The organism is Pseudomonas syringae pv. tomato str. DC3000, assembly GCF_000007805.1.
In the GTDB taxonomy this organism is placed as follows: Bacteria; Pseudomonadota; Gammaproteobacteria; order Pseudomonadales; family Pseudomonadaceae; genus Aquipseudomonas; species Aquipseudomonas avellanae.
This window is the reverse complement of sequence record NC_004578.1, coordinates 4,558,769-5,020,141: the sequence shown is the minus strand read 5'-3', so window position 1 is coordinate 5,020,141 and position 461,373 is coordinate 4,558,769. Positions and strand designations below refer to the sequence as shown.

The following is a 461,373-nucleotide window of genomic DNA, read 5'->3' as shown; positions in this document are numbered from 1 at the left end:
AAATACCAGGTCTGCATCGACAGGCATGCCACGCTTGAAGCCGAACGACTCGATCAGGAAAGCCGTACCCGGCTCGGGCTTGTTCAGCAGGCGCAGTTTCAGAGCGTCACGCAGCTGGTACAGGTTCAGGTGAGTGGTGTTGATTTTCAGATCGGCCAGGTCGATGATCGGGCCGAGCAGGGTGGTCTCGTCCCGTATCGCCTCAGCCAGCGAGCGGTCCGCTGTGCTCAGCGGGTGGCGACGTCGGGTTTCCGAGAAACGCTTGAGCAGGGTGGCTTCGTCGGCGTCCAGGTAAAGCACGTCGCATTGGATATTGCGTGAGCGCACTTCATCCAGCATCTGCGGGAAGCGTGTGAGGTGGCTGGGCAGATTGCGTGCATCGATGGAAACTGCCAGCAGCGGTTCAGCCAGTTCGGTGTTGATCAGCGCGCGCTCGGCCAGTTCCGGCAGCAGGCCGGCTGGCAGGTTGTCGACGCAATAGAAACCGTTGTCTTCCAGCACATCGAGCGCCGTACTCTTGCCTGAGCCGGAGCGGCCGCTGACGATGATCATGCGCATGGTCAGTGGCCGTTCTGCACGTCCAGCACCACTTGATAAAGCGCTTCACCGCTTTTGGCACTGCGTAGGCGTTCACGCACATCGGCGCGGTCAAGCATGCTGGCGATCTGGCGCAGCAGCTCCAGGTGTGCATCGGTGGCGGCTTGCGGGACCAGCAACACGAAAAGCAGGTCCACTGGTGCGCCATCGATAGCATCGAAGTCGATAGGGTTGGCGAGGTGAATGACCGCACTGACGGGTTCGTCACAGCCGGGGAGGCGGCAATGAGGGATGGCAATACCGTTGCCGAAACCGGTCGATCCCAGCTTTTCGCGGGCAACGAGGCTTGTAAACACCGTGTCCGAATCCATGCCCTGTACTTCACGACCGATCAGGTTGGCGATTTCTTCGAGTACACGCTTTTTGCTGCCTCCCGGCACGTTCACGAGCGAACGGCCGGGGGTCAGGATATTTTCAATTAGGATCATTTAAATGGGCGTTAGCGAGCGGCCGCACCTTTGAGGATGCTTTGCTGCTTTTCCTTATGCTTGAGCAATTGTCTGTCGAGCTTGTCAGTGAGCAGGTCGATGGCAGCATACATGTCGTCATGTTCAGCATTGGCAACTACCTCCCCACCGTGGATATGCAGCGTGGCTTCGATCTTCTGCTTGAGCTTTTCGACCGCCATCGTGACCTGCACGTTTGTAATCTTGTCAAAGTGCCCCTCGAGCTTCTTGAGCTTGAGCTCAACGTATTCGCGAAGGGGTTTGGTCACTTCCAGTTGGTGTCCACTGATGTTGACTTGCATACAGTTTTCTCCTTTGCCAGTGCATAAGAGGCAGGCGTGGTGCCTGCCGCTGGGACGCTTTGGCTCGGCCTGCATCACATCAATCGCTTACGCTCACTGGAAGGCGCTATCCCGAGTGACTCGCGGTACTTGGCGACTGTGCGACGGGCTACTTGAATGCCTTGTGCCTCCAGTAAACCAGCGATCTTGCTATCACTCAACGGCTTTTTCTGATTTTCCGCAGCCACCAGTTTTTTGATGATTGCGCGAATTGCCGTGGACGAGCATTCGCCGCCCTCGGAGGTGCTCACGTGGCTCGAGAAGAAGTATTTCAGCTCGTAAATACCGCGTGGGGTGTGCATGAATTTCTGCGTGGTCACCCGCGAGATCGTCGACTCGTGCATGCCTACCGCTTCGGCGATATCGTGCAGGACGAGCGGCTTCATGGCCTCGTCGCCGTACTCGAGGAAACCGCGCTGATGCTCTACGATCTGCGTGGCGACCTTCATCAGCGTTTCGTTGCGGCTCTGCAGGCTCTTGATGAACCAGCGGGCTTCCTGCAACTGGTTGCGCATGAAGGTGTTGTCGGCGCTGGTATCGGCGCGACGCACGAAGCCTGCGTATTGCGGGTTGACGCGCAGACGCGGTACCGACTCCTGATTGAGCTCGACCAGCCAGCGCTCGTTGTCCTTGCGCACGATCACATCAGGGATGACATATTCGGCTTCTGTGGATTCGATTTGCGAACCCGGGCGCGGGTTGAGGCTCTGGACCAGCTCGATGACCTGACGCAGCTCGTCTTCCTTGAGCTTCATGCGGCGCATCAACTGGCCATAGTCACGGCTGCCCAGCAGGTCGATATAGTCGGTGACCAGTCGCTGCGCTTCTGTCAGCCAAGGCGTCTTCGCCGGCAACTGGCGCAATTGCAGCAGCAGGCATTCACTGAGATTGCGCGCGCCGATGCCCGCAGGTTCAAACTGCTGGATGCGGTGCAGTACGGCTTCGATTTCGTCGAGTTCTATGTCCAGTTCCGGGTCGAAAGACTCGAGAATCTCTTCAAGCGTCTCGTCCAGATAGCCCTGATTGTTGATGCAGTCGATCAGCGTGACGGCGACCAGGCGATCCTTGTCGGACATCGGTGCGACGTTCAGTTGCCACAGCAGGTGGCTTTGCAGGCTTTCGCCGGCCGAAGTACGGGTGGTGAAGTCCCACTCGTCATCATCGTTGCTGGGCAGGCTGCTGGCGCTGGTCTGGTAGACATCTTCCCAGGCAGTATCGACCGGCAGTTCATTGGGAATGCGCTCGCTCCATTCGCCGTCCTCGAGGTTGTCCACGGTAGGCGCGGATTCCTGGTAGGTCGGTTCCTGAACGTCGGGGTTGGGCTTTTGTTCGATGTTGTCGGCAAGCGGGTCGGAGTTGTCGAAGTCGTCGCCTTCTTCCTGCCGTTCCAGCATAGGGTTTGACTCCAGCGCCTCCTGAATCTCCTGCTGGAGGTCCAGAGTGGAAAGCTGAAGTAAGCGGATTGCCTGTTGCAGCTGCGGTGTCATCGTCAGCTGCTGGCCCATTCTCAAGACTAGCGATGGTTTCATGGCAGGGGCTAAACACCTTATTCGCCGGCGCGCACGCGCCATCTACTACAGGCGCCGGGGCGCCAACTTAAGCAAATTATATGCCTGAAACCTGTGCCTTTGCCTAGAGTGGTATGACAAATAAAATATTGTCAACACACTGCATGGGCATCAATCGGCCGCGAAGCGCAAAGGGCAGCCGATTAAAGGCGGAATTCGTGACCGAGGTAGACCTCTTTCACCAGTTGATTCGCCAGAATGGTCTCGGAGTCGCCTTCTGCGATCAGTTGCCCATCGTTGACGATGTAGGCGGTTTCGCAGATGTCCAGCGTTTCACGGACGTTGTGGTCTGTGATCAGTACGCCGATACCCTTGGCCTTGAGATGGTGAATGATCTGCTTGATATCACCCACCGAAATCGGGTCGACGCCTGCGAACGGTTCGTCCAGCAGGATGAACTTGGGCGACGTGGCCAGCGCACGGGCAATCTCCACACGGCGACGCTCACCACCCGACAGGCTCATGCCCAGGTTGTCGCGAATGTGGGTGATGTGAAACTCCTGCAGGAGACTTTCCAGCTCCTTGCGGCGAGCCCCGGCGTCGAGTTCCTTGCGGGTTTCGAGAATCGCCATGATGTTGTCGGACACCGACAGCTTGCGGAAGATCGAGGCTTCCTGCGGCAGATAGCCAATACCGGCGCGTGCGCGGCCGTGCATGGGCTGGTGGCTGATGTCCAGATCGTCAATCAGCACGCGACCCTGATCAGCCTGGACCAGACCCACGATCATGTAGAAGCACGTGGTCTTGCCGGCGCCGTTGGGGCCCAGCAAGCCGACGATCTGGCCGCTGTCGATGGAGATACTCACATCGCGTACGACCTGTCGGCTCTTGTAGCTTTTAGCCAGATGCTGGGCTTTGAGCGTTGCCATTTACGGGGCCTTCTGCGGTTGATCGGTTTTCTTTTTCGGCTGGATGACCATGTCGATACGCGGACGTGGTGTGGTCACCTTGGCGCCGCCATTGGCCCGGCCGGCGCTGACGACCTGCCTGACGGTGTCATAGACGATTTTCTCGCCTTCTGACGTGTTGCCGTCATTGACGACCTTGGCCTTGTCGATCAGGACAATACGGTCCTGCCCGGCGTAATACTGAATGGTGATGGCGTATGCCTGCACGATCGGTTTGTCCACGGCAGGCTTCTGCTCGTAGTAGGCCAGGTTGCCGACCGAGGTAAACACATCGACTTCGCCCTGGGCATTACGAGTGATCGTCACGGTGTTGCCGGTGATTTTCATCGAGCCCTGGGTGATGATGACGTTACCTTTGTAGGTCGCCACGCCTTTCTTGTCATCGAGCTGAGCATCGTCAGACTGGATGTGGATCGGCTGATCACGGTCATTTGGCAGGGACCAGGCGCTCGCGCTTCCCAGTGCCGCGCTCAGGCCGAGCAATAAAGGAAGAGTTTTAACGAGCCTCATACTGTCCTCTTACGTTGGACAGCAGGTCCATCCTGCTGTCTTTCAAATACGCTTTCATTCCCTTGGCCGTAGTGACACCGCCCGCGCCGTCGATTCTAACGTCTTGGTCGGTCTGCGCATATTCCTTCTGCGGGAATACAGTCATGCGGCTGCTGGTAATGATAGTTGTGCGTTGTTTCTCATCGGTGCGTTCGACGCGAACATCGTCGATCAGCTCAACCTGGTCACCCGCAGACGAAACTTCGCCTCTTTTGCTTGTCACGTGCCAGGGGAACTCGCCGCCACGGTACATGTGCAGGTTGGGGGTGGTCAGCAGGCTCACGTCTGTGGCCATCACATGCTCTACCTTATCGGCAGTCATGTCGTACTGAAGTGTGCCGTCCGGCAGATACTGCACGCTGCGCGTGTTGATCGCATAGTAGTCGATGACCGTGTCGTCAACGGATGAAATGGGTCTATCCATAAAACTTTCCGGGCTGATGTTCCAATAGCCGACGGCCGCCAGCAGCACCGCCAGTACCCCGAAAAGCAGGAACTTCCGAATTTTTTTAGTGAACATAATGGCTTCTATAAATAGGCGGAGTGAGCCGCTTCAAGGTTGCCTTGCGCACTCAGAATCAGTTCGCAGAACTCGCGTGCAGCGCCTTCGCCGCCTCGCGCTCTGGTTATTCCGTGTGCATGCTCGCGTACAAAGCTTGCTGCATTGGCAACCGCCATGCCCAGGCCGACACGCCGAATGACGGGCAAGTCTGGCAGATCGTCGCCCAGATAGGCGACTTGTTCGTAATCGAGTTTCAACTCTGCCAGCAATTGATCCAGTACGACCAGTTTATCTTCGCGACCCTGAAACAGGTGCGCGATGCCCAGGCTCTTTGCCCGGCGCTCGACGATTGACGTCTTGCGGCCACTGATAATGGCAGTAGTCACGCCCGAGGCTATCAGCATTTTTATGCCTTGGCCGTCGAGCGTATTGAATGTCTTGATCTCGCTGCCATCTTCCATGAAATAAAGACGGCCGTCAGTCAGTACGCCGTCGACGTCGAAAACGGCCAGCTTGATAGCTTTGCCGCGCTGCATGAGGTCCTGAGTCATTGTTTCGGTTTCCATCACATGACACCTGCGCGCAAAAGGTCTTGCAGGTTGAATGCGCCCACCGGCTTGTCGTTCTGGTCCACGACGACCAGAGCGCTGATCTTGTTGTCCTCCATGATTTTCAGCGCCTGGGCGGCAAGCATGTCTGCGTGCGCCGTCTTGCCGTGGAGGGTCATGACTTCATCAATGGTGGTCTGGCGGATATCGACCGGGCGATCCAGTGTTCTGCGCAAGTCGCCGTCGGTGAATATGCCGGCGAGCGTGCCGTCGGCTTCAAGAATTGCAGTCATGCCCAGGCCCTTACGGGTCATTTCCAGCAGCGCGTCCCGTAGCAGGGTGCCGCGCTGAACGCTGGGCAGGGCGTCACCGGAGTGCATGACGTTCTCGACCTTGAGCAGCAGGCGCCGGCCTAGCGCACCGCCCGGATGGGAAAATGCAAAATCTTCGGCAGTGAAGCCCCGTGCATCGAGCAGCGCCACGGCCAGGGCATCGCCCATGACCAATGCAGCGGTGGTTGACGACGTCGGTGCCAGATTGAGCGGGCAGGCTTCGTGCACGACATGGGCATTGAGGTTGATGTCCGCGGCCCTGGCCAAAATTGACTCGGGGTCGCCGGTCAGGCTGATCATCTTGATGCCCAGACGCTTGATCAGCGGCAGCAGCGTGACAATTTCGTGGGTGCTGCCGGAGTTGGACAGGGCCAGGATGATGTCGTCACGGGTAATCATGCCCATGTCACCGTGGCTGGCTTCGGCCGGGTGGACAAAAAAAGACGTGGTGCCGGTGCTCGCCAGTGTTGCGGCGATTTTTTTGCCCACGTGCCCGGACTTGCCCATGCCGACCACCACAACCCGACCTTTGCTGGCGAGGATCATTTCGCACGCGCGCACGAAATCCCCGTCAAGACGTTCGAGCAAGCCTTGTATGGCTTCGATCTCGAGACGAATGGTGCGTTGCGCCGATTGGATCAGGTCACTGGATTGGTTCATGTCTGGAAAGGGTCAGCCTGCTGAAAGGCGGCGATTATAGCGGTAATGAACGATTCCCTCACGTCTGATCGTCATTGTGTGGTTTTTAAACGAATTTCCTACGTTCTTGCGAGTCTGTATCGAAGCCTGTGGCCATAACATTGTGGTACAGAATAATTCAGCGAATACCTGAACCGCTCGGTTCTCTTCTTGGGGACGGGGGGTTGCGGTGATATAGTTCGCGGCCTGTTCGGTCCGCCTGGACAGCCAGTCTGCCGCCACCAACCGGCGGCCAAGGGCGGAGGCTGTATCGCAAGGAGTTTAGATGAGTCCTGATGACGCCTATGCGGTCGAGTTGAAAGGTGTGTCTTTCAAACGCGGTACGCGCAGCATTTTTAATAACGTCGATATTCGTATTCCGCGGGGCAAGGTCACCGGGATCATGGGGCCGTCGGGCTGTGGCAAGACTACCTTGCTGCGCCTGATGGGCGCTCAGTTGCGCCCGAGCGAAGGGCAGGTGCTGGTCAACGGCCAGAATCTGCCGGAGCTGTCGCGCAGTGATCTGTTCGACGCGCGCAAGCAGATGGGCGTGTTGTTCCAGAGCGGGGCGCTGTTCACCGATCTGGACGTTTTCGAAAACGTCGCCTTTCCGTTGCGCGTGCACACCGAGCTGCCGGAAGAAATGATCCGTGACATCGTGCTGCTCAAGCTTCAGGCGGTAGGCCTGCGCGGTGCGGTCGAGCTGATGCCGGACGAACTGTCGGGTGGCATGAAGCGCCGCGTCGCACTAGCCCGTGCAATTGCTCTCGACCCACAGATCCTCATGTATGACGAGCCCTTTGTGGGGCAGGACCCGATCGCCATGGGCGTGCTGGTACGCCTGATCCGCCTGCTCAACGATGCGCTGGGTATCACCAGTATCGTCGTGTCCCATGATCTCAGCGAGACAGCGAGCATTGCCGACTATCTCTATGTCGTGGGCGACGGGCAGGTGCTGGGGCAGGGCACGCCTGAGGAACTGATGTCCTCGGACAACCCACGTATTCGTCAATTCATGACCGGCGAACCTGATGGCCCTGTGCCGTTCCATTATCCGGCGCCGGATTTTCGCGAAGATCTTTTGGGGAAGCGCTGATGCGCAACAAGTCACTGATGGACCGGGTTCGCCTGCTGGGGCGTTCGGCCATTGATATCGTCGCTGTACTGGGCCGCTCCGGTCTGTTTCTGGTGCACGCCCTGCTGGGGCGCGGCGGTGCGGGCAGCAGCTTTCAGTTGCTGGTCAAGCAGCTTTATTCAGTCGGTGTGATGTCGCTGGTCATCATTGTGGTGTCCGGCATGTTCATCGGCATGGTGCTGGCGCTGCAAGGCTTCAGCATTCTGGCCAAATACGGCTCCGAGCAGGCGGTCGGCCAGATGGTCGCCCTGACCCTGCTGCGTGAACTGGGGCCGGTGGTCACCGCCTTGCTGTTCGCCGGCCGCGCAGGTTCTGCGCTGTCCGCCGAGATCGGCAACATGAAGTCCACCGAGCAGTTGTCGAGCCTTGAGATGATCGGTGTCGATCCACTCAAGTACATCGTTGCGCCGCGCCTGTGGGCAGGTTTTATCTCGCTGCCGATTCTGGCGATGATTTTCAGCGTGGTGGGTATCTGGGGCGCGTCCTGGGTAGCAATCGATTGGCTGGGCGTCTATGACGGTTCTTTTTGGTCGAACATGCAAAACAGCGTTTCTTTCACGAACGATGTGCTCAATGGGGTGATCAAAAGCGTCGTATTTGCCTTCGTGGTGACATGGATTGCCGTTTTTCAGGGTTACGATTGCGATCCTACTTCCGAGGGGATCAGTCGCGCGACGACCAAAACCGTCGTCTACGCCTCGTTGGCCGTGCTGGGACTGGACTTTATTTTGACCGCCTTGATGTTTGGAGATTTCTGATGCAAAACCGTGCCATCGAAACCGGAGTCGGCCTTTTCCTGCTTGCCGGGATACTGGCTCTGCTCCTGCTGGCCCTGCGAGTCAGTGGTCTGAGCACAAGCGCGAGCACCGACACCTATAAACTTTATGCCTACTTCGACAATATTGCCGGTTTGACTGTCAGAGCCAAGGTCAGCATGGCGGGTGTCACCGTCGGCAAGGTGACTGCGATCGATCTGGACCGCGACACCTTCACCGGCCGTGTCACCCTGGAAATCCAGAAGAAGGTCGACAACCTGCCTTCCGACTCCACCGCGTCGATTCTGACCGCTGGCCTGCTGGGCGAAAAATACATCGGTCTGAGCGTCGGTGGCGATGACAAGCTGCTCAAGGATGGCGGGACCATTCATGACACGCAGTCGTCGCTGGTGCTGGAAGACCTGATCGGGAAATTCCTGCTCAATACCGTCAGCAAAGACGCCAAGTAAGCCAAGTCAAGCCTAGTAAGGAGCTTTAAATGATCTCTATCCTGCGTCGTGGTCTGCTGATACTGCTAGCCACCCTGCCGATGCTGGCCAACGCGGCGGCGACCCCTTCGGCTCATGACCTGGTGGAACGCACCACCAAGGAATTGCTGAGCGATCTGGCGACCAACCGTGAGCAATACAAGTCCAATCCAAGCGCGTTCTACGATGCGCTGAATCGCATTGTCGGCCCTGTCGTGGATGCGGACGGCATTTCCAAAAGCATCATGACCGTCAAGTACTCCCGCAAGGCAACGCCTGAGCAGGTGAAGCGTTTTGAAGAAAACTTCAAACGCAGCCTGATGCAGTTCTACGGCAACGCGTTGCTCGAGTTCAACAACCAGGGCATCACCGTAGCGCCTGCCAAGGACGAAGGCGATGACCGGACCAGCGTTGACATGCAGGTCAAGGGCAGTAACGGCGCGGTGTATCCGGTCTCCTACACGCTGGTTAAGCTGAACGACGAGTGGAAAGTGCGTAACGTTGTCATCAATGGCATCAACATCGGCAAACTGTTCCGAGACCAGTTCGCCGATGCAATGCAGCGTAACGGTAACAACCTCGACACCACGATCAACAACTGGGCTGGCGAGGTCGCCAAGACCAAGTCCACCGTCGAAGCTGCGCAGAAGCCTGCGCAATGAGTGAGTCTGCCGTCCGTCTTGTCGGGCCAGGTGAGCTCAAGCTGACTGGCGTGCTGGATTACCGCACCGGGCCGCACCTGCGCAAGCAGGGGGCGGCACTGATCAAATCCGGCGATCTGTCCGAGCTGACGCTTGATTGTTCCGGTGTCGAGAAGTCCAGCAGCGTGGGCCTGGCACTGCTGCTGGCGTTCATGCGTGATGCTCGCGATGCAGGAAAGTCGATCACCGTGCAGTCATTGCCCGAAGACATGCGCCAGATAGCCCGTGTTTCAGGTGTGACCGAGCTGCTGGGCATTCATTAAAAGGCATCACCGAGAAAGCCCTTTATCCGGGACCCGCTCGTCGGGCTTCGCATAACATGGGCTTTTTTGTATGATGGCCGACCCGCGCGCGTTCAGCGCCGATCGAGGTTAAGCATGCAGGCTGTAGAAGTTAAGAGCTTCCTTGAAGGAAAGCTGCCGCAAATCAAGGTGGAAGTTGAAGGCGAAGGCTGCAACTTCCAACTGAACATTATCAGCGACGAGTTGGCGGGCCTGAGCCCGGTCAAGCGTCAGCAGCAGATTTATACCCATCTGAACCCCTGGATCGCCGATGGCAGCATCCACGCGGTGACCATGAAATTTTTCAGCCGCGCTGCCTGGGCCGAGCGTACCTGAGCCAATTGGTGTCGAGACTCTAATGGATAAATTGATTATTACCGGCGGCGTTCGTCTTGATGGCGAAATTCGCATTTCCGGGGCAAAGAACTCTGCCCTGCCGATCCTTGCCGCCACGTTGCTGGCCGATGGGCCCGTCACCGTTCAGAACCTGCCACACCTGCACGACATCACCACCATGATCGAGCTGTTCGGTCGTATGGGCATCGAGCCTGTGATCGACGAAAAGCTCAGCGTCGAGATCGACCCGCGCACCATCAAGACCCTGATCGCTCCGTACGAACTGGTGAAAACCATGCGTGCGTCGATTCTGGTACTGGGCCCGATGGTCGCTCGTTTCGGCGAGGCCGAAGTGGCGCTGCCGGGTGGCTGTGCCATCGGTTCGCGTCCGGTTGACCTGCACATCCGTGGCCTTGAAGCTATGGGCGCGATCATCGATGTCGAAGGCGGCTACATCAAAGCCAAGGCGCCTGAAGGCGGCTTGCGTGGTGCGCACTTCTTCTTCGATACCGTGAGCGTGACCGGTACTGAAAACATCATGATGGCCGCCAGCCTGGCAAACGGTCGCAGCGTGCTGGAGAACGCCGCTCGCGAGCCTGAGGTTGTCGACCTGGCCAATTTCCTGATCGCCATGGGTGCAAAAATCCACGGTGCAGGCACCGACACCATCACCATTGATGGCGTCAAGCGTCTGGGGTCGGCCACCTACAAGGTCATGCCTGACCGCATCGAGACCGGCACCTATCTGGTCGCTGCCGCCGTTACCGGTGGCCGTGTGAAGGTCAAGGACACCGATCCGACCATCCTTGAGGCGGTGTTGCTCAAGCTTCAGGAAGCCGGTGCCGAAGTCACCACCGGTGAAGACTGGATCGAGCTGAACATGCACGGCAAGCGTCCCAAGGCCGTCAATGTGCGTACTGCGCCGTATCCTGCGTTTCCGACCGACATGCAGGCGCAGTTCATCTCGCTCAACGCGATTGCCGAAGGCACGGGCGCGGTCATCGAGACCATCTTCGAAAACCGCTTCATGCACGTGTATGAAATGCACCGCATGGGCGCTCAGATCCAGGTCGAAGGTAACACTGCGATCGTCACGGGCACCGAGGTGCTCAAGGGCGCGCCAGTCATGGCCACCGACCTGCGTGCATCGGCCAGTCTGGTGATTTCGGCGCTGGTCGCTCAGGGCGATACGCTGATCGACCGCATCTACCACATCGACCGTGGTTACGAGTGCATCGAAGAGAAGCTGCAAATGCTGGGCGCCAAGATCCGCCGCGTTCCGGGCTAGTAGCGAGTGGTCCTGGTGCCGCTGGCATCAGGACCGCCTGTTCTGTCGCGGGTGTGGTTTCTGATTCGTTTCACTTCAGGCTGAATCGGCCTGAGGGTTGTCACGCGCCGCTTGCGTCGTGACAAAAGTTTCCTGATAAGGACTTACGTTTCCCATGTTGACCATCGCACTGTCCAAGGGCCGCATTCTTGATGACACCCTGCCGCTTCTCGCCGAAGCGGGCATCGTGCCGACCGAGAATCCGGACAAGAGCCGCAAGCTCATCATTCCTACGACCCAGGCCGATGTGCGCCTGCTGATCGTGCGCGCCACCGATGTGCCGACGTACGTCGAGCATGGCGCAGCCGATCTCGGCGTTGCGGGCAAGGATGTGTTGATGGAGTACACCGGCCAGGGCCTGTATGAGCCTCTCGACCTGCAGATTGCCAAGTGCCGGCTGATGACCGCAGGTGCTATCGGCGCTGTCGAGCCCAAGGGCCGTCTGCGTGTGGCCACCAAGTTCGTCAACGTTGCCAAGCGTTATTACGCCGAGCAGGGTCGTCAGGTCGATATCATCAAGCTGTACGGCTCCATGGAGCTGGCACCGTTGATTGGCCTGGCAGACAAGATCATCGACGTGGTCGATACCGGCAACACCTTGCGCGCCAACGGTCTGGAGCCACAGGAACTGATTGCAACCATCAGCTCAAGGCTGGTGGTCAACAAGGCGTCCATGAAGATGCAGCACGCACGCATCCAGGCCCTTATCGACACCCTGCGCAAGGCAGTGGAGTCGCGACACCGCTGTTGATCCCCCCACGCAACGATGAGTTGCGTCCAGCTATCCGTGTCATAGCCAAATTTCTCAGGTGCCTGCGCGGATAGCTTGGTAGCTTTAGGCTCCTGAGCATCCGCCAATTATTGAGGCCCCCGCTATGACCACGCCCACTGCAATTCGCCGACTCGACGCTGCTGACCCGGATTTCGCGCGCCATTTGGATCATCTGCTGAGCTGGGAAAGTGTGTCTGACGACTCGGTCAACCAGCGCGTGCTCGACATCATCAAGGCCGTGCGTGAGCGTGGCGACGCAGCACTTGTTGAATTAACTCAGAAATTCGACGGCCTGCAGGTCGCTTCGATGGCTGAGCTGATCCTTCCCCGCGAACGTCTGGAGCTTGCGTTGACGCGCATTACGCCGGTTCAGCGCCAGGCACTGGAAAAAGCCGCCGAGCGTGTGCGCAGCTACCACGAGAAGCAGAAGCAGGACTCCTGGAGCTATACCGAGGCCGACGGCACGGTGTTGGGTCAGAAAGTCACGCCGCTGGATCGAGCCGGCTTGTACGTGCCCGGCGGCAAGGCGTCTTACCCGTCGTCGGTGTTGATGAATGCCATTCCGGCGAAAGTGGCGGGGGTGACCGAGGTGGTCATGGTCGTGCCGACGCCGCGTGGCGAAATCAACGAGCTGGTGTTGGCGGCAGCCTGTATCGCCGGCGTTGACCGTGTGTTCACCATTGGGGGCGCGCAGGCTGTGGCGGCCCTGGCCTACGGCACTGAGAGCGTACCGAAGGTCGATAAGGTCGTCGGCCCTGGCAATATCTATGTCGCCACGGCCAAGCGCCATGTGTTCGGGCAGGTCGGCATCGACATGATTGCCGGGCCTTCCGAGATTCTGGTGGTGTGCGACGGCCAGACCGATCCTGACTGGATCGCCATGGACCTGTTCTCCCAGGCCGAGCACGACGAAGATGCTCAAGCCATTCTGGTCAGCCCGGACGCCGAATTCCTCGACAAGGTTGCCGCGAGCATCACGCGTTTGCTGCCGACCATGGCGCGAGCAGCCATTGTCGAAACATCGATCAATGGCCGTGGTGCGCTGATCAAGGTGGCGGACATGGCGCAAGCCATCGAAGTGGCCAATCGCATTGCGCCCGAGCACCTCGAGTTGTCCGTCGCCGATCCTGAGGCCTGGCTGCCGCACATTCGTCACGCCGGCGCGATCTTCATGGGTCGTCACACCTCCGAGGCGCTGGGCGACTACTGCGCCGGTCCCAACCACGTATTGCCGACCTCCGGTACGGCGCGGTTTTCCTCGCCATTGGGCGTTTACGACTTCCAGAAGCGTTCGTCGATCATCTATTGCTCGCCAGAGGGCGCGTCCGAACTGGGCAAGACCGCGTCGGTACTGGCCCGTGGCGAATCCTTGAGCGGCCACGCCCGCAGCGCCGAATACCGCATCACTGATCTTGACTGGAAAACTGGCAACCTTGAGGAAGGCAAATAATGAGCAAATTCTGGAGCCCTTTCGTCAGTGGTCTGGTGCCTTATGTGCCGGGCGAGCAGCCGAAGCTGACCAGACTGGTCAAGCTCAATACCAATGAAAACCCCTACGGCCCGTCGCCCAAGGCTGTCGAGGCCATGCGTGCGGCGCTGACCGACGACTTGCGCCTGTATCCCGACCCAAATAGCGACCTGCTCAAGCACGCCGTTGCCGGTTATTACAACGTGCAGCCCAACCAGGTGTTTCTCGGTAACGGCTCCGATGAAGTACTGGCGCACATCTTTCACGCGTTGTTCCAGCACGACGCGCCACTGTTGTTTCCGGACATCAGCTACAGCTTCTATCCGGTCTATTGCGGCCTGTATGGCATCGACTATGAAATGGTCGCGCTGGACGAGCAGTTCCAGATTCGCGCCGAAGACTACGCCAGGCCGAATGCCGGGATCATCTTCCCCAACCCGAATGCGCCAACTGGCTGCCTGCTGGGGCTGGACGCGGTCGAGCAGATCATCAAGGCCAGCCCGGACTCGGTGGTGGTGGTCGATGAAGCGTATATCGACTTTGGTGGCGAAACCGCGATCACCCTGGTGGATCGTTACCCGAACCTGCTGGTCACGCAGACCTTGTCCAAGTCGCGCTCGCTGGCCGGCCTGCGCGTCGGTCTGGCGGTCGGGCACCCTGACCTGATCGAGGCACTGGAGCGGGTCAAGAACAGCTTCAACTCCTACCCGCTGGACCGCATGGCCAACGTGGGCGGTGCTGCAGCGTTTGAAGACCGCGAGCACTTCGAGACAACGCGCAACAAAGTCATCGAAAGCCGCGAGGCGCTGGTCGAGCAACTGCGGGGCAAAGGCTTTGATGTGCTGCCCTCGGCCGCCAACTTCATCTTCGCCCGCCACCCGCAACACGACGCCGCCGCCCTGGCCGCGAAACTGCGCGAACAGGGCGTCATCGTCCGACACTTCAAGCAGCAACGCATCGCCCAGTTCCTGCGCATCAGCATCGGCACGCCGGAACAGCATCAGGCGTTGCTGGAAGGGTTGAGCGATATCTGAGCGGAGCGGGTGCGCGGATCATCTACCGTCCCACGCTCCGCGCTCGGCTAACTGACTATCGTGCCAATTGGCATGCCGTTCTGGACGCTTTGCGTCAAGCAGGTGCTGCTGCTGCACCATTTAATGCCTTGCCCGTAGTCACTGGATATAGAAGAAAGCGCTTTTTTCCGCAATGGCACTGACGACGCAGAGTGCGACGTAAGTGACGGCTGAGCTCTGTCGCTGATCCGGGGGATGCGAGGCAGGACGCCGAGCAAGCCGCACCGGGCCAAGGATGGCCCGTTGCGGCGGCCCCCGGATCAGTGGCAGGGCGAAGGAACCCGACGAAGTCGGGCCGGAAACGGGGCTGGGGCTTTGCTCACTTTGGTCCCTCAAAGTGAGTCGCCGAGGGGCGAAAAGGTGACCTGAGCCTAGAGCATATCCGACTGACATCGCAAAACCGCTTTGCGAGGCGGAGCGCCGCAAACACAAAGAGGACGCAGAGCGTCCGGAACGGCATGCCGACGCGGAGCATCGGCACGATAGTCAAATCTTCCATGCGACGTGACGTAGTGTTTTACCAGTAGCTCGCGGCACGGTGCTTTAGATGTGCTTTTCGATCGCGATGGCACTGACAACGCCGAACCGCTATGCGACGCAGAGCGTCGCGAACTGCACTCCCGTGCGCAGATGCATCCCTGTGGCGCTCGGCGTCACATGCTAACCTGCAGCGACCCGGGCACTCCGGCCAAGCCCGCCAAAAAAAGGAGTGAAGCCATGCAATCTAACACCCCTCAGCCCAACCCCGCGCCTTTCCTGAAAGCGGGTGAAACAGTGGTGCTGTTCGATGGCGTCTGCAAATTATGCAACGGCTGGGCAAAATTCATTATTCGCCATGACCGCAGGCAGCGGATACGCCTGGCTACTGTGCAATCGCCGGAGGGCCAGGCGCTGCTGGAATGGGCGGGCCTTCCACTGGATCGTTTTGACACAATGGCGGCCGTCACTGGGGATCGGCTCTATGTTCGCTCCGAGGCCTTCTTTGTCGCCCTGTCGGATTTTCCTGCGCCTTGGCGCTGGCTGAGGGTGTTGCGCTTCTTCCCGGCGGTTATACGCGACTGGCTGTACGACAGAATCGCATTGAATCGATACCGGCTATTTGGCCGTTATGATTCCTGCCTGCTGCCAACCCCCGATCACGAGCGACGCTTTCTGAAAGCCAGCCCGTGATCAAGCGTTAGCCGTTCGCCCTGATTACTCGGGCGCTGCGGCAGGTGTCGGTGCAGGCGGTGGGCGCAGGCCTACTTCTGCGCTGAGGCGCATTTCCTTGCCGTTGCGCATCACGTCGATTGCAATCTTGTCCTTGGGCTTGGTGCGCGCCACCTGGTTCATCGAGCGACGGCCGTCACCCGCAGGTTCGCCATTGATGGCAAGAATTACGTCACCCAGTCGCAGCCCGGCTTTCTGCGCTGGCCCATCGCGAAAAATACCAGCGACAACGATGCCTGGACGATCCTTGAGCCCGAAGGACTCGGCCAGCTCCGGGGTCAACGGTTGAACCTCGATGCCCAGCCAGCCGCGAATGACCTGACCGTGTTCGATGATCGACTTCATGACATCCATCGCCAGCTTGGTCGGGATAGCGAAGCCGATGCCTTGAGATCCGCCGGACTTGGAAAAGATCGCGGTATTGATGCCGATCAGATTGCCAGCGGCATCCACCAGCGCACCGCCCGAGTTGCCGGGGTTGATGGCTGCGTCGGTCTGAATGAAGTCTTCATACGTGTTCAGGCCCAACTGGTTACGCCCGGTGGCGCTGATGATGCCCATCGTCACGGTCTGGCCGACGCCGAACGGGTTGCCGATGGCCAGTGCGACGTCGCCGATACGAATGCCGTCGGAGCGCGCGATGGTAATGGCTGGCAGGTTTTTCAGATCGATTTTCAAGACCGCAAGGTCGGTTTCCGGGTCGTTGCCAATGACTCTGGCGATGGTTTCGCGGCCGTCCTTGAGCGCCACCACGATCTGGTCCGCGCCAGTGGTGACGTGGTTATTGGTCAGGATGTAGCCTTCCGGGCTCATCATCACGCCAGAGCCAAGGCTGGACTCCATGCGCTTCTGTTTAGGCGTGTTGTCGCCAAAGAAGCGCCGGAACTGCGGGTCTTCAAAAAGCGGGTTGGTGCCCTTGTTCACCATCTTGGTGGTATAGAGGTTGACCACCGCTGGCGCTGCGGCAATGACCGCATCGGCATAGGAAGAGGGGCCCTGCATGACATTGGTCGTCTGTGGCGCCTGTTGCAGATTGACATCCATGCTCGGCAGGCCAACCCACTGCGGATAACGCTGGATGATCAGCAGGGCGATAAGCACGCCAGCCAGCAATGGCCAGCCGAAAAAACGCAGTGCCTTGAACATTTAACAAGTCCTGATGGTTGCGGGCGCAGAAAGTTTTGCCACGGGTGCGCCATAATGGCGGGCATTATACGAGTACAACGCAGCTCTGAACTGCATATTTAGGAGTCTTTTATGGCTGTTGCTCTGAGCACCCTCGTCGAAGAAGCCGACCGCTATCTGAACAGTGCCCGTATTCAGGATTATTGCCCCAACGGGCTGCAGGTCGAAGGCCGGCCGCAGGTGATGCGCATCGTCAGCGGCGTGACCGCCAGCCAGGCATTGCTGGACGCCGCCGTGGAGGCTCAGGCTGATCTGATCCTGGTGCACCACGGCTATTTCTGGAAGGGCGAAAACCCCTGTGTCGTCGGCATGAAGCAGCGTCGCCTGAAAACCCTGCTCAAACACGACATCAGCCTGCTTGCCTATCACCTGCCGCTGGACGTGCACCCTGAAGTGGGTAACAACGTGCAACTGGCGCGTCAACTGGACATCACTGTCGAAGGCCCGCTGGACCCCGAAAACGCGCGTGTGGTCGGCTTGATCGGCTCGTTGTCCGAACCCATGACCGCGCGGGATTTCGCCCGTCGCGTGCAGGACGCTCTGGGGCGTGAGCCCTTGCTCATCGAAGGCAGCCAGATGATTCGCCGGGTTGGCTGGTGCACCGGTGGCGGCCAGGGTTACATCGATCAGGCGGTGCTGGAAGGCGTCGATCTGTTTCTGAGTGGCGAGGCGTCGGAGCAGACCTTTCACAGCGCGCGCGAGAATGACATCAGCTTCATCGCTGCCGGTCACCACGCCACCGAGAGGTATGGCGTTCAGGCGCTGGGCGATTACCTGGCTCGTCGTTTCGCGCTGGAGCATATCTTCATCGATTGCCCCAACCCGATCTGAATGACCAAACAGTGAGGCATATGCATAGATCGTTTCGATCTAGCGGCATCGCTGATTAGCGATATCACGCATGTTAAAGTGCGCGGCTCGAATACGGCCCGCAGGCCGCCCCGGGTTTTCCCGGTCCATAACGAACGCAATCCGTGAGTAGCCATGGTTGACAAACTGACGCATCTGAAACAGCTGGAGGCGGAAAGCATCCACATCATCCGCGAGGTCGCCGCCGAGTTCGATAACCCGGTGATGCTGTACTCGATCGGCAAGGATTCGGCCGTGATGCTGCACCTGGCGCGCAAGGCTTTCTTCCCCGGCAAACTGCCATTCCCTGTGATGCATGTCGATACCCGCTGGAAATTCCAGGAGATGTATCGCTTTCGCGACCAGATGGTCGAGGAAATGGGCCTTGACCTGATCACTCACATCAACCCCGATGGCGTGGCGCAGGGCATCAACCCTTTCACCCACGGCAGCGCCAAACACACCGACATCATGAAGACCGAGGGCCTGAAACAGGCGCTCGACAAGCATGGTTTCGATGCCGCTTTCGGCGGCGCCCGACGCGACGAAGAAAAGTCCCGGGCCAAGGAACGCGTGTACTCGTTCCGCGACAGCAAACACCGCTGGGACCCGAAAAATCAGCGTCCCGAGCTGTGGAATGTCTATAACGGCAACGTCAACAAGGGCGAGTCGATCCGCGTGTTCCCGTTGTCCAACTGGACCGAGCTGGACATCTGGCAGTACATCTACCTTGAAGGCATCCCGATCGTGCCGCTGTATTTCGCCGCCGAGCGCGACGTAATCGAGAAGAACGGCACGCTGATCATGATTGACGACGAGCGCATCCTCGAGCATCTCACCGACGAAGAAAAGTCGCGCATCGTCAAGAAAAAGGTCCGTTTCCGTACCCTCGGCTGCTACCCGCTGACCGGTGCTGTCGAGTCCGAAGCGACCAGCCTGACCGACATCATTCAGGAAATGCTGCTGACGCGAACTTCCGAACGCCAGGGCCGGGTCATCGACCACGACGGTGCAGGCTCGATGGAAGAAAAGAAACGTCAGGGTTATTTCTAAGGGGTGTCACATGTCGCATCAATCTGATTTGATCAGCGAGGACATCCTCGCCTATCTGGGCCAGCACGAACGCAAGGAAATGCTGCGCTTTCTTACCTGTGGCAACGTCGACGACGGCAAGAGCACGCTGATCGGGCGTTTGCTGCACGACTCCAAGATGATCTACGAAGATCACCTGGAAGCCATCACCCGTGACTCGAAAAAGTCCGGCACCACGGGCGATGACGTCGATCTGGCGTTGCTCGTGGACGGCCTGCAGGCCGAGAGGGAGCAGGGCATCACGATTGATGTCGCTTATCGCTATTTCTCCACGGCCAAGCGCAAGTTCATCATTGCCGATACGCCTGGCCATGAGCAGTACACCCGCAACATGGCGACCGGTGCGTCGACCTGTGATCTGGCGATCATTCTGGTGGATGCGCGTTACGGCGTGCAGACCCAGACCCGTCGTCACAGCTACATCGCCTCGCTGCTGGGTATCAAGCACATCGTTGTAGCCATCAACAAGATGGACCTCAACGGCTTCGACGAGCGCGTATTCGAGTCGATCAAAGCGGATTATCTGAAGTTTGCCGAGGGCATCGCCTTCAAGCCGACCACCATGGCGTTCGTGCCGATGTCGGCGCTCAAAGGCGACAACGTGGTGAACAAGAGCGAGCGTTCGCCTTGGTACGCCGGCCAGTCGCTGATGGAAATTCTTGAAACCGTCGAAATTGCCAGCGACCGTAATTACACGGACCTGCGTTTTCCGGTGCAGTACGTCAACCGCCCCAACCTGAACTTCCGTGGTTTTGCCGGCACGCTGGCCAGCGGCATCGTGCACAAGGGCGACGAAATCGTTGTGCTGCCGTCGGGCAAGAGCAGCCGTGTGAAGTCCATCGTCACATTCGAAGGCGAGCTCGAGCAGGCCGGGCCGGGTCAGGCGGTCACGCTGACCATGGAAGACGAGATCGATATCTCCCGTGGTGATCTGCTGGTGCATGCCGACAACGTTCCTCAGGTCAGCGATGCGTTCGACGCCATGCTGGTGTGGATGGCTGAAGAGCCGATGCTGCCCGGCAAGAAGTACGACATCAAACGCGCCACCAGTTACGTGCCGGGCTCGATTGCCAGCATCACCCATCGGGTCGATGTGAACACGCTGGAAGAAGGCCCAGCCAGCTCGTTGCAGTTGAACGAGATCGGTCGTGTCAAAGTCAGCCTGGACGCGCCTATCGCGCTGGATGGCTACAGCAGCAACCGCACTACGGGAGCGTTTATCGTTATCGATCGCCTGACCAATGGCACTGTTGCGGCAGGCATGATCATCGCCAAGCCGGTGTCGGGCGGCGGTTCGCACCACCATGGTGAGCTGGCTCACGTTTCTACCGAGGAGCGTGCACAGCGTTTCGGTCAGCAGCCAGCCACCGTGCTGTTCAGCGGCTTGTCTGGCGCGGGTAAAAGCACGCTGGCGTACGCGGTCGAGCGCAAGTTATTCGACATGGGCCGTGCGGTTTATGTGCTGGACGGCCAGAACCTGCGCCATGACCTGAACAAGGGTTTGCCACAGGATCGCGCCGGCCGCACCGAGAACTGGAGCCGTGCTGCGCATGTGGCGCGTCAGTTCAACGAAGCGGGCCTGCTGACCCTGGCGGCCTTCGTTGCGCCGGACGCTGAAGGCCGTGAACGCGCCAAAGCGCTGATCGGCAAAGAGCGTCTGGTGACCGTCTACGTTCAGGCGTCTCCAGCGGTCTGCCGTGAACGTGACCCGCAAGGCCTGTATGCCGCTGATGGCGATAACATTCCGGGTGAGTCCTTCCCGTATGACGTGCCACTGAATGCCGATCTGGTGATCGACACGCAGACACTCAGCGTGGAAGAAAGCGTTAAACAGGTACTGGATCTGTTGCGTGGTCGTGGCGCGATCTGATGTGTACGCAAGCGTTTAGCCTGTAACGGCCCCTTCGCGATCCGCATTGCTCGCGAAAAGGGGGCTAGGCTCACAAAAAAAGCCCGCCGCAGATGCTCTCTGCGGCGGGCTTTTGTGTGGCGGTGAACCTTACTTTTTCAAGCCGTAGTGCTCATCGAGCATGCCTGGGGTATTAGGCGACTTGGGGGCGTAGTCCTTGGGTGTTTCGGTGTCGCGCGGCGGGGTCAGGCGATCACGATGGTCGCGGTGTGCCTGATTGGCCTCCGGGTGCAGCGCGGCCAGCAGACGCTGGCGGGTCAGGTCATCGAGTGCCAGACGGTTGGCGCCTTCTGCAAGGTGCTCCTGAACGTCCTGATAGCTTTGCGAAAGCTTCTGTACCAGATTAGCCGTGCTGTTGAAGTGAGTGACTACCTCGTTCTGATAGGTGTCGAAACGCTCCTGAATGTCATCCAGCTGGCGCTGAGTGCTGTTCGGAACGGTGTTGGGCAGCAAACGTGCCACCAGAAAACCAATGACGACACCGGCCACCAGGGCGAGCGTCGGCAACAACCAGACTAAGAGCGAGTGTTCCACGAGTCCTTCCTCTATAAACGGCTTTGCTTTACGTTAACGGCTCGAACCTGCGCTGTATACCCGCGACGTGTCGTTGATATGCAAGCCGCAGACAATCAGCTAGACGAGTCGACCCATTTCGAGGTCACGGAGTTCTGTTTTGCTCATGCGTGAAACCCCATTTTTTATCGATGGCCCAGAAGGCCAGCTTGAAGCGCTGTATCAGGATGTGCCGGATGCCAGAGGCGTGGCGCTGATCTGCCATCCTAACCCGATCCAGGGTGGCACGATGCTCAATAAAGTCGTCTCGACGTTGCAGCGTACCGCACGCGACCAGGGTTTGATCACTCTGCGCTTCAATTATCGCGGCGTCGGTGCCAGTGCCGGTACATCGGTGGCCGGGCCCGGCGAAATCGACGATGCCCAGGCCGCTGCCCAATGGCTGCGGGCGCAGCATCCGGATTTGCCGATGACCCTGTTCGGTTTTTCGTTCGGCGGTTATGTCGCTGCCAACCTGGGCGGTCGCCTCGAAGCACAGGGCGAAAAGCTCACGCATTTGTTTCTGATTGCTGCAGCTGCCTCGCGTCTCCAGGATCAGAGCGTATTGCCACACGCCTGCCCGCTGACGATCATTCAGCCAGAGGCCGACGAAGTCATCGACCCTGAAACGGTCTATGCATGGTCGGCCGCGCTGCAACGCCCCCATGAGCTGCTGAAAGTGGCAGAATGCGGACACTTTTTTCACGGCAAGTTGACTGATCTGAAAGATCTGCTCCTGCCGCGACTCCCCAACTGATTGCAGCCCGTATTGCATCCTTTAGATAAGCGACCTGCCATGACCACTCGTATCCTGACCGGTATCACGACCACCGGCACTCCCCATCTGGGCAACTACGCGGGCGCGATTCGCCCGGCCATCGTTGCCAGCCGTCAGAGTGACGTCGATTCGTTCTACTTTCTGGCCGATTATCACGCGTTGATCAAATGCGATGACCCGCTGCGCATTCAGCGCTCGCGTCTGGAAATCGCCGCGACCTGGCTGGCAGCCGGTCTTGATGTCGATCGTGTGACGTTCTATCGCCAGTCGGACATCCCGGAGATCCCGGAACTGACCTGGCTGCTCACCTGCGTTGCGGCCAAGGGCCTGCTCAACCGTGCGCACGCTTACAAGGCGTCGGTCGACAAAAACGTCGAAAGCTGCGAAGACCCGGATGCGGGTATCACCATGGGCCTGTACAGCTACCCGGTGCTGATGGCGGCCGACATTCTGATGTTCAACGCGCATCAGGTTCCGGTGGGCCGCGATCAGATTCAACACGTTGAAATGGCCCGTGACATCGGTCAGCGTTTCAACCACCTGTTCGGCAAGGGCAGGGAATTCTTTGTCATGCCGGAAGCGTTGATCGAAGAGAGCGTTGCCACGTTGCCGGGGCTCGACGGGCGCAAGATGTCCAAGAGCTATGACAACACCATCCCGTTGTTCAGCAGCGCCAAAGACATGAAAAGCGCCATTTCGCGCATCGTCACCGACTCGCTGGCGCCCGGTGAAGCGAAAGACCCGGACAACTCCCATCTGTTCACGCTGTATCAGGCGTTCTCCACCCCTGAGCAGTGTGCACAGTTCCGTTCCGAACTGTTGCAGGGCCTTGGCTGGGGTGAGGCGAAGACTCGTATGTTTACCTTGCTGGACGAGCAGTTGGGCGAGGCGCGTGAGCAGTACCTGAGCCTGATCGAGCGCCCGGCTGATCTGGAAGACATCCTGCTCGCCGGTGCCCAGAAAGCCCGTCGCGTCGCTACCCCGTTCCTTGAGGAGTTGCGTGAGGCCGTTGGCCTGCGCTCGTTCCGTACCGCGGTGCAGAACGCCGACACCGGCAAGAAAAAGACTACCAAAGGCGCGCGCTTCGTCAGCTTCCGTGAAGACGACGGCAGTTTCCGTTTCCGCCTGCTGGCCGCCGATGGCGAGCAATTGCTGTTGTCGCGCACTTTTGCCGACGGCAAGGCGGCCGGCATCGTCAGCAAGCAGTTGCAGCAGGGCGGTGAACTGGATCTGCGCAGTGAAGCCGATCGCTTTACGCTGTGGCTGAACGGCGAGTGTGTAGCCGACAGCCCGGTGTTCGCCGATGCCACTGCGCGTGACAATGCGGTCGAGACCCTCAAGCTGGCACTCGCTCCTCAACAGGACTGATTGCCAATCCCCGGGGTCGTCGCTACAGTGACGACCCGTTTTTGTTGCCTTGCTAACGAATTATGACGCCCCTAGAACGATATCAAGCTGATCTGAAACGCCCGGACTTCTTCCATGATTCCGCGCAGGAAAACGCTGTGCGCCATTTGCAGCGCCTTTATGAGGATCTGGTCGCCGCTCACGACAGCAAGCCAGGCCTGTTCGGCAAGCTGTTTGGCAAGAAAGAGCCGACCCTGGTCAAGGGCCTGTATTTCTGGGGTGGTGTGGGTCGCGGCAAGACTTATCTGGTCGACACGTTCTTTGAAGCGCTGCCGTTCCAGGACAAGGTCCGTACGCACTTCCACCGCTTCATGAAGCGCGTGCACGAAGAGATGAAGACCCTCAAGGGCGAAAGAAACCCGCTGACGATCATCGCCAAGCGTTTTTCCGACGAGGCGCGGGTCATCTGCTTCGACGAATTCTTCGTTTCCGACATCACCGACGCCATGATCCTCGGCACGCTGATGGAAGAGCTGTTCAAGAATGGCGTGACCCTGGTCGCGACGTCCAACATCGTTCCGGACGGCCTGTACAAGGACGGTCTGCAGCGAGCGCGCTTTCTGCCAGCCATTGCGCTGATCAAGCAGAACACCGACATCGTCAACGTCGACAGTGGCGTTGACTATCGTCTGCGTCACCTTGAGCAGGCTGAGCTGTTCCATTTCCCGCTCAACGACGCCGCGCAGGAAAGCATGCGCAAAAGCTTCAAGGCGCTGACCCCGGATTGCGCAGAAACCGTCGAAAACGACGTGTTGATGATCGAGAATCGCGAGATCCGTGCCCTGCGTACCTGTGACGACGTGGCATGGTTCGACTTCCGCGAACTGTGCGACGGGCCGCGCAGCCAGAACGATTACATCGAACTGGGCAAGATTTTCCACGCGGTGCTGCTCAGCGGCGTCGAGCAGATGGACGTCTCCACCGACGACATCGCCCGGCGCTTCATCAACATGGTCGACGAGTTCTACGATCGCAACGTCAAGCTGATCATCTCGGCCGAGGTTGAATTGAAGGACCTGTACACCGGTGGCCGGTTGATGTTCGAGTTTCAGCGCACCTTGAGCCGCCTGCTGGAAATGCAATCCCACGAGTTTCTCTCGCGGGCGCATAGGCCCTAGTAGAGCAGCTGCAAGTTTCAAGCTACGAGCCGCAAGACAAAAGCTTGTAGCTTGTAGCTTGTAGCCCACCCCGTTCAGCTCCCCCCTTGCAGCTTGAGGCTCTCGAACTGTTGCCGGTACTGGTTGGGTGACAGCTCGGTGTGCTGGCGGAAGAGGCGGGCGAAGAAGCTGGCGTCGTCGTAGCCGACTTCGTAGCTGATGGTCTTGATGCTCTTGCGCGTGCCTGACAGCAACCCCTTCGCCGTTTCGATCCGCAGCCGCTGCAGGTAGTGCAGTGGCTTGTCGCCCGTTGCGGTCTGGAAGCGGCGCATGAAATTGCGAATGCTCATGCCGTGCTCTCGGGCGACGTCTTCAAAGCGGAATTTGTCGGCGAAGTGCTCTTCAAGCCAATGCTGGATCTGCAGAATCACCACGTCCTGATGCAGTTTCTGCCCGCCAAAACCGATTCGCCCAGGCGCATACGTGCGGCGCACTTCGTAGAGAATGTCGCGGGCGACGGCCTGGGCGACGTTGGCGCCACAGAAGCGCTCGATCAGGTAGATGTAGAGGTCGCAGGCTGATGTCGTACCTCCTGCGCAATACACGTTATCGGCGTCAGTCAGGTGTTTTTCCTGATTGAGCAGCACCTTGGGATAGCGCTCGGCGAAGGCAGTGAAGAATCGCCAGTAAGTGGTGGCTTCCTTGCCATCAAGCAGCCCGGCCTCGGCCAGCCAATACACACCGGTGGCCTCGCCGCAGAGCACGGCGCCATTGGCGTGTTGCTCGCGCAACCAGGGGAGGATCTGTGGGTAGCGCTGGCACAGGGTTTCAAAATCATCCCAGAAGGCAGGAATGACGATGATATCGCTCTGGCACAGCGCGCCGTCGACCGGCAGGGTGACGTCGCTGAAGCTGCTGACCGGTAGCCCGTCCGGGCTGACCAGGCGCGTTTCGAAGGCCGGTATCAGGCCCTGACCCAATTGTTTGCTGTAGCGCAGACTGGCCAGATGGAAGAAGTCCTTGGCCTGCATGACGGTCGAGGCAAACATTTTGTCGGTGGTCAGGATGCTGACGCGGCGCAGAAGAGTGGCGTGTTGGATCGGCATAATCTTTATTCTTATATGGGTAAATGGTCAAGCAACGGCTGGATCGTCTTATTTTTTGTCAGGCGTGTCCAGCCTCCTCATGTCTCGTTCGCTCGGAGCGATAGCATGATGGCTTTGTGCTAAGCGCGCAAATATCCGCCAATCCATGCCTCGCAGGCAATAAACAGAACGTGAACAAAAAATCCGGTTGAGGTTATTTGCCCAGTCTGTATAATTCGCCAGCTCTTTGCAGTGGAAGTGATGCGCCGTCTGCCGAAGAATCTTGCCGTATAACGGACGCGCTGACCCGAGCCCCCGATAGCGTCTGTTTCCGGCTGCCTTTGACTTGTCAAAGTACGCACTATTCAGTAAGATCCGCCGTCTAATTTTCAGGGCGGCCCCTGAGGCTATAAAGAATGAAAACTTTTACTGCTAAACCGGAAACAGTTAAGCGCGACTGGTTCGTCGTCGACGCTGCTGGTCAGACCCTGGGTCGTCTGGCCACCGAAATCGCGAGCCGTCTGCGTGGCAAGCACAAACCGGAATACACTCCGCACGTTGACACCGGCGACTACATCGTCGTGATCAATGCCGAGCAGATCCGCGTTACTGGTGCCAAGACCACCGACAAGATCTACTACTCACACTCCGGTTTTCCGGGCGGGATCAAGTCGATCAACTTCGAAAAGCTGATCGCCAAAGCTCCTGAGCGCGTGATCGAGACCGCGGTCAAAGGCATGCTGCCTAAGAACCCGCTGGGTCGCGACATGTATCGTAAGCTGAAAGTCTATGCGGGCGCTGTACACCCTCATACTGCTCAGCAGCCCCTAGAACTGAAGTTTTAACGGAATAGTTCATTATGTCGGCGACTCAAAATTACGGCACTGGCCGTCGCAAGACCGCAACCGCACGCGTTTTCCTGCGTCCGGGTACTGGTAACATCTCGATCAACAACCGCTCCCTGGACAATTTCTTCGGCCGCGAGACTGCCCGCATGGTAGTTCGTCAGCCGCTGGAACTGACCGAGACAGTTGAAAAGTTCGACATCTACGTCACCGTAATCGGTGGCGGTGTAAGTGGTCAGGCTGGCGCAATCCGCCACGGTATCACTCGCGCTCTGATGCAGTACGACGAGACGCTGCGCGGCGCTCTGCGTAAAGCAGGCTTCGTGACTCGCGATGCTCGTGAAGTTGAACGTAAGAAAGTCGGTCTGCGTAAAGCGCGTAAGCGTCCGCAGTACTCGAAGCGTTAATTCGCTCTTCGTTCCAGAAAGAACGTCCACCTCCTCACGGGGTTGGGCGTTTTTTTATGGGCGCATTTTTACGGCTTGAGCTGTCGTTCAGACAGGCATTTTGGGTGCATTTCGCAAGATTTATAGGCTTTTTGCGCAAGATTGCAGAATTTACAAGCGTAAATGAGCTATCTTGTCGCCCGCGACGAACACCTGTCCTGTTGCGTTCATTATCGGATGTGCCCCCTCAGGGTGCGTTCGTTCGTCTGTCCGATAAATTTTACAAGCGAGGAGGACCGCCATGGGCGTGACCAACCGGTTGGCCTGTTACTCCGACCCCGCCGACCACTATTCCCATCGCGTGCGCATCGTGCTCGCGGAGAAAGGTGTCAGCGCCGAGATCATTGAGGTTGTGGCGGGTCGTCATCCGCCGCAGCTTATCGAAGTCAATCCGTATGGCAGCGTGCCTACCCTGGTCGATCGCGACCTGGCCTTGTACGAGTCCACGGTGGTGATGGAATACCTGGATGAGCGTTATCCGCATCCGCCCTTATTGCCTGTCTATCCAGTCACCCGTGCCAACAGCCGTCTGCTGATCCATCGGATCCAGCGTGACTGGTGTGGCCTTGTGGACCTGATTCTGGATACTCGCAGTAAAGAGCCTGCCCGTGTTCAGGCGCGCAAGGAGCTGCGTGAAAGCCTGACCGGGGTTTCGCCGTTGTTCGCGGAAAAAGCTTTTTTCATGAGCGACGAGCTAAGTCTTGTTGACTGCTGTCTACTCCCAATACTCTGGCGTTTGCCGATTTTGGGTATTGAATTGCCGCGGCCTGCCAAGCCGTTGCTTGATTATATGGAGCGTCAATTTGCGCGTGAGGCTTTTCAGGCAAGTCTGTCTGCCGCCGAACGTGAAATGCGCTAAGGCTTAAGGAGCCGTTAATGAACTCCAGTCGCCCTTATCTTGTTCGCGCTCTTTATGAGTGGATCGTCGATAACGATTGCACCCCGCATGTGCTGGTCAATGCGGAATACCCATCGGTGCAGGTCCCTCAGGGCTTTGCCAATGATGGGCAGATTGTCCTGAACGTTTCGCCAAGCGCAGTGCGTCATCTGCACATGGACAACGATGCAGTCAGCTTTGAAGGCCGCTTCGGCGGTGTGCCGCACACACTGTACGTGCCTGTGGCTGCCATCCTGGGCATTTATGCCCGCGAGAATGGTCAGGGTATGGTGTTCGACCTGGAGCCTTCCCTTGAGGAAGGTGAAGAGATCGAGACCGAAGATGACACGCCGCCACCCGACAGCGAGCCACCGCGCCCAAGCGGCAGGCCAAGCCTGAAGGTCGTGAAGTAAAACATGCACAATAAAAAAGGCGATCCCCGGATCGCCTTTTTTACGTCTGCCCATTGGCCGTCAGTCGATGTATTCGAACAGTTTGACGATCTTCTGCACGCCCGAGACGCTCTGCACCAGGTTGGTGGCGCGATTGGCTTCATCCTGAGTCACCAGGCCCAGCAGGAACACGATGCCGTTCTCGGTCACGACCTTGATGCGCGAGCCGGGAATCGACGCGTCGGCGATCATCTGGCTTTTGATCTTGGTCGTCAGCCAGGCATCGTTGTTACGCGCCAGCAGGGATGACGGTGCCATGACCTGCAGCTCGTTGTTGACCTTCTTGACGCGCTGGACCGAAGCGGCGGCCTGTTCGGCGATTGCCTTGAGGTCGGCGCGTGGCGTCTGGCCTGCGAGCAGGACGATGCCGTTGAAGCTGGTCACGACAATGTGCGAGCCGTCGGCAAGGTCAGGGTTGGCCTTGGAGATGTTGACGGCTGCCTTGGTTTCGATCAGTGAGTCATCGATCTTGCTGCCGAAGGTGCGGGTGCCGCGATCATCTTCGATCGGCTTGTCGCGAGCGGCCGTCAGCACAGAACTGCATCCGGTGACGCTCAGGCACAGTGTCAGAACCAGTAGGCTAAGACGATTAGGGGTCATTCTTCACTCCCGAACAGTTGGCTGTCGATCAAATCGCAAAGGCAATGGATCGTCAGCAGATGGACTTCTTGTATGCGTGCCGTGACGTTGGCCGGTACGCGGATCTCCACGTCCTCGGGCAATAGCAGCGAAGCCATGCCGCCACCGTCGCGTCCCGTCAATGCTACGACAATCATTTCGCGATCATGTGCGGCCTGGATGGCCTGAATAATATTCGCCGAGTTGCCGCTGGTGGAAATCGCCAGCAGCACATCGCCTGGTTGGCCCAGTGCGCGGATCTGTTTGGAGAAGATTTCGTTATAGCTGTAGTCGTTGGCAATCGAGGTGATCGTCGAGCTGTCGGTAGTCAGCGCAATGGCCGGCAGGCTGGGCCGTTCGCGCTCGAAGCGATTGAGCATTTCCGAGGAAAAGTGCTGTGCATCGCCAGCCGATCCGCCGTTGCCGCACGCAAGCATTTTGCCTTCGTTGAGCAGGGCATTGACCATGACCTGGCTGGCTTGCTCGATAAAGGGTGCAAGGACTTCCATCGCCTGTTGCTTGGTGTCGATGCTGGCCTGGAACAGCCGGCGAATTCGGGATTGCATGTCCATCAATGTGACCTTAATTAGAGCGTACGGCGGCGGGACGGATGCGCCGGGTTCTCCCGGAAGCTATCCGGCACACAAGGTGTGCAGCCGGCAAAACAAATAGCGAAATCGGTAGGGCACAAGCCTGTTGCTGGTGATGACGGCGACAGGGCTGCAAGGCCCTTGCGCGAGGTCAGCTGTCAAAAGCGCTTTTGATCCAGTTCAGCGGTACGGTGCTGCCATCAAAGCTGCCAGGGCTGCCTTCAATGGCGATCACGTCGAAACGGCACGGATAATCGGCCCAGCATGATACCTGTTGCAGAAAAAGCTGTGCGGCGGTGACGAGTTTCCCTTGCTTGCGAAAATCGACACTTTCCACCGCGCCACCCCATCCGCAATGGCGTCGGTAGCGAACTTCGACGAATACTACTGTATCGCCGTCAAGCATGACCAGATCAAGCTCGCCGCGTTTGCATAACCAGTTCTGTTCAATGAGGCGCAGCCCCTGTTGTTGCAGAAACTGCAGGGCGAAGGCTTCGGCCTCGCGCCCTGCTTGCTGGCGGGTGCTGCGTGGTATCAAGGTGCGGTGTCCGGCAGGCGCTGGATCTTGCCATCAACGAACTCGGCCCAAGGCAACTGACGCTCGACGCGACGGCCCGGATTGATGCTCAGGCTGCCCGACAGGCCGTCAATGCGGCTGTCAGGCATCGCCTTGAGCTGGGCAAGGCGTGGCGCCAGGCGATAGGCGTCGATGCCCATTGCGTAGAGTCGGCCGAGGCTGCCGGCGGCCTGTGGCCATTGGGCAGTGACCTGCTGGCGAAGTGGGTCTTCGGCATTCAGCAGCCAAGGGGTTTCGCAGAAGCGTACGCCATTGAGGTCCATGTACTGCGCATGGTCATTGCTGTTGGTGAACAGGTGCGAGGTGGCGTAGACCGGAACGTCGCCAGCGTACTGGAAGACCATGGTCGGCTTGATCTGCTGCGCCTGCTGCGGGGTGGCGGCGAGGAACATGAAGTCGATGTCCTGGCGACGGCTTGGCTGGGCGGCGACCTGGGTGCCGGCAGTGCTTTGCAGGCGCTGGGCGCGGCCTTCGCTGTTACGCAGCTGGAACAGGTCGGCGACCTGTTGCGCCAGCTCCACAGGTTGATCAACGTGCTCGGCGGCGATCAGCGTGCCGCCCTTGGCCTGCCAGCTCTTGCGGAAGGCATCCAGAACGCGGTCGCCCCATTCGCCCTTCGGAACCATGGCGACAGCGCTGCGCTTGCCGTCTGCCCAGGCGCGACGTGCCACTTCGCGGGCTTCGTCTTCTGCGGCCAGGCCGAACTGATACAGCTGCGCAGGGCCTTCGGTGCTGGTGTCGCTGTAATTGAGTGCCAGGGTGGTGATCGGCAGTTGCTGACGGCTGTTCAGCTGTTTGACGAGATTCTTTTCCAGTGGGCCGACCACCAGCTGTGCGCCAGCAGCCTGGGCCTGACGGTAGAACTCATCCATCGAGGTCACGCGCGAGCTGTCGAACACTTGAATGGCAGGGGGATTTTGCCCTGCCTGCTGCGCCTGAAAGTGCGCGGCCATGAAGCCGTCGCGCAACGCCTTGGCCACTGAGGCCAGTTGCCCATCCTGTGGCAGCAGCAGGGCGATTTTGGTGATCGGCTCGCTGGTCAGGGCGCGCAGTTGTGCAAGGGCGGTAGGCAATTGCAGTGCGGCAGGGTGTTTCGGGTTCTGGGCTTTCCAGTTATCGATGGCAGCCTGTTGTTGCTCAAGCGTACCGGCACCTTTGATCGAGCGAGCCAGATTCAGCCAGCCGCCCATGTCGTCGGTCGCTGTGCTTTGCAACTGATCGGCCGGAAGGGCGGAAACCAGTGTCCAGATCGCATCGTTGTTGGCGCTTGCATCTGCGCCCTGCAACAGCGGACCTGCGTAAACCCGCTCATGAACCGCTGCCAGCGCCTGACCATCGGCTTCCAGCGCACGCGCCTTGACCATGTGGGTACGCACCTGCTGCTCGACCGACAGTTCGCCCAGGCGCTGCATGCTTGGGTGATTCAGGGCGGTCAACGCTGCCTTGGGTTGATTGCGGCCCATCGCCAGTTCGGCGGACAGCGTGCTGGCAAAAACCTGCAGGCCTGGCTTGAGTTGATCGAGTTGCACCTGCCCGAGGATCTGCGCAGCGCGCCCTGCATCGTTCTGGCGGTTGGCCAGGTCGGCAGCACTCAAGCGCAGCGTAGCGGCCTGCTCGGGTGTTTTTGCGTTGGCGGCCTGATCAAGCAGTTGCTCGATGCTGGCGTCAGGGGTTCGAGGCAGCTCGCCAAGACTGGACGAGGGCGAGCTTGCACACGCTGCGAGAAGGGCAGCGAGGCAGAGGGCAGAGAGCAGCCGCAGACAAGCGATCATTGGTATGTTCCTGAAACTCGAGCGAATTAGCGGGGAATTGTACCCAAGCACTGGCCGGGGTGCGACGTCGAAGGTGTTTAAAGCCGTGATATTGGTCGCGTTAAGGTCATCTGCAGGCCAAATCGTTCAGTTGGAGAGGGTCGCGATGTTTCGCTGTGCCGGGTAATCATGTTTTTATCCCTTTTTCATTGCCATCCCTGATGCGCGAACCGTTGACCCGGCCGCAGCCTGTACAATGCGTTTTTTCAAACATCAGCTTTAACATAAGAGGTCTGCGTTTTGACTGTTCCGGTTGTTTCGAATTCCACTCCGGGCTCGCTTTATGTCGTTGCGACCCCTATCGGCAATCTGGACGATATGAGCGTGCGAGCGCTGAAGGTATTGCGTGAAGTCGCATTGATAGCTGCGGAGGATACCCGTCACTCGGCGCGCCTGATGCAACACTTCGGCATATCGACGCCGCTGGCCGCCTGTCACGAGCATAACGAACGCGATGAGGGTAGCCGGTTCATCACCCGTTTGCTGGCCGGAGACGACATCGCTCTGATTTCCGATGCGGGCACGCCGCTGATTTCCGATCCCGGTTATCACCTGGTGCGTCAGGCACGTGCTGCCGGTGTGCCGGTTGTCCCGGTGCCGGGTGCGTGCGCGTTGATCGCAGCGCTGTCTGCCGCCGGGCTGCCTTCGGATCGATTTATCTTCGAGGGGTTTCTTCCCGCCAAGGCAGTGGGGCGCAGGGCAAAGCTTGAGTTGGTGAAAGAAGAGCCGCGCACGCTGATCTACTATGAGGCGCCGCACCGCATCCTGGAATGCCTGCAGGACATGGAGCTGGTATTCGGTGCGGACCGTCATGCGTTACTGGCGCGTGAAATAACCAAAACTTTCGAAACCCTCAAGGGTCTGCCTTTGGGTGAGCTTCGGGCATTTGTAGAGGCCGACAGCAATCAGCAGCGTGGCGAGTGTGTGGTGCTGGTGGCTGGCTGGACGCAGCCCGAAGACGAAGACGTTATTGGTGCCGAGGCGCGCCGGATTCTGGATCTGCTGCTTGAAGAGATGCCACTCAAGCGTGCCGCAGCGCTGGCTGCCGAGATAACCGGGGTGCGCAAGAACCTGCTGTATCAGGTGGCGCTGGAGAAGCAGAAGGGCTGAGAAGTCTGTATTGCAAAGGCTCGGGCAGGCTTTGCACGCTATTAAAGCTTGTTCTTGATGGCGTGTGCCGCTAACCTTGTCGGCGGAGAGTCGATTGGACAGTCGCTGCCTTTTGTTGTTCCGCAACAAGGGGGGGAGGAAAGTCCGGGCTCCATAGGGCGGAGTGCCAGGTAACACCTGGGAGGCGCGAGCCTACGGAAAGTGCCACAGAAAATAACCGCCTAAGCACTTCGGTGCCGGTAAGGGTGAAAAGGTGCGGTAAGAGCGCACCGCACGTCTGGCAACAGTTCGTGGCAAGGTAAACCCCACTCGGAGCAAGACCAAATAGGGTTCCTAGGCGTGGCCCGCGCTGGAACCGGGTAGGTTGCTAAAGACGTCCAGTGATGGCCGTCGTAGAGGAATGACTGTCCTCGACAGAACCCGGCTTACAGATCGACTCTCCACCTTTTTTCTACCTCTCGTTTCAAGCAGCAAAACCCTCTCGTAATACCAAAAAAATCTTAAACCTCATAAATCACATTAACTTTGAATCGCAACGATTTGAGTCGCGTGGGATTTATCCGTCAGAACCTTCCTGAAATTATCCTTTTGTACTCGATACCGCTTCTAAATCTCCGAAATGTAAGGGTTTTCCTTAAGACCGTGCCTTGACGGTGTGGTGGGCGCGTTCCTATAGTGTGCGCAAGTGGCAGAAAGTGGCGCGAAGTGGGTTTTTTCAGCGCAAAAAGCTAATATTCGGAGAATGCGCCTGTGTTCCGTGGTGCCAATGCGATCAATCTCGATGCAAAGGGCCGTCTCGCTATGCCGAGTCGGTACCGTGACGAGTTGGATTCGCGTAGCGCCGGGCAAATGATCGTGACTATCGATGCTGTTGACCCATGCCTGTGTCTGTATCCGCTGTCCGAATGGGAGCTGATAGAAGCAAAACTTCGTGATCTGGCGACGTTCCGTGAAGAGAACCGTCGTCTGCAACGGCTGTTGATTGGTAATGCTGTCGATCTGGAACTGGACGGCAGTGGGCGTTTTCTGGTGCCGCCTCGCCTGCGCGAATACGCAAGGCTGGACAAGCGCGTAATGCTGGTGGGCCAACTCAACAAGTTTCAACTGTGGGACGAGGACGCCTGGAATGCTCTTGCTGATGCTGACCTGGCTGCCATTCAAAAACCTGGCGCGATGCCCGACGAATTACGTGATCTGATCCTGTGACTATGAATAGCGGTTTTACCCACATCACCGTGCTGCTCGAAGAAGCCGTGGAGGCTCTCGCGGTGCGCGCTGATGGCTGCTATCTGGACGGTACGTTCGGACGTGGCGGGCATAGCCGTCTCATATTGAACCACCTCGGCCCCGACGGTCGGCTGCTGGGTTTCGACAAGGACCCCCAAGCGATTGCCACAGGGCAAGCGCTAGCGGCCGAAGACGGCCGCTTTGTCATTGTGCAGCGCAGCTTTGCCGAGTTGGGCTCGCAAGCTCAGGAGCTTGGCCTGGCGGGCAAGGTCAGCGGCATTTTGCTCGACCTGGGCGTGTCGTCGCCGCAGCTCGACGACCCCGAGCGCGGTTTCAGTTTCATGAATGACGGCCCTCTGGACATGCGCATGGACCCGACCCGCGGCGTCAGCGCTGCCGAATTCATTGCCAGCGCGCCCGCCGAAGAAATCGCCCGCGTGTTCAAGGAATACGGCGAAGAGCGCTTTGCCAAACGCATGGCCAATGCCGTCGTTCAGCGCCGTGAAATCCAGCCTTTCGAGCGCACTGCCGATCTCGCTGAAGTCCTCAAGGTCGCCAACCCGGCCTGGGAAAAAGGCAAGAATCCTGCAACGCGTGCCTTTCAAGGCCTGCGTATTCATGTCAACAACGAACTGGGCGATCTGGAAGCCGGGCTTGAAGCGGCAATGGAGTCTCTGGAAGTCGGTGGCCGTCTGGTCGTCATCAGTTTTCACTCGCTGGAAGACCGCATCGTCAAGCTGTTTATGCGCAAGCTCGCCAAAGGCGAAGCCGACAACATGCCGCGCAACCTGCCGATCCAGTACAAGGCGTTCGAGCCGAAAATCAAGATCCACGGCAAAGCTCAATTCGCATCGGATGTCGAAACAAAGGCCAACCCGCGCTCGCGCAGTGCTGTCATGCGCGTAGCGGAGAAGCTCAGGTGAGCCGTCTGTTCCTGAAGCCTTTGCCCGGCGGCAGTTTCATTATGCTGCTGCTGTTCATTGCTGTCCTCGTGTCGGCGATTGGCGTTTCCTATAGTGCTCATTGGAACCGTCAACTGCTCAACTCGCTGTACTCGGAGATGAGCGTGCGCGACAAGGCGCAGGCAGAGTGGGGTCGTTTGATTCTTGAACAGAGCACCTGGACGGCTCACAGCCGCATCGAAACACTGGCCACCGAACAGCTGAAAATGCGCATCCCGAGCGCTGCTGAAGTGCGGATGGTGGCGCCATGATGAAGCTTGAGGGCGCACTGTATCCTTGGCGTTTTCGCGTAGTCGTGGGTCTTCTGGTCTCCCTGGTGCTTGCCATTTGCTGGCGCATCGTCGATCTGCAGGTCATCGACCACACCTTCCTCAAGGAGCAGGGTGACGCGCGCAGCCTTCGGCATATTCCGATTCCGGCTCACCGTGGCCTGATCACCGACCGTAATGGCGAACCGCTTGCAGTTAGCACGCCGGTTACCACGCTGTGGGCCAACCCGCGCGAAATGCAGCAGGACAAGTCCAAGTGGCCGATGCTTGCAGCGGCTACAGGTCAGGATCTCAAAGCGCTGACCGATCGCCTGGAATCGCAGGCCACCAAGGAGTTCATTTACCTGGTTCGCGGCATGACGCCGGAGCAGGGGCAGGCGGCGCTGGATTTGAAAGTCCCCGGCGTTTATGGCATCGAAGAATTCCGCCGTTTCTACCCGGCAGGTGATGTGACCGCGCACATGGTTGGTTTTACTGACCTTGATGATCACGGTCGCGAAGGTGTCGAGCTGGCGTATGACGACTGGCTTGCCGGAGTGCCCGGCAAGCGGCAGGTCATCAAGGACCGGCGCGGCCGGCTGATCAAGGACGTTCAGGTGACCAAGAATGCCAAGGCCGGAAAGACCTTGGCTTTGTCTATTGACCTGCGCCTGCAATACCTGGCCACCCGTGAACTGCGTAACGCCATCGTTGAAAACGAAGCGAAGGCAGGCAGCATGGTGATCATGGACGTCAAGACCGGCGAGGTTCTGGCGATGGTCAACCAGCCGACTTACAACCCGAACAACCGCCGCACCATGGTGCCAGCCGCCATGCGCAACCGGGCGATCATTGACGTGTTCGAACCAGGTTCGACCATGAAGCCGATCTCCATGACCGCAGCGCTGGACAGCGGCCGTTGGAAACCGACCGACAAGGTCGAGGTTTATCCGGGCACCCTGCAGATCGGCAAATACACGATTCGCGACGTCACCAAGACCGAAGGCCCGGTGCTCGACCTGACCGGCATCCTGATCAACTCCAGTAACGTCGGGATGAGTAAAGTCGCGTTCGACGTAGGCGGCGAAGCTATTTTCCGCGCCATGCAGCGCGTCGGCTTCGGTCAGTACACTGGCCTGGGCTTCCCGGGCGAGCGCGTCGGCAACCTGCCTAACTACCGCGAATGGCGCAAGGCAGAAACCGCCACGCTGTCTTATGGCTACGGTCTGTCGGTAACGGCCCTGCAACTGGTGCATGCCTACGGCGCGCTGGCTAACAATGGCCGGATCGTACCGCTGACCATTTTGAAAACAGACAAAGAGCCCGAGTCGACTCAGGCTATTCCCGAGAAAACCGCCAAGACCCTGCAAGGTATGTTGCAGCAGGTGATCGAAGACCCGCGCGGCGTGTATCGCGCCCGTGTGCCGTCCTATCACGTCGGCGGTAAGAGCGGTACAGCACGTAAGACGTCGATCGGCACCAAGGGTTATGCGGAGAACTCCTACCGCTCCCTGTTCGCCGGTTTCGGCCCCATGAGTAACCCGCGTTACGCCATCGTCGTGGTCATCGACGAGCCGAGCAAGGGCGGTTACTACGGCGGTCTGGTTTCGGCTCCGGTGTTCAGCAAGGTCATGTCCGGCACGTTGCGTCTGATGAACGTGACGCCAGACAACCTTGCGCCACCGGAACAAGTCAATGTCGCACCTGCAGCCAAAGGAGGGCGTGGTTGATGGCCTTTAATCTCAGCAAGATTTTCGCTCATACCGACCGCGATCCCTTGATCCGCGAGTTGACACTCGACAGCCGCAATGTTCGTCCAGGTGACCTGTTTCTGGCTGTGCCGGGTATCAAGGTCGATGGTCGCGCGCACATTGCCGACGCACTCAAGCGCGGCGCAGCAGCGGTGGCCTACGAGGTCGAAGGTGCAACGGTTCTGCCGATCACCGACGTGCCGCTGATTCCGGTCAAAGGGCTGGCAGCGCAGTTGTCCGACGTTGCCGGTCGCTTCTACGGCGACCCGAGCCGCAGCCTGAATCTGGTGGGCGTCACCGGCACCAACGGCAAGACCAGCGTCACCCAGCTGGTTGCTCAGGCGCTCGACGCGCTGGGTCAACGCTGCGGCATCGTCGGCACCCTCGGCACCGGCTTTTACGGCGCACTGCAAAGCGGCCGTCATACCACTCCTGATCCCATTGCCGTTCAGGCAGCGCTGACCGACCTGAGAAAGGCGGGCGCGCGCGCCGTGGCTATGGAAGTGTCGTCCCACGGTCTGGATCAAGGCAGGGCTACGGCGCTGGCGTTCGACGTGGCAGTGCTGACCAATCTGTCTCGTGATCACCTGGATTATCACGGCACCATGGAAGCTTACGCGGCAGCCAAGGCCAAGCTGTTCGCGTGGCCGAATCTGAACTGCCGGGTGATCAATCTGGATGACGATTTTGGTCGCGAACTGGCTGGCCTCAAGCAAGAATCGCGGTTGATCACCTACAGCCAGCTGGATAGCTCGGCTTACCTGTACTGCCGCGACGCGAAATTTGATGACGATGGCGTGCGCGCCACACTGGTCACGCCTCAGGGCGAGCATTTCCTGCGCAGCAGCCTGCTGGGGCGCTTCAACCTGAGCAACGTGCTGGCAGCGGTCGGCGCACTGCTGGGGCTGGACTACGCGCTGGACGAAATTCTCAAGGTACTGCCCAAACTCGAAGGGCCGGTCGGCCGCATGCAGCGTCTGGGCGGCGCCGACAAGCCTCTGGTGGTCGTGGATTACGCGCACACCCCGGACGCGCTGGAAAAAGTGCTTGAAGCACTGCGTCCGCACGCCAAAGGCCGCCTGTTGTGCCTGTTCGGCTGCGGCGGTGATCGCGATCGCGGCAAACGCCCGTTGATGGCTGAAGTTGTCGAAAGACTGGCTGACGGCGTCTGGGTTACTGATGACAACCCGCGCTCCGAGGCACCGACCAACATTTTTGACGACATTCGTCCAGGTTTCGTAACGGCCGACAAAGTGCGCTTCATCGAAGGTCGTGGTCAGGCCATTGCCGAGCTGATCGCCAGCGCAACTGTCGATGACGTGGTGGTGCTGGCGGGCAAAGGCCACGAGGACTATCAGGAAATCGACGGCAAGCGCCAGCCGTTTTCCGATCTGGAAGAAGCCGCCACGGCGCTTGCCGCATGGGGGCCTGAGAATGATTAAGCCGATGACATTCAGCGAACTGACCGTACCGCTCGACGCGCGTCTGGTCGGCGGCGATTGCAGCTTTGACGGTGTGAGCACCGACAGCCGTGGCATCGCGCCGGGGCAATTGTTCGTGGCCCTGACCGGCCCGCGCTTCGACGGCCATGAGTACCTCGACCAGGTCGCAGCCAAAGGCGCAGTCGGTGCCCTGGTCGAGCACGAAGTGGAGGGCGCTGCCTTGCCACAACTGGTGGTACTCGATACTCGCAAGGCGCTCGCGCAACTGGGTGCGATGAACCGCAACGGGTTTGTCGACAGGCCTGTCGCCGCCGTCACCGGCTCCAGCGGCAAAACCACTGTCAAGGAAATGCTCGCGAGCATCCTGCGCACGCGCGGCCCTGTATTGGCAACGCGCGGCAATTTGAATAACGAACTGGGCGTTCCGCTGACCCTGCTGGAGCTGGCGCCGGAATACACCTCTGCCGTCATTGAGTTAGGCGCTTCACGGGTCGGCGAGATTGCCTACACCGTGAGTCTGACCAAGCCGCATGTGGTCATTATTACCAATGCCGGAACCGCCCATGTCGGCGAGTTTGGTGGCCCCGAGCGAATCGTCGAGGCCAAGGGCGAGATTCTTGAAGGCGTCGAAGCCAGCGGCACAGCCGTGTTGAATCTGGAAGACAAGGCATTCCCGATCTGGCGCAAGCGCGCCGGTCACCGCAACATTCTGACCTTCGCGCTGGCTGATGCGGCGGCTGATTTCCATGCCGGCGAGCTGAGCCGTGATGCGCGAGGCTGCCCGAGCTTCACCATGGCCAGCCCGCTCGGCAGCGCGCAGGTACAGCTGAATCTGCTGGGCACGCACAACGTGACCAACGCCTTGGCCGCTGCCGCTGCCGCCTGCGCACTGGGCGTGAGCCTGGAGGGCATCGTTGCCGGCCTGAACAACGTGCAGCCGGTCAAAGGTCGCGCTGTCGCGCAAATCGCCAGCAACGGTGTGCGCGTCATCGATGACACCTACAACGCCAACCCTGGGTCGATCAACGCTGCCGTCGACATCCTTACCGGTTTTACCGGCCGTACCGTGCTGGTGCTGGGCGATATCGGCGAGCTGGGCGAATGGGCCGAGCAGGGGCATCACGACGTGGGCGCCTATGCCGCTGGCAAGGTGTCGGCGCTGTATGCGGTCGGCCCACTCATGACACACGCCGTCAGTGCCTTCGGTGAACATGCCTACCACTTTGCCAGTCAGGCAGAGCTGATTGCGGCGCTGGGCGCCGAGCAAGACCCCAATACCACTTTACTGATCAAGGGCTCGCGTAGCGCTGCGATGGAAAACGTCGTGGCTGCCTTGTGCGGTTCTAGCCTGGAGAAACATTAATGCTGCTGCTGTTGGCCGAGTTCTTACAACAGTTCTACAAAGGCTTTGCGGTCTTTCAGTACCTGTCTCTGCGCGGGATCCTTGGCGTGCTCACTGCGCTGACGTTGTCGCTGTGCCTGGGGCCGTGGATGATCCGCACCCTGCAGATGCGCCAGATCGGCCAGTCGGTCCGTAACGATGGTCCGCAATCGCACTTGTCCAAGTCCGGTACGCCGACCATGGGCGGTGCGCTGATCCTCTCGTCCATCGGTATCAGCACCTTGCTCTGGGCTGATTTGAGCAACCGTTACGTCTGGGTTGTGTTGCTGGTGACCTTTCTGTTCGGTGCCATCGGCTGGGTTGATGACTACCGCAAGGTCATTGAAAAGAATTCCCGTGGTCTGCCGAGTCGCTGGAAGTATTTCTGGCAGTCGGTGTTCGGCCTTTGCGCGGCAATCTTTCTGTACACGACTGCGCCATCGGCGACCGAAACCACATTGATCGTGCCGATGCTCAAGGATGTGCGCATTCCGCTCGGCATCGGCTTCATCGTGCTGACGTACTTTGTGATTGTCGGTTCCAGCAACGCAGTCAACCTGACTGACGGCCTGGACGGGCTGGCGATCATGCCGACGGTGATGGTCGGCGGTGCGCTGGGCATCTTCTGCTACCTGTCGGGTAACGTGAAATTCGCGGAATACCTGCTGATTCCCTACGTGCCGGGGGCGGGTGAGCTGATTGTCTTCTCGGGTGCACTGATTGGTGCGGGGCTCGGGTTTCTCTGGTTCAACACCTATCCGGCTCAGGTGTTCATGGGCGACGTCGGTGCGCTGGCACTGGGCGCTGCGCTGGGCACCATGGCCGTGATCGTGCGTCAGGAAATGGTCCTGTTCATCATGGGCGGCGTGTTCGTGATGGAAACCCTTTCAGTGGTCATTCAGGTTGCGTCTTTCAAACTGACCGGCCGCCGCGTATTCCGCATGGCGCCGATTCACCACCACTTTGAACTCAAAGGCTGGCCCGAGCCACGCGTGATCGTCCGTTTCTGGATCATCACCGTGATTCTGGTGCTCATCGGCCTTGCCACACTGAAACTGAGGTAGAACGAGTGTCCCTGATCGTTTCCGACCGCTTCCGCATTGTTGTGGGGCTTGGCAAGAGTGGCATGTCCCTGGTTCGCTTCCTGGCGAACCGGGGCGTGTCCTTTGCTGTGGCCGACACGCGGGAAAATCCTCCTGAGCTGGCGACTTTGCGTCGTGACTATCCTCAGGTGGAAGTGCGGTGTGGCGAACTGGACGTGGACTTCCTCTGCCGTGCCGACGAGCTTTATGTCAGCCCTGGTCTGGCCCTGGCCACACCGGCCTTGCAGCAGGCGCATGCACGCGGCGCCAAGCTGTCCGGCGACATCGAACTGTTTGCCCGTTACGCCAAGGCACCGGTGATTGCGATTACCGGTTCCAACGCGAAAAGCACCGTGACCACGCTGGTCGGCGAGATGGCCGCAGCTGCCGGCAAGCGTGTTGCTGTGGGCGGCAACCTGGGCACCCCGGCGCTGGACCTGCTCAGCGATGATGTCGAGTTGTACGTGATGGAATTGTCCAGTTTTCAGCTCGAAACCACTGATCAGCTCAATGCCGAAGTGGCGACCGTGCTGAACATCAGCGAAGACCATATGGACCGTTATTCCGGTCTGCCGGCCTATCACCTCGCCAAGCACCGTATTTTCCGTGGCGCGCGGCAAGTAGTGGTCAATCGGCAGGACGCGCTGTCCCGTCCGTTGATCGGCGAAGGCCTGCCTTGCTGGACGTTCGGCCTCAACAAGCCTGACTTCCACGGCTTTGGTCTGCGTGAAGAGAACGGCGAAAAATTCCTGGCATTCCAGTTCGAGAACCTGATGCCGGTGAGCGAGCTGAAAGTTCGCGGCGCACACAATCAGGCTAACGCACTGGCAGCCCTGGCGCTGGGGCATGCCGTGGGCCTGCCGTTCGACGCCATGCTTTCCAGCCTGCGTGAGTTCACCGGCCTTGAGCACCGCTGCCAATGGCTGCGTGAGCGCAATGGCGTGGACTACTACAACGATTCCAAGGCCACCAACGTGGGTGCTGCACTGGCCGCTATCGAAGGCCTGGGCTCGGATATCGGCGGCAAGCTGGTGTTGATCGCCGGTGGCGATGGCAAAGGTGCCGACTTCAGCGGCCTGCGTGCCCCCGTGGCTAAATACTGCCGCGCTGCGGTGTTGCTGGGTCGCGATGCCGAGCTGATTGCCCAGGCGCTGGGTGATGCCGTGCCGCTGATTCGTGTCGACACGGTTCAGGCGGCTGCCGAGCGCAGCGCCGAGCTGGCTCAGCGCGGCGATGCCGTGTTGCTTTCCCCTGCATGCGCCAGTCTGGACATGTTCAAGAATTATGAAGAGCGCGGACGTGTGTTCGCGCAGGCAGTGGAGTGCTTGTCATGATCTTCGGTGTGATCAAGCCTTATCCATCGCCACTGATCAGCGGGCGCGGTATCGACCTCGACTTCCCGATGCTGGTCGGTTGTCTGGCGCTGCTGGGCCTCGGTCTGGTCATGATTACTTCTGCTTCGTCGGAAGTTGCCGCCGTGCAGTCGGGCAATACGCTGTACATGATGACTCGCCACCTGGTCTATCTGCTGATCGGTCTGGGCGCGTGCGGTGTGACCATGATGATCCCGGTCGCCACCTGGCAGCGTCTTGGCTGGCTGATGCTGCTCGGCGCGTTCGGCCTGTTGCTGCTGGTGCTGGTGCCGGGGATCGGGCGCGAGGTGAACGGGTCGATGCGCTGGATCGGCTTCGGCGCGTTCAACGTGCAGCCGTCGGAGATCGCCAAAGTGTTTGTGGTGATCTTCCTGGCGGGCTACCTGATTCGTCAGCAGCAGGAAGTTCGCGAGAGCTGGATGGGCTTCTTCAAGCCGTTCATCGTGCTGTTGCCGATGGCCGGTCTGCTGCTCATGGAGCCAGACTTCGGCGCAACCGTGGTGATGATGGGCGCGGCAGCGGCCATGTTGTTTCTCGGTGGCGTAGGCCTGTTCCGTTTCTCGCTGATGGTCGTGCTGGCGGTCGCCTCGGTTGTCGTTCTGGTTCAGGCCCAGCCTTACCGGATGGCGCGTCTGACCAACTTCACCGACCCGTGGGCCGACCAGTTCGGTTCGGGCTATCAATTGACCCAGGCGCTGATTGCCTTCGGGCGCGGCGAGTGGATCGGCGTCGGCCTGGGCAACAGCGTGCAAAAGCAGTTCTATCTGCCGGAAGCGCACACCGACTTTGTGTTCTCCGTGCTTGCGGAAGAGCTGGGCGTGGTCGGCTCGCTGATCACGGTTGCGCTGTTTCTGTTCGTCGCCATTCGCGGCATGTACATCGGTATGTGGGCCGAGCGCGCCAAGCAGTTCTTTGGCGCTTATGTGGCCTACGGTCTTTCGTTTCTGTGGATTGGTCAGTTTCTGATCAATATCGGTGTGAACGTCGGCCTGCTGCCAACCAAGGGCCTGACCCTGCCGTTCCTCAGTTATGGCGGCAGCTCGCTGGTCATCTGCTGCGCAAGCCTTGGCTTGCTGCTGCGCATCGAATGGGAATCGCGCAACAACATGGGCAGCGAAGAAGCCGAGTTCAAGGAAAGCGACTTCGCCGAGGAGACGCCCCATGGACGCTAATGTGCTGATTATGGCTGGCGGGACCGGCGGGCATGTGTTCCCGGCACTGGCCTGCGCTCGCGAATTCCAGGCCCGTGGCTACAAGGTCCATTGGCTGGGTACGCCGCGCGGCATTGAAAACGAGCTGATTCCGCAGGCGGGTCTGCCCCTGCACCTGATCAATGTTACCGGTCTACGTGGCAAGGGCCGGTTGTCGCTGCTCAAGGCGCCTTTCATGCTGCTCAAGGCCCTGATGCAGGCCCGCAAGGTTGTGCGTCAGGTGAAACCGGTCTGCGTGGTCGGCTTTGGTGGTTATGTCACCGGCCCCGGCGGTCTGGCTGCAAGGCTTGCTGGCGTACCGTTGATCATCCACGAGCAGAATGCCGTTGCCGGCACTGCCAACCGCAGTCTGGCGTCGTTCGCCAGCCGCGTGTGCGAGGCGTTCCCGAATACATTTGCCGCCTCGGCCAAGCGCCGCACCACCGGCAACCCGGTGCGTGTCGAGCTGTTTCTTGAAACACCGCGTCAGGCGCTGGCCGGCCGCAAGGCGCGTCTGCTGGTGCTGGGCGGCAGCCTGGGCGCGGAGCCGCTGAACAAGTTGTTGCCCGACGCGCTGGCGCAACTGCCTCAGGACATCCAGCCCGAAGTGTTTCATCAGTCGGGCAAGAATCATGACGCCGTCACTGCCGAGCGCTATCGCAACGTGGGCGTCGAGGCGCAGGTTGCGCCTTTCATCCAGAACATGGCCCAAGCCTATAGCTGGGCCGATCTGGTGGTCTGCCGCGCAGGCGCATTGACCATCAGCGAACTGGCCGCCGCCGGTCTGCCGTCGTTGCTGATACCGCTGCCCCACGCGATTGATGACCATCAGTCGCGTAACGCCGACTATCTGGCCCGCGAAGGCGCAGCCTTCGTCATGCCGCAAGCGACAACTGGCGCCGCCGAGATGGCCGCACGCCTGAAAGAGGTTTTGATGCAACCCGAACAATTGAACAGCATGGCCCGTACTGCACGCAGCCTGGCCAAGCCTGATGCAACCAACACCGTCGTCAATGTCTGTGTGGAGGTGGCCCATGGTTGAGAATCAGCGCGCCATGCCCCAGCCTGAAATGCGCCGTATCCGCCGCATCCATTTCGTCGGTATCGGCGGCGTTGGCATGTGCGGTATTGCCGAGGTGCTGTTGAACCTCGGTTACGAAGTGTCCGGCTCCGACCTCAAGGGCTCGGCCGTGACCGAACGCCTTGAGTCGTTCGGTGCGCAGATTTTCGTCGGCCATCGCGCCGAGAACACCGTGGGTGCCGATGTACTGGTGGTTTCCAGCGCCGTGAACACGTCCAACCCGGAAGTCGCTACCGCTCTGGAGCGTCGTATTCCAGTGGTGCCGCGTGCCGAGATGCTCGCCGAGCTGATGCGCTATCGCCACGGCATTGCCGTTGCCGGTACGCATGGCAAAACTACCACCACCAGCCTGATCGCCTCGGTGTTCGCGGCCGGTGGCCTGGACCCGACGTTCGTCATTGGTGGCCGTCTGAACGCCGCCGGCACCAACGCGCAACTGGGCACCAGCCGTTACCTGATTGCCGAAGCCGACGAAAGCGATGCCAGTTTTCTGCACCTGCAACCGCTGGTCGCGGTGGTCACCAACATCGATGCCGATCATATGGCGACCTACGGCGGCGACTTCAACAAACTGAAGAAGACCTTTGTCGAGTTCCTGCACAACCTGCCGTTCTACGGTCTGGCAGTGATGTGCATTGATGATCCGGTGGTGCGCGATATTCTGCCGTTGGTCAAGCGCCCGACCATGACTTATGGGTTTAGCGAAGATTCTGACGTACGCGCGATCAACGTGCGTCAGGACGGCATGTTGACGTTCTTCACCGTGCTGCGCCGCGACCGCGAGCCGCTGGACGTGTCGGTAAACATGCCCGGCAACCACAACGTACTGAACTCGCTGGCGACCATCGCCATCGCGACTGACGAAGGCGTCAGCGACGAAGCCATCGTTCAAGGGCTTTCGGGCTTTCAGGGCGTCGGCCGACGCTTCCAGGTCTACGGCGAGCTGCCGGTCGAAGGCGGCCACGTGATGCTGGTCGACGATTACGGTCACCACCCGCGTGAAGTCGCTGCTGTGATCAGTGCTGTACGTGGCGGCTGGCCGGATCGTCGTCTGGTCATGGTTTATCAGCCGCACCGTTTCAGTCGTACCCGCGATCTGTACGACGATTTCGTGCAGGTGCTTGCTGAAGCCAATGTGTTGCTGTTGATGGAGGTCTACCCGGCCGGTGAAGAGCCGGTCCCTGGCGCGGACAGCCGCAACCTGTGCCATAGCATTCGCCAGCGCGGCCAACTGGACCCGATCTATATCGAGCGCGGCGTCGAGCTGGCGCCGCTGGTCAAGCCGCTGCTGCGCGCAGGAGACATTTTGCTGTGTCAGGGCGCTGGTGACATTGCTGGTCTGGCACCGCGATTACTGAATAGCCCGCTGTTCGTCGGCGCGAAAGTGGCTTCGACCGAAGGTAAGTTGAAATGACAGCCGTTGCCCGGTCTTCCCTGCGCTCGACACTTGAGCCGAAAAGCTTCGGCCGTGTCGCCGTGCTCTTCGGTGGCAAGAGTGCCGAGCGGGAAGTCTCCCTGAACTCGGGGAATGCAGTGCTCAAGGCGCTGCTCGACGCTGGCGTGGATGCGTTCGGCATCGATGTGGGCGACGACTTCCTGCAGCGACTGGTCAGCGAAAAAATCGACCGTGCGTTTATTGTCCTGCACGGCCGCGGCGGCGAAGACGGCACCATGCAAGGGCTGCTGGAATGTCTGGAAATCCCTTACACCGGCAGCGGTGTACTGGCTTCGGCACTGGCAATGGACAAGTTGCGCACCAAGCAGGTCTGGCAGAGCCTTGGCCCTGCAACGCCGCTGCACGCCGTTCTGGAAAACGAGAACGATTGTATTTGCGCGGCCACGGAACTGGGCTTCCCTTTGATCGTCAAACCGGCCCATGAAGGTTCAAGTATCGGTATGGCGAAGGTGAACAGCGTCGATGAATTGATCGCCGCCTGGAAAGCTGCCAGTACCTACGATTCGCAAGTATTAGTCGAACAGTGGATTCAGGGTCCTGAGTTTACTGTGGCGTCTCTGCGTGGCCAGGTGTTGCCTCCCATTGGCCTGGGCACTCCTCACAGTTTTTATGATTACGACGCCAAGTACCTGGCCTCCGATACTCAGTACCGGATCCCGTGTGGGCTTGACGATGCACAGGAACAGCAACTCAAACAACTTGCAGCACGCGCGTGCGACGCCATCGGCATTGCAGGGTGGGCGCGCACGGATGTGATGCAGGACGCAGAGGGCAAGTTCTGGCTGTTGGAAGTCAATACCGTGCCCGGCATGACCGATCACAGTCTGGTGCCGATGGCAGCACGCGCTGCCGGTCTGAACTTTCAACAACTGGTGTTGGCGATACTAGCCGACAGCGTTCAGGCGAGAGGTTAAGGCATGTACGGCCCGTCGGCACGTCCTCAGCCCCCCGCTCCCGGCCGCAACAAGCCCGTGCCGCGTGGCGCCAGCCGGATGGTGGCCAAAGAGCCTCTGTCGGCGCGCCTGCCCAAGGCCAACTTCAGTTTTCTGAAGCGTTTGTTCTGGCCAGTGCTGTTGGTGGTGCTGGGCTTTGGTACTTATGAGGGCGCACAGCGTCTGCTGCCGTATGCCGACCGCCCGATTGCCCGCATCAATGTGCAGGGCGATTTGAGTTACATCAGCCAGCAGGCTGTGCAGCAACGAATTGCGCCTTATGTGGCGTCGAGTTTTTTCAAGATCGATCTGGCCGCCATGCGCACCGAACTTGAGCAGATGCCGTGGATTGCACACGCTGAAGTGCGTCGCGTCTGGCCGGATCAGGTGGTCATTCGTCTTGAAGAGCAGTTGCCGGTTGCCCGTTGGGGCGATGAAGCACTGTTGAATAACCAGGGGCAGGCTTTCACACCGCGTGAACTGTCCAATTACGAACATCTTCCCCAGTTGTTCGGCCCGCAGCGGGCCCAACAGCAGGTGATGCAGCAGTACCAGGTATTGAGTCAGATGTTGCGGCCAATGGGCTTCTCCATCGTGCGCCTGGAACTGCGCGAGCGCGGCAGCTGGTTCCTGACAACAGGCGCCGGTAGTGCTGGCCCGGGTATCGAACTGTTGCTTGGACGCGACCACCTTGTCGAGAAGATGCGCCGCTTCATCGCGATCTACGACAAAACGCTGAAAGAACAAATAACGAATATCGCGCGCGTCGACTTGCGTTACTCCAACGGCCTTGCGGTCGGTTGGCGCGAACAGGCAGCGGCAACGACGGACAAACCCGCCGTCGCGAAGAATTGATAAGAGGCAGGACCATGGCAAACGTGCAAAGCGGCAAAATGATCGTCGGGCTGGATATCGGTACCTCCAAGGTGGTGGCGCTGGTAGGCGAAGTCGCGGCCGATGGCTCGCTGGAAATCGTGGGTATCGGTACCCATCCGTCCCGCGGCCTGAAAAAAGGCGTGGTGGTGAATATCGAATCCACCGTGCAGTCGATTCAGCGCGCTATCGAAGAAGCGCAGTTGATGGCCGGTTGCCGTATCCACTCGGCATTCGTCGGTGTTGCAGGCAGCCACATTCGTAGCTTGAACTCCCACGGCATCGTGGCGATTCGTGATCGTGAAGTCAGCGCTGCGGACCTTGAGCGCGTGCTTGATGCTGCTCAGGCGGTGGCTATTCCTGCCGACCAGCGCGTGCTGCATACCCTGCCTCAGGATTACGTGATCGATAACCAGGAAGGCGTGCGTGAACCCCTGGGCATGTCCGGCGTGCGTCTGGAAGCCAAGGTCCACGTCGTGACCTGCGCGGTGAACGCGGCTCAGAACATAGAGAAGTGCGTGCGTCGCTGCGGTCTGGAAGTCGACGACATCATTCTTGAGCAACTGGCATCGGCCTATTCGGTACTGACCGACGATGAGAAAGAGCTGGGCGTCTGCCTGGTGGACATCGGTGGCGGCACGACCGACATCGCGATCTTCACCGAAGGCGCCATTCGTCACACGGCGGTGATCCCGATTGCCGGCGATCAGGTCACCAACGACATCGCCATGGCGTTGCGTACCCCGACTCAGTACGCCGAAGAAATCAAGATTCGTTATGCCTGCGCTCTGGCCAAACTGGCCGGCGCCGGCGAAACCATCAAGGTACCGAGCGTGGGCGACCGTCCACCTCGCGAGCTGTCGCGTCAGGCCCTGGCCGAAGTGGTCGAGCCTCGTTATGACGAACTGTTCACCCTGATCCAGGCCGAACTGCGTCGCAGCGGCTACGAAGACCTGATCCCGGCCGGCATCGTGCTGACCGGTGGTACGGCGAAAATGGAAGGTGCGGTGGAACTGGCCGAGGAAATCTTCCACATGCCGGTGCGCCTGGGCGTGCCGCACAGCGTCAAAGGGCTCGCGGATGTGGTGCGCAACCCGATCTATTCAACGGGCGTAGGCCTGTTGCTGTATGGCCTGCAGAAACAGTCGGACGGTATTTCGCTGTCCGGGATTGTCGGCAACAGCAGCTACAGCGACGAAACCAAGGCCCCGGTGCTTGAGCGGATCAAGCGTTGGGTGCAGGGCAATTTCTAAGCGTCAGATTTCAAAGATTCAGGGCGACAAAAAGCAGTATCGGCAGGCAGTAGGCAAACCTAACTAGAAAGCGGAAGGAGAGAGAAAATGTTCGAACTCGTAGACAACGTCCCGCAAAGCCCGGTTATCAAGGTTATCGGTGTAGGCGGTGGTGGCGGAAACGCTGTCAATCACATGGTCAAGAGCAACATCGAAGGCGTGGAATTCATCTGCGCCAACACGGATGCTCAAGCGCTGAAAAACATCGGCGCGCGGACCATTCTGCAACTGGGTACAGGCGTGACCAAAGGCCTTGGCGCTGGCGCCAACCCTGAAGTCGGTCGTCAGGCCGCACTGGAAGATCGCGAGCGCATTGCAGAAGTTCTGCAGGGCACCAACATGGTCTTCATCACCACTGGCATGGGCGGCGGTACCGGTACCGGTGCAGCACCGATCATTGCTGAAGTGGCCAAGGAAATGGGTATTCTGACGGTCGCAGTCGTGACTCGTCCGTTCCCGTTCGAAGGTCGCAAGCGTATGCAGATCGCCGATGAAGGCATCCGTATGCTGTCCGAAAGCGTCGACTCGTTGATCACCATTCCCAACGAGAAGCTGCTGACCATCCTCGGTAAGGACGCCAGCCTGCTGTCGGCTTTCGCCAAGGCTGACGATGTACTGGCCGGCGCCGTTCGCGGTATCTCCGACATCATCAAGCGTCCGGGCATGATCAACGTCGACTTCGCCGACGTGCGCACCGTGATGAGCGAAATGGGCATGGCGATGATGGGCACTGGCTGCGCCAGCGGTCCGAACCGTGCGCGTGAGGCGACTGAAGCGGCTATCCGCAACCCGTTGCTCGAAGACGTCAACCTGCAGGGCGCTCGCGGCATCCTGGTCAACATCACTGCCGGTCCTGACCTGTCTCTGGGTGAGTACTCGGACGTGGGCAGCATCATCGAAGCGTTCGCTTCCGAGCACGCGATGGTCAAGGTCGGTACGGTTATCGATCCTGACATGCGTGACGAGTTGCACGTGACGGTGGTTGCTACCGGCCTGGGCGCGAAAATCGAGAAGCCTGTCAAGGTCATCGACAACACGCTGCAGACCACCCAGCAGGCTCCTGCACAGCAGGCGGCCCGTCAGGAAGCTCCTTCGGTCAACTACCGTGATCTGGACCGTCCTACCGTGATGCGCAACCAGGCACACGCAGGCGCAACAGCTGCGGCGAAGATGAATCCAAACGATGACCTTGATTACCTGGACATCCCGGCTTTCCTGCGTCGTCAGGCCGATTGATGAAATGTATCAGGGGTATTAGGGTGATTGGTGTTCAGCAAAGGCATGGTCTGCTATCATCGCCAGCCTTTGTTGATACCAGTTCGCAACTTGCGCTGAAGCGGCCCATGCCATGATAAAACAACGCACCCTGAAAAATATTATCCGTGCCACAGGTGTAGGCCTGCACTCCGGGGAGAAGGTTTACCTGACCCTCAAGCCCGCACCTGTGAATACCGGCATTGTGTTTTGCCGAGCTGACCTTGACCCCGTCGTGCAGATCCCTGCGCGTGCGGAAAACGTCGGCGACACCACTCTGTCGACCACTCTGGTCAATGGTGATGTCAAAGTTGATACGGTAGAACACCTGCTCTCGGCCATGGCTGGCCTTGGCATCGATAACGCCTACGTCGAGCTCTCTGCCTCCGAAGTTCCTATCATGGACGGCAGCGCAGGCCCTTTCGTATTCCTGATTCAATCGGCAGGCCTGGAAGAACAGGACGCGCCGAAGAAATTCATCCGTATCCTGCGTGAAGTCACAGTGGAAGAGGGCGGTAAACGCGCTACTTTCGTGCCTTTCGAAGGGTTCAAGGTCAGTTTCGAGATCGATTTCGATCACCCCGTCTTCCGTGACCGCACCCAGAGTGCAAGCGTGGACTTTTCCAGCACTTCCTTTGTGAAGGAAGTCAGCCGTGCCCGGACCTTCGGGTTCATGAGTGATATCGAGTACCTGCGCAAGCACAACCTCGCACTCGGCGGCAGTGTGGAAAACGCCATCGTGGTCGACAAGGACGGTGTACTGAACGAAGACGGCCTGCGTTACGAGGACGAATTCGTCAAACACAAAATCCTCGATGCTATCGGTGACCTCTACCTGCTGGGCAATAGCCTGATCGGTGAGTTCCGGGGCTTCAAATCGGGGCATGCACTGAACAATCGTCTCCTGCGCGCCTTGATCGAGCAGACAGACGCCTGGGAAGTCGTGACCTTCGAGGATGCCAGTACGGCACCTATTTCTTACATGCGTCCTGTCGCGGCCGTGTAAGCAAGCTTTACTCTCTTTCCTTTTGTTATTTAAAGGCTGCCCTCGGGTGGCCTTTTTTTATGGGATTTTTTGTCGGGCGTCAGGTGTGCGCGGGGTTTGGCCGTTGGCAGATTGTTGGTCGAGAGGGCTCAGCGGTTACTTCTTGTCCCTGGCGTGGCTGGCCAGCCGTTCAAGGGCGGCGCGCAGCTTGGGGTCGGTGATGCCCTCGGCGGTGGCCTGAATGTTTTCGGCGGCGACCGTCGACAGGTCGATGGTGTGCGTGGCCGCTCCGCGCGGGGCGTCGGGTGGCTGCACCTTGAAGGCAATACGGGTCAGATTGATGAATTCATCAAACGCAATCAGTTGCCGGTGCAGACGCTTCTGCTGATAACGCAGGCGCGTGGCCCAATGACCGTCCGTCACGATCAATAACAACGTGCCTTCGCGCCACGACGCCACATGACAATGCTCGCGGGCCGCTGGCTGCAACTGACTTTCGAGCAGGCGCTGCAAATGGCTCAGGCGCTCGGCGTGACGGAAGATAGCCTTGAGGGGCTTGGCTTCACGTAGCAAAACAGCGGGTGGGCGGGCATTCAGAGGACGAAAGGCCATGGGCAAGTGCCTGGTAACAAGATGAACATCTTAACAGAAAGCAATCTGACGGCTGCTTTCCAAGGCATTTCCGTGCTTTCATATGCAAATCAATGAGTAACTTCCCCGGATTGCGGGTTGAAGTGCTTGAAAATGGCCCCATTGTAAACCTGCCCCGTCACAGCGCTGTGCCAGCATCGTGGAATAACGCCACTTTCCTCACCATCGTTTCCGGGTAGAATGCTCGTTCGCATGTGGCCATCTGGGCTGCACGGGCGACTCACGGGGCCGCCCTCCATTCCTATGTGTGGAAGATCCTGTCGATATGTTTGCGCCTTTGTTGAAAAAACTTTTTGGAAGCAAGAACGAGCGTGAAGTCAAACGCATGCTCAAGACGGTACAGATCGTCAATGCCTTCGAAGAGCAAATGGTGGCCCTTTCGGACGAGCAATTGCGCGCCAAGACCGAAGAGTTCAAGGCCCGCATAGCCAAAGGCGAGACCCTCGATCAATTGCTGCCTGAAGCCTTCGCGGTGGCCCGTGAAGCGGGCAAGCGTGTCATGGGCATGCGCCACTTCGACGTTCAGTTGATCGGCGGCATGACCCTGCACGAAGGTCAGATCGCAGAAATGCGTACCGGTGAAGGTAAAACCCTCGTCGGCACCTTGGCTGTGTACCTCAATGCGTTGTCCGGCAAGGGCGTTCACGTGGTTACCGTGAACGACTACCTCGCTCGCCGCGACGCCAACTGGATGCGCCCGCTGTACGAATTCCTCGGTCTGACCGTCGGCATCGTCACGCCATTCCAGCCGCCGGAAGAGAAGCGCGCCGCCTACGCTGCCGACATCACCTACGGCACCAATAACGAATACGGCTTCGATTACCTGCGCGACAACATGGCGTTCAGCATGGACGACAAGTTCCAGCGCGAACTCAACTTCGCCGTGATCGACGAAGTCGACTCGATTCTGATCGACGAAGCGCGCACGCCGTTGATCATCTCGGGTCAGGCCGAAGACAGCTCCAAGCTGTATACCGAAATCAACCGCCTGATCCCCAAGCTCGAGCAGCACATCGAGGAAGTGGAAGGCGAAGTTACCAAGCCGGGCCACTTCACCGTTGACGAAAAAACCCGTCAGGTCGAGCTGAACGAAGCCGGTCACCAGTTCATCGAAGAGATGCTCACCGAAGTCGGCCTGCTGGCCGAAGGCGAGAGCCTGTATTCGGCGCATAACCTGGGCCTGTTGACGCACGTCTATGCCGGTCTGCGTGCGCACAAACTGTTCAATCGCAACGTCGAGTACATCGTTCAGGACGGTCAGGTGCTGCTGGTTGACGAGCACACCGGTCGTACCATGCCGGGTCGTCGCTTGTCCGAGGGTCTGCATCAGGCTATCGAAGCCAAGGAAAACCTGAACATTCAGGCTGAAAGCCAGACCCTGGCCTCGACCACCTTCCAGAACTACTTCCGTCTGTACAACAAACTGTCCGGCATGACCGGTACGGCCGACACCGAAGCGTTCGAATTCCACCAGATCTACACCCTGGCGGTGATGGTCATTCCGCCGAACAAGCCTTTGGCGCGTAAAGACTTCAACGACCTCGTCTATCTGACGGCGGAAGAGAAGTACGCGGCCATCGTGACTGACATCAAGGCCTGCCTGGCCGAGAATCGTCCGGTGCTGGTCGGTACGGCGACCATCGAAACGTCCGAGCACATGTCCCGCCTGCTCAACAATGAAGGCATCGAACACAAGGTTCTGAACGCCAAGTTCCACGAAAAAGAAGCCGAAATCATTGCTCAGGCCGGTCGTCCAGGTGCGCTGACCATCGCCACCAACATGGCTGGTCGCGGTACTGACATCCTGCTGGGCGGCAACTGGGAAGTCGAAGTCGCCAACCTGGAAGACCCGACCCCCGAGCAGATCGCACAGATCAAGGCTGACTGGCAGAAGCGCCACCAGCAGGTGATCGAAGCGGGCGGCCTGCATGTGATTGCCTCCGAGCGTCACGAATCGCGTCGTATCGATAACCAGCTGCGAGGTCGTGCGGGTCGTCAGGGCGATACCGGTTCCAGCCGTTTCTACCTGTCGCTTGAAGACAGCCTGATGCGCATCTTTGCCTCTGACCGGGTGAAGAACTTCATGAAGGCGCTGGGCATGCAGTCCGGTGAGGCCATCGAGCACCGCATGGTGACCAACGCCATCGAAAAAGCGCAGCGCAAGGTGGAAGGTCGTAACTTCGACATCCGCAAGCAACTGCTTGAGTTCGATGACGTGGCCAACGAGCAGCGCAAAGTGATTTATCACATGCGTAACAGCCTGCTGGCTGCTGAGAACATCGGCGACACCATTGCTGACTTCCGCGAAGAAGTGCTCAACAGCCTGGTCAGCCAGCACATCCCGCCGCAATCCCTGCCAGAGCAATGGAACGTTGCCGGTCTGGAAGCTGCACTGAACACCGACTTTGCCGTGAAAATGCCGATCCAGCAGTGGCTGGACGAAGACGACAACCTGCACGAGGACAGCCTGCGCGAGAAAATCATGGCGCAGTTGCTGGTCGCGTATAACGAGAAGGAAGATCAGGCCAGCGCCGAAGCGCTGCGTTCTTTCGAGAAGCAAATCCTGTTGCGTGTCGTCGACGACCTGTGGAAAGACCATCTGTCGACGATGGACCACCTGCGTCACGGCATTCACCTGCGCGGTTACGCTCAGAAGAATCCGAAACAGGAATACAAGCGCGAGTCCTTTACGCTGTTCCAGGAGTTGCTGGATTCGATCAAGCGCGACACCATTCGCGTGCTTTCGCACGTGCAAGTGCGCCGCGAAGATCCAGAGGAAGAAGAGGCGCGTCTGCGTCGCGAGGCCGAAGAACTGGCCAGCCGCATGCAGTTCGAACACGCGCCAGCGCCGGGTCTCGATCAGCCGCTGGCTGATGAAGAGGGCGGCGAAGTGCCGGTAGCCGTGGTCTCGGAGCCAATTCGCAACGACCAGAAACTGGGTCGTAACGAGCTGTGCTGGTGTGGCTCTGGCAAGAAATTCAAGCACTGTCACGGCCAGATCAATTAAGCCTGTGACTGTGTAATACCTGCGCCGCGACCGGCTTGCCCGTCGCGGCGTTTTTTCATTGATTGCCGTACCGGAATGGACGGCGCCACACTCCTTGAGGAGCACACCCCGATGGCTGTTGGTCTTGGTCCGTTGCCTGCGCTGCACCCGGTTCCCGGTTTTGAACTTGGCATTTCGTCTGCCGGCATCAAACGCCCGGGGCGCAAGGACGTCGTGGTCATGCGCTGTGCCGAAGGCTCCAGCGTGGCTGGTGTATTCACCTTGAATGCGTTCTGCGCAGCGCCGGTCATTCTGGCCAAGCAGCGCGTGCAAGGCACCGTGCGTTATCTGCTGACCAATACCGGCAATGCCAACGCTGGCACCGGTGAGCCGGGTCTGGTTGCCGCACGTCGCACCTGTGAGGCGCTGGCGCAACTGACTGGCGTTGATGCGTCGGCGGTGCTGCCGTACTCGACGGGCGTGATCGGCGAGCCGTTGCCGGTGGAAAAGATCGAAGGCGCACTGCAGGCCGCGCTCGACGACCTGTCTGTGGATAATTGGGCCGCTGCGGCGACCGGGATCATGACCACCGACACGCTGCCCAAAGGGGCCAGTCGCCAGTTCACGCACGATGGCGTGACCATCACGGTGACCGGCATCAGCAAAGGCGCAGGCATGATTCGCCCGAACATGGCGACCATGCTCGGTTACATCGCCACCGACGCCAAAGTCTCGCAGAGCGTCCTGCAGGACTTGATCCGTGACGGTGCCAACAAGTCGTTCAACCGCCTCACGATCGATGGCGATACCTCGACCAACGATTGCTGCATGCTGATTGCCACCGGCCAGGCTGATCTGCCTGAAATCACCGAAGCCAAAGGGTTGTTGTTCGAAGCCTTGAAGAAAGCCGTGTTCGACGTGTGCATGGAAGTCGCTCAGGCCATCGTGCGTGACGGCGAAGGCGCGACCAAGTTTGTCACCGTGGAAGTCAACGGCGGTGGCAATCATCAGGAATGCCTGGATGTCGGTTACGCCGTCGCCCACTCGCCGCTGATCAAGACCGCGCTGTTTGCGTCCGATCCGAACTGGGGTCGCATTCTGGCCGCTGTCGGCCGTGCCGGTGTTCCGGACCTGGACGTGAGCAAGATCGATGTGTTCCTGGGCGGCGTGTGCATCGCCAGCCAAGGCTGCCGCGCCACCACCTACACCGAAGAGCAGGGCTCGGCGGTCATGGCCGAGGCCGAAATCACCATCCGTATCGAACTGGGTCGTGGTGATTGCAGTGAAACCATCTGGACCACGGACCTTTCTCACGAGTACGTGAAGATCAACGCCGAATACCGCACCTGATTCAATGTCTGGCGCGGGGTCATCCTGACTTCGTGCCGGACTCAATGGAGCTGAACCATGAGCCTGCATCTGATTATCGGCGACAAACGCTACTCCTCCTGGTCGCTGCGCCCCTGGCTGGTGCTGGAAATGATCGGTGCGCCCTTCACCGATCAAGTTATCCGCCTCAACCAGCCTGATACCCGCGATAACATTCTCCAGTATTCGCCGACCGGCAAAGTGCCTGCGCTGCAGTGCGAGCACGGTACGATCATTGATTCGCTGGCCATTTGCGAATACCTGGTCGAGCGCTTCCCTGACGCCGACTTGTGGCCGCGCGACATCGCTGCCCGTGCCCAGGCTCGTTCGGCCTGTGCGCAGATGCACAGTGGTTTCGTCAGCCTGCGCTCGAACATGCCGATGGACCTGCGTCGTGATCAGGCGCTGGAAGTGATTTCTGTCGACACCCAGAACGACATCGACCGCATCGTTGCGTTGTGGGCCGAGTGCCACGCTGCTGCTGTCGAGACGGGCCCCTTCCTGTTTGGTAAACCGAGCATTGCCGATGCGTTCTTTGCGCCCGTGGCGATTCGCCTGCGCGGCTATCGTGTCCAGTTGCCTGCCGAGGCGCTGGCGTACGTTGAAACCCTGTACCAGTGGCCTGCATTCAAGCGCTGGCAGCAGGTCTGGAGGAGTCCTGATCGTGAAACGAGTTCATGTGGCCGCCGCCGTCATTCGCGGTACCGACGGCCGGGTACTGATCGCCCGACGCGCCGACAGTCAGCATCAGGGCGGCCTCTGGGAGTTTCCTGGCGGCAAGGTCGAGGCGGGCGAGACGGTCGAGATTGCGCTTGCACGTGAGCTGCAGGAAGAACTGGGCATTGTAGTGACGGCGGCGCGTCCGTTGATCAAGGTTTGCCATGATTACCCGGACAAGCAGGTGCTGCTGGACGTGTGGGAGGTTTCGGCCTTCACGGGCGAACCGCACGGTGCAGAAGGGCAGCCATTGGTCTGGGCGAGCCCTCGTGAGCTGGCCAATTACGATTTTCCGGCAGCCAATCAGCCGATCGTCGCCGCCGCACGCTTGCCCGGCGAGTACCTGATCACGCCCGAGGGGCTGGACAACATCGAGTTGCTGCGCGGCCTGCAGAAGGCCATTGCTGGCGGAATCAAGCTGGTGCAACTGCGAGCGCCGGGTGGCTATGACCCGAAGTACCGCGATCTGGCGGTGGATGCGGCAGGTTTGTGTGCAGGCAAGGCGCAACTCATGCTCAAAGGCCCTCTGGAATGGCTGGGTGACTTTCCTTCCGCTGGTTGGCATCTGACGGCACAGCAACTGCGCAAGTACGCCAGTAATGGACGTCCGTTCCCCGAGAATCGCTGGCTGGCTGCGTCCTGCCACAGCGCCGAAGAGCTGGCACTGGCAGAGCAGATGGGTGTGGATTTCGTTACCCTGTCACCGGTTCAGCCCACCCTGACCCATCCGGACGCACAGCCGCTGGGTTGGGAACAGGCCACCCGATTGATCGCAGGCTTCAACAAGCCTGTCTTTCTGTTGGGCGGCGTAGGCCCTGCGCAGCGCCAACAGGCCTGGGAAAGCGGCGCACAGGGCGTGGCAGGAATACGCGCGTTCTGGCCTGACGAAATCATCTGAGTTGCCACAGAGGACGCAGAGCGTCCAGAACGGCATGCCGAGGCTGAGCGTCGCACGATAGTCGAGATTATCGTTGCTCACGCTCCAGCGTCGGAATGCTCTGGGTGAAGCTCCGTATCGCGCAGCTATTTCGGCTTGATGTCAAACCGGCTTGGGCGCGGGCTCCCAGAGTATTTCAGCAATGCCTTGCCTTCTGGCGATCAGTCGCGCTGCCACGAACAGCAGGTCCGACAGCCTGTTGATGTACGCAAGCCCAGCGCCTTCCAATGGCTCGACTGCGTTCAAATGCTGGCAGCGGCGTTCGGCGCTGCGTGCCAGACTGCGGCAGATGTGCGCTTGGGCGATCAGCGTCGAGCCACCGGGCAAAATGAAGTTTTCCAGCGGCCCCAACTCTTCATTCCACACATCAATGGCCGCTTCCAGCCGCTCGACCTCTGCACTGTTCAGCGCCTTGTAGGTCGGCATCGCCAGCTCCCCGCCCAGATCGAACAGCCGATGCTGGCAGGGCACAAGCACCTCAATCACTTCGTTAAGCGCCGGCACGCGCCGAGCCTCATCAATAAGCCCCGCGAGCAGTAACCCGAGCTGACTGTTGAGCGTATCGACCTCACCGATCGCCTCGACGCGTGGATGGTCCTTGGGCACCCGACGGCCGTCGCCCAGTCCGGTTTCTCCGGTGTCGCCAGTGCGTGTGTATATCTTCGACAAACGAAAGCCCATTGCTACGATTCCTGATCAAGACTTGGAAATGACCTGCTGCTGAACATTCACCTGATTGGCTACCAGCGGTAAACGCAGGGTAAAGCAGGTGCCGGTGCCGAGGGAGGACTGCACCTCCATCTGGCCTTTGTGGTTGTTGGTGATGATGAAGTACGACACCGACAGACCCAGCCCGGTGCCCTGACCAATCTCCTTGGTGGTAAAGAACGGCTCGAAAGTACGTTTGCGAACGCTCTCCGACATGCCGATGCCGTTGTCTTCCACCTGAATTTCGGCCCACGGTGGATTGAGACGGGTGCGCAGGATAATGCGTCCGGGCTCTTCGCTCTCGGGTCGCTGATGAATTGCCTGGGCAGCGTTTTTCAGCAAGTTCAGCAGCACTTGTTCCAGCTCGTTGGCGATGCACGGCACCGGACCCAGTTCCGGGTCGAACTGACGAATGATGTGCTGGCCCTTGAAGTCGAAACCGATGGTCAGGTCGAAGTCGTTACTGGCGATCTCCACGGCCTGATCAACCAGTGCCGGCAAGTCGCTGGGCGACAGCTGACGGCTGCTCAAGCGACTGAAGTTGAGCATGTGGCTGACGATTTTCGCGGCTCTTGCACCGGCCTGCTGAATGCCGTCGAGCAGCTTTGGCACGTCGCGGCTTTCCAGGTAAAGATTGACCTGTGCCAGATCGATGCCATCGGCCTCGGCCTGTTCGATGTTCTTTGGCAATTCCGGAGACAGGCGCCGTCGGATGTTTTGCACGTTGTGCAAAATCGCCCCCAGCGGGTTGTTGATCTCATGCGCCATGCCCGCCGCCAGCCCGCCGACTGACAGCATCTTCTCCGACTGGACCATCATTTCTTCCAGCGAAATACGCTGGGTGATGTCATCGATGCGGATCACCACGCCCCGCCCGGCATCGCCGGTCAGCGGGTAAAAGGTCAGCGCATAGTGGCGCGCCTCGTCGTTCTTGATCCAGTTCACACGCTCGATCTTGGTCACGCTGTGCCGCTCGACCGTATGCTTGATCTGCGGCAGAAACGAACGCATCGGCTCGAATGCGAGAAAAATCGGCTGATTCAGCGCCTCGTCCAGCGTGGTCCCGGAAAGCGCGGTCGCCTCCTGATTCCACTGGGTCACGTACAACTGCTCATCCAGCGCGATCATCGCCGAAGGCATCGAATCGATGATGCTGTTGAGGTAGTTCTGAAAACCGGTGAGCTTCTTCTCGATCTTGCTGCGCACCTGAACTTCCAGCTCCAGCTTGCGGTTGGTGTGGCGGGTTTCCTCGGCCAGCCCCTGAGCCTGATCGTAGGCTTCCTGGGAATCGTCACGGGCGCGCTTGAGTTGCTGCTCACGCGCCTCGATACGCGACAACATGGTATTGAACGCCTCGGCCAGACTGCCGATTTCATCGACGTTGCCAGGCTCCGCGCGCAAGGCGTAGTTTTCTTCGCGGGTCACCTGCCGGGACAGTTCTTCGAGTTGGTAGATAGGCTCGGTGATCAAGCGCCTGATCTGCCGCGCCACCACCAGCCACAGCAACACGCTGAACACCAGAATGCCAAGGCTGGCGGTCAGCGTGCCGGTATAGAACGCAGGCGGCAGCTCGCTGCTGGCGACCAGCAACAGATGCCCGGGCGGCTCGTCTCCCTTGGGCACGGTGATCACCTGCGTGCTGCGAAACTCGGTCAGGCGCCAGCTATCGAGGTCTTTGAAGTGCCTGGGCAGTTCAAGGCTCTGACCCTGTTGCATCTGTTCAAGCCGCTCGCCGTCATTGTCATACAGCGCCGCTGCACGTAACGGCCCGTAACTTTTCAGCTCTTTGAGCAGGGCACGTGCTTCGTTTGGCGAGTACAAGGCCCGCTCGTTGAGGTCGGCGCTGCTGATCAGTCGGCCGATGGTCTGCAAGGCCTGTGGCGCCATCGCTTCTTGAGAGATGTAATACGCGGCACCGATGAAGGTCAGGTTGGCGACCAGCAGCACGGTGGTCATCAGGACCAGCAGGGCAGCCAGCAGTTTCTGACCTACCGGCAGGTTTTCCAGGCGTTGGCGCAAAGGCATTGGGCGAGCCGCATTGAGGTGTGATGCGAGCAGGGTAGCGCGGGCTAGTCAGTACGCAAACCCTTGCTTGCCAGATGAGCTGTCAGACGCGTCTGTAATTGCTGCAAGTACGGTGCAGGACTGCGATGGCGTGCCGCCGCTGCGCAAGCGTATCCCAGCAAATAGCTGATTTCGGTTCGGCGCCGGTGAAGTACATCCTGATACATGGATGAGTAATTGGCCGCCGTCGCCTGGATAACACGCAGTACCTCGTCGTGCAGCCCTGGCGCGGCGGCTGGCTGACCGCAACACGCCAGCAGGTCGCTCAGCTCGGCGCAGAGCGTCGCCACCTCGTCGCCGTGGTCAAGCAATCCACCGTTACGGCAGTCGTGCAGCACGGTCAGCGGGTTGATCGCGCAATTGAGCGCCAGCTTACGCCACAGGCGTGTCAGGATATCGGGCGCCCATTCATGGGCAATGCGGCTGTCGCGCACATCTTGCAACAGTGAAGGTGCCGTCGGGTTCGACACATCGCCCAGCCAGGTAAAACCCTGGCCGGCGAACCTGACGCGCCAGTCCGATTCCATAAACGCGCCTTCGGTGCTGGACGCGAACAGGCAACGGGCATGGGGAACTCGCGCAGCCACCGCGTCCTGACTGCCTAGACCGTTCTGCAGCAGGATCACCTCGGCATTGGCCGCAAGGCGCGTTGCCACCTGCGCAACCGCCTGTTCAGCGTCATACGCCTTGCAGGCAACCAGCAGGCGCTCGATGGGCTCGTTGTGCGCAGCAGTTTGCGCCTCGATCGGATAAGCCTGGGCCACGTCGCCCTCGACCAGTGTCACGCAGCCGCCACCGGCTTGATAAGTGGCCAGTCTGGCGGCGTCGCGCAGTATCAGGCGCACTGGAAGGCCCGCCCGTGTCAGCCGCGTTGCCCACAGACTGCCCAGGCTGCCCGCACCGAGTACATGCCAGATAACGGCCATCAGCGCGGCACGATCACGTACTGAAACGGTCTGCTGAACGTGAAAACAGGGATGTGCATGAAAGGCTCACAGTGAACGCAGGAAAAGTCTCGTTATAATGAGCGTTCTTTCACACCGTCAAGTCATGCGTGCCCAAATCGTGCGCACGCCGTTTATCTGGAGAACATACATGCCCTCGTTCGACGTAGTGTCCGAATTGGATAAACACGAAGTCACGAATGCCGTCGACAACGCCATCAAAGAACTGGACCGTCGCTATGACCTTAAAGGCAAAGGCACGTTCGAGTTCAAGGAACTGACCGTTACGCTGACCGCCGAAGCCGACTTCCAGCTGGAAGCGATGATCGAGATCCTCAAGCTGGCGCTGGTCAAGCGCAAGATCGACGGCAAATGCCTGGAAGTCAAAGACGCCTACGCATCCGGCAAGCTGATGAAGCAGGAAGCCGTACTGCGCGAAGGCATCGACAAGGAGCTGGCGAAGAAAATCGTCGCTCACGTCAAGGAAGCCAAACTCAAGGTCCAGGCCGCCATTCAGGGCGAGCAGGTACGCATTACCGGCAAGAAGCGCGACGACCTGCAAGAGGCCATCGCTGCACTGCGCGCCTACGATTCGGGCATGCCGCTGCAGTTCAACAACTTCCGCGACTGAACATTTGTACTGAGCGCCAGGGAACCCTGCGTCCCCCGGTCAGTCCGAATCGCCTTGAACGTTGAAGCGACGGTAGCCCGCCGCCGCTTCGATGTCAGTTCGTGACGGGTAAGGAGATAACGATGGATTTAAACGCAGAAGTCGGTCATCTGTGGCAAGCGTCGCAGGCGTGGATTCCGATGATCATGGAATACGGCAGCCGTTTGCTGCTGGCACTGGTCACACTGTGCGTGGGCTGGTGGCTGATCAATCGGCTCACCGGCAAACTGGGTGCGCTGCTGGCGCTGCGCCACGCCGATCTGGCCTTGCAGGGCTTTGTCAGCAACCTGGCGAACATCATTCTGAAAATCCTGCTGGTGGTCAGCGTCGCATCGATGATCGGCGTCGAAACCACCTCGTTCGTGGCCGCTATCGGTGCTGCCGGTCTGGCCATCGGTCTGGCCTTGCAAGGCAGCCTGGCGAACTTCGCGGGCGGCGTGCTGATTCTGCTGTTTCGCCCGTTCCGCATTGGTGACTGGATCGAAGCTCAGGGTGTCGCGGGAACTGTCGACAACATCCAGATCTTCCACACCGTACTGCGCACCGGCGACAATCGCACCGTGATCATGCCCAACGGCAACCTGTCCAACGGCATCATCACCAACACCAATCGTCAGCCGACCCGCAAGATCTCGTTCGACATCGGCGTCAGCCACGATGCGGATCTGAGAAAAGCACTGCAGGTCCTGCTGGACATGGCCGACGACCCGCGCGTACTCAAGGACCCGGCCCCGCAGGCCGTGGTCGCTGCGCTGGGCGAAAACGCGATCACCCTGTCGCTGCGCGTCTGGACCAGCACTGGCGACATGGGCGACGTGAGCTCAATGTTCAACATCGAAGCGCGTGACCGCTTGAAGGACGCAGGCATCGAGATTCCATTGCCGCAGCGGATTGTGCGGGTGGTTCAGGAGTAATCGTGTGTGCGGCACGAGAAAGCCCTGGCTCGTTAGAGTCGGGGCTTTTTTATATGCGTTCGTTTTTGGTGGTCAGCAGCATGGCCAATACGCTTGGACTGGCCATGCTCTTTTCGATCAACTGAGCCGGCTTGTCAGCGGTGACCGGTGCCGTTTCACAACCCCGGCAACCGTAGACTTTGCGGATGTGTTTGATTACACGGATCTGCATCGGCACGATATCCAGCTGCTCGCTGGTTTCTTCGCTGATGACATGCTTGCGGCGACCGCAAGCACAGGTCAGTTCGTGCTTGGGCAGTTCGTGAATGACTTCGATGCGGGGAAGATCTGCCGACAGTCTTGAGGGTTCTACCTGATTGGAATGGGTGCTGCTCGCGCCTCTGTGCCCTGCGCCGCAACGGTTGTGTCTTTGTTGCCGGGTTTTTCGGCTCTTTTCGGGTGGTTTGAACCCGAGGACGCCGCAGAGCTGTTGCGCTGCATGCCTTTCCATTTGTATCCGATCCACGAACCCCACATTTCAAGCCACTGGCTGACGCCTGATGCTGTGCTCCCGTTTTCTTTCAGGAGCCAGCACCATGATGCGACCCGACGCCAAAGTCGAGAAAGTCTACCTCTATCCCAAACCCGTGGATTTCAGAAAATCCATCGATGGCTTAGCTGCTTTGGTCGAGTTGGATATTAAAGTGGCGGTCTTTGATCCGGTGCTCTTTGTCTTTCTCAACAAATCCCGGAATCGAGTGAAGATTTTGTATTGGGAGCGTAACGGCTTCTGCCTTTGGCTCAAGCGTCTCGAGTCCGAGCGTTTCAAAATCTCGCCAGATGATGTCGACGAAGCCATTGTGCTGACGGTTCAGGAATTGAATTGGCTGCTGGATGGATTTGATCTGTGGCGCAACCGTCCTCATAAGATTTTGACTCCAAGGTTTGTTGCCTGACGGGTATAATCCAGGGCATGCGACCATTGCCCGACAACCTTCCTGACGATCCCGTATTGCTCAAACAGATGCTGCTTGAGAGCTACGAAGCACGCTCGCGCGAACAGGAAGTTAAAGACGCCTACGCCACTCACATCGTTGATCTCAAAGAGCAGATCAAGCTGCTGCGTGACCGTATTTTTGGTCGAAAGTCCGAACAAACCGTCGAGCCTAATACCCCTCAACTTGCCTTGTTCAATGAACCTGAAAGCGAGCCTATGCTCCCGGTCGGCGATGCTGATGAGGAAGTAGTTGCTCCTGCGCCACGCCGTGGCAAGCGCAAGCCACTGTCGGCTGATCTGCCGCGCATTGAAGTCATCCACGAGCTGCCCGAACACGAACTGACCTGTGCCTGCGGTTGCCGCAAGCATGTCGTCAGCGAGGAAACCAGCGAGCAACTGGATATCGTGCCGATGCAGATTCGGGTGATCAAACACATCCGCAAAGTCTACGGCTGTCGTGGCTGTGAGTCGGCACCGGTCACAGCCGGCAAGCCTGCGCAGTTGATTGAAAAGAGCATGGCCAGCCCCAGCGTGTTGGCCATGCTGCTGACCACCAAGTATGTCGACGGCTTGCCGCTGCATCGTTTTGAAACGGTGCTAAGCCGACATGGCATAGAAATCCCGCGTCAAACGTTGGCCCGCTGGATTATCCAGTGCGGCGAACATTTGCAGCCGCTGTTAAATCTGATGCGTGATCGATTGCTGGAAAGCCCGGTCATCCACTGTGACGAAACCCGCGTTCAGGTACTGAAAGAACCAGATCGAGACCCGACCAGCCAATCCTGGATGTGGGTACAGGCCAGCGGGCCTCCAGATCATAAAGTCGTATTGTTCGACTACACTTCCAGCCGCGCGCAGGACGTACCGTTACGGCTGCTGGAAAGTTATCGCGGCTATGTGATGACTGATGATTACGCGGGCTATAACGCGCTGGCGTTACAACCGGGCGTGGAGCGCTTGGCGTGTATGGCCCATGCGCGGCGCAAATTTGTCGAAGCACAAAAAGTGCAACCTAAGGGCAAGACCGGGCGTGCCGATATCGCGCTGACGATGATCAATAAGCTGTACGGTATCGAGCGCGAATTGAAAGACGGCAGCGACGAACAGCGCTTTACCGGTCGGCAGGAGAAAAGCCTGCCAATCTTGGCTCAGTTGAAAAGCTGGCTGGATAAAACTCAGTCCCACGTGACGCCGCAAAGCGTGCTGGGCAAGGCAGTTGGTTATCTGGCGAATAACTGGAGTCGGCTGAAGCGTTACGTGGAAGCCGGCTTTTTACCGATCGACAACAACCCGGCAGAGCGCGCAATAAAGCCGTTTGTTATTGGGCGCAAAGCCTGGCTGTTCAGCGACACGCCTAAAGGCGCCACCGCCAGTGCACAGATCTATAGCTTGGTCGAGACCGCCAAGGTCAACGGCCAGGAGCCCTATACGTGGCTGCGCCACGTACTGGAGAGGTTGCCACTTGCGCAGTCGGTGGCCGACTATGAGGCGTTGCTGCCGTGGAACTGCTCACCGGAAATGCCAAGATAAACGGAAGCCGCATCTGATGGTAGGTGTGGTTGGTGGATCGCTTACGTTCTTCCGGGCTGGTCTTGATTCCGCATTCCTGCAGCACGAAGCGCAGCAGGTCAAAGAGCACCGGGGCGTAGCGTTCGGGGTCTTTGTTGACGATGCGCAGGCTTTTCTTCAGGCCGTCGTCCGGTCCTGGAATCCAGCCGATGACGGCGTTGACCGAATAGCGCATCACTGAGAGCGCTGCGATCTTCGCCGCCTTCACTGGCGATCAAGTTTGTACTACTCGCGTGGTCATTCAGATTTGGCGACCTGCATTACTCAATTCTCACCCGACCAATACCAAAGCGTGTCGCCCCATTTCGAGTCGCTGATACTTGGCATGATTTCGCCTTGCTGGAAGTGGCGCCTTGAATTTGCTTGTGCTGGAGTAAACCAATAACCGGTTTTGGTGCAAGGGTCGCCAGCAACCACACGGTTTACTTGAGTGCTATTAGTACCTTGGTAATTCCTTGCGTACTCGACCAGATCCTTGGGGTAGACCATGTGATCTATCTTGCTGTCGTCTATCCCATATAAAAAAGCGATTGCCCCCGCCTCAAAAGCCCAATAGCCTACATAGTTTCCTTCTTCTCCCTGCAAGTGGGTATCATGCCACGGTGCTTGTTTGAACGCGGGGTACCATTGTTTACAGTATTCACTCAGGAGTTTAGATGATTTTTCTTTAGAGTCTGCATATATCGCTTGGATTAAAGGCGTATATACATCATGATACCATTGGTCGATATCCTGCCGATTTGGTAATGTTTTTCTTAGTAAGTCCTCATATAAGGTGTCGTCGCCAGCATATCCTGCTTTGTCCATTAGAGTCACGAAACGCTTCAGTAAGTCGGTGCGGTGTAATAGTATGCACAAACTAATCACTTGGACGCATTCTTCATACTCGTGAGGCCAGTCGTCAATTGCTAAAGGGGAGATGTCAGCAGAGCGCTCTGATATTGAAAGCTTGAGCTGCCGTACTTCATACTTCTCGATTAAATCTTCCAGCATACCTATAAGGGATGAAATATCTTCTCCTGCTGTATATGCTGCTGTAAGCTTTCGGAGAGCTAGATTTTGAATAAAACCTGAGCGGAGAGCCGCTTCCTCTTCGGGGGACTCCGACTTGAAGGTTACAGTCTTTAGGAGCTCTACCGCCTCGTCATGCTCCCTTAAAATATATTTGTAGTGATCTTCACTAAAAAACTTCTGTCTTTTTATCATTGTCTACACCTCAAGCTTTAGAGAGTCAAGCGCGCCATATTTTTTTGTCAAAGATTTTTTACGCTTATTCACAAAACCCCTAACTTCCTTCTCTCCATAGTGAAATGCTTGGTGATTCCTGTGAGTAGACTCGTGAGTGTTGTTCAGGCGTGCGCTGGCGTGTTCTTTCGGGCTAAGACTTGCGTGATATAAAGGTGTATAGAATAGGTGGCGACTGTATGACCCAGCAATTTGAAGCTGTAGAGAGTACCCAAGGCCGGCTTTTTCAAGATTTTGCCTTATCCATTCAACGCTCATTTGAACGACAATATTTTTTTTCTTTCTCGATGAAGATGCTTCACTTTTAGTAGCGCTGACCTTGCTTTTTCCAGTGTTTATTTTTTTCTCTTTTTTGCCGGAAGTTTTGATCTCCGGGCTATCAATCGGTTCTATCAAATCACTTGGGTCACCCAAGCCTGAGGCACCCAACTTGGACGCAACCCCCGGCTTACGCGTATTATTCAACTTACGCATAAACTTGGGCGCATCTTCATCCTTGCTAGCTTTTGCCTCAACGATGGCAAATTTTTCGCCCCCATTGTTGGCAGGGTTAGCTCGCCAGATAGCATCAATCCCCGTTCCATTAGCTCCATCCGTCAACTTGTAAAGCACATGCCTTGCCTTGGGGCTCCCTCCCGCCGACAGCTTCCCCATCTTGCTCGCACTCGGCAAACCTTCAAGCCACTTCCCATCCGCGCCCTTGTCATGCCCATCCCAGTCCTTGCCCCAGCCGAATTCGACTGCGCAGATGTAATCGGCGATGTGCTCGCCACTGACGCCCAGACCTTCGTTCAGGATGCTGGAAGGCGATTGCAGGCCAATTCTGGAGGCTTCGACCTGATTGGAATGCGTGCTGCTCGCGCCCTCTTTGCCCTGTGCCGCAACGGCTGCGTCTTTGTTGCCGGGTTTTTCGGCTCTTTTCGGGTGGTTTGAACCCGAGGATGCCGCAGAGCTGTTGCGCTGCATGCCTTTCCATTTCACCAGTCGCTTCTCAACGATGCCGACTATTGCTGGCATATTGTCGCGGGAGGCGGCGAGGACGGTGACCACAGAGGTTTTGGCCCAATTGGGCAGGTTCTGGAAGGTCGATGAGCCCTTGACGCCGGTGATGATTTGGTCGACGTCAGCCGTCAGTTTTCCAGCGTTGAATACCTGCTTGAGCAGTTCTTCCGGGCTGGTCTTGATTCCGCATTCCTGCAATACGAAGCGCAGCAGGTCAAAGAGCACCGGGGCGTAGCGTTCGGGGTCTTTGTTGACGATGCGCAAGCTTTTCTTCAGGCCGTCGCCCGGTCTTGGAATCCAGCCGATGGCGGCGTTGATCGAATAGCGCATCACTGACAGAGCGCTGCGATCTTCGCCGCCTTCACTGGCGATCAAGTTTGTACTACTCGCGTGGTCATTCAGATTTGGCGACCTGCATTACTCAATTCTCACCCGACCAATACCAAAGCGTGTCGCCCCATGTCGAATTACTGATGCGCGGCATGATTTCGCCTTGCTGGAAGTGGCGCCTTGAATTTGCTTGGGCTGGAGTAAACCAGTAACCGGTCTTAGTGCACGGATCGCCAGCGACCACTCGATTGGTCTGAGTGCCGTTACTACCTTTGTAGTTTCTTGCGTACTCGACCAGATCCTTGGGGTAGACCATGTGATCTATCTTACTGTCGTCTATACCATATAGAAATGCAATGGCTCCTGCTTCTATAGCCCAGTATCCGACGTAATTTCCATTTTCTCCCTGCAAGTGCAAATCATGCCAAGGTGCTTGGCTGAAGGAGGAATACCATTGGCTGCAGTATTTTTTTAGAAGCTGGGCCGCTTCCTCTTTGCTTTCCGCGTAGATGGCTTGCACCAAGGGTGAGTAGGCTTCGTGAAACCACTCATCTACATCGTATCTGTTAGGTAGTAGTTTAGTTAGCAGGTCCTCATATAAAGTGTCATCACCCGCATAGCCTGCACGGTCTATTAATTTGACGAAGCGTTTCAGTAGATCCACGCGATGTAGCAATATGCAGAAACCTATCACTTGGACACATTCCTCATACTGATAAGGCCAATCGTCAATTGCTAGTGGAGATATATCTGGAGTGTTTTCATATTTCTCGAGTGTTGATTGCCTATGTTCGTACTTTTGAATTAGATCTTCAAGCAGCGGGGTTAAGGATGCAATTTTCTCTCCGGCCGTATAGGCTGCTAATAATCGGTCCAATGCAAGTTTTTGCAGATGCCTTGACCGAAGTGCTGCTTCTTCTTCAGGGGAATCGGATTCGAAAGTGTTTGTTTTTAAAAAATCAATTACTTCGTTATGTTCTCTTTGAAAATTAAGATAATGCTTTTCGCTATAAAACTTCTGTCTCTTATTCATTTTTCACGCCTCGATTTTCAAAGAATTCAATGCGCCGTATTTTTTGGCTAAGGATTTTTTGCGTTTATTTACTAAGTTTTTTACTTCATGCTCAGAGTAATGAAAGGCTTTGTGATTTTGATGAGCGCTTTCGTCCAAGCCACCCAGCTGTGCATCGGCGTGATCCTTCGGGCTCAAGCTGGGGTGGAATAGCGGAGCGTAAAATAGATGTCGACTATGAGAACTCATAACTTGAATACCTAGAGCTCTTCCTGCGACGGCCCGATCAATGTTCTCCTCGATCCATTCACGACTCATTTGAACTAATAGCGGCTTTTTTCTTTGTTTGGTTTTTTTTTCTTGAATCGATGTGTTCGTGTTCGTTTTTCTTTTCCCGCTACCTGCCTTTCTTTTGTTTTCGCTTGTGGAAGAGATTTCAGTCTGCTCTATCGGCTCTATAAGCTCGCTTGGGTCAGCGATCCCAGATACGCCTAACTTCGAGCCAATGCCTGGCTTTCGAGTATTGTTAAGCTTGCGTATGAATTTAGGAGCATCTTCATCGCGGCTTGCTTTAGCTTCGACTATCGCAAATTTCTTACCTTCATTATTCGAAGGATTCGCGCGCCATACCGCATCGATACCGGTTCCGTTAGCTCCATCCGTCAACTTGTAAAGCACATGCTTCGCCTTCGGGCTCCCTCCCGCCGATAGTTTCCCCATCTTGCTCGCACTCGGCACACCCTCAAGCCAATTCCCATCCGAGCCTTTGTCGTGTCCATCCCAGTCTTTACCCCAGCCAAATTCGAATGCGCAGATGTAGTCGGCGATGTGTTCGCCACTGACGCCCAGACCTTCGTTCAGGATACTGGAAGGCGATTGCAGGCCAATTCTTGAGGCTTCGACCTGATTGGAGTGGGTGTTGCTCGCGCCTTCTTTGCCCTGTGCTGCAACGGCTGCGTCTTTGTTGCCGGGTTTTTCGGCTCTTTTCGGGTGGTTTGAACCCGAGGACGCCGCAGAGCTGTTGCGCTGCATGCCTTTCCATTTCACCAGGCGCTTCTCAACGATGCCGACTATTGCTGGCATATTGTCGCGGGAGGCGGCGAGGACGGTGACCACGGAGGTTTTGGCCCAATTGGGCAGGTTCTGGAAGGTCGATGAGCCCTTGACGCCGGTGATGATTTGGTCGACGTCAGCCGTCAGTTTTCCAGCGTTGAATACCTGCTTGAGCAGTTCTTCGGGGCTGGTCTTGATTCCGCATTCCTGCAGCACGAAGCGCAGCAGGTCAAAGAGCACCGGGGCGTAGCGTTCGGGGTCTTTGTTGACGATGCGCAGGCTTTTCTTCAGGCCGTCGCCCGGTCCTGGAATCCAGCCGATAATCGCCATCAGCAGATCAAACTGCGCGTCTTCCTTGCCTCCTGTCGACTCTGCGTTGTAGAGGACGATAGAGGATTCAATAGTGTCGTAAGCGTCGATAGCCTGGCCCAAAAAAGGTACGGCGCCGAGCGCGATACCTTTGGCCAGTTCAACCGCTGCTTCTTGATACGCGTCGCTGCGGTCTTCGCTACCGTTCGTTCCTTCAGTGATTTCCCCGCTCATGACACTCTCCCTGCGACTTTTTCTACTAGAGCCGGTAAATCGATCTGATCTGGGTCCAGACCGAGTTTGCGTAGATCTTGGTTAACCTTTTCATCCGAGTTCTGAGCAACGGTCACGCCTTCACGATTGAAAGGCCTCGGATTTTCGCCGTAGTAGATCTTGGCCGGCCCTTGCGGAACATTTTCGAGCCGGGCGAAGCCGTCGTCGTCCAGCACGCCCTCGCGCTTAGACCCATCAGCAAAGTCGACGCGATACGAGGCACCCGGCACCGGCTCAAGGTTGTCGTAATGCAGGTTCAGCTCCAGCCAGGTCGGGTTGGCCTTGGCTTCTTTCATCAGGTTTCCGGCGGCGTCGGCAGCAGCCAGCCCTGGAATGAGCGGGGCAAGAATGCCGATCCCGGCCCCGACACCTGCAGAACCTCCTGTATTGACCTTCGCCTCGGGACCGCTGATTGTCACGCCACCTGCATCAATCTTGACGAAGCTACCGCCGGCCTTGACTGTCAGTTCCACGCCGCCTTCAACCACCACTTTGTTGCCCGCGTGGTAGTGAATCTCCGTACCGGCTTCTACAAACTGCGCGGTGCCGATTTTCACGTGCCGGGTCGCGCCGACGGTCAAATGGTCATCCGCCCGTGCTTCGCTCTTGCGGTCCAGGTGGGTGATGCGGTGCTCCTCTAGCTTGAATTCGCTGAGGGTGTTGGCTTCAACGGTGTCGTGGCGCTCGTTGCCGACGCGGATTTTCTGGTCGTGTTCGATGTTTTCATCCCAGTCGCGCTGGGCGTGCAGGTAGATCTGTTCGGCACCTTTCTTGTCTTCGATACGAAACTCGTTGTAGCCCTTGCCGCCCGGTGAGCTGAGCGTCTTGAAGGTGCTGCGTGTCTTGTTCGCGGGCAGGTCGTAGGGGGCGACGTTTTCCTTGTGAAACAGGCAGCCGGTGATCAGCGGTTGGTCGGGGTCGCCTTCGAGGTAGGTGACAAGCACTTCCATACCGACGCGTGGAGTGGTGATGCCACCGTAAGCATTTCCGGCCCAGCCAGTGGCGACGCGCAACCAGCAGCTGGAGTTATCGTTGGCCTGACCGTCACGATCCCAATGGAACTGGACTTTGACACGCCCGTATTCGTCGCAATGGATTTCTTCACCCGGTGGCCCGGTGACGAAAGCCGTCTGGATACCCAGCGCTTTGGGTTTTGGATGTTCCAGAGCAGGGCGGTAATGCGCATCCCACGGCGTTGCCAGGAAGCGATTGTGGTAACCTTGGTGAAAATCGTCTTTGTTATCCGTGACGTCGCTGGTGACGTTTTCGCCCAGCACTTGCGGCTGTTTGCCCTCGTGAATGACTTCCAGCAGTAGCCAAAGGTCGTTCCACTCTGCGCGCGGATGCTCGCTCAGGGCCAGGAAATGGCCGCTGACCAGCGTCGGCTCGTCGCCTTTGCCCTCGACCAGTGCGTAATCGGCGCGATGACGTTCAAGTGCGCGGGTGCTCAGTTGTTTGCCGCGTTCGCTGTCGGTAAAGCGGCCAGGGTAATCGTAGTCTTCAAGGTCCGGCGAGGCGGCGATCTTGGCACTGCCTTGGGGTAGGATGCTGGGCTTTTCGAAATCGTAATCCCGGCGGCTGACGCGGGTGGTGCGGGTTTCCAGACGCAGGTTGAAACGTTTGATCACCGGCCTTTCGGCGGCCATGCCGGAGTCTTGCTGGTAGCTCACTGGCGCTAATTTTCGGAACACCGTCTGATCATCGCCGAACACCAGTGTGTGACCGCTGGCACTGTGCTGGAAGTGGAAGTGAATGCCTTCTTCTTCGCACAGACGCTGGATGAAATGCAGGTCTGACTCGTCGTACTGCACGCAGTAATCGCGCTTGGGGTAGGTCGCGCCGAGCTGAAAGCGGTAGGCGTCGGCCAGGATGCCACGGGCTTCGAGGACCTTCGCGATGATCTTCGGTACGGTCAGATGCTGGAAGATTTGTTGGTCGTGGTTGTGGCGCAGGTAAGACAGCTGCGGCACGAGCCTGATGCTGTAGCGGGTCAGGCTTTTGCCAGAGTCGCCTTGCGTGATGCGATAGACCAGACCGTGAACAAGGCCGTTGCCTGTGGCGCCGAAGGTCAGGCAGCCACGCTTGTGCAGCAACTCTTCGAGCTTCAGATCGGGGCGGGCGCTGACCAGTTCGATGTCGAAGCAGAACGGCTGATTAAGGGCTTCACTGCCTAAGAAGCTGAGCACCTGAAAATCAACGGATATCCCCTCCAGGGTGAGGGCAATATGGGTTGCGTTTGCGTCCAGCATGTCTTGACGTCCATCCTTTGAAACAATCTAGAATCTGGATGGTGCTTGAATATATCCATTATCTCAATGCAAAAATTGGGCAGGGGGCTACCGCAGCAAAAATCAGAGTTTTCCTACAGTGTCTTGCGCGTCGAACATTTGTACTGTTGAAGCGTCTCATCGAAATGGCACCGATCAAAGAAGCTGTGGCCACTCAAATGATGCGAGCCACGGAGTTCGGGTGAGCATTTGTACCGGCATGTTCAATCCGGAGGAAGCCAAGTACACCAATGGAATTCTAGTTGAATTGCTGTGCCCGACCGACGATGTCCGGTTGATTACAAGGGCAGCCGTGGACGCGGTAGATCGGATCTATCTGCCTACATTCAAGGGCTGCAACGCCGAGGTTATCGAGTGGAAACCGTGAACGTAGTCAGAGATCGAACCATGGTTCTCGACCATCGACCATTATTAGCGAGATCACGCTATCTAATGTTAAACAATTAAAATTCGGACTCTCCAAGGACGTTCTGAAGTAGGGCCCGATTTTTGATGCCCTCGTGACCTGAGCTTCAAAAAACTCTCCCGATCAGACAATCAGACTTTTCTCGCTTTTAACTCATCGATTTTCATTTGATCACACCTTTCCAAGGCTTTTTAGTCGGCGATTACTGCAGGCTTGTATTGGCCAGCGTAACGATAATGCCGATTGCCGCGACGACTGCGGCCAGTGCATTGACGTAAAACACTGCGCGTATGCGTTTTGACAGCCGCCACGGTTTTATGGCGAAGGCATAAACCAGCAGAAAGATAATGGCGAAGATTTCAATCTGCGCGAGGATGACCGTGCCGCCGCCAAATGCGGTTGAGGCAGAAGGGTCTACAGGCCCGCTCGACAGGTAAGCGGTGCCGATGATCGGCAACCAGATGCCCAGGCTTATCAGGGTCAGTGGAACAGGGCTCCCGGCGCTGCCTTTATTTTCGGTGTCCAATTTCGTTCCTTTATTTAAAGGTTAGCCAGCGATCAGGGCTTCTCGATCTCTGAAACTTCTATGGGGGCCTCGGCTTTTGCCGTGCGTATTTCCCGGTTCCACTGCAGGATGATCATCACCAGGGTCGGGATACCCAGCAGTGCGGTGATCAGGAAGAAGTTGTGATAGCCGAATTTCTCCACCACCACGCCTGAATAGCCGCCCAGCAGGCGCGGCAACAGCAGCATGATGGAGCTGAGCAGGGCGTATTGAGTGGCGGAAAACTTCAGGTTGGTGAGGCTCGACAGGTAGGCGACGAACGCCGATGTCGCCAGCCCGGAACTGAGGTTGTCCAGTGAGATGGTCAGGATCAGCATCTTCACGTTCGGCCCCATGTCCGCCAGCAACAGGAACAGGATATTGGTGGATGCCGAGGCGAAGCCGCCGATGAACAGGATCGGCATGATGCCGAAGCGCACGATCAGCAGGCCACCGGCACCTGCGCCGAGCAAGGTCATGATCAGGCCGAAGATTTTGCTGACGCTGGCGATCTGATCCTTGGTAAAGCCCTGATCAATGTAGAACACGTTGGCCATCACACCCATCACGGTGTCCGACATTCGATAGGTCGCGATCAGACCCAGCAGCAGCAGGGCCTGCCAGCGATAGCGCATGATGAAATCGTTGATCGGTGTAAGCACCGGTGCCAGCCCGCGACGCCCCATTGACGACAGGCAGGCGAAGGTCAGTAGTGTGTAGAGAATGGCGCGCAGAAAAGCCCGGTCTTCCAGCAACAGGTCCATCCAGCTGGTGTCGTTGAACAGCACGCTGGCGAAGTCGGTGTTGTAAAGCTGGGTAAACATCGCCGGTACTGAAACCAGTAGCACGATCAGCACAAACACCGAGGCCAGTTGGTGAGTGAAGCCATAACGCGCGGCCGACAATTGCGTGCGCAGCGGCACCGGCGGCTCGCGCATGATCAGCGTGGTGACCAGCGCTGGCAGCATCAGCAGGCCGAACAGCACATACGTGCCGGTCCATGCTGCATGCTTGTAGGCAAAACCTGTCGAACCGAAACCTTCTGCGAAGTACAGCGCGCCGGCGGTCGCCAACAGTGCGGCCACCCTATAGCCGGACATGTAACTGGCGGCGAGGGCGGCCTGTTGGGTGTCCTGGGCGATTTCCAGGCGATAGGCGTCGATGGCGATGTCTTGCGTCGCGGAGGCGAAGGCCACCACCACGGCAATTGCGATCAGCCAGGACAGGTGTTTCTGCGGATCGCAGAAACCCATGCCGATGAGGCCAAGGATCACCAGGCTCTGTGCAAGCACCAGCCAGGAGCGGCGACGCCCCAGCTTGCCGAGAAAAGGCAGGCGCCATTGGTCGAGTAATGGCGACCAGACCCATTTGAAGGCGTAGGCAAGGCCGATCAGGCTCGCATAGCCAATGGTCTCGCGAGCCACACCGGCTTCGCGCAGCCACACGGATAATGTCGAGAAGACGAGCATGTAAGGCATGCCCGCAGCGAATCCGAGCAGCAGTAACACTAATGTCGACGGGCTGGCATATGCGGCGAGCGCGGCGCGCCAGGTTTTACGGGGCATGGGCTGGAATCTGCCTCAGGTTACGAAAACAAAGGGCGCACTCTAACCGCTGTGCTATAGGGGACGCCAGCCATGACGCTGCATATCAACCCGATTGTTCAGAATCGTGACGCCCTCGGCACGCAAACGGGCCCGCTGTTCGTCGCCCGACGCGCTGCCCACTGGCAGACTGAGCCGCCCGCCGGCCCCCAGCACGCGGTGCCACGGCAGGGACGATCCTTGTGGTAACTGACTCAAGGTACGGCCCACCCAGCGCGCCGCTTTGCCCAGCCCAGCCAGTTCGGCCAATTGCCCGTAGGCGACCACTTTACCCTCCGGTATTTGCGCCATCGTCAGGTAAAGAGCAGCACGTCGTCTTTCGGCAGGTGACTGCTCGTCAGCGTAAAGAAATGTTAAGTCCGCGTCGCTCACACATTTATCCTGTATAAAACGATATTGATTGTCGTTCGCGGAACTTTGATCGAACGCAACTGTCTGTAACCACCGTGCCCGGTGGTCCATGGATTGAGATTGCCTTGATGTTCTCCTGCAGGATGATGCCCGATTTCCCGCCAAACAGAGCCTAGTTACCGCTTATGTTGTCCAGAACCCTGCTGTGCCTTGCAATTACCGCTGTCTCTACTCCATTGCTTGCCGACACCGTCTGGTTGAAGAACGGCGACCGGCTGACCGGCACAATCAAAGTGTTCGATGGTGGCAAGCTGTTGCTCCAGACCGAGTACGGCGGCGCCATTGCGCTGGACTGGAAACAGGTCAAGACGCTGAAGAGCGACCAGCCGTTGCTGATCAAACAGGACGAGCACACTGGCGAAGTCGCCAAGTCGTTGCAAGCGGCCGACGACGGCAAAGTGGTGCTGGCCAACGGCGAAGCGCCCAAGACCGTCGAGCTGGCAAGCATTCACCAGATCATCAAGCCCAAGCCGGTCATCACCGATCTGGTGTGGAAGGGCAACATTGATGCCGCACTGGACTTCCAGCAGGCAGAGAACGACACCAACGATTACAACGTTGCGTTCAAGACTTCTGCGCGTCATGGCCAATGGCGTCATAACGCCAAAGGCGATTACAACCGCGAGACGACTGACGATGTGGTCGGCACCGACAACTGGAGCGCCGAATACTCGCTGGACCGCTTCCTGACAGAGAAATTCTTCTGGGACGCCCGCGTGACCTACAAGCGCGACAAGATCGAAGATCTGTCTCGTCAGCGCGTCGTCGGTACCGGTCCGGGCTATCAGTTGTGGGATGACGAACTGGGTGCGTTCAAGGTTGGAGCACTGCTTAACCGTACCGACTTCGAGTTTTCCAACGGTCAGAAAGAAAACTTCTATTCTGTTGCAGGCACCTGGGATTACAACCGCTACCTGATTGGCAAGAAGTTCGAGTTCTTCAGCAACGGCGAATTGGGCAAGCCGTTGAGTGGGGTGGCCGATTACTCGATGGATGTCGAGGCGGGCCTGCGTTACAAGGTGACAGACTGGGCCTCGCTTAACGTGAAAGCCGAGAAGAACGTCATCAGCGGCTCGGATAACGGCGATGTCGACAAGACCCGCTATACCGCAGGCTTTGGCGTAAGCTGGTAAGCCAGCGCTGAGCGACGCGCACTGTGCGTCGCTCAGCGTTTGATATCACTAGATTCTCATCGCCCCGTCCAGCTCCAGAATGCGTCCGCTGAAATAATCGTTTTCAAGAATGTAAGCCACCGAATGGGCGATTTCGTCCGGCTTGCCCATGCGCTTGAGCGGGATGGCCGAGGTCATCTTTTCCAGTGCTTCGGGTCTCATGCTGGCGGTCATTTCGGTTTCAATGAAACCAGGCGCTACGCCTGCCACACGGATGCCGTAGCGCGCCAGTTCCCTTGCCCATGTAACCGTCGCCGCCGCGACACCGGCCTTTGCGGCTGAATAATTGGTCTGCCCGATATTGCCTGCGCGGGAAATCGAAGAGATGTTGATGATCGCACCCTGACTCTTCTGCTCGATCATTTTTGCTGCCACTTCGCGTGTGCAGAGGAATACGCCGGTCAGGTTGACGTCGATCACCGCCTGCCATTGCGCAAGGCTCAGCTTGGTCATCTCGCCATCCTTGACCTTGACCAGCAGGCCGTCGCGCAGAATACCGGCATTGTTGATCAGGCCATGAACGGCGCCGAAGTCTTCGGCAATCTTGTTGACTGTATCCACGACCTGTTCTTCATTGGCAACATTGCACAAATAGGCGCGAGCCTTGACCCCGAGGGCGGCACAGGCCACGACAGCCTGGTCGAGCTTTTCCTGGTTGAGGTCCACCAGCGCCAGATTTGCGCCCTTGCCGGCCAGGTACTCGGCCATCGCCCTGCCAAGGCCTTGGCCCCCGCCGGTGATAATGATCAGCTTGTTTTTCAATTCCATGTGCGTGCCCATCTGTTTATTGTTTTTATGGCGTCACCGGCTCAACGCAAGTGCTTATGCCACTGCCAAAGCACGTTATAGGCTGTTTCAGCTCGCTCGTCTTGCGTACAGGCGACACGTTTTTTGCGTCGCCCGGCACCGCCACGAAAGGTTTCACGTCACTTTGAAACACACCGATACACGTTCGTGAAGCCCAGGTTCAGCTGACTTATGCGCATAATTGATTGGTCACCAAAGCGCAGGGAGCTTGAATTAACGACCTTCTGACATCACATACGGTCTACTCGGAAGGCATTCTTCCCTTGAGGAACTCATTTGATGCGTGTTTTTTTGCTGCTGTTTTTATTATTCCCGGTACTTGAGCTGTTTCTGCTGGTTCGTGTCGGGATGTCGATCGGTTTTCTCTGGACCTTCCTGCTGGTCGTCGCGACTTCCATGCTGGGGCTGTTCGTGATGCGTGTGGCCGGGTTTGCCACGGCGCTGCGAGCACGTGAAAGTCTGGCGCGCGGCGAGTTGCCGGCCCAGGAAATGCTCGAAGGCCTGATGGTTGCCGTGGGTGGCGGTCTGCTGCTGTTGCCCGGCTTCATCAGTGACATTCTGGGGGTGATCTGCCTGCTGCCGATTACCCGTCGGCTGTTGATCAGCAAGGTTCGTCGCCGCGCGGAAGATCAGGCCATGCGTCAGCGTGCCTTCGCCGACGATCTACAGACTCAGGCCAATCAGGGACCTGCCAGTCATCGTCCCAACGCGATTCATCAACCGACCCGCGAGCCGGATGTGATCGAAGGCGAGTTCGAACACCGCGACAAGTAACCTGTTCAGCCCCGCAGCGCGGCACCTTCGGGTGCCGCGCTGGTTTTCAGGCGGTGCCTGCCGTGTAAAAAAAATCCTGCTCAAGACTTGTAATCAAATTGCCCGCCCTTATGTATGGGTCACCGCAAGGTTTCTGGCCTGAACGCCAGACCGTATTCTGCGGTTCGCGCGTCGAACCGTAACCGGCAAGTCCGGATCCGTAGCGGCTGGCGCATTCGCCGGACGCTCAAAAAAAACATAATCAGGAGATCGACAATGAAGCTTCGTCCTCTGCATGACCGCGTCGTAATCCGTCGCAGTGAAGAAGAAACGAAAACTGCCGGCGGTATCGTTCTGCCAGGTTCGGCTGCTGAAAAGCCTAACCGCGGCGAGATCGTTGCTGTGGGTACCGGCCGCGTGCTGGACAACGGTGAAGTGCGTGCGCTGGCTGTGAAAGTGGGTGACAAGGTTGTGTTCGGCCCTTATTCCGGCAGCAACACAGTGAAAGTCGATGGCGAAGACCTGCTGGTGATGAGCGAGAACGAGATTCTTGCTGTTGTCGAAGGCTGAGTGCTTCCGCTGATTTCCGTTACTACCAAGTATTCAAGGAATAATGATCATGGCTGCTAAAGAAGTTAAGTTCGGCGATGCTGGCCGTAAAAAAATGCTCGCCGGTGTAAACGTCCTGGCTGACGCAGTAAAAGCGACCCTGGGCCCAAAAGGCCGTAACGTTATCATCGAAAAAAGCTTTGGCGCTCCGCTGATCACCAAAGACGGTGTGTCGGTTGCCAAGGAAATCGAGCTTAAAGACCGTTTCGAAAACATGGGCGCGCAGCTGGTCAAAGACGTTGCCTCCCGTGCCAACGATGATGCGGGTGATGGTACTACTACCGCTACCGTACTGGCTCAGGCCATCGTCAACGAAGGCCTGAAAGCTGTCGCTGCCGGCATGAACCCGATGGACCTCAAGCGCGGCATCGACAAGGCGACCATCGCTATCGTTGCAGAGCTGAAAAAGCTGTCCAAGCCTTGCACCGACACCAAGGCAATTGCCCAGGTCGGCACCATTTCGGCCAACTCTGATCACTCCATCGGCGACATCATTGCCGAAGCCATGGAAAAAGTGACCAAAGACGGCGTTATCACCGTTGAAGAAGGTTCGGGCCTGGAAAACGAGCTGTCTGTTGTAGAAGGCATGCAGTTTGACCGCGGTTACCTGTCCCCGTACTTCATCAACAAGCCGGACACCATGGTCGCCGAGCTCGACAGCCCGCTGCTGTTGCTGGTCGACAAGAAGATCTCCAACATTCGCGAAATGCTGCCGGTTCTGGAAGCAGTCGCCAAGGCTGGCCGTCCTCTGCTGATCGTTGCTGAAGACGTTGAAGGCGAAGCGCTGGCAACTCTGGTTGTCAACAACATGCGCGGTATCGTGAAAGTTGCAGCCGTCAAGGCTCCAGGTTTCGGCGACCGTCGCAAGGCCATGCTGCAGGACATCGCTGTTCTGACTGGCGGTACCGTCATCTCCGAAGAGATCGGTCTGAGCCTGGAAACCACTACCCTGGAACACCTGGGTAATGCCAAGCGCGTCATCCTGAACAAAGAAAACACCACCATCATTGATGGTGCTGGCGTCAAAACCGATATCGACTCGCGTATCTCCCAGATCCGTCAGCAAATCGGCGACACCAGCTCGGACTACGACAAGGAAAAACTGCAGGAGCGTCTGGCCAAGCTGTCTGGCGGCGTTGCAGTGATCAAGGTCGGTGCCGGTTCCGAAGTTGAAATGAAAGAGAAGAAAGCCCGCGTTGAAGACGCCCTGCACGCAACCCGTGCAGCGGTCGAAGAAGGCGTGGTACCTGGCGGTGGCGTAGCACTGGTTCGCTCGCTGCAGGCCATCGAAGGTCTGAAAGGCGACAACGCCGATCAGGACGTCGGTATTGCTCTGCTGCGTCGCGCAGTCGAAGCGCCTCTGCGCCAGATCGTTGCCAACTCCGGTGACGAGCCAAGCGTTGTGGTCGACAAGGTCAAGCAGGGTTCGGGTAACTTCGGTTACAACGCTGCTTCCGGCGAATACGGCGACATGATTGAAATGGGTATCCTCGACCCGGCCAAAGTGACTCGCTCTGCTCTGCAGGCCGCGTCCTCCATCGCCAGCCTGATGATCACCACCGAAGCGATGATCGCTGACGTGGCTGATGAAAAGGCAGCAGGCGGCGGCATGCCGGACATGGGCGGCATGGGTGGTATGGGCGGCATGATGTAAGCCGGCTTTACCCCTAGAGCTACACCCATAAAGAACCCCGCCTTGTGCGGGGTTTTTTTACGACCTGTTTTTGTGCCTGATCAATTAGTGCGTAGAGGGGGGAGCCGCTGTGTTCGCACTATGCTTGGGTTCCGGCCGGTACAGCACAAAGTAATAAACCCCCAGACAGATCAACCAGCAAAACACCGCCGTCCAGATGTTATGGGAAAAGAAGTGTGCGCCTTGCAGCATCCGGCCGGCAGAAAAGATCGATCCCAGACCTAACGCCAGTGCCAGTCCCAATTTAGCCAGACGTGGCCGACGATCACGCAGCATGAAGAACAGCGCAAACAGGGTAAAGCCGGTGGCCGCATGACCACCTGGCCAGCAGCGCCCTGGCTTGTCGGTGGCGGGGCGTGGGCTCAACAGTTCGCTGTAGGTTTCCTGGCCGCCGAACTCTGTCAGGCTCCAGGGGCATTGCACTGAAGTCACCACTTTCACCGGAGTTACGAAGGCGGTTGAAAGCGCCATGGACAGCACCAGGCAACCCAGTTCTCTGCGCCACGGCATCAGCCGCTGTACCTTGAAGGATGCCGCAAAGCCGATCATCGCCAGTACGCCGAACAGCATGACCAATTGTTTGGCGCGGTCGTGGAGGATGTCTTCCAGAAAATAGCTGTGCCTGCCAATGAATTGCCCGCTGACGGGGTCGAAGGCCAGCTTGGCGATATCCATGTCCAGCGAGGTCAGTTCAAGCAGTACAAGGATCAATGCGACGACGGCGGGGATACCCAGGTAAATCCATGGATTTATCGGGCGAGAGTAGGGTGGCGCGACGGTTTTCGACATATCGAATCCAGATCATGAAGGGCGTGTCGCGGTCATTGTGTGCGACGGTTTGTCTCAAAGTGTGTCATGAGCCTTGTTGATAATAGGTGAAAATATCGTCATGCCATTTCGGCGCTGGCCCTGACGCCCACTTCGTCTTAAGCTGCGCCAGCCCAAACTGCATATGAGAGTGCTTTATGCGAATTCTTCTGGTTGAAGACAACCGCGACATCCTGGCGAACATGGCCGATTATCTGGGCATGAAAGGCTATACCGTCGATTGCGCCCAGGATGGCCTCTCCGGACTGCACCTGGCGGCCACCGAGCACTATGACCTGATCGTGCTCGACATCATGTTGCCCGGCATTGACGGCTACACGCTGTGCAAGCGGCTGCGCGAAGACGCCCGTCGCGATACCCCGGTCATCATGCTGACCGCCCGCGACCAACTGGACGACCGCCTGCAGGGCTTCCGCTCCGGTGCCGATGATTACCTGCTCAAGCCGTTCGCCCTGTCTGAACTGGCCGCGCGGATCGAAGCGGTGCTGCGTCGTGCCCAGGGCGGGGGACGGCGTACGTTACAGGTAGCCGATCTGGTGTATGACCTCGATACCCTTGAAGTGACGCGCGAAGGTCGCATGCTCAAGCTCAACCCGGTCGGCCTGAAACTGCTGGCCGTGCTGATGCAGAAGAGCCCGCATGTGCTGCGCCGCGAAATACTGGAAGAAGCCCTGTGGGGCGACGATTGCCCGGACAGCGACAGCCTGCGCAGCCATGTGCACCAGTTGCGTCAGGTGATCGACAAACCGTTTGGCAAACCGCTGTTGCAGACCGTGCACGGTGTGGGCTATCGCTTGGCCGAGGGCCGGGATGGAGTTTAAACAGAGTCTTGCCCAACGGATCATCATTGCCTTTGCATTGATGAGTGCACTGGTCGCCGGATCGTTTGCCATCGGGATTATTTCAACGGTCCACCTGGTCGAAGAAAAGCTGATTTCTGCAGGCCTGGGCGGTGATCTCAATCGCCTGATGCTGATGGACAGCGTCAGCGACTGGAGCCACCGGCCCAAGCCTGACCAGTTGTTCTACTTCAGTAATGGCCCCGGCGATTTCGATCTGCCCAAGGACCTGCGTCACCTTGAGCCTGGTTTTCATGAGGTCTTTCGCGGGCCGCTCTCCTATCACGCCATGATCGAGGTAGTAGACGGTCGGCATTACGCCCTGCTGCAGGATCAGAGTGACTTCGAAGAGCGCGAGCGAGTCCTGTTCGCCGTCGTGCTGGTCGGCTTTGTGCTGGCGCTGGCACTGGCGGTGTTTCTCGGTTGGGTGCTGGCGCGTCGGGTGATGGCCCCTGTGGTCCGTCTGGCCAGGCAGGTCAGGCACCGTGACCAGTTGCTGGGGCTCGCACCGCCTCTGGCACCGGATTATGCCGCTGACGAGGTCGGTGAGCTGGCGGTGGCATTCGACGCGACGCTGGGTCGGCTGAGGCAGGCACTGATTCGTGAGCGCATGTTCACCAGTGACGTGAGCCATGAGTTGCGCACCCCATTGATGGTATTGGCCAGCTCCTGCGAGCTGTTGTTGGAAAACCCTGCGCTCGATCTGCGCGGGCGACGTCAGGTCGAGCGTATCGGCCGCGCGTGTGAAGAGATGCGTGACCTGGTGCAGACCTTCCTCATGCTTGCCCGTACCCAGCGCGAAGATCCGGCAATGACGCCCAAGGCCACGCTGGTCGGCGTAGCGGAACAGTTGATTTCCCAGTGGCGTGATCCGATCGAAGGCAAGGGGCTGGTGCTGACTTACACGCCGCCTGCGGATGACCAGTTATCCGAAACCCGCTACAACGCAACGTTTCTGCATGCCGTCATGGGCAACTTGCTGCGCAACGCTTTGCACTACACGGATCACGGTTTCATCACGCTCACGCTGCAAGCCGAAAGCTTCACCGTGGAGGACAGTGGTGTCGGCATTCCCGAAGAAAAACGCGAAGCCATGTTCGAGCCGTTTGTGCGCGGCAACGAACAGCGTGGGGAAGGGCTGGGCCTTGGTCTGTCGCTGGTTCAGCGCATCTGCACCAATCAGGGCTGGAGAGTGGACCTCACCCCGATGGAGCCACATGGCTGTCGGTTTGAAGTCACATTGAACGCGGTCAAGCCCTGACGTTCACATCGAACAGGCACGCCTTACTGTGTGACTTTAAATCGACAGCACTTCGTCGATTGGGCACACAGCGTGCCTAACTCTCTGTAAAATCTCGAAACATTTGAAGTGCCAAGGTAACAAAATTTTCACATTGAGATGACCTGACAGTGACGGCGCTGCCTCTATTTTGGCCCGCATCAACGTCAGGAGCTGCTCTTATGAGCGATCGCATCGAACTCGAATTTTCCCGCAAGTACGACAAGTCACATGCCCGTCAGTACCTTGAAAAACACCAGGACGGCATTTGGCGCAAGTTGTCGCATCATCGCGATGAGCAACTGGCGAGAAAAGCTCTGCACATGGCGGGTGATCCCGGGCTGGTGCTGGACCTGCCTTGCGGTGCTGGCCGCTTCTGGCCGCTGCTGGCCGAGAAACCCAACCGCTCGATCATCGGCGCGGACAACTCCGCCGACATGCTCAGCACCGCCTGTGCATCTCAACCGGCAGAAGTTGTGAAAAGGGTACAACCCTTGCAGACATCTGCGTTTGATATCGATTTGCCGGACAACGCAGTAGACAGCATCTTTTGCATGCGCCTGCTGCACCATGTTGGGCAGTCGAGCGACCGAATGGCTCTATTGCGTGAGTTCCAGCGCGTCACGCGCGACAGTGTGATTGTTTCGCTGTGGGTTGATGGCAACTTCAAGGCATGGCGGCGCGAGCGTCTGGAGAAAAAACGTCAGCAGAAAAATGGGCAGGAAAGTTACCAGAATCGGTTTGTGTTACCGGTTGCTACCGCAGAAACAGAATTTGAGCAGGCGGGATTTCGCATTCAGAATCGAATGGACTTCTTGCCGATGTACGCCATGTGGCGAGTTTATGTCTTACGTAAAAGGTAACGAGATGGGTTTGCAGTCCTTGAAAGAGCCAGTCGAGAACTCGGTGCAGGATGAGTTCAGCCATTTTTGGAGTCAGCACGGCGAGTGGGTTGAAGAGCCTAACGTACGCCGAGGCGGCGAGAGTGGCGTGCAGCGGCTGGTCATGGACAATGGGCAGACCCTCTATGCCAAGCGTCAGACGGGCCATATCTACCGCAGCCTGCTGCACCCGCTCGGGCGGCCGACAGTGTTGCGCGAGCGTGAGGCGCTGGAAGGTCTGCGCAAGCTTGGCGTGGTGGTGCCTGAGGTGGTTTTCTGCGGTGCCGAGCGCGGTGAGGACAATGCCTGGCGGGCGCTGTTGGTGACGGTTGCGCTGGACGGTTTCGACGAAATCGAAAAGTGGCTCGCCGCCGGAGGGCGGGAGCGCCATGGCGAACTCTTCTACGAGCGAATGCTCAAGGAAGTGGCCAGTACCCTGGCGCGTATGCACCTTGGCCGCTGGCAACACAGCTGCCTGTACATCAAACACGTTTTTGTACGCGTGACGGGTGATGGCCCGGACGCAAAGGTCGAGGTTGCTCTGCTTGACCTGGAAAAAGGCCGTCGCCGCCTCACGGCACAGGGCGCGGCTCAGCATGACATGAAACAGTTGAGACGCCATTCGTCATTCAGTGCTGCAGACTGGCAGAAGTTGGTCTACTTTTATCAGACGGCGTTTGGCAGCTCTATCAAAGGTTTAGAGTCATGAAACTAGAAATGGCACGAGGTCTTTTCATCTTCGCTGCGCTTGCGATAGCGACTGTCACAGTGGCAGCGCTCGAGCAACCGGCTACCCGGATACTCACCGCGCAGCATGGCGAAGGTAACTGCCCGCTGCCTCGGGCGGTGAAGAGCCTGGCCACGGCACAGCCTGATCATGACCTTTTGCTGCTTATGTACAGCCTGGCGCAAGGCACCGGGGTCAGGAACTGATTCCTTTCTGCCTTGCCAGCCAGGTCAGACCAAATGAAGATGGTTGTCCCACAACCCTGCGGGCAGGTCCAGCGGCCTGGCCAGCAGTTCCTCTTTGCGGCAATCGTAGAAGCGGCAGCGCCCCTGACCTGACGTCACGACAAACCCGTCGACCACTGCACCAACGCCTGCGCAGTCCGGCAACGGTGCATCCAGTTTCAGTGCGCCGCTGTCCATATCCCATATGAAGAACCGGTTGCCTCGCGGCGCTGTCAGTGCGATCAGTCGCAGATCGCTGTGCACGGCAACGCTGGCGGTGTAGTGCCCCATTGCGCGCAATTGCTCCTGTGCCACCGGAAACGCTTGAAATGGCTGGCCTGGACGTTTGATCGCCAGTAACTCGGCGACTTCGTGGCTATCGCCCATAAACTGCTGACTCGCGACGATGGTGCCATCGCTGGCAATGCCCATGTGGCGCACGCTGTTCATCTGTTGCGAGAGTGTTTCCTTGCTCAGCAGAGTGCCATCGCGTTGCATGATCACCAGGCTGGGCTGCATGGCATTCAGGTTCATTTCCACGCGGCTTTCCGCTTCGGTGCGAATGCCGCCGTTGGCAACGACGAGTGTCTCGCCATCCGGCATCCAGGAGACCTGATGCGGACCGATGCCGTGCGTGGATACCTCTGCCGAGTGCACCAGCCGCTCATCGACGAACCGATAAACGCCCAGCAATCCGCGACCTGGGTCGCGAGTGTCGTTTTCAGTTGCATACAGCCATTCGCCGTCACGATGAATCACCGCATGGCCGTAAAAGTGCCTGTCCGGCTGCGAAACAATGGTTTGTAGCAAGCTACCGTCGCGCAGGTCGATCAGATAGCTCTCAGTGCCTGGACGACGTGCGATGAACACGGCAAGCGGCAGGCTGGGGTGATTGATGATGTCATGGCAGCGTTGGCCCACCTGAGTGGCAAACACCTGCGTCCCGTCGAGCCGGAAACCCACCGCATAGTGCTTGCCTTCGCCATCGTCGCGCGCAGATAGCAGCAGAGGGCCGGTGTCTTTCTGTCTGAACAGGGTCCATCCACCCAATGTGCAGGCACTGAGCAACAGACTGCCGAGGGCCATCGCTTGGCGTCGCAACATCGTTCGCACCTCTCGATCAATCACCGTCGTTGGCGTTGAAACCCAACTGAATGCCCAGTGCCTTGGCCAGCTCGCCTTCATGAAGGCGATGCACCGCATTCAGGCTGTCATAGAACGCATTGAGCTGCTCGCGTCCTGCGTCGGTGGCCAACAGGTCAACCAGAGGCGGTTTGAGTTCCGACAGCAGTTTGCGGCTGGTAGCGTAGGCCGCATCGATTTTGTCGGCCAGCGGTTTCTGTTCAGCGGGTAGCAAGCTGCGCAAGCCTTTGTTGTCGACACCGGTCCAGACCGTCTGGGCGCTGATCAGACTGGCTTCCAGGCTGCTGAGCGATGACTTGCTGCGCCATGCATCAGCCTGAAATGGCTGCGGCTGCCCTTTGCTTTGACGGCCCAGTGGCGTGCCCAGTTTTTTCTTCAGGCTGTCGAGCGCTGTCACTTGAACCCGCAGCAGTTCGGCGATGGCTTCGTGCGAGTCGGCGTAACGCTGGTTGGGGAATTTGCTCAGTTGCGCAAGCATTCCGTCGGTGCTGTTCCAACTGCTCAGAATTTCTTCGGCAAGCAACTTCTGCCGTTCGCCGATGGCCATCAGCAGCGGGCAGTAGCGCGCTTTCTGCTCAGCGTTGGCCATGTCGATTTCGGCGTCGAACAGAATGTATTCGTAGGCGGACAAGCCTTGAACCACGACGCTGGCCTTGGCCAGTTCCTGGGCATTGATCTGCGGCTGTGTCGTCACCAGTTGCTCGACCTGACGGCCGACCAGGTTCTTCTTGTCCGGCCAGAACTGCACTTGCCAGGCGCGATTGCCTTCAGCCAGCGGGCCGATCAACAGCGGTTGTAACTCTGCCCAGGTCTTTTGTGCCTTAAGGAAGTCGGCACGTGCAGTCGCCAGGTCGGTCTTGCCCTGGCAAAACGCAAGTGCGCTGGTTGCCAGTTGACGATCAGCATCGACCCAACGGCTGTAGGTCGGCAGGATCACCTGCTTGGCAATGGCCGCAGACGTGACCGCCTGAGGATCGGACGGTGAGCAGGCACCCAATGCAAGCGCCGCGAGGCTGGTCAGCAACAACTTGGGTCGGAACATGTCCGGCTCCTTATTTTTTGAAAAGATGGTTTTGAACGAGAAGACTTTGCAATGAGAGCATCATAACGAATTCAGAAACGCCAACAGCGCTTCACGCTGTTCGGCGTCAAATGCCAATACTCGTCGTTGTGCTGCCTGGGCTTCGCCACCGTGCCACAGTATCGCCTCAAGCATGTTGCGCGCGCGACCGTCATGCAGCAGTTGGGTATGCCCGCTTACCGTTTCGGTCAGGCCCAACCCCCACAGCGGCGGCGTGCGCCACTCGCGGCCGGTGGCCTGGAACTCGGTACGGTTATCGGCCAGCCCTTCGCCCATGTCGTGCAGCAACAGGTCGCTGTAGGGGCGAATGTCCTGGTTGGCCAGTTCGGGTTGCGCAGCGTCGCTCCGGGTTTTGAACGATGGCGTGTGGCACTGTTGGCAACCCGCCTCGAAAAACAGATTCTTGCCGGCCAGCACCTGCGGATCAGCTACCTTTCGGCGAGCCGGAACGCCCAGGTTTCGGGTGTAAAACTCGACCAGACGCAGGATGTTGTCACTGACCTCTGGTTCGCCGTCCGGGCCATTGCCGTTGGGCGCTACCAGGCAATCGGTCTGCGCCGGTGTGCAGTCATCGACGCGGCGCAGGCTTGTGGTCAGGCCCATGTCGCCGGAAAAGGCGTGCACGTTCTGCTGGTTGAGGTTGGGCTGTCCGGCTTTCCAGCCGAACCTGCCCATGACGACTTTTTGCTGCACATCGTCCCAGACCCAGTTGGGGCGGCCCGAGATGCCATCGGCGTTCTTGTCATCGGGATCGGCGTTGGCGAGGATGGCGTCATCCGCAATGGCTTCGAGCAACCCAAGACCGATCATTGGCGGGGCAATGCGCGCCGAGATATGTGTTTCGGGGTGCATCGGGCCGTAGCCCAATTGGGTGATCCTCAGCGTTGGCTGACGCAATTCGACGGCAGTGCCGTCGCGGAAATTGACCGTCAACGCGTCGTACTCGACCCGCACCTTGCCTTCCGGTGCAACGCCGGGATTCGACATGTCCTGCAACTGCCCGCCATAGGTCGGCTCGGGCAACACCCCATTACGCCGGATCAGGTCTGCGTAGGCCGGGTCATCAGGAATCGACAGCCTGACCAGCATCGACACCGCATTACTATCGCCAGCCTCCGGCGGATGACCGCGACCGTCCTTGATGTGGCAGTTCTGACAGGCATTGGTGTTGAACAGCGGCCCGAGCCCATCGCGGGCCGTGGTGGTCGACGGCGCAATCACCCACGGGCTGCGAAAGAAACTGTTGCCGACACTGAAATCCAGCCGACGCACCGGCGACAGATTGGCCGAGGGCATTGAGAACGCGTTCTGATCGCTCTTCCTGACCGTCGCGCTGCCGCCAGACAAGGCTTCGCCCGGCTCGGCATGAGTGAAGCGCGGGGCGTCATCGCACGCGCTCAAGACCAGCGTCGTGAGCAGAGCAAGGGACAGGCGGAACCGCGTACTCATACACATCCTGCAACGAGGCGCAAATCGGGGCGTGCAAGCTTATCAGCCTCTTGCGGTTTGAATAAGAGGGATTATCGTTTGCTGTGCCTGAGGTAATGCGTTGTTACGAATTCACGGCCTCAGTGATCTGCATGATCTTTCTGTCGGGGCAAGAGGCGCAAAAGCGATTTTAGGAAAGGCCCTACGCAGCTTGCTGAAATATCGCAGGCCAAGCCTCAAATCCACACCGGTCAGGCATAAAAAATGCCGGTCAGCGAACTGACCGGCATTCATTGTTACAGCGCAAACAGGTTCTATCAGAACTCGTGATCAGCGTTGTCCGGGTTCAGGTCGGTGATGCCGAGCTTGCCAGCGGCCTGCTCGATAGCGCCGGTCTGTTTGACCAGTGCAGCGATGGCGTCACGTACCACTTGATTGCCGGCAGTGTTACCTGCGCCGATCAACTGGTCAAAGTGCTCACCCTTGTTGGCGTGATCGACAATGGCCTGCAACTTGGCCTGGGTGTCGTCCAGATCGGCGCGCAGTGTGGCGTCGGTGGCCGGGTCTACTTTGGCGACCAGGGACGAGAGGCTTGGGCCGCTGACTTTGCTGCCGTCAGTGCGGGTGTATTCGCCCAGGTAAACGTTGCGGATGCCTTTGCCGTTGTAAAAGTGCGAGTTGTGCGTGTTGTCGCTGAAGCAGTCGTGCTCGTCTTCGCTGGAGTTGGCTTCCAGTGCGACTTTCATGCGCTCGCCTGCCAGTTCACCCAGCGACAGGCTGCCCATGCCGAAGAGCATCTTGCGCAGGCCGCTTTCGCCGGACTCGGCTTCCAGGGTTGCACGGTAGTTATCTGCCACACCGGCTTTCCAGTTGCCGGCCATTTCTTCCAGGTCGCTGACCAGCAGGTCCGTGACGGCCTTGAGGTAGGTGCGGCGGCGATCGTTGTGGCCGCCAGTTGCGCCGGCACCTTCGAGGTAGTCGCTGGCCGGACGAGCGCCGGCGCCAGGGCCGGTGCCATTCAGGTCCTGGCCCCAGAGCAGGAATTCGATGGCGTGGTAGCCGGTGGCAACGTTGGCTTCCGAACCGCCCAGTTCGTTCAGGCTGGCGAGTTTCTCGGAGGTGATTTCCTTGACGTCGACCTTGTCTTCACCCACCTGAATCTCGGTGTTGGCGATGATGTTGGCGGTAGCGCCCGGATTGCCCAGCGCGTGCTGGTAGTCCTTGGCTACATAGTCGATCAGGCCTTCGTCCAGGGGCCAGGCGTTAACCTGTCCTTCCCAGTCGTCGATGATGGTGTTGCCGAAGCGGAAGACTTCGCTCTGCATGTAAGGCACGCGCGCAGCGACCCACGCATCACGAGCAGCTTTCAGGGTTTCGTCATTGGGCTTGGCCAGAAACGCGTCGACGGCAGTGCTCAGTTTTTTCGCAGCGCCTTGGGCATCGTCGAATACCGCCGACACCATGTTGGCGTAGTTGGCGACGACAGCCTTGGCAGCCGCGTCGTCGGTCTGGGCAGCAGCGGCCGGGGCCGGAGCGGGTGCCGCAGGCGCCGCAGCAGGAGCGGCCGGGGCAGCAGCAGGTGCTGGCGCGGCAGCCTTGTCCTTGCCTTCGCCGCAACCGGCGAGAGAGATAGCGATGGCCAACAGACTAGCGGTTGCCAGAGGCATACGAATCATGACGGAATCCTGCATCAATAAAGGTGATGGCGGTGTGCGCCCATAAAATCTGCGACATGATGCGAAAGATTTGCATTCGATGTAAAGGCAAAACGCCTTTGTCGTCGCGATCAGGCATCCAGCAGGTGTAACAGTCGGTTTCAAGACGGCTTGAAAGACGAGCCCCGCCGGGTGTTCAGAGACTCGCCGTGTTGCTTTGTCGGACTTGCTTCAGATACGTCAGCAGTTCCCGGCCCGGCAGCGGCTTGCTGTACAGATAGCCCTGGCCTTCATGGCAGCCCTCGGCCACAACGTAGGCTTCCTGCTCGACCGTTTCCACGCCCTCGGCAATGACTTGCATGCCCAGGCTTTTACCCAACTGGATGATTGCCCGCACAATGGTGGCGTCATCGTCGTCGTCAATCAGGTCCTGAACGAAGCTCTTGTCGATCTTGATCTTGTCCAGCGGCAGGCTTTTCAGGTAGCTCAGCGAGGAATAGCCGGTGCCGAAATCATCGATGGCGATCAATGCGCCGGAGCGCCGCAGGCTCAGCAGGTGTTGGGCGGCGGTATTAATGTCTTCCATAAGGCCGGTTTCGGTCACTTCCAGTTCCAGGCTGCGGGGCGGCAGGCGATAGATCTGTAGCAGGTTGTTCACCACGCGCGGCAGCTCTGCATGGTGCAGTTGCACTGTCGACAGGTTGACCGCCATGCGCAAGTCGGTGAAGCCCTGATCGAGCCATTCCCGCAACTGGCGACAGGCCTGATCAAGCACCCATTCGCCGATGGCAATGATGCTGCCGTTTTGCTCGGCCAGCGGGATGAACACGTCTGGCGGCACCAGGCCATGCTCTGGATGCTGCCAGCGTATCAATGCCTCAACGCCCACCACGTGATGATCGCGGTAACTGATTTGCGGCTGATAGACCAGGTACAACTGATTGCGCGGCAGGGCTTCGCGCAGGTCTTTTTCAAGCTCACGGCGGCGGCGCATTTCGCTGTCGACGCTGGCGATGTAGAACTGATACCGGTTGCGCGAGCGGGCTTTGGCCAGCGTCATGGTCTGTTCGGCTTTCTGCAGCAGCTTTTCAGTGCTATCGCCGTCTTCGGGGAACAGGGTGATACCGATGGTCGCGCGCAGACGGATCTGCTGATCGCCCACAGAAAACGGGGCTTCAAGCTCGTCGAGGATTTTCTGCGCCAGTTCGGCCGCCTCATACGGCTGCTCGATGCTGGCCTGCACCAATGCAAACTGATCACCACCCAATCGCGCCAGGGCACCGAGGCGCCCGCTGTGAGCGCGCAGCCGGTCTGCCAGTGCAAGCAGCAGTTGGTCGCCAGCCTGGTAGCTGAACTGCTCGTTGATGCCCTTGAAGTCGTCCAGGCCCACGCAAAGAATCGCGACCCTGTGTTGCTGACGTCCGGCGTTCTCCAGAATCCTGTCCAGCCCGGTCTGCAATTGCAGCCGGTTGGGCAGGCCGGTCAGAAAGTCGTACTGCGCCATGCGCTGTAGATTATTTTCGGCTTCGTGGCGCAGGTATGTGTGGCGTTCGATAGAGGCCAGCAGCTGATTGGCGGTGTTGACCCAGATGCCCAGTTCGTTTTTCTCATGGCCCTTGAGCAGCGGCAACTGGTGTTCGCTGGGGCGGTCCGGATTGATCGCAATAAGGTGTTCGATGATTTTTGACAGCGGCTTGGTCAACAGCCAGTGATAGACCAGGTACAGCACCAGCCCCATCGCCAGTGCGCGCAGCACGCCGGCAATGAAAATGATGCCGGCGTTGACCAGAAAACCTTCGCCGTAGTTGGCGGTGTCCAGCGTGATGCGCAGGTCGCCGTAATACTCGCTGTAAGGGCTGCGGCCCACCAGTTGAGTGGTGAAGCTGCGCTCCTGGCCAAGGATGAGATCGGTCAGCCAGCGGCTGGAAGAGGCCTTCAGCGGGCGGTCTTTTTCGGCAAGCAGGGTTTCATTGGGGTGCCCGATCGAGGCCATGCGCACGGCATCGTCCTGAAACAGACCTTCGATGACCTGCATGCCCATCTCGCGGTCCAGGCTGTAGACGGCCTGGGTCGAGGGGTCGCGGAACATGCCGAGAATGCGTTCGGCATCGGTTTCCACGGCATGACGGGTCTTGTACGCGTCGAAGACGATTTGCGCACAGCTCAGCACAACGCCTACCAGAAGCGCTGATAGCAGTACGACGCGCAGCAACTTTACCGACAGGCTGTTCTTGAGTTCCAGCTTCAATGGCCGTTCCTTAGTTCGTGTCGCAGGGCGTATAGCCTCATGACCCTGGAAAAACCGGATGCGCCTTTCATGACCGAGTCAGAACTGGCACACCAGGCTGATCTTTGCGTTCCTTGCACCCACCGGGCCGAGCCACTCAGGCATGTCGGGTGGCTATGCACGTAACTTGAGCAGAACACTGTAAAGAATTTACATCGTTATATGAGCCAGCTAGCGTTTTCTGACAATACACAATGTACGAGCGGCAGGCGAAAACATTTGTCATTCGCGTGGTTGGCCACTCGATGTTCGTCGCTGTTCAGGGTTCGGAAATTGCCCGGCGGCGTGCTTGAAAGGCAGGCATAAAAAAACCCGGCGCAAGGCCGGGTTTTTCAGTGATGCTCGACTCAGGCCGCGTATTGCTTGGCCACGAAGTCCCAGTTCACCAGGTTCCAGAACGCTTCTACGTACTTCGGACGCAGGTTGCGGTAGTCGATGTAGTAGGCGTGTTCCCAGACATCGCAGGTCAGCAACGGCGTGTCGCCGCTGGTCAGCGGGTTGCCGGCACCAATGGTGCTGGCCAGTGCCAGGGAGCCGTCGGCTTTCTTCACCAGCCAGCCCCAGCCGGAGCCGAAGGTGCCGATGGAGGTCTTGCTGAACTCTTCCTTGAACTTGTCGAAGGAACCGAATGCAGTGTTGATCGCCTCGGCCAGAGCGCCGGTAGGCTCGCCGCCAGCGTTAGGCGCCAGGCAGTTCCAGTAGAACGTGTGGTTCCAGACCTGAGCGGCGTTGTTGAAGATACCGCCCGAAGAAGTCTTGATGATCTCTTCCAGGGTCTTGCCTTCGAACTCGGTGCCGGGCACCAGGTTGTTCAGGTTCACGACGTAGGTGTTGTGGTGCTTGTCGTGGTGATATTCCAGAGTCTCCGCAGAAATGTGCGGCACCAGAGCGTCTTTGGCGTAGGGCAGTGGTGGCAATTCAAAAGCCATGGTTTATCTCCTTTCAGGTCAATTGCGGTAATCGCACGGCCGATCACGGGCGGCCAGATACAGCATGCACCGGGAGTTTTACTCTTTTGCGGCGCAGACCCCGGATCATAGCACCGGGTCTGCGCCTTAACCACGCAACAACTGTGTGGGATAGAGGTTCCAGCGCAATTGCCCCGACGGTCATGAAACCTTTCAGGCTGAACGGATCAACTGGAACGCTACGCTGAACATCATTACAGCGATCATTACGTCAAGCATGCGCCATGTAGCAGGGCGTGCCAGCCAGGGGGCGAGCCATGCCGCGCCGATGGCGAGGGCCGAGAACCATAACAGCGAAGCGCTGGCGGCACCTGCGACATAGGCACCCGGCACGCTCTGTTGCGCCCCGAGCGAGCCGATCAGCAGCACGGTGTCCAGATAGACATGCGGGTTGAGCAGGGTAACGGCCAGCGCACTGAGCAGCACGGTACGACGTGACCGTGTGCCCGCCGCTGCGCTGTGCTCCAGACTTTGCCGCGAGCAGGCGCGCCGCAATGCCTGCAGGCCGTACCAGGTCAGGAAAATCACGCCGCCCCAGCGCGCCACCGCCAGCAAGGTGGGGTTGTGTGCCAGCACATTGGCCAGGCCGAAAACACCAGCCGCCACCAGAATGGCGTCGCAGACAACGCACAGCATCGCGACGGGCACGTGATGTTCACGGCGCAGCCCCTGAGCCAGCACGAAAGCATTTTGAGTACCGATAGCCATGATCAGGCCTGCCGCGATCAGCAGGCCGTTGAAGTAGCTTTGCCACATAAAGACGTTTCCATTGAGCAGATTCAGGTGGCGATTTTCCTGCGTTGAGCGCTATAAGGAAAACCAATAATCATCATCGCTCATTAGGAAAACTGATGTTCGACTACAAGCTGTTATCGGCACTGGCGGCTGTGATCGAGCAGGCTGGGTTCGAGCGCGCGGCTCAGGTGCTCGGGCTGTCCCAGTCAGCCATCTCGCAGCGCATCAAATTGCTCGAGGCCCGCATTGGTCAGCCGGTACTGGTGCGCGCCACGCCGCCTGTTCCGACCGACATCGGCAGGCGTCTGCTCAACCATGTGCAGCAGGTGCGTTTGCTGGAGCGTGACCTGCAAAGTCAGGTGCCGGCGCTTGATGAAGAGGGGCTGCCCGAGCGTCTGCGGATCGCCTTGAATGCCGACAGCCTGGCAACCTGGTGGGCACCGGCCATCGGCGACTTCTGTACCCGGCACCGTCTGCTGCTGGATCTGGTGGTCGAAGATCAGGACGTCGGGCTCAAGCGCATGCGTGCCGGTGAAGTGGCGGCCTGCCTGTGTGGCAGCGAGCGGCCGGTGGCCGGGGCGCGTAGCCAGTTGCTGGGCGCCATGCGCTATCGTGCGGTGGCCAGTCCGGCATTTATCGAGCGGCATTTTCCGGACGGCGTGAGCCCCGAGAAACTGGTCAGGTGCGCAGCGCTGGTGTACGGGCCGGACGATTTTCTCCAGCACCGCTATCTGGCGTCGCTTGGGGTTCAGGAGGGTTTCGAGCATCATCTGTGCCCGTCGTCCGAAGGTTTCATCCGCATGATCGAAGCCGGAATGGGCTGGGGGCTGGTGCCCGAGCTGCAAGTGCGCGGGCAACTGGGCAGCGGCGCCCTGCGCGAGCTGCTGGCCGATCGCTGCATCGATGTGCCGCTCTACTGGCATCATTGGCGCAACGGCGGCCAATTGCTGACGCAACTGACCGAACAGCTCGCGCAACACTCGGCCCGCTGGCTGGTGCCGTTGAGTGAAGAGTGATCGTCAACGATCATATGTAATCAATGCGGCAGGTTTTTCTCCTGTCAGCAGACGCGTTAACGGAGCGGTAAATGAAGATTCTGGTCACCGGCGCAAGCGGCTTCATCGGCGGACGCTTTGCGCGTTTCGCCCTGGAGCAGGGCATGAGCGTGCGGATCAATGGCCGTCGTGCCGAGGGTGTCGAGCATCTGGTCAGGCGCGGTGCCGAATTCATTCAGGGCGACCTCGCAGACCCTTATCTGGTTCGGGCGTTATGCGATGACGTGGAGGCCGTGGTGCATTGCGCAGGCTCGGTCGGGGTATGGGGGCGTCGCCAGGATTTCATGCAGGGCAACGTGCAGCTCACGGAAAACATCGTCGAGGGCTGCCTGAAACAAAGAGTACGCAGGCTGGTCCATCTTTCGTCACCCTCGATCTATTTTGATGGCCGCTCGCACTTGGGCATCAAGGAAGAGCAGGTGCCCAAGCGCTTTCATAATCACTATGCGGCCACCAAGTACCTGGCCGAACAGAAGGTGTTCGGTGCCGAGGAGTTCGGGCTTGAGGTGATTGCCCTGCGGCCGCGTTTCGTGACCGGGGCAGGTGATAACAGTATTTTCCCGCGGCTGTTGCACATGCAGCGCAAAAAGCGCCTGTCCATCGTCGGCAACGGCCTGAATGTGGTGGATTTCACCAGCATGCAGAATCTCAACGAAGCACTGTTGAGCAGTTTGCTGGCAACCGGTTCGGCCTTGGGCAAGGCCTACAACATCAGCAACGTCACGCCGGTCCCGTTGTGGGACGCCATCAATTATGTGATGCGGCAGATGCACTTGCCGCAGGTCACCCGTTATCGTTCCTACGGGCTGGCCTACAGCGCGGCGGCGATCAACGAAGGTGCCTGTATGCTGTGGCCGGGCCGACCTGAACCTACCCTGTCACGATTGGGCATGCAGGTCATGAACAAGGACTTCACGCTTGATATCAGCCGTGCCAGGCATTATCTGGATTATCAGCCGCAGGTCAGCCTGTGGACGGCGCTGGATGAGTTCTGTGGCTGGTGGCAGGCACAGCACGCAATCTGAATACGGTAGTGGCACAGTGAGATTGATCAGGCGCTGTTGTTATACTGCCCACTTTGGTCTTACAGCTTCCAGAAGGGTTATTCATGCGTAACGATCCGTACGATGACGTCGATGACGTCGATGACGTCGATGACGTCCCAAGCCTGAGTGCCAAGGACGACGATGACGACTTCGCGCCGAGCAATGGTGCACGTGAGCGCACTACTGTCTATTCGCGCACCACACCTGTGGTCAAGGTCAAGGGGCCGAGTACCGGGCCGTTGTGGGCGTTGGTTGGCGCATTGTTTATTGCCTTCTGCGGTCTGGGCTGGTGGAGCTTTCAGCAGGTCTCGCTGATGGAGCAGCAACTGGTCGCCACGCAAGAAAGCTTTGCGCGCATCAGTGAAGACGCGGCGGGGCGCTTGCAGGATATCTCCGGCAAGGTGGTCGCCAACGAATCCCTGTCCAGTGATGGCGAGGCGCTCAAGCAACGTATAAAGCTGCTCGAAGCGCAACTGGAAGACCAGGATAAACAACGCGAAGGCTTTGAAGGCCAGCAGGGCAGCCTCGACAAGCGCCTGGAGCAAATGGCCGCGCAGACCGCCCAGCAACAGAGTGAAAATGCGCAATTGCAGGAGCAGCTCAAAAGCGTCGTCGCTGACCTGGCCACGCTGAAAGCCGCATTGCCCGATGTGAAAAGCGCACAGGCCGATCAGGGCAAACTGGATGCGCAGATCAAAAGCGTGGCAGCCGATGTCGCGACGCTGAAAAAGCAGGGTAACCCGTCGGCCGCCGTCGAGCGCCTGGAGCAGGATTTGATGGTGCTCAAAAGCGAGCAGGAAAACCGTCCTGCGCCGTCGGCAGGTGGCAACACCGCCGAGTTCGATGCGTTTCGTGCTCAGGTAACGCGCAACATCAATACCCTCACCAGCCAGATTCAGAACCTGTCGCAGCAGCTCAACGCACGCCGTTAAAGCTGGCCGCCGCGCCCGTGGCGGTACTACAGCGGACAGAAAAAAACCCTGATGCTCGCGCGTCAGGGTTTTTTTCGTTGCAGCGGCGTATTACAAACGTGGGTAGTCGATGTAGCCGACCGGCCCTTTGCCATAGAACGTTTCCGGGTGCGCTTCGTTGAGCGGCGCATCGCTGGCCAGACGCTCAGGCAGGTCCGGGTTGGCGATGTACGGCACACCAAACGCGAACGCATCGGCCTTGCCTTCAGCCAGCCAGGCGTTGGCGCTGTCCTTGGTGAATTTCTCGTTGGCGATGTAAACGCCGCCGAAATCCTTCTTCAACTGTGGGCCGAGGCTGTCTTCAGCATCACGCTCACGGGCGCAGATGAACGCGATACCGCGCTTGCCGAGTTCTTTGGCAACGTAGCTGAAGGTTTCAGCGCGGTTTTCATCACTCATGTTGTGCATGTCGAAACGAGGGGAGAGGTGCACGCCTACACGGCCAGCGCCCCAGACATCAATCACAGCGTCGGTCACTTCCAGCAGCAGGCGGGCACGATTTTCCAACGACCCACCGTACTGGTCTGTGCGCTGGTTGGAGCCGGTCAGCAGGAACTGTTCAAGCAGGTAGCCGTTTGCGCCGTGAACTTCCACGCCGTCAAAGCCTGCTGCCTTGGCGTTTTCTGCACCGACCCGATAGGCCTCGACGATGTCACCGATTTCAGCCAGTTCCAGCGCACGTGGCGTTGGCAGCGGGGTGATCGGACGCATCAGGCTGACATGGCCTTGGGCAGCAATGGCACTCGGCGCGACCGGCGTCTCGCCGTTCAGGTATGAAGGGTGGGAAATACGGCCCACGTGCCACAACTGCAGCACGATGCGCCCCCCAGCGTTATGCACGGCCTGGGTGATATTGCTCCAGCCACGCACCTGATCGTTGGACCAGATGCCGGGTGTATCCGGGTAACCCACACCCATCGGCGTGACCGACGTGGCTTCAGTCAGGATCAGGCCTGCAGAAGCACGCTGCACGTAATACTCGGACATCAATGCATTGGGCACGCGGCCTTCGTCTGCGCGGCAACGGGTCAGCGGGGCCAGGATAATGCGGTTGGGCAGTTGCAGATCGCCAAGGGTGATCGGGTCAAAGATAGTCGTCATGTGTCGAATCCTCGTGATTGATCAGTGTGTAGCCGGTGCCAGATCGGGGTTGCCGGTCTGGCGAAAAGTAATCAGCGTGATCAGCAGCGCCAGCACGGCCAGCACGGCGGCGGCCAATGGCACGCTGGTCAGGCCAAGGCCGTGGGCGATAACGCTGCCACCGACCCACGCGCCCAGTGCATTGCCGACGTTGAAGGCGCCGATGTTCAAGGTTGAAACCAGATTGGGTGCGGCCTTGCCGAAGGTCACCACGTTGATCTGCAATGCCGGGACCGCAGCGAAGGCTGCGACGGCCCAGAGGAAAAGGGTGATTTCAGTCGGGATCAGCGCGGCGCTGGTCCAGCTCAGCGCGGTCGAGATAACCGCCATCGACACGAACACGGCAATCAGCGTCGTCGACACACGGCGGTCAGCCATCTTGCCGCCGATCACGTTACCGGCTGTCAGGCCCAGGCCGATCAGCAGCAGGGTCCAGGTCACGCCTTGGGGCGATACGCCGGTCACCTCGCCGAGCAGCGGGGCGATGTAGGTAAACAGAGTGAACATGGAGGCTGAAAACAGCGCGGTCATGGTTAGCGACAGCCAGATACCGGCACCTTTGAGTGCAGCCAGTTCGGCGCGCATGTCGAGCTTTTCTTCGTTGCGGTTGGTCGGCAGGTAGCGAATCAGGCCGATCAGCGCGATCACGCCGATGACGGTGACCGCCCAGAAGGTCGAGCGCCAGCCTGCGTATTGACCCAGCGCGGTACCCAATGGCACGCCCAGCACGTTGGCCAGGGTCAGGCCGGTGAACATCAAGGCCACCGCCGATGCGCGACGGTTGGCAGGCACCAGTCCTGCCGCCACGACCGAACCGATGCCGAAGAATGCGCCGTGGCACAGTGCAGTCACTACACGGGCGAACATCAGCACGTTGTAGTCACTGGCCAGCGCGCAGAGCAGATTGCCGATGATGAAAATTCCCATCAGCGTGACCAGCGCGGCTTTGCGCGGCAGTTTGGCGGTGGCCATGGCCATGAACGGTGCGCCAACCGCCACGCCGAGCGCGTAGCCGGTCACCAGCCAGCCAGCGCCGGGGATGGAAACGCCCAGGTCGGCGGCAACGTCAGGCAACAGGCCCATGATGACGAATTCAGTGGTGCCGATGGCGAAGGCGCTCAGGGCCAGAATGAGTAGCGAAAGGGGCACGGGGCATCTCCGGGAAAGCAAAAGGTGAAAAATCAGGTCGGGTTGTTCAGCTCTTTGATCAGCGCCTGCACGAACGCTTCGATGACTTCTTCGTTGCGTCTGAAGAAGTGCCATTGGCCAACTTTCTTGCTGCTGATCAGGCCGGCGCGTTGCAGCGTCGCCAAGTGGGCCGACACGGTGGATTGGGACAATCCTGCGCGCTGATCGATCTGGCCGGCGCAGACGCCGTGTTCGATCGAGTGTTCCTGCGCAGGAAAAGTCGTGCGCGGGTCCTTCAGCCAGGTCAGGATTTCTCGGCGGACCGGGTGGGCCAGGGCTTTTATTATGTCGTCGAGGTCGATCGGCATGTCGTTCTCACAGGCGGTGTAGCGATATATCGCGATAGGGCGAACCTTATATCTGTATTTCGCGATATACAAATATGATTTTGTGCTTAGAAGCAGACAAATCGGTATATCGGGTTATATCGATATATGGACCGGCAACCCGAAAGCGGCGTAGGCTTGGCACCATGAACTATCTGGCGCATCTTCATCTAGGCGGGCATCGGCCCGCGCAACTGCTCGGCAGCCTGTATGGCGACTTCGTCAAAGGTCCATTGCCGGGGCGTTTTCCTGCGGAGCTTGAAGCCGCCATTCGCCTGCATCGGCGCATTGATGCCTTCACCGACAATCATCCGCTGATCAAGGCATCGATTGCTCGTTTCCCGGCCCAGCGGCGTCGGTACGCAGGCATTATGCTCGATGTTTTTTTCGACCATTGTCTGGCGCGTGACTGGCACCGTTATGCGGACATGCCGTTGGACGCGTTCACCCGCAAGGTCTATGGCACGCTGGCTACCGAACCGCAATTGCCCGAGCGCCTGGCGCTGATCGCACCGCGTATGGCCGCTCAGGACTGGCTGGGTTCGTATCGGGATTTTGCGGTGCTTGAGCAGGTGCTGAACGGGATATCCCGACGCCTGTCACGACCCGAAGGGCTGGCGGGCGGCATGCAGGAATTGCAGGCGCTGTACCAGCCCTTGAGTGCCGATTTCGCCGAGTTCTATCCGCAACTGGAGGCGTTCGCTCAGGCCGCTCTGGCCGGGCGCGAGACCACTTCAGCCGGTTGAACCGGTTTGCCGATCACGGGTTCACCAAACAATGCCATCTGCACGGCCTGCTGGGCCTTGAAGGCCAGGGCGGCGCGTTCCTGATCCGCCGTCGGGATCGGCGTCAGTAAATGAATGTGCACGTCGCTTTGCTCGTTGGCGAACAGCCGACGCAGGTGCGACAGCAGATCATCGTCACCAATGAACGGAGCAATCGGGTCCGGCTTGCCATCACGCGAATAGCCGATGGCGACCGGCTGGATCGGCACACCCGCTTCGATGGCGCTGGACAGCAGGCGACCGTGGAAGGTGCGCAGGCTTTTGCCGTCGGTGGTGGTGCCTTCCGGGAAGATCAGCAGTGCGTTGCCTTGTTGCAGGTGATTGCACATCTGCTTCTGAATCAGGCGGCTGTCGCCCGACCCACGACGAATGAACAGCGTTCCGGCTTTCAAGGCCAGCCAGCCTGCCACCGGCCAGGTCCGCACCTCGGCTTTGGACAGAAACGACAGCGGTGCGAGCATGCCCAGCAGGGCGATGTCGGTCCAGGACACATGGTTGCTGACCCACAGCATCGGCTGGCTGGGCAGTTCGCCAGTCACGGTCACGCGAAACGGCAGGGCATTGGTCAAGCGCGCCATGAACCAGCGGCTCCAGCGCTGCCTGCGTTCCATCGAGCCGCCGATTCTGGTGCGTTCCAGAATCGCGAACGTCCCGGCTATCGTCAGCCCGAGCGCCACCACCAGCAGCACACGGATCACGCGGGCATAACCGCGTAACCGGCTCATTACACTGCCGCCTTGAAGTGGCGGGCGTAGCGCGGGCACAAGTCGTCGCGCTTGAGCAGAATGAACACGTCGGCGACCTGAAAATCTTCGTCCCAGCACGGCTCGCCGCAAATCCTGGCACCCAGGCGCATGTAGGCCTTAAGCAGCGGGGGCATCTCGCAGATCACGTTGCTCGGGATGTCGAGCGTTGGCAGCGGGTTCTTCGGCTCGGCGCGCAGGTGTTCGTTGCACAGGTAGCGTTCGCGCAGGCGCTGCATGATTGCGTGGGCCTGAATACCGCCGTCCTGCATCGGGATGCTCGCGCAGCCCATAAGGTAGCTGTAGCCGCCTTCGTTGAGCACTTCGGCCAGTTCGCTCCACAACACCGCGATGGTGCCGCCGTTGCGGTAGGCCGGATCAACACAGGTGCGCCCCAGTTCCAGAATCGGGCCTTGCAGATGCGCCAGGCCATGCAGGCTGAACTCTTCTTCGCTGTAAAAGCTGCCAAGCGTGTTGGCTGCCTTATGGTCGAGCAATCGCGTGGTGGCCACCAGACGCCCGGTGTTCAGATCGCGAACCCCGATGTGCGAGCAGTGGATATCGTAGTCGTCGATATCCAGGCCTTGTTCAGCACCCTTGAGGCGGGCGTTGAACTCTTCGCTGAACACACTGAAACGCAAGGCCTGTGCTTCCTGCAAGGCGCGCGCTCCAATCAGGCGTTCGGCCTGAAGACGACGTTCAGAAGTGTTGTCACGAATGCGGGCGATCTGGGTCATACGAATCTCCATGAGCCAGCCTGCAGGTGTGGCTGGTTGACTGATTTGTCCAGGCGCTTTGCCGTAGTTGCAGGCTAGGGAGATGGCGTGTCATGGCTGTGAAGCTTTGGTGATGGTTATGTGACGAGAAACGCTGCGGCCATTTCCTCTGCTTCAGGTCTTGAAGGTTGCAGGGCGGCGCAGATTTGTGACGCAGAGCGTCACGCAAATACATTCCCACTGTAGCGTGAGGAACGAGCGGTGTTCGAAGGATCACCATCGTGCCCATGCTCCGCGTGGGTATGCCGTTCTGGACGCTCTGCGTCCTCTCCCGAGGTAATGGCTGACTGTCATGAAACGCTGGTACGGTATGCGGATTATTCTGTAGAGGCCCTGTCATGCTGCGTAGATTTGTCCGCCTGTGTCTGGTTCTGATCCTGGGTTTAAGTGCCCAGGGCGTCGTTGCTCAAACATGGCCGACAGAGCAATGGTCCTCTCAGCCTGTACCGCGATCGGCGGCAATCGAAGAACTCGAGGCCTACGCCTTCCCGCCCCGTGACGAGGCCACGCGCAAAGGCATCCGCACCGATGCGCTGCTGGTGATCCGCGACGGCGAAGTAGTCTATGAGCGCTATGCTGGCGTCACCAATGCCCAGACCCCGCACCTGACCTGGTCAATCAGCAAAAGCATCATGGCCACTGTGCTTGGCGTGGCCTTCACAGAAGGGCGCTTTCAACTGAGTGATCCGGTCGCGAAGTTCTATGCGCCATTCCAGAGCCATCCCGATATCACCCTCACGGATCTGATGCACTGGGCCTCAGGTCTCGACTGGCAGGAAGACTACGAATACGCACCGCTCAACTCCTCTGTCGTCGCCATGCTCTACACACGGGGGCGTAACGACATGGCGCGCTTTACCGCCGAGCATGCCGCAGCCGGACCGCCGGGCAAGGCGTACCTGTACTCCAGCGGCGACAGCACGGTGCTGGCTGCTGCATTGAAAAACATGGTCGGGCCACAGGCGTACCCGGATTATCCGTGGACCGCGCTGTTCGACCCGCTCGGCATTCGCAGTGCGGTGTGGGAAACCGACGCCAGTGGCACATTTGTCGGTTCGTCCTATGCCTACATGACCGCGCGCGATCTGGCACGCATTGGCCTGTTGATGCAGCGTGGCGGGGAATGGCAGGGGCGGCAATTACTCAACAAGGAATGGATCGATTTTGTGCTCAGGCCCTTCGCAGGCGAGCAAGTGGACGCGGGCGTTGAAGTGCCCGGCGGCCAATGGTGGCTTAATCGTAGTGCCGATGGCGGCAAAGGGCCGTGGCCGGATGCGCCCCCCGATACGTTTGCCGCATTGGGGCATTGGGGGCAGGCGCTGTATGTCATTCCCAGCCAGAAACTGGTGATCGTGCGCTACGCCGATGACCGTGACGGCACCTACAACCACAACCAAATGCTCAAGCTGACACACGCTGCATTCGGCAAGGAGGCTGGCCAATGAACAGCCGTCGACTCTTCATTCTGCGTCGCCCGTTTAGCAGCCTGCTATTGCTGATTGCTGCTGCCCTCGCTGTGCTTGCCTGGCAGTACCGCGTGAACCTGCAGGCGTTCCCGACCATCATCAGTGCTTACACCGCCAAGGAGTATTGCTCGTGCCGGTACGTGATGAACAACCCCGAAGCGTATTGCCGCAGCTACGCCAAACAGTACGTGCCCAGCATCCTGACGGACGACGCCGCGCAGAAAAAAGTCGTGGCCAGTGGGCTTGGGCGGACCAGCAGCGCGTCGTGGCAAGGTGAGCGGCAGGGCTGCCGCCTGTTGCCGTCAACGCCGTAAAAAAATCAGGCCGAACATAGCGGTTTGCCGGAGGTCTGACAGGCGGTAAGGTAGCCGCCAATCGCACGTCTGGAGTTTGCATGAACAACCTGAATCGCCTGCTGCTGGTCATGCTGGCCGCAGTGGCGTTACCTGCCCATGCGAGCTGGTACCTGGATAACGAGTCGTCGCGACTCTCGTTCACTTCGACCAAAAACGCCGATATTGCCGAAGTACATCGCTTTCTGGTGTTGCACGGCAAGGTCACCAGCAAAGGGCTGGCTGAAGTGGAGGTCGAGACCGAGTCGGTCAGCACTGGCATCCCCCTGCGTGATGAGCGCCTTCGCGAGCAAGTGTTTCAGGTGGGCAGGTTCCCGGCCGCACAGATCAGCGCTCAACTCGACATGCGCCCCATCAATGCCCTGGCGCCCGGCGCGCAGCTGGAACTGCGCTTGCCGCTGACCGTCAGCCTGCGCGGCAAGAGCCACAGCTATAACGCTGAACTGCTTGCCACGCGTCTTGATGAGCGTCGCTTTCAAGTGGTCACCCTGGAGCCGCTGGTGCTGCATGCTCAGGACTTCGATATGGTCCCGGACTTCAATGCCCTGCGCAGTGCAACAGGGCTGTCGGCCGTCAGCCTGTCGGTCCCGGTCGGGGCTGTCCTGATCTTCTCGGCGCGCTGATATGAACGGTGCGATTTTTCCGTGGCGTGAAGACAGCCGCTTTCAATTGCTGATTGATGGCCCGGCTTTTTTCCCGCGCATGATTGCAGCCATCGATCGCGCAGAGCAGCAGGTCGATCTGGAGCTGTACCTGGTCGAAGCCGGGGCCTGCGCCGATGCGGTGGTGCGGGCGCTGGTCGAGGCGGGCAGGCGCGGTGTGATCGTGCGCTGCCTGTTTGACGATTTCGGCTCGAAAGCGTTTGATGCCGGGCTGCGCAAACAGCTGACTGACGCAGGCGTCATCCTGCGCTTTTACAACCCGATCCACTGGCGGCGCGGCGTGCGCAATTTCTACCGCGACCATCGCAAGATACTGGTGGTGGACAAGGCCCTTGCCGTGGTCGGCGGCACCGGTGTAACCGACGAATTCTGGGAGCCCGACAAGGATGTCAGCCAGTGGCACGAGGTCATGGTGGAAATCGCCGGGCCGCTGGTGCTCGACTGGCAAGCGCTGTTCGACCGTCAGTTTCACGCCAACGCCCGACGCTTTGCCTGGCGCCCGAAACAAAACTTTGGTCTCGATCACCTGCCCAAAGCGCCTGTCACTGGCGAGGGGCTGGGGCGGGTAGCGTATGCCGACTCCCGCCAGCACCGGGACATTCTGCAATCGCTGGTGCGCACCCTGCACAGCGGCCAGAAACGCATCTGGCTGGCGACACCGTATTTTCTGCCCACCTGGAAAGTCCGCCGCGCATTGCGCAGCGCGGCGGCGCGTGGTGTCGATGTACGTTTGCTGCTGACCGGGCCGCGCACCGATCACCCGTCCGTGCGCTACGCCGGTCACCGCTACTACCCGCGCCTGCTCCGCGCCGGGGTCAAAGTCTTTGAATACCAGCCGTGCTTTCTGCACCTGAAAATGGTCCTGATCGACGACTGGGTAAGCATCGGCTCGTGCAACTTCGATCACTGGAACCTGCACTTCAACCTGGAAGCCAACCTCGAAGCCCACGATCCAGGCCTGACCCGGGACGTAGCCGCCAGCTTCGAAAAAGACTTCGCCCTGAGCACCGAAATCACCCTGGAAGACTGGAAAGCCCGGCCCCTGTGGCGACGCGTCAAACAGCGCCTGTGGGGCTGGATTGACCGGCTGGTGGTTAACTTGTTGGATCAGCGTAATTGAGGGGGTGAGCGGGGCTGGCTTTGGCCCCGCATTGGCATCTCCTTTTTATCGACATCGAAACGCGCCCCCCGGATTGAGCGCGTTTGCAGGGAAAAGGACGGAAAGTGGGTAACGAAAGGAACGACGGGCCAAAGCAGGAAAGCCTTAATCTTAAATTCAACTATAAGTTTTTCTTCTGGTTGCTGGTCTCGATTGTGGTCTTAAAGCTGACTCTGTTCGACTATCTGGACAGTAGGTCGGGCGCTGACGAAGTGGTGATGAAGCGTGAGCTGCCGCAGGGTGACTGGCTTTACATCACACGCTACCTTGCACCCGCGACAGATCTGAATACATTGCGGTTTTACATTAGTAAACGCCTTGAAGGCAGCGATTCGGAAGTGTTGAAGGCATTGAACGAAGACAGTCTCTTCCTGCTGACGGACAGCGAACTGAGCGACGTAAAGATTTCTGACACACCCAACGGTGTGGGCGTAGAGGTAGCGGGCGCTGTTTATCAGTATTTCAGCAAGCAGTACATTAGTGAGGGCGAAACGTTGAAGAGCTATCGGATTACATTGAATCAGCATGATGTGTCCCCGCCCTATCGATAATGTGCGGGACAGCATGCCTCTAAGGAAGGTCTGAAGTAGGCATCGATTTTTGACGCTCTCATGGCCTGAGGTTCAAAAAAAGCTCGCCCGATCAGATAATTAGACGTTTTCCGCTCTTAACTCATCGATTTTCCTTCAAACAGCACCTTTCCAAGGCGTTTTTCCGCATTACAGGCGCACCTCTCCCATCGCCAGCAGCCGTTTTCGCACCATCCAAAGGTTCGACAAGGCAAACAGAGTAGCCTGTTGCGCGGTGTTTTTAGCCAGCCCGCGAAACCGGACTTTCGTATAACCAAACTGGCGCTTGATCACGCGAAACGGATGTTCAACCTTCGCCCGTAACTGGGCTTTCGTGAACTCGATTTTGCGATAGACCCGTGCGATCAAACTTTTCTCGCCATGCTTTTTATAACGGCTTGGGCGGGCCGCAATTGACCAGATCATCTGACGATCCTGATGCTCCGCACGCTTGTCCACGCCGGTGTAGCCCGCATCACCGCTGACATAGGTTTCCTCACCATGTAGCAATTGATCAACCTGAGTCACGTCCGCCACATTCGCCGCAGTACCCACCAGGCTATGGACTAAACCCGACTCGGCATCGACGCCGATATGCGCTTTCATGCCGAAGAAATACTGGTTTCCTTTCTTCGTCTGATGCATTTCGGGATCGCGTTTGCCGTCCTTGTTCTTGGTCGAGCTCGGCGCATGAATGATCGTCGCATCGACCACCGTACCTTGGCGCAGCATCAAACCTCGATCACCCAGATAGCCATTGATGACCTGCAAAATCCCGCCTGCCAACTCATGCTTTTCCAACAGACGCCGGAAGTTGAGAATCGTGGTTTCATCGGCGATTCGATCCAGACTCAACCCTGCGAACTGGCGCAGGATCGTTGTCTCGTAAAGTGCTTCCTCCATCGCCGGATCGCTGTAACCAAACCAGTTCTGCATCAGGTGAATACGCAGCATCGCCATCAGCGGATAAGCCGGACGGCCACCTTCGCCCTTTGGATAATGTGGTTCGATAAGGGCAATCAAGCCTTTCCAGGGCACAACCTGATCCATCTCGATGAGAAAGCGCTCGCGGCGGGTATGCTTACGTTTACCCGCGTACTCGGCATCGGCGAAGGTCATCTGTTTCATCAGGGAAGCTCGGTGAAAGGTGTTGGGGTATTTTGCCAAATCAGGAAACCTTTTTCAGAGTTTCCCTAACTAAAATAGCCTGTGCAGCGTTTGCTGGACAGGCCTGAGGTGTGAAGAGAGTCGTTAAGGCTGTTTGATGTTCTTCATGTAAGTATGATTCTCCCTGTGAGGACTGACGTCATTTATAGTCTTGCATATAGGTATGGTTCGGATCTACGACAGTCTTTTTTGTCAAGGCATCCAGTTCCTTGCTGTGGTACAGGTCCAGGCACTTCAAGAGATCAAATTTCACGCCTTTGATCTGTGACTCAGTCAACGGGTTTGTGTAGTCTCTGGCAAGGTATTTTTTGACCAGCGCCTGGATTTCGTCAGGACCCACCTTCCAATCGTAGTTTGCCCAGTCTTCCATCGCGCTGACGCTGCTACCCGCGTCAATTCCGATCTTCACATCGTAGGCGTAGGCATTCGCTATACAGTTGGCAAGAACCAGGTCCTTGTAGTTCTGCGCATAGCTTCTGTGCATGCCTTCGGGTGAAGAGGTTGGGGTGTATGCAAAACCGTTGGAAGTTACGGCTGTGAAAACTACGGTTGTGATTGCAAGAGATAGCCTCATTATACGTAACTCCATTTGCTGTCTACGGTTGCTTGTAGTCTTGCACGTCGGTATGTGTGGGATTGATTACTGCTTTTTTTGTCTGAGTATCCAGCTCTTTGCTGTGGTAAAGATCAAGGCATTTGAGCAGCTCAAATCTTACGCCTTTTATCTCGGGCTCAACAAGCGGGTTTGTATAGTCTCTTGCGAGATAGTTGTCTATTAGCTCTCTAGGTTTTTCAGGGCTTATTTCCCAATCATAGTTAGCCCACTCGCGTAACGCAGTGACGCTACTGCCAGCGTCAGTCCCGACGTTGTCACTATGTTTGTACGCGCTCGCAATGCAGGTGGCAAGAACCATGTCTTTATAGTTTTGCGCGTGGGTTCTATACATTCCTTCTGGCGATGCTGGCTGAGCAGGTGCGGGGATATTAAAAGCGGTAAGTGTGAGGCAGATTAGTGTGCTCTTAGAAGGTGATTTCATTAAGTAAGGCTCAAGGAGTTTTCTGAGAGCTTGGTGAACGTGAAATCACTCAAGGACGTCCGACCCGACGAGGCACCTCCTGAAGAACTCGCCGTGGCTGAGGTGCTTTGGTGCATGCCGAAACCATACCCGGTGATCTCGATGCAGTCCTTGTAGCGGTCATCCAGCGCTTCGCCTGGAATGCCTTCGATTTTGATGTACGCATCAACTGCCATGTTTCAAATCTCCAAGTTCGATCGGTCTTACGTTGCATACAGGTTTCCATATTTTTCAGTAGCGTAATCTTTATTTTTATCGAACGTGGTGGTCAGCAACCTTTGGTGTTGACTGAAATATCTCTACTTTTTGTCAGAATGGTCGTACAGACTCTTTCGACCTCTGTGCATTGTCAGGGGGCTACCTTGTAAATGAGAGCGGGCTTGCTTTGAGTTGTGGTTGCAAGTACCGAGTGTTGTTAATGTTGGGGGCGGTGGCGCGAGTCTACAATTTAAAATGATTGATGGGTTTCACTCCGAGCGTAAAATGGCTGATCGGATCCAGTACGGGGTCTATTTGGCGCTGCACCCACATTGCCTCCATTTGAAACTCGGTCAGTGAAATACTTGTCCCTTTACCGATCGCCGTTTCATTGAGGTAGAGGTCTAACAGGTGAGGAGTGCTGGATTCAAGCCCAGAGGTGATGCTGAGGGTTTTTGTGTTCATAACGTATTGGTTTTCTACAAGGGAAGGTAACACTCCAAAGAAACCCAATGATTTTGACACGGTCTCATATTGATATCGAATAACATCGCTCGCATGGTAGTCATTCGATTTGCTGGCTTTAAAATTGGATTGAATCATCCACTTTTCGGGTGTGTAAGTGTTCGTGAATTCATCAACGTTATTCCAGTGTCTGGATGTTATTTCGTAGGGTTTTTTGACAGTGTCATGATCATGATTGAATAGTGTTGTAACGATGCCGTGGCTCATCCATGAGCGCTCATTCAACAAGTCTATACGCTGCTGCAGGTTGGCATTGTAGTACCAGGCAGGTGCGTATGCGTACCCTGCTCCCAGGAACCTGGGAGGGTCATTCCACAGCGCTCCGGCTCTGGCGTCCGCAGTCACTTGATCGTTAGAGGCTTCGGATAAGTAGGTGTCTTTAAAGTATGAAGGAAGGGCGGGTTCGTTTGGTGCGTATGCTGCGGCGATTCGCTCGCCTACTCTCCCATCTTTGTCTATTAACATGACGGGGTTGTTCGATACGAAATTATAGGCGTTCAACCCATCCACATCCCCCGCCGGATCCGGATTGATCCACCGCTGCAGCCACGGCGCGTAATACCTGAACCCGTAATAATAAAGCCCGCTCGCATCGCGCTCCTTACCCGAGTAACGCACTGTCTTGTACTTCGCTTCCACCGCACTGCGCGCCGCCCACCAGGCCGTGCCACCAAAGGGGTAATAATTTTCCTGGCTGATCAGACCGCCTTGCTGATCAAGCTCCAGCGTGCTTGAGCCCAGATGATCACCCAGGCTGTAACGCACCTGATCGTTCGCAATAGAATCCGGTTTTCCAGCCTCCCAGTGCAACACCCGCACACTGTTGCGACCCGCCTGAGTTGTAACGACATGAAGGATTTCGCCATCGGCCGTAGTACGAATTTCCAGCCCCGGCAGGTAGCGCACTTCATTGATCAGTGTGCGACCTGATGCCTGAGCAGTACTGATCAGGCGACAACGTTGACCCTGGCCGTCATAGACATAGCGTTCGTCATCGTTCGACCCGTCTTCACGTTGCACAGTGGTGATGTGCTGCAACTGATTACGCGCATCCCAGCCCATAACCTGCCCGCGAACCAGTTGCAGCAGATTGCCGTTGGCATCAAAACTCGTAGCGAAATCCACGTCTCCGTCATCGTCGGGCAGGCTGCGATTGCTGTCCGGGGCAACGTGCATGTTGCGGGTGAAGTTGTGTGCGCCTTCGTGGCGCATTTGCAGCAGATTGCCTGCAGTGTCGTAGCTGTAATTCTGTTTGTAGTTGCTGACCTGGCAAGGATCGAGCGTCGGCAGAGGTTGCAGACCGGGCAGCGCCGGACCATGGCTGGCACCGTTTCTGACCTCCCGGCCAGTGGCTTCAATCAACTTATACACAGTGTCGTAACGGTAACGGCTGATCGGTTCGATAAGCTGGTTGTCGCAATACCGGTCTGGTTGCGAGGCATCGTTGACGAGCAGGATATTGCCCACCGGGTCATAGCTGTAATTGAGTTGCTGCAGCAGCGTGCCGTCAGCAGAGATCGCGCTCAGCCCGATCAGCCTGCCGTCCTGCTGATCATAGGCGTAAAGGCTGACTACGCCATTGCCCGCTGTTTCCTGTTCGACCTGGTTGAAGGCGTTATAGCGAATCGCGCTGACCAGCTTCCGCGCGTGCATGCTGTCGTTCAATATCAGGTCTGTGCTGTGCAGCTGACCGGCCAGATTATGAGTCGAAAGCTGGCTATTACCACTGGCATCGGTCTGCTTCAGCACTTCACCTTGTGCGTTGAAAACGCGACAGGTCTGAAGGCCGGCCGGCTCCACCAGCTCATTACGATCAGGCTCGGCTGATGGCCAGTCCGCTGCTTCTGCGGCAAGCATGAAATGTCGTGTTTCACTGAGTACCGAGCCATGCAGGCTGTAATCCTGCAGCAAGCGCGAGCCCGCCGTATCGTCATGGCGGACCAGTTGATTGCACTGGTTGTGTCCTGCCGCATCTGTCTGGCCATAGGCGAACCGCTCCGCGCAGCGATTTTGTTCGATGATGTTTCTCAGGCGTAACAGCAGGTCGTACTCTAACTGCCGCTCGTTACCGCGAGCGTCCCAGCCATTCAAGACCTGGCCAGCCTCGCCGAACAGCGCAACTCGCCAGCCGGCATCGACACTCTCGGTGGCCAACGTGTTGCCGCCAAGGCTGTAGACAGTGCTCCGGTTGGCGCTGGCCAGACGTGGATCAGTGGCGGCGATCATTCTGCCTGCCAGGTCGAAACGCTGCCGGGTAACCCGCATTGCGGCGGCTTCCGCGGCTTCGGTTCGATGTAAGAGGACCTGGCGCACGACCAGCCCACGAACCTCGGAAACGAGCAGTTCCGGCGTGTGGGAATGTACCGCGCTATTAACCATGCTCGGCTGCCTTTCTCGCTGCCAGCACTTCCTCGGCCGTGTCGTTTTCGTCCTCACTGATGGTGTACCAGACTCGATAGGTCTGTCGGCGCATCCAGCCTTTGGCGGTGATTGTGATGGTCGGACGCCCCAGCGGGTCGTAGAACTGTTTGTCGACAATGTTTTGTGAGCGTATCGATGCGTCGTTCACATACAGATGACTGTTGGCGAAATACGGCCGATAAACGCGCACCGCCAGGCCTTTATTGTTGTATTCCACACGTTCACTGATACGCCAGCGCGGTGATGCGTGGACAATTTTCGGCTTACCGTCGACCAGTTCCAGATTGCCCCATTCATCGACTGAATAGGCGTCGCCGTCCTCCACCTTTTGACGGGTTTGCAGCGTGCGACCGAAGCCGTCTATCGACGCCATGCTGATGCGGATCTGCTTGTCCAGGTCTTCCGGGTAGCGGTCTGCAACCAGGACAGCGGTTGCCAGCGGGATGTGGACCAGCCCCAGAACCGTGTTGCCGTCGTAATAGAGCGCGCTGGCTTGCCTGCCCAGAGCGTATTCGGGTTGCAGCGCTACCTCGCCGGCAGAAGCCCAATAATGCCCGGCGCGATTGAGTGGAGGAAAACCGACTGCCTCACCCAGTTCCGTGCCGTAAAAGCTGGTTGCCCATACTCTGCCGAAGGCGTCGTAATCAGCTTCCTGACGGTTCTGATTGGGGTCGATGATTCGTTTTGGTTGCAGCACACGATAATCGTATTCAGCGGTAGTGACGCAGTCTGCCGGGTCGGTGATGCGAGTTGCGAACAGGTGGTAGGCGTCGTATTCGACGAGACTCCAGCCGTGACTGCGCGTGGGCCTGAACTGAGTGGGATGAAAGAAGTGCTCCTGACCGGCGTAGGTGGCGAAGCCGCGTTTTACCGACCATAGATTCAGGCTGTCTGCTGGCAGAAAGCTTGGCATCTGCTGATAACCGATCTCGACGAGTTTTTCGGCCAGAGTGACGCTGTCCATGACCCGCTCATAGGCGCTCAGTGCATGATCATCCAGTTCAGCCGTTTCAACGGCGTCAGCCAGCGCCTGAAAGGACGCCTCGCCATCGCCGCAACCGATGTAGCGTTGCACCGACAGACTGGTGAGCGTACGTGGCAAGGTTGCGAAGGGCCCGGACGGATCGGCGAACTGTTCGTAGCTGATCTGCGCAGGCGTCAAGGCGCTTGCCGGAATGAGCATGGCGTCGCCGCGTGTGCGGTAAGGCAGCCCCAGACGCCAGCTCTGCGGGCTGTCCAGGTAAATTGCTTCGGCGTGCATTTCATTCAGGTAGAACTGTTGCTGGGCGTCGTCGTGTGACGCCTCCCACCATTGTTGCTGGTGAGGGTCCGCAAAGGGTGGCGCGTCACCCGGTTTCTTGCGCCGGGCATAGTTGACGCTGACTGAGTGGAGCGTCGAGCCGTAGCGGTCCCACGCCAGGTTCAGGCTGTGTTCGCACATCGGGTCCTCCAGTTCCTCGGCCTCGTAACGATAGGTGATGACTTCCAGGCTCAGCGGCAGCATCGACGCGTAGGGTCGATGTGCGCTCAATGCTTGCAGTTGGCGAACCAGATAGCGGCATGACCGGGTCGAATACAGCACTGTGGGACGTTGACTGGCGTCGAGCCCAAAGACTTCGCTGCGCAGTACCGAGCCGCTCAGCGCTCGCGCCATTTCCTGCAAGGTCGCGTCATCCGCATCCGTTATTGGCTGCTCTGTCTGGGTTGCGGCGTCGAGTCGGGACAACACATGCTCGCCGGGCAAGCGTGCCAGGAGATCGCTGCGGTCATGGTCGGTGCAGGGTCTGGCAGGATAGCGTCCGGTGTGGAACCAGGTCTTGTTCAATACCGGAGCGGTAAAGTCTTCCTGATCCTGCGACGACGTTTCGGTGTCGGTCTGCAGGAGCAGGCCGAAGCCGCGAAACTCGCGTTCGCGAGGGTCATAGAAACCCTGCCGATAGCGGAACAACTGAGTCAGCGTATTGCCAGTGACCTTGTCCTGCATGGTTTGCCTGACGACCACATGAACCGGGAACGGTAATTCCGAGACAGCAACGCTGCCTGCGGCCCGCAGCTCGTTTTTTTCGTCCAGCCATTCCTGCGCCGAACTGCGATAGCTGACTTCTCCGGCAGCACCGAGATTGTTGTCCGAGGCCTTCAGCAAATAAGGTTTGCGCACCGAGCCTGCCCGGTCCGCCGCGTAGTAAAGGCTCCAGTGCAGTGGCGCCATGTGCGGTACGGTCAGTACCAGGCTGGAGAAACCGAGGCCCAGCAGATCGACCGCACTGAACTGACAGAACCGGTCATAACGCACGCCCTCCGGCCAGCGCTGATCGAAGGGCGCGGCCAGCCCGTTGCCGCCCCGGTTCATGAAGACCTGAAAGCCATCGGCTTGCAGGTACAGCACGTCACTGGCACCTGAACCGTCCAGGTCGGCCAGCCGCACCTGGCTCGAATCAAAGGCTTCATAGGTGTAGGGCAGGGTGGCAAACAACTGGCCCTTGCCGAACCGGCCTCGGCCCAGGTTTGGCCAGACGCGGATTTCGTTGTGCCGGATACGGATCAGGTGTTGTTGCCCTGTGCCCAGCAGGTCGCTGAACGCCACCAGTTCAGTGGAACTGTCGCTGAGCAATGGCAGGCGATCCTCGTCGTGAGGAATGTCCGTTGCTGCGGCGAATCCATCGGCTCGACGGTTGGCGTACAGGCGAACGCTGCGCGGCCCGATCAAGGCCAGATCCGACAACCCGTCGCCGACCAGATCCGCCATCTGGCCTTGCGGGTGGAAAAACTCTGCAGGAAAAGCCGAGAATGTGGCGTAGTTCGACCAGCTTCGATCAGGGTTGAGGGTAAAGAATCCGGCCATTCCCGGCTGGGCTACAACCCAGTCCAGCCGCCCGTCGCCGGTCAGATCTGTGAGGGTCTGACGTACCGGTGTGGCTGAATCAGCCGTGGGGATGCGGGGTAGCGGTTGACAGGCTCCGTAGGCAACGGCGTCCGCTCCGCCAGTGGTATCACGGACCGGTTCGCGATAGAGCCAGGCCTTGTCGTCTCGGTACAGAATGCCGGGCAAGCCGTCGCCATACAGATCGACCAACTGGTATTGCTGGCCGTCATTCAGGCCGGCCATGGGCTCCAGTGGCGTGTAGATGCCCGACTCAAGACTGAAATCGGTGTATTGAAATTGCACAGGAGGTTGCTGATCGACGCGCCGCCAGTCCGTGCCATCCCATGCCTGCGAATGCGCCGCGCTCAGCAGGTTGTAGCCGAGCGTTGTCTGAAGGTGCTCCAGCAGCAGTCGCCGGGTCAGCAGCGGGGCTTCTCCGAGTTCATTCGGGAAGTGATGGAACATCAAAACCTGCCGGCACAGGCGCAGATTACCCAGCTCAAAACCATAGGCGAAACTTGAATGCGGATCACTGCGCACCGGCCAGGTAAATTGCTCGTCGTATTCCGGGGGCGGCTCACTGCGGGTGTCGCGCTGGTCATAGTCGAATATCAGGTCGAAATGCCACAGCAAACCGTCCAGCGAATCTTCCTGCCACAGGTAAAGTACGTAGTGCGCCTTGGCATTGCCGTAGCGAACCCGGCTCAGGTAGCGTTGGGCGCGGAAGTTTCTCGGGTGATCCTCCGCCAGGCCCTGATGGTCTTCGGGCTTGTATTCATAGAGGATGTGTTCGCCGATGGCATTCATGCTTTCATCCAGCAACCATTCGGCAACCCGATTCATGTCTGCCGGGTCGGCAATGCGCGACGAGGTCCTCCTGCCATAAAGGTTCAGGCTGCCGTCGGCACCGTGAATCAGCCAGAAGCCGGGATCTGCAATGTCTACGCGCCAATGCTCGATGCGCAAAAAGGCCCCTTCGACTCGGCTGAAGTAACGCACCACCTGATAAGTCGCATTCAAATCATGGTCGTTGTAGCGACTGACCTGAGTCGAAACCAGCGCGCCGCTGTCGTCACGTTCTGGCAGGCAGACATCGCCTCCGGGGCCGAAAATGAGGTCATCGTTGGCATAGGTCGGTACGCCCTTGCTGGCACGACGCGCGACTTTGCTGGTGTTCAGGTTCCAGCCAAGTCCGAACACTCCGTTGCCGGAAGTGCTCTGATAACTCAGCGACAGGGCGGGCGCGTAACCGCGTCCCGGGCTGATCGGCAGAGCGACTTCCAGTGACGCCGCGCCGCTGGTACCAACGGATCCCCAGCCCTTGCCGATGCTTTGAATCGCGCCACCGCCTTTGGGTAATAACGGGGTGGCAACAGCCGGCTGGAGAGATTGCGGCGATTGATTCTGCGATTGCGATTGAGCTTCCATGACGCTTGATCCCTGTCGGTTAACGACTTTTCGCCGTGTAGCGCATGTGCACGATGATGTCGGTGATCGAGTCGATCATGTCGCGCTGCGATGCCGGGTTGGAAAAGCTCAGTGTCCAGCGCGAGATCGCACCGGTGCCCTCAAACGGCAGATAGCGCTCGTCGTCGAAATTGAAAACGAACAAGCCGTCATCGTCCACGCCGGTAGACAAGGCGATTTGCTGGCTGGCACGCATGTTTTCTTTGAGCGGCCCGTCAGGCTGGGCGTCCATCTGCACTGCGCTGTACGACTGGGTCAGGGTGGCGCGGATGTCCTGATAAGGCCCTACCGTGGCTGGCAACGACACACTGATGCGCTTGATGCGCCGCAGGTAGTGGCTCGGGTAATCCTCGTCAAGCATGGCTCGGGTGATTTCGAACTCGGCAATCCCGTCTTGCGCCAAGCGCTCGACCACGGCATCCCAGCCGTGATTAATCCCCGTATCATCTCCCTCTGCTTCTGGCAGCTGGCGCACCGAAACCGTTTTGACGATCTCCATTTTGCGCTCGTTGCGGGCCATGTAAGCCGCGTCCATGCGCAGCAGATTCAGTTTCAGGGCCTCGCCAGCAGTCAGGCCGCGCCAGGCATCCTTCCAGGCCGCGGGCTGGATGAAGGAGGCCGAGTAGTCGGCAATTTCATACTGCCAGCAGGCTTGCGTCGCCAGGCACAGTGAGAACGTGGCGTCATAGGCCTGGTAGTAGAAGGTCGAGAACTGCCCATTGAGCCATTGATAGAGCTGGCTGTTTGTGAAGCGTTTGTTGAGAAATGCGTAAACGGTCTCGGCCTGTTTTTTTGCCTCTTGGGCCTGACGCAGTTGTAATGCGGTAATGCGGGCCTGGGCATCGTGGAGAGCCAGTTGCAAGATGATCTGTTCGGACTCGAGCAAGGCCTGATCGCGCGCGTGCTCCCATTCCTGGAGGCGCCGACGGAACATTTCCGTGCGCTCCAATGCGTTGCCTATGGAAGAATGCAGTGTGGCGGAGGCATGGGCGGCGATGGACACCATCTCCGGCACACCTTCCAGACGGAATCCGCCAGCCGCCGCCCCCCCGGCAGCGCCCACAGCCATACCGCCGGTTGCTCCAGCATGAACACCTATATGATTGGGCGCTACTTTCAAGCCGGAAGCCACGGCGCTTACCGAGTGGGCGACGCCTTCGGCAATCCGTGCAACGAGTTGTTCAGCACCAGCGGCGACTTCCCCCGCACTGACATTTTCATCCGCCAGCTGTCCGTAAAAACTGGCCCTGGCGTCAACCACGGCCTTGCTGGCCTCCAATGCCTTGCGTGCCTGAACTTCGACTTTTTGCGCCTCAAGCTGCAGGTCAATGGCGTACTGGGCGAACTCCCAGACCTGCTGCTGTTGCAGCTCCATCAACTGCCCTTGCTCCTTGCGCTCGATGATCGACAGCAAGGTGAAGCCGAACTGGATCAGGGTCTCCACCGCCGCGTTGGCTCTGGCGAACATGACCGGGTAGCGATAGTGCGGCGTTTCCTGAGCCAATAGGCTGCCTGCACCGCTGTCGGTCGCGCCATTGGCGTAGGCCGCTAGCAGTGCCCTTGGGTCCAGCGGTGCAGCGAACAGCGCCAGGGACAGTGGCTTGCCGTCCAGCGTCATGTTGTGGCGCAGGTTGTACAGGCGCGACTCAAGCATGTCCCAGTATTTGACCAGCTCCGAATTCATCGGAAGGATGAAGTGATCGCTGTCTTCCTCGTTCAATGTCGGGTCGCTGCCGAAGGTGCTCAAGCGCAGAGACGGTTGGCTGAAACTGACAGTGGCTTTGCCATCGTTGATGGCGGCGCTGATACGTACCTGTTGTTCCTGCTCGACAAGCTGCTGCTCGAAAGCCCGCAGCCCCGGACTGGTGGACGCTGCCAGATCGCCCAGTGCCATAGGCATCCATTGGCTGGTCAGTTTCACATCCGGGCGCGGCCCGAGCAGATCGAGAATACGCACATACCAGAGCTTGGCTTCGCCCAGACTGTCGGGCGTCAATTGCCGATAGGCCATGTCGCCCCGGTCGATCAGGTTCTTGATGTAGTGGAAATACACCGCTTTCTGATAGCGCACCGGGTCACTCGCCGCGATACCGTCCGGGTCGATAGGGGCGCGCAGAAAGTAATCCGGGTCCGGCACTTCCACCAGTGGGCGAACGTTCCAGTAAGCCGGTGCGTCGCCTGTTTTTTTACGGCCCGGTTCGAAGATGAACCCGAGCCAGCGTTCGGCATCGGTGAAGCGCTGTTCCAGATTCAACCGATGGGAGATCATGAACGGCAGATGCAGAAACAGCTCCCAGAAGTACAGACCGTTGGCCCCTTTGAAGTCCATCAGGTCGGGGATGTCGTCTTCATCGATCGGCGGCTCCTGCAATTGCTGGGTGTCCCAGGACAACAAGGCTTCGAGCGCAATGTTGGCCTTGTTGATCAGCTCGCGGGCGAACAGCGTGTTCATGCGGATGGGGTCGCGGGTGTCGGTGGTCGAGTTGTCGCTGAACCGAATGCTGGAGGCGGAGAAATCGATGTATTCGGCGATCCCCAGAATGGCATTGATGCGTTTGTTGATTTTGGGGGAGACGGGGTCGCTTCCATCAGCGGTTGCCCACTCCAGCTCTATTTCGGTGGATTTGAGGGCGTTACCGATCCAGACCGCGGGATTAACCGAGTTGACGCCGATGCCATGAGTGATATAGAACTTTTTCGAGCCGCTGATGAATTGAGTTTGCGGGAGATTTGGCAGAAGCGTGGATTTATCGAATGTAATGGTTGTTTCGTAACGGCTCGGTGCTGTAATGCTGCTGGTCGGAGGTCGTGCGGTCAGGTGCTTTTGCGAGTCGTTGTGGGGGAGGTTCATATCCAGTGGGTAGCTGAACCATTGAGCGAATGTATATTCCTTGGCGCTCAGAACCTGCCCCTCTGCAGTAGTATCCAGGCGGTCGCTCCAAGTGGGGGCTTCAATTATGATGACGCCCGATCTTATAAAGCCAGGGTGTGCTTGATTATAGAGTAGCGCGCTGATAACACCGGATTTGCATTTTCCATTTTCGATGTTTTTTACTTGGGCGGTGCCGCTGATCCGGTAGTTTTGAAAGTTTTCATCGAGCAGGAAGTCAAACATATTATCATCGGTAGCGTCGGAAGTGACGAGCGTGAAGTTAATCTTTCCTGCCACTGATTCGGTAGTTGATATAGACAGTGTTGATCCACTTTTTAAGGTGGCGAAGGTGGTCGTCAAATAGTCAGGCTCAACAATAAGTTTAAGTGCCCAACTGCGACGTTCTACCCTGAATGTCAGTAAAACCTCCAGATAATCATCGCCGCGGATATCGTTATTCAGCGCCGTGGACAGTGTGATGGACGAAGCGTTGAGGTTCAAAACGGGTTGAAGCGCCCCCGTCATATCGGTAATCGTGTTCTGGTGGCCTAGACAGTTCCACCATGTCTCGCCCCCATTGGGTGCTGTGGTCAACGATGACTTCAACCGAATATAAAGGCTCCACGTAAACTGAAAATTCCCTTTGTTCTTTAAAGCAAATGCCCAGCAGGTCTTGCGCACGCGAGGTTGCTCCAGACCCAGGTCTGCCTTGTCGGAAACGGCGTCTACATAGTTCGCAACTGGAAAAGCTGGCGTTTTGTTGAAATTCTTGTCGATAAAGGCCGTGTGCAGAAAGGCATATGTCGACGTTGAGCCATCAGTGTCACCGGGCGTCAGCGCTTCACCCGCATACATGGCGATAAACAGCGATTCCGGGGAGGCCGACACATCGAAGATGGCAATACTGTTCAGGTCGTTTTCAAGGTTGACTGCCTTGCCTGCCCGGGTGAAGACATTGGGTGTTGTCACGTCCATGTAGATTTGTGGCGCACTCCAGGAGTCGTCATATTTTTTATAGGAAATATTCAACACCAGGCGCACATTGGGGGTGATCACCGTAACGGGGGCTGTATCGCCGGGTGGACTGATGGGGATACTGCCATCGGCACCTGGCTTAACGGTACCGGCGGGCAGCGTAACGTCTACCTGTTCGGTAACATGAACCAGGTCCACCCACGTCACAAACAACCGATTGTTGAAATACACCGGGCGAATGGTTCTTTCCAGTGTATTGGCATTGATGCCGATCTCGGCCCGCTTCCAGTCGGACCAGGCACCGGGTGTCGGATTATCGAACTTCGCCCCTTCAGTGCCTTCCTGGTACGCACGCTCATTCATGTCCACCGTGCGCCAGTAATAAATGTTCTCGGCGCGCGACTTACCGATAAAGTAGTACTTGCCTTCTGCGAATCGGTCGCTGTCGATGTAGCCGTTGATGATCGTCAGGTTGGCGACTTCTTCAAAACTGGCCAGGTAGGCTTTTACCGCATCTTGCGCCGTGTCGACATTGATCCTGTTCTGATTGATGTCGTTTTCCAGTTGCGTGAAGTAGCCGGATTTCTTCAAGCGCAATGCCGGAGAAATATAGATTTCCGGATACAGTGCCAATTGCATATTGGCCGCCCAGATCGGGTATTGACTGCTGCGTTCACGCCACTCGACAAAGCGCGCTTCGGTCGGCAGCAGCGTTTCATAGCCCGGCTCCATGCCCAGTAACGTGCCGTTGATGAGCTGCTGCAGGCTGCTCATTGCCGATGCGACATAACTGGTCTGGACTTCATTGCTGACCTGATTGTCGAGCAGAAAAAACTCATACAGGTCATTGGCGGTTTTCAAGCGCTGGTCCAGGCCCAGGCGCTTCAGCATAGGGTCGTTGGGTACGACCTCACTCAGATAGTAAGCCACCAGCGCATCGCGAAAAGATTCGTTGAGCCGGCTTTCAAGGGTATCGGACATGATCAGGCCTCCATGGCATTGAACAGGTTAATGCTCACGGCTTAACGGTTGGCGGCTATCACTGCTTCGCCTACGGACTTCCAGTGCGAGGCCGTGCTGGTCGCTGTCAGGTCAGTAGCCGACAGTAATTGTCTTGCCGAAAGGCCGGTGACATCACTGGCGCTTTGCATCCGGCTTAACCAGTCCACCTCGTGCATGCTGGAAGCGATACGATCTGACCCGGTCAGCAATGCGTTTGCGGCCAGCACTTCAGATGACGTCCAGCCTGTCAGTGACGCCAGCCGCGCAGCACATTGTGTAGCGTCTCGCTGCGGGTCATTGGCTTGCTTGAAATACTCAAGCAGCGCTTCCTCCGGGTAACCGCAGTTGTCGCGCCAGTTGCTGTAACGGTCGAGCAAATACAGACTGTTCGGTGAGAGATAAAACTGGCCTTCTGAGCCTGCGTACAGCCAGCGTGGATTGATCAAAAAAGTGCGCAGTGCCCGGGCGCTCAGCCCCAGTTGCTGGCTGACTTCTGAATAGCGAATCAGCGTCGAGAGTGTCTGAATGACGCCATTATCCCAAAGTAACGCAGCGAGAAACTTGTTTACGTCGCTGCCTGCCCAGCGTATCACCGGCTCGCAACGGTCCGGCGGCAAACCGGTGAGGGTCAGCAACAGCTCTTCCACCAGCCGATGCTGATTCCGATAGCCGTTCAATACGAACGTTGCAAGTCTGGCTTCGACTTCGCTTGCAAGGGGTTCCGCGATGGCTATGGCGGACAAGCGTTCATGCAGGGTGCGGCGGATGCTGACCGCGGGTTCCTCGTGCAGCGGCTGAGTCGTGACCAGCCCTGATTCGTCGATCAGGTAAGAGAGGATTAACCACCAATTGATGGTGTTGTTTTGGTCATCCTTGCTTGGCAAATCAAGGGATGCCAGCTGGTCGCTGTTCACTACAGCCAGGCGCGCATCATTGGTTAATTGCTCAAGCTGAACAGTCAGTTCCTGCGTGACTATTGTTTCGGTCATGTCCCAGCCTGTCTGACGTCGCAGTGTGGCGACGTCTCGAGCAGACGCTTCGAGCCACGTGACTGCCCAGTCCAGTTGCATCAGGATATCGAGCACGTCCGGTTCGGTGTCGTCGAGTTGACCTGAGACCACCTTTTTCCGAAAAGACAGAGAGCCTAGCAGGTCGATCAATGCTCGGCATTCCGCGGTGGTCAGACCGAACATCGAAGCAATGCGGGCTTGGCGGTACAGCGAAGAGATCATGCTCAAGTTGAGTCTGAAGTCAGTGGGCGCGTTGCCAATCAGTTCGCGAACATCGATGGCCAGCTGCCTCAGGCCCTCATGAGTGCTGGATAAATGCAAGGCTCGGCTCAATTGAGCGCGAGCTTTGACGTGCTGGCTACTGTGCTGATCGAGGTAGAGAGTCGACCCATCCAACACCAGCGGGGTATCGAACAATGCCGGGTTGTTGAATACCCGGTCGAACATCGGCAAGCGTCCGTCGTTTGCCTCGCCGGGCATCTGGTGAACAAAGGCTGCAAACTCATCCGGCGCGAGACCGTAACGTTTGTTCAGATACCGATAGGTTCCCAGTGCGCGTAGCGTATTTACCGTCAGCACCATCTGAGGGTTCACGGCGCCTTCGGAGCGAACGACGGCCATGACCAACGTGTCCAGCGCTGTAAAAGGAATGCCCGTCCAGCGCTGCAGACGGATCATGCGTTGCAGGCGGTCGAAGCGGTCCACGCTGGTGTTGACCAGCCGCTTAATGCCGTACGCATCCTTGTTCAGAGCCATTGCCGGCTGAGTGGTCGGGCCATTGACGTAGCCAGCTCCGAATCGAGCCTTGATTGCTGTCAGGCTTGCCTCGCGTGGGGAGTCTTCATCCGCGGTGTGTCCCGCTGACAGGATGTTGGGAGAGGCATAGGCCGTGTGGTTGCCTATAGCAAGAAGGGCTTCGACTCCGTCGCTGTCCAGACCCTCTTCTCCAGGAAGACGTTCAGATTATTCAAAGGATTGCTGGCGTCGTCGACGTAATCAACGTTGTATTTCGTTTTGAAGAACTGGCGGGTCAGGTCTGCCGACGTGTCGGCGTTTGCCTGACTGGATAAGGCAGGTTCAAGCACGATTGCCTGTTGCTCTGGGCCTGCTCCGCTCATCAGCACCTGTGCAATGGCACTGGAGTGCTGCACTTTCCCATAGTCACTGCCGTATCTTGACGTGGTTGGAACTTCAAGGCTGACGCGGTAACTCAGCTCGCCTAGCGTTGGTTTCTTCCCGTCAAGCCCAAGGCTGATCTGTTGAAAGTGAAAGTTGTAAGGAAACTGAAACGGGTGTTGTTTTTCGGCCACCAATTGGTAAATAGTCTTGCCCTTGTCCTCAGGCACTGTGCCCACGTAGGCGTTGATGGCTTTACTTAACACCTGATTGACGATGTGCAGCGTAGGCACTGGCGTGAAGGTGCTTTGTTGATCGATCAACAGATCCTTGAGGTCAGGCCGTCGTTCGTCGAGCTTGATTCGGCTCGGTTCCGCCACGCTGCCTTCCAGCTGTTCCAGAGCAAAACGATACAAGGACGTCAGGTACGCAACGGGTGAATCCTTGGCCTCGATTGCACCCACCTTGCAAAACAGATCCCAGTTCTCCTTGAACAGATTAGGGAAGCCAGGCCCGATGTCTACCAGCGAACGCACGCCGGTGCGCCGTGTCAGCTGTTGGGTTCGGCCTGAAGACAGCAGTTGATTGCGATACAGGCGCACGATCTGGGTGGCGTAACAACGAGCGTTTTCATAGGCGAGCGCTGCATCAGCATCACTGATGCGTGAGAGTTCGTGAACAAAAGCGCTTTTGGAGCGCCGTACGATATCGAACACTGAATGGATGTTCAGTTTTTCCATCGCGTTGATGAACGATAACGTGTCATCGCCATGTTCGTGCGTGTCGTTCCCGGTTCGGGCCAGGTTGCGTAGAAGGGAGAAGGGTTGCTCGGTCATGTCCGGCGCTCCAGTGGTCATGACACAGCCTTGTTTAGCATGGCGCTCGCGTCTAGCTGACAAAAGTGTCAGTCAACCATCAACAACACCAAGAATTTCCCGGCAAAACAAAGCATTAGCGCCCGACGCTGGAGGTATATTCATTGGCGATTGACTGCCCAAAGGTTATGCCTATTGGTTCTTGACCAAGCCGCGTGCTTCCGTTTGTCTGCTGTTATGGTTGAAGGGCGTCACTAACGGCGGGTAGAGGTTTCAAGGATGAGCTCGATCACGCACACCAACACGCCGCAATTGGCGGTCAGCGATTCACGGGGTCTGCCGGTACGCAGTGTGCAGTTCTATCGTGGCGCTGATGGTCAGCCTGTTGACGCGAGGGTGACGCAGCACTATTTCGACAAGGCCGGGCGACTGATCGCCAGTCGCGATCCACGTTTTTCCAGTCGTTTGAAATACGGTGTCTGTGCGCCTGTGAACCTGATGCAAATCGTCAGCTTGTCCGGGGCTTTGCTGTTATCGAAAAGTGTCGATTCAGGTTGGCGGGTGAGCCTGAACGGCGAAGCGGGGCAGTTAGTCGACAGCTGTGACGGACGTGACAACCCGCGCCAGATCGAATACGACGGGCTGTTGCGCCCTTTGGCGATCAACGAATCAGGCCGAATGACCGAGCGCTTCACTTATGGCGGGCCTGCCACTGCTGAGCATAACCAGTGCAATCAACTGATTCGCCATGACGATACGGCAGGCTCGCGCTTGCTGCGGGACTATGGACTGTCGGGTAGGGCGTTGAGCGAAAAAAGGTACTTCCTGCAGTCGCCCGACAGCCCGGACTGGCCACTTGCCGAGCCTGATCGTGATGCACTGCTCGAGCCGGTCGGCCTGCAGACGCGCTGGGCTTTCAACGCGCAGGGCGAGGACCTGGCGCAGACTGACGCAAACGGTAATGTCCAGCGTTTCAGTCACGGTGTGGCTGGGCAACTGCACGCTGTTGAACTGACCCTGGCCAATACGGCACAGCGGCAAACGCTGGTCAGTGCAATTCACTACGACGCGTTCAATCAGGCCGAGCAGGAGACGGCAGGAAATGGTGTGGTCAGTCGCTATGTGTATGATCAACAGGACGGTCGGCTGACTGAGCTCAGTGCGCTATCTGCCGACGGCTCAGTGTTGCAAAAACTGAACTACAGCTATGACCCGGCAGGTAACGTTCTACTCATCAACGATGCCTCGCAACCAGACCGGTATTGCGGCAATCAGCGTATCGAGCCGATAAACCGTTACTGTTACGACACGTTGTATCAGTTGATCGAAGCCACGGGGCGGGAGGTCAGAAACGGGGCCAGCCATGGTCCGGCGCTACCCGGTCTGCAACCTCTGCCGACGCTCGATCCTTGCCAGGTCAGCAACTACACACAGCGTTACAGCTACGACGCTGCGGGTAACCTGCTGCAAATGCGCCACGAAGGCGCGCACAACTTCACCCGCAACATGCACGTTGATCCCGACAGCAATCGCAGCCTGCCCGACAATGACAGGTATGTGGATTTCGCCACGAGTTTTGATGCCAACGGCAATCTGCTGCAACTCGTGCGTGGGCAGACCATGAGCTGGGATGTGCGTAATCAGTTGCGGCAAATCACTACCGTGCAACGTGAAGACGCACCGAATGATGAAGAGCGCTATGTATACGACGGCCAGGGCCAGCGCTGCCGCAAGATCAGCACCGCGCAGGCATCAGGTCGCACACTGACCAATGAAGTTCGCTACCTGCCGGGACTGGAAGTTCGGACCACGGCCGATGGAGAAACTCTTCACGTCGTTACGGCTCAGGCGGGTCGCAACAGCGTGCGGGTGTTGCACTGGGAAGCCGGAAAACCAGGCGCTATTGCGAACGATCAGGTGCGTTACAGCCTGGGTGATCATCTGGGCTCGAGCACGCTGGAGCTTGATCAGCAAGGCGGCCTGATCAGCCAGGAAAGTTATTACCCCTTTGGCGGCACGGCCTGGTGGGCGGCGCGTAGTGCAGTGGAGGCCAAGTACAAAACAGTGCGTTATTCGGGTAAAGAGCGCGATGCCAGCGGGCTTTATTATTACGGGTTCAGGTATTACGCGCCGTGGTTGCAGCGGTGGATCAATCCTGACCCGGCGGGGGATGTGGATGGGTTGAATCTGTACAGGATGGTCAGAAATAATCCGCTTGTTTACGTTGATGCGAAGGGCCAGCAACCTGAACCTGTTCCAAAAACTATTCACCAGATCTGGATAGGTGAAAACAAGAATGCCTTGAGAGCTCAGGTTAGCAATATCAACAGAACCGTTGAAATGGCTTGGGGGTATAAAGTGAAGTTGCATCTGGAAACGAGGACGCCGGAAGCTTATTCGGAAATCGAAAAGGATCTGAGATCCGAAGTGGTTCTGCTTCCTGATTCCCAGGTTTTTCAAAACTTCAAGGAGAAGCCGCTTTATGCGGCCTATGAAGATTTCCGAAGAAACAATCAGAATTACGCTTTCGCGGTAGACGTTTTACGTATGCATACCGTTCATGAGTTGGGCGGGATTTATTCAGATGTCGATGACGTTTATGCAGGTGCGGAGACTGGCGGAATGACGCAGTTGGGGGATAATCCGCTGTTTGCAGAACCTGATGAGGTTTTGACGCTGGATCCTGTTCATGTCCCTTGGGAGCCCCAGAATTCTGTTGAAAGTTTTATGGTCAATAACAGCTCATTTGCCGCTCATTCAGGTGCAGGCGTCTTACTTGACATGATGGGGGAAGGAGCGAAACGATATGATGAAGCCGTTGAGGGCGGAAGTTATCCGGATCCGACGGGCATGAACGGTATAGGTCTAAGTCTGCTCTGGAATCCTAACCCGGCAGTAAGAGTTCGAACGTTATCGAATGTAGTAGGCCCCGGCTTGTTTACAGACACACTGCACGCTTCGGACACAGCATACGGTGAGCTTTTTAGTAATCTGAAAGGCGTCGTCTTTCAAAAACAGCCGTTCACGTTTGCCGACCAAATGGCCAGGAAGATGCCGCTGCATCGGCATATAAAAAGCGGCGCGGCGCAAACCTGGCGCTGACCATAAACGATAAAACCCGCCTCAATGAGACGGGTTTTATCCGGTGTTTACTGCACTTCCACCGCCAGACTGTCGCTGATCTTCTTCTGCCAGATCTGCGGGCCGGTGATGTGAACGGATTCACCGGTGCTGTCGACGGCAACGGTCACCGGCATGTCCTTAACCTCGAACTCGTAGATCGCTTCCATGCCCAGCTCGGCGAAGGCCACGACGCGGGATTTCTTGATCGCCTGAGCCACCAGATAGGCAGCACCACCAACGGCCATCAGGTACACGGCCTTGTGGTCACGGATCGCTTCTATGGCGGTCGGGCCGCGTTCGGACTTGCCGATCATGCCCAGCAACCCGGTCTGATCGAGGATCTGCCGGGTGAACTTGTCCATCCGGGTGGCCGTGGTCGGGCCGGCCGGGCCGACGACTTCTTCGCGTACCGGATCAACCGGGCCGACGTAGTAGATGAAGCGACCCTTGAGGTCTACCGGCAGGGTTTCACCCCTGTTGAGCATTTCGACCATGCGCTTGTGCGCTGCGTCGCGGCCGGTGAGCATCTTGCCATTGAGCAAAACGGTTTCGCCCGGTTTCCAGCTTTGTACTTCTTCCGGGGTCAGGGTATCGAGGTTGACGCGGCGGGCCGATGGGCCGGCTTCCCAGACGATTTCCGGATAGGCGTCCAGCGATGGAGCCTCCAGCGAGGCAGGGCCGCTGCCGTCGAGCACGAAGTGCGCGTGGCGGGTGGCGGCGCAGTTGGGGATCATGCACACCGGCAGCGACGCGGCGTGGGTCGGGTAATCCATGATCTTGACGTCGAGCACGGTGGTCAGGCCGCCCAGGCCCTGAGCGCCAATGCCCAGCTGGTTGACCTTCTCGAACAGCTCCAGACGCATCTCTTCGATACGGCTTTGCGGGCCGCGGGCTTTCAGTTCGTGAATGTCGATGGACTCCATCAACACTTCCTTGGCCATGACCGCGGCCTTTTCTGCGGTGCCGCCGATGCCGATGCCGAGCATGCCCGGGGGGCACCAGCCTGCGCCCATGGTCGGAACGGTTTTCAGAACCCAGTCGACGATCGAGTCGGACGGGTTGAGCATCGCCATCTTCGATTTGTTTTCCGAACCGCCGCCTTTTGCCGCGACGTCCACTTCCACGGTGTTACCCGGGACGATGGAGTAGTGGATAACGGCCGGGGTGTTGTCCTTGGTGTTTTTGCGAGCGCCTGCCGGGTCGGCAAGGATCGAGGCACGCAAGACGTTTTCAGGCAGGTTGTAAGCGCGACGCACGCCTTCGTTGATCATGTCGTCCAGGCCCATGGTGGCGCCGTCCCAGCGAACATCCATACCCACGCGCACAAAAACCGTGACGATGCCGGTGTCCTGGCAGATCGGGCGATGACCGGTCGCGCACATGCGCGAGTTGATCAGGATCTGGGCGATGGAGTCGCGGGCGGCAGGCGATTCTTCACGCAGATACGCCTCGTGCATGGCCTGGATGAAGTCCACGGGGTGGTAATAGGAAATGAACTGCAGTGCATCTGCAACGCTCTGAATCAGGTCGTCTTGCTTGATCACGGTCATGCGGCGCGCTCCTCTGTAAGGACGGGAACATTCAATTACGCTATCGGCGGCAGTCTGGAACTGCGGCTTGAACCAGAGCTGTCAGGGTAGCCGTAGCGGGCGCAAAAAGGCGCGGCAGTATAACCCGCCCGACAAGCCAGTCTGTACAATCGCTGTTATTTTCTGCGCAGGGCGTCTGAATGCCTCAATTGCATGTGGGTGAGCGTAGCTGGTCGGTGCCATCGGCCGGCAACCTGCTCGACGCCCTGAACCATGCCGGTGTGCCGGTTCCGTACAGTTGCCGTGCCGGCAGTTGTCATGCGTGCCTGGTGCGCTGCGTAAAGGGTGAGCCTGAGGACGCATTGCCCGAGGCCTTGCCCGCTGAAAAGCGCCAGCAGGGTTGGCGGCTTGCCTGCCAGTGCCGAGTGGTGGGGGATCTGACCGTCGAGGTGTTCGACCCTCGGCGCGATGGCTTGCCGGCGAAGGTCGTGGGCTGCGACTGGCTTGGCCCGACGGTGCTGCGCTTGCGCCTGGAACCGTTGCGCCCTTTGCGCTACAGCGCTGGGCAGCATCAGGTGTTGTGGACCGCAAGCGGTATTGCTCGACCTTACTCGCTGGCCAGTCTTCCGGGCGAGGATGCGTTTCTGGAATTTCATATCGATTGCGGTTTGCCCGGTGCATTCCGTGATGCCGCCCGCCAGTTGCAGATTGGCGACGACATGCGGCTTGGCGAACTGCGCGGCGGGGCGCTGCGTTATGACCCTGACTGGCAGGACAAGCCGTTGCTGCTGCTGGCGGCAGGCACCGGTCTCGGGCCTTTATGGGGCGTGCTGCGCGAGGCGTTGCGTCAGGAGCATCAAGGCACCCTGCGTCTGATTCATCTGGCCCGCGACAGCCAGGCACATTACCTGGCCGATGAGTTACAGGCCTTGGCTGAACGTCATCCACAGGTGCTGGTTCAACTGATCACCGCGCAGACACTTCAGACAACCCTGGCCGAACTGCGCCTGTTGTCGCGGCATGCGATGGCGCTGTTGTGTGGCAGTGCCGACAGCGTGGAGCTGTTTGCCAAGCGGCTGTATCTGGCAGGGCTGCCGCGTAATCAGTTGCTGGCGGATGTGTTTGTGGCGCGGGAGTGAATCGGCACGTTGATAAAAAAGGCCCCGGCTCTTGCGAGACGGGGCCTTGGCTTGCAGCGCCGAGCTATAAGACCAGTGCTATCAGACCAATGGGTCGCCAACGTGCAGGATCTTCATGCCGTTGGTGCCACCGATGGTGTGGTAGCTGTCGCCCTTGGTCAGGATGACCCAGTCACCTTGCTCGACCAGGCCACGCTTGAGCAGTTCGTCGACGGCGGCCTGGCTGACCTGACCTGGCGGCAGGGCTCCCGGGTCGAACGGCACGGTGTAGACACCACGGAACATCGCAGCGCGCGCTTGAGTGCCACGGTGCGGAGAGAACGCGTAGATCGGCACCGAGGAGCGGATGCGCGACATGATCAGCGGGGTGTAGCCGCTTTCGGTCAGTGCGATGATCGCCTTCACGCCAGGGAAGTGGTTGGCGGTGTACATGGCGGCCAGCGCGATGCTTTCGTCGCAACGCGTGAACGAGTGACCGATACGGTGGCTGGACGTTTTGCCGGTCGGGTGCTTTTCAGCGCCTACGCAGATACGTGCCATGGCCTGTACGGCTTCGACCGGGTAGGAACCTGCCGCACTTTCTGCCGAGAGCATGACGGCGTCGGTGTAATCGAGCACGGCGTTGGCCACATCGGACACTTCGGCGCGGGTCGGCATGGGGCTTGAGATCATCGACTCCATCATCTGCGTGGCGACGATCACCGCCTTGTTGTGGCGACGTGCGTGCAGAATGATGCGTTTTTGAACACCGACCAGTTCGGCGTCGCCGATTTCAACGCCCAGGTCGCCACGGGCAACCATCACAGCGTCACTGGCACGGATCAGTGCATCGAGCACTTCGTCGTTGGCGACCGCTTCAGCGCGTTCGATCTTGGCAACCAGCCAGGCAGTGCCACCGGATTCGTCACGCAGCTGGCGAGCATATTCCATGTCGGCGGCATCGCGCGGGAAGGAAACGGCCAGGTAATCCAGGTCCATTTCGGCAGCGAGCTTGATGTCCTGCTTGTCTTTTTCGGTCAACGCCGGAGCGGTAAGGCCACCACCACGACGGTTGATGCCTTTGTGGTCGGACAGCGGACCGCCGATCAGCACGGTGCAGTGCAGTTCGTGTGCGGTCTGGGTGTCGACGCGCATGACCACGCGACCGTCGTCGAGCAACAGCTCGTCGCCTACGCCGCAATCCTTGACCAGATCCGGGTAGTCGATACCCACGATCTGCTGGTTGCCACTGGTCAGCGGGTGAGCAGTCGAGAAGGTGAACTTGTCACCGACCTTCAGCTCGATTCGCTTGTCGGTGAACTTTGCGATACGGATTTTAGGACCCTGCAGGTCGCCCAGCAGAGCGACGAAGCGCCCGTGTCTGGCGGCGATTTCGCGGATGAGTTTGGCGCGTGCCTTGTGCTCATCCGGAGTACCGTGAGAGAAGTTCAGACGAGCAACGTCCAGACCCGAGAGGATCAGTTGTTCGATGACTTCCGGCGAGTTGCTGGCAGGGCCAAGTGTGGCGACGATTTTGGTGCGGCGAACGGTCATGCACAAACTCCTTAATTGAAGCGCAGCGAGAGGCTACTCCTGTCCGGGGCTTTAGTCATTGTTCCTTTGCACTATGGTGCTGCCGTCGTGGCGGGCACTCGGCTGACAGTCGGCGCTCGATTTGCTTGAAGAAACGGGCTGTCAGGCCGATACAGCGCAGAGAACAGGAGACTCCCATGCGTATTGTAACGATTGTTGTATTACTGACTGCGCTCAGCGGTTGCACCCGCTGGGCAATGAACTCCAACCTGGATCACGCCTACCGGGCCTATCAGGAGGGCGATTGTGACCGGGTGATGCTCGATCTTTCCAAGGTCGATCGTCAGAGTCGCGAGCGGCGCTATGTGCAGCCGGAAGTGTCGATGCTGCGCGGTCAGTGCCTTGAGCGGCAAAAACTGTACGTCGATGCTGCGCAGACCTATCAGTTCCTGATGAACCAGTACCCCGGCAGCGAATATGCGTATCGTGCGCGCGCCAGGCTCGACACGCTGGCTCAACTGGGCCACTACCCCCAGGCTCAGCCCGCCAGGCCTGTACCCGCACCGACACCTGTGCGAAACGTATCCGTTTCAAAGTAGTTACCCTCGTTTGGATGGCAGGTGTCGTATTCGGGTGGATTAAAAAAAAATCTGATCTAGGCTGTGTTTACCAACGTACTAACTGTAACGAGCTGCTTCAAAGCGTTCCCGGAGCGTTTGCAATCGAAGTCCTCGGCAAGAAAACGGTGTTAGGTGAACGCAACATTGGCCTTGGAAGGCAGCCTGCCATGCATAAAGAGCGAAAAATCGAACGGCACCAATTGCAGGACTATCTGCAGGTTTTCAATCGCCATACCGGCAAGCCGGTGGGGTGCCTGGGTAATGTGTCCGGGGAAGGACTGATGCTTATCAGCGATCTGCCGGTGCTGGTGGGGGCTAAATTCGATTTATGCCTGAAACTGCCGGGTAACACTGTCGGACAGACGCTTGAGGTCAGCGCCAAGTGCCTCTGGTGTCACGAAGACGAGACACCAGGCAGTTACGATTCTGGCTTCGAGCTGTCTCAGGTCTCGGCGGAGTATCTGGACTTCATCCGGCTGTTACAGCGGTATTTCTGTTTTTACCCTTCTTATGAAGCGTCAGCCTGATTCTGCCGGCTGGCAGATTCGACGTCGTGCACGTCGAGCGTCATAGGGTGCCCGCCTTCTTCCAGTTCAGGTATCGAGCAATCAGTTGTGGCCCCAGCTCCTTAGGCCTTGCGTCCATTATTGCCATGCCTTGTGCACGCAAGCGGTCGTGCAGGGATGTGCGCGCATTCAAAAAACTGATGGCCCCGCAGTATTCCAGCGCCTCATCAGCGGTTTGCACCGGCGACTGACGCAGGCTGTCGAGTACCTCCTCTCTGAGGCTGGCAATCAGTACTCTATGGTGCTTGCCGAGTTGCCTGACGGCCGCCAGCAGTTCCTCGTCGTCTTCATCACGCAGGTTGGTGATCAACACCACCAGTGAGCGTTTTTTATGATGCACCATCAATTGCCGAACGGCGGCGCTGTAGTCAGCGGGTTTTCGGGTGGTTTGCAGGTCGTAGACCGAGTTGAGCAACAGGTTGAGCTGACCCGCGCCCTTGACCGGCGCCAGATAACGGTCCTGCTCACCGGCAAACGTCGCAAGGCCCACCGAGTCGCCTTGACGCAGCGCTACATAACTTAGCAGCAGGCAGGCATTGAGTGCGTGATCGAAGTGCGACAGGTCGCCGTCCTGACTGCGCATGCGACGTCCGCAATCGAGCATGAACACGATCTGCTGATCGCGCTCGTCCTGATACTCGCGGGCGATGGGGGTTCGCTGGCGCGCAGTGGCCTTCCAGTCGATCTGGCGCAAGCTGTCGCCCTCACGAAACTCTCGCAGCTGATTGAATTCCATCCCCAACCCGCGACGTTGCAACTGGCGCACGCCCAGCTGGCTAAGCCAGTTATCCACAGCCAGTAGCTGGCCGCCGTAGAGTCGGGCGAAGTCAGGGTAGACGCGGGTCGTACTCTGCACTGCCACATGGCGACGTGCCGTCCATAACCGCAACGGCCCCGGCAGACTGATTTCGCAGTGTTCAAACGTGAAATGACCACGGCTTGACGGGCGCAGCCGGTAGCCGATGCTACCTTTGCCGCGAGCAGGCAGGGTGATGGTTTGCGGCAGGTCTTCATGCTCCAGGCCCTGCGGCAGGTGGTCGAACACCCTTAACGTGAGCGGTTTGGCACCGTCGTGCTGCAGATCAAGTCGAGCTTCGTTCCAGCGATCCAGCGCCAGGCTGCCCGCAAGCTCGCGCTGGATACGCGGCGAGGGACGTCTGAGCAGCCAGCATGCATCAAGCAGGCTCAGGCCCACCAAGGCCAGCAATGCGCCCCAGTACAGGCTGTCTATTTTTGCCGGGTAGTCGATCCCCAGCGCGTGCAACGTACCGAGCAGCAATGCAAGGCACGCCAGCCCGCTGAGCCAGTACAGCATCGCAACAGCCGGTTTGAGGACCTGTTTCACAGGCGCGGTGCCGAAACCTGATCGAGGATCTGTCCGAGCACCTGATCCACCGACAGGCCCTCGATGTCCAGTTCCGGCGAGAGCTTGACCCTGTGTCGCAACACGGCCAGCGCGCAGCCCTTGATGTCGTCCGGCGTTACAAACTCGCCGCCGCGCAACAGCGCACGGGCTCGTCCGCCACGTACCAGGGCGATCGACGCGCGCGGCCCTGCGCCCTGATTCAGACCGGGCCAGGTCCGCGTACTGCGAGCCAGTCGCACGGCGTAGTCCAGCACGTGCTCATCAATGGGCAGCTCGCTGGCAATGCGTTGCAGGACCTGAACCTCCCGGGCCTGCATGATGACCCTGAGCGGGCGCACATCGAGCATGTCGGCACGGCTTGAGCGTGTGACCTGGCGCACCATGTCCAGCTCTTCCTGCGCCTCGGGATAATCCATGCGCAGCTTGAGCATGAAACGGTCCAGTTCGGCTTCCGGCAGCGGGTACGTGCCTTCCTGTTCGATAGGGTTCTGGGTTGCCAGCACCATGAACGGTTGCGGGATAGGCAGGGCGCGGCCCTCAAGCGTCACTTGCCGCTCCTGCATGGCTTCGAGCAGCGCAGCCTGAGTCTTGGCCGGCGCCCTGTTGATCTCGTCAGCCAGCAGCAGGTTGGTGAACAGCGGCCCCTTGCGCAGCTTGAACTGCTCGGTTTGCAGGTCGTACACGGCATGCCCGGTGACATCGCTGGGCATCAGATCCGGCGTGAACTGAATACGCGCAAACTCGCAGCTGATACAACTGGCGAGTGCCCGCACCAGCAACGTCTTGCCCAGCCCCGGCACACCTTCAAGCAGTACATGACCGCCGCCGATCAGCGCGGTCAGAACATCTTCGATAACTGCGTTTTGTCCAATCACGGCTTTTTGCAGTTCATTGCGCAATGCCTGGGCGAGCTGGCTGGCGCGCTGGCGTTGCTGCGTGTGGGTGCTTGCTGTGTTGGTTGCCTCTACCGCAGTCTCGGTAAGGGGGTCGTTGCTGCCTGATGGGGCTGGCGTTTGATCGCTCATAGGTTCCGGAGCCTTGCTAACTGTTAAAATAGATTTATCTTCCATAAATCAACCACTTACATAATCTAATCTTTTTTGAGGTTTTTTGAGGCGTTGTATAGTTCAGTAACATGGTTTTCTGCACTTGTGAGCCCTCACATAATTCGGCGATTTCATGGACAAATCATGGATCAGTTGGCTGCTACAGACTGAACTGGGAGCACCTTATAAGGCCTCATAGCGCCATTGCCACGAAGCTCACCATAGCCCTTGGAAGCTTGGCCCGTCCGACTTTGGTGGTTGGGTGGGACGTCCGATCTGAATGGTCACAGGGATTGGGAAATCTACACCTACCAATGCAACCTCACCTTGCTTCAGATTTGGCAAGAAAGCGGCGGCTGAACGATCCAGTTCTCCACAGGCACGTTCGACCACTTCTCGGTCACGGTCATTGGTCAGCCGATGCACCAGCAGTGTGCCCATCTGACTCAGCACCCCTTCTGTGATGTCTCGCGGTCGCTGGGTTACCAGGCAGATGTTGAGTCCGTACTTTCGTCCTTCTTTCGCGATGAGTTCAAACGCATCCAAGTTCTGAACGTCGTCCTCACTCCCTAAGGTTTTTCCTAGGAAATTGTGAGCCTCGTCCAAGATGACGATCAACGGGCGCTGCCTGAAAGACTCGTTACGTGCTCGAAGCAGTAACAGTCTGCCGATGGCGTTGGCGATGACTTCTCTCGCGTTGAACTCATAGCCGACCGAGCTGAGGCAAATTCTGAACAGTCGCTTTTCTCCACCGATAAATTCATCGAGATGTTCAACCAGGCTCGGCAGGCCCTCTGCAGGGCGAAATATACTGCTCAGCGAGGGAGAGTCCATGACGCTCATGATTCGTGTCATGAGAGAGGAGCAGTAGGACAGCTCGCTACTCGCCGCGCCCCATCTACTCATGTCGTTGTTTTGTCCCGTCGGGTAGCAGCACTCTTCGACAATTTGCCGAACCAACATGCCTGGATCAAAGGGAAGATTCGGATTACCTACCCGGTTGGCGTTGTCGTCCCTGTTCATCGCTCGACGAAAATCAGCTTTGGGTTGACCGACTTTCGGGACGTACCCGCCCGTGAAGATATCTGGAGCTAACGCCGCAAGCCTCAGGCTTTTGATGGCTTCTCTAAGTTTTGGGCCCTGAGTTTTACCTGACGGCTGAAAGAGTGCGATGAAATCCGTCTCGTTAAAGCATGTGGGCGGAATGGCCACTTCAAGTGAGGCAGGAGTTCGATGCAGCGGATTTCCAAGATGGTGATGGGTTGAGTCTGCCCCTTCGAGTGACCGGTATTCCCCAGTAGCATCCACAAGCACGATCTTGCAGGCATATCGACGACACTCCTCAATAAGCTTTGAAGTCGTCCAGCTTTTCCCACCGCCAGTTGAGCCCAAGATTGCGCAATGCCGACCAAAGAGTTTTTCTGGCGTTACAGCAATCGCGAAACCGCCGTCCCCAGAGACATGTCCGAGATTGAGCGATACGCGGGGGGGGCTCTCCATTTATTCCGCTCGAAATCAATGTGGGGATTTTGGAGATAAACGAGCCCGGTGCTGAGTAAACCCGGTCTCCCAGTCGTGGGTAGGAACTCACGCCTGCAGTGACTCTCAAGGTATGTGGGTGAACAGATCCTAGGCTCTGTACGAAAAGTGGCTGCGCTCGGTGATGCTGCGTTAAAAACAGGCTCGGAATGCTCATTTACAACCCGTAGACTCCGCTTCCTCGTCTGTTTTTGCCTTGCCTGACCTTCGCTCGCCGACTTTTCGTACAGAGCCTAGGATTCAGTCAATCACATGCGCTTGGCCGTATCTCTCGATCCACTCGTGCATATTGGCGTTCACTGCGTAGTTCTCTTCCCGGTGCTTGAATTTCAATCGGGTCTTGAAGTCCAGCTCCACCACGCCCTGTCCCGTCCAAGAGTCTACAATCGCTCCTTTCGGAAATGCATTGCTGGGGTGGATGACCACATAGTTATGGCTTAACTTACGGTTGCTGTAGATGGTGAAATCTGAGATTCCTAACTTATGTCGAAGGTGCAAGCCGATTTCCAGCGCCTGTATGTCACAATTGGAGAACCCCTCTTCGCGGCACTTCTGTACGCAATCTGTGAGTTGCGTAGGCGTCATCTCAATCGCGCCACGCAAGTTCCCGCTGTTGGTGCGATAGATTTTCCTTTGCTGCAAATCTGCCAGATTCATCAGCGTTTCCGAAATATAAGTTCGCTTCGCGCTATCCGTGTACTGTTGCGCCCTCCTCATAGTCATCAGCGCATCCGCATCTGATTTTTCCGGTTTGTTCAAGCGGCCCATTGCCGTCTGATAACCTGTCGTAGACAACGTGGTTCTCTCGCTTACTTGCTCCACAAGATCGTTGACTGCCTGCCAAGTCGCTGACGAGCTACCGGAAACTCTATTCATGCTGATTGCACCCCTATGGTATTTTTCTATTACGGATGCTTGTGTGGACTTTGAGGCGGATTCGGTTCCACGCAACGTGGACGGCGCCAGAGTTTTATTTTGCGCAGATGAGCATTCCCGAACGGCTAGATTGTCGTAGCTGCAAAGACAGCGGAATGAAAGCAGGTTGCGGCGCCACGGCATTGTTCGGTTGTACCCGAATCCATTTATGGACGAGGTTCGCGTTGAAGCTGTGGTGCTGCGCGACGCTAGCAATCGAAGCACCGGGCTGGGCGCACTCTTGGACAACCTGGGCCTTGAAGGATTTTGAATAGAAACAGCGTTGTGGCTGCATGTAAAGATCCGCTTAAAAGGCTAGAAATGGTGTCCACTGAATTAGGTTTTTTACGAAAAGTCGGTGCGGGTAGAATTGCCGTCATGATTGGCTGGAGGCCCGCATGGCAAAGCGTTACGAACTCTCCGACGCATCGTGGGAATTGATTAAAGACCTGGTTTTTCCCGAGCAGAAAATGGGTCGCCCACGCAGTGATGATCGCCTGGTACTGCATGGAATCCTTTGGATCCTGTGCTCGGGCGCTGCGTGGCGCGATCTTCCTGAGCGCTTTGGGCCTTGGTCAACGGTGTATCAGCGTTTTCGTGACTGGCGCGACGACGGCACGTTCGACCGAATACTGGAGCGCTTGCATATTCGACTGAACCGGGAAGGACTGATCGATCTGGACACCTGGATGATCGATTCCACGGCGGTACGTGCAACCCGAGCCTCTTCAGGCGCCGGGAAAAAGGGGGGTCTGAAGAACCGCTAGACCATGCCTTGGGACGCAGTAGAGGCGGCCTTACTACCAAGATTCACATGGTCTGCGACGCCAATGGTGTTCCCTTACGTTTCATCCTTTCGGCGGGGCAAGCCAGCGATATCGCTCACGCCCAGCCGCTGCTGGATCAGGTGCGAATTTCCGGTAAGCCGGGGCGACCACGCAAGCGTAGTCGCTGGTTACTGGCTGACAAAGGCTATGACGCAGAACACCTGCGACAGTACTGCGACCGTTACCGAATGCAGCCGGTGATTCCGCTGCGCGCCATGCCACGCAAACCCCGGCCAGGCTTGCCCCGGCTCTTTGATCTTCCAAAGTACCGGCAGCGGAACATCATTGAGCGGATGTTTGGCTGGCTAAAGGAGAACCGCAGAATAGGCACTCGCTACGACAAGCTGGCCAGGAGCTTTGCAGCCATGGTCACGCTGGCCTGCAGCCTACGTTGTATGCGGCAATACTTTTCGTACAAAACCTAGCAGGCGGATCAAGCCGATTGCGTCAATAGCATGCGTGCCAGCGAAGTCTTGGGAGATCTCGGTGCGCTCACGATCAGGCAGGTTCACCTCGGTGATGCGTCCTAGGAGCACCGCTTGCTGACCTTCGATCAGCACCAGTTCCCCTACCTCACCCTTACCGTAGCGATTTTGACCTAAATATCGACCGCTGTTTTCTCCAGCATGTGCCAGGTTGATTTTAATCAGTTGTGCTGCAACGCTGGTGACCACTCCGATTTTCAGCGTACTAAGAAGTATTCCTTCTGGAGACATGGTTACCTACCGATCCGTTTAACAGCATTTGCCAACTGTTCAGCTGGCGAAGCCGTGCGCAGGTGAGGGATATGAGCCGCCAAATCGCCAAATGAGCCGCTAACAAAATGGACGTCCAAACCGCGCTGAGCAAGATCGCGGAATTTTCCCCAGTAGGGGCTCGATCCATTATCCCCACGGTTGTGGACATGGCTGATGCCGTTGTAGTCGCAAAGAATCAGCTTCAGGCTTGGGTTGGATTGCAAAGCTGAGTAGATCGGTTCGGAAAGATGGTCATCGTTAAACCCGAATCCTGACACAACTAGGCAGCTATTTGGTTGACGCAAAAACTCCAGAAATCTTGAAAGCAGCTCCAAGTGGGGTTGAAGAAATGCTTGCTGGTATTTTCCTTTTGCGGGATATATCAGGCACGCATTTTCCGGCGTCGGTCGGCTGTCCTCATAGACTTCATGACCCTCTCGGCTCCAGCTGACTGATCCGTGCAGCTTCAGCAGTTGAAAAATGCCTTCAGCAAACTCGTGGCTGTCTGCCTCCCGGCGTACGATGTCGTACGTGAAATGTTTGCCGTCAAACCGGCGTCTGCGGGTGTAGGAGAAACCGTCAATAATGACCATGCCGAGTTCCGACGCTGCCGTTTCAAAGCACATGTCGTAGTTTGTCGTAAATACTTTCAGTCGCGGGTCACGCACTCGCCTTCTGGCTAACTTCTGAAGGAGCTCACGGTAGGCAGATATGTCCGAAGTGGGCAGGGTGATGAACGTTGAGCAAGCATGCAGGATCTGCTCTTTAACGCGTGCAACAAACTCTTCAACCTCTGGATCGTCATTGAACGCTAGATAGGCATCGCACTGTGACAAAAAATGCTCGATGTTCGGGTTCTCGCGCTCGGCGTAACGGACACGCTCAGTAACCTGCTGACCAGCTGCTGTCAGCGCGTGGGTCACTCTGTACAACGGCTGTGATGAGCTCGATTACTGCGAGGAATGCGTCAGCCCTCATGGTCGGTGCCGGTGCTTTGATCCTGGCGACCGGCACTGACCCCCGTGGCTCTGCTTTCAACGTGGGAACATCAGACACTGGAGCGACTATTGAAAGCGCTGTGAGGCTTCGCCAGTTTAGACGCGTGATCAGTTGATCTTTCTTTCAAGCTCAGCTAAGTCATTAGTAAGACGACTCAGCGCCTCCTTGTCGCTCTCTTCATCCGACAAGTACGAACCTTCGCAGATGGCATCGAAGGCCCGCTCTTTCATGGTGTCCCCAGAAGCTTTCTTGGACGCAGCCTCTATCCTCGCCACCAAGTCTACGAACTCATCAGGGTGATCCACTGCCAAAACCCGTATCCTTGTCGAGTGGCAACCAGCTTTGATCAGTCGCTTATCCAGATTGTCCCCCATGCTCAAACCTCCCTCGATAACTGTCAGAGTTGGCCTTGGCTTGATCCCAGTGGCCAACGTGAACGCTGCAAAGTCCTTGTCGATGTCGTTGCGCGAAAACTCAATGAGCCTCTGAAACTGCCGACGCTCTGTAGCAGGATAGGCGCAGAGATGCTTGAGCATCATGCCAACGGAGAAATAGTTGATCTGCAGAATGTCACCGGAGAACAAGGCTCTCGTGGCGCCACCGGACGCCGCGAAGCCCTGGGCCAGGATTTTCATGTCCAGGTACTTGGGCTGGTCGCGCCAGACTTTGATCTGCCGACCCATGTTGGCGAGATCACTATTCCAAGCGATATGACCCTTCTTGACGCCCTCCAGGAACGCGAACAGCTCGATACCGAGTTCCATAAAGGACGTGATGAGCAGCCGGCGCTTAAGCCCGCCGAAAGCGGCACCGAGGTCGCTTGTCCAGAAAACCCTCTGGTTGAGCGCCTCGCTGTCATACAGCTTCAGCATGGCTTCGCCGATGTTAGCGCCGGGAGGAACCAGGCCTTCGCCGAAAAACTTGTTGCACCACTTCGACCAGTCGACGTTCTTGGTCATTCCACTGAACATCTTGAAGATCATGCTTGGCTCGCCCACGGTGGCAGGGTTTCCCGCTCGCATGGTTTGTTCCCAAAACCAAGACATCAGCCGCAAAGGAAGGCTCGCCGGCGAACAAAGATCGGCCTTGAGGTGCGCCTCAAGTAGTTCGCGGGCAGCTACCTCGGTCATCTCTGGGAAAAGCTTCCACACCAGTTCGCCGATCCCGGCCTCACCCTTCATCAGCATCTCGATGATGGTGCGGATGTCTGTGTGATTAAGGATTCGGTGATTTGATGGGCGGAGTTGGTACGGAGATTTCAAACCCAAGGCTTCATTGAGCCAGGCGTACCAGTCCATGCCCATGCCAGGAAGGCCTTTGTCAGACTCAACGCCGAGTTTTTTCTGTAGGGCCTTCACCTTGGCTTCAAGCTCTGCTTGCTCCTTGGGAGAGAGCTCCTTGTGATTCTCCTGCATCTCGTCCCGAAATGCCTTGTCCAGCACGAGGTCAATGACCGTAGCAATTCCACCGATGGCTACCGCGTATCCAATCGAGAAACTGTCAATTTCAGATTTTGGAAGTGGCTTGGCAGGATTGGCCAATGCCCTGGCATGAAATCTATCTACAAGCTGGCGTCCGCCCATGTTAGCCAAGGCGCGCTCGAATTCGTCATCCATTACGCTGCCTTCCGGAATGCACCTTGATCCTCGAGCTCAGCAACAATCTTGTCGATCTGCTGATCCAGTACACCGTGGCGGCGCAAGCGAGCAATCAGCTCGTTCTTGCTGGAGGGAGGGTTGGCTACGATGTCTGCCATCGCTGTCGCCATGAAGTCATTGGCGGCCTTCACAGTGTCAAAATAAGCTCTGATCTTGGTTCTCAGGCGCTCGTTTTCTTTGTCCATCTCTTCCCTGGCCGACTTCCCACGAATATTCGAGGTGACGTAACCCGCCGTAAACACAATGCCAGCCATCACGGCCCCTGCGACTACTTTAGCGACATTTGCATAGCTCATTCTGACCCATTCCATGACAGTGATATCCGGATGATGGCTTCCAGCCATTTCTGGCGCCAGCTATTCATTCCACAGGGATAGTATCGGTGGCAGATAGCCATTCTTGAGAGCTTCTCGACCAAAGTTCTACACGTAGACCAATGTCTTAGCACTAGTGAGCCTCGCTTGAAGTGAACCGTAAGCGGCCAGCGAACACACCTTGTACAAATCAGCTAGGCATCCACTGTTCGGCAGGAGTCGCTCAATCTCACTGGCTCGCTGCGTCGGCAACCGCGTTAGCACATCCTAGAGGTGTACACGAGGCCGCTCTGTAATAACGAGCTGCCACCCACCGCGACCAGAATCTTTCTACAGCGGCGAAAGCTGAGGAGTCAGTATGCAGAGAGCGCTGTAGGTGCTACTTAACATGAGGGTCAAGGGCGATCCTGGCCGCAGCGATTCGGTTTTTGGCAACGCATCCCAGGCAGTGGAACGGCTGGCCAGGCTCGCTCGTACGCTCGGTCTTCATCAGATCGTGAAAACTCTAGCGTATGGAGCCTATCGGTGCGGTTTTGATGAAGCCAGTTCAACGACGCCTCGATCTCTCAGCTTGGCCTTGAACGCACTGTTCTCTTCCAGCAGCACCTCATTGATTGATGCAATGCTGGCAAGCTTAGCTTTGAGTTCCTCATTTTCCTGACGGTAGCCTGCGGACTTTTGGCGCTCGGCGATCAGATCTTGATGCTTGATATCCCGCATGGCGCGGCTGGATCGGCCCTGTATCTCCCGTATGACCTCTGCGACAGCTGGGTAGTGGTTGTGGATTAACGCGGTTGACACGCCAGCCTCGCGAGCTACAGCAGCAATGGTCACTTTCGTTTCATTTGTATGAGCGCGTCCTTTCTGGATACGGTAGATGGCCAGGTTGAGATCCTTTTCTCGATCTACCGCAGGTTTGTAGTTGGCTGTCTTACCTTTGCTTTTCATGCGGTCAGTGCCTCCGAAGGCATGCCCAGCTGTACCAATACGTCTCGGCATCGATTCAAGTCTCGCTCAACGCGCTTGCGGCCCCCTTCACCGATTCCTTGCAGTGCAGCAGTTCTTTCAAATCATCGTAGAGGCGCTGGTAGATTGGCCCATGAGAGCTCCCGATCACCGAATGTTCGCAACCACCGCAGCGTGTGCGTTCCAGAGTATTCCCAACGCATCCGTCGTTGTCCGCAGTACACCAAGCGTTGCCATTGCTGCGGATGGCTGTGCTATCTGAGATAGATTTCAGCATGGAGGCGCGATCCTTGAAGATCAACAGGTTCTGAGGCTCTCGCTGCCAACGATTGATGGCTCGCCCGTAGCCTCCAGCCAATGGTTTATCGCCCATCCAATTGTCGACAACGCCAAGCTTGATGTCTTCCATCTCATCTTGAATTTCCGTATACAGCTCAAGATCTAGGTGCTGCCCCCAACTGTCATCCATAGCGTAACCGAGAGTCATGTCTAGAGACCAATGAGCGTAATGCTCTTTAAGATAGCGGAGGTCGCCAAAGCGACTATGCGCGGCATAGTTGGCAAATTTGCGTCGAAATTGGTGGCTGGCGAGTTTCCAATCCAACCCGCAGTCTTTGGCGAAAGCTTTGAGGATCCCACCCCAGCTGGTATTGGAAAGTGTACGGACTGTTCCGACTTGATACTCAGCCCCCAAGAAAAGGGAATGGCGGTGTTTGTAAGCCTCTGCGATTTGGGGATCCTGCGAGTCGAGACGACGTCGCAGGGCAATCTCTTTGCTTATCATCGCCTGGTAAGGCAAAGACCAGCGCTCCATGATCCGAAGGGCGCGCACTGCAGCTTCTGGAATCATCCAGTCGTGAAGTCCTTCATCGGTCTTTTCGGATGTAGAACGCATCCAGTGGTAAATTGTGCCCTCATCATCTTCGGTGCGGTGGTGCGCTCCCGATTGCAAGTTTGCCAGCTCGTGATTACGGCAGCCTGAAGTGCTTGCCAGGATGACGTAGCACGCCGTTCGCAGGGTTGTCAGGGATTTTTTTAATGCCCCCAGACCTCCCTCCCAACCCATGCGATTTAGGTGCTGATTTTTGCTTCTTATCGTATCGAAGGTTTTTTGGACTTTGCTCTGTGCAGCAATAGCTTCTAGGTCATCACGCAGGTCAAGCAAGCGCTTGCCGCCTTCTAGCTCTCGATAGGCCTTTTCGAACAGAGTGCAGAACGCTGCGTCAGGAATGAGTGGCGTTTTTCCTCCGTCTACATTCCCGAGCCTTCCAGCCATGGCTCTTGCGGAGGTTTCAGGCCATGGGTGCTGTGGTATTCGGTCGCCTGTGTATTGGCTGAGTTCATAGAGTGCTTCAACTGTGGAGAACCGGCGCTGTAGCGTTGATTGAGAAAGTGGTTTGCCTGATTTCTGAGACTGCTTTTGATTTCTGCAGGCACTCACGTAGGTCGCTGCGATCATAGGGGTTACTGCACCAAGGTGATCGATCTTCAGCGTTTCTAAATGGCGTAAGAATGGCCGTGCGTTGACTACTAGCCCGCGAATTATTGCGCCCTTGGGCAGGACTGATTCACGACGACCACGTCTGATGTATCTGTAAAGAATTGCCTTCATCACGGGCCGAAACGTCAATGGTAAGCTGTCGAAGTCAATCTCTCGGTTGCTGCGCGAAACGTTATTGGGTAAACCATCGAGTTGCCAGATATTGTCTCCATAGCGACTACGAATGACCCAGTGCCCATCGACTTTGATTGCGCTGACGATCAGCTTGTCGCGCGCGGAGTCAGAAAGCTCACGCACATCGCCAGGCTGAGCTGTGATCGTCGGCCATAGCAGTGCTTCTGAGATGTTTTCACTCATGAGAAAACCTCTAGGGTGGGGATTAGATCAACTGACCAGAACGGGTGTGGTTGGGTGCGGGCACGCTCACGAGCGGCGTCCACTGCTGCCGCTTTGAATATGCTCCGCCGCAGGCCTTCGGCGACTATGTAATGATCGATCAGCCTAGGAATGTGGCCGTATTCACGTGCCCACCGACGCTTATCCATGCGGGAGCGTTCAGCTAGCACGCGGAAGTAGAAGCTGAAGAGCTTGTACAGATCCTCGGCAGTCACTGCGTAGTGCTTACAGCGGAGACAGTTCATGAAATTCATGCACGTCGCGCCGTCGCGTTTTGGGGCGTACTGACCATTCAGCGGGTCGCCACAGCGACCAAGAGGAATTTCTTTATAGGTGGCGCCGATGGTTGCGGTTAGCAATTCCTGAATCAGAACCTCTCCCATGAATCGCCAGTTTCGACGGGCATCCTCACTGGGCGCTAGATAGTTTTGATCGGTGACTCGTGGCGTGTTACCAAGCGCAGCAGCTGTGGTTGCGAGATCTCCGTTCGTTAGCTCGAAGATGCGGTTAGCGAACGTTTTGCGCAGACGGGAGATGTTGACCCGTAAAGGCTCTCCATCGCTGTTCTTCAGACCATGCATGTCCACAAGACGGCTTGATGCTCTATCCAGAGCATTTTGTTGCAACGCTAGGACTCTGCCTAGTGGGCGCATGGCGCTGTTGCAGTACAACCACACACGTCCTTTTAGGTCGTCCGGTGCCTCTGAGTCCAGCGGCTCGGTTAAAGACATCACTCTTCGAATGAGGCGTTCCACGTTGAATTTCACACTCGGCATGGACTCAAGCACGCGCTCTACTTTCGCGTCAGCTCGAAGAGCAACCTTGCTGGATCTGTAACCACGTCGCTTCCACAGCACCAAAAAGACAGTGTTGTCCTTTGGATGCGGGCGCAGGCATGTGCCTGGAGGAAACTGAAGAAATCGTACAGCGCTCGTCCAGTGCTCGGCCAAGACTCTTTGGAGCCAATATCCCCACGGAGGAGGTAGTGACGAAAGAACTGATTAGCTTGAGTGCAGCTCTCCATCGAGTCCCACAACAGAATCGGAAACCCTTGGTAAGGATGCCCTGCAACCACGAATTCCTTGGTGCCCCACACAAGCTCCATTTACCACCCTGCCATAGACCAACGAAGCTGTTTTCCTGTCTGCATGGATTGGGTGATGGCTGCTGATAAAGCCCTTCACTCCCCCTTCAGATAGGCCTATGACTTAATTAACACAACAATCTAACCCCTGCAACGCTCCGGATCATAGGGCATTCCTGAGGGTTTGCAATTGTGCCACCTGACGGGTGAATTCACTGTGTGAAAGGCGCTGAGGCGGGCGAGGGCGCAGGGCGTCGCTGATGGCGCTGGTGGGCAAGCGGGTGAGACGCGAAAGCACCTGCCATTGTTCGGCGATCACCAGCCGCTCGAAACCCGGATGCAACTGGCGGGCGCGGCGCAGGATGTCCTGCTGCAGGCTCTTGAGCAGTGTTTGCTGGCCGCTGCGCCTGCGCAGGAATTCGGCGCTGGCCCTCAGGTGCTCGGTCAGTTGGCGGCGTGCGAGTGACGCTGGCTTGCGTAGCGGGCCTTCGCGCAGGGCGACATGCCACAGGCCCAGGCCAATCAGCAAGGCCAGTGCCAGCAGCGCCTGAGGGAAATTGCGCAGCAGCAGGGTCAGCAAGGTGTCGTGATCGGTTTCCAGCACCATGGTCACTTTGCTGTCCTGAGTCAGATACCAGAGCAGCCAGGCATTGTCATGTTCGCCAATGGAGTGGGTTTTCCACAGGTCGGCGTCAGTCACAACCGTGATCAGCCCTTTGCCACGGCTGATCTGCAACAAGTGCGTGGCGTCGGCGCTGTTGGCCCAGGACTGCGCGTGATCCTGCGGGTCTTCCAGGTGAAACGCCGGGTCGAAACTCATGTAGGCCGGGGCGCGTTCGTTTTCAAGGTACAGACGGGTCAATTCCGGCCAGGGCGTCTTTTTGCGTTTGGGCACGGGCGTCATCAGCGGGATGGGCAGCATGGGCTGTGCGTCGCTCAGCTGTTGATCCTGTGCATTGATGTCTTTGCTGAGGTATTGACGAATCTGCAGCCTGTCGAGCAGAAGATCGCCACTGCGGCCCTTTTGCTCGTCCCAGAGTTGTTCGGCGACAAACAGCAGGTGCCCGCCTGATATGACCCAGTTCAGCAGTTGCTCGGTTTGCGCGGGCGTCATGCCTGCCCGGTCGTTGAACAGCAGCAGGGTCTGTGTTCGCTGATTAGGATCGGGCAGTTGTGCCAGTGTGTCAGTGGTAGTCACCTCCACCGAACGGCCGCGCAGGAAGTGTTCAGCCGCCAGCCAGGGCTTGGCTCTCGCCTCTGGAGAAGGACCCTCGTCGACCGTCTTCTCATAACGCTCCAGATTTCGGCCCAGATAAAGCCCCGCGCCGGTCAGCAACGACAGGGCCAGCAGTAGCCAGACCATTAGTGCGAGACGCTGGCTCATGCCTTCACCGCCGCATTGAACAGGCGACGCCAGCCGTCACACAGTTCCTGCCGGGCCTGCGGCGGCGGGGGGCGATGACCATAGGCGAGGTTTTGCCAGTGAGCGGTCAGGTTCTGGCTGAACTCACTCAGCAGAGGCTGATTGAGCGAAGCGATACGTAGAAGGACCTGACCTTCGGTGTCGGCATTTTTCAGCGGCAGCCGATAGTCGCTTAGCAGGCGGCTGAGCAAAGCGCGGTACAACAATCCCAATGCTTCGCGAGGCTGACTGCTCCACAGTTGCTCTGCCTGGCCTGCAACATCGTCAGGCAGACTTTCTGCACTCACTTGCAGGCCGAAAAGCTGTTCTGGTGCCGCGCGGGCGGTTTTGGTCTTTTTACGGGGCGCGCGACTTACAAACGTCTTGAGCCAGTCTCTGTAGTACCAGAGCACCAGGCCTGCCAAGCCGATGACTAACCCCCACAACAACACTTCGATCAGGCTGGCGAGGCTGCTCGCTGCCTGCGCGATCCTATCGAGCCAAGTGATCAGCCAGCCCTGTTTGTCGTGATCGCGAGCCGCCTGCCGAGTTTTGTCCTTTTCGGGAAAACGCCACGCTGTTTGCGTCTTGATGTTCTTGAAGGGGGGGTGCTGCAGCACGCTCTGTATCTCGCTTTGGGCGGCTTCGCTGGTCAGCGTCTGATGGGTAAGACGCGGGGCGTCTGGTGCAGCCAGGGACGGATCGGGTTCTGTCTGGTTGGTTTCAGGCAGAGGGCAGCTGTAGCTCTGCTGATCGGCCAGGACCGGGGCGGGTGCTGTCGAGAGCGCCAGTCCGACACCGATCAGCAACACGTAAGCGCTGCCGATCAGGCGCTGGCGCAGGCGTCTGAAAACCAGTTCGATATCCCACGCTTCGAGGACCGTGCGGCGATTCAGGTAAAGGGTAAAGCCGCACGCCACATAAACGGGCTCCCAGAGCACCAGCGCCAAGGCATAAAACAAGTTGGTCAGGTGATCGATCCAGAGCCACTGGTTTTCAACATCCACAAGGTCGATCCAGTGCCAGGCGGTCTGGATTTGCTGCGGGATCATGGCATAGAGCAGGAACAGCAGCCCGATCCACAGCGCGTACTCCAGGTGTGCGCCGACAATGGTCAGCAGTCGTGCCGCGCGCAGGTCTTTCTGGCTGAGCAGGTTTATGCGCAGGGCGCGCTCTGTGCCTGCCAGATGCTCAAGTTGCTGCACGGGCAGTTGAAAACTGCGACTCAGGCTGAGCCTTCGCCATAGCAGGCTGGGCAACAGCTGGTCTTTCAGGGTTGCAGGCCAGGCCCTGAGCGCTTGCCTGAGTGTCGGCGTGGCGCCGAACAGTGATTGCGACAGGATGAGCAGTGGCAGGCGCTCGAACGCAGGCTTGAGCCACCAGAACAACAGAATGGCGGCCGAGGGGTAATCCCAGAGCAGAACGCTGAGCAGGCAGAAAAACGGCAGCGTGACGAGAGCCCAACTGCCCATCAGCAAGGCGCGATGCCGACCGGCAAGCAGTACGCCCAGATCGATGGCCTCCCAAGGAGAACGAGGGCGTATGGCGACGTTCGACTCAGTCAGGCGCATGAAAGGTACGCCCTGCCAGAATCAGATACGCGGCCACCAGCAGCCACAGGGCAGTGCCCACCAGATATTTGATAAGCGCTCCGGGCCAGGTCAGTGATGACCAGTACGCCTCTATGAATGCGGCGATCAGCAGGAACAGGATGACCCCGCCAATCAGTTGCACGCTGGTTCTGGCAGCAGCACGCAGCGCTGCACTGCGGGTCAGCCTGCCGGGGGCCAGCAAGGCCCACCCCAATTTCAGGCCCGCCGCCCCGGCCAGAGCGATAGCGGTCAGCTCGAAGGCGCCGTGGCCGATGACGAATGTCCAGAAGGTCTGACCGTAACCGATATCAGTCAGGTGGCCGGCGACCGCGCCGATCATCAATCCGTTGAACAACAGGAAAAACAGGCTGCCCAGCCCGAACAGCAAGCCGCTGGCGTAGGTTTGAAAGGCAATACCGATGTTGTTCATGATGTAGTAGCCGAACATCATCCAGTCGGCGTCCGAGGCCCTGTCGATGGACTGGCCTATCCGGCTGGCTGAAGGGTCATACATGCTCTGCATGTCAGCGACCTGCTCCGGGCTGACGACGCTGTAGATCAGTTGTGGAAAAGCGTACACCAGCAACCCCATGCCGATCAGGCTGCCGAAGAACAGCAGGCCGGCAACCAGCACGAAACGCCACTCGGCTCGCACCAAGCGTGGGAAGCCGGCCAGAACGAAGCCAAGCAGCCTGGCACCGACGGCGCTGCGGTGACGGTAAAGTTGCTGGTGGCCGCGCATGGCCAGTTGATGCAAGGGATCGACCAGATAACTGCTGTAGCCCCGCTCCTGGGCCAGCGCCAGGTGGTGGCAGATGCGTCGGTAGTCGCCGGGAAACGTTTCGCTGGCGGTGGCGTCCGCCTTGCCACGCTCCAGCGCGTCAAGACAATGCCCGAAGCGTTGCCACTCATCCCCATGACGGGTTTCAAACAGGCTCTGCTTCATCGTGGCCCCAACAGGTTGCGGGCGATGCCGTTCACCTGCGCGACTGCTTTGCCAGCGGGTATGCGCAGTGGTTCGGCAAGAATGGCGGCCAGCTCCTGAATGCGTGCGCTGGACAGCTCTCCATGGCGCTCCGCCAGGCCGAGCACAGCACGCTGTTCATCCAGATGCAGGGCAAACGGCGCGACAATCGGCTGCGCCTCCGGCAGGACGGGGCGCGTTAACGGCCGGTCGATGTAGACCACCAGTGTCCCGGCCGCTAGATCTCCCAGGCGCTTGAACCGAGGGTGGCTCAGGCAGGTGACCGCTCCCAATCCATAGCCCAGAGGCAGCATGTCGACGAAGCGCAACAGGTTGCGTATGAGCGACGAAGACCAGTCTATGGGCGTGCCGTCGTCGTGAACGACGCGCAACCCCAGGGATCGCTTGCCCGGTGTGCGACCTTGGCTCAGCACCTCGAACAGCACCATGTACCACCAGTTCACCAGAAAAAACACAATGGCGCCCAGACCAATGCCGAGCTTGTCGAAGAACTGCAGAAACAGATAGAACACGCCAATCAGGGCGCCACGAATGGCCAGGTCGATGCCGAACGCCAACGCACGGGACACAAGGCCTGCGGGGCGAAGAACCATATCGATGCCTTCTGGCGTCTCGATCTCGATGCGCGTGTCCAGTTGCATGTTCAGCGCTGCATTCCTTGGCAAAAAAAGGGAAGGGGTGACATGTCTGGATTGGTGAGGGTGCTCCTTCAAACCAGAGCCGATGCTAGCTACCGCCGCGGAGCTAAGCAACAGACCATTTGATACGCGAGCTGTAAGAAAACGTTTCCTGAAGCGCAGGACCTTACCCAATTAGCCAATGACACCCATCACGCCCTACACTTCGCGGGTCTTCTGTTCAGGATCAGCCCGTGACTTCCAGCATTTTCTGGTACGACTACGAAACCACCGGTATCAACCCGCGCAACGATCGAGCGCTACAGATGGCGGGAATTCGCACCGATGCCGAGCTCAATGAAATAGCGCCTCCGGTCAATCTTTACTGCCAGCCCAGCGACGACATTCTGCCCCATCCCGCAGCCTGTGTGATCACCGGCATAACCCCCGCCACGCTGGCAGAAAAAGGCTTGTGCGAGGCGGACTTCATGACTCGCGTGCACGCCGAGCTTGCTGCGCCCGGTACATGCGGTGCCGGCTACAATACGTTGCGTTTCGACGACGAAGTCACCCGCTACAGTTTTTATCGCAACTTTTTCGATCCTTATGCGCGCGAGTGGCAGGGCGGCAATAGTCGCTGGGATTTGATTGATGTAGTGCGCGCAGCCTATGCATTACGTCCCGAGGGCATTGTCTGGCCCGAACAGGACGGGCGAGTCACGCTCAAACTGGAACGCCTGACCGCTGCCAACGGTATTGATCACGGGCAGGCCCATGATGCGTTATCCGATGTGCGTGCAACTATCGCTCTGGCGCGTTTGATTCGCGAAAAACAGCCCAGGCTTTATGACTACCTGTTCACGCTGCGCACCAAACAGAAAGTCCAGGAGCACATTCACCTGATGAAACCTCTGGTGCATATTTCCGGACGGTTTTCCGCGGCACGCAGTTATCTGGGCGTGGTACTGCCGCTGGCGTGGCATCCGCATAATCGCAATGCGCTGATCGTTTGTGATCTGCACCTGGATCATTCCCCGTTGTTGCAGTGCGACGCTGAAACGCTCAAGCAGCGCTTATATACCCGGCTTGACGCACTGAAGGAAGGCGAATTGCCGGTACCGCTCAAACTATTGCATATAAACCGGTGCCCGGTGATCGCGCCCTTGGGCGTACTGCGCAGCGAAGATCAGCAGCGGCTGAAACTGGACATGGCAGGCTATCAGGCGCGCGCAGCGCAGTTGAGTGAAAGCCTCGAAGTTTGGCAGGATAAATTGCAGGTTCTGTACGGCAAGGATGACTTCGTTGCAAGTGAAGATCCCGAGCAACAATTATATGATGGCTTTATCGGTGACCGTGATCGCCGGTTGTGTGAGCAAGTTCGACAGGCCGAGCCTGAACAGTTGGCCCGTGACGCATGGCCGTTTGATGACGCTCGCTTGCCCGATTTGTTATTCAGGTACCGCGCTCGCAACTTTCCCGAGACCTTGAGCGCCGACGAGCAACATCGTTGGCAGGATTTCTGTCGGCAGCGCCTGAGCAGCCCGGAATGGGGGGCGCCCACTACCTTGCAGGATTTTACCAGCGCGCTGAATGAATGCTCGCTTAGTGCCACTCCAGAGCAGTTGGAGGTGTTGCGGCAATGGCAGGATCATGCCCTTCAACTGAGTAAACGCCTGGGTGTATAAAAAGGCCGGGCAATAAAAAACGCCAGCAAGCTGGCGTTTTTTCAATCGCAATGTATAGCGACCTTGTGAAGCTTAGCCCAGCAGAGTGGCCCAGCTTTCAACGTCGTCACTGCCCCACTTTGCTTTCCACTCTTTCAGAGTCTTGTGGTTGCCACCTTTGGTTTCGATGACTTCGCCGTTGTGCGGGTTCTTGTATTGCTTGACCTTGCGAGCGCGCTTGGTGCCGGCAGGTTTAACAGCGCCGCCACGTGGGGCCTTGTTTACCTTGGCGTCCGGATCCAGCAAAGCAATGATGTCACGCAGCGATTTTTGATATTCACCCATCAGCGTGCGCAGTTTGCCTTCGAATTCCAGCTCGGTTTGCAGTTTGTCGTCTTGCGACAGATTTTTCAAACGGGCTTGCAGTTCTTTGATGGCTTCTTCGGTGGCGCGGTATTCGTTGATCAGGGACATGAGGCGACCTTATGTTGTGAAGGGTTGCAGGGATACAGTGCGACAATAATAGTCACTGTAAATGAGCAAGTAAACATTAAATAAAAGTTTTATTTGAATTATTTAGCAATATACACACGTCCTACAGACGTCTGAACTAGGAACGCACCGGACCTCCTTCAAAAGAACCGCGCTATAAAGCCCTCCTTATTAGAGGTCTTGTTTAGCCGCGTGCGCGGTAAACGCCGATACTGGCACGGTGCAATCTTTTGCCTGAGCTGCGTCCTTTTCGGCCTGCGCATTCAGGCAACACAGATACTGCAGTTTTGCTGCGCAGCCGCTAGAATGGCGGCTTTGCGAAGTTCTGGAGTTTCCCCCAATGCGCACTTTTCGTCTGGTGATTGCTTGCCCGGACCGTGTAGGCATCGTTGCCAAAGTCAGTAACTTTCTGGCCTCCCATAACGGCTGGATCACCGAAGCGAGTCATCATTCGGACAATCTCAGCGGCTGGTTTTTCATGCGCCACGAGATTCGTGCCGATACCCTGCCTTTTGACCTGGACGGGTTCCGTGAGGCCTTTACGCCGATTGCTGAAGAATTCTCGATGGACTGGCGCATTACCGACTCGGCGCAGAAGAAGCGCGTCGTGCTGATGGCCAGCCGCGAATCGCATTGTCTGGCCGACCTGCTGCACCGCTGGCACAGCGACGAGCTCGACTGCGATATCGCCTGTGTGATTTCCAACCATCAGGACCTGCGCAGCATGGTCGAGTGGCATGACATTCCTTACTACCACGTGCCGGTGGACCCTAAAGACAAGGAACCGGCGTTTGCCGAAGTGTCGCGTCTGGTCGGTCATCATCAGGCAGATGTTGTGGTTCTGGCGCGTTACATGCAGATTCTGCCGCCGCAGCTGTGCCGTGAATACGCCCATCAGGTGATCAACATCCACCACAGCTTCCTGCCCTCGTTTGTCGGCGCCAAGCCTTACCATCAGGCCTCGCTGCGCGGGGTCAAGCTGATCGGTGCGACCTGTCACTACGTCACCGAAGAACTCGATGCCGGGCCGATCATCGAACAGGATGTGGTCCGCGTCAGCCATCGCGACAGCATTGAAAACATGGTGCGCTTCGGCCGCGACGTGGAAAAGATGGTGTTGGCTCGGGGTCTGCGTGCCCACCTGGAAGACCGTGTTCTGGTACACGACAACAAGACAGTCGTCTTCGACTGATCTATCGTTTCGGGGGCGCACCCTCTGCGCCCCCGACGCATGACGTCGGCAATGGTGCAACCCTCAAGGTGAACGCCCGTGACCGATCCTCTCGATAAAGCCACATCCACGGCCCCTGCCACACTTGGCGAAGGCTGTCTCAGTCGCTATGACCCCGCTGCCCTGACGCCGGAAAACGGTGCCGATTTCGACGGCGCGGCGGCATTGTGGCGCGAGTTGCAGCAATCAGAAGATACAAGAGAGGGAGAGGGGGCTGGCGAAGTGGTTACTGAGGGGCGCAAGGAATAAGTGATTCAAGCCCTTCGAGGCAGTGCGACATGCGCACCGCCAGAAGGGCCGTGAATCAGGACAGAGCTTTGGACGCCAGCCAGAACAGGGCGGCGGACAAGGCGACTGTCGCTGGCAGGGTCAGTACCCAGGCCAGCAGGATGGTGCGAACGGTTCCGCCTTGCAGGCCGCTCTTGTTGGCGACCATGGTTCCCGCAACACCCGATGACAGAATGTGGGTGGTGGAAACCGGCAGGCTGAACACGTTGGCCAGGCCGATGGCGCAGGCGGTGGTGATCTGCGCCGACATGCCTTGTGCGTAGGTCATGCCTTGCTTGCCGATCTTCTCGCCGATGGTCAGGACTACGCGCTTCCAGCCGACCATGGTGCCGATGCCCAGTGCCAGGGCGACCGCGAGAATTACCCAGAACGGGGCGTATTCGGTAGTGGTGGTCAGGTCCTTGCGCAGTTTGTCCAGATCGGATTTTTCACGCGCTGACAGGTCTGGAAGTTTGCCGACCTTGCGTGCGGTATCGTCCAGGCATAACAGATAGCGACGCACTTCGATGCGGCTTTCAGGTGCCAGCGAGTGGTAGTCGGACACACCTTTAAGGCGATCGAGCAACGCGTCGATGGTCGGTTCGGTCTGTTTCGGGTTGCACGCGGAACTGGACGGCAGGTCGCCTTTTTCAGCTTTGCCCATCGCCAGATACTCGCCCAGCGTGCTGCTGTTGCGCTGATAAAACTGGCTCAGATGCTGGGTTGCATCACGGGTGCGTTCGATCTGATAGGTCGTGCTGGTGAGGTCGAGTACAAACTGGCTCGGCACGATGCCGATCAGCACCAGCATGATCAGGCCGATGCCTTTCTGGCCATCATTGGAACCATGCACGAAGCTGACCGCCATGGCGGAGATGACCAGCACCAGACGATTCCAGAACGGCGGATGCTTTTTGTCATCCAGCTTGCGGCGCTGGTCTGGCGTCTTGTGCATCTTCGACAGCGGGCGCCACCATTTCAGCGCCAGCAGGACCAGGCCGGCAACGATAAAGCCGGCCAGTGGCGAGAATACCAGCGAGGCGCCGATATCGATCGCTTTCTGCCAGTTGACGCCATCGGCCAGCGGAATGCCGTTGATCAGCGCATTGGCCAGGCCCACACCGAGAATCGAGCCGATCAGGGTGTGTGAACTGGAGGCCGGAATGCCGAAGTACCAGGTCCCGAGGTTCCAGGTAATGGCCGCCGCCAGCAGCGAAAACACCATGGCCAGGCCGTGTCCGGTGTTGACGTTGATGAGCAGTTCGACCGGCAAAAGATGGACAATCGCATAGGCAACGCCCACGCCGCCCAGCAACACGCCAAGGAAGTTGAATACACCGGAGAAGAATACTGCCAGATGAGGCGGCATGGCTTTGGTGTAAATGACTGTCGCCACCGCGTTGGCGGTGTCATGAAAGCCGTTGATGAACTCGAAGGTGAGGACGAACGCCAGGGCGAGCAGCAGGCTCACAAGCACCCAGGCATCAAGCCCGCTGAATAAATCGATCATGTAGGTTTTCTGACCGGGTCTGAAGGGGGCGCGATTATGACAGAAAAAATACCGAACGACTTGTCGTCACTGCGAGGTGTCGCCTCAAACCAAAAAAAAGACGCATGAGCGCCGCCTCGTTGAATACTCAATGAGGCAGTGAGGCGTGTAATTGCGGACGCTGGAAGGTTGAGACGAACAGACAGGGATCATGCGACCCTCGATGTCATGGCTCTTCTTTCAGACCTTCTTCCATTTTTTGCAGTTCTTGCTTGAACGCCTGATCCAGCAGGCTGGCTCTCTTGCGCCAAGGCTTGCGTTCCGGTTCTGGCTGCGCGGCATAGGTGGTGATTTCTCCGCCGTAGACATCCTTGAAACGTTGCTCCTGGCGCTCAAGTTCCGCGCGCAGTTCATCTTTAGTCACTGTATTACCTGATCAAGTCAAAAGGGGCCTGGTGATTACGCAAAACAATGCAAGTATGTTCGCTCCAGCCTGTAACCCATTACAGGCAGTGGCCTGTCCGGGCATTGCCCGAAAAGTGGCTGGACATCTTGTTGTTGCTTGCGGCTACGTGCACCAGAGAAACAGTTGTCGTAGCGACAGTCGTTTGATTTCAAGCACCGGGGCTTGCGTTGGCGGGCTTGCTGGCCATCGCGCTGGATCGTGCACCGTGACGGCACGTCGACAGGATAGTCGAAACAGACCATTCGTGCACAGATCAATCGTTACGAGGGTATTGCCAACCAACTGATGGATACTATCTCCAAGAAGTTCTGTTACGTCAACAACAGAGGTTGAATGAGTTCACATGTCTGGTTTTTTTGTACGATTGTTCCGAAGTTTCAGTGGGGCATGTATATGACAGAACTTTTATAAACAAAATTTTCACAAACGGCGACACCGCGACGGCGATGAAATTAAAAAATTCTTATACCCGGGAGGGCTGGCGTTTTTTGCTGGGTGTGTGGAAGAGGATCGAGCAGAGGTTGCGGCATGCCGGCTGCGAGCATAAGCAATAATAAAGCCGCGTGCGCAATAAAAACGGCCTTGCTTGGTAAGCAAGGCCGCTGCCTTGGACTTCTCAGTGGGTACCTGACCAGTAATTTCCAAGAAGTCACTTCATGGCAAAGCTAAAGGTATAAGTATATTTACAGCGGGTCAATTGCGATTATCGGCCACCTGTTCGATAATCGCACAAGCGCAGGGTGGTCCGACCACCCCGATAGATCCGAAACCTGCGGCCTGCAAGGCCTGAGCGGGTGTTACCGAGGGTGTGGCCATGAACGATGAACTGCGTAATTCTTTTGCCTCATTGGCACCGCCCATCGTGGCGTCGCCCGCCAAGCGCATTCAGGCGCTGACCGGCGACCCTGATTTCATGACATCGCTGGCGCGCGGGCTGGCGGTGATTCATGCTTTTCAGGAGCGCAAGCGGCACCTGACCATCGCGCAAATCAGCCACCGCACGGAAATCCCCAGGGCGGCAGTGCGTCGTTGTCTGCATACGCTGATCAAGCTTGGTTACGCGACCACTGACGGCCGCACTTATTCGTTGTTGCCCAAGGTTCTGACCCTGGGCCATGCGTATCTGTCGTCAACGCCGCTGGCGACTTCTTCGCAGCCTTATCTGGACCGCATGAGTGATCACCTGCACGAGGCCTGCAACATGGCCACGCTGGAAGGTAACGACATTCTTTATATTGCTCGTTCGGCAACGACTCAGCGATTGATCTCGGTCGACCTGTCCGTCGGTGGGCGCTTGCCAGCCTACTGCACGTCGATGGGGCGAATCCTGTTGGCCGCGCTGGATGATGTGTCGTTGCAGGAATACCTGGATCACGTCGATCTGCAGCCCAAGACCAGCCGGACCATTCGCACCCCCGAAGCGCTGCTTGAATGCTTGCAACTGGTTCGTCAACAGGGCTGGTGTATTGTCGATCAGGAACTGGAGCAGGGGCTGCGCTCTATTGCCGTGCCGGTCTATGATGCGTCGGGTCAGGTGCTGGCGGCGCTAAATGTCAGTACCAGCGCCGGGCGGGTGGCACGCAGCGAGCTGGAACAGCGCTTTTTGCCGATCATGCTCGATGCCAGTCGCGACCTGAGTACTCAGCTGTTTACTTGACCGATCAAACGCGGTTAACACTGTTAATTTGTTCGATTATCGAACGCTTAGTCGATTATCGGATTGTTTGCTGGCTTGCTCAGGCATAACCTCATTTTCATTCCAGCGCAGGTCTTCGCGCTGTTCAATGAACGTGATGTTGGGTTCGGAGCACCACATGGCAGACATTCTTTCTCTACGCGATGCAGTGAAGCAACTTGTCAACGATGGCGACACCGTTGCGCTGGAAGGCTTCACTCACCTGATCCCGACGGCTGCGGGCCATGAAATCATCCGTCAGGGCAAAAAAGACCTGACCCTAGTGCGCATGACGCCCGACCTTATTTACGACCAGTTGATCGGTGCCGGTTGTGCGAAGCGTCTGATTTTCTCGTGGGGCGGCAATCCAGGTGTTGGTTCTCTGCACCGGCTGCGCGATGCCGTTGAAAAACAGTGGCCACGCCCAATGGAAATTGAAGAGCACAGTCACGCCGACCTCGCCAACGCTTATGTGGCTGGTGCGTCGGGCCTGCCCTTCGCTGTACTGCGTGCGTACGCCGGCTCCGACCTGCCCAAGGTCAACCCGCTGATCAAGACCGTCACCTGCCCGTTCACCGGGGAAGTGCTGGCTGCCGTGCCATCGGTACGCCCCGACGTGACGGTGATTCACGCACAGAAAGCCGACCGCAAGGGCAATGTGTTGCTGTGGGGCATTCTTGGTGCGCAGAAAGAAGCAGCGCTGGCGGCCAAACGCTGCATCGTGACCGTCGAAGAAATCGTCGATGACCTCAAGGCTCCGATGAACTCCTGCGTGCTGCCGACCTGGGCGCTCAGCGCGGTGTGTCTGGTGCCCGGTGGCGCTCATCCTTCTTATGCGCATGGCTATTACGAGCGCGACAACCCGTTTTATCAGGCCTGGGACCCGATTGCCCGAGACCGGGAAACGTTTACGGCGTGGATTGACGAGTACATCCACGGCACTGCGGATTTCAGTGAATTCAAGAGCAAGCTGGCTCGCGCTTCGGAGGCCCAATAATGACTTACTCCACCAGTGAGATGATGACCGTCGCCGCTGCCCGTCGTCTGCGTAACGGTTCAGTGTGTTTTGTCGGGATCGGCCTGCCATCCAAGGCGGCGAACCTGGCGCGTCTGACGTCGTCGCCGGATGTGGTGCTGATCTACGAATCCGGCCCCATCGGCGCCAAACCCACTGTATTGCCACTGTCGATCGGTGACGGCGAGCTGGCGGAAACCGCTGACACCGTGGTGTCCACCAGCGAAATCTTTCGTTATTGGCTGCAGGGCGGCCGGGTTGATGTCGGCTTTCTCGGTGCGGCGCAAGTGGATCGCTTCGGCAACATCAACACCACCGTGGTAGGCGACTATCACAACCCCAAAGTTCGTTTGCCTGGTGCCGGTGGCGCGCCGGAGATTGCCGGTTCGGCCAAGTCGGTGCTGATCATTCTCAAGCAGTCGGCGCGCTCGTTCGTCAACAAACTGGACTTCATCACCTCGGTCGGTCACGGCGAAGGCGGTGACTCACGCAAGCGTCTGGGCCTGCCCGGCGCGGGCCCGGTGGGTATCATTACCGACCTGTGCATCATGGAGCCGGAAGCAGACACCCACGAGTTTGTCGTGACCACGCTGCACCCCGGCGTGACCCGCGAGCAGGTGATCGCGGCCACCGGTTGGGAAATCCGTTTTGCCGAAAACGTAGCGGTCTCTGCAGAGCCCACTGACGTGGAGCTGACCGCGCTGCGTGATCTGGAAGCCCGTACCGCTGCCGCACATGGCCAGGTGGCAGGAGAAGCATGATGCGTGATGTCTTTATTTGCGACGCGATTCGCACCCCTATCGGCCGTTTCGGCGGCGGGTTGTCGTCGGTGCGTGCTGACGATCTGGCCGCCGTGCCGATCAAGGCGCTGATGGAGCGCAATCCTTCGGTGAACTGGGAAGAGATCGACGAGGTGTTCTTCGGCTGCGCCAACCAGGCCGGTGAAGACAACCGCAATGTGGCGCGCATGGCGGCCTTGCTGGCGGGCCTGCCGACCAGCGTGCCGGGCGTTACCCTCAACCGTTTGTGCGCGTCGGGCATGGACGCCATCGGCACGGCGTTCCGGGCCATCGCCTCGGGCGAAATGGAGCTGGCGATTGCTGGCGGCGTCGAGTCGATGTCCCGTGCGCCGTTCGTCATGGGCAAGGCCGATGCAGCGTTTTCGCGCAACATGAAGCTGGAAGACACCACCATCGGCTGGCGTTTCATCAACCCGGCCATGAAAGCGCTGTACGGCGTGGACTCCATGCCTGAGACCGGCGACAACGTTGCCACTGACTTCAGGATTTCTCGAGCCGATCAGGACGCTTTCGCCCTGCGCAGCCAGCAACGCACCGCCATTGCCCAGGCTGCGGGCTTTTTCGAGGAAGAGATTGTGCCGGTGCGGGTTGCACACAAAAAAGGCGAAACTATTGTCGACAAGGATGAGCATCCGCGTGGCGACACCAGCCTGGAAACCCTGAGCAAACTCAAGCCGGTCAACGGCCCGGACCAGACCGTCACGGCGGGCAACGCATCCGGGGTCAACGACGGAGCGGCTGCACTGATTCTGGCGTCGGCCGAGGCCGTCAAAAAGCACGGCCTGACGCCTCGCGCGCGGGTGCTCGGCATGGCCAGCGCGGCGGTCGAGCCTCGGGTGATGGGCATTGGCCCGGTGCCCGCGGTGCGCAAGCTGGTCGAGCGGTTGGGCCTGGCGGTCGCCGATTTCGACGTTGTCGAGCTCAACGAGGCCTTCGCCAGCCAGGGCCTGGCGGTCTTACGTGAGCTGGGCCTGGCGGACGACGCCCCGCAGGTCAACCCCAATGGCGGTGCGATTGCACTGGGGCATCCGCTGGGCATGAGCGGTGCACGACTGGTGCTCACGGCCTTGCACCACCTGGAAAAAACCGGCGGGCGCAGAGGCCTGGCGACCATGTGCGTGGGTGTCGGTCAGGGCCTGGCGCTAGCCATAGAGCGTTAAACTCTTCTGTTTCAACCCTGTTGTTCAGCACCCCGGTTCATCTGGTTGCCTCCACGAAAAGGCACTCCGATGGACCGGGTTGTTGTGCTTGGTCGAAGAGGATGTTACAGCTTGTTTCTTATGGACAGTTTTGCTTGGGGAACATAATGACGACACCATCAAAAGCACCGCATTACACCGGCGAGGAGCGAAGCAAAAGAATCTTCGCGATCGTCGGCGCATCATCGGGGAATCTCGTCGAGTGGTTCGACTTCTATATCTACGCGTTTTGCGCGATCTACTTTGCACCAGCCTTCTTTCCTTCCGATGATCCGACCGTCCAGTTGCTCAACACCGCAGGCGTGTTTGCTGCTGGCTTTCTGATGCGCCCGATTGGCGGCTGGCTGTTTGGCCGCGTGGCCGACAAACATGGCCGCAAGAACTCCATGCTGATATCGGTCACCATGATGTGCGCAGGCTCGCTGATCATCGCTTGCCTGCCGACTTACGCATCGATTGGTGCCTGGGCACCGGCCTTGCTGCTCATGGCGCGCCTGCTTCAGGGGCTGTCGGTAGGTGGCGAGTACGGCACCACGGCGACCTACATGAGTGAAGTGGCGTTGCGCGGGCAGCGCGGCTTTTATGCTTCGTTCCAGTACGTGACCCTGATCGGCGGCCAGTTGCTGGCCGTATTGACGGTGGTCATCCTGCAGCAGTTTCTCACCACGGAAGAGCTGCGTGACTACGGCTGGCGTATCCCGTTCGTGATCGGCGCGGCTGCAGCAGTCATTGCTTTGCTGTTGCGCCGCACGCTCAACGAAACCACCACCGCCGAAAGCCGTCAGGACAAGGACGCTGGCAGCATTACCGCGCTGTTCAAGAATCACGCAGCGGCTTTCATCACGGTGCTGGGTTACACCGCCGGTGGCTCGCTGATTTTCTACACGTTCACGACGTACATGCAGAAGTACCTGGTCAACACCGGCGGCATGGAGGCCAAGACCGCCAGCTACATCATGACCGGCGCGCTGTTCCTGTACATGTGCATGCAGCCGTTCTTCGGCATGCTCGCGGACCGCATCGGTCGTCGTAATTCGATGCTGTTGTTCGGCGCGCTGGGCACGCTGTGCACCGTGCCGATCCTGATGACTCTGAAAACCACGACCAACCCGTTCATTGCGTTCGCACTGATTACCCTGGCGTTGGCGATTGTCAGCTTCTACACCTCGATCAGCGGGCTGGTCAAAGCCGAGATGTTCCCACCGCAGGTACGCGCACTGGGTGTTGGTCTGGCGTATGCGGTGGCCAACGCAATGTTCGGCGGTTCAGCCGAGTTCGTTGCCTTGAAACTCAAAAGCGCCGGCATGGAAAACAGCTTCTACTGGTACGTGACCGCGATGATGGCGGTGGCGTTTCTGTTCAGTCTGCGGTTGCCGAAAGAGCCCAAGTACCTGCATCAGGATCATTGATCGCAGGTTTATTCCAGGCGTAAAAAAACCCATCAATCGATGGGTTTTTTTTACGCTGCAATCAGAACACTGCCGTTAGAACAGTTGCACCGAAGGTTTCTCTTTGGAGATGGTTTCGGTCTGCCCGGTCCTTTCGTACCAGCCGCCGCCGAGGGCCTTGTACAGGTTGACCTCGCTGGTCAGCTGCGACAGGCGATCGGTGATCAGCGTTTGTTGCGCGCTGAACAGCGAGCGCTGGGCGTCGAGGAAGGTCAGGTTGCTGTCGATGCCGATGCGGTAGCGACGCTCGGCCAGACGGTAGTAGTCCTGGTTGGCGGTAACAAAGTCACGTTGCGCCTGGAGCTGCTCGTCGTAGGTCTTGCGTGAAGCCAGACCGTCGGACACTTCCTGGAAGGCGGTCTGAATCGACTTCTCGTAGTTGGCGACGCTGATTTCCTTCTGGATCTTCGAGTAATCCAGGCTGGCGCGCAGGTTGCCGGCGTTGAAGATCGGAATGTTGATGCTCGGCTGGAACAGCCAGGTTCCCGAACCCCCTTTGAACAGACCGGACAGCTCGGTGCTGCTGGTGCCGGCACTGGCCGTCAGGCTGATGCTTGGGAAGAACGCTGCGCGTGCTGCGCCGATGTTGGCATTGGCGGCCTTGAGCGAGTGCTCGGCTTGCAGAATGTCCGGACGGCGTTGCAGCAGATCGGACGGCAGGCCTGCCGGCATTTCGGTCAGCATGTCGGAGTCGAGCAGATGGCTGGCCGGCAGGTTGTCAGGCAAGCCTGTGCCCAGCAGCAGCACCAGGCTGTTTTGATCCTGAGCGACCAGGCGCTGGTACTGGGCCAGTCGGGCGCGGGCGCTTTCGACGGCGGTGCGCGACTGGCTGAGGTCGAGTGCCGAAGAAACACCGACTTCGTTGCTGCGCGAGGTCAGGCGGAAGCTTTCTTCGTAGGTCTTGAGGGTGTCCTGCGTCAGCTTGAGCAGTTCCTTGTCGGCCTGCCAGGTCATGTAGGCATTGGCGACGTTGGCAACCAGACTGATCTGCGTGCTGCGACGCGCTTCTTCGCTGGAGAAGTAGGTTTCCAGCGCCTGTTCGCTGAGGCTGCGCACCCGACCAAACAGGTCCAGCTCGTAAGCGCTGACGCCCAGCGTTGCCGAGTAGCTGCTGCTGATCGCCGATTGGCTGGTCTGCGACTGGTCGGCAGGCACGCGCTGACGTGAGCCGCTGCCAGTGGCCGAGACCGCCGGGAACAGGTCCGAACGCTGGATGCGGTACTGCGCACGGTAGGCGTCGATGTTCAGCGCCGCGACCCGCAGGTCACGGTTGTTGAGCAGCGCGGTTTCGATCAACTGTTGCAGCGCCGGGTCATTGAAGAAATGACGCCAGCCTTGCTCCGCAGCGGCCATTTTGGCCCCTTCGACCGGCGAGTACGCCGGGCCTTGCGGGTATTGTGCGGCGACCGGGGCCTCCGGCTGCTTGTACTCGGGGATCAAAGAGCAGCCGCCGAGTATGAACGCGGTAACTGCAAGAGAGATCAATGACTTGCTCATTGGCCAGCCTCATCGTGTGAAATATGTTTCTGCTTGCTCTTGAAGAGCCCTGAAATCGATACGAAGAACAGTGGCACCCAGAAGATCGCCAGAACGACGGCTGTGATCATACCGCCAATTACGCCTGTACCGATCGAATGCTGACTGCCCGAACCTGCGCCCGAGGAAATCGCCAGCGGCACAACGCCGAGGATGAACGCCATGGACGTCATGATGATCGGGCGCAGGCGCATGCGACAGGCTTCGATCGCAGCATCGGTGAGGCTCTTGCCCTGTTCGTGCAGCTCTTTGGCAAACTCGACGATCAGGATGGCGTTCTTCGCCGCCAACCCGACTGTGACCAGCAACCCTACCTGGAAGAACACGTCGTTCGACAGTCCGCGCAGGCTGGTTGCCATCAGTGCACCGATAACCCCCAGCGGCACCACGAGAATGACCGCGATCGGGATCGACCAGCTTTCATACAGCGCCGCCAGGCACAGGAAGACGACCAGCAACGACAGCGCGTAAAGGGCAGGGGCCTGAGAGCCGGACAGGCGCTCCTCGTAGGACAGACCGGTCCAGGAGATGCCGATTCCTTGCGGCAGTTTCTTGGCCAGCGCTTCAACTTCGGCCATTGCATCGCCGCTGCTGTAGCCCGGTGCCGGCGTACCGAGGATTTCCTCTGCCGCCACGCCGTTGTAGCGCGACAGTTTTGGCGAACCGTAGGTCCACTTGCCGCTGGCGAAGGCCGAGAACGGCACCATTTCGCCCGCGCTGTTGCGCACGTACCATTTTTTCAAGTCTTCAGGCGTCATGCGGGCACCTGCATCACCCTGGATGTACACCTTCTTCACACGGCCACGGTCGATGAAGTCATTGACGTAGCTGCCACCCAACGCGATGGACAGGGTGTTGTTGATGTCCGACAGGGTAATGCCCAACGCACTGGCGCGTTCGTCGTCGATGAGCAACTGGTACTGCGGCTCGTCGTTCAGCCCGTTCGGACGCACACCGGCGAGAATCTTGCTCTGCGCGGCCATGCCGAGGAACTGGTTACGTGCTTCCATCAGTTTTGCATGGCCGACACCGCCCTGATCCTGCAGGTAGACGTCGAAGCCTGTCGCGTTACCCAGCTCCAGTACCGACGGTGGCACGATGGCGAACACCATTGCATCACGCAGGCTGAAGAAGTAGCCCTGAGCGCGCTCTGCCAGTTTGAAGACGCTGTTTTCGGCGTCACGTTCTTCCCACGGCTTGAGCATGACAAATGCAATCGCCGAGCTTTGACCGCGGCCCGCAAAGTTGAAGCCGTTCACCGAGAACACCGACTTCACTGCACCGCTTTCCTTGGTCAGCAGGTATTCACGCATGTTGTCGATGACTTCTTGCGTCCGCTCGGTCGAGGAGCCGGCCGGTGTCTGGATCTGAGCGAAGATAACGCCCTGGTCTTCTTCCGGAAGGAACGCTGCGGGAATGCGCATGAACATGAAGACCATGCCGGCAACGATCACGATATAGCCCAGGTACGACAGCCACTTGTGCTTGAGCATGTTGCCCACGCCGCGTTCGTAACTCACAACGCTGCGGTCGAAGGTGCGGTTGAACCAGCCGAAGAAACCACGCTTGGGCTGGCCGTGGGTCTTCTCGTCGATAGGCTTGAGCATGGTGGCGCACAGCGCCGGGGTAAAGATCAGCGCGACCACTACCGACAGGGCCATGGCCGAGACGATGGTGATCGAGAACTGCTTGTAGATCACACCGGTCGAGCCGCCGAAGAACGCCATTGGCAGCAGCACCGCCGACAGCACCAGCGCAATACCAACCAGTGCGCCTTGGATCTGCGTCATGGATTTGATGGTTGCGTCACGCGGAGAAAGCTTTTCTTCCTCCATCACCCGCTCGACGTTTTCCACCACCACAATCGCATCGTCCACCAGCAAGCCGATGGCCAGTACCATGCCGAACATGGTCAGGGTGTTGATGGTGAAACCGAAGCCCGCGAGGATGCCGAAGGTGCCCAACAGTACGACCGGAACCGTCAGCGTGGTGATCACGGTGGCGCGGAAGTTTTGTAGGAACAGGTACATCACCAGGAACACCAGCACGATGGCTTCGATCAGGGTGTGAACCACACCTTTGATCGATTCGCTCACCACAGGCGTGGTGTCGTACGGGTAAACCACTTTCATGCCCGGCGGGAAAAACGGCTCCAGCGACGAAACGGTCGCGCGGATGGCCTTGGCGGTGTCCAGCGCATTGGCGCCGGTGGCCAGCTTGATCGCCAGACCCGAGGCCGGTTTGCCGTCGAACTGCGAGTCGGTGCTGTAGTTCTCTGCGCCCAGGCCCACGGTGGCGACGTCTTTGAGGCGAACCTGTGAGCCGTCGGTGTTGACCTTGAGAAAGATATTGCCGAACTGTTCAGCCGTCTGCAGACGCGTCTTGCCGATGATTGTGGCGTTCAGTTGCTGGCCGCTTATCGAGGGCAGACCGCCCAACTGACCGGACGACACCTGAACGTTCTGCGCGGTGATTGCGTCTCGCACGTCCACCGGGGTCAGCTGGAAGTTGTTGAGCTTGGCCGGGTCGAGCCAGATGCGCATGGCGTACTGGGAGCCGAACACCTGGAAGTCGCCCACACCGGAGGTCCGGGAAATCGGGTCCTGCATGTTCGAGACGATGTAGTTGGCCAGGTCTTCCTTGCCCATGCTGCCGTCTTCGGACACCAGGCCGATAACCATCAGGAAGTTCTTCACCGCCTTGGTCACGCGAATACCCTGTTGCTGCACTTCCTGTGGCAGCAGCGGGGTCGCCAGGTTGAGCTTGTTCTGCACCTGCACCTGCGCGGTATCCGGGTTGGTGCCCTGATTGAAGGTCGCGGTAATGGTCATGCTGCCGTCGGAGTTACTTTCCGAACTCACATAACGCAAGTTGTCGATGCCGTTGAGCTGCTGCTCGATGACCTGCACCACGGTGTCCTGCACGGTCTGCGCAGAAGCGCCCGGGTAGGTCACCTGAATCGCAATGGCCGGTGGCGCGATACTTGGGTACTGGTTGATCGGCAGGCTGGAAATAGACAGCGCACCGACCAGCATGATCACGAGGGCAATAACCCAGGCAAAAATGGGTCGATCAATAAAAAATTTCGACATGGGTTACTCCCCTTTGCTGCCTGCGGCTTTTTCAGTGGCCGGGGCAGGTGCCGGGTTTGCTCCTTTGACGTTGGTCGCTTCGGCAGCTTTCACTTCTGCGCCTGGTTTGACGTATTGCAGACCTTCGGTGATCACGCGATCGCCTTCTTTCAGGCCGTCCTCGATCAGCCAGTCGCTGCCCACGGTGCGGTTGGCGACCAGTGTGCGCAATTCAACCTTGTTGTCCTGATTGACAATCATGGCGGTCGGCGTGCCTTTCAGGTCGCGGGTCACGCCTTGTTGCGGTGCCAGAATGGCTTTCGCACTGACGCCTGCCTGCAATTGCGCGTGAACGAACATGCCGGGCAGCAAGCGGTGTTCAGGGTTGGGGAAGACTGCGCGCAGAGTGACGGAACCGGTGGTCTGGTCAACCGACACTTCGGAGAACTCCAGTTTGCCTTCCTGAGCGTAAACGCTGTTGTCTTCCAGGGTCAGCTTGACCTTGGCGGCGTTGTCGCCGGACTTCTGCAGTTTGCCGCTGTCCAGGTCATTGCGCAGCTTGAGCATGTCTGCGGAAGACTGGACTACGTCCACGTAGATCGGATCAAGCTGCTGAATGGTTGCCATTGCGTCTGCCTGGGCACTGCTGACCAGCGCGCCTTCGGTAACGGCAGAGCGCCCGATGCGGCCCGAGATCGGCGCCAGCACCTTGGTGAAGCGCAGGTTGATCTGCGAAGTCTGCAGCGCTGCCTGTGCTTCCTGAGTGGATGCCAGGGCGGTGTCGTATTCCTGACGACTCACCGCCTGTTCGTTGACCAGTTGCTTGTAGCGATCAGACATCGACTTGGCAGACTGCAGGGTCGCCTTGGCACTGTTGGCGTTGGCTTCATAGATAGCCGGGTCGATCTGATACAGCTGCTGACCGGCCTTGACGTCACCACCTTCGGTGAACAGACGCTTGAGAATGATGCCGTTGACCTGAGGGCGGACCTCGGCCACACGGAAAGCGGTCGTCCTGCCCGGAAGCTCGGTGGTCAGGGTGTAGGGCTGTGCTTTGAGGGTAACGACGCCGACCTGAGGGGTTTGCGCAGGCGGGGCCGCCTGTTCCTTCTTGCTACAGCCACTGAGCAGGGTTGCCAGGGCGACGGCAGTGACCAGAACGGTAACAGCTGGCTTGAATTGCATGAAGATCCTCGGGGCAGGAGCCTGTTTTCTCAACAGTACGTTGAAGTGTTAAAAAATATTTCGGCTAGATAAGTAGCATGCTAAGGAATATACTTACATTCGCGGTTGTTTGTAAACACCCGCTTTGCGCATTCGGCCACTATTCAAGGTGCTGAATGCCAGTTCGGGACAAGGCGAGACAAATGCCGCCCGGTCATACCTCAAGGCATGCACCAGATGCACGCATGAGGTGAATCTTTTGAGGTCTTATTGCCATGGTTCGTCGCACCAAAGAGGAAGCTCAGATCACCCGCAGCCAGATTCTGGAGGCCGCCGAGCAGGCTTTTTATGAGCGAGGCGTCGCCCGCACCACGCTGGCTGACATTGCGACCCTTGCCGGTGTGACCCGTGGCGCCATCTATTGGCACTTCAACAACAAGGCTGATCTGGTCCAGGCGATGCTCGACAGCCTTCAGGAACCGCTCGACGAAATGGCGCAGGCCAGTCAGAGCGAAGACGAAGAAGACCCGCTGGGCTGCATGAGGAACCTGTTGATTCATTTGTTTCATGAGCTCGCACTGGACCCGAAAACCCGTCGCATCAACGAAATCCTGTTTCACAAGTGCGAGTTTACTGACGAGATGTGTGATTTTCGTCGTCAGCGCCAGGACAACGCCATTCAGTGCCACGACCGTATCACCCTTGGCCTGAGCAATGCCGTGCGCCAAGGCCAGTTGCCACAAGAACTGGACACGGGCCGGGCTGCGGTTGCACTTTTTTCCTACGTCAACGGCATCATTTATCAATGGCTGTTGGTCCCTGACAGCTTTTCGTTGCCGGCCGAGGCCGAGCAACTGGTCGATGTGTGCCTGGACATGCTGCGCTTCAGCCCTACCTTGCGGGTAAAAAACAGCCCGGAACTGAACGTTGAACGTGAAAGGTTATAGCGCCTGCCGGTTCTGTTGGGTAGTCACCTTTTCGTACAGAGCCTAACTCTGATTGGTGCTGCTTATACAGCGGGTTTACCTATCGTTTACCCGCCAGCCCTGAATGTGTCCGTCAAATACGACTAATTGGCCTGCGAACTTACAAAAATTTGTAGGACACAGGTAGGACATTTCCTGATACATGTAGCTGATTTCCCAAAGTAATTTCCGACTATTGCCCTGTGGGAAAACTCCCTTCACTCTGCGCGTCCTGAAAGACCAGAAGAGAGGAAGGTTGCATGCTTTTGCCGAATCTTGCGCCTATGTGCCCCGAAAACAACGTCAGCTCCGTTGATGTCCACCTGTGTGGTCAGGGTCGTGGCTATCCCGCCCGCACACAGCCGTCGGATGTGATCGAAACATGCCAAGGGCATGCAGACATGAGCGCAAGCGCGGTTCACGCAATCGTAGGGAGGACAGCTCATGTCGGACACCGGAACTGACACCGTGAGGCTATTGGCCCGACTCACGCAGCAATCTGAACGAATGGGGGTGGATTCCGCCCTGGGGACGCCGGTCATTCGGCTGGGGCTGATTACCACGCTGTATTTTCGCAATGGTCACACCCCGGAAATGAAGCGCCGGGTCGAGGCATGCTTTTCGCGTTTCTACGAGGCATTTAAAACCAGGCTCAAGTGGCAGCTGTTCAAGCGCATGCGGCGCTTGAGCGGGTCCGGTTTTGCGTCGACCCGGCGCCAGGTTGTCGAAAGCCCGCCCGACGAGCAGTTCATCTGGTCGATCGCCAGCGCGACGCAGGCTGAAGTCGCCCTGTACAGCCTGTTTGTGATGAACACCTCGCAAGGGCAGGCCGACAATGATCGCTCGTGTCTGAAAATGGTCTTGCCCTGGTCTTACCTGACCGAGCCCGACGGACTGAAAAACTATGAGACCTGGATCAGGTACCTGAGCAGCGAAGTGCAGGCCGAACACGGTTTTGGCGGGCTGGCCTGTGTGCTGCCCTGCGATGGTCACCAGTATTTACCGTGGGAGTATCGGCTGGCTCAGGATCATATGGGGTTGATGGTCGATCCCAATCCGCATATAGAAAGCCTACGCCTGTTGGACCGTATCAAGGGTGTCAGCTGGTACACGGTGCTGGGTGAGTCATTTGTCAGGCAGTTGGGGGGAAGTGACCGACTGCGTGGTCAAATGAGCCCGCACCGCGACATCGTTTTTCACAGCTACAGCAACGGTTTGTTGATTCGTGCCGGCGCGGTGCCTGAATTGGGCGGCAGAGGCCTGCCGCCGCCACAGCCTTATGTCACGGTCAACAGAGTGATCAAGCCGATCCGCCTGCAGGACACCGGCAACCTGCACCCTTACCTCGGGTCAGGGAACGGCTTTACCGACGAAACCACTGCACAATGGTATGCGCGCTTTGATGAAAAACCGTTGCCCCCGGTAGATGCCGGGCAAGCATGCCCTCGATCAGGTTGCTGGTTCAGCAGCGCACAGTACGGCTCCCGGCGACATTTCGAGGAAGGCGAACTCATGCCTGCGTTTGCTCATATAAAGAGCAAGAAAACCCAGTGGTTCTGGGCTGAAGTTTCTCCTTGAAGAAGCAGAGCGGCTAGTCTCGGCCTCGTAGAAGGGTATTGGGCATTGCCGCAGCCGCAGCAAGGCCCAGTAACGAAATGGCCGCGCTGGTTATCAGCAGGTTTCTGAACGTCGATGCCAGTTCGATACGCAGGGTTTCCAGTGCCGGTCCGGTGGCAGCATTGAGGCTGTCGAGCAGCACATTGCCGGAGCTGCCTTCGCCGCCAAGGGCTCCCGCACCGAGCTGACCGAGTCCGGCATGCTGCAACATGGCCAGTAACAGTGCCGACATCAGCGCCACGCCCATTGCGCCGCCCAGTGAGCGGAAGAGGTTGGTCGTGCTGGTGGCCACGCCCATGTCACGGGGCTGGACGGCGTTCTGGGTGCCGACCAGTGAAGTAGGGAATTGCATGCCGGTCGCGATGCCAGTCAGGATCATGAACAGGCTCATCACCACCAGCGACTGGGGCGGTGTGAAAGCCATGCCCAGAATGGCTACGGGCATCAGCAGTGCGCCGGTCAGGATCAGCGGTTTGTAGCGTCCAGTCTGCGCGGTGCGTCGCCCGGAAAAATAAGCGCCCATCGGCATGCCGATAGCCAGCGGAAGCAGGTGCAGCGCGGCGCTGTCCGCACCGCCACCGGTGACGGTCTGGTAACGCAGCGGCATCAGCACAATCAGCGAGATAGCCTGAAAACTGGTGAAGAACACGGTGCACCAGCAAAGCACGGCGCTTTTATTGGCAAACAGATGCATGGGCAACAATGGTTCAGGCGCGCGGCGTTCGTACCAGACGAAAACAGCCAGCGCCACCAGGGCGGTGCCCAGTAACAGTTGAACGTCGCGGTTGCCCAGGTCGTGTCCCTGGCCTATCTGGGTGATCCCCAGCAACAGGGCGGTCAGGCCGATGATCATCAGCACCGTCCCCAGGTAATCGATAATCGGCTTGCGCTGTGGAACCGGCAGGCCGACGAGGGTCCTGTAAGCGACGATCAGGGCGGCAGCTCCCAGTGGCAGATTGATCAAAAACACCCAGCGCCAGGACAGGTATTCAGTCATCAGGCCGCCCAGCACCGGGCCTGCTACGCTGGCGACCGCGTACATGCTGCTGAAATAGCCCTGATAACGGCCCCGTTCACGAGGCGGAACGATATCGGCAATGATCGCCTGGCTCACCGACACCATGCCGCCCGCACCGATGCCTTGAAGCACGCGTGCCAGCACCAGTTGCTCCATGCTTTGCGCCATGCCGCAGAACAGCGAGGCGAGGGTGAACAGCCCCAGCCCGAACAGCATCAGTTTGCGCCGCCCGTAGAGATCGCCCAGCTTGCCGTAGATCGGCACGGCCACGGTCAGCGAAACCATATAGGCGGAAATGACCCAGGCCAGCAGGTCGATATCCTTGAACTGAGCGGAAATGGCCGGCATCGAGACGGCAACGATGGTCTGATCCAGCGCGCTGAGCAGTACCGCCATCATCAGCGCGAACAGAATGCTGCGAATGGCCGGAGGCGTTTGAGTAAGACTGGTCAAGGCAAAACCTGATGGCAATGATGACCCGCCTCAAGTGTGGCGGGAGAGTCTGGCCAGTCTAATCCCATAGCTTGCTAATCGATAGCTGCCTTTGCTGAACGACCACGCATTTCATGTGACGCCAGTGTCATCGCAAGATGCTGAAGGTTGCATCGGTCGGCACGCAATGGCCAAACGTGCAGCTGGCGACCTGCGGCGCCTGCCGTGCCATTTCATTGCGATAGGCCCCGGTGGCGTACACAGCCATAACGGCGAGAGTACCGATGACAAGCATGCATTTTCTTGTTTTTACTTTCATGACGCACTCCTTACCTTGGCTACAGAGCAGTTTGAAAGAACTGATTTGAGTGTAGAACAAGGTCGGGCTTTACGTCGGTTATCATCGGCGCATACAGCGCGACGGACGCGCTAGAATTCGCGCTTTGATTGAACGGCAAGGGTTGGACAAATGGCACGCAAGGAATACAACGGGTTTGAAGTGGTCTCGGCGGTAATGCCCTCCGAGCAGGGTTACAACGCGGCGATTGCCATCAAGGCGCTGGGCGCAGGTGGCGCGCCGCGTTTTCACGCGCTGTTGCCCGATCAGAAGTTCAAGACTGCCGATGATGCCGACCTGGCCGCCGTGCAGGAGCTGCAACGGCTGACCGGCATTGATGCCGAGGGCGAACCGGTCTGGGCCGATTCCTGATCAGGCGCCTGGCCGGAACATCTTGAACAGCGCTTCCGGCCCGAGCTGGAAGTAGTCCGCAGGGCCGCCGCCACGCAGGATCGGCTCTGCGGCCGCCGTATCGTAGACGCCGTCCTTGAGCAGTGACTTCTCGATATGCACCGCCACCACTTCGCCCAGAATCAGCCAGCTGGGCACGAGTTCCTTGTCGGCACGCTGCAGCTGAATGATTTGCGTGACCTTGCACTCGAACGACACCGGCGTCTCAAGTACGCGTGGCACCGAAACGATCTGTGATTTCAGGGGCGTCAGATTCGCCAGCTCGAATTCGCTGACGTCGGGTGAGACCGGCGCGCAGCTCTGATTCATTGCCTCGGCCAGCGAGCGGGTCGCCAGGTTCCAGACGAACTCGCCAGTTTGTTCGATGTTGTTGAGGCTGTCTTTGCGACCGACACTGCAGAACCCGATGATCGGGGGCACGTAATTGAACGCATTGAAAAAACTGTAGGGTGCCAGGTTCAGCTTGCCGTTGGCATCCTGGGAGGAAATCCAGCCAATCGGGCGTGGACCTACGATCGCGTTGAACGGATCATGCGGCAGGCCGTGACCTTTGGAGGGCTCGTAGGAGTGAATAGCGTCAGACATGCTCGATTCCTGATGGGCTCATGGGATACGAACATAGTGCTGTGCATTGGCGGTGGATGCCAGAGCAGTGTGTGTTTCAGCCTGAGCCATAAATGAAGAAGCCCGGCATAAACCGGGCTTGGGGTGTTGCATGGGCAATCAACCCAGACGATTGGCGCCTACGCGATCTGCACCATCGGCAGCCTGGCGGTTTGCACCGACACGATCTGCACCGTCCGCGGCCAGACGATTGGCGCCTACATGGTCTGCACCATCGGCGGCCTGGCGGTTTGCACCGACGCGATCTGCACCGTCTGCGGCCAGACGATTGGCGCCGACGTGGTCAGCACCGTCGGCCGATACGCGGATCGAACCGACGTTAGTGTGCTTGGTGCCGCCTTCAGCAACGAGGGAGGCTTTGGACATATCGCTGTTGTTGACGGTATCGACTGCTGGAAGAGCAAATGCGCTGGAAGCCAGAACAGAGAAAGCCAGGCCGAAGATCAATTTAGTAGTTTTCATGATGAAGTCTCCAATGAGTGTCGGGTGAGTTGTCATCCCGGTATGGAGGCAATGCTACGCGCCAGCGGATTATTAAGAAGTTAATAGGGTTGCTAGCGATCATCGCTGAAAATGATAGTTGGCTGGGATGCGCTGATTTCGGGCCCTGCGGGGGAAATTGCATTGTAAGTGTGCAATTTCTGAAAAACCTTGTAATAAACCCACTTGACAAACTGGAAGTGTAATTTATTCAAGGTGTTATCACGGGTAAACGTTGAAAGAGTGCACTGTATTGAAACACTTGGTTGCAAGTGTCAGGGCGATTTCGACGTTGGTTTGCGGTTGCTGTATCGATGGGGCAGATGGCAGCGCGCGGTTGCGTCGGATATCACAGCAAGCGGGGATAGCTATTCAAAGACTTGTATAAGCGTGAGCGCGCAGCGTCGGAATGCCCTGGATTGAGGCTCCGCACTGCACGCTCACGTCGAGTCAGGCTTTTAACGGGTATGGCTTGTTTGCTGAATCAGTCAGTTTCGATACGCGAGTGTTTGCGGGTGTCTTTCATGAAGACGTACACCAGCAACGAACAGGCGATGCAGGCGGTGACGTACCAGTAATAGCCCGTCTCCATACCGATGCTCTTGAACCACAGTGCGATGTATTCCGCTGTGCCACCGAAGATCGACACGGTCAGGGCATACGGCAGGCCGACGCCCAGTGCGCGGATCTCGGTCGGAAACAGTTCGGCTTTGACCACTGCGTTGATCGAGGTGTAGCCACTGACGATGATCAGCGCTGCCATGATCAGGAAGAACGCGCCCCACCAGGTTTGAATGGTGTGCAAGGTGGTCAGGATCGGCACCGTGCACAGCGTGCCCAGTACGCCAAATGCAATCAGGATCGGACGTCGCCCGATCTTGTCGGACAGCGCCCCGACCACGGGCTGCAACAACATGAACAGAAACAGCGTAGCGGCCGATATCGAGGTCGAGTCGGTGATGCTCATGCCGACGGTGTTGACCAGGTACTTCTGCATGTACGTGGTGTAGGTGTAGAACGCCAGCGTACCGCCCATGGTCAGGCCGACCACGGTCATCAGTTCCTTGGGATGGCGTATCAACGTGCGCATCAGGCTTTCCTTGCGTTTTTCCTTTTTCTTGCGGGTGAACGACTCGGTTTCTTCCATGCCGCGACGCAGAAACAGCGCCACTACCGCGCACAGGGCACCGATGACGAACGGGATGCGCCAGCCCCAGGCATACAGCTGCTCGGTGGTCAGGGTCTGTTGCAACACAATCAATACGGCCAGCGCGATGAGCTGACCGGAAATCAGCGTGACGTACTGGAAGCTGGAAAAGAAGCCGCGACGCTCTTTGGTCGCCATCTCACTGAGGTAGGTGGCCGAAGTACCGTACTCGCCGCCGACCGACAGGCCTTGCAGCAATCTGGCGAATACCAGCAGGATCGGAGCACCGACGCCAATGCTTTCGTAGCCCGGGGTCAGGGCGATGATCAGCGAGCCGAAACACATCAGCAGCACCGACGCCATCAGCGCGGCCTTGCGTCCTTTGTAGTCAGCGTACAGCCCCATCAGCCAGCCACCGATAGGTCGCATCAGAAAGCCGACGGCGAAGATCGCGGCGGTGTTGAGCAATTGGGCGGTGGTGTCGCCCTTGGGGAAGAACGCTTTGGCGAAGTACAGCGAGAAAGCTGCGTAGACGTACCAGTCGTACCACTCGACCATATTGCCGACCGAGCCACTGAAAATGGACTTGAGACGGCTGGAGGTGGTTTTCTGACCGGCGATGCTGGCTGCCGGCCCGTTGGAGGCGGGGTTGGAGGTTTCCATGGTGTTCCTTGTCTATCATTATTTTTAGAGGAGGCATGTAATGCCCTGACCAGTTCCATAGCACGAGCTGTGCCACACCATGAGGGCTTGTGCTAGAGCGGTCGCGAGATGTGGATGAGCAAAAATCCGCTTATGGGCGCAGAGTGAATAAGCGGATTCTTGCTGATAGAGGGCGAAGAAAACTAATGACCGCGTGCCGGTCCGAAAGCGATCACTGCCCCCACGAAGGTGAGCATCAAGCCCATGAGGATCATGATTCCTTTGAAGGTGTTTCTGGCTGCAAAGGCTTTAATGCCATCCCAGCCGCCGGTCCTTTGGGAAACCGCATCCTGAAAAAGGGACATTCGGTAGGGCGACAGGATGATCCACAGCAACACCATAGACACATACAAAAGCGTTATCAGCGGACCTAAAGTTGTAAAAGCTGAGCCAAATAACACGACCGGAATCCCGTGGCGCAGCAGCAACGCCTGATGACCCGGCCAACTGAGAAAATCGGGTAGCAGGCGTTTGCTGTATCGGGCATCCATCGAACTGAACAGCCTGGAGGCGGGTCGCCAGGCGCTCATAAAGAAATGAAAAGCCAGCATGGCAAAAACGGGGAAGGTGAGCACTACGGAAAGTATCTCGTTCCACCAATCTTTTGTGGTCGGGGGATTGAGGTTGACTGTCGTCAGCGTCGCCAGGGCGATAAACAAATAGGTTCTGAGATAGGGATTGAATGACACCTTTTTCGGCAATTTGCGCCAGGATTGCAAATCCGCATGCGCAAATACGTGCAGAGCCTGCGCAAAGCGATGAGTCAAATCAGACGTGAGTGTTTCACAGGCTTGCCAAAACGCCTGGTCACCCAGTCTGGCCATGCGCAGTCGTTCATTCAACGCAGGCGGCTGCAGAATCAGATGCGCTGCGGCCGCTTCGGGAGTGTCTGCCGCCCCAGCGAGCAGTTTTTGCTGACGAGCGATGAAGGCCTTTTCTTCACAGCGCTGGACCAGATTCACCCATAACGACATCGGCCCGGAATACACGTCGTGTTTCTGATCCCAGGCAAACAGGTTGCTCAGCCGTTCAAACAGGGCAGGTGACCAGTCATGATTGTTGAGCAGCAGCGTCATGACCCATTGCTCAAGCTGTTCCTGACGATCAAACGAAGCCAGCCAAGACTGTTGTTGAAGAGTCTTCAGCGTTTCGAGAAAAGTGCGCTCTTCGCTGTTTTCGAGCAGGGTGCGCAATTGCGGAAGCGAGCTGTCCAGCAGTGCCTGAGTCAGGCGCTGTGACTGGTGCGCCCTGAGCTGCACTTTTTGCCAGGGGGTGAGCCAGTGCAGTTGCTCGACTGCGGCCTTGATCAATGGCAGGTTGTCTTCCGGGTCCAGCAGGCAACGTTTGACGAGGTGTTGCTGAAAAAGCTCATCGCAGCCCTGATTCTGAGCGATCTGACGTTGCGCATGCAGATTGTCCGGGGTGGTCCGAAGGGCTTGTTCGTACCAGCTCAACTCAATCGCCGGGCGCGTTACAGGGCTGGCATTATCATCGACGGGCAGCTCTTGCCGGTGCTCTGGTTGAGCGAGTCGTGCAGCCTCATCAGGCGCTGTCGATGGGTGTTCCTGATCTGAGAAGGACCAGGAAACGTTTCCGTCGTCCTCCTCCTCATCGTCGACACGGCTGCGCGCCCGACTCAGCGCCTGCTCGTAAGCATCACGCAGGTTTTGAAAGGCCGACGGGTCATCGTCAGGCCGGGTGGTCTTCAGCAGTCTGGCGTATTGGCGCTTTATGCTGCGTTCGTCGGCGTCGCGCTCAATGTTCAAAACACTCCAGCAGTCCATTGCCGTCACCACTCACCTCGTTCAAAACGGTCTGCTTCCTGTTCGAGTTGTTTGCGCAGCTCGTTGATCTGCCGGTCATCCTGGGTTTCCAGTACGCGCTGGAACTGAGCCGCCCAGATGCCGATGGTTTCGCGTGCCTCGCCCAGATACTCCTGATAAAGCCGTTCCAGCCGCGCCGTCAGGTGGGTATTGACCTGTTGTTCGCGCGGATGAACCTTGAGCGCTTCCAGCACTTTGAGCCGTTCGCGAATCTCGGTAGGTGTCATCACGCCGGGATTGTTCTCGATCACCAGCTTATGCTTTTCACCGGTCATCTGGATCAGCACGTCAGCTTCCAGCAGGCCGTTGTTGTCATAGGTGAAACGCACGTCCAGCTCGACTTCTCCAGCCTTGGCCTTGGGGACGGGAATGTTCAGTTCGCCCAGCGCGATGTTGTCTTTGACCAGGCGGCTTTCGCCTTGAAAGATCTTCAACAGGACATGATCCTGATTGTCGGAGATGGTGTTCACCGTGCGAACCCGGCTGACCGGCACCACGCTGTTGCGCTCGATGATCGGGAGGTAATGCCCGGGCTGGTAGCCGTTGAAAACGTATTGCGTGGTTTCGATACCCAGCGTGTAAGGACACACATCGGTCAGCACGACTTCTTCAAGCGCCGCATCGCGCTGCTTGAGTGCTGCCTGAATCGCAGCGCCCTGCGCGACTACTTCATCCGGGTTGAGGGTCATGGCCGGGAAGCGCCCGAACATTCCGGCGGCCAGTTTACGAATCAGCGGCATGCGAGTGGTGCCGCCCACCAGAAGGATCTCGTTCAGGTCGGCGACGCGAATTTTCGCATCACGCAATGCGCGTTCGATGGGCGAGCGCAGGCGTGCCAGCAGAGGCGCAAACAAGTCGCTCATCTGCTCTTGGGTGATCGTCTTGCGCCACTCGCGTTCGGCGTGGCGCAGTACGAAGTCGACGCGATCATCCTGCCCCAACGCCTTGCGCACGCGCTCGGCTTCACGCCGCAGTGAAGGCGTTACCAGCTCCTTGGCAGGGAAGTCCTGCTCGTCGCGGTGCAGGGCCAGAAAGTGTTCGACCAGCAGGCGGTCGAAGTCTTCACCGCCCAGAAAGTTGTCGCCTGCGCTGGCCCTGACTTCCATAACGCCATCGAACAGTTCAAGAATCGAGATATCGAACGTGCCGCCGCCCAGGTCGAAGACCAGAAACGAGGTTTCGCCTTGCTTCTGGTGCAGCCCGTACGCGAGGGCTGCCGCTGTTGGCTCATTGATGAGCTTTTCGACTTTCAGGCCCGCCAGCTCCCCGGCGATGCGCGTCGCTTTGCGCTGAGCGTCGCTGAAATAAGCGGGAACACTGATGACTGCCTCGGTAACAGGCTCGCCATATGCGCGCTCGACGTCGGCTTTCAGGCTTTTGAGGACCAGCGAGGACAGCTCTTCCGGGCGATAGGTGCCAGCGCCAAGGCGAATTTCCTGAGCGCTGCCCATGTAGCGTTTGAACAGCGCTGTGGTTTTTTCCGGGTGGGTTTGCAGACGTTCGCGTGCAGCCTTGCCGACCAGAATCTGCCCGTCGTCGTCCAGCCCGACAACGCTTGGGGTCAGTGTTTCACCCAATGCATTGGTCACCAGCTCGCTGCTGCCGTCGCGCCAGACAGCCACCAGGCTGTTGGTGGTGCCCAGATCAATACCGACGATCATCTCGAAACGCTCCCTGCTTGAAGGTTGTTGCACTATTTTGCGTGATTTTGAATCAAGGCAGCGTGCGCTGTCTTGATTTTGTGGCCCCGTACTGCATTTTAGTACCCGGAAAAAAGTCAGCGGCGGGCATCAGCGAAACGCACAGCCAGATGCCTTCAGGTACACGCTTACGACGTGTGTTCCACGCTGCGGCTCACGGCCTTGTGCAGCATCGCTGCCAGGTCGTCTCTGGAATAGGGTTTCTGCAACAGGTCGAAGCGGTGTGTTTCATCCTGCGCGAGTGTTGCAAACTCAGTGCTGTAGCCCGTCGTCAGGACCACCGGCATCCAGGGGTAGCGCGCCTCGATTTCGGCATACAGCTCCAGCCCGCTCATGCCCGGCATGGCGATGTCGGAGAACACCACATGAAAGTTTTCCGGGTTGCCGGAAAGCTCCTGTAACGCATCACTGGCACTCGATACCCAGAGCACTTGAAAACCCAGCTGTTCGAGCATCGGACGTGTGTAAGTGCCGATGTCCTGATTGTCTTCGACCATCAGTACGCATAAACCGGGCAGTGCGGCGAGCGTCAGGTTGTTGTCTTCTGCGGCTCGCTCGTGAGCTTCGACACTGGGCAGGCACAGGGTGAAACGGCTGCCGCTGCCCAGTTCGCTTTCAACCAGAACTTCACCGCCCGATTGCTTGGCAAAACCGAACACCTGCGACAGGCCGAGCCCTGTGCCCTGGCCCACGCTCTTGGTGGTATAGAAGGGCTCGAAGATCAGCCCCAGTTTATCCTTGGCAATGCCTGCACCCGTGTCGGTCAGCGACACCGTCACGTAGTCGCCCGCGTTGAGCGAGGAGGGCAGGCTGGCCGACGAACAGGTCACGCAGTCAACCTTGATGACGAGCCGGCCCGAGCCTGACATCGCATCACGGGCGTTGACCACCATGTTGACCAGTGCGGTGTCGAACTGGCTGCCATCGGCAAAAATAAAGCACGGTTCGGCAGGCAGGTCGATGTGCACCTGAATGCGCGAGCCGGTGAGTGTGTCCATCATTTCGCCGATGCGTGCCACGCTTTTGCAGACATCGAACACTTCGGGCTGCAATGCCTGGCGGCGGGCAAAGGCCAGCAATTGGCCGGTCAGGCGCGCCGCGCGGTCTACGGTGCTGGAAATGGCCTCGACGTATTTAACCCGGCGCGGCTCTTCAAGGTTTGCAGATTTCAGCAGATCGCTGCACGAGCGGATGACGGTCAGCAGGTTATTGAAATCATGCGCTACACCGCCGGTCAGCTGGCCGATGGCTTCCAGTTTCTGCGCTTGATGCAGGGCCTCCCGAGAAAGCCGCAGCGCTTCGTTGGCCTCTTCTTCGGCCTGGATGTCGCGGCCGACCGCATGGATAAACTGTTTGTCCGGCACTGCCGTCCAGGAAATGGTCCGGTATGAGCCGTCCATGTGGCGATAGCGATTTTTGAAGTGCGGAATATTCTGGCCGTTTTCCAGGCCGCTCATGGCCGCCAGGGTACTGTTGACATCGTCCGGGTGCACCAGCCCTAGAAACTGGCTGTCGAGCAGTTGTTCTTCAGACCAGCCCAGTGCCTGGGTCCACGCCGGGTTGACCGCGGATATGATCCCGTCGAACTGCGCGACCAGCATCAGGTCGGTCGATAGCCGCCAGATCCGGTCGCGGTCCTGGGTACGCTCGACCACGCGTTGCTCAAGCGTCTCGTTGAGCGTGCGCAGGGCCTCTTCCGCATTTCTGAGCTGGGTCATGTCCCGAGACACGCAAAGAATTTTCTCAGGCTTGCCGTCTTTGCCGAAAATCGGACTGACCTGCACGTGCCACCATTTGACGGTGCCGGCCATGGTCTGCGCAGAGCCCATAAAGCTTGCGTTCTGACCGTCGCGCGCAGCTTCCACTGCCGCGATGGCGTCCAGGTTGCCCTGATCCTGCCAGAAGTCAGGCCAGGGGCAGCCGACAATCTCGTTGAAATCGCTGACTTCCATGATGCGCTGGCCGCCTTCGCTCATGAACGTCAGGCGCGAATCAAGATCCAGCACCTTGATGCAATCGTTGATGCTCGACAGAACCCGATTGGTAAACGCTTCGTTCTGGGACTGCCGGGCCTGAGCGGTGACCTGAGACGTGGTTTCGTTGACCCGGCAGAACACGCCTTCAATCAGGCCGCTATCACCATAAAGAGGCGAATAGGACAGCGACCACCAGGTCTGCTCGGACTTGCCGTCGCGCACGAGCACGCGCTGAATGTCATCGGACCGGCAGCTGTGTCCGGCGAGTGCCTGCTCGGCCAGCGGACGCACGGCTTCCCACGCATCGCCCCAAACCGCAGCGATCGGTTGCCCTTGTGCTTGGTGTGCGGATACGGGCAAGACCTGGCGGTAGGCATCATTGAAGAACAAGGTGAAATCCGCTCCCCACAGCAGGTACATGCTGTCCGGGCAACTGAGCATCAGGTTCAGCGAAGACAGTAGCGCGGTGGGCCATGCTTGCTTCGGTCCAAGCGCAGACGTCGACCAGTCTGTCTCCCGGATAAGCCGGCCCATTTCGCCGCCTCCCAGTGGGAGGTCGAGGGGAGTATTCACGGTAGAAAATGCCCCATCTTTCGTACTGCCAAAGTAAGCTGAATAGCCAAGGCAAGCATGATGTCATTATGCCCTGCTCATATCCAGCCATCACGACTCTATATAACCGCGAACAGTATGCAGACCCGGCGCTGCGCGAAATGTTCGTTTATCACTTGAAGATGCCGTAAGGAACAGGCAAACACCTCAGCCGAGAAACATTTCCCGCACCAGGGCATGACGCTGCATTTTCTCGTTCAGCGTCCTCCGGGGCAATTGCAACTCGTTGAGCACAGCCTTGATATCGCCTTTGTGGCGGGTCAATGAGGCGCGCAGGCATTGCGCTTCGAAGGCTTCCTGACGTGCCGCCAGTGAATGTCCTGGTAGTTGAGTGTCGGCTTGCGGTGGCGTCATTTCCAGGCCCAGGGTCTGCCGCTCGGCCGCATTGGCGAGTTCGCGCACATTGCCGGGCCAGTCGTGGCTGAGCAGCTGGTTCAGGCGCGCGGCGCTCAGGGCGGGGGCCTCACGTCCCATACGCTCGGCGGCGGCCCTGCTGAAATGGCTGAACAGTTGCGCAATGTCCTCAAGCCGGTCGCGCAGCGCAGGCAAGCGCAGCTCGGCAACGTTCAGTCGGTAGGCCAGGTCCTCGCGGAAGCGCCCGGCGCGAGCTTCTTCGAGCAGGTCCGGTTTGGTCGCCGCAATGATCCGCAGGTCAACCTTGATGCTCTGGTTGGAGCCCAGCCTTTCAAGGCACTTGTCCTGCAGGACGCGCAGCAGCTTGACCTGTTGCGCCAAGGGCATGCTCTCTATTTCATCGAGAAACACCGTACCGCCGTCGGCGTATTCCAGCCGCCCGATACGTTTACCCTGCGCGCCGGTAAATGCGCCACTTTCGTGCCCGAACAGCTCGGCCTCGAACAGGTATTCCGGGATGGCGGCACAGTTGAGTGCCACGAAGGGTTTGCCGGCGCGTGGGCCGAAGTCGTGAAGGCAGCGAGCCACCAGCTCTTTGCCGCTGCCGGTTTCACCACGAATGATCACGTTGACAGGCAGTTGCGACAGCTCCAGCACCTGGCGCCGCAGGGTCTGCAGGCTTGGGGATACGCCGAGCAGGGTGGCATCCAGCCGGGTTCTGGCGTCGGCCTGTTCATGCAGGCGACGGTTTTCCAGTACCAGTTGGCGTTTTTCCAGCGCTCGCCGCAGGTTGCTGATCAACGTTTCCGGGCTGAATGGCTTTTCCAGAAAATCATAGGCACCTTCGCGCATGGCCTCTACTGCCATGGGCACATCGCCGTGGCCGGTCAGCAGAATGACGGGCAGGTCCCGGTCAAGGGCGTGCAGGTGGGTCAGCAATTGCAGGCCGGTCATGCCCGGCATGCGCACATCGGTCAGCACCACGCCCGGGAAATGCTCCGGCATCTGCGCCAGGCACTCTTCGGCGCGGGCGAAGACCTGCACCTCAAAACCTGACAGCGTCAGCCATTGTTCGACGGCTTGCCGGATAGGTGCCTCGTCGTCTACCACGATGACCGAGTTCAGCATCACAGGTCAGGTCTCCAGAAAGTCATTAGGCAGGCTGAACCAGAACCGCGCACCCTCGGCATGGTTTTCAGCAGTCAGTTGCCCGCCCAGTTCGTGAATGATCGCGTACGACACCGCCAGACCAAGGCCCAGGCCATCGCCCACCGGTTTGGTGGTGAAGAACGGATCGAACAGGCTGGCCATATGTTGTGCCGCGATTCCCGCGCCGCTGTCGCTGACGCTGAGCCGCCAGTGGCTGTTGCAGGCATCGATACGGACTTCGAGGCGTCTGGACGGGCGCTCTCGCATGGCATCCAGTGCGTTGCGCAGCAGATTGATCAGCACCTGCTCCAGACGTATCGCATCACCGCGCACCCAGGCGGGCCGCGCCAGGTGCAGCACGCAGTCAATGCGCTCTTCGCGCAGACGCGGTTCGAGCAGCAACAAGGCCTGATCGACGACGGTGGCCAGGTCCAGACGCTCGCGCAGGCCGCTGGGGCTCTTGCGCGCAAAGGTTTTCAGGTGGCCGGTCAGTGCGGCCATGCGCGTCAGTTGCTGATCCACCGGCACCAGCGCTTTGCAGGCTTCATCGACTCGGCCCTGATCCAGCAGCAGGCGCAGGGTTGCCAGTTGCATGCGCTGGGCGGTCAGCGGCTGATTGATTTCATGGGCCAGCGCCGCCGACATCTGCCCCAGCGCGGCAAGTTTGGCCGACTGCACAAGGCCGTCCTGCGCGGTTTGCAGATCACGGGTGCGCTCTTGTACCAGACGCTCAAGTTCGTCACGATTGCGCTCGCGTAACCGCGCCAGTCGCCAGCGCTGGTAAAGAAACAGTCCCAGAAACACGATGGCCAGCCAGATACCTGCGGCGGCCAGCCCGGCGTTGCGAACGTCCTCACTGGAGACGGGCGGCTTGCGCAGCAGGTGCAACGTCCAGTTTTCGTCGGGCAGCGGCAGCGACTGCCATAGGTAATCAGCTGCGCCGTCCGGGCCTTCAATACGGCTCAAGTGGCTGTTTTCACCGAAACGCTCAAGCACCCGACTGCGCAGCAGTGACAGTGATTTCTTGTCGTACTGGCGGGTGCGCAACAGATCGGCACGGCCCTCGACTGAAATGGGCAGCAGCTCGCGATAGCGCCAGCCAGCCCGATTGGCGATGAAGACAATGCCTTTCTCGTCGCTGACCAGCAGCAGGTCGTCACCCTGGCCCCATTCCTGTTCAAGGTTCGGAAACTCCAGTTTGACCACCATCGCGCCCATGAATGCACCCGCATCGTCCACGACGGCACTGGACAGAAAGTACCCGGGAATGCCGGTGGTCACACCCACCGCGTAGAAACGCCCGGTGCCTTGGGCTCGGGTTTGCAGGAAGTAGGGGCGAAAACCGTAATTGTGGCCGACGTAGCTGTTGGGCGTGCGCCAGTTGCTCGCGCCGATCGCAAGGCCGTGCAGATCGAGCAATTCAAGGGTCGATGAATGCGCCGCGCTGTTGATCTTTTCCAGCTTGATGTTGAGCGCGTTTTGCACCTCTTCGGTCACCGGGCCGTTTAACGCAGCACGAATCTGCGGGTCGAGCGCCAGCACCGAGGGAAGGGCGCGATAACGCTCGATGAGGGTGTGCAGGGTGTTGGCATACAGCGCCAGTTGCCCACCGGCACGTGCGGCATCTTCTGACAGCGTATGGCGCTGCGCCTGACGCATTGCAATTCCGGACGACAGTGCAGCGCCGGCCAGAATCAACAGCACGTAAAGAGTGATGCGCCAGTAGCGATGCTTGAGGGTCATGTTGCGGCCTGATCGGACTCCAATGGCGTGTTGGCGAGGGGATGCTCGCCAGCACGCCAGTGGGCGGGCGTTACAACAGGTTGAAGGTGGCTTCTTTCACGGTCTGTGAATCCAGGCCGATCATGACCTTGAATTCGCCGGGTTCTGCAGCGTACTTGAGCTCGCTGTTGTAGAACTTCAGGTCGTCTTCGCCGAGGGTGAAGGTAACGACTTTTTCCTCACCAGGCTCAAGCATTACCTTGTCGAAGTTTTTCAGCTCCTTGACCGGACGACTGATCGAGGCCGCCACGTCGTGCAGGTACAGCTGCACAATGGTAGCGCCCGCCACCTTGCCGGTGTTCTTCACGGTCACGCTGGCGGTGAGCTTGCCTTTGCGCGCCATGTTGGCATCCGACAGCTTGATGTCCGAGACGTCGAACTGCGTGTAGCTCAGGCCAAAACCGAACGGGAACAGCGGGCCATTGGGCTCTTCGAAGTAATGCGAGGTGTAGTTGCCCGGCTTGCCTTCGTGGTATGGACGACCCGTGTTCAGGTGCGCGTAGTAGACCGGCAGTTGGCCAATCGAGCGCGGGAACGACATGGCCAGTTTGCCCGACGGGTTGTAGTCGCCGAACAGCACGTCAGCCACGGCATTGCCGCCTTCGGTGCCCGGGAACCAGGTTTCGAGCATGGCGTCTGCCTGCTCCTGTTCGTCGACCAGTACCAGCGGACGACCATTCATCAGCACCAGCACCAACGGCTTGCCAGTGGCCTTCAGAGCCTTGATCAGATCACGTTGCTTGCCTGGAATGTTCAGGCTGCTGCGGCTGGCCGATTCGTGGGACATGCCACGCGACTCGCCTACCACGGCAACGATTACATCGGACTGCTCGGCGACCTTGACGGCTTCGTCGATCATTTCCTGCGCCGGGCGCGGGTCGATCTCTACTTCTTTCTCGATGAAGTTCAGGTAAGTGAGAACGTGTTCGTTGTCACTGACGTTGGCGCCGCGGGCGTAAAGCAGTTTGGCTTTGTCACCGACCGCATTGGCCAGACCTTCATACACGGTCACCGACTGAGCGGGACGGCCAGCAGCCGACCAACTGCCAAGCATGTCGAGGTGGCTTTGTGCCAACCCGCCAATGACTGCGATGGTGCCCTGTTTCTTCAGCGGCAGGGTGTCGTTCTGGTTTTTCAGCAGGACCAGCGTCTTGCGCGCGACATCGCGGGCTTCGGCGCGGTGCAGGCGGTCGTCGGAATACGTGTCGGCCGGATCATCGGCGGCAACTCCAATGCGCCCGTAAGGCGAGGCGAACAGGCCCATGTCGTACTTGGCACCGAGCACTTCACGCACGGCGCTGTCGATTTCCTTCATGGAGACCTCGCCGTCCTTGACCAGGCCGGGCAACTGCTCGCCATAGGCCACATCGTTCATGCTGAGGTCGACGCCAGCCTTGATTGCCAGCTTGGCAGCTTCGCGGTAATCCTTGGCCACGCCGTGTTCGATCAGTTCCTTGATCGCGCCGTGGTCGCTGATGGTCACGCCCTTGAAGCCCCAGTCCTTGCGCAGCAGGTCCTGCATCAGCCATTTATTGGAGGTGGACGGGACGCCATTGATCGAGTTGAGTGCGACCATGATGCCGCCAGCCCCGGCATCGATGCCGGCTTTGTAAGGCGGCAGATAGTCCTGGTACATGCGCGTCATGCTCATGTCCACTGTGTTGTAGTCACGCCCGCCCTCGACCGCGCCGTACAGGGCGAAGTGCTTGACGGCGGCCATGATGCTGTCGTTCGCAGCGACGTTCTTGCCCTGAAAAGAGCGGACCATCACGTCGGAAATGCGTGACACCAGATAAGTGTCCTCGCCAAAGCCTTCGGAGCTACGGCCCCAGCGCGGATCGCGTGAAATGTCGACCATGGGCGCAAAGGTCATGTCGATACTGTCGGCACTCGCCTCTTTAGCCGAAACACGACCCATCAGGGCGACGGCGTCCATGTCCCAACTGGCGGCCATGCCCAGGCTGATCGGGAAAATCGTGCGATGGCCGTGAACGACGTCATAGGCAAAGAACATCGGAATCTTCAGGCGGCTGTTGGCAACGGCGGCTTCCTGCAGCGGACGGTTTTCCGAGCGTGTAATGGAGTTGAACGTGCCGCCGATTCTTCCGGCAGCAATCTCCTTGAGGATTTGCGGCTGCGGCATTTCCCCGCTGATACTGATCAAACGCAACTGGCCGATCTTTTCGTCCAGAGTCATTTGTTTCATCAGTTTGCCGATGAAGGCATTCTTGGCCTGAAGCGTTGTATTGTCCGTGGCGGCAGCGCTTTGGGCCATCACTGACTGACTGGCCATACCGACCAGCAAACCTAATAAACACAGCTTATTCATGAATGATTTCTCAAGGCTTTTGTCAGCAACTCGCGTTTAATGTCTGACAGCCAGTTTTTGGGTTATGGACCTTTGGCGTTATGGTTCGGGCAGGACGCAAGGATAGTTGTCATCCGCTTTACTGCACGAAGCCCTTCCAAGGTGTGTACGAAAATGGTGATTTGATTGATTTTTGTACAAACCCTGTCTGATCGATTAGTGACCGTACCGGGTGTCGGCGATGGATTATGCCGGGGAAGTTGTGTTTTGGCTAAGGCGTGTCGTTTCAGTAGATTCAAAAAAGCACCGGAGGTCTGATTTTGAAGTCTGTTTCACGGTTGATGTTGTGCATGGTGATGTTTTTGGGAGGGGTATTTCGTGCCGACGCGCAGGAGCCAGCACTGGTATTTCCGCCGATGACCGGTAGCGTGGTCGATGCTGCGCAGATGCTCGACAGCCAGACCACGGTTCGTCTGGCAAGGCTGCTACGTGCCCACGAGCAGGCAACCGGTGAGCGGGTAGTGGTGGTGACCCAGGCTGATTTGCAGGGTGCGAGCCTCGAGGAATTCGGCGCTCGGCTGGGCGATGCGTGGGGGTTGGGGCTGCACGGCGAGGACGACAGCGTGCTGCTGATGATCGACCGTGACAAGCGCAAGGTGTTTATGGAGGTCGGCGCTGCCTTGCAGGATCGTCTCAGTGACGCGCAGAGCTCGTTGATCATCGACATGCTGATGACCCCCGAGTTTGACGATGGCCGCTTTGCTGTCGGTATAGAGCGTGGTGCCCGTGCGGTCATCGCAGCGCTGGGTGGTCAGATACCTGACTATCCTGAACCGACACGGCAGATGGCTGGCTATGAGGAGCAGGCCAGTGACGATCAGGTCTGGCTGTTCGCTGTTGTGCTGACCCTTATTGTGTTGGCGATTGTGGTTATCAGCATCAGGCGCGGTGCCGCTGTACGGCCTGCACGTGACAGAACCGCTGAACGCAGCGGCGGGCGCTTCGGTGGCGGCGGTGCATCAGGCAACTGGTAGTTGATCGATTCGGGAATGAGGGAATGAGGGAACCATGGCGTTATTGAACAAAGACGAACAGCGGCAAGTCGCCGAAGCGATTGATCGCGTCGAGCAACGTACCGATGCCGAACTGGTCACGGTGCTGGCCGCTCGTTCCGATGACTATGCCTACATGCCGCTGATCTGGGCCGGGCTGATCGGCCTGTTGCTGCCGGGTACGGTCAATTACTGCGTTCAGTGGTTGAGCGCGGACGAGCTGATGCTGGCGCAGATGAGCACCTTCATTATCGTTGCGCTGGCGTGCCGCATCCCGAAAGTGTCCGCCTTGCTGGTGCCGGTCTCGGTCAGGCGCTGGCGTGCAGGCAACCTGGCGCGTCGGCAGTTTCTCGAGCAGAACCTGCACAAGACCCATGACGGCACCGGCATTCTGGTGTTTGTCAGTGAGGCCGAGCGTTATGTCGAAATTCTGGTTGATCATGGCATCGCCAGTCGTCTGCACGACGATACCTGGAAGGCAATGGTTGATGTGTTCACTCAACAGGTCCGGGACGGGCAGATTCTGCAGGGGTTTCTGGGTTGTATTCACGCCTGCGGCGAGCTGCTTGCCGATCACGTGCCAGTGACCCACGGTAAAAACGAACTGCCCAACAGGCTGGTGGTGCTGGGTTAAGAACAAGAAAGCAGGTGGCGATAGGATCGCCACCTGCTTTTGTTGAAAACATGCGCGTCAGACGAAGCGCTTTGTATCGTAGAACGATTTGATGTACGTCTTCAGGTGTTCGACATGCTGGCTGATCTTCGCCGAAGAATCATCTTGCTGCGTGATCTGCTCCAGAAAGTTGTAGAGCGACTGATACACTTTTTTCGCCTCTTCTACCCAAAGCGCTTTGCTCTGGCTGACGCCCGCGAGTCCTGTCAACTCGTCAAGCTTTGCTGCTGTGGCCTTTGCTTCCTGATGGGCAATGCGAGACTCTTCAAGCAAGGCGTTATAGCGCAGCCTCAGCCTGTCGCGTTCTTCAATGAGATCAAGGTATGTCAGAGCGCTGCTGACCTTGTCGAGGAGTTTGCCGAGTCTGGCAATCCCTGCAGTGACCAGTGCGAGTTCCGGCGATGGCAGGGCGACCAGTTTGAGTTCCTCGGCAGTGGGTAACATTTCCTTGAACACGTCTGCAACATTGTATTTTTCAAATGTCTTGATGGTGGCGTCAAGCAGGCGTCGATCGGCGGTAATTTCACCCATCGTGCTTTCCAGCGATGCTGAGCGTAGGGTCATGCTGTCGATCTGTTCCTGGAGTATCTCCAGCAAACGATTGCCTTCCAGCTTCAGGTTGATCTGCGCCATATCATCGCTGTGCTCGGCAATGGCTTTAGCGCTGTTGCGTACGACCATAGTGAGATTCGATACCTGACGAATACGCTGTGCGTTCAACAGACTGATAGCTTGCTGCTTCTGTTTGTCACTCAGTCTTTGGTCTGCCTCGATCTGCTGTTGTTTGAGATCTATTGGCTGCAGGTTCACGCTATTCAACTGGACGGTGACAGCGGCGAGATTATCGTGATAGACCTTGTCCGCACGCTTCAACGCTGTTTGAAGTGGCAGCATTTTTTCTTTCATTACGGGCAGAAAGTCCAGTTTCAAAGCGCTTGTCTGCGCAAGAATGTTCTGGCGGGCGGCGTTCATGGTTTCAGGGGCGGGAGGGGTCAGGATCAATGCCTTATCCAGGGTGTCGGTGCTCATGCTCATCGTCCCACTACAACGACGGGTTGTTGTTCGCGTTGAAACTGATCCAGCGCACTGTCAAATATCTTGAGTAGCTGAGTCGTCATGCCCCTTATTTCCAGCCACGGTGTGACTACGCCTTGAAACTGCATGGCGAAAATCATCAGCGCCTGATCGTCAGTGATCGCCGCCAGTTCATTGGCAGAACTGTCGATGTACGCTGCCAGCATGGTCCAGAGGTCTTTCAGATGGGTGGCGCTCTGATGAGCGTCCATCATGCGAATATTCATGTCTTCGAAGAGTATTTGCAGGCTGCGCACGGCGGCCGCTAAAGGAACTTTTTCCTTGAGTGTTTGAACTTTCTGGTTTTTGGAATCAACCATTCGGTTTTTTTCTTTTCGGATTTTCTCCGCTTTGGCGCCAAAAATACCTCCCGTGATAGCGACCCCGATGGGCCCGCCGAAACCTCCCCAGGCAATATTATTCATGGAAAACTTATACTCTTTGTTTTTCTGCTCGATCTCTTTCGTCAGTTGTTCGATATCTTTTTCCAGCTCCTTGAGCTGCTGGTCCAGGCCAGAGCGACGTGCCAGTTTTACCTTGTCGTTGATACCAGGAATGAGTTGAACGCTCAGCACGGTACTGAACGTGTCGATGTGTTGCGCCAATGTTCCTGCAGCGTGCTGATGATTCTTTATCTGAGAGGCGGTCTTTTTCAGAAACGCTGCCAGTGTGATACAGACCTTTTGGTCGGTTTCACCCAGTGGAGTCGGATTTTTTTCGCGGACCTCTTCGATGGTCAAGTCGGCAACGGTCAGATCCAGCTGTCTGGCAAAATCCATCTTTTCGATGTAGTTGATGATCTGTTGGCCCTGCCCCGAGAATTGCGCGGCAAACAAGTCAATGGCGAACCCGCTGCGCTTGATGCCATCCTCGATGCCCAGCCAGCTCTTGCCATGATTATTGATGGCCTGGTAAGTCACCAGCATATCTTTAGGCTCAAGCCCGGGAATGCCACTTTTCGTAAAACCCAATTGCTGTTCGACACGAGGAAGCGAGGTGGGAATGTTCAGGGCGTGACGCTCGTAACGCTTTAAACTGAGGATGTCTTCCCTGGTCAGAATAAGTGCCGCGCTTCGGCCTCCGTTTTTTTCATCATCGAGTATAACGCTCAAGTACTCGACGGGTTTTAAAGTAACCCGTGCGATGTCTTCGTTTTCCAATAGTGCTGCTTGACTTAACATAGTACACGTTCCTTGTGCGGGTTATTCTGTTGGAGTAATTAGTCTCCAGAAATGTGAACTGATTACGTTTAACCAGTCAGGGTGACTATAAAGATGTTTTTGTACGGTGCAAGTAATGGCCCGTGGTTTTCGGCACGGATTATTTTACCGGTTGTGTGCGTTTCGCCGTGGCGTGTAGGGCGGTGCGAACAGTGTGTGTAGTCTCTGAAAAATAGGGGTGCCCATGACGCGCTGACGCGCTTAAAATGCCGCTCTGATTTTCCGAGTCCCGGCCGGGACGCCTGAGGCACATTTTCAATGTCAGTCATCACCCCCACGTCATCCATCGCTGCGAACGATCACCGTGCGCAGTTCCTTGGCCTGTTGGACACCAGCCTGTCGCAGAACTCGCTGATCAAGCTGGTCCTGGCCAAATACGTGGGCAGCGAAGCCGACTTGCAGCGGATCATCATCAAGCCACTGACCGTCAAGGAGCAGCCGTGTCTGAGCTTTGTGTATCGCTACAAGACGCGCGATATCACCAAGAACTTTCCGCTTGCCGAGGCGGTAGCCGTTATTGCCAGCCTGATACCTGAATCGTTCAAAAACGCGCACCTGTTGTCATTGAGCGATGAAGTTCAGCTGGAATACAGCAAAAAGGGCAAGACCACGCTGTTCAAAAGCAAGGCTCAGCAAGAGCGCGAAGCCCCTTCGGCCGGGCATGATCGCGAGAAAAAGCGCTATCTGGAGCTGAGCCGACCGTTCCTTGCCGATCTGGGTGTGACCAACCGGCAGCATGAGCTGATCCCCGCCATGTCGCGCAAGTGGAAGCAGATCAACAAGTTCATCGAAGTGTTTTCCCACGCGTTGAGCTCATCGTCACTCAAACTGGATCAACCGATCAAGGTGGCAGATTTCGGCTCGGGCAAGGGCTACCTGACCTTCGCCATTCACGATTACCTGTGCAATACCTTGCAGGCGCAAGGGCAAGTAACCGGCGTCGAGTTGCGCGAGGACATGGTCACGCTGTGCAATAACGCTGCTGCAGGGCTTGAGCATCCCGGCCTGACCTTCCAGCACGGGGATGTACGCAGCGTTGCGCCCCGTGCGCTGGACGTGATGATCGCGCTGCACGCCTGTGACATCGCGACTGACTACGCCATTCATATGGGCATTCGCTCCGGCGCCTCGATCATCATGTGCTCGCCGTGCTGCCACAAGCAGATCCGTTTGCAGATCCAGAGCCCGTCACTGTTGAAGCCGATGCTGCAATACGGTCTGCACATGGGCCAGCAGGCAGAAATGGTCACTGACAGCCTGCGTGCCTTGTTGCTGGACGCATGCGGTTACGAAACCAAGGTCTTTGAGTTCATCTCTCTGGAACACACCAACAAGAACAAGATGATCCTCGCCGTCAAACGCGCAGAACCGGCCAATCCGGCCCAGTTGCTGGTGCGTATCCAGGAGCTCAAGGCGTTTTACGGCATCAGTGAGCAGTGCCTTGAAACCCTGCTTCAGGCGGACGGCTTTCTCGGCTGACAGCATTGATCCGGGTGGCGACCGGCGGTAAGGCCTTTGACCGGTTGTATTGCGCTGGATCAACGTCCGCGCCTCGCGCAAGGCGGATGCTTGAGCTATTACCCGAGCGTCCGAGCCATTCACGAGGATCCGTCATGAGCAGCACTTTTTTCATTCCCGCAGTGAACATCATTGGCGCTGGCTGCATCGATGAAGCCATGCTCGCCATACGCAAATACGGATTTCTCAAGGCGCTGATCGTCACCGATGCAGGGCTGGCCAAGGCCGGTGTGGCCAGCCAGGTCGCCGGACTGCTGGTGGAGCAGGGCATCGACTCGGTGGTGTATGACGGTGCCAGACCCAACCCGACCATCGCCAACGTCGAAAACGGCCTGGCTTTGCTGCGGAAACGTCAGTGCGATTTCGTGATTTCTCTGGGTGGTGGCTCACCCCACGACTGCGCCAAGGGCATTGCCCTGTGCGCCAGCAACGGCGGGCACATCAGCGACTATGAAGGCGTCGACCGTTCGGCAAAGCCGCAGTTGCCGCTGATCGCGATCAACACCACAGCCGGAACCGCCAGCGAGATGACCCGCTTCTGCATCATCACCGATGAAGCGCGTCACGTAAAAATGGCCATCATCGACCGCAACGTAACACCCCTGTTATCCGTAAACGACCCGAACATGATGGTCGCCATGCCCAAATCACTGACCGCCGCCACCGGTATGGATGCCTTGACCCACGCCATCGAAGCGTATGTGTCGACCGCCGCCACGCCGATCACCGACGCCTGCGCATTGCAGGCCATGTCACTGATCGCCAACAATCTGCGCGAGGCAGTCAGCAACGGGACAAACATCACTGCGCGCGAGAACATGGCCTATGCCCAGTTTCTCGCCGGCATGGCTTTCAACAATGCCTCGCTGGGTTACGTGCACGCGATGGCGCATCAACTGGGCGGCTTCTATGATTTGCCGCATGGCGTGTGCAATGCCGTGCTGCTGCCTCATGTGCAGCGTTTCAACGCGAGCGTCAGTGCTGCACGTCTGACCGATGTTGCCCATGCAATGGGGGCCAGCGTTCGTGGTCTGTCGCCGGAAGAAGGTGCGCACGCGGCAATCGAGGCTATTCGGGCCTTGTCTGCTGCGGTAGAGATCCCGGCGGGCCTGACTGCACTGGGCGTCAAGGAAGAGGATTTCCCTGTTCTTGCCGCCAATGCATTGAAAGACGCTTGCGGTTTCACCAACCCACGCCCGGCGGATCTTGAGCAGATTCAGGAACTGTTCCGCCAGGCACTTTGATTTCTGGATAAAACAGACTCGCACATGGACATGCTCAGGCCTTATACCCTCGCGGACCGGGATACCTGTCTGGATATTTTCGATAGCAACGTGCCGCGTTATTTTGACCCGGTGGAGCGCAAGCTATTTGCCAGCTTCCTCATGGCTCCGCTGGGTCATTACTTCGTTGTCGAACGCGAGGGGGCTGTGCTGGCGTGCGGCGGCTATCTTGTGCTGTCGGACCCTGCTGTTGCCGAACTCACATGGGGCATGGTCCACGGCGAGCGCCACGGCAGCGGGCTTGGCAGGTTTCTGACCCAGGCCCGGCTGGATGTCATGCAATCGTTACCGGGTGTCACCCGAGCCCACATCAATACCAGCCAGCACGTTCAGGGGTTCTACTCCGGTCTGGGGTTTGTCGTGAGCGCCATCAAGGCGGATGGGCATGGTCGCGGAATCGACAGCATCAAGATGGATCTGGCGTTCCGGTAAACCATGTACATGCTTGCGCTTTTCATCTGAACAAAGGCTGACGAAAGCTGCAGAACATGAGCTATGCAGGTCGCTGTGCGTCTAGCATCCAGACTGTCTTCGCGACTCCCGTGAATATGCCTGGAAGCTCAACTGATGAGGCCCCTGCCGTTTGTTTTGAAAAGCTGCTTCATGCAATGCGCGGCTGCCATGTTGCTGACGCTTGCAGGGCCACAGTACTTACCAGCGGCCGACCTGCCTGAAGGGTTTGCCAAAGGCGTCACCGGTGGCGGGTCGGCCGCCGACGTGCATCCATCGACACTGGACGACCTTCGATCAGCTTTGTGTGCGTCACATGACGCGCACGGTGCGTGCACAGACCAAACCCCAAGAGTCATTGTGCTGGACCACCTGTTCGACTTTCGTGGCAGTGTCGTTGCCAACGGCAGCGCCGAAACCACTGCGCCCGGCTGTGTCGTCAAGCCCTGTGCGCAGGGTGGAGAACAGCTTGCACTCAATGGCGCCAATGACTTCTGCCAATCCAGGCCAGCGGTCATGGTGACCTACGACAATGCCGGGTTGAAGCCACTGAAAGTCGGCTCGAACAAGACGCTGATCGGTGCAGGCACCAAGGCGGGCATTGCAGGCACAGGGCTGTTCATCGGTGACGGCGCGCACAACGTGATTGTGCGTAACCTGACGCTTTCAGACATCAACCCCAGTGTCGTATGGGGTGGAGATGCGCTCACCCTGAACAAGGCCGATGGCGTATGGATCGACCACAACACCTTTGCCCGCATCGGCAGGCAAATGATCGTGACTGGCTGGGGCACCGCTTCACACGTCACTATTTCCAGCAATGAATTCGATGGCCGAACGCCTTACTCATCGACCTGCGATGGCCATCATTACTGGGTCTGGCTGTTCCTGGGCAGCCAGGACACGCTGACGTTATCGAGAAACTACCTGCACGACACGTCCGGCAGAGCACCGCATTCCGGCGGAATGAAAAATGCTCAAATCCGCGCTCAACTGGTCAACAACGTGTTTCAGCGCATGACCTACCAAGGCGCAATCATGTCGCGTACCTCATCCTCGCAGTTGCTGGTAGAGGGGAACGACTTCGAAAACGTAGCCCATCCCCTGTTCAACGACACGGACCAGCCGGGTACCGCATTCGCCTTGTTCGAGCCGGTTTCAGCGGCTGCGAACAGCACGTGTATGAGCGTGATCGGCAGGCTTTGTATCGCGAATCAGCAACGAGCCAGTGGCGAAGACTATCGCCCGCAGGACGCCTCCGCTTTGCAGGCGTTCCGGGATTATCGGCAATACCTGGTGGTGCCGGTGTCGGCACAAGAGGCACGGGCGCGGGTGCCAGGGGAGGCGGGGGCGGGGAAGGTGGGTGTTGGTTTACGGCCTTGATTCGACTGTCTGGGTTGTAAACCTGAAACGCAGCGTGTCGAAATGCAGATAGCGCCCCTGCACATCGAAAGGCTGCGCAAGCTCAAGGTAGGCGTCTGCCTGTTCGGCTTCGTCTAGAAGTGAGCTCATTCGCTGACGTCTCTATTCAATTGTTAATGTCAGCAGGTCAGGCGTCTTTATCTACACCGCCCACCCCAGCGTGATCGCTGCCAGCGTCAAATAACGCAAGGCTTTTGCAAGTGTCACAACGAGCAGAAAACTCCACAGCGGCTCACGCATGACGCCGGCGATCATGGTAATCGGGTCACCAATGATGGGCACCCAACTGAGCAGTAATGCCCAGCGTCCATGCCGTGCATAAATGGTTTGGGCTTTGTCGAGGTGGCGCTCGCTGACGGGGAACCAGCGCTTGTGCCGAAAGCGTTCAATCGAGCGCCCCAGGTACCAATTCACGACCGAACCCAGTACATTTCCCGTCGTTGCAATCAGCAACAGAAGGATTGTCGCGTAGCGTTCCGAAAGGAGCATGCCGACCAGTACTGCTTCAGACTGCAGCGGCAGAAGCGTTGCGGCACCAAATGCCACGGCCAGGAGGCCCAGGTAGCTGGTCAGCTCGAACACGATGTCATCTCACGAATACAGACCATTCCAGCCGTGGATACCCACGTAAATCCCTACGCAGATGATCAGCACGCTGGAAAGATAGGGTGCGCGCCGGGCAGCGGCATTGAGCCAGGGGAAACGGTTTGATGCCTTGCGAGCGCCGATAGCGGCAGCGGCCCCGACAGTCACCAGCGTGATTGCCAAACCAATGCTAAAACACAGCACCATCGCGGCCCCCAGCGTGACTTGTTTGACTTGCAGGCACAGCAGCAAAACGGTGATTGCAGCGGGGCAGGGGATGAGTCCGCCGGTCAAACCGAACATCAGAATCTGACCGTTGCTGACCTCACGATTGGTGAAGCGCTTGCGGATGTCGTCGGCATGGGCCTTCTCGTGAGCATCCTGATAGCCCTCGGCAGTCAGCGCCAATCCGCCCGGATTGCTGTGATCATGGCTATGGCCGTGGTGATGTTCCAGATCGTGGTCATGGTTGTGGCTGTGGTGGTGCGTTTCGTCGTGCCCGTGGTGAGCACTGTTTTCTTCCTCAAACTTGAACAGCTGCTCACCACGCCATGTGCGCCACAGCATCCACAGCGCGATGGCGATGATCAGCGCTGAGGACGCAAGTTGAAAGTAGGGCTCGGTCGTTTCAGCATCCAGGCCCTGCCCCAGATACATGCCGCCGATAGCGATCAACCAGACAACCGCAGTATGCGAAAGCGTCGCCGCCAGCCCGAGCATGACAGCCTGCTTCACCGACCCCCGGATGGCCACGATGAACGCCGCCATCATGGTTTTGGAGTGCCCCGGCTCCAGGCCGTGCAAGGCGCCCAGCAGGATGGCGCTGGGGAAAAACAGCCAGGCGTGAGAACCGCCTTGCTGCAACAGACTGGCAAAGTCGGGCATGGGAGACCTACAGGTATTTGGTGATTTGCTTGAAAGCTTCCAGCGGTGCCCGATCGCCGTTGGCGAGTGCGCCCATCGTGTTCTCAAGGCAATGATCGATGTGATCCTGAATCAGCGTGCGTTTCGCCTGGCACACCGCCTTCTCGACAGCGTGCAGCTGCTGGGCAATGTCCACGCATTCACGACCGTCTTCGATCATGGCGATGATGCTGCGCAAGTGGCCGTCTGCACGCTTGAGGCGTTTGATAACCGCCTCGTGAGACTGGTGCGTGTGGTCATGCAGATGTTCGTGCTCACTCATTGCTTGAGCCTGTTGTGTGACCGATTCAGGCTGGCACTGTATCCCCCCAGGGGGGATAGGTCAAACGTGTTGCCGATGGTTTTATCAACGGTGATTTCAACCGTTGCCGGCGAATGTCATGCCGTGGTCGGATGCGAAGATCACCAGGCTACCAGTGAACGGGCATAAACGCGGCTGAATGCATTTTTCGGGTCAGCCGTGGTGCGTTTGTTGTGAGCGCTCAATCTTCCAGCGCACACTAAGTGCCAGAAGAATGAAGCATGCACCGACCCATCCTACGGCGCCGACGCCGACTCTATCTGTAAGCAATCCTGTGATCGCTGCACCTATGCCGATACCAAGATTTATCATCGATACGTTTATGGCATTGATCAACTGACCTGCGTCCCCAGCTCTTTGTAGCACGTCGATACCGATGAGAAGACTGACGCCTGCGTGGCTGCTAGCGACAATGATGACGGCGATTGGAACCGCCCAGGTGAGGCTGCCAAACAAAGACAGAAAGCACATACCGGCTGCCATCGTCATCAAGACCCGCCTGAACAGGGGCTCAAGATCGTTCTTCACACGTTTGGATAAAATGAGATTGCTCGCGATGTCAGCGATGCCGTAGAGGCACAGGAGTAGCGTCACGCTTATTTCGCCGAAGCCAGTTTCCTTTTCCATGAAGGTAGCCAGGAAATTGAATACCGAGGCTACGCCCGCAAACATTAGGCATGAACTGATCAAGGTCATGGCGACGTCGGATCTCAAGGCGACACGGACGGTGTCGCTCAGGTTTTCTTTCTGCCGCGATTCTTCAGTAGGCCTCACCCAAATCCACACGGTTAGCAAAGCCACACTGCTCAGCGCTGTCATCATCCACATTGCCATCCGCCAGTTGGTAGCGTCTGCGATGAGTTTGCCGACCGGGACGCCGACAACCGACGCGATCGAGATCCCTACCAGGACTCTACCAATCGCCAGGCTTTCATTGCGGCCTTGCGACAGCGACTTCGCGGCCAGAGCGGCGTTAGTCCAGAAAACAGCGACACCGATACCACCGAGTACACGACCGGCGAGGATGATGTAGTAATCGTTAAACGCTGCCGAAATCCCATTCCCGAGAAGCAGTGCCACACACGCAGATATCAGAAGGGATCGTTTGGAGGCGCGGTGCGCTAACACTCCAATAATGGGCGCGCTGATACCCATGCCTAAAGCAAAAGCTGTCACGAGCCCACTCGCCGCACCAATGGTGATGGCAAGCGATGTAGCAATTTGAGGCAGTAGGCCTGCGACGATAAATTCAGAGGAAAGCATTACAAATGCAGTGAAGGTCAGCGCATAGACCCTGGGGTTAATCGTGCTGCGGCCTTGAGTCATTGGAAAATCTATCCTCTAAGTTCAGCGGACATAACCTGCCGAGAGGGGGGTAGTAAAAGTGACATTTTTTTGAGGGGCAGGGCGGTTGCTCAGGTTTTGAATAAACTGAAGAAGCCTGGTAGACGCAGCATCATCAAACCGGGACAGCCGGTAAAGCTGTCGCGGTTGGTCTGCGTTTTAGCGGTTAGCGTCGGCCAGGCCAACCTCAATGAAGCGCACGGAGCTCTCCATCGCCTGCTGACCTTCTGGCAGCATGGTGGCGTAGAAGTGCCAAGCGTGGAACATTGCCGGCCAAACTTCCAGGTCGACGCGAACGCGATTATCAGCGAGGTGAGTCGCAAGGCGCATCGCATCACTCAACATCAACTCGTTCTCGCCAATCTGCACCAAAATTGGCGGGAGACCGGTGACGTCCGCGAACACGGGAGAAGCCAGAGGATGATTGGCCAATGTGTCGCCCAGGAATGCTCTAGCGAGGATATCCAGTACAGGCTTGGAGTTCAGTGGATCCAGACCTTCACGATTGCTCATGGAGGTACCGGTGTGTTCAAGGTTTGCCCATGGCGAGATGGACGAACCAACTGCAGGCAGTGGAAGCCCTTTGGATTTCGCAGCCACCATCACGCTGACAACCATCGCGCCGCCGGCTGACTCGCCAGAGAATGCGATCTTGTTAGCCGGGATCTTCTGCTCAAGCAGCCACTCGTAAGCGCGCAGTGTGTCGTCAATAGAGGCTGGGAACTTGTGCTCAGGGGCAAGGCGATAGTCCGGCATGTAGACACGAGCGCCGAGCATTTTTGCGTAGTTGCCGCCGATGCCGTGGTAGCCGTCTGGATGGCCAACAATGTAAGCACCGCCGTGAATGTACATGACGACTGCGTCGGTTTTGATCTCATCAGGGGTAATCAGTGTGCCCGGTACGCCGCCCATGTCGACCGCTTCGAATTTGACGCCAGCTGGCGCTGGATTTTGCGCGAGCATTTTTGCGTAAGAGTCGCGGATGTCGCTCATTTTTGTAGTGGTATCGATCCCCTTAAGAACGGGTACCAGATCGCTCAGGCTGTTGGCCCAGGTTTGGACGGCTGCTTGTACTTTAGTGTTCATAATGACCTCAATTGATCGTTGGGCAATGGATTAGCTAATTGAGATAATATGCTTGGTATTGGGGAATAGGGTTCCCCATATCAGGTGCTAAACCGCCCGAACGTTGACGCCCAGAGGCCTCCATGGAACTCCACAACCTGAACGACATTGCCGCCTTTGTAAGCTCCGTAAATGCTGGCAGCTTCACTGCGGCGGCGAAGCAGCTGGGGCTCACTCGCTCGGCGGTGGGGAAGTCGATAGTCAGGCTTGAGGCTCGTTTGCAAGTACGCCTGCTCAATCGCACCACTCGCAGCTTGAGCATGACCGACGACGGCCAGGTTCTTTATGAGCGGTGTGTGGGTGTTCTTCAGGATCTGGACGATGTGGAAGACGCCTTGGCGTTTCGCCGCTCGACTCCCAGTGGACGGCTGCGGATGAGCCTGCCGGTTGCATTGGGCAGGCTCCACGTTCTCCAACACATCGAACGCTGCCTGAAAGATTGGCCCTCCTTGAGCGTGGATATCACTTTTTCCGACAGGTTGGTCGATCTTATCGATGAAGGATTTGATCTGGCCATGCGTATCGGGCCGCCCAAGGAGGACTCTAGGCTACTCACACGTACAGTGGCCTACCAACAAATGATCACCTGTGCTTCACCAAAGTATCTGGCTGAGCATCCACAGCCCCAAACGCCGGACGATCTTTCCGAGCACCAGTGTCTGCATTTTGTGAGCGGTGGAAGACTGCTTCCCTGGAATTTTCGAGTCAATGATCGCTCTTTGTCCGTTACTCATGGCGGAAGGCTGCAAATGGACAGTGCTGAGTCACTGCACCAGTCAGCTGTCGCTGGTTTGGGTATAGCGACTCTGCCGTCCTACGTGATTAACGACGACTTGCGCAGCGGAAAGCTCGTTCAACTGCTCGCGGAGTACGCGGAGGCGGCGGAGCCTATTCGGGTGATCTACCCTAGTAAGCGGCACCTCTCTCCAAAAATTCGACTCTTTATCGATAAGCTCGTAGAGGCTTGGTCGCCTTGTCCGCCGTGGGAACAGCATTCTGACCGGTGACCTGATTGCGTTTGGATGGTCAGTGCCTTGCTTGCGCACGGCGCTTCGCGGCTGCATGCGTTCCCGCCCTCACCACCGTTAGGGTACCAAACACATCATCGACTTCTTTCAACAGAAATGGGTCAGTCATCCATGGAAGGTTTCGAGAGAGCGCTCGTAAGCCAACTATAGGTACGCAGCACTGATGCTAAGACAAGCGGCTCAGCGCTGCTTCGTCATGCCCTTAGCGCGGTTTTTCTCACATAAGTGACTTCTTCCCAAAACTTACTCTGACATGCAGGTGGATCGCCTGGGGCGCTAGCCAATTTTGGTGATTCCAGGGAGATGCTTGGGGAGTTGGGGTTTAGGAACTGCGAAGAGGCTTTGAGGGGCTTTCTGATGGGGGGGAAATCCCCTGGAAGGCCCAGAAAACGATGGCGAGAAATGGAGCGGGTAGAGGGAACAGTACGCTGCGTCCAGTCCATTGTAATTAAAGATATTCATCTCGCATGGGCTGCGAGATTAGAGCGCATGTACCGAGGCTCCGGCCTAGACAAGTCAACTGGGTCTACTGAGCGCTGACGACATCCATCGACGGCTACCAATGCATTGAATCACCTGCGCGGACGAACCAGGGATGCGCTGCGACAAATTGGTGAGCGCACCGGCGTGTCGTACGCTGATGCGCGAGTGGATCGGGTGATCAACCACCCTCTCAACCGTTCATGACGCGCGCAAAGAAGCCTTGGTGCAGCCAGCGCGGGGTGGCCCAGATAATGGCCGCGCCGATCTTGTTGCCCAACCCAGGGACAATGCTGATACGACCCTTGTGGAGTGCGCGGATGCCCGCACGGACTACCGGAGCCGGCTGCATCATCGCCAGCTTCAATCCGAGGGTGATCTTTTGCTGCGCAGCCTGAGCGAATCCTGTGTTGGACATACCTGGGCACAGCGAGGTCACGGTGACGCCATCGCGCTTGAATTCACGGTGTAGCGCATCTCCCAAGCGCAGGACGTATGCCTTGGATGCACCATAAACAGCCATGTCCTCCACACCCCAGAGCGCCAGCAGACTGGCAACCAGCAGGATCCTGCCATGACCGCGCTGACGCATGTCGGCGCCGAACAGTCGGGTCATGACGGTGAGGCTGGCGATATCCAGCTGCACCATATCCAGGGTGCTTTGCACCGAAGTGCCCAGGAAGGAGCCTTGTAGCCCGTGGCCGGCGTTGTTGATGAGGATTTCCACCTCAATGCCCCGCTCATGGAGGCTGAAATGCAAGGCTGCTATGGCGGTTACTTCTGACAGGTCAACTTGTTCGGTGATGATTTCCACTCCGTGCTCGTGGCGCAGCGTAGTTGCCAGGGCCTGAAGGCGGTCCAGCCGACGCGCGACGAGAATCAACGGGTGGCCTTTAGCTGCGTATTGCCTAGCAAATTCTTCGCCGAAACCGCTGGAAGCGCCGGTAATAAGTACCCAGTCTGTGATGTTGCTTGGCATGGTGATAGCTCTGTGCGTGGTGGACGACGTGGCCTGGATCCTGGCTTTCAGGCAAGATTGGAGACCGATGGTCCTTAATTTAAAAGACCAGTGGTCTTTTATCAAGCGAGGTACAGGTTTTCCTATGAATTCGTTCACGCCATATGTCCGCGCACGCTCGGTTGAGCAAAAAGAGGAGCGCCGCCGCCACCTTCTAGCCACTGCTCGCGCGATGCTGGATGACAGCCCGGGGGCGCTTGATCTGGGAATCAATGAGCTGGCGCGCCAGGCGCAGATGACAAAGTCCAACGTCTATCGCTACTTCGAAAGCAGCGAAGCTGTACTGATAGACGTGCTCGTAGAGGAATACGCCGGCTGGCAGGCCGAACTTGGAGTAGCGCTGTCACAGGACGGCAAGGCCGAGGCAACTGTCGAGGACATTGCAGCGGTCTTTGCGCAGACGTTGTGCGCGCGTCCTTTGCTGTGCCGGCTGACAAGCATCATGCCGTCCATTTTGGAGCGCAAGTTGTCGTTCGAGCGCATGGTCGAATTCAAGCGCAACTTGTTGGCGTTGCGGCATCAGGCTGCGCAGGCCTTCCATGCGCGCTTGCCAGAGATCTCGGTAGATTCGTTCGAGGAGGTGATCAAATACGCGCTACCGCTGATCATCGGGTTGTGGCCGCTCAGCAATCCGATCGATGTCGCGGCACAAGTGATTGCGCTTCCGGAATTGGAGGGGCTGCGCTACGACTTTCAGCATGATGTCGAGCGCGCCTTGCTGACCTTGCTGCGTGGTGCCCGCTGCTGAGAGGCTTTTCTCAAACTCCAGCGATGGTCCTGTGGCCATTGGTAGTTACAGAGGCAGCACAGAAGTTCGATCAAGCCGGTGCGCGCTGGTTTGAATAGGTCGAGCATGTGCCGCACGATCTCGATGGCTTGCACAGGCAGCGGCACGATGTAGGGCGGGATGTCAGTTACGCGCTTTCGCTTCTTCTTGGTCAGCATCTTGCGCTGCTTGAGCGACATCACCGGGATGATCCACAAACCTTGTTCCAGATCGAGTTGGTCCGGCGTGGCCAAACGTAGTTCGCCTGTGCGTACACCCGTCAGCAGCAACAGACGAATGGCCAATTGGGTCATCTGCATGCCGCGGTACTTGCGAAGTGTCTGCAGAAACGGGGGTAGCTCGGGCATACGCAGGAATGGGTTGTGCTCAACAGGCGGCAACGGCATAGCGACCACGTGTAGATCGATGGCGGGGTGCTCGACCATGCCCGCAATGACCACCATGGCGTAGTCGGCGAGTTGCTTGAGCCAGGTGCGGACCTTTTCGGCGACGGACAGTGACTCGCGTTTCTCGATCCGGCCGATCACCTCCAGTAGCACCGGACGGGTGATCTAGTAGATGGTGTAGCGTTTGAGGCAAGGGAATACATCTTTTTTGAACACGCGGCGGATCTGTTCCAGCGAACTCTGACGACCTTCTTCCAGGGTCAGTTGCCGGTGTTCCATCCACTTTTCGTAGACCGCCATGAAGGTGTTTTCGCCAGCCAACCGGATGGCCTGGCGTTTTTGCTTTCGGTCGGTGCGCGGGTTGATGTCCTTGGCGACGAGGGCACGGGCCTGGTCACGAAATTCGCGCGCCTCGCGCAGAGAGAGTTCGGGATAGCTGCCAAGCGAAAAATCCGGGCACGTTGTCCAACCCAGGTGTAGCGGAAGTGCCAGGCTTTGCCGCCAACAGGGGAGACGTAGAGGAACAAACCATCGAAGTCTGCGAGGGTGTAGGGCTTGCCGGAAGCCTTGGCTTGCCGGACGACCATATCTGTGAGCATGCGTACCAACTCCTGATGCTGCGAGTTGGATGCGATGTTTGTCCTCAGGTGGCCTGCTCTTCCAGCAACAATGCGGAACAGGTGTTCATCGCATTTTTTACCGCAAAACGTACCGATTTGTACCGGTAGTCAGTGGATTTCGCTGGACGTCACTGGGCTGACGAAGAGGGGTAATTCAGAACCATATCAGTCACTTACAACGTTCCTTGGCGCTGGGTGGACGTCAGTGGAAAGTTGAAGTGGAGCGGGTAGAGGGAATCGAACCCTTATTGGACATTTCCGGCTCAAAGCGTGTATCCGTGTAGTGATCGCTCGTCTCTGAGCCCCCTTTTTCATGGGGGGATAGCCGTTCTCTCCACCGTGCACCACGGTGCACCTTCATACCACAGTATCCCTGGAGCCAATTGCAACGCAACCTTCGCTCAGCGCTGTCCGATCTGTAGCTCCTGTCGCGGTTTTTGGTCGGCGGCTCCGACCTGTGAGCTCGACATAATTACCCTTCCAATCAGAGCTGCCAGAGGTACTGAGGCAGCGCGACGAAGAGATGGCCAATGGCTATAAATGGCGTCTGAATCTGTGGTAGCGTGAGCCCCTCCCAGCGGCTTTGGTGTGACGGCTTGTCAGTGTTAGTTTGCCTTCAGCGTAGCCCAATCGACCTCATGAATTAGGATTTGAGTAGATGGATCTCAACACTCTGGAAGAGCGCTTGGCGCAGTATGGATCGGGCGGATATCTTTTCCTAGAAGCATTCATTATCAAACTCCTACAGGTCGAGGGAGAGCAGTTAGGACAGAAAGTTGAGGGTCAAGATAGCCATGTTTCGGCTTTTGACGCCATTGCTCCAAGTGGTATCGGTGAAATTTCCTCACCGCTGGTAGTGGAAATCGTATTTTCTGTTTCCCGGTCAAAGCTCGATGCTACCGTTGAAAAGTTTAGGGGGCATGCTAGTCGCGGTTACAGTTTGCTGATTATTGCTCCGAAAATATCAGATCTGAAGAAAAGTATTTATATCAACGAAGAAAATCCACGAGTGGACAGCCTTGTTTACCTCTGGGGGGAGAGTGAAGTCAACGAGCTGATGCTGAAGCATAAAGAGGCTGCAGAAACGCTCACCGCTAATTTGTTTTCTCTGCGTCTAAAAATGGCTGCGGAGCGTACTGTCAGATCCTGGAAGGAAGATCGTGATCAGTTAGTAAAAGCAGTTGCTGAAAAATACCGAGCGGGCAGATTTTCTTTAACTCTTGGCGCCGGAGTATCCAGTAGCGCTGGTTTGCCTGACTGGAATACTCTGCTGAATTCCTTACTTGTTTCTATGCTATCGCAGGAAAATTTCGGTGGCCCCCACGGCGATCCGGCTAAGGTGTCTGAAATCGTCGCCAGGCTAATGGAAGTAGATGGGCCGTCTACATTGATGTTAGCAAGGTATATCCGAAAAGGGCTTGCTGTGGGCTCACCTGTAGAACAGCAAGGGTTCGTTGATGCGATTACCCATCAGCTTTATTCTTTGCGTGACAAAAAATTCCCAGTCGAATCAGAGCTGATTTCTTCTATCGCGAAGCTATGTACCCCGACTCGAACCGGTGCCAACGTAAGATCTATTTTGACCTATAACTTTGATGATTTCATTGAGAGGGCTCTGCTCTCTCGCTCGTTGGTACATAAAAGTGTGTTCGAAGAATTTGAGACACCAAGCGCTGAAGAACTACCTGTATACCATGTGCATGGTTTTTTACCGGAGGATAGGCAGCGCTACTCCAATCTGGATCGATGCACCTTAGTTTTCTCTGAGGAAGGCTATCATCAGATATACCGTGACGCCTATCACTGGTCGAACTTGGTACAGTTGAACAGCTTCAAGGAAAGCTCATGCCTTATGATCGGTCTTTCACTGACTGATCCGAATCTGCGCCGGCTATTGGAGATTGCGTCCAAATCGATCGAGGAGCCCAAACACTTCGCTTTCATGCGGCGTCTGACCTCCAAGAAATTTATGGAGGGGGCGAGTGGCAAGCCTCTCAAAATCTCAAATGCTGTGGTTGAGCGCTTCCTTGAAAGACACCATGCCACCAACGAAGAGCTTATGCGTGAGCTAGGGGTGAGCGTCATCTGGTACGAGGAGTATGGCGACATCCCGGAAATTTTGAGCAAGATACGCGCCGGGTGAGTAGCTCAAGCTTGTTTAAGACGGGCTCGTTCAAAAGCTAGCAGGTGGGGTTGATCAGTTGCAGGCCTTGCACAGACCGTCCCTACCTCCGCCAGAGGCAATCATTCGAGGGATGACTCAACCAACGGCGCAATCCGCTGCAAAGTCCCAGCGCCCGTAACCCTCGGAAACCCCTCAATCTCGTACATGCAGTGTTCAATTCACGCGAACCCCATGCGAATGCAGGTTCCTGACTAAAGCCACCGCGTTCATTTCCCCACCAGAACCATCTTCATCAGATGTGAGCACTAGCATTGGAGGGATGGCCAAGGGGCACGGGAAAATTCATGATCTGATGCAGTTTGCGAAAATGGTGATCGCCCACAACGGCCAGCAGTTAATTTAAATGCACTGGTTACCTCTCAATCTGTAGGGATAAGACGGTTTCCAATCACTCGATCCGTTGGGCTTTCCAGCCCATGGCTTTTTCTATGTGATTTTCCGTTTATCTGACAACCACTGATTTTGAATGATGTGCAAATAAAGGATTTTTGTATGTCGCAGGAAAAGCACTATCGGATCAGTTACCTTCTCGATGGTGTTTTCAAAAGCTTTTACGTTCGCGCGCAGAAGATGGACAACGCAGAGGCCTGGCACTGGGCGACGGTTGATGCGGCTTACGTAGAAACGCAATTTTGCTGAATCTTAGAGTTTGGAAGGTGAATTCACCGAACGCTTACAGACCAACTGCGCCCATCGGTCGTGAAGCGCAGCCAGCATTTCGGAGAAATGGCCTTCGTGATCGCTTTTAATGGCCCATAAAAGTGTCAATACCGTTGGACTTATCATGAACACCGAAACGATCCACCAGCGTCAACGTCGCCTGATTCATCCCGATCACATCAACATGGATACTTTCGCGACGTAGCTTTAGCACCACCTTGTCCAAAGCAGCCACAGCAGTGATGTCCCAGAAATGGGCTTCACGCAGGTCAATCGTAAGGGTGTCCAGCCGCTCTTTTAGATCAAAGGCGTTGGAAAATCTGTCCGCTGAGCCAAAGAAAACCTGTCCAGTCACGCAGTACGTACGGTGGGCATTTTCAGGGTCACGCTTCGAGGTCACTTCTAGGTAGTGCCCGATCTTGTTAGCGAAGAACATCGAAGCCAGCAACGTGCCGGCAACAACTCCGAATGCTAGGTTGTGGGTCGCAACTACCACCACCACCGTGACAAGCATCACTATGTTGGTTGAGAGCGGGTATTCCTTAAGATTGCGGATTGATCCCCAACTAAAGGTACTGACAGAGACCATAATCATCACCGCAACCAAGGCTGCCATCGGTATCCTGGCCAACCAATCGCCCAGGAAGATCATCATTATTAACAGTGAGATCCCAGCGCTTAAGGTGGAAAGGCGTGTACGTCCGCCAGATTTAACGTTGATCATCGACTGACCAATCATTGCACAGCCTGCCATACCACCTACGAGACTGCTCACGATGTTGGCAACTCCCTGACCCTTGCACTCTCGGTTCTTATCACTGGTGGTGTCCGTCAGGTCGTCCACGATAGTCGCCGTCATCATCGACTCCAGCAGTCCAACCACTGTCAACGCGGTTGAGTAAGGAAGGATGATCAGCAGGGTCTCTAGATTGAGCGGCACGCTTGGCCACATGAAGATCGGTAGGCTATCAGGCAACGATCCCATATCTCCTACGGTATGGATTTTTAGCCCCGTGTAGATAGAGATTACGGTCAGCACGATGATGCATACCAGCGGCGAGGGCAGCAGTTTCCCTATGACTGGTACACGAGGAAAGAGGTAGATAATTGCCAGTCCGCCCAACGTCATGGCGTAGATGTCAACGCCAACTAAAAAGTGACCCCCTTCCGTGCTAAATCGCCAACTTAGTTTTGACCCCCCTCGGGTTCATATTTTCGAGCCGGTTCGGCCCGAGAAGATTTGGTTCCTGCTTTGCGCTTGTCCTTGAGTCGATAGCTTTCACCTGTCATCTGCACGATATGGGCATGATGTAACAGCCTGTCCAGCATGGCCGCTGTCAGTGTTTGATCATCCGCAAAGGTTCCGGCCCACTGGGTAAACGGCAAGTTACTCGTGAGGATCAGGCTGCCTTGCTCGTAGCGCTTGGCGACAACATTGAAGAACAGGTTGGCTTCATCACGACCAAACGGCAGGTAGCCGATTTCATCGATGACCAACAACCCAGGGGCCATCACCACACGACTGAAGTATTCCTTGAGCCGTTCCTGGCGGTGCGCAGCGGTCAGTTGCAGCATCAAGTCAGCCGCCGTGACGAAGCGGGTTTTGATACCGGCCATCACTGCCCGGTAGGCCAGGGCGATAGCCAGGTGGCTCTTGCCTACACCACTAGGCCCCAGGAACACGATGTTCTCGGCACGTCCAACAAAACTCAGTGCTGCCAGCTCCTGGAGCTGTGCCCGGGGGACGCCGGTGGCAAACGCGAAGTCGTATTGCTCCAGCGTTTTCACAGCGGGCAGCGCGGCAGTTTTCAGCAGGGCCTGTCGAGAGCGTTCACTTCGGGCATCGGTCTCGGCAGCCAGCAGCTTTTCGAGGAAGTCGGCAAAGCTGTCTTCGCCGCTTGCTGCTTGTTGGGCCAGGTGCGGCCAGTCCACCCCGACGCGCTCAAGCTTTAGCCCCTTGCATAGTTCTGTCAGGCGAGCATGTTGAAGGTTCATGCTCTCACCTCCAGCAGTTGCTCATAAACCGACAGCGGATGCTGCAAGCTCTCGTACGGCAGGACCCGTCCCAGGCGTAGGCCTTGGGCGGGTTGTGGGCGCAGGCTCTGTGTTGGCAGTGGTAATAGTACCTGCTGCTCTTGGGCCAGACGTACCGCCGGTTGAACACCCGTCGTGCCGTGAATCCGCTGATGAGCGACTTCGTCGAGCCATTGGCCGATATGTGCGTTGGCCGTCACCACATCCAGCGTCAGACCCGCACTCTTGAGCGTAGCGGCCAACGGGGTAATGAAACTGCCCTTCAGATACCCGTTGAAGCGCTCAACCTTGCCCTTGGTCTGGGCACGGTAAGGGCGGCAGACCTTGGGAATAAAACCAAACTCATCGGCCAGCGCAGCCAATCGGGGATGCCAACGGTGCTGGCCCTCCCCAAAAGCATCTCGCTCGGTGATGATGGTTCCGGCGTTATCAAACAATGCCTGCTCGGGCACGCCGCCAAAGTAAGCGAACGCCTCCCGAAGCCCTGTCAGCCAGGCTTCGCTGTCCTCTCGCTCGGAGAAACGGACAAAGCTTGCTCGACTAAAACCAAGTGTCGCCACGAACGCCTTAAGCGGCTGACGGCCTCGTCGAATGGTGGTGAAGTCCACCTGTATCTGCTTGCCGGGCAGTGTCTCGAAACGTACCACCGGCTCTTCTGCCTTACGTTTGAAGGGGCGAATATAAGCCTTCAGACGACTGACGCCGCCGCTGTACCCCAATGCCGTGATCTCACGCAGCAGGACGGTCGCCGGAATCCAGTGTGGGCGCGCCGCCTCAATACGCTCGTGCAGGTAGTCCTTGAAGGGGTCGATTTTGCACGGACGTGCGGGTCTCACCTTGTCACTGGGTAGCGACCGGGCCTTTCGCAGGTACTTGCGCACGGTGTTACGCGAAATACCCAGCTCACGGGCGATGAATTTGATGCCATGGCCCTGACGGGCCAACACTTTAATTTCCACAGACTGCTCCTGGGTCAACATATTGGCAGCTCAAAGCCGCCAGTTTTACCCAGGGGGGTCAATTCTAGGTTGGCGTTAGGGGGTCATTTTTACAGTGGCGGTGACACGTAGACAGGCCAGGTAACTCCCGTAAGTTCTGGCAGCTGTGCCATGAAGATGAGGATCGCCAAGGCGTTGACGAAGCCAGTCACGACCGAGCGCGATACGAAGCGCATCAGTTCGCCCAACCTCAAGTACCCAGCAGCTATTTGCATTACGCCGCACAGCAAAGAGGCGGCTAGAAGGTACTGAAGTCCGTGATCCTTGACCAGATTCACCATCAGCAAAGCCATGGCACCTGTGGCAGCAGAGATCATTGCAGGTCTGCCACCGACAAAGGCGATGACCGTACAAATGCAGAATGAAGCGTAGAGACCAACCTTGGGGTCTATTCCGGCGATGATGGAGAAGGCTATAGCCTCGGGAATGAGAGCGAGCGCAACAACGAGACCAGCAAGGATGTCCGCCCGGACATTGGACAGCCAGGCGGCTTTAATTTTTTCAATCATGATTTACCCATAGCAGGCACGGCATGACGCCCAACGGCTAGCGCTGAGCAATGCGGGTGCATCTGTCTTCAATTGAGTTGTGGGTTGGCGGCGACAAAAAAATCAGGCGCGGCGAATTTCAACCGCAGCTAGGTGGCGGTCAGGGTATTGCGAGGGGGCGTTGCGCTATGGCGGCGTAGGCAGCCAGTTGGAACGGGGCAAAGACATTTCCTTCTAGGTGTCGTGGAAAACCCGTGAATGATACCCGGCTGAGATTCACCCTTACAACCTCGTTCAGATAAGCGAGAATTCAAGACCGACAGATAAGTAGCTCAGTGCGGCGCAAGGCCAAAGCTGTCTTATGAGGTGTGACTAATTTATGATGCCAGGATGATAAATTTGGATGCAGCATCATGAGTACACGTTCAGACCTTTTGACCAGCGCTGAAATACTGCTCCGAACGAAAGGCTACGCGGCCTTCAGTTATGCCGACCTTGCGGACGACATCGGCATCAAGAAGGCCAGTATTCACCATCACTTTCCCACCAAGGAAGGCATGGCAATTGCCATCGTCGAGAGCTATCTGTTCCGATTCAGGAAGCAGTTGGAAGCTATCAATGATGAGAACGTTGGCATCGTTGACCGCCTGAAGGCGTTCGCGTTGATGTTTGCGCACAGCAGTGAAAACGGAATGCTTCCACTCTGCGGGGCTTTGGCCGCTGAGCTTTTGGCTCTGCCTGAAAGCCTTAAAGCAATGACTAAGGATTTCTTCGAGATCCATCTGACTTGGCTCCAAGAGAATATCAAGAAGGGCCAGGATCAGGGTGTGCTCAAGCCCGACCTGGATGTGATCACAGTTTCAAGGTTCATATTGAATGCCTTGGAAGGTGCAAGCTTTGTATCTTGGGCAATGAGCGATGACTACGAGAAGTCTTCTGGATTTGATTTGATTTTGGCCGGAATTCTGCGTTCTGAAGCCTAACCATTGATTGGACTTGATTGAAGGGCGACGGAGTCTCGTCGCCTTGTTTGTTTCATTTTCGATATCGTGTGTAGATGATCCACGGACAACCTTTCATTTTCTTGGACTTGTTCCTCGCTTATCGCTGAGTATCAGCCCGATTCCTCCAAGCACTGCCAGCGATGTAAGCGCTAATCTAGTAGTCAGGCTTTCATCTAAAATGAGCACACCTGCGAGCGATGCCAAAACAGGAACGCTTAGCTGGATGCTTGCTGCCTGAAACGACGAAAGCGAACGCAGCGCTGCGTACCAGATGGCATAACCAACTCCTGAAGCAATAGTCCCCGACGCAATCGCGCAAAGGACACCGGAAATGTCTATTGAAAGCTGATTAGCGAAAGGAATTGATGCCAAAAGCATCATTGGGACGGCTCGCAGGAAATTCCAAGTAGTAGATGCGAGTGGGTCATTCGATTGCTTTCCAATTAACGAGTAAACGGCCCACGCAATGCCAGATAACAACATGATCCCTGCGCTAGCCAGCGGAGGCGACGTGGCACCTGGTAGTAACAGAGCAACCAAGCCGCCAATAGCAAGTACAAGACCTGTAATCGCTACGACATGCATCCTTTCGCCTTTGTAAAAGCCGTATCCAAGCATAGACAGCTGGACGGCACCGAACAAAATGAGCGCGCCTGTTCCTGTGTCCAGATTTAGATACGCATATGAAAAAGCGAACGCGTAAGCAAACAAGGTGAACGCACCCAGCCAGCTCCCAGCGGAGCGAGAAGAGGTGCCTTTGATTGTTAGGATTACCCAGAGCACAATGGCTCCGCTAAACAACCGTATAAGTGTAAAGGACGTAGGGTCTATCTCAGTATGACGAAGTGCCAAGCGGCATAGAACCGAGTTGGCTGCAAAGGCCAACATCGCTAGCGTGGTGAGGAAGATAACCTGTCTCACCCCTTTGAATGAAAACATGTCAATTATGCGCTGAGACACCAATGGCTCCTTATTGAGCAGGTGTGGTTTGCTGTCCAATAGCACAGCCCATCAAGAGCTGTGCCTAATGGGTATGACTAGCGGCGTAATCTATTGAAATGTGCAAAGCCAACTTCGAGATCGGCGATTAAGTCATACGGATCCTCGAGACCGATATGCAGTCGCACTAGATGGCCGTCAATGTCCCATTGGGTCACACTTCTGACTGGTTTAGGATTCGCAAGCATTGCCAAACTTTCGAAACCACCCCATGAGTAACCGATAGCAAACAGCGATAGATTATCCAAGAGAGCATCTGCTGCTGGCTGGCTGGAAGGCTTTGTCGTAAACGACAGCAAGCCAGATGCTCCTTTGAAATCCCGTTTCCATAAGTCGTGTTGGGGATGGGATTCTAATGCCGGGTAATGAACGGCGATTACCTCCTCTCGGCCCTCCAACCACTTGGCTACTATCGTCGCATTCTTATAGTGACGCTCCAGGCGCACGTCTAGCGTTCTCATCCCTCGAAGGGCTAGGGTCACGTCGTCCGGGCTGGCAAATAAGCCCATATTGAAGTGGTATCGCTTGAGGCTTTCCCATGCTCGCTTGGATGCGGATACGGTGCCAAGAACTGCGTCGGAGTGGCCGACGATGTATTTCGTTGCTGCCATGATGGAAAGGTCGACGCCAAGCTCCATCGTCGGGCAGTAAAGCGGTGTGCCCCATGTATTGTCTGCAATAACCATGATGTCATGGTCATGGGCAACATTCGCTATGGCAGGGATGTCCTGTATCTCTAACGTCAGGGAACCAGGGGATTCTAGATAAATCGCTTTCGTGTTAGGTCGGATGAAATCAACAATGCCGGAACCTATCGTAGGATCGTAAAACGACACCCCGATCCCTAAGCGCTTTCCCACTTCTTCGCAGAAAACCCTCACTGGCGCATAGACATTGTCGGCAATCAAAATGTGATCACCCGTCCCGACTACGGAGAGTATCGCAGTCGTACACGCGGACAGCCCTGAAGGGCATAGAACCGTGCCTTCCGATCCTTCCAAGTGCTGAAGGGCCTCAGTGAGTGCCTCCGTTGAAGGATTGTTCCAACGTCCATAGGCGTATTTTTGACGTCCTTCGCGCATCGACTCGCAGGTGGGAAAGGCAACGGTTGAGCCCCGGTAAACGGGCGTATTAACGAATCCGTGATGCTGCTCAGGTTCAATAGACGCATGGGCAAGCAGAGTTTGGACGCTTTTATATTTTTTCATGCCGACCTCAAAGTCCTATGTCGATAAGCTTTTAGAACACGCAGGCCACCGTTAAATCGAGATTACACTGTCATTTAAGCTAAATGTCTACCATTAGGTTGGCATTTTTATAAAAATCTGTTGGCACATTGGCTTGGGGCTTTCAATAGAAAGGCATTTTGCCAGTTAGGAACCTCCCATTAGTGCTTCATCAATATTGTGTTCGCCTGTGTCTGAGCCAGATGACACTGCACAGCCGTCCGTCGGATTGAAAAGGCGCTATTCTGCCGCGCAGCACGCATGGCGCCTAGAAGACGGGTGCACGTTCAGCCGCCTTTAGCTTTGAATTTTAATATCCTGTTGCGTCCCACCCTACCAGTTGGTAGAGTTATTTCGTAGAAACAATCCCATGCGAAAAATCTTCACAGAGGAATTACCAAATGACTAACAACCTGAACGGTATTGACGTAGCTGCCCTGCAACAATTTGCTCAAGGCGTTGCTGAGGATGCCAACAAGCGTCACGCAAGCTTCAACGTAAAGACCGAGTGGAAAGGCCAGACTCGCTCTGTAGCCAAGGTCAGCCGTTACAGCCTGGCTGGGGAGACCTACTCGCGTGATTTCGAAATCATCGCCGATGAGCCGAATGAATTGCTGGGCGAAAACTCCGCGCCCAACCCTCAGGAGCTGCTGATGGCTGCTCTCAACGCATGCATGTCGGTCGGCTATGCCGCCAACGCCGCGATGATGGGCATCAAGATCCACAGCCTGGAAATTGAGACCGACGGCACTCTCGATCTGCGTGGCTTCTTGGGCATCGAAGAAAGCGTTAACCCAGGCTACGACGAAGTGAGTGTCGTAATCCGCCTGCACACCGATGCTTCTCGTGAGCGTGTGGAAGAACTGCACAACGTGGTGCTCAAGACATCGGTCAACTACGCCAACTTCTCTAGAGCCATTCGTATGGTGCCAACTCTCGAAGTTCGCGAGGGCTGATTCCCTCCTATTACATATCCACGCCCTGCGTGCATCGGCAGCAAGTCTGCTGGTGCCGCCCTTCAGAAATCTGAATATCGGAGTCTGCAATGAAAGATTTTTTCAAAGGCAAGAAACTGCTGGTCGTAGGCGGCACTAGCGGCATGGGCCTAGAAACAGCGCGCCAGTTTTTAAAGGCGGGTGGCAGCGTGGTTCTCACCGGCAGCAAACAGGATAAAGCCGATGCTGTGCGCGCCGAGCTGAGTCCGCTGGGGAACGTATCAGTGATCGTTGCCAACCTCATGACCGAGGAAGGGATGAATCATGTACGCAACGAAATCAATGCCAACCACAGTGACATCGGCTTCATGGTGAACTCTGCAGGCATATTCATTCCGAAGCCTTTCATCGAGCACGATGAGGCTGACTACGACATGTACCTGGATCTGAACCGAGCCACGTTCTTTATCACGCAGGCAGTGGTCAAAAATATGCTTGCTGCCAAGCGCGAAGGTTCCATTGTCAACGTCGGTTCGATTGGCGCGCAGGCCGCGCTGGCCGGCTCTCCGGCAACCGCTTATTCGATGGCTAAGGCGGGCCTGCACGCAGTCACCCGAAACCTGGCAATTGAATTGGCTCATTCAGGTATCCGAGTCAATGCCGTCTCGCCCGGCATCGTTCACACCTCGATCTATGAAGGCTTTATGGACAAGGAAGCGATCCCGGATGCGATGAAGTCGCTGAACGATTTCCATCCACTGGGTCGAGTAGGTGTTCCTGAAGACGTCGCTAACACCATCCTGTTCTTGCTCTCCGATAAAACTTCCTGGGTCACTGGTGCTATCTGGGACGTTGATGCAGGGGTGATGGCGGTACGTGCCTAAACACCGACGCAAGCGCTGCGTGTAGCGCCTCTCAGTGGGGCGCTTTCCAGCAAGGTGCTCCGGTGACAAGGGTGCTGGCTGTAGGAGTCTCAAATGTCTATCACGACAAAAGCCGCGCTGCTGAGCTACGCGGAAACCCAGATGCGTTCAAAGGGTTACTCAGCGTTCAGTTATGCGGATCTCGCAGCGAAAGTCGGCATCAGAAAAGCCAGCATTCACCATCACTTCCCTACCAAGGAGTGCCTGGGTGCAGAGCTGATCAACGATTACATCAATCGTTTCAACGAGACGTTGGCGTCAATCGAAACTATGCATCCCGAGCCGCTAAAGCGTCTGCAAGCATTTTCCCAACTTTTTGTAATGAGCGCGAATGAAGGGCTACTGCCGTTATGTGGAGCCTTGGCTGCCGAAATGGCTGCACTGCCTTTGTCGCTTCAAGGGCTCACTCGGGACTTCTTCAACGCTCAACTCGACTGGCTACAGAGCACCCTCAGTCAGGCAGTTCGGCAACACAACTGGTCGCTGGAAACACCTCTTGAAAACTTCGCCTTCATGCTGCTCAGCTCCTTGGAGGGCGCAAGCCTTATCGATTGGACGCTAGGCCGAACAACAGATCCTCTGGCTGGCTTTAACCATTTGCTTGAAATGGCTGCCATGCGGTCTTCATTTCTCTGCGCAGGCTAATTTATGCAAACCCCTTCAAAAAAATATGTCGTCGATATCTGGTCTGATTTTGTGTGTCCCTGGTGCTGGATTGCCAAGCGTCGTTTTGAAAACGCGCTTAATCGTTCTGGCATGCAGGACGATGTACAGGTCAATGTTCGGGCCTATCGATTGGCTGCAAATCAAGCTCCAGAACCGATGATCGGGGCCTTGAAACGTAAGCTTGGCAATCCAGCCTCCGCTGACTCAATGATGAGTACGGTTAGTAAATACGGGCGGGCCGATGGGCTGGATTACCGCTTCGATACCATGATGTTTGGCGATACTGCTGATGCTCATATCTTGGTGAAAGCGGTTGAAGATACTGCAGTGAAAAAGCGCCTGGTGGAGGCGCTGTATGAGCAAAGTACGAGCCATGGCAGGTCACTCTTTGATCGCTCAAGTTTGGAAGCGATTGCGAGAGAGGTGGGCGTGTCGGATGAATCAATTCAATTGGCATGGTCATCCGTGGAGCTGCGCAATGAGATGAAAGATGATGAGAGTTTCGCCGCCCAACTGGGTTCTGGCGTACCGCTGTTTGTCTTTGATAGCTCGTTCTCAGTGTCGGGCGCGCAGCCTGATGCTGTTTTTCTAGAGGCCCTCAATAAAATGGTAGCTAACTCGAATCCTGAGGACAGCTCAATGATGGGTCAAGTCTGCAGCATCGACGGCTGCAAAGTTTGATCGGCAATGAACGGGCGGCACTCATAAGGTGACGCCTTTCTTTAACTCAAAATGTGAGATCCTGATGAGCCGTATCGTTGAATTAAACGCTCCCCAGTTTGCCCGCTTCGTTGCCAAGGGCAGCCGTGTCGTTATGTTTTCAGCATCCTGGTGCAAACCTTGTAAAGAGATGAAGCCAATCTTCCAGGCGCTGGAGGAAAAGCTCCATGCTCTGGCAGAATTTGGAAAGATTGATATAGCTGTATCGCCGACAATCGCGCAGACGTATGGCATTCGCTCTGTGCCATCCTTGGCGGTGTTTCACGAAGGCCGATTGTTGAAAATTTTCGCGGGATCTAAATCAGTTTCTGCTTTGAAAAAAGCGATCATCACTGAGCTGGAGGATGCCAGCTAAGCAGGCATCCTCCGCCACCACCTGGCCAAATCTACTATCGATCTCGCAGAGTTGTAGGATCATTTTTCTTGGCCTCTCCATCGATAGGATGGGTGCGATCTTCATTGAAGAGTTCCGTTAATAAAACGTTGGCTCGTTTGTAAGCGTCATATCTGAACTCAGTATCGTCCACCGGCTGTGCGGCCATTTCCTCTAGCATCTCCAAGTTCAGCCTACGGAATGTGTCGGCACGCTCACGAGCCTCGTAGCGCCCAACGCCTAGATGTTCCAAGGCACGACGCCCAAGAGATAAAGCGCTTTCAAAGGTTTCCCTTTCGACGGCCTCAATGCCCATCTGACGCAAGGTAATGATGTGCCCCATATCACGGGCTCGCACCACGAGCTTCAGAGACGGAAAATGCTCCTGGGCCAGCTTGGTCAGTAGTAGGTTGTCGTCCTGATTGTCGATAGCGTTGATCAGCACCACGGCTTGTGCAGCACCCGCAGCGTGGAGCAAATCGAGACGGGTTGCATCACCGTAAAACACCTTCACCCCGAATTTGCGCAGTGTCTCGATGTGGTCAGGGTCATGATCCAATACCACGACTTCAAAACCACAAGACATCAGTAGACGTCCAGCGATCTGGCCGAATCGTCCGAAGCCAGCAATGATCACTCTAGGATTGCTTTGATCGATGGTGTCCGCTTCCTTGCTGTCCTGTTTTTTCGACGATTCCAGATAATTGAGCAGCAGAATTAGCAACGGTGTCACACACATCGACAGCGCTACTGCCAGAGTCAGGCTTTTACCCCATGGCTCGATCAAGATGCCGGCAACTGTGGCAGCGCCAAAAACGACAAAAGCAAACTCACTGCCCTGTCCAAGGAATACCGCCTGCCAGGAGCGCTGGTCACTTGGGACGTTCAGGAAACGGCCTAGGAGCTTGATCATGACCAGTTTGATCACAATAAAGCCCAACGTCAGGGTGAGCACTCTCAGTGGTTCATCAATCAGTGTGCCGAAGTCGATGGACATACCCACGCCGATGAAGAACAGGCCGAGCAAAAGTCCCTTGAACGGTTCGATATCGCTCTCTAGGGCATGCCGATATTCCGAGCTGGCCAACAGGACGCCTGCTAGAAAAGCACCCATGGCCATGGACAAGCCAGCCTCTTCGAGTAAGAGGCCGAACCCGAATACTAGGAAGAGTGCGACGGCACTGAATATTTCGCGTAGGCCGGATCGCGCGACGAAGCGAAGGACGGGCCGAGAAACGTACCGACCTAAAAGCACCACCGCGACGACGGCTCCGACGATTTTTGCAATCGACAGTGCCAGCTCAGCACCGGAAGGCGTACCACCATTTGCGGCCAGCAGTGGAATCATAGCCACAAGCGGAATGGCTGCGATGTCTTGAAATAACAACACGGCAAAGCTGCTACGACCCACGGCGGTTGACGTCATGTTTCGCTCGTTCATTGCCTGCATAGCAATCGCTGTCGAGGATAGGCTCAGCGTCAAGCCAACCAACAGCGCGGCTGTCCAGTTCAAGCCCAGGGCAGCGCAGAACGCGGCGATGGCTGCTCCACACGCAAGCATCTGTAATGCACCACCGCCGAACACCATTCGGCGCATTGCCCAGAGGCGTTTGGGATCAAGTTCTAGCCCAATGATAAACAACATCAAAACTACACCGATTTCAGCAAAGTGCAGGATGGACTCCACATCGGTTATCAGCTTCAGGCCCCACGGGCCGATCAGGCAGCCGGCCAACAGATAACCCAGAACCGGGCCAAGCCCAAGCCGAACGGCAATCGGAACTATCAAGGCAGCCGAGCCCAAGTAAATGAGCATTTCAATCAGGCTGTGAGTATCCATTCAAACTTCCCTCCAAGTGGCTAGACGCTCGCCGTAACGGCGAATTTGCTTAATAAGTGCGGCGTGATCAGCTTGGTATGTGCCGTGAATTGCGACTGGTCTTAACCAATGCATACCGCAGTAATTCGCCGTCGCCTGTAGAGGCTGCGCAAGAACCGGAAAGCCTGGGTATTCACCGCCTTCAAATTGATCATGCTCTTCGCCCATGGTTACAGCCCATAGTAAATACTTATTTTTGAGGGCGGCTGCACCGACGCCATAGGCCCAGCCACTGGTGAAAACTTTATCGATCCACAATTTTAAAAGTGGTGGGTAGTTGTACCAGTGCAAAGGATGCTGCAGAACCAGCAGATCTGCCTTTTCTACTGCCATTTGCTCGGCTTCTACATTGATATCGAAATCTGGGTATAGGTCGTACAAGGAGCGAATAACGACTTCAGGATTATTAGCAGCCAGCCTGAGCATCAGGCTGTTAACACTGGATTTTTCAGGATAAGGATGGGCGTAAATGATCAGTATCACGGAGCAGACCTCACAGATCCGACGTTCACTTAGAACGGAAAAAGCCCCCTGATCGTTGAGCATAAAAATGCACTCAACCATCAGGGAGCTAATAACTGAACGGTGAAGCCTTATTGACCGCTTTGTAGCTTCAAGACTTCTTGAGCAGTCACAGGGTTGCCGGCAATGCCCCAGTCCCCGCTCTTGACCTCTTCGAAAATGACCCATGTGAGGGCCCGCATGTTTTCACCTTCCACCGATACCATCGCGTCAGTCACCTTACGGATGACTTCAGCTTTTTGTTCGTCGGAAAAAACGCCTTCGATACCTTTAATAGTGACAAGTGGCATGGTGCTCTCCTGAATGTCTGAGAAGAAATTAGGCTTCAGCCGCTGCGTATTCCGGGTAGTCGGTGTAACCCTTCTCAATCGAACCGCTCACGCCGTAGTAGGTAGCGCGATCACTCTCGGCCAGAGGCCAATTGTTTTGCATACGCTCGACTAAATCCGGGTTCGCAATGTAGGCCGTGCCAAAGGCAACCAGGTCTAGCTCACCTTTAGCCAGCTCAGACTCTGCGATCTCTTTGGTGAAGCCGCCAGCAGCCATCACGGTGCCTTTGTAGGCTTCACGGAATGCAGCGCCGAAACCCGGCGGTGTTTGCGCGGCGAGGATGGTCGGCTGGTAGTTCAGGTGAACAAACGCCAATTCCCTTTCATTGAGCGCAGATGCCATGCTCATCCAGGTTTCTTCTTCACCTTCGTACACGCCGAAGTCGTACAGTCGACCAAACGGCGAGAAGCGCACACCAATCTTCGAGCCACCAATTTCGGCAGCGATTGCATCAATGGTCTCAAGCAGAAAACGCTGACGGTTAGCGATGGAGCCACCGTACTGGTCGGTACGCGTGTTCAGGGAGCTGCTCAAGAACTGATCGAACAAGAAACCGTTGGCTGCCATGATTTCGATACCGTCAAAGCCGGCGTCCATGGCCATCCGCGCGGACTTCACGAAGTCAGCGATGACGCGCTTCACTTCTTCCGTTTCCAGGGCACGTGGAGCACTAGGTTGAACAGGGCCTGCTTTGCCAGGTTCAATCCAGGCATACACGGTCGTATCTACCGCAGGTACTGTGCCCGAGGAGACCGGCACGATGCCATGCACGGAAATATGAGACATGCGGCCTACGTGCCAGAGTTGCGCAAAAATCTTCCCGCCTTTTGCGTGTACGGCGTCAGTGACATTGCGCCAGCCGGGCAAATGCACATCTTCGTAGATACCAGGGGTGTACAGATAGCCCCGTGACTCGTCGGAAATAGGCAGACCTTCGGTGATCAGCAAACCAGCAGAAGCACGTTGCGCGTAGTACAGCGCGTTGGCTTCATTTGGGATGTTGTTCAAGGTGCGGGTGCGGGTCATAGGGGCCATGACAACGCGATTCTTTAGCGAAGTACCGGCCAAATCGAAAGGTGTAAAAAGCTTATTCATGATTGCTCCCGACATCGTTTAAAGAGAAAAGTCGTCGTTTTGACTCAGGACTTATCGAACGCATCGAGAACATGGGTGCTGTACACCAGTGCTGCACCGGCGTTCATGTTGATGGCCACACCCAGTGCTTCGGCCACTTCTTCACTTGTGACACCGAGCTTCTTGGCTTCAGCTGCGTGGAAGGCGATACAGCCATCGCAGCGAGTTGTTACGGCCACCGCCAGGGAGATCAGCTCGCGAGTCTTTGCATCCAAGTGATTGGTTTTGCTACCGGCGGCACCGAGTGCAGCCATGCCTTTCATGGTCTCCGGGGAGAGGCCGTTGAGCTCTACCAAACGAGTGTTGATGTCTTTACGGGCTTGCTTCCAATCTTGCATGGGATTCTCACATGGGCGTTAACGCCCCGTAGGTCTGGGTTGATTTTTGAATCTAGATATAATCTACCATCCAGTTGGTAGGCTTGCAATGGGGTCATGCCTAATTCATGTCATTACGCATGGAGAGCATGACAATTTCGATGTGCCCTCATTAATTAAAATTTGGTCGCGGGTGCTGAGCTATGGTTGCTTGCCTATCTAGAGGTAGGCTTTGACAGGGGGAATTATTATCAGACAATCTAATGGGAGGACTCGAATGTAGCGCGCAGTATTTGCGAAGTCTGGTTTAGACGCAGACGGAGTCAATCCTTGGCATGCAGCGCTGAAGGTCTTGAATTGGCCTGAGCAGAGCGCTGCACGGGTAAATTGCTTTAAGTGGGTAAGCTGGCATTGCGCTAGCGCCCAGCGCCTGCCGTTGCGACAGAGCCGGGCGCCCAGTGCCAAAAGATCGATTAGCTCCCGACGGGCGTGCGCATGGTTACAAACTCTTCAGCGGACGTCGGGTGCACGGCGATGGTTTCGTCGAAATCGCGCTTGGTCGCACCCGACTTCAGCGCAATCGCCAGCCCTTGCACGATCTCGCCTGCATCCGGGCCGACCATGTGGCAGCCCAACACCTTATCGGTCTTGGCATCCACCACAAGCTTCATCAAAGTGCGCTCCTGGCATTCGGTCAGGGAGAGTTTCATGGGTCGGAAGCGGGTTTCAAAGATCACTACCTCATGCCCGGCTTCTCGCGAATCCTCTTCGGTCATCCCGACAGTACCGATGTTAGGTTGGCTGAACACTGCCGTCGGGATCATTCTGTAATCCACCGGACGATATTGCTCAGGCTTGAACAAGCGACGAGCAATTGCCATCCCTTCAGCCAGTGCGACAGGTGTTAGCTGTACGCGGCCAATTACGTCCCCCAAGGCCAGAACTGATGGCTCAGCCGTTTGATACAGCTCATCTACTTCGATAAAGCCTTTTTTGTTGAGCTTAACGCCAGTGTTTTCCAAGCCCAGGTTGTCTAGCATAGGACGTCGACCGGTAGCGTAGAACACGCAGTCCGCCTCAAGCTGACGACCATCCTTGAGAGTAGCTTTCAGGCTGCCGTCGGCTTGTTTGTCGATGCGCTCGATATCGGAATTGAACTGCAGATCCATGCCGCGTCTAGTCAGCTCTACCTGCAAATGCTCACGTACCGCACCGTCGAAACCACGCAGGAATAGGTCACCGCGATACAACAGTGTGGTCTTGGCACCTAAGCCATGGAAGATGCCGGCGAACTCCACCGCAATGTAACCACCGCCGACCACGAGAACGCGTTTGGGCAGCTCTTTGAGGAAGAATGCCTGGTTGGAGCTAATCGCGTGCTCGTGTCCCGGAATGTCAGGAATCTGCGGCCAGCCGCCGGTAGCGATCAGAATGTTCTGAGCTGTGTGACGCTCTCCGTTGACCTCCACGGTATGAGGATCAATGATCTTGGCGTGACCTTCATGGAGGGTCACACCGCTGTTGACCAACAAATTGCGGTAGATGTCATTCAGGCGATTGATCTCGCTATCCTTGTTGACAATCAGCGTCGCCCAATCAAACTTCGCCTCACCCGGAGTCCAACCAAAACCTCGTGAATTCTCAAAGTCGTCGGCGAAGTGTGCTCCATACACCAGCAGTTTTTTCGGCACGCATCCTACGTTTACACACGTTCCTCCCAGGTAGCGGCTTTCAGCCACAGCCACTTTAGCGCCAAAACCTGCGGAAAAGCGGGCAGCCCGAACACCTCCGGAGCCTGCACCAATTACATAAAGGTCAAAGTCGTAAGGGAAACTCTGAAAAAGGTTTCCTGATTTGGCAAAATACCCCAACACCTTTCACCGAGCTTCCCTGATGAAACAGATGACCTTCGCCGATGCCGAGTACGCGGGTAAACGTAAGCATACCCGCCGCGAGCGCTTTCTCATCGAGATGGATCAGGTTGTGCCCTGGAAAGGCTTGATTGCCCTTATCGAACCACATTATCCAAAGGGCGAAGGTGGCCGTCCGGCTTATCCGCTGATGGCGATGCTGCGTATTCACCTGATGCAGAACTGGTTTGGTTACAGCGATCCGGCGATGGAGGAAGCACTTTACGAGACAACGATCCTGCGCCAGTTCGCAGGGTTGAGTCTGGATCGAATCGCCGATGAAACCACGATTCTCAACTTCCGGCGTCTGTTGGAAAAGCATGAGTTGGCAGGCGGGATTTTGCAGGTCATCAATGGCTATCTGGGTGATCGAGGTTTGATGCTGCGCCAAGGTACGGTGGTCGATGCGACGATCATTCATGCGCCGAGCTCGACCAAGAACAAGGACGGCAAACGCGATCCCGAAATGCATCAGACGAAGAAAGGAAACCAGTATTTCTTCGGCATGAAAGCGCATATCGGCGTCGATGCCGAGTCGGGTTTAGTCCATAGCCTGGTGGGTACTGCGGCGAATGTGGCGGACGTGACTCAGGTTGATCAATTGCTACATGGTGAGGAAACCTATGTCAGCGGTGATGCGGGCTACACCGGCGTGGACAAGCGTGCGGAGCATCAGGATCGTCAGATGATCTGGTCAATTGCGGCCCGCCCAAGCCGTTATAAAAAGCATGGCGAGAAAAGTTTGATCGCACGGGTCTATCGCAAAATCGAGTTCACGAAAGCCCAGTTACGGGCGAAGGTTGAACATCCGTTTCGCGTGATCAAGCGCCAGTTTGGTTATACGAAAGTCCGGTTTCGCGGGCTGGCTAAAAACACCGCGCAACAGGCTACTCTGTTTGCCTTGTCGAACCTTTGGATGGTGCGAAAACGGCTGCTGGCGATGGGAGAGGTGCGCCTGTAATGCGGAAAAACGCCTTGGAAAGGTGCTGTTTGAAGGAAAATCGATGAGTTAAGAGCGGAAAACGTCTAATTATCTGATCGGGCGAGCTTTTTTTGAACCTCAGGCCATGAGAGCGTCAAAAATCGATGCCTACTTCAGACCTTCCTTCAAGATGTTTGATATAGGCGGTTGTGTAGGGAGACCCCATATCTACAGGGCAGGCAGATACCCATAAGTGATCAAGCGGGGTAGTCTCAAGCAGCATTAGTCTGAAAGTATTGCCACCCGAATGGCCCGGACGCTCACTGAATGCAGATGTATTAAACTGGCGGAGGCGATCTGCTAGCGTCTGCCCTGTGGTTTCTCCTATATAAATTATGAAATCATTGTTTACCCTAAAGTTGTCCGGCTTCTTTTTGCTCCTGGCGATGAAGTAGACCCCAGGCAGATTCCTCCCTGGAATTTCACTACGACCAGACCAGGGGTGCCATTCACAAAAACCTACCTCGCCCTGCATTTTCATTGGCCCCTATTCTGCACTATTGTTGCTAGAGCCAGCCAGGCCTGAGCTACTCGATAAGCTTGTGGTTTGAACTACCGAAAAACAGCTACGATCCTTTTCCTTGGAAAGAAACCTTTGTGCGCTTTCAAAGGAATAGAATGCACCGAACACTATTGAGAAATAAAATCCTAGTATCAGAAGCCCCGCTTCCGCCAAGGAAAATTTACCGTGCTTGGCTAAATAAATAATGGTTAGCCTATTTTTCTTTTGTATCCGATCCACGAACCCCACATTTCAAGCCACTGGCTGACGCCTGATGCTGTGCTCCCGTTTTCTTTCAGGAGCCAGCACCATGATGCGACCCGACGCCAAAGTCGAGAAAGTCTACCTCTATCCCAAACCCGTGGATTTCAGAAAATCCATCGATGGCTTAGCTGCTTTGGTCGAGTTGGATATTAAAGTGGCGGTCTTTGATCCGGTGCTCTTTGTCTTTCTCAACAAATCCCGGAATCGAGTGAAGATTTTGTATTGGGAGCGTAACGGCTTCTGCCTTTGGCTCAAGCGTCTCGAGTCCGAGCGTTTCAAAATCTCGCCAGATGATGTCGACGAAGCCATTGTGCTGACGGTTCAGGAATTGAATTGGCTGCTGGATGGATTTGATCTGTGGCGCAACCGTCCTCATAAGATTTTGACTCCAAGGTTTGTTGCCTGACGGGTATAATCCAGGGCATGCGACCATTGCCCGACAACCTTCCTGACGATCCCGTATTGCTCAAACAGATGCTGCTTGAGAGCTACGAAGCACGCTCGCGCGAACAGGAAGTTAAAGACGCCTACGCCACTCACATCGTTGATCTCAAAGAGCAGATCAAGCTGCTGCGTGACCGTATTTTTGGTCGAAAGTCCGAACAAACCGTCGAGCCTAATACCCCTCAACTTGCCTTGTTCAATGAACCTGAAAGCGAGCCTATGCTCCCGGTCGGCGATGCTGATGAGGAAGTAGTTGCTCCTGCGCCACGCCGTGGCAAGCGCAAGCCACTGTCGGCTGATCTGCCGCGCATTGAAGTCATCCACGAGCTGCCCGAACACGAACTGACCTGTGCCTGCGGTTGCCGCAAGCATGTCGTCAGCGAGGAAACCAGCGAGCAACTGGATATCGTGCCGATGCAGATTCGGGTGATCAAACACATCCGCAAAGTCTACGGCTGTCGTGGCTGTGAGTCGGCACCGGTCACAGCCGGCAAGCCTGCGCAGTTGATTGAAAAGAGCATGGCCAGCCCCAGCGTGTTGGCCATGCTGCTGACCACCAAGTATGTCGACGGCTTGCCGCTGCATCGTTTTGAAACGGTGCTAAGCCGACATGGCATAGAAATCCCGCGTCAAACGTTGGCCCGCTGGATTATCCAGTGCGGCGAACATTTGCAGCCGCTGTTAAATCTGATGCGTGATCGATTGCTGGAAAGCCCGGTCATCCACTGTGACGAAACCCGCGTTCAGGTACTGAAAGAACCAGATCGAGACCCGACCAGCCAATCCTGGATGTGGGTACAGGCCAGCGGGCCTCCAGATCATAAAGTCGTATTGTTCGACTACACTTCCAGCCGCGCGCAGGACGTACCGTTACGGCTGCTGGAAAGTTATCGCGGCTATGTGATGACTGATGATTACGCGGGCTATAACGCGCTGGCGTTACAACCGGGCGTGGAGCGCTTGGCGTGTATGGCCCATGCGCGGCGCAAATTTGTCGAAGCACAAAAAGTGCAACCTAAGGGCAAGACCGGGCGTGCCGATATCGCGCTGACGATGATCAATAAGCTGTACGGTATCGAGCGCGAATTGAAAGACGGCAGCGACGAACAGCGCTTTACCGGTCGGCAGGAGAAAAGCCTGCCAATCTTGGCTCAGTTGAAAAGCTGGCTGGATAAAACTCAGTCCCACGTGACGCCGCAAAGCGTGCTGGGCAAGGCAGTTGGTTATCTGGCGAATAACTGGAGTCGGCTGAAGCGTTACGTGGAAGCCGGCTTTTTACCGATCGACAACAACCCGGCAGAGCGCGCAATAAAGCCGTTTGTTATTGGGCGCAAAGCCTGGCTGTTCAGCGACACGCCTAAAGGCGCCACCGCCAGTGCACAGATCTATAGCTTGGTCGAGACCGCCAAGGTCAACGGCCAGGAGCCCTATACGTGGCTGCGCCACGTACTGGAGAGGTTGCCACTTGCGCAGTCGGTGGCCGACTATGAGGCGTTGCTGCCGTGGAACTGCTCACCGGAAATGCCAAGATAAACGGAAGCCGCATCTGATGGTAGGTGTGGTTGGTGGATCGCTTACTTTCTTTTTTAGGTTTTGAACTGGTAGGCTGTCGAGGTAGGGCTTCAGACCAGGAGTCGTACCGCGTTTAAATTCCACAAAGAAATTTTTAATGTTGGCGTGAGCGGCCAGCCAGAGCAACAACAGTATCACAATTGTTATAAATCCCATCGGAAAAGCATTTTTGTAGTCATGCTTTAAGATCAGAGCGTTAAATTTTCCACCTGAGACAGCGATTAAAATCATTAAAAAGAACTGGATGGAAGTGTTGCGAAGGAACTCTAAAAAATGTTTTCTGCCATCACCTAACACCCACATAATCACTCCCTGCAATATATTCTGATGAGATGACGCTAAGCCTGCGTAGATTCAGCAGGATGCGCGTTTCGAGCGCACTGTAAAGCTAAGCCGTAGGCGTCTGCCAGGTGAGGTGCAAGACAGCCCTCCATGCTCATATGCTGTGTCATCACGTTGGAGTGATCAGCATCATCCAATTTACGATGAAAAATCAGCCAACTGTGCAGGTGCGGAGTCGTCTGCGTGGGATGGCTCCCCGCTGCCGCCGAAAGCTTTCTAGCACCCTGATCGTCGGTCATCACAGCTAAACCACGACTCATTGCAAATGCGATAGAGGACAACTCCCCCTTTCCAAGACGCCTAAGGTTTTCCAATCTACTCATGGCTTGAAGATCATCAAGACTGCAAGCATGTACCGGGAACTGGCCCTTTTCACGCGCGTCAATTAGTCGACGCTGTAGCTCTCGGCTAGCGTTGGTTGGTGACATTCTGGGCTTCACTAGACACTCGTAGTTTACGAATTCGGTGACGCAGAAGTGGCATTGCGCTGCCAGCGCAGCACGGTACAGGGTGCTAGACGAGAGAACATTCCACACCGAACAGGTGTCTGTCACATTGATCAAATGAAAGCGGGATGGGTCAATGGCCATTGCGCGATCTTCCATAAAGGCTGAGCAGCTCTTGAAGGCCTCCCAAGTCACTAAGCAAGGCTTCAGCCAATCGACCTTGAGTGATGATGCCACGGCTCTGAGCGTCTAGGCACAGTGCGACGTAGCTGTCAGATAACCCCTTTTCCAGTAACTTAGCCTTTCGCTCACGCTGTTGCGTCGTCAATTGGGCCGGCAATTCTGGGTCAATCTTCAGTTCACGAGGAACGCGGTACGACTTTATCCTCTGGAATGCTTGCTCGCTAATTAAGCCCTCGGACTTCAGACCTATGCCCAAGGCAACGCAGCTGACTCGCAACTCATGAGCCCAATACTGGGTATTTTCCTGTGTCCATTGCTCAGGGTTGGGCAGCTGTCGGAGGATTTCTGAAGGCATCAGATACCGGGAGGCAAAGGTGTTTGCTCTCACTTCGACTAGGTCAGCCTTAGTCGTACGGGAGTAGGTAATACTGGGGCCACCCTGCGCATCGAAAAGAGCGTGAGCAAATTCATGCGCAGCGCTAAACCGCTGCCGGTATACGTCTTCGCTGTAGTTGACCAGAATGCACTTCCCAGCCGTGGGGTGAGCCAGGAAAAGCCCCGAAATGTTAGAGTTACCAAGCTTTCTACGGAACACATGCACTCCGGTTTGGCGAATCTCCTGATACACATCCCGAGGCACGGCGTTTGTGGGGTGCTGATTGAAAAGGCGAAAGGCTTCAGCCGCTCGGATTCCATCATTCTTAAAATTCCCAGAAGCCTGCGGCAGCGGAAATTCGAGCTTCATAGCCTTCAACTCACTCATCAGGAAGTCCTCTGTTTCGCAGAGGTACAGGAATTCTTGGACGGCTCTACGATCCTCCTTGATGAACTCAGCTCCGTGCCTGCGATACAGGATTTCGGTCTGCTCAAAGGGGGCGAGCGGCTCGTTCGAGATGAAGAATTTGAAGTTGCAGTGGTAGAGATCGGCCAGGATAAGCACTTCATCACCCGTAGGCGCCTGAGAGCCGGCTTCAACTGACTGCAGGCGCTCAAGGGGGATGTGGGTGACCGCACACACTTCTTCCTCGCTCATCGCAAGCTGCTTGCGATACCGAGACAGCTTTGAACCTAAAGCTGTTAGATTCATTGCTACACCCACTCTCCTGATCGGGAAGGCCTGATCCTAAATGCATCTGACACAGTCTGGCTATAGCCCCCAGCCGAAAACCATAGAGGAGTTAGGGAAGCTCCGAACAAGTCAGCACAGGTCAGATGGCCTGTGCTGACTTGATCGGAATTCCTAAAAGGGGAATACCATGAGCATCACAAAACAGCGCCTTGTCATTATCGGTGATTCGTCGGGGATGGGCTTGGCCTTGGCGAGGTGGTTCAGGAAGGGGGAGGTCGTGCTTTGCGGTCGGAGCTCGTGCAAGCTGGAAACTGCGGTGTCCACCCTGGCCGAGCAGGGAAGCGCTGCGAGCTACTAGGCGTTCGACGCCGGTGTCAGCCAGGACGTGATCAATTCTTCCATCGCGATCGGCACCTACGATCATCTCGTCGTGACCACTGCAGACCTGACCTTCGCACCGTTGGCCCAACTCAACACCAACGACATTCAACGCATGCTTAACTCGAAGTTCTGGGGCCTGTAAACGCCGCGAATTACTGCCTGAACTTCATCAACCGCAAAGGCTCGGTCACCTACTTCTCTGGCCTCGCGGCTTATCGTCCAGCCGTTGACACTACCACCGTCGCGGCGTTGCATGCGGGTCTTGAAGGCTTCTCGATGGCTCTGGCGTTGGAGGTCAAACCGCTGCGCGTCAATGTGATCTCCCTAGGTGTTGTTGATACCCCGACCTAGAGCGTCTTGTCGGAGCAGGATCGTGCTGGCCTGTTCGATCAGGTGGGGTCGGGGCTGCCGGGCGGACAGGTAGGGCGTGCTGATGATCTCGCTGATGCTGTCCTCTCGCTGGTCGAGAGCGAGTTCATCAATGCGACTGTGTTGCCCGTGGATGGCGGCGGTCGTATCGCCTGACGGTATTGGTATGAAGTGTCTAGGGCTGGCCTGAAGCAATGTATGGCCGGCCCTTTTCGATTCAACACGATCCAATTGTCTGGAAAATCGACTTTTCGTAGGGGAGGAGGCTGGGCTGATCGCAGGTTGAGCTTTTTCGAGGGTTCAGGCATTGGTATGCAGTGTTGTGCGGCACCCAATGGGCATGGGTGTACGAGTCATCACGTTTGTGAGTGAGGTCGTTTCAGAATTTCTAGGGAGGGAGAGGGAGTTTCGAGGGATTCAAAGCACTAGGCAGAAAGCCTGGAAGTGCTCTAGATCAAAGAATGTGGAGCGGGTAGAGGGAATCGAACCCTCACCGATTGCTTGGGAAGCAATAGTTGTACCATTCAACTATACCCGCACGTATTGCTAGTAAAGCTCGCTCACAAAAGCGATTGTCCGATAAGAACCCTCACCGATTGCTTGGGAAGCAATAGTTGTACCATTCAACTATACCCGCACGTATTGCTAGTAAAGCTCGCTCACAAAAGCGATTGTCCGATAAGAACCCTCACCGATTGCTTGGGAAGCAATAGTTGTACCATTCAACTATACCCGCACGTATTGCTAGTAAAGCTCGCTCACAAAAGCGATTGTCCGATAAGAACCCTCAACTAAAGCTTGGGAAGCTTTCATTTTACCACTAAACTATACCCGCATTACGCGTTTTTACCATGCACCAAAGACGGGTGTCCAATAAGAACCCTCAACTAAAGCTTGGGAAGCTTTCGTTTTACCACTAAACTATACACGCTCTGAGAGCTGCTCTGAGAGCTGCTCTGAGAGCTGCTCTGAGCGGCTGACTTTGTACCAGAACCCTGCCTCGATTTGAAGCGCTAATTTCTCCCCGCAGCGCTTTCCCTGCCGATTGCCGCAAAGAAAACCACCCGCCAGCCCCTGACGGCCACGCGCCAGCGGTGGTTCTCTTGTGTGATTTCAGAAGGCGAGCGCACGATGGTCGTGAACCCCTCTATAAACACCGCTCGACGCTTCCCCCGGTTGCAGGAATTTCATCAGCGCCTGTTTTGAGTCGTTGCAGGCGGCTTTGTGTTCCATGTCCAGAAAATGACCGGTGGCTTCGATAGTGCTGAAGCTGCAGTTCTGCAGGTATCGGGAGAACTGTGTGGCGTCGCTGGCGGAGGTGTATTCGTCCCAGGCGCCGTTGATGAACAGGACCGGGGCTTTGATCTGCTGGCCTGCCGTCAGGTAGTTGTCCGGGTCAAGCTCCAGAATCTGGCTGAAGTGGTAGTGCATCTGGTCATACTCATGACCGTCGAGGGTGCTGACGTGGCGGTAGTTGAAGCGCTTGAAAAGCGACGGCAGGTGTTTGCCGATGGTGTCGTTGATCAGGCGGCCCATGTCATAACGACTGTGTGTGGCCAGATGGTCGAGGCCCTTGCCCAGGTAGTCGCGCATGGGGCTGTTGATGACGGGCGAGAACGAGCTGATGACTGCGCTTTCGATCCGTTTCGGCCGATGCGCCAAGGCGACCAGTGTCGCAGCGCCACCCCAGGAGAACGACAGCACGTGCTCGGCGTTGAAATGGTCGATCAGCTCCAGCAGGAGCTGGCCTTCTTCTTCGCGGGTCAGTGGTGCGCCGTGCAGGTTGTGGGGTTTGGACCTGCCCGAGTAGGGCTGGTCATAAAGCACCACGTTGAATGTGGGGTGAAGGTTACGCACGGTCTGCGCAAACGATGCGGTGGTGGCCAGTGAGCCGTTGACCAGAATGATGGTCTTTGCGGCGGCATCATCGGTGCGATAGAACTCGGTATAAACCCGAAACTGTCCTTGTATGTCCAGCACTGCTTTTTCTGGCGACATAGGTGTAACTCCTGGCGTAAACAGGTAGGCGTGCATATGACGTTGCACGGTTTTCGTGACAGGCAGGCGATAGTGATTAAAGGCCCATGTCGATCCGATAAACTGTTCGACAGGTATTGTTATTGGCGGGCAATTTGTCGCGAGTCAGCGGCTCGATACGACAAAGAGTTTCTTGGAATAATAGATGGACGCGTCAGTCGCATAAGGGCTGACACTTGCAGTCAAGCAGTCGAATCCATAATCCGCCAGCACGGTTCGTGAGTTGTTTTGCTATTCCGCCGAACGGCTGTGACTTTCTAAAACAGGGCTATTTCCGCAGCCTGCAGCGAGCGGTAGCCGCCGGGTGGCAGGGCCGGGTCGAGGATCAACGCGCCGATGCTTTCCCGGTGCAGTTGCAACACTTTATTGTCGAAGTGACCGAACATCCGTTTCACTTGATGGTAACGGCCTTCGATGATGCTCAAGCGCGCGCTTCGCGGCCCCAGCACGGTCAGTTGTGCCGGTTGTGTGATGATGTTCTCGAATGAGAAAAACAGACCTTCGGCGAATGTCAGCGCATAGCGCTCGTCGATAAGTTGCTCGGTCTCGACGTAATACACTTTGGGCATTTTGGTGTGCGGCTGAGTCAGCCGTCGCGACCATTGACCGTCGTTGGTAATCAGCATCAGGCCGGTGGTGTTGAAGTCCAGTCGTCCGGCGATGTGCAGTTCGTGTTTGTCAGGCTCGTCGAGCAAATCGAGCACTGTTGCGTGCTGCGCGTCGGTCGTTGCGCTGACGCAGCCTTGCGGCTTGTGCAGCATGAAGTAGCGCGCGGCTTTGCCGGGCTGAAGGATTTGCATATCGAACGCTACGCAACTGAACTCACGCACGTCGTAATGCGGGTCTGTGGTGATTTGCCCGTCCACCTGCACCCTGCCGCTGGCCAGTGCCAGACGCACGCTCTTGCGGTTGAAGCGGGGCAGGTTGCTGAGGAAACGATCAAGGCGCATGAGGAGGGCGACGCACAGCGGATGAGACGCGCATCTTACTCTGTGAGAGGGCGGGTCTCCTACGGTCTCTGGCCAGAATCAAAAGCAGGCTTGTGTACAACGCCGAGCGCGCAGCGAGGGCACAGGCACGCCTGATTACGGATGTCTTCCGGCAGGGCGGCAAGCAACGCCGGGTCGATGTTTTCCGAAAAACACCAGCAGGGCTGATCTGCAGTGCGCGGGTCAGCCAGGCTGCACTGGTTGCTGAAACCGCACACAGGGCATAGGCGGGTGTCGGTCAGGGCGGTTGTCATACAGGTATCAGGCACCGTGCTGGATGATCGGAGTAGTGGGTGCATGATAGACCGGGGCGCGGCGCAACACTGCCGATATTGCTGCGCAGCGACAGTGCACCAGCAATATTCGGTCGTAATGAATGCCTTGTACCGACAGACTGTTGAACAGATCAGCCAGTGACGGAGGCGTCATGCCGAAGCGGTTGCGCACGGTCAGCACGTCCGTCGGCGTCGGCGGCAGCCAGCCCCTGAGCGGCGAGGCATTCGAGTTGCGCACCACCCGCGCGATCTCCTCGTAGGGCTCATCGGTGGTGGTCTGGAACTTGGACAGGCTGTAGTTTTTCAGCCTGCCGGGCAGTGACGTGCCGGCGATGAACTTGTCGGTGATCAGCGTGGAGTCGAAGAGTGGCGTTGGCTGAATCAGCGTGTTTGCAGCCGTATTGGAGATCGCGAATGGCCGGACGTTCTTGTTGACGATGCGATGCAGTTTGGGGTCCACCAACTCGTAGCCATGTGGGGCGTAGGTGCGGATCTCCGAGCCGTTGGGGATCTTCACCGTCGCCGTCCACGGCGTGTAATACCCGTGCGTGCTGACCACCAGCGTTCTCGCCTGGCCGCGGTCCGATGTCCACAACACAAACCTGCGGCCCAGTTTCCAGGCATGCACCGGTAGCAGGCTTGGTGATGCAGCCTCGGCCATGCTCCAGCGCTTGAGCAGCGCATCGGTGTGAAAGAACTTCTCCAGCCGGGTCTGGCGCGGCTTCATGAGCCGCTGGCGTAACCGGGCGACGCTGCGCGGTGCACTGAGGGATCCGCCAGCCACCCGCGCGGTGTGCCCGGCAGGCTTCACGATTCGGCTCAGCGTGCGCAGCAACCTCGGCGTTTGCGTGCCCAACTGCATCAAGCCCAGCGATAACGTGGCCAGCAGCGCCTGGTTCTTTTCTGCATAGCGGCCGCCCGGCAAAAGAGTCGCGGCAATGCTCAGTGAGGTGAGGCCGATTTCTGTCGCCAGTGAAGCAACGAAGGCCGGTGTCAGCAACAGCGACATGGGCAACAGCAAACATTGCAAATGCTGCAGGCGCGAGGTCCAGTAGGCCTGCGAAACCTGCTCCGATGTCACGATTCTGTCTTCGGCATCATCCAGTGCGTTTTGTTTGAGAAGTTGGTGGAAAAAGGCAAACGGCGAGCCTTCCAGCCTTTTTTCGCACAATGAATGGTGCAGGGCTTGTTGTGTATCAGGGTTATACAGTGCATCGGTCCACGGACGCAGGATGGACGCGGGCGGGCTCGGGGCCTGAACCCTGCCCCACAGCTTGAACAGGTAGTCCAGGCGTTGGTGATGGCGGACCGGCACATAGCGCATCGCGGCCTCGCGCCAATCGGCTTGCGCCGTTTTCTGATTCAGATAGCCCTCAAGTGCCTTGTCATCGGCGAACTCCATGAAAGCGTCAGGATGCCCTGCCTGATAAAGCACTTTCGGTTTGCCCGGTTGGTCAATGACCAGCAGCCCGGTGTATTGATGCGTCATGCCATCGATCAGCGCGCCCTGGACGAAAAAGCCCAGTGCCAGCCATGGGGGCCGCGCTGAGGTCGCGAGGGCTTCTACGACCTGATCAAAGCCGCCGCGCTTGAGATGGCCGCGCTTGAGGCTGATCAACGCCTGGGTGATGAGCGTGGTCAGGAGTGTCTGCTCGATTGCTGCCTTCTGCTGCCCCCAGAATTCATCAATGCGCCGCGTCATCCAGGACAGAAAACCGAACGCCTTGATGTAGCCCTCAAGTGCTTGCGCAGGGATTGCGAGCAATTGGCCCTGATCCCTTTCGCCTTTGCCGGTGGTGTCGAGAAAGACCACCGTGCGACCATCGCGGTCAAGGTAGCCTTGTGGGTAATCAACGCGATAATTGTTCATCAGCGCTTCGCTCAGGCTGACCGGTTTTTCATCCGGGGTATGAACGTACGTAGACGGATTGCGCGGGCTGCCCAGCGGGTTGATTGAGTTGCCGGACTGATAGGCGATAAACACATGATCCGGGTTGAGCGTCAGGCCGTGGTGTTCCTGTAGATACGCTGTCATTACCTGGGCCGCCATTCTGGACGCCACCGGTATCTGCTGCACAATGCTGGCGTCTGCCTGCCAGAGGTCTACGGCCCCGGCCAGCGCCAGGCTGCGTGTGATGGGGGTGAGCCGTTCTATGTCTGAGTGTGTGTCGCTACTGGACGACGTTTCGGCAAGCAATGCTTGCGTCAGCTCACTGAACAGGTCTTCTGTGGTCAGTCGCGCATCGGCAGCAAGGCGCGCGTCCTGCTCAAGGGCATGCAGTCGGTGGCCGTATAACCCCGAGGCATTCATGGCTGCCAGCAGCCTGTCGGTCATGTGTTGTGGATCATCGCTGATGTATTCGATGACCTTACCCTTGGCGCCCAGCACGTGAATGAAGCAATGCGAGGTGGTTTTCGAGCGTATCTGGAAAATGCCCGGCACGGTTTCGCCGCCGAGTGACAACACGCGAACCTCGGATTTTTGCGCGCACCCGCTTTGTTCCAGCGCCTGTGCGTCGACAGGAAATTCGCTCAGCCCCAAGGCGTCCAGCGCCAGAACGTAGCCATCGAGGCTGATTTGCCGGTAAGCGTATTGGCGGGCCAGCGTGTCCAGAAAGCTCAACCGTGACAACACGCGGAAGGTCTCTGCATGGCGGGCCCGGAAAGCCTCGAGCATTGCGCTGTAATCGCGGTCCAGAGGCAGCTCGCTGACCCACCTGAACGCCTGCGTGGTGCTCAGTGACGGGGTCTCGTCAGACAGCGGCATGTCAGTGATATCGCTGCGATTCAAGGCCACAAGCAGCGCCGGGTCGAAGGTAGCCAAAGCCAGCTCGGTCAGCGACAGGCGAGCGCTGTAACGCTCATGCCCATCGTCGTCCACAGCGGGGTGGTTCTCGGTGCTGAAGGTCATCGTCAGTGTGTCGGGGTTCAGTGTCTTGCCGGTTTTCTCTGTGAGCTGCGTGATCAGTTGTTGGCGAACGTAGTGCTGTCGGGACGGTGGGAAGTCCATGTCCAGCTGGCAAGCCTTCAGGAGCAATGCCGAGTGTGCAATCAGCTTAAAACCGGGGCTTGCGCGCAAGGCCTTGAGTTGGCGTTCGATGTGCGCAGACTGCCCTTCAGGTTCGCGCTCTTCAGGCAGCAGCGGCGTGGGGTTTTCAGGCGGTGGGAAAGGGAACGGTGGCACTGTAAATGGCCGCGCAGCGTTGAGCGTATCTTGCCGTGCGCTGCCGTGTTCGGGCCGCAGGATACCGGGCTGCTCCAGCAGGGAAGAGTAGGATTGAAACAAGGTGTCTTGGCGAAGCGGATTCCAGGGGTGGTTCATGACGGCCGGTCAAAATGAATGGATGCTCACTATGTCGGAAGGCGTGCCTGCAAACGGCATAACTATTTATCGAGAGACAGGTGGCATACCCAGGCATGCCACCTGTTCGGTCACAGCTGTTGCAGGTAGGCGCGCCAGCCGCCGAGGTGGCTGATATCGCGAGCGCCTTCAAGCCCGGACGTTTCGCAAATGAAGCCGGTTTCCCAGCGACCATCGGCCAGTTGCACTTTGCCTAGGCCGAGCGGTGCCGGAATACCGGTCAGGAACGAGCCCAGTTCGGCGCTCGGCAGCTCCCAGACTTCAACGGCAATCGCTACGCCGTGCTCGGCCACCCGCACCATGCCGGGCCTGAACGGCGGGCCGCCGGCCAGTGCGTAAAGTTGATAGTCGGCTGAGCTGTATGTGACCTCCAGCAAGCGGGCACCGCGTTGTATGAGCTGCCAGTTCAGCGCCAGGCCGTCCAGGTGCGCGCCGCAGACCACCAGCCGGGCCATGTCGTTGCGGGCGGCATTGCTCGGCGCGGGCAGCGACGGGCTGTCACCGCCAATCAGCGGCAGGGCGGTTTGCCGCTGGAATGCATCGGCGAGACTGAGCAGATACTGGTCAGTGAACGCCCGCCCGAACAGCGTCACGCCCCACGGCAGGCCGTTGCTCATGAAGGCGCTGGGTACTGCGATGGCGGCATAATCGAGCAGGTTGACGAAGTTGGTGTAATAACCCAGTTCCGAGTTACGCAGCACGGGCTCGGCGAGCAGTTCTGCCGAGGTTACCGGGCGACCGATGCTCGGTGTCATCACGCAATCCAGTCCCTCCAGCGCCTGATCACACAGCGCTTTCAGCGCTTGCAGGCGGTATTGCGCGCGAAAGGTATCGACCCCGTTCACACCCGGTGCCTTGGCCAGTACGTCGCGAATCACCGGCAATACAGCCTCTGGATGCTCCTCCATCAATGGCCCGGCGATGCTGTAGCGCTCGGCCACCCACGGGCCGTCGTACAGCAGCTGTGCAGCTTCCAGAAAGGGCGACAGGTCCAGCGTGACCGCCTCGCCGCCCAGCGCAGTGAGGCGTTCGATGGCGTCGCTAAACAGCTGCGGCCCTTCGCTGCAGCCGAAAAACGCCAGGTCTTCACTTCGCGGTACACCAAAGCGCAACGGACGGGGCGCGCCGAACGCCGAGGCGTCGTTCCACTGCGGGTTGCGACGGCTATACGCGTCGCGCGGGTCAAACCTCGCGACCAACCCCAGCAACTGGCTGGCCTCTCTTGCCGTGGCGGTGAAGGTGGAAACGCAATCCTGCGTGCGGCAGGCGGGCACCACACCCGCTGTGGAGATCAAGCCCTTGCTGGCTTTCATGCCCACCAGATTGTTCAGCGCTGCAGGCACTCGCCCCGAGCCTGCGGTGTCGGTGCCCAGCGAGAAACTGCTGACCCCCAGCGCGACCGCCAGCGAAGAGCCGGAGCTTGAACCGCCGGACGGATATTCGTTAAGAATGCTGTTGGGACAAACGCCATAGGGCGAGCGACTGCCATTGAGGCCGGTGGCGAACTGGTCGAGATTGGTCTTGCCCATTGGCACTGCGCCCAATGCGATCAGTTGTTCGACAATGGTCGCCGAGCGCTCTGGCGTGTAGGCGTAATCCGGGCAGGCGGCGGTGGTTGGAATGCCGGCCAGGTCGATGTTGTCCTTGATCGCGAAAGGTACGCCGTACAGCGGCAGATCCTTGAGGTCACGGCCCTCCAGTGCGGCCAGATAAGGCTCAAGTTCAGCCGGGCTGAGCAGGTGAATGAACAGGTGATAAGCGGGATTGAGCGCAGCGGCCTTTTCCCGCAGGGCCAGAATCAGCTGGCGCGGCGACAGATGGCCGGCCTGGTAGGCGGCGCGTACGGTGTCCAGACGAAAGTTGTTCGGCAGAGCTGTGTCGTTCATGACAGGATTCCCTCGAAGTTGAAAAGTTGATCGGTTCAGTCTGCTGCCAGCACTACGACCCGTTGCCCGGCGCGGACTGCCGAGCCAGGTTGCACCCGCACTTCCTGCACCACGCCTGCGACCGGTGCGAGCAACGGGATTTCCATCTTCATCGACTCCAGAATCACCAGCACATCGCCTGCTTCGACACGCTCGCCGGGTTGCACCTGGACCTGCCAGAGGTTACCGGCAATGTGGCTCTCGACGCCTTGCTGGCCCGCTTGCAGCGGCAGTTCTTCGATGTATGGCGCGACACCTTCGTCGCTTTGGAAATCAGCCTGGCCGTTGGCAATCCAGCGTTCACGTTCGGCGTTGAATGCGCCCTGTTGTTGAGCGCGGAACGCCGCGATGCCGTCAGCTTCACGCGTCAGAAAGGTCTGGTAATCGGCCAGGTTCAGAGTGCTGTGTTCGATGTTCAGCGCAAAACGGCCCAGCGGAAAATCGCGGCGAATGCGCAGCAGTTCATCGGCGCTGACCGGGTAGAAGCGGATCTGATCGAAGAAGCGCAACAGCCACGGCTTGCCTTCAAAGGCTGCGACTTCGCGGTAGCGATTCCACATCTGCAACGTGCGCCCGACAAATTGATAACCGCCGGGGCCTTCCATGCCATACACACACATATAGGCACCACCGATGCCGACCGAGTTTTCGGCAGTCCAGGTACGCGCCGGGTTGTACTTGGTGGTCACCAGACGGTGACGCGGGTCCAGCGGGGTGGCAACCGGCGCGCCCAGGTACACATCGCCCAGGCCCATGACCAGATAGCTGGCGTCGAACACCGTGCGTTGCACTTCGTTGAGGTTGGGCAGGTCGTTGATGCGCCGGATGAACTCCAGATTGCTCGGGCACCACGGCGCGTCCTTGCGCACGGTGGTCATGTATTTCTCGATGGCCAGCTGGCAGGCCGGATCGTCCCAGGACAGTGGCAGATGGACAATGCGTGAAGCGACTTGCAGGTCTTTCGCTGCACACACGGCGTCCCATTCGCCAGCAATAATGACGAGCAGTTGATCAAGCGGCAGTTGCTCGGGGCGATAGTGGACTTGCAGCGAGCGAATGCCCGGCGTCAGGTCGATCACCCCTGCCAGCGCCTTGGCTTCCAGCGCCAGCATCAACGCATGGCCGCGCAGCCGCAGCACCAGATCCAGCTCGGGCGCGCCGATTTCCAGCAGCAGGTGAGTGTCGCCGGACAGCCGCGCAACGAGGCGTTTGTCGCCCTGACCGATGTCGAGAATGATCGGGCTGGGCAGGCTGGCTACCTTGTGTGGGAGCGAGCTTGCTCGCGAAGAGGCCGGTACATCCGATGCATTTTCTGTGTCTGGAATAGTGCCTTCGCGGACAAGTCCGCTCCCACTGGTGTTAAGCGGACCTTGTGGGAGCGGGCCTTGTGAGTTCATTGCTGCATGACACGCCTCGACACTCACTGGATAAAACCTGACCTTGTCCCCGGCCTTCAACTGTCCCAACTGCCACAAGTCCGCTTCGATGATGGTCACCGGGCACACGAAACCGCCCAGGCTCGGGCCATCCGGGCCTAGGATGACCGGCATGTCGCCCGTAAAATCCACCGCGCCAATGGCATACGGGTTGTCGTGGATGTTGGACGGATGCAGACCCGCCTCACCACCATCCGCGCGGACCCATTCAGGCTTGGGGCCGATCAGGCGCACGCCGGTGCGGCTGGAGTTGAAATGCACTTCCCAGTCGGTCGCAAAGAACGTCTCGATATAGCTTTCGGTGAAGTATTCCGGCGCGGCGTGCGGGCCGTAGATCACTCGAATCTGGCGAACGTCTTGCAGCGCGTCGAGTTGCTCATCGGCGATTTTTTGCCCGGCAGTGCGATCAACCAACCGCGCGATATGCAGCACATCGCCCGCGCGTAAGGCCCGACCGCCATGACCGCCGAACTGGCCAAGGGTAAAGGTGCTTTTGCTGCCCAGATAATCCGGCACGTCCAGCCCGCCACGCACGCACAGGTAACTGCGTACACCCGCCCCGGCAATGGTGCCCAGCGCAAGGGTCGAACCGGCACGCACCAGCAACGCGGTGTTCATGGCGCAGGACTCGCCATCCAGCGTGATTGGAATATGCGCGCCGGTCACGGCGATCACCGCGTCTGTGTTGAAGCGCAGCAGCGGCCCGCTCATGGTGATTTCCAGCGCGGCGCAGCCCTCGGCGTTGCCCAGCAGCCGGTTGCCCTGACGCAAGGCGCGGCTGTCCATCGGACCGGACGGCGGTACACCGACCGCCCAGTAGCCCAGCCGGCCGGGATAATCCTGAACGCTGGTTTGCGTGCCGCCGCTTAACACCTCGAACGTATCGGCGCGATACACCAGACCTTCCAGGCAACGCGTCCACGGCTGACCACCGGCGAAGGGCGCGTCATCGATGATTTGACGCAGGTAGTCTCGGTTGGTCTCTACGCCATACAGGCGCGTATGCTGAAGCGCGGTAGCCAGCCCGGCGCTGGCTTGATCGCGGGTGGGCGCCCAGCTGATCAGCTTGGCGATCATCGGGTCGAAATACGGCGGTATTTCGCAACCGGCTTCGACCCAGGTATCGATGCGCAGCGCATGCCCATCAGCAGGCGGAAAATTCACTGCGGTCAGCAGGCCGGGGCAGGGCTGGAAATCGCGGCCTGGGTCTTCGGCATACAGCCGCGCCTGAATGGCATGGCCGACCGGTTGCAAGCTGGCCTGCAACTGACTGAGCGGCGGCAGATCACCGGCAGCCAGTTGCACCATCCAGCCGACCAGATCGACGCCCCACACCTGTTCGGTAACGCCGTGCTCGACCTGCAGGCGCGTGTTCACTTCCAGAAAATAGAAGCGCTGGTCTTCACTGTCGAACACAAACTCGACGGTCCCGGCGCTGCGATAATTGACCGCTTTGGCCAGCTTGATCGCCGCCGCGCACAGCTCATCGGCCATGCCCTCCGGCAGGTTCGGGGCCGGGGTTTCTTCCAGTACTTTCTGGTTGCGGCGCTGCACCGAGCAGTCGCGCACGCCCAGGGCCAGCACCTCGCCCTGGCCGTCGCCGAACACCTGCACTTCCAGATGGCGGGCGCGCTGGATGTATTTCTCGATGAACACGCCCGCGTCGCTGAAATTGTTCTGGCCGAGGCGTTTGACGGCCTCGAACGAGTCCGCCAGCTCCTCGGCACTGCGGCACACGCGCATGCCGATACCGCCGCCGCCCGCCGTGCTTTTGAGCATGACCGGATAGCCGATATCACGCGCTGCGGCGATGGCCGATTCCAGGCTGTCGAGCAGTTCGGTGCCTTCCAGCAGCGGCACGCCGTGTTGTCGGGCCAGCGCGCGGGCCGTGTGCTTGAGGCCAAACACCCGCAGTTGCTCGGGCGTCGGGCCGACGAAGGCGATACCGGCGTCTTCGCAGGCCTGGGCAAATGCAGCATTTTCGGAGAGAAAGCCGTAACCCGGATGAATGGCATTGGCGCCGCTGGCTTTGGCGATGGCGAGGATTTTGTCCACCGCCAGATACGTCCCGGCCGCGCCGCCTTCGCCCAGGCTGTGGGCTTCGTCGGCCTGCATCAGGTGCAAGCTGGCAGCGTCAGCTTCGCAATACACGGCCACACCTTTGACCTGCAAAGTGCGCAGGGTCCGCAGAATGCGGCAGGCAATGGCGCCACGGTTGGCGATCAGCAGTTTGTCGAACATGGCATAACCACGGAAACCCAGCCGCGCTCGGTTTCGTGGTGGGAAGCGGGCCGTCCCGCTATTGATCTATCTACGCAACGGTCGTCCGTTGCTGAGGACGCTTGCCGGGTCAGTCGCGAATCAGCAACTGTGCAGGCGTCGGGTTGTAGCCGTTGCACGGATTATTCAATTGCGGGCAGTTGGAGATCAGCACGATCACGTCCATCTCGGCACGCAACTCAACGTATTTGCCGGGCGCAGAAATACCGTCTTCAAAGGTCAGGCCGCCGTCGGCGGTCACCGGCACGTTCATGAAGAAATTGATATTGGGGCCGATGTCGGCCTTGGTCAGGCGACCGTCGTGCAGGCAGGCGCGCAGGTAGTTGTCGCGGCAGCTGTGCATGTAGCGTTTTTCCAGGGCGTAACGCACGGTGTTGCTCTCTTGTGCACACGCGCCGCCCAACGTGTCGTGGCGACCGCAGGTGTCATCGATGATGGTCAGCATTGGCCGGCCGAGGTTGGAAAACAGCACGCTGCCGGTGGTCAGGTAAACGCTGTTCTGACGGCGCAAGGTGCGCTGCACGTCATAGCGTTCGCGCGAGTTGGCGAGGCTGAAAAACAGCGTGTCGACGGCCTGATTGCCCTCCAGGTCGAGAATGCGCACGGTTTGCCCGGCCTTCACTTCGGCCAGAAAAGGCTCACCTGCCGCAATGGTCGCGTCGCAGCAATGATGATTATGTGAGTTCATGACAGGGCTCCTCAAGCGAACAGGCGGTCGGTGTTGATGAAACCGCGCTCGTTTTCCGGGCGCGAGGTGCGGCAGTGCTCGGCGACGCTGGCGTCGGCTTTCATCCAGCTGAGCGTGAGCGGTTGCGGCACGTAGTCAGGGTTGGGGTCCATCGGGTGTTGCAGCGCGGTCAGCACCACCAGCGTGTCCATCGGCGCATACAGCTCGATGTAGTCACCGGCTTTCGAGTTGTTCGGGGCGAAGTGCAGCGTGCCCGTTTCGCTGACATCGACGCGGCTGAACAGGTTGAGTGTCATCAACAGGTCCGACAGGCCCAAGCCCCATTTGCCCAGCTCGACCAGCAGGTTGTCGACGCCGTTGCGAAAGAAGCCATTGCGCAGTTCCTGATAGCGGCCCTGGCCGTATTTTTCAGCGACTTCCTGAGCGTTGAGCACGCCACCTATGCTGTCGCTCCAGCCGCAGGTGTCAGTGACGATGGCGGCCAGCACGCGGCCCATGTCCGAATACAGGCAGTGGCCGTTGCTCAATTTGGCCGTGTGCTGACATTTGAGGCTGTCGGGCAGGTTCAGCCGCTCGGTTTTTTCGTGAGCGTTGAGCAGCGTCAGGCTGACGTTGGCATTGCCGTTCAGGTCAGTCAGACGCAGCAGCTCGCCGCGCTTGAGGATGAAAGAGCGGTGGCCGCCACCGGGCAGCAGTTCTTCGGCAAAAACCGGGTAAAGGGTGGTCGAGTCAGTCATTGAACGGGCTCCTCTGAAACGGTAAGCAGCGAATCGATGGCGGCGCGTTCGGCGCGGCGTTCGCTGTTGAGGGGGATGTCGTAAGTGATGCGCGCGCCATACGCACCGGGCTCGTGCGGGTCGTGGCGGACCTTGTCGAACACCAGCAGACGGGTGCCGAGGTTGAAGCCTTCGGACAGGTCGTGGGTGACCATGAACACCGTCAGTTTCGTCTCGCGCCACAACTCCAGCAGCAGGTGGTGCATGTCCTTGCGAATGCCGGGGTCGAGCGCGCCGAAGGGTTCATCCAGCAACAGCACGCGGGGTTTCATGATCAGTGCCTGAGCGATCGCCAGCCGTTGTTGCATGCCACCGGACAACTGCGTCGGGTACTTGTCCAGCGCGTGGCCCAGGCCGACTTTTCCCAACAGTTGCGCGGCCTGCTGGCGTGCCTCGCGTTTGGCCCGACCGAACAGACGGCCTGACCAGGACGCCCGGGGCAGTTCCAGGCCCAGCGCCACGTTGTCCAGCACTGACAGGTGCGGGAACACCGAATAGCGCTGGAAGACCACACCACGGCTCGCGTCCGGCTCATCGCGCAGGGCCTTGCCGTCCAGCGTGATCAGGCCGCGACTGGGCGTTTCCTGACCCAGCAACAAGCGCAGGAAAGTGGATTTTCCGCAGCCCGATGCGCCGACCAGCGTGCAGAACTCGCCTTCGGCCACGTCCAGATTCAGGCCCTCAAGCACCACTTGGTCGTCGTATTGCTGCCAGACATTGCGCACACAGATAAAGCTCATGCGCGGGCTCCTTCGTACCAGGGGAACGCGCGGCGGGTCAGGGCTTTGAGGCCCCAGTCCATTAGCCAGGCAAGCAGGGTGATCCACACCACGTAAGGCAGAATCACGTCCATCGCCAGGTACCGGCGGACCAGAAAGATCCGGTAGCCCAGACCGTCCGTCGAGGCAATGGCCTCGGCGGCGATCAGAAACAGCCATGCCGAACCCAGCACCAGGCGCAGGGCGATCAACAGGCGCGGTAGCAGTTGCGGCAGGACCACCCGCAGAATCAGCGTCCACGTCGACGCGCCCAGTGTCTGGGCCTTGATCAGCAGTTCGATCGGAATTTCCCGGGCGCGCTGTTCCAGATCACGGGCCAGAATCGGCGTGATACCGATCACGATCAGCATCACTTTCGACAGCTCACCCAGGCCGAAGACAATGAACAGAATCGGCAGGATTGCCAGCGGCGGCACCATCGACAGCACCGTCAGCAAGGGCGACAGCGGTGCACCGAACAGTGGCAGAATGCCCGCCGCAATGCCCAGACACAGACCCAACAGCGCGCTGATTCCCAGGCCGATGGCCAGACGCTTGAGGCTCGATGCCGAGTCTTGCCACAACAGGTAGTCGCCGGTTCGCGTGTCTGCGGTGAACGCCATGCGGTTGACCGCATCGGCCATCTGCACAGCGCTGGGCAGCAGTTTGTCGGTGGGGTTTTCCGCAAGCCGGGTGGCCGAGCCCATGAAATAGGCGAACAGCAACAGGGCGAACGGCAGGATCACCAGAATCAGGCGACCGGCGCGATCCGGATGGCGGTTTATCAAGCGCATGGCAATGACCTTTTTACGAAACGTGATTTACAGCTTGCCGTCGGCGGCCATCTGCACGTAGCTGGGGTCAAAGTGCAGCTTGAGATTGGCCTTGTCGCCGAGGACCACGTCATTGGCAAATGTCATGCCGACCGCGTTCGCATCACGCGCGCCTTCACCGAGCAAGCCGTGGGCAAACGAGAAGTCCGCGACCTTGCGCTGGGTGTCGGGCAGTTGTTTGCTGGTGGCGAACTCAAGCGCTTCCTTGGGCGTGGCGAACAGCCTGGTGGTGTCGAGCTGCGCCTGGAAACCGGCCAGATCAGTACCCGATGCCTTGGCCATGTGCTCCAGTGCGGTTTTGCTCTGGGCGTTTTTGGCGTTCATCAGCGCGACCACTTCAAACCATGCGCCGGTCAGGGCTTTGCCCAGGGCCGGGTTATCCTTCAGGGTCTGAGTATTGACGACCATCATGTCCATAATCTCGCCAGGGATCTGGCTGGAGTTGAACACCTCGGTCACGCCAGGCTTAGCCTTGATGTCCGACAGCATCGGGTTCCAGGTGGTGACCGCCTGCACGTCATCGGTATTGAAAGCAGCCGAGATATCGGCATCCGAGGTGTTGACGACTTTCAGGTCTTTTTCGCTGAGCTTGGCGGAGTCCAGCGCACGGGCCAGCAGGTAATGCGACACCGACAGTTCGACCAGATTGACGTCCATGCCTTTCAGGTCGGCGACTTTCTTGTCTTTGCCTTTGAGTACGATGCCGTCATTGCCGTTGGAGAAGTCACTGACGATCAGCGCCGTGCTTTCCACGCCACCAGCGGCCGGGATGGTCAGGGCGTCCATGTTGGTCATGGTGCAACCATCGAACTGGCCGGCGGTGTACTGGTTGATGGATTCGACGTAGTCATTGAGCTGGGTGACATCAATCTTGATGCCGTATTTCTTGGCCCATTTGTCGACGATGCCCTGGCTGCCTGCGTATTCCCACGGCATCCAGCCTGCATAGATGGTCCAGCAGACGTTGAAGTGATCTTTCTGGGCGGCATTCGCCGAGAGGCTCAACGCAGCCAGCAAACCTGCGGTGAGCAGGCTGAAGAAACGAGACTTTTGCATGTTGAGAAATCTCCAGTAGTGAAAAAAGGCGGCCAGGAGCAACGTGACACCACTGGTGTCCCTGTCTCCCGGGCTTTTGTCCCGCCGTGTAACCTCTACTGGAGGTCGCCAACTCTCGGACCAGCCACTTGCCTGTCGGCAAGTCGGAACCCTAGTCGGCTATTGCAAATTGTGGTGCCGCGAACCTGTGTTGACTCCTGCACAACAGTCCTCAAGCGAGAGTTGTGCCAACTCGCGCAAAGCACCGGTTTCAATGAGGCGCTGCTGAAAGAGGGCGCTTGATGGACGCAGAACTGCCTTGTGCTGGTGCGACGCTGCACCGCGATGAGGCGCGAGGTTTTCGGCCGTTGCGAAATGTTTTGTAGCATCTTTGTAAGAAACTGCGACAGTCCCGCAAACCATGGTTTCAGAGCCTTTTCCAGATCGATTGCCAGTGCGCAAACGGCGCAGAAGGTAAAGGGCCCAGGGCACTAGAAGGCCTTTTCGCTGTCTGATTTTTCGTCCGCCAACCGCTTTGGCGGACGCCGACCAGCGTCGCTGGTTTGTGCCCAATCGCGGTCCAGGAGGCCGCCATGTATCGAAGACCCTTGCTTATCACGTTGCTGACCCTTTTTTTCACTGGTTGCTACGCAGGCCCTGGATACTACGAATCTGACGTTTACACACAGCCGACGACGGTCGTCAGCGGGGGTGCTTACGCGTACGACAACGGCTACAACGCTACCTATTATCAAGAGCGGCGCGTCTACGTGGCGCCGCAACCGCGTTATTACACCCAACCTCGCTACTACGCTCCGGCACCGCGTTATTACGCGCCACCCCCCGTGCCGCGCTATTACCAGCCAGGACGCCCGCCGGGCTATGGCTGGAGAAATGACGGCTTTCGTGGAAATGGCGGTTTCGGGCGTAACGACGGTTTTCGCGGAGACCGGGGCAATCGCGGCTGGGATGACCACGGTGGTCGAGGCGGGCGCGATGGCCGCGATCATGGACGAGGCGGACGCGGTGATGGTCGTGGTGGTCATCGGTAGCTGAAACCTGCGCGTTTACTACAATGCCAACGCTGTGAACTGACTATCGTGCTGACGCTCTGCGTCGGCATGCCTTTCTGGACGCTCTGCGTCCGATTCTGGATGCGCAGAGCGCAACCGGCATTGACTTTGCTGCCGGGCTTTTCTAGTGTCCGCGCATTGTTTTTACCGGATGTAACCATGACGAGCGATGACCGCATCAAGCTTGAGCCAAGCTGGAAAGAAGCCCTGCGTGACGAATTCGAGCAGCCTTACATGGCGCAGCTGCGCGAGTTTCTGCGTCAGGAGCATGCCGCTGGCAAGGAGATCTATCCGCCGGGGCCGTTGATTTTCAATGCGCTGAACTCCACGCCGCTGGACAACGTAAAAGTCGTCATTCTCGGTCAGGACCCGTACCACGGCCCTAACCAGGCCCACGGCTTGTGCTTCTCGGTGCAGCCAGGCGTGCCGACGCCGCCTTCGCTGGTCAACATTTATAAAGAGCTGAAACGCGACCTGAACATCGATATTCCGAACCACGGTTGCCTGCAATCCTGGGCTGATCAGGGCGTGCTGATGCTCAATACCACCCTGACGGTCGAGCGCGCCAATGCTGCGTCTCATGCGGGAAAGGGCTGGCAGCATTTTACCGACCGGATTATTCAGGTGGTCAGCGAGCATCAGCCGCATCTGGTGTTTTTGCTGTGGGGCGCTCACGCGCAAGGCAAGCAGAAGCTGGTCGATGCGACCAAGCATCTGGTGCTGACCTCGGTCCATCCGTCGCCGCTGTCGGCGTACAAAGGCTTTCTGGGCAACGGGCACTTCGGGCGCGCCAACAAGTACCTTGAGCAAAACGGCCTGGCGCCGATCGACTGGCGATTGCCTGCACTCTGATCAATGTGGATCAACGTATCAGTCAGCGAGCCGCGTGTTCCAGCGTCGATACAGCGGTTCGGCGAGAAACAGTACGAACAGCAGGCGCATGACCTGCATGGCCGTCACCAAGGGCACCGACAGTTGCAGCACCTCGGCGGTCAGGCTCATTTCGGCAATGCCACCGGGCATCATGCCCAGCGTCAGTGAGCGCACATCCAGATGGGTGAGGGCGCTCAGCCCCAGTGCTGCCAGCGCTGCGATCAACATGGTCAGCGCAGTGCCCAGCAACGTGCGCGCCAGAAACGACGGCGCTCTCCGAAAGAACTCCCGATTGAAGTGACAACCCAGCCCGCTGCCGATCAGCAATTGACCCAACTGGCTGGCCCCATTGGGCAGGCCGATTTTCAGGTCCCAGACCACGCTCACCACGGCGCTGAGCAACAACGGACCAAACAGCCACGGGTTAGGCTGTTTGAGGCGTTGCCACAGCCAGGCCAATGCCGCGCCGGCCACCAGCAGGAAGGCCAGCCAGCGCCAGTCGACTACCGTGCTGTGCAGCGCAGGCGCGCCATCACCCAGCAGGTATTTGAAGATCGCCGGCACGCACAACACCACCGCCAGCACCCGCAGACTTTGCGCGGCAGCGACGCTGCTGAGCTTGGCCCCGTTGCGTGCGCCAAGGTTGACCATCTCGCCGGAACCGCCCGGCATGCTCGAGAAAAACGCTGTTGGGCGATCCTCTCCGGTGCGCAGCATCAGCCAGACGCCGACCAGACACGAGAGACTGGTAACCAGCGCACCGATGAAAATCAGCCCGAAGTGCGCCAGCACCTGCTCGATGACCACCGGGGTGAAGTGCAGGCCGATACCGATGCCAATGATCAACTGACCGCATTTGCGCCCGCCGGGAATCTGCGCCAGTTGCCAGGGCGTCAGGCAGCGCACCAGGATGATCGCCAGTAAAGAACCGACCATCCACGGCAACGGCCAGCCGACCTGGCTGGCGAGATACCCGCCAAGCAGACCGACCAGCGGTGTCGCCCACCAGTGGCGAAAAGACGAATCAGCCATGCGTCATGGCAGCCCGCTGTTTTGCGCGCTTGCGCCAGATACGAATCAGCGGGAACAGCATCATCAGTACGGTCACCACCCAGACGCCCAGCGTGATCGGGCTGGCCCAGAGAATGCCCAGCTCGCCATTGGAGATCGACAGGGCACGGCGCAGGTTCTGCTCCATCAGCCCACCGAGGATGAAGCCGAGCAGGATCGGTGACAGCGGGAAGTCCAGCTTGCGCAGGATGTAACCGAAGATGCCGATGCCGACCATCAGGAACAGGTCAAAAGTGGTGGCATGCACCGCGTACACGCCGATCCCGGTAATGATCGCGATCACTGGCACCAGCGCCCAGTTTGGTACGGCGAGGATGCGGGTGAAGATACGGATCATCGGAATGTTGAGGATCACTAGCATGATGTTGGCGATGAACAATGAGGCGATCAGACCCCAGACAATGTCCGGCTGCTGCTGAAACAGCATCGGCCCCGGCGTGATGTTGTACAGCGACAGCGCACCGATCATCACTGCCGTAGTGCCCGAGCCCGGAACGCCCAGCGTCAGCATCGGCACCAGCGCGCCACAGGCACTGGCGCCGATGGCGGTTTCCGGGGCTGCCAGGCCGCGCATGTCACCCTGACCGAATTTGCCAGTCGGGCCGGCGATACGCTTTTCCGTCATGTAAGCGACCGCGCTGGCCAGCGTTGCCCCGGCACCTGGCAGCACGCCGAGAATGAAGCCCAATAGCCCGCAGCGAATGTTGACCACGAACACCGAGGCCGCTTCCTTGAAATTGAACATCATGCGCCCGGTGGCTTTGACCGCCTCCTGATCTCGATGGGTTTTCTCCAGCAGCAACAGGATTTCGCTGATCGAAAACAGTCCCAGAACCAGCACCACGAACTGAATGCCATCGGTCAGGTGAATGTTGTCCCCGGTAAAACGATACACCCCGCTGTTGGCATCAATGCCCACCGCAGACAGAAACAGGCCGATCAGCGCAGCAATGAACGTCTTCAGGGGCTTGTCGCCAGCCATGCCGCCCAGACAGACGATGGCGAACACCATCAGTACGAAATATTCCGCAGGACCGAAGGCAATTGCCCACTTTGCGAGCAACGGCGCGAACAGCACCATGCCGCAGGTGGCAATCAGCGCACCGATGAACGAGCTCCAGGCCGACAGCGATAGCGCAACCCCGGCCAAGCCCTGACGCGCCATCGGATAACCGTCCAGCGTGGTCATGACCGTGGACGCTTCGCCCGGAATGTTCAGCAAAATGGAACTGATGCGGCCGCCATACTCGCAGCCCAAATAAACAGCCGCCAGCAGAATCAGTGCTGATTCGGGCGGCAGGCCCAGAGCAAAGGCGATGGGGATCAGCAGCGCCACGCCGTTGATCGGTCCCAGCCCCGGCAGCAGGCCGACGACGGTGCCGATCAGCGTGCCTGACAGTGCGGTGATCAGGTTGTACGGGGTGAGCGCGACGCCGAAGCCTTGGCCCAGATAGCTGAAAGTGTCCATGTCAGTTCTCCAGAACGCTGAGCAGGCCCAAAGGCAGGGGAACGTCCATGGCCTTGTCGAACAACAGGTAAAGGCCGATGCTCATTACAATGACCACCACGACGCTGGGCAGCCAGCGCCCGCCGTACAGGCGCGCCATGGGAATGCCGATCAGGATGCTGCTGAGTATGAAGCCCAGCGGTTCAAACAGCCCGGCGAAGATCAGCAGCAGGGCGATGCACAGGCCGATCTTGACCAGCGTTTCGCGATCCAGTGCGGGCTCTTCTTCGGTATGGACAATGGCTGTGGGACGAATCAGCAGGTACAGCAGGGCCGCGCCCATCAGCCCGAGCATCAGCAGTGGAAAGGCCCTCGGCCCGACCGGTTCGTAGGAAAAAGGTGCCTGATACGGCCAGGCCATTAGGGCCAGGCCCAGGCAGGCCATTAGCAATACGGCAGCGAAAATGCGTTGTATGACCATGAGAAGCTCCTTGATCGCGCCCGTTGTGCAGGCGCAACTGAAAGTCAGTCAATTGGGTGCAATTACTGAATCAGGCCGAATTCCCTGGCCATCAGTTTGTAGTCGGCGACTTGCTTTTTGACGTAGGTGTCCAGCTCCGCACCGGTCATGGCGAACGGGAAGAGTTCGCGCTGATCGCGCAGTTTGGCGAAGTCTTCCGAGGCCAGAATCTTGTCGAACGAGCCTTTCCACCAGGTGTAGTCTTCGTCGCTGACCTTGGGCCCCAGGTAGAAACCGCGCACCACCGGCCAGACGATGTCGTAGCCCTGTTCCTTGGCGGTGGGGATGTCTTTCATTTCCGGCTCGTCGATGCGTTTCTCGGCGAATACGGCGAGCAGGCGCATGTCGCCGCTTAGAATGTGCGGCATGGAGTCGGAGATGTCGGTACTGCCCACCTGAATGTGCCCGCCGAGCAGCGCGGTGGCGATCTCGCCTCCGCCTTCCAGCGCTACGTAACGCAAGGCGCGCGGGTTGATGCCTGCAGCTTTGGCGATCAGGGCGGTCTGCATCCAGTCCTGGCTGCCTACCGTACCGCCGGAGCCGATCACGACTTTGCTCGGGTCGGCCTTGAGGGCTTTGACCAGATCGTCGAGGTTTTTATAGGGCGAGTCGCTTTTCACCGCGATAGCCCCATAACTGGTGCCGACGGCGGCAAGCCAGCGCACGGCGTTTTCATCGAAACGACCAAATTTACCCTGCGCCAGATTGAGCAGCGAACCACTGGACCACGCCACCAGCGTACCCGCATCGGCCGGACGCTGAGCCACCACGGCGTTGTAGGCCACCGCACCGACGCCGCCGGGCATGTAGGTCACGCGCATGGGTGTGGTCAGAATCTTCTCGTTGATCAGCGCGCTCTGCACCAGCTTGCACGTCAGATCGAAGCCGCCGCCGGGTGAGGCGGGCGCAATGCATTCCGGGCGTTTGGGCTCGGCAAGCAACTGGCTGGCCATCAACAGGCATCCGGTGGTGGCCGCTATCTGACGCAGGGAAAATTTCATAGTCAGTCTCCAGAAATATTATTGTTTTTGGATGAGAGAGGTTTTATGGATGAAAGAGGCGGTTCAACAGTCGCTTTTGTCGCGCGCACGCCAATAATTGTTCACTGACAATGAGCAGTCATCGGTGACAGGGGGTGTATCCAGGTGCTGGAGGAGAGTGCAGCGGCGAGGGGGCTGACGCTGTGCGATACACAGTGCAATGCGATTGACGAGCGAGCAAGCCTGAGCTGGCGTAGACATGAGGTGACTCCGTTTACCGATTTATTGTTTTTATTTTCCAGACGCATCCGGGCGCCTGTTTTACACGTACCCGGTTGTCGGGTCGTTCTGCGATGCTAAATGACCAACCTTTCGCAAACCTTTCAGCTACCTTGCAATTCGCTGTGGAAGGTTTGCGGGTCGTTTCTGCCCTTCACAGGCGGCGGCCGGCCTGTAAACTCCACGGCCATAAGCATCGATGCCCAGATCGATAACAACAGTGACAATCAGGAGACGGCGATGCGTGTTCTTCTTGTGGAAGATCATCTGCAATTGGCTGAAAGTGTCGCGCAGGCGCTCAAGAGCGCGGGTTTGACCGTGGATGTGCTGCACGATGGCGTTGCCGCCGACCTGGCGCTGAGCAGCGAAGAGTACGCCGTCGCCATTCTCGATGTCGGTCTTCCGCGCATGGACGGTTTTGAAGTGCTGGCACGTTTACGGGCGCGCAGCAAGAACCTGCCGGTGCTTATGCTGACCGCCCGCAGCGACGTCAAAGACCGGGTTCACGGCCTGAATCTGGGGGCCGACGATTACCTGGCCAAGCCGTTCGAGCTCTCCGAGCTGGAAGCCAGGGTCAAGGCACTGTTGCGTCGCAGTGTGCTGGGCGGCGAGCGCCAGCAGCGCTGTGGTGTACTGGCCTACGATCTGGACACGCGCCGTTTTACATTGAGCGATGAGTTGCTCACGTTGACCTCCCGCGAACAGGCGGTGCTCGAAGCCTTGATCGCCCGGCCGGGCAGGGTCATGAGCAAAGAGCAACTGGCCGCGCAGGTGTTCGGCCTCGATGAAGAGGCCAGTCCTGACGCCATCGAAATCTACGTCCATCGTCTGCGCAAGAAGCTCGACGGGCATTCTGTGGGCATCGTGACCTTCCGGGGTCTGGGGTATCTGCTTGAAAGTCGCGATGATTAACGACAGCCTGCGCTGGCGGCTGCTGTGGAATCTGGCACTGCTGCTGGTGATGTTGATGCTGGCCAGCGGCATGAGCGCTTACTGGAATGGCCGAGAGGTGGCTGACACCGCCTACGACCGCACCCTGTTGGCGTCGGCCCGGACCATTGCTGCTGGCCTGACCCAGCGCGACGGAACGCTTAGCGCTGACATCCCCTACGTCGCGCTGGACACCTTTGCTTACGACAGCGAGGGGCGCATTTATTACCAGGTCAACGACATCCATCAGAAGTTGATCTCCGGTTACGAAAATCTGCCATCGCCGCCGCCCGGCACCCTGCGCACCGATGATTACCCGGCGCTGGCCAAATTTTATAACGGGACCTATCAGGGCCAGGATGTGCGGGTGGTCAGCCTGCTCAAGCCGGTGACTGATCCGGGCATGAACGGCACGGCAGAAATCCGTGTGGCGGAAACCCAGGAGGCGCGCAAGGGCATGGCGCGCAGCCTGATGGCCGACACATTACTGCGTCTGGGCATGCTCGGTGGCGGCGCGTTGTTGTTGGTCTGGTTTACCGTCAGTGCAGCATTGCGCCCTCTGGAGCGGCTGCGCACGGCGGTCGAAGAGCGACAGACCGATGACCTGCGCTCGTTGCCGATGGTCGAAGTGCAGCATGAACTGCGCCCGCTGGTCGGCGCGCTCAACCATTTTACCGAGCGGCTGCGTTTGCAGTTCGAGCGTCAGGCGCAGTTCATTGCCGATGCCGCCCATGAGTTGCGCACGCCGCTGGCCGCGCTCAAGGCTCGGGTCGAGCTGGGGTTGCGCGAGCAGGACCCGCAACAATGGCGCAGCACGCTGGAGTCAGCTGCGCTTGGCACGGATCGCCTCACGCATCTGGCCAATCAACTGTTGTCGCTGGCACGCATTGAAAACGGTGCGCGGGCAATTGCCGAAGGGGGCGCGCAGCACCTGGACCTCAGCCAACTGGCCAGGGAGCTGGGCATGGCAATGGCACCGCTGGCCCATTCGCGTGGTGTTGCGCTGGCGCTGGAAGCCGACGAGCCGGTCTGGCTGCGTGGCGAACCGACCTTGCTTAACGAGTTGCTGAGCAACCTGATCGACAACGCGCTGGCTCATACACCACCGGGTGGCAACGTGGTATTGCGGGTTTATGCGCCGGGCGTTCTGGAAGTGGAGGATGACGGCCCTGGTATTCCGCCAGCGGAACGCGAGCGAGTCTTCGAACGCTTTTATCGACGCAGTCAGCAGGGCAGTGGGGCAGGGCTGGGTCTGGCAATCGTGGGAGAGATCTGTCGTGCGCACCTGGCCAGAATCACGCTGCATGATGGTGCCGAGCAGGGGCTGAAAGTGCGGGTCAGTTTCAGCGCGACCTGATCGCGCTAATAAAGCATGCTTTTGGCTTCGTCCATCTGGGCTGCGAGCATGCCGTCGGCGCGAGAAAGCCGCAACTGGCTGTACGCCGGCAGGTCGACCATTTCAATAAGGCTGAATGGATGGTCGGTGTCCTTGTGGACATGCACGGTGGCTATCTGAACCAGATCAATGTAGTCCGGGTTTCTGGAAACGCGTGCGAAATTCTGGAACTGACCCGGCACACAGGCCAGCGGCTCCGGGAAATCCCATGAGCGCAGCAGGCGTTCGCCGATGACCGGGTGAATGCTGTCGATCACATGATTAAGGCTGATCGGGTCGGCAAGCAGTTCGTAGTGGTCTTCTGCGTAGGTAAGAATCGGCAGAATGCCGATCAAATGGATCAGCCCCGCGAGCGTCGCCTGGTCAGGTTTGAGGTTCGTGTAATTCTGGCACAGGGTGTAACTGATACCGGCGACCTGCAGGCTCTGTTTCCAGATGTCGCGCATTTTCTGCTCGATGACGGGCGACTTGGCGTGGAACATCTGCTCTACCACCAGGCCGATGGCCAGGTTGCAGGTGTAGTTGACGCCCAGGCGACGGATCGCCGTATTTACGTCGCTGACCTCGAAATTGGGGCGTAGCAGCGGGCTGTTCGCGACCTTTATCAGGCGCGCGGATAGGGCCGTATCGCTACCGATGACCTTGCTCAGGTCCAGGATACTGATTTCAGTGTCCTCGGCGGCAAGGCGAATTCTCAGTGCTACTTCCGGCAGGGTAGGGAGAAACAAGGCATCTCTGTCGATGGCCTTGATCAAGTTTCTCTGCACCTCGTCAGCCATCTTGCTCATGTTGCATCTCGCAGCCGTTGGGGGTGTCCAGAGTTTGCCGCGCGCCCCGCAGAGCGCCAGCAAGTGTGCTGGAACGCTCTACAGACCATTGGAATCTGAATGTGTTCGTCTGCCTAGCGCTGAGTTTCGAGTTTGCTGTCCAGTGTGTAGGGCAGTTCATTCATGTGCAGTGCAGCGCCCTCGGGCGAGCCGAGATGTATGTGACCGTTTTCTGCCGCATCGCCCTGCAGGACAGCCAGCAGTTCGACGTCCTGGCCGGCCTGTGCGGCGATCACCACATTGCCCACCGCGCTGCCATGCACTGGGGAAAACAGCGCAGTGCCCGGTGCCGGGATTTCATCGCTGCGCAGCGTCAGGCGGTAAAGCCTGCGCTTGAGTTTGCCAAGATATTGCATTCGCGCAACGATTTCCTGACCGGTATAGCAGCCCTTTTTGAAGCTGACTCCGCCGACCGCTTGCAGGTTGATCATCTGCGGGATGAATTCCTCGCGGGTACTGCCGAACACCTGACCGATACCGACTCGGATCTGACCCAGCAGCCAGTCATTCAGCGGGCCTTCGGCCAGTTGTGATGCCAGGCGCGCTTTGAGGGTGTCGGCCTGTTCGGCGCGGACCCAGAGTTCAGCGCGCGCCGGGGAGACACGAATTGCGATCAGTTCGTTGGCGCGCACCACAGTGCCGGTGTCCTGAGGCAGATCCAGCCCCAGACCGACCAGCGCACCGTCACCTTCCTGCAGGCCGAAACGCACCCAGGCTGAACTTTCGTCAGTCAGTTTTGATTTGGAGAACACTGCGTACTTGCGCAGGTCCAGCAATTGCGGCTCGATCAGCTCGCTGGCCATCGCCAGCAAACAGCCGTCACCTTCGAAAACGAGGCGAAAACTCGACTGCATACGGCCTTTCTGGGTGCAACGTGCGCCCAGGCTGGAGGTGTTCTCGTCGAGATAATTGAGGTTGCACGTCAACTGACCCTGAAGAAATTTGCCGGCATCCACGCCGCGAACGGCGAGAACGCCCTCATGGGATAGCGTGCAGAAAAAAGCTGTGTGGGCCATGGTCATCGCAAAGTGGGGAAAGTGTCCGGGGACACATCATAGTGCCGAGTGGAGGTTATGCATACGGGTAGACGAAAACTGCTGCGACCATTGCGATATTCGCGTGGCTGGCTCACGGCTGTATACTCGCCGCCTACTTTGAGGAGCGCTCCATGGTCGAAGACGTCGAACTCAACCGCCTTTACTGGCACAGCCGCCGTGGCATGCTCGAACTTGACGTGCTGCTGGTGCCGTTTGTCCGTGAGGTCTACCCGCATTTGAATGACGTGGACCGCGATCTGTATCGCCGCCTGCTGACGTGTGAAGATCAGGACATGTTTGGCTGGTTCATGCAGCGCGCCGAGTCCGAGGACGCCGAATTGCAACGCATGGTTCGCATGATTCTGGATCGTGTCCAGCCCAAGTGATCGATTTGAATGTCACTGGCAGGCCTCGCGCCTGCTGCTGACGGCGTACGTTGCTGTTCAGTTACTGGCACTGACGGCCTTGTGCTGGCTGGATATCCCTTTATGGGCATCGGTTGCAGGTGCGTTGTTCTGTCTGGGGCATGCCGCCTGGGTGATTCCCCGTGCGTTACTGCTCAGTCATCCTGCGGCCTTCACTGCCCTGCGGCGCGATGAACAGGGCTGGCAATTGTGGAGCGAGCGGGGCGGCTGGCAGCCTGTGCAGCTATGCCCGGACAGCCTCGCGTTGCCGTTAGTGGTTATTCTGCGTTTTCGTCCGGTTGTTCAGGGGCGACCCTCCCGGATGGCAAAAAGCTGCTGTATCACGCGTGACGCGCTGACGCCGGACATTCACCGGCGTTTGCGCGTGCGACTGAAGTTCAGCCGACGAAAGTGGGCGGTACCAGAATAGTGTCCAGTGCCTCCGGGAGCATGTCCGGGTAATCCAGCGTGTAATGCAGCCCGCGGCTTTCCTTGCGTTGCATGGCCGAGCAGATCATCAGTTCGGCCACCTGGGCGAGGTTACGCAGCTCGATCAGGTCGCGGCTGACCTTGTAGTTGCTGTAGAACTCATCAATTTCGTCGAGCAACAACCGCACACGGTGCTGGGCGCGCTGCAAGCGTTTGTTGGTGCGCACGATACCGACGTAATCCCACATGAACCTCCTTAATTCGTCCCAGTTGTGGGCGATGATCACGTCTTCGTCCGAGTCGGTTACCTGGCTGGCATCCCACGCTGGCAGGTCAGTCGGCATCGGCACACTGGACAACTGCTTTTCGATGTCTGCGGCTGCCGAGCGGGCGTAGACGAAGCATTCCAGCAGCGAGTTGCTGGCCATGCGGTTGGCGCCGTGCAGGCCGGTGAAGCTGGTTTCGCCGATAGCGTACAGGCCGGGTACATCGGTATGGCCCTGGCTGTCGACCATCACGCCGCCACAGGTGTAATGCGCTGCCGGGACGACGGGGATCGGCTCGCGAGTGATGTCGATGGAAAATTCCAGGCAGCGCTCGTAGACGGTCGGGAAGTGCGTTTTGATGAAAGCTTCGGGCTTGTGGCTGATGTCCAGATAGACGCAGTCGATACCCAGCCGCTTCATTTCGTGGTCAATGGCGCGGGCAACGATGTCACGAGGGGCCAGTTCTGCCCGTTCGTCGAATCGCGGCATGAAGCGTTCGCCGTTGGGCAACTTGAGGTAAGCGCCTTCACCGCGCAGGGCTTCGGTAATCAGAAAGCTCTTGGCCTGCGGGTGGTACAGGCAGGTCGGGTGAAACTGATTGAATTCAAGGTTAGCCACCCGACAGCCGGAGCGCCAGGCCATGGCGATCCCGTCGCCGCAGGCACCGTCCGGGTTGCTGGTGTACAGATAGACCTTGGCAGCGCCGCCCGAGGCCAGGATCGTGAAGCGCGCGCTGTATGTATCCACTTCGCCGCTGTTGCGATTGAGCACGTAAGCGCCCAGGCAACGCTGGCCTTCAAGGCCCAGGCGGCGCTCGGTGATCAGGTCGATGGCGGCGCGCTGTTCAAGCAGTTCGATGTTCGGCCGTTTGCGGGCCTGCTCAAGCAGTGTACGAAAGATGGCCGCGCCTGTGGCGTCGGCGGCATGAATGATTCGACGATGACTGTGGCCGCCCTCGCGGGTCAGGTGAAATTCAAAGCCGCTTTCATCGACGTCTGCGTCGTCGCCCCGGGTGAAAGGGACGCCTTGATCAATCAGCCACTGAATCGCCTCACGACTGTGCTCGACGGTAAAGCGCACTGCGTCTTCGTTGCACAGGCCGCCACCGGCGTTCAACGTGTCTTCGACATGAGACTGCACAGTGTCAGTGTCATCAAGGACCGCCGCAACACCGCCCTGGGCCCAGAATGTCGAGCCGTTGGACAGGTCACCCTTGCTCAGAACCGCAATCCGCAGATGGTCGGGGAGGGTAAGCGCCAGGCTCAGGCCTGCAGCGCCGCTGCCGATTACCAGTACGTCGTGCTGAAAATGTTGGCTCATCTGCGAATTCTGCCCTTGGCGGCTACTAGTATAAGTATGGGGGGAACGGCACAATAGCCGCGCCTACATGGCAATGTGAGACCACGGCGGGTCAGGATTGTGCTCCAGTCCCGGACGCTCTGCCTATTGTTTTCCCTGAGTTCCGTCACTGGAAGTGCTTCAGTACGCCGATTTCAGGGGCATTTGTGCAGTTTGCGGCTCACACCTGTAATTGTGTCAATGGAACTTTTTGATAAGAACCGGGCTCAATAGCAGGTTGCCTATACAGGAACAGCGTCGTTTTCGCAGGGTTAGATAAGTGATCATCAACTGCGAGACTGGCGACAAGACTATTCGCGCAGCCGACCGTGTCGAGCTGCGTTTTTCGTGCAGGCTTTCAAGACGGCCTGCAGGAAACTTGCTTGAAGGGGGAGAACTTTTGCGAAAAGCCCGAGTCTATGTTTGCAAGCCTGAACAATGTCAGTTGCAACACTCCTTCATGCTTAATGAGGAGTGTTCATGCTAACCCAGGAAGAGGATCAGGCGCTTGTCGAGCGCGTACAGCGCGGCGATACAAGAGCATTTGATCTGCTGGTGCTGAAATATCAGCACAAAATTCTAGGGTTGATCGTGCGGTTCGTGCACGACACCCATGAGGCTCAAGACGTTGCACAGGAAGCTTTTATCAAGGCTTACCGTGCACTCGGAAACTTTCGCGGCGACAGTGCTTTTTATACATGGCTGTACCGCATCGCCATCAACACGGCGAAAAACTATTTGGTATCGCGAGGTCGGCGACCGCCAGATAGCGATGTCAGGTCTGAAGACGCGGAGTTCTACGATGGCGATCACGGCCTCAAGGACATCGAGTCGCCGGAACGTGCATTGCTGAGGGATGAGATCGAGGGCACCGTCCATCGGACCATCCAGCTTCTCCCGGAAGATTTACGTACGGCACTAACTTTACGTGAATTCGACGGTCTGAGTTACGAAGACATTGCGAGCGTCATGCAGTGTCCTGTTGGTACCGTGCGCTCTCGAATCTTTCGCGCTCGGGAAGCCATCGATAAAGCCCTGCAGCCGTTGTTGCAGGAATCCTGAGACAGCGGCGATAGCCCAAGAGAGGAACCCGCCATGAGTCGTGAAGCCCTGCAGGAATCGCTGTCCGCGGTACTGGATAACGAAGCGGACGAGCTGGAATTACGTCGGGTATTAAATGCCATTGACGATGCCGACACCCGTGCCACCTGGTCGCGTTACCAGGTTGCTCGCGCAGCCATGCACAAAGAGCTGCTGATTCCTCATTTGGATATTTCGGCCGCAGTATCTGCCGCAATTGCCGATGAAGTAAGCCCGCTCAAGGCCGCACGCGGTCCTTGGCGTACGCTGGGTCGTCTGGCTGTAGCAGCGTCGGTTACCGTTGCCGTTCTGGCTGGTGTCCGCCTGTACAACCAGGATGACATCGCTGGTGCGCAATTGGCACAGCAGACACAGCAGCCTGCGAACCTCACGGTTCCGCAAGTGAAAGGTCCCGCTGTACTGGCTGGTTACACTGAAAGCGCCGAGCAAGCGCCAGGTCCTATGGCTAATGGTGTGTTGCAGGGTGCCGGTCAAGGTGATCAGCGTCTGCCCGGTTACCTGCGTCAGCACGCACAGGAAGCTGCCCTGAAAGGCACCGAAAGCGCGTTGCCGTATGCCCGTGCTGCGAGCCTGGAAAACCGTTAAGGAGGATCATGCGAGCCGTCCCTCTACTGCCATTACTGCTTGGCGGATGGCTTGCCCTCCCGGTTCAGGCTGATGATGCACAAGACGCTATAAACCGTCTTGCGAAGGTTGATCAGCAGCAAAGCTATCAAGGCACCTTTGTTTACGAACGCAACGGTAGTTTCTCTACCCATCGGATCTGGCACCGCGTCGCGGATGGCACTATTCAAGAGCGTTTGTTGCAGCTTGATGGTTCTGCACAGGAAGCTGTAAGGCTGGGTGGGCTCACCCAGTGTGTCAGTGGCACGCTCGAAGCGGGTGTTACCAGCCCGGCTGTTGCTGCTCCGCGTGCCTTCGATCTCAAAAGACTTTCCGCTTGGTACGACATTAAAACCGTCGGCAAATCCAGAGTGGCTGGTCGCCCGACAACCATTGTTGCGTTGTCGCCAAAAGACCAGCATCGATATGGCCTCGAGCTGCATCTCGATAATGAAACCGGGTTATTGCTCAAGTCACTGTTGTTGAGTGAAAGAGGCCAATTGCTCGAACGTTTTCAGTTTACCGATCTTGACACGTCCAGTGTCCTGTCCGAGCAGATGCTCAAGGCGGGTGCTGACTGCAAACCCGTCACGGTCGCGAAGCCTAAACCTGAGCCTTCTACGCCTGTGGCATGGCACTCTGACTGGCTGCCTCCGGGTTTCGAAGTCAGTAGCAGCAGCGTCCGTAAGGATCCCGCCACGCAATCGTCGGTTACCCGGTTGATGTACGGTGACGGTCTGGCGCAATTTTCAGTCTTTGTCGAAGCAGTGAAAGGCGCATCTTCATCAGACATCCGAACCCAGCTGGGTCCTACCGTGGCGGTCTCGCGTCGTCTTACCACGCCTCAGGGCGACATGATGGTGACAGTCGTGGGAGAGGTGCCGATGGGCACGGCTGAGCGTATTGCATTGTCCATGCGTAACGATGAAACTCCAGTGAAGAAGTAAGCACCCGAAATCACCAGAACGCCCTTGATGTAGAAGTTTTCATCAAGGGTTCGATGAGTCGCCAGACTGCAGTCAATCTGGCCTCGCGCTGAGACGCTGAAATGTTTGGTGAGGTTTGAACGTTGCAAAAAGCCTGTTTTTTTTCTATAGGTCATAGCCTCGCAGCTCTGGCCTTTTGTCGTTTTTAAGGCCACATAGCTGATCCAGGGATGAGCATCGCTGCTCGGGGTCTTTGAGTCAGTTGCTTTGTACTGCTTAATTTTGCTCGTTACGAACGGGAGCCATATGTCGACACCACGCATGAAATCCTACTTTTCATTGATCGCCGCCGTGCTGATGCTCGGCCAGGTCGCTACAGCCCAGGCAGAAAACCTGCCGGACTTTACCGGGCTGGTCGAGCAGGCCTCGCCTGCGGTAGTGAACATCAGTACACGGCAGAAACTGCCGGATCGCGCCGTTGCCAACAAGCAGATGCCTGATCTGGAAGGCTTGCCGCCGATGTTGCGCGAATTTCTCGAGCGCAGCATGCCACCAGGTTCGCGCGCACCAGGAGCCGGCAAGGGTGATCGCCAGCGCGAGGCTCAGTCGTTGGGTTCGGGCTTTATCATCTCCCCCGATGGCTATGTGCTGACCAACAACCATGTGATCGACGGTGCCGACGAAATTCTCGTGCGCCTCTCTGACCGCAGCGAATTGAAAGCCAAGCTGATCGGCACCGACCCGCGCACCGATGTCGCCGTGCTGAAAATCGAAGGCAAGGACCTGCCGACCGCCAAGCTGGGTAATTCCAACACGCTCAAAGTGGGCGAGTGGGTCTTGGCGATCGGTTCGCCGTTCGGTTTCGATCATTCGGTGACCAAAGGTATCGTCAGCGCAAAGGGCCGCAGTCTGCCCAATGACACCTATGTGCCGTTCATTCAGACCGACGTAGCGATCAACCCGGGTAACTCGGGCGGTCCGCTGTTCAACATGGCGGGCGAAGTGGTCGGGATCAACTCGCAGATCTTCACCCGCTCGGGCGGCTTCATGGGCCTGTCGTTCGCCATTCCGATCGATGTCGCCATGGACGTTGCCAACCAGCTCAAGGCCAGTGGCAAAGTCAGCCGCGGCTGGTTGGGCGTGGTTATTCAGGAAGTGAACAAGGACCTGGCGGAGTCGTTCGGTCTGGACAAGCCCGCCGGTGCACTGGTTGCACAGGTGCTTGAAGATGGTCCGGCGGCCAAGGGTGGTTTGCAGGTCGGTGACGTTATTCTCAGTGCCAACGGCCAGCCAGTCGTCATGTCGGCTGACCTGCCACACCTGATCGGCAACCTCAAGGACGGCAGCAAGGCCGAGCTTGAAGTGATTCGTGATGGCAAGCGTCAGAAACTGACCGTCACTGTCGGCGCGCTGCCGGATGAAGGCCTGGAAATGGGCGGTGCTGCAGGCGCCAGTGCCGAGCGCAGCAGCAACCGTCTGGGCGTTTCGGTGATCGAGCTGACCGCCGAGCAGAAGAAGACGCTGGACATCAAGGGTGGCGTGGCCATCAAGGAAGTCACTGATGGTCCTGCATCGCTGATCGGTTTGCAGCCGGGTGATGTCATCACTCACCTGAACAATCAGGCGATCACGTCCGGGAAGCAATTCACTGATGTGGCGAAAAGCCTGCCCAAGGACCGTTCTGTCTCGATGCGCGTACTGCGTCAGGGCCGAGCGACCTTCATTACCTTCAAACTGTCGGAATAACAGGCAGGTTTGATCGGGAAGGGTGGCCATGGCCACCCTTTTTTGTGGCTGTTTGTTTGCCGTGCGCCGATCCGGGTGCCTGTAAGCGTGACGCCTCTTGCTTAGTTCAGGTACAATTCCCGGCTATTTTTCGGCGGGCAATCTGCCTGCAACCTTTTTGAGTGTTGATCCGTGAGTGATTTGAGTCATATCCGCAATTTCTCCATCATCGCCCACATTGACCATGGCAAGTCGACGCTGGCCGACCGCTTCATTCAAATGTGCGGCGGCCTGTCCGAGCGCGAAATGGAAGCGCAGGTGCTCGACTCCATGGACCTCGAGCGCGAGCGCGGGATCACCATCAAGGCCCATAGCGTTACCCTGTATTACAAGGCCAAAGACGGTATCACCTACCAACTGAACTTCATCGACACGCCGGGGCACGTGGACTTCACCTACGAAGTCAGCCGTTCCCTGGCTGCGTGCGAAGGTGCGTTGCTGGTCGTCGATGCCGGTCAGGGTGTAGAGGCGCAGTCGGTTGCCAACTGCTACACCGCCATCGAGCAGGGCCTTGAGGTCATGCCGGTGCTGAACAAGATGGACTTGCCGCAGGCCGATCCGGACCGCGTCAAGGAAGAAATCGAAAAAATCATCGGCATCGACGCCACCGATGCCGTGGCGTGCAGCGCCAAGAGCGGCATGGGCGTAGATGAAGTGCTCGAGCGTCTGGTAGCGACCATCCCGCCACCGACCGGCGACATCGAAGCGCCGCTGCAAGCGTTGATCATCGACTCCTGGTTCGACAACTACCTGGGCGTCGTGTCGCTGGTACGTGTGCGTCACGGCCGGGTCAAAAAGGGTGACAAAATCCTCGTCAAGTCCACCGGCAAGCTTCATCTGGTCGACAGCGTGGGCGTGTTCAACCCCAAGCACTCTGCAACCGTCGATCTGAAAGCGGGCGAAGTAGGCTTCATCATCGCCGGCATCAAAGACATTCACGGTGCGCCGGTCGGCGACACCCTGACCCTGAGCACTACACCCGACGTAGACGTGCTGCCAGGCTTCAAGCGTATCCAGCCGCAGGTTTACGCCGGCCTGTTCCCGGTCAGCTCCGACGATTTCGAAGACTTCCGTGAAGCGCTGCAGAAGCTGACGCTGAACGACTCTTCCCTGCAGTATTCGCCGGAAAGCTCCGACGCACTGGGCTTCGGCTTCCGTTGCGGCTTCCTCGGCATGCTGCACATGGAGATCATCCAGGAGCGCCTGGAGCGCGAGTACAACCTCGACCTGATCACCACTGCGCCAACCGTAATCTTCGAGTTGCTGCTCAAGACCGGTGAGACGATCTACGTCGACAACCCGTCCAAGCTGCCTGACCTGTCGGCCATCGAAGATATGCGCGAGCCCATCGTCCGGGCAAATATTCTTGTGCCGCAGGAGCACCTGGGCAACGTCATTACGTTGTGCATTGAAAAGCGTGGCGTCCAGCACGACATGCTGTTCCTCGGTACTCAGGTGCAAGTGAGCTACGATTTGCCGATGAACGAAGTGGTCCTCGACTTCTTCGACCGTCTCAAATCGGTCAGCCGCGGTTACGCTTCCCTGGATTACCATTTTGATCGTTACCAGTCTGCCAACCTGGTCAAGCTCGACGTTCTGATCAACGGCGAGAAGGTCGATGCCCTGGCGTTGATCGTTCACCGCGACAACGCGCACTACAAAGGCCGTGCGTTGACCGAGAAGATGAAAGAGCTGATCCCTCGACAGATGTTCGACGTTGCAATTCAGGCTGCCATCGGTGGTCAGATTGTTGCCCGGACAACCGTCAAGGCGCTTAGAAAGAACGTATTGGCCAAATGCTACGGCGGCGACGTCAGCCGCAAGCGTAAATTGCTGGAAAAGCAAAAGGCCGGTAAGAAACGCATGAAGCAGGTCGGCAACGTGGAAATTCCACAGGAAGCCTTCCTTGCCGTGCTCAGGTTGGAATAGTCAGGTCCTATGTCACTAAATTTCCCGCTGTTGTTGGTCATCGCTGTCTTCGTCTGTGGCGTGCTTGCACTGATTGATCTGGTCTTCCTGGCGCCGCGTCGCCGGGTTGCCATTTCCAACTATCAGGGTAGCGTCGGAGAACCTGACATTGCTGTCGTCGAGCGCTTGAACAAGGAGCCGTTGCTGGTTGAATACGGCAAGTCGTTCTTCCCGGTGCTGTTCATCGTGCTGGTGCTTCGATCGTTTCTGGTAGAGCCATTCCAGATCCCTTCGGGCTCCATGAAACCGACGCTGGACGTGGGCGATTTCATTCTGGTCAACAAGTTCTCGTATGGCATCCGCCTGCCGGTACTGGACCAGAAAGTCATCGAGCTCGGTGATCCGCAGCGTGGCGATGTAATGGTGTTCCGCTACCCAAGCGACCCGAGCGTCAACTACATCAAGCGTGTGGTCGGTCTGCCGGGTGATCGCATCCGCTACACCAGCGACAAGCGGTTGTTCATCAATGGCGAGCTGGTGGCCAAGAAACTGATCGGCACCGAACCCGGCACACTGGGCAGTGCAGAGCTGTACGAAGAGCAACTGGGCACCGTGGAACACCAGATCCGTCAGGAAATGAGCCGTTACCGTGCGCCGCCTGACAGCGAATGGACCGTCCCGGCTGCGCACTACTTCATGATGGGCGACAACCGCGACAACTCCAATGACAGCCGTTACTGGGATGATCCCAACATTCCCAAGGACGAGCTGGGCATGGTTCCGGACAAGAACATCGTCGGCAAGGCCTTCGCTGTCTGGATGAGCTGGCCGGAGCCGAAATTGAGTCACTTCCCTAATTTTGCACGCGTAGGGTTGATCAAGTAATCGATGCGGCGCTGCCTGGGGCAGCGCCGTATGTCATTTGGGCTGACTGGAAACGCCTCTGAACGATGAGTCGGCCCGGTCGGGCAGGCGGTCTATTCTTGAGGTCGAAGTCGAACATGACGTTCTCTACTTCTCAAAAAGGTTTTTCGTTTGTGGGATGGCTGTTGGTGCTGGCGCTGGTCGCGTTTGCGACGAGCACGGCCTTCAAGCTTGTCCCGCATTACCTCGACTACATGACGATGAAGAAAATCATCGAAGCGGCTGACAATAATCAGGCCCTGGACATTACCACGGTCAACGATTTTTACGGTTACGTCGGCAAGAACATGCAGGTCAACAATATTCGGGATATAGATTTGGACAAGGCGTTGAAAGTGACAGTGGAGAACAATGCGTTCAAAGCTCATTTGAACTATGAGCAGCGTGAACCGTGGTTCCAGAATATCGATCTGGTAATGAAGTTCGACAAGCAATTGAGTGTGGGTAAACCGTGAGCGTATCCCTGAGCCGCCTTGAGCGTCAGCTCGGCTACACCTTCAAGGATCAGGAACTGATGATCCTGGCCCTGACCCACCGCAGTTTTGCCGGTCGCAACAACGAGCGTCTGGAGTTTCTAGGTGATGCCATCCTCAATTTCGTGGCGGGCGAAGCGTTGTTCGAGCGCTTCCCTCAGGCCCGCGAAGGTCAGTTGTCCCGTTTGCGAGCGCGGCTGGTCAAGGGCGAAACCCTGGCGTTGCTGGCGCGTGGCTTTGATCTGGGCGAGTACCTGCGCCTGGGCTCCGGCGAGCTGAAAAGCGGTGGCTTCCGTCGCGAGTCCATTCTGGCTGACGCCCTTGAGGCGCTGATCGGAGCGATCTACCTCGATGCAGGCATGGAAGCGGCGCGCGAGCGTGTGCTGGCCTGGCTGACGACCGAGTTCGACAGCCTGACGCTGGTGGACACCAACAAGGACCCCAAGACCCGACTGCAGGAATTTCTCCAGTCGCGGGCCTGCGACCTGCCGCGCTACGAAGTGGTGGATATCCAGGGCGAGCCGCATTGCCGGACGTTTTTCGTCGAATGCGAGATCAACCTATTGAATGAAAAGAGCCGAGGACAGGGTGTCAGCCGCCGGATTGCCGAACAGGTAGCCGCCGCAGCAGCACTCATCGCCCTGGGCGTGGAGAACGGTCATGAATGATACAACTGCAACCCGCTGTGGCTATGTTGCCATCGTCGGCCGTCCTAACGTAGGCAAGTCCACGCTGCTCAACCATATTCTGGGTCAGAAGCTGGCGATCACCTCGCGCAAGCCGCAGACCACTCGCCACAACATGCTGGGCATCAAGACCGAGGGCACCGTGCAGGCGATCTACGTCGATACCCCCGGCATGCACAAAAATGGCGAGAAAGCGCTCAATCGCTACATGAACAAGACTGCATCGGCCGCGTTGAAAGACGTCGACGTGGTGATTTTCGTGGTAGACCGCACCCGCTGGACCGACGAAGACCAGATGGTTCTGGAGCGCGTTCAATACGTGCAGGGCCCGGTCATTCTGGCGATCAACAAGACCGACCGCATCGAAGACAAGAGTGACCTGATGCCGCATCTGGAGTGGCTGCAAGGCCAACTGCCGAATGCGTCCATCGTGCCGATTTCTGCGCAGCACGGGCACAACCTTGAAGCGCTGGAAAGCCTCATCGCCTCTCATCTGCCGGAGAATGATCACTTCTTCCCGGAAGACCAGATTACCGACCGAAGCAGCCGTTTTCTGGCTGCCGAGCTGGTTCGCGAGAAAATCATGCGCCAGTTGGGCGCCGAGCTTCCGTACCAGATCACCGTCGAGATCGAAGAGTTCAAGCAGCAGGGCCGTACCCTGCACATCCACGCGCTGATCCTCGTCGAGCGTGATGGGCAGAAGAAGATCATCATTGGCGACAAGGGCGATCGCATCAAACGCATCGGCAGTGATGCACGTCGCGACATGGAAGTGCTGTTTGACTCCAAGGTCATGCTCAACCTGTGGGTCAAGGTCAAGGGTGGCTGGTCCGATGACGAGCGGGCACTGCGCTCGCTGGGTTACGGCGACCTTTAAGCTGCCCCTTCGCCCGACCATTCTCCGGTCGGGCGAGCCTTTCTCTTACGAGCCCGCCTGATGAGCACGCCCACCGGCCAACCTGCTTATGTGCTCCACAGCCGTGCGTATCGTGAAAACAGCGCGCTGGTCGATTTCCTCACGCCTCAGGGCCGCCTGCGTGCGGTGCTGCGCAGCGCCAAGGGCAAGGCCGGTTCGCTGGCGCGGCCGTTCGTGCCGCTGGAAGTCGAGTTTCGCGGGCGTGGCGAACTGAAAAACGTCGGTCGTATGGAGAGCGCAGGGGTCGCCACCTGGATGACCGGTGAAGCACTGTTCAGCGGCATGTACCTCAACGAACTGCTGATTCGCCTGCTGCCCGCCGAAGACCCGCATCCCGCCGTATTCGAACACTACGCCGCCACCTTGCTGGCCCTCGCGCTGGGTCGTCCGCTGGAACCGCTGTTGCGTTCGTTTGAATGGCGCTTGCTCGACGACCTGGGCTACGGCTTTGCAATGGACGCTGATATCAACGGTGAACCGCTGGCGGTTGATGGCATGTACCGTCTACAAGTGGATGCCGGGCTTGAACGGGTCTACCTGCTGCAGCCTGGCCTTTTTCAGGGCGCAGAGCTGCTGGCCATGTCCGACGCCGACTGGAGCGTTCCCGGTGCGTTGTCGGCGGCCAAGCGCCTGATGCGTCAGGCGCTGGCGGTGCACCTGGGCGGTCGCCCGTTAGTCAGCCGTGAACTGTTTCGCAAGCCGTAATCAGGCCTTATGCTTCACAGCCCCGATAAAACATCAGTCTGTACACTTTTCTGGAGACAGCCGTGACCCAAAGCACTCGCATCCTTCTTGGCGTGAACATCGATCACGTGGCCACTTTGCGTCAGGCCCGCGGCACGCGTTACCCGGACCCGGTCAAGGCCGCGCTGGATGCCGAAGAGGCGGGCGCTGATGGCATTACCGTGCACTTGCGTGAAGACCGTCGGCATATTCAGGAGCGTGACGTTCTGCTGCTCAAGGACGTGCTGCAGACGCGCATGAATTTCGAGATGGGCGTGACCGAAGAAATGCTCGCGTTTGCCGAGCGTATTCGGCCTGCACATATCTGCCTGGTGCCGGAGACGCGTCAGGAACTGACCACGGAAGGCGGTCTGGATGTTGCCGGGCAGGAGGCGCGGATCAAGGCCGCCGTCGAGCGGCTGGCGAAAATCGGTTGCGAGGTGTCGCTGTTCATCGATGCCGATGAGCGCCAGATTGCTGCATCAAAACGTGTCGGCGCACCGGCCGTCGAACTGCACACCGGTCGCTATGCCGATGCCCAGACCCCGACCGAGGTCGCCGAAGAACTGCAGCGGGTTGCCGACGGCGTAGCGTTTGGTCTCGCGCAGGGCCTGATCGTCAACGCTGGTCATGGCCTGCACTACCACAACGTCGAGGCAGTGGCTGCGATCAAGGGCATCAACGAACTGAACATCGGCCACGCGCTGGTGGCCCATGCACTGTTCGTCGGCTTCAAGGCGGCGGTGGCAGAGATGAAGGCGCTGATCGTTGCTGCCGCGCGATAAGCCATCTATCAAGGTTTACGCCCCACAATCACCGCACGCATTGGCGCTGGCAGTCCTTCGACCGTCTTGCTGTGATCGTTAGGGTCCAGGTAGTCGCCCAGTGACTGAAAGCGCATCCACTCGGTGCTGCGCTGTTCTTCGACCGTCGTGTGGCTCACATCAACACAGCGCACATCGGTGAAGCCTGCGCGGCGCATCCATAGCTCCAGCGCCGGCACTGAGGGCAGGAACCACACGTTGCGCATTTGCGCATAACGGTCTTCCGGCACCAGCACCTGATGCACATCGCCAGGAATCACCAGCGTTTCCATCACCAGCTCGCCCCCTTTGACCAGGCAGTCTTTCAACGCCAGCAAATGGTCAATGGGCGATTTGCGGTGATACAGCACGCCCATGGAAAATACCGTGTCGAAACCTTCCAGGTTGGCGGGCAAGTCTTCAAGTGCGAACGGCAGGTGCCAGGCGGGCAGGTCGGGCAGGTAGCGTTGCATGGCCTGGAACTGGCAGAAGAACAGCCAGTTGGGGTCCACACCAATCACGCTGTCCGCCCCGGCACCGAGCATGCGCCACTGGTAATAGCCATTGCCGCAGCCCACATCCAGAACACGCTTGCCCTTCAAGTCGAGGTGCGGTGACACCCGTGACCACTTCCAGTCCGAGCGCCATTCGGTGTCGATGTGCACACCGAACACATTGAACGGCCCCTTGCGCCACGGCGATAAACCGAGCAACGCCTTGCGCAGTACAGTACGGGTTTCGCCGTCGCACTCGGTTTCCAGAGTAAAGCTGTCAGTCAGATCGACCTTCTCGGGTTGCAGGGCCGGCAGGGCGTCCAGCGCGCTTTGCCAGCGTTGCAGATCGCCGTGGCCTTTGCTCATCTTGGTGTCGAGTTGTGCTTGCAGGCCATTGGCCCATTCAGCCAGAGGGGTGCCCGCCAGACGACGGACAAGAGGTGCGAGATCAATCATGGCAGGGCAATCAACGAGGCAAAGTTAAGGCACTGGAACCAGGGCACCACCTTGGAAAAACCGGCGGCGAGCAGGCGTTGGCGGTGTTCTTCAAGGCTGTCGGGTTTCATGACGTTTTCGATGGCGCTGCGTTTCTGGGCAATTTCCAGATCGCTGTAGCCGTTGGCGCGCTTGAAAGCGATGTGCAGATCGGTCAGCAGCGCGTGCTCCTGCTCGTCATTGAACCGTAGCTTCTCCGACAATATGAGTGCGCCGCCCGGCACCAGCGCACCGCGAATGCGGCCAAGCAGGGCCAGGCGTTGTTCGGGCGCGACAAACTGCAGGGTGAAATTCAGCGCAACCACTGAGGCGGGCTTGAACGCCAACGCCAGAATGTCACCTTCAATGACCTGCACCGGCAACAACTCCTGAAACATGGAATTCTGCGCATTGAGGTATTCACGGCAGCGCTCGACCATAGCAGTGGAGTTATCGATTGCAATGACTTCACAGCCGTCGCTGCGTACATGGCGGCGCAGGGCCTGAGTCACCGCGCCCAGTGAGCAGCCAAGGTCATACAAAACGGTGTCGGGCTGGGCAAATTGCGCGGCGAGCACGCCGAGGTTTTCGACAATCGCCGGGTAGCCGGGCACCGAGCGCTTGATCATGTCCGGAAAAACCCGCACCACGTCTTCGTTGAAGGCGAAGTCAGGCACCTGGGGCAAGGGCTGGGCGAAAAGGCGGTCGGGTTCTTTGCTCACGGCGGTTCCGGCGAAGGCTTTGAAAGGCGGGCATTCTAGCCAAGTTGTCGACGGGATGCATGGTGCAGCGCGCGCCTTCGGACAAGCCGCGCGCAAACAGTCAGTTCACCGTGATTGCGCACTCGAAGGTCTGCTCCGGCGGCACCTCCGGAGCCCACGGCTGCTGGTAGGTCATCACCAGTCGCCCGGTCCCTGCGTCAGTTGCCTTGTAGCGCCAGACCGACTGCCCACCGTTGCCGACCATCTCCTTGCTCTCGGCGTTGGCGTACACCTCCGGCCCAAGGCTGCGCAGGATACTTTGCGCCGGGTTCTGGGTCAGCCAGCGAAAGCCGGTCGTCGGGTTGCTGGGCAGCGTGAGGATCAGCGTCTGACCGGTTTTGAGGGCCAGCGGGCAGTCGCTTTGCGTGTCGATCGAAACGATGTTCTTGGGCGTTTGCGCACACGCCGTCAGCAGCGCAAGGCTCAACGGTGCAAGAAAACGAACAGGGGGCATGGCAAGTTCCGGTTTTGCGAGACGAGGCGCAAGGATAACCGATCAGGGTTTTAGGGGGGAGTGCGGCAGGTATACCGCTCAGGATCGGACGCAGAGCGTCCATAGCGGAGTGCCGACGCGGAGCATCGGCACGATAGTCAGTTACATTTGTGCATTACGATGAGCGCGGGAGCGAGAGTCGGTATGCGACTTGCCCCCGCTCAATCTTTAAAACAACACCTTCACCACATCGGCAAAGCGCTTGGCAAAATGCACGGTGATGCCTTCTTTGAGGTAATCCGGCAGCTCTTCAAAGTTGCCACGGTTAGGCTCTGGAAGAATCAGTTCGTGGATCTTCTGCCGGCGCGCTGCAATGACTTTTTCGCGTACCCCACCAATCGGCAGGACGTGCCCGGTCAGGGTCAGCTCGCCGGTCATGGCCACGCCTTTTTTCGGCGGCTGATTGCGCGCCAGAGACAGCAAGGCACTGGCCATGGTCACGCCCGCACTCGGGCCATCCTTCGGGGTGGCGCCCTCGGGAACGTGGACGTGCACAAAGGCCTCGTCGAAGAACTTCGCGTCGCCACCAAACTTCGACAGGTTGGCGCTGACGTAGCTGTAGGCGATTTCCGCCGACTCTTTCATCACATCGCCCAACTGCCCGGTCAGTTTGAAGCCCCGGTTCAGGGTGTGGATACGCGTCGCCTCGATCGGCAGCGTAGCGCCGCCCATGCTGGTCCAGGCCAGGCCAGTAATCACCCCCGTGCCCGACAGCACTTGTTCACTGCGGAACACCGGCATGCCCAGCGATGCTTCAAGGTCTTTCGGCCCGATCTTGATGACCGAATCCGGCGCATCGAGCAGTTTGACGACCGCTTTGCGCACCAGCTTGCCCAGTTGTTTTTCCAGATGCCGCACACCGGCTTCCCGTGCATAGCCTTCGATGACCGCGCGCAGGGCCGTGTCACTGATGCTCAGCTTGCTCTTGGCAACGCCGGCTTTGGCCAACTGCTTGGGCCACAGGTGACGCTTGGCAATCGCCAGCTTTTCTTCGGTGATGTAGCCCGACAGACGAATCACTTCCATCCGGTCCAACAGCGGGCCAGGGATCGAGTCCAGGGTGTTGGCGGTGCACACGAACAGGACTTTGGAGAGGTCCAGGCGCAGGTCCAGGTAATGATCGAGGAATTCGACGTTCTGTTCCGGGTCCAGGGTTTCCAGCAGCGCAGACGCCGGGTCGCCCTGATAGCTTTGGCCCATCTTGTCGATTTCATCGAGCATGATGACCGGGTTCATCACCTCGACATCTTTGAGCGCCTGCACCAGCTTGCCCGGCTGGGCGCCGATGTACGTGCGGCGGTGGCCCTTGATTTCGGCCTCGTCGCGCATGCCCCCCACACTCAGGCGGTAGAACGGCCGCCCCAGTGATTCGGCAATCGAACGCCCGACGCTGGTCTTGCCCACGCCCGGCGGACCTACCAGCAAGACAATCGACCCGCTGATCTCGCCCTTGTACGCACCCACGGCGAGAAATTCGAGAATCCGCGCCTTGATGTCATCCAGCCCGGCATGATGCTGATCCAGCACTTTACGGGCGTGCTTGAGGTCCAGCTTGTCAGCGCCGTAGACACCCCACGGCAACGAACTGGTCCAGTCCAGATAGTTACGCGTCACGGCGTATTCCGGCGAGCCGGTTTCCAGCACCTTGAGTTTGTTGATCTCCTCGTCGAACTTCTTGCGCGCCTGTGGCGGCAGGGTCTTGCCTTCCAGGCGCTGCTCGAACTGCTCGATGTCGGCGCTGCGGTCGTCCTTGCTCAGCCCCAGCTCCTGCTGAATGACCTTGAGCTGTTCTTTAAGGAAGAACTGACGCTGATGCTCGCCGATCTTGCGGTTCACCTCGGCAGAGATCTCTTTTTGCAAACGTGCGACTTCGACTTCCTTGCGCAGCATCGGCAGGACTTTCTCCATGCGCCTGAGCATCGGCACACAGTCGAGCACTTCCTGCAGTTCGACGCCGGTGGCGGAGGTCAGGGCCGCAGCGAAGTCGGTGAGTGGCGAAGGGTCGTTGGGGCTGAAGCGGTTGAGGTAATTCTTCAACTCTTCGCTGTACAGCGGGTTGAGTGGCAACAGCTCCTTGATCGCATTGATCAAGGCCATGCCGTAGGCCTTCACTTCGTCGGTCGGGTCATTGGGCTGCTGCGGGTACTCGACTTCCACCAGATAAGGCGGGCGATGATGCTTGAGCCAGGTGCGGATGCGCACGCGGCTCAGCCCCTGTGCGACAAACTGTAACCGGCCATTTTCACGGCTGGCGTGGTGAACCTTGACCAAAGTGCCATACTCGGGGAGCGCATCGGTCTTGAAGTGGCGTGGATCTTCCTGCGGGGTGTCCATGAAAAACAGCGCCAGCGAGTGGTGCTCGGACTTGCTGACCAGCTCCAGCGTTTCTGCCCACGGTTCTTCGTTGACGATGACCGGCAAAACCTGCGCCGGGAAGAACGGACGATTGTGGATGGGGATGATGTAAACCTTGTCAGGCAGGTTCTGGCCGGGCAAGGCAAGTGAGGTGCTGTCGGAACTCAGAGACACTTCGTGCTCGTCTGCGTCATTGGGCAAATCTGGCGAGTCTGTCTGCTGGTCGCTCATGGGGCACCTGAGAAGTTGAACATGCTTGTTAGATGGGGCGACAACCCTCAGGTTTCAATAGTCTTGGTCGATAGTCTGTAAAGTGGTTTTAAAACTGCTATTTCATCGCTGTGAGGCCAGCTACTGCTGATCAGAGCTGACTTATTTATTTGCGGCACCGCCGTTATGGGTTGAATCCGGTATGACCAACGTATTGATCTCGGCATTAGTGGCTGGACTTTGGATGGCGTTGGCCGCGACTGCATCGGCAGCCACCTTCACCGCGCAGCTGTTCGACAAGCAGGGCCAGCCCCTCGCGGCCGCGGTCGTGACGCTCAAGGGGCCTCCCGGTTCAGCCGTAGCGCTGACCGCCTCCATGGACCAGCGTGAGCAGGAATTTGCGCCGCATGTGTTGGCTGTTCACGTCGGTACTGAAGTCAAATTCCCCAACAGCGACAACATTCGCCACCAGGTTTACTCCTTTTCTCAGGCCAAACGCTTTGAATTGCGCCTTTACGAGGGCACGCCCTCGGACCCGCTGCTGTTCGACAAACCCGGCGTTGTGGTGCTGGGCTGCAACATCCATGACTGGATGGTCGGCTATATCTACGTGACCAACGAGCCGTGGTTTGGTGTGACGGACAGCAACGGCGTGCTTAAATTTGAACAGGTGCCCGTCGGACACTACGCCGCCACGCTCTGGCACCCACAAATAGAAGACATGCAGCCAGTGTCGGGTGGCGAGTTCGATGTGCCCGCAGCGGGCCTGTCGCAGCGCTTCAATCTGGCGGTCGAAGTGAAAAACGAAGATAAACCTGTCAAACCCGCACCCGGTGGCTTCGGTGATGCTTTTCACAAGGCCGCACATGAATGAAGTTTAAGGTCAGCTTTCAGGCGCGTATCGCAGGGGTCCTGATTGCCCTGTTGCTGATTGTGGTGGGTGCAGTCTTTCTCGCGGTCAAGGTTGCAACCGGCGATGCAGTACGTACCCAGGCCCAGGCGCAACTGGAAGTGGGTAGCCGGGTGTTCGAGCGCCTGATCGATTTGCGTGGCAAGCGCCTGCGGGACGCTGTGCAATTGCTCTCGGCCGACTTCGGCTTTCGCGATGCAGTGGCGAGTGCCGACTCGTCGACCATTCGTTCGGTGCTGCTCAACCACGGCAAACGCATCAACGCCAGCGACATGTTCCTGCTGGGCATGGATGGCGTGGTGATTGCCAGCACTGAAACCCAGGTGCCCGAAGGTTCGAGGTTTATCTACGACCAGGCGCTGCGGGGCGCCAAGCGTTCCGGTCAGTCAGTGCTTATCGTCCCTGGCGGTGGAACACCCCACCTGCTGGTAGAAAGTACCGTTCTGGCACCGCTGCCCATTGGCCGTGTGGTCATGGGCTTTACCATCGACAGCGATATTGCCGAAGAGCTGCGTTCGCTCAGCGGGCTGGAAGTGTCTTTTCTCACGGTGGAAAACGGTCAGTCCGGCGATTTGATCAGTACCCAGCCGCCAGCCATGCATGCGGGTCTGGTCGAACTGATGCGCAGTTCTTCAGAAGGGCAGATGCTGCTCACCGAGCAATCGAACCTTAACTTCCTCAGTCAGACGCTGATGCTTGCCAAAAGCGACAATGGCGGTGACGGACAAGTGATCGCGCTGCTGCAAAGCCCGCTGGACAAGGCCTATCAAGCGTTTGCGCCGCTGGATGAAAAGATTTTCTGGATTTCCATGGCCGCCTTGCTGGCGTCGCTGATCGGCACGCTGGCGCTGGCTCGAAGTGTCTCGCTGCCGGTACGCGCACTGGCGACTGCTGCCAAACGCATCGGTGATGGCGACTATGAAACGCCGGTCACGATGGCCCGCAGCGACGAGTTGGGCATGCTCGCCGACGCGATCAACACCATGCAGCACGGCATCGCCGTGCGTGAAGGGCAGTTGGCGCACAACGCGCTGCACGACAACCTGACCGGGCTGCCCAATCGAGCGTTGGTGATGGAGCGTCTGGGCAGTTCGATTGCGGCAGATCGCCCGGTGGCATTGCTGTACATGGGCATCGAGAACCTTAAAACGATCAGCGAGAGTTCGAATGCAGAGGGCGTTGATCAACTATTGCGTCAGGTCGGTCAGCGCTTGCAGAGCAACTCGCGTGCTGGCGATACCGTGGCACGCCTGAGCGCCAACGAATTTTTGCTGTTGCTGGACAACACGGCCAGCGACGGCGCAGTCGGTATTGCCGATGCCTTGCAACGCTTGCTCAGCGAGCCGCAGCGTATCGACAACCATGACTACGCGCTCGAATGCTGCATCGGCATCACGGTTTATCCGGAACACGGTGATTCGGCCCAGGAACTGGTCAACCGTGCGGCGATTGCACGCAAGGACGCAACCTTCCTGCCCGGTCGTCTGCAGATCTACCAGGACGGGCGTGATGTTGCTCACCAGCGCCAGATATGTCTGATCCGCGACCTGCGCAAGGCTCCGCAGAATGGCGAGCTAATGCTCCATTACCAACCCAAACTGGATATTCGCCAAGGCTATGTTCGTCAGGCTGAAGCCCTGTTGCGCTGGACTCACCCACGCTTCGGCAATGTGTCGCCGGCCGAATTCATTGTGCTGGCCGAGCGTACGGGCAGTATCAACCTGCTGACAACGTGGGTTATCGAGGAAGCCATACGGCAACTGGCCGAGTGGCGTCAGCGCGGTCTGGTGCTGCAGGTATCGGTCAACATTTCCGCGGACGACTTGCTGGGCGACGACCTGGCCGGTTATGTCATGAAATTGCTCAAGCAGTACGGGCTGCCTGCTGAACAACTGGTATTCGAGATCACCGAGAGCGCGGTCATGAGCGAGCCGGAAAAAGCCCTGGTGGTCCTGCACCGCCTGCGCGACTGCGGCATCAGCCTGTCAATCGATGACTTCGGCACGGGCTACTCGTCACTGGCGCACTTGAAGCGCTTGCCGGTGCAGGAGCTGAAAATCGACCAGTCCTTCGTACGTGATCTGGACGAGACCAGCGAAGACGCTGTGATCGTGCGCTCGACCATCGAGATGAGCCATAACCTGGGGCTCAAGGTGGTTGCCGAGGGTGTCGAATACCAACACAGTCTGGACCTGCTGCGGCGCTGGCACTGCGATACGGCTCAGGGTTACCTGATTAGCCGGCCGCTGACGGCGGGTGCATTCGAGGCATGGATTGCTACATACCAGACATCACCCAGTCTTATGGCGCATTGATCCATGTCCTACAAAATCTCATTGTTGATGGGCTGCGTGCTGGCGGGGGCGGCAGGGTTTGCTCCGACGCTTGCGCTGGGTGACAACGGCCGGTTGATCGCTACAGGCGGTGCAACCAGCATTGAAGGCAGCGCCGGTGGCGGTATCACCCCGTGGGCGGTGATTACCGGTTACAGCGAGCAGGGCGAGTGGGGCGCGACGGCCTTCGCCACGCATGTGAACCTGCCGGATTACAACCTGGATGTAGCGGGGCTCGCGGTCGCCTATGGCAACCGCGTCGAGCTTTCCTACGCCCATCAGCGCTTCGACATCAGCAACCTGCAGCACAAGCTCAGTCTGCCTGACGACAACCTCAGTCAGGACGTGTTCGGGGTCAAGGTGCGACTGTTCGGCGACCTGATCTACGACAGCCTGCCGCAGGTCTCGCTGGGCGTGCAGTACAAGCATCAAAACGACTTTCTGATCCCCAGTCTGGTGGGCGCTCAGCGTGATTCGGACGTCGAGGGCTACCTGACGGCCAGCAGGCTGTTCATGGGCGCAGCCTTCGGTTACAACGTGGTGGTCAACGGTGGCGTGCGTTACAGCCGCGCCAACGAAACCGGCCTGCTGGGTTTTGGCGGTGATCGGCGTGACAGCCGCAGCCTGCTCAAGGAAGGTTCGGTGGCGGTGCTGTTCAATCCGCGCTGGGCGCTGGGCGTCGAGTACCGTGAAAAACCCGACAACCTGTCGTTTGCTGGCGAGAGTGACTGGGCCGACGTGTTTCTGGGTTATTTCCCCAACAAACACGTGTCCGTGGTGCTGGCCTACGCCCGATTGGGGGAAATCGCTACGCTGGACAACCAGAACGGCACGTATCTGTCTGTGCAGGGGAATTTCTGATGCGCCGTGTGCTGATTGTTCTGATGCTGACGATACTGGCCGGTTGCGCCCAGCAGCCGCCCAGGGATGACAGCCTCTATCAGGACCTTGGTCAGCGTGCCGGCATCCAGCGTATCGTCGAGGGTATGCTGCTGAACATCGCCAAGGATGAGCGCATTGTCGAGCACTTCAAGAAGGTTAATATCGTGCGTTTGCGCGACAAACTGGTCGAACAGCTCTGTGTCGAAGCGGGCGGTCCTTGCCGCTACACCGGTGACAGCATGGCCGAGTCCCACAAGGGCCAGAACCTCACCCCAAGCGACTTCAATGCGCTGGTCGAAAACCTGATCGCAGCGATGGACACCGAGAACGTTCCGGTTCCGGTCCAGAACCGTTTGATCGCCCGGTTGGCGCCGATGCGTGGTGAGGTGCTTGGTAAGTGATGTGTAGCCCAGACTGTTGTGTCACTTCACGTTGTATCTTTGCTGCAACACAACGTCATGTCTTACGCGTAGTCTCTGCACATAAAAGCGCTTTTTTATCGCGATGGCGCTGACGACGCAGTGTCAGGGCGAAGGAACCCGACGAAGTCGGGCCGGAAACGGAGCGGGGACTTTGCTTAATTTGATCCTTCAAAGTCAGTCGCCGAGGGGCGAAAAGGTGCCTTGAGTCGTGAGCAAACATCATTGACATCGCAGAACCATGGTGTGACGCAGAGCGTCACAAAATGCATTCCCACCAGAGCGCGGGGCTGGTAGTCAGCGTGGGACCGAGCGTGCATCCCTCAACTCAACCGCGTTAGATACCCCGGCACTTCCTGCTCTGGCAATACCGACAACACTTTCAGGCGCTGGAGCATACGTTGCCGGGCACGTTGCAGGTGTTCCTTGAGGTTCAAGGCGGCGGCGTCGAAAGCACCGTGCAGCAATAACTCAATGATCAGCCGGTGCTCGGCCAGCATCGCCTCATCCGCGCCAATATCCAGCAGCCGGTAGAAAATCCGGTTGATGATCATCGGGCTTTGCGCCTGGCTGATCAGGGTTGCGATCTTGCGGTTCTGCAAGCCTGCCAGGCATTGTTGATGCAGGTCTTCCTCAAGGCGTTCTATGTCCTCCAGGCTGCATTGTTCGGCGTTTTGCGCCTCAACGACCCTGGTCAGCATGGCCTCCAGGGTTTCGCGACTCAGTTGCGGCGCAGTCAGGCGCAACGCCTCTGGTTCAAGACAGGCGCGCAGTTCGTAATCCTCGGTGATCTCCCGCGCGGTCAACGGCCCGGCCAGCCATTGTGAATAAGGCTCTTTTTCCACCAGGCCGCGATCACGCAGGCGCATCAGCGCCTCACGCACCACCGAGCGGCTGACGCCGTAGTGCTGCGCGGCGCTTTGCTCATCCAGGCGATAATGGCCGAAGGCGATACACGCCGACAGCGCCGCGCCGATCTCGTCATGAATGCGTTCGCCGAGCGGACGTGTGTCGACCAGTTCTTCATTGCTGTCCAGGCCGAACTGCTTGTGGCTCAGGCTCAAGCGCAACGGCTCGACGTGCTGGCGCTCTGGATTGACCAGATAACCCCGACCGTCGAAACGACTGATCAAGCCTTCTTCGTGCAGCAGGTTAAGTGCCTTGCGCACCGGCACCCGGCTGGTACCGAACAGCTCCCCAAGCGGCGCTTCAAGCAATACCAATCCCTTGGCGGCCGCACCCGAGACAATGGCGTTACGCAATACTTCTCGAATCATTGCGTAACGCGATGCGGTGCGCGAGTCCTCTTCTGACATCGTTTTCATACACTTCTGGCGGCTGACGGGCGATTCTCGCACAGATGCGCCGTTGTCACCTTGGGCTACGTCCTGACGCTCACTCATGGGGCCACCGTTACTTTTTTGCACTAAAATGTATCTTTTATAAAAGATACATTATTTCTTTATGACGCTTCGATTCTCGGCCAGACCTCCCGTTCTGAACGAATGACTCCTTTGCAGAAAGAGTTCTAGCACGGCGGTTACAGCTTCACAGCGCCTGAATGGCGACGGTGACGAATGACTGATTCAAGCAGATTGGCATGGAATCTGCCTTTATTAAATGTACATTTTATTAATAAGTACATTTTAAGGTGTGATACCCATGACCGATACCAGGAGTCACAGCGTCACCCGTGATGCCTGCGCAATGGCCGAAGCGTTTGCACAGGGGCTCAGTGACCCGTTGCAGGTTCTGGAAGACGCCCTGCAACAGGCGACACAGGTCGATCATGTGTTCATCTCCATGAGTGTCGAACGTGCCCGCAGGGAAGCCGAAGCTTCCGCGGCCCGCTGGAAGCACGGACAGCCGCTTAGCCCGTTCGACGGCGTGCCGGTCGCCTGGAAAGACCTGTTCGATGTCGCCGGTTGCGTCACGACCGCGGGCGCTACGGTGCGCAACAACCTGTCGCCAGCCTTGCTGGATGCGCCGAGCGTTGGGCTGCTGGCGCGTGCTGGCATGGTCAGCCTGGGCAAGACCAACCTCAGCGAATTTGCCTATTCCGGGTTGGGCCTGAATCCGCATTTCGGCACGCCGATCAACCCGATGAGCGATGGCTCGCCGCGCATTCCCGGCGGGTCTTCTTCGGGGTCGGCGGTGGCGGTGGCTGCCGGGATCGTGCCGATTGCGATGGGCACCGACACTGCGGGCTCTATCCGCATTCCTGCCGCTTTCAATAGTCTGGTCGGTTTTCGCAGTACCAGCCGCCGTTACAGTCGCGACGGCGTGTTCCCGCTGGCGCTGACTCTGGACAGCGTCGGCCCGCTGACCCGTAGCGTGCGCGATGCGCTGGTGATCGACGACCTGCTTTGCGCGCGCAGCAAACCCACTTCACTGCTACCCCGCAGCCTTGCCGGTCAGCGTTTTCTGGTCGATCGGGCCGTGCTGGAAGATGAGCGCGTTGCGCCTGCCGTTCGCGACAACCTGTTGCGCGCCGTCGAGGCTTTGCGGGCCGGCGGTGCGTTGATCGAGATGGGCCACTGCCAGGCCTTTCAGGCCACCTTGCAAGTGATCCAGCAGCACGGCTGGCTGGGTGCTGCCGAGGCCTTCGCACTGCATCAGTCGTTGCTCGACAGCGACGCCGCCAGCCAGCTCGACCCTCGGGTTCGCAAGCGTCTGGAGGCCGCGCGCCACATGCCTGCCAGCTTGCTGGTCAATCTGTACGCCGCGCGGGAACGCTTGCAGGAGCAGTTGACCCTCGAACTTGATGGCGCGCTGCTGATCACCCCAAGCGTTGCCCACGTTGCGCCGCCGCTCGCGCCGCTGTTGAACGACGAAGAACTGTTCATTCAGACCAACCTCGCCACGCTGCGCCTGACCATGCCCGGCAGCCTGCTGAACATGCCCGGCGTGTCGCTGCCCAGCGGCTGCGATGCCTCGGGCCTGCCCACCGGGCTGCTGCTCAGCGCTCCGGCGGGAGAGGACGCGCGCCTGTTGCGCGCGGCCCTGACGGTGGAGTCGTTGCTCAACCAACCTTGAAAGCAAGCACCTTGAAAGCAGCACTTTGAAAGCAGCACTTTGAAAGCAGGCACCTGAACACTGCAAACCGGCGCGCGTGCTGAACACCGCGTAGCCGTTCTGATTAACCAGCGGGAGAAGCAAGATGGCCAAAGAAATTCTGTGTGCGTTTGGTGTAGATGTCGATGCCGTCGCGGGCTGGCTCGGCTCGTATGGCGGCGAAGATTCGCCGGACGATATCTCGCGCGGGCTGTTCGCCGGGGAAGTCGGTGCGCCACGTTTGCTCAAGCTGTTCGAGCGTTACGGCCTGCGCACCACCTGGTTCATTCCGGGGCATTCGATGGAAACGTTCCCGGAGCAGATGAAGGCCGTGGCCGACGCCGGGCATGAAATCGGCGTGCATGGTTACAGCCATGAAAACCCGATTGCGATGACCCCCGAGCAGGAAGAAATCGTCCTCGATAAGTCTATCGAACTGATCACCCAAATGACCGGCAAGCGCCCGACCGGCTACGTCGCGCCCTGGTGGGAATTCAGCAACGTCACCAACGAGCTGCTGCTCAAGAAGGGCATCAAGTACGACCACAGCCTGATGCATAACGACTTTCATCCTTACTACGTTCGCGTCGGCGACAAGTGGACCAAGATCGATTACAGCCAGCATCCCGACACCTGGATGAAACCGCTGGTGCGCGGCGAAGAAACCGATCTGGTGGAAATTCCCGCCAACTGGTACCTCGACGACCTGCCGCCGATGATGTTCATCAAGAAAGCGCCGAACAGCCACGGTTTCGTCAACCCACGGCACCTGGAAGAGATGTGGCGCGACCAGTTCGACTGGGTCTATCGCGAGCACGAACACGCTGTCTTCACCATGACCATTCACCCGGACGTGTCTGGTCGCCCGCAAGTGCTGCTGATGCTGGAGCGCTTGATCGAGCACATTCAACGCCATGCCGGCGTCAAGTTCGTCACTTTCGACGAAATAGCCGACGACTTCGTGCGTCGCAACCCCCGTACCCGCTGATTCATTGCCCTGTCCGAGGCGTCACTCATGTCCATTTACAACAAGCTCGACCTGACCGGCTGGAAACCTGAGCAACTGACTCCAGAGCAAGTACGGTTCGCCACATGGATTGCGTTTTTCGCGTGGGTGTTTGCGGTATACGACTTCATTCTGTTTGGTACGCTGCTACCGGAAATCGGTCGGCATTTCAGCTGGAGTGAGGTCGAACAGGCCGAAATCGCGACCTGGGTCGCGGTCGGCACGGCGGTGGTGGCATTGGCCATCGGTCCGCTGGTAGATCGCCTGGGACGGCGCGTGGGTATCATTTTCACTGTGAGCGGTTCGGCAATCTGCTCGGCGCTCACGGCCATAGGCGGGTCGTGGGGCAAATCGCCGCTGATCCTGATTCGTTCGCTGGGCGGTCTGGGTTATGCCGAAGAAACGGTCAACGCGACCTACCTGAGCGAAATCTACGCCGCCTCCGACGACCCACGTCTGGCCAGGCGCCGTGGCTTCATCTACAGCCTGGTGCAGGGTGGCTGGCCGGTCGGTGCGTTGATCGCGGCAGGGCTGACCGCCGTGCTGCTGCCGATCATCGGCTGGCAGGGCTGCTTCGTGTTCGCGGCCATCCCGGCCATCGTCATTGCGATCATGGCGCGCAAACTCAAGGAGAGCCCGCAGTTCCAGATCCATCAACGCATCACTCAGTTGCGCAAGAAAGGTGACGTGAGCCAGGCGCAGGCCGTGGCGCAAACCTATGGGGTCGATTACGACGAGCACAGCAAAGCGGGCATCGGTGCTGCCTTCCGCGGTTCTTCGCGTCGCGCCACGCTGGTGATCGGTGCTGCGATCCTGCTCAACTGGGCAGCTATTCAAGTGTTCAGCGTGCTGGGCACGACGGTGATCGTCAGCGTTCACCACATCTCGTTTGAAAACTCGCTGATCATTCTGGTGCTGTCCAATCTGGTGGGCTACTGCGGCTACCTGTGCCACGGCTGGATGGGCGATCGCATTGGCCGTCGCAACGTCATCGGTCTTGGCTGGATGCTTGGCGGCCTGGCTTTCGCTGGAATGCTCTACGGGCCGAGCAGCATGGTGACGGTCGTTGGCTTATACAGCCTTGGGCTGTTCTTCCTGATCGGCCCTTATTCGGCGGCTTTGTTCTTCATCAGCGAAAGCTTCCCGACCAGCATTCGTGCTACCGGCGGCGCAATCATCCACGCCATGGGCCCGCTGGGTGCCGTGGTAGCAGGTTTCGGTGCCACGTCGGTCTTGAGTGCCGGCGGCGACTGGCAGACCTCGGCGTTGTACTTCGGCGCAGTGCCTTGCTTCCTGTCCGGCGCGCTGATGTTCGCGGCCAGGCATGTGCGACCTGAAACCGTGAAATAAGGAGCAACCCATGACTTGTAAAGTTGCAATGATAACCGGTGCTGCCAGCGGCATCGGTCAGGCGCTGGCAGTGGCCTTCGCTCGGCAGGGTGTTGCGGTGGCAGGCGGGTATTACCCGGCGGACCCGCATGACCCGGATGAAACCCGCAGGTTGGTGGAAGAGGCGGGCGGCGAATGCCTGATGCTGCCGCTGGACGTGACCTTCACAGCGTCGGTCGATGACCTGGCCGCAGCGGCGATCAAGGCGTATGGCCGAATTGACTACGCGGTGGCCAACGCCGGATTGCTGCGCCGTGCGCCTTTGCTGCAAATGACCGACGAGCGCTGGAACGAGATGCTCGACGTGGACCTGACCGGCGTGATGCGCACCTTCCGGTCGGCTGTTCGGCACATGGGCGAGGGCGGCGCGCTGGTGGCTATTTCCTCGATTGCCGGCGGTGTTTATGGTTGGCAGGACCATTCCCACTATGCCGCCGCCAAGGCTGGCGTACCGGGCCTGTGCCGTTCGCTGGCCGTGGAGCTTGCGCCCAAAGGCATCCGTTGCAATGCCGTGATACCCGGCCTGATCGAGACGCCACAGTCACTGGACAGCGAGAACTCGCTGGGGCCCGAAGGCCTGGCACAGGCGGCCAAGGCCATCCCGCTGGGTCGCGTCGGCCGAGCGGACGAAGTCGCCGCGCTGGTGCGTTTTCTGTGCAGTGACGAAGCCAGCTACCTGACCGGGCAAAGCATCGTGATCGACGGCGGCCTGACCGTGCGCTGGCCGGGCTAGATCGCGCAAACTCAACCAAGGACCCCAACCCATGCAACAACTCAAACAAAAGCGGGCAGTGATTACCGGTGCAGGCAGCGGCATTGGTGCTGCCATCGCCCGCGCCTACGCCGTTGAAGGCGCGTATCTGGTGCTGGGTGATCGTGATCCGGTCAACCTGGCAAACATCGCCGAACACTGCCGCCAGCTCGGCGCGCAGGTGCATGAATGCGTGGCCGACGTCGGCAGTGTCGAGGGTGCACAGGCCAGCGTCGATGCCTGCGTCGAGCATTTCGGCGGCATCGATATTCTGGTCAATAACGCTGGCATGCTCACCCAGGCACGCTGTGTCGACCTGAGCATCGAGATGTGGAACGACATGCTGCGCGTTGATCTGACCAGCGTGTTCGTGGCCAGCCAGCGGGCCTTGCCGCACATGATTGCGCAGCGCTGGGGACGCATCATCAACGTCGCCTCGCAACTGGGCATCAAGGGTGGCGCCGAACTGACCCATTACGCCGCCGCCAAGGCCGGAGTCATCGGCTTCAGCAAATCGCTGGCGCTGGAAGTCGCCAAAGACAACGTGCTGGTCAACGCCATCGCGCCCGGTCCTATCGAAACGCCGCTGGTGGCTGGCATCAGCAGCGCCTGGAAAACCGCCAAGGCCGCCGAGCTGCCGCTGGGTCGTTTCGGGCTGGCCGAAGAGGTCGCGCCCGTGGCTGTGCTGCTGGCCAGCGAGCCGGGTGGCAACCTGTTCGTCGGCCAGACACTGGGCCCCAATTCCGGCGATGTCATGCCATGAGCTTACTGCTGGAGAAGCGCTGATGTGTGGACTGTGCGGCCTGTTGGGCGAGGATGTGCACTGGAGCGACCCGCTGGCGACCGAGCTGCCCCCGCGGCGTGAGCGCCTGCGGCGGATTGCGGCGATCAACAAGGTGGTTGCGCCGTTTCGTCTCAAGGTCGAAGACTTTCAAGGGGTGTCCTACCTGCTGCTCGGGGCGACCGGCAAGCAGGAATTGGCGACCGGTCTTGAGCAGTTATGGCAGAAGGCCGAACTGCTGATCGGACGCCCGCTCGACCCGCTGGATGCTCGCGTCCTTGACCATTTGCAGAGGTCATCATGAGCATTGCCCTCAACGTGATCACCGGCTTTCTCGGCAGCGGCAAGACCACACTGCTCAAGCGCCTGCTGGCCGATGAAAACATGGGCGACACCGCGCTGCTGATCAACGAGTTCGGTGATGTCGGTATCGATCATCTGCTTGTTGAAGAGGTTGCGCCGGACACCGTGCTGTTACCCAGCGGTTGCGTTTGCTGCACCGTTCGCGGCGAGCTGAAGGATGCTTTGCTGGGCCTGCTGGAACGGCGCAATCGTGGCGAGATTCCGGCGTTTCGCCGGGTGATTCTGGAAACCACCGGCCTGGCCGATCCGGCCCCGATCCTCTCGACCCTGAGCAACGATCCGCAACTGCGCGGACGCTTTCACATCGGCCTGATCATCACGCTGGTGGACGCCTGCCACGCAACCCTGCAAGAGCGCCTGCACCCGGAGTGGCTGGCGCAAATCGCGGCGGCGGACCGGCTGTTGCTGAGCAAGACCGATCTGGTGGACGAGCCTGCACTCGACGCGCTGCGTAAGCACCTGCAGGCCTTGAATTTTTCCGCGCCGTTGCTGGACACCGCGCAGATCCACAGCGGCGATCAGTTGCTGCTCGGGGAGGGCGTGCGCAGTGCCGAACCGGCTGCCGAGGTAACACGCTGGCAACTGCATCGCGTCGAGTCGAGGTCGGCGCGGCATGGTGATGCGCAGGTCTGCTGCCTGACCTTCGACCGCCCGCTCGACTGGGTTGGTTTCGGGGTGTGGCTGTCGATGCTGTTAAGATGCCACGGCGAACGAATCCTTCGCGTCAAAGGACTGCTCAACGTGAACGACAACCAGGCCCCCATCGTGATTCATGGTGTGCAGCATTGCCTGCATGCACCGGTGCACCTTGCGGCATGGCCGGGTGAGGATCGCACCTCGCGGCTGGTGTTCATCCTGCGAGGTCTGGATGCGGAGTTATTACGGCGCTCGTTCGAGGTGTTCTCCAGCAGCTTCGCGCCGCCGCTCAACGAGTCGGCGGCATGACCATCACTTTACGTGTGCTCGGCACTTCGGTGACCTTGCTCGAGTCCTTGCGCGAGCGAGCCGAGCAGGAACTAGGCATCAAGCTGGTCTACCAGATTCATGACGTGCAGACCGCGCAGCGCATCGCGGTCATGCAGCCTGACAGCTACGACCTCTATGATCAGTGGTTTCACAACGTCGATTTCGTCTGGCCTGCGCGGGCGATTCAGCCCATCGACACGCGTCGTATTGCGCTGTGGCATGAGATCAACGACCTGCCCAAGCGCGGTCGTTTACGGCCCACTGATCAACCGGGCAGCGGCAGCGTGCCCAGCGAGCGCCTGTTCGTGCAGCACGACGGCAGCCTTGGCAGCACGGTGACCGAGCGCATCAGCATGTTGCCGTTGACCCACAACGCTGACAGTTTTGCCTATCGCCCCGAGCGCTTGCCGGAAGGTTTGAGCCCTGCGGATGAAAGCTGGGGCTGGCTGCTGGATTCAGCGTGGGGCGGGCGTATCGCGTTACAAAGTGACGCCGCCATCGGCGCGCTGGATGCCGCACTGGCGGTACAGGGCGCGGGGCTTGCGCAGTTCAACGACATCGGCAACATGAGCATCGAAGAAATCGACCTGCTCGCCGATGTGCTGGTGCGCAAACAGCAGCAAGGGCACTTCGGCGCATTCTGGTCCGACGACGAAGAAGCTGCCGAACTGATGCTCAGCCCGACCATTGATATCCAGAGCCTGTGGTCACCGACCCTGGTCAGGTTGCACCGCGCTGGCGTGAAATACCGTGTGGCGGTGCCCAAAGAGGGCTATCGCGGCTGGTTCGGCGGGCTGTCCTTGTCGCGCTACGCCAAAGGGCCGGTGCTGGATGCGGCATATGCCTACCTGAACTGGTGGCTTTCGGGATGGCCGGGTGCAGTCATGGCGCGACAGGGGTATTACATCGGCAATCCGGCACGCAGCCGTGACCATCTGAGCGCCGCCGAATGGGACTACTGGTACGCAGGCTTGCCCGCCCGCGAACAACTGCTCGGCAGCGACGGCTTGCCCCTGATCGACGCCGGAGAGATCCGCGACGGCGGCTCCTACGAAGAACGCATGGGCCACATCGCCGTTTGGAACTCGGTCATGAACGAACACAACTACCTGGTACGCCGCTGGAGCGACATCCTGCGCGCCAGCGGCAAAAGCAGCGCGAAGGCTCGTTAGGTTTTCGGGCTTCTGATGGTTATTGTGCCAATGCGCGAAAGAGGACGCAGAGCGTCCAGAACTGCATGCGACGCGGAGCGTCGCACGATAGTTGAAAAAGCGCTTTTTTACTGCGATATCACTGACGACGCAAATTGCGACGTAAGTGACGGCTGAGCTCTGGCGCTGATCCGGGGGATGCGAGGCAGGACGCCGAGCAAGCTGCACCGGGCCAAGGATGGCCCGTTGCAGCGACCCCCGGATCAGTGTCAGGGCGAAGGAACCCGACGAAGTCGGGCCGGAAACGGAGCCGGGATTTTGGTTACTTTGATCCTTCAAAGTCACTCGCCGAGGGGCGAAAAGGTGCCTTGAGCCTGGAAAATATCCAACTGACATCGCAGAACCCTTGTGTGACGCGGAGCGCCACAAAGAGGACGCAGAGCGTCCAGAACGGCATGCGACGCGGAGCGTCGCACGATAGTTGAAAAAACGCTTTTTTACCGCGATGGCACTGACGACGCAGAGTGCGACGTAAGTGACGGCGGCCCCCGGATCAGTGTCAGGGCGAAGGAACCCGACGAAGTCGGGCCGGAAACGGAGCCGGGATTTTGCTGACTTTGATCCTTCAAAGTCAGTCGCCGAGGGGCGAAAAGGTGACTTGAGCCTGGAACATATCCAACTGACATTGCAGAACCCTTGTGTGACGCGGAGCGTCCAGAACTGCATGCCGAGCGTCTGGCCATAAAAAAAGCGGCTACCTCTCGATAGCCGCTTTTTCAGTGACCTCCAAACCACCTTACTTGGGCAGTTTGAACGCCATCACGTAGTCACCCTGTTTGGTGCCCAGTGAGCCGTGACCGCCGGCCACGACCAGCACGTATTGCTGACCGTCCTTGCCCGTGTAGGTCATCGGTGTGGTTTGCGCGCCTGCTGGCAGGCGGGCTTCCCACAGTTGCTTGCCGTTACGCACGTCATAAGCACGCAGGTACTGGTCAAGCGTGGCGCTCATGAACGCCAGGCCGCTGGCGGTGGTGAATGTACCCCCCAGGCTTGGAACACCCATGGTCAGCGGAATGGGGATCGGCGAGCTGTCACGCACGGTGCCGTTTTTGTGCATCCAGATGGTCTTCTGGTTGGTCAGATCGACCGCCGCCACATAACCCCATGCCGGTGCCTGACACGGCAGGCCCATCGGTGACAGCAGTGGTTCCAGAATCACGCCATACGGTGCGCCCTTGTTCGGCTGCACGCCTTCGGTTTCGCTCTTGCGGCCCGGGCCGCCTTCAACTTCGGCAGAAGGCACCAGCCTGGAGCGGAACGCCATGTAGTTCGGATTGACGAAGGCGATCTGGCGAACCGGATCGACAGAGATGCCGCCCCAGTCGAACACACCGAAGTTACCCGGATACACAATCGAACCCTGCAACGATGGCGGCGTAAACGGGCCGTCGTAACGCAGCGACTTGAAGTCGATCCGGCACATCATCTGGTCAAACGGTGTCACGCCCCACATGTCGCGCTCTTTAAGCGGCGGCGGCATGAAGTTCAGGTCGGACTTGGGCTGAGTCGGCGAAGTCCAGTCACCTGCGACAGCGCCCTGCGGAACCGGCACTTCGTTGACCGGCACGATAGGCTTGCCGGTGCTGCGATCCAGCACGTAGATGCTGCCCTGCTTGGTCGAGGCCAATACCGCAGGCTTCACGCCATCAGCGGTTTTCATGTCCAGCAGCGTCGGTTGACCGCCCACGTCCATGTCCCACAGGTCATGGTGAGTGAACTGGAAGTCCCAGCGTACACGGCCGGTCGCGATGTCCAGTGCAACCAGACCCGCGCTGTACTTCTCGGACTCCTTGGTACGGTTGCCGCCCCATTGGTCCGGCGTCTGATTGCCCATCGGCAGGTAGATCATGCCCAGCTTTTCATCGACGCTGAACATGGACCACATGTTCGGCGAATTGCGCGTGTAGATCTTGCCGTCGGCTATCGGAGCCGTTTCTTCCGGGTTGCCGCTGTCCCAGTTCCAGACCAGACGACCGGTGTGCACGTCGTACGCACGGATCACGCCGGACGGTTCGTCCATCGAAACGTTATCGGTCACGTGGCCGCCGATGATCACCAGGTCCTTGGTCACTGCGGGTGGCGAAGTGGAGTAGTAGCCGCCCGGTGCGAACGTGCCCATGTTGGCCGTCAGGTCAACCGAGCCCTTGTTGCCAAAGTCTTCGCACATCTTGCCGGTGTCGGCGTTCAGGGCGATCAGACGGGTATCGGCAGTCGGCAGAAAGATTCTGCGTGGGCAGACACTTGACGTGGCGCTGACTGCGGCCGGTGCTGCCGGGCTTTGCGCCGGAGCGCTGGCGGCATAGGCGGCGTCGTCGTGGTAAGTCACGCCACGGCAGGTCATATGCGCCCAACCCTTGAAGTTGGCCGCATTCTGAGTGCTGAGCTTAGGGTCAAAGCGCCAGATTTCCTTGCCTGAATCCGGATCAAGCGCGATCACCTGGCTGTGCGGTGTGCACACGTAAAGCATGCCGTTGACCTTGAGCGGGGTGTTCTCGGCAGTGGTTTCGCCCGGATCGTTCGGCCCTGGAATATCGCCCGTGCGATAGGTCCAGGCCGGCTGCAGCGTGTTGACGTTTTGCGGCGTGATTTGCGCCAGTGGCGAATAGCGATCGCCGAAAGCGGTACGTCCATAGGACTGCCAGTCGCCGTCAGGCATAGCCGGCGCGGTGTTGGTGGTGCCAGCCGTTTCGCGGTCCAGTTGACCTTCGATACGGCCAGGGTTGGTGAACTGGCTGGCCAGCGCGGCCAGACCGGCCAGCACCACAGCGATGCTCAGTGCGCCAGTGCCCATGCGCGCCGGGCCGTTGAGCAGCAGCGGCCGACGGAACCACGGCAGCAGCAATACGATGCCCAGTGCAAACCATAGCGCCAGACGCGGCACCAGTTGCCACCAGTCCAGGCCGACTTCCCACAACGACCATACCGTGCTTGCGAACAGCAGCAGCGCGTACAGACCCAGGGCAGCCGCACGCCCGGTCATCAGCAACACGCCTGTTACAGCGAAGCCGATACCGGCCAGCAGGTAATACAGCGAGCCGTCCAGTTGCAGCAGCCGGACGCCGCCGACCAGCAACGCCAGCCCCATCAGCAGGATCACCAGCCCGAGCAGGGTTGGCAACAGGCGATTTCTCTTTGAAGCACCGTCAGTGCTCATAATGCGAATCTCCGCAAGAAGTAAGTAGTTGATATCTTGTTTTCGTGTGCATCGCCGACCCTGGCAGCATTCCCTGAAGCTGTTTATTGAAACGAATCACCGACAGTCGAATTCAACGTCAAGCAGAACACGGTGCCCATTCAGCCCGGCCCGGTCATCAAGTCGTAGACCATTGCCGCCCGAATTCGTGCATAGGTGTCTGTTCAGTGGAGCGCTTTCGCAAGGGGGACCTGCAATCCTTTAAACGGGTAATGATAGGGCGCTAACGATTTTTCTAAAAGCAATAAACATGACATGGATCATTGCCGGTTTCGCAACAGTGCATTAAGGCTTGTGGGTTTATGCACCCGCGACGCTTACAATGGCTGACGTTTTCGACTAGCCCGGCGCATCCCGTGCGCCTGTTTCTGGCTCATCTCTACTCATTTGCTTCAAGGTTCGTCATGACAACACCCAATCCCGACCCGCTGCACGGCGTCACCCTCGAGCAGATTCTCAGGGCTTTGATCGAGCACTATGAATGGTCCGGTCTGGCCGAGCGCATCGACATTCGCTGCTTCAAGAGCGACCCGAGCATCAAGTCCAGCCTGACCTTTCTGCGCAAGACGCCCTGGGCGCGCGAAAAAGTCGAAGCCCTCTACGTAAAGCTGCATCGCGGCAAAGGCTGGTAGTCCTTCTTCAATATTTTCAGCCCCGCCAGAAAAGCCCTGCATGGACGCCGGACCTCAAGGATACAGATCGATGCACAGCCAACAGCCGCAACATGCGCAGGGACAGCGCCTTTACGCCCTGATCGCCGCTTGCCTGGGCTGGTCGGGTCTGGTGATCCAGCTTTATCTGATTTTCATTGGCCGTTATGCCGACCACGCCAGCCTGCTCGGTGGGCTGGTGCGTTTTTTAAGCTTCTTTACCGTACTCACCAATACGCTGGTGGCGGTCGCGCTGAGCTGTGCCCTGACTGCGCGTCAGTCGGCAGGGCATCGGTTTTTTCGACAGCCCGCCGTGTGCGGCGGCATCGTGGTGAGCATCGCGCTGGTCGGCATCGCTTATAACGTGTTGCTGCGCCACCTGTGGCATCCGCAGGGCTGGCAATGGATTGCCGATGAGTTGCTGCACGATGTGATGCCTTTGGCGTTCATGCTGTATTGGTGGCTTTACGTGCCCAAAGGCAGGTTGCGCCTTGGCCATGTGCCGCTCTGGGCGATGTACCCGGTGGTCTATTTCGCCTATGTTCTGCTGCGCGGCAACATGCTCGGCGATTACATGTACCCTTTTATTGACGTCGGCACGATCGGTTTTGGCAGCGCACTTATCAATGCCTTGGGCGTGTTGCTCGGGTTTGTCCTGATTGCGCTGTTGCTGGTAGGGATTGATAAATGGGCGTCTCGTCGTAAGGTGTGAGCCGCCCGGTCAAACCCATGCTTACTCTTCGGTGTCACTCAGCTTCCAGTAACCGGCAGCCTTGACGAAATCGTCTTCCAGGCCGAACTCATCGAGCAGCACACGGCGCACCTTGCGTGACAGACCCGACTCGGTCGCGACCCACGCATACAGCTTGCCCTCGGGCATCTCCAGGCGACGAACGACGTCCACCAGGTTCTGCTCGCTGCGCACGATCCAGATTACATCGACCTGCGCTGCGCTCGCGAAGGTTTGCTGTTCCTGCTGATTGGCCACTTCGACCACCACCAGTGCAGCACGGTTGGCGGGCAGTGATTCCAGACGCCGAGCGATGGACGGGATGGCCGTTTCATCGCCGATCAGCAAATAGCTGTCGAACATGTCCGGCACCACCATTGAACCGCGCGGGCCGGCGATATGCAGAAACTGCCCCGGCTTTGCCTGAGCGGCCCAAGTGGCAGCCGGACCTTCGCCATGCAGGACAAAATCGATGTCCAGTTCGCCGCTGTTTTCGTCATAGCGGCGCGGGGTGTAATCGCGCATCGGCGGACGCGGCGCGTCTTTGTCGCTGGTGGCCGTCAACGCTTCCAGCGCAGCATGCTCTTGCGGCGTTTGCGGGAAGAACAGTTTGACGTGGTCGTCTGTCCCCAGACTGATAAAACCCGCCAGTTCCGGGCCTTGTAGCGTGATGCGGCGCATCAGTGGCGTTAGATCCGTGACCCGCACAACCTTCAATTTGCGGCGTTTGATTTCATGCATCACACGATGGATCGATTGTGGCGAATTCATACTGAAGCCTCCGATGCAGGTTGAGGCCCATCGACGACGGCCTTGGCAGTGGTGTTGAGCAACTCGCTGACCCGCAGGATTTCTTCCGGAGTCCAGCGGCCGTGATGCATCTGTAACGCGTGGCGAAGGTTATGCACGGCTTCATGAATTTCTGCCGGGCGATCATGGCCGCGCAGCGAGCGCTTGCTGACATCGATGCGCATCCGTACACCTTCCAGCGCAACGGCCTGATCCTGCAATGAGCTGCGACCGGCATCGGTCACGGTGTAGAGCTTTTTGCCTGCCTGGGCATCGCCGAGCACCATCTCGCTTTCTTCAAGAAAGGTCAGGGTCGGGTAGATAACACCTGGGCTTGGGCAATACGCGCCGTCGAACAGGCCTTCGATCTTGCGGATCAGGTCGTAGCCGTGGGACGGCTGTTCGGCGATCAGCGCCAACAGCAGCAATTTCAGATCGCCCGGAGCAAAGACCCGCGGGCCGCGTCCACCGCGCTCACGGCCCGGGCGTTTTTCAAAACCGTCGCGGTCTTCGCCTGCTTCGCGCAGGTGCGGCGGACGGTGATGGGGAGGATGTTTATCTTCACGCATGTTTTTCATCTCTGGTTACACGTTAGATATACCTTAAGATATATCTAATCGTATTCACAGATCCGGCAGACGGGCGGTCATTACCGATCAGGCACCCGTGGGCGGATCGGCGAGCGGGGCATTGCACATCGCTTGCCCGTGGTTTTCCAGATACGGCGTGAGGATCGGTGCCATGCCTTTGAGCACCTGCACCGGCAACGCCGAGGTGAAGCGAAAGCCTTCGGCGGCGCGTCCCGGTACAAACGCAGTCAACGCGCCAAAGTGGTTGTCGCCGATATAAAACACAAAGGTCGCAGTGCGGTTGATCGCCCTGGAACTGAGAATACGGCCGCCCGCGCCGATGCTCTCGATGCGGTTATCGCCCGTGCCGGTCTTGCCGCCCATTGCCAGCACGCTGCCGTCCTGCATTTTGAAGGTGCCTTGCACACGCTTGGCGGTCCCGCCGTCCACCACTTGCGACAGCGCCTCACGCATCGCCGTGGCCACTTCGGACGGCAACACGCGCTGGCCCAGTTCAGGGTTGATGATCAGCTCAGTGTCATAGGGCGTATCAGCGGCAAAATGCAGGCTGTCGATGCGCACGGGCGGCAAGCGGATGCCGTCGTTCTGGATAATGCCGATTAGCTCGGCCAGCGCCGCCGGGCGATCACCCGAGCTGCCGATCGCGGTTGCCAGCGACGGCACCAGATGGTCGAACGGATAGCCCACGCGCTGCCAGCGCTGCTCGATATCCAGAAACGCCTCGACCTCCATCATGGTCCGCACGCGACTGTCGCGCGCGCCCTTGTGGCGACTCTTGAACAGCCAGCCATAGACTTCCTGACGCTCGAAACGGCTGGCTGCAGCAGCGTCTTTGAATTGCGCGTCCGGGTGCTTGAGCAGGTAGCCCACCAGCCACAGATCCAGCGGATGAACGCGCGCGATGTAGCCTTGGTCGGGCAGGTTGTAAGCCCCCGGTCCGTAGCTCTGGTACAGATCGGTCAGACGTTTGTCGGTCAGTGTCGAGGTTGCCTTGGGCTCTTCAAGATGAGCGCGAACAAACGTATTGAACGTCGCCTGGTCGGCCCCCGGCAGCAGGTAGCGATGCACGGCCGCCAGGCGAATCGCGGTCGGATGGATGCCGTCGAGAAAGGTATCGAGCCGTTCCTGCGTAGTCTTGTCCTTGTAACGTTTCCAGAAACGCAGCAAAAATACCGTGCCTTCACGGTCGGCAAACTGGCTCAGGTATTCCTGACGGCGTGGGTCGTCATCATCCTTGAGCAGCGCCGCACTATTGTTGGGGGCCTGATAGGTGCTGTAGCGCACCACGTCACGCATCAGACGAATGAACGGCAGGTTGATCGACTCACGCAGCGACTCGCGCAGGGTCGGAATACGCTCGTTATCCTCGCGCCGAAAATTATTGAAACGGTGCAGGCCGCCACCGGTGAAAAACGCTTCTGCGGGGCTTGCCGAATAGGTCCGGTCCAGTGCCGCCGAAAGCATTTTTGCCAAGTCGCGATCCTTGTTCAGCAGCAGATAATCCACCGCCCAACGGGTCAGCCGGTCGGGTTCCTCGACCGTGACTTTCCTCAACTCTGCCGTGCTCATGCCTGCGTAACGTCCATGCAGCTCGGCAATGATTTCCAGGTACGTGGTCAGCACACGCATCTTGGCCGTCGAGCCCAGCTCCAGCTTGCTGCCTTCATTAATGTCGAACGGCTGATCGGTGCTGTCGGTCTGTACCCTGACGCGCGAGCCATCGACGCCGCGCTCGAACAGCGTGAAGCTGTAGCGCACCTGAGTGGTGCTGGCAGGCGTCAGCAAACGCTCGCCCAGCAAGCCGACTTTGGCGGCGAATTCAGGGTCAGCCAGATCGCGCAGGTACTGGCTGACACTGCGCTGCAAATCGCCGTGCAAGGTGCTGGTGGCCGAAAGGTCAAGACGGTCCAAGTCGTACAGCGGGCGATTGAGCAGGTTCGACAGCCGGGTGCGCGCCACGCTGATGCCCTTGTTGGTTTCGATCGGCTGAAGGGTCGGCTGCTGCGCCCAGTCGCGATAAGTCACTTTTGCGGCCAGCGCAGCCTCGGCTAACGGTGGATCAATGATATTGGCCTGAGCCAGCAGGCGGATGTGGCTGTCGGTCAGCTCGGCGAGTTCAGTGCGGCCCTTGGCCAGATAATGCGACGGACGACGCTGGGCAATCACCAGCGACAACACTTCTCGCAGCGCCAGCGCCTTGTCGGCCAGCCCCTGTTGATCCGTGGGGCCGGACGCCAGCAACTGATTGGTTCTGGCGAAATCCACGCCAAACCAGACCCGCAACCCCTCGGCCAGACCATGCACCTCACCGTGGCCCGGCACCGCAGACAACGGCACGCTGTTCAGGTAATCACGCACCACCCGCTGGCGCACCTCAAGGGTCTCGGCCCCCGGTTGATAAGCGCGCACACTGGCGGAAATCATCTGCCGCAACTTCTCGGAACCAGACTGCGTCAGCCCGTCCGGTGAATGGCGGTATTTTTCCAGTTGCGTCGCCAACGTACTGCCGCCAGCCGACTGGCCGGGGAGGGCGAACATCTTCGCCACTTGCGACCACGCAGCTTTCACAAAACGGGGCCAGTCCACCGCCGGGTTGGCCAAGGGTTGCTGCGGATCGAGCAGGTCACGGTTCTCGATGAACAGCAGGCTGTGCACCAGCAGCGGCGGAACGCTGGCGAAGGTCGCATAAAACTGTTGCGGGTAGCGAAACTCATACAGCGGCGCGCCCCGGCAGTCGGTGATCGACAGGCCTGCCTGGGTTTTTTCCTCGTAAGGCACAAAAAAACCGTGCTGCACGTAGCGCATAAGATCCGGGGAAAATCGCGTCTGACGGGTGATCACGTAATCGCGTTTAAGCAGGCGCGGCAGAAACTCATCAAGCGATGAATAACCCAGGCGCTTGTCGAACGGCCCGTCACCGGGATACACCACCTCACTGCTCGGCCCCGGCTGCATCGAATAGCGCAGGCTCGCCGCGAAGCGGCTGAATTCCCGCGCCTGCAGCCTCGAACTGCGGCTCTCCACCGTTATTGCAACACCCAGCGCAATGCAGGCCAGCACCACAATCACCCAGAACACCCGCCACCCGTATCGCTTGCGACGCGGACGCTTTGGCGTGCGTGGGTCATCCTGGCGGTCAGCGGACAGCGTTTCTTGCTTGCTATCGGAATGCCGAAATACGCCCATAGTTGATAGTCCGGTCATCCTGGCAACGCACCTGAACCAAGCTTAGACGCTGGGTGGCGATGTGGGGGATTTGTCTGGTGGTTTTCAGGATTGGCTGGGGCGGTGCTTGGACTGGCATGGCTTGTGTGCTTTTTTCGTCTAAGTTTTGCTGTTGACTGAAAAAGTCAGTCATAGATAAGCGTCTCAGATGCAGTTTCTAAAAAAGCAGTTATTGAAATTATAAAATATTATTGGTTGTTTGTAGGACGTTTCCGATAATTGTTTCAGTCGCTTGATCTTGAATTCAACAGGTGATTACGTCCGATTTTGTCAGTGGCAATGATGCCCTGCGTAATTAATAACTACTATCGAGATCAACAAGATGAAAAACAAGAAAAGCAAGGCAGGTCGTGCGTTTGTGTCTGGACTGCTATTGGCGATGTCTTATCACACCATGGCACAAGTAGAAGTAGCCCCTGTTGCCGGTCATCAACCAACGCCGCTGGAACAGGCTGTACAGAACCAAAGTCGTTCGACTCCTGTCGTGTTGTCGGACAAGATTCATCAGATCGACAATACTCTGGAGAATACCTCGGCAGTTCATCAGTATAATTTCACCGTTGTGCGCGGCCAGAATGTGCTGATTACAACGCCGGATTCGGATTACGACCAGAAATGGAGGTTGGAGTATCAGGTGGATGGCGGGGAGTGGCAGCCCAAGCGTCACTCATTCGCGGAGAGAATCGAAGGGCTCAATCCTGGTTCACAAGTCAATATACGTATTATTGCGACTGACGGTGCCAGGTTTGAGACTGCTGATTACAGCGTGGTGTTTGGCTCGTTTCCTCATATGCGCTATGACTTGCATCACGAGGAAGGCTTCAGGTTGATTCCATACGGTTTCACCACCCCCGCTTTTCTGGCGACTCAAGCCCTCACAGAGGCGATGCTGGAGGTTACGTTTACAGACAGCAAGGCTTTTCCGCTGGAGGGTGGTGTGTTTGATTTCGAACTCAATATCAAACATCACCAGGCTAACGGAAAATACACCTCGGATAGTTCGGGGAAAATCATGCATCGGGTAACCTTTAAACGCTGCGAGGGTGGATCGCTCGCTGATAATTTCACTCACCTGAGTGAAAATGGGCGAGAAACCTGGAGTACTCGCTACGAGCCAAAACAGTATTGGGCTAGAAATGTTCTCCCTGAACAGCTAGCTGATAAACCTCATGTTTACAATTTAGGACTAATCTGCAATCGCTGGTTAATCAACTGGTCAAGGAGCTGATTAAAAAAACGCTCTGTCTGCTGTAAGCAATACAGAGCGTTTCCTGACTGTCAGGCCCTTGTATCGATCAAGTGTGTCGAATTTTTTTCTGCTTTTTCTTTGATCTGATTTATCCAGATTTCACTAGGGTCGTCTTTTTTGCTAAGTGCTATTTTTCCAAGATCGATAATATTTTTAAAGTTTAGTAGGTCAAGTTTGTAGGTTCCTTTGAACGTGTCTGTGTCATGATCAGCCAGCGTCATGAGGATTTTGGCATGCGTGAGCGCAGCATCCTTGAGTTGGGTTTTTTGGTTGATGGCATCTGATAAGTACTTGATTTCATTCGTGCCTAATTTATCGTCCAGGTCAATTATTTTAAGCTCGGCATCATCCCCTACTGTATAGCTAAAGTTTTTCCCCGCCAGATCGGGCCGCAAGTCAACAAGCTCTGCTCTCAGCTTTTGATAACAGCTTGACTGTATTCTTGACATGAGTATTGCATCCGCATTCAGGTTTTCTAGATAACGCTCCTTTGTCATCGGGCGAATGACTTTTTTGGTCGGGTCTTTATCGTCGGTATGGTTGAAGGTGAATTGCAGCCATGGCTCTTCCACGCGCGTGTAGAAAGCATTTGCAAACTCTTCTTTTTTACTCAGTGCCGGTTTGATCTCAGGTGACAGTGTTAGTGGTTCCCTGTGGAGAGGGTTTGAGGGGCGCGACGGAGAAAGTATAAAGTCAGAAGTGATAGTGCTAATGTGCATTTTCTGCTCCTTGCTGAATGAATGTGTCTTTCTTTTTATCGGTGAATGGGCTGGATACTTGGGCTGATAAAGCTGTGGGAAAATTCCTGGTCACAGACTTTGTGTGATCTGCGTCACGAACCAATGGCATGCCACTGGTTATTCCGAGCGAAATATCAATGACCTGTATTTGCATTCATCAAGCGTGCACATCAACCAGAGGTTTTGGTTCTTCCTCACGCTTCGGCGCATTGCGCTCGATCTGGTAGATAATCGTGTCCATGAAATTGCCAATATGATTGCGGCTGAAGATCTGTCCGTAGTCGATGACCTTGCTGTAACTCTCCAGATTGAGGGTGTGCCGGTTATCGAATTTTTCGGTGTAATGGTCGAGCAGCGTCATCACAATTTTTGCGTGCGCACGCAGATCCTCTTTCAGTTGTTGGCGTTCGTTCAGCTTCTCGGTCAGGTACGTGAACTCTGCCGGGGTGAGTACCTCGTCCGGGTCGGTCACCTGAATGTCCTGATTAAAGCCCAGCGTGAAGCCGAAATGCTTTTTTGACAGCTCCGTATTAAGGTAAAAAAGCTGCTGTTTGAAATCGTGAAAATTGTCGTACATACGACATATGGTTTCGTCAAAGGCTTTCATGTAGTTTCCCAGATACTCGCCTCGGATATCTTTTGCTTCCTTCTCAGACATTTTCTCTAAAATAGCGCGTCCTGCCTCCGACTTTTTGTAGCCGGCAAACCAGGGCGTTTCCTCGGTGGTATAGAATTCAGCGTTAGGGTCACGCGCTTTATCATGCGCCACAGGGATCTTGATCGGCAGAGCAGCAGATGAATTGAGGGGGGGCGGGCCTAAGAGAGTGCGCTGTTGATTCTGTAATGAAGAAGCCAAGGGGTTGATATTCATGCTAGGCGCTCTTTGGTGTTAGTGATAGCTATCTAACGGCAGGCCTTTGCAAAACTTTGCCTGATAAGCGTGTAGGATTTTTCCTAGACTGTAGGTGGTGGTTATTTTTGTAGGAGATTTCCTTAATTTCAATATGATGGTTGACTCAGTGTCCAACGCTCTATTACGTCGATTTTGTCAGTGGCAACCTGCCTCTGCATAATCTGCGAGAATATCTATGAATATTTATGGGAAAAAATGTGTTGGTTTTTGCTTGTTGTCTATCTTCGTGATGATGGCATCGACTTCCGGCGCTCACGCCAGTACAGGTACTGAGGGCCAGGTCGGTGCACCCAGTAATGAAACCAACGAAGCCGTTGCGGCTGAAGCTGTTCAAGAGGTTTCCGAACCAAGATTCACCGTCATGCTGGATAAGCTGCACTCGGTAGCAGATACATTGACAGTTAAACATCCTGTTCACTACTACGGTTTTGTGTCGCATCGTGGTCAAGATGTACTTCTCTATGCGCCTGTTGGTGACCCGGTCACTAACGAGTGGAAGACCGAGTATTACGAAAATGGTGAATGGGTTGCTCAAACACTCAACACCAAGATTTTTAAAGATCTGGCTCCCGAGGCGGAGGTGATTGTCAGAATCACGCCAAGAAACCCGTTATTAGGGAGTACTCTCCCATACACCGTTAGATTTGGTTCTTACCCTGTTCTAAAAAGCTACGAGCTGCTTGACGAGCCGGGTGTGATAAGGATTCCAAGTGGGTATACCAATCCTGACTGGTTGGCCACCCAGATTTATAAAGAGGCTGTTTTGAGGCGAGATTTACCGACACTAAAGGCTCACCCTTGGAAGGCGGTATGGCGATTCTTGATCTGAGCTTTGGTCAACAAGAACCTTCAATTGAGCATATTGCAATCAGCGACTCTAACGGTTATGCCTCTCAGCGTATCGAGTTCGGACGCTGCTACGGAGGCGTGGAGGCCCAAGACTTTGTGCACAAACAAAGAGGTTTCAATACATGGAGGAGTCACTATAAAGTTGCTGGCTATACCGTGCATAATTTTTCGTTGGGGCCAATGACAGCGACCCCTCGTATCTTCTTCATGGGGCATATTTGCACACAGACCGTTGTGCGAACTGTTGCTCCTCGCGGTTAATAGTTGCTCCTCGCGGTTAATATTTAGCTCAGTCTGGCGAGTCGATTGTCTCGCCAGACTGATTCTCATACCGCCACAGAAATATACGAAAAATCTCGTTTCTCAGCATTACTCTGGACTTGCTGTATCCATTCGTCCTGCATTTTTTGCACGCTGGTGCTCATGATCTTGCCATAGTCGATCACGTCCTGAAAATTACTGATATCCAGTTTGTATCGACCACCAAATGTTTCATGATCGTGGTCTACCAAGGTCATGACCGTCTTCGCGTGCTGCTGTATTTGCTCTTTGAACTCTCTGAACCCATTGATGGCATGGGTAAGCACTGATTTATCGTTTTCGGTCAGGCTGTTATCGTAGTCAATTATCTTGATGGATGCGCTTTCGTTCAGCGTAAAACCAAATTTCTTACCTGCGATTTCAGGGTGGGTTTCTTGCAGGTCTTTACGAAAGCTGTCGTAGGTGACATTGATCAAAGCAAGTTCCAGTACGTCAACTATTTTTTTATGAGCCACGTAGTCAATCCGATTTGTAATGTGCTCGTTGATAGACTCCAGCAACCACGGTTCTTTCTGATATTCATAAAATACATGTTCATCCGTATTTTTTGCTTCGGATGTAATGGCCTTTTCCAGACCCGCATCTTCTGTCGGATCGCCATTCTTTGTGCCAGGTATCAGCGCTGTCTGTTGCAAGGAGTTTGCCTGGTTCGGAATTCCAATAATGTTCAAAATACTGCCCTCCATTAGGTCTCATAACGGATAGCGGCCAGGCGCTGAAAAACTTGGCCTGATAAACCAGTAGGAAATTTCCGAGAGGGCGTGCAAATGTGACGCTGTTCTCAAGTAATCAACAGGCGGGGCGACTTACCCAAGCGTTTATTCAACTCCAGCCCATTGGCCATCAGCATCATCAAACCCAGCCCGACAATCGCGGTAGCGACCTGCATTGGCCGGGTATCGCCGGCCAGCGCATTTGCCATGTCTGCCAGTGGCGCAAGCAGTACGCCCAGGCAGAAGACTTCCAACGAATAACGGCCCATGCGACAGGTCTGGCGGGCGGGCCAGTTATCGAGCCAGGTGCTTGAGGTTGGCAACAACCGGGCAACCACGTAGACCAGAGCGAGGAAGTGCAGCAGGCGCGCGGGTGCCAGGTCGGTTTTGCTGATGGGGTACAGGGCGTCGAGGTACAGGGTCGAGACCAGCGCGGTGTGCAGGTCGGACCATTTTTCGCTGAAGGTCAGCATGCCTGCGATCAGCACGTAGACGGCTGCCATCAGGAACAACGGTTGTTGGCGAAACGGAGGGGTTTGGGCTGGTGTGGCGGTTTCGCTGCGCAATGCGCAGGCACCGCCGAGGATGAACAGCAACTGCCAGGCCACCGGGTTGAAGTACCACACGCCACCGCCTTCGTAGGCGCGCAGGTTCCAGCCGAACAAAGGCACCATCAGGTACAGGGCTATCGACAGGCCGACCGCCACTTCCAGCTTGCGCAGCATCAACGGCAAGGTGAGGGGCAAGGTCAGCAGCAGGACGATGTACAGCGGCAACGGGTCGGTCAGGTTGGGCTTGAAACGCAGCAGCAGTTCATCGGCCAATGCCTGTTGCGGGTTGCCGACGAAGTATTCAAGGCCCATCTGCTGGACCATGTCGCGGGTTTCGACATGGTTGTTGGCGACGAAGACGATGCCCATCAGCAAGGTCAGCAGAAAGATATGCACCACATACAGTACCCAGGTGCGGCGCAGGATCCGCACGCCGGCCACCAGCATGCCGTCGCGACGCGCAATGCGCCCGTAGGCCAGGATCGATGCGTAGCCGGCGAGAAAAACAAAGATTTCTGCTGCGTCGCTGAAACCAAAGTTACGCACGGTCAGTTGCGCCAGAGGATTGTCCGGCACGTGATCCCAGAATATGAAGATCAGCGCCAGGCCGCGAAAGAAGTCGATTCGATGATCGCGTCCGTTATTCATAACGGTGGACTCTTGAAAGTGCTAATGAGTAAAGATCGGCCACAGGTGCTTAGGTTCCAGGCCAGCGACCAGTGACGCTCGGCGGCGCGGCAGGGTGGCGTTTTCGGGCGGCAATTGCAAAGGCGCGGTATTACCGGATGTCTCTGATGCGCTGATCCAAGGGGTTCGCAGGCCGACAGCAGCCCCATGCGGATGTGCGATCAAGCTCGGCAATGTCAGCAATCAACAGCAATCATTCTCATCTTCTGTTATGTTACTGTATAACGATTGAGGCTCACTAACGGAGAGATGACCATGAAACCCGATATCCATCCCGCTTACCGCACCGTACTGTTCCACGACACCGCTGCCGATGCCTATTTTCTGATCGGCTCCACCGTGGACACCGACCGCACGCAGCAACACACCGACGGCACGACCTACCCTTATGTCGCGCTTGACGTGTCCAGCGCCTCGCACCCGATGTACACCGGGCAGCAGCGCAAGACCACCACCGAAGGCCGGATCGCCGGTTTCAACAAGCGTTTCGCCAGCTTCGGCTCTGGCAGCAACAAAGAAACCGCTGCAACGCAATGAGCTGTCTGACTTCCCGGTGGTGGGCGTTTCAGGTGAATCGCCCACCACCGGTATTTTTTTGCCTGCAATTGGGCCGTGCGGCCAATCATCTACTGGACTAACGGCCGGAATTGCTTTTATCTTCGCGGCCTGAAAAACAGGAGTAGCCGCTTTGAAAAAGTCAGTCGCCATCGTTTTCGGTGGGCAATCCAGCGAGCATGAGGTTTCGTTGCAGTCTGCACGCAACGTGATCAATGCGATTGATCGTGAAAGCTATGCATTGACGCTGATCGGCGTCGACAAGCTGGGCCGTTGGCTGCGTTTCGACGAGGCCGATTACCTGCTCAATGCCAATGACCCTGCGCGGATCAAGCTGAGCGGTTCGGGCAAGCAGTTGTCGTTGCTGCCCGGCAGTGTGGGCGGGCAGTTTGTCGAGGTCGAGTCGGGCAAGCCGCTGGCGGCCATCGATGTGGTCTTTCCGCTGATCCACGGCGCGTTCGGCGAAGACGGCGCGTTGCAAGGCCTGTTGCGTATGCTGGCTGTTCCTTTCGTGGGCGCCGACGTGCTCGCTTCTGCGGCGTGCATGGACAAGGACGTGACCAAGCGCCTGTTGCGTGATGCCGGCATTGCCGTTGCGCCGTTTATGGTGCTGAACCGTGGCGAAAGCCTTTCGTTCGCGCAGGCGGCTGCGCAGTTGAGCCTGCCGATGTTCGTCAAACCTGCCAATCAGGGGTCATCGGTGGGTGTCAGCAAAGTATCTGACGAGGCGGGTTTCGCTGCGGCACTGGCGTTGGGTTTCGAGTTCGATCACAAGCTGCTGATCGAGCAGGGCATCGTCGGCAGGGAAGTGGAATGCGCCGTGCTGGGCAATGATGAGGCGCAAGTCAGTGTTTGCGGTGAAGTCGTCGCCAACGACGAATTCTATGCCTACGACACCAAGTACCTGAACGGTGATCAGGCGCGCATCGCCATACCCGCCGAGCTGCCTGCCGACCTGAGCGATCAGGTGCGTGACGTTGCGCTACAGGCTTACAAAGTGCTGGGTTGCGCGGGGCTGTCACGGGTCGACTTTTTCGTCACCGAGGCGCGTGAAATCATCATCAACGAGGTCAACACGCTTCCCGGCTTCACCTCGATCAGCATGTACCCCAAGCTCTGGCAGGCCACCGGTCTGAGCTATGCCGAACTGATCCATCGCCTGATCGTTCTGGCCCTGGAGCGTGCAGACGAAGCGCGCCTGCTGAAAAGGGACATTTTTGCATGAAGGTCATCAGTATTGCAGCAGCGTTGCTGATCGGCGCAGATGGCCGAACGTTACTGGTGCGCAAGCGCGACACTCAGGCATTCATGCAGCCGGGCGGCAAGATCGAGCCTGGCGAGCCCGCACCGCTGGCGCTTGCCAGAGAGCTTGAAGAAGAGCTCGGGCTGGTCATCGACCCGCAACAGGCAACGTTTCTGGGCGAGTTCGCGGCACCGGCGGCCAACGAGCCGGGGTTTGAGGTACGCTGCCAATTATATGAAGTCAGGACCGACGCCGACGTGTTGCCCGCCGCCGAGATCGAAGAAGTGATCTGGGTGAGCGCAGACGGCCATGCCGATCTGCATCTGGCGCCTTTGACCCGTGATCTGATCCTGCCTCTGTACCGCCAGCGGCAGGCCGCAGCGAACTGAAACAGGCGTCGTCCCGCACATGGTGCGGGCACGACGCTTTCTGCGAGCGACTTCTTAGCGGACCACGCTCACACCGTCCAGCGTCGAGAACGACGTGTCCTTGGCGGTCAACAGAAAGTCGCGCATGTACGGTGCGTCGAGCATGTCGGCGCGAATGCCGGCATACAGGGTCGCAAAAAGTCCTTTCTCGCCCAGCCGTTTGGCCTTCACATAGCCGCGTGAGCTGTATTCATGCAGCGCCCAATGCGGCATGCCGCACACGCCACGGCCGCTGGCGACCAGTTGCATCATCATCACTGTCAGCTCCGAGGTCCTCACCTGTGCGGGCTCGATGTCGGCGGGCTCCAGAAAACGGGTGAAAATGTCCAGCCGGTCGCGCTCCACCGGGTAGGTGATCAGCGTTTCAGGGAGCAAGTCCTCTGGAACGATGTACGGCTTGCTCGCCAATGCATGCTGATTGGCCACCGCCAGCATCGCTTCATACGTGAACAGCGGCACATAAGTGATACCGGGCAATTCCAGCGGGTCGGACGTCACCACCAGGTCCAGATCGCCACGCGCCAGCGCAGGCAGCGGCGCAAACGAGAAGCCGGAAGACAGGTCCAGTTCGACCTCGGGCCAGGCATCACGGAACTGGTCGATGGTTGGCATCAGCCACTGAAAGCAACTGTGGCACTCGATCGCCATGTGCAGCCGTCCCGCCGTGCCGCCCGCCAGACGGGCGATGTCGCGCTCGGCACTGCGCAGTTGCGGCAGCATCGAGTCCGCCAGTTGCAGCAGGCGCAAACCGGCGCTGGTGAAGCGCACCGGCTTGGTCTTGCGCACAAACAGTGGCATGCCCATGCGCTCTTCCAGCTCTTTGAACTGATGGGACAGCGCCGACTGCGTCAGGTGCAGGCGTTCAGCGGCATCCACAAGGCTGTCGGCCTCGCGCAGGGCGTGCAAGGTTTTGAGGTGGCGTATTTCAAGCACCGTCAGCGCTCCATGAATAAAATTTGTGACCATCACGAAAACAATGAGTTTGTCTCATGTTGGGTTGGCTGTCGACAATAGCGTCATCTTTTATGGAGGACGCACTATGGCCCTGGCCCACAACCTTGGATTTCCGCGCATCGGCGCAGACCGTGAATTGAAGAAAGCCCTGGAAGCATACTGGAAGGGGGACCTTGATCAGACGGGCTTGCGTGCTGTCGGCCAGCAGCTACGCGCAGCGCATTGGCAGGTTCAAAAAGAGGCCGGTATCGAGTTACTGCCGGTCGGTGATTTCGCCTGGTACGATCAGGTACTGACGCACTCTCTGACACTGGGTGTCATCCCCGAGCGCTTTAGCCCTGCACAGGACGCCGCTGGCCTGCCAACGCTGGACACCCTGTTCGCGATGGCGCGCGGTGCAAGCAATTGCTGCGGCGCGTCTCATGGCAAGACGCAACATGCCCAGGAACTGACCAAATGGTTCGACACAAACTATCACTATCTGGTCCCGGAGTTCACTCAGGACCAGCGTTTCCAACTGAGCTGGGAGCAACTGTTCGAGGAAGTCGATGAAGCCCACGCGCTGGGCCACAAGGTCAAACCGGTACTCATCGGGCCGTTGACTTACCTGTGGCTGGGCAAGGCCAAAGGCGACAGTTTCGACAGGCTTGAGCTGCTGGACCGGCTGTTGCCGGTGTACGGCGAGATCCTCGGGCGTCTGGCGGCGCAGGGCGTGGAATGGGTGCAGTTCGATGAACCTGTTTTGACCCTGGACCTGCCGCAGGACTGGAAGACCGCCTTCGAGCGCGCCTATCACAGCCTGCAGTATTCCCCGCTTAAAAAGCTGGTTGCCACCTACTTCGGCGGCCTTGAAGACAACCTCGGCCTGGCGGCCACGCTGCCGGTAGATGGCTTGCACATCGATCTGGTTCGTGCACCGGAGCAGTTGCCTGCGGTGCTCGATCGTTTACCTTCCTACAAGGTTTTGTCGCTGGGGGTCGTCAACGGGCGCAACGTCTGGCGCTGTGATCTGGATAACGCGCTGGCAGCCTTGCAGCAGGCTCACGCACGTTTTGGCGATAACCTTTGGGTTGCGGGATCTTGCTCGTTGTTACACAGCCCTGTCGACCTGAACCGTGAAGACCGGCTCGACCCTGAGTTGAAAGGCTGGCTGGCATTTGCGGTGCAGAAGAGCCGAGAGATCGCGATTCTCAGCCATGCACTGAACGACCCAGAGGCTACCGAGGTCGTCGAGGCGCTGGCACAGAGCTGCGAGATACAGGCAAGTCGCGCGCAGTCATCGCGTGTCCACAACCCTCAGGTGCAGGCGCGTCTGGCATCGGTGACAGCGGCCGATCATCAGCGCCGGTCGGCATTCGCCGAGCGCATCACGGTGCAGCGTGAGCGCCTGAAACTGCCGGCGTTTCCGACCACCACCATTGGCTCGTTCCCACAGACCTCGGCGATTCGTCTGGCGCGTCAGGCTCACAAACAGGGCAAATTGTCGCTAAATGACTACACCGATGCGATGCGCCACGAGATCCGTCATGCGGTGCAGGTTCAGGAAAACCTCGGCCTGGATGTGCTGGTGCACGGTGAGGCCGAGCGTAATGACATGGTCGAATACTTTGCCGAGCAACTGGACGGTTATCTGTTTACCCGCTTTGGCTGGGTGCAGAGTTACGGCTCGCGTTGTGTGAAACCTGCGATCATTTTTGGCGACCTCAGCCGTCCGCAGCCCATGACTGTCGACTGGATCCGTTACGCACAGAGCCTCACCGACAAGACCATGAAAGGCATGCTGACGGGGCCGGTGACGATGTTGATGTGGTCTTTCTCCCGTGAAGATGTTTCTCGTCAGGTTCAGGCGCAACAACTGGCGCTGGCGATTCGTGATGAAGTGCTGGACCTGGAGCGAGCCGGTATCAAGATCGTGCAGATCGATGAAGCAGCCTTTCGCGAAGGCTTGCCGTTACGCAAGGCGCAGTGGCAGCAGTATCTGGATTGGGCAGTCGCTGCGTTTCGCCTTTGTGCCTCTGGCGTTCGGGACGAAACCCAGATTCACACGCACATGTGCTACAGCGAGTTCAACGATGTGATCAAATCCATTGCCGCTATGGATGCCGATGTCATCACCATTGAAACCTCGCGCTCGGATATGGAGTTGCTGGACGCCTTTGAAGCGTTCGACTACCCGAATGACATCGGTCCGGGTGTCTATGACATCCATTCGCCGCGTGTTCCCGAAACGGCCGAAATGGTCAGCCTGATCGCCAAGGCAGCACGACGCATCCCCGCTGAGCGGCTGTGGGTCAACCCGGACTGCGGCCTCAAGACCCGCGGCTGGCCAGAGACCGAAGCCGCACTGATCAACATGGTCGCGGCCGCCAGACAACTGAGGCTTTAGGGGCTGATACCGATCTTGAGCTGCAAGCGGATTCGCCCTCTCTTGCAGCTTGAGGTTTACCGTTTGCGGCGGCGGCACCTACCACTCAGCGCCATTCATCAAATTGTCACGCAACTGTGGCAGCGCGCTTGGCAAAACATCATCAGACTCGCGGCTTACTGGGGTTCTGTTTTTTGGTGTTTTTCATGCGGGTTTTAATTTTTCTGGCCGCGCTGTTGTGCGGCTTGCCGTCTTTTGCGGCCGATCGTTGTGATGTCGATGTTCCTGTACAGCTCGCTGACCTCAAGGAAGTACGCATTGCCTACCAGAGTATCGGCAGTGAGTCCGACCCTGCCTTGCTGTTGGTGATGGGCCTGGGCGGCCAGTTGATTCATTGGCCGGACGAGGTCGTAGTCGCGCTGTGTCAGCAGGGTTATCGGGTGATTCGCTATGACAATCGCGATGTCGGCCTGTCGACCTGGGTGCAGCAGCCAGCCGATGCCAATCTGACTGTTGAAGTGCTGCGTTACAAGCTTGGCCTGCCAGTCTCGTCACCCTATTCACTGACCGACATGGCCGATGATGCGTTGGGGCTGATGGATGCCTTGCAGATACGCCAGTTTCACGTTTTGGGCGCGAGCATGGGCGGCATGATTGCCCAGCACCTGGCCGACCTTGCGCCCTCACGGGTCGAGAGCCTGACGCTGATCATGACCAGTTCCGGCGCTCAGGGGTTGCCGATGCCCAATGCGGCGCTGCTGCAACTGTTGGCGCGTCGTGGCGCGCCTGACCGGGAAGTGGCTTTGGAGCAGCAGGCTGATCTGCTGGCAGCGTTGGGCAGCCCGCAGGTCAAGGATGATCGCGAGCAGTTGCTCCATCAGGCGGCGGTTTCCTACGACCGGGCGTTCAATCCCGAAGGCGTCAAACGCCAGATCATGGCGATCCTGGCCGAGCCCAGCCGTGTCGAGTTGCTCAATCGCTTGCGCCTGCCGGTGCTGGTGGTGCATGGCACGGCCGACCCGTTGTTGCCGGTCATGCATGGCGTGCATGTCGCCGCGCACATTCAGGGCAGTCAACTGCGCCTGATCCCAGGGTTGGCGCATCGTTTTCAGGAAGCCTTCAAGGCGCCCCTTCTGGGCGCGGTGTTGCCGTATCTGAAAGCCCGGCACGAAGACGGCCGCAACCTGGCGCAGTTGTAAGGCACCGGCAGAGGTGTATCGTATGGCCTTTGCTTATTTCAACGAGGGCCATCATGACCACTGCACTGAAGATCGATTTCATTTCCGATGTTTCCTGCCCCTGGTGCGTCATCGGCCTGCGCGCGCTGGATCAGGCGCTTGAAGCGCTGGGTGATGAAGTGCAGGCGCAGATTCATTTTCAGCCCTTCGAACTGAACCCGAACATGCCGGCCGAAGGCCAGGACATCAAAGAGCACATTGCCGAGAAATACGGCTCCACGCCTGAACAGATCGAAGCCATTCACGAAACCATCCGTGAGCGCGGTGCCGAGCTGGGTTTCACGTTTGGCAAGGGCGAGCGACGCATCTACAACACCTTCGATGCGCACCGTCTGCTGCATTGGGCCGAGCAGGAAGGCAAGCAACCGGCATTGAAGCAGGCGCTGTTTGTCGCCTATTTCAGTGAACTGAAAGACCCTTCCAGTCACCAGACCCTGGCAGACGTGGCGCAGAAAGTCGGCCTTGACCGCCTGCGCGCTCAGGCCATTCTGGACAGCGACGAGTTTGCCAGCGAAGTCCGCGAAGCCGAACAGCTCTGGACGTCACGTGGCATCACTTCGGTGCCGACCATGGTCTTCAACGACCAGTACGCCGTATCAGGCGGGCAGCCGGTTGAAGTATTCGTCAGCGCGATCCGCCAGATGCTCAGCGAGTCGAAGTAACTCGCTGCCTGCCCGCGGGACCCTGTAGGACCGGACGACGCTTCACTTGTCCGCGAACTGCCGGGAACCGGCAGCAAAACCGGTGCATACGGTGTGAGGAACGATAATCTCAACTATCGTGCGACGCTCTGCGTCGCATGCAGTTCTGGACGCTCTGCGTCCGATCTTGAGCCAGCAGCTCACTGGTGCGTGGCAACGATAGGGCTCACTCGTATTCAGGGGCGTGCACGGAGCTTCAAAGCCCATATTTCTTGACCTTGTCAAACAGTGTGGTCTTGGCCATGCCCAGTTCCTGACTGGCCTGGCTGAGGTTGCCGCCGCTGCGTTGCAGGGCTTCGCTGAGCAGTGATCGTTCAAAGGCTTCAACCGCCTCGGCAAACCCCAGGCTCTGGTTTTCACTGACCGTGCCTGCCTGCTTGAACGCCGGCAGACCCAGCGCAAAGCGCTCTGCAACGTTGCGCAGTTCGCGCACGTTACCCGGCCAGTCGTGGCTTAACAGGCTTGAGCTGGTCTGCCGATCCAGCGCCGGCGGCTCGCGGTCGAAGCGCAATGATGACAACTGCAGAAAATGTTCGAACAATTGCAGAATGTCCTCGCGACGCTCGCGCAGCGGCGGCAATTCCAGAGTGACCACGTTGAGGCGGTAATACAGGTCGCTACGGAACTGATTGGTCTTGCCCAGTGCATTGAGATCAGACTTGGTCGCTGCAATTACCCGGCAATCTACCGCAACGCTCTGGTTCGAGCCCAGCCGCTCAAGGGTTCGCTCCTGCAGCACGCGCAACAACTTGATCTGCAGATTGATCGGCATGCTTTCCACTTCGTCGAGAAACAGCGTGCCCTCGTGGGCGTGCTCGATCTTGCCGATGCGCCGCTTGCCTGCGCCGGTGAACGCGTTGGCTTCGTGACCGAAGATTTCCGATTCGAACAGGCTTTCCGCCAGACCGCCACAGTTGAGGGCCACGAACTGGCTGTCCTTGCGCCGACTGAAATCATGCAGGCAGCGCGCGACCAGTTCCTTGCCGGTGCCGGTTTCGCCTTCAATCAGCACGTTGGCTGAAGTGTCGGCGACGTTGGCAATCAATGCGCGCAGGTTTTGCATGACTGGCGAGCGACCGATGATCCGGCCTTCCAGCGAGTCACGCTCAGCCAGTTGCTTGCGCAGCGACCAGACCTCCCGCGCCAGCCCGCGTTGCTCCAGAGCGCGCCGCGTGACCTCGACCAGTCGCTCGGGAGAGAAGGGTTTTTCCATGAAATCGTAGGCGCCGTCGCGCATCGCGTTGACGGCCATGGTGATGTCGCCGTGCCCGGTAATCAGCACCACCGGCAGGCTGCTGTCGCGTGCCTTGAGACGGCTCAGCAGCTCCAGCCCGTCGATGCCCGGCAAGCGGATGTCGCTGATGACAATGCCGGCGAAATTGTCGCCGATGCGCTTGAGGGCATCCTCGGCGCTTGATACGCCTTCGCTGGCAATGTCTTCCAGCGCCAGCGCCTGCTGGCAGCCCAGCAATACGTGCGGGTCGTCTTCGACGATCAGGACAGTGAGTTCGCTGTTGATGCTCATGGCTTTCTTCTCATGTCGGCCCGCCCGGGCGAGGGGTGCCCGAGCGAGGATCGGTCGGGGCATGCGCAATAAACGGCAGGCTCAGGACAAAGGTAGTGCCGCCGTCGCCCGGATGCTCCGCGCTCAGGTTGCCCCCGGCTGCGGCGGCAAGGCTCGCTGACAGGGTCAGGCCCAGTCCCAGGCCTTGCTCGCCCGGTTTGGTCGTGAAGAACGGCTCGAACAGGTGCTTGCGTGCTTGGGCATCGACGCCGTGACCGTTGTCGCGTACCTGCAAGCGGTAGCGACCGTCGACAACTGACCCTTCAAGCCACAGCTCCGGCTGCGGTTGGGTGAACATGGCGTCCAGTGCATTGCCGATCAGGTTGACCAGAATCTGCTCAAGGCGGGTCTGATCAATGGTCAGGGTGGCCTCGACAAAATCGCGGTGCAGCGTCAGGCCGGACTGCTCGAGGCGCACACCGAGCAATTGCAACGCGGCGTCCACTGCCTTGCTCAATTGCGCCTGGCCCTGATCATCGCCGCGCCGGGCAAACGCGCGCAGGCTGGCGGTGATGCGGCCCATGCGGTCAACCAGATCATTGATGGTGCGCAGGTTGGCACTAGCGGTGTCCAGCGCGCCACGCTCCAGAAACCTTACGGTGTTGCCGGACAGGGTGCGCAGTGCCGCCAGTGGCTGATTCAGTTCATGAGCAATGCTGGTCGACATCTGCCCGATGGCGGCCAGTTTACCGGCCTGTACCAGCTCGTCCTGAGCGGTGCGCAGGGTTTCTTCCGCCAGCCTTCGCTCGCGAATCTGCGCCTTGAGGCGTTCGTTGCTGGCGCGCAGGTGTTCGGTGCGCTCGGTAATCTTGCGTTCCAGCTCATCATTGGCAGCCTGCAGCGCTTCTCTGGCGGCCAGCCGGGTCGAGATGACTTTGCGCCGTTCATTCCAGGCGATCAGCAGAAAGGTCACCAGTGCGCAGGCCACCGCCACCAGCATGCCCTGGTTTGCAGCCTCGCGGCGCAGGTCCTCAAGCGGGGTCAGCAGTGTCAGGTGCCAGGAGGTGTCGCTCAACGCGCGGGTCTGGGCCAGATAACTGACCTGCTTGTGCTCCCGATCGACACTGACATTGGCCGGGAAAACAAGTTTCTCGACACCTTCTGACAGGACTTCCCGTTCAAGCGGCACCAGCTCATTGAGTGGCCACCAGTAGTATTGCAGGCTGCGCGCCAGTCGCTCCTTGACGTCCGGCGTGAGCGGGCGCACCGACTTCAGGCGTCGTGCCGGGTCACTGGAGAGAATGATGATACCGTTCTCGTCGCTGACAAAGGCTTCCAGGCGCGCCCGCTGCCAGCGCTCTTCCAGTGCTTCAAGGCGTACCTTGATGACCGCAACACCAATGATTCGGCCTTTTTCCTCCAGCCCGTGAGCCAGGTAGTAGCCCGACTCGCCGGTGGTGGTGCCGATCCCGTAAAAGCGCCCCGGCAGACCGCGCACCGCATCCTTGAAATAGGCGCGGAACGACAGGTCTTCACCCTGATAACTGTCGGCGTCGCGCCAGTTGCTGGTCGCCAGCACGCGACCGGTAGTGTCCAGCACGTAGATGGCACGGCTGCGGCTGCGCCGGTTCATCCCTTCGAGGTAAAGGTTGACTTGCTGCTGAGCCTCCGGGCTGGGGGCATTCAGCAATTGTGACACGCTGGATTCAAGCTCCAGCACGCTAGGCAGGTAAGTGTACTTGCTGATTTCGCTCTCGACCGTTCGGGCGTGCAGCTCAAGCTGGCGTTCGCCGCTTTCGCGCAGTGTCTTGATGCCATTGTGCTCGCTGACCAGATAGGCGACATAGCCCAGCCCGATCATCAGCATGAGGATCAACGGTGGCAGAAACAGCTGGCGAATCAGACGGGGTTTCACGGCGAGTGATGGCGGCGCGGCGCGATAAAGAGTGGGGTCGCATTTCATCACAGTCGTCCTGGACCGAACAGCTGCCTGAGAGGGTCAGGCAGCTGTGAGGGCTTGCTTAGTGCTGGAGAATCGTGGCGAGGAACTGCTGAGCGCGTTCGGAGCGTGCACTGACGTCACCGAAAAACTCTTCTTTCGCGCAATCTTCGACGATCTGCCCCTTGTCCATGAAGATTACCCGGTTGGCGACCTTGCGAGCGAAACCCATCTCGTGGGTCACGCACATCATGGTCATGCCTTCGTGAGCCAGTTGCACCATCACGTCGAGCACTTCATTGACCATTTCCGGGTCCAGCGCGGAGGTCGGTTCGTCGAACAGCATGACCACCGGGTCCATTGCCAGCGCGCGGGCAATGGCAACGCGCTGTTGCTGACCACCGGAAAGCTGACCCGGATGCTTGTGAGCATGCTCGGACAGACCGACGCGGTCGAGCAGCTTGAGGCCTTTTTCGGTGGCTTCGGCCTTGCTGCGGCCCAGGACCTTGATCTGCGCGATGGTCAGGTTTTCGACGATGCTCAAGTGCGGAAACAGTTCGAAATGCTGAAACACCATGCCGACCCGCGAGCGCAGTTTCGGCAGATTGGTTTTTGGCTCGGAGATCGATGTGCCATCGACGACGATGTCGCCTTTCTGGAACGGCTCCAGCGCATTGACGCATTTGATCAGGGTCGATTTGCCGGAGCCGGACGGCCCGCAGACAACCACCACTTCACCCTTGCTGACCTCGGTGCTGCAATCGGTCAGTACCTGGAAGTCCCCGTACCACTTGTTGACGTTCTTGATGGAAATCATACGGCAAACCTTTTTTGCAGACGCTTCACCAGCAGCGAGGCGGCAAAGCTGATCGTGAAATACACCAGACCGGCAATGATCAGGAACTCGTTGGCGCGACCGATGATGTCGCCGCTCGAACGCGATGCGTTGAGGAAGTCCACAAGGCCCACGGTGTACACCAGAGAGGTGTCCTGAAACAGAATGATGCTTTGTTGCAGCAACAGCGGCGTCATCTTGCGAAACGCCTGGGGCAGGATGATCAGGCGCATCATCTGCGAGTAATTCATGCCCAGTGCCTGCGCCGCGCCCATTTGACCCTTGGATATCGATTGCACGCCGGCACGGACGATTTCGCAGAAGTACGCCGCCTCGAACATCATGAACGCCACGACGCAGGACGCGAACGCACCGATGGGCGTGTCTTCACCGGTAATCCAGCGCAGCACGAACGGCACTGCCAGATAGAACCAGGTGATCACCAGCAGCAGCGGGATCGAGCGAAAGTAGTTCACGTACGCGCCAGCCACATTGGCCAACAGCTTGTTCGATGACAGGCGCATCAGCGCCAGCACGGTGCCGAGCACCAGGCCGCCGACTATGCCCAGGCTCATCAGCTTGAGGGTCATGACCATGCCGTTCCACAGGCCGGGAATGGCTGGCACGATTCCAGTAAAGTCCATTATTTGCCTCCCAGAGAGATCAGGCCGGGCACGGCAACTTTCTTCTCGATCATGCGCATCAGCAGCATCAGGCTCATGTTCAGCGTGAAGTAGATGAGGGTCGCCAGGGTGAAAGCTTCAAACAGGTTGGCGGAAAACTCGGCGGTCTGTTTGGTCTGTGCGAGCAGCTCCATCAGGCCGATCAGCGACGCTACCGAGGAGTTCTTGAACACGTTCAGGAATTCGGAGGTGAGCGGCGGAATGATGATCCGGTAGGCTTGCGGCAACAGCACGTTCCAGTAGATCTGTGGCAGCTTGAAGCCCATGGCGCGTGCGGCTGATTCCTGGCCCTTTGGCAACGCCTCGATGCCGGTGCGGACTTGTTCGCAGACCCGTGCAGCAGTGAACAGACCCAGACACACGACAACGCTCAGAAACGCCGAGGTGGTCGGGTTGAGGTCCTGCTTGTACCACTCCTGCAGGTCTGCAGGCAGCAGATCAGGCACCAGAAAGTACCAGATGAACAGCTGCACCAGCAGTGGCACGTTACGGAAGATTTCTACGTAGGCCGTGGCAATACCTGATACCAGACGGCTTGGCACGGTGCGCATGACGCCCAGTACCGAGCCCAGTATCAGCGCTATGATCCAGGCAACGACAGCAATGGCAATGGTCCAGCCGAGACCGGATATGAACCAGTCCAGATAGGTCTCGCTGCCGACGCCGGTGGACTTGAAGAACACGCCCCAGTCCCAGTTGTAATTCATCAGGGTCTCCCCCTATTGTTCTATTTCTATCGAAATGCACGCACTGTCGAAAATCGAAAGCGATGGGCCGATCCCGAACGAGGCGGGCTCGTTCGGGATGTAATCAGTTCAGGGTGGTTGAACCGCTTACTCAGGCTTTCTTGTCTTCAGCTTTGTCGTCAGCAGCTTTGTCGGTGGGGTTCTCGATCAGCTTCTTGAGTTCGGCGCTCATCGGGAAATTCAGATTCAGCCCTTTAGGCGGGACTGGCGACATGAACCACTTGCTGTAGATGGCATTGATGTCGCCGGACTTGTAGGTGGCGACAATGGCGTCATCCACGGCCTTCTTGAACGGGGCGTCGCCCTTGCGAACCATGCAGCCATAGATTTCGTAGGATTGCGCAGTGCCGGTCACAGCCCAGTCATCCGGCTTCTTGGCTTTGGCCATCTCGCCGGCCAGCAATGCGTCGTCCATCATGAAAGCGACTGCACGGCCGGATTCAAGCATCTGGAACGACTCACCGTGGTCCTTGGCGGAGATCACGTTCATGCCCATCTGCTTGTCGGCGTTCATCGTCTTGATGATTCGCTCGGACGTGGTGCCGGCCGTGGTCACGACGTTCTTGCCTTTCAGGTCATCGAAGTCCTTGTAGCTGGAGTCTTTCTTGGACAGCAGGCGTGTACCGACTTCGAAGATGCCGATGGAGAAATCGACCTGCTGCTGACGCTCGACGTTGTTGGTGGTCGAACCACATTCCACGTCAACAGTGCCGTTCTGCACCAGCGGGATTCGAGTCTGGGACGTCACCAGGTTGTACTTGACCTTGAGGTCAGGCATGTCGAGTTCTTTCTTGATGGCTTCGACGATTTTCAGCTGGATGTCATGGGAGTAGCCCATCGGTATGCCAGAGGCATCCGCGATGTAGGAAAACGGGATGGAGGCGTCACGGTGGCCGAGGGTGATAGTGCCGGATTCTTTGATCTTCTTCAGGGTGCCGGTGAGTTCGGCGGCGAAAACCGGAGTGCTGATCAGAGCGGCAGCAATGGCTGCGCCAAGCAGATGGGGAACGATACGCATCGATGAATCCTCGATTTCATTTTTATTGATAGAGCCGCAATGAGAGGCGGCCGCTTTCTTACGAATGCTTCAACGGCGTCCTGATAGACACACGCCTTTGCCGAAGCGGTCGGTTCCTGAATGTAGGGCATGAGTCGTGCCAAACGTTATTTAGGCTTTAACGTGTTGAATTTTATGGTTTTTATCGGGATTAAATGTGTGTGTGGTGTGCGGGTGCGTCCGGGAAACCGAATCGCGCAGGGAGACGCGTTCGGAAAGCCGAATGCAGTCGAATATTCAGGAGAGGGAAGTGCGGGGGGATTGAAGCGCAGACCTGTTCACCCGGTGAGGGGTGAACAGGTAAATAGCGTGAGCATCAGGCCGCTTCGATAGTGGCCTTGTTGCGTGCGACGGTGTCCATATAGCTGCTGACCGCAGCCTGTTCTTCAGGCGTGGTAAACAGGCCAAGCTTGGTGCGGCGCCAGAGGATGTCTTTGATGTCCGTGGCCCATTCCTGATCGCACAGGTAATCAACCTCGCGGGTGTACAGCCCGGCACCCAAATGCTGACCGAGGTCTTCCAGGCTGTGCGCGCCTTCCAGCAAGCGCCAGCTACGGCTGCCATAGGTGATCGACCAGCGTTTGGCGATAGGCGCAGGCAGCCAGCTGTAGCGACGGGTCATTTCTGCTGCCAGGGCTTGCGGCGAGGTCATGTCTTCGCCGCCAGGCAAGGCAGCCTTGGCCGTCCAGCTCGGTTTCATCTGCTTGAAGAACGGCGCGAGTTGCGCCATCGCCGACTCGGCCAGCTTGCGGTAAGTGGTGAGCTTGCCACCGAAAACCGACAGGATCGGCGCCTCATCGCCACTGCCCGACAACGACAGCGTGTAGTCGCGAGTGATGGCCGATGGATTATCAGACTCGTCGTTACACAGCGGACGTACGCCGGAGAAGGTATGGAGCACGTCTGTACGGTTAAGCTGCTTCTTGAAGTGATCGTTGGCCACCTTCAGCACGTAATCCATTTCGCCTTCTGTGATGTCGACCTTGTTCGGGTCGCCCTGATATTCGCGGTCGGTGGTGCCGACGATCGTGAAGTGCTCCAGGTACGGGATGGTGAACACGATACGCTTGTCTTCATTCTGCAGAATGAACGCGTGTTCACCTTCGTACAGCTTCGGCACGATCAGGTGGCTGCCCTGGATCAAGCGAATGCCGTAAGCCGAATCGAGCTTGAGGTCTTCACGAATGAACTTGGCCACCCACGGTCCTGCCGCATTGACCAGCGCCTTGGCATGGATCGAAAACAGGCTGCCGTCGCTGCGTTCCAGGTGCAGGTGCCACATGCCTTTGATACGGCGGGCGCTGACACAGCGGGTTTGCGTGTGGATGTGCGCGCCGTTTTCACGGGCGGCCATCGCGTTGAGTACCACCAGGCGGGCATCGTCGACCCAGCAATCGGAGTACTCGAAGCCGCGGGTGATGCTCGAATTGAGCGGGCTGTCGGCACCGAAGCGAATGGTCCGTGAGGCGGGCAGCTTTTCGCGCTTGCCGAGGTTGTCGTACAGAAACATCCCGGCGCGAATCATCCAGGCTGGACGCAGGTGCGGACGGTGCGGCAGGACAAAGCGCATCGGCTTGACAATATGCGGAGCCTTGGCAAGCAGCACTTCACGCTCTGCAAGCGCTTCACGCACCAGGCGGAATTCGTAATGCTCCAGATAGCGCAGGCCACCGTGGATCAGCTTGCTGCTGGCTGAGGACGTGTGGCTGGCCAGGTCGTCTTTTTCGCACAGGAAAACCGAAAGGCCGCGACCGGAGGCGTCTGCCGCAATGCCGACACCATTGATGCCACCGCCAATAACGGCAATGTCGTAAACCTCGGAGAGGGGCGGGGTTGGCACAGTAGTGTGGGGCATTGGTGGCCTCCTGGACAATTCTTGAGCTTAGCTCGAAAGGCGAATCTGAACATTAATGTTCATTTCCGAAAATCATAGCTCAATAAAATGACCCTTGCCAGCGCGTATCGATTGAAAATACTGATGACTGTGTGATTAAAACAACAAAAATGAACATTGTAGGGCGGGAAGTAGCGCGGGGATGATCTTGCTGTCTGACGCTTCTCGTTCTGTAAGCGCCAGTCCAGACACCTCTCGTTCCTCACGTTTGCGTAGGAATGCAGTTCGCGACGCTCTGCGTCGCAAAGAGGACGCAGAGCGTCCTGAACGGCATCCGACGCGGAGCGTCGCACGATAGTGGTCGTGGCTGAGATTCTCGTTCCCTACGCTCCAGCGTGGGAATGCAGTTCGCGGCGCTCTGCGTCGTAAAGAGGACGCGGAGCGTCCGGAACGGCATTCGACGCGGAGCGTCGCACGATAGGGGTCGTAGCTGAGATGATCGTTCCCTACGCTCCAGCGTGGGAATGCAGTTCGCGACGCTCTGCGTCGAACGATCGTTGTGGTGTTCTTCCAGACGCCTCTTGTGAGCCCATCGCAATCCGATGTCTACGATCAGACCACTTCCAGACGAATCTTGTGCTGAATCAACAATTGCTGCAGTGCCGGCACCGGCGGCTGGTCGGTGACAAGGCAATCGATCAGGGTGATCGGCCCCAGACGTACCATCGCGTTGCGCCCGAACTTGCTGGAGTCAGCCGCCAGTAGCACCTTGCGTGCATTGGCAATGATCGACTGGGAAACCCGCACTTCCTGGTAATCAAAATCCAGCAGGCTACCGTCCTCATCGATGCCGCTGATGCCGACCAGCGCGAAGTCCACCTTGAACTGGCTGATGAAGTCGATACTGCCCTGACCCACGACACCGCCATCACGGCGCACATTGCCGCCTGCGATCAGGACCTCGAAATCATCCTTGGCACTGAGGATCGCCGCCACATGCAGGTTGTTGGTGATGACTTTAAGATTGTTGTGGTTGAGCAAGGCACGCGCGATGGATTCGGTGGTGGTACCGATATTGATGAACAGCGAGGCGTTGTCGGGGATCTGCGCGGCGATGGCCTCGGCGATCCGTTGTTTTTCGTCACGCATCTGATCCGCACGCATTGCGTAGGCGGTGTTTTCGATGCTGGAGTCATAGGCCGCGCCACCGTGGTAGCGACGCAGCAGGTTCATTTCCGCCAGCTGATTGATATCGCGGCGGATGGTCTGTGGGGTCACGACGAACAGGGTCGCCATTTCCTCGATACTGACGTAGCCACGGTCACGGACCAGTTCGAGGATCTGTTGTTGGCGGGGAGGCAGGTTCATTGTTTTTCCTTGAGCGCCCTCTGCAAATGGCGCCCATCATGCCGCAGGAAAGTGTGACCTGTCAGCCGGAATCCTGCTCCCCCTTACACAACAGCACACAACAGCGTTTATCACTCTTCGTTTTCGTGCGGTTCCCAGTCACGGGTGCGCGCGACGGCTTTTTGCCAGCCTGCGTACAGCTTCTCGCGATGCGCCTCTTCGCAAGCAGGCTCGAACACGCGCTCGATCACAGCCTTGTTGCGCAACTCGTCCAGGCTGCTCCAGAAACCAATCGCCAGACCTGCCAGGAACGCTGCGCCCAGTGCCGTTGTTTCACGCATTTGCGGGCGCTCGACATGAGTGCCGAGAATGTCTGCCTGGAACTGCATCAGGAAGTTGTTGGCGACCGCGCCGCCATCCACGCGCAGCGACTTGAGGCGCTCGCCCGAGTCCTGCTGCATCGCGTCGAGCACGTCACGGGTCTGATAGGCGATGGATTCCAGCGCCGCGCGGATGATGTGATCAACCTTCACGCCACGGGTCAGGCCGAACAGTGCGCCGCGGGCATACGGGTCCCAGTAGGGCGCGCCGAGACCGGTGAAGGCAGGCACCAGGTACACGCCGTTGCTGTCCTTGACCTTGCCGGCGAAGTACTCGGTGTCCAGCGCGTCGTTGATCAGCTTCAGTTCGTCACGCAGCCACTGCACGGTCGAACCGCCGTTGAATACGGCGCCTTCGAGTGCGTAAGCCACTTCGCCGCGTGGGCCGCAGCCAATCGTGGTCAGCATGCCATGCGCAGACTTCACGGCTTTTTTGCCGGTGTTCATCAGCAGGAAGCAGCCGGTGCCGTAGGTGTTTTTGGCCTGGCCGGGTTCGACGCACATCTGGCCGAATAGCGCTGCCTGCTGGTCGCCTGCAATACCGGCAATCGGGATGCCGCTCTTGCTGTGACCGTAGACCTCGGAAGAGCTTTTGACCTCAGGCAGGATCTCGCGCGGGATGTCCAGCACATCAAGCATGCGCTGATCCCATTCCAGCGTGTGGATGTTGAACAGCATGGTCCGCGAGGCGTTGGTGTAGTCGGTGACGTGAACCTTGCCGCCAGTGAATTTCCAGATCAGCCAGGTATCGATGGTGCCGAACATCAGCTCGCCTTTACGCGCGCGCTCGCGGCTGCCTTCGACGTGGTCCAGAATCCACTTGACCTTGGAGCCGGAGAAGTACGGATCAAGCACCAGGCCTGTGGTGTCCTTGATGTACTCCTCAAGGCCGTCACGCTTGAGCTGCTGACAGATTTCGGTGCTGCGGCGGCACTGCCAGACGATCGCATTGTAGATAGGGCGGCCGGTGTCGCGTTCCCAGATGACGGTGGTTTCACGCTGGTTGGTGATACCGATGGCGGCGATCTGATCGTGGTGCAGATCAGCCTGCGCCAGCGCCTTGGTCATGCACGCTGTCTGCGTGGCGAAGATTTCCATCGGGTCATGCTCGACCCAGCCTGCCTGCGGATAATGCTGCACGAATTCGCTTTGGGCCGTGCTCACCACATTGGCGTCGCGGTCGAAGATGATGGCGCGCGAGCTGGTGGTGCCCTGGTCAAGAGCAATGATGTAGTTCTTGTTCTGTGTGTCAGTCATGTCGATTGCCTTGCGTTGTTAAGTGGGATTCAAGATGAAGCCTGAACTTTGCCGCGAACCACTGGAGCTTCTTTTTCGTTTTCAACAGTAACGGTGCTCGGCAGATGACGCGCAATCAGCGCGCGATAGCCGGCAGCACCCAGGCAGGCACCCAGAATGGGCGCAAAAATCGGAACCAGAAAATAAGGAATGTCGCGACCACCGGTGAAGGCTATTTCACCCCAGCCAGCGAAGAACGTCATCAGCTTTGGACCAAAGTCACGTGCCGGGTTCATGGCAAAACCGGTCAGCGGGCCCATTGCGCTGCCGATAACGGCAACCAGCAGGCCGATCAGCAAAGGTGCCAATGCACCGCGCGGCAAGCCATTGTTGTCATCGCCCAAGGCCATGATCACGCCCATCAGAATGGTGGTGATGACCACTTCGACCAGAAACGCCTGACCCACGGAAATGGCCGGGTTAGGGTAAGTCGAGAACACCGAGGCGAGTTCAAGGCTCTGCTCGCTGCCGCGGATGATGTGATGCGCATGTTCGAAGTCGAAAAAGAGGCTGATGTACAACAGGTACACAAGGCCCGCTCCGCAGAACGCGCCGGCGATCTGTGCAGAGATGTAAAACGGCAGTTTACGTTTTTCGAAACCGGCAAACAGGCTTAGCGCAATGCTGACGGCCGGGTTGAGGTGGGCGCCGGAAATGCCCGCGCTGAGGTAGATCCCCATGCTGACGGCCATGCCCCAGATGATGCAGATTTCCCACAAGCCGAAAGTGGCCCCCGCGACCTTGAGCGCTGCAACGCACCCTGTGCCAAAAAAAATCATCAGGGCGGTGCCAAGAAACTCGGCCACACATTGCCCGGTGAGTGTCGGTTGTTTTAGTGCGATAGTCATTGGTACCTCATTTTTTGTTTTTGTCTCGGCACCCTGAGACAGGCATGGGTGCTCGTTATTCATGCGTATCAGAAAAACCCCATTTCTGATCGCTGGTGCGAGTTATACCGAAAAAGCGCTTTCGATAATATTCGTAAACGAAAAAATATAGACAAGAAACCCCTCTGTCAAAGGTCGGAACCGAACGGTCAGGAAATCCGCGCGAGCCTGCATAGGCGTTTACGCAGGGTTCAGGACGGGACATTCGGGCTGTTTTAAAAAGACCATTAGCGTTGCAGGTCGCGTGAATCAAGGCATGTTCACTTTACTTCGCTTAAAGTGATGGTCGTCCCGAACCCCTTGGAGCGCTGCATGACACCCGCACTGGATTTGCTGAAGAAAAATCGCGCCGAACACCGCATTCATAGCTACGAACATGATCCGAAAGCGGCGTCATACGGGTTGGAGGCTGCGGAAAAGCTGGGGCTGGACGCCGCGCGGGTTTTCAAGACACTGCTGGCCAGCACCGAAAAGGGCGAGCTGCTGGTCGCGGTAGTGCCGGTCGTCGGAACGCTTGATCTAAAGGCCTTGGCGAACGCTGCCGGGGCGAAAAAAACCGAAATGGCGGACCCTGCGGCAGCTCAGCGCTCTACCGGATACCTGTTGGGAGGCATCAGCCCACTGGGTCAGAAGAAGCGTCTGCGCACCTTCATCGACGAGACGGCGCAGCTTTTTGAAAGCATTTATGTCAGTGCCGGGAGGAGGGGGCTTGAGGTTGAACTGACGGCAGCGGTGCTGGCCGAGCATACGCAGGCCAGGTTTGCTCCTATTGGTCGCGAATAAACCTGGCGTCAGCCGGCCGCGTACGCAGCAACACTGCCCTGGGCGGCGAACAGCACCAGATGATCAGCCGCTACCCGAATCCCGACTTCCTCGCCCTGGCGGTGGTCGGCATGGCTGGGGAAAATGGCTTCAAGCTGGCTGCCCGTGGGCAGTTGCAAGCGATACAGGGTCGATGCACCCTTGAACGTGCGGCCGATGACCCGCGCTTTAAGATCGCTGTCCGGTGCGTAGACGATGTCGTCCGGTCGCAGCAACACATCCACGGCGCTGCCACGCACCCCCGGATAAGCGCGATTGCCGCGCAACACGCCAAGTTCGGTGTGCACCGATTCCGGCTCGATCATCTGCCCGCGTATGAAATAACCCTGGCCAATGAAGCTGGCAACGAACGGCGTCTGCGGTTCGTGATACAGGTTGTAAGGCGTATCCCATTGCTCCAGACGGCCTTCCTTGAATACCCCGACATGATCGCTGACAGCGAAGGCTTCTTCCTGATCGTGAGTCACCAGAATGGCGCTGGTGCCACGCGCTTTGAGAATGTCGCGCACTTCATGGCTCAAGCGCCGACGCAGCTCGCCGTCCAGATTGGAGAACGGCTCGTCGAGCAACAGCAACTGTGGCTCGGGTGCCAGCGCTCTGGCCAACGCCACACGCTGTTGCTGCCCGCCGGACAGCTCGTGAGGGTAGCGTTTACCCAGTGCACCCAGGTTGACCAGCTCAAGCAATTCACCGATCACCTGATCCAGGCGCGGGTGCTGGCGAATACCGAATGCAATGTTGTCGGCAACGCTCAGGTGCGGGAACAGTGCGTAGTCCTGAAACACCATGCCGATGCGGCGTTTTTCCGGTGCCAGGGTCCAGCCGGGACGGGAAATGACGTCGCCCGCCAGGGTGATCTCGCCCGCATGTATCGGCTCGAAACCGGCTATCGCACGCAATGTGGTGGTCTTGCCGCAGCCCGACGAACCCAGCAGGCAACCGATATCACCCGCGTTGAGGTGCAGGTTCAGATCTTGCACCACACGTTGGTTCTGGTAGCCGCAGGCCAGGTTACGCAGGTTCAGCAGCAATTGACTCATGCGGGCTGAAAGCACGGAGCGACGAGAAATTCCAGCAGCGCTTTCTGTGCGTGCAGGCGATTTTCGGCTTGATCCCAGGCGACCGACCGCGCGTCGTCCAGCAGGTCGACGCTGATCTCTTCGCCTCGGTGAGCCGGCAGGCAGTGCATGAACAACACGTCCTTGTCGGCCAGATCGAGCAGTGCGCGCGTTACCTGAAACGGTGCGAACAGCGCCTTGCGCCGAGCGGTTTCCTCTTCCTGGCCCATGGAGGTCCAGACGTCGGTGCTCACCAGGTGGGCGCCAGCGACTGCTGCTTTCGGGTCGCGAACCACTGTCACCCGCTCGCCAGCCAGCGCGAGGAATTCAGGGTTGGGCTCGTAGCCGGCAGGGCAGGCGACACGCAACTGGAAGTCGAACTGAATCGCCGCTTCTATATAGCTGTTGCACATGTTGTTGCCATCGCCAATCCACGCCACGGTTTTGCCTTTGATAGAACCGCGATGCTCCAGAAACGTCTGCATGTCGGCCAGCAACTGGCACGGGTGCAGGTCATCCGACAGACCGTTGATGACCGGCACGCGGGAGTTGGCGGCAAATTCGGTCAGATTGTCGTGCGCATAGGTGCGGATCATCACCGCATCGAGCATGCGCGAAATGACCTTTGCGCTGTCGGCAATGGGCTCGCCACGACCTAATTGGGTGTCACGGTGGGACAGAAAAATGGCTTGCCCACCCAGTTGAATCATCCCTGCTTCAAAAGAAAGACGGGTACGTGTCGAGGATTTCTCAAAAATCATCCCCAGCACCCGATTCTTCAGCGGTTCAAAAAGCACGCCGCGATTTCGCAGGTCTTTAAGCTCTACGCCACGACGGATCAAGCCCAGGAGTTCATCTGGAGTGTAATCCATCATCGAGAGAAAGTGCCTGGCGTTCATGATTAACTACCTTTTTTGCAACAGACCGCAGGTTATCAAAGCCGGTTTTTATCGGGAAAACGGGCAAGACCTGCGGCGGAAGCCGCACGAGGCGACGAATAAGAAAGGCGCGATAGTATAAAAAAATGTCGCGTCTTACCAATAGCATGCGTGTTTCGGAAAGGCCGGCTTCACGCGCGCTCCCTTTGCAGAGGGCGATGTGATTCTTTATTGACGGGCGAAAAGTTGACTACGCTAAACAGGCCAATAGCCATCTCTGCTTTTTCCGAAGGCAGCATTTGTACACTGCTCAAATATCGCTTGGCAATTAATACCAATCCTGTAACAGTCACTGCTTACGTGGGCTTGCTTATGCGACGCACGTCACGGGTGTGAAACAGGGACCGTTTCTTTAATGCCGTCCGTGAGTTATAAACGTTGCCGATACACTACTGATCGAGGGGTGGGGAATGGACTCAAAAGAGCATCAATTAACGGAGTTACTCGGGCTGACGGCTCGCACGCTCACCCATCTGACCGCTTCAATGACCTCGATGTCCTTCGAGCTGCTGCGCAGCGAAGACGAGGTCACGCGTAACGCCGGGCGACGCATGATTGATCGCATGGCGACCATCAGCTCGGGACTTGACGAGCACTGGCGCCTGATCGGCGACCTGACCGGTATTCACATGGCTCAGGAACAGGTCGAAACCGTGACTGAAATCCAGTTGCAGCGCAAGATCGTCACGCCTATCGGCGGCTGACCCGGCCCGCTCATCGGCCCGCCTGATACACCCCGATTCACGAGACGAACGTCAGTGGCGCGGGTTATCGCAAGGCACCATAGTCATTGTTCAGCAATCCACCGGATTGCCATGACAAGACCTGAGGCTGCGATGACCCGGACTCAACACTTGCGCGCGTGCCATCTGTGTGAGGCCATTTGCGGCCTTGCCATCGAGACCGTGACCGAGCCGGGCGCTGCCCCGAAGATCACTTCGATCAAAGGCGACCCGCTGGACACCTTCAGCCGTGGTCACATCTGCCCCAAGGCTGTTGCGCTGCAAGACATTCAGAACGATCCCGACCGCCTGCGCCAACCGATGCTGCGCACAGGTGATCAATGGCAGCCGATTGAATGGCAGGCCGCATTCGACCTGGTCGCCGAGCGGCTTTACGCCATTCAACAGCAACACGGGCAAAACGCCGTAGCGGTTTATCAGGGCAATCCCAGTGTGCACAATTACGGGCTGATGACCCACAGCAATTACTTTCTCGGCCTGCTCAAGACGCGTAATCGTTTCTCGGCGACCTCGGTTGATCAGTTGCCCCATCACCTCACCAGTTTCCTGATGTACGGCCACGGCATGCTGCTGCCGATTCCAGACATCGATCACACAGACTTCATGCTGATTCTGGGCGGCAACCCGTTGGCGTCCAATGGCAGCATCATGACCGTGCCGGACGTCGAAAAGCGTCTGAAAGCCATTCAGCAGCGCGGCGGCAAGCTGGTGGTGGTCGACCCGCGTCGCAGCGAAACGGCGGCCATCGCCGATCAGCATGTGTTCGTGCGCCCCGGTGGCGATGCGGCGCTGCTGTTCGGGTTGCTCAATACTCTGTTTGAAGAGGGCCTGACCCGCGAAAGTCATTTGCCTGTCGACGGTCTTGATCACGTACGACACAGCATTGCCGGTTTCAGTGCCGAAGCCATGAGCCCGCGCTGCGGCATTGCTGCAGTGCAGATTCGGCAATTGGCCCGGGATTTTGCCGGCGCTGACACGGCGTTGTGTTACGGGCGCATGGGCGTGTCCACCCAGGCTTTCGGCACGTTGTGCCACTGGCTGGCGCAGTTGATCAATCTGGTGACGGGCAATCTGGATCGCGTGGGGGGCACGCTGTGCACGGAGCCTGCGGTTGATCTGGTCAGCTCTACCTCGGGCGGGCATTTCAATGTGTGGCAAAGCCGGGTGTCCGGCCTGCCGGAATACGGCGGCGAGCTGCCGGTGTCAGCGCTGGCCGAGGAAATGCTCGTTGAGGGGCAAGGGCAGGTTCGCGCACTGGTCACCGTGGCCGGCAATCCGGTGTTGTCGACGCCCAACGGACGTCAGCTGGATCAGGCGCTCGAAGGCCTGGAGTTCATGCTCAGCATCGATCTGTACATCAACGAAACCACGCGCCATGCCGACTTGATCCTGCCGTCCACCTCGGCGCTGGAAAACGATCATTACGACACCACGTTCAATACCCTGGCGGTGCGCAACGTCACGCGCTTCAATCGGGCCATTTTCGACAAGCCCGAAGGCGCACTGCATGACTGGGAAATCTTCGTCGGCCTGGCCGCATCCTTTGCCGCCAAAGCCCAGCGCGAACTCAAGCCGACCGTGCCGCCGGCGCAGATGATCGATCGCGTTTTGCGCGCAGGCCGTTACGGCGCAGCATCGCCCCACAACCTGTCACTGGAAACGCTCGCCAGCCATCCGCATGGCATGGATCTGGGCGCCTTGAAGCCAAACCTCACAGATCGTCTGAAAACCGCCAATGGGCGCATTCAGGCGGCGCCAGAGGTGATCATGGCTGACCTTGTGCGCTTTGCAGCCGATGCAGGGCCGAGGTTTGGTGAAAAGGCAGGCCAATTGTTGCTGATTGGCCGTCGCCACGTGCGCAGCAACAACTCGTGGATGCACAACTATCACCGGCTGGTGAAAGGCAAGCCGCGCCATCAGTTGTTGATGCACCCCGACGACCTGAGTCATCGCGGCCTGAGTGACGGGCAGCAGGTCAGGGTCAGTTCGCGGGTGGGGGTGATTGAGGTCGAGGTGTTGGGCAGTCTGGACATGATGCCGGGTGTGGTCAGCCTGCCACATGGCTGGGGCCATTCGCGTTCGGGAGTGAAAATGGAGATCGCCCGCAACCAGCCCGGCGTCAGTGCCAATGACCTGACTGACGAACGGCAACTCGATGAGCTGTCCGGCAATGCGGCGTTAAACGGCGTGCCGGTGCAAGTGGCATCGTGTTAAGGCTCAAGACAGAGCGTCATGCTCGGGATTTAGTTACAATGCGCCACCGTGCCGACAACTGAGTCGGATATTTCAGCCGAGGTGCTCCATGGATATCATCGAAACAATCAAAGAGCAGATTGCCAGCAACACCATTCTGCTTTACATGAAAGGCGCTCCGAACGCTCCGCAATGCGGCTTTTCGGCCAAGGCTTCTCAGGCCTTGATGGCGTGCGGCGAAAAGTTTGCCTACGTCGACATTCTGCAAAACCCTGAAATCCGCGCCAACTTGCCAAAGTACGCCAACTGGCCGACTTTCCCGCAACTGTGGGTGGCCGGTGAGCTGGTCGGCGGCAGCGATATCATCACCGAGATGATGGCTGACGGCTCGCTGCAGACCCTGGTCAAGGAAGCTTCGGCCGCCAAAGCCGAGTAAGGCCTTGCGCTCCAGCGTGGCGTTACAGACAAGAAAAAGCCCGCTCTCGACTGAGGCGGGCTTTTTCATTGCGGCGCGATCGGTGAATCAGTCACCCATCTGCGACTGCAGGTAGTTCTCGATACCCACTTTGACGATCAGACCCAGTTGGGTTTCGAGCCAGTCGATCTGCTCTTCCTTAGGCTCAAGGATATCTTCCAGCAGCTCACGGCTGCCGAAGTCACCTACCGTCTCAAAGTGGGCGATGGCGGCTTTAAGATCGGCCAGGCCTTTCTGCTCGATCTTCAGGTCGCACTCCAGCATTTCCTTGGTGTGCTCGCCGATCAGGATCTTGCCCAGGTCCTGCAGGTTTGGCAGCCCTTCAAGAAACAGCGTGCGCTTGATCAGCTTGTCAGCGTATTTCATCGCGTGGATGGACTCTTTGTACTCATGGCCGCCGAGCTTTTTCAGACCCCAGTCTTCGTACATGCGCGCATGCAGAAAATACTGATTGATGGCGACCAGCTCGTTACCGAGGATCTTGTTGAGATGCTGGATGACTGTAATGTCGCCTTTCATGTTCGAGGTCCTGCCGGTGGCTTGTGTATATAAGCGCCGAGTGTGAGCCGCAGCCAAACGCCTGTCAAACCTAAGTTGTTGAATAATAAGTGAATTTAAATAGGAATAAGAATGTTTGAGTTCCGCATCTTGACGCTAAGCGCTTGAATTACAGGCATAAAAAAACCGGACTGTGTGTCCGGCTCTTTAAAAGAGGGGGGTTAAGCGGCTGAAAATTCTGTTGAATAAGCCAGCGCCGCATGACTGCTTTGCAGTTCGGTCAGCGTGTCGCGTACCACTTCCTTGGCCAGACAGGCGCACTTTCCACATTTACTCGCAACGCCCAGCGTTTCGCGGACCTCACGATAACTGCAGCAGCCCTCGAGAATCGCTTCCCGGATTTGACCGTCTGTTACACCTTGGCAAAGACAAACATACATAAGCTATTGACCGTCGCTGGTTTATTGCTTGGTGCCGAGGAGCTTAATGTTAATGAGAATGCTTGTCAAAACTGTTTTGGGTTCGATTCAGCTACGGCGATGAGTGGTCGCCTGGCCTTGGCACTTTGCAGCAGGCATGAAAAAACCGGCACAAGGCCGGTCTGTTCACTGACCTGTCAGGCTTCAATCGTCGAAGTCTTCCCAGCCGCCCATCTCTTTCCAGCGGTTGACGATGCCGCAGAACAGCTCGGCGGTCTTTTCGGTGTCGTAGCGGGCCGAGTGGGCTTCGCGGCCGTCGAAGTCGATCCCGGCGGCCTGGCAGGCCTTGGCCAGCACGGTCTGACCGTAGGCCAGGCCTGCGAGGGTAGCGGTGTCGAAGCTTGAGAAAGGGTGAAACGGGTTGCGCTTCATGTCCATTCGCGCGACGGCGGCGTTGACGAAGCCCAGGTCGAAGCTGGCGTTGTGGCCGACCAGCACGGCGCGTTTGCAGCCGTTGGCCTTGAGGGCCTTGCGCACGCCACGGAAGATATCGTTCATTGCGGTTTCTTCGCTGACCGCCATGCGCAGCGGGTGGTCAAGCTTGATGCCGGTGAACTCCAGCGCGGCGGCTTCAATATTGGCGCCCACGAAGGGCTCGACGCGGAAGAAATAGGTGTGTTCAGGGAACACGAAGCCTCGTTCGTCCATGCCGATGGTCACCGCAGCGATCTCCAGCAGGGCGTCGGTGGCGGAATTGAAACCGCCTGTTTCTACATCGACGACCACGGGCAGGTAGCCGCGAAAGCGTGCTGCCATCGGGTGACGGGAACCGCCGCCACCGCCGTGGCCTTCGTGTTCTTCGTCAAAATGATCTTCACTCACGCGTGTTCCTCCAGACGCCAGCGCAGTGTTTCACCCGCGCGCAGCGGAATAACGGTCAACTCGCCAAACGGCAGGCTGGTAGGGGCGGTCCACTCGTCACGCACCAGCGTGATGGTGTCCTGATTGGCGGGCAGGCCGTAGAACGCCGGACCGTGAAGGCTGGCGAAGCCCTCCAGCTTGTCCAGTGCGTTACGTTGCTCGAAAGCTTCTGCATACAGCTCGATGGCCGCATAGGCGGTGTAGCAACCGGCACAACCGCAGGCGTTTTCCTTGGCGTGCTGGGCATGTGGTGCCGAGTCGGTGCCCAGGAAGAACTTGCCGCTGCCGCTGGTGGCCGCGTCAAGCAGGGCAACCTGATGCGTATTGCGCTTGAGAATCGGCAGGCAGTAAAAGTGCGGACGAATCCCGCCGACCAGCATGTGGTTGCGGTTATAAAGCAGGTGGTGCGCCGTGATGGTCGCTGCGACGTTGGCCGAGGCTTCGTTGACGAACTGCACGGCATCGCCGGTGGTGATGTGTTCAAACACCACTTTGAGGGTCGGGAAGCGTTCGACGACACGGCGCAGGTGCTCGTCAATGAACACTTTTTCGCGATCGAACACGTCGATCTCGCCGCGTGTCACTTCCCCGTGCACCAGCAGCAGCATGCCGACTTCGGCCATTGCCTCGAGGGCCGGGAAGATCTTGTCGATGCTGGTGACACCGGAATCCGAGTTGGTGGTCGCACCGGCCGGGTATAGCTTGGCCGCATGGACAAAGCCGCTGGCCTTGGCCGTACGAATGTCTTCGGGCGTGGTCTGGTCAGTGAGGTAAAGCACCATCAACGGCTCGAAGCGGCTGCCGGCCGGGCGTGCAGCCAGAATACGCTGGCGATAGGCGTCGGCTTGCTGTGCGTTGCGAACCGGAGGCACGAGGTTGGGCATGATGATTGCGCGGCCAAAAGTTCGCGCTACGTCGGCAACGGTATGAGGCAAAACAGCTCCGTCACGGAGGTGAATGTGCCAGTCGTCGGGACGCAGGAGGGTCAGGCGGTCAGACATTGGGGATTCCAGGCGGGTCAAACTCGCAGGGAATGCTACCGGAAAAGACTCTCTCCGGCATCCGCTATCAAGTTTTGCATGAAGTTACCGATAGCCCCCTTGTAAGGAAGTATTTTTTGTTTCGCGTTCATTTCCAGTGGAGCCTCCCGTGCGCCAGCGATATTTAGCCCTGCTCAGCCTGTTTGCCAGCCTCCCTGCGATGGCTATCAGTTTCCAGACGCGTCTGGAGAGCATTGAGTGGAAGGTCGAAGGCGATCAGTTCGAGTGCCGCCTGACGCAACCGATCACCGATTTCGGTGCCGGTGAGTTCGTGCGCCGCGCGGGAGAACAGGCGACTTTTCGCCTCAAGGCCTCCTACAACATGCTGGGCAATGGTTCGGCAACCCTGCTGGCTGCCGCTGCACCGTGGCAGCCAGGTCGTGGCGATATCAACCTGGGATCGGTGCGCGTCAGCAATGGCGATATTCCGTTCAACACTTCCCAGGCGCAGGCCGGGCGCCTGATCAGCGGTTTGATGGACGGACGCAGTCCGCTCATTCGTCACTACAACCGCGACGGCGGCCAGATGGAAGTGCGTCTGCTGCCCGTCAAGTTCAGCAAGGCCTTCAGCGACTATCAGGCCTGCACCGCCAAGCTTTTGCCCATGAATTTCGATCAGGTCAAACAGGCCGAAGTGGGTTTTCCTGGCGGCGGTATCGAGCTGGATGCCAATGCCAAGGCGCGTCTGGACAACATGGTGGCTTACTTGAAGGCCGACCCGACGGTCAACCGTATCGAGCTGGACGGCCATTCGGACAACAGCGGCAATCGCCTGACCAACCGTGACCTGTCCCGCCGTCGTGCGCTGGCGGTCATGGACTACTTCAAGGCCCAGGGCATCCCCGAGCAGCAGATCACCCTGCGCTTTCACGGCGAACGCTACCCGCTGGCGCCCAACACCAATAACGCCAATCGGGCGCGCAACCGGCGCGTGAACGTGCATCTGGAACGCGTTGCGCCCGACGAACGCCCGGTGCCGGTCGCCTCTTCGGCGAGTGCTGCGCATACGTCCTGAGCCATCAGGCACGCCTTCGCCAAACGTCGCCTTGTCGTCACAAGCTGTCGCGCCCCTGTAAATTTGCTGGTTTGAACGGTAGAATCACTGGTTTTCCGTACAACCCGGTGGAGTGATGGCATGGCGGACGTAAACAAGGTAGTTCTCGCGTATTCCGGTGGCCTGGATACTTCGGTAATCCTCAAGTGGCTGCAAGATACGTACAACTGCGAAGTGGTGACCTTTACCGCTGACCTGGGTCAGGGTGAAGAAGTCGAACCGGCACGCGCCAAGGCTCAGGCCATGGGCGTGAAAGAAATCTACATCGATGACCTGCGCGAAGAGTTCGTGCGCGATTTCGTGTTCCCGATGTTCCGTGCCAATACCGTCTATGAAGGCGAGTACCTGCTGGGCACTTCCATTGCTCGTCCGCTGATTGCCAAGCGTCTGATCGAGATCGCCAACGAAACCGGCGCTGACGCCATTTCCCACGGCGCAACCGGTAAAGGCAATGACCAGGTACGTTTCGAGCTGGGCGCCTACGCGCTCAAGCCGGGCGTCAAGGTGATTGCTCCGTGGCGTGAATGGGACCTGCTGTCGCGCGAAAAGCTGATGGATTACGCCGAGAAGCACAATATTCCGATCGAGCGTCACGGCAAGAAGAAATCCCCGTACTCGATGGATGCCAACCTGCTGCACATCTCCTATGAAGGCGGCGTGCTGGAAGACACCTGGACCGAGCACGAAGAAGACATGTGGCGCTGGACCAAGTCCCCTGAGGACGCGCCGAACGTTGCAACCTACCTCGAGCTGACCTATCGCAATGGCGACATCGTCGCTCTGGACGGCGTCGACATGACCCCGGCTACCGTACTCGCTACCCTGAACCGCATTGGCGGCGAAAACGGTATCGGTCGTCTGGACATCGTTGAAAACCGTTACGTGGGCATGAAGTCCCGTGGTTGCTACGAAACCCCGGGCGGCACCATCATGCTGCGTGCTCACCGCGCCATCGAATCGATCACCCTGGACCGCGAAGTCGCCCACCTCAAGGACGAATTGATGGTCAAGTACGCCAGCCTGATCTACACAGGTTACTGGTGGAGCCCTGAGCGTCTGATGCTGCAACAGATGATCGACGCGTCCCAGGTGCACGTGAACGGTGTTGTGCGTCTGAAGCTGTATAAAGGCAACGTGATCGTTACTGGCCGCAAGTCCGACGATTCACTGTTCGACGCCAACATCGCCACCTTTGAAGACGACGCAGGTGCCTACGATCAGGCCGATGCAGCGGGCTTCATCAAGCTGAATGCGTTGCGCATGCGTATCGCTGCAAACAAAGGCCGCAAGCTGTTCTGATTGCGCCTGACTGTTTGAAACGTGCAGCCCTTTGCGGGGCTGCGCTTCGAACTTCTGGATGACCCCCAAGGTGTTTCAATGTCAGCGTGGCGTACGTCCTGCTGCACGCCGTGCCTTTTTGGGCGTGTCGCAAAGACGTGTGTGTTCCTCTGGTGCAGACCCGGGGAATGCTGGCGTCGGTATCAGAAAACTCAGGATGTCGTCCGTTGTGACGCCATGACGTTTCATTAACAACTTTAGTCGATTATCAAATTCAAGTTCCTGGACAAGTTGCTCATCGCACTTGAGTTCGTCAAGTCGTTGTTGCAGCGTTCTCAGCGCGTTTTCAGTATTGCGAAACTCTTTCAGTATCGACAAGGTGTGACCTGTTGGGCGTTTAGGTGTGAGTCAAAAAAATCGGCGGATTCAGTGGTTTTTTGCCGACACAAGCCAGCCTGTTTTCCCTGGACAGTAAATGCGTATGTAAAGAAGCCTAACCCTGTTTTCCCACGATTGATCGACGCCTATCAAGTGTCAAAAGACTCGTGTGTCACATACTGTTTAGTCATTGATGGTCTTCTTACACTGCACAGTGAAAAACGTGCAGGCGGTGATGTGTTTTCCTACAGCGTCTGTCGAATATAAAAACAGCGTGATCGGCAATTTCTATAGCGTCGCTGTTATTTATCGCACAGGGCATCTGTTTTGATACCGAGCGCTCAAGGCGTATCATTTTCCCTCTGTTGCCTGAACTCGAATCGATAGGCTTTGCCGATATCCCATACCTGACGCAGGCTCAGGTCGAGTACCTGCGCAATTTCCGACACGGTGTAGCCCAGCGCCGAGTAGTGCATGGCGTGGCCGGCAACCACATCGTCGACATCCGTGGCGTCATGACGGGCCTCGCGCCTGATCGCGAGCATTGGCTGACTGGAACGTATTCTCACGCCGTTCTCCGTAGCCAGCTGGCGAACATCTTTTTTAGTCATGCGTAATGAATACTGCAACGCTGTAACGCCTGCGCCTTTGGCGGCAAGGCACTTCAGTAATGCAACTTTGCCAGCGATTTCGTCCCTGGCTTCTTCCGTCGGCGTGGCAGGGGTGGGGGACGCGTTCATTGATTCCGCTGTTTCACCGTCGGGTATGACTGCAATGACGCCTCCCTCGGCGACAAAGGTTTCTACCGCGCTGAGCAAGTCAGAAGCTGTGTTTTTTCTTGAAGACGAACGAGGATGTTTGATGTTCATGGTATATCCCTTTTTGAACATGGTTATGCACAGGGCCTATTCAAAAGAGTGGTCAGACGCCGTGAGGGTTTTCAAAAGGCAAAGTGCCGGGTCGGCCCTATACGTATTACCCTGATCCCTGTGATTCATGTGAGGCACGAAAGTGTATGTAAGTGCTGTGGCTCACGAATAAGACAGGTGCGCTTGTGACGGCATATTTTATAAGGTTGCGTGTGCTGGACAGCATTAAATAATGAAGTTGCTGTCAAAAAAGTAACGACTGGTAATAAAATTTGCAAGTGAAAAATGGTGTGTTGCAAGAATTGATTGAGAGGCTCTTATAAGGTCTTACATGTTTTATTATCGCTTCTGCGAATTCTGTAGTACGTTTCCTAATCAGTCGATTGTGTCTGGATTTGAAATGAAAAATGGTATTTGCTACTTGTCGAATGAGCTATTTTTGGTCTTGAATGATGTAGGGGGCATGCTATGGTGCGTGTAAGATTTTACGACAGCAGGAGTTTTGATGAAGGGTGCTTGACCTTGCGCCGTTGGGCATTTCAGGTGGCGTTGGGCGTTTGCATTGCGCGCTGTATTTGTAGGATTTTTCTCTAGGGAAGGTCTGAAGTAGGCATCGATTTTTGACGCTCTCATGGCCTGAGGTTCAAAAAAAGCTCGCCCGATCAGATAATTAGACGTTTTCCGCTCTTAACTCATCGATTTTCCTTCAAACAGCACCTTTCCAAGGCGTTTTTCCGCATTACAGGCGCACCTCTCCCATCGCCAGCAGCCGTTTTCGCACCATCCAAAGGTTCGACAAGGCAAACAGAGTAGCCTGTTGCGCGGTGTTTTTAGCCAGCCCGCGAAACCGGACTTTCGTATAACCAAACTGGCGCTTGATCACGCGAAACGGATGTTCAACCTTCGCCCGTAACTGGGCTTTCGTGAACTCGATTTTGCGATAGACCCGTGCGATCAAACTTTTCTCGCCATGCTTTTTATAACGGCTTGGGCGGGCCGCAATTGACCAGATCATCTGACGATCCTGATGCTCCGCACGCTTGTCCACGCCGGTGTAGCCCGCATCACCGCTGACATAGGTTTCCTCACCATGTAGCAATTGATCAACCTGAGTCACGTCCGCCACATTCGCCGCAGTACCCACCAGGCTATGGACTAAACCCGACTCGGCATCGACGCCGATATGCGCTTTCATGCCGAAGAAATACTGGTTTCCTTTCTTCGTCTGATGCATTTCGGGATCGCGTTTGCCGTCCTTGTTCTTGGTCGAGCTCGGCGCATGAATGATCGTCGCATCGACCACCGTACCTTGGCGCAGCATCAAACCTCGATCACCCAGATAGCCATTGATGACCTGCAAAATCCCGCCTGCCAACTCATGCTTTTCCAACAGACGCCGGAAGTTGAGAATCGTGGTTTCATCGGCGATTCGATCCAGACTCAACCCTGCGAACTGGCGCAGGATCGTTGTCTCGTAAAGTGCTTCCTCCATCGCCGGATCGCTGTAACCAAACCAGTTCTGCATCAGGTGAATACGCAGCATCGCCATCAGCGGATAAGCCGGACGGCCACCTTCGCCCTTTGGATAATGTGGTTCGATAAGGGCAATCAAGCCTTTCCAGGGCACAACCTGATCCATCTCGATGAGAAAGCGCTCGCGGCGGGTATGCTTACGTTTACCCGCGTACTCGGCATCGGCGAAGGTCATCTGTTTCATCAGGGAAGCTCGGTGAAAGGTGTTGGGGTATTTTGCCAAATCAGGAAACCTTTTTCAGAGTTTCCCTAGGTCTTGTAGGGTTTTTCCTTAAATACATATTTGTGCACTATTCTGTTCTTGATGTGTAATTTTTAGTCACCGGTTACGTATGTAAAGCGTGAGTATCACTCATCAATTATCGATCAGGGGGTTGCGGACGAAAAACCCGGAGGCAGGCCTCATCAGTCATAAGGATAAATGCGTTTATATAGGTGGGTGGTCAATGTCCGGCGTCGCATGCCCCTTGCAGGCGTGCGGTCAGGCTGAGGAGGCGCGAAGGCGGCAGCGCTTCTCGGTTTGTCGTCAGTGGTGTGCTCCAGGCAATGACCTGGCAAGTTTTATGTATTGCGTTGCTGGCGATAAGCCATGCATCGATCGTTATGCGCGCTGATATAGCGACAGTCTGGCGATGCTTTTAACAGATCCAGCGCGATTTTTTCGGAACATGAAAAGTTCGGTCTGGTCTCGCTGAATCATTTATCTACTGGCGCAGCTGTGCCTACAGGCGCGCGCCCAGCAGCAATAATTCACCAGGTTCCCAAAAGGAAGGCTCTGTGAAAATTAATAAAAAATGCACTTTATTGCCAAGTTTTGTAGGAAGTTTCTGCTGTAATTGTAGGAAAGGTCTCTGGCTGCAACTCCACAAGAGTGAGCGCCATGCAAAGCAGTAAACGACTAAGTTATTGTGCTGGCTCTGAAAATTCGAATAGCGAAAAATGGACTGCCCATGAATAAAGTGCTGATCGTGGATGATCATCCCGTCATTCGCCTTGCTGTGCGCATGCTGATGGAGCGTCATGGCTATGAGGTCATCGCGGAGACTGACAACGGTGTGGATGCGCTGCAACTGGCACGTGAGCACCTTCCGGACATCGTCATCCTTGACATTGGTATACCCAAGCTAGACGGGCTGGAGGTTATCGCTCGTCTGTCAGCCATGACATTGCCGTTCAAGGTGCTGATTCTGACGTCTCAGGCACCCGGCCACTTCTCGATGCGTTGCATGCAGGCAGGCGCTGCCGGGTATGTCTGCAAGCAACAGGATCTGACCGAACTGCTCAGTGCTATCAAGGCTGTGCTGTCAGGGTACAGCTACTTTCCCAATCAGGCATTGCACACGGTTCGTTCCAGTATGGGGAACGCGAGCGAATCGGACATGGTTGACCGTCTTTCCGGCAGGGAAATGATGGTTCTGCAGCAACTGGCCAGAGGTAAAACCAACAAGGAAATTGCAGACGGCATGTTTTTGAGCAACAAGACGGTCAGTACCTATAAAACGCGTTTATTGCTCAAGCTCAATGCGCATTCGCTGGTCGATCTGATCGAGCTTGCCCAGCGCAACGGGCTTGTCTGAAGCAGGTCTGGCCCTGAGATCCAGGCGTGCTTGCCAGACGGCGAGCCGCCGCCCCCCCTGTAACGAGCCTGTTTTTTGCGAGAGGCGAGCAGGCTTGTTCTTCGATTGCTTACACGTCGAAATCGTAATCTGCCAACTGCTTTTGCAGGCGCCGTTCTTCAAGCAGATTGTCGATGGTGCGTCGCTTGCTCAGGTTGGTCTTGGCCGGTTCGATGGCCGGGGGGTCGGCTTCATCGGTGTCAGCGACGACAAGGTCATCATCTATGTCCAGTTGCTGATTGTCAGCACTCATAAAGTTGACTCCAGGGCTGTGACTCTCTGGCGCCTCTTATATAGGCAAACTACCGGCGGGTAAAAAAGATTTTTTCAATCGATGAGACAGCAACCACCTTGCTGCCTCAATCGTCGGAAGTCTTGTCTTTGAAATCACACAGGTCTTCGATGCGGCAACTGCCGCAGCGGGGCTTGCGCGCCTGGCAAACGTAGCGTCCATGTAAAATCAACCAGTGATGGGCATCGAGCAGGTAGTTCTTCGGCACGAATTTCATCAACTGCTTCTCCACCTCCACCACATTTTTTCCCGGAGCAATGCCTGTGCGGTTGCTGACGCGGAAAATGTGCGTGTCGACAGCCATGGCGATCTGCCGGAAAGCAGTATTGAGCACGACATTGGCCGTTTTGCGGCCTACGCCCGGTAGCGCCTCCAGGGCTTCTCGGGTATCGGGCACTTCGCCGTTGTGCAGTTCCACCAGCATTCGACAGGTTTCGATCACGTTTTTGGCTTTGCTGTTGTAGAGGCCGATGGTCTTGATGTATTCGGACAGCCCCTCAACGCCCAATTCGTATATCGCCTGCGGTGTGTTGGCAACCGGGTAAAGCCTGGCCGTGGCCTTGTTGACGCTGACGTCAGTTGCCTGGGCCGAAAGAATCACGGCGATCAGCAGCTCGAAGGGTGTGGTGTAGGCCAGTTCGGTTTTAGGGTCCGGATTGTCCTCATGCAGCCTGCGAAAGATTTCCTGACGTTTTGCGGCATTCATGGAAGGAGCGTTTCCTCGGGATCGGTCAGAGTGGGCGTCGGCAGGAGGGCTTCGAGTGCCTGTTCGGCGGCTTCGTATTCGCGCTGTAGCTCTAGAAGCCTGGCAGCCTGCTCCGCAACCGGAGGGTGTCCAAAAGCCTTTAGCGACTTGTTGAGCTGCGCGCGACTCATGGCCAGCGCAATCCTGGCTTTTTTCAGCGCTTCATCGGGTGGTGCGGGCTTGTCGCTTCGCACGGACGTCGTGGCAGATTGAGGTGCGGCGTCACGAATGGATTCGGCTCTCTGCGCCCTGGCAAGACGTTCTGCCAGTCGCATCTGCTGCTCGCGTCGCAAGCGTGCATTGCGTGACTCAAAGCGCTGTCGGGCATGGCTGCGCTTGCGCAGGCGAGCGTGTTGCAGGTCGGCAGTAGGTGCCAGGCCGCCAACAATCGGGGTGACGTTGGCCAGTGGCAGCGCATGCATTTCAATGCAGTCCACCGGGCAAGGGGCGACGCACAGGTCACAGCCCGTGCATTCATCGATAATCACGGTGTGCATCAGCTTCGCCGCACCGAGAATCGCATCGACCGGGCAAGCCTGAATGCATTTGGTACAGCCAATGCACTCTGCTTCGCGAATGAAGGCAACCTGCGCAGGCGCCTCGCCGCGTTCCTTATCCAGTGGCAGGACCGGAACTGCGAGCAGTTCGGCCAGCTGGATAATGGTTTCGTCACCGCCTGGCGGGCATTTGTTGATGGCCTCGCCACCCGCAATGCCCTCGGCGTAGGGCTGGCAGCCGGAGTGGCCGCACTTGCCGCACTGCGTCTGCGGTAATAGGGCGTCGATACTCCGGATCAGGTCCACGTCGGGAAGCAAGCGAATCAATTCAGTCATGATAGTGCCAGATGGCCATCAGGTGTTCTGTCTGTTCAGGGCGCCGTATTATCGGCCATATCGGGGTGCTTGCGAATGCACAAAGGCCCGGTATCCGCTGTCATCGAGCGAATACCGGGCCTTTGCCTGCTTACTTGATGCGTTGGCCAGGCTTGGCACCGCTGTCCGGGCTAAGCAGGTAGATCTCTTCACCGCCAGGGCCAGCCGCCATCACCATGCCTTCCGAGATGCCGAAACGCATTTTTCGTGGCTTGAGGTTGGCGATCATCATGGTCAGACGACCTTCCAGCTTCGACGGGTCGGGATAGGCGCTCTTGATGCCGGAAAAAACATTGCGCTGCTCGTCGCCGATGTCCAGCGTCAGGCGCAACAGCTTGTCGGCGCCCTCCACGTGTTCGGCCTTGAGAATCAATGCCACGCGCAGGTCTACCGCAGCAAACGCGTCAAAGTCGATTTCCGCCGACAGTGGGTCTTTGGCCAGTTCGCCATTGCCGGCTGGAGCAGCGTCCGTCGATGTGTCGGTGGCTGTCAGGTCTTCCTTGGACGCCGCGGCCATGGCTTCTACCTTAAGTGGATCTATGCGCGTCATCAGTGCCGAAAACGGATTCAACTGATGATGGGTCAGCAAGGTCTTGTGGTCGTCCCAGGTCAGAGGCGCGACGTTGAGGAATTTCTCTGCGTCAGCGGCCAGGTTCGGCAGTACCGGCTTGAGGAAAATGACCAGTTGGCGGAACAGGTTCACGCCCAATGCGCAAACGGCCTGGACCTCATCCTGTTTGCCTTCCTGCTTGGCCAGCGCCCAAGGCGCTTTTTCTGCGATATAGGCGTTGGCACGGTCGGCCAAGGCCATGGTTTCGCGCATGGCACGGGCAAAATCGCGCGCCTCATAAGCGTCGGCGATGCTCGGTGCTGCCGCCAGGAAGGCATCGGTCAGTTCGGGAGCAGCATTGGCGTCGACCATCACACCGGCGTTGCCCTTGTGAATGAACCCGGCGCAGCGGCTGGCGATGTTGACTACCTTGCCGATCAGGTCGGAGTTGACCTTCTGCACGAAGTCCTCGAGGTTCAGGTCCAGGTCGTCTACGCCACGGCCCAGTTTGGATGCGTAGTAGTAGCGCAGGTACTCGGGCGGCAGATGATCGAGGTAGGTGCGCGCCTTGATGAAGGTGCCACGCGACTTGGACATTTTCTGGCCATTGACGGTCAGGTAGCCATGAACGTTGACGCCGGTCGGCTTGCGCAGGTCGGCTCCTTCAAGCATGGCCGGCCAGAACAGGGCGTGGAAGTTGACGATGTCCTTGCCGATGAAGTGGTAAAGCTCGGTGGTCGCGTCCTTGCCCCAGTACGCATCGAAGTCCAGGTCCGGACGACGTGCGCAGAGGTTCTTGAAGCTGGCCATGTAGCCGATCGGCGCATCGAGCCAGACGTAGAAGTATTTGCCCGGCTCGTCGGGGATTTCAAAGCCGAAATACGGCGCGTCGCGGGAGATGTCCCACTGTTGCAGGCCGCTGTCCAGCCACTCGGCGATCTTGTTGGCGACGGCGTCCTGCAACGTGCCGCTGCGCGTCCAGCTTTTCAGCATGGTGTCGAAGGCTGGCAGGTCGAAGAAGAAGTGCTTTGAATCCTTGAGTACTGGCGTGGCCCCGGAAATCGCCGATTTAGGGTCTTTCAGGTCAGTGGGGGCGTAGGTCGCGCCGCACTTTTCGCAGTTGTCGCCGTACTGGTCCACGGCCGCGCATTTCGGGCAGGTGCCTTTAATGAAGCGGTCGGCCAGGAACATTTTCTTTTCCGGGTCGAAATACTGGGTCACCGAACGCGTGGCGATATGGCCGGCATCGCGCAGACGCGTGTAGATCATGCTCGACAGCTCACGGTTTTCGTCCGAGTGCGTCGAGTGGAAATTGTCGAAGTCCACCAGGAAGTCGGCAAAGTCGGCGCTGTGTTCGGCCTTGACGTTGTCGATCAGTTGTTCCGGGGTGATGCCTTCTTTTTCTGCGCGCAGCATGATTGCCGAACCATGGGCGTCGTCCGCGCAGACATAAATGCATTGGTTGCCGCGGTGCTTCTGGAAACGCACCCACATGTCGGTCTGGATGTACTCGAGCATGTGGCCAAGGTGAACGGGACCATTGGCATAGGGCAGGGCGCTGGTAACGAGAATCTTGCGTGGCTCGGACATGGGGCTCGGCTACTTGAAGTGAAACGGAGATCGGCCACTATAAAGGTCTGAGCAATTTTTTTCACCCCGCGTGGCTGTGGGAATGCTCCTTAAAGCAGTGTCCGGCTGCGGTGAAAGCATGTCGGCTTCTGACAGAACAGGTACGATGGCCGTCTGTTTTAGTCAGCCTTTTTTCGGAGTAAGCCCATGAGCGCAGTCAATCGCGCAGCGGTGGAGACTATTCTTCGCCAGTACACCGACCCCTATCTGAATCAGGACCCGGTCAGTGCCGGATGTGTCAGGTCCATTGATATCGACGGCGCGCACGTCAGTGTGCAACTTGAACTGGGCTATGCCGCCGATCTGTTCAGGAATGGCTGGGCGCACGTGCTGAAAACGGCCATCGAAAATCTGGACGGCGTCGGTTCGGCCACCGTCGCGATCAAAAGTGTGATCAGCGCACACAAGGCTCAGAGCCAGATCCCCGGCCTTGCCAATGTGAAAAATATCGTCGCTGTTGCATCGGGCAAGGGTGGTGTCGGCAAATCTACCACCGCTGCCAACCTGGCATTGGCACTGTCTCGCGAGGGCGCTCGGGTCGGCATTCTCGATGCGGATATCTATGGGCCGAGTCAGGGTGTGATGTTTGGCATTCCCGAAGGCACGCGGCCGAAGATCAAGGAGCAGAAGTGGTTTGTGCCGATCGAGGCCCACGGTATCGAAGTAATGTCGATGGCCTTTCTGACCGATGACAACACGCCGATGGTGTGGCGCGGGCCTATGGTGTCAGGCGCGTTGCTGCAACTGGTGACGCAGACAGCCTGGAATGATCTGGACTATCTGGTGATCGACATGCCGCCCGGCACAGGCGATATCCAGCTGACGCTGGCGCAGAAGGTCCCGGTGGCCGGAGCCGTGATTGTCACCACGCCTCAGGATCTGGCGCTGCTGGACGCGAAGAAGGGTGTCGAAATGTTCCGCAAGGTCAACATTCCGGTGCTGGGCGTCGTGGAAAACATGGCGGTGCACATCTGTTCCAACTGCGGGCATGCCGAGCCCCTGTTTGGTGAGGGCGGGGGCGAGAAGCTGGCGTCGCAATATGATGTCGAGTTGCTGGCGTCACTGCCTTTGTCGATGCTGATTCGCGAGCAGGCAGATGGCGGCAAGCCAACAGCGATTGCCGAGCCGGACAGTCAGATTGCGATGGTCTATCAGGAGCTGGCGCGCTACGTCGGTGCGCGAATCGTACTGCAGGAAGCTGCAAGCCCGGCGATGCCGACCATTTCCGTCAGCGACGACTGATGGTGTAGCGGTGTTCTGACAGGGGAGGCGCAGCGGTTCGGCGTCTCTCGGTCATGCCTGATGAATGAGCAATTGCTCAAACGCCAGGCAATAAAAAACCCCGCTTTTGAGGGCGGGGTTTTTAAACTGATCAGTACAAGTTAGATAACTTGAACTTCTTCAGCTTGCATGCCTTTCTGACCGCGGGTAGCGATGAAAGAAACCTGTTGGCCTTCTTTCAGGCTTTTGAAGCCGTCGGATTGGATAGCTTTGAAGTGCACGAACAGGTCGTCACCGGATTGTGGAGTGATGAAGCCGAAGCCTTTTTCATCGTTGAACCACTTAACGGTACCAGTTTGGCGATTGGACATAGTATATCTCCTTGGACAAAGTTAACTGCGGCGTAGGAAGAGCCCTGGCCGAGACTGAGTGCAAAGAGCTGGAAAATTCATGGAGATGGTTGGATCGAAATTCAACATCGTGTAGAGATTCTCAGTGACACAAGCAACACAGTGACGCCACCTTAACCCTTTTTTCCGAACGTGCCAATGGTCTGTTGATGATTATTTCTATTCGCAGGAAATCAGCACGGTGCGTCACCCAAACTCTCTATCTGTTGTCTTTGAACCGTCGGCTCCAGCCCGGTAAGATGCCGGATATCTTTTTCAGCACGCTATTCAGGACATCGCCATGAGCATCAAATCGGACAAGTGGATTCGCCGCATGGCGCAGGAACACGGCATGATCGAGCCCTTCGTCGAGCGCCAGGTGCGTGGCGAAGGCGCCAACCGGGTGATCTCGTTCGGGGTGTCCAGCTACGGTTACGATGTGCGTTGCGCCGACGAATTCAAGGTGTTCACCAACATCAATTCGGCTACCGTCGACCCGAAAAATTTCGATGAAAAAAGTTTTGTCGATATCAAAAGCGACGTCTGCATCATCCCGCCCAATTCGTTCGCGCTGGCCCGCACCGTCGAATATTTCCGTATTCCGCGCAACGTTCTGACCATCTGTCTGGGCAAAAGCACCTACGCGCGCTGCGGCATCATCGTCAACGTCACGCCGCTCGAGCCGGAATGGGAAGGGCATGTGACACTGGAATTTTCCAACACCACCACGCTGCCAGCCAAGATCTACGCCAATGAAGGCGTGGCGCAGATGCTGTTTCTGGAGTCCGACGAGGAGTGTGAAGTTTCCTACAAGGACCGTGGCGGCAAGTACCAGGGCCAGCGTGGCGTCACCCTGCCGCGCACCTGATTTACGGGTCAGTTGATTAGTGAAATTGAATTAATACTCTATTTCGCACTCTATCTGCTCACATGCTTTCGCATAATCATTACGTGCGATGGCCTTTGATCTGGAGTGCCCTATGAAGACTCATTTTAAAATCTCTGACCAGGTTCAATCTCCACTAAACGAGATCGGGTTACTCGCCTGGTCGTTGATGGCTCATTCAGATCTCAGTCCTGAGCTGAACATGGTGGGTGGCGGGATTCCGGGCACGCCCGGTCCTGACACGCCCGAGCAGCCTATCGAGCCGGGTATACCTACCTTGCCGGATGATCCGCCACCAGCGCCTGTCGCCTGACTTATCGGTGCCAGCCTCCTGCCTCGGAGAGCTGGCGTCGGTGTGCCTGTTTCAGACAGTCATGACAAGCCACGTGCGCGGTCAGACCACCCTCCACACCGCATCGCCGCCGGTGACATAAACCGAGCTGTGCTCGACTGGCTGGATACGAAAGCCCCCCGTGAATTCGCCGAATGCCGGTAGCAGGCTGACGCGCTGGCCGAGGTAGAAGCACGCCAGCCGCAAGCTTTGCCTGCCCCGGCCGTAAAGCCTGTAAACCGGGTGAACGTGCCCTGCGAGCACGTGGAGCTCAGGGTGCGGATCGGGCTCGTGTTGCAAGGCAAATGGCCCCAGCGGCAGGGGTTCAGGTACGACGTCGATGCCCAGATATTGCGGAGGGTCGCCCGCCCGTTTGTCATGGTTGCCGCGGATCAGGGTGATGCGCAGCGTCGAACGTTCTGCCCGCCATTGTTCCAGCGCAGACAGCGTGCCTGCCGCATGGGACTCTGGAGCATGCAGAAAATCGCCCAGAAAGATCAGATGGTCACAGGGGTAGGTGTTCAGCAGGCTGTCGAGCCGACGCAGATTTTCCTGCGTCGTGCCGTGCGGCACAGGCTGGCCGAGCTTGCGATAAGCCGCGGCCTTGCCAAAGTGTGCGTCTGCGATCAGCAAAGCGCGCTCCAGGGGGTAATAAATAGCCTTGTCGGCCAACAGCCATAATTCTGCGCCCGCCAGCGTGACCGCGAGGTAAGGATTCATCGTTCAGGCTCCGGCCCTGCAGCTTTTTCCAGATCGCGGACCATGCGCGCGATGCGGTCGGCGAGTTTTTCCGAACTGAGGCTCTCACGAAAACGCTCGACCAGCAGCGGAAACGCCAGCGGCGTGGCGCGTTTTATCGCATGCAGGTCCAGCGTCCGACTGTTGATCTGGCGCAAGGTCAGCTCCAGGCGTTGCAAGTCCAGTTCCTGGCGCAACACCTCTTGTTCGGCTTGAGTCAGCAGCATGTTCTCGGCGTCGTACTGTTTGAATACTTCAAAAAACAAACCACTGGATGCCTGAAGCTGACGATTGCTCTTGGCCGCTCCCGGGTAGCCGGAAAACACCAGCCCCGAGATCCGGGCGATTTCACGAAAGCGTCGCAAGGCCAGCTCGCCCGCGTTCAGGCTGGCGATAATGTCCGCCAGTAGATCGGTTTCGCTGAAAAGATCGCCTTGCAATGCTTGCGCCCAGTCAATCTCGCTGGCACTGAGCAGCTCCAGACCATAGTCGTTGACCGCGATCGAGAAGGTCAGCGGCTGATAGCGGCTAAGGCGCCATGCCAGCAAGCTGCCCAGCCCCAGGTGCACATGGCGGCCAGCGAACGGGTAAAGAAACAGGTGCCAGCCTTCGCGGGATTTTAGCGTTTCGGCCAGCAGCGTGTCGCGTTGCGGCAGGCCCGACCATTGCTGCTGCACTTCCAGCAGCGGCTTGATGGCCTGCATTTCCGGGCTATTGAATTCACCTCGTGCGGCGGCATCGAATTGCTCTACCACGGCGTTTGCCAGCTCGCTGGACAACGGCATTCGTCCACCATTCCAGCGGGGCACGGCGGCTTTCTTGCCGGTGGCACGCTTGACGTAGGCGGTCATGTTTTCCACCCGCACCAACTCCAGCAAACGCCCGCCGAACAGAAAGCCGTCGCCGGGCTTGAGCCGGGCGATGAAGCCTTCCTCCACGCTGCCCAGCGAGCCGCCACCGCCGCCTTTTTTCCAGTATTTGAGGTTGACGGTGGCTTCACTGACGATGGTACCGACGCTCATGCGGTGCCGACGGGCCAGACGCGCATCGGGAACACGCCAGACACCGTGTTCGTCCGGTTCGGCGCGGCGGTAATCCGGGTAAGCGGTCAGCGAGTGACCGCCGTTGCGCACGAACGCCAGCGCCCATTGCCATTGGTCATCGCTGAGGTCGCGGTAGGCCCATGCGCTGCGCACTTCCACCAGCAGCTCGTCGGGCAGAAAACCGCCGCCCAGCGCCATGCTGACCAGGTGCTGCACCAGCACATCAAGTGGCTGGTGGGGGGATTCACGCGGCTCGATCATTCTGGCTGCCACGGCATCGTGGGCGGCGGCGGCTTCGACCAGTTCCAGGCTGTGGGTGGGCACCAGCGTCACGCGTGAAGGGCGGCCTGGCGCATGGCCTGAACGCCCGGCGCGTTGCATCAGGCGGGCGACGCCTTTGGGTGAGCCGATTTGCAGTACGCGTTCGACGGGCAGGAAATCCACGCCCAGGTCCAGGCTTGAGGTGCACACCACGGCCTTGAGCACACCTTCCTTCAAGGCGCGCTCGACCCAGTCACGGACTTCCCGGGCCAGCGATCCATGATGCAGGGCAATCAGCCCGGCCCAGTCGGGGCGCGCTTCGAGCAGAGCCTGATACCAGATTTCCGATTGCGCCCGGGTATTGGTGAACACCAGGCAACTGGCACTGCTGTGCACCTCGGCGACCACTTGCGGCAACATGCGCAGGCCCATGTGCCCGGCCCACGGAAAGCGCTCGATGGCAGTCGGCAACAGCGTATCGACCAGCAATTGCTTGACGATCTTGCCCTGCACGGTCACGCCGCCGTCGCCGATCAGTACCTGCTGCGCATGCTCCTGATTGCCCAGCGTTGCGGAAATACCCCACACAATCAGTTGCGGGTTCCAATGGCGCAGTCGAGCCAGAGCCAATTGCAGTTGCACGCCACGTTTGTTACCGATCAGCTCGTGCCATTCGTCCACCACGACCATTTTCAGCGTTGACAAGGCGACCTGTGCATCGGCGCGGGTCAGCAGCAGGGTCAGGCTTTCCGGTGTAGTGATCAGTGCCGAGGGCAGGCGTCGGCTCTGACGAGCGCGCTCGCTGCCGCTGGTATCGCCGGTACGCAACCCCACCGACCACGCAATATCCAGCTCGGCCAACGGCGCTTCAAGCGCACGCGCCGTATCCGCAGCCAACGCGCGCATAGGCGTGATCCACAGGACACTCAGCGGTGCAGCGGGCGGTTTGCGTTTGCGTGGCTTGTCGTCAGCGGTGAGGGTGTTGGTGTTGGTGTTGGCGTTGGCGTTGGCGAAGCGGTTGAGCGCGGCAAACCATACAGCGTAGGTCTTGCCGGAGCCGGTGCTGGCGTGCAGCAGGCCGGACTCGCCGTTCTTCACCGCCGCCCAGACTTCCTTCTGAAACGCGAACGGCTTCCAGCCTCGGGCGAGAAACCATCGTCGAGCGAAATCAGTGGGTCTGCTCATCCGTTTGCGTATGCTCTGAGTGGCGTTAAATCAGAGACAGCGAAGAAAGGGTAATAGTTTTAAATGGTTATGGGGCTCATCGTTAGACACACATCTAACTGACTATCGTGCAGCGCTATGCGTCGGCATGCCGTTCTGGACGCTCCACGTCCTCTTGACGACGCAGAGCATCGAGCACTGCATACCTACGCTGCAGCGTGCGCAACGATGATCTCAATATCGTGCGGCGCTCTGCGTCGCATGCCTTTCTGGACGCTCCGCGTCCTCTTGCCGACGTAGAGCGTCGAGCACTGCATCCCCACTGGAGCGTGGGGACGATAGTCGTGGATATTTCAGTGCCGGTTACCAAGCATTTCCGGCTTCATGCACAAAAAACGCTATTTCAGATTGCCACTCAAAAACTGCTGCAAACGCTCGCTTTTCGGGTTGTTGAGCACCTCGTCCGGGTGGCCGGACTCTTCGATCTGGCCCTGGTGCAAAAACACCACCTGGCTGGCAACCTTGCGCGCAAAGCCCATTTCGTGAGTCACCAGAATCATGGTGCGGCCTTCTTCGGCCAGGCCCTGAATGACTTTCAACACCTCGCCGACCAGCTCCGGGTCGAGTGCCGAGGTGGGTTCGTCGAACAGCATGATTTCCGGTTCCATCGCCAGCGCACGGGCAATCGCCACGCGCTGTTGCTGGCCGCCGGACAGGAACGCCGGGTACTGGTCGGCAACGCGCTCCGGCAGGCCGACCTTTTCCAGGTATTTACGTGCTCGGGCTTCGGCTTCGGCCTTGGGCACGCCCAGCACCCGGCGCGGCGCCATGGTGATATTTTCCAGTACGGTCATGTGCGCCCACAGGTTGAAGTGCTGAAACACCATCGCCAGCCGGGTACGAATGCGCTGCAGCTCATCCGGGTCGGCCACGCGCATGCCGTCCTTGTCGCTGACCATGCGTATTTGCTTGCCGTCCAGGCTCATCGCGCCATCGTTGGGCTGTTCGAGAAAGTTGATGCAGCGCAAAAACGTGCTCTTGCCCGAGCCGCTGGCGCCGATCAGGCAGATCACATCACCGCTGCTGGCCTTGAGCGATACGCCTTTGAGCACTTTGTTGTCGCCGTAGCTCTTGTGCAGGCCATCGATGGTCAGTTTGTACATGACAGGTCCTCAAGGAGAAAGTAGATAGCCGCTGCGATAGGCCTGGGTGCCGGCGATGTGCGCAATGACCATGCCTGCCGTCGCCATACGGCGCAGCGAACGGGCGTACAGCAGGCCTGCGTTCAGGGCATGGATGCAGGTCACGGCGTCGCTGATCGGGTCGATGACCTCGGCAATCAGTTGGCCGGCCTCGACGTATTCGCCAGGCATCGCGCAGAACACCAGCAGCCCGCCGGCCGGTGTGGCAACCGGTTCGACCGCTGCCAGTGGCGTCGCGGGGTAAAGCAATTCGGGGGGTGGCGATAACTCGCCGTCGATGACACCTGCGTCGATCAGGTAATGAATGATCGCCTGACAGTCGCGGCTGGCCAAGGCGTGATTCACATCGCCCTGACCGCGCAGCTCCAGGGTCACCGAGAAGCTGCCCATCGGGATCGGAAAGCGCTCGCCGAAGCGTTGCTGCAATTGCCACCAGACGAGCGTAAAGCACTCGTCAAACGACTGGCCGCCCGAGTCGGTGGCCAGCAGGCTGGCTTGCGCGCCCAGATAACGCGACAGTGGCTCGACTTTCGGCCAGGCCTGGGGCGTGGTGTACAGGTGCTCGACCGATTCAAAATCACAGTGCAGGTCCAGCACCATGTCGGCGTCGCAGGCCAGGCGCTGCAGGGTCAGGCGCAGCGAGTGTAATTGGGTGGTCACGGGCTCGGCGTTCAGCGCCGCCAACAGGCTGGCGCGCACCAAGGCGCAGTTTTGCTGGGGGTCGTCAGTCAGGCGGGCTTCGATATCATCGCCGACCTGCGCACCAAGGTCGCTGAACCAGCGATTGAAGTTCTGCCCGCTCTCCAACTCGTAACGGCCCAGCGGCGTGTCCATCAACACCTGTTCCAGGCCAATCGGGTTGGCGACCGGCACCACGACGATTTCCCCCAGCAGGCGACCGGCGTTTTCCAGTTCAGCCAGACGCTGTTTCAAGTACCAGGCGACCAGCATGCCCGGCAATTCGTCAGCGTGCAGCGAGGCCTGGATATAGACCTTGCCGGTGCCTTGCTGCGGGCCGTAATGAAAGCTGTGGATCTGCCGGCCAGTGCCTGGCACCGGCGACAGCAGGTCATGTGTGTGATGGCGCATGTTCAGTCCTGATTAATGAGCCGGGCCGAGAAAGGCCAGCCAGCGGCGTTCGGCAAGACGGAACAGCCCGACCAGAATGAACGTAACGGTCAGGTACATGACGGCGGCGATACCGAAGGACTGGAAGGTCATGAACGTCGCGGAGTTGGCATCCCGCGCCACTTTCAAGATGTCTGGCACGGTGGCGGTGAAGGCTACCGTGGTCGAGTGCAGCATCAGGATCACTTCGTTGCTGTAGTACGGCAGCGAACGGCGTAGCACTGATGGCATGATCACGTAGGCATAAAGCTTCCAGCCGGTCAGGCCGTAGGCTTTGGCCGCTTCGACTTCGCCGTGGGCCATGCTGCGGATGGCACCGGCAAAAATTTCCGTGGTGTACGCGCAGGTGTTCAGGGTGAAGGCCAAGATCGTGCAGTTCATCGCGTCGCGAAAGAACGCATCCAGCATCGGTTGCTCGCGCACGGCAGCAATGCTGTAAATGCCGGTGTAGCAAATCAGCAGCTGTATATAGAGCGGTGTGCCGCGAAACAGGTAGGTGTAGAACTGCACGGGCCAGCGCACCCAGCGATTTCTCGACACCCGCGCAATCGACAGCGGGATCGACACGCAGAAGCCGATGGCAATCGAGGCGCTGAGCAGCCACATCGTCATGGCCAGACCGGTGATATTCACGCCGTCTGTATAAAGGAAGGGTTTCCAGTATTCCTGTAACAACTCGATCATCGCTGCGCCTCCCGACTGCCTGCGGCGTAATGCCGTTCAGCCCAGCGCAGAGCGAAGTTCGAGGCGCTGGTAATCATCAGGTAGATCAAGGCTGCCAGCACCAGAAAGTAGAACAATTGATAGGTACTTTTACCGGCGTCCTGCGAGGCCTTGACCAGATCGGCCAAGCCGATGATCGACACCAGCGCGGTGGCCTTGAGCAGCACTTGCCAGTTATTGCCGATGCCCGGCAGCGCGTAACGCATCATTTGCGGGAACACGACGTAGCGGAATCGTTGGCCGCGCTTCAAGCCGTAAGCGGTTGCTGCCTCTACCTGGCCGCGAGGCACAGACAGAATCGCGCCGCGAAATGTCTCGGTGAAGTACGCCCCATAAATGAAGCCCAGGCTGATGACGCCCGCGCCGAACGGATTGATCTCGATGTATTCCCATTCCATTGCGTCGGTGAGCATGGTCAGCCAGGTTTGCAGGCTGTAGAAGATCAACAGCATCAACACCAGATCCGGAATACCACGGATCAGTGTTGTATAAATTTGCGCCGGCACGCGCAGCAGCGCCGAGCTCGACAGTTTGGCACTGGCACCGACCAGCCCGAGCAGAATGCTCAGCGCGAGGGACAGCACAGCCAGTTTGATGGTCATCCAGGTGCCTTCCAGCAGCAGCGGGCCAAAGCCCTTCAGGCTGAATGCCGAGAGTCCCAGGGTTTGCATGAGTGCATCGAGCATGGATAAGGCCTTGCGTTTAGCAACAAAAACGCCCATCGATCGGGCGGCGAATCATCGCCGAAATCGATGGGCGTCGGGGTGTTATTTGCCGCTGTACAGGTTCAGGTCGCCAAAGTGTTTTTTCTGGATTTCAGCGTAGGTGCCGTCATCGTGCATGGCCTTGATGCCTTTATCCAGCAGCGCTTTCAGCTCTTTGTTGCCCTGCGCGATACCGATGGCGGTTTTCGCTGGCAGCAGTTCGCTGTCGATAGGCTTGCTGACTTCGTAGTCGGCACCGGCTGGCGATTTCAGGAAGCCCAGTTCGGCTTGCAGCATGTCCTGGATCGAGGCGTCCAGACGACCGGAGGTCAGGTCGGCGTAAACCTGATCCTGGTTGGCGTAGGCCTTGGTGGTCACGCCGGACTTGTCCAGCACGGCCTTGGCGTAGGCTTCCTGGATGGTGCCTTGCTCGTAGCCCACGGTCTTGCCTTTCAGGCTGGCCGGGTCAGCGGTAAAGCCTGCACCTTTCTTGAACACCAGCGACGTCGGGCCGGAGAACAGCTCGTTGGAGAAGTCGATGACTTTTTCGCGAGCCGGGGTCACGGTCATCGAGGAGATCACGCCGTCGAATTTACGCGCCTTGAGGCCGGGGATCATGCCGTCGAAATCGCTTTCAACCCATTTGCAGGTGACTTTCAGCTCTTTGCAGATCGCGTTGCCCAAGTCGATATCGAAACCCACCAGGCTGCCGTCGGCGGCTTTGGATTCAAACGGTGCATAGGATGGATCGACGCCGAAGCGCAGTTCCTTGTATTCCTTGGCCATCGTATTACCGGCGGCGATGCACAGAGCCAGTGCGGAAAGAGTCAGCCATGCTTTTTTCATCGTTCAGTCCTTCAAACCTTAAATGGGGCGTTGGGAACACGCGAAGCTTGCTACCGGCAAGTGCCAGATAGGCAATGGTTAGCAATTTCCGAACCAGAGGAACGAACGTGCGTTTGAAATGTAAGGGGTTGTCGCTATTTCGTATTAACGGATGGCAATCTGCCGCGTTGGCGTGCTTGTCCTTCGAAGGCTGGCCGTTGAGGCGAATTTCCCTGCGCACCCCGGTCAGGACAAGGGGCAGATTGGTAACGTGAGGGTGATGGTTTCAGCGGGCGAACGCACTTTTGCTTTACGTGATGTTTCAAAAAGGTGCACGCCTATTGGTGCGCTCTTTTGTGGTGCGTCAGTTCAGCAGGTCCTGCAGTGTCGTCAGGCTATCGGCCTCGGCGACCGGTTTATCCTGTCGCCAACGCAGCATGCGCGGGAAGCGTACGGCGATGCCGCTCTTGTGACGCTTGGACAAGGCGATGCCCTCGAAACCCAGCTCGAACACCAATGTGGGCGTCACACTGCTCACCGGGCCGAACTTCTCTACGGTGGTCTTGCGCACAATTGCGTCCACTTTGCGCATTTCTTCGTCGGTCAGCCCTGAGTAGGCTTTGGCGAACGGCACCAGCGTGCGTTCGCTTGCTTCGGGCGGGCCGTCCCACACGGCAAACGTGTAATCGCTGTACAGACTGGCGCGTCGCCCATGACCGCGTTGCGCATAGATCAGCACGGCATCGACGCTGAACGGGTCGATTTTCCACTTCCACCAGACGCCCATGTCTTTGGTGCGACCGACCCCGTACAGCGAGTCGCGGGCCTTGAGCATCATGCCCTCGACCCCCAGGCTGCGGGATGCTTCGCGCTGGGTGGCGAGGTCGAGCCAGTCTTTGCCGGTGAGCACCGGCGAGGGCATCAGCACCTCGCTCTGACAGCTATCGATCAAGGTTTCCAGTTGCGTGCGGCGTTCGTGTTGCGGGCGGCTGCGCCAGTCAGCGCCTTGCCATTCCAGCAGGTCGTAGGCCAGCACCACGACCGGAATGTCAGTGAGGATCTTCTTGCCCAGTGTCTTGCGGCCGATGCGTTGTTGCAGCAGGGCGAAGGGCTGGACTGAGGGCGCAGCGTTCGGGGCGTCATTATCCAGCGCGAACGCTGCATCGCTGTCGTGGCTGATGTCCGGGTTAATGTCAGGCGCTTTCCAGACCACGATTTCGCCGTCGATCACCGTGCCGTCCGGCAGGCATTGCGCCAGGCTGTGCAGTTCCGGGAAGCGGTCGGTGACCAGCTCTTCGCCCCGTGACCAGATCCACAGCCTGCCGTCACGTTTGACCAGTTGTGCGCGGATGCCGTCCCATTTCCATTCCACCTGCCAGTTCTCGGCCGGCCCCAGCAACGTCTCGAACTGGTCGGCAGGCTGCTGCAAGGAGTGCGCAAGAAAGAACGGATAGGGCTGACCGCCACGTTGCGCGTGTTCATCTTCCGATTCAGGCGCGATCAGCTTGAGGTAGCGCTCGGCGCTGGGCCGATGCGACAGGTCTGTGTAGCCGACCAGCCTTTGCGCAACGCGCTTGCTGTCGATGTCAGCCAGCGCTGCCAGTGCGCGGGTGACCAGCAATTTCGATACGCCGACGCGAAAGCTGCCGGTGATCAGCTTGATGCAAACCATCAAGCTGCTGCGGTCCAGTTGCGACCAGAACATGGGCAAGCGCGCGGCCAGCTCTTCGGGCGGCAGGCCGCGCAATGGCAGCAGCTTGTCTTCCATCCACGTGGCCAGGCCTTCGTCGTTGCTGTGGTCGGCCTGCGGCAGCAGCAATGACAGGGTTTCCGCCAGGTCGCCGACGGCCTGATAGCTTTCTTCGAACAACCATTCAGGCAGGCTCGCCAGTGTCATGGCTTGCTCGCGCAGCACGCGGGTCGGCACCAGTTGCCTGGGGCGTCCACCGGACAGGAAGTACACGGCCCAGGCTGCGTCCTCTGCCGCCGCTTTTTCGAAATAGTCGCGCATGGCGGCGAGTTTGGCGTTGCTCGACGTGGTGGCGTCCAGCTGTGCATAGAGTTCGGCGAAGGCTTTCATGGCTGAGCCTCCCCCGCAGTTGCCGCATCGGGCTCGGCAGCCGCCGGGTTGCTGTCCTCTTCATCGCCGTATTCAGTGCTGAAGCCCTGGGCGTCCAGCCCCCGTTCGCGCAGATAGCGCACCAGTATGCCGACCGAACCGTGGGTGACCATAACCCGCTCGGCGCCGGTCTGCTCGATAGCCCATAGCAAGCCTGGCCAGTCAGCGTGATCGGACAGCACAAAGCCGCGATCCACGCCGCGCCGACGTCTGGTGCCGCGCAGCATCATCCAGCCGCTGGCAAAAGCGTCGCTGTATTCGCCGAAGCGCTTCATCCAGCTACTGCCCCCGGCCGAGGGCGGGGCGAGGATCAGCGCCTGGCGCAGGGCCGGATCGGTCTTTTTGAAGTCGCCGGCGTAGTGAGTTTCTGGAATGCGGATGCCGCCATCGCGGTAGACCCGGTTCAGCGGCTCGACGGCACCGTGCACCAGAATAGGCCCGATCTGCGAGTCAATGCCGTGCAGAATGCGCTGGGCCTTGCCGAAGGAATACGCGAACAACACGCTGGCCTTGCCCTGAGCCGCATTGCCGCGCCACCACTCGTTGATGCCTTCGAAAATCTGCGACTGCGGCGCCCAGCGATAAATCGGCAGGCCGAAGGTCGATTCGGTAATAAACGTTTGGCAACGCACCGGCTCGAACGCCGCGCAGGTGCCGTCCGGTTCGACTTTGTAATCCCCGGAAGCGACCCAGACCTCGCCTTCATATTCCAGCCGCACTTGCGCTGAGCCCAACACATGCCCGGCCGGATGCAGGCTGAGTTTTACCCCGTGGTGGGTAATGGTTTCACCGTATTCGAGGGTTTGCAGATTGATGTCCTGCCCGAGGCGCGAACGCAGAATACCCTCGCCACTGGCCGCCGACAGGTAATGCTGATTGCCGGTACGGGCATGATCGCCGTGCGCATGAGTGATCACAGCGCGCTCGACCGGACGCCATGGGTCGATATAGAAATCACCGGGTGGGCAATACAAACCTTCGGGGCGAGCAACGACAAGATCCATGGGGCAACCGTATGGATGGGCTTGTTAGCTATGAGCGGGGGCAGGACGGGAAAGTTCGGGGATTTGTGAGTGGGAGCTCAGGGCGACGCTTCGCTTGTCCGCGATTGATAAGGTGTGGGAGCGGACTTGTCCGCGAAGGCAGTCTTCCAGACACAGAAAATACATCGGACGTACCGGCCCATTCGCGGACAAGTCCGCTCCCACACGGTCCGCTTAACACCCGAGCGGACTTGTCCGCGAACTGCCGGGAACCGGCAGCAAAACCTGCCACCTCGGTTCGCCAGACACCGCCGAGGCGGCCTATTCAGGGCCGCTTCGCAGCCCATCGCAGCCGTCGTAACCTCCTGAAGCTCCCACGCCCTCCGGGCAGAAGCCTGCTCTGCGTACCCTCCAGGTACTACGCTTTACTTGCCCGGCGTCAGCGTCAGGCGTTGTTTGCCGTAGCCTTTTTCGTAGTTCTGCTGTTGCAGCGGGATCGACATGTATTGCCCTTTCTGCCAAGGCTCGATGCTGTTGGCGTAGTACGGGCTGGCCGGGTTGCCGGACTGGCCGGTGTTGATCATCCCGGTCATGGGCTCGACAAGGCTGAAATCGACGATCATGCGCAGACTTGGTGCCACGCGTGCATCGAAGCCTTTGCCCCACTCGAAACCGGACACATTCAGCGTGGTGTGATCACCGCCCGCCGCCGAAGCACTGCGGTTGAACTCGCCGCCGCCCAACTGCCTGGCCAGTGGATTGGCCGAGGTCCAGTTGTCGCGATGCAATTTGCCCCATTGCCAGGCTTTGTGATCACTGCCCAACAAGCTGTCGCCACGGGTGACAGCCGCCGCAAGGCTGCGCGCCAGAATGGCTGGCTTGTCTTCTTTCTGCGGGGTTTTGACGTCATCCCAATACGGGCTGTCATCGCGGCCCAGCAAATGGTCTGCTTGCGGCGAATACGACGAGCTGGCATTGGCCACCAGCGCTTGCCAGGCAGGGCTGGTTTCCGGGCCCAGTTCATCGAGGAAAATCTGTTTGGCGCTTTCCTGCAGAAACAGCTCGTACAGCGCAGCATCAGCCGATGTGGCGCTGAGCTTGCCATCGAACGCCATCAGGCGAGTGAATGCTTCGCGGGCATTGTTGCGATCAGCCTCCGGCAGGGCGTCGATGGCCTGCTTGAGCGGCTTGCTCATGCCTGGCGCCTGGAAAATGGTCTTGAGTTTGGCCGCGAACGTCGTGGTCTGGTCGTATTGCATGGCGACGGTGCTGCGCAGGTCCTGCTTGCCGCTGTTGGCCAGCTCGGCGATACGCTCGGCGCGCTCCGGGTAGCCCCACGAGTTGGAAAGCTGCATGCCGTAGCCTTTCGGAATCGTGCGCTGGTTGGCCGCTGCCAGCCAGCCCTGGCGCGGGTCTTGATCATAAGGATGGAGCATCGAGTCGGCAAAACCGTCCCAGTCATATTTGCCGTCCCAGCCCGGCGAAGGCAGCAGGCCCTGGCCTTCACGACGGTTCGGGAAGCGCCCTGTGACTTGCCAGCCAATGTTCGAGGCATCGGCGAAGACCATGTTCAGGGTGATCGCACGGATCTCGCGGCTGGTATCGAACGCCTTCTCGACGTTGGGCGCGCGGGACAGGTCAAAGAACGCATCCAGGCTCTTGTCGTCTTTGAAGTCGGGCACTTGCAGCGCCAGGCTCAAGCCATTGCCGGGCGGTGTTGCGCTGGCATTGAGCAATGCGCCGTGACGCGTCTCGTAGACCGTTTCACGAATCGGGCTGCCGCCTTTGACCAGAAAGGTTTCCTGGTGAGAGGCTGCCGGCACCCACTTGCCATCCGCCATGTAAGAGACGCGGTTGCCTTCGCGCTTGATCTTCTCAAGGAACAGATCCTGATTGTCGCCCTTGACGTTGCTCATGCTCCACGCCAGCTTGCCGTTGAAGCCGCTCAGGACCAGTGGCAGACCGGCGATGGACGCCCCGGACACCTGATATTTCGGTGCACGGATCTGCACGAAGCTCCACGCAGAGTTGAGCCCGGCGGGCAATTGCATGTCGCTGGCCAGCAGGCTTTTACCACTACGGCTACGCTGCGGCGCAATCGCCCAGTTGCTTGAAGCGGCGACGCCGAGCATGTTCAGGTCCGAGAGCTGCAAGGCGATCCTGTTCAGATCGCTCAGGCCGGTGACCTGATTGCTCAAATTGAGGCCCTTGAGCTTGTCGGCTTCGGCAAACGGCAGCTCTTCGTCAGGGTAAGTCGGCAGCAGCCAGGCGAGTTTGTCTGCCCCCACTTTCTGCGCCAGCACCAGCGCGGACAGTTCTTCCTGCAGGTTCACCGACAGGCTGAAGTTGAGCAGGCTGAAAATCAGCGCCGAGTCTTCCGGCTTCCAGTACTCAGGCGTGTAACCTGCGCGGGCGACATCTGCCGGTAGCTTGTCGCGGTAGCGGAACAGGTAGGCGTTGACGCCCCTTGCATAGACATCGAAGAAGCGTTTGAGGCGCGGTGAAGCGGCGTTGTACAGGTCGCTGGCGTTCCGCTTGAGGTTCACAGAGCGCATCAGGCGGTCGACTTCCAGCGCGTCCGCCCCGGCCACTTCCGACAAACGGCCCTGCGCCAGCAGGCGCATGCCGAGCATCTGACCGATGCGATCACCGGCGTGCACGTAACCCAGCGTGAACAGCGCGTCGTGGTACGTGCTGCTTTCTATGAGCGGCATGCCCATGTTGTTGCGGCGCACCGACACATTCTGCGCCAGGCCTTTGAGCGGGAAGGTCCCGGAAGCAGGCAGCACAGTCTCGGGATCACCGCCGCCCAGCTGGCAGCCAGCAAGGCTCAGGAAGCTTGCCGCAGCAGCGGCAGCGCCGAATCGGGGTAGAAAATGACGAAGGGCTGGCGAGGCCATGGGCAAGCTCCAAAAGGGGTAACGTACAAAAGGCGCTACGTTAGAGAGCAGGCAGGCTGCACGCAAGCGGTACGCACGAGTTTATTTCAGGATTTTACAGAGGCTGACCGGACGACGCTTCGCTTGTTTGCGATCTATCGGTATGCCGGTATGTAGGAGCGGACTTGTCCGCGAACTGCCGGGAACCGGCAGCAAAGGCGCGTACGGTTTATCAGGCAAAACCGAGTTAACCTGGTTCAGGGCCGCCTCGCAGCCCATCGCAGCCGTCGTAACCTCCTGAAGCTCCTACAGCCCTTCGGGCAGAAGCCCAATCAGTGGGTATTTCAGGATTTGTGTATCACGCGCCGTGGCATTTCTTGAATTTCTTGTCGCTGCCGCATGGGCACGGATCGTTGCGACCCACGTCCTTCAACGTGTTGCGCACGGGTTCCTGGTGCGCGTGACCGCAGTTCGGGCCGTGGACATGGCCGTGCTGGTGGTGGTGATGATCGTGGTCGTGGTTGCAATCAGGGCCATGAACATGGGCTTGCTGGTTCATCGGGTGTACTCCACAGTTAAATCTGCAATAAAAATCTGGCGCGCATTATCCCGCAAATCAGCGCCGAGCAGTAACCGTCAGTTTTTTTTCGCACTTGATCTTTTTTTTAAGTATGCTTAGTTTTTTTGCGGGTGTTTTTCAGCATCCCTGTATTTTCTGAACGCGTGAGCCGACCCTATGACCCGACACGAACGTATCGCCAAGGCGATTGCCGCCAGTGGCAGAAAAAAAGGTGAGATCGCTGCCCAGTGCGGTGTGGCCAATTCTGCCGTTACCCAGTGGATCAGTGGCGAGAGCAAGAGCCTGCGGCCTGAAAACCTTTATGCGCTGGCACGCGCAACCGGCTTTCGGGCTGAATGGCTGGCAATCGGTGAAGGGCCTGAAAAGGAGGAGTTCGACGCCAACGTGGCGATGATCGATCAGCCGAAAATGTCTTTTCGCTACCCGGTCATCAGTTGGGTGTCTGCCGGGTCGTGGGAGGAGGCGGTTCAGCCGTACCCCGATGGCTTCTCCGACCGCTATGAAATCTCCGATTACGATTCCAAAGGCCCGGCGTTCTGGCTGGAAGTCAAAGGCGATTCGATGACCGCGCCCACTGGCGTCAGCGTGCCGGAAGGCATGATGATCCTGGTGGACACTGAGGCCGATGTTCAGCCCGGCAGGCTGGTTATCGCCAAGTTGCCCGCCAGCAACGAGGCGACGTTCAAGAAGCTGGTCGAGGATGGCGGTACACGCTATCTGAAGCCGCTTAACCCGGCGTACAAAATGATCGAATGCGATGCCGACTGTCGCATTATCGGTGTGGCCGTGAGGATGACCGGCAGGCTGTGAGCCTTGCGCCACAAGGTTTTGGCAAACCTTCTGAAGACGCACAGCGTCGGACGCCTCCTACAATCCGCTTGCCGGAATCCTTCACTCGGAATACTGTATTTATATACAGTTGTGTGAGGAGGTTGTCATGGTCGACACCAATAATCCAGCGCCCGGCGTAGCGCGTTCCTACGAGCAAATCGGCAGGCGCATCCAGCGGCTGGTCTCGGCACCGGATGTGCAGAAGATCCAGTGGGTCATTGTCACGCGCCAGGAAGACGAGGCCCGGGACGGCTGGGACAGAGTGCTGCAGGAAATCTCCGAAACCGAAGGCATTGAGGTTGACTGGCAGCGAGACGGGTCGGTGAGAATTGGCTGGCAGCGCTATATCGATAACTGAAACAGACAACGCATGAGGTATTGGCCTCAAGCTGCTTGACTAGTTTTTTAAGTATGCTTAAATTTAACGTCTTCATCCCCGTTTATCGCCAGATCATCAACTCGCTTCAATCGCAAGGACGCGACCAAGGGCAGGGCGAGCCCAAGTGCCAGACCGGATGACATCCTTCCCTATTTCCCTGCCATTCACACGGCAGGCGTGCAGTGTCTGAGTTTTTCTGTGTTCGTGAACAGCTGTTATCTCTGGAACGGAGTCAGAACTGATGGATATCTTGAATGGTTTGGCGGACAGGGGCGAGTGGTTGGTGGCCGGTCTGGTTGGCGCAATCATCTCGGGCTGGTGGCACAAGGCTGGTCTGCTCGACTGGCGTGCCTGGATGGTTTTTCTGGTGACCGGGGTGGCGTGCGCCGTGTTCCTCACCGGCATTGCCAGCAATTACCTGGGCGTTGCAGAGCCTCGCAACATCACCGGCGTCGGTTTTCTGCTCGGTTCGTTTGGCGCCGCGTTGATCTCCGCCGTCAACCGCGCTTTGTGGGCGGCGGATATCTGGAAGTTTCTGCTGGAGCTGATCAAGGGCAAGCTGGGCGGATAGCTGCGTGGTTGTCGGTGTGTCTATTTGCGGTGCTGGATAAGTTCGTACGGGGCCACATCGCCAGACTTGCCGATCCGCACGCTGTGCCTGAAGACCATGCCGGTCTTGAGTTTGCCTTCAAATCTGTAGTGGATCAGCTCATCGGGCTTCTTCAGCAATTGAGCGATGTACCTGGCGTGCCCCCAGAGGTTGGTGCGGATGGGCACCACAAAGGTTTTCTGGCTGTGACCGTCGACAAAAAACCAGTCGCTGGATTTGCCATCGGCGAGCACCACCTCATTGAGCATGATCTTGTAGTTCAGGCCTCGTACGAACAGGCTGGAGTCGTTAGGATTGTCGACCTCGAAATACAGCTTGAAATCCTGTTGCGTCAGCCTGGCCTTGACCACCTGGACTTTCAACAACTGCACTTCTGGATCCTCGAAGCGGTCAAAACTCAGGTACGAGCATCCACTCAGCCCGAACATGACCAACGCAAGGCTTATGATTCTTGTAATGTGCGCCTGAAAAAACATGGATGTGCTCCGTTTGACGCCTGAGTCTAACAACTCAAGGGTCACGGGTAACGCGCTTGTTGCGCTGTCTGATGCTACGCCATACTTTTACTGACGTGCTTATCGGTGTCTCCATGAATGTCTACGAAATTGTCTTCAGCGCCGAACTGGTCGCTGGAGCCCAGCCCGAAAAGGTCAGGGCCAATCTTGGCAAGCTGTTCCAGGCTGACGCCGAGCGCCTGGAGCTATTGTTTTCGGGGCGTCGACTGGTTCTGAAAAACAACCTCGACGCCGCCACGGCCGAGAAGTATCGCGCCACGCTGGAGCGGGCCGGCGCTGTGGTTCAGGTACTGGAAATGAACGTGCCGCCGCTCATGGAAGAAGTTGAACTGGCCCCGCCACCTGACGAGCCGACCTGGCTGCGCAAGGCATCTGGCAGTACAGGCCGACTGCAAATCAAGCCACGCGATGCCTATATGGCCGCTTTCAAGGATGTCGACGCGCCGGATTACTCGGTGGCCGAGACGGGCGCCGATATGTCTGAGGCCAAGCCTGAGCCCGTGGCGCCGCCTCTGGACCTCTCCCGATTGAGCCTGGCCCCGGCGGGCAGCGACATGGGGCAAGCCGTCCAGACCGTGTCGAAGGCGCCACCCGACACCTCGCATTTGCGGGTCATCCCGGAATAATGCCACCAGGCACCGGAAATCCTGAACCGGAATTATTTTCAATCAGCCCTGTTACTTTCAACAGTTCGTTCGGCTAACAGGCATTGAGAAATAGTCCATCAGGAGTTGCCCGATGTCCCGCTCGTTAGACACCCTTCTGCGCCCCAGTCTTCTGGCGATGGCGATTGCCCTGTGCACGCCGCTGGTCAGCCCGCTGTTGATGGCTGCGCAACAGACCAGCGTTGTTGCCTACGACCTGCCTGCAGGGGCCTTGCCGACCACATTGAATCAGATCGCCAGCCAGAGTGGCCTAGCACTGAGCCTTGATCCTGCGCTGGTTGCCGGCAAAACGAGCTCGCCGGTGAAGGGCAGTTTCGATGCGCCGGGTGCCCTGCGGGAAGCGTTGCGTGGCAGTGGCTTGCAATTGGTGCAAAGCAGCGTCGGGACCTACACGCTGATGGTCATGGAGCAGAACGCCCTGAACCTGTCGGACGTCAATATCAACGCCAGCAGCGCACCTTTAGAAGGCTCGGAAGCGGCAGGTTATCGCAGCGAAAACATCAGCAGTGTCGGCGCGCTGGGCGGCATGAAGTTGCAGGACGCGCCGTATTCCATCAGCGTGACACCCCGGGCTCTGCTGAAAAACATTCAAGCCACCTCGCTGGACGATGTCATCAAGCACAACCCGTTCACCCAGATGTACTCGCCGACCAGCGCCGGTTACGCCAGTGCCGTCAATATTCGCGGTTTCAGCAGTTCTGGCAGTCTGAACATCGCCAATGACGGCCTGCGCTTTACCAACGGTGCCGATGGCAGCAACTACATTGAAGAGATGGAGCAACTGGAAGTCATCACCGGCCTGACCGGCTTCCTGTACGGCCCGGCCTCACCGGGCGGGCTGGTCAACTACGTCATCAAACGCCCCACCTATGAGCGCTACAACAGCGTCACCCTGGGCAATGCCGGTGGCGAAAACTACTACCTGCATGGCGATTTCGGCGGGCCGATCGACAGTGAAGGCAAATTCGCCTATCGCCTCAACGTGCTGACCCAGGACGGCGAAACCGCCGTTGATATGAACAAGCGCCGTCGTGAAATGATTTCCCTGGCGCTGGACTGGAACGTCTCCGATGACCTGCTGGTGCAGTTCGACGCCTCGCACAAGAAAACCCAGATTCGCGGTCTGACCAGTTACTGGTATTTCAACGACCAGTCCTTGCGCCCCAGTGCGGCGTCGCTGGACAACGACAAGCTCTACAGCCAGAAATGGTCGTTTTCCGATTACGAGTCAGACAAGGCGGGCGTACGCGCCAAATGGCGTCTGAATGACACCTTCACCTTGCGCGCAGCGTTCGCGGCTCAGCAGTACACGTCGGAAAACACCTACACCGGGCCGACGGTCTCCAGCGCAGGCGTGCACTCGCAGCCGCTGTACGCTTTCGCCCCGATTGAGACCGAAGAAAAGACCGGCTCGCTGTTTCTGGATGCCGCATTCGATACCGGCTTTCTTGGCCACAAAGTCACCTTTGGTTATCAGGGCAATACGTCTCGCCAAAAACAGTACGAGGACCACGTCCCGTACACGCCTGCTCAGCCCGGCCCGCAATACACCTCGCCGGTCGGCACGATCCCGCTGGACCAGACCCCTCAGGTCGGTAAGCCGTCCTACTCGATTGGTCACGGCAACCAGCGCCTGGCCAATAGCACGCAGAGCAACAACTTCCTGATCGGCGACGTCATCACCTTCAACGAGCAATGGTCGGCGATTCTTGGTGTGACCAACACGCAGATCAAGACCTACGCCAATGAGTTCGTTTACGCCAAGGCATTCGGCTCGGCTGAAACCGAGACTAAATACGATGAAAGCAAAACCTCGCCGAATATCTCGCTGGTCTACAAGCCGCTGCCGTGGCTGACCACCTACGCGACCTATATAGAAGGCCTGCAAGCCGGAGGCATCGCGCCAAGCGGCACCGCCAACGCCGGTCAGGCTTTTGCGCCTGAAGTCAGCGAGCAGTATGAAATCGGCGCCAAGGCGACGCTGGGTGAAACACTGTTCACTCTCGCGCTGTTCAATATCGAGAAGCCCAACGGCTACACCACGGGCGGGAATATCTACGTGGTGGACGGGCGTCAGGAAAACAACGGGCTGGAGTTCAGCGTGACCGGCAAAGTCATTCCGGAACTGACGCTGGTCGGCGGTTTCACCTTGCTGGACCCGAAGATCAAGAAAACCGGCGTGTCAGAGGATGAAGGTAACGTGCCCACCAATGTCGCCAAGCAACTGGCCAAGGTCTATGCCGAATACGACATCAATCAGATGCCGGGCCTGGCCATGACCGGCGGCGCGTTCTTTACCGGCAAACAATATACCGACCAAAGCAACGAAAACGACCTGCCGTCCTTCACCACCTTCGACGCCGGCGCGCGTTACCGCATGCGCGTCTCGGAAAATGACCTGACCTTGCGGGTCAACGTCAGCAACCTGGCCAACAAGGAATACTGGCTCAACAGCAGCTACCTGGGCGACCCGCGCACCGTCGCGTTCTCGGCGCAGCTGGAGTTTTGAAGACTGGCTCGTGACCACTGGAGCGTAGGCACGACGACTATCGTGCGACGCTCCGCGTCGCATGCCGTTCTGGACGCTCTGCGTCCGGTCTTGAGTGTGCGGCGCGGCGCAGATCTTTGACGCAGAGCGTCACGCACGGCATTCCCACGGAGCGTGAGGAACGATCATCTCAACTATCTCAAATCACATAAGCCGAGCAGCACTTCTTGAATTTCTGCTCGCTGCCACACGGACAACCATCATTGCGGCCGGCCTTGAGCGGGACGGTGGAATCGATGAAGTACCAGTGGCCCTGATTCTGCACAAACGATGAGCGTTCCTTGTGGCTGTGTTCGCCATTACCATCGTGCCAGCGTGCAGTAAACGTCACGAAGGCGTGCTCGGGTTTGCCGCCCAATACCTCCGCGCTTTCCACTTCAAGCCCCAGCCAGGTGCTTTGCGCGCTCCATTGTGCGATGGCTTCACGGTCCAGCGCGGCTTGCTGCACCGGCAGCGTGGTCTGCACCAGATAATCCGTCAGCCCCAGCACGTACGCGCTGTAACGCGAGCGCATCAGTTTCTCCGCGCACGGCGCAGGCTGGCCGGCGTGATAGTGACCGCAGCAGGCCAGCAACAGGTCGCCACTGCCGCAGGGGCAAATAGCACTACTCATGATTCACCACCAGTATTTTCCAAAGTTCTCCGGGTTGGCCCAATATTTTGCGTTCAGCCAGTCGGGCACCTGCTTGTACTCGCGCAAGTCGTAGGTAAACAGGTTCAGCACCTGATCGTCGCGCGCGAAGCGTTCGCTGGATTGCAGGGCCAGCGAGAAAAAATCGGTCTCCTGCCAGCCGCAGGCCTGCAAGTCGGCCAGCACCGCGATGCGGCTGGCGTTGAGGTTGCGGATGCCGCCCAGCAGTTCCAGGCCGGTGCGCTTGGGGATATGCTCCAGGCAATCGACCACCAGCGCCAGGTCGAACCGTTGTGCGGCCAGATGCGCGGGCAGGGTGCCGGGCTCGGCCAACGCCACCTCGGTCTGCGGGTGTGCGTCCTGAAAGGCCTGCAGCGCAGGAAACGCTTGCGCCCCGATCAACAGCAGGCGCTCGGGAGCGTAACGGTCGAGCAGCGCAGCCAGCGCTTGCTGGGGCGTGCGGGTTGAGTAGCCGACAGTCATCAAAAGTCCTCTGGTTGACTGACAAGACTAGCCTGCCGAACCGGCCCTGAACAGCAGTCAGTCACCTGTGATCGCATCACACAGGCGCGGCAACGATCTATGCTTGATCTTTTTTAATACACCGCTGGCATATTCGCTGAACAGCACGTCTACTGTGCGGCGACGAAAAGCGTGCAAAGACGTCGCGTTCGTAACGGATATCACAAGGGGGCAGGCAATGAAGCTGTTTTGGGGGCTGGGAAAGGTCTTGATGCTGGGCTTCTGGCTGGTCGTGCTGATCAATGCGGTCATTGAAGCGCCCAGCCCGTTCGGCGTGATGATCGACATGGCGGGCGCCGTACTGTTGTTGACTCACCTGCTGGAACTGTTTCTGTTCAACGGCAGCCTGCGCGGTCGCAGGCATCCGTGGCGCGACCGGGGCAAGATAATCCTGTTCGGCATCTTCCATGTTCAATCCATCAGCCGCTCGGCTGCAAGGCACTCCCATGCGTAAGCTCGTTCTGCTGGCGGCACTGTTCAGCCCATTGGCCCTGGCTCAGACCATTATTGTTGCGCCGCATTCGCTCATGCGCCTGCCGGGTAACAGCAGCGTGCTGCAGGTCGAGCGCCTTGAGGTGTCCGATTACGGCACCTTGCTGATCCCCGCCGGTATCGATGATGTGAAAATCGGCGAACTGGTGCTGGGCCACGAAGCGCGCATCGCTATCGTACCCGGCGTGCAAGCGTTCAATCTGGTCGTGTTGAAAGGTGAATTCGGCACCGGCAGCCAGATCACGGCACGAGGCGCTCCGGGTACGTTCGAGAAACTGGCGCTGCCTGGGCGCAACCTGACCCTGCGTTTGCAGAGCCTGAATGCCGAAGAGTTGTCGATTGACGCGCGCGGCGGTGCGGGCAGCCCGGGGTACGCAGGGCTCGATGGCGGTACTGGCGAAGAGCCTGGGTGCATGTGGGGGCAGGGCGGGCGTGGTTACAACGGTGACAGCGGCGGCAACGGCCGCGACGGGGCAGCAGGTGCGCAGGTTCGCCTGGAGCTGCCACAGAGCTTCCCCGCCGAGCGCATCAAGGTGAATGTCGCTGGTGGCGCGGCAGGCAAGGGTGGCGAAGGAGGCAAGGCCGGCAAAGGCGGCGCGTCCAAAGGCTGCATCGTCTACCGCGCGGATGGCGGCAAGGCAGGCAGAGCAGGTGAGGCCGGTCTGCCCGGTGTGGCGGGGCCTGCGGGCAGTCTGATCCTGCAGCGCTTGTAGCCCTCAAGCGCCTTGTCCTCAAAAGCCCGTCCGGCTCAGGCGCAACGCCTGAGCCGGACGGTCATCGCAGCAGCGCGCTTATTGCGGCACGCCTTTCTCCCAGTTCTTCCAGTCGCCAACAATCGCCTGCACCAGCGGGTTGCCCGTGCGGTACAGGTTTTCCAGTGCCGGTACGAACGCACCCTGATCGGCGTACTTGAGCAGGTTGTCCACCTCGCTGTAACCCGGATACGGACGATCAAAGTCCGAGCCCGCGCGCACCACGGCCAGACGATTGACATCTACCTTGCCCGCCTTGCTGGCACGCAACAGGGCTTCGTACGTGGAGTTGTCCTCCTGCTGGGTGGTGCAATACACGCCTTTGCCGTCGGTCAGCAGCTTGGTCCAGACTTCCGCCCGCTCACTCAGGCGCGTCCCGGAAAACCACGTATTGCCCGCCAGCGTGTCGCACTGGGTGACTTGCGGTGGCTGATTGGCAGGCGCATAAGGGTATTTGACGCGCCAGGCAGCCGATTCCTTGCTCTCGCTGAGCACGACCTTCTGCGACAGGGCGAACGCCTTGGCCTGAAGCTTGGGGTTCAGTTCGAAGACTTCGGTCTTGTAGTCCAGCGGCGGCTTCTCGTTCGGACCTTTGGTGTTGATGCCCAGATAACCGGTCGGCCAGTCCTTGGGTACGTCGCGGGAATCGATTTCCCACTGGGTGCCGAACTCCACCAGATAATGCGCCCACGCGGTGGTGCCCAGAGAGCCGTGATGCGGGTTGATACCGGCAATACCGGCAACGATGAAATAAGTCTTGCGCAGGTCGAACTGCGGCGACAACGCCAGCGCCAGCGTCGAAGCCGCCGCATTGGTCTGGCCCATGCCGGTGACCAGCAGGCAGACGTCCTGCTCGTTGCAGCGGATGGCCGGGTAGTCGGCTGCCAGCCCCGGCACCTGAACCTCTTTAGTCAGGTGCAGGCGATCGATCCAGTTCTGCGCTTCGGGGGCGAACATGGCGATCAGCATCACTTTGGGCGTGACCGGCGTGACCGGCGCGGTGGCCGCCCAAATGCCGGGGCTGAGCAGGGCCAGTGTGGCGCAGAGAGCATTGCGAGTAATGTGTTTCATGAAAACTCCTGTCGTCAAAATCAAATTCAGAACTGATAACCCACGCCTGCGTAATAACCCCAACCGTCCGAGCGCGCCCGGAAGTTGCCGTCGCCGAAGTTGAGCTCACTGCCGTCCTGCCAGTTGCCGCCGTTGTGGAAATAACGGCCTACCAGCGTGAAGCGCAGGTGGGTGAAGGCATAAAGCAGCACGTTGGTGGCAACCGTGGAGTTACCGGTGCGTGCCGGATCGTTCTTGAGGTCCGAGCCGAAGTCGAAGTTGGTGAAGCCGATATAGGTCAGCGATGCGCCATTGTCGAATTTGCTGATCGGTACGATGTATTTGAGCTGGGCACGATAACCGTCCCACGAATACTCGTTGCTGGCGCCGTAGTTTTCCCACTGGTAGCGGCCGTAGAAATTGGCCGACAGATTGACCCGCGAATGGGTGTCGATGTCCGTGCCCAAGCCGCTGTACAGCGTGTTGGCGCGGTTGGCCGAGTTGCTGCCGTGGTCGTAGATCCAGTCGAAGGCGACGTACCATTCCTTGAACGGCCCGACCGCCAGGCTGCGACCGGCCAGATAGTCGATGGAAATGCGCGGCTCGTGCTCCATGAACAGTGGCGAGCCATGGTCCCAGACGCCTTTGTCATTATCGTTGCCGATGCCGAGGATCTTCGGCACATCCACATAGCCGTACAGCTCAAACGGCCCTTTGCGGCCGAAGTACTCGTACTCCAGGTAGATGTCATCGTTGGGCTTGGGGCCGAAACTGATGTCCTTGCTGCCGATCAGCGTCAGGTCCTGATTGAACCAGTCTGAAAAGTACGCGCCTTTGCCTTCCTTGGGCGATGCGGGGGGGCTGAGCGCTTCGCCCTGCGCGGAATCTTCTGCGCTCGCCGGCTGCGCCAATGCTGCGGTGCAGGGCAATGCAGCAACTGCTGCGAGCAGCAATGGAATCATGACGTTGCAGAGGGCTGCGGGCTGGGTGAAAAACTGCTTTGGCATTGAAACTCCTTTTTATGGTCCCGTACTGTCAATCGCGTACTGTGAGCCGCGTATTGCTGGCCACTGACGGCTGATCGCAAACGTTTGCACAGCGCATGCCAAAGAGTTTCAAGGTCTTGAACAGGCTGGATATAGGCCGAGGAAGATGACCGATCGGGCAGGAATCTGCTCACAAGCTGTGCGCGGTATCACCTCCCGTGCCCTGTGATGTTCCGTTTCGCCTCAAAACACCGGACGCGCCGCTGCCAGCGCGACCACGGCCAGGCCGATAATCAGATTGATGCCGACCAACCGACGGATATGGCCAAGTGCTGCTGCGCCTTCGGCCCATTGCTCGGCGTCCACCGCCCGACGCAGTTCTGGCAACTGCAATGAATGGATACGCAAGAACAGCGCAACCATCACCACGTAAAGGCCCATCATGATTTGCACATAGCGCGGCGCGGTTTCAAAGCCGGTGAAGTTCAGCTGGATCATGCCGATGCCGGTGACAGGCAGCACGATCACGGCCGCCCAGACCCAAATGAAGAAGCGTGGAAACACCTGGACCCACACTTTCAAGCGGGCAGGGCCTTCAAGTGCTGCAATGACTGCTGGACGCAAGACCATCCAGGCGAAAAACATCCCGCCCACCCAGACCAGAGCAGCCAGCACATGCAGCGTATAAACAGTGGAAAAAGCGGTCATCGGACACTCCGTTCTGCGCGGATGGATTTAGCGCGCTATGATAGCGCCCACTCAGAACCACTGAAAATTTATCCAGCCTTTTTAGCCGTGCCCCCGAACCGAAGCCAATGATCAGTACCGAACTCAAAACCCAGATCCAGGGCGCTTACTCGCGTTTCCTCGAAGCCAAGAGCCTCAAACCGCGCTATGGCCAGCGATTGATGATCGCTGAAGTCGCCAAGGTGCTGGGGGACATTGATACCGATGAAGAGGGGCGTCGTTCGGGCGACCCTGCAGTCGTGGCTGTCGAGGCCGGGACGGGCACCGGCAAGACCGTGGCCTACGCCATCGCCGCAATTCCCACTGCCAAAGCGGCGGGCAAACGGCTGGTGATTGCCACGGCAACCGTCGCGCTGCAGGAGCAGATCGTCTACAAGGACCTGCCGGACCTGATGCGCAACAGCGGTCTGAACTTCACCTTCTCGTTGGCCAAGGGGCGAGGCCGTTACATGTGCCTGTCCAAACTCGACGCATTGCTGCAGGAGAGTGACGCGACCAACGCGACCGCGCAGCTGTTCGAGGAAGAAGGCTTCAAGATCGAGGTCGATGAAGCCAGCCAGAAGCTGTTCACCAGCATGTTGCAGAAGCTGGCGGGCAACAAATGGGACGGTGACCGCGACAGTTGGCCACAGGAACTCGCCGACCAGGACTGGGCGCGGCTGACCACCGATCACAGCCAATGCACCAACCGTCATTGCCCCAACTTCCAGCAGTGCGCCTTCTATAAAGCGCGCGAAGGCATGGGCAAGGTTGACGTGATCGTCACCAACCACGACATGGTGCTGGCTGACCTCGCGCTGGGCGGCGGCGCAGTATTGCCAGACCCGCGTGACACGCTGTACGTGTTCGACGAAGGCCATCACTTGCCCGACAAGGCCATCGGCCACTTTGCCCATTACACCCGCTTGAAATCCACCGCCGACTGGCTGGAGCAGACCGCCAAGAACCTCGCCAAGCTGCTGGCCCAGCACCCCTTGCCTGGCGACCTGGGCAAGCTGATCGAGCAAGTGCCGGAGCTGGCCCGCGAGATCAAGGGCCATCAGCAGTTCATGTTCGGCGCCTGCGAGCAACTGGCGGATTTCCGCGCCGGTGAAGACATGCAAGGCCGTGAACGGCCTCGGCATCGCTTTATCGGTGGCGTGATCCCCGAGCACATCCGCGAGATGGGCATCGAACTGAAAAAGGGTTTCGCCCGTCTGGATGATCTGTTCACGCGCCTGACTGAACTGCTTAAAGAAGGCATGGACGGCGAGGTCAACATCGGCATCGCCAGCCATCAGGCTGAAGAGTGGTATCCGTTGTTCGGCAGCCTGCTGGCCCGGGCCCACGGCAACTGGGAGCTGTGGACGGCGTTCACCGCCGAAGACCCGGAAGACAGCCCGCCGATGGCACGCTGGCTGACCCTGGCCGACAGCGGCGCATTGTTCGATATCGAGGTCAACGCCAGCCCGATTCTGGCTGCCGAGATGCTGCGCCGTAACCTGTGGAACATCGCCTATGGTGCGCTCGTGACCTCGGCCACCCTGACCGCACTGGGCAAGTTCGACCGTTACCGCATGCGTGCCGGCCTGCCTAAAGGTGCCGTGACGGCGGTGGTGCCCAGCCCGTTCCACCACGCCGACGCTGGGGTGTTGCGGGTGCCGGACCTCAAGGCCGACCCGCGTGACTCGGTGGCCCATACCGCTGCGATCATTCGTGACCTGCCCGGTCTGGTCGAAGGTTCGCGAGGCACGCTGGTGCTGTATTCGTCGCGCAAGCAGATGCAGGACGTTTTCGATGGCCTGGACCGCGACTGGCGCAAGCAAGTGTTCATTCAGGGCAATCTGTCCAAACAGGAGACGCTGAACAAGCACAAGGCACGGGTCGACAGTGGCGAATCCAGCGTGCTGTTCGGGCTGGCCAGCTTTGCCGAAGGGGTGGACTTGCCCGGTGCATATTGCGAGCACGTGGTAATCGCCAAAATTCCATTCGCGGTGCCGGACGACCCGGTCGAGGCGGCGCTGGCCGAGTGGATCGAGGCGCGTGGCGGCAACCCGTTTATGGAAATCGCCGTGCCTGATGCGTCGTTGCGTCTGGTGCAGGCCTGTGGCCGGTTGCTGCGCACCGAAGAAGACCGCGGCACCATCACGCTGCTGGACCGTCGCGTCGTCACCCAGCGCTACGGCAAGGCGATTCTCAATGCGTTGCCGCCGTTCCGCCGCGAGATTTCCTGAATAACAGCTGTCGGTTGTCTCTGGTCTGTTCCCAAAGCGCCCGATCGCTGGAACAATATGCGCCCATTGGCCTGTGATCAGGCCCAGTACCGTCAGTCAGGAGTCAGCCGTTGCAGATCCAGGGTCATTACGAACTTCAATTCGAAGCGGTGCGTGAAGCCTTTGCGGCGCTTTTTGACGATCCTCAGGAACGTGGCGCTGCCTTGTGCATTCAGGTCGGCGGCCAGACGGTAGTCGATCTCTGGGCGGGCACGGCCGACAAGGACGGGGCCGAGGCGTGGCATACCGATACCATCGCCAACCTGTTCTCCTGCACCAAGACGTTCACCAGTGTGGCGGTCTTGCAACTGGTCGAAGAGGGCAAGCTGAAGCTGGATGAACCCGTCGCCAGGCTCTGGCCCGAATTCGCCGCTGCCGGCAAGGGCTCGATCACCTTGCGTCAATTGCTCTGCCATCAGGCGGGTTTGCCCGCGCTGCGCGAGCCACTGCCTGCAGAAGCGCTTTACCAGTGGGAGACCATGACAGCAGCGCTGGCGGCTGAAGAGCCGTGGTGGACGCCGGGGCAGGGCCACGGTTATGCGGCGATCACCTACGGCTGGCTGGTGGGCGAGATGCTGCGCCGTGCCGACGGGCGCGGGCCAGGCGAGTCCATTGCTGCGCGTATCTCGCGTCCGCTGGGGCTGGATTTTCATGTCGGTCTGGCAGATGACCAGTTTTATCGCGTCGCGCATATCGCGCGCGGCAAGGGCAACGCGGGCGACGCTGCCGCTCAGCGCGTGCTGCAAGCGACGATGCGCGAGCCCGCGTCCATCACCGCCAGGGCGTTCACCAACCCGCCGTCGATCATGACCAGCACCAACAAGCCGGAGTGGCGCCGCATGCAGCAGCCGGCGGCCAACGGTCATGGCAATGCGCGCAGTCTGGCAGGTTTCTATAACGGCTTGCTTGATGGCAGCCTGCTTGAAGCAGACATGCTCAATGAACTGACTCGAGAGCACAGCCTCGGCCAGGACAAGACCCTGCTGACCTCGACCCGCCTTGGGCTGGGTTGCATGCTTGACCAGCCAGCGGAGCCCAACGCAACGTTCGGTCTGGGCCCCAAGGCATTTGGTCATCCGGGGGCAGGCGGTTGCGTGGGCTTTGCCGACCCGGATTACGACGTGGCGTTCGGCTTCGTCACCAACACCCTGGGCCCCTACATTCTGATGGATCCTCGCGCGCAAAAGCTGGTTGGCGTACTGCGTGAGTGTTTGCAGTAAGTATCGGCCATAAGTGCTTGTTTCATACCGACTGTCAGTTAAATGGCTGTAACAGGAACCGTACGACGGTTTCTTTTTCCAACTGCATCTTTATGCATGTTATACCGGCGTAGTTACGTCCTTCTGTCTGATCAAAACCGTTGCGGGTCATCCATGTCGTCCAATAAAAGCCTCGTTCTCGCCCTGTGCATCGCTGTTACCGGCTGTGCTCAAACTCCTCAGTCCGACTCTGCTGCAACCGGAGGCCATTGGTGGCAGTTCGGTTCTGGCAGCGAGTCTTCCGATGCCGGCACCGATGCGAAAGCTCCCGCACCGGCTCCGGCGCCCGCTCCGGTGGCCAAGGCTGCTGCAACACCGGCCGCTGCGGCTGGCGCTGAAAGCAGCGGCCCGTGGTACTGGCCGTTCGGCTCCAATGACAACGCGCAGGCAAAGCCTGATGCCGTTGCCAGCAAGCCGGCAGACAAGCCTGCTGCGCCTGCGATGGTTGCCAAGTCGGAGACCGATACCAAGTGGTGGTGGCCGTTTGGTGCCGAAGGGCAGAAGGACGAGCCTAAAGCGCTGCCGATGCCCGATCCGAAAGTGACCCAGGCCTGGCTGGACGAGTACGAGCCGCGTCTGCGCGCTGCCATCAAGGACAGCCCGTTCCAGCTGGAACGTCGCGAAGACCTGCTGGCGATCACTGCGCCGGTCGACAGCTCCTTCAACCCGGACCGCCCGGCCATGTTGCTGCCCAACACACTGGGCCCGATCACTCGTCTGGCCAAGGTGGTCGAAGGTGATCAGAAGACCGCAGTGCTTATCCTCGGCCACGCTGACACATCGGGCCCTACCGAAGGTAACCAGAAGATCAGCCAGGAGCGTGCGCAATCCGTTGCCGCGATCTTCCGCCTCAGTGGTCTGGAGCGTAATCGCCTGAGTCAGCGTGGCATGGGCGCGGTCATGCCGCGTGCCGCCAACGACAGCCTGGAAGGCCGTGCGCTCAATCGCCGTGTCGAGATTCTCATGACGCCGCAGGACACCATGCGCGCCCTGATGGCCCGTTACGCGCTGCCGCCGGTTGCTCCCGTCATGGTCGCCACCCAGAACGTCAAGCCAGTAGCGCCAGCACCTGCTGCCGCGCCTGCCAAGAAAGCCGCCGTGGCGAAGAAAGACACTGCCAAGAAAGCGCCGGCCAAGGCCAGCACCGCCAAAAAGGCTGCGCCTGCCAAGACCACCACCGCTGCGGCTAAAAAGCCAGCAGCCACCAAGGCCTCGGCCAAAGCGCCTGCCAAGAAAGATGACAGCCAGGCCAGTAACTGAGGCCTGACCCAAGGAGCGGACCGGGCCACGCTTCGCTTGTCCGCTACCTGTAGGAGCGGACTGGTCCGCGAACTGTCGGGAACCGACAGCAAAACCTGTGACTATCGTGCCGACGCTTTGCGTCGGTACGCCGTTCTGGACGCTCTGCGTCCGATCTTGAGTGCGCGTTGTAGCTCAGATTTGTGACGCAGAGCGTCAAGGGATGCACGCCAACGCGGAGCATTGGCACGATGGTCAATAAGCCCCCCGTAAAACCTGCGCAGGAATGAAACCATGACTCAGACCCTGGCCGACATGCGCCGCGATTACACGCGCGACGGGTTGACCGAAGCGCAGTCGCCGCAAGAGCCGTTTGCGCTGTTCCACACCTGGTTTGAAGAAGCAGTGAAAACCGAGCAACCACCGGTCGAGGCCAACGCCATGACCCTGGCCACGGTCGATGAGGAAGGACGCCCCCATTGCCGGGTTTTGCTACTAAAGGGGCTTGATGCTCAGGGCTTTACCTTCTTCACCAACTACGAAAGCGCCAAGGGTCGGCAATTGGCCGCACATCCATTCGCGGCCATGACTTTCTTCTGGCCAGCGCTGGAGCGTCAGGTGCGTATTGAAGGCCGGGTCGAAAAGGTCAGCGCTCAGGAGTCCGACGCTTATTACCAGGTACGCCCGTTGGGCAGTCGTCTTGGCGCATGGGCATCGCCGCAAAGCCGGGTGATTGCCGATCGCGACGAACTGGAAGGCTTGATCAGACAGACGGAACAACGCTTCGCAGACACCCAGCCACACTGCCCCGAGCACTGGGGTGGCTACCGTCTTTTGCCAGAGCGAATCGAGTTTTGGCAGGGAAGATCCAGTCGCCTTCACGACCGTTTGAACTATCGTTTGATAAACGCCAAATGGGCACGCGAGCGTCTTGCCCCCTGATTGAATTATTCGTCTGCTCAGCCGTCTGAGCGTTAGACAGGCCGTCGCTGTATGACGCCTGAATGAACTTAAATTGCAGGACCGGGGCCGTGACAGCATCGTTGTCGGGTAGTCTAATGGCCACTGGTTCCTCTGGAGATTCCTTTTATGCGCAAGTCTGCTCTTCTGGTTGCTTCGTTCACTGCGATGGCGTTGATGCTGGGCGGCTGTACCTCAAATCTGACCGGTGATTCCTATTCCCGCGATGAGGCCAGGACTGTACAGACTGTCCGCATGGGCACCATCGAATCCTTGCGTCCGGTCAAGATCGAAGGCACCAAGACGCCAATCGGCGGTGTTGCGGGCGCGGTCGTCGGCGGCGTTGGCGGCAGCGCCATCGGTGGCGGTCGCGGCAGCGTCGTGGCTGCAGTGATCGGCGCGGTGGCAGGTGGTCTGCTGGGTTCAGCGACCGAAGAGGGCCTGACCCGCACGCAAGGTGTTGAAATCACCGTACGTGAAGATGATGGCAGCATGCGTGCTTACGTGCAGCAGGTTCAGGAAAACGAGATTTTCCGGGTCGGCGAGCGCGTACGCATCATGAGCGTCAACGGCACGAGCCGCGTGAGCCACTGATCTGCAACGCTGCACACCAAAACCCCGAGCCGAAAAGCTCGGGGTTTTTTGTCTTCTGCGTCAGATGGATTGTCACGCAAGGCATGCAGTTCCGGACTGCTACGCGTCACACCTATGCTGCAACACAACGTCATGCCTTGCCCATCGTCACTGCACATAAACAAAAGCGCTTTTTTATCACGATGGCACTGACGACGCCGATTGCGACGTAAGTGACGGCTGAGCCCTGCTGATCCGGGGGTCGCCGCAACGGGCCATCCGCAGAACCCTTGTGTGACGCGGAGCGCCACACAGAGGACGCAGAGCGTCCAGAACTGCATGCCGACGCAGAGCGCCGCACGATAGTGGGGTCAGCCCTCGATCCCCAGCATGTCGCGCACCAGTGCTTCGGCAACCCGAATGCCGTCCACGCCTGCCGACAGGATACCGCCCGCATAGCCCGCGCCTTCACCGGCCGGGTAAAGGCCTTTGGTATTCAGGCTCTGCATAGTCGGGCCGCGAGTGATCCGCAGCGGTGCCGAGGTGCGGGTTTCGATGCCGGTCAGCACTGCATCGTGCAGCGAGAAGCCTTTGATCTGCTTGTCGAACGCAGGCAACGCCTCACGGATGGCTTCGATGGCAAAGGCGGGCAGGGCCTCGGCCAGGTCCACCAGTTTCACGCCTGGCTTGTAGGAAGGTTCTACACTGCCCAGCGCCGTTGACGCTCTGCCGGCGATGAAGTCGCCGACCAGTTGCGCGGGGGCTTCGTAGTTGCTGCCGCCCAGCAGGTAAGCGTGGGATTCCAGACGCTCCTGCAGCTCGATACCGGCCAACGGGCTGCCAGGAAAGTCCTGCTCCGGCGAAATACCGACCACGATGCCCGAGTTGGCATTGCGCTCGTTGCGCGAATACTGACTCATGCCGTTGGTGACCACTCGGCCAGGTTCCGACGTTGCTGCTACCACCGTGCCGCCAGGGCACATGCAGAAACTGTAAACCGAACGACCGTTGCTGGCGTGATGCACCAGCTTGTAATCCGCCGCGCCCAGTTTCGGGTGCCCGGCGTATTTGCCCAGCCGTGCACGGTCGATCAGCGATTGCGGGTGCTCGATGCGAAAACCCACCGAGAACGGCTTGGCTTCCATGAACACGCCACGGCCGTGCAGCATACGGAAAGTGTCACGGGCGCTGTGGCCCAGCGCCAGGATGACGTGCCGGGACTCGATCTGTTCACCGCTGTCGAGCTGGACGCCCAGCAACTGGCCGTCCTCGATCATCAGGTCGGTCACGCGCTGCTGAAAGCGCACTTCGCCGCCCAGCGCTTCGATCTGGTGACGCATGTTTTCAACCACACCGGTCAGGCGGAACGTGCCGATGTGCGGTTTGCTGACGTAGAGAATTTCTTCCGGCGCGCCCGCTTTCACGAACTCGTGCAGCACCTTGCGGCCGATGAATTTCGGGTCCTTGATCTGGCTGTAAAGCTTGCCGTCGGAGAACGTACCGGCACCGCCTTCACCGAATTGCACGTTGGACTCGGCGTTGAGCACGTTCTTGCGCCACAGCGCCCACGTGTCCTTGGTGCGCTGGCGCACTTCGGTGCCGCGCTCGAGGATGATCGGCTTGAAGCCCATCTGCGCCAGCAGCAGCCCGGCAAAAATGCCGCACGGCCCGAAGCCCACCACTATCGGGCGCTCGCTCAGGCCTTCAGGGGCGTGACCGACCACTTTATAGCTGACATCCGGTGCCGGGCCGACGTGACGGTCATTGGCGAGCTTGCGCAGCAGCGCTGCTTCATCCTTGACCTGAAAGTCGATGGTGTAGATGAAACACAGCTCGGACGACTTCTTGCGCGCGTCGTAACTGCGTTTGAAGAGGGTGAAGTCCAGCAATTCGCTGCTGTCGATGCCCAGGTGCTGCAAGAGTGCAACGCGCAGGTCTTCTTCCGGGTGATCGATCGGCAGCTTGAGTTCGGTGATTCGTAACATTAAGGGGTCCAGTTTTCGGGCCGCAGGTTCAGCCCGACAGCACTACAAGACCGGCGATTATAAGCGCTGAACCCCTTTGGCGGCGAGCCTGCCCGATCAGTCGTCGCGCGAACCGCCGTAATAACCGCAGCCGCGCTGGGCCTGGCCGTTGATACGCAGCTCTGCGGTGAGGTGCTGCACCGAGCCGTCGACGCTGTCAACGCAGCGCTGCGGGGCTACCCAGATCTCGATGCGCTGGTTGTTGGCTTCGCTGCTGACGCTGAAACTGCCATCGGGAAGCTTCTCTTCCACGTACGGCAAGGCCAGGGGGGCGAGCCCTTCGCGCTCCAGCACCATGCCTTTGCCACTGACGTTGACGTTCCAGGCAGGTTTGTTGCCGTTGACGTGCAGCGTCAGGCGTTTGAAATTGAGGTCTTCACAGGCCTGACCGGGACGCTCGACGCGATACAGCTGATGCAGGTCCACCTGGCCATCGCTGTTGGCCGCCTTGCTCGCAGTAAAACTGCCGCGCAGGTCGGCAAACACCTTGCCGTTTTTGTCGGCCAGCGAAGCGGCTTCCTGCAAAATGCCGGTATTGCCGCGATCCTTGACCACATAACGACGCTGCTCGTTGCATGGCTTGAACAGCAATTGGCCGTTGCTGCCAGTCAGATCGCCCTGCATACGGAGCATGCCAGCCGTAGAAACCTTCGGTTCCTCGGCCTGTTTACCGAGCAACTGACACCCGGCAAACAGCGGTAGAAGGGCAAATACGAGGACGGAACGGGCAGTGAACATGATGTGGTCTCCAGACAGGTGCCGCCACGTTACTCAGACTGGAGATGCATCACAAGGGTTGGAATGTCTATCGCGTGCAGGAGCGGACCGAGCGTCGCTTCGCTTGTCCGCGAACAGCCGGGGACCGGCAGCAAAACCAGCCGCCTTGGTGTGCCTGACACAACCGAAGTGGCCGGCCTTGGGGCCGCTTCGCAGCCCATTGCGGACAAGCGAAGCGTCGCCGGGTCCGCCCCTACGCCTCCGGGCAGAAACCGGGGCGTGGATGACGGGTGTCCTGGGCAATCTCAACCGCCCAGGTACGCATCCCGCACTTTCGGATCAACCAGCAGTTCTTCACCCGTGCCTTGCATGACCACGCGACCGTTTTCCAGTACGTAGGCGCGGTCGGCGACTTTCAGGGCCTGATTGGCGTTCTGCTCGACCAGAAACACCGTCACCCCGTCACGGCGCAGTTGTTCGACGATCTCGAAAATCTGCTGAATGATGATAGGTGCCAGGCCCAGCGACGGCTCGTCCAGCAGCAATAGCTTGGGCTTGCTCATCAGCGCACGGCCGATCGCGAGCATCTGTTGTTCGCCACCGGACATGGTGCCGCCACGCTGATTGAAGCGTTCCTTGAGGCGCGGGAAGAGGTGCAGAACCTTGTCCATCTGCTCCTGATAGTCAGCATTTTCCGTGAAGAAACCGCCCATCGCGAGGTTTTCTTCGACCGTCAGGCGCGCAAACACACGACGGCCTTCCGGCACGACGGCGATGCTCTTGCGCATGATAATCGAGGACTCCAGCCCGACCAGTTCTTCGCCCATGTAGCGAATGCTGCCGCTGTGCGCACGCGGCGAACCGCACAGGGTCATCAGCAGGGTGGACTTGCCCGCACCGTTGGCGCCGATCAGGGTGACGATTTCGCCCTGACGAACCTCCACGTTGACGCTGTGCAGTGCCTGGATCTTGCCGTAGAAGGTGGAAACGTTTTCGAACTGCAGCATTTACGCTTCCCCCAGGTAGGCTTTGATCACGTCAGGATTGTCGCGAATCTGTTCCGGCGTACCGTCTGCCAGAGGCGTGCCCTGATTGATCACCACAATGTGGTCGGAAATGCTCATCACCAGTTTCATGTCGTGCTCGATCAGCAGGACCGTGGCGTCGTGCTCGTTGCGCAACACACCGATCAGGGCTTTCAGATCGTCGGTTTCTCTGGGGTTCAGCCCGGCTGCCGGTTCGTCGAGCATCAGGATGCGCGGGCGCGTCATCATGCAGCGGGCGATTTCCAGGCGGCGTTGCTGACCATAGGCCAGTGTTCCGGCAGGGCGGTTGGCGAACTCGCGCAGGTTGACGGCTTCGAGCCAGTGCTCGGCATAGTCCATCGCTTCGCGTTCGCTGCGACGGAACGCCGGGGTCTTGAACAGGCCGGACAGGAAGTTGGTGTTCAGGTGCCGGTGCTGAGCAACCAGCAGGTTCTCCACCGCAGTCATTTCCTTGAACAGGCGCACGTTCTGGAAGGTTCGAACCACGCCCTTGCGGGCAATCTGATGCCCCGCCAAGCCTTGAATCGGCTCGCCGTCCAGCAAAATGGTGCCGGCGCTTGGCTTGTAGAAGCCGGTCAGGCAGTTGAAGACTGTGGTCTTGCCCGCGCCGTTGGGGCCGATCATCGACACGACCTGACCTTTATTGACCGTCAAGGCCACACCGTTGACCGCCAGCAGGCCGCCAAAACGCATGCTCAAGCCGGTGGCTTGCAGTAATGGGCGGCTCATTTGGGCAGCTCCGCTTTCAATTTCATTTCAGGCCGTTGCATCGGCAGGAAGCCTTGAGGACGCCAGATCATCATCAGCACCATCAGGGCGCCGAACATCAACATGCGGTAGTCGCTGAACTCACGCATCAGTTCCGGCAGCAGGATCATCACAATGGCCGCCAGAATCACGCCCAGTTGCGAGCCCATGCCACCGAGCACAACGATGGCGAGGATGATTGCCGACTCGATGAAGGTGAAGGATTCGGGTGTCACCAGGCCTTGGCGGGCCGCGAAGAAGCTGCCGGCGAAACCGGCGAATGCAGCGCCCAGGGTGAAGGCCGACAGCTTGATGACGGTCGGATTCAGGCCCAGCGCGCGGCAGGCGATTTCGTCTTCACGCAGCGCCTCCCAGGCCCGGCCGATCGGCATGCGCAGCAGACGGTTGATGACGAACAGCGCCGCCAGTGCCAGCAGCAGGGCGATCAGGTAGAGAAAGACAACCTTGTTGATCGAGTTGTACGGCAGGCCGAAATACTCGTGAAAGGTCTGCATACCTTCGGCCGCTTTGCGCTCGAACGTCAGGCCGAAAAAGGTCGGCTTGTCGATGTTGCTGATGCCATTCGGGCCACCCGTCAACTCGGTGAGGTTACGCAGGAAAATACGGATGATCTCGCCGAACCCCAGCGTCACGATGGCCAGATAGTCGCCGCGCAAACGCAATACCGGGAAGCCCAGCAAGAAGCCGAACACTGCCGCCATCATCCCCGCAATCGGCAGGCAGATCCAGAAGCCGAGCCCGTAGTAATGGGACAGCAGGGCGTAGCTGTAGGCACCGACCGCATAGAAACCCACGTAGCCGAGATCGAGCAGGCCGGCCAGGCCGACGACGATGTTCAGGCCCAGGCCGAGCATGACGTAGATCAGGATCAGCGTGGCGATGTCCACCGCACCGCGCGAGCCGAAGAACGGCCAGATGAAGGCCAGCACGATCAGGGCCGCCAGGCCCCAGCGCTGGGTTTTCGGCTGAGTCAGGAAGTCGCTGGTCTTCTGCGGGATCAGCGGCTTTTCCGAGCCGCGACGCAGGCTGCTGATTTGCTCGGCGAACAGCACGCGCAGAAACAGCAGCACCGAGCACACGGCAATAATGGTCAGGGTCAGCGGGCTGGCATTCTGCACTTGCAGGGTCACGCCGGAGAACGCCAGTTTCAGGCCGAACACCGGGTAGGCCACGGCCCAGACCAGTGCGGCGCTGAACAGCGCCTGTTTGAAAGACTTGCTCATACTTTTTCAACCTCCGGACGACCCAGAATACCGGTCGGTCGGAACAGCAGCACCAGAACCAGCAGGCCGAAGGCCACGACGTCCTTGTACTGATCACCGAAAATGTCGGCACCGAACGCCTCGGCGACGCCCAATACCAGACCGCCGAGCACCGCGCCAGGGATCGATCCTATACCGCCCAGCACCGCCGCTGTGAACGCTTTCAGGCCGACCAGAAACCCGGCACTCGGGTTGATCACGCCGTATTGCATGCTCAGCAGCATCGCGGCGACGGCGGCCAGTGCCGCGCCGACCACGAAGGTCAGGGCAATGATGTTGTTGGTGTTGATGCCCAGCAGGTTGGCCATTTTCATGTCTTCGGCGCAGGCGCGGCAGGCGCGGCCCATTCGCGAGCGGGAGATGAACAGGGTCAGGCCGGTCATGGCCAGCAGGGTGACGACGAACACCACGATCTGCATGTAGGAAATAAGCACTTCCTGCGAACCACCGGGCCCGAACGACAGGCTGCCGGGCAGCAGGTTGGGGATGGCAAAGTTGCCGGAACCCTGAGAAAGCTGAACCGAGTTCTGCAGAAAGATCGACATGCCGATCGCAGAAATCAGTGGAATCAGACGGTTGCTGTTGCGCAATGGCCGATAGGCCACACGCTCGATGCTGTATCCGTAGGCGCTGGTTACGACGATCGCTGCGGCAAAGCCGGCAATCATCAGCAACGGCAGGCTATGAATCCCCAGCATCGCCAGACCGGCGAGTGCCATGAAGGCCACATAAGAACCGATCATGTACACCTCGCCATGGGCGAAGTTGATCATTCCAATGATGCCGTACACCATCGTGTAGCCGATGGCGATCAATGCATACGTACTGCCAATGGTCAGACCATTGACCAGCTGCTGCATGTAGTGGAAAAACTCGGGCATTTACCGCGCTCCTAAAAACCTGATCTGCATTTCTCTGATGTGCGCCGGGGTGGCATTCTGTCGATGCCTAGCCTGTTGCGCCGTCAGCGAACCGCTGGTGACGGTTTTAAGATTTTCAGGGGGCCTCGTTACGCAGTGTTGTTGATATCGGTCTGCGTGCGGGCCTGGATGTGTAAAACAAAGCCCACTGCACAGGCAGTGGGCTTCGATGAGTGACGCAGCAGCTTATTTGGCGGCTTCGGTCTTCGGTTTGCCGAAGTGCCACTCGTAGACCACGAACTGGAAGTTCTTCAGGTCGCCCTTGGCGTCGTAGCTCAGCTCGCCCATTGGGGTCTTGAAGGTGCCGGCATGGATGGCAGCTGCCACCTTGGCGGTGTCTTCGGACTTGGCGGCAGCGATGCCGTCAGCAATGACCTGAACGGCGGAGTACGACGGGTACACGAACGGGCCGCTCGGGTCCTGCTTCTTGTCCTGGAACGCTTTGGTCAGTGCCTGGTTGGCCGGGTCCTGATCGAAGGATTTCGGCAGGGTGACGAGCATGCCTTCGGAGGCATCACCAGCAATTTGCGAGATGGACTCGTTGCCGACGCCTTCAGGACCCATGAACTTGGCGTTCAGGCCCTTTTCCTTGGACTGGCGCAGGATCTGCCCCAGCTCAGGGTGGTAGCCGCCGTAGTAGACGAAATCGACATTGGCTTGCTTGAGTTTGGCGATCAGCGAGGAGAAGTCCTTGTCGCCAGCGTTGATGCCTTCAAACAGCGCAACCTTGAAGCCTTTGGCTTCCAGCGTCTGCTTCACGGCTGTCGCGATACCTTCGCCGTACTGCTGCTTGTCGTGAATGACAGCGACGATTTTCGGTTTGGCGACATCGGCAATGTAGTTGCCTGCTGCCGGGCCCTGAGCGCTGTCCAGACCGATGGTGCGGAACACCATCTTGTAGCCGCGCGCGGTGATTTCCGGGCTGGTGGCAGCCGGGGTGACCATGATGATGCCTTCGTCTTCGTAAACATCGGACGCTGGCTGAGCGGAGCTGGAGCACAGGTGACCGACCACGTATTTCACGCCGTCGTTGACCACTTTGTTGGCGACTGCAACGGCCTGTTTCGGGTCGCAAGCATCGTCGTACTCGACGGCTTCAAGCTTTTTGCCATCGACGCCGCCTTTGGCGTTGATCTGCTCGATGGCCATTTTGGCACCGTTGAACTGCATGGTGCCGTACTCGGCAACAGGACCGGTTTTCGGGCCGGCGATGCCGATCTTGATGGTGTCAGCTGCGAACGAATGGCTGGCAACCCCCGCCATAACCAGTGCGGCAAACAGCCTTGAAAGCTTATTGGTACCCTTAGTCATGATGCTCCACTCTTGCGTTGTAGTTTTTATAATCCTGATGGCCGAGGCTCCAGGACCGGATTCGATTACCGGTTTTCCCCGCTCCGCCAACTGTACCGGAACAGTTTAGAGTGCCGGTCAATGGCTTGGAAAGCCGCGTGCCGGGGCGCCAACCGATGGGTGTCGCTTAATCGAAAGAAAGTTACAGAATCCAACCACTTGAGTGTCTGAAAAACCTTCAGATCCATAAGGTTATCTGCATCTCCCTGCGACTTTTCACCTGCTTCTGGGCTTGCCTGCGGGAAAGTCGGCGTTATCATTGCGCCGATTTTCTTTCTGGTGAAACCCATGACGCAAGAACCTAGCACCCTCTATGCCAAACTGCTCGGCGAAACCGCCTCAATCACCTGGACTGAATTGCAACCATTCTTTGCCAAGGGTGCCCTGTTGTGGGTCGAGCTGCCTCTGGATTTGATCGAAGTCGCCGAGGCCGTGGCCGAAAATGATGCAGCGAGGGTGTCTGCGTGGCTGGCCGACGGGCAGGTTGGCAAGGTGTCTGAAACCAAGGCGCTTGAGCTGGTAGAGACCGATCCGCAGCTGTGGGCGGTGGTGGTGGCACCTTGGGTTCTGATTCAAAACAGGGCGAATGTCTGAGTTTTGCACCGTATGAGTGCTCGCCCGTCTGCCTGATTGGGTTGGAAGGTAACTCTCTGGCGGTCTGCGTGGCGTAAAACCACACCTGCCGATGAGCGTTTTACCGATCCCCATCGCAGAAGCGTCAGGTGCGAACGGGGCGGTGGCTGACAAAGCTGTCGCTGTCGGGCAGCTCGTCGAACGGGTCGATGGGTTCTGGTACATCGATGTCCGGCTCTTTGGAGACCGGAAACGGCAGCACCGGCCATCGACTGTTCGCTTCGCGTGCGTTCATCTGTTTGGCAAGAGGCAGGATTCGCTCCAGTGGCTGCGGTCTGCTGAACAGATAGCCTTGCACGTAATCACTGCCGAACTGGTTGAGAAACTCCAGTTGTGCAGGGGTTTCCACGCCCTCGGTGACCACTTTCAGGTGCAGGGTGTGCGCCATGACGATAATCGCCTGGACGATTTCCATGTCTTGCGGCGAGTCGGGGATGTCGATAATGAATGACCGGTCGATCTTCAGCGTGTCAAGCGGCAGGCGCTTGAGGTAGGCGAGTGACGAATAGCCCGTACCGAAGTCGTCGATCGACAGCGACACCCCCAGGCTGCGAATGTGCTTGAGCATCAGGATGGTGTTGCTGATATTGCCCATCAAGGCATTTTCGGTCACCTCCAGCTCCAGCCGGCCAGGCGCGGCATTGGCGTCGGCCAGCGCCTGCTCGACCTCTTCGACCAGCTCGTCGCGGCCAAGCGTCAGTGCCGAACAGTTGACGGTGATGATCAACTGTTCCAGACCCTCGTTGCGCAAGGTGGCCAGATCACGACAGGCACGGCGCAGCACCCAGTTGTCCAGCTCGGCAATCAGACCGTTGGCTTCGGCAATGCCGATGAAGCGAACGGGCGCCAGCAGGCCGTGCTGCGGGTGATGCCAGCGCACCAGCGCTTCCAGCTTGGCGACGTGGCCGGTGCGCATGTCGACGATAGGCTGGTAGTAGACCTGCAGGCCTGTCTCTTCACGCAGGGCGTTGCGCAGTTCTTCCTCAAGGTGCAGTTCCAGGCTGGCCTTGGTCTTGAGTGCCGGGCTGAAGAAATTCACCCGGTTACGCCCGTTACCCTTGGACTGGTAAAGCGCAAGGTCTGCGTGCTTGAGCAGTTCATCGCAGGTCGAGCCGTCACGCGGGAAGACCGCGATGCCAATGCTGGTGGTCATGACCATGCGCCGTCCTGCCAGCGCGATGGGTTCCTTCATTTTGTGCATGACTCGATGCGCCAGATGCCGCGCCTCTTCGTAATCGGGAATGCTCAGCAGAATGCAGAACTCATCACCGCCGAAGCGTGCAACCACGTCTTGAACACGCGTGGCGCTGCGGATGCGTTCGGCGATCACCTTGAGCAACTCGTCCCCGGCATCATGCCCCAGGCTGTCGTTGATGCGTTTGAAGTGGTCGATGTCCAGAAACATCACTGCCAGCATGCCTTTGCTGTGGGTGTGCTCCAGCAGCTTTTCAGCGAATATCTGATTGAAGCCGCGGCGGTTGATCAGGTTGGTCAGCGGGTCGTAATGCGCCACTTGCTGGAGCGAAACGCGTGCCTGATCCAGCTGGGTGAGCAGGGCGTTGACCCGTTGCAGGTCATTTTCCTTGCCCTGCAGCTTCTTGTCGGCCATTGCCGCGCTGATACTCCCGGCGATGATCAGCAGGGTAATGGCCGCAATGGTCAGCCCCAGTTGTTGACTGTTTTCGGTGCCGGGAATGTGCAGCTCGGCGTTCTCGGGGATAACCAGGCGCAGCGCTCGCATGCCCATCAGGTGCATGGTCAGCAAGCCTGCGCCCAGCAGCAGGCTGACGCCATAGCGAAACATCTGATGGAACATGCCGCTGTACTGACGCAAGTGGCGTGACAGAGTCAGCAGCGCGATGCTGGAGAGCACAGCGACCACGATCGACAGCGCGAACATTCGCGGCTCGTAGTATTGCGTGGCTGCGGAGCGCATGGCCGACATGCCCAGGTAGTGCATGGTGCTGATGCCTATGCCCATGATCACCGAGCTGATCAGGCAGCGCTTGAGGGTCAGCTCCGGGATGGTCAGGGCTTTCATGGCGCCCAGTGCCGTGATCAGCACGATCAGCAGCGACACCAGGGTAATGGTCAGGTCGTAGGAGATTTTCAGCGGTGCCTGAAACGCCAGCATGCTGATGAAGTGCATGGCCCACACACCGCCCGCCAGGCAGAGTGCGCCCAACGCTTTCCATACGCGCCGGCTTGTAGTGGCATCCACATGAATGACGCGGTCGGCGATGTCCAGCGTGGCAAAGCACGCCGCGCACGCCACGCCATAGGCCAGCGCTACCAGAAACAGATTATGACTGCAGTCGACCAGCAATTGCCCGTCCGCTGGCAGGCCAGCGAACATGTTCAAACCCAGCCACTCCATAGCGTGCCCTATTTTGACTACCAGGGCGCCAAGGCTTAAGGCCTGGCGATTTGAGCTGAGTATAGAAGTTGTTTACAACCTGCCACCCAAATGAGGGGACATTTTGACATCAGTTCAATAACGAATAGTTATAAAAGGCCATCACGCACCTGCCGTAGTTACGAATATTTACAGACAGACAACCTTCCTGCTTCTAGATTTGAGTGACTGACCATAGAAGGACGAATGGCGCCATGAACAAGCTCCCGCCGGAAAACGCGACTCAAGCGGCCAATGCCTGGCGTGTTCTGTTCCTGTTGTTTTTGGCCAATCTGTTCAACTTTTTCGATCGCACCATTCCGGCAATCATCGTTGAGCCTATTCGTCTGGAATGGCACTTGAGCGATTTTCAACTGGGCATGCTCGGCACTGCGTTCACACTGGTCTACGCCATCGCCGGCCTGCCGCTGGGGCGCATGGCGGATAACGGGTCGCGCAAAAAACTGATGGGCTGCGGGCTGGCGGTCTGGAGCGGCTTGACGGCGGTCAATGGCATGGTCGGCAGTTTCTGGGCGTTCCTGCTGGTACGCATGGGCGTCGGGATAGGCGAGGCCAGTTATGCGCCTGCGGCCAACTCGCTGATCGGCGACCTGTTTCCTGCCCACCGGCGTGCACGTGCAATGGGCCTGTTCATGCTCGGTCTGCCATTGGGCTTGCTGTTGGCGTTCTTTACCATTGGTGCGATGGTCAAGGCGTTCGACAGCTGGCGTGCGCCATTTTTCATTGCGGCGGTGCCCGGTCTGTTGCTGGCGGTGTTGATCTTTTTCATCAGGGAGCCCAAGCGCGGCGCTGCCGAAAACGTGCGTATGTCGCAAGCGAAGATCGACAAGCCGATCCGCCGCGTGCTGTCGATCCCGACCTTTCGCTGGCTGGTGCTGGGCGGTCTGACCTTTAATTTTGCGACCTACGCCTGCAATTCATTCATGGTGCCGATGTTGCAGCGCTACTTCCTTCTGCCGTTGCAGGAAGCGGCGGTGGCGACAGGGATCATCGTGGGCGTTACCGGTTTGATCGGCCTGACGCTGGGCGGCTGGATTGCCGACAAGCTGCACCAGCGCTCCGCCAATGGCCGGCTGCTGTTTGCGACTTTCAGCATGCTGGTCGCCGCGCTGGCGACAGGCTATGCGTTGCATGCTGGACGAATCGAGATCGGTGTATTTGTCGGCGTTTTCAGCCTTGGCTGGCTGTTTGCCTACAACTTTTACACCTGCGTCTACACCGCGATTCAGGACGTGGTCGAGCCACGCCTGCGGGCAACCGCCATGGCGTTGTTCTTTGCCGGGCTCTATCTGCTCGGTGGCGGGCTTGGGCCGGTGGTGGTCGGTCTGCTGTCTGATCACTTCGCCCACTCGGCGATGGGCGTGGCGGGTGTCGAGGTCATGAACGAAAGCTTCAAGGCCATCGGCCTGCACGACGCCATGTACCTGATCCCGGTCGCGCTGTTTCTGACCCTGCTGTTTCTGTATCAGGCATCGCGCTGCTTCAGCCGGGATGCCGAACGGATGACGGCGCGCATGGTGGCGGAAGAACCAGTGGCGGGGTTGGCGGAAGGGGTTGCCTACTTTGGCCCCATCAAAGTAGGTCGCCGAGGGGCGAAAAGGTGATTCGAGCCGTGAACAAGCATCACTGCCATCGCAGATCGCTGTGACGCGGAGCGTCACGAAATGCATCCCCACGCGGAGCATGGGGAGGAGAGTCAGCGCGGCGTCAACCCGCAACCAGTACCCTAATCGCCTCAAGGCGCAGCGCGGCTTTTTCAAGCATCGCCAGACCTTGTTCGCGCTGAGTGCGCAAGGCGACCAGTTCGCTGTCACGCACGGTAGGGTTGACCGCCTGCAAAGCGGTCAGACGTGCCAGTTCCTCTTCGGTGTCGGCTGCCAGACGGCGTTGTGCTTCGGCCACGCGTTCAGCGTGCTTGGGAGTGATTTTCTCTTCGCCTGCGTTGATCCTCGGGGTCAGCTGATCACGCTGCGCCTGGATGAACTTGTTGGCGCTGGCGCGTGGCACACTTTCAAGCTGATCGTTCAGGGTATTGAACGAGACACGGCTCGACAGATCGTTGCCATTTGCGTCGAGCAGGCAGCGCAGTGCAGCAGGCGGCAGGTAGCGTCCCAGTTGCAATGAGCGCGGCGCGACCACTTCGCTGACGTAAATCAGCTCCAGCAGCACAGTACCCGGCTTGAGCGCCTTGTTCTTGATCAGTGCCACCGCCGTGTTGCCCATCGAACCGGACAGCACCAGGTCCATGCCGCCCTGGACCATCGGGTGTTCCCAGGTGATGAACTGCATGTCTTCACGAGACAGTGCCTGATTGCGGTCGTACGTGATGGTCACGCCTTCGTCGTCGCCCAGCGGGAAGCTGGCGTCGAGCATCTTCTCGCTCGGCTTGAGGATCAGGGCATTTTCCGAGTGGTCTTCGCTGTCGATGCCAAAGGCGTCGAACAGGGTTTCCATGTAGATCGGCAGGCTGAACTGATCGTCCTGTTCGAGAATATCCTCAACCAGTGCCTCACCTTCGCCAGCACCACCGGAGTTGAGCTCCAGCAGCCGGTCGCGGCCAGTGTGCAGCTCGCTTTCCAGACGCTCGCGCTCGCTGCGGGCTTCATCGATCAGGCTCTGCCACTCATCGTCGTCACCGCTTTCCAGCAAGGGCAACAGGCGCGGTCCAAACTGATGCTGCAGCGCGTTACCGGTCGGGCAGGTGTTGAGGAACGCATTGAGCGCTTCGTGATACCACTGGAACAGACGCGCCTGGGGGCTGGTCTCCAGGAATGGCACGTGCAGCTCGATGACGTGTTTCTGGCCGATCCGGTCCAGACGCCCGATGCGCTGTTCCAGCAGGTCCGGGTGCGACGGCAGGTCGAACAGGACCAGATGGTGGGAAAACTGGAAGTTGCGGCCTTCGCTGCCGATTTCCGAACAGATCAGTACCTGAGCGCCAAACTCTTCGTCCGCAAAATAGGCTGCGGCGCGGTCGCGCTCAAGGATGTTCATGCCTTCGTGGAACACTGTGGCCGGAATGCCGGAGCGCACGCGCAGCGCGTCTTCCAGGTCCATGGCGGTTTCAGCGTGAGCACAGATGACCAGCACCTTGACGCGCTTGAGCATCTTGAGCGTGTCGATCAGCCATTCGACGCGTGGGTCAAAGCGCCACCAGCGCTCCTCTTCGCTGGCATCCGACTGCGACTGGAAACTCACTTCGGGGTAAAGATCGGCGTGCTCGCCAACCGGCAGTTCAAGGTATTCAACAGGGCAGGGCAGCGGGTATTGATGCAGTTTGCGCTCCGGGAAGCCCTGCACGGCGGCGCGGGTGTTGCGAAACAGCACGCGGCCGGTGCCGTGACGGTCCAGCAGTTCGCGAATCAGACGTGCCTTGGCTTCGTCGTCGCCGGCATTGACCGCCGCGAGCAAGGTGTCACCTTCGGCACCGAGGAACCCGTGGATGGTCTTCTGCGCCGCAGCGGACAATTTGCCCTTGTCGAGCAGTTCCTGAACGGCCTGAGCCACCGGGCGATAGTTTTCGCTCTCGGCGCGGAAGGCTTTCAGGTCGTGGAAACGGTTCGGGTCGAGCAGGCGCAGGCGGGCGAAGTGGCTGTCCTGGCCCAGTTGTTCTGGCGTTGCGGTCAGCAGCAGTACGCCGGCAATGACCTCGGCCAGTTGTTCGACCAGCGAGTATTCACGGCTGGCCTTTTCTTCGTGCCAGACCAGGTGGTGCGCTTCGTCGACCACCATCAGGTCCCAGCCCGCCGCGAACAGGGCGTCCTGCGCCTTTTCGTCTTCGACCAGCCATTCCAGCGCAACCAGCGCCAGTTGGGTGTCTTCAAACGGGTTGCCGGCATCGCTTTCCATGAAGCGTTCGGCGTCGAACAGCGCAACCTGCAGGTTGAAGCGGCGGCGCATCTCCACCAGCCACTGGTGCTGGAGGTTTTCCGGAACCAGAATCAGCACGCGGTTGGCGCGCCCCGACAGCAACTGGCGATGAATCACCAGGCCGGCTTCGATGGTCTTGCCCAAACCCACTTCGTCGGCCAGCAATACGCGTGGCGCGATGCGGTCGGCGACTTCCCGGGCGATGTGCAATTGGTGCGCAATAGGTTGCGCACGCACGCCACCCAGGCCCCAAAGCGAGGACTGCAACTGGCGGCTGGTGTGCTCAAGCGTGTTGTAGCGCAGCGAAAACCACGACAACTGGTCGATCTGGCCCGCGAACAGACGGTCGGTCGCCAGGCGGAACTGGATGAAGTTCGACAGTTGGGTTTCCGGCAGCGTGACCACTTCGTTCTGCGCGTTCAGGCCGTGGTACACCAGCAGGCCGTCGACATCGTCGACTTCGCGAACGGTCATCTTCCAGTTTTCGAAGTGCGTGATCACATCGCCCGGCGAGAAGCGCACGCGGGTCAGCGGCGCATTACGCAGTGCGTACTGGCGCGTCTCGCCAGTGGCCGGATAGAGCACGGTCAACAAGCGGCCGTCCTGTGCCAGAACGGTGCCTAAACCCAGCTCGGCTTCGCTGTCACTAATCCAGCGTTGCCCCGGTTGATACTGCTGCGCCATGCTGCCTGTCTCCCGCTTGAAAAAGCTGACTATGTTAACGGAACGCGCACCGAAGACCAAAGGTGACGTGAAAAAACTCGCCGTCGGGGCGTGCGACGCATCAAATTTTTAGTTCCATGACACTAATTTCACTAAACGCAGTCCAAAAAGGCCTTATAAATCATTGCTGCTTATTTCTCGGTTCAAGTTGCCACGCACACGGCCGAAACCCCGATAAGAGGAGATAAAACCATGCTGCAACCTATGCTTCCGTTAAGTGTGGTGCCCGTGACATCACAGCTGGACCCGGCCAAACGCATGCCGGACATCCCGCCTGTGGCACCGGTGCAACAGAGCTCCAACGAGACCTCTATCGATCTGCACAACGAAGATACTGAACGCAGCGCATTGCTATTGCGTGAAGAGCAGCAACGTCAGCAACAGCAGCAACAGCAGCATCAGGGTCGTCCTTATGAAGAGGCCGAGGAATATCAGGGGCTGGTCGTTCCGGGTGACTCGCTCAATGCCGACAATACAGTGCCTGTCGTGCCTTTGATCGACGACGAGCCGCGTCAGGGTATCTGGGTCGACATTCAGATCTGATCGCTCCAATTGCCGCACAGGTGCTGGTCATGGCTGATGCGAGCAAGCATTATTGGCACTGTTTTCCAGTGTCCGAGAGCGGCAAGCCATGAGCGACGATGAAAAATTGATCGACCTGGGCGCAGAGCGCGCCAGGCGCGTTCACGATTTGAACGACAAACGCCTCAACGAAGTGCGCAACGCCTTCGAGCAGGCCATGCCGTTGAGCGGCAAAAAACCGAAGAAAAAGCCTAAAAAACGCTGACACCCTTCCTGCGTCATTGACCCGGATCAGTTATCCCTGTGCCTGCGCGGCCGGCGAGCGGATAACTGATCTGGATCAACATGCTTTTATCCAGCTGCGCTTAAGCTGATGCCATCGAACACGACGCAGCATGACCTCGGGCAGGTCATCGCCAACGCCGGGATCGGCGGCATAAAAAAGAATGACTGGCGCAGGCCCGTCATTCTGTCAGTGAGCACGCAAGGCACTTCGGGCGACGCAGGTCGCCTTTTTTTCGCCTGCGTTTCGGGCCTGGTGGTTATTTCACGACCTGTGCACCCGCATTGGCCAGGTCATAGGCTCTGGCTGCTTCGGCTGTTTTCACGTCCCGGTTGTAGCTCGGTGTCCAGGCGGTAACCGGCGATTTCTGAGTGAAACTGACGTTACTGCCGATGTCTTTGAAGTGCGCATCGCCGTAGTCATCCAGCACGCCGCTATTACTTGCCTTGTTGGAAACATCGACACCGTTGCTGAAATAGTTGGCCTGCGACAGGATGGTAGCGTTCCCGGTCGCAGTGAAACCGAGGTGGAATTTGTCGATCGAGTTGTTAACTACGTCAAATTGGCCCTGACGAAACAGACCGGGCCCGCGGACATCGAGGTTGCTGAACACGTTGTTGGCGATTGTCATCCGTGGGTAGCCCTTGTACTCGGCTTTGGCGGCTGCCGAGTCGTCCGGCTGACCGAGAATCACGCCATACTCGTTGTTCTGGAATTTCGAATTGGTCAGGCTGACGTTATCTGCCTTGCCGCCCACGTAGAGCAGTTTATCCAGACCTTTGGGGTTCTGATCCTTGGTTCCGGTAGCGGTGATGTGGTCGATCCAGTATTTCTGACCGCTGCTGATGAACATCTGCATGTCGCCGTTTTCACGGTAACGGGCGTCGTGGTTGAAGTTCAGATTCTGGAAAATGTCGTTGCTGGCGGTCTTGCCGCTGGCCAGATAGATGTTGTGCAGGGTGTTGCCTTTATCGGTGCCCAGCAGGGTTTTGTTGGCCCCGAAATTTATCGACACTTTACTGTCGGCAGACAGGTTGGCCCCCAGCTTGACGGTGCGGGCTTTGTCGTCCTCCATGTACTTCTTGAGGTCGGCAACCGTGTTCACGGTGACCACTTCGCCGTTGTTGCCCCCGGTGGTATTGGCTTCCTTGGCAAAACCGATCATGCCGGACATGTCAGCGCCCTGGCCACGGGCAGCGGGCGTCGCGTGTTTTGCGGCGGTCACCGTGCTGTCAGGCTTGGCGGCGGCAGGGATCGAGGTTTTCGGCAGCACCGGGTCGTTGACCACTGCCGGCTTTACCGCTTCGGGTTTGGCCGGTGCCTTGTCCGGGGTAATGCTGTTTCGCTCGACAGCCTGCGGTGGTGTTTGTGGCGGCGTCACAGACGTTGGCTCTGAGGTTCTCTGCAGCGATACCGGTTTTTCCGCCGGATGATCGCTCTGCACCACAAACGGTTTTTCTGCGTTGCCCTGAGGCGTTGAAGGCACTGAGGGTGAAGACTGGGAGGATGTCGACGGCGAAGATGAAGACGACGAGGAAGGCGAAGCGTGCGATTGAGTGGACGTCGGCGTCTGTTCACGCTGGGTCTGTGCAGGCGAAGAGCCCTGGTGTTGATTGCCTTCCAGCAGAGAGAGCAGGTTGTTGAGGATATTACGGATCGCTTCCACGAGTTTGTTCAGTAACTGATCGCCATTACCCCCCAGCCTGTTTGAGGATGTGCTGGTGTCAGTCGGCTGAATTCTGGAGCTCGATGTGTTCAGCGATGAGTGCGGACCATTGGCCTGCTGTATCAGTCCGAAGTCGATCAGGTTGCTATTGTGCCCCGGCCTGATGCCCTGGCCTTGCGGCTGGAGCTGATCAGTTTGTACAGGGGCATCCTGCGCAGAAATCCCGGAGACGGGGTAGATGTTTCTGTTGATCGTATTCATGGCTGAGTTCCCCGCCTGTGGGAATGAACAATGGGTGATCCCGGATAGAGGTACGGCTAGTCCCCTGAGTGGAAAGCGCAGGGAAAGAGTTCCGGGATGCATCACATATTTGTGTTCAGGCCATAGCAGCGCGTGGGCGCGGGGTTGTCTGGGCGCGCGCCCGTTTTCGGTGTCAGCCGAAGGTGATCTCCGGGAGCACGGTCAGGTCGACAGTCTGCTTTTTACGCGGGGCCAGGATCTCGGCTTCGCCGTCTACCACCAGTTCGTCGTTCTGGTTGAACACGCGGGTGGCGATGCGGACGCGGAATTTCGGCAGCTTTTCCAGAATTTCCAGGCGCACCGTCAGCGTGTCACCCAGCTTCACAGGCTTTTGGAACGTCATCTGTTGACCGATATAAATGGTGCCCGGCCCAGGCAGCTCGCAGGCAACGGCAGCACTGATCAGCGCGCCACTGAACATGCCGTGGGCAATGCGCTCCTTGAACATGGTCTTGGCGGCGTATTCTGCGTCCAGGTGAACCGGGTTGTGGTCGCCGGACATCGCCGCGAACAGTTGAATGTCCCGTTCTTCGACGGTCTTGCTGTAGCTGGCGGTCTGACCGACTTCAAGGGCTTCGTAAGGCGTGTTGGTGACTTGAGTCATGTGGCTGTCCTGACAATGAAAATCAAAATGAATTGAAGCGGGCCGGTTCATTCAGTCCGACGTAGCCTTGATTTGTAACACTTGATGACCTGCCGCCGCCAATGCGCGGACAAGATCATACAGACGCTTGCTGGCGCTCCCCGGATCACATTCCCGGCAAATATAAGCAAAAGGCGCATAAATGCTGCTGTTGCGGCGTCGAACGCTGCCCGTGGCCGGCCCGCCTGTGCCTGACAGTGTATCGCCAGTGGCAGATTGCAGTCTGAACAGGCACAAGATTCATGCCGCTGATGACGTCAGGTGGATTATTTGCCTGACGCGTTTTAACTGATAACGTCGGGCCACCCCGACCTTTGACAGCGGGCCAGGCACATGCAGGGAAGAGGATAAAAATAATGCAAGCTGATTTCTGGGATGACAAGCGTCCGGCGGGTGTCGATTCCAACGTGGATCTACAGGCCTATCAATCGGTCATCGACGTGTTTGAACGCTGCTGCAAGAAGTTCGCGGACCGACCTGCGTTCAGCAACATGGGCGTGACCCTGACTTATGCCGAGCTTGATCGTCATTCAGCCGCGTTCACCGCTTATCTGCAACAGCACACGCAACTGATGCCGGGTGACCGTATCGCCGTGCAGATGCCCAACCTGCTGCAATACCCCATTGCTGTATTCGGTGCCATGCGTGCCGGTCTGATCGTGGTCAACACCAACCCGTTGTACACCGCGCGCGAGATGCGCCATCAGTTCAAGGACTCGGGTGCCAAGGCACTGGTCTACCTCAATATGTTCGGCAAGCTGGTGCAGGAAGTGCTCCCGGACACCGCCATCGAACATTTGATTGAAGTGAAGATGGGCGACATGCAGTCGGCGGCCAAGGGGTGGCTGGTCAACATCATTGTTGACAAGGTCAAGAAGCTGGTCCCGCCATTCCGGTTGCCCCAGGCTGTCGGCTTCAAGCGGGCACTGCAACTGGGGCGTGACAGCCGGGTGCAGGCCGTGGCGCAAACCCTCGACGACGTCGCCGTGCTGCAATACACCGGTGGCACCACGGGGCTGGCCAAGGGTGCGATGCTGACGCATGGCAATCTGGTCGCCAACATGCAGCAAGTCTATGCCTGCATGCGCCAGGACCGTCCCGAGGGTGGTCCAGTGTTTGAGGAGGGCTCGGAGGTGATGATTGCGCCGCTGCCGCTTTATCATATCTATGCATTCACGGCGAACTGCATGTGCATGATGATCAGCGGCAACCACAACATCCTGATTACCAACCCGCGTGACATCGCCGGCTTCATCAAAGAACTGGGCAAGTGGAAGTTCACCGCCATGATCGGTCTCAATACGCTGTTCGTGGCGCTGATGAACCATCCCGAGTTCAAAAAGCTGGATTTCTCGGCGCTGAAAAGCACAAACTCAGGCGGCACTGCGCTGGTCAAGGCCACGGCCGAGCGCTGGGCGCAGATCACCGGCTGCACGATTGTCGAGGGCTACGGCCTGACTGAAACGTCGCCTGTGGCCAGCGCCAACCCTTATGGAACGCAGGCGCGTCTGGGTACGGTCGGTATTCCGGTGCCCGGCACTGCCATGAAAGTCATCGATGACGAGGGCGTGGAGCTTGCGTTCGGCGAGCGCGGCGAATTGTGCATCAAGGGGCCGCAGGTCATGAAAGGCTACTGGAATCGTCCGGATGCCACGGCCGAAGCACTCGACGCCGAAGGCTGGTTCAAGACTGGCGACATTGCCGTGATAGCTGCCGACGGGTTCGTCAGTATCGTGGATCGCAAAAAGGACCTGATCATCGTTTCAGGTTTCAACGTCTACCCCAACGAAATCGAAGACGTGATCATGACTCATTCCAAGGTGGCCAACTGCGCCTGCATCGGCGTGCCGGACGAGCGCTCCGGCGAGGCGGTGAAGCTGTTTGTCGTGCCGCGGGACCCAAGCGTGAGCGTTGAAGAACTCAAGGCGTTCTGCAAAGAGAATTTCACCGCTTACAAGGTGCCCAAGCTTATTGTTCTGCGCGATTCGTTGCCCATGACACCGGTGGGCAAGATTTTGCGCAGGGAGCTTCGCGACCCGGCCTGAGGCTAATCAATCATCTCTGTTTGCGTACCTGACCCCATTTGCAGACTGCTGCACATGGGGTCTTTCTTTTCCGGTTGCGACGACTTTTATCGCTGACCGCTCTGGCTCGGTACTTTCGAGGCTGGCAATCGATATCTTCTTCGGGTTTTAAAAGTGACTGAATTTAATATTTTGGTCGCTTTTGTGACTTCTCGGCCTGCTTCTGCCTCTAGTCGGCCTCTGGCAAAGCTGCTACGCTCGGCGCGCTTTTTGATCAGTCATAAAGCGAAAAAGCGTCTACTGCATAATTCCAAACACAAGAAAATCATCGCCTCAAGCGATGTGAAGAATTCGCTATCGCTATGGAGCTGGCTGAATGATTGAAAACTTCTGGAAGGACAAATACCCGTCCGGTATCGCTGCCGATATCAACCCCGACGAGTATCCCAATGTCCAGGCGGTCCTGAAGCAGTCCTGCCAGCGCTTCGCCGACAAACCGGCGTTCAGCAATCTGGGCAAGACCCTCACCTACGGTGAGTTGTATGAACTGTCCGGCGCGTTCGCGGCCTGGATCCAGCAACACACCGACCTGCAGCCGGGCGACCGTATCGCCGTGCAGTTGCCCAACGTGCTGCAATATCCGATTGCCGTCTTCGGTGCGATTCGCGCCGGATTGATCGTGGTCAACACCAACCCGCTGTACACCGCGCGGGAAATGGAACACCAGTTCAAAGATTCCGGTGCCAAGGCGCTGGTGTGCCTGGCAAACATGGCGCACCTGGCCGAGAAGGTCGTGCCCAAAACGCAGATCAAGCACGTCATTGTCACCGAAGTCGCCGACATGCTCTCGCCGTTCAAACGCTTGTTGATCAACAGCGTCATCAAGTACGTGAAGAAAATGGTTCCGGCGTACCACCTGCCGCAGTCCGTCAGGTTCAACGACGTGCTCGCCAAGGGCCATGGCCAGCCGGTGACCGACGTCTCGCCCGGCGCCGTCGATGTCGCCGTGCTGCAATACACCGGCGGCACCACGGGCGTAGCGAAGGGTGCGATGCTCACTCACCGCAACCTGATCGCCAACATGCTGCAATGCAAGGCGTTGATGGCGTCCGAACTTGGCGAAGGCTGTGAAATCATCATCACGCCGTTGCCGCTGTATCACATCTACGCCTTCACCTTTCACTGCATGGCGATGATGCTGATCGGCAATCACAACATCCTGATCAGCAACCCGCGTGATCTGCCGTCGATGGTCAAGGAACTGTCGAAATGGAAGTTCAGCGGTTTTGTCGGCCTCAACACGCTGTTTGTGGCCTTGTGCAACAGCGAGGGCTTCCGCAATCTCGATTTTTCGGCACTCAAAGTGACCTTGTCCGGTGGCATGGCCTTGCAGCAAGCCGCCGCCGAACGCTGGAAGCAGGTCACGGGCTGTCCGGTCTGCGAAGGCTACGGCATGACCGAGACCAGCCCGGTGGCTACGGTCAATCCTTCTGAGTACATTCAGATGGGCACCATCGGCATTCCCGTGCCGTCAACGCTGTGCAAGGTCATCGATGATGTCGGCAACGAACTGGCATTCGGTGAAACCGGCGAGCTGTGCATCAAAGGCCCGCAAGTGATGAAAGGCTACTGGCAGCGCCAGGAGGCCACCGACGAAATGGTCGACAGTGACGGCTGGCTCAAGACGGGTGACATCGCGATCATCCAGCCTGATGGCTACATCCGGATTGTCGATCGCAAGAAGGACATGATCCTGATCTCTGGTTTCAACGTGTACCCCAACGAACTGGAAGACGTGCTGGCCACGCTGCCTGGCGTGCTGCAATGTGCAGCGATCGGTATACCGGATGAAAAATCGGGCGAATCCATCAAGGTTTTTGTTGTGGCCAAGCCTGGTGTAACCCTTACCAAGGATCAGATTATGGTGCACATGCGCGCCAACCTGACGGCCTACAAAGTGCCACGCAGCGTGGAGTTTCGCGACGTACTGCCAACCACCAACGTCGGCAAGATCCTGCGTCGCGAACTGCGTGATGAGGAATTGAAGAAGCTGGGTTTGAAGAAGTAGGTGTTCTGCGTCTTGCATGCTTCGTGCTCATCGCTACGCGCAAGTTCCGATGAACACGGAAGTCGGGGCTCAGACCGCGATGACTCTTGCCGCCCCTTGATGAAACTAGACATGTTCTCCCGGACACCTATCGTTCCTCACACTCCAGTGGACTGCCTGTCGTGACGCTCCGGGTCACAGATCTGCATTGCACCGCGCATTCAGGATCGGACGCGGAGCGTCCAGAACGGCATGCGACGCAGAGCGTCGCACGATAATTGAACCGGAGTGCATTTTGTGACGTGAGCTCGCAGCCAGGTCAGGGAGACAGCCTGTCCTTGGCTGAATCGTAGATAGCCCCTCGTTCGCGCTTGCCTACAGCGACGCCGGTCACTGCTACCCGATCATCTTCCACCCGGTAAACCAGTCCTGAAGGCAGAAACTCGAGCTTAAAGGTCATCTATATCTACCGATACCGGCTTTTCATGTTGCCTGGCGCAGTACCCCCGTGATTCGTCACGGGTGCCAGTGATGGCCTGAGGATCAGACCATCGTCACAACCCACCGCAATCTGCGACAATCCGCACCTGCCATTTGAAAAAAGACCCTGCGCACCTGATGACCGACGAATCGCCTTCTATCGACCAACTCCTGAAAAACCTCGACCACGCGATGATCAGCGAACGCCATCGTTTGCGCCGTCAGTTGCATGAGCTGCGCAAGAAGCCTGACGAGGCGAAGCTGGCGCAGTGGGTGGCACGGGTTCAGGCGTCCTGCGCTCAGGTGACGGCGCGGCGCGAGAGCGTGCCGGCGATGCGTTATGACGACAATTTGCCCATCGCCGCCAAGCGCGACGAGATCAAAGAAGCGCTGCTCAAGCATCAGGTGCTGATCATTGCCGGTGAGACCGGTTCGGGTAAAACCACGCAGTTGCCAAAGATCTGCCTGGAAATCGGTCGCGGTCAGCACGGTCTGATCGGCCATACCCAGCCGCGCCGGATCGCCGCACGCAGCGTGGCCAGCCGGGTTGCCGAGGAAATCGGCACGCCGCTGGGGGCGCTGGTCGGTTATCAGGTACGTTTCGAGGATCAGAGCGACAGCAACACCCTGATCAAGCTGATGACTGACGGTATCTTGCTGGCCGAAACCCAGAATGACCGCTTTCTTGAGCGCTACGACACGATCATCGTCGACGAAGCCCACGAGCGCAGCCTGAACATCGACTTTCTGCTCGGTTACCTGAAAACCCTGCTGCCGCGCCGCCCGGACCTGAAAGTCATCATCACCTCCGCGACCATCGACCTGCAGCGCTTTTCCGAGCACTTCAACGATGCGCCGGTGATCGAAGTATCGGGTCGTACCTTCCCCGTGGACCTCTGGTATCGCCCGCTGACCAGCGAGCAGGACGAGGAGGGCAACAGCGTTGAAGAAGACCTGACTGTCGATCAGGCGATTCTGGCCACGCTGGACGAACTGGCAGCTTTTGAACGCAGCGAGCGCAAAAGCCCCGGCGATGTGCTGGTGTTTCTGCCCGGCGAACGCGAAATTCGCGATGCGGCCGAGGTGCTGCGCAAGGCTCAGTTGCGGCACACCGAGATTTTGCCGTTGTATGCACGTCTATCGCCGGCCGAACAGCAGCGTATTTTTCAGTCGCATCCCGGTCGTCGCGTGGTGCTGGCGACCAACGTCGCCGAAACCTCGCTGACCGTGCCGGGCATTCGTTACGTGATCGATACCGGTACGGCGCGCATCAGCCGCTACAGCTATCGCGCCAAGGTCCAGCGCTTGCCGATCGAGGCCGTTTCCCAGGCCAGCGCCAATCAGCGCAAGGGCCGTTGCGGACGTGTCGAGCCGGGCTTGTGCGTGCGCCTGTACAGCGAGGAGGATTTCAACGGTCGGCCTGAATTCACTGACCCGGAAATCCTGCGCACCAACCTGGCGGCGGTCATCCTGCAGATGCTGCACCTGCGCCTGGGCGAGATCACCGACTTTCCGTTTATCGAGCCACCCGACGGCAAGGCGATCAGCGACGGCTTCAACCTGTTGCAGGAACTGTCGGCGGTCAATCGCGAAAATCAGCTGACCCCGCTGGGTCGCCAACTGGCGCGTCTGCCAGTGGACCCGCGCATGGGTCGCATGCTGCTTGAAGCCGCGAAACAGGGCAGCCTTCAGGAAGTGCTGATCGTCGCCAGCGCCATGTCCGTGCAGGACGTGCGTGAGCGCCCGCCCGAGCGTCAGCAGGCGGCCGATCAGGCCCATGCACAATGGAAGGACGCCGACTCGGACTTCGCCGGGCTGGTCAATCTGTGGCGCGGTTTTGAAGAGCAGCGCCAGACCCTGACCGCCAGCCCGCTGCGCAACTGGTGCCGGCGCAATTTTCTGAATTACCTGCGCCTGCGTGAGTGGCGTGACTCTCATCGGCAGTTGAGCCTGATCTGTCGCGACCTGCAACTGACGGTAAACAAGGAGCCGGCCGATTACCCGAAATTCCACAAGGCCATTCTTTCCGGCCTGCTAAGCCAGATCGGACAAAAGGCCGACGAAGGCGATTACCTTGGCGCGCGGCAGCGACGCTTCTGGATTCACCCCTCCTCAGGTCTGGGCAAGAAGCGCCCGCAGTGGCTGATGGCTGCCGAATTGGTGGAAACCACCAAGTTGTATGCGCGCATGGTGGCCAAGATCGATTCGGACTGGATCGAGCCGCTGGCCGGGCACCTGATCAAGAAGAATCATTTCGAGCCGCATTGGGAGAAAAAGCGCGGGCAGGTGGTCGCGTTTGAACAGATCACCCTGTTCGGCCTGATCGTGGTCGGTCGTCGCCCGGTGCATTACGGGCCTGTCGACCCGCAGGTGTCACGCGAGCTGTTCATCCGCGAAGGCCTGGTGCGTGGCGAAATCCTCTCTCGGGCCAAGTGCCTGAGCGCCAATACACGCTTGCTGGAACAGCTCGACGAGCTGGAAGCCAAGGCTCGCCGTCGCGATATTCTGGCCGACGAAGACACCCTGTACAGCTTCTACGAAGCGCGAATTCCGGCCCAGATTCACCAGACCGCCACGTTCGACAGCTGGTACAAGACCGAAAGCCAGAACAACCCGCAGCTGCTGATCATGCGCGAAGAAGACGTGTTGGCCCGTGAGGCCAGCGAAGTGACCGCCGCGCAGTACCCGGACACGCTGAATCTGGGCGATTTGAGCCTGTCGCTGAGTTACCACTTTGAGCCCAACCACCCGCGTGACGGCGTGACGCTGCGTGTTCCGGCACCCTTGCTGCTGTCTTTGCCTGCCGAGCGTCTGGAGTGGCTGGTGCCGGGGTTGCTGGAAACCAAGTGCATCGCGCTGGTACGCAACCTGCCCAAGGCGGTGCGCAAGAACTTTGTGCCGGTCCCGGATTTCATCAAGGCCGCGCTGCAACGCCTGACCTTTGGTGAAGGCTCGTTGCCTCAGGCGCTGGGCCGCGAGCTGTTGCGCATGACCGGCGTTCGGGTCAGCGACGAGGCCTGGGCCGAAGCCGCGCAGCAGCTTGAAGGCCATTTGAGGATGAACCTGGAAATCGTCGATGGCAGCGGCAAGTTTCTGGGTGAAGGGCGTGATCTGGCCGAACTGACCGCACGCTTCGCCGAGGCGAGTCAGGCTGCTCTCGCGGTGCCGCAAACCGCGAAAAGCCAGCAACCGGTTCAGGCCAAGGCCTTTGCTGCGGTGGCACAGAAAACTCAGCAGAACATAGCCGGGCTGTCGATGACGGTGTATCCGGCGCTGGTCGAAGAGGGCGGCGCGGTCAAGGAAGGCAGGTTCTCTACTCAGGCCGAAGCCGAGTACCAGCACCGACGCGCCTTGCAACGCTTGCTGTTGCAACAGTTGGCGGAACCGGCGAAGTTTCTGCGCAACAAACTGCCGGGCCAGACCGAGCTGGCCTTGCTGCACCGCGAACTGGGGCGTATTGATGCGCTGGTCGAAGACATTCTGCTGGCCAGTCTCGACAGTTGCGTGCTGGAAGGTGAGGCCGAGCTGCCGCGCGACGGTGCCGGCCTGCTGTCGCTGGCGGAGCGCAAGCGCGCCGACTGGACCGAGCACGCCGAGCGGTTCGCGAAGCTGGCGCTGGAAATCCTCAAGCTGTGGCACGGTTTGCAAAAGCGCTTCAAGGGCAAGATCGACCTGTCTCAGGCGGTTGCGCTCAACGATATCAAGGCGCAACTGAGCAAACTGGTGTATCCGGGCTTTGTGCGGGAAACCCCGGCGGCGTGGCTCAAAGAACTGCCGCGCTACCTGAAAGCCATCGAAATGCGCCTGGAGAAACTGCCAGGCCAGGTGCAAAAAGACCGGGTGTGGAGCATCGAACTGGCAGGTCTCTGGGCGCAATACCAGGCACGCGCCGACAAACACGCCCAGGAAGGCAAGCGTGACCCGGAGCTGGCGTTGTATCGCTGGTGGATGGAAGAGTATCGCGTCTCGCTTTTTGCTCAGCAGTTGGGCACTAAAATGCCGGTGTCGGACAAACGGTTGAGCAAGCAGTGGAGCCAGGTGGATAGCTGATCCCAAGTTCACATGTGTTTAGTGAAATGTGTCTATCGGGCCTATATTCATTGGCCCGATAGCGCCAAAACCGGGCTCTGTGGCACACTCCGCGCTTGTCTTCACCGTGTCATGAAACGCTGCTACCGCTTGCGGGCAGCTTTTACCTTCGCACTGGTACGCTGGTCCCAATAAGTGTGGGCTGGCAGATGCCGTGCCTGAGCAGGTCATTACCTGCAACTCAATAAAAGAGGAACGACCGTGCACAACGTCGTCATCAGCGGCACAGGCCTGTACACCCCGGCCGACAGCATTTCCAATGAAGAGCTGGTGCAGTCCTTCAATGCCTACGTTGCACAGTTCAACGCTGACAACGCAGCCGCCATCGAGCGCGGAGAAGTGCAAGCGCTCAGCGAGTCCAGCGCCGCGTTCATCGAGAAGGCATCGGGCATCAAAAGCCGCTTTGTGATGGACAAACAGGGCATTCTCGACCCGCAACGCATGAAGCCCAACCTGCCTGAACGCGGCAATGACCAATGGTCGATCCTGTGCCAGATGGGTGTTGCGGCAGCCAATCAGGCGCTACAGCGCGCAGGCAAGACGGCTGCTGATATCGACGGCGTTATCGTCGCCTGCTCCAATCTGCAACGAGCGTACCCGGCGATCTCCATCGAGATTCAGGAAGCGCTGGGCGTTGCGGGCTACGGTTTTGACATGAACGTCGCCTGTTCTTCGGCCACCTTCGGTATTCAGGCCGCCTGCAACAGCGTGCAGCTCGGCCAGGCCCGCGCCTTGCTGGTGATCAGCCCGGAAATCTGCACCGCGCACCTGAATTTTCGCGACCGCGACAGCCATTTCATCTTCGGTGACGGCGCCACGGCGGTGGTGGTCGAGCGTGCAGACCTCGCCACGTCGGCTTTTCAGTTCGATATCGTCAGCACCCGTTTGTTGACCAAATTCTCCAACAACATCCGCAACAACTTCGGTTTCCTCAACCGCACGTCAGATGAAGGCCAGAACGCACCGGACAAACTGTTCGTGCAGGAAGGCCGCAAGGTGTTCCGTGAGGTGTGCCCGATGGTCGCCGAGCTGGTCAGCGCGCATTTGCAGGACAACGGCATCAACATCAGTGACGTGAAGCGCTTCTGGCTGCATCAGGCCAACCTGAGCATGAACCACCTGATCACCAGGAAGCTGCTGGGCCGCGATGCCACGGTCGAAGAAGCACCGGTGATTCTCGACACCTACGGCAACACCAGCTCGGCCGGATCGGTCATTGCGTTTCATACCTATCAGGATGGTTTGCCGAAAGGCGCGCTGGCGGTACTGAGTTCGTTTGGTGCCGGTTACTCGATTGGCAGCGTGATTCTGCGCAAACGCTGATCGCGTTCGATGGGTAGCGCTTGAGCGGCAAGCGCTACTTGTCATATCCCGTTATGTCACTTGCAGGTCATAGGGTCTCTATGGTGTTGGCTTTTCACGAAGCCACCCTAGGTATTGACTATGTTAACTGCTCACGACAACACGCCTGAAACACAGGCATCGCCTGACGTGCCCGTTTCCTTGATAACCCCGCGCAAGCTCGACTCTGAGCCGTTTGAAGCCGAACATCCGAACGCCGGATTCATCAGGGCCAATTTACCTGGCTGGTACTCGAGCGCACCGGCGGCATTGCGCCAGGCACTGCATGCCAGCCAGCAGAAAGCCCGGCGTTCGGCCCAAGCGCTGGAACCCATCCGCAACCGCCTGTTATCGGCAAAGACGTTCGCCGCGCCTGTGCTGTCGAAAGCGTTTTTTGAACGTTTCAAATTTGCTCTGGACGTTGAAGACTTCCAACTGATGACCTGGCGCTACGACAGCACCTGGAAACCGGCTCCCCTTGAGCAGACGCTTTTGCAGGCAGCGTTACAGAACTTTGCCGCCAGCAACCGCAGCCGCTTCGATCCGCACTCGGCCATTCTGCGTACAGGTGGCTTGCGTTACTGGCTGATCGACAGCACCCAGCACAGGTACACGGTGGAATACCATGACCGCCAGGACATCAGCCTTGAGCAGTTCGCTGATTTTTGCCATGAGCTGGACCTGGGCAGCCAGTACCAGTCCCATCTGGACAGTGTATTCAAGCCTTCCACTCCCGATGCTGAGCAGGCGGTAGCCGTCGCGTTCATCGACAGTGAGCGTGATGCCGTCGAGGTACTCGCGCACATTGCCAGGATGAAGGGCGATGTCACCGATGCGGCTTACCAGATGTTGCTGAGCATGGTGAAGTCCGTCGACCGCCCGGAATGGGATGGCAAGGGCGTGCGCTGTTGCCAGTTACACATGCTCGATACCTACGTTTTTTCGGGCTGCCTTTTGCACGGCGCTCTGCTGATCCAGCAGGACATTCCTGATCCTGATGGCGGGCCTTGCATTGTCTATATGCCTTCCGAGCCTTCACATCCGATCAAACAGTTCGCATCACTCCAGGCCTTAAACGCCAGTCTTGTGGAAGCGCTCGACAGCGACAGTTATCGTCGATATTTCAGCCGCTTTGTCAGTCTGACCCGCAGTCCGCAATTCTTTGCCACGCTGAAGTCACGCCTACACCCGGCCCAGAACGCCACGCTGGACGTCAACGCTGACCTTGTATTGCAGGCACAGCCATTTTCAAAACTACCGTTTCAGTTGCTGTATGACCACCTGCTGGCCAAAACCTACGGCGACTCACGGGCAATCGCGGTGCCTTCCGCGCAGGTGGATCAGCAGGCTCGCGATGCACTGCTTGAAAGCCTGGAAAGCACTGGCATGAATCTGCTCAATGTGGCCGGATTCTTTGTGCCGGTGCTGGGCGAAGTCATGGCTATGGTCGCCCTCTATCAGCTTGCCAGTGAAGCGTTCGTTGCCTACGAAGACTGGACGCACGGGGAAGTGGAAGAGGCCATGCAACATGTTTATGACATTGGCGAAAACGTCGCCCAGATGCTGCTCCTGGGCACCGTCATCGGCGCGGTGAACGGGCTCAAGCCGTCGATGTTCATCGAAAGCCTGGTGCAGAAGAGCGTCGATGGATCGATCCGCCTTGGCAAACCGACCGTTGATGCTTTTGCCGATACGGTCAGGTTGCCTGATGGGCTGAGTCTCAATGCGCTCGGGCTTTACGAATTTGATGGCAAGACCTGGCTGCCTCTGGATGGCAAGCTCTATCGCGTAGCGGCGGATGCCCATCACGCAAACTATCGAATCAAGCATCCGGTGGACGAGCGCTCGTATTCGCCGAGGCTGGAACACAATGGCGCTGGCGCCTGGCGTCATGAGTGGGAAAACCCCATGGGCTGGGATGAGGTCACGGCGTTCAGGCGTCTGAACGCGACGTGTGAAGCGTTCAGCGAAGCGGAAATCCGCAAAACGCTGGGTATTAACGGCGTCAATGAGGCGTTGCTGCGCCAGATACATGTCGAGAACCTCCCGCCTCCGGCCTTGCTGAAAGATGCCGTACAGCGCGTTGAAATCGAGCGGGAGCTGCAAAGCTGTATTGATGCACTCAAGGCCGAAGATCTGTCGCCGGTGTCGGTTTCTCACCTCGAGCCATGGATGAAGCTGCTGGTGTCGTCGCCGCTTTGGCACAAGACCCGGGGGCTGTTATTGATCGATGCTGAAGGGGGCCTGCTGGATTCCTGGAACGCGGGGGCGCACATGACACTTTCATCTCATGTGGTAGGCCCGACACGGCACCTGACTCAGGTTCTGGGCCAATTACTGGACGGCCTGACGCCTGACGAAATCACTCGTCTGACGGGCAGCGGCAGCACAGACAAGGTCGTTCAGCTTCGTGGCTTGAAAAGTCATTTGGCCGATTATGCTCAATACCATATAGAGCAGCTGCTCGATGGGGTTCATGCGCTGAAAGCCCGCAGCAGCGACCCGCTGGTCCAGTTGATACAGCGCGATTTCAGCCGCTTGCCGGATAGCGTCGCGCTTGAACTCCTCGACATGACGAGCGAGGCTGACAAGGTCCGCATGACATCGGAAAAGCGTATCCCTCTGGAGCTTGCCGAGCACGCCCGTGAGTATCAACAGCAGCTGAGGATAAACAGGGCCCTTGAGGGCTTCTACAGAAGTTCGACCGACAATCCCGACACTCAGGCCGCAGGACTTGGCCTGTTGCAATACGTGCCGGGCTGGGGCGGTGACAGATCAATCGATCTGCTCAAAGACACACTGGAGGGAGACGAGATAGGCAGTCTTGCCAGCGAGAAGGCTACCGCCTTGCACCGGATTCTCGTCAGAACTGAAGAGGGATTTGAGCCCTTCAATCATTTGGGAGAGTCTCTTGGTGCACGGAATCCGAGGTTTTTCGGCAGCCTGTTGAGCGTTCTTCCTGATGACGTGCGCCTCACTATCAATCTGCCGTTGAATGCGCAAGAGCAGCAGTTGCGCAGTCTGTTGGGCGGTATTGCATCTGAACGACGCGACCGCGTCATGAGTATCCTGCAGATGCAACCGATCAAGCCTGGCATCAAATGGCCGCACAGATTGCCTGACGGCCGTATCGGCTATCCTCTGAGCGGTCGCTTGCGTGGGTTCTTTCGCCGACTGGGTATCGGTTCGTCCAATCACTCGCCAGAGCTTGCAGTGAAAAGTTTATACCCGGATTTTTCCGCTGATCAGGTGGCGAGTTTTCTTGATGAGTTGCGGGCCGAACATACCGGGTCGGCCGGGCAGTTGCCCCATTTTGTCAAGCAAAGGCTGCGTGGTCTCAGGGATGAATTACGCAACCTTCAAACCACCCTGGATGAGTGGATAACGGAAACGCCATTCTCTTTGCTGCGCACATCCAGGGAAGTCGCGGCGAGGCGCATTCACGGCTGCTGGAGAAGACTCGGTAATCACTCCATAAGTCTTCAGGGTGAGTTTCTGGGCTATTCGCTTGATCTGGATAATCTGCGAGTAGGGGTAATACCGGAGATAACCGCCAGCTTCGGCCATGTGGCTGAGTTGAAGGCGTGGAACATGCAGCTTCCCCATTCACACATGGATGCATTGCTGAAAAACTTCACTAACCTGCGGTCGTTGAATCTGGGTTTCAATGAACTGCAGGCCCTGCCAGAGTCGATAGGGAGAATGACTCGGCTTACAGAGCTGTCACTCAGAAATAACCCCTTGGGCTGGACAGAGGCCTCCAATGCCATTTTGCAGAACCTGCGCCGACTGGAGGTTCTGAATCTCAACTATTGTCCGCTTGGGCCGCAGGTGCGTCTTGCGGATCTCAATTCGTTACGTATGCTGTTTTTGCGTGCTACAGGTATTGAAACGTTGCCAGCGTGGAATTGGCGCAGGTCGGATTTGATTCGTCTTGATGTGCGCGATAATCGTATTTCGGAATTATCGCTCGAGGAGCTTGATGGCATTGAGCGCTCCCTCGGCTCCACTCGCCTTCACCTGCTTTTGAGCGGCAATCCATTGACTGCGCAAGCAATGGCCAGCATCCGACTGTTTCTCGAGGGCAGGACCCGGCCGCGATTGGGTGTCGGCCAGAACCGTCCTGCGCTTGAGGCCGGGCCTGACAGTACACCCTGGCTTGCAGGTCTGGATCGTGAGCAAGTGGAAGCCCGTGACCGGCTTTGGCAGGATCTGCGAGCCTGTACAGGTTCTACGGACTTTTTCCAGATGTTGAGCGACCTGACGCACTCGGCTGATTTTTCAAATAACCATGAAACACTCGTCAGGCGAGTCTGGGCGATGATAGACGCTGCCTCTGCAAGTACGGAGTTGCGTCTCCAGCTATTCGATGTTGCCGCTCACCCGCAGACTTGCGGCGATGGGCTGGCGTTGGTCTTTGGCGACATGGAAGTGCGCGTGCGGGTGTTCTCGATCATGTCATCCACGCCGCAAGCCGCGCAGCCACTGGAGCTGTTCAAGATGACGCGCAGTCTGGACCGTCTGGATCAGGTGGAAAAAATTGCACTGCGCGAGATTGCTCTTCGTCAGCATCAAGGCGACAGGGTCGATGAGGCCGAAGTGCGGTTGGCCTACCGTGTCGGCCTGCAAGCCCGGCTTGATCTGCCCGGTCAGGCCCAGACCATGCTGTTCAGCAATATCGCGAAGGTCACCGACGCTGATTTGCAGGACGCGCACAGCGAAATAATCACACGCGAAAGTACCCAGGCATTTTTCGAGTCGCTGATCGCCAGGGAATTCTGGATGAGTTATCTGGAAGCTCGTTACGCCTCCGATTTCGACGTGGTAAAGAGGCCTTTCAGTGAGCGTCTGAGCGTTCTGGATGAATTGCCTGCGAACCAGCAATCCGACCAGCAGTATCTTGATCGGATCGCCTTGATTTCCAGTGAGCGTGAGCAGGCACTCAATGAGTTTGCGATCAGGCTTTCCATGCAGATTGCTGACGCGGTGAACATGGCGCCTCAATAAGGGATACTCTTGACCCTGTCTGCTTATCGGGGAACCTGCATGCCTGTTCACGTCATCGACAGCCTCGGCACCGTTGCGCCTGCCCAATGGGACGCACTGGTGCCGGGCAATCAGCCGTTCCTGCGCCATGCCTTTCTCAGCTCGCTGGAAGACAGCGGCAGCCTCGGGCCGCGCTCCGGTTGGCGTGCCGAGCATGTGCTGCACTACGAAAACGATCAGTTGGTGGCGGCGTTACCGGCTTATCGAAAGTGGCATTCGTACGGCGAATATGTGTTCGACCACGGCTGGGCAGACGCCTGTCGCCGTGCTGGCATTGCTTATTACCCCAAGCTGTTGGTGGCGGTGCCGTTCAGCCCGGTTAGTGGTTCGCGGATTCTGTCTGCAACGCCACAGGGCGGTAGGGAGTTGCTCAGCGAGCTGCCGGCCTATCTGCAGAGCGAGGGCCTGTCGAGCGCGCATGTGAACTTCACCGACCCTGCCGCAGATGCCTTGCTTGAGTCGCAACCGGGCTGGCTGCAGCGCATTGGCTGTCAGTTCCATTGGCATAACCGTGGCTACCGGGACTTTCAGGACTTTCTTGATGCATTGAGTTCGCGCAAGCGTAAACAGATGCGCAAGGAGCGTGAGCAAGTGGCGGGGCAGGGCATCGAGTTTGAATGGCTCGAAGGTGGGCAAATGAGCGAAGTGCTGTGGGACTTTGTTTATGCCTGCTATTCCAATACCTACGAAATTCGTGGGCAGGCGCCTTACCTGACCCGCGAATTCTTCAGCCTGCTGGCCGAGCGCATGCCTGAATCGATTCGTGTGGTCATCGCCTTGCAGGGCTCACGGCCTGTGGCGATGGCCTTTAGCCTGATCGGTGGCGACAGCTTTTACGGGCGTTACTGGGGCTGTCTGGCCGAGTTCGACCGTCTGCATTTCGAGACCTGTTTCTACCAGGGCATGGACTACGCCATCGCCCACGGCCTGCAACGGTTCGACGCGGGTGCCCAGGGCGAACACAAGCTGATCCGCGGCTTTGAACCGCAGATCACCCGTTCATGGCATTACCTGATGCACCCAGGGTTGAAAGACGCTGTGAGCGAGTTTCTGGAGCAGGAGCGAGCGGGCATAATGGCGTATGCCGAGCAAGCACGGAGCGCGTTGCCGTATCGGCACGTAGACTGACCGATCAACTGCTCCTGTGGGAGCGCCCGAGGCAGCGATCCGCATTGCTCGCGACGGCTGACTGGCGAAGAGGTCAGCATTCTGCCTACGCTCAATCCACCCCCACAAACCCGCCGGTCTGATGTTGCCACAATCGCGCATATAACCCGCCGCGGGCCAGCAGTTCGGCATGGGTGCCGGTTTCGGCGATCTGGCCTTTTTCCAGGACGACCAGGCGATCCATGCGGGCGATGGTCGACAGGCGGTGAGCGATGGCGATCACGGTTTTGCCTTGCATCAACGTTTCCAGGCTCTCCTGAATCGCCGCTTCGACTTCCGAGTCGAGTGCCGAGGTGGCTTCGTCCATGATCAGAATCGGCGCGTCCTTGAGCAGCACGCGGGTGATCGCGATACGCTGGCGCTGACCACCGGACAGCTTGACGCCGCGCTCACCGACATGCGCATCGAAACCGGTACGGCCTTCGGAGTCCGATAACAGCGGAATAAACTCATCGGCGCGGGCCTTGTGGATCGACTCCCAGAGCTGTTCATCGGTCGCGTCAGGATTGCCATACAGCAGGTTTTCGCGAATCGAGCGGTGCAACAGCGAAGTATCCTGAGTGATCATGCCGATCTGCGCACGCAGGCTTTCCTGGGTTATCCGGGAAATATCCTGGCCGTCGATCAGAATCCTGCCGCCCTGCACGTCATACATGCGCAGCAACAGATTCACCAACGTCGATTTACCAGCGCCGGATGGCCCGATCAAACCGATCTTCTCGCCGGGTTTTATGTCCAGGTTGAGGTTGTGAATGATCCCGTTGCCATTGCCATAATGGAAATCAACCCCGTCGAACCTGACGCCACCGTTCTCGATCTTCAACGGTTTAGCGCCGGGCTGGTCATTGACCGTGACAGGCTGCGAAATACTTTCCAGGCCGTCCTGCACGGTGCCGATGTTCTCGAAAATACCGTTGACCACCCACATGATCCAGCCGGACATGTTGACGATACGAATCACCAGGCCTGTGGCCAGCGCAATGGCGCCCACCGAGATCATTGACTGGGTCCACAGCCAGAGCGCCAGCCCGGTCGTGGTAACAATCAGCACGCCGTTCATGGTGGTGATGGTGGTGTCCATCGACGTCACGACCCGGCCGGCCAGCTGGCTTTTTTCGGTCTGGTCACGCATCGCTTCACGCGCGTATTGCTGTTCGTGATTGGTGTGGGCGAACAGTTTCAGGGTGGTGATGTTGGTGTAGCCATCAACTATCCGGCCCATGAGCTTTGAGCGCGCGTCGGACGAATCCACCGAGCGCTGTTTGACCCTGGGGACGAAATACATCAGCGAGAGGATGAACGCCAGGATCCAGGTACCCAGCGGGATCATCAGTCGCCAGTCAGCCTCGGCGAACAGCACCATGGCGCTGATCGCGTAGATCAACACATGCCACAGCGCGTCCACCGACTGCACGGCCGAGTCGCGCAGCGAGTTGCCGGTCTGCATGATGCGCTGGGCAATGCGCCCGGCAAAATCGTTCTGGAAAAAGTTGACGCTCTGTTTGAGCACGTAGCTGTGGTTTTGCCAGCGGATCAGGTTAGTCATGCCGGGGCTGATGGTCTGGTGCACCAGCAGGTCGTGCAGACCGACGAAGATCGGACGCAGCAGCAGGGCCACCACTACCATCCAGATCAGTTCCGGGCCGTGAAGGCTGAAAAAATCCTTCGGCGGCGTGGTTTGCGCCAGGTCAATGATGCGGCTCAGGTAGTTGAACAGCGACACCTCGATCAGCGCACCGATCAGGCCCACGACCAACAGCGCGAGAAACGTCGGCCATACCTGACGCAGGTAGTACAGGTAGAACGCAAAAACGGTGTTGGGCGGGGAAGCGGTAGGGGCGTCTTTGAAGATATCGATCAGTTGTTCAAAACGACGATAAAGCATTGGCTATCACACCCACGCGACGTGGGTTCTCCTTGATAAGTGGAGGCTCTCCCGTCCGGCCCGCACGAAGCCATATGGCTTCATGCGGTGCAGGTTGCTGATCAGTTGACGCGTTTGGCGGACTTGATCAGGATCGGGTCGACTGGCACGTTTTGCATGCCTTTCTGATTGCCGGTTCGGGCGTTGACGATGTTGTCGACCACGTCCATGCCCTTGACGACTTTGCCGAACACCGCGTAGCCGAAGTCACGGGTGCCGTTGTCGAGCATGGCATTGTCATTGGTGTTGATGAAGAACTGGCTGGTGGCCGAGTTCACATCCGAAGTCCGGGCCATGGCAATCGTGCCGCGCACGTTATGCAGACCGTTCTGGGCTTCGTTCTTGATCGGGTCCTTGGTGGGTTTCTGCACCAGTTGCTGGGTGAAACCGCCACCTTGCACCATGAAGCCCGGAATCACCCGGTGAAAAATGGTGTTGCTGTAGAAGCCGCTGTCTACGTAACCCAGAAAGTTCTGAGTGCTGACAGGCGCCTTGGTGTCGGCGAGCTCGATTTCAATCTGGCCGAAGCTGGTATCGAGTACCACATGCGTGGCCTTGTCTTGAGCAGCCATCAGGTTGGCGGCAAACAGCACGGAGCAGGCGGCGAGAGCGATTTTTTTCAGCATGTGGCAACACGTCCTTCAGTTAGAGATATCGACTGTGGCCAGCATGGTAAACACGTTTGGCTTTTTTTGCCCAGCGCCTCGCAAGATCCGCTGCGTATTGGGCGCTCGGCTTGCGCATGGACTTGCACGTGGACAGGCAGCGTACGTTTTCAGACTCCAGTGCCCGCGATGAATTCCAGCAGCGTGCGATTGAATTGCTCAGGCTGGTCCAGCGGCGTCGCGTGCCGGGAGTCATTGATGATCACCAGTCGCGCGTTGGGCAGGCTTTTGACGTAGGCCTCCTTGAGCGACACCGGGGTGTAGTCGTGTTCAGCCGCAACAATCAAGGTCGGGCAGGTGATACGCCCCAGCCTGTTCTCCACACCCCAGCCTACGATGGCGTCGAAGCTGGCCAGATAGGCGCGTTTGTCGTTCCTGCCCCAGCGTTCGGCCATCTTGCGCCGCAGCTCGGCCTGCTCCGGTTTGGGGAACAGCAGCTTGCCCAGCGCCTTGCCGAGGGTTTCCATGCTGACGAGGCGTGACAGGGTCCAGCGCCTGATCCACTGCCACAGATCGCCTGGACTTTTGACCTTGACCTGCGGCGCGCTGTTGACGATGCACAGGCTTTTGAGCAGGTGCGGCTGATCGACCGCCAGCTGGAAGCCGATCATCCCGCCCATCGACAGGCCCACCAAGTGCACCGGCCCCAACCGAAGGTGCTCGATCAGCGCTTCGACGTCATTGCTCATGGCTTTAATGCTGTAGCGCTCGTGTGGCTTGTCGGAGCGGCCATGACCGCGCATGTCCATGACAATGACGCGGTAGTGGCTGGCCAGCACCGGAATCTGGTACTCCCAGTCCTGGCAGCTGGAACCCAGGCCGTGCAGCAGCAGAACAGGCTCGCCCTGGCCGTACTCTTCGTAGTGCAGTGAACAGTCATCGTGCTCGAAAAAAGCCATTTGCCTACTCCTGTCAGGCGTGTTGAGCGGCGGGGAGCGCTACGTTCAGCGGCGCGGTGTCGAAGGTGCGGATCAGGTCGATCAGAATCTGCGTCGCCGGCCCTAGCGGCCGGTCCTTGCTGGAGTAAAGATAGAACGTCGGATTGCGGATGCCACCCTTGTCGAGCGGCAGGGGTCTGAGCAGCCCTTCGCGCAGTTCGCGTTCGATCATGTGCCGAGGCAGCCAGGCAAACCCCAGGCCGTTGCTGACAAAGGTCGCTGCCGTGCCGAGGCTGCCGACTGTCCAGCGCTGTTCGGCGCCCAGCCAGCCGAAATCCCGGGGCTTCGCCTGCCGGAGTCGCGAATCACGACCTGCAACTGGCTTTCCAGGTCCTGAAAGGTCAGCTCGCGATTGGCCTGATGCAGTGCGTGGTCCGGGTGCGCAACGGCGATGAACTCGACCGAGCTCATTTCCGTTCCCAGATGGCCAGCGATACTGTAGGCGCTGATGGCCAGGTCTGCGACGCCTTCGAGCAACACTTCCTCGACCCCCGAGAGCACCTCTTCACGCAGGCGAACCCGGCAACCACGGCTTTGCGGCATGAACGCAGTCAGCGCCCTGACCAGCCGCGCCGACGGGTAGGCGGCGTCGATGACCAGCCGCACCTCCGCTTCCCAGCCCTGTTCCATGTGGTGAGCGAGGTCTTCCAGCTGGCTGGCCTGTTTGACCAGTTGCCGCGAGCGCCGCAGCAGGACACCTCCGGCTTCGGTCAGCACAGCCTTGCGCCCGTCGATGCGCAACAAGGGCACGCCGAGCTGTTCCTGCATACGCGCCACGGTATAACTCACCGATGACTGCGAACGATGCAATGCCTCGGCGGCCTGTGCAAAACCACCATGATCGACGACGGCTTGCAACGTGCGCCACTGGTCGAGCGTCACGCGGGGCGCTTTCATGCTGTAATTCCTCTTTAATGTGCCGGCTATTGTTCTACTCTGACAATCCCGTCCCGGAGATCGCCGAATGAATCGACTGTGCTGTTTACTGCTGGTCATGTTGCCTGTCACAGCCTTTGCGTACCCCATTGAAGTGGAAAAGCAGTACCGGGACGTGAAAATCGACTATGCAACCCATGATGTCTATCACGACACCGGGGCGATTACCGTCAACAACTACGGTGACGTAGACGCCAAATGTTCAATAGTGTTCACCAATGGGCCAGAAGCGCCGCGCACCCGGCGTGTGCAAGTGGGGGCTGGCAAGAGCGTTGACGTATCGTCCAAATTCAATCGCAGCATTATCAAGTTGCGCATCAAGCTCACCTGTCAGCCAGCCTGAGAGTAGAGCGCCCTTATGGATAAAACAAATTTATGGATGGGGCGTATAGGGGCTTTGCGTTTTTGATCGATGCGTTGCTTTTGAAGTGAGGTTTTGGCAGGTGGGATTCACAAAACTGCTACGCGCCGTACATTTAAGACCGGACGCAGAGCGTCCAGAACGGCATGCGACGCAGAGCGTGGCACGATAGTTGAGAGGGCGTGGCACGATAGTTGAGATTATCGTTCCGCACGCTCCAGCGTCGGAATGCCTTGGGTGACGCTCCGCGTCACAGATCTGCGCAGCGCCGCGCAGTCAAGACCGGACGCAGAGCGTCCAGAACGGCATGCGACGCAGAGCGTCGCACGATAGTTGAAAGAGCGTGGCACGATAGTTGAAAGGGCGTGGCACGATAGTTGAGATTATCGTTCCGCACGCTCCAGCGTCGGAATGCCTTGGGTGACGCTCCGCGTCACAGATCTGCGCAGCGCCGCGCAGTCAAGACCGGACGCAGAGCGTCCAGAACGGCATGCGACGCAGAGCGTCGCACGATAGCTAAAAGGGCGTCGCACGATAGTTGAGATTCAACCGTGAGCGCGGAACATGGTCGCTATCAGACGATGACGTCAGCCGCCTGCAGGCTCTGCACACCCGTTAGCTGGATTTCGAAGTCCGCCCCGGTGTTGTCATCGACATTGCCGTACAGCACGCCATCGGCAAAGCGAAGCTCGCCGGTGTTGTTGGCGCTGAACGCCGAGTTGCCGATGAACGTGAACGCATCGTGGGTATCAGTAAGCGGTCGGGCATCGAAGCCTGTGAAATCCAGTTTGTCGCCTTCGCTCACCTTGAAACCATTGATGATGTCGCGCAAGCCGTCACGGCCCACCTCGTCGATGCTGTTGAACACATAGCGATCCGCCCCGGTGCCACCGATCAAAGTGTCCGCACCGGAACTCCCGATCAACACATCGTCGCCTGCGCCCCCGGACAACGTATCGTTGCCAGCGCCACCGTTCAGCACGTTGGCGTTCTTGTTGCCCGTCAGCGAGTCGGCAAACTGGCTGCCGGTCAGGTTTTCAGTGCCTTTCAGGGTGTCCAGGCCAGAACCGCCGGTGGCTTGCTGGGCGCTGGTGTTCAGCGCGACCGTGACCCCGGCGCTGGCGAACAGGTACGACGCCGTGTCATTGCCGTCACGCCCACCCATAACATTGTCGCCAGCGCCCGCGTAGAGCACGTTATCCAAGGCATTGCCGGTGGCGTTGGCAGTGTCTGTACGGGTGATCGCGATGTTTTCCAGATGGGCCCCCAGCGTATAACTCGCCAGCGCGCTGTACACCGTATCGACGCCGCCGACCCACGCATCGCTGTTGGTCTCGACCACGCGGTCTGCCACGTCATCGACGTAATAGCTGTCGGAGCCGTCGCCACCTTTCAGCAAATCGCCTCCGGCTCCGCCGTCCACAACGTTGTCGCTGCTGTTACCCGTGATCACGTTTTTCAGCGCATTGCCGGTGCCGTCGATGGCAGACACGCCGGTAAGCAGCAGATTTTCGACATTGGCCCCCAGCGTCCAGCTGACAGACGACACCACGGTATCGACCTGCGACGGCGAGTCATTGCTCTCGGTGACGGTATCCAGCGAGTTGTCGACCACATAGATGTCGTTGCCATCGCCTCCCGTCATCTGGTCTGCACCCTGATCGCCGTCCAGTATGTCGTTGCCGGCGCTGCCGATCAGCGTGTCATCGTCACTGGTGCCGAAAATGTTGCCACCTTCGTTCTGGCCGCCCGCAAAAATGGCCGCCGGGTCATTGTTGTCACTGGCGTTGCCCCTGAAACCCAGGTCGTCGGCAATGAAGTCGGCCAGTCGCTGACCGACGATCTCTGCCGACTCTTCATGCAGGTGCCAGACGTCATCCGGGTAAACCAGCGAGTTGACCTCGTAACGCAAGGGCAGGTCGGTGTAGTCAACCGCCAGTTTGATGTCGCTGCGTTCGCTGGCGATGGCTTCCTGAGCGGCGCGGACATAACCCGCACCTTCGACAATGGCGTTGATTTTTTCCTGAGGGTAGCCGCGTGCTTCGGCTGCCTGTGCCTGGTAATGGCCGGTTTCTGCCAGGTACACCGTGAAGTCGCCTATCTGCGCGTGCAAGTAGTCGAACACCTTAAGGGTCGATGCCTTGTACAGGTCGGCCGCAGCTTGTTTATCAGTGGCCCGGGCTATTTCCTGAGCGGCTTCTTCGCCCTGACCCCAGATAATGCCGGTGGTGACTTTGTCGATGGCCGTCAACGACGCCAGTTGCGCCTTAAGCAGCTCGGTGGCACGCAGCAGCGCCTGGCCAGGTTGATCGGTATCGGTCAGCCACCAGGAAATACGCTGCTCTTCCGGGGTGCCGGTCGAGTAACCGACGACGGTGCTGCCGCCTACCGCCAGGTCGATGGCATCACCGTTGGCGTCGTTGAACTGGCTGCGCACGTCGTAATCGGTATAGCGGGTCAGGTCCTTGGCCATTTCCGAGGTGCCGGACTGGTTGTCGTCCTCGGTCATGCGCAGCAGGCGCGCGTTGGACTGGCCCAGCGTCGGCAAATAAAGAATCTCCTGAGACTCACGTTGGCCAAACACAAAGTCTGCGTCAGTCAGGGTGTTGATCAGGTTGCCGCTCAAGGCGATTTCAAAGCGATTGCCTTCGACATCGGAAGTAGCGGATTTGACGTAGGTCTTGTCGCCCGCCTCGTTGAGCGTCATGTACAGCGTGTGGTTTTCTCCGTTGCCCAGCCCCAGAAAGCCCAAGGCGGAGACGTCGATCTTGTCCTGACCGGGGGTGAAATCGAAGATTGTGTCCGTCGCGGTCAGCCCGCTTGCGTCGTAGTCACGGTAGCTGTCGGTGAGCGTGCTGTAGACGAACGTGTCAGTATCGGCGCCGCCATACAAAGCGTCGCGGCCCGCTCCGCCGTTGAGCACGTCGGCGCCGGTATCGCCGCGCAAGGTGTCGTCGCCACCCAGGCCCAGCAATGTGTCGTTACCCTCGGTGCCATAAAGCGCTTCGGCGCTTTCGGTGCCGGTGATGATGCCCGGTGCGACGTTGCCCACATTGATCGCGAAGCTGTCCGCCACCGAAGCGCCTGTCGCGTCGCTGGCTGTCAGCAGCACGGAATAGAGCCCTGAAGCTGTGCCACCTGGTGTGCCGCTGAATGTCAGGGTCTTGCTGTCGAATTTCAGCCAGTCGGGCAGGGCGCTGTTATCTGCCAGTGTCGCGCTGTAGGTCAGCGCGGTGCTGTCCGGGTCGCTGAAACTACCAGGCTGCACGGCGTACGAGAACGGTTTCAGTTCGGTAACTATCTGGTCCATCAGCGGCGTGTTGAGCACCGGTGCCTGATTGGTGGCCGATGCGCTGGAGAAGATGAAGTTGGACGCGCCGAGTTTGTCGAGCAGATTGCCTTCCAGGGCGATCTCGAAACGATTGCCGGTGGTGTCAACCGCATTGGTCTTGACGTAGGTTTTGCTGCCATCGCCGTTCAGCGACAGGTAAAGGGTGTTCGCGCTGCCATCGCCCGGCCCGCGCAGGCCAATGGCGGAAAGGTCGATGCGGTCTTCGGCGACGTTGAAGTCAACGATGGTGTCGCTCTGCTTCGGCCCGCCAGCGGTGTAATTGCGGTAGCTGTCCAGGCGCGAGCTGTAGACGAAAACGTCGGCACCTGCGCCCCCGGTCAGTGTGTCGGCATCGGCACCGCCATTGATCGTGTCTGCCCCCGCGCCGCCATCGATGCGGTCCACGCCGGCATTGCCGTTGATGACATCGTTGCCCGCAGTACCGGTCAGGGTATCGCCACCTGCGGTGCCTTCCGTCACGCGCTGGAAGATGAAGTGACTGGCATTGAGTGTATCTTTCAGGTTGCCGGTCAGGCCCAGCTCGAACCGGTTGCCGCTTGCATCGACGTCCAGAGACTTGACATAGGTGCGGTCCAAGGTGGCGTTGTAGCTGATATTCAGCGTGCCATTCTTGCCGCTGCCCAGCCCGGTGAAGCCCAGGTTCGCCAGATCGATGCGGTCCTGGCTGACGTTGAAGTCAGTGAGCAGGTCGGTAGCGCTGGTGGTCGCCGTGCGATAGCTGTCGGTCAGTTGATCGAAGCGAAAGGTATCGGCACCCGCGCCGCCGTTCAGCTTGTCGGCCCCGGCACCGCCGACCAGAATGTCGTCGCCCGTGCCGCCGTTGAGCGTGTCTTTGCCCGCCAGACCGAAGATCAGCTCGTGTGCCGCACCGCCGGTAATAACGTCGTTGGCCTCTGTGCCCAGCACGGTGACCAGCGGGAACGCATCGCCCGCAAAGCTGCCATCACCGTAAACCAGCGTCAGGCCTTTACTGGTGTGGCTGATGGTATTGCCGACGATGCTGTTGCGATCGGTGCCGTCTTCGTTGCGCTCGGCCACGCCGTAGGTAGAGTTGTCGCTGCCGGTGATCAGGTTGCCACGGATCAGGTTGTCACTGCCGTTGAAGTACTTGCCGGAGACACCAGTGGTGTCGTCATAGGACTGAATGATGATCTCCGGCACCGGTGCGCCGAGGGAGTTGTTGCTCAGCGTGTTATCAAAGACATCCACCGCGGAACTGCCATAAATGCGCACGCCCGCGCTGCCGTTGTCGTGAATGTCCAGGCCGCTGACCGACACCTGGCTGGACAGCTTGATCAGCACGCCTTCGGCACCGTTGCCATAGACCGCGCCGCCGGTGATGGTGATGTTGGCGGGGGAAGGAATGTTTTCGCTGCCGCGCTGCACCACGATGCCGGTGCTGCCATTGCCGTAGGCGATATTGTTGCTCAGGGTGAAGTCGTGGGTGCTGGTCACCACGTTGAAGCCGTGACGATCGTTGTTATACGCGACGTTGTTCTCGAACACGCTGTCGCTCAGGTAATCGGCCACGAAGCCGTCCAGGCCGTTGCCGTGGGACACGCTGTTCTTGATCACCATATTGACGGTCTGCTCGTGCGGGTCGAACCCGTATCCCGAGCAATCCTTGATTTCGACGCTGTCCAGGGTGACGTTCGAGTCCTTGCCGTCAGAGCCCGGAATGTACCCGTTGAACCAGCCGTCCACCTTGCCGGTGGTGGCGTCCCGATTACCGTCCAGCGTGAGGTTGTTCATGCCGAAGTCGTGGGTTTCTTCACCGTAGGCCGAGCGGACGATGCCGGTGACTTTGGTGTCCGAGCCGTCCGCGAGTTTGATGATCGTCTCGCCCATGCCGGCACCTGACAGGGTGACGTTGCTCTTGAGCATCAGGCAGCCATCGGAAGGCTCTTCGCCACCGGACACGATGTAGGTCCCTGCCGCCAGAACCACTTCACCACCCCCCGCCGCTGCGGCCGCATCGATCGTAGCCTGAATTGCTGCTGTATCGTTCGTGACGCCGTCGCCCAAAGCTCCAAAATCTTTTGTGTTGAATATCATAGCGTTACTCCAGGCGACGAAGATTTTAGGTAATGAAGTCAATATTGCAGCGCCCCGGTGTAAGACCCCTTATTCAGGAAAAGTTGCGTGATATAGGCTATATTTTCGTCGAAAGAGACGACATATGCGTCAATAATGCGTCTGTCATAATTGTGACGGGTAACGCAGGTCGCGCCGCCGGGTTGGCGTCAAAAAGCAATGGCCCGTCAGTGGTCTGTCGGTGGACAGCAGGTTGCGCAAACCGCTATGGTCGCGCCCTTCAAAAACGGGGGCGGGCATGGGTTATCTACTTTTCGTCACACTGATTCAGGCGTTTTCATTCAGCCTGATCGGTGTCTATCTGGCGGGGCACGTTGACAGTTACTTTGCCGTGCTGATCCGTGTGGTGCTGGCCGGTCTGGTGTTCATTCCACTGACCCGCTGGCGTCAGGTCGAGCCGCGATTCATGCGCGGCATGCTGCTGATCGGCGCCTTGCAGTTCGGCGTTACCTACGTCTGCCTGTACCTGAGCTTTCGGGTGCTGACGGTGCCGGAAGTGCTGCTGTTCACCATCCTCACGCCGCTGCACGTCACCTTGATCGAAGACGCACTCAACCGGCGCTTCAATCCTTGGGCCTTGCTGGCGGCGCTGGTCGCTGTGCTGGGCGCAGGCGTGATTCGTTACGACGGCCTGGACGGCGATTTTCTCGGCGGCTTCCTGCTGCTGCAAGTGGCCAACTTCACCTACGCTGCCGGGCAGGTGCTGTACAAACATCTGGTGGCGCGCCACCCCAGCGACCTGCCGCATTACCGACGTTTCGGCTACTTTTATCTGGGTGCGCTGGCCGTGGTGCTGCCCGCGTTCCTGATGTTCGGCAACCCGCAACATCTGCCCGAAGCACCGACCCAATGGATCGTGCTGCTGTTCCTCGGCCTGTGTTCGACAGCGCTGGGCATGTACTGGTGGAACAAAGGCGCGTGTAGCGTCAATGGCGGCACCCTGGCCGTCATGAACAACCTGCATGTGCCATTGGGGCTGCTGATCAACCTGCTGATCTGGAACCAGCACGAAGACTTCACTCGTTTGCTGATTGGCGGCGGGGTGATTGTCGCTTCGGTGTGGATCAGCCGGTTAGGCGTGCGGCGGGTGCCGGCAAACGTGCCAGGCACCCGTTGAATCAGACGTGCTGACCGCCGTTGACGTGAATTTCTGCGCCATTCACATAAGAAGCACCAGCGGTGCACAAAAAATAGATCAATGAGGCCACTTCCTCGGGCTTGCCCAGGCGGTGCATCGGCACCAGCCGCTCGACGATTTCCGCTGTGCCGGGCGACAGGATCGAGGTGTCGATCTCGCCCGGCGCAATGGCGTTGACCCTGACTCCGTGCGGGCCGAAATCGAAGGCCATCTCGCGGGTCAAAGCGGAAAGCGCGGCCTTGGACGTGGCGTAAGCGACACCGGCAAAAGGGTGCACTTTGGAGCCTGCAATCGAGGTGACATTGATGATGCTGCCCTTGGCGGCCTTCAACTCATCAAACAGCCCGCGCGCCAGCAGTGCGGTGGAGAACAGGTTGACGTTGAAGACCTTGATCCAGGTGCTGTAATCCGACTCCAGCACACCCATGCGACCGCCTTCCGGCGTCTTCGGCGAAACGCCCGCATTGTTCACCAGCGCATCCAGACGCCCGCCGAGCTTGTCCTTGATCGCTGCCATGCTGGCACTGACGCTGTCGATGTCTTCCAGGTCCAGATGGATATGATTGAGTAGCCCCTCCGCCCACGGACAGTCATCCACCCAGTTCTGCCTGGACGCGGTGAACACTTCCCAGCCTGCGGCATTGAAATGCTTGACCGTGGCATGACCAATCCCCCGGCTTGCGCCAGTCAGCAACAGCTTTTTCTTGTCGCCCATGAGTGCGTTCCGGTTTTTGAGGTTGGATGCATCATGTTTTTTGGCGGTCGGGGTGTCAACGCTGTTGGTCCGGTGTCAGGCGGCAGAACGCATGCGGTTGATGCGTTTCAGGACACTGCGCCAGTGTCGTACGTCCAGCGATGTGCATGGCCGTTGCAGTTGGGTCAATCTGGGGTTGTCCAGCATCACGCTTTGTTGATCGGGCAAAGCGGTCAGAACTTCACGCGTAGGAAATGGCATTTTTTCGAGTAGGCACGATGCGATTGTTGTATCTTTTTCGAACTGTGTCGCAGAAATTCAGCGGGCCACTGTGTACAGTTCGCCTTATGAAGACGAAGTGGGTCTAAGGCAGATCGGCCGTGAATCAATAGCGTTCAAGGACAGACAACGTACATGGACTATCAACCGCCGCATGACTCCATCAAGCTTTCGGGTTGGCTCACCGATAGCTTTGCCATGACTGGGCAGAGGGGGCGGCGCTATGTTTGAAGCTGCCCGGTTGCACGATGGAATTGAGCACACTGGCGCATTGGGTGGGCTTCTGGCGGGCGCTGTCATTGGCATCGCGATGGCCGTGGCTGGCGCAGCCCTGATTGTCTGCACCGCAGGACTCGGTGCCATTCTTCTGGGCGTAGTGTTATCCATCGGTGCGGGGGCGGCGCCGGCGATGGGTGAAAGCTGGGGGGCAGCGCGAACGACGCCGGCAGGCGATATCATGCAGACGGGATGTTCGCCCAACGTCTTTATCAATGGCCGTAATGCGGCTCTGGCCACTCAAACTACCGCTAAGTGCGAAAATCACCCTGCGCCCATTTTGATTGCCGACGGCTCTACCAACGTTTTCATCAACGGCCATCCCGCTGCGCGCAAGGGTGACAAGGTCACCTGCGGTGCAAAAATCGGCACCGGGTCCAATAACGTTTTTATTGGCGGTGGTACAAAGCGCTATCTGAAAGTGAACGAGGAAGTTCCTGAAGCGCTTCGCGTTGCCGTCGATATCGCCATCATCGTTGCCTCCATGGGGCGTGCCGGGCTACCCATGTTGACCAAGGGGCTTGCACAGGGGCTTAAAGCCGTTGCCCCTTGCGCCTTGAAAGTTGCCGCCCTGGCGGGTGGCTCCTACCTGTTCGGACGTTTTGTTGCCGGGCCTGCAATAAACGGGGTGATCGGCGGCTTCAGCGGCAACCCCGTCGACCTCACCAGCGGACGAAAGTTATTGCTTGAAGAGGGTGAAACCGACTTTGCACTGCCGGGACTGATGCCCATTGAATGGTCGCGCTTTTACGCCAGCGACCTGAATGTCGACAGCGTCCTGGGCAAAGGCTGGGTGCTGCCCTGGGAGCAGAGCCTGCGCCGAAATGGCAGCTTTGTTTACCTCATCGACAATCAGGGGCGCAGTGTGCCCTTCGTCAATGTCGAGCCCGGTCACAGTATCTACAACCCTTACGAGCAGATGCACCTGGTCCGCACGCAAGGCGGCCACTACATGCTGCAGACTCAGGACAACATCTTCTTCTACTTCGGCGAAGTGCCGAACGACAGCAAGCCTGTTCCGCTGCAACGCATCGAAAATGCACTCGGTCATTACCTGCATTTCAGCCGTACCGAGGAAGGCACCCTGACCGACATCAGCGCCACCGGTAATGTGCATGTGCACTTGCAGTACGAGCACCCGCTGGGACGGCTGACGTCGGTGAAGCGCATCGTCAACAAGGAAGCTGTTGAAACCCTCGCGCGTTACCACTACGACGACAACGGCCAGCTCAGTGACGTCTATAACCGCAATGGCGATTCCATTCGCAGCTTCTCTTACACCGACGGCGTGATGACCCGCCACAGCAATGCACTGGGCCTGAACTGTTACTACCGTTGGGAAACCATCGACGGCCAGCCCCGCGTGGTCGAACACTGGACCAGCGATGGCGAGCATTACCATTACCGGTATGACTTTAAACAGCGCACCTCGTGGGCCGTCGATGTGCTGGGCCGTGAACTGGAAGTTCATTACAACGAAGACCGTCGAGTCACTTCCGGCCGTGATTACGGTGGCGAACACTACACCATCGATATCGACGAAAACGGCAATATAACGGGGCTGGTATTGCCCGATGACAACACGCTGACCTTCAAATACGACCACCTCTCGCGGCTGGTTGAAGAAACCGACCCGCTCGGGCGCAAGATCACCTACAAACATCATCTGGCGACCACGCTGGTGACCCAGACAACCTACCCCGACGGCAGCACGTGGAAGGCCCGCTACGACTCCCGAGGCAATCTGCTGATCGAGACCGACGCGCTTGGCCACAAGACCGAATACCTCAACAGCGAAGATGGCCTGCCACACACCATCATCGATGCGACCTACAAGTCCAAGTACCTGTGGTGGAACAGCCTGGCACAAGTGGTGCGCTTCCAGGACTGCTCAGGCAAAGACACCCACTACCGCTATGACGATCGCGGCCACCTGATTGCCGTGACCGATGCGCTGAACACCACCACCACGCTGGAGCGCAAACCCGACGGCGAAGTGCTGCGCATCAACCACCCGGACGGCAGCGTTGAGTCCTTTGCCTACAACGCGCTGGGTCAGGTCGTTTCGCACACCAATGGCAAAGGCCAGATCACCCGGCTGTCACGCAATGCCCGTGGTTTGCCGACCCGACGTGAAGACGCCAAGGGCAAAGCCGTTGCCTACCAGTACGACAAGGCCATCCGCCTCGTCGCCCTGACCAACGAAAACGATGCCACCTACAACTTCGCCTACGACAACTCCGACCGCCTGATCGAAGAAAAGCGCATCGACAACCTCACCCGCCGTTTCAGCTACAACCTCGGCGGCCACCTGACTCAGGTCGAGGAAATCGGCTACGGCGACAAAGGCGAACAGCCAAGCCGCAGCACCTTTCTTGAGCGCGACCCGATTGGGCGCCTGCTGGCCAAACTCAACGACGATGCGCGTCAGGACTACGAATACGACGACGGCGACCGGCTGCTGTCGATTCAGCGCAAACAGACCGACACCGGCAGAAAACTCGGCGTCACCGCCGAGAAACTGGAATTTACCTACGACCTGCTGGGCCGCCTGACGAAAGAGACCACGCCACAAGGCGCGCTGACCTACGACTACGATCCGCTGAGCAACCTGACCACGCTGACGCTTCCCACCGGCCAGCACCTGAACCATCTGTATTACGGCAGCGGCCACCTGCATCAGTTGAATCTTGATGGCCAGTTGATCAGCGACATGGAGCGCGACGACCTGCACCGCGAGATCTACCGCACGCAGGGCAAACTCACCAGTTGCTTCGGCTACGACAGCATGGGCCGCAAGGCCTGGCAGTACGCCACGACCCTGCCTGCTGAAAAGCTGTCGCAGATCCAGAACCCGCTCATCAAGCCCGAGCGATACGTCGAACACGCCTACAACTCCATCCACCGCCGTTACGAATACGACCCGGCCGGCGAACTGAGCCGCACCCTCGACAAACTGCGCGGCGAAACCCGCTACGAATACGAAGCCAACGGCCAGTTGCTGGCGCGCAACAACGGCTTGATCGTCGATGGCGAAGAGTTCCGCTACGACGCAGCGGCCAACCGCCTGAACTTCAACACCAGCCGCTTTGACCACGTCAAAGACAACCGCCTCAAACAGTGGCGCAACCACGAATACAAATACGATGCCTGGGGCAACCTGATCGAAAAAGCCGTCGGCATCGTGCGCTGGCAAACCTTCACCTACGACTGCGAAAACCGCCTGGTCAAAACCGAGACCATGGCCGATACGCAGGTGGAAAGCACCAACCCACCTACACCCTTGCCATCGCCGCCAACGCAACCGACGTCGCCGCCGTCCGCGTCTCCACCCCCAACTTCACATAAATATGCTCCAGATGTTTGTTAACCGTCCTGGGGCTCAACTGCAAAATATCGGCAATGTCCTTGTTGGTCTTGCCGCACGCTACCCAGCGAAGCACGTCGACTTCGCGTTCGGTCAGTTGAAAGCTGCTGGAGAGGTGGGTGTAGGCGGCGGCGTCGTTGATGCCGGGTGGTTGCGAGGTGCTGCGGGCGGATTGCAGGGTGCGCGCGGTGCGCAGGTGGGAGGCGACTCTGGCGATCATTTCGTTGCACTGGATGGGTTTGATCACGTAGTCGATCGCGCCGGCTTCGAAGCCTTCGACGACGTGTTCGCTGTCGGTCAGGGCGGTCATGAACAGTACCGGGATGTTCGAGGCGTCGGGCTGTTGCTTGATTTGCCGGCAGGTCTCGAAGCCGTCCATTCCCGGCATCATGGCGTCGAGCAGGATCAGGTCCGGGCGGCGGCGCTGGATGCGCAGCAGGGCGCTGGTGCCGTCAAGTGCCACCATGACCATGTAGCCCGCTTCGTCCAGCGCATCGGAGAGCAGCGCAAGGTTGTCCGGGGTGTCGTCAACGATCAGGATGACGCCTTTGTCGCTGGGTTGGCTAAGGGCGTTCATCAAGCATCTCCTTGAGGTGCAGGCTGAGTTCATCCAGACGAAAACCTTTGGCCAGCGCGCGCAGGTCGGTGACGAAACTGCCGCTCGCGATGTTGCTGGTTTCAATGGCGTCCAGTTTGTTCTGGATACCGCGTACGTACCCCAGACCGCACAGGGTGTACAGGTCTTCAAGGTCTTCGCGCGGCGGCAGGATCCACGGGGTTTTTGTTTCGCTGGCAGTGCGGGAGCGATGTTGCCAGTTGAGGTTAAGGTGATGTTTGAGGCGATCCAGCAGGTCGCGCAGGTGCACGGGTTTGGACAGGTAGTCGTGGCCGATGTCGTCGTCGGTGCTTGCATTGGCGTTGGCCGACAGCACGATGACCGGCGCGTTCGAGCGTGCGTTGCGACGGATCATGCGCAGGGTGGCCCAGCCGTCCATGTCCGGCATGGACAGGTCCATCAGGATCAGGTCCGGGTGCAGCAGGGACACCTGGCGAACTGCTTCCATACCGTTTTCGGCCTGGGCGACGGTGAAGCCCAGCGGTTCGAGCATGCCGCTGATGACCTTGCGGTGCTCGATGTGGTCGTCGACCACCAGTACCAGACGCCGCTCGCCGTCATAGCCGACCACGTCATGATTGACGTCGATCACCGCCTTGGGCACCCGCACTTCCGACAGAAACAGGCGCACCTTGAAGTGCGTGCCTTCGCCCGGCGTGCTGGAAACCGACAGCGCGCCGCCCATCAACGCGGTCAGCATGCGGGTGATGGTCAGGCCCAGGCCGACGCCGTTGTCATGGCGCGTCTGACCGCCACGCTCGAAGGGCTGGAAGATCCGTTCAATTTGCTCCGGGGCAATGCCTATGCCGCTGTCGACGATGTCGAAAATGGCGGTCTCGCGGCGATAACTGACCCGTAACACCACTTCGCCGCTGTCGGTGAAATTCACGGCATTGCCCAGCAGGTTGATCAGGATCTGCCGTACCCGTTTCTCGTCACCGCGCACCACCATAGGCATGCGGCCCTCCAGCTCCAGGCGGAAACCAAGGTTTTTTTCCTGAGCGGTGCCGGCGAACATCTTTTCCAGGTCGTGGAGGAATTCCTGAAACAGAATCTCGGTGGGCTCAAGCTTCAGTTTTCCGGCCTCGATCTTGGCCACGTCCAGTAACCCGTTGATCAGCGACAGCAAGTGCGAACTGCTGCGCATGATGGTTGCCAGCGGGTCCTGATGATGGGGCGGGGTCGTTGTGTCGCGTTGCAGAATCTGCGTGAAGCCCAGAATGCTGTTCAGGGGCGTGCGAAGTTCATGGGACAGCCCGGTGATGTAGCGACTTTTCGCTGCGTTGGCGGCCTCCGAAGCTTCCTTGGCTTTTTGCAGCGCCTGGTCGGTTTTTTCGTGGGCGTCGATTTCCTGTATGAGCAGGGAGGTTTGGCGCTCGGACTCTTCCTGCGCCACCCGGCGGCTTTCTCGGGTCAGCACCACCCACCAGGCGAGGACCCCGGCGAACACGCAGACGGTCAAAAACGCTTTCAGGAAGGCCAGCATCAACAGGTGATGGGCCTCTGGCGATTGGTCGATCAGGCCATGGGCGACCTGGTTGTAGATCAACGCAAGTGCTCCCGACGAGCCCGCCACCAGGATGGTCAACAGGCCCAGGTATTGCGCCAGCCGGGTGTGCAGGTAGTGGCGCGGAAAGCGTGGCAGTACCTTGCCGATCAGGTCCTCGAACTGCATGGACAGCCGCGCCCGTGGTTTGCACTGGTCCCCGCAACGCGCATCCAGTGAGCAACACAGCGAACAGATGGGCGTTCGATAGGCCGGGCAGTAGGCCATGTCGGGCGTTTCAAAGGCGTTGTTGCACAGGCCGCACAGCAATGATTCCTGCCGTCCTTGCGGGTAGAGCAGGGTGTCGGAGCTGGTGCGGGCGATGTAGTACTTGCCGTCGGTCAGCCAGGCGAGCAGCGGGGCGGTGACCAGCGCGATGGCCAGCGAAATCAAGGGCGGTGCGGCTTGAGCAATGGCACCGAACAGCCCGAAGTGGGCGCAGAACGACACCAGTGAGGCAATCGACATGGCACCGACGCCCACGGGGTTGATGTCGTAAAGGTGCGCGCGCTTGAACTCGATGTGTTTCGGCGACCAGCCCATAGGCTTGTTGATGACCAGATCAGCGACCAGCGCACCAATCCAGGCAATGGCGACGTTGGCATACAGCCCCAGCACCTGCTCGATGGCATCGAACACGCCGAGCTCCATCAGCACCAGCGCGATGGCCACGTTGAAGACCAGCCAGACCACACGCCCCGGGTGGCTGTGGGTGACGCGGACAAAAAAGTTCGACCAGGCCAGCGAGCCTGCGTAGGCATTGGTCATGTTGATCTTGATCTGGGAAATGATTACGAACAGGGTCATGGCCGCCAGCGCCCACTCGGGGGAACTGAACACGTACCGGAAGGCGACCAGGTACATCTGCGTCGGCTCGGCGGCGCGCTCAACGGGCACTTCATGTTGCAGGGCGAGAAAAGCCAGGAAGGCCCCGGCCATGATTTTCAGCGCGCCGGGGATGATCCAGCCAGGCCCTGCCATGAGCAATGCGGCCCACCAGCGTTTGCGGTTGTGCCGGGTCTTTTCCGGGAGAAAGCGCAGGTAGTCGACCTGCTCGCCGATCTGCGTCACCAACGACAGCGCGACGCTGAACGCCGCACCGAAAAACAACAGGTCAAAGGTGCCGCCTTCACCTTCGCGCCCGGAGAAACTCAGCCAGTCGCCGAGGGCATCGGGGTTTTTCCAGATCACGAACACATAGGGCACCAGCAGCAGCGTCAGCCACAACGGTTGCGACCACATCTGCAAGCGGCTGATCAGGGTGACGCCGTAAACCGCCAGCGGGATGACGATGATTGAGCAAATGATGTAGGCCAGCGCAATCGGAATGTGGAAGTAAAGCTCCAGCGCCAGGGCCATGATTGCCGCTTCAAGGGCGAAGAACAGAAAGGTGAAGCTGGCGTAGATCAGCGACGTGATGGTCGAGCCGATGTAGCCGAACCCTGCGCCACGGGTCAGCAGGTCCATGTCGACGCCATAGCGCGCCGCGTAGTAGCTGATTGGCAGGCCGGTCAGGAAGATCACCAGTGCAGTGGCGAGGATTGCCCAGAGGGTATTGGTGAACCCGTAGCTGATCACCAGCGCGCCGCCGATGGCCTCGAGTGCCAAAAAGGACACGGCACCAACGGCCGTGTTCGAAATGCGCCATTCCGACCATTTGCGAAACGATTTGGGCGTGAACCTGAGCGCGTAGTCTTCCATTGTTTCGTCGGCGACCAGGCGGTTGTAGTCGCGTCGAATTTTTATGATGCGCTGAGAGCCTGAAGGTCGCACGGTACGTCTCCAGAGGAGGGGTAATAGGTCGTTCGAAGCTCCCTGATAAAACAAACGCTGTACAACAAAAGCCAGCAATATCCATGCCCGCGGCTTGCGCAGGTGCGCAATCATGCCTGCAAATCCGCCCGCTGGCGGTAAGTCAAATGACGTATGCGACTACGTCATGCTGCGTATACCCGCATCGTGCACGCCGCTTCATGCTGAGCCCACCTCGTGACCAGACGCCAACAGAGCGTCAGTCAGGACTCACTCGCACAGGAGCCGCACCATGGACACATCCCTGACAAGCACCAAGCGCTCACTCCCCCGACGGCTGGCCTTGGGCACGGCGGCGCTGTCGCTGATTGCCGCCAGTATTTTCGGTCAGGCAGCCATCGCCGCCGACGCCAACACCACTGGCCTTGCGGTTACCGCGACCGAAGTCACTGTCGGTCAGTTGCACTCGGCCACCGGCACGATGGCGATCTCTGAGACCGGTTCGATTCAAGCCGAGCGCCTGGCGATCGAGCAGATCAACGCATCGGGCGGCATTCTCGGTCGGCAGATCAAAGTGGTGCAGGAGGATGGTGCGTCCGATTGGCCGACCTTTGCCGAAAAAGCCAGAAAGCTGCTGGTCGGCGACAAGGTAGCGGCGGTGTTTGGCTGCTGGACATCGGCCTCGCGCAAAGCCGTGCTGCCGGTGTTCGAGAAGGAAAACGGGCTTTTGTACTACCCGACGTTCTATGAAGGCCTGGAGCAATCCAAAAACGTGATTTATACCGGCCAGGAAGCGACCCAGCAGATTCTTGCGGGCCTGGACTGGATTGCCAAAGAGAAGGGCGCCAAGACGTTTTACCTGATCGGCTCGGATTACATCTGGCCGCGTACCTCGATGAAGATCGCTCGCAAGCACATTGAAAACGTTCTGCATGGCACCGTGGTCGGCGAGGATTATTACCCGCTGGGCAACACCCAGTTCGGCTCGCTGATCAACAAGGTCAAGCTGAAGAAACCGGATGTGGTGTTCGCCGCCGTGGTCGGTGGCTCCAACGTAGCGTTCTACAAACAGCTCAAGGCTGCAGGTGTGACGTCCACCAAACAGAACCTGCTGACCTTGTCGGTCACCGAAGACGAACTGCTCGGCATCGGCGGCGAAAACATGGAAGGTTTCTACGCCTCCATGAAGTACTTCCAGAGCCTCGACAACCCCAACAACAAAGCCTTTGTTGACGCGTTCAAGGCCAAATACGGCAAGGATTCGGTGATGGGCGACGTGACCCAGGCTGCCTACCTCGGCCCATGGTTGTGGAAAGCCGCAGTCGAGAAAGCCGGCAGCTTTGATGTCGACAAGGTGGTCGCGGCATCCCCGGGTATCGAGCTCAAGACGGCGCCTGAAGGCTACGTGAAAGTTCACGAAAACCATCACCTGTGGAGCAAGACGCGCATCGGTGAGGTTCAAGCCAATGGCCAGTTCAAGGTGATCTACGAATCTGACCTGATCGAGCCCAACCCTTTCCCGAAAGGCTACCAGTAAGCACCGCGCAGGGTGGGAGGCAGTCGGCTCCCACCCTGACGGTGTTTCGCCTGCTTTTCTCTTCATTCGGGGACCATCACCATGCAATGGCTATCTGAGTTCGGTGCTATCGCCGCCATGCAAGGGTTCAACGGGCTTTCGGTGTTCTGCGTGCTGCTGCTCATGGCGCTCGGGCTGGCAATCATTTTCGGCCAGATGGGCGTGATCAACATGGCCCACGGCGAGTTTCTGACCGTCGGCGCGTACACCACCTATGTGCTGTCGACGCTGGTGCAGACCTATATGCCGTCTATGCAGCCTTACTACTTTTTCTTCGCCATTGCGCTGTCGTTCGTAGTGGCGGGCTCGATTGGCTGGCTGGTCGAGCGGGTGATGATCAGCCGTCTCTATCACCGGCCGCTGGACACATTGTTGGCGACCTGGGGTTTGTCGCTGGTAATGCAACAAGCGCTGCGTTCGATCTTCGGTGCCCGGGAAGTCAGCGCCAACCCGCCCGAGTGGCTGATGGGCGCGGTCAGCCTGAGCGACACCATCGAGATTCCGCGCAATGGCCTGTTCGTGATGGCGCTGACCGTGCTGCTGACCGGTTGCATCTTCCTCATGCTGTACCGCACACGCTGGGGCCTGCATGTGCGGGCAACGGTGCAGAACCGGGTGATGAGCCGCGCCGTGGGGATCAACACCCGCGAAGTGGACCGCATGACCTTTGCGCTGGGTTGCGGCGTGGCGGGGGTGGCGGGCGCGGCGTTTACCACCATCGGCTCCACCGGGCCGACGGCCGGGTCGCTGTATATCGTCGACACGTTTCTGGTGGTGGTCTTCGGCGGTGCGCAAAGCCTGCTGGGCACGATTGCTTCGGCGTTCACCATTGCCCAGACGCAGTCGATTGCCGAGTTTTTCATGAGTGGATCGATGGCCAAGGTGCTGACCCTGTCTGCCGTGATTCTGATTCTGCTGATGCGCCCGCAAGGGTTGTTCTCAAGCAAAGTTCGCAAGTAGAGGTCGCCCGATGAACGCAATAGACAAACTCATGGGCGGACGACAGGGTGTTATCGGCCTGCTGATCCTCGCGGCCCTGATTCTGCTGGTCTTTCCGCTTACCCTGGACGCTTTTCGTCTGAACATGATCGGCAAATACCTGACCTATGCCTTTGTCGCGGTGGGCCTGGTGTTGTGCTGGGGGTATGGCGGAATTCTCAGCCTGGGCCAAGGCGTGTTTTTTGGTCTGGGCGGGTATTGCATGGCGATGTTTCTCAAGCTGGAAGCCAGCGACCCCCAGAGCACGAAAATCCAGTCAACACCGGGTATTCCCGACTTCATGGACTGGAACCAGATCACCGAACTGCCAGCGTTGTGGGTGCCGTTTCACAGCTTCACGTTCAGCGTCTTCGCCGTGATTGCCGTGCCCGTGCTGCTCGCGTGGATCATCGGCACTGCGCTGTTCAAGCGGCGTGTGGGCGATGTGTATTTCTCCATCGTCACCCAGGCAATTGCGCTGATTCTCACGGTGCTGATCATCGGCCAGCAGGGCCTGACCGGAGGCATCAACGGTATTACCGATCTCAAGACGTTGCTGGGCTGGGACATCCGCAGCGATGGCGCCAAATTGGCTCTGTATTTCGTCAATGCGGGCCTGCTGCTGGGCTGCATCCTGATCGGCAAGTTCATTCTGGCTTCCAAGCTCGGTCGCCTGCTGATGGCCATGCGCGACAAGGAAGAGCGCGTACGGTTTTCGGGCTATGACGTGGCGGGTTTCAAGATATTCGTTTACTGCGTCGCGGCCGGTTTCTCGGCCATCGGCGGGGCCATGTTCGCTTTGCAGGTGGGTTTCATGTCGCCCTCGTTCGTGGGCATCGTGCCGTCCATCGAGATGGTGATATTTGCCGCAGTCGGCGGACGCATGTCGTTGCTGGGGGCGGTGTATGGCTCGTTGCTGGTCAACTACGGGAAAACCTACTTCTCGGAGTCCTTTCCAGAGCTCTGGCTGTACTTGATGGGCGGGTTGTTTATCGCTGTGGTCATGTACTTCCCGGATGGCCTGGCGGGTCTGTGGGAAAGCCACGGGCGCAAGTGGCTGGGGCGCTTCAGACGCAGTGACAAGCCGGTCGCGCCTGCTATTCCCGGCGCTGGCCACGCACCCGTAAAAAGCACATCGGTGAAAAGCAGCGTGGAGACTCAGTCATGAGCCAGCCGACCGCGTTTCACATGCCCAAGCCGGTGCTTGCCATCGAAGGGCTGACCGTGTCTTTCGACGGTTTCAAGGCGGTGGACGATCTCAATCTGTACATCGACCGCAACGAAGTCCGCGTAGTCATCGGGCCCAATGGTGCGGGCAAGACCACCGTGCTCGATTTGATCTGCGGCAAGACCCGCGCCACCAGCGGCAGCATTGAGTTCAAGGGCCGTGAGCTCACCCGTATGAAGGAGTACGACATTGTGCGTGCCGGTGTGGGGCGCAAGTTCCAGACCCCGTCGATCTACGACAACCTGTCGGTGTTCGAGAACCTGGAAATGTCTTTCCCCAAAGGCCGCACGGTATTCGGCGCGCTGTTTTTTCAGCGTACCGATGAAGTGGTGGGCCGGGTGAATCAGGTGGCTGCAGAAATTTTTCTCGGTGATCTGTTACGCCAGCAGGCAGGGCTGTTGTCCCACGGCCAGAAGCAGTGGCTGGAAATCGGCATGTTGCTGATGCAGGACCCGGAGCTGTTGATGCTCGACGAACCGGTCGCCGGGATGAGCGTCAGTGAGCGCGCGCAAACCGCCGAGCTGCTCAAGCGGATCAGCCAGGGCCGCTCGGTGCTGGTGATCGAGCACGACATGGAGTTCGTCAAAAGCATCGCGCACAAGGTCACCGTGTTGCATCAGGGCAAGGTGCTTGCCGAGGGCAGCATGGAGTCGGTGCAGAAGAACCCGAAAGTCATTGAAGTCTATCTGGGCCACTGAGGAGCACAGCATGTTTGCGATCAACCAGTTGGCTTGCGGTTACGGTCAGAGCCAGATTCTTCATGACCTGGACTTGAAGGTCGAGAAACAGGAAATCGTCGCGGTGATGGGCCGCAATGGTATGGGTAAGACCACCCTGTTCAAAAGCCTGATGGGCATATTGCCGCAGTGGGGTGGCCAGGTGACGGTTGCCGGCGTGGACATCTCGGCGATGGAAACCCACGCCAGGGTCGAGCATGGCATGGCCTATGTGCCTCAGGGCCGAATGATCTTTCCGGCCATGACGGTACTGGAAAATATCCAGACTGGCTTGCCAGCCTCGGCCAAAGGCAAGGTGCCAGACGACCTCTATGCGCTGTTTCCAGTGCTGTTTGACATGCGCGGGCGACGCGGCGGCAACCTGTCCGGCGGGCAGCAACAACAATTGGCCATCGCCCGCGCACTGGCGACCAAGCCCAAGGTTCTATTGCTGGACGAGCCCACCGAAGGCATTCAGCCGTCGATCATCAAGGACATCGCCCGCACGCTCAAAGAGATTCGTTCCCTGCATGACCTGACCATCGTTGTGTCCGAGCAGGTGCTGTCGTTCACCCTGGAAATTGCCGACCGGTTTCTGGTGATCGAGAAGGGCCGGTTTGTCGTCGAGGAAAGCCGGGCCAATGTCGATGAGGCGACGATCAGTCGTTACCTGTCGGTGTAAACCCTGACCTCACGCTTCATGACTTGAAACACCGTTATCGCGGGCCTGCGCGTTGTCTGTCGCACAAGGCCCAAGGCATCCGCTTGCCCGCGATAAGCCACATTCCCCAGAAAGGAGATACGCCATGACCGAAGTTCTGATCAAAGTCGACCTCAATCAGCCTGTGACTGAAAACGAGCAGATCCACAACCGCTGGCACCCGGATATTCCCATGGCGTGCTGGGTCAAGCCCGGTGAAGACTTTATTCTGGAAACCTACGACTGGACCGCCGGGGCTATCAAGAACAACGACGATGCCAGCGATGTACGCGACGTCGATCTTTCGACGGTCCATTACCTGTCCGGCCCGGTCGGTGTGCACGGTGCAGAGCCCGGCGACCTGCTGGTGGTCGACCTGCTGGACATCGGCGCTCGGGCTGATTCGCAGTGGGGCTTCAACGGCTTCTTTTCCAGACAGAACGGCGGCGGGTTTCTTACCGACCACTTTCCGATGGCTCAGAAGGCGATCTGGGACTTCAAGGGCATGATGACCAGTTCGCGGCACATTCCCGGTGTCGAGTTTGCCGGTTTGATCCATCCGGGGCTGATCGGCTGTCTGCCGGACCACAAGATGCTCGCCGAGTGGAACCGTCGCGAGCAGGAATTGATCGACACCGACCCTGGGCGCGTCCCGCCGCTGGCCAACCCGCCGCACGCCAAAACCGCGCACCTGGGCAAGATGAAAGGCGGGCCCGAGCGTGATCTGGCTGCTGCCACCGGGGCGCGCACCGTGCCGCCCCGCGAACATGGCGGTAACTGCGATATCAAGGATTTGTCCCGTGGTTCCAAGGTGTTTTTTCCGGTGTACGTGGACGGCGCCGGTCTGTCGGTGGGCGATCTGCACTTCAGTCAGGGCGATGGCGAGATCACCTTTTGCGGTGCCATTGAAATGGCTGGCTGGGTGCACATGCGCGTCGAGCTGATCAAAGGCGGCATGGCCAAGTACGGGATCAAGAACCCGGTCTTCAAACCCAGCCCGATCGTGCCGACCTACAACAAGTACCTGATCTTTGAGGGCATCTCGGTCGATGAATCAGGCCAGCAGCACTACCTGGACGTCAACGTCGCCTATCGACAGGCGTGCCTCAACGCCATCAACTACATGACCAAGTTCGGCTACTCGCCCGCGCAGGGCTACGCGCTGCTGGGTTCGGCGCCGGTGCAGGGCCATATCAGCGGCATCGTCGATATTCCCAATGCCTGCGCAACGCTCTGGCTGCCGACCGAGATCTTCAAGTTCGATATCAACCCGAACGCCGACGGCCCGACCCGCTTTATCGACGGCAGCATCGACTTGCCGATTGCGCCGGACAAGTAAGCGTCCGCCCGGGATCGTTCTGGTGACGTCTGTCTGCGCGCGGCGTTCACCAGAATGAGCGGACGGTATCGGCGTTGCCGACGAATGTTTTTCGGAGAACTGTGTATGCCCATGTACGAATACGATTGCCCCGAGTGCGGCTACTTCACCGCCCTGCGCCCAATGGCCGACAGTGCGCTGCCTTGCGATTGCCCGGTCTGCGAAGTCTCCAGCATGCGGGTGATATTGTCAGCGCCCGGTCTGGCGACCATGGCGGGCAATACCCGCAGCGCCATCGCCGCCAACGAACGCAGCGCCCATGCGCCTAAAACCGTGGCTGAGTATCAGGACAGCAAGCGTCATCCAAAGGGCTGTGGGTGTTGCGGGCCTGCCAAAGCGGTGCAACCGACCAAGGCAAACCCGCACGCCCTCAAAGGCAAGACTGCGGGCAGGCCGTGGATGATCAGCCACTGAGTGGTGTTGCCCTGTAGAATTTCTGAACGGTGCGAAAACAGCTGCTGGCGATCTGGCCAGCAACCTGTCCTCAGTATTCAGCCACACAGGAGTCAGCATGTTCGAAAAAGGTATCTGGTTGAACGAACCCAGGCAGTGGAGCGTGACGGATCAGCGCCTGACTGTCATCACAGACCCCGAAACTGACTTCTGGCAGCAGACGCATTATGGCTTCTGTCGAGACACCGGCCATTTTCTAGGTGTTTCAGTGAAGGGTGAATTCACCGCGCAAGTGCATGTGCAGGGCGATTTCAAGACCCTGTATGACCAGGCGGGCCTGATGGTGCGAGTCGATGAGCGCAACTGGGTAAAAACGGGTGTCGAGGTCAGCGATGGCGCCCTGATGCTGGGCAGTGTTTTGACCTGGGGGCAGTCGGATTGGGCCACGGGCGTGTTTGATGACTCCTCATCAGGGCTCTGGCTGCGAGTCACTGTCGCCAAGGGCGTAATGCGCATTCAGCATTCCAGCGACGGGCTGCGCTGGCCATTGTTGCGTCTGGCAGCATTCCCGCTGAGCGAGCGTTATGCCGTAGGGGCCATGTGCTGCAGCCCGGAGCGGGGAGGGCTTAAAGTGGTGTTTTCTCATTTCGAAGTCATGCCTGCGCTGGGCAAGGATTTGCATGATCTGACATGAGCGGCTCTTCAACGGGCGTTTGCGGGCCAGTTGAAGAGTTTTACCTATCAGTTGGGGACTACTTGAGAATCGTGAACGTGCAGTTTTCAGGGGACGTTTTTTCGCACACGTTGTAGATAAGACCCAGTGGCCCTTCTTCTTTTTTCCAGGCGCTGCCTTCGGTTTTCACAGTGATATGTTGTCCACTGGTTGCGGTAAAGCGCATGTCGACGGTATCGCGACCAGCAATGTTGTACGTGCAGTATTGAATTCGTTGAGGGCCGACCGGATTTTCCTGAGTGGCCAGCGCCATCTCAAAAGACTGCACGGGCATTTCTTTCGCCACAGCCCCTTGAAGAATACCGGTCCATTCTCCATCGTTACCGTTCGCACGGTAGACACCTGGAGAAACCTTTTCGATTTTTGCGACGGCAGGGCAGTTTTCCATTGCCTGAGAGACCGCGGATATTCCCATCAGGGAAGTAGTAACTGCGAAGCTGATCAGTATCTTTTTCATGGTAGTCCTTTACTTTATGATTCAACACTTAATGTGTTGAGGTATTAGGTGCCACTCATGTCGGTCTGCTATAGACAAGGCGTTTTCATGAGTGGCCGTTGGGTGTTCGTCGAAATGAAGTTTGCGGGTTTTTCTTGCGAGGTTGGAAATATATAAATATTTTCTGAAGACGGTAGCCAACTATTTTGCAGATTGACCTGCACGCCCGGTCATCGCTCAACTCGAACGCCTGCATACCGTCATCAGTCAATCAAAAACACAGTCCTGTATCAGCCGTGATGTTTTATTCGCCTGAACGCGCGGTCGATGGATGACGGGAGTTATCCATTTCAGCCCTCACCTTGCCCGGCGTACTGCCTGTCCATGACTGGAATGCGCGAGCAAAGGAATTGGCGTCCTCGAAGCCCAGAAGAAACGATATCTGCGCACTCGACATGGCTGTGCTGCGCAGGTAGTGGCGTGCCAGGGAATCGCGCAGCGTATCGAGCGTCTGCTGAAACGTCGTCCCTTCATCCTGCAACCTGCGCTGCAGAGTGCGGGTACTGACGCCCAGTTTTCGGCTGATCTGCTGCATCGATACCGCGCCTGCCGGTAAAGACTCAAGCAGCGCACTGCGTACCCGCTCGACCATTCCGGATGTCCTGTCCAGGTCAGACAATCGCTGTCGCAGACCGGGCTCGAAGAACAACCACATCTTGTGGTTTTCCGTCAGAAACGGGCGCTCTACGTCCGCCGCTGCAAATACCAGGCTGGCCTGTGGCGCGTGAGTCACGGGAATGCCGAAGTACGCTTGATAGGCCTGCAAGTCCGGGCCGGGCGTCGATGGCGACGGCCAGTTAACCTGCAAGGGCTGCACAGGACTGCGTGTCGCCAGTCTGGCCAATTGAACAAAAAACACGAGCTTGAATGCCAGAAACACAGTGGGCGGTTCGCAGGCGTCCAGAAAATCCATGGTGACGGTGGTGTGCGCTTTGGTCGGCACGACCCGAATGACCATGGGCGCGATCAACCTTACGTATTTGGCAATGCGCTCCAGGGCGTCGGCCATGTTGGCGCTGCACAGCGCGGCAAAAAGTTCTGGATCAAACCAGTCCGAAGACATGACCTTGGCAATTTGCAAAGGCGCCGGCAAGTCCGCATTGATGGATGCAGCCTCGGCTTCGATCGCCTCCCAAAGCTTGAAGAAGTGTGCCGAGTCCAGACGAACATTTTGTCGTGTGAACAAATCACCCGGCAATTGCGCGCGGCGCAAGACGGGCGCCGTCGCCAGTCCGGCATCCTGCATCAATACCCGCCATCCCGGCCAGACCGAGTAGTCCAGAGCCGAACTGCGTTTACCAGTAGGGGACATTCACTTCACTCATGGAAAGGTTCGGGTTCAATCAGCAAGGGCCCAGTTTAAGTCGCCAATCACGCCACGACAACGGCGGATGACGCCAGTTACGCCAGAACAAAATTGGCGCGTTTCGAGGTCAGGTTGGCGCGTTAGGCGAGTGCCAACTGTTCATTGGGCGAGCATTGTATGCATTGTCTGAGGTGCAGAGTTACCCAAGCACTTTCGAGAACAAGACAGGTTTGCGCCTTTCCTTCCACTCATGGTAGTCGTATGAAAAAGACAGTTTTAATTACAGGTGCTTCATCGGGCTTCGGGTTGCTGCTTGCTACTCATCTGCATCAACAAGGCTTCAACGTCGTGGGCACGAGTCGTTATCCTGAAAAATACGCGGGCAGCGTTCGGTTCAAACTACTGCGCCTGGACATCGATGACGATAGCTCTGTCCAGGCGTTCACTGACGAGCTTTTTAAACATATCACCCGATTGGACGTATTGGTCAATAACGCGGGCTATATGGTCACCGGCCTTGCCGAAGAGACACCGATAGAAACAGGTCGTCAGCAGTTCGAGACAAATTTCTGGGGCACGGTCAAAGTGACGAACGCCCTCTTGCCTTACATGCGTCGGCAGAAAAATGGGCAAATTATTACCGTCAGCTCGATGGTCGGGTTGATAGGGCCACCTAATCTGTCTTACTACGCGGCCTCCAAACACGCTGTGGAAGGCTACTTCAAGTCTTTGCGCTTTGAATTGAATCAATTCAATATCAATGTCAGCGTGATCGAACCCGGGTGGTTCAACACTAATTTGGGGAGCAATGCCCACTCGGCGACGGGCGGCAAGATCGCCGACTACGATCTTTACCGTAAAAAAGTAGACCTGGTCACCCAGAAGGGTATCGACGAGGCAGAATCACCAAAAGCCGTTGTGAACGCAATCGTCAACGTGATCGCTACAAAAAAACCACCGTTTAGCCATCCTGTTGCAAAAATGGCCGGAATGATCTTGTTCCTTCAGCACTATCTGCCGAGCGTTTTCGAGAACGCCATATTCAAAAGCATTGCCTCGGGCAAAAAGCTTTAAAGCGCCCATAACGTTCTGATTTTTAATAAGCACTCAAACAACGAGGCTTGACGCATGAAATATTACCTTTGCAAGTACATCCCGCCGCGTGCAGATTTTTTGACAACCCTGACGGCTGATGAGCGTCAGTGGATGAGTCAGCACGGCAGTTATCTGAATGAGTTGCTGGAGCAGGGATTGATCGTAGCCCACGGCCCGGTGATCGATCCGGCCGGAAGCTACGGTGTTTCGCTATATCAAATCGAGGATGATCAGGATATCGCGGCGATTACGTCTCAAGACCCTGTCGTGAAGAACGGATGCGGGCACTACGAACACTACGCAATGCTTCATCTGAAAGCGCGCTGATGATCTTGCCGTGGCTGCGATGCCATCTGCTGACAGCGATGGCATCAACGGCTACCGACGCGTTTAACGTCATTCTGCCGGCGGTTTGTATCCCGCAAGCATCTTCAACACCTCGCCATGTGAACCGTTTGCTTCAGCAAATCGCAAAGGCTTGGCGCGCTCCACGACAAGTTCTTGTGGGGTTGGGGAGATATCGAGCAGTTTGAAGATCTCATCCAGAAACGCTTCCAGCGGCATTGCGTGCTCGTCATTTTCCTGGCCAAGCAATGTGGTACGCACGCCCGGCGGTGCAAGCTCGATAACCTCGACCGGCGAGTCCGCCAGTTGCACCCGAAGGCTTTGAGTAAATGAGTGAACGGCCGCTTTGGTTGCGCTGTAGGTCGGTGTCGCAGGCAACGGAACGAATGCCAACGCCGAGCTGACATTAACGATTGTCGCGCTGGGCTGTTTGAGCAGATTCGGAGTAAATGCATACACCATGCGAATCGTGCCAAGCAGGTTGGTGGTCACGATATTTTCGGCGGTGCTCAGGTACTTCGCATCGGTCAGGTCCTCCCAGTGCATGATGCCCGCGTTGTTTATGAGAACGTTCAGATTCGGATGGCTGATCGCAAGCGCTTCGCTGCTGTGCTGGATGGAGTGTGGATCGGTGACGTCGAGCACTACTGATTCAATACCTGGATGTTCCGATACGATCTTGTCCAGCAGGGCCTTGCGACGACCCGCGATGATGACTTTATTGCCCGCCTTGTGAAGCCTGAGGGCCAGACCAAGGCCGATGCCTGAGGTGCCGCCGGTAACCAGAATCGTATTGCCAGTGCCGTTCATAGTAGACTCCAGAAATGATGCGTAAGCGGACAGGTGTCCACTTGCGGCAAATTACCGGACAACTGTCCGTTTAGCAATACGCACAAGGAAAATCGTTGCTCATGACTGACGAGTTGGTGATGCGTTCTGACGCCAGGAAAAACCGGGAACGGATACTGGAAGTCGCGGTGGTGGAGTTGACGGCTGATCCTGCGGTTGCGCTGAGCACAATTGCGAAGAAGGCCGGGGTAGGGCAGGGCACGTTTTATCGCCACTTCCCTACCCGAGAGAAACTGGTATTCGAGGTTTATCAGTTCGAAATGCAGCAAGTGGCTTCATTGGCAGAACAGCTGCTCGCCACCAAACCACCCAAAGACGCACTACGGGAGTGGATGGACTGCCTTGTTGAATATGCGATGACCAAGGCGGGTCTCGCCATCGCGATACGACAGGCTGCATCTGTGTATGAGTTTCCAGGGCAGACGGGATACGTGCCGGTTCAGGCGGCTGCCGAGCTGCTTTTAAGGGCTAATGAAAGAGCCGGAACAATCCGTAGCGGGATTACTGCCGACGACTTTTTTCTGGCCATCGCAGGTATATGGCAAGTGGATTCTCAAAGCCAATGGCGCTTGCGCATCGCCAGATTGATGAACCTGGTAATGGACGGCCTGTGTGCTGGCAGCCCCGAAAGCCTGAACAAAACGATTGGCGTTAAAACCGCAGACCCATAACCGGGCATGCGGTATTTGAACAACGTGCACGAGGCGCGTTTGAGATTACTTTTGCGCCAGCAGTGCCTTGCGCGCCTTTTTTTCATCTTTCATGGCGGCGATCTCACGCTCGCAGGCCTCGACATCGAACGAGTTGTCCCACTTGGCAATGGCGATGGTGCCGATGCCATTACCGATCAGGTTGGTCACGGCCCGCGCTTCGTTCAGGAACCGGTCGATGCCAAGAAGTAAAACGAGTCCTACCAGTGGAATGGAGTGGATGGTTGTAAGCGTTGCCGCCAGTGTTACAAACCCTGCACCCGCCACGCCCGCTGATCCTTTTGAAGTCAGCAGGAATACACCGAGCAGAATCATCTGATCCACAAAGGTCAGTGGTGTGTTGGTCGCCTGGGCGATAAAGATCGCGGCCATGGTGAGGTAGATGCAAGTGCCGTCCGCATTGAAGGTGTATCCCGTTGGCAACACCATGCCCACTACCGATTTTTTGCAGCCCAGTTTTTCAAGCTTCACCATCATTCGCGGCAGCACGGCTTCCGTCGAGCAGGTGCCAAGCGTGATGAGAATTTCATCCTTGAAGTAACTCAGGAATTGCATGAGCGGCATGCCCGACCATCTGGCAACCGTACCCAACACAACGACGATGAAAATCAGGGTTGTGACATAGAGGGCGACCAGTAATTGACCGAGTGACAGCAACGTACCAATTCCGTACTTGCCGATCGTGAATGCCATTCCTGCACCCGCACCCAGCGGGGCCAGGCGCATGACCATGGCGACGATCTTGAACAAGCCTTGCAGGAACAGATCGATGGTATTGATCAGCGGCTTGCTGGTTTCGCCCATTTGAACCAGAGCGACGCCCATCAACACCGAAAGCAGAATGACCTGCAACATGACGCCATTGGAGAACGCGCCCATGAACGTGTGCGGGATAATGTTGAGAAAGAAATCAACAGTGCCGCCTTGGTCACTGGCAGCCTGGCTGTACTTGCTGATAGCACTGCCATCAAGTGCGCTGACGTTGATATTCATCCCGACGCCAGGCTTCACAATGTTGACCACAACCAGACCGATCACCAGCGCAATGGTTGAAAGAATCTCGAAGTAGATCAGCGCTTTCACGCCAATCCGCCCGACCTCCTTGATGCTGCCCATCTTGGCGATACCGACAACTACCGTACCGAAAATGATGGGCGCCAACAGCATCTTGATCAGCTTGATGAAGCCATCGGCAAAGGGCTGGAGTTTGGCGCCGACATCGGGCACGAAGTAACCGATTGCTGCGCCGATCACGATGCCGATCAGCACTTGTACATACAGCTGGCCGTACCAGCGGGACCTGGAAGTTTTCACGCAAGCACCTCATTTTATTGTTGTGATGGGCAGGTGGCGTGGCGTCGTTGGGTGACGCCTGATTCTGCGGCCTCTTTCAGCGAGACCGCAGATAGAGATTGATCAGCCTTCGCCCAACTCGCGCATGACGGCGTACAACGCGGACTTGGCTTCGAAGCCGACACCTGGAATATCCGGCAGGCCGACATAACCGTTCTCGACCTTGATCCCGTCAGCAAAACCGCCGAAAGGCTGAAACACATCCGGGTAAGATTCGTTGCCGCCCAGGTGCAAGCCGGCTGCGATGTTCAGGGACATCTGGTGGCCACCATGCGGCACTACGCGGCGGGAAGACCAACCCATTTCTTCCATCACCTTCAAGGTGCGCATGTATTCCACAAGCCCGTAAGACAGCGCACAGTCGAATTGCAGGTAATCGCGATCAGGGCGCATGCCGCCGTGGCGCAGGAGGTTGCGCGCATCCTGGTGGGAGAACAGATTTTCCCCGGTCGCCATCGGCAGTTCATAGTGATTGGCAAGCTCGGCCTGCAACGCGTAGTCCAGTGGATCACCGACCTCTTCGTACCAGAAGAGGTTGTACTTCTTGATGGCTTCGGCGTAGGCAATACCGGTCTGAAGATCGAAACGACCATTGGCATCGACCGCCAGCCGACGACCGTCCCCAACCACTTCAAGCACCGCTTCGATGCGACGAATATCTTCGTCGAGTGGCACCGCACCGATCTTCATCTTGACGACGTCGTAGCCACGGTCCAGATAGCTCTGCATTTCTGCCTTGAGCTTGGTCTGGTCTTTGCCAGGGTAGTAGTAGCCACCTGCTGCGTAGACCCAGACCTTGTCGTCGGCCACGCCGTCGCGGTAGCGGTCAGCCAGCAGCCGGTACAAAGGTTTACCTTCAATCTTGGCGACAGCGTCCCACACCGCCATGTCGAGGGTGCCCACTGCAACCGAGCGCTCACCGTGGCCGCCGGGCTTCTCGTTGGTCATCAGGGCTTTCCAGATGGCGAATGGGTCCAGGTTGTTGTTTGCATGGTCGATGAGCGTGTCCGGGTCAGCTTCGGTAATACGCGCCAGGAAACGATCACGCATCAGCGCGCCCTGACCGTAGCGACCATTGGAGTTGAAACCGTAGCCGATAACAGGTTTGCCGTCGCGAATCACATCGGTAATGACCGCGACGACCGAGCAGGTCATTTTCGAAAAGTCGATGTAGGCGTTGGCAATCGGGGAGGCGATAGAAACCGTTTTTTCACGAATGTCTACGATGCGCATGAGGGGGGCCTCTTGTTGTTTGTGGCCCCACGTTAGGCGTTGCGACGCCACCCGCCCAATGCTATTAATGCCGCACCCTATGCACAGGAGGCATGGCCCTTGGAACTGGTTTGGCTTGAAGATCTTTCAGCGCTTGCGGAGTACGGCAGCTTTGTTCGTGCCGCGCAGGCACGCCATGTCACCCAGCCGGCCTTCAGCCGCAGAGTTCGGTCACTGGAGAACTGGATGGGGGTTGCGCTATTTGTCCGCACACCTCAAGGCGCAACCCTCACCGAGGCCGGAAGGCAGATCTTGCCCAGCGCCCAGGAAGCCGCTCGACACTTGTACCGGATGCGCAGTGAGGCCCAGGAAGTTGCTGGCGTGGCAGCCAAGTCACTCAACTTCGCGGCAACCCACTCGCTGTCGTTCACCTTCTTCCCCAAGTGGCTGCGAAGCTCGGAAAGCGGAGCGCTTATCGAAGCCGTGCAGTTGCATTCCGACAGCATGGCGGTCTGCGAGCAAATGCTGATACATGGCCAAGTGCAGTTTTTGCTCTGCCACCGCCACCCCGACGTACCGCCTTTACTGGCCCCGGATCAGTTCATCAGCAAGAAGGTGGGCGAGGACGTTCTCGTACCGCTTGCAAGCGCTTCCACCCACTTCGGCACCTCACCTGCGGCATTGCCCTACCTCGCTTACACCCATGAATCCGGACTGGGACGCATCGTCGCCCACAGGTTGCGTGGCAAGGAAGATTACCTTCACCTCAAGCCCCTGTTCAGCAGCCACCTTGCGGCGGTACTCATGTCCATGGCCCTGGAAAGTAAGGGCGTGGCGTGGCTACCCAAGAGCCTCACCGAACAGGAAGTTCAGGACGGGCGTTTGGTCAGAGCGCTCGATGAGAGCTGGGACATACCGCTGGAGATTCATTTGACCAGGCCGAAGGCAGTGCTTAGTCAGTCTGCGGAAGAGTTTTGGGGGAGGGCGGGGTGGTGATCTGCTCAAAGTACAAGAAAAGGCCCATAACAGACTGTGTGAAAACCTAGCAATCTGCGCAGCGCTCAAAGAAAATGCTCCGTATCGAAAGATACAGAGCATTTTTCGTTATGGCCTACATCCAAGGTGAGTCCCGCAGCCAGACCAGCCTATTCCCGGTCTCGCTGGAAGAGTTGATCCCCGAGGATCACCTCGTTCGTGTCATTGACCTGTACGTTGCCAAGCTCGATCTGGTGCAACTGGGCTTCGATAAAGCGATTCCAAAAAGCACGGGGCGCCCTGCTTATGATCCCGCCGATCAGCTAAAACTCTACCTCTACGGCTATTTTCAGCGGATTCGCTCATCGCGACGTCTTGAAGCCGAGTGTCAGCGCAACATCGAAGTGATGTGGCTGATCAACCGGCTCAAGCCCGACTTCAAGACCATCGCCGACTTTCGCAAGAACAATAAACCCGCCTTCATCGCGACCTGCCGTGCTTTCGTTCGATTTTGTCGCACAGCAGGCTTGATCGCCGGTGAATTGGTGGCCATCGACGGCAGCAAGTTTCAGGCGGTCGCCTCCTCACGGCGTCATGTGAATTTGAAGCAGCTCAAGCGCCAGGAAGAAAAACTGGATAAGCGCATCGCTCAGTATCTGGCCGAGCTGGATGAGGCCGACAAGGCTGAAACCACAGATTCAATTGATCGCAGCGCAATCAAAGCAGCACTGGCACAGCTTGAGGCTCGACAACAGGATAATCAGAGTTGCCAGGCACTGATGCGTTCGATGGGCATCGAGCAGTTCAACACTCATGAAAGCGATGCCCGAATGATGCGCACGGCCAAAGGGCCACGTGTGGCCTACAACGTGCAAACCGTCGTGGACGCCGAGCATTGCCTGATTTTGCATCATGAGGTCACCCAGGATGGCGATGACCGAAAGCAACTGGAGCCGATGGCCAAGGCCGCCAAAGCAGAGTTACAGCAAGATGAGCTGACGGTCACTGCCGATGCCGGCTACTCCAATGGCAAGCAGTTTCAGGCCTGCGAGGATGCTTCGATTACGGCCTATGTACCGCCCAATCGTTCGAAAAACCCTGGCAGTCATGAAGAGCAGCTCTTTGAGCGAAAAGACTTTATCTATGAGGCCGGACACGATCGTTTCCAGTGTCCGGCAGGCAAATGGTTAACGCTAAAACAGCACAACAAAGGTGATCGGATCTATCAGGCTGAGGTCGATGACTGCGCCAACTGCGCGCTGAAAACGCAATGCACTCGAGCCCAGCGCCGTTATGTCTCACGACATGCCCATGAAGAGGCTTTCGAGCGGATGGAGCAAAGAATGCAGGCGCATCCTGAGATGATGGCCAACCGAAGATCCATCGTTGAGCACCCCTTCGGCAACCTCAAGCAATGGCTATTTGGTAATGGCCGTTTCTTGCTGCGACAACTGGAGGGGACAAAAGCTGAAATGGCCTTGGCGGTGAATGCTTATAACCTGAAACGAGCGATTAAAGTGCTCGGTGTGCGCCATCTGATGGCTTTGATGGGCTGAGCGGTCATTTTTTCGTCTGCTGCCAATACAAAACAAAACGCCCCGAACAAGTCGGGGCGTTTGCTTGGGCCTTCATCAGTGTGTTTTCACACAGTCTGTTGAAAGGGCCTTTTGTCTGTCTGGAGATCAGCGTTCCAGATGTTCGATCTTGCCTTTCTTGCCATCCCAGTCGGCAGCATCGGGCATACCGTCTTTCTTCTCGGTGATGTTGGGCCACACCTCGGCAAGTTCGGCGTTGAGCTCGATGAAATTTTCCATACCGGCCGGGATCTCGTCTTCCGAGAAAATGGCGACGGCAGGGCATTCAGGCTCGCAGAGCGCGCAGTCGATGCATTCGTCCGGGTGAATCACCAGGAAGTTGGGGCCTTCGTAAAAGCAGTCCACCGGACAGACTTCTACGCAGTCGGTGTACTTGCACTTGATGCAGTTGTCGGTGACGACGAAGGTCATTTCTAATTTTCTCCTCAGGCGGCTGCGGCAGAGCCCTTCCAGACAGGGTTGCCAGGTTCGGGAGGTTTCCCGGCCCTATGAAAACACGTGCTTTTGGTGGGTGACCTTGAGGCAGTCGGACTGCGTCGCCTGCCACCTACCCTTGGTTCGCTGCGTTTTCACGCGGCTCGAAAAACAGCCCGGCCAGGCTAAAAGCCGAGAGCATCCCAAACCGCGCGGGATTCTAACAGTATGTAACGCTTCGCGTCACAGGCGAGTTTGCAATGTATAGAGCAAATCCAGCGCTTGTCGCGGGGTCATGTCGTCGACCTTGATCTTCGACAGTTCATCGAGTACCGGGTGCGGCAGGCTTGCGAACATATCGCTCTGTTGCGGGATCGCAGGTTTGCCGGGTTTCGCGCGCGGTTGTTCGTGCGGCAGGCTGGTGGTTTCCAGGCGCTGCAAGTGCTCTTTGGCGCGCGTGATGACTTTCCCCGGAACGCCCGCAAGCTGCGCAACCGCCAGGCCGTAGCTCTGGCTGGCCGGCCCCGGCAGTACTCTGTGCAGGAACACGATTCGCTCGTTATGCTCGGTGGCATTGAGGTGCACGTTGTTCACCAGCGGCTCGCTTTCCGGCAAAACCGTCAGCTCGAAATAGTGCGTCGCGAACAGCGTGTAGGCACGCAGTTGCGCCAGGCATTCCGCCGCCGCCCAGGCCAGCGACAGACCGTCGAAGGTGCTGGTGCCGCGCCCGACTTCATCCATCAGCACCAGGCTTTTATCGGTGGCGTTGTGCAGGATGTTGGCTGTTTCGCTCATTTCCACCATGAACGTCGAGCGTCCGCCGGCCAGATCGTCACTGGAGCCGATGCGGGTGAAGATCCGGTCAACCAGCGACAGCTCGCAGCTGGCGGCGGGCACGAAGCTGCCTATATGGGCCAGCAGGACGATCAGCGCCGTCTGGCGCATGTAAGTGGATTTACCGCCCATGTTCGGGCCGGTGATGATCAGCATGCGCGTGCTGTCGTCCAGTGCCAGATCGTTGGCCACGAAAGGCGTGCTCAGCACCTGCTCGACGACAGGGTGGCGGCCCTGTTCGATGCGCATGCACGGCTCGGCGACGAAGCGCGGGCAGTTGAGGTCCAGATTCAGCGCGCGCTCTGCAAGGTTGCTCAGTACGTCCAGCTCGGCCAGTGCAGCCGCGGTGTCCTGCAGCGGCGCAAGGTGGCCGATCAGGTCTTCGAGCAACGTCTCGTAAAGCATCTTCTCGCGAGCCAGTGCGCGACTTTTTGCTGACAGCGCCTTGTCCTCGAACTCTTTGAGTTCCGGCGTAATAAAGCGCTCGGCCCCCTTGAGGGTCTGGCGGCGAATGTAGTCGGCGGGCGCCTGTTCGGCCTGTTTGCTCGGCAGCTCGATGAAGTAGCCATGCACGCGGTTGTAGCCGACTTTCAGATGGCTCAGTCCGGTCCGGGCTTTTTCCCGGGCTTCCAGATCAATCAGGAACTGACCGGCGTTTTCGCTCAGCGATTGCAGCTCGTCCAGCTCGGCGTCATAGCCGGTCTTCAGCACGCCGCCGTCACGAATCACGGCAGGCGGGTTATCGTTGATCGCGCGTTGCAGCAGGTCAGCCAGTTCCGGGTAGGTACTGGCGGTCTGTGCAAGTTGCTGCAAGTGCGGCGCATCAAGGTCAGTCATCGCCTGTTGCAACTCAGGCAGTGCACTCAGGGCGTCGCGCAGACGGGCAAGATCCCGTGGCCGAGCGTTGCGTAGACCGATCCGCGCCAGAATCCGCTCGATATCGCCTATTTCCTTGAGTTGCGGTTGCAGGTTCTCGAAGCGATAGCGTTCCAGAAAGCAAGTGATGGACGTCTGACGAGCCTGAAGAATGCTCAGGTCGCGCAGCGGACGATTCAGCCAGCGGGTCAGCAGTCGCGTGCCCATCGCGGTCTGGCAACGGTCCATGACCGATTGCAGCGTGTTATCGCGGCCACCGGACAGGTTGGTGTCTAGCTCCAGGTTGCGACGGCTGGCAGCATCAAGGATCACCGTGTCGTCGAGACGCTCGTGACGCAGGCTGCGCAAATGCGGCAGGGCAGTGCGCTGGGTTTCTTTGGCGTAACCGAGCAGGCAGCCGGCAGCGCCAATGGCCAGCGTCAGGGTTTCGCAGCCAAAGCCTTTCAGGTCTTGGGTTGAAAATTGCTGACACAGACTTTTATGGGCCGAATCACGCTCGAAATCCCATGGCGCGCGACGCCGTGCACCGCGACGTTTTTCAGCGGGCAAACCTTGCGGCCAGTCATCCGGGATCAACAGCTCGACCGGATTGATGCGCTCAAGCTCGGCCAGCAGGTTCTCCCAGCCTTTGATCTCCAGCACGCTGAAGTTGCCGCTGGTGATGTCCAGCACAGCCAGGCCGAACAGGCGTTCGTCACCGAGGACGGCAGCGATCAGGTTGTCTCGACGCTCATCCAGCAAGGCTTCATCGCTGATGGTGCCGGGCGTAATGATGCGTACGACCTGACGATCCACCGGGCCTTTGCTGGTGGCCGGGTCGCCGATCTGTTCGCAGATGACCACCGACTCGCCCAGCTTCACCAGCTTGGCCAGGTAGCCCTCGGCCGCGTGATAGGGAATCCCGCACATGGGGATGCTTTGCCCGGCCGACTGGCCGCGGGCGGTCAGAGTGATGTCCAGCAGCTTGGCGGCTTTTTTGGCGTCTTCGTAGAAGATTTCATAGAAATCGCCCATGCGATAAAACATCAGTTGATCCAGGTGCTGGTTTTTGAGTTTCCAGTACTGCTGCATCATGGGTGTATGTTGGGAAAGGTCGGTCATTCAAGGCCTTGCAGCTATGCGTCTATTAGACAATTGCGATTTGTCTAATTCTACAGGCTTTTTTTAGGCATTGTGGGAGGCTGGGCTATATCGATTTCCCTCAAGCGCAGATAGCGTTTTGTCATCTTGGCGTCGGTGTGGCCACCCAGCATCTGAGCGTTGTTGCCTTGCCGATCAGTGTCGGTGAGAGACTTCGCGCGCAGGTCGTGGATGGTTGCACCTTTGACACCTGCCGCTTTACAAGCAGCTCGGAATCCCATCTTGCATGTGTCGTAGGAGACCGGCTTACCACCGGATCGGGCACAGAATAGCGTTGCCCCTCTGACCTTTCGAGGCAGAGCATGCACCCGATCCAGAAGGGCTTTTAGGTCTGGGCTCATGGCGACTATCAGCTTAGCTCCGGTCTTCTGTTGTTCAAAGGCTATGCCAACATCAGAAATATCGGACAGCTTGATGTTGAGCACGTCACTGATGCGCTGCCCTGTCAGGAAGCACATTTCCCAAATCACGCTCATGTACTCCGATGAGGCCGCACAGATTGCGGCGAACTCCGCATCGCTGATGTATCGGTCTCGCTTCTTTTCCGCGTGCCGGCGTATGCCGGTGCAAGGATTGGAATCGACGATCTGCCTTTCGAGGGCATAGGCAAAGACCATTCTCAGAAACGATATGACGCGGTTGGCCATGTTCGGCGTGTCGGCCATGTGTAGCTTAAGCGCTGCCACATGGCGCGGCAGAACCTGGCGGGGCTCGAACTCTTCAAGATACGTCTTGAGCCTCACCGAAGCCGCTTCGTACTGTTTGATTGTATTTTCTGAGAGCCTTCGACGCATCGCGTCCAGCGCTTCATCGATAAGCAAAGACATCCCGCCGTTGCTTTTCCCGCCAACTATCTTCGCGTAAGCCAGCAGCGCCTCCTGAAAGTCGCTGCCGAGCCGTTCCCACTTCCCCTTCCGTACCAGGTAATACGCGCCGTGCTTGAGGTACATGCACGGCGGCAGGTGCCTGTCCTTCTTTCTCGGCCTCATGGCTCACTTCCTCATCCAAGCCTCAGCTCTGGGCCTTTCCTTTCTGCGATTCCGCCCAAGCGAGCAACAACAACTTGCCTGAGCACCTTTGGTTTTCCATCTGCACCAATCAGATAGCCGAAGCGTTCCGCTTGCAGCCATTTGAGTTGGTCTTTGGGCCTGACGTAGCCAGTCATGTCGGCTACTTCATCCGGCGTCATGAACATGGTTCGACTCCAGGCCGCGCTGGGCGGCGGAAGGGGTTATTCGGCGGTAGCCCGCTCGGATTTGATTTCCGCAATGAACTTGGGGGGAAGACGCGCGACATACTGACCTTGAGACCAAGACAAAGGGCCGGACTTGCGGATCATCTCGTTAACTAGGTCGAATGCAGCGATCAACTGATCGTCGTTTAGCTCACCGTCTTCTGGAAGGTCGTCGCAGAAGTAATCTGCCGGGTCGATTTCGCGGGGCATATTCGGCTCGCATATGCAGAGTCGAACGTTTTCAGGATCTTCTTCGCACTCAAGCAGGTAATCCCGGAGTGAGTCCGCATCAAAGAAATATGTGTCGTGGTCGTATATCGCCAGCGGCTCGTCCGCCCAGTCTTTAACTTCCATTTTCAAGAAGCGCTCATCCATGCGCTCTTCTCGACAGACTTTGCAATATCCATTCGTTTCGTGGATCGGGTGTGCTGGATTGTTTTTGCAGTGCCTGTGGGTCGAGCCGCAGTAGCGGGCCTGATCTTCGTCCTGACCCCAGAACTGCCCATTTGAATCGACCCAGCCGCTGACGGTCTGAAAGCTGGCCGCTTCAGGGGAGTTGAACATCACAACTTTTTCATTGCGCATAGCGATTCTCCGCCCGCCGATCACCGGCAGGCCCTGTAGGGAAGGGGGTTATGGGTATTGGCGGGAGATTCGGTCGGCGATGCCTTCGAGTTTCTCTGCCATGTAACTCATGTCGTTGTTGTCGCGGCGGGAGACGACAGGAGAGCGGGCGACATTGCGGCCCTCCAGGATTCTGGCTGCGATGCGGATCATCCCGGCCTCCAGCTTTCTGCGCAGACAGCCTTTGCGAATCAAATCTCTCATGCCGTCTCCCTGCCGAGCTGCCACCAGAACCATGCACTCGAAACCTTCGGCACGCTGTAGCTATCGCCCTGGCGGCATAGGTTGACGAACGAAACTGGTAGGCTGTTTGAGTCTGCGTAGACCTGTTCGAATTGCGATCTGCTGTCCATGGGCAACACTCCGCCATACCGCACACGCGGCTGACATTGAATTGATTGAGAGGGGGTGGTTAATGCGGGGTGTTCAGCGACGCTTCGGCAATCAGAACATAACGACCACCACACTTCGGGCAAGCTGCTGCCATGCAGTTTTCGTCGCCGCAGCCTGGACACTTGTCTTCTGCCTGATGTCCACCCGACCAATCACAGCTATGGCAGGCGCTCCCGGACGATTCGTCGTTGATGCCGACGTGATTACACTCGCGGCATTCGCGGGCCTCAGCGCGTAGCACCACCTTCGCCGTGACGGGCTGGGCTTGGCGGTAGAGCGTGCGCGTCAGCCATCCACTTGCACGGGCCGACGCCAAAGAGCTTTCGTTTCCGTCGCACCATGAAATGCCGTCGTCATCGCTCCATTGACCTACTGGATCGCCCTGCTGATCGGCCGCAAAGCTTGCGCAAGGATGTTTGTCATCGCGACTGTTACGCGCCACGCGCACGAACAGGTGAGCATTCCACGAGCCTGATATCTGCTCGAAAGTTTTCAACGCGGCCTGTCTGGAGCCGCAACCAGCGAACATCAAAGCTTCACGATCCGCGTCATCGAACACAATCATGTGCGGGCATTCTTCAGGGATGGAGAGTGATGCGCCCCGCTGATCTGCTGGCTGGGCGTGGTGTAGGTCGCGCTCGGCACGACGGACGCGAGAGACCAACCCCTGAACGCTGTAATAGAGCAGATACATAAACTGGCGATCAGTCGGACTTACGCTGCGTCCGTTCCAAGGCGTGTAGCCCATGCGCAACCACTGCCCCAGCTCGGACATCAGCTCGTCGCTTATGGGTTTGACGCCTTGGCGGTCGAATGATCCGCCGTTGCCCATCACCCAAGGCCCCTCAGGGCTTTCCGCAATCAAGGCATGCCAGCGTTCGATATCCTTCTCTGTTGCGCGAGGCGGCTCGCCCTGCCGATCGGCGGGCTGGGCGTCGATAATCTGCCTGTTTAGTGCAAAGGCTACAGCGGCACACCAATTGGTAGTCCCGGATAGATATCTATCCGGGTGATCGTCGGCGTACTCGACAGCCTTGAAGACCTGAGCCATCGACACACGCACGTCGTTCGGTTTGTTTGCGGTCATGGCTTTACCTCGACTTTATAGGCCTCTACATAACGAATACGAGAAATGTGCTCACGACCTTTCCAGTTTCGCTCTCCGAACACCAAAACTTTGACGCGGCCATCCGGCATATTTTTTATAACGTGGCAGGGCATGTAGTAGTACCTAGTCCATTTACAGCAATGAACACACGAAAGCCTGTGCGTGGCATTCTCCGCCGTGAGCTGTCTCATACCTGCTCGCTCCCGGCTGGCTTGGACAGGGCGGCGTCAGCATCGAACATTGCGTAGTAAAGTCGATGGTGAATAGCGCAACTAGGGTCCTCGTGGTCATCGCCGCCATGCTCCTCCACGCTGTCAATGCACGGCGAGTAGCTGCTGGCGATCTGCTGACAGCCATGCGCCACGTCTCGCAGCTTTCTGAAAGCCTTTTCCAGCTCATCACACCGCGCCTGGAGCTGGTCGCGCTCATCGAGTGCTGCGTTGTAAAGACCCTCAAAAGATTCTTCTTTCAGTTGCTCAATCATTGATTCCTGAGCCATTGTTGTTTCAGATAATGTCTCCGCCTCGGCCTTGAGCTGGTCGCGCTCTTTCTTGTAATCGTTCATGTGCTGAACAATCAAAGCGCCTCCTGCGCGCAAGTGCTCAATCTCGGCCTGTAGCGGGACGAGGTGAGCGCTGATCCGGCTAACGGCGCGATCAATTCCCGCCTGGATAAACGGTGGTGGAGGCTCGTTTGCCGGCGGGCTCGTACTAGTCACTGCCGCTATCATGCCCATCAACGCCTCGGTCACGATCCGTTGCAGATCGAGACCAGCCGGAACGCCGCCGAGCGCTGGCGGTTGAGGGGCTTCGGACTTGCCGCTTCCACTGCATTCGGAGCAAGCACTTGAATATCCAGATGACTGAATTTCTCCAGTACCTGAGCAGTTCAAGCAGGGGTTATCCTTTTCTGCGTTGGCCATGCGGACTGCCTCTAACAGGTCGTCCGCAGCGTTAGTTTCGGCACTAGGGCCGTTGTGGTGAACGTGCAGCCAGTGAGCTGCCTGCTCAAGAACTTCACGACGAACCGGAACCATCTTGAATTCGCTGCTCATGATTTTTCCCCAATGTATTCACGCCAAGCGACTTTCACGCCGTTGACCAGAAAGCCCCAGTCGCCTTTCCAGCGGCTGGTGATGAAGAGCGTGTACACGCCGCCGGGCGACACTTCGTCGATGCGGTGGTATTCGCCGTGGTTGAGCTGGGCGGTGTCGCCAGCTATTCGATAGCGATTCACCAGTGCTTTAATTTCATTGCCGGGCACCCAGCGCAGATCCACGTCTTTATTGAGGAAATCTGCGAACTGGTGCGGCTCGAGCCTTTCCTCGGCGTACCAGCCCCGCAGGATCACCGTGCGCGCGTTCCACGGATGGTCGTGCA

398 protein-coding genes, 1 tRNA gene, 1 other RNA gene, 12 pseudogenes and 1 riboswitch (2 of these 413 only partly in view) are annotated in these 461,373 nt (G+C 58.2%); of the genes and pseudogenes, 191 read left to right on the top strand and 221 right to left on the bottom strand.

Features of this window, described 5'->3' with window-relative positions; translation table 11 throughout:
- From rapZ to PSPTO_RS23045, 9 genes are all read right to left on the bottom strand, one after another.
- A protein-coding gene (rapZ, locus tag PSPTO_RS23085; RefSeq protein WP_003377550.1) for an RNase adapter RapZ crosses the window boundary here: on the bottom strand, positions 1-558 show its 5' portion. Its footprint begins 300 nt before the window's first position; the window shows 558 of its 858 coding nt (coding positions 1-558); its start codon is at positions 556-558; the stop codon falls past the left edge of the window.
- 2 nt (positions 559-560) lie between these two features.
- The gene (ptsN, locus tag PSPTO_RS23080; protein ID WP_005766506.1) at positions 561-1,025 is read right to left on the bottom strand and encodes a PTS IIA-like nitrogen regulatory protein PtsN; all 465 of its coding nucleotides are present in this window, start codon (positions 1,023-1,025) and stop codon (positions 561-563) included.
- Positions 1,026-1,036: 11 nt separating this feature from the next.
- Positions 1,037-1,345: a ribosome hibernation-promoting factor, HPF/YfiA family gene (raiA, locus tag PSPTO_RS23075; RefSeq protein WP_003377554.1), complete on the bottom strand. Its 309-nt coding sequence runs from the start codon at positions 1,343-1,345 to the stop codon at positions 1,037-1,039.
- Positions 1,346-1,419: 74 nt separating this feature from the next.
- A complete protein-coding gene (locus tag PSPTO_RS23070; RefSeq protein WP_003377556.1) occupies positions 1,420-2,913 on the bottom strand; it encodes an RNA polymerase factor sigma-54 in 1,494 nt (497 codons plus the stop codon).
- A gap of 182 nt (positions 2,914-3,095) precedes the next feature.
- Entirely contained in the window at positions 3,096-3,821 is a 726-nt protein-coding gene (gene lptB / locus PSPTO_RS23065; RefSeq protein WP_005620338.1) for an LPS export ABC transporter ATP-binding protein, read from the bottom strand.
- Entirely contained in the window at positions 3,822-4,370 is a 549-nt protein-coding gene (lptA, locus tag PSPTO_RS23060; protein WP_007243690.1) for a lipopolysaccharide transport periplasmic protein LptA, read from the bottom strand.
- On the bottom strand, positions 4,357-4,929 hold the full coding sequence (gene lptC, locus PSPTO_RS23055) for an LPS export ABC transporter periplasmic protein LptC (protein WP_005766512.1): 573 nt from the start codon (positions 4,927-4,929) through the stop codon (positions 4,357-4,359). Before lptC ends, lptA begins: the two co-directional genes overlap by 14 nt.
- A gap of 8 nt (positions 4,930-4,937) precedes the next feature.
- Entirely contained in the window at positions 4,938-5,477 is a 540-nt protein-coding gene (locus PSPTO_RS23050; RefSeq protein WP_005766514.1) for a KdsC family phosphatase, read from the bottom strand.
- Complete coding sequence (locus tag PSPTO_RS23045; protein WP_005766516.1) at positions 5,477-6,451, bottom strand: KpsF/GutQ family sugar-phosphate isomerase; 975 nt, start codon at positions 6,449-6,451, stop codon at positions 5,477-5,479. Before PSPTO_RS23045 ends, PSPTO_RS23050 begins: the two co-directional genes overlap by 1 nt.
- Before the next feature lie 304 nt (positions 6,452-6,755).
- Between PSPTO_RS23045 and PSPTO_RS23040 the strand changes: the two genes are divergently transcribed.
- The 11 genes from PSPTO_RS23040 (at position 6,756) to PSPTO_RS22985 (ending at position 15,975) form a co-directional block, all read left to right on the top strand.
- Positions 6,756-7,565, top strand: a complete 810-nt coding sequence (locus PSPTO_RS23040) for an ATP-binding cassette domain-containing protein (protein WP_005620333.1) — start codon at positions 6,756-6,758, stop codon at positions 7,563-7,565.
- The gene (gene mlaE, locus PSPTO_RS23035; RefSeq protein WP_011105008.1) at positions 7,565-8,362 is read left to right on the top strand and encodes a lipid asymmetry maintenance ABC transporter permease subunit MlaE; all 798 of its coding nucleotides are present in this window, start codon (positions 7,565-7,567) and stop codon (positions 8,360-8,362) included. The genes PSPTO_RS23040 and mlaE overlap by 1 nt, the downstream gene beginning before the upstream one ends.
- On the top strand, positions 8,362-8,829 hold the full coding sequence (gene mlaD, locus PSPTO_RS23030; protein WP_003377572.1) for an outer membrane lipid asymmetry maintenance protein MlaD: 468 nt from the start codon (positions 8,362-8,364) through the stop codon (positions 8,827-8,829). Before mlaE ends, mlaD begins: the two co-directional genes overlap by 1 nt.
- Before the next feature lie 29 nt (positions 8,830-8,858).
- Positions 8,859-9,509, top strand: coding sequence for an MlaC/ttg2D family ABC transporter substrate-binding protein (locus PSPTO_RS23025; RefSeq protein ID WP_005766521.1), 651 nt, complete (start codon positions 8,859-8,861; stop codon positions 9,507-9,509).
- The gene (locus PSPTO_RS23020) at positions 9,506-9,811 is read left to right on the top strand and encodes an STAS domain-containing protein (RefSeq protein WP_005766523.1); all 306 of its coding nucleotides are present in this window, start codon (positions 9,506-9,508) and stop codon (positions 9,809-9,811) included. Before PSPTO_RS23025 ends, PSPTO_RS23020 begins: the two co-directional genes overlap by 4 nt.
- Before the next feature lie 114 nt (positions 9,812-9,925).
- Complete coding sequence (locus tag PSPTO_RS23015) at positions 9,926-10,165, top strand: BolA family protein (RefSeq protein ID WP_003377577.1); 240 nt, start codon at positions 9,926-9,928, stop codon at positions 10,163-10,165.
- Positions 10,166-10,187: 22 nt separating this feature from the next.
- Positions 10,188-11,453 (top strand): UDP-N-acetylglucosamine 1-carboxyvinyltransferase, encoded by a 1,266-nt coding sequence (murA, locus tag PSPTO_RS23010; protein ID WP_005739059.1) that lies wholly within the window; start codon positions 10,188-10,190, stop codon positions 11,451-11,453.
- A 154-nt stretch (positions 11,454-11,607) separates the two neighbouring features.
- A complete protein-coding gene (gene hisG / locus PSPTO_RS23005) occupies positions 11,608-12,243 on the top strand; it encodes an ATP phosphoribosyltransferase (RefSeq protein ID WP_005766526.1) in 636 nt (211 codons plus the stop codon).
- Between the two features lie 124 nt (positions 12,244-12,367).
- Entirely contained in the window at positions 12,368-13,714 is a 1,347-nt protein-coding gene (hisD, locus tag PSPTO_RS23000; protein WP_005766528.1) for a histidinol dehydrogenase, read from the top strand.
- Entirely contained in the window at positions 13,714-14,766 is a 1,053-nt protein-coding gene (gene hisC / locus PSPTO_RS22995) for a histidinol-phosphate transaminase (protein ID WP_005766530.1), read from the top strand. Before hisD ends, hisC begins: the two co-directional genes overlap by 1 nt.
- Before the next feature lie 756 nt (positions 14,767-15,522).
- Positions 15,523-15,975 (top strand): thiol-disulfide oxidoreductase DCC family protein, encoded by a 453-nt coding sequence (locus PSPTO_RS22985; protein ID WP_011105006.1) that lies wholly within the window; start codon positions 15,523-15,525, stop codon positions 15,973-15,975.
- 24 nt (positions 15,976-15,999) lie between these two features.
- Here PSPTO_RS22985 and algW read toward each other — a convergent pair whose 3' ends face one another.
- Complete coding sequence (gene algW, locus PSPTO_RS22980) at positions 16,000-17,160, bottom strand: Do family serine endopeptidase AlgW (RefSeq protein ID WP_003377590.1); 1,161 nt, start codon at positions 17,158-17,160, stop codon at positions 16,000-16,002.
- A 111-nt stretch (positions 17,161-17,271) separates the two neighbouring features.
- Here algW and PSPTO_RS22975 point away from each other — a divergent pair, with 111 nt between their 5' ends.
- The 3 genes from PSPTO_RS22975 to cysN all read left to right on the top strand — a co-directional run bounded on the left by PSPTO_RS22975 (position 17,272) and on the right by cysN (position 21,010).
- Positions 17,272-18,030: a Nif3-like dinuclear metal center hexameric protein gene (locus PSPTO_RS22975; protein WP_003377592.1), complete on the top strand. Its 759-nt coding sequence runs from the start codon at positions 17,272-17,274 to the stop codon at positions 18,028-18,030.
- 153 nt (positions 18,031-18,183) lie between these two features.
- On the top strand, positions 18,184-19,101 hold the full coding sequence (cysD, locus tag PSPTO_RS22970) for a sulfate adenylyltransferase subunit CysD (RefSeq protein WP_003313577.1): 918 nt from the start codon (positions 18,184-18,186) through the stop codon (positions 19,099-19,101).
- 10 nt (positions 19,102-19,111) lie between these two features.
- Positions 19,112-21,010 carry a sulfate adenylyltransferase subunit CysN gene (gene cysN, locus PSPTO_RS22965; protein WP_011105005.1) on the top strand — a complete coding sequence of 633 codons (1,899 nt, stop codon included), beginning with the start codon at positions 19,112-19,114 and terminating at the stop codon, positions 21,008-21,010.
- A 129-nt stretch (positions 21,011-21,139) separates the two neighbouring features.
- Here cysN and PSPTO_RS22960 read toward each other — a convergent pair whose 3' ends face one another.
- Entirely contained in the window at positions 21,140-21,583 is a 444-nt protein-coding gene (locus PSPTO_RS22960) for a YhcB family protein (RefSeq protein ID WP_005620321.1), read from the bottom strand.
- Between the two features lie 145 nt (positions 21,584-21,728).
- Here PSPTO_RS22960 and PSPTO_RS22955 point away from each other — a divergent pair, with 145 nt between their 5' ends.
- From PSPTO_RS22955 to zapE, 3 genes are all read left to right on the top strand, one after another.
- On the top strand, positions 21,729-22,358 hold the full coding sequence (locus PSPTO_RS22955) for an alpha/beta hydrolase (protein ID WP_003377598.1): 630 nt from the start codon (positions 21,729-21,731) through the stop codon (positions 22,356-22,358).
- 39 nt (positions 22,359-22,397) lie between these two features.
- Positions 22,398-23,747 (top strand): tryptophan--tRNA ligase, encoded by a 1,350-nt coding sequence (locus PSPTO_RS22950; protein ID WP_005766542.1) that lies wholly within the window; start codon positions 22,398-22,400, stop codon positions 23,745-23,747.
- 62 nt (positions 23,748-23,809) lie between these two features.
- Positions 23,810-24,904: a cell division protein ZapE gene (zapE, locus tag PSPTO_RS22945; RefSeq protein WP_005766543.1), complete on the top strand. Its 1,095-nt coding sequence runs from the start codon at positions 23,810-23,812 to the stop codon at positions 24,902-24,904.
- A 74-nt stretch (positions 24,905-24,978) separates the two neighbouring features.
- Here the strand turns inward: zapE and PSPTO_RS22940 are convergent, their stop codons facing one another.
- Positions 24,979-25,890, bottom strand: a complete 912-nt coding sequence (locus PSPTO_RS22940) for a GlxA family transcriptional regulator (protein WP_161797771.1) — start codon at positions 25,888-25,890, stop codon at positions 24,979-24,981.
- Positions 25,891-26,384: 494 nt separating this feature from the next.
- Between PSPTO_RS22940 and rplM the strand changes: the two genes are divergently transcribed.
- From rplM to PSPTO_RS22920, 4 genes are all read left to right on the top strand, one after another.
- Positions 26,385-26,813, top strand: coding sequence for a 50S ribosomal protein L13 (gene rplM / locus PSPTO_RS22935; RefSeq protein WP_003377605.1), 429 nt, complete (start codon positions 26,385-26,387; stop codon positions 26,811-26,813).
- A 14-nt stretch (positions 26,814-26,827) separates the two neighbouring features.
- Positions 26,828-27,220, top strand: a complete 393-nt coding sequence (rpsI, locus tag PSPTO_RS22930) for a 30S ribosomal protein S9 (RefSeq protein ID WP_002555064.1) — start codon at positions 26,828-26,830, stop codon at positions 27,218-27,220.
- 280 nt (positions 27,221-27,500) lie between these two features.
- Positions 27,501-28,118: a glutathione S-transferase N-terminal domain-containing protein gene (locus PSPTO_RS22925; RefSeq protein WP_005766548.1), complete on the top strand. Its 618-nt coding sequence runs from the start codon at positions 27,501-27,503 to the stop codon at positions 28,116-28,118.
- A 17-nt stretch (positions 28,119-28,135) separates the two neighbouring features.
- Positions 28,136-28,549 carry a ClpXP protease specificity-enhancing factor gene (locus PSPTO_RS22920; RefSeq protein ID WP_003377610.1) on the top strand — a complete coding sequence of 138 codons (414 nt, stop codon included), beginning with the start codon at positions 28,136-28,138 and terminating at the stop codon, positions 28,547-28,549.
- 60 nt (positions 28,550-28,609) lie between these two features.
- Here the strand turns inward: PSPTO_RS22920 and PSPTO_RS22915 are convergent, their stop codons facing one another.
- The 4 genes from PSPTO_RS22915 to PSPTO_RS22900 form a co-directional block, all read right to left on the bottom strand.
- On the bottom strand, positions 28,610-29,188 hold the full coding sequence (locus tag PSPTO_RS22915) for a BON domain-containing protein (protein ID WP_005766550.1): 579 nt from the start codon (positions 29,186-29,188) through the stop codon (positions 28,610-28,612).
- On the bottom strand, positions 29,185-29,778 hold the full coding sequence (locus tag PSPTO_RS22910; RefSeq protein ID WP_005620308.1) for a phosphoheptose isomerase: 594 nt from the start codon (positions 29,776-29,778) through the stop codon (positions 29,185-29,187). The genes PSPTO_RS22915 and PSPTO_RS22910 overlap by 4 nt, the downstream gene beginning before the upstream one ends.
- Positions 29,779-29,947: 169 nt before the next feature.
- Positions 29,948-30,334, bottom strand: a complete 387-nt coding sequence (locus PSPTO_RS22905; protein ID WP_005766552.1) for a YraN family protein — start codon at positions 30,332-30,334, stop codon at positions 29,948-29,950.
- On the bottom strand, positions 30,331-32,145 hold the full coding sequence (locus PSPTO_RS22900) for a penicillin-binding protein activator (RefSeq protein WP_005766553.1): 1,815 nt from the start codon (positions 32,143-32,145) through the stop codon (positions 30,331-30,333). The genes PSPTO_RS22905 and PSPTO_RS22900 overlap by 4 nt, the downstream gene beginning before the upstream one ends.
- 279 nt (positions 32,146-32,424) lie before the next feature.
- Between PSPTO_RS22900 and rsmI the strand changes: the two genes are divergently transcribed.
- From rsmI to lpxC, 18 genes are all read left to right on the top strand, one after another.
- Positions 32,425-33,294, top strand: a complete 870-nt coding sequence (rsmI, locus tag PSPTO_RS22895) for a 16S rRNA (cytidine(1402)-2'-O)-methyltransferase (RefSeq protein WP_007243679.1) — start codon at positions 32,425-32,427, stop codon at positions 33,292-33,294.
- A gap of 86 nt (positions 33,295-33,380) precedes the next feature.
- Positions 33,381-33,738, top strand: an RNA gene (gene rnpB / locus PSPTO_RS22890) — RNase P RNA component class A.
- A gap of 306 nt (positions 33,739-34,044) precedes the next feature.
- Positions 34,045-34,500 carry a division/cell wall cluster transcriptional repressor MraZ gene (mraZ, locus tag PSPTO_RS22885; protein ID WP_005620303.1) on the top strand — a complete coding sequence of 152 codons (456 nt, stop codon included), beginning with the start codon at positions 34,045-34,047 and terminating at the stop codon, positions 34,498-34,500.
- A gap of 2 nt (positions 34,501-34,502) precedes the next feature.
- Complete coding sequence (gene rsmH / locus PSPTO_RS22880) at positions 34,503-35,444, top strand: 16S rRNA (cytosine(1402)-N(4))-methyltransferase RsmH (RefSeq protein WP_007243678.1); 942 nt, start codon at positions 34,503-34,505, stop codon at positions 35,442-35,444.
- A complete protein-coding gene (gene ftsL / locus PSPTO_RS22875; RefSeq protein WP_005739040.1) occupies positions 35,441-35,734 on the top strand; it encodes a cell division protein FtsL in 294 nt (97 codons plus the stop codon). Before rsmH ends, ftsL begins: the two co-directional genes overlap by 4 nt.
- A complete protein-coding gene (locus tag PSPTO_RS22870) occupies positions 35,731-37,461 on the top strand; it encodes a peptidoglycan D,D-transpeptidase FtsI family protein (RefSeq protein ID WP_017682720.1) in 1,731 nt (576 codons plus the stop codon). The genes ftsL and PSPTO_RS22870 overlap by 4 nt, the downstream gene beginning before the upstream one ends.
- Positions 37,461-38,924 carry a UDP-N-acetylmuramoyl-L-alanyl-D-glutamate--2,6-diaminopimelate ligase gene (locus PSPTO_RS22865; RefSeq protein WP_005766562.1) on the top strand — a complete coding sequence of 488 codons (1,464 nt, stop codon included), beginning with the start codon at positions 37,461-37,463 and terminating at the stop codon, positions 38,922-38,924. The genes PSPTO_RS22870 and PSPTO_RS22865 overlap by 1 nt, the downstream gene beginning before the upstream one ends.
- On the top strand, positions 38,917-40,287 hold the full coding sequence (gene murF, locus PSPTO_RS22860; RefSeq protein WP_011105004.1) for a UDP-N-acetylmuramoyl-tripeptide--D-alanyl-D-alanine ligase: 1,371 nt from the start codon (positions 38,917-38,919) through the stop codon (positions 40,285-40,287). Before PSPTO_RS22865 ends, murF begins: the two co-directional genes overlap by 8 nt.
- Complete coding sequence (mraY, locus tag PSPTO_RS22855) at positions 40,287-41,369, top strand: phospho-N-acetylmuramoyl-pentapeptide-transferase (RefSeq protein WP_003313553.1); 1,083 nt, start codon at positions 40,287-40,289, stop codon at positions 41,367-41,369. Before murF ends, mraY begins: the two co-directional genes overlap by 1 nt.
- A gap of 5 nt (positions 41,370-41,374) precedes the next feature.
- The gene (gene murD, locus PSPTO_RS22850; protein ID WP_005766566.1) at positions 41,375-42,721 is read left to right on the top strand and encodes a UDP-N-acetylmuramoyl-L-alanine--D-glutamate ligase; all 1,347 of its coding nucleotides are present in this window, start codon (positions 41,375-41,377) and stop codon (positions 42,719-42,721) included.
- Entirely contained in the window at positions 42,721-43,932 is a 1,212-nt protein-coding gene (ftsW, locus tag PSPTO_RS22845) for a putative lipid II flippase FtsW (protein WP_162839066.1), read from the top strand. The genes murD and ftsW overlap by 1 nt, the downstream gene beginning before the upstream one ends.
- Positions 43,922-44,992, top strand: a complete 1,071-nt coding sequence (gene murG / locus PSPTO_RS22840; protein WP_005766568.1) for an undecaprenyldiphospho-muramoylpentapeptide beta-N-acetylglucosaminyltransferase — start codon at positions 43,922-43,924, stop codon at positions 44,990-44,992. The genes ftsW and murG overlap by 11 nt, the downstream gene beginning before the upstream one ends.
- Positions 44,985-46,445, top strand: coding sequence for a UDP-N-acetylmuramate--L-alanine ligase (gene murC / locus PSPTO_RS22835; RefSeq protein WP_005766570.1), 1,461 nt, complete (start codon positions 44,985-44,987; stop codon positions 46,443-46,445). Before murG ends, murC begins: the two co-directional genes overlap by 8 nt.
- Positions 46,442-47,401, top strand: a complete 960-nt coding sequence (locus PSPTO_RS22830) for a D-alanine--D-alanine ligase (protein ID WP_011105003.1) — start codon at positions 46,442-46,444, stop codon at positions 47,399-47,401. The genes murC and PSPTO_RS22830 overlap by 4 nt, the downstream gene beginning before the upstream one ends.
- A 3-nt stretch (positions 47,402-47,404) precedes the next feature.
- Positions 47,405-48,274, top strand: a complete 870-nt coding sequence (locus tag PSPTO_RS22825) for a cell division protein FtsQ/DivIB (protein WP_005766574.1) — start codon at positions 47,405-47,407, stop codon at positions 48,272-48,274.
- 14 nt (positions 48,275-48,288) lie between these two features.
- Entirely contained in the window at positions 48,289-49,545 is a 1,257-nt protein-coding gene (ftsA, locus tag PSPTO_RS22820; RefSeq protein ID WP_003377649.1) for a cell division protein FtsA, read from the top strand.
- Positions 49,546-49,632: 87 nt separating this feature from the next.
- On the top strand, positions 49,633-50,820 hold the full coding sequence (gene ftsZ / locus PSPTO_RS22815) for a cell division protein FtsZ (protein WP_005766576.1): 1,188 nt from the start codon (positions 49,633-49,635) through the stop codon (positions 50,818-50,820).
- 112 nt (positions 50,821-50,932) lie between these two features.
- A complete protein-coding gene (gene lpxC / locus PSPTO_RS22810; RefSeq protein ID WP_003377651.1) occupies positions 50,933-51,844 on the top strand; it encodes a UDP-3-O-acyl-N-acetylglucosamine deacetylase in 912 nt (303 codons plus the stop codon).
- Between the two features lie 135 nt (positions 51,845-51,979).
- On the opposite strand, the gene PSPTO_RS22805 is transcribed toward lpxC, so the two are convergent.
- Entirely contained in the window at positions 51,980-52,435 is a 456-nt protein-coding gene (locus PSPTO_RS22805) for a DUF721 domain-containing protein (protein WP_003377653.1), read from the bottom strand.
- A 304-nt stretch (positions 52,436-52,739) separates the two neighbouring features.
- On the opposite strand from PSPTO_RS22805, the gene secA reads away from it, so the two are divergent.
- The 4 genes and pseudogenes from secA to PSPTO_RS22785 all read left to right on the top strand — a co-directional run bounded on the left by secA (position 52,740) and on the right by PSPTO_RS22785 (position 58,443).
- Positions 52,740-55,481, top strand: coding sequence for a preprotein translocase subunit SecA (secA, locus tag PSPTO_RS22800; RefSeq protein WP_005766579.1), 2,742 nt, complete (start codon positions 52,740-52,742; stop codon positions 55,479-55,481).
- Between the two features lie 111 nt (positions 55,482-55,592).
- Positions 55,593-56,810: a bifunctional glutamate N-acetyltransferase/amino-acid acetyltransferase ArgJ gene (gene argJ / locus PSPTO_RS22795; RefSeq protein WP_011105001.1), complete on the top strand. Its 1,218-nt coding sequence runs from the start codon at positions 55,593-55,595 to the stop codon at positions 56,808-56,810.
- A 57-nt stretch (positions 56,811-56,867) separates the two neighbouring features.
- A pseudogene (locus PSPTO_RS22790) lies at positions 56,868-57,473 on the top strand (glutathione S-transferase family protein); the annotation flags it as partial.
- A gap of 19 nt (positions 57,474-57,492) precedes the next feature.
- A complete protein-coding gene (locus tag PSPTO_RS22785) occupies positions 57,493-58,443 on the top strand; it encodes a Nudix family hydrolase (protein ID WP_011104999.1) in 951 nt (316 codons plus the stop codon).
- A gap of 141 nt (positions 58,444-58,584) precedes the next feature.
- On the opposite strand, the gene PSPTO_RS22780 is transcribed toward PSPTO_RS22785, so the two are convergent.
- The 3 genes from PSPTO_RS22780 to PSPTO_RS22770 are packed head-to-tail and all read right to left on the bottom strand — an operon-like array spanning position 58,585 to position 62,180.
- Positions 58,585-59,163 carry a cob(I)yrinic acid a,c-diamide adenosyltransferase gene (locus PSPTO_RS22780; protein ID WP_011104998.1) on the bottom strand — a complete coding sequence of 193 codons (579 nt, stop codon included), beginning with the start codon at positions 59,161-59,163 and terminating at the stop codon, positions 58,585-58,587.
- A gap of 15 nt (positions 59,164-59,178) precedes the next feature.
- Entirely contained in the window at positions 59,179-61,215 is a 2,037-nt protein-coding gene (locus PSPTO_RS22775; RefSeq protein WP_005766590.1) for a sensor histidine kinase, read from the bottom strand.
- A 44-nt stretch (positions 61,216-61,259) separates the two neighbouring features.
- The gene (locus tag PSPTO_RS22770; protein WP_011104997.1) at positions 61,260-62,180 is read right to left on the bottom strand and encodes a putative 2-dehydropantoate 2-reductase; all 921 of its coding nucleotides are present in this window, start codon (positions 62,178-62,180) and stop codon (positions 61,260-61,262) included.
- A gap of 169 nt (positions 62,181-62,349) precedes the next feature.
- On the opposite strand from PSPTO_RS22770, the gene PSPTO_RS22765 reads away from it, so the two are divergent.
- Together PSPTO_RS22765 and PSPTO_RS22760 are read left to right on the top strand one after the other, a co-directional pair.
- Entirely contained in the window at positions 62,350-62,829 is a 480-nt protein-coding gene (locus PSPTO_RS22765) for a YajQ family cyclic di-GMP-binding protein (protein WP_003380977.1), read from the top strand.
- 122 nt (positions 62,830-62,951) lie between these two features.
- Positions 62,952-63,782 carry a mechanosensitive ion channel family protein gene (locus tag PSPTO_RS22760; RefSeq protein WP_005766595.1) on the top strand — a complete coding sequence of 277 codons (831 nt, stop codon included), beginning with the start codon at positions 62,952-62,954 and terminating at the stop codon, positions 63,780-63,782.
- A 64-nt stretch (positions 63,783-63,846) separates the two neighbouring features.
- On the opposite strand, the pseudogene PSPTO_RS22755 reads toward PSPTO_RS22760, so the two are convergent.
- A pseudogene (locus PSPTO_RS22755) lies at positions 63,847-64,119 on the bottom strand (IS66 family transposase zinc-finger binding domain-containing protein); the annotation flags it as partial.
- 238 nt (positions 64,120-64,357) lie between these two features.
- On the opposite strand from PSPTO_RS22755, the gene tnpB (PSPTO_RS22750) reads away from it, so the two are divergent.
- The gene (gene tnpB, locus PSPTO_RS22750) at positions 64,358-64,717 is read left to right on the top strand and encodes an IS66 family insertion sequence element accessory protein TnpB (RefSeq protein WP_003409203.1); all 360 of its coding nucleotides are present in this window, start codon (positions 64,358-64,360) and stop codon (positions 64,715-64,717) included.
- 17 nt (positions 64,718-64,734) lie between these two features.
- Positions 64,735-66,288, top strand: a complete 1,554-nt coding sequence (locus PSPTO_RS22745) for an IS66-like element ISPsy5 family transposase (protein WP_003409202.1) — start codon at positions 64,735-64,737, stop codon at positions 66,286-66,288.
- 303 nt (positions 66,289-66,591) lie between these two features.
- On the opposite strand, the gene PSPTO_RS22740 is transcribed toward PSPTO_RS22745, so the two are convergent.
- The 5 genes from PSPTO_RS22740 to tssI are packed head-to-tail and all read right to left on the bottom strand — an operon-like array spanning position 66,592 to position 73,800.
- Positions 66,592-67,533, bottom strand: coding sequence for a PoNe immunity protein domain-containing protein (locus PSPTO_RS22740; protein ID WP_046463425.1), 942 nt, complete (start codon positions 67,531-67,533; stop codon positions 66,592-66,594).
- Positions 67,534-67,536: 3 nt separating this feature from the next.
- Positions 67,537-68,949 (bottom strand): hypothetical protein, encoded by a 1,413-nt coding sequence (locus PSPTO_RS22735; protein ID WP_226992653.1) that lies wholly within the window; start codon positions 68,947-68,949, stop codon positions 67,537-67,539.
- A 46-nt stretch (positions 68,950-68,995) separates the two neighbouring features.
- Positions 68,996-69,937 carry a PoNe immunity protein domain-containing protein gene (locus PSPTO_RS22730; protein ID WP_046463424.1) on the bottom strand — a complete coding sequence of 314 codons (942 nt, stop codon included), beginning with the start codon at positions 69,935-69,937 and terminating at the stop codon, positions 68,996-68,998.
- A gap of 3 nt (positions 69,938-69,940) precedes the next feature.
- Complete coding sequence (locus tag PSPTO_RS22725) at positions 69,941-71,512, bottom strand: hypothetical protein (RefSeq protein WP_011104994.1); 1,572 nt, start codon at positions 71,510-71,512, stop codon at positions 69,941-69,943.
- Positions 71,509-73,800, bottom strand: coding sequence for a type VI secretion system tip protein VgrG (tssI, locus tag PSPTO_RS22720; RefSeq protein WP_011104993.1), 2,292 nt, complete (start codon positions 73,798-73,800; stop codon positions 71,509-71,511). Before tssI ends, PSPTO_RS22725 begins: the two co-directional genes overlap by 4 nt.
- A 149-nt stretch (positions 73,801-73,949) precedes the next feature.
- Between tssI and PSPTO_RS22715 the strand changes: the two are divergent.
- Positions 73,950-74,191: pseudogene (locus PSPTO_RS22715) on the top strand (DNA polymerase V subunit UmuC); the annotation flags it as partial.
- Positions 74,192-74,447: 256 nt separating this feature from the next.
- Here PSPTO_RS22715 and PSPTO_RS22710 read toward each other — a convergent pair.
- The 3 genes from PSPTO_RS22710 to PSPTO_RS22700 are packed head-to-tail and all read right to left on the bottom strand — an operon-like array spanning position 74,448 to position 76,765.
- On the bottom strand, positions 74,448-74,771 hold the full coding sequence (locus PSPTO_RS22710) for a hypothetical protein (protein ID WP_011104992.1): 324 nt from the start codon (positions 74,769-74,771) through the stop codon (positions 74,448-74,450).
- 32 nt (positions 74,772-74,803) lie between these two features.
- Positions 74,804-76,354 (bottom strand): AmpG family muropeptide MFS transporter, encoded by a 1,551-nt coding sequence (locus PSPTO_RS22705; RefSeq protein ID WP_005768580.1) that lies wholly within the window; start codon positions 76,352-76,354, stop codon positions 74,804-74,806.
- 54 nt (positions 76,355-76,408) lie between these two features.
- Positions 76,409-76,765: an MGMT family protein gene (locus PSPTO_RS22700; protein WP_005768582.1), complete on the bottom strand. Its 357-nt coding sequence runs from the start codon at positions 76,763-76,765 to the stop codon at positions 76,409-76,411.
- Positions 76,766-76,929: 164 nt separating this feature from the next.
- Between PSPTO_RS22700 and PSPTO_RS22695 the strand changes: the two genes are divergently transcribed.
- Entirely contained in the window at positions 76,930-77,937 is a 1,008-nt protein-coding gene (locus PSPTO_RS22695; RefSeq protein WP_005620274.1) for a DUF481 domain-containing protein, read from the top strand.
- 48 nt (positions 77,938-77,985) lie between these two features.
- Here the strand turns inward: PSPTO_RS22695 and PSPTO_RS22690 are convergent, their stop codons facing one another.
- The gene (locus PSPTO_RS22690; RefSeq protein ID WP_011104991.1) at positions 77,986-78,744 is read right to left on the bottom strand and encodes an SDR family oxidoreductase; all 759 of its coding nucleotides are present in this window, start codon (positions 78,742-78,744) and stop codon (positions 77,986-77,988) included.
- A gap of 318 nt (positions 78,745-79,062) precedes the next feature.
- On the opposite strand from PSPTO_RS22690, the gene PSPTO_RS22685 reads away from it, so the two are divergent.
- The 3 genes from PSPTO_RS22685 to groL all read left to right on the top strand — a co-directional run bounded on the left by PSPTO_RS22685 (position 79,063) and on the right by groL (position 81,799).
- Positions 79,063-79,557, top strand: coding sequence for an FxsA family protein (locus PSPTO_RS22685; protein WP_005768585.1), 495 nt, complete (start codon positions 79,063-79,065; stop codon positions 79,555-79,557).
- A 255-nt stretch (positions 79,558-79,812) separates the two neighbouring features.
- Complete coding sequence (locus PSPTO_RS22680) at positions 79,813-80,106, top strand: co-chaperone GroES (RefSeq protein WP_003304675.1); 294 nt, start codon at positions 79,813-79,815, stop codon at positions 80,104-80,106.
- 49 nt (positions 80,107-80,155) lie between these two features.
- Positions 80,156-81,799, top strand: coding sequence for a chaperonin GroEL (groL, locus tag PSPTO_RS22675; protein WP_007246228.1), 1,644 nt, complete (start codon positions 80,156-80,158; stop codon positions 81,797-81,799).
- Positions 81,800-81,883: 84 nt separating this feature from the next.
- Here the strand turns inward: groL and PSPTO_RS22670 are convergent, their stop codons facing one another.
- Positions 81,884-82,627 (bottom strand): phosphatase PAP2 family protein, encoded by a 744-nt coding sequence (locus tag PSPTO_RS22670; protein ID WP_005768589.1) that lies wholly within the window; start codon positions 82,625-82,627, stop codon positions 81,884-81,886.
- 176 nt (positions 82,628-82,803) lie between these two features.
- Here PSPTO_RS22670 and colR point away from each other — a divergent pair, with 176 nt between their 5' ends.
- The 5 genes from colR to PSPTO_RS22645 all read left to right on the top strand — a co-directional run bounded on the left by colR (position 82,804) and on the right by PSPTO_RS22645 (position 86,598).
- Positions 82,804-83,487 (top strand): two-component system response regulator ColR, encoded by a 684-nt coding sequence (gene colR, locus PSPTO_RS22665; RefSeq protein WP_002555020.1) that lies wholly within the window; start codon positions 82,804-82,806, stop codon positions 83,485-83,487.
- Positions 83,477-84,766: a sensor histidine kinase gene (locus tag PSPTO_RS22660; protein ID WP_003380966.1), complete on the top strand. Its 1,290-nt coding sequence runs from the start codon at positions 83,477-83,479 to the stop codon at positions 84,764-84,766. Before colR ends, PSPTO_RS22660 begins: the two co-directional genes overlap by 11 nt.
- Before the next feature lie 200 nt (positions 84,767-84,966).
- Positions 84,967-85,647, top strand: coding sequence for a class I SAM-dependent methyltransferase (locus PSPTO_RS22655; RefSeq protein ID WP_005739535.1), 681 nt, complete (start codon positions 84,967-84,969; stop codon positions 85,645-85,647).
- 4 nt (positions 85,648-85,651) lie between these two features.
- Positions 85,652-86,374, top strand: coding sequence for a lipopolysaccharide kinase InaA family protein (locus PSPTO_RS22650; RefSeq protein WP_011104989.1), 723 nt, complete (start codon positions 85,652-85,654; stop codon positions 86,372-86,374).
- Positions 86,371-86,598 (top strand): hypothetical protein, encoded by a 228-nt coding sequence (locus tag PSPTO_RS22645; RefSeq protein WP_005768596.1) that lies wholly within the window; start codon positions 86,371-86,373, stop codon positions 86,596-86,598. The genes PSPTO_RS22650 and PSPTO_RS22645 overlap by 4 nt, the downstream gene beginning before the upstream one ends.
- A 24-nt stretch (positions 86,599-86,622) precedes the next feature.
- Here PSPTO_RS22645 and PSPTO_RS22640 read toward each other — a convergent pair whose 3' ends face one another.
- From PSPTO_RS22640 to PSPTO_RS22610, 7 genes are all read right to left on the bottom strand, one after another.
- A complete protein-coding gene (locus PSPTO_RS22640; protein ID WP_011104988.1) occupies positions 86,623-87,720 on the bottom strand; it encodes a DUF1513 domain-containing protein in 1,098 nt (365 codons plus the stop codon).
- A gap of 16 nt (positions 87,721-87,736) precedes the next feature.
- Positions 87,737-88,801 (bottom strand): imelysin family protein, encoded by a 1,065-nt coding sequence (locus tag PSPTO_RS22635; RefSeq protein WP_011104987.1) that lies wholly within the window; start codon positions 88,799-88,801, stop codon positions 87,737-87,739.
- A 60-nt stretch (positions 88,802-88,861) separates the two neighbouring features.
- Positions 88,862-90,289, bottom strand: a complete 1,428-nt coding sequence (locus tag PSPTO_RS22630; protein ID WP_011104986.1) for a di-heme oxidoredictase family protein — start codon at positions 90,287-90,289, stop codon at positions 88,862-88,864.
- 296 nt (positions 90,290-90,585) lie between these two features.
- Complete coding sequence (locus PSPTO_RS22625; protein ID WP_007246223.1) at positions 90,586-91,944, bottom strand: imelysin family protein; 1,359 nt, start codon at positions 91,942-91,944, stop codon at positions 90,586-90,588.
- A gap of 175 nt (positions 91,945-92,119) precedes the next feature.
- Complete coding sequence (locus PSPTO_RS22620; RefSeq protein ID WP_011104985.1) at positions 92,120-94,171, bottom strand: putative bifunctional diguanylate cyclase/phosphodiesterase; 2,052 nt, start codon at positions 94,169-94,171, stop codon at positions 92,120-92,122.
- Between the two features lie 386 nt (positions 94,172-94,557).
- On the bottom strand, positions 94,558-95,139 hold the full coding sequence (gene sodB / locus PSPTO_RS22615) for a superoxide dismutase [Fe] (RefSeq protein ID WP_003380941.1): 582 nt from the start codon (positions 95,137-95,139) through the stop codon (positions 94,558-94,560).
- 192 nt (positions 95,140-95,331) lie between these two features.
- On the bottom strand, positions 95,332-95,934 hold the full coding sequence (locus PSPTO_RS22610; RefSeq protein ID WP_005768608.1) for a LysE/ArgO family amino acid transporter: 603 nt from the start codon (positions 95,932-95,934) through the stop codon (positions 95,332-95,334).
- Positions 95,935-96,029: 95 nt separating this feature from the next.
- On the opposite strand from PSPTO_RS22610, the gene PSPTO_RS22605 reads away from it, so the two are divergent.
- From PSPTO_RS22605 to PSPTO_RS22595, 3 genes are all read left to right on the top strand, one after another.
- A complete protein-coding gene (locus PSPTO_RS22605) occupies positions 96,030-96,929 on the top strand; it encodes a LysR family transcriptional regulator ArgP (protein ID WP_011104983.1) in 900 nt (299 codons plus the stop codon).
- Between the two features lie 71 nt (positions 96,930-97,000).
- On the top strand, positions 97,001-97,993 hold the full coding sequence (locus PSPTO_RS22600; protein WP_046463422.1) for an NAD-dependent epimerase/dehydratase family protein: 993 nt from the start codon (positions 97,001-97,003) through the stop codon (positions 97,991-97,993).
- 83 nt (positions 97,994-98,076) lie between these two features.
- Positions 98,077-98,946 (top strand): ATPase, encoded by an 870-nt coding sequence (locus PSPTO_RS22595; protein ID WP_011104981.1) that lies wholly within the window; start codon positions 98,077-98,079, stop codon positions 98,944-98,946.
- A 90-nt stretch (positions 98,947-99,036) separates the two neighbouring features.
- Here the strand turns inward: PSPTO_RS22595 and PSPTO_RS22590 are convergent, their stop codons facing one another.
- Genes PSPTO_RS22590 through PSPTO_RS22580 form a run of 3 tightly spaced genes read right to left on the bottom strand, consistent with a single transcriptional unit; the run spans position 99,037 to position 101,621 of the window.
- Positions 99,037-100,086 (bottom strand): alkene reductase, encoded by a 1,050-nt coding sequence (locus PSPTO_RS22590; RefSeq protein WP_011104980.1) that lies wholly within the window; start codon positions 100,084-100,086, stop codon positions 99,037-99,039.
- 21 nt (positions 100,087-100,107) lie between these two features.
- A complete protein-coding gene (locus PSPTO_RS22585; RefSeq protein ID WP_011104979.1) occupies positions 100,108-101,274 on the bottom strand; it encodes an MFS transporter in 1,167 nt (388 codons plus the stop codon).
- A 32-nt stretch (positions 101,275-101,306) separates the two neighbouring features.
- Entirely contained in the window at positions 101,307-101,621 is a 315-nt protein-coding gene (locus tag PSPTO_RS22580) for an ArsR/SmtB family transcription factor (RefSeq protein WP_011104978.1), read from the bottom strand.
- A 164-nt stretch (positions 101,622-101,785) separates the two neighbouring features.
- Between PSPTO_RS22580 and PSPTO_RS22575 the strand changes: the two genes are divergently transcribed.
- Positions 101,786-102,385 (top strand): ACP phosphodiesterase, encoded by a 600-nt coding sequence (locus PSPTO_RS22575; protein WP_005768620.1) that lies wholly within the window; start codon positions 101,786-101,788, stop codon positions 102,383-102,385.
- On the opposite strand, the gene PSPTO_RS22570 is transcribed toward PSPTO_RS22575, so the two are convergent.
- Positions 102,343-103,149, bottom strand: coding sequence for a lysophospholipid acyltransferase family protein (locus tag PSPTO_RS22570; protein ID WP_005768622.1), 807 nt, complete (start codon positions 103,147-103,149; stop codon positions 102,343-102,345). The genes PSPTO_RS22575 and PSPTO_RS22570 overlap by 43 nt on opposite strands.
- Positions 103,149-103,904 (bottom strand): L-ornithine N(alpha)-acyltransferase, encoded by a 756-nt coding sequence (gene olsB / locus PSPTO_RS22565; protein ID WP_005768625.1) that lies wholly within the window; start codon positions 103,902-103,904, stop codon positions 103,149-103,151. Before olsB ends, PSPTO_RS22570 begins: the two co-directional genes overlap by 1 nt.
- Before the next feature lie 377 nt (positions 103,905-104,281).
- Here olsB and PSPTO_RS22560 point away from each other — a divergent pair, with 377 nt between their 5' ends.
- The 5 genes from PSPTO_RS22560 (at position 104,282) to PSPTO_RS22540 (ending at position 108,134) form a co-directional block, all read left to right on the top strand.
- Positions 104,282-105,388 (top strand): serine hydrolase domain-containing protein, encoded by a 1,107-nt coding sequence (locus PSPTO_RS22560; protein ID WP_010218977.1) that lies wholly within the window; start codon positions 104,282-104,284, stop codon positions 105,386-105,388.
- A complete protein-coding gene (locus tag PSPTO_RS22555; protein WP_011104977.1) occupies positions 105,385-105,723 on the top strand; it encodes a hypothetical protein in 339 nt (112 codons plus the stop codon). Before PSPTO_RS22560 ends, PSPTO_RS22555 begins: the two co-directional genes overlap by 4 nt.
- 80 nt (positions 105,724-105,803) lie before the next feature.
- Positions 105,804-106,385 (top strand): YceI family protein, encoded by a 582-nt coding sequence (locus tag PSPTO_RS22550; RefSeq protein WP_011104976.1) that lies wholly within the window; start codon positions 105,804-105,806, stop codon positions 106,383-106,385.
- 1 nt (position 106,386) lies between these two features.
- Positions 106,387-107,544 (top strand): phospholipase D-like domain-containing protein, encoded by a 1,158-nt coding sequence (locus PSPTO_RS22545; protein ID WP_007246215.1) that lies wholly within the window; start codon positions 106,387-106,389, stop codon positions 107,542-107,544.
- A 104-nt stretch (positions 107,545-107,648) separates the two neighbouring features.
- Positions 107,649-108,134, top strand: a complete 486-nt coding sequence (locus tag PSPTO_RS22540) for a hypothetical protein (protein WP_011104975.1) — start codon at positions 107,649-107,651, stop codon at positions 108,132-108,134.
- A gap of 168 nt (positions 108,135-108,302) precedes the next feature.
- Here PSPTO_RS22540 and PSPTO_RS22535 read toward each other — a convergent pair whose 3' ends face one another.
- From PSPTO_RS22535 to PSPTO_RS30310, 9 genes and pseudogenes are all read right to left on the bottom strand, one after another.
- Positions 108,303-109,280 (bottom strand): IS5-like element ISPssy family transposase, encoded by a 978-nt coding sequence (locus tag PSPTO_RS22535; protein WP_007247571.1) that lies wholly within the window; start codon positions 109,278-109,280, stop codon positions 108,303-108,305.
- Between the two features lie 178 nt (positions 109,281-109,458).
- Entirely contained in the window at positions 109,459-109,893 is a 435-nt protein-coding gene (locus tag PSPTO_RS22530; protein ID WP_046463667.1) for a type VI secretion system amidase immunity protein Tai4, read from the bottom strand.
- Positions 109,894-109,915: 22 nt separating this feature from the next.
- A complete protein-coding gene (locus tag PSPTO_RS22525; RefSeq protein WP_032710803.1) occupies positions 109,916-110,356 on the bottom strand; it encodes a type VI secretion system amidase immunity protein Tai4 in 441 nt (146 codons plus the stop codon).
- 29 nt (positions 110,357-110,385) lie between these two features.
- A pseudogene (locus PSPTO_RS22520) lies at positions 110,386-110,571 on the bottom strand (type VI secretion system tube protein Hcp); the annotation flags it as partial.
- A 265-nt stretch (positions 110,572-110,836) separates the two neighbouring features.
- Positions 110,837-113,497 (bottom strand): RHS repeat-associated core domain-containing protein, encoded by a 2,661-nt coding sequence (locus tag PSPTO_RS22515; RefSeq protein ID WP_011104973.1) that lies wholly within the window; start codon positions 113,495-113,497, stop codon positions 110,837-110,839.
- Positions 113,490-117,830, bottom strand: a complete 4,341-nt coding sequence (locus PSPTO_RS22510; RefSeq protein WP_011104972.1) for a SpvB/TcaC N-terminal domain-containing protein — start codon at positions 117,828-117,830, stop codon at positions 113,490-113,492. Before PSPTO_RS22510 ends, PSPTO_RS22515 begins: the two co-directional genes overlap by 8 nt.
- Positions 117,831-117,849: 19 nt before the next feature.
- Positions 117,850-122,697, bottom strand: a complete 4,848-nt coding sequence (locus PSPTO_RS22505) for a neuraminidase-like domain-containing protein (protein WP_011104971.1) — start codon at positions 122,695-122,697, stop codon at positions 117,850-117,852.
- A 41-nt stretch (positions 122,698-122,738) separates the two neighbouring features.
- A complete protein-coding gene (locus PSPTO_RS30315) occupies positions 122,739-124,484 on the bottom strand; it encodes a hypothetical protein (protein ID WP_226992652.1) in 1,746 nt (581 codons plus the stop codon).
- A 143-nt stretch (positions 124,485-124,627) separates the two neighbouring features.
- Positions 124,628-125,584, bottom strand: coding sequence for a Tc toxin subunit A (locus tag PSPTO_RS30310; protein WP_235023102.1), 957 nt, complete (start codon positions 125,582-125,584; stop codon positions 124,628-124,630).
- 354 nt (positions 125,585-125,938) lie between these two features.
- On the opposite strand from PSPTO_RS30310, the gene PSPTO_RS22495 reads away from it, so the two are divergent.
- The gene (locus PSPTO_RS22495) at positions 125,939-128,761 is read left to right on the top strand and encodes an RHS repeat-associated core domain-containing protein (protein WP_011104970.1); all 2,823 of its coding nucleotides are present in this window, start codon (positions 125,939-125,941) and stop codon (positions 128,759-128,761) included.
- A 47-nt stretch (positions 128,762-128,808) separates the two neighbouring features.
- On the opposite strand, the gene PSPTO_RS22490 is transcribed toward PSPTO_RS22495, so the two are convergent.
- A complete protein-coding gene (locus PSPTO_RS22490) occupies positions 128,809-130,332 on the bottom strand; it encodes a fumarate hydratase (protein ID WP_003395253.1) in 1,524 nt (507 codons plus the stop codon).
- 179 nt (positions 130,333-130,511) lie between these two features.
- Between PSPTO_RS22490 and PSPTO_RS22485 the strand changes: the two genes are divergently transcribed.
- On the top strand, positions 130,512-131,450 hold the full coding sequence (locus PSPTO_RS22485) for an iron-sulfur-binding ferredoxin reductase (RefSeq protein WP_007246206.1): 939 nt from the start codon (positions 130,512-130,514) through the stop codon (positions 131,448-131,450).
- 81 nt (positions 131,451-131,531) lie between these two features.
- On the opposite strand, the gene pyk is transcribed toward PSPTO_RS22485, so the two are convergent.
- Entirely contained in the window at positions 131,532-132,983 is a 1,452-nt protein-coding gene (gene pyk, locus PSPTO_RS22480; RefSeq protein WP_003380907.1) for a pyruvate kinase, read from the bottom strand.
- 176 nt (positions 132,984-133,159) lie between these two features.
- Between pyk and PSPTO_RS22475 the strand changes: the two genes are divergently transcribed.
- Both PSPTO_RS22475 and PSPTO_RS22470 read left to right on the top strand, forming a co-directional pair.
- Entirely contained in the window at positions 133,160-133,561 is a 402-nt protein-coding gene (locus PSPTO_RS22475; RefSeq protein ID WP_046463668.1) for a tetratricopeptide repeat protein, read from the top strand.
- Positions 133,562-133,749: 188 nt separating this feature from the next.
- Complete coding sequence (locus tag PSPTO_RS22470; RefSeq protein WP_005768657.1) at positions 133,750-134,109, top strand: PilZ domain-containing protein; 360 nt, start codon at positions 133,750-133,752, stop codon at positions 134,107-134,109.
- A 40-nt stretch (positions 134,110-134,149) separates the two neighbouring features.
- Here PSPTO_RS22470 and PSPTO_RS22465 read toward each other — a convergent pair whose 3' ends face one another.
- The 5 genes from PSPTO_RS22465 to PSPTO_RS30705 all read right to left on the bottom strand — a co-directional run bounded on the left by PSPTO_RS22465 (position 134,150) and on the right by PSPTO_RS30705 (position 139,309).
- The gene (locus PSPTO_RS22465) at positions 134,150-135,493 is read right to left on the bottom strand and encodes a DUF58 domain-containing protein (protein WP_011104968.1); all 1,344 of its coding nucleotides are present in this window, start codon (positions 135,491-135,493) and stop codon (positions 134,150-134,152) included.
- The gene (locus PSPTO_RS22460) at positions 135,490-136,539 is read right to left on the bottom strand and encodes an AAA family ATPase (protein ID WP_010219554.1); all 1,050 of its coding nucleotides are present in this window, start codon (positions 136,537-136,539) and stop codon (positions 135,490-135,492) included. Before PSPTO_RS22460 ends, PSPTO_RS22465 begins: the two co-directional genes overlap by 4 nt.
- Before the next feature lie 237 nt (positions 136,540-136,776).
- Positions 136,777-138,060, bottom strand: a complete 1,284-nt coding sequence (locus PSPTO_RS22455) for an ATP-binding protein (RefSeq protein ID WP_011104967.1) — start codon at positions 138,058-138,060, stop codon at positions 136,777-136,779.
- 279 nt (positions 138,061-138,339) lie between these two features.
- Positions 138,340-138,975 (bottom strand): type III effector, encoded by a 636-nt coding sequence (locus PSPTO_RS22450; RefSeq protein WP_011104966.1) that lies wholly within the window; start codon positions 138,973-138,975, stop codon positions 138,340-138,342.
- Between the two features lie 94 nt (positions 138,976-139,069).
- Entirely contained in the window at positions 139,070-139,309 is a 240-nt protein-coding gene (locus PSPTO_RS30705; RefSeq protein ID WP_005770179.1) for a transposase, read from the bottom strand.
- Between the two features lie 103 nt (positions 139,310-139,412).
- On the opposite strand from PSPTO_RS30705, the gene PSPTO_RS22440 reads away from it, so the two are divergent.
- A protein-coding gene (locus PSPTO_RS22440; RefSeq protein ID WP_149032142.1) for an IS5 family transposase occupies positions 139,413-140,266 on the top strand; the annotation gives its coding sequence in 2 pieces (ribosomal slippage) (positions 139,413-139,767 and positions 139,767-140,266; 855 coding nt in all).
- Here the strand turns inward: PSPTO_RS22440 and PSPTO_RS22435 are convergent.
- From PSPTO_RS22435 to PSPTO_RS22385, 11 genes and pseudogenes are all read right to left on the bottom strand, one after another.
- On the bottom strand, positions 140,228-140,557 hold the full coding sequence (locus tag PSPTO_RS22435; protein WP_011104963.1) for a hypothetical protein: 330 nt from the start codon (positions 140,555-140,557) through the stop codon (positions 140,228-140,230). The genes PSPTO_RS22440 and PSPTO_RS22435 overlap by 39 nt on opposite strands.
- A 2-nt stretch (positions 140,558-140,559) precedes the next feature.
- Positions 140,560-141,501, bottom strand: coding sequence for an SIR2 family protein (locus PSPTO_RS22430; protein WP_011104962.1), 942 nt, complete (start codon positions 141,499-141,501; stop codon positions 140,560-140,562).
- Positions 141,502-141,684: 183 nt separating this feature from the next.
- Positions 141,685-143,193, bottom strand: coding sequence for a hypothetical protein (locus tag PSPTO_RS22425; RefSeq protein WP_011104961.1), 1,509 nt, complete (start codon positions 143,191-143,193; stop codon positions 141,685-141,687).
- The gene (locus tag PSPTO_RS22420) at positions 143,193-143,579 is read right to left on the bottom strand and encodes a hypothetical protein (protein WP_046463670.1); all 387 of its coding nucleotides are present in this window, start codon (positions 143,577-143,579) and stop codon (positions 143,193-143,195) included. The genes PSPTO_RS22425 and PSPTO_RS22420 overlap by 1 nt, the downstream gene beginning before the upstream one ends.
- A 489-nt stretch (positions 143,580-144,068) precedes the next feature.
- A complete protein-coding gene (locus tag PSPTO_RS22415; protein WP_046463671.1) occupies positions 144,069-144,497 on the bottom strand; it encodes a TetR family transcriptional regulator in 429 nt (142 codons plus the stop codon).
- Positions 144,498-144,552: 55 nt separating this feature from the next.
- Positions 144,553-146,373: an integrase gene (locus tag PSPTO_RS22410; protein ID WP_011104958.1), complete on the bottom strand. Its 1,821-nt coding sequence runs from the start codon at positions 146,371-146,373 to the stop codon at positions 144,553-144,555.
- Positions 146,370-147,308 (bottom strand): annotated as a pseudogene (locus PSPTO_RS22405) (hypothetical protein); the annotation flags it as partial. The gene PSPTO_RS22410 and the pseudogene PSPTO_RS22405, both read right to left, overlap by 4 nt.
- Before the next feature lie 351 nt (positions 147,309-147,659).
- Entirely contained in the window at positions 147,660-148,880 is a 1,221-nt protein-coding gene (locus PSPTO_RS22400) for a DUF4350 domain-containing protein (protein ID WP_011104956.1), read from the bottom strand.
- Positions 148,877-150,469, bottom strand: a complete 1,593-nt coding sequence (locus PSPTO_RS22395) for a DUF4129 domain-containing protein (protein ID WP_005768668.1) — start codon at positions 150,467-150,469, stop codon at positions 148,877-148,879. The genes PSPTO_RS22400 and PSPTO_RS22395 overlap by 4 nt, the downstream gene beginning before the upstream one ends.
- Entirely contained in the window at positions 150,456-151,436 is a 981-nt protein-coding gene (locus PSPTO_RS22390) for a stage II sporulation protein M (protein ID WP_005768670.1), read from the bottom strand. The genes PSPTO_RS22395 and PSPTO_RS22390 overlap by 14 nt, the downstream gene beginning before the upstream one ends.
- Positions 151,433-152,116 (bottom strand): RDD family protein, encoded by a 684-nt coding sequence (locus PSPTO_RS22385; RefSeq protein WP_046463673.1) that lies wholly within the window; start codon positions 152,114-152,116, stop codon positions 151,433-151,435. The genes PSPTO_RS22390 and PSPTO_RS22385 overlap by 4 nt, the downstream gene beginning before the upstream one ends.
- A gap of 230 nt (positions 152,117-152,346) precedes the next feature.
- On the opposite strand from PSPTO_RS22385, the gene sbcB reads away from it, so the two are divergent.
- Positions 152,347-153,777 carry an exodeoxyribonuclease I gene (sbcB, locus tag PSPTO_RS22380; RefSeq protein ID WP_011104954.1) on the top strand — a complete coding sequence of 477 codons (1,431 nt, stop codon included), beginning with the start codon at positions 152,347-152,349 and terminating at the stop codon, positions 153,775-153,777.
- Positions 153,778-153,849: 72 nt separating this feature from the next.
- Here the strand turns inward: sbcB and mvaT are convergent, their stop codons facing one another.
- The gene (mvaT, locus tag PSPTO_RS22375) at positions 153,850-154,230 is read right to left on the bottom strand and encodes a histone-like nucleoid-structuring protein MvaT (protein ID WP_002554971.1); all 381 of its coding nucleotides are present in this window, start codon (positions 154,228-154,230) and stop codon (positions 153,850-153,852) included.
- Between the two features lie 358 nt (positions 154,231-154,588).
- Between mvaT and purU the strand changes: the two genes are divergently transcribed.
- The gene (gene purU / locus PSPTO_RS22370; protein WP_003363851.1) at positions 154,589-155,440 is read left to right on the top strand and encodes a formyltetrahydrofolate deformylase; all 852 of its coding nucleotides are present in this window, start codon (positions 154,589-154,591) and stop codon (positions 155,438-155,440) included.
- A 78-nt stretch (positions 155,441-155,518) separates the two neighbouring features.
- On the top strand, positions 155,519-155,728 hold the full coding sequence (locus PSPTO_RS22365; protein WP_005768677.1) for a hypothetical protein: 210 nt from the start codon (positions 155,519-155,521) through the stop codon (positions 155,726-155,728).
- A 55-nt stretch (positions 155,729-155,783) separates the two neighbouring features.
- Here PSPTO_RS22365 and PSPTO_RS22360 read toward each other — a convergent pair whose 3' ends face one another.
- Positions 155,784-157,256 (bottom strand): inorganic phosphate transporter, encoded by a 1,473-nt coding sequence (locus tag PSPTO_RS22360; protein WP_005620206.1) that lies wholly within the window; start codon positions 157,254-157,256, stop codon positions 155,784-155,786.
- A 205-nt stretch (positions 157,257-157,461) separates the two neighbouring features.
- Positions 157,462-157,659 (bottom strand): hypothetical protein, encoded by a 198-nt coding sequence (locus tag PSPTO_RS22355; protein ID WP_003381628.1) that lies wholly within the window; start codon positions 157,657-157,659, stop codon positions 157,462-157,464.
- Positions 157,660-158,515: 856 nt separating this feature from the next.
- Here PSPTO_RS22355 and pcaR point away from each other — a divergent pair.
- From pcaR to PSPTO_RS22330, 5 genes are all read left to right on the top strand, one after another.
- The gene (gene pcaR / locus PSPTO_RS22350; RefSeq protein WP_005620205.1) at positions 158,516-159,358 is read left to right on the top strand and encodes a pca regulon transcriptional regulator PcaR; all 843 of its coding nucleotides are present in this window, start codon (positions 158,516-158,518) and stop codon (positions 159,356-159,358) included.
- Between the two features lie 157 nt (positions 159,359-159,515).
- Positions 159,516-160,373, top strand: coding sequence for a CoA transferase subunit A (locus PSPTO_RS22345; RefSeq protein WP_005768681.1), 858 nt, complete (start codon positions 159,516-159,518; stop codon positions 160,371-160,373).
- Positions 160,370-161,152, top strand: coding sequence for a CoA-transferase subunit beta (locus PSPTO_RS22340; RefSeq protein WP_172679552.1), 783 nt, complete (start codon positions 160,370-160,372; stop codon positions 161,150-161,152). Before PSPTO_RS22345 ends, PSPTO_RS22340 begins: the two co-directional genes overlap by 4 nt.
- A complete protein-coding gene (pcaF, locus tag PSPTO_RS22335) occupies positions 161,149-162,351 on the top strand; it encodes a 3-oxoadipyl-CoA thiolase (protein ID WP_172679551.1) in 1,203 nt (400 codons plus the stop codon). The genes PSPTO_RS22340 and pcaF overlap by 4 nt, the downstream gene beginning before the upstream one ends.
- 146 nt (positions 162,352-162,497) lie before the next feature.
- On the top strand, positions 162,498-163,799 hold the full coding sequence (locus PSPTO_RS22330) for an MFS family transporter (protein WP_007246194.1): 1,302 nt from the start codon (positions 162,498-162,500) through the stop codon (positions 163,797-163,799).
- Between the two features lie 75 nt (positions 163,800-163,874).
- Here PSPTO_RS22330 and PSPTO_RS22325 read toward each other — a convergent pair whose 3' ends face one another.
- The 3 genes from PSPTO_RS22325 to PSPTO_RS22315 are packed head-to-tail and all read right to left on the bottom strand — an operon-like array spanning position 163,875 to position 169,630.
- Positions 163,875-165,335 (bottom strand): AdeC/AdeK/OprM family multidrug efflux complex outer membrane factor, encoded by a 1,461-nt coding sequence (locus tag PSPTO_RS22325; protein ID WP_005768689.1) that lies wholly within the window; start codon positions 165,333-165,335, stop codon positions 163,875-163,877.
- The gene (locus tag PSPTO_RS22320) at positions 165,332-168,466 is read right to left on the bottom strand and encodes an efflux RND transporter permease subunit (protein WP_005768691.1); all 3,135 of its coding nucleotides are present in this window, start codon (positions 168,464-168,466) and stop codon (positions 165,332-165,334) included. Before PSPTO_RS22320 ends, PSPTO_RS22325 begins: the two co-directional genes overlap by 4 nt.
- 3 nt (positions 168,467-168,469) lie before the next feature.
- Positions 168,470-169,630, bottom strand: coding sequence for an efflux RND transporter periplasmic adaptor subunit (locus PSPTO_RS22315; protein ID WP_007246191.1), 1,161 nt, complete (start codon positions 169,628-169,630; stop codon positions 168,470-168,472).
- 254 nt (positions 169,631-169,884) lie between these two features.
- Here PSPTO_RS22315 and PSPTO_RS22310 point away from each other — a divergent pair, with 254 nt between their 5' ends.
- Entirely contained in the window at positions 169,885-170,556 is a 672-nt protein-coding gene (locus PSPTO_RS22310; RefSeq protein WP_005768695.1) for a TetR family transcriptional regulator, read from the top strand.
- A 462-nt stretch (positions 170,557-171,018) separates the two neighbouring features.
- On the top strand, positions 171,019-172,152 hold the full coding sequence (locus tag PSPTO_RS22305) for a DUF3396 domain-containing protein (RefSeq protein WP_011104953.1): 1,134 nt from the start codon (positions 171,019-171,021) through the stop codon (positions 172,150-172,152).
- A 13-nt stretch (positions 172,153-172,165) separates the two neighbouring features.
- Here the strand turns inward: PSPTO_RS22305 and PSPTO_RS22300 are convergent, their stop codons facing one another.
- Both PSPTO_RS22300 and PSPTO_RS29950 read right to left on the bottom strand, forming a co-directional pair.
- The gene (locus tag PSPTO_RS22300) at positions 172,166-173,662 is read right to left on the bottom strand and encodes an MDR family MFS transporter (RefSeq protein ID WP_046463675.1); all 1,497 of its coding nucleotides are present in this window, start codon (positions 173,660-173,662) and stop codon (positions 172,166-172,168) included.
- A 127-nt stretch (positions 173,663-173,789) separates the two neighbouring features.
- On the bottom strand, positions 173,790-173,960 hold the full coding sequence (locus PSPTO_RS29950; RefSeq protein WP_005768700.1) for a hypothetical protein: 171 nt from the start codon (positions 173,958-173,960) through the stop codon (positions 173,790-173,792).
- Between the two features lie 150 nt (positions 173,961-174,110).
- Here PSPTO_RS29950 and PSPTO_RS22295 point away from each other — a divergent pair, with 150 nt between their 5' ends.
- The gene (locus tag PSPTO_RS22295) at positions 174,111-174,350 is read left to right on the top strand and encodes a hypothetical protein (protein ID WP_003381648.1); all 240 of its coding nucleotides are present in this window, start codon (positions 174,111-174,113) and stop codon (positions 174,348-174,350) included.
- On the opposite strand, the gene PSPTO_RS22290 is transcribed toward PSPTO_RS22295, so the two are convergent.
- The 9 genes from PSPTO_RS22290 to bglX all read right to left on the bottom strand — a co-directional run bounded on the left by PSPTO_RS22290 (position 174,351) and on the right by bglX (position 189,067).
- Positions 174,351-174,974, bottom strand: coding sequence for a flavin reductase family protein (locus PSPTO_RS22290; protein WP_005739483.1), 624 nt, complete (start codon positions 174,972-174,974; stop codon positions 174,351-174,353).
- A gap of 138 nt (positions 174,975-175,112) precedes the next feature.
- Complete coding sequence (locus tag PSPTO_RS22285; RefSeq protein WP_005768704.1) at positions 175,113-175,475, bottom strand: hypothetical protein; 363 nt, start codon at positions 175,473-175,475, stop codon at positions 175,113-175,115.
- Positions 175,476-175,977: 502 nt separating this feature from the next.
- Positions 175,978-177,303, bottom strand: a complete 1,326-nt coding sequence (locus tag PSPTO_RS22280) for an MFS transporter (RefSeq protein WP_011104951.1) — start codon at positions 177,301-177,303, stop codon at positions 175,978-175,980.
- Positions 177,304-177,485: 182 nt separating this feature from the next.
- A complete protein-coding gene (locus tag PSPTO_RS22275) occupies positions 177,486-179,126 on the bottom strand; it encodes a J domain-containing protein (RefSeq protein WP_005768708.1) in 1,641 nt (546 codons plus the stop codon).
- A gap of 5 nt (positions 179,127-179,131) precedes the next feature.
- Positions 179,132-180,826, bottom strand: coding sequence for a molecular chaperone HscC (locus PSPTO_RS22270; protein ID WP_011104950.1), 1,695 nt, complete (start codon positions 180,824-180,826; stop codon positions 179,132-179,134).
- Between the two features lie 167 nt (positions 180,827-180,993).
- The gene (locus tag PSPTO_RS22265; RefSeq protein ID WP_011104949.1) at positions 180,994-183,375 is read right to left on the bottom strand and encodes a PAS domain-containing protein; all 2,382 of its coding nucleotides are present in this window, start codon (positions 183,373-183,375) and stop codon (positions 180,994-180,996) included.
- A gap of 225 nt (positions 183,376-183,600) precedes the next feature.
- Positions 183,601-184,935 (bottom strand): sigma-54-dependent transcriptional regulator, encoded by a 1,335-nt coding sequence (locus PSPTO_RS22260; RefSeq protein ID WP_011104948.1) that lies wholly within the window; start codon positions 184,933-184,935, stop codon positions 183,601-183,603.
- Between the two features lie 6 nt (positions 184,936-184,941).
- Positions 184,942-186,699, bottom strand: a complete 1,758-nt coding sequence (locus PSPTO_RS22255; protein WP_007246182.1) for an ATP-binding protein — start codon at positions 186,697-186,699, stop codon at positions 184,942-184,944.
- A gap of 70 nt (positions 186,700-186,769) precedes the next feature.
- The gene (gene bglX / locus PSPTO_RS22250) at positions 186,770-189,067 is read right to left on the bottom strand and encodes a beta-glucosidase BglX (protein ID WP_007246181.1); all 2,298 of its coding nucleotides are present in this window, start codon (positions 189,065-189,067) and stop codon (positions 186,770-186,772) included.
- A gap of 329 nt (positions 189,068-189,396) precedes the next feature.
- Here bglX and PSPTO_RS22245 point away from each other — a divergent pair, with 329 nt between their 5' ends.
- Together PSPTO_RS22245 and PSPTO_RS22240 are read left to right on the top strand one after the other, a co-directional pair.
- On the top strand, positions 189,397-190,080 hold the full coding sequence (locus PSPTO_RS22245) for a TPM domain-containing protein (protein WP_032622185.1): 684 nt from the start codon (positions 189,397-189,399) through the stop codon (positions 190,078-190,080).
- A 34-nt stretch (positions 190,081-190,114) separates the two neighbouring features.
- The gene (locus PSPTO_RS22240; RefSeq protein WP_003381663.1) at positions 190,115-190,732 is read left to right on the top strand and encodes a TPM domain-containing protein; all 618 of its coding nucleotides are present in this window, start codon (positions 190,115-190,117) and stop codon (positions 190,730-190,732) included.
- A gap of 57 nt (positions 190,733-190,789) precedes the next feature.
- Here PSPTO_RS22240 and PSPTO_RS22235 read toward each other — a convergent pair whose 3' ends face one another.
- Both PSPTO_RS22235 and PSPTO_RS22230 read right to left on the bottom strand, forming a co-directional pair.
- Positions 190,790-191,806 carry an alpha-xenorhabdolysin family binary toxin subunit B gene (locus tag PSPTO_RS22235; RefSeq protein ID WP_046463676.1) on the bottom strand — a complete coding sequence of 339 codons (1,017 nt, stop codon included), beginning with the start codon at positions 191,804-191,806 and terminating at the stop codon, positions 190,790-190,792.
- Positions 191,803-193,026, bottom strand: a complete 1,224-nt coding sequence (locus tag PSPTO_RS22230) for an alpha-xenorhabdolysin family binary toxin subunit A (protein WP_011104945.1) — start codon at positions 193,024-193,026, stop codon at positions 191,803-191,805. Before PSPTO_RS22230 ends, PSPTO_RS22235 begins: the two co-directional genes overlap by 4 nt.
- A 297-nt stretch (positions 193,027-193,323) precedes the next feature.
- Between PSPTO_RS22230 and PSPTO_RS22225 the strand changes: the two genes are divergently transcribed.
- The 4 genes from PSPTO_RS22225 (at position 193,324) to PSPTO_RS22210 (ending at position 197,699) form a co-directional block, all read left to right on the top strand.
- Positions 193,324-194,544 (top strand): class I SAM-dependent methyltransferase, encoded by a 1,221-nt coding sequence (locus PSPTO_RS22225; protein ID WP_011104944.1) that lies wholly within the window; start codon positions 193,324-193,326, stop codon positions 194,542-194,544.
- A gap of 134 nt (positions 194,545-194,678) precedes the next feature.
- Positions 194,679-195,827, top strand: a complete 1,149-nt coding sequence (gene yiaY, locus PSPTO_RS22220; protein ID WP_011104943.1) for an L-threonine dehydrogenase — start codon at positions 194,679-194,681, stop codon at positions 195,825-195,827.
- A 24-nt stretch (positions 195,828-195,851) separates the two neighbouring features.
- Positions 195,852-196,298: a GNAT family N-acetyltransferase gene (locus PSPTO_RS22215; RefSeq protein ID WP_011104942.1), complete on the top strand. Its 447-nt coding sequence runs from the start codon at positions 195,852-195,854 to the stop codon at positions 196,296-196,298.
- Positions 196,299-196,433: 135 nt separating this feature from the next.
- Positions 196,434-197,699 (top strand): right-handed parallel beta-helix repeat-containing protein, encoded by a 1,266-nt coding sequence (locus PSPTO_RS22210; protein WP_046463677.1) that lies wholly within the window; start codon positions 196,434-196,436, stop codon positions 197,697-197,699.
- Here the strand turns inward: PSPTO_RS22210 and PSPTO_RS29945 are convergent.
- From PSPTO_RS29945 to PSPTO_RS22185, 6 genes are all read right to left on the bottom strand, one after another.
- The gene (locus PSPTO_RS29945) at positions 197,688-197,828 is read right to left on the bottom strand and encodes a hypothetical protein (protein WP_005764687.1); all 141 of its coding nucleotides are present in this window, start codon (positions 197,826-197,828) and stop codon (positions 197,688-197,690) included. The two genes, PSPTO_RS22210 and PSPTO_RS29945, sit on opposite strands and share 12 nt — an antisense overlap.
- Positions 197,829-197,879: 51 nt before the next feature.
- Positions 197,880-198,320: a YqaA family protein gene (locus PSPTO_RS22205; RefSeq protein WP_005764689.1), complete on the bottom strand. Its 441-nt coding sequence runs from the start codon at positions 198,318-198,320 to the stop codon at positions 197,880-197,882.
- A gap of 9 nt (positions 198,321-198,329) precedes the next feature.
- Positions 198,330-199,208, bottom strand: a complete 879-nt coding sequence (locus PSPTO_RS22200; RefSeq protein WP_007246175.1) for a nickel/cobalt efflux protein RcnA — start codon at positions 199,206-199,208, stop codon at positions 198,330-198,332.
- A 7-nt stretch (positions 199,209-199,215) separates the two neighbouring features.
- Positions 199,216-199,509 carry a metal-sensing transcriptional repressor gene (locus PSPTO_RS22195; protein WP_005764692.1) on the bottom strand — a complete coding sequence of 98 codons (294 nt, stop codon included), beginning with the start codon at positions 199,507-199,509 and terminating at the stop codon, positions 199,216-199,218.
- Between the two features lie 192 nt (positions 199,510-199,701).
- A complete protein-coding gene (locus PSPTO_RS22190) occupies positions 199,702-200,874 on the bottom strand; it encodes an MFS transporter (protein WP_011104940.1) in 1,173 nt (390 codons plus the stop codon).
- A 177-nt stretch (positions 200,875-201,051) separates the two neighbouring features.
- A complete protein-coding gene (locus PSPTO_RS22185; protein ID WP_044390572.1) occupies positions 201,052-201,978 on the bottom strand; it encodes an alpha/beta hydrolase in 927 nt (308 codons plus the stop codon).
- Positions 201,979-202,100: 122 nt separating this feature from the next.
- Here PSPTO_RS22185 and PSPTO_RS22180 point away from each other — a divergent pair, with 122 nt between their 5' ends.
- The gene (locus tag PSPTO_RS22180) at positions 202,101-203,024 is read left to right on the top strand and encodes a LysR family transcriptional regulator (protein ID WP_011104938.1); all 924 of its coding nucleotides are present in this window, start codon (positions 202,101-202,103) and stop codon (positions 203,022-203,024) included.
- A 694-nt stretch (positions 203,025-203,718) separates the two neighbouring features.
- Here the strand turns inward: PSPTO_RS22180 and PSPTO_RS22175 are convergent.
- On the bottom strand, positions 203,719-204,504 hold the full coding sequence (locus PSPTO_RS22175) for an SDR family NAD(P)-dependent oxidoreductase (protein ID WP_011104937.1): 786 nt from the start codon (positions 204,502-204,504) through the stop codon (positions 203,719-203,721).
- A gap of 124 nt (positions 204,505-204,628) precedes the next feature.
- Between PSPTO_RS22175 and PSPTO_RS22170 the strand changes: the two genes are divergently transcribed.
- Entirely contained in the window at positions 204,629-205,291 is a 663-nt protein-coding gene (locus PSPTO_RS22170; protein WP_007246827.1) for a TetR/AcrR family transcriptional regulator, read from the top strand.
- A gap of 80 nt (positions 205,292-205,371) precedes the next feature.
- Here PSPTO_RS22170 and PSPTO_RS30510 read toward each other — a convergent pair.
- A pseudogene (locus PSPTO_RS30510) lies at positions 205,372-206,315 on the bottom strand (tyrosine-type recombinase/integrase); the annotation flags it as partial.
- 679 nt (positions 206,316-206,994) lie between these two features.
- Between PSPTO_RS30510 and PSPTO_RS22155 the strand changes: the two are divergent.
- Together PSPTO_RS22155 and PSPTO_RS22150 are read left to right on the top strand one after the other, a co-directional pair.
- Positions 206,995-208,479, top strand: a complete 1,485-nt coding sequence (locus PSPTO_RS22155) for an SIR2 family NAD-dependent protein deacylase (protein ID WP_011104936.1) — start codon at positions 206,995-206,997, stop codon at positions 208,477-208,479.
- 534 nt (positions 208,480-209,013) lie between these two features.
- Positions 209,014-209,133, top strand: a pseudogene (locus tag PSPTO_RS22150) (DUF6555 family protein); the annotation flags it as partial.
- A 133-nt stretch (positions 209,134-209,266) separates the two neighbouring features.
- Here PSPTO_RS22150 and PSPTO_RS22145 read toward each other — a convergent pair.
- The 4 genes and pseudogenes from PSPTO_RS22145 to PSPTO_RS22130 all read right to left on the bottom strand — a co-directional run.
- Positions 209,267-210,319, bottom strand: a pseudogene (locus tag PSPTO_RS22145) (SulP family inorganic anion transporter); the annotation flags it as partial.
- Positions 210,320-210,366: 47 nt separating this feature from the next.
- The gene (istB, locus tag PSPTO_RS22140) at positions 210,367-211,176 is read right to left on the bottom strand and encodes an IS21-like element ISPsy4 family helper ATPase IstB (protein ID WP_005741073.1); all 810 of its coding nucleotides are present in this window, start codon (positions 211,174-211,176) and stop codon (positions 210,367-210,369) included.
- Positions 211,173-212,195 carry an IS21-like element ISPsy4 family transposase gene (istA, locus tag PSPTO_RS22135; RefSeq protein ID WP_002551322.1) on the bottom strand — a complete coding sequence of 341 codons (1,023 nt, stop codon included), beginning with the start codon at positions 212,193-212,195 and terminating at the stop codon, positions 211,173-211,175. The genes istB and istA overlap by 4 nt, the downstream gene beginning before the upstream one ends.
- 86 nt (positions 212,196-212,281) lie before the next feature.
- Positions 212,282-212,722: pseudogene (locus PSPTO_RS22130) on the bottom strand (SulP family inorganic anion transporter); the annotation flags it as partial.
- A gap of 392 nt (positions 212,723-213,114) precedes the next feature.
- On the opposite strand from PSPTO_RS22130, the gene PSPTO_RS22125 reads away from it, so the two are divergent.
- The gene (locus PSPTO_RS22125; RefSeq protein ID WP_011104935.1) at positions 213,115-213,684 is read left to right on the top strand and encodes a TetR/AcrR family transcriptional regulator; all 570 of its coding nucleotides are present in this window, start codon (positions 213,115-213,117) and stop codon (positions 213,682-213,684) included.
- A gap of 93 nt (positions 213,685-213,777) precedes the next feature.
- Here PSPTO_RS22125 and PSPTO_RS22120 read toward each other — a convergent pair whose 3' ends face one another.
- Positions 213,778-214,488 (bottom strand): DMT family transporter, encoded by a 711-nt coding sequence (locus PSPTO_RS22120; RefSeq protein WP_161797768.1) that lies wholly within the window; start codon positions 214,486-214,488, stop codon positions 213,778-213,780.
- A 254-nt stretch (positions 214,489-214,742) separates the two neighbouring features.
- Entirely contained in the window at positions 214,743-215,912 is a 1,170-nt protein-coding gene (gene metC, locus PSPTO_RS22115; protein ID WP_011104933.1) for a cystathionine beta-lyase, read from the bottom strand.
- A 419-nt stretch (positions 215,913-216,331) separates the two neighbouring features.
- On the opposite strand from metC, the gene PSPTO_RS22110 reads away from it, so the two are divergent.
- From PSPTO_RS22110 to PSPTO_RS22090, 5 genes are all read left to right on the top strand, one after another.
- Positions 216,332-216,886, top strand: coding sequence for an OsmC family protein (locus PSPTO_RS22110; protein WP_011104932.1), 555 nt, complete (start codon positions 216,332-216,334; stop codon positions 216,884-216,886).
- An 89-nt stretch (positions 216,887-216,975) separates the two neighbouring features.
- Positions 216,976-217,749: an SDR family NAD(P)-dependent oxidoreductase gene (locus PSPTO_RS22105; protein ID WP_011104931.1), complete on the top strand. Its 774-nt coding sequence runs from the start codon at positions 216,976-216,978 to the stop codon at positions 217,747-217,749.
- A gap of 93 nt (positions 217,750-217,842) precedes the next feature.
- Positions 217,843-218,433, top strand: coding sequence for a TetR/AcrR family transcriptional regulator (locus PSPTO_RS22100; protein ID WP_011104930.1), 591 nt, complete (start codon positions 217,843-217,845; stop codon positions 218,431-218,433).
- 3 nt (positions 218,434-218,436) lie between these two features.
- A complete protein-coding gene (locus tag PSPTO_RS22095) occupies positions 218,437-219,135 on the top strand; it encodes a DsbA family oxidoreductase (protein WP_011104929.1) in 699 nt (232 codons plus the stop codon).
- Between the two features lie 64 nt (positions 219,136-219,199).
- The gene (locus PSPTO_RS22090; protein ID WP_011104928.1) at positions 219,200-219,529 is read left to right on the top strand and encodes a thioredoxin family protein; all 330 of its coding nucleotides are present in this window, start codon (positions 219,200-219,202) and stop codon (positions 219,527-219,529) included.
- A 34-nt stretch (positions 219,530-219,563) separates the two neighbouring features.
- Here PSPTO_RS22090 and kefC read toward each other — a convergent pair whose 3' ends face one another.
- From kefC to gorA, 6 genes are all read right to left on the bottom strand, one after another.
- Complete coding sequence (gene kefC, locus PSPTO_RS22085) at positions 219,564-221,387, bottom strand: glutathione-regulated potassium-efflux system protein KefC (RefSeq protein WP_011104927.1); 1,824 nt, start codon at positions 221,385-221,387, stop codon at positions 219,564-219,566.
- Positions 221,388-221,909 (bottom strand): glutathione-regulated potassium-efflux system oxidoreductase KefF, encoded by a 522-nt coding sequence (gene kefF, locus PSPTO_RS22080; RefSeq protein ID WP_011104926.1) that lies wholly within the window; start codon positions 221,907-221,909, stop codon positions 221,388-221,390. It lies immediately after the preceding gene.
- 110 nt (positions 221,910-222,019) lie between these two features.
- Positions 222,020-222,238 carry a tautomerase family protein gene (locus tag PSPTO_RS22075; RefSeq protein WP_011104925.1) on the bottom strand — a complete coding sequence of 73 codons (219 nt, stop codon included), beginning with the start codon at positions 222,236-222,238 and terminating at the stop codon, positions 222,020-222,022.
- A 28-nt stretch (positions 222,239-222,266) separates the two neighbouring features.
- Positions 222,267-223,373, bottom strand: coding sequence for an alkene reductase (locus PSPTO_RS22070; RefSeq protein ID WP_011104924.1), 1,107 nt, complete (start codon positions 223,371-223,373; stop codon positions 222,267-222,269).
- Positions 223,374-223,417: 44 nt separating this feature from the next.
- Positions 223,418-223,750, bottom strand: coding sequence for a carboxymuconolactone decarboxylase family protein (locus PSPTO_RS22065; RefSeq protein WP_011104923.1), 333 nt, complete (start codon positions 223,748-223,750; stop codon positions 223,418-223,420).
- Between the two features lie 452 nt (positions 223,751-224,202).
- Positions 224,203-225,600: a glutathione-disulfide reductase gene (gene gorA / locus PSPTO_RS22060; protein WP_046463388.1), complete on the bottom strand. Its 1,398-nt coding sequence runs from the start codon at positions 225,598-225,600 to the stop codon at positions 224,203-224,205.
- 22 nt (positions 225,601-225,622) lie between these two features.
- Here gorA and PSPTO_RS22055 point away from each other — a divergent pair, with 22 nt between their 5' ends.
- The gene (locus PSPTO_RS22055; RefSeq protein WP_007247571.1) at positions 225,623-226,600 is read left to right on the top strand and encodes an IS5-like element ISPssy family transposase; all 978 of its coding nucleotides are present in this window, start codon (positions 225,623-225,625) and stop codon (positions 226,598-226,600) included.
- Between the two features lie 115 nt (positions 226,601-226,715).
- Here the strand turns inward: PSPTO_RS22055 and PSPTO_RS22050 are convergent, their stop codons facing one another.
- On the bottom strand, positions 226,716-227,102 hold the full coding sequence (locus PSPTO_RS22050) for a hypothetical protein (protein ID WP_226992649.1): 387 nt from the start codon (positions 227,100-227,102) through the stop codon (positions 226,716-226,718).
- Positions 227,103-227,433: 331 nt separating this feature from the next.
- Between PSPTO_RS22050 and tnpB (PSPTO_RS22045) the strand changes: the two genes are divergently transcribed.
- Both tnpB (PSPTO_RS22045) and PSPTO_RS22040 read left to right on the top strand, forming a co-directional pair.
- Positions 227,434-227,793 carry an IS66 family insertion sequence element accessory protein TnpB gene (tnpB, locus tag PSPTO_RS22045; RefSeq protein WP_003409203.1) on the top strand — a complete coding sequence of 120 codons (360 nt, stop codon included), beginning with the start codon at positions 227,434-227,436 and terminating at the stop codon, positions 227,791-227,793.
- 17 nt (positions 227,794-227,810) lie between these two features.
- A complete protein-coding gene (locus PSPTO_RS22040) occupies positions 227,811-229,364 on the top strand; it encodes an IS66-like element ISPsy5 family transposase (protein ID WP_003409202.1) in 1,554 nt (517 codons plus the stop codon).
- Here PSPTO_RS22040 and PSPTO_RS22035 read toward each other — a convergent pair.
- Together PSPTO_RS22035 and PSPTO_RS22030 are read right to left on the bottom strand one after the other, a co-directional pair.
- Entirely contained in the window at positions 229,344-229,706 is a 363-nt protein-coding gene (locus PSPTO_RS22035) for a hypothetical protein (protein WP_159229468.1), read from the bottom strand. The genes PSPTO_RS22040 and PSPTO_RS22035 overlap by 21 nt on opposite strands.
- A gap of 618 nt (positions 229,707-230,324) precedes the next feature.
- Positions 230,325-231,407, bottom strand: a complete 1,083-nt coding sequence (locus PSPTO_RS22030; RefSeq protein ID WP_230853376.1) for an ImmA/IrrE family metallo-endopeptidase — start codon at positions 231,405-231,407, stop codon at positions 230,325-230,327.
- 421 nt (positions 231,408-231,828) lie between these two features.
- Here PSPTO_RS22030 and PSPTO_RS22025 point away from each other — a divergent pair, with 421 nt between their 5' ends.
- The 3 genes from PSPTO_RS22025 to PSPTO_RS22015 are packed head-to-tail and all read left to right on the top strand — an operon-like array spanning position 231,829 to position 232,349.
- Positions 231,829-231,966 carry a hypothetical protein gene (locus PSPTO_RS22025; RefSeq protein WP_155490817.1) on the top strand — a complete coding sequence of 46 codons (138 nt, stop codon included), beginning with the start codon at positions 231,829-231,831 and terminating at the stop codon, positions 231,964-231,966.
- Positions 231,954-232,175 carry an SDR family oxidoreductase gene (locus tag PSPTO_RS30700; protein ID WP_080946570.1) on the top strand — a complete coding sequence of 74 codons (222 nt, stop codon included), beginning with the start codon at positions 231,954-231,956 and terminating at the stop codon, positions 232,173-232,175. The genes PSPTO_RS22025 and PSPTO_RS30700 overlap by 13 nt, the downstream gene beginning before the upstream one ends.
- A 6-nt stretch (positions 232,176-232,181) precedes the next feature.
- Positions 232,182-232,349, top strand: coding sequence for a hypothetical protein (locus tag PSPTO_RS22015; protein ID WP_155490816.1), 168 nt, complete (start codon positions 232,182-232,184; stop codon positions 232,347-232,349).
- 308 nt (positions 232,350-232,657) lie between these two features.
- Here PSPTO_RS22015 and PSPTO_RS22010 read toward each other — a convergent pair.
- The 12 genes from PSPTO_RS22010 to PSPTO_RS21955 all read right to left on the bottom strand — a co-directional run bounded on the left by PSPTO_RS22010 (position 232,658) and on the right by PSPTO_RS21955 (position 248,607).
- Positions 232,658-232,731: transfer RNA gene (locus tag PSPTO_RS22010), tRNA-Gly, on the bottom strand.
- A 575-nt stretch (positions 232,732-233,306) separates the two neighbouring features.
- Positions 233,307-234,191, bottom strand: coding sequence for an alpha/beta fold hydrolase (locus tag PSPTO_RS22005; protein WP_011104920.1), 885 nt, complete (start codon positions 234,189-234,191; stop codon positions 233,307-233,309).
- Between the two features lie 296 nt (positions 234,192-234,487).
- On the bottom strand, positions 234,488-235,180 hold the full coding sequence (locus PSPTO_RS22000; protein ID WP_005764714.1) for a 16S rRNA pseudouridine(516) synthase: 693 nt from the start codon (positions 235,178-235,180) through the stop codon (positions 234,488-234,490).
- A gap of 59 nt (positions 235,181-235,239) precedes the next feature.
- Positions 235,240-235,473, bottom strand: a complete 234-nt coding sequence (locus PSPTO_RS21995) for a cysteine-rich CWC family protein (protein WP_005764716.1) — start codon at positions 235,471-235,473, stop codon at positions 235,240-235,242.
- A 7-nt stretch (positions 235,474-235,480) separates the two neighbouring features.
- Positions 235,481-238,816, bottom strand: a complete 3,336-nt coding sequence (locus tag PSPTO_RS21990; RefSeq protein ID WP_011104919.1) for a dermonecrotic toxin domain-containing protein — start codon at positions 238,814-238,816, stop codon at positions 235,481-235,483.
- 110 nt (positions 238,817-238,926) lie between these two features.
- A complete protein-coding gene (atzF, locus tag PSPTO_RS21985; protein WP_011104918.1) occupies positions 238,927-240,741 on the bottom strand; it encodes an allophanate hydrolase in 1,815 nt (604 codons plus the stop codon).
- A 35-nt stretch (positions 240,742-240,776) separates the two neighbouring features.
- A complete protein-coding gene (uca, locus tag PSPTO_RS21980) occupies positions 240,777-244,457 on the bottom strand; it encodes an urea carboxylase (protein ID WP_011104917.1) in 3,681 nt (1,226 codons plus the stop codon).
- Positions 244,458-244,566: 109 nt separating this feature from the next.
- Complete coding sequence (locus PSPTO_RS21975; RefSeq protein WP_005764727.1) at positions 244,567-245,184, bottom strand: urea amidolyase associated protein UAAP2; 618 nt, start codon at positions 245,182-245,184, stop codon at positions 244,567-244,569.
- 11 nt (positions 245,185-245,195) lie between these two features.
- On the bottom strand, positions 245,196-245,921 hold the full coding sequence (locus tag PSPTO_RS21970) for an urea amidolyase associated protein UAAP1 (protein WP_005764729.1): 726 nt from the start codon (positions 245,919-245,921) through the stop codon (positions 245,196-245,198).
- Positions 245,918-246,700 carry an ABC transporter ATP-binding protein gene (locus PSPTO_RS21965; protein WP_007246818.1) on the bottom strand — a complete coding sequence of 261 codons (783 nt, stop codon included), beginning with the start codon at positions 246,698-246,700 and terminating at the stop codon, positions 245,918-245,920. The genes PSPTO_RS21970 and PSPTO_RS21965 overlap by 4 nt, the downstream gene beginning before the upstream one ends.
- Positions 246,697-247,512: an ABC transporter permease gene (locus tag PSPTO_RS21960; RefSeq protein WP_005764735.1), complete on the bottom strand. Its 816-nt coding sequence runs from the start codon at positions 247,510-247,512 to the stop codon at positions 246,697-246,699. Before PSPTO_RS21960 ends, PSPTO_RS21965 begins: the two co-directional genes overlap by 4 nt.
- A 27-nt stretch (positions 247,513-247,539) precedes the next feature.
- Positions 247,540-248,607 (bottom strand): putative urea ABC transporter substrate-binding protein, encoded by a 1,068-nt coding sequence (locus PSPTO_RS21955; protein ID WP_005764738.1) that lies wholly within the window; start codon positions 248,605-248,607, stop codon positions 247,540-247,542.
- 63 nt (positions 248,608-248,670) lie between these two features.
- A riboswitch (guanidine-I (ykkC/yxkD leader) is annotated at positions 248,671-248,773 on the bottom strand.
- A 406-nt stretch (positions 248,774-249,179) separates the two neighbouring features.
- On the opposite strand from PSPTO_RS21955, the gene PSPTO_RS21950 reads away from it, so the two are divergent.
- Positions 249,180-249,638, top strand: a complete 459-nt coding sequence (locus tag PSPTO_RS21950) for a lipoprotein (RefSeq protein ID WP_011104916.1) — start codon at positions 249,180-249,182, stop codon at positions 249,636-249,638.
- Positions 249,639-249,818: 180 nt separating this feature from the next.
- Positions 249,819-250,511: a uracil-DNA glycosylase gene (gene ung / locus PSPTO_RS21945; protein WP_003378513.1), complete on the top strand. Its 693-nt coding sequence runs from the start codon at positions 249,819-249,821 to the stop codon at positions 250,509-250,511.
- Between the two features lie 18 nt (positions 250,512-250,529).
- On the opposite strand, the gene PSPTO_RS21940 is transcribed toward ung, so the two are convergent.
- The 4 genes from PSPTO_RS21940 to PSPTO_RS21925 all read right to left on the bottom strand — a co-directional run bounded on the left by PSPTO_RS21940 (position 250,530) and on the right by PSPTO_RS21925 (position 254,571).
- The gene (locus PSPTO_RS21940; protein ID WP_005764742.1) at positions 250,530-251,564 is read right to left on the bottom strand and encodes an AbrB family transcriptional regulator; all 1,035 of its coding nucleotides are present in this window, start codon (positions 251,562-251,564) and stop codon (positions 250,530-250,532) included.
- On the bottom strand, positions 251,557-253,071 hold the full coding sequence (locus PSPTO_RS21935) for a tripartite tricarboxylate transporter permease (RefSeq protein ID WP_011104915.1): 1,515 nt from the start codon (positions 253,069-253,071) through the stop codon (positions 251,557-251,559). The genes PSPTO_RS21940 and PSPTO_RS21935 overlap by 8 nt, the downstream gene beginning before the upstream one ends.
- Position 253,072: 1 nt before the next feature.
- Positions 253,073-253,531 carry a tripartite tricarboxylate transporter TctB family protein gene (locus tag PSPTO_RS21930; protein WP_005764744.1) on the bottom strand — a complete coding sequence of 153 codons (459 nt, stop codon included), beginning with the start codon at positions 253,529-253,531 and terminating at the stop codon, positions 253,073-253,075.
- A gap of 62 nt (positions 253,532-253,593) precedes the next feature.
- Positions 253,594-254,571 (bottom strand): Bug family tripartite tricarboxylate transporter substrate binding protein, encoded by a 978-nt coding sequence (locus PSPTO_RS21925; protein ID WP_005764747.1) that lies wholly within the window; start codon positions 254,569-254,571, stop codon positions 253,594-253,596.
- 498 nt (positions 254,572-255,069) lie between these two features.
- On the opposite strand from PSPTO_RS21925, the gene PSPTO_RS21920 reads away from it, so the two are divergent.
- Both PSPTO_RS21920 and PSPTO_RS21915 read left to right on the top strand, forming a co-directional pair.
- Positions 255,070-255,741 (top strand): response regulator, encoded by a 672-nt coding sequence (locus PSPTO_RS21920; protein ID WP_005739198.1) that lies wholly within the window; start codon positions 255,070-255,072, stop codon positions 255,739-255,741.
- Positions 255,734-257,116 (top strand): sensor histidine kinase, encoded by a 1,383-nt coding sequence (locus PSPTO_RS21915; protein WP_011104914.1) that lies wholly within the window; start codon positions 255,734-255,736, stop codon positions 257,114-257,116. The genes PSPTO_RS21920 and PSPTO_RS21915 overlap by 8 nt, the downstream gene beginning before the upstream one ends.
- 5 nt (positions 257,117-257,121) lie before the next feature.
- Here the strand turns inward: PSPTO_RS21915 and PSPTO_RS21910 are convergent, their stop codons facing one another.
- Positions 257,122-257,943 carry an HDOD domain-containing protein gene (locus PSPTO_RS21910; protein WP_005764752.1) on the bottom strand — a complete coding sequence of 274 codons (822 nt, stop codon included), beginning with the start codon at positions 257,941-257,943 and terminating at the stop codon, positions 257,122-257,124.
- Between the two features lie 113 nt (positions 257,944-258,056).
- On the bottom strand, positions 258,057-258,998 hold the full coding sequence (locus PSPTO_RS21905) for a YgfZ/GcvT domain-containing protein (protein ID WP_032622187.1): 942 nt from the start codon (positions 258,996-258,998) through the stop codon (positions 258,057-258,059).
- 152 nt (positions 258,999-259,150) lie between these two features.
- On the opposite strand from PSPTO_RS21905, the gene PSPTO_RS21900 reads away from it, so the two are divergent.
- Positions 259,151-259,405: a succinate dehydrogenase assembly factor 2 gene (locus PSPTO_RS21900; RefSeq protein WP_003378499.1), complete on the top strand. Its 255-nt coding sequence runs from the start codon at positions 259,151-259,153 to the stop codon at positions 259,403-259,405.
- Positions 259,389-259,853: a protein YgfX gene (locus tag PSPTO_RS21895; RefSeq protein ID WP_011104913.1), complete on the top strand. Its 465-nt coding sequence runs from the start codon at positions 259,389-259,391 to the stop codon at positions 259,851-259,853. Before PSPTO_RS21900 ends, PSPTO_RS21895 begins: the two co-directional genes overlap by 17 nt.
- On the opposite strand, the gene nadB is transcribed toward PSPTO_RS21895, so the two are convergent.
- The gene (nadB, locus tag PSPTO_RS21890) at positions 259,822-261,438 is read right to left on the bottom strand and encodes an L-aspartate oxidase (protein WP_005764756.1); all 1,617 of its coding nucleotides are present in this window, start codon (positions 261,436-261,438) and stop codon (positions 259,822-259,824) included. The genes PSPTO_RS21895 and nadB overlap by 32 nt on opposite strands.
- Before the next feature lie 498 nt (positions 261,439-261,936).
- Between nadB and rpoE the strand changes: the two genes are divergently transcribed.
- The 11 genes from rpoE (at position 261,937) to pdxJ (ending at position 272,286) form a co-directional block, all read left to right on the top strand.
- Positions 261,937-262,518, top strand: a complete 582-nt coding sequence (rpoE, locus tag PSPTO_RS21885; RefSeq protein WP_003378493.1) for an RNA polymerase sigma factor RpoE — start codon at positions 261,937-261,939, stop codon at positions 262,516-262,518.
- Positions 262,519-262,551: 33 nt separating this feature from the next.
- A complete protein-coding gene (locus PSPTO_RS21880; RefSeq protein WP_007246812.1) occupies positions 262,552-263,142 on the top strand; it encodes an anti sigma-E factor RseA C-terminal domain-containing protein in 591 nt (196 codons plus the stop codon).
- Between the two features lie 8 nt (positions 263,143-263,150).
- On the top strand, positions 263,151-264,107 hold the full coding sequence (locus PSPTO_RS21875; RefSeq protein ID WP_005764762.1) for a MucB/RseB C-terminal domain-containing protein: 957 nt from the start codon (positions 263,151-263,153) through the stop codon (positions 264,105-264,107).
- 285 nt (positions 264,108-264,392) lie between these two features.
- Complete coding sequence (locus PSPTO_RS21870; protein ID WP_005764764.1) at positions 264,393-265,832, top strand: DegQ family serine endoprotease; 1,440 nt, start codon at positions 264,393-264,395, stop codon at positions 265,830-265,832.
- 171 nt (positions 265,833-266,003) lie between these two features.
- Positions 266,004-267,800, top strand: a complete 1,797-nt coding sequence (lepA, locus tag PSPTO_RS21865; protein ID WP_005764765.1) for a translation elongation factor 4 — start codon at positions 266,004-266,006, stop codon at positions 267,798-267,800.
- Between the two features lie 9 nt (positions 267,801-267,809).
- Positions 267,810-268,664, top strand: coding sequence for a signal peptidase I (lepB, locus tag PSPTO_RS21860; RefSeq protein WP_011104912.1), 855 nt, complete (start codon positions 267,810-267,812; stop codon positions 268,662-268,664).
- Positions 268,665-268,780: 116 nt separating this feature from the next.
- The gene (locus PSPTO_RS21855; RefSeq protein WP_007246809.1) at positions 268,781-269,158 is read left to right on the top strand and encodes a DUF4845 domain-containing protein; all 378 of its coding nucleotides are present in this window, start codon (positions 268,781-268,783) and stop codon (positions 269,156-269,158) included.
- Complete coding sequence (rnc, locus tag PSPTO_RS21850; protein ID WP_005620106.1) at positions 269,155-269,844, top strand: ribonuclease III; 690 nt, start codon at positions 269,155-269,157, stop codon at positions 269,842-269,844. The genes PSPTO_RS21855 and rnc overlap by 4 nt, the downstream gene beginning before the upstream one ends.
- The gene (era, locus tag PSPTO_RS21845; RefSeq protein WP_011104911.1) at positions 269,837-270,739 is read left to right on the top strand and encodes a GTPase Era; all 903 of its coding nucleotides are present in this window, start codon (positions 269,837-269,839) and stop codon (positions 270,737-270,739) included. The genes rnc and era overlap by 8 nt, the downstream gene beginning before the upstream one ends.
- 60 nt (positions 270,740-270,799) lie before the next feature.
- A complete protein-coding gene (gene recO, locus PSPTO_RS21840) occupies positions 270,800-271,483 on the top strand; it encodes a DNA repair protein RecO (RefSeq protein WP_003378472.1) in 684 nt (227 codons plus the stop codon).
- A 62-nt stretch (positions 271,484-271,545) separates the two neighbouring features.
- Positions 271,546-272,286 carry a pyridoxine 5'-phosphate synthase gene (gene pdxJ / locus PSPTO_RS21835; RefSeq protein ID WP_005764769.1) on the top strand — a complete coding sequence of 247 codons (741 nt, stop codon included), beginning with the start codon at positions 271,546-271,548 and terminating at the stop codon, positions 272,284-272,286.
- 8 nt (positions 272,287-272,294) lie between these two features.
- On the opposite strand, the gene cmoB is transcribed toward pdxJ, so the two are convergent.
- The 4 genes from cmoB to lon form a co-directional block, all read right to left on the bottom strand.
- The gene (cmoB, locus tag PSPTO_RS21830) at positions 272,295-273,254 is read right to left on the bottom strand and encodes a tRNA 5-methoxyuridine(34)/uridine 5-oxyacetic acid(34) synthase CmoB (RefSeq protein WP_005764771.1); all 960 of its coding nucleotides are present in this window, start codon (positions 273,252-273,254) and stop codon (positions 272,295-272,297) included.
- A complete protein-coding gene (gene cmoA / locus PSPTO_RS21825; protein WP_005764772.1) occupies positions 273,251-273,994 on the bottom strand; it encodes a carboxy-S-adenosyl-L-methionine synthase CmoA in 744 nt (247 codons plus the stop codon). The genes cmoB and cmoA overlap by 4 nt, the downstream gene beginning before the upstream one ends.
- Before the next feature lie 100 nt (positions 273,995-274,094).
- On the bottom strand, positions 274,095-274,487 hold the full coding sequence (locus tag PSPTO_RS21820; protein ID WP_005764773.1) for a protease inhibitor I42 family protein: 393 nt from the start codon (positions 274,485-274,487) through the stop codon (positions 274,095-274,097).
- A 207-nt stretch (positions 274,488-274,694) separates the two neighbouring features.
- A complete protein-coding gene (gene lon / locus PSPTO_RS21815) occupies positions 274,695-277,112 on the bottom strand; it encodes an endopeptidase La (RefSeq protein WP_005620091.1) in 2,418 nt (805 codons plus the stop codon).
- Between the two features lie 181 nt (positions 277,113-277,293).
- Between lon and PSPTO_RS21810 the strand changes: the two genes are divergently transcribed.
- Genes PSPTO_RS21810 through PSPTO_RS21795 form a run of 4 tightly spaced genes read left to right on the top strand, consistent with a single transcriptional unit; the run spans position 277,294 to position 281,617 of the window.
- Positions 277,294-277,965 (top strand): methylamine utilization protein, encoded by a 672-nt coding sequence (locus tag PSPTO_RS21810; RefSeq protein WP_011104910.1) that lies wholly within the window; start codon positions 277,294-277,296, stop codon positions 277,963-277,965.
- Complete coding sequence (locus PSPTO_RS21805; RefSeq protein ID WP_005764775.1) at positions 277,962-280,316, top strand: bifunctional diguanylate cyclase/phosphodiesterase; 2,355 nt, start codon at positions 277,962-277,964, stop codon at positions 280,314-280,316. The genes PSPTO_RS21810 and PSPTO_RS21805 overlap by 4 nt, the downstream gene beginning before the upstream one ends.
- A 3-nt stretch (positions 280,317-280,319) precedes the next feature.
- Entirely contained in the window at positions 280,320-281,195 is an 876-nt protein-coding gene (locus tag PSPTO_RS21800) for a DUF3034 family protein (protein ID WP_005764776.1), read from the top strand.
- Positions 281,195-281,617, top strand: coding sequence for a group I truncated hemoglobin (locus PSPTO_RS21795; RefSeq protein ID WP_005764777.1), 423 nt, complete (start codon positions 281,195-281,197; stop codon positions 281,615-281,617). Before PSPTO_RS21800 ends, PSPTO_RS21795 begins: the two co-directional genes overlap by 1 nt.
- A gap of 341 nt (positions 281,618-281,958) precedes the next feature.
- Here PSPTO_RS21795 and PSPTO_RS21790 read toward each other — a convergent pair whose 3' ends face one another.
- Positions 281,959-282,960 carry a GntR family transcriptional regulator gene (locus PSPTO_RS21790; RefSeq protein WP_010207837.1) on the bottom strand — a complete coding sequence of 334 codons (1,002 nt, stop codon included), beginning with the start codon at positions 282,958-282,960 and terminating at the stop codon, positions 281,959-281,961.
- 337 nt (positions 282,961-283,297) lie between these two features.
- On the opposite strand from PSPTO_RS21790, the gene PSPTO_RS21785 reads away from it, so the two are divergent.
- The 8 genes from PSPTO_RS21785 to PSPTO_RS21750 all read left to right on the top strand — a co-directional run bounded on the left by PSPTO_RS21785 (position 283,298) and on the right by PSPTO_RS21750 (position 291,117).
- Positions 283,298-284,671, top strand: a complete 1,374-nt coding sequence (locus PSPTO_RS21785; protein WP_005764779.1) for an amidase — start codon at positions 283,298-283,300, stop codon at positions 284,669-284,671.
- Between the two features lie 124 nt (positions 284,672-284,795).
- Positions 284,796-285,677 (top strand): polysaccharide deacetylase family protein, encoded by an 882-nt coding sequence (locus PSPTO_RS21780; RefSeq protein WP_005764781.1) that lies wholly within the window; start codon positions 284,796-284,798, stop codon positions 285,675-285,677.
- Between the two features lie 27 nt (positions 285,678-285,704).
- Entirely contained in the window at positions 285,705-287,045 is a 1,341-nt protein-coding gene (locus PSPTO_RS21775; protein ID WP_005764782.1) for an MFS transporter, read from the top strand.
- A 10-nt stretch (positions 287,046-287,055) separates the two neighbouring features.
- Entirely contained in the window at positions 287,056-287,817 is a 762-nt protein-coding gene (locus PSPTO_RS21770) for an SDR family NAD(P)-dependent oxidoreductase (RefSeq protein WP_005764783.1), read from the top strand.
- Between the two features lie 31 nt (positions 287,818-287,848).
- A complete protein-coding gene (locus PSPTO_RS21765) occupies positions 287,849-288,598 on the top strand; it encodes an SDR family NAD(P)-dependent oxidoreductase (protein ID WP_005764784.1) in 750 nt (249 codons plus the stop codon).
- A 22-nt stretch (positions 288,599-288,620) separates the two neighbouring features.
- Positions 288,621-288,920, top strand: a complete 300-nt coding sequence (locus PSPTO_RS21760; RefSeq protein WP_011104908.1) for a hypothetical protein — start codon at positions 288,621-288,623, stop codon at positions 288,918-288,920.
- Positions 288,917-289,924 carry a CobW family GTP-binding protein gene (locus PSPTO_RS21755; protein WP_005764786.1) on the top strand — a complete coding sequence of 336 codons (1,008 nt, stop codon included), beginning with the start codon at positions 288,917-288,919 and terminating at the stop codon, positions 289,922-289,924. The genes PSPTO_RS21760 and PSPTO_RS21755 overlap by 4 nt, the downstream gene beginning before the upstream one ends.
- On the top strand, positions 289,921-291,117 hold the full coding sequence (locus PSPTO_RS21750; protein ID WP_005764787.1) for an ABC transporter substrate-binding protein: 1,197 nt from the start codon (positions 289,921-289,923) through the stop codon (positions 291,115-291,117). Before PSPTO_RS21755 ends, PSPTO_RS21750 begins: the two co-directional genes overlap by 4 nt.
- Before the next feature lie 775 nt (positions 291,118-291,892).
- On the opposite strand, the gene PSPTO_RS21745 is transcribed toward PSPTO_RS21750, so the two are convergent.
- Positions 291,893-294,310 carry a glucose/quinate/shikimate family membrane-bound PQQ-dependent dehydrogenase gene (locus PSPTO_RS21745; protein ID WP_046463416.1) on the bottom strand — a complete coding sequence of 806 codons (2,418 nt, stop codon included), beginning with the start codon at positions 294,308-294,310 and terminating at the stop codon, positions 291,893-291,895.
- 443 nt (positions 294,311-294,753) lie between these two features.
- On the opposite strand from PSPTO_RS21745, the gene PSPTO_RS21740 reads away from it, so the two are divergent.
- Both PSPTO_RS21740 and PSPTO_RS21735 read left to right on the top strand, forming a co-directional pair.
- Positions 294,754-294,981 (top strand): VF530 family DNA-binding protein, encoded by a 228-nt coding sequence (locus PSPTO_RS21740; protein ID WP_005764789.1) that lies wholly within the window; start codon positions 294,754-294,756, stop codon positions 294,979-294,981.
- A 70-nt stretch (positions 294,982-295,051) separates the two neighbouring features.
- Entirely contained in the window at positions 295,052-295,711 is a 660-nt protein-coding gene (locus PSPTO_RS21735) for a Pr6Pr family membrane protein (protein WP_005764790.1), read from the top strand.
- Positions 295,712-295,732: 21 nt separating this feature from the next.
- Here the strand turns inward: PSPTO_RS21735 and PSPTO_RS21730 are convergent, their stop codons facing one another.
- The 3 genes from PSPTO_RS21730 to PSPTO_RS21720 all read right to left on the bottom strand — a co-directional run bounded on the left by PSPTO_RS21730 (position 295,733) and on the right by PSPTO_RS21720 (position 300,294).
- On the bottom strand, positions 295,733-296,500 hold the full coding sequence (locus PSPTO_RS21730; protein ID WP_011104905.1) for a siderophore-interacting protein: 768 nt from the start codon (positions 296,498-296,500) through the stop codon (positions 295,733-295,735).
- Positions 296,497-297,096 carry a PadR family transcriptional regulator gene (locus tag PSPTO_RS21725; protein ID WP_005764792.1) on the bottom strand — a complete coding sequence of 200 codons (600 nt, stop codon included), beginning with the start codon at positions 297,094-297,096 and terminating at the stop codon, positions 296,497-296,499. Before PSPTO_RS21725 ends, PSPTO_RS21730 begins: the two co-directional genes overlap by 4 nt.
- A 78-nt stretch (positions 297,097-297,174) precedes the next feature.
- Positions 297,175-300,294 (bottom strand): transglycosylase domain-containing protein, encoded by a 3,120-nt coding sequence (locus tag PSPTO_RS21720; protein ID WP_005764794.1) that lies wholly within the window; start codon positions 300,292-300,294, stop codon positions 297,175-297,177.
- Between the two features lie 361 nt (positions 300,295-300,655).
- On the opposite strand from PSPTO_RS21720, the gene PSPTO_RS21715 reads away from it, so the two are divergent.
- Positions 300,656-301,561 carry a hypothetical protein gene (locus PSPTO_RS21715; protein ID WP_046463415.1) on the top strand — a complete coding sequence of 302 codons (906 nt, stop codon included), beginning with the start codon at positions 300,656-300,658 and terminating at the stop codon, positions 301,559-301,561.
- A gap of 50 nt (positions 301,562-301,611) precedes the next feature.
- Here PSPTO_RS21715 and PSPTO_RS21710 read toward each other — a convergent pair whose 3' ends face one another.
- Both PSPTO_RS21710 and PSPTO_RS21705 read right to left on the bottom strand, forming a co-directional pair.
- Complete coding sequence (locus PSPTO_RS21710) at positions 301,612-302,301, bottom strand: hypothetical protein (RefSeq protein ID WP_011104902.1); 690 nt, start codon at positions 302,299-302,301, stop codon at positions 301,612-301,614.
- A 178-nt stretch (positions 302,302-302,479) separates the two neighbouring features.
- Positions 302,480-303,193, bottom strand: a complete 714-nt coding sequence (locus tag PSPTO_RS21705) for a hypothetical protein (RefSeq protein ID WP_011104901.1) — start codon at positions 303,191-303,193, stop codon at positions 302,480-302,482.
- A gap of 403 nt (positions 303,194-303,596) precedes the next feature.
- Between PSPTO_RS21705 and PSPTO_RS21700 the strand changes: the two are divergent.
- A pseudogene (locus tag PSPTO_RS21700) lies at positions 303,597-304,345 on the top strand (hypothetical protein).
- A 65-nt stretch (positions 304,346-304,410) separates the two neighbouring features.
- Here PSPTO_RS21700 and PSPTO_RS21695 read toward each other — a convergent pair.
- Together PSPTO_RS21695 and PSPTO_RS21690 are read right to left on the bottom strand one after the other, a co-directional pair.
- Positions 304,411-305,091, bottom strand: coding sequence for a hypothetical protein (locus tag PSPTO_RS21695; RefSeq protein WP_011104900.1), 681 nt, complete (start codon positions 305,089-305,091; stop codon positions 304,411-304,413).
- 95 nt (positions 305,092-305,186) lie between these two features.
- On the bottom strand, positions 305,187-306,317 hold the full coding sequence (locus PSPTO_RS21690; RefSeq protein ID WP_011104899.1) for an OpgC domain-containing protein: 1,131 nt from the start codon (positions 306,315-306,317) through the stop codon (positions 305,187-305,189).
- Between the two features lie 294 nt (positions 306,318-306,611).
- Between PSPTO_RS21690 and PSPTO_RS21685 the strand changes: the two genes are divergently transcribed.
- The 3 genes from PSPTO_RS21685 to PSPTO_RS21675 all read left to right on the top strand — a co-directional run bounded on the left by PSPTO_RS21685 (position 306,612) and on the right by PSPTO_RS21675 (position 308,543).
- Complete coding sequence (locus PSPTO_RS21685) at positions 306,612-306,893, top strand: type B 50S ribosomal protein L31 (RefSeq protein ID WP_005764807.1); 282 nt, start codon at positions 306,612-306,614, stop codon at positions 306,891-306,893.
- A 151-nt stretch (positions 306,894-307,044) separates the two neighbouring features.
- Positions 307,045-308,136 carry a D-alanine--D-alanine ligase gene (gene ddlA, locus PSPTO_RS21680; RefSeq protein WP_005764809.1) on the top strand — a complete coding sequence of 364 codons (1,092 nt, stop codon included), beginning with the start codon at positions 307,045-307,047 and terminating at the stop codon, positions 308,134-308,136.
- Positions 308,133-308,543, top strand: coding sequence for an NUDIX hydrolase (locus tag PSPTO_RS21675; protein WP_005764810.1), 411 nt, complete (start codon positions 308,133-308,135; stop codon positions 308,541-308,543). The genes ddlA and PSPTO_RS21675 overlap by 4 nt, the downstream gene beginning before the upstream one ends.
- Positions 308,544-308,597: 54 nt before the next feature.
- Here PSPTO_RS21675 and metR read toward each other — a convergent pair whose 3' ends face one another.
- The gene (metR, locus tag PSPTO_RS21670; RefSeq protein ID WP_005764812.1) at positions 308,598-309,515 is read right to left on the bottom strand and encodes a transcriptional regulator MetR; all 918 of its coding nucleotides are present in this window, start codon (positions 309,513-309,515) and stop codon (positions 308,598-308,600) included.
- A gap of 106 nt (positions 309,516-309,621) precedes the next feature.
- Between metR and metE the strand changes: the two genes are divergently transcribed.
- The 3 genes from metE to PSPTO_RS21655 all read left to right on the top strand — a co-directional run bounded on the left by metE (position 309,622) and on the right by PSPTO_RS21655 (position 313,801).
- Complete coding sequence (metE, locus tag PSPTO_RS21665) at positions 309,622-311,922, top strand: 5-methyltetrahydropteroyltriglutamate--homocysteine S-methyltransferase (protein WP_005764814.1); 2,301 nt, start codon at positions 309,622-309,624, stop codon at positions 311,920-311,922.
- A 185-nt stretch (positions 311,923-312,107) separates the two neighbouring features.
- Entirely contained in the window at positions 312,108-313,100 is a 993-nt protein-coding gene (locus tag PSPTO_RS21660; protein WP_011104897.1) for an alpha/beta fold hydrolase, read from the top strand.
- Positions 313,101-313,153: 53 nt separating this feature from the next.
- Positions 313,154-313,801: a DsbA family oxidoreductase gene (locus PSPTO_RS21655; RefSeq protein ID WP_011104896.1), complete on the top strand. Its 648-nt coding sequence runs from the start codon at positions 313,154-313,156 to the stop codon at positions 313,799-313,801.
- A 235-nt stretch (positions 313,802-314,036) separates the two neighbouring features.
- Here PSPTO_RS21655 and PSPTO_RS21650 read toward each other — a convergent pair whose 3' ends face one another.
- The 10 genes from PSPTO_RS21650 to PSPTO_RS21595 form a co-directional block, all read right to left on the bottom strand.
- A complete protein-coding gene (locus PSPTO_RS21650; RefSeq protein ID WP_007246617.1) occupies positions 314,037-315,365 on the bottom strand; it encodes a sigma-54-dependent transcriptional regulator in 1,329 nt (442 codons plus the stop codon).
- 10 nt (positions 315,366-315,375) lie between these two features.
- Complete coding sequence (locus tag PSPTO_RS21645) at positions 315,376-317,307, bottom strand: sensor histidine kinase (protein ID WP_007246618.1); 1,932 nt, start codon at positions 317,305-317,307, stop codon at positions 315,376-315,378.
- 58 nt (positions 317,308-317,365) lie between these two features.
- On the bottom strand, positions 317,366-318,100 hold the full coding sequence (locus PSPTO_RS21640) for an amino acid ABC transporter ATP-binding protein (protein WP_011104895.1): 735 nt from the start codon (positions 318,098-318,100) through the stop codon (positions 317,366-317,368).
- Positions 318,097-318,765 (bottom strand): amino acid ABC transporter permease, encoded by a 669-nt coding sequence (locus tag PSPTO_RS21635; RefSeq protein ID WP_174171202.1) that lies wholly within the window; start codon positions 318,763-318,765, stop codon positions 318,097-318,099. The genes PSPTO_RS21640 and PSPTO_RS21635 overlap by 4 nt, the downstream gene beginning before the upstream one ends.
- Positions 318,762-319,508 (bottom strand): amino acid ABC transporter permease, encoded by a 747-nt coding sequence (locus PSPTO_RS21630; RefSeq protein ID WP_004396522.1) that lies wholly within the window; start codon positions 319,506-319,508, stop codon positions 318,762-318,764. Before PSPTO_RS21630 ends, PSPTO_RS21635 begins: the two co-directional genes overlap by 4 nt.
- A 130-nt stretch (positions 319,509-319,638) precedes the next feature.
- Entirely contained in the window at positions 319,639-320,565 is a 927-nt protein-coding gene (locus PSPTO_RS21625) for a glutamate/aspartate ABC transporter substrate-binding protein (protein ID WP_011104894.1), read from the bottom strand.
- Between the two features lie 355 nt (positions 320,566-320,920).
- Positions 320,921-322,459 carry a glycerol-3-phosphate dehydrogenase gene (glpD, locus tag PSPTO_RS21620; protein WP_005764831.1) on the bottom strand — a complete coding sequence of 513 codons (1,539 nt, stop codon included), beginning with the start codon at positions 322,457-322,459 and terminating at the stop codon, positions 320,921-320,923.
- A gap of 591 nt (positions 322,460-323,050) precedes the next feature.
- Positions 323,051-323,806 carry a DeoR/GlpR family transcriptional regulator gene (locus PSPTO_RS21605; RefSeq protein ID WP_004396514.1) on the bottom strand — a complete coding sequence of 252 codons (756 nt, stop codon included), beginning with the start codon at positions 323,804-323,806 and terminating at the stop codon, positions 323,051-323,053.
- A gap of 110 nt (positions 323,807-323,916) precedes the next feature.
- A complete protein-coding gene (gene glpK, locus PSPTO_RS21600) occupies positions 323,917-325,422 on the bottom strand; it encodes a glycerol kinase GlpK (protein WP_005764834.1) in 1,506 nt (501 codons plus the stop codon).
- Between the two features lie 29 nt (positions 325,423-325,451).
- A complete protein-coding gene (locus PSPTO_RS21595; protein ID WP_004396504.1) occupies positions 325,452-326,309 on the bottom strand; it encodes an MIP/aquaporin family protein in 858 nt (285 codons plus the stop codon).
- Positions 326,310-326,660: 351 nt separating this feature from the next.
- Between PSPTO_RS21595 and ybaK the strand changes: the two genes are divergently transcribed.
- Positions 326,661-327,131, top strand: coding sequence for a Cys-tRNA(Pro) deacylase (gene ybaK / locus PSPTO_RS21590; RefSeq protein ID WP_005764836.1), 471 nt, complete (start codon positions 326,661-326,663; stop codon positions 327,129-327,131).
- Between the two features lie 8 nt (positions 327,132-327,139).
- Here ybaK and PSPTO_RS21585 read toward each other — a convergent pair whose 3' ends face one another.
- Positions 327,140-328,210 (bottom strand): ABC transporter ATP-binding protein, encoded by a 1,071-nt coding sequence (locus PSPTO_RS21585; RefSeq protein ID WP_044390643.1) that lies wholly within the window; start codon positions 328,208-328,210, stop codon positions 327,140-327,142.
- The gene (gene argF, locus PSPTO_RS21580; protein WP_011104892.1) at positions 328,207-329,127 is read right to left on the bottom strand and encodes an ornithine carbamoyltransferase; all 921 of its coding nucleotides are present in this window, start codon (positions 329,125-329,127) and stop codon (positions 328,207-328,209) included. The genes PSPTO_RS21585 and argF overlap by 4 nt, the downstream gene beginning before the upstream one ends.
- Before the next feature lie 449 nt (positions 329,128-329,576).
- Here argF and PSPTO_RS21575 point away from each other — a divergent pair, with 449 nt between their 5' ends.
- The 3 genes from PSPTO_RS21575 to grxD all read left to right on the top strand — a co-directional run bounded on the left by PSPTO_RS21575 (position 329,577) and on the right by grxD (position 332,538).
- The gene (locus PSPTO_RS21575; protein ID WP_007246626.1) at positions 329,577-329,870 is read left to right on the top strand and encodes a hypothetical protein; all 294 of its coding nucleotides are present in this window, start codon (positions 329,577-329,579) and stop codon (positions 329,868-329,870) included.
- A gap of 132 nt (positions 329,871-330,002) precedes the next feature.
- Positions 330,003-332,123: a molybdopterin oxidoreductase family protein gene (locus PSPTO_RS21570; RefSeq protein ID WP_046463414.1), complete on the top strand. Its 2,121-nt coding sequence runs from the start codon at positions 330,003-330,005 to the stop codon at positions 332,121-332,123.
- Positions 332,124-332,211: 88 nt separating this feature from the next.
- Positions 332,212-332,538: a Grx4 family monothiol glutaredoxin gene (gene grxD, locus PSPTO_RS21565; protein ID WP_004396490.1), complete on the top strand. Its 327-nt coding sequence runs from the start codon at positions 332,212-332,214 to the stop codon at positions 332,536-332,538.
- A gap of 87 nt (positions 332,539-332,625) precedes the next feature.
- Here grxD and bfr read toward each other — a convergent pair whose 3' ends face one another.
- The 4 genes from bfr to pyrC form a co-directional block, all read right to left on the bottom strand.
- Positions 332,626-333,096 (bottom strand): bacterioferritin, encoded by a 471-nt coding sequence (gene bfr, locus PSPTO_RS21560; protein ID WP_002554851.1) that lies wholly within the window; start codon positions 333,094-333,096, stop codon positions 332,626-332,628.
- A 200-nt stretch (positions 333,097-333,296) separates the two neighbouring features.
- On the bottom strand, positions 333,297-333,515 hold the full coding sequence (locus tag PSPTO_RS21555) for a bacterioferritin-associated ferredoxin (RefSeq protein ID WP_004396478.1): 219 nt from the start codon (positions 333,513-333,515) through the stop codon (positions 333,297-333,299).
- A 183-nt stretch (positions 333,516-333,698) separates the two neighbouring features.
- A complete protein-coding gene (gene rnt / locus PSPTO_RS21550) occupies positions 333,699-334,376 on the bottom strand; it encodes a ribonuclease T (RefSeq protein ID WP_005764850.1) in 678 nt (225 codons plus the stop codon).
- Positions 334,373-335,416, bottom strand: a complete 1,044-nt coding sequence (gene pyrC / locus PSPTO_RS21545; protein WP_005764852.1) for a dihydroorotase — start codon at positions 335,414-335,416, stop codon at positions 334,373-334,375. Before pyrC ends, rnt begins: the two co-directional genes overlap by 4 nt.
- Positions 335,417-335,564: 148 nt before the next feature.
- On the opposite strand from pyrC, the gene PSPTO_RS21540 reads away from it, so the two are divergent.
- Together PSPTO_RS21540 and PSPTO_RS21535 are read left to right on the top strand one after the other, a co-directional pair.
- Entirely contained in the window at positions 335,565-336,470 is a 906-nt protein-coding gene (locus PSPTO_RS21540) for a flagellar protein MotY (protein WP_005764856.1), read from the top strand.
- 120 nt (positions 336,471-336,590) lie between these two features.
- Complete coding sequence (locus PSPTO_RS21535) at positions 336,591-337,808, top strand: argininosuccinate synthase (protein ID WP_005620033.1); 1,218 nt, start codon at positions 336,591-336,593, stop codon at positions 337,806-337,808.
- An 81-nt stretch (positions 337,809-337,889) separates the two neighbouring features.
- Here the strand turns inward: PSPTO_RS21535 and PSPTO_RS21530 are convergent, their stop codons facing one another.
- The 3 genes from PSPTO_RS21530 to PSPTO_RS21520 form a co-directional block, all read right to left on the bottom strand.
- Complete coding sequence (locus PSPTO_RS21530; RefSeq protein WP_011104890.1) at positions 337,890-338,165, bottom strand: hypothetical protein; 276 nt, start codon at positions 338,163-338,165, stop codon at positions 337,890-337,892.
- A 341-nt stretch (positions 338,166-338,506) separates the two neighbouring features.
- The gene (locus PSPTO_RS21525; protein ID WP_005764857.1) at positions 338,507-339,034 is read right to left on the bottom strand and encodes a hypothetical protein; all 528 of its coding nucleotides are present in this window, start codon (positions 339,032-339,034) and stop codon (positions 338,507-338,509) included.
- Between the two features lie 739 nt (positions 339,035-339,773).
- Positions 339,774-340,751 (bottom strand): IS5-like element ISPssy family transposase, encoded by a 978-nt coding sequence (locus PSPTO_RS21520; protein ID WP_007247571.1) that lies wholly within the window; start codon positions 340,749-340,751, stop codon positions 339,774-339,776.
- Between the two features lie 766 nt (positions 340,752-341,517).
- On the opposite strand from PSPTO_RS21520, the gene PSPTO_RS21515 reads away from it, so the two are divergent.
- Positions 341,518-342,144: a response regulator transcription factor gene (locus PSPTO_RS21515; RefSeq protein WP_002554843.1), complete on the top strand. Its 627-nt coding sequence runs from the start codon at positions 341,518-341,520 to the stop codon at positions 342,142-342,144.
- Between the two features lie 109 nt (positions 342,145-342,253).
- Here the strand turns inward: PSPTO_RS21515 and PSPTO_RS21510 are convergent, their stop codons facing one another.
- The 4 genes from PSPTO_RS21510 to metG form a co-directional block, all read right to left on the bottom strand.
- Positions 342,254-342,436, bottom strand: coding sequence for a PA3496 family putative envelope integrity protein (locus PSPTO_RS21510; protein WP_010203608.1), 183 nt, complete (start codon positions 342,434-342,436; stop codon positions 342,254-342,256).
- A gap of 106 nt (positions 342,437-342,542) precedes the next feature.
- Positions 342,543-343,181 carry an endonuclease III gene (nth, locus tag PSPTO_RS21505; RefSeq protein WP_005739136.1) on the bottom strand — a complete coding sequence of 213 codons (639 nt, stop codon included), beginning with the start codon at positions 343,179-343,181 and terminating at the stop codon, positions 342,543-342,545.
- Entirely contained in the window at positions 343,178-344,053 is an 876-nt protein-coding gene (gene rsxB / locus PSPTO_RS21500) for an electron transport complex subunit RsxB (RefSeq protein WP_007246633.1), read from the bottom strand. Before rsxB ends, nth begins: the two co-directional genes overlap by 4 nt.
- Positions 344,054-344,183: 130 nt before the next feature.
- Positions 344,184-346,232 (bottom strand): methionine--tRNA ligase, encoded by a 2,049-nt coding sequence (gene metG, locus PSPTO_RS21495; protein ID WP_005764864.1) that lies wholly within the window; start codon positions 346,230-346,232, stop codon positions 344,184-344,186.
- A 186-nt stretch (positions 346,233-346,418) separates the two neighbouring features.
- Here metG and apbC point away from each other — a divergent pair, with 186 nt between their 5' ends.
- Positions 346,419-347,513 (top strand): iron-sulfur cluster carrier protein ApbC, encoded by a 1,095-nt coding sequence (gene apbC / locus PSPTO_RS21490; RefSeq protein ID WP_011104888.1) that lies wholly within the window; start codon positions 346,419-346,421, stop codon positions 347,511-347,513.
- Between the two features lie 140 nt (positions 347,514-347,653).
- Here apbC and PSPTO_RS21485 read toward each other — a convergent pair whose 3' ends face one another.
- Entirely contained in the window at positions 347,654-347,863 is a 210-nt protein-coding gene (locus PSPTO_RS21485) for a cold-shock protein (RefSeq protein WP_002554837.1), read from the bottom strand.
- A gap of 319 nt (positions 347,864-348,182) precedes the next feature.
- On the opposite strand from PSPTO_RS21485, the gene dcd reads away from it, so the two are divergent.
- Both dcd and PSPTO_RS21475 read left to right on the top strand, forming a co-directional pair.
- A complete protein-coding gene (gene dcd, locus PSPTO_RS21480) occupies positions 348,183-348,749 on the top strand; it encodes a dCTP deaminase (protein ID WP_003381535.1) in 567 nt (188 codons plus the stop codon).
- A 112-nt stretch (positions 348,750-348,861) separates the two neighbouring features.
- Entirely contained in the window at positions 348,862-349,080 is a 219-nt protein-coding gene (locus tag PSPTO_RS21475) for a hypothetical protein (protein ID WP_003381534.1), read from the top strand.
- An 81-nt stretch (positions 349,081-349,161) separates the two neighbouring features.
- Here the strand turns inward: PSPTO_RS21475 and pdeM are convergent, their stop codons facing one another.
- From pdeM to PSPTO_RS21420, 11 genes are all read right to left on the bottom strand, one after another.
- Entirely contained in the window at positions 349,162-349,818 is a 657-nt protein-coding gene (gene pdeM, locus PSPTO_RS21470; RefSeq protein ID WP_005764871.1) for a ligase-associated DNA damage response endonuclease PdeM, read from the bottom strand.
- Positions 349,815-352,325, bottom strand: a complete 2,511-nt coding sequence (locus PSPTO_RS21465) for a ligase-associated DNA damage response DEXH box helicase (RefSeq protein ID WP_011104887.1) — start codon at positions 352,323-352,325, stop codon at positions 349,815-349,817. Before PSPTO_RS21465 ends, pdeM begins: the two co-directional genes overlap by 4 nt.
- Positions 352,326-352,702: 377 nt before the next feature.
- On the bottom strand, positions 352,703-353,467 hold the full coding sequence (locus tag PSPTO_RS21460; protein WP_007246637.1) for an ABC transporter ATP-binding protein: 765 nt from the start codon (positions 353,465-353,467) through the stop codon (positions 352,703-352,705).
- A gap of 9 nt (positions 353,468-353,476) precedes the next feature.
- Positions 353,477-354,595 (bottom strand): succinylglutamate desuccinylase/aspartoacylase family protein, encoded by a 1,119-nt coding sequence (locus tag PSPTO_RS21455; RefSeq protein ID WP_005764877.1) that lies wholly within the window; start codon positions 354,593-354,595, stop codon positions 353,477-353,479.
- Between the two features lie 12 nt (positions 354,596-354,607).
- Complete coding sequence (locus tag PSPTO_RS21450) at positions 354,608-355,318, bottom strand: ABC transporter permease (protein WP_005764880.1); 711 nt, start codon at positions 355,316-355,318, stop codon at positions 354,608-354,610.
- Complete coding sequence (locus tag PSPTO_RS21445) at positions 355,315-356,043, bottom strand: ABC transporter permease (protein WP_046463429.1); 729 nt, start codon at positions 356,041-356,043, stop codon at positions 355,315-355,317. The genes PSPTO_RS21450 and PSPTO_RS21445 overlap by 4 nt, the downstream gene beginning before the upstream one ends.
- Positions 356,044-356,124: 81 nt before the next feature.
- A complete protein-coding gene (locus PSPTO_RS21440) occupies positions 356,125-356,907 on the bottom strand; it encodes a transporter substrate-binding domain-containing protein (protein ID WP_003381525.1) in 783 nt (260 codons plus the stop codon).
- A 343-nt stretch (positions 356,908-357,250) separates the two neighbouring features.
- Positions 357,251-358,966 (bottom strand): ATP-dependent DNA ligase, encoded by a 1,716-nt coding sequence (locus PSPTO_RS21435; RefSeq protein WP_007246640.1) that lies wholly within the window; start codon positions 358,964-358,966, stop codon positions 357,251-357,253.
- Entirely contained in the window at positions 358,963-360,009 is a 1,047-nt protein-coding gene (locus tag PSPTO_RS21430) for a ligase-associated DNA damage response exonuclease (RefSeq protein ID WP_011104885.1), read from the bottom strand. The genes PSPTO_RS21435 and PSPTO_RS21430 overlap by 4 nt, the downstream gene beginning before the upstream one ends.
- 404 nt (positions 360,010-360,413) lie before the next feature.
- Positions 360,414-362,888, bottom strand: coding sequence for a penicillin acylase family protein (locus PSPTO_RS21425; protein WP_011104884.1), 2,475 nt, complete (start codon positions 362,886-362,888; stop codon positions 360,414-360,416).
- A 337-nt stretch (positions 362,889-363,225) separates the two neighbouring features.
- Positions 363,226-363,426, bottom strand: a complete 201-nt coding sequence (locus PSPTO_RS21420) for an SEC-C metal-binding domain-containing protein (protein WP_046463430.1) — start codon at positions 363,424-363,426, stop codon at positions 363,226-363,228.
- A gap of 177 nt (positions 363,427-363,603) precedes the next feature.
- Here PSPTO_RS21420 and PSPTO_RS21415 point away from each other — a divergent pair, with 177 nt between their 5' ends.
- The 3 genes from PSPTO_RS21415 to PSPTO_RS21405 all read left to right on the top strand — a co-directional run bounded on the left by PSPTO_RS21415 (position 363,604) and on the right by PSPTO_RS21405 (position 365,228).
- Positions 363,604-364,257, top strand: a complete 654-nt coding sequence (locus tag PSPTO_RS21415) for a LexA family protein (RefSeq protein ID WP_003381514.1) — start codon at positions 363,604-363,606, stop codon at positions 364,255-364,257.
- Positions 364,258-364,384: 127 nt separating this feature from the next.
- Positions 364,385-364,636 carry a DUF1654 domain-containing protein gene (locus tag PSPTO_RS21410; protein WP_005764890.1) on the top strand — a complete coding sequence of 84 codons (252 nt, stop codon included), beginning with the start codon at positions 364,385-364,387 and terminating at the stop codon, positions 364,634-364,636.
- A 262-nt stretch (positions 364,637-364,898) separates the two neighbouring features.
- Complete coding sequence (locus PSPTO_RS21405; protein ID WP_005764896.1) at positions 364,899-365,228, top strand: hypothetical protein; 330 nt, start codon at positions 364,899-364,901, stop codon at positions 365,226-365,228.
- A 20-nt stretch (positions 365,229-365,248) separates the two neighbouring features.
- On the opposite strand, the gene PSPTO_RS21400 is transcribed toward PSPTO_RS21405, so the two are convergent.
- Positions 365,249-365,743: an LEA type 2 family protein gene (locus tag PSPTO_RS21400; protein WP_005764898.1), complete on the bottom strand. Its 495-nt coding sequence runs from the start codon at positions 365,741-365,743 to the stop codon at positions 365,249-365,251.
- Between the two features lie 113 nt (positions 365,744-365,856).
- On the opposite strand from PSPTO_RS21400, the gene PSPTO_RS21395 reads away from it, so the two are divergent.
- Positions 365,857-366,408 carry a hypothetical protein gene (locus tag PSPTO_RS21395; protein ID WP_005764901.1) on the top strand — a complete coding sequence of 184 codons (552 nt, stop codon included), beginning with the start codon at positions 365,857-365,859 and terminating at the stop codon, positions 366,406-366,408.
- Positions 366,409-366,520: 112 nt separating this feature from the next.
- Positions 366,521-368,956, top strand: coding sequence for a TonB-dependent receptor (locus tag PSPTO_RS21390; protein WP_011104883.1), 2,436 nt, complete (start codon positions 366,521-366,523; stop codon positions 368,954-368,956).
- A gap of 178 nt (positions 368,957-369,134) precedes the next feature.
- On the opposite strand, the gene PSPTO_RS21380 is transcribed toward PSPTO_RS21390, so the two are convergent.
- Complete coding sequence (locus PSPTO_RS21380) at positions 369,135-369,608, bottom strand: YchJ family protein (protein ID WP_005764906.1); 474 nt, start codon at positions 369,606-369,608, stop codon at positions 369,135-369,137.
- Positions 369,609-369,611: 3 nt separating this feature from the next.
- Positions 369,612-370,109, bottom strand: a complete 498-nt coding sequence (locus PSPTO_RS21375; RefSeq protein WP_003381502.1) for a DUF6231 family protein — start codon at positions 370,107-370,109, stop codon at positions 369,612-369,614.
- Positions 370,110-370,326: 217 nt separating this feature from the next.
- Between PSPTO_RS21375 and PSPTO_RS21370 the strand changes: the two genes are divergently transcribed.
- A complete protein-coding gene (locus PSPTO_RS21370) occupies positions 370,327-370,602 on the top strand; it encodes a DUF1145 domain-containing protein (protein WP_005764909.1) in 276 nt (91 codons plus the stop codon).
- Complete coding sequence (locus PSPTO_RS21365) at positions 370,595-371,353, top strand: hypothetical protein (RefSeq protein WP_003381499.1); 759 nt, start codon at positions 370,595-370,597, stop codon at positions 371,351-371,353. Before PSPTO_RS21370 ends, PSPTO_RS21365 begins: the two co-directional genes overlap by 8 nt.
- Positions 371,354-371,431: 78 nt before the next feature.
- Here PSPTO_RS21365 and PSPTO_RS21360 read toward each other — a convergent pair whose 3' ends face one another.
- From PSPTO_RS21360 to PSPTO_RS21350, 3 genes are all read right to left on the bottom strand, one after another.
- Complete coding sequence (locus tag PSPTO_RS21360) at positions 371,432-372,463, bottom strand: purine-nucleoside phosphorylase (RefSeq protein ID WP_005619985.1); 1,032 nt, start codon at positions 372,461-372,463, stop codon at positions 371,432-371,434.
- Between the two features lie 26 nt (positions 372,464-372,489).
- Complete coding sequence (locus PSPTO_RS21355; RefSeq protein ID WP_005764915.1) at positions 372,490-373,449, bottom strand: nucleoside-specific channel-forming protein Tsx; 960 nt, start codon at positions 373,447-373,449, stop codon at positions 372,490-372,492.
- 222 nt (positions 373,450-373,671) lie between these two features.
- Entirely contained in the window at positions 373,672-374,136 is a 465-nt protein-coding gene (locus PSPTO_RS21350) for a DUF2269 family protein (protein WP_005619982.1), read from the bottom strand.
- A 107-nt stretch (positions 374,137-374,243) separates the two neighbouring features.
- On the opposite strand from PSPTO_RS21350, the gene dinG reads away from it, so the two are divergent.
- The 5 genes from dinG (at position 374,244) to PSPTO_RS21320 (ending at position 380,479) form a co-directional block, all read left to right on the top strand.
- Complete coding sequence (gene dinG / locus PSPTO_RS21345; protein WP_005764917.1) at positions 374,244-376,388, top strand: ATP-dependent DNA helicase DinG; 2,145 nt, start codon at positions 374,244-374,246, stop codon at positions 376,386-376,388.
- 110 nt (positions 376,389-376,498) lie between these two features.
- Complete coding sequence (locus PSPTO_RS21340; RefSeq protein WP_005764919.1) at positions 376,499-377,647, top strand: serine hydrolase domain-containing protein; 1,149 nt, start codon at positions 376,499-376,501, stop codon at positions 377,645-377,647.
- Between the two features lie 153 nt (positions 377,648-377,800).
- Positions 377,801-378,946 carry an OmpA family protein gene (locus tag PSPTO_RS21335; protein ID WP_011104881.1) on the top strand — a complete coding sequence of 382 codons (1,146 nt, stop codon included), beginning with the start codon at positions 377,801-377,803 and terminating at the stop codon, positions 378,944-378,946.
- A 273-nt stretch (positions 378,947-379,219) separates the two neighbouring features.
- Positions 379,220-379,867, top strand: coding sequence for a pyridoxamine 5'-phosphate oxidase (pdxH, locus tag PSPTO_RS21325; RefSeq protein WP_005764922.1), 648 nt, complete (start codon positions 379,220-379,222; stop codon positions 379,865-379,867).
- Positions 379,868-380,014: 147 nt separating this feature from the next.
- Complete coding sequence (locus PSPTO_RS21320; RefSeq protein ID WP_003381490.1) at positions 380,015-380,479, top strand: glycine zipper 2TM domain-containing protein; 465 nt, start codon at positions 380,015-380,017, stop codon at positions 380,477-380,479.
- A gap of 350 nt (positions 380,480-380,829) precedes the next feature.
- Here PSPTO_RS21320 and PSPTO_RS21315 read toward each other — a convergent pair whose 3' ends face one another.
- From PSPTO_RS21315 to PSPTO_RS21280, 8 genes are all read right to left on the bottom strand, one after another.
- Positions 380,830-382,443: an NAD(P)/FAD-dependent oxidoreductase gene (locus tag PSPTO_RS21315; RefSeq protein WP_005764923.1), complete on the bottom strand. Its 1,614-nt coding sequence runs from the start codon at positions 382,441-382,443 to the stop codon at positions 380,830-380,832.
- 96 nt (positions 382,444-382,539) lie between these two features.
- The gene (locus PSPTO_RS21310; RefSeq protein ID WP_003381486.1) at positions 382,540-383,220 is read right to left on the bottom strand and encodes a lipoprotein; all 681 of its coding nucleotides are present in this window, start codon (positions 383,218-383,220) and stop codon (positions 382,540-382,542) included.
- A gap of 284 nt (positions 383,221-383,504) precedes the next feature.
- Positions 383,505-384,206, bottom strand: coding sequence for an ABC transporter ATP-binding protein (locus tag PSPTO_RS21305; protein WP_005764926.1), 702 nt, complete (start codon positions 384,204-384,206; stop codon positions 383,505-383,507).
- Positions 384,207-384,974 (bottom strand): high-affinity branched-chain amino acid ABC transporter ATP-binding protein LivG, encoded by a 768-nt coding sequence (livG, locus tag PSPTO_RS21300; protein WP_003381484.1) that lies wholly within the window; start codon positions 384,972-384,974, stop codon positions 384,207-384,209.
- The gene (locus PSPTO_RS21295) at positions 384,971-386,236 is read right to left on the bottom strand and encodes a high-affinity branched-chain amino acid ABC transporter permease LivM (protein ID WP_005764931.1); all 1,266 of its coding nucleotides are present in this window, start codon (positions 386,234-386,236) and stop codon (positions 384,971-384,973) included. The genes livG and PSPTO_RS21295 overlap by 4 nt, the downstream gene beginning before the upstream one ends.
- Positions 386,233-387,156, bottom strand: coding sequence for a high-affinity branched-chain amino acid ABC transporter permease LivH (gene livH, locus PSPTO_RS21290; protein ID WP_003381481.1), 924 nt, complete (start codon positions 387,154-387,156; stop codon positions 386,233-386,235). The genes PSPTO_RS21295 and livH overlap by 4 nt, the downstream gene beginning before the upstream one ends.
- Positions 387,157-387,381: 225 nt before the next feature.
- A complete protein-coding gene (locus PSPTO_RS21285; RefSeq protein WP_005764936.1) occupies positions 387,382-388,506 on the bottom strand; it encodes a branched-chain amino acid ABC transporter substrate-binding protein in 1,125 nt (374 codons plus the stop codon).
- Between the two features lie 65 nt (positions 388,507-388,571).
- Positions 388,572-388,835: a hypothetical protein gene (locus PSPTO_RS21280; protein ID WP_005764938.1), complete on the bottom strand. Its 264-nt coding sequence runs from the start codon at positions 388,833-388,835 to the stop codon at positions 388,572-388,574.
- Here PSPTO_RS21280 and PSPTO_RS21275 point away from each other — a divergent pair.
- A complete protein-coding gene (locus PSPTO_RS21275) occupies positions 388,834-389,139 on the top strand; it encodes a DUF2288 domain-containing protein (RefSeq protein ID WP_005764940.1) in 306 nt (101 codons plus the stop codon). The two genes, PSPTO_RS21280 and PSPTO_RS21275, sit on opposite strands and share 2 nt — an antisense overlap.
- Positions 389,140-389,263: 124 nt before the next feature.
- Here the strand turns inward: PSPTO_RS21275 and PSPTO_RS21270 are convergent, their stop codons facing one another.
- Complete coding sequence (locus PSPTO_RS21270) at positions 389,264-391,555, bottom strand: putative bifunctional diguanylate cyclase/phosphodiesterase (RefSeq protein ID WP_046463431.1); 2,292 nt, start codon at positions 391,553-391,555, stop codon at positions 389,264-389,266.
- A 233-nt stretch (positions 391,556-391,788) separates the two neighbouring features.
- Between PSPTO_RS21270 and PSPTO_RS21265 the strand changes: the two genes are divergently transcribed.
- Positions 391,789-393,198 carry a spinster family MFS transporter gene (locus tag PSPTO_RS21265; RefSeq protein ID WP_005764944.1) on the top strand — a complete coding sequence of 470 codons (1,410 nt, stop codon included), beginning with the start codon at positions 391,789-391,791 and terminating at the stop codon, positions 393,196-393,198.
- Positions 393,199-393,301: 103 nt separating this feature from the next.
- Here PSPTO_RS21265 and rapA read toward each other — a convergent pair whose 3' ends face one another.
- Positions 393,302-396,148, bottom strand: a complete 2,847-nt coding sequence (rapA, locus tag PSPTO_RS21260) for an RNA polymerase-associated protein RapA (RefSeq protein ID WP_005764946.1) — start codon at positions 396,146-396,148, stop codon at positions 393,302-393,304.
- Positions 396,149-396,379: 231 nt separating this feature from the next.
- Between rapA and PSPTO_RS21255 the strand changes: the two genes are divergently transcribed.
- Positions 396,380-396,730, top strand: a complete 351-nt coding sequence (locus PSPTO_RS21255; protein ID WP_011104877.1) for a hypothetical protein — start codon at positions 396,380-396,382, stop codon at positions 396,728-396,730.
- Positions 396,731-396,818: 88 nt separating this feature from the next.
- On the top strand, positions 396,819-396,974 hold the full coding sequence (locus PSPTO_RS29940; protein ID WP_005740131.1) for a hypothetical protein: 156 nt from the start codon (positions 396,819-396,821) through the stop codon (positions 396,972-396,974).
- Positions 396,975-397,251: 277 nt separating this feature from the next.
- Here PSPTO_RS29940 and PSPTO_RS21250 read toward each other — a convergent pair whose 3' ends face one another.
- Both PSPTO_RS21250 and PSPTO_RS21245 read right to left on the bottom strand, forming a co-directional pair.
- Positions 397,252-398,919 carry a type III helper protein HopAK1 gene (locus tag PSPTO_RS21250; protein ID WP_011104876.1) on the bottom strand — a complete coding sequence of 556 codons (1,668 nt, stop codon included), beginning with the start codon at positions 398,917-398,919 and terminating at the stop codon, positions 397,252-397,254.
- A gap of 172 nt (positions 398,920-399,091) precedes the next feature.
- Positions 399,092-399,562, bottom strand: a complete 471-nt coding sequence (locus PSPTO_RS21245) for a MaoC family dehydratase (protein WP_005740134.1) — start codon at positions 399,560-399,562, stop codon at positions 399,092-399,094.
- Between the two features lie 395 nt (positions 399,563-399,957).
- Between PSPTO_RS21245 and fadD2 the strand changes: the two genes are divergently transcribed.
- Both fadD2 and fadD1 read left to right on the top strand, forming a co-directional pair.
- Positions 399,958-401,646, top strand: a complete 1,689-nt coding sequence (gene fadD2 / locus PSPTO_RS21240) for a long-chain-fatty-acid--CoA ligase FadD2 (RefSeq protein ID WP_011104874.1) — start codon at positions 399,958-399,960, stop codon at positions 401,644-401,646.
- Between the two features lie 355 nt (positions 401,647-402,001).
- The gene (gene fadD1 / locus PSPTO_RS21235; protein ID WP_011104873.1) at positions 402,002-403,693 is read left to right on the top strand and encodes a long-chain-fatty-acid--CoA ligase FadD1; all 1,692 of its coding nucleotides are present in this window, start codon (positions 402,002-402,004) and stop codon (positions 403,691-403,693) included.
- Between the two features lie 298 nt (positions 403,694-403,991).
- On the opposite strand, the gene PSPTO_RS21225 is transcribed toward fadD1, so the two are convergent.
- A complete protein-coding gene (locus PSPTO_RS21225) occupies positions 403,992-404,132 on the bottom strand; it encodes a hypothetical protein (protein WP_011104872.1) in 141 nt (46 codons plus the stop codon).
- Positions 404,133-404,290: 158 nt separating this feature from the next.
- On the opposite strand from PSPTO_RS21225, the gene hrpA reads away from it, so the two are divergent.
- From hrpA to PSPTO_RS21205, 4 genes are all read left to right on the top strand, one after another.
- A complete protein-coding gene (gene hrpA, locus PSPTO_RS21220; RefSeq protein ID WP_011104871.1) occupies positions 404,291-408,202 on the top strand; it encodes an ATP-dependent RNA helicase HrpA in 3,912 nt (1,303 codons plus the stop codon).
- 240 nt (positions 408,203-408,442) lie between these two features.
- Entirely contained in the window at positions 408,443-409,564 is a 1,122-nt protein-coding gene (locus PSPTO_RS21215) for a beta-ketoacyl-ACP synthase III (RefSeq protein ID WP_011104870.1), read from the top strand.
- Between the two features lie 120 nt (positions 409,565-409,684).
- Positions 409,685-414,589 carry an NEL-type E3 ubiquitin ligase domain-containing protein gene (locus tag PSPTO_RS21210; protein WP_011104869.1) on the top strand — a complete coding sequence of 1,635 codons (4,905 nt, stop codon included), beginning with the start codon at positions 409,685-409,687 and terminating at the stop codon, positions 414,587-414,589.
- A 39-nt stretch (positions 414,590-414,628) separates the two neighbouring features.
- Entirely contained in the window at positions 414,629-415,756 is a 1,128-nt protein-coding gene (locus tag PSPTO_RS21205) for a GNAT family N-acetyltransferase (protein ID WP_007247022.1), read from the top strand.
- A gap of 91 nt (positions 415,757-415,847) precedes the next feature.
- Here PSPTO_RS21205 and PSPTO_RS21200 read toward each other — a convergent pair whose 3' ends face one another.
- The 4 genes and pseudogenes from PSPTO_RS21200 to PSPTO_RS21185 all read right to left on the bottom strand — a co-directional run bounded on the left by PSPTO_RS21200 (position 415,848) and on the right by PSPTO_RS21185 (position 420,219).
- Positions 415,848-417,680 carry an ABC transporter ATP-binding protein gene (locus PSPTO_RS21200; RefSeq protein ID WP_007247023.1) on the bottom strand — a complete coding sequence of 611 codons (1,833 nt, stop codon included), beginning with the start codon at positions 417,678-417,680 and terminating at the stop codon, positions 415,848-415,850.
- 101 nt (positions 417,681-417,781) lie between these two features.
- Positions 417,782-418,345 carry a peptidylprolyl isomerase A gene (locus PSPTO_RS21195; RefSeq protein ID WP_005764969.1) on the bottom strand — a complete coding sequence of 188 codons (564 nt, stop codon included), beginning with the start codon at positions 418,343-418,345 and terminating at the stop codon, positions 417,782-417,784.
- Positions 418,346-418,494: 149 nt separating this feature from the next.
- A complete protein-coding gene (locus PSPTO_RS21190) occupies positions 418,495-419,283 on the bottom strand; it encodes an alpha/beta fold hydrolase (RefSeq protein ID WP_005764971.1) in 789 nt (262 codons plus the stop codon).
- 13 nt (positions 419,284-419,296) lie between these two features.
- Positions 419,297-420,219 (bottom strand): annotated as a pseudogene (locus tag PSPTO_RS21185) (LysR family transcriptional regulator).
- A gap of 67 nt (positions 420,220-420,286) precedes the next feature.
- On the opposite strand from PSPTO_RS21185, the gene PSPTO_RS21180 reads away from it, so the two are divergent.
- Positions 420,287-420,601, top strand: a complete 315-nt coding sequence (locus PSPTO_RS21180; RefSeq protein WP_005764975.1) for a hypothetical protein — start codon at positions 420,287-420,289, stop codon at positions 420,599-420,601.
- A gap of 592 nt (positions 420,602-421,193) precedes the next feature.
- Here PSPTO_RS21180 and PSPTO_RS21165 read toward each other — a convergent pair.
- Entirely contained in the window at positions 421,194-426,026 is a 4,833-nt protein-coding gene (locus PSPTO_RS21165; RefSeq protein ID WP_011104868.1) for a M10 family metallopeptidase C-terminal domain-containing protein, read from the bottom strand.
- A gap of 277 nt (positions 426,027-426,303) precedes the next feature.
- Between PSPTO_RS21165 and PSPTO_RS21160 the strand changes: the two genes are divergently transcribed.
- The gene (locus tag PSPTO_RS21160; RefSeq protein ID WP_005764980.1) at positions 426,304-427,182 is read left to right on the top strand and encodes a carboxylate/amino acid/amine transporter; all 879 of its coding nucleotides are present in this window, start codon (positions 426,304-426,306) and stop codon (positions 427,180-427,182) included.
- A 1-nt stretch (position 427,183) separates the two neighbouring features.
- Here PSPTO_RS21160 and PSPTO_RS21155 read toward each other — a convergent pair whose 3' ends face one another.
- A complete protein-coding gene (locus PSPTO_RS21155) occupies positions 427,184-427,918 on the bottom strand; it encodes an SDR family NAD(P)-dependent oxidoreductase (protein WP_005619926.1) in 735 nt (244 codons plus the stop codon).
- Between the two features lie 481 nt (positions 427,919-428,399).
- On the opposite strand from PSPTO_RS21155, the pseudogene PSPTO_RS21150 reads away from it, so the two are divergent.
- Positions 428,400-431,723: pseudogene (locus tag PSPTO_RS21150) on the top strand (DUF6531 domain-containing protein); the annotation flags it as partial.
- Between the two features lie 4 nt (positions 431,724-431,727).
- On the opposite strand, the gene PSPTO_RS21145 reads toward PSPTO_RS21150, so the two are convergent.
- Complete coding sequence (locus PSPTO_RS21145) at positions 431,728-432,396, bottom strand: response regulator (protein WP_011104866.1); 669 nt, start codon at positions 432,394-432,396, stop codon at positions 431,728-431,730.
- Positions 432,383-435,754: an ATP-binding protein gene (locus tag PSPTO_RS21140; RefSeq protein WP_044393613.1), complete on the bottom strand. Its 3,372-nt coding sequence runs from the start codon at positions 435,752-435,754 to the stop codon at positions 432,383-432,385. The genes PSPTO_RS21145 and PSPTO_RS21140 overlap by 14 nt, the downstream gene beginning before the upstream one ends.
- A gap of 271 nt (positions 435,755-436,025) precedes the next feature.
- Here PSPTO_RS21140 and urtA point away from each other — a divergent pair, with 271 nt between their 5' ends.
- The 8 genes from urtA (at position 436,026) to PSPTO_RS21100 (ending at position 443,396) form a co-directional block, all read left to right on the top strand.
- Positions 436,026-437,270, top strand: coding sequence for an urea ABC transporter substrate-binding protein (gene urtA, locus PSPTO_RS21135; RefSeq protein WP_005767480.1), 1,245 nt, complete (start codon positions 436,026-436,028; stop codon positions 437,268-437,270).
- Positions 437,271-437,351: 81 nt separating this feature from the next.
- Positions 437,352-438,269, top strand: a complete 918-nt coding sequence (gene urtB, locus PSPTO_RS21130) for an urea ABC transporter permease subunit UrtB (RefSeq protein ID WP_044393615.1) — start codon at positions 437,352-437,354, stop codon at positions 438,267-438,269.
- Between the two features lie 10 nt (positions 438,270-438,279).
- Complete coding sequence (gene urtC, locus PSPTO_RS21125) at positions 438,280-439,455, top strand: urea ABC transporter permease subunit UrtC (protein WP_011104863.1); 1,176 nt, start codon at positions 438,280-438,282, stop codon at positions 439,453-439,455.
- Positions 439,452-440,213, top strand: a complete 762-nt coding sequence (urtD, locus tag PSPTO_RS21120) for an urea ABC transporter ATP-binding protein UrtD (RefSeq protein ID WP_011104862.1) — start codon at positions 439,452-439,454, stop codon at positions 440,211-440,213. The genes urtC and urtD overlap by 4 nt, the downstream gene beginning before the upstream one ends.
- Before the next feature lie 10 nt (positions 440,214-440,223).
- Positions 440,224-440,913, top strand: coding sequence for an urea ABC transporter ATP-binding subunit UrtE (gene urtE, locus PSPTO_RS21115; RefSeq protein ID WP_005767488.1), 690 nt, complete (start codon positions 440,224-440,226; stop codon positions 440,911-440,913).
- Between the two features lie 124 nt (positions 440,914-441,037).
- Positions 441,038-442,270: a formamidase gene (gene fmdA, locus PSPTO_RS21110; RefSeq protein WP_005619903.1), complete on the top strand. Its 1,233-nt coding sequence runs from the start codon at positions 441,038-441,040 to the stop codon at positions 442,268-442,270.
- 105 nt (positions 442,271-442,375) lie between these two features.
- On the top strand, positions 442,376-442,723 hold the full coding sequence (locus PSPTO_RS21105; RefSeq protein ID WP_011104861.1) for an FmdB family zinc ribbon protein: 348 nt from the start codon (positions 442,376-442,378) through the stop codon (positions 442,721-442,723).
- A 97-nt stretch (positions 442,724-442,820) separates the two neighbouring features.
- Entirely contained in the window at positions 442,821-443,396 is a 576-nt protein-coding gene (locus tag PSPTO_RS21100) for a DUF1349 domain-containing protein (protein ID WP_011104860.1), read from the top strand.
- A gap of 58 nt (positions 443,397-443,454) precedes the next feature.
- Here PSPTO_RS21100 and PSPTO_RS21095 read toward each other — a convergent pair whose 3' ends face one another.
- Both PSPTO_RS21095 and PSPTO_RS21090 read right to left on the bottom strand, forming a co-directional pair.
- On the bottom strand, positions 443,455-443,892 hold the full coding sequence (locus PSPTO_RS21095; RefSeq protein ID WP_005767494.1) for a DUF3757 domain-containing protein: 438 nt from the start codon (positions 443,890-443,892) through the stop codon (positions 443,455-443,457).
- Between the two features lie 283 nt (positions 443,893-444,175).
- Complete coding sequence (locus PSPTO_RS21090; RefSeq protein WP_161797783.1) at positions 444,176-445,177, bottom strand: AraC family transcriptional regulator; 1,002 nt, start codon at positions 445,175-445,177, stop codon at positions 444,176-444,178.
- A 321-nt stretch (positions 445,178-445,498) separates the two neighbouring features.
- On the opposite strand from PSPTO_RS21090, the gene PSPTO_RS21085 reads away from it, so the two are divergent.
- Positions 445,499-446,311: an SDR family NAD(P)-dependent oxidoreductase gene (locus PSPTO_RS21085; RefSeq protein WP_046463536.1), complete on the top strand. Its 813-nt coding sequence runs from the start codon at positions 445,499-445,501 to the stop codon at positions 446,309-446,311.
- Between the two features lie 54 nt (positions 446,312-446,365).
- Positions 446,366-446,659 carry a YciI family protein gene (locus PSPTO_RS21080; protein WP_005767500.1) on the top strand — a complete coding sequence of 98 codons (294 nt, stop codon included), beginning with the start codon at positions 446,366-446,368 and terminating at the stop codon, positions 446,657-446,659.
- A gap of 69 nt (positions 446,660-446,728) precedes the next feature.
- Here the strand turns inward: PSPTO_RS21080 and PSPTO_RS21075 are convergent, their stop codons facing one another.
- A complete protein-coding gene (locus PSPTO_RS21075) occupies positions 446,729-447,487 on the bottom strand; it encodes an SDR family oxidoreductase (RefSeq protein ID WP_007245738.1) in 759 nt (252 codons plus the stop codon).
- A gap of 101 nt (positions 447,488-447,588) precedes the next feature.
- Here PSPTO_RS21075 and PSPTO_RS21070 point away from each other — a divergent pair, with 101 nt between their 5' ends.
- Positions 447,589-448,197, top strand: a complete 609-nt coding sequence (locus PSPTO_RS21070; RefSeq protein ID WP_005767504.1) for a TetR/AcrR family transcriptional regulator — start codon at positions 447,589-447,591, stop codon at positions 448,195-448,197.
- A gap of 45 nt (positions 448,198-448,242) precedes the next feature.
- Here PSPTO_RS21070 and dctA read toward each other — a convergent pair whose 3' ends face one another.
- Positions 448,243-449,550, bottom strand: coding sequence for a C4-dicarboxylate transporter DctA (gene dctA / locus PSPTO_RS21065; protein ID WP_011104856.1), 1,308 nt, complete (start codon positions 449,548-449,550; stop codon positions 448,243-448,245).
- A gap of 102 nt (positions 449,551-449,652) precedes the next feature.
- Positions 449,653-450,822 (bottom strand): mandelate racemase/muconate lactonizing enzyme family protein, encoded by a 1,170-nt coding sequence (locus tag PSPTO_RS21060; RefSeq protein ID WP_005767507.1) that lies wholly within the window; start codon positions 450,820-450,822, stop codon positions 449,653-449,655.
- Positions 450,823-450,921: 99 nt separating this feature from the next.
- Here PSPTO_RS21060 and PSPTO_RS21055 point away from each other — a divergent pair, with 99 nt between their 5' ends.
- Both PSPTO_RS21055 and PSPTO_RS21050 read left to right on the top strand, forming a co-directional pair.
- Positions 450,922-451,797 carry a LysR family transcriptional regulator gene (locus PSPTO_RS21055; protein ID WP_005767508.1) on the top strand — a complete coding sequence of 292 codons (876 nt, stop codon included), beginning with the start codon at positions 450,922-450,924 and terminating at the stop codon, positions 451,795-451,797.
- Positions 451,798-451,907: 110 nt separating this feature from the next.
- On the top strand, positions 451,908-453,332 hold the full coding sequence (locus PSPTO_RS21050) for an IS1182-like element ISPsy6 family transposase (RefSeq protein ID WP_054082654.1): 1,425 nt from the start codon (positions 451,908-451,910) through the stop codon (positions 453,330-453,332).
- A 126-nt stretch (positions 453,333-453,458) separates the two neighbouring features.
- Here the strand turns inward: PSPTO_RS21050 and fdxA are convergent, their stop codons facing one another.
- The 9 genes from fdxA to PSPTO_RS21005 all read right to left on the bottom strand — a co-directional run.
- Entirely contained in the window at positions 453,459-453,782 is a 324-nt protein-coding gene (gene fdxA, locus PSPTO_RS21045) for a ferredoxin FdxA (protein WP_005736188.1), read from the bottom strand.
- Between the two features lie 246 nt (positions 453,783-454,028).
- Positions 454,029-456,596 carry a DNA mismatch repair protein MutS gene (mutS, locus tag PSPTO_RS21040; protein WP_011104855.1) on the bottom strand — a complete coding sequence of 856 codons (2,568 nt, stop codon included), beginning with the start codon at positions 456,594-456,596 and terminating at the stop codon, positions 454,029-454,031.
- Positions 456,597-456,646: 50 nt separating this feature from the next.
- Positions 456,647-457,624 (bottom strand): tyrosine-type recombinase/integrase, encoded by a 978-nt coding sequence (locus tag PSPTO_RS21035; protein WP_011104854.1) that lies wholly within the window; start codon positions 457,622-457,624, stop codon positions 456,647-456,649.
- A gap of 11 nt (positions 457,625-457,635) precedes the next feature.
- The gene (locus PSPTO_RS21030) at positions 457,636-457,830 is read right to left on the bottom strand and encodes a DUF4224 domain-containing protein (RefSeq protein WP_024671832.1); all 195 of its coding nucleotides are present in this window, start codon (positions 457,828-457,830) and stop codon (positions 457,636-457,638) included.
- A 36-nt stretch (positions 457,831-457,866) separates the two neighbouring features.
- The gene (locus PSPTO_RS21025; protein ID WP_011104853.1) at positions 457,867-458,454 is read right to left on the bottom strand and encodes a hypothetical protein; all 588 of its coding nucleotides are present in this window, start codon (positions 458,452-458,454) and stop codon (positions 457,867-457,869) included.
- A gap of 48 nt (positions 458,455-458,502) precedes the next feature.
- The gene (locus PSPTO_RS21020) at positions 458,503-458,697 is read right to left on the bottom strand and encodes a hypothetical protein (protein WP_011104852.1); all 195 of its coding nucleotides are present in this window, start codon (positions 458,695-458,697) and stop codon (positions 458,503-458,505) included.
- Positions 458,698-458,905: 208 nt separating this feature from the next.
- Positions 458,906-459,973, bottom strand: coding sequence for a hypothetical protein (locus PSPTO_RS21015; protein WP_057443240.1), 1,068 nt, complete (start codon positions 459,971-459,973; stop codon positions 458,906-458,908).
- Positions 459,974-460,181: 208 nt separating this feature from the next.
- Positions 460,182-461,048 (bottom strand): hypothetical protein, encoded by an 867-nt coding sequence (locus PSPTO_RS21010; protein WP_011104849.1) that lies wholly within the window; start codon positions 461,046-461,048, stop codon positions 460,182-460,184.
- Positions 461,045-461,373 carry the 3' portion of a hypothetical protein gene (locus PSPTO_RS21005; protein ID WP_011104848.1) on the bottom strand. 247 nt of this gene lie beyond the right edge of the window, so 329 of the gene's 576 nt are visible here — the last part of the coding sequence; its start codon lies off the right edge, out of view; its stop codon occupies positions 461,045-461,047. The genes PSPTO_RS21010 and PSPTO_RS21005 overlap by 4 nt, the downstream gene beginning before the upstream one ends.

Coding starts and splice junctions, on each gene's coding strand:
- ptsN (WP_005766506.1), bottom strand. CDS start 1,025: ATGATCCTAATTGAAAATATCCTGACCCCCGGCCGTTCGCTCGTGAAC.
- raiA (WP_003377554.1), bottom strand. CDS start 1,345: ATGCAAGTCAACATCAGTGGACACCAACTGGAAGTGACCAAACCCCTT.
- PSPTO_RS23070 (WP_003377556.1), bottom strand. CDS start 2,913: ATGAAACCATCGCTAGTCTTGAGAATGGGCCAGCAGCTGACGATGACA.
- lptB (WP_005620338.1), bottom strand. CDS start 3,821: ATGGCAACGCTCAAAGCCCAGCATCTGGCTAAAAGCTACAAGAGCCGA.
- lptA (WP_007243690.1), bottom strand. CDS start 4,370: ATGAGGCTCGTTAAAACTCTTCCTTTATTGCTCGGCCTGAGCGCGGCA.
- lptC (WP_005766512.1), bottom strand. CDS start 4,929: ATGTTCACTAAAAAAATTCGGAAGTTCCTGCTTTTCGGGGTACTGGCG.
- PSPTO_RS23050 (WP_005766514.1), bottom strand. CDS start 5,477: ATGGAAACCGAAACAATGACTCAGGACCTCATGCAGCGCGGCAAAGCT.
- PSPTO_RS23045 (WP_005766516.1), bottom strand. CDS start 6,451: ATGAACCAATCCAGTGACCTGATCCAATCGGCGCAACGCACCATTCGT.
- PSPTO_RS23040 (WP_005620333.1), top strand. CDS start 6,756: ATGAGTCCTGATGACGCCTATGCGGTCGAGTTGAAAGGTGTGTCTTTC.
- mlaE (WP_011105008.1), top strand. CDS start 7,565: ATGCGCAACAAGTCACTGATGGACCGGGTTCGCCTGCTGGGGCGTTCG.
- mlaD (WP_003377572.1), top strand. CDS start 8,362: ATGCAAAACCGTGCCATCGAAACCGGAGTCGGCCTTTTCCTGCTTGCC.
- PSPTO_RS23025 (WP_005766521.1), top strand. CDS start 8,859: ATGATCTCTATCCTGCGTCGTGGTCTGCTGATACTGCTAGCCACCCTG.
- PSPTO_RS23020 (WP_005766523.1), top strand. CDS start 9,506: ATGAGTGAGTCTGCCGTCCGTCTTGTCGGGCCAGGTGAGCTCAAGCTG.
- PSPTO_RS23015 (WP_003377577.1), top strand. CDS start 9,926: ATGCAGGCTGTAGAAGTTAAGAGCTTCCTTGAAGGAAAGCTGCCGCAA.
- murA (WP_005739059.1), top strand. CDS start 10,188: ATGGATAAATTGATTATTACCGGCGGCGTTCGTCTTGATGGCGAAATT.
- hisG (WP_005766526.1), top strand. CDS start 11,608: ATGTTGACCATCGCACTGTCCAAGGGCCGCATTCTTGATGACACCCTG.
- hisD (WP_005766528.1), top strand. CDS start 12,368: ATGACCACGCCCACTGCAATTCGCCGACTCGACGCTGCTGACCCGGAT.
- hisC (WP_005766530.1), top strand. CDS start 13,714: ATGAGCAAATTCTGGAGCCCTTTCGTCAGTGGTCTGGTGCCTTATGTG.
- PSPTO_RS22985 (WP_011105006.1), top strand. CDS start 15,523: ATGCAATCTAACACCCCTCAGCCCAACCCCGCGCCTTTCCTGAAAGCG.
- algW (WP_003377590.1), bottom strand. CDS start 17,160: ATGTTCAAGGCACTGCGTTTTTTCGGCTGGCCATTGCTGGCTGGCGTG.
- PSPTO_RS22975 (WP_003377592.1), top strand. CDS start 17,272: ATGGCTGTTGCTCTGAGCACCCTCGTCGAAGAAGCCGACCGCTATCTG.
- cysD (WP_003313577.1), top strand. CDS start 18,184: ATGGTTGACAAACTGACGCATCTGAAACAGCTGGAGGCGGAAAGCATC.
- cysN (WP_011105005.1), top strand. CDS start 19,112: ATGTCGCATCAATCTGATTTGATCAGCGAGGACATCCTCGCCTATCTG.
- PSPTO_RS22955 (WP_003377598.1), top strand. CDS start 21,729: ATGCGTGAAACCCCATTTTTTATCGATGGCCCAGAAGGCCAGCTTGAA.
- PSPTO_RS22950 (WP_005766542.1), top strand. CDS start 22,398: ATGACCACTCGTATCCTGACCGGTATCACGACCACCGGCACTCCCCAT.
- zapE (WP_005766543.1), top strand. CDS start 23,810: ATGACGCCCCTAGAACGATATCAAGCTGATCTGAAACGCCCGGACTTC.
- rplM (WP_003377605.1), top strand. CDS start 26,385: ATGAAAACTTTTACTGCTAAACCGGAAACAGTTAAGCGCGACTGGTTC.
- rpsI (WP_002555064.1), top strand. CDS start 26,828: ATGTCGGCGACTCAAAATTACGGCACTGGCCGTCGCAAGACCGCAACC.
- PSPTO_RS22925 (WP_005766548.1), top strand. CDS start 27,501: ATGGGCGTGACCAACCGGTTGGCCTGTTACTCCGACCCCGCCGACCAC.
- PSPTO_RS22920 (WP_003377610.1), top strand. CDS start 28,136: ATGAACTCCAGTCGCCCTTATCTTGTTCGCGCTCTTTATGAGTGGATC.
- PSPTO_RS22915 (WP_005766550.1), bottom strand. CDS start 29,188: ATGACCCCTAATCGTCTTAGCCTACTGGTTCTGACACTGTGCCTGAGC.
- PSPTO_RS22910 (WP_005620308.1), bottom strand. CDS start 29,778: ATGGACATGCAATCCCGAATTCGCCGGCTGTTCCAGGCCAGCATCGAC.
- PSPTO_RS22900 (WP_005766553.1), bottom strand. CDS start 32,145: ATGATCGCTTGTCTGCGGCTGCTCTCTGCCCTCTGCCTCGCTGCCCTT.
- rsmH (WP_007243678.1), top strand. CDS start 34,503: ATGAATAGCGGTTTTACCCACATCACCGTGCTGCTCGAAGAAGCCGTG.
- PSPTO_RS22870 (WP_017682720.1), top strand. CDS start 35,731: ATGATGAAGCTTGAGGGCGCACTGTATCCTTGGCGTTTTCGCGTAGTC.
- PSPTO_RS22865 (WP_005766562.1), top strand. CDS start 37,461: ATGGCCTTTAATCTCAGCAAGATTTTCGCTCATACCGACCGCGATCCC.
- murF (WP_011105004.1), top strand. CDS start 38,917: ATGATTAAGCCGATGACATTCAGCGAACTGACCGTACCGCTCGACGCG.
- mraY (WP_003313553.1), top strand. CDS start 40,287: ATGCTGCTGCTGTTGGCCGAGTTCTTACAACAGTTCTACAAAGGCTTT.
- murG (WP_005766568.1), top strand. CDS start 43,922: ATGGACGCTAATGTGCTGATTATGGCTGGCGGGACCGGCGGGCATGTG.
- murC (WP_005766570.1), top strand. CDS start 44,985: ATGGTTGAGAATCAGCGCGCCATGCCCCAGCCTGAAATGCGCCGTATC.
- PSPTO_RS22830 (WP_011105003.1), top strand. CDS start 46,442: ATGACAGCCGTTGCCCGGTCTTCCCTGCGCTCGACACTTGAGCCGAAA.
- PSPTO_RS22825 (WP_005766574.1), top strand. CDS start 47,405: ATGTACGGCCCGTCGGCACGTCCTCAGCCCCCCGCTCCCGGCCGCAAC.
- ftsA (WP_003377649.1), top strand. CDS start 48,289: ATGGCAAACGTGCAAAGCGGCAAAATGATCGTCGGGCTGGATATCGGT.
- ftsZ (WP_005766576.1), top strand. CDS start 49,633: ATGTTCGAACTCGTAGACAACGTCCCGCAAAGCCCGGTTATCAAGGTT.
- lpxC (WP_003377651.1), top strand. CDS start 50,933: ATGATAAAACAACGCACCCTGAAAAATATTATCCGTGCCACAGGTGTA.
- PSPTO_RS22805 (WP_003377653.1), bottom strand. CDS start 52,435: ATGGCCTTTCGTCCTCTGAATGCCCGCCCACCCGCTGTTTTGCTACGT.
- secA (WP_005766579.1), top strand. CDS start 52,740: ATGTTTGCGCCTTTGTTGAAAAAACTTTTTGGAAGCAAGAACGAGCGT.
- argJ (WP_011105001.1), top strand. CDS start 55,593: ATGGCTGTTGGTCTTGGTCCGTTGCCTGCGCTGCACCCGGTTCCCGGT.
- PSPTO_RS22780 (WP_011104998.1), bottom strand. CDS start 59,163: ATGGGCTTTCGTTTGTCGAAGATATACACACGCACTGGCGACACCGGA.
- PSPTO_RS22775 (WP_005766590.1), bottom strand. CDS start 61,215: ATGCCTTTGCGCCAACGCCTGGAAAACCTGCCGGTAGGTCAGAAACTG.
- PSPTO_RS22770 (WP_011104997.1), bottom strand. CDS start 62,180: ATGGCCGTTATCTGGCATGTACTCGGTGCGGGCAGCCTGGGCAGTCTG.
- PSPTO_RS22765 (WP_003380977.1), top strand. CDS start 62,350: ATGCCCTCGTTCGACGTAGTGTCCGAATTGGATAAACACGAAGTCACG.
- PSPTO_RS22760 (WP_005766595.1), top strand. CDS start 62,952: ATGGATTTAAACGCAGAAGTCGGTCATCTGTGGCAAGCGTCGCAGGCG.
- tnpB (WP_003409203.1), top strand. CDS start 64,358: ATGATGCGACCCGACGCCAAAGTCGAGAAAGTCTACCTCTATCCCAAA.
- PSPTO_RS22745 (WP_003409202.1), top strand. CDS start 64,735: ATGCGACCATTGCCCGACAACCTTCCTGACGATCCCGTATTGCTCAAA.
- PSPTO_RS22740 (WP_046463425.1), bottom strand. CDS start 67,533: ATGATAAAAAGACAGAAGTTTTTTAGTGAAGATCACTACAAATATATT.
- PSPTO_RS22730 (WP_046463424.1), bottom strand. CDS start 69,937: ATGAATAAGAGACAGAAGTTTTATAGCGAAAAGCATTATCTTAATTTT.
- PSPTO_RS22725 (WP_011104994.1), bottom strand. CDS start 71,512: ATGAGCGGGGAAATCACTGAAGGAACGAACGGTAGCGAAGACCGCAGC.
- tssI (WP_011104993.1), bottom strand. CDS start 73,800: ATGCTGGACGCAAACGCAACCCATATTGCCCTCACCCTGGAGGGGATA.
- PSPTO_RS22705 (WP_005768580.1), bottom strand. CDS start 76,354: ATGCCCCGTAAAACCTGGCGCGCCGCGCTCGCCGCATATGCCAGCCCG.
- PSPTO_RS22695 (WP_005620274.1), top strand. CDS start 76,930: ATGTTGTCCAGAACCCTGCTGTGCCTTGCAATTACCGCTGTCTCTACT.
- PSPTO_RS22690 (WP_011104991.1), bottom strand. CDS start 78,744: ATGGAATTGAAAAACAAGCTGATCATTATCACCGGCGGGGGCCAAGGC.
- PSPTO_RS22685 (WP_005768585.1), top strand. CDS start 79,063: ATGCGTGTTTTTTTGCTGCTGTTTTTATTATTCCCGGTACTTGAGCTG.
- PSPTO_RS22680 (WP_003304675.1), top strand. CDS start 79,813: ATGAAGCTTCGTCCTCTGCATGACCGCGTCGTAATCCGTCGCAGTGAA.
- groL (WP_007246228.1), top strand. CDS start 80,156: ATGGCTGCTAAAGAAGTTAAGTTCGGCGATGCTGGCCGTAAAAAAATG.
- PSPTO_RS22670 (WP_005768589.1), bottom strand. CDS start 82,627: ATGTCGAAAACCGTCGCGCCACCCTACTCTCGCCCGATAAATCCATGG.
- colR (WP_002555020.1), top strand. CDS start 82,804: ATGCGAATTCTTCTGGTTGAAGACAACCGCGACATCCTGGCGAACATG.
- PSPTO_RS22660 (WP_003380966.1), top strand. CDS start 83,477: ATGGAGTTTAAACAGAGTCTTGCCCAACGGATCATCATTGCCTTTGCA.
- PSPTO_RS22655 (WP_005739535.1), top strand. CDS start 84,967: ATGAGCGATCGCATCGAACTCGAATTTTCCCGCAAGTACGACAAGTCA.
- PSPTO_RS22650 (WP_011104989.1), top strand. CDS start 85,652: ATGGGTTTGCAGTCCTTGAAAGAGCCAGTCGAGAACTCGGTGCAGGAT.
- PSPTO_RS22645 (WP_005768596.1), top strand. CDS start 86,371: ATGAAACTAGAAATGGCACGAGGTCTTTTCATCTTCGCTGCGCTTGCG.
- PSPTO_RS22640 (WP_011104988.1), bottom strand. CDS start 87,720: ATGTTGCGACGCCAAGCGATGGCCCTCGGCAGTCTGTTGCTCAGTGCC.
- PSPTO_RS22635 (WP_011104987.1), bottom strand. CDS start 88,801: ATGTTCCGACCCAAGTTGTTGCTGACCAGCCTCGCGGCGCTTGCATTG.
- PSPTO_RS22630 (WP_011104986.1), bottom strand. CDS start 90,289: ATGAGTACGCGGTTCCGCCTGTCCCTTGCTCTGCTCACGACGCTGGTC.
- PSPTO_RS22625 (WP_007246223.1), bottom strand. CDS start 91,944: ATGATTCGTATGCCTCTGGCAACCGCTAGTCTGTTGGCCATCGCTATC.
- sodB (WP_003380941.1), bottom strand. CDS start 95,139: ATGGCTTTTGAATTGCCACCACTGCCCTACGCCAAAGACGCTCTGGTG.
- PSPTO_RS22610 (WP_005768608.1), bottom strand. CDS start 95,934: ATGTGGCAAAGCTACTTCAACGGCCTGCTGATCGCGGCAGGCCTGATC.
- PSPTO_RS22605 (WP_011104983.1), top strand. CDS start 96,030: ATGTTCGACTACAAGCTGTTATCGGCACTGGCGGCTGTGATCGAGCAG.
- PSPTO_RS22600 (WP_046463422.1), top strand. CDS start 97,001: ATGAAGATTCTGGTCACCGGCGCAAGCGGCTTCATCGGCGGACGCTTT.
- PSPTO_RS22595 (WP_011104981.1), top strand. CDS start 98,077: ATGCGTAACGATCCGTACGATGACGTCGATGACGTCGATGACGTCGAT.
- PSPTO_RS22590 (WP_011104980.1), bottom strand. CDS start 100,086: ATGACGACTATCTTTGACCCGATCACCCTTGGCGATCTGCAACTGCCC.
- PSPTO_RS22580 (WP_011104978.1), bottom strand. CDS start 101,621: ATGCCGATCGACCTCGACGACATAATAAAAGCCCTGGCCCACCCGGTC.
- PSPTO_RS22575 (WP_005768620.1), top strand. CDS start 101,786: ATGAACTATCTGGCGCATCTTCATCTAGGCGGGCATCGGCCCGCGCAA.
- PSPTO_RS22570 (WP_005768622.1), bottom strand. CDS start 103,149: ATGAGCCGGTTACGCGGTTATGCCCGCGTGATCCGTGTGCTGCTGGTG.
- olsB (WP_005768625.1), bottom strand. CDS start 103,904: ATGACCCAGATCGCCCGCATTCGTGACAACACTTCTGAACGTCGTCTT.
- PSPTO_RS22560 (WP_010218977.1), top strand. CDS start 104,282: ATGCTGCGTAGATTTGTCCGCCTGTGTCTGGTTCTGATCCTGGGTTTA.
- PSPTO_RS22555 (WP_011104977.1), top strand. CDS start 105,385: ATGAACAGCCGTCGACTCTTCATTCTGCGTCGCCCGTTTAGCAGCCTG.
- PSPTO_RS22550 (WP_011104976.1), top strand. CDS start 105,804: ATGAACAACCTGAATCGCCTGCTGCTGGTCATGCTGGCCGCAGTGGCG.
- PSPTO_RS22545 (WP_007246215.1), top strand. CDS start 106,387: ATGAACGGTGCGATTTTTCCGTGGCGTGAAGACAGCCGCTTTCAATTG.
- PSPTO_RS22535 (WP_007247571.1), bottom strand. CDS start 109,280: ATGAAACAGATGACCTTCGCCGATGCCGAGTACGCGGGTAAACGTAAG.
- PSPTO_RS22530 (WP_046463667.1), bottom strand. CDS start 109,893: ATGAGGCTATCTCTTGCAATCACAACCGTAGTTTTCACAGCCGTAACT.
- PSPTO_RS22525 (WP_032710803.1), bottom strand. CDS start 110,356: ATGAAATCACCTTCTAAGAGCACACTAATCTGCCTCACACTTACCGCT.
- PSPTO_RS22515 (WP_011104973.1), bottom strand. CDS start 113,497: ATGGTTAATAGCGCGGTACATTCCCACACGCCGGAACTGCTCGTTTCC.
- PSPTO_RS22510 (WP_011104972.1), bottom strand. CDS start 117,830: ATGGAAGCTCAATCGCAATCGCAGAATCAATCGCCGCAATCTCTCCAG.
- PSPTO_RS22505 (WP_011104971.1), bottom strand. CDS start 122,697: ATGTCCGATACCCTTGAAAGCCGGCTCAACGAATCTTTTCGCGATGCG.
- PSPTO_RS30315 (WP_226992652.1), bottom strand. CDS start 124,484: ATGGCTCTGAACAAGGATGCGTACGGCATTAAGCGGCTGGTCAACACC.
- PSPTO_RS30310 (WP_235023102.1), bottom strand. CDS start 125,584: ATGGAAAAACTGAACATCCATTCAGTGTTCGATATCGTACGGCGCTCC.
- PSPTO_RS22495 (WP_011104970.1), top strand. CDS start 125,939: ATGAGCTCGATCACGCACACCAACACGCCGCAATTGGCGGTCAGCGAT.
- PSPTO_RS22490 (WP_003395253.1), bottom strand. CDS start 130,332: ATGACCGTGATCAAGCAAGACGACCTGATTCAGAGCGTTGCAGATGCA.
- PSPTO_RS22485 (WP_007246206.1), top strand. CDS start 130,512: ATGCCTCAATTGCATGTGGGTGAGCGTAGCTGGTCGGTGCCATCGGCC.
- pyk (WP_003380907.1), bottom strand. CDS start 132,983: ATGACCGTTCGCCGCACCAAAATCGTCGCCACACTTGGCCCTGCCAGC.
- PSPTO_RS22475 (WP_046463668.1), top strand. CDS start 133,160: ATGCGTATTGTAACGATTGTTGTATTACTGACTGCGCTCAGCGGTTGC.
- PSPTO_RS22470 (WP_005768657.1), top strand. CDS start 133,750: ATGCATAAAGAGCGAAAAATCGAACGGCACCAATTGCAGGACTATCTG.
- PSPTO_RS22460 (WP_010219554.1), bottom strand. CDS start 136,539: ATGAGCGATCAAACGCCAGCCCCATCAGGCAGCAACGACCCCCTTACC.
- PSPTO_RS22455 (WP_011104967.1), bottom strand. CDS start 138,060: ATGGAGAGCCCCCCCCGCGTATCGCTCAATCTCGGACATGTCTCTGGG.
- PSPTO_RS22450 (WP_011104966.1), bottom strand. CDS start 138,975: ATGAATAGAGTTTCCGGTAGCTCGTCAGCGACTTGGCAGGCAGTCAAC.
- PSPTO_RS30705 (WP_005770179.1), bottom strand. CDS start 139,309: ATGCAGCCACAACGCTGTTTCTATTCAAAATCCTTCAAGGCCCAGGTT.
- PSPTO_RS22435 (WP_011104963.1), bottom strand. CDS start 140,557: ATGTCTCCAGAAGGAATACTTCTTAGTACGCTGAAAATCGGAGTGGTC.
- PSPTO_RS22425 (WP_011104961.1), bottom strand. CDS start 143,193: ATGGATGACGAATTCGAGCGCGCCTTGGCTAACATGGGCGGACGCCAG.
- PSPTO_RS22420 (WP_046463670.1), bottom strand. CDS start 143,579: ATGGCTGGAAGCCATCATCCGGATATCACTGTCATGGAATGGGTCAGA.
- PSPTO_RS22415 (WP_046463671.1), bottom strand. CDS start 144,497: ATGAAAAGCAAAGGTAAGACAGCCAACTACAAACCTGCGGTAGATCGA.
- PSPTO_RS22410 (WP_011104958.1), bottom strand. CDS start 146,373: ATGAGTGAAAACATCTCAGAAGCACTGCTATGGCCGACGATCACAGCT.
- PSPTO_RS22400 (WP_011104956.1), bottom strand. CDS start 148,880: ATGAGCCAGCGTCTCGCACTAATGGTCTGGCTACTGCTGGCCCTGTCG.
- PSPTO_RS22395 (WP_005768668.1), bottom strand. CDS start 150,469: ATGCGCCTGACTGAGTCGAACGTCGCCATACGCCCTCGTTCTCCTTGG.
- PSPTO_RS22390 (WP_005768670.1), bottom strand. CDS start 151,436: ATGAAGCAGAGCCTGTTTGAAACCCGTCATGGGGATGAGTGGCAACGC.
- PSPTO_RS22385 (WP_046463673.1), bottom strand. CDS start 152,116: ATGCAACTGGACACGCGCATCGAGATCGAGACGCCAGAAGGCATCGAT.
- mvaT (WP_002554971.1), bottom strand. CDS start 154,230: ATGTCCCTGATCAACGAATACCGCGCCACCGAAGAAGCCATCAAAGAA.
- purU (WP_003363851.1), top strand. CDS start 154,589: ATGCGCACTTTTCGTCTGGTGATTGCTTGCCCGGACCGTGTAGGCATC.
- PSPTO_RS22360 (WP_005620206.1), bottom strand. CDS start 157,256: ATGATCGATTTATTCAGCGGGCTTGATGCCTGGGTGCTTGTGAGCCTG.
- pcaR (WP_005620205.1), top strand. CDS start 158,516: ATGAACGATGAACTGCGTAATTCTTTTGCCTCATTGGCACCGCCCATC.
- PSPTO_RS22345 (WP_005768681.1), top strand. CDS start 159,516: ATGGCAGACATTCTTTCTCTACGCGATGCAGTGAAGCAACTTGTCAAC.
- pcaF (WP_172679551.1), top strand. CDS start 161,149: ATGATGCGTGATGTCTTTATTTGCGACGCGATTCGCACCCCTATCGGC.
- PSPTO_RS22330 (WP_007246194.1), top strand. CDS start 162,498: ATGACGACACCATCAAAAGCACCGCATTACACCGGCGAGGAGCGAAGC.
- PSPTO_RS22325 (WP_005768689.1), bottom strand. CDS start 165,335: ATGAGCAAGTCATTGATCTCTCTTGCAGTTACCGCGTTCATACTCGGC.
- PSPTO_RS22320 (WP_005768691.1), bottom strand. CDS start 168,466: ATGTCGAAATTTTTTATTGATCGACCCATTTTTGCCTGGGTTATTGCC.
- PSPTO_RS22315 (WP_007246191.1), bottom strand. CDS start 169,630: ATGCAATTCAAGCCAGCTGTTACCGTTCTGGTCACTGCCGTCGCCCTG.
- PSPTO_RS22310 (WP_005768695.1), top strand. CDS start 169,885: ATGGTTCGTCGCACCAAAGAGGAAGCTCAGATCACCCGCAGCCAGATT.
- PSPTO_RS22305 (WP_011104953.1), top strand. CDS start 171,019: ATGTCGGACACCGGAACTGACACCGTGAGGCTATTGGCCCGACTCACG.
- PSPTO_RS29950 (WP_005768700.1), bottom strand. CDS start 173,960: ATGAAAGTAAAAACAAGAAAATGCATGCTTGTCATCGGTACTCTCGCC.
- PSPTO_RS22295 (WP_003381648.1), top strand. CDS start 174,111: ATGGCACGCAAGGAATACAACGGGTTTGAAGTGGTCTCGGCGGTAATG.
- PSPTO_RS22290 (WP_005739483.1), bottom strand. CDS start 174,974: ATGTCTGACGCTATTCACTCCTACGAGCCCTCCAAAGGTCACGGCCTG.
- PSPTO_RS22285 (WP_005768704.1), bottom strand. CDS start 175,475: ATGAAAACTACTAAATTGATCTTCGGCCTGGCTTTCTCTGTTCTGGCT.
- PSPTO_RS22280 (WP_011104951.1), bottom strand. CDS start 177,303: ATGGAAACCTCCAACCCCGCCTCCAACGGGCCGGCAGCCAGCATCGCC.
- PSPTO_RS22275 (WP_005768708.1), bottom strand. CDS start 179,126: ATGGACTGCTGGAGTGTTTTGAACATTGAGCGCGACGCCGACGAACGC.
- PSPTO_RS22270 (WP_011104950.1), bottom strand. CDS start 180,826: ATGATCGTCGGTATTGATCTGGGCACCACCAACAGCCTGGTGGCTGTC.
- PSPTO_RS22265 (WP_011104949.1), bottom strand. CDS start 183,375: ATGGGCCGGCTTATCCGGGAGACAGACTGGTCGACGTCTGCGCTTGGA.
- PSPTO_RS22260 (WP_011104948.1), bottom strand. CDS start 184,935: ATGCTGAACTCGGTCATCGTGGTAGACGACGAGGCACCTATCCGGCAA.
- PSPTO_RS22255 (WP_007246182.1), bottom strand. CDS start 186,699: ATGACCCTCAAGCATCGCTACTGGCGCATCACTCTTTACGTGCTGTTG.
- bglX (WP_007246181.1), bottom strand. CDS start 189,067: ATGAATAAGCTGTGTTTATTAGGTTTGCTGGTCGGTATGGCCAGTCAG.
- PSPTO_RS22245 (WP_032622185.1), top strand. CDS start 189,397: ATGGTGATGTTTTTGGGAGGGGTATTTCGTGCCGACGCGCAGGAGCCA.
- PSPTO_RS22240 (WP_003381663.1), top strand. CDS start 190,115: ATGGCGTTATTGAACAAAGACGAACAGCGGCAAGTCGCCGAAGCGATT.
- PSPTO_RS22235 (WP_046463676.1), bottom strand. CDS start 191,806: ATGAGCATGAGCACCGACACCCTGGATAAGGCATTGATCCTGACCCCT.
- PSPTO_RS22230 (WP_011104945.1), bottom strand. CDS start 193,026: ATGTTAAGTCAAGCAGCACTATTGGAAAACGAAGACATCGCACGGGTT.
- PSPTO_RS22225 (WP_011104944.1), top strand. CDS start 193,324: ATGTCAGTCATCACCCCCACGTCATCCATCGCTGCGAACGATCACCGT.
- yiaY (WP_011104943.1), top strand. CDS start 194,679: ATGAGCAGCACTTTTTTCATTCCCGCAGTGAACATCATTGGCGCTGGC.
- PSPTO_RS22215 (WP_011104942.1), top strand. CDS start 195,852: ATGGACATGCTCAGGCCTTATACCCTCGCGGACCGGGATACCTGTCTG.
- PSPTO_RS22210 (WP_046463677.1), top strand. CDS start 196,434: ATGAGGCCCCTGCCGTTTGTTTTGAAAAGCTGCTTCATGCAATGCGCG.
- PSPTO_RS29945 (WP_005764687.1), bottom strand. CDS start 197,828: ATGAGCTCACTTCTAGACGAAGCCGAACAGGCAGACGCCTACCTTGAG.
- PSPTO_RS22200 (WP_007246175.1), bottom strand. CDS start 199,208: ATGCCCGACTTTGCCAGTCTGTTGCAGCAAGGCGGTTCTCACGCCTGG.
- PSPTO_RS22195 (WP_005764692.1), bottom strand. CDS start 199,509: ATGAGTGAGCACGAACATCTGCATGACCACACGCACCAGTCTCACGAG.
- PSPTO_RS22190 (WP_011104940.1), bottom strand. CDS start 200,874: ATGACTCAAGGCCGCAGCACGATTAACCCCAGGGTCTATGCGCTGACC.
- PSPTO_RS22185 (WP_044390572.1), bottom strand. CDS start 201,978: ATGAACACTAAAGTACAAGCAGCCGTCCAAACCTGGGCCAACAGCCTG.
- PSPTO_RS22180 (WP_011104938.1), top strand. CDS start 202,101: ATGGAACTCCACAACCTGAACGACATTGCCGCCTTTGTAAGCTCCGTA.
- PSPTO_RS22175 (WP_011104937.1), bottom strand. CDS start 204,504: ATGCCAAGCAACATCACAGACTGGGTACTTATTACCGGCGCTTCCAGC.
- PSPTO_RS22170 (WP_007246827.1), top strand. CDS start 204,629: ATGAATTCGTTCACGCCATATGTCCGCGCACGCTCGGTTGAGCAAAAA.
- PSPTO_RS22155 (WP_011104936.1), top strand. CDS start 206,995: ATGGATCTCAACACTCTGGAAGAGCGCTTGGCGCAGTATGGATCGGGC.
- istB (WP_005741073.1), bottom strand. CDS start 211,176: ATGAACCTTCAACATGCTCGCCTGACAGAACTATGCAAGGGGCTAAAG.
- istA (WP_002551322.1), bottom strand. CDS start 212,195: ATGTTGACCCAGGAGCAGTCTGTGGAAATTAAAGTGTTGGCCCGTCAG.
- PSPTO_RS22125 (WP_011104935.1), top strand. CDS start 213,115: ATGAGTACACGTTCAGACCTTTTGACCAGCGCTGAAATACTGCTCCGA.
- metC (WP_011104933.1), bottom strand. CDS start 215,912: ATGAAAAAATATAAAAGCGTCCAAACTCTGCTTGCCCATGCGTCTATT.
- PSPTO_RS22110 (WP_011104932.1), top strand. CDS start 216,332: ATGACTAACAACCTGAACGGTATTGACGTAGCTGCCCTGCAACAATTT.
- PSPTO_RS22105 (WP_011104931.1), top strand. CDS start 216,976: ATGAAAGATTTTTTCAAAGGCAAGAAACTGCTGGTCGTAGGCGGCACT.
- PSPTO_RS22100 (WP_011104930.1), top strand. CDS start 217,843: ATGTCTATCACGACAAAAGCCGCGCTGCTGAGCTACGCGGAAACCCAG.
- PSPTO_RS22095 (WP_011104929.1), top strand. CDS start 218,437: ATGCAAACCCCTTCAAAAAAATATGTCGTCGATATCTGGTCTGATTTT.
- PSPTO_RS22090 (WP_011104928.1), top strand. CDS start 219,200: ATGAGCCGTATCGTTGAATTAAACGCTCCCCAGTTTGCCCGCTTCGTT.
- kefC (WP_011104927.1), bottom strand. CDS start 221,387: ATGGATACTCACAGCCTGATTGAAATGCTCATTTACTTGGGCTCGGCT.
- PSPTO_RS22075 (WP_011104925.1), bottom strand. CDS start 222,238: ATGCCACTTGTCACTATTAAAGGTATCGAAGGCGTTTTTTCCGACGAA.
- PSPTO_RS22070 (WP_011104924.1), bottom strand. CDS start 223,373: ATGAATAAGCTTTTTACACCTTTCGATTTGGCCGGTACTTCGCTAAAG.
- PSPTO_RS22065 (WP_011104923.1), bottom strand. CDS start 223,750: ATGCAAGATTGGAAGCAAGCCCGTAAAGACATCAACACTCGTTTGGTA.
- PSPTO_RS22055 (WP_007247571.1), top strand. CDS start 225,623: ATGAAACAGATGACCTTCGCCGATGCCGAGTACGCGGGTAAACGTAAG.
- PSPTO_RS22050 (WP_226992649.1), bottom strand. CDS start 227,102: ATGAAAATGCAGGGCGAGGTAGGTTTTTGTGAATGGCACCCCTGGTCT.
- tnpB (WP_003409203.1), top strand. CDS start 227,434: ATGATGCGACCCGACGCCAAAGTCGAGAAAGTCTACCTCTATCCCAAA.
- PSPTO_RS22040 (WP_003409202.1), top strand. CDS start 227,811: ATGCGACCATTGCCCGACAACCTTCCTGACGATCCCGTATTGCTCAAA.
- PSPTO_RS22035 (WP_159229468.1), bottom strand. CDS start 229,706: ATGTGGGTGTTAGGTGATGGCAGAAAACATTTTTTAGAGTTCCTTCGC.
- PSPTO_RS22030 (WP_230853376.1), bottom strand. CDS start 231,407: ATGAGCGAGGAAGAAGTGTGTGCGGTCACCCACATCCCCCTTGAGCGC.
- PSPTO_RS22005 (WP_011104920.1), bottom strand. CDS start 234,191: ATGTCGCCAGAAAAAGCAGTGCTGGACATACAAGGACAGTTTCGGGTT.
- PSPTO_RS22000 (WP_005764714.1), bottom strand. CDS start 235,180: ATGCGCCTTGATCGTTTCCTCAGCAACCTGCCCCGCTTCAACCGCAAG.
- PSPTO_RS21995 (WP_005764716.1), bottom strand. CDS start 235,473: ATGACAACCGCCCTGACCGACACCCGCCTATGCCCTGTGTGCGGTTTC.
- PSPTO_RS21990 (WP_011104919.1), bottom strand. CDS start 238,816: ATGAACCACCCCTGGAATCCGCTTCGCCAAGACACCTTGTTTCAATCC.
- atzF (WP_011104918.1), bottom strand. CDS start 240,741: ATGAACGACACAGCTCTGCCGAACAACTTTCGTCTGGACACCGTACGC.
- uca (WP_011104917.1), bottom strand. CDS start 244,457: ATGTTCGACAAACTGCTGATCGCCAACCGTGGCGCCATTGCCTGCCGC.
- PSPTO_RS21975 (WP_005764727.1), bottom strand. CDS start 245,184: ATGAACTCACATAATCATCATTGCTGCGACGCGACCATTGCGGCAGGT.
- PSPTO_RS21970 (WP_005764729.1), bottom strand. CDS start 245,921: ATGACTGACTCGACCACCCTTTACCCGGTTTTTGCCGAAGAACTGCTG.
- PSPTO_RS21965 (WP_007246818.1), bottom strand. CDS start 246,700: ATGAGCTTTATCTGTGTGCGCAATGTCTGGCAGCAATACGACGACCAA.
- PSPTO_RS21960 (WP_005764735.1), bottom strand. CDS start 247,512: ATGCGCTTGATAAACCGCCATCCGGATCGCGCCGGTCGCCTGATTCTG.
- PSPTO_RS21955 (WP_005764738.1), bottom strand. CDS start 248,607: ATGCAAAAGTCTCGTTTCTTCAGCCTGCTCACCGCAGGTTTGCTGGCT.
- PSPTO_RS21950 (WP_011104916.1), top strand. CDS start 249,180: ATGTATCGAAGACCCTTGCTTATCACGTTGCTGACCCTTTTTTTCACT.
- ung (WP_003378513.1), top strand. CDS start 249,819: ATGACGAGCGATGACCGCATCAAGCTTGAGCCAAGCTGGAAAGAAGCC.
- PSPTO_RS21940 (WP_005764742.1), bottom strand. CDS start 251,564: ATGGCTGATTCGTCTTTTCGCCACTGGTGGGCGACACCGCTGGTCGGT.
- PSPTO_RS21935 (WP_011104915.1), bottom strand. CDS start 253,071: ATGGACACTTTCAGCTATCTGGGCCAAGGCTTCGGCGTCGCGCTCACC.
- PSPTO_RS21930 (WP_005764744.1), bottom strand. CDS start 253,531: ATGGTCATACAACGCATTTTCGCTGCCGTATTGCTAATGGCCTGCCTG.
- PSPTO_RS21925 (WP_005764747.1), bottom strand. CDS start 254,571: ATGAAATTTTCCCTGCGTCAGATAGCGGCCACCACCGGATGCCTGTTG.
- PSPTO_RS21920 (WP_005739198.1), top strand. CDS start 255,070: ATGCGTGTTCTTCTTGTGGAAGATCATCTGCAATTGGCTGAAAGTGTC.
- PSPTO_RS21915 (WP_011104914.1), top strand. CDS start 255,734: ATGATTAACGACAGCCTGCGCTGGCGGCTGCTGTGGAATCTGGCACTG.
- PSPTO_RS21910 (WP_005764752.1), bottom strand. CDS start 257,943: ATGAGCAAGATGGCTGACGAGGTGCAGAGAAACTTGATCAAGGCCATC.
- PSPTO_RS21905 (WP_032622187.1), bottom strand. CDS start 258,998: ATGGCCCACACAGCTTTTTTCTGCACGCTATCCCATGAGGGCGTTCTC.
- PSPTO_RS21900 (WP_003378499.1), top strand. CDS start 259,151: ATGGTCGAAGACGTCGAACTCAACCGCCTTTACTGGCACAGCCGCCGT.
- nadB (WP_005764756.1), bottom strand. CDS start 261,438: ATGAGCCAACATTTTCAGCACGACGTACTGGTAATCGGCAGCGGCGCT.
- rpoE (WP_003378493.1), top strand. CDS start 261,937: ATGCTAACCCAGGAAGAGGATCAGGCGCTTGTCGAGCGCGTACAGCGC.
- PSPTO_RS21880 (WP_007246812.1), top strand. CDS start 262,552: ATGAGTCGTGAAGCCCTGCAGGAATCGCTGTCCGCGGTACTGGATAAC.
- PSPTO_RS21875 (WP_005764762.1), top strand. CDS start 263,151: ATGCGAGCCGTCCCTCTACTGCCATTACTGCTTGGCGGATGGCTTGCC.
- PSPTO_RS21870 (WP_005764764.1), top strand. CDS start 264,393: ATGTCGACACCACGCATGAAATCCTACTTTTCATTGATCGCCGCCGTG.
- lepB (WP_011104912.1), top strand. CDS start 267,810: ATGTCACTAAATTTCCCGCTGTTGTTGGTCATCGCTGTCTTCGTCTGT.
- PSPTO_RS21855 (WP_007246809.1), top strand. CDS start 268,781: ATGACGTTCTCTACTTCTCAAAAAGGTTTTTCGTTTGTGGGATGGCTG.
- era (WP_011104911.1), top strand. CDS start 269,837: ATGAATGATACAACTGCAACCCGCTGTGGCTATGTTGCCATCGTCGGC.
- recO (WP_003378472.1), top strand. CDS start 270,800: ATGAGCACGCCCACCGGCCAACCTGCTTATGTGCTCCACAGCCGTGCG.
- cmoB (WP_005764771.1), bottom strand. CDS start 273,254: ATGATTGATCTCGCACCTCTTGTCCGTCGTCTGGCGGGCACCCCTCTG.
- PSPTO_RS21820 (WP_005764773.1), bottom strand. CDS start 274,487: ATGCCCCCTGTTCGTTTTCTTGCACCGTTGAGCCTTGCGCTGCTGACG.
- lon (WP_005620091.1), bottom strand. CDS start 277,112: ATGAGCGACCAGCAGACAGACTCGCCAGATTTGCCCAATGACGCAGAC.
- PSPTO_RS21810 (WP_011104910.1), top strand. CDS start 277,294: ATGACCAACGTATTGATCTCGGCATTAGTGGCTGGACTTTGGATGGCG.
- PSPTO_RS21805 (WP_005764775.1), top strand. CDS start 277,962: ATGAAGTTTAAGGTCAGCTTTCAGGCGCGTATCGCAGGGGTCCTGATT.
- PSPTO_RS21800 (WP_005764776.1), top strand. CDS start 280,320: ATGTCCTACAAAATCTCATTGTTGATGGGCTGCGTGCTGGCGGGGGCG.
- PSPTO_RS21795 (WP_005764777.1), top strand. CDS start 281,195: ATGCGCCGTGTGCTGATTGTTCTGATGCTGACGATACTGGCCGGTTGC.
- PSPTO_RS21790 (WP_010207837.1), bottom strand. CDS start 282,960: ATGAAAACGATGTCAGAAGAGGACTCGCGCACCGCATCGCGTTACGCA.
- PSPTO_RS21785 (WP_005764779.1), top strand. CDS start 283,298: ATGACCGATACCAGGAGTCACAGCGTCACCCGTGATGCCTGCGCAATG.
- PSPTO_RS21780 (WP_005764781.1), top strand. CDS start 284,796: ATGGCCAAAGAAATTCTGTGTGCGTTTGGTGTAGATGTCGATGCCGTC.
- PSPTO_RS21775 (WP_005764782.1), top strand. CDS start 285,705: ATGTCCATTTACAACAAGCTCGACCTGACCGGCTGGAAACCTGAGCAA.
- PSPTO_RS21770 (WP_005764783.1), top strand. CDS start 287,056: ATGACTTGTAAAGTTGCAATGATAACCGGTGCTGCCAGCGGCATCGGT.
- PSPTO_RS21765 (WP_005764784.1), top strand. CDS start 287,849: ATGCAACAACTCAAACAAAAGCGGGCAGTGATTACCGGTGCAGGCAGC.
- PSPTO_RS21760 (WP_011104908.1), top strand. CDS start 288,621: ATGTGTGGACTGTGCGGCCTGTTGGGCGAGGATGTGCACTGGAGCGAC.
- PSPTO_RS21755 (WP_005764786.1), top strand. CDS start 288,917: ATGAGCATTGCCCTCAACGTGATCACCGGCTTTCTCGGCAGCGGCAAG.
- PSPTO_RS21750 (WP_005764787.1), top strand. CDS start 289,921: ATGACCATCACTTTACGTGTGCTCGGCACTTCGGTGACCTTGCTCGAG.
- PSPTO_RS21745 (WP_046463416.1), bottom strand. CDS start 294,310: ATGAGCACTGACGGTGCTTCAAAGAGAAATCGCCTGTTGCCAACCCTG.
- PSPTO_RS21740 (WP_005764789.1), top strand. CDS start 294,754: ATGACAACACCCAATCCCGACCCGCTGCACGGCGTCACCCTCGAGCAG.
- PSPTO_RS21735 (WP_005764790.1), top strand. CDS start 295,052: ATGCACAGCCAACAGCCGCAACATGCGCAGGGACAGCGCCTTTACGCC.
- PSPTO_RS21730 (WP_011104905.1), bottom strand. CDS start 296,500: ATGAATTCGCCACAATCGATCCATCGTGTGATGCATGAAATCAAACGC.
- PSPTO_RS21725 (WP_005764792.1), bottom strand. CDS start 297,096: ATGAAAAACATGCGTGAAGATAAACATCCTCCCCATCACCGTCCGCCG.
- PSPTO_RS21720 (WP_005764794.1), bottom strand. CDS start 300,294: ATGGGCGTATTTCGGCATTCCGATAGCAAGCAAGAAACGCTGTCCGCT.
- PSPTO_RS21715 (WP_046463415.1), top strand. CDS start 300,656: ATGAAAAACAAGAAAAGCAAGGCAGGTCGTGCGTTTGTGTCTGGACTG.
- PSPTO_RS21710 (WP_011104902.1), bottom strand. CDS start 302,301: ATGCACATTAGCACTATCACTTCTGACTTTATACTTTCTCCGTCGCGC.
- PSPTO_RS21705 (WP_011104901.1), bottom strand. CDS start 303,193: ATGAATATCAACCCCTTGGCTTCTTCATTACAGAATCAACAGCGCACT.
- PSPTO_RS21695 (WP_011104900.1), bottom strand. CDS start 305,091: ATGGAGGGCAGTATTTTGAACATTATTGGAATTCCGAACCAGGCAAAC.
- PSPTO_RS21690 (WP_011104899.1), bottom strand. CDS start 306,317: ATGAATAACGGACGCGATCATCGAATCGACTTCTTTCGCGGCCTGGCG.
- PSPTO_RS21685 (WP_005764807.1), top strand. CDS start 306,612: ATGAAACCCGATATCCATCCCGCTTACCGCACCGTACTGTTCCACGAC.
- PSPTO_RS21675 (WP_005764810.1), top strand. CDS start 308,133: ATGAAGGTCATCAGTATTGCAGCAGCGTTGCTGATCGGCGCAGATGGC.
- metE (WP_005764814.1), top strand. CDS start 309,622: ATGGCCCTGGCCCACAACCTTGGATTTCCGCGCATCGGCGCAGACCGT.
- PSPTO_RS21660 (WP_011104897.1), top strand. CDS start 312,108: ATGCGGGTTTTAATTTTTCTGGCCGCGCTGTTGTGCGGCTTGCCGTCT.
- PSPTO_RS21655 (WP_011104896.1), top strand. CDS start 313,154: ATGACCACTGCACTGAAGATCGATTTCATTTCCGATGTTTCCTGCCCC.
- PSPTO_RS21650 (WP_007246617.1), bottom strand. CDS start 315,365: ATGAGCATCAACAGCGAACTCACTGTCCTGATCGTCGAAGACGACCCG.
- PSPTO_RS21645 (WP_007246618.1), bottom strand. CDS start 317,307: ATGAAATGCGACCCCACTCTTTATCGCGCCGCGCCGCCATCACTCGCC.
- PSPTO_RS21640 (WP_011104895.1), bottom strand. CDS start 318,100: ATGATTTCCATCAAGAACGTCAACAAGTGGTACGGGGACTTCCAGGTA.
- PSPTO_RS21630 (WP_004396522.1), bottom strand. CDS start 319,508: ATGAATTACAACTGGGACTGGGGCGTGTTCTTCAAGTCCACCGGCGTC.
- PSPTO_RS21625 (WP_011104894.1), bottom strand. CDS start 320,565: ATGCGTATCGTTCCCCATCTGCTTGGCGCAGCCATTGCTGCCGCTCTG.
- glpD (WP_005764831.1), bottom strand. CDS start 322,459: ATGCCCCACACTACTGTGCCAACCCCGCCCCTCTCCGAGGTTTACGAC.
- PSPTO_RS21605 (WP_004396514.1), bottom strand. CDS start 323,806: ATGAACCTGCCTCCCCGCCAACAACAGATCCTCGAACTGGTCCGTGAC.
- glpK (WP_005764834.1), bottom strand. CDS start 325,422: ATGACTGACACACAGAACAAGAACTACATCATTGCTCTTGACCAGGGC.
- PSPTO_RS21595 (WP_004396504.1), bottom strand. CDS start 326,309: ATGACTATCGCACTAAAACAACCGACACTCACCGGGCAATGTGTGGCC.
- ybaK (WP_005764836.1), top strand. CDS start 326,661: ATGACACCCGCACTGGATTTGCTGAAGAAAAATCGCGCCGAACACCGC.
- PSPTO_RS21585 (WP_044390643.1), bottom strand. CDS start 328,210: ATGAGTCAATTGCTGCTGAACCTGCGTAACCTGGCCTGCGGCTACCAG.
- argF (WP_011104892.1), bottom strand. CDS start 329,127: ATGAACGCCAGGCACTTTCTCTCGATGATGGATTACACTCCAGATGAA.
- PSPTO_RS21575 (WP_007246626.1), top strand. CDS start 329,577: ATGGACTCAAAAGAGCATCAATTAACGGAGTTACTCGGGCTGACGGCT.
- PSPTO_RS21570 (WP_046463414.1), top strand. CDS start 330,003: ATGACCCGGACTCAACACTTGCGCGCGTGCCATCTGTGTGAGGCCATT.
- grxD (WP_004396490.1), top strand. CDS start 332,212: ATGGATATCATCGAAACAATCAAAGAGCAGATTGCCAGCAACACCATT.
- bfr (WP_002554851.1), bottom strand. CDS start 333,096: ATGAAAGGCGACATTACAGTCATCCAGCATCTCAACAAGATCCTCGGT.
- PSPTO_RS21555 (WP_004396478.1), bottom strand. CDS start 333,515: ATGTATGTTTGTCTTTGCCAAGGTGTAACAGACGGTCAAATCCGGGAA.
- pyrC (WP_005764852.1), bottom strand. CDS start 335,416: ATGTCTGACCGCCTGACCCTCCTGCGTCCCGACGACTGGCACATTCAC.
- PSPTO_RS21535 (WP_005620033.1), top strand. CDS start 336,591: ATGGCGGACGTAAACAAGGTAGTTCTCGCGTATTCCGGTGGCCTGGAT.
- PSPTO_RS21525 (WP_005764857.1), bottom strand. CDS start 339,034: ATGAACATCAAACATCCTCGTTCGTCTTCAAGAAAAAACACAGCTTCT.
- PSPTO_RS21520 (WP_007247571.1), bottom strand. CDS start 340,751: ATGAAACAGATGACCTTCGCCGATGCCGAGTACGCGGGTAAACGTAAG.
- PSPTO_RS21515 (WP_002554843.1), top strand. CDS start 341,518: ATGAATAAAGTGCTGATCGTGGATGATCATCCCGTCATTCGCCTTGCT.
- PSPTO_RS21510 (WP_010203608.1), bottom strand. CDS start 342,436: ATGAGTGCTGACAATCAGCAACTGGACATAGATGATGACCTTGTCGTC.
- nth (WP_005739136.1), bottom strand. CDS start 343,181: ATGAATGCCGCAAAACGTCAGGAAATCTTTCGCAGGCTGCATGAGGAC.
- rsxB (WP_007246633.1), bottom strand. CDS start 344,053: ATGACTGAATTGATTCGCTTGCTTCCCGACGTGGACCTGATCCGGAGT.
- metG (WP_005764864.1), bottom strand. CDS start 346,232: ATGTCCGAGCCACGCAAGATTCTCGTTACCAGCGCCCTGCCCTATGCC.
- apbC (WP_011104888.1), top strand. CDS start 346,419: ATGAGCGCAGTCAATCGCGCAGCGGTGGAGACTATTCTTCGCCAGTAC.
- PSPTO_RS21485 (WP_002554837.1), bottom strand. CDS start 347,863: ATGTCCAATCGCCAAACTGGTACCGTTAAGTGGTTCAACGATGAAAAA.
- dcd (WP_003381535.1), top strand. CDS start 348,183: ATGAGCATCAAATCGGACAAGTGGATTCGCCGCATGGCGCAGGAACAC.
- PSPTO_RS21475 (WP_003381534.1), top strand. CDS start 348,862: ATGAAGACTCATTTTAAAATCTCTGACCAGGTTCAATCTCCACTAAAC.
- pdeM (WP_005764871.1), bottom strand. CDS start 349,818: ATGAATCCTTACCTCGCGGTCACGCTGGCGGGCGCAGAATTATGGCTG.
- PSPTO_RS21465 (WP_011104887.1), bottom strand. CDS start 352,325: ATGAGCAGACCCACTGATTTCGCTCGACGATGGTTTCTCGCCCGAGGC.
- PSPTO_RS21460 (WP_007246637.1), bottom strand. CDS start 353,467: ATGTACAAACTGACCATCGATGGCCTGCACAAGAGCTACGGCGACAAC.
- PSPTO_RS21455 (WP_005764877.1), bottom strand. CDS start 354,595: ATGCGCCATCACACACATGACCTGCTGTCGCCGGTGCCAGGCACTGGC.
- PSPTO_RS21450 (WP_005764880.1), bottom strand. CDS start 355,318: ATGATCGAGTTGTTACAGGAATACTGGAAACCCTTCCTTTATACAGAC.
- PSPTO_RS21445 (WP_046463429.1), bottom strand. CDS start 356,043: ATGCTCGATGCACTCATGCAAACCCTGGGACTCTCGGCATTCAGCCTG.
- PSPTO_RS21440 (WP_003381525.1), bottom strand. CDS start 356,907: ATGAAAAAAGCATGGCTGACTCTTTCCGCACTGGCTCTGTGCATCGCC.
- PSPTO_RS21435 (WP_007246640.1), bottom strand. CDS start 358,966: ATGAAAGCCTTCGCCGAACTCTATGCACAGCTGGACGCCACCACGTCG.
- PSPTO_RS21430 (WP_011104885.1), bottom strand. CDS start 360,009: ATGGATCTTGTCGTTGCTCGCCCCGAAGGTTTGTATTGCCCACCCGGT.
- PSPTO_RS21425 (WP_011104884.1), bottom strand. CDS start 362,888: ATGGCCTCGCCAGCCCTTCGTCATTTTCTACCCCGATTCGGCGCTGCC.
- PSPTO_RS21420 (WP_046463430.1), bottom strand. CDS start 363,426: ATGAACCAGCAAGCCCATGTTCATGGCCCTGATTGCAACCACGACCAC.
- PSPTO_RS21415 (WP_003381514.1), top strand. CDS start 363,604: ATGACCCGACACGAACGTATCGCCAAGGCGATTGCCGCCAGTGGCAGA.
- PSPTO_RS21410 (WP_005764890.1), top strand. CDS start 364,385: ATGGTCGACACCAATAATCCAGCGCCCGGCGTAGCGCGTTCCTACGAG.
- PSPTO_RS21405 (WP_005764896.1), top strand. CDS start 364,899: ATGGATATCTTGAATGGTTTGGCGGACAGGGGCGAGTGGTTGGTGGCC.
- PSPTO_RS21400 (WP_005764898.1), bottom strand. CDS start 365,743: ATGTTTTTTCAGGCGCACATTACAAGAATCATAAGCCTTGCGTTGGTC.
- PSPTO_RS21395 (WP_005764901.1), top strand. CDS start 365,857: ATGAATGTCTACGAAATTGTCTTCAGCGCCGAACTGGTCGCTGGAGCC.
- PSPTO_RS21390 (WP_011104883.1), top strand. CDS start 366,521: ATGTCCCGCTCGTTAGACACCCTTCTGCGCCCCAGTCTTCTGGCGATG.
- PSPTO_RS21380 (WP_005764906.1), bottom strand. CDS start 369,608: ATGAGTAGTGCTATTTGCCCCTGCGGCAGTGGCGACCTGTTGCTGGCC.
- PSPTO_RS21375 (WP_003381502.1), bottom strand. CDS start 370,109: ATGACTGTCGGCTACTCAACCCGCACGCCCCAGCAAGCGCTGGCTGCG.
- PSPTO_RS21370 (WP_005764909.1), top strand. CDS start 370,327: ATGAAGCTGTTTTGGGGGCTGGGAAAGGTCTTGATGCTGGGCTTCTGG.
- PSPTO_RS21365 (WP_003381499.1), top strand. CDS start 370,595: ATGCGTAAGCTCGTTCTGCTGGCGGCACTGTTCAGCCCATTGGCCCTG.
- PSPTO_RS21360 (WP_005619985.1), bottom strand. CDS start 372,463: ATGAAACACATTACTCGCAATGCTCTCTGCGCCACACTGGCCCTGCTC.
- PSPTO_RS21355 (WP_005764915.1), bottom strand. CDS start 373,449: ATGCCAAAGCAGTTTTTCACCCAGCCCGCAGCCCTCTGCAACGTCATG.
- PSPTO_RS21350 (WP_005619982.1), bottom strand. CDS start 374,136: ATGACCGCTTTTTCCACTGTTTATACGCTGCATGTGCTGGCTGCTCTG.
- dinG (WP_005764917.1), top strand. CDS start 374,244: ATGATCAGTACCGAACTCAAAACCCAGATCCAGGGCGCTTACTCGCGT.
- PSPTO_RS21335 (WP_011104881.1), top strand. CDS start 377,801: ATGTCGTCCAATAAAAGCCTCGTTCTCGCCCTGTGCATCGCTGTTACC.
- pdxH (WP_005764922.1), top strand. CDS start 379,220: ATGACTCAGACCCTGGCCGACATGCGCCGCGATTACACGCGCGACGGG.
- PSPTO_RS21320 (WP_003381490.1), top strand. CDS start 380,015: ATGCGCAAGTCTGCTCTTCTGGTTGCTTCGTTCACTGCGATGGCGTTG.
- PSPTO_RS21315 (WP_005764923.1), bottom strand. CDS start 382,443: ATGTTACGAATCACCGAACTCAAGCTGCCGATCGATCACCCGGAAGAA.
- PSPTO_RS21310 (WP_003381486.1), bottom strand. CDS start 383,220: ATGTTCACTGCCCGTTCCGTCCTCGTATTTGCCCTTCTACCGCTGTTT.
- PSPTO_RS21305 (WP_005764926.1), bottom strand. CDS start 384,206: ATGCTGCAGTTCGAAAACGTTTCCACCTTCTACGGCAAGATCCAGGCA.
- livG (WP_003381484.1), bottom strand. CDS start 384,974: ATGAGCCGCCCATTACTGCAAGCCACCGGCTTGAGCATGCGTTTTGGC.
- PSPTO_RS21295 (WP_005764931.1), bottom strand. CDS start 386,236: ATGAGCAAGTCTTTCAAACAGGCGCTGTTCAGCGCCGCACTGGTCTGG.
- livH (WP_003381481.1), bottom strand. CDS start 387,156: ATGCCCGAGTTTTTCCACTACATGCAGCAGCTGGTCAATGGTCTGACC.
- PSPTO_RS21285 (WP_005764936.1), bottom strand. CDS start 388,506: ATGACTAAGGGTACCAATAAGCTTTCAAGGCTGTTTGCCGCACTGGTT.
- PSPTO_RS21275 (WP_005764940.1), top strand. CDS start 388,834: ATGACGCAAGAACCTAGCACCCTCTATGCCAAACTGCTCGGCGAAACC.
- PSPTO_RS21280 (WP_005764938.1), bottom strand. CDS start 388,835: ATGGGTTTCACCAGAAAGAAAATCGGCGCAATGATAACGCCGACTTTC.
- PSPTO_RS21270 (WP_046463431.1), bottom strand. CDS start 391,555: ATGGAGTGGCTGGGTTTGAACATGTTCGCTGGCCTGCCAGCGGACGGG.
- PSPTO_RS21265 (WP_005764944.1), top strand. CDS start 391,789: ATGAACAAGCTCCCGCCGGAAAACGCGACTCAAGCGGCCAATGCCTGG.
- rapA (WP_005764946.1), bottom strand. CDS start 396,148: ATGGCGCAGCAGTATCAACCGGGGCAACGCTGGATTAGTGACAGCGAA.
- PSPTO_RS21255 (WP_011104877.1), top strand. CDS start 396,380: ATGCTGCAACCTATGCTTCCGTTAAGTGTGGTGCCCGTGACATCACAG.
- PSPTO_RS29940 (WP_005740131.1), top strand. CDS start 396,819: ATGAGCGACGATGAAAAATTGATCGACCTGGGCGCAGAGCGCGCCAGG.
- PSPTO_RS21250 (WP_011104876.1), bottom strand. CDS start 398,919: ATGAATACGATCAACAGAAACATCTACCCCGTCTCCGGGATTTCTGCG.
- PSPTO_RS21245 (WP_005740134.1), bottom strand. CDS start 399,562: ATGACTCAAGTCACCAACACGCCTTACGAAGCCCTTGAAGTCGGTCAG.
- fadD2 (WP_011104874.1), top strand. CDS start 399,958: ATGCAAGCTGATTTCTGGGATGACAAGCGTCCGGCGGGTGTCGATTCC.
- fadD1 (WP_011104873.1), top strand. CDS start 402,002: ATGATTGAAAACTTCTGGAAGGACAAATACCCGTCCGGTATCGCTGCC.
- PSPTO_RS21225 (WP_011104872.1), bottom strand. CDS start 404,132: ATGACCTTTAAGCTCGAGTTTCTGCCTTCAGGACTGGTTTACCGGGTG.
- hrpA (WP_011104871.1), top strand. CDS start 404,291: ATGACCGACGAATCGCCTTCTATCGACCAACTCCTGAAAAACCTCGAC.
- PSPTO_RS21210 (WP_011104869.1), top strand. CDS start 409,685: ATGTTAACTGCTCACGACAACACGCCTGAAACACAGGCATCGCCTGAC.
- PSPTO_RS21205 (WP_007247022.1), top strand. CDS start 414,629: ATGCCTGTTCACGTCATCGACAGCCTCGGCACCGTTGCGCCTGCCCAA.
- PSPTO_RS21200 (WP_007247023.1), bottom strand. CDS start 417,680: ATGCTTTATCGTCGTTTTGAACAACTGATCGATATCTTCAAAGACGCC.
- PSPTO_RS21195 (WP_005764969.1), bottom strand. CDS start 418,345: ATGCTGAAAAAAATCGCTCTCGCCGCCTGCTCCGTGCTGTTTGCCGCC.
- PSPTO_RS21190 (WP_005764971.1), bottom strand. CDS start 419,283: ATGGCTTTTTTCGAGCACGATGACTGTTCACTGCACTACGAAGAGTAC.
- PSPTO_RS21180 (WP_005764975.1), top strand. CDS start 420,287: ATGAATCGACTGTGCTGTTTACTGCTGGTCATGTTGCCTGTCACAGCC.
- PSPTO_RS21165 (WP_011104868.1), bottom strand. CDS start 426,026: ATGATATTCAACACAAAAGATTTTGGAGCTTTGGGCGACGGCGTCACG.
- PSPTO_RS21160 (WP_005764980.1), top strand. CDS start 426,304: ATGGGTTATCTACTTTTCGTCACACTGATTCAGGCGTTTTCATTCAGC.
- PSPTO_RS21155 (WP_005619926.1), bottom strand. CDS start 427,918: ATGGGCGACAAGAAAAAGCTGTTGCTGACTGGCGCAAGCCGGGGGATT.
- PSPTO_RS21145 (WP_011104866.1), bottom strand. CDS start 432,396: ATGAACGCCCTTAGCCAACCCAGCGACAAAGGCGTCATCCTGATCGTT.
- urtA (WP_005767480.1), top strand. CDS start 436,026: ATGGACACATCCCTGACAAGCACCAAGCGCTCACTCCCCCGACGGCTG.
- urtB (WP_044393615.1), top strand. CDS start 437,352: ATGCAATGGCTATCTGAGTTCGGTGCTATCGCCGCCATGCAAGGGTTC.
- urtC (WP_011104863.1), top strand. CDS start 438,280: ATGAACGCAATAGACAAACTCATGGGCGGACGACAGGGTGTTATCGGC.
- urtD (WP_011104862.1), top strand. CDS start 439,452: ATGAGCCAGCCGACCGCGTTTCACATGCCCAAGCCGGTGCTTGCCATC.
- urtE (WP_005767488.1), top strand. CDS start 440,224: ATGTTTGCGATCAACCAGTTGGCTTGCGGTTACGGTCAGAGCCAGATT.
- fmdA (WP_005619903.1), top strand. CDS start 441,038: ATGACCGAAGTTCTGATCAAAGTCGACCTCAATCAGCCTGTGACTGAA.
- PSPTO_RS21105 (WP_011104861.1), top strand. CDS start 442,376: ATGCCCATGTACGAATACGATTGCCCCGAGTGCGGCTACTTCACCGCC.
- PSPTO_RS21100 (WP_011104860.1), top strand. CDS start 442,821: ATGTTCGAAAAAGGTATCTGGTTGAACGAACCCAGGCAGTGGAGCGTG.
- PSPTO_RS21095 (WP_005767494.1), bottom strand. CDS start 443,892: ATGAAAAAGATACTGATCAGCTTCGCAGTTACTACTTCCCTGATGGGA.
- PSPTO_RS21090 (WP_161797783.1), bottom strand. CDS start 445,177: ATGCAGGATGCCGGACTGGCGACGGCGCCCGTCTTGCGCCGCGCGCAA.
- PSPTO_RS21085 (WP_046463536.1), top strand. CDS start 445,499: ATGAAAAAGACAGTTTTAATTACAGGTGCTTCATCGGGCTTCGGGTTG.
- PSPTO_RS21080 (WP_005767500.1), top strand. CDS start 446,366: ATGAAATATTACCTTTGCAAGTACATCCCGCCGCGTGCAGATTTTTTG.
- PSPTO_RS21075 (WP_007245738.1), bottom strand. CDS start 447,487: ATGAACGGCACTGGCAATACGATTCTGGTTACCGGCGGCACCTCAGGC.
- PSPTO_RS21070 (WP_005767504.1), top strand. CDS start 447,589: ATGACTGACGAGTTGGTGATGCGTTCTGACGCCAGGAAAAACCGGGAA.
- PSPTO_RS21060 (WP_005767507.1), bottom strand. CDS start 450,822: ATGCGCATCGTAGACATTCGTGAAAAAACGGTTTCTATCGCCTCCCCG.
- PSPTO_RS21050 (WP_054082654.1), top strand. CDS start 451,908: ATGGCCTACATCCAAGGTGAGTCCCGCAGCCAGACCAGCCTATTCCCG.
- fdxA (WP_005736188.1), bottom strand. CDS start 453,782: ATGACCTTCGTCGTCACCGACAACTGCATCAAGTGCAAGTACACCGAC.
- mutS (WP_011104855.1), bottom strand. CDS start 456,596: ATGACCGACCTTTCCCAACATACACCCATGATGCAGCAGTACTGGAAA.
- PSPTO_RS21035 (WP_011104854.1), bottom strand. CDS start 457,624: ATGAGGCCGAGAAAGAAGGACAGGCACCTGCCGCCGTGCATGTACCTC.
- PSPTO_RS21030 (WP_024671832.1), bottom strand. CDS start 457,830: ATGTTCATGACGCCGGATGAAGTAGCCGACATGACTGGCTACGTCAGG.
- PSPTO_RS21025 (WP_011104853.1), bottom strand. CDS start 458,454: ATGCGCAATGAAAAAGTTGTGATGTTCAACTCCCCTGAAGCGGCCAGC.
- PSPTO_RS21020 (WP_011104852.1), bottom strand. CDS start 458,697: ATGAGAGATTTGATTCGCAAAGGCTGTCTGCGCAGAAAGCTGGAGGCC.
- PSPTO_RS21015 (WP_057443240.1), bottom strand. CDS start 459,973: ATGACCGCAAACAAACCGAACGACGTGCGTGTGTCGATGGCTCAGGTC.
- PSPTO_RS21010 (WP_011104849.1), bottom strand. CDS start 461,048: ATGAGCAGCGAATTCAAGATGGTTCCGGTTCGTCGTGAAGTTCTTGAG.